Here is a 461373-nt window from a genome sequence, read left to right as displayed (position 1 = left end):
GCCTCCGACTCCGCGGCACGGGTTCGGCGCCGATTCGGCTGGAAGGAGCCGACCACGGACGTCGCCGCGGATCGGCAGGTGATCTCGGTGTCACCGCGGGCGTACTCGTGGCCAGGGGCTGGCGAAGGGTATTTGCGGCACCGGCTGGTCACCGTTCCCGGGCCGTGCGCAGGTAAAGCGCGAATGGCTCGCCGCGATGGCGGATTCGCGCAGGTAGGTGAATCCGAGGCGTTCCATCACCGCGCGAGACCGGACGTTGTGCGTCTCGGTGAAGGAGACGACTTCCGGCGCTCCGAGCGTTTCGAAGGCGTACGCGAGGCCGGCGCGGCCGATCTCGGTGGCATAGCCGTCTCCCCAGTGAATTTCGCGCAGTGCCCAGCCGATCTCCAGTGACCTGGCGCCCTCGACGTCCTGGTAGGACAGTCCACCCCGGCCGATCAGCTCCCCGGTTTCCCGGTGGTGGGCAAGCCATTTGCCGGCCCCATCGGTGTTCCAGCCGTGGCCGATGTCCGTCGCGCGGGCCTGCGCGTCGGCGCGGGTCCACTGGCCGTACCAGCGAACGATGCCCGGATCGGTGTGCAGGTCGTACAGCTCGTCGGCCGACTGCGGGCCGATCGGTGTGAGGCGCAGGCGTTCGGTGTCCACTCAGGCCGCCATCCGGTCCGGTACGGCGAGCGAAGCCGTGACTCTGGCGACGAATTCGGCGTTGGACCCGGTGGTACGGACCTGTTCGAGGAACTGTTCCGCGGCCCGCTTCGGTTCCTGCCCGGCGAGCGCGCGGCGAACCTCGGCGAGCACCGTGATTTCGGCGGACGGCACGATCAGCTCGTCGCGGCGGGTGCCGGAACCGAACAGGTCGACGGCAGGGAACACCCGGTGGTCGGCGAGAGTACGGTCGAGCACGAGTTCGGAATTTCCGGTGCTCTTCAGTTCTTCGAAGAAGACCGTGTCGGCGAGTGATCCGGTGCCGACCAGCGCGGTCGCGACGATGGTGAGTGAACCGCCGTCTTCGACATTGCGTGCGGCACCGAGGATCCTCTTCATCGGGTGCAGCGCACTCGCGTCGACCCCGCCGGAGAGCACCCGCCCGGACGGCCGCGAGGCGAGGTTGTAGGCACGGCCGAGACGCGTCAGCGAATCGAGCAGCAGCACCACGTCGCGGCCGGTTTCCACGAGGCGCTTCGCGCGTTCCAGCGCCAGCTCGGCGAGCGCGGTGTGCTCGGCGGGCTTGCGGTCGAAAGTGGACGCGACGACCTCGCCCCGCACGGTCCGCCGCATATCGGTGACTTCTTCCGGTCGCTCGTCGGTGAGCAGGACCATCAGGTGCGCCTCCGAGTGGTTGACCGACACCGCCTGCGCGATCGCTTGCAGCACCGAGGTTTTCCCGGTCCACGGCGGCGCGACGATCAACGCCCGCTGCCCCTTGCCGAGCGGCGCGACGAGGTCGAGCACGCGCGTGGTGAGCTGGTGCCGGCTGGTCTCGAGCACGAGCCGCTGGTCGGGATGAATCGGAGTGAGCCGCTCGAACTCGCCGCGCGGACTCCCCGGCGCGGCCCCGTTGACGGACAGAATCGCCCCGCCGTCGAGCACGATTTCGTCGCCGCGCCGCAACCCGTGCTCCCGAACGAGCCCGAACGGGACAACCGGCCCACCCGGCTCGTACCCGAGTGTCGCGGACTTGCCGTGGATATCGAGAATTCCTTGCTGTGTCATGGTTTACTCCTGAAGTGATGGGCGATCGACACGTTCGGACGCGGATCGCCGATGCAGCCGGGACCGATGGGGCCGGCCGGGGGATACACTGACTCCGCGCCCCACCGCCGGGTATTCGCGGAACCTGCAGATCACACGTGGGCGGCCAAGCCGACTTCCACGGGATGCAGCGGAAGCATAGCGCACCGGCGATCCCGCGCACAACCACCGGCGATCCCGCGCACAACCACCGGCGATCCCGCGCACAACCACCGACGATCCCGCGCACAACCACCGACGATCCCGCGCACAACCACCGACGATCCCGCGCACAGCGACCGGCGACCGACTCCAACACCGACTACCCGTGCACAGTGACCAGCGATCCCCGGCACAACCACCGACTACCCGTGCACAATTACGGGGTGACCCCCTTGCACAACCGCCGGCGACCGACTTCGCCCTCCCCTGTCACAGCAACGACCACACACCCGGCTAAGGGCCACCGACCGCGAGAACCCGCCCGGCAGCAGGCCAAAACCACACTCGATCGCGAGTCACCGCACGAGCATGGCGGGCCATCCGGATGACCTGAGCAGGCAAGGTTTCCAAGGCCGGTCGTGGTCATTCGCTGACGAATTCGCCATCGGGCGTGCCAACGTGTGCTGAATCGGCGAGGAAACCGGAATCTGGAACGAGAACTGTTTGCTGGGCGACATACGCGCGTATCAGGCAGCGTACACGGCTGGGTCGACGCCGAACACGAGTCCGGGCCCATCCAGTGCGCCGGGGCCGGGGCGGAGACTCGCGGTTCCACTGTCATCTCGAAGGCGGGGCCAACAACGGTGCGCACGGACGCACTGCCGCACTGTGGGCGGGTCAGCTCGCGTCGGGGCGGGTCGCGTCGGGGCGGGTCGCGTCGGGGCGGGTCGCGTCGGGGCGGGTCGCGTCGGGGCGGGTCGCGTCGGGGCGGGTCGGGTCGGGTCGGGTCGGGTCGGGTCGGGTCGGGGGCGAGCCTGGCATACGGCGTGGCACGAACGTCGGCCCAGCGCACGGCGACCCTTGCCGCCCGTAGGCAGCGGCGATCACCCAGGCTGCATCGCTGTGCCTTCCGACCACCACGGCACGTGGGCTGGCATGGCGTCAAGGCCGGCGCATCGGCAATCCCGCGCATTGCGTCGGAAGCAGCGTGCTCACCGTCAAAGAATTCATGACTATGGCATTAATGTCTTATCGCCCGACCATTCTTGGAAACATCTCACAAACGGTGAGTGATCGGCTACCGTACCCAGTGTCTGCAATTGCCGACAACGGTGCCGAGGGGGCAGCCATGCGGGAGGACGCCGTGTCCGGCGGGGAAGCCGGCACTGCCGGCTGTGACGGGCGCGTACAGAAGCGCGTCACGACACAACAACCACTCGTCAGGGTGGAAGGTACCCGGGAACAGCTTCGAGCGCGGCGCCGGCGAGCGCGATGCCGGTGCCAATGTCGGAGCCGGAACCAGCGCCAAGGGCGGAACCAGCGCCAGGGGCGGAGCCAGCACCAGCGCCAGGGGCGGAGCCAGCACCAGCGCCAGGGGTGGAGTCAGCGCGAGCGCCGGAACCGGGGCCAGTGCCAGCTCCGAAACCGGAGCCAATGCCAGCACCAGTGCGAGTGTCAGAGCCGGGGCCAGTGCCAGCTCCGAAACCGGAGCCGAAGCCAGAGCGAGAGTCAGCGCCGGTGCCCGTGCCCGTGCCCGTGCCACAGCCAGTCGGCGCCTCCGTTCGCAAGTCTCGCCATGTCCGCCACGTACCGCCGCCCTGGGTACGGATCTTCGGTTGCCGGCGCATGACCGCCATCACGGGGACAGTCGCCCTGCCTGCGACGGCGTTCGGCGCTGCCTGGGGCATGCTCGACCTCGGCAGTCCGCATCCGGTCTTCGGCGTCGACCGCTACTTCTGGCCGGACGACGCGGAACGGCAGCGGCTGCACTCCGCCACCCTGGACCTGCTCACCCGGCTCGACCTCGCGCACGACCGCACGCTGGCCCCGCACTGGCGAAGCACCCTCCAGACCCTCGGGCACGCGGAACGCGAGTACTTCGGCTGGTCGGAGCACCGCGACGGAACCCGCCACAGCGCACTGGCCGCGCGCCACGGCACGGACGCGGTTCTCGCCACCGTGCGCGACGACCTGGTCGAACTGCGCCCCATCCCGGCGACCCGGCTGGCCACCGCTCTGTTCGACACGCTCCCGACGGCGCCAGGCGCGGCGATCCGTTCCGCGGTCATGGACCGTCCGACCGAGGAAACCCCGGATCCGTTCGACGACAGTGCCGACCGCGACCACTTCGCCACGGTGTTCTCCCGGCCGCAGCGCGCCGTGCATCAGCTCTACACGGCCCGACGGCACGACGGCCGCCGCTTCACCGGCGGCCCGATCACCGCCGTCGACCTCGACCTCGGCCGCGTGCTCACCTACCGCAACGGCGAAGACCGCGTCGAGCTGATCTCCGGCAGCCCACGTGCCGTCGTGAAGGTGTTGAACGACACCTGCGCGGCCCTCTAGTCACGGCTTGTGCCTGAGATCCACCGACAGGGGTTTCCCGGTCTCCAGCAAGGATTTCAGGTTCGAGAGCACGACCGCCCAGCCACCGGAGACGTCCCGGTGCGCCTTCTCGTCGGCAAGGTCGGTGTGCGTCACCGTCAGCCGCACGCTTCCCTGGAACGGCTGGATGTCGAAGACCACCTGCGACGGCACCTGCCCTTCCGGGCCTGCCGGATCGGACCACGTGGTGACGAGCCGCCGCGGCGGGTCCGCCTCGACCACCTCCCCGACCACGTCGGAGACGCCCGAATCGTCGGCCCGCACGTGTGCCCAGGACGAGCCCGGCCGCCAGTCGGACTCGTTGCGATGTGCCCAGTACCGCGCGGTGATCTCGGGGTCGGTCAACGCCTCCCACACCCGCTCCGGCGTGCTCTCGATGTAGGTGACGTAGACGAAACTCGGCTTCTCGTTCATGGCTTCCTCTGCTCGGCATTTGACAGCGTTCAGGACACGCAACCGGGGCCGCTCGAAACGGTCCACCCACCGCTCCTGCATGTCCTGCAGCGGCATCGGGTTCAGGTAGTGCAGCTTCTCCCGGCCCCGGCGGACGGTGCTCACCAGGTTCGCCTCCTCCAGGACCGCGAGGTGCTGGGTGACGGACTGGCGCGCCATCTCCAGCCGGCGGCACAGCTCACCCAGCGTCTGCCCGTTGTCCTCGCGCAGCTGGTCGAGCAGGTACCTGCGGGTCGGGTCGGCCAGCGCCTTGAACACCTTGTCCAGTTCCGGTTGCACACCCACAGTAACGCAGGTGAACACCTGCATGTCAAGGCAGCAGCGTTCGCCCGCAGCGGACGGTCACGGAACGTGACACCCGAAGAGGAAGGTCAGAGCAGTTCGGGTGTGAGCGCCGGAGCGGGCATGTCCGCGTCGAAGGGGAACATCGGCCGCTCGATACCGTGGTGCCCCAGGCGCAGCAGATCCTGGTCGACGCCACCGGGGGTGAGTGCCAGCAGCCAGCCGGCCGCCATGTCGTACAGCTCCGGTTCCAGGTAGCCGATCTTCACGATCACCACGTCGGCACGGCGCGGGTCCAGACCAAGGGCGTGGAAGTCGGACTCCAGGTGGTAGGGCTTGCGCCGCGCGGTCACGATCATCCGCAGGCCACCGACGGCGAACACCACGGCGGTGCCGGCCACCGGGTCGTCCGCGTCGATCGCCTCCACCCGGCCGGTGAGCCAAACCGGACCGTGCGGGCCGGAGTCGATCTTTCCACCCACCGCAACGGACACCGTGGCACCGACGCCTGCAGCCACCGCAGCGGCCACCGCCTCCGGGTCCACAATGGCCGCATACAGCGTGGTCAGCTCAGAGTCCACAACAGACGGCATACGCAGCAGGACATCCAGGCTCCACGACGTGTCCCCGGCACCGCCCGCGGTCGGATTGTCCCCGGAGTCGCTGATGAAGAACGGCCGCTCCGCCGAAGACACCGCATGCGTCAGACATTCCTGCAGGCTGCCGGTCGGCGCGACGAAGACGAAGTCACCCCGAGCATCCCAATAGGACTGGGCGAGCCGACGCGCCTGCGCGAGCACGACATCCTCGTGGTCGCCGCTCACGACCACCGCCGCCTGGCACCGGGGCTCGTCCGCCCAGGCGTAGCCAACCCAGATCGCCGCGTCGAGAACGCCGTCCAGCGACTCGACGTCGTCCACCGCGGAGTACACGCTCTTCGCCGGTTCCAACCGGGTGCTGGTCTTCTCCCCCGGCAGCAGCACCGGCACCTGGACCCAGGCTTTCTTCGGCCGCCCGCCGGAACGCAACCGGGCAACGAGGTTCCGCGCCGCCCGCTCCCGCGTTTCCCACGCGTCAGTGTGCGGAGCCTTGCGGTAACAGGTGATCAGGTCCAGTGCCGAGGCCAGTTCACGGGTGACATTGCCGTGCAGGTCCATCGAAGCCGACAGCAGGACGTCCGGACCGAGGATGGCCCGGATCTCCTGCGCCAGAGCGCCTTCCACGTCGGTGCGGCCGGCCACGCTCATCGCGCCGTGGATGTCGAAGAACAGCCCGTCGAGGTCGCCTGCCGCGCGCAGCCGGCTCAGGATTTCTCCGGACAGCTCGGCGTAGGCCTCCTCGGTGACCGCGCCACCGGGCAGCGAACGGGCGTCGAATAGCGGCACCCACTCCACGTCTCGCGCCCACTCGGCGTCGAGGAAGTCGTAGCGCCCCAAGAGTTCTGCACCACGAAGTATCCGGAAGTCATCCACAGTGGACCGATGTGGGGAGAAAGTGCTCGACTCGATCGCGATTCCGGTGATCCCGACTCGCAGCTTCTTCATCGCCCGCTCCGTATCGCTCGGTCGAACACTTCGTCCAGCGCGAGTGCACCCGCGCCGTACAGCCCCGCGTCCGCGCCGAAGCGCACGCGGTCGATCCTCAATTCCCTGGTGGCCAAGGGAAGGCAGCGTTCGTACAGCGCGCCACGCACCGCCGCGACGAACGCCTCCGAACCGGACAGTGCGCCACCGAGCAGCACCTCGTCGGGATTGCTGAAGTTGACCACAGTGGCCAGGACTTCCCCGAGCTGCAGCCCCGCACGGCGGACCGCGGTGGTCGCGACCGGATGCCCGTCTTCGGCAGTGGCCATCACCTCGGCGGTGCTTTCCACCGCGATCCCCTGCTCCCGCAACTGAGCCACGAGCGCGGCGCCACTGGCCACCGTCTCGAGACAGCCGCGGTTACCGCAGGCACAGGGCCGGTCACCGGCCGCGGGCACGCGCACGTGGCTGATGTCGCCCGCCACCCCGGCGCGGCCACGGTAGAGCTCACCGCCGACCACCAGTCCCGAACCTATGCCGGTGCCGGCTTTCACCGCGAGCAGCGTGCGCCCGGGCGGGCCGGTCACGGATTCGCCCAGCGCCTGCAGGTTCGCGTCGTTGTCGACCACGACCGGCAGATCGAAGTACTCGCACAGGGTTTCCCGGACCGCGAACCCCCGCCAGCCCGGCATTCGTGACGGCAGCGTGATCGTGCCCGCGTCCACGTCGACCGGCCCCGGGAAGGCCACGCCAAGTCCGAGTGTCCGGCCAGGACAGTCGGACTCGGCGATGACGGCCTCGACTGCCTCAACGAAGGCAGCGACCACGTCCGCCGGGTCGCGGTCGATGTCGAGCGGCCGCTCGCGTACGCAGAGCACGTCGCCGGCCATGTCGAGCGCGCCGATCCGCACGTGCCGCGAGCCGACGTCGGCCGCCCAGACGTGACCGAAACCCGCGTTGACCGACAGCAGCTTCGGCCGCCGTCCACCCGCGGAACGCCCTTCGCCGGATTCGGCCAGCACTCCGGCCGCGATCAGTGCCTGCGTGCGCACGGACACGGTGGACTGCGGAAGACCGAGCGCCCGCGCCAGCTCCATCCGCGACGCCGCCTGCCCGTGGGCGATGAGCCACAGCAGGCGCAACGGGCCTGCCGAGTCCTGCGCCACCGGGTCACCCACTTAAATCAGAGATGATGTAACCAAACTGTCAACTCGCGCTCTTGGCAACCACGGTCGCACGTGCAACATTACACGGCAACCGAGATCCGGCCCGCGCACCGCGGGTACGGCTTTCATCAAAGCTGTTGGAAGTGATACCGATGGTGCGAGGCCCGTGGCGTGCCGCGCTCGGCGGCGCACTCGCCGGCGCCCTACTGGTGTCCGGATGCGCGGGGACCGCCGAACACCACGGCGGCGGTTCCGGGAAACCGGTCGACGGCGGCACCGTGCGGTTCGCCATGCCGCCGTCGGCGACCCCGAACTGGATCATGCCGATCTCGATTCCCGGATACGGCGGCAGTTACAACGGCGCCATCCGCGGCACCATGTACGTCCCGTTGTACGTCTACGACGGCGAGTCCGGTTCGGTCGCTCTCGACGACCGGGCCAGTGCGGCCGATCCACCGCGCTACTCCGCCGACGGTACCGAGGTGACCATCACGCTCAAGCCGCTCACCTGGTCCACCGGCGATCCGGTGACCAGCCGGGACGTGGAGTTCTGGCTGAACGTGCTGCGGGCGGGGAAGGACGACTGGGGCAAGTACTCCGCCGGGCTGTTGCCGGACAACGTCAAGGCCTTCCACGCGGTCGACGAACGCACCTTCACGCTCACCCTGGACAAGGCGTACAACCGCGACTGGTTCACGGCCAACCAGCTCAGCCTGGTGGTGCCGATGCCGCAGAAGTCCTGGGACCGCACGAGCGCCACCGGACCGGTCGGCGACCACGACCGCACCCCGGCCGGCGCGAAACAGGTCTTCGACTTTCTGGTCGGTCAGGCGAAAAAGCTCGGAAATTACGCCACTGATCCACTGTGGAAGGTCGTCAACGGGCCGTTCGCACTGAGCGGGTTCACCGCCTCGGGGCAAGTGACGCTGAAGAAGAACCCGCGCTACACGGGCCCCGATCCGGCCAAACTGGACACGGTGCAGTTCCTGACTTTCACCGGTTCCGCGGCTGAGTACAACGTGCTGCGCGCCGGTGGTCTCGACTACGGCTACGTGCCCACTTCGAACCTCGGTCAGCGCAGCCGGCTGGAGGCACAGGGCTACCGCGTCGAACCCTGGAACGGCTGGTCCATCACGTACTCGCCGTTCAACTTCAACAATCCCGAACTGGGTAAGGTGTTCCGCCAGCTCTACGTGCGCCAGGCGCTGCAGCACGCGGTCGACCAGAAGGCCATCACCTCGGTGATCTGGCGCGGTTCGGCCCGCGTCGGCTACGGCCCGGTCCCGCAGGACAACGACACCAAATACCTGTCGTCACGACAGAAGGACAATCCTTATCCGTTCGATCCGGACAAGTCCCGGCAGCTGCTTTCCCGGCACGGCTGGAAGCCCGGCGCCGACGGCGTGCTCGCCTGCGCCGCGCCCGGCACCGGCCCGCAGCAGTGCGGTGAGGGCGTCGAAGGCGGAACCCGGCTGTCCATGACGATGCTCACCGAATCCGGCTCCGACGAAACCGACGGCACCATGCAGGAACTGCGTTCCGAGCTGTCGAAGATCGGAGTCGAGATGAAGATCGACTCGCAGCCGCTGAACACGGTGCTGGCCAACGGAACCGCCTGTACCCCGAAGGACGCCTCGTGCTCGTGGCAGCTGTCCTACTTCGGCACCCAGGGCAGTTGGTACTTCCCGGCCAACCCGAGCGGCGACCAGCTGTTCGCCACCGACGCCGGGACCAACTTCGGCAGCTACTCCGACCGCCGGGCGGACGAGCTGATCGCCGAGACCAACCTGTCCCCCTCGGACCAGCCGATGCTCGACTACAGCGCCTACCTGGCGGAGCAACTCCCGGCGCTCTGGTTGCCGAACCCGCCGTATCAGGTGTCCGCGATAGACACCGCGCTGCACGGCGTCAGCCAGGATCCGTTGGCCGGACTGGCACCGCAACGCTGGTTCTGGACGAGGTGAGGACATGACGCGCTACATCGTGCGCCGGCTCGTGCTCGCCGTGGTGGTCGTGCTGCTGGTCACCGTGGTCACTTTCGTGCTGCTGCACCTGCTGCCCGGCGGCCCCGCGCGGGGTGTGCTCGGCGTCAAGGCGACGCCGGAGCAGATCGCCCGGTTCAACCACGACCAGGGTTTCGACCAGCCACTTCCCGTGCAGTTCTGGGACTACCTGGTACGGCTGTGCAGCGGCGACCTCGGGGATTCCTACACCCAGAACTCGCCGGTCAGCGCGCTGCTGGCCGAGCGGCTGCCGAAAACCCTGCTGCTCACCGTGCTCTCCACGCTGCTCGCGATCGTCGTCGCGCTCCCGCTCGGGGTGTGGCAGGCGGTCCGCCGCGGCCGTGCGGTCGACCACGTGACCACCACGATCACCTTCCTGCTCTACGCCACTCCGGTGTTCTTCCTGTCCCTGGTGCTGATCATCCTTTTCGCCCAGGTACTGCCGTGGTTTCCGGCGCAGGCCGCGCAGGGTGAGACGGTCGGCGCGCTGCTGTCCCAACCGGGCTCACTGGTCCTGCCGGTGATCGCGGGCACCGGGGCCGCGCTCGCCGCGTTCAGCCGCTACATGCGGGCATCCACTTTGGACAACCTGTCCGAGGACTACGTGCGCACGGCCCGGGCCAAGGGCACTCCGGAACGTACGATCATCTGGCAGCACGTCTGGCCGAACTCGCTGACCTCGGTCGTCTCCATGCTCGGCTACTACGTGCCAGTGGTGTTCAGCGGTTCGCTGGTGATCGAGTCCATGTTCAACTACCCCGGCGTCGGCCTGTTGTTCTGGAACGCCGCGCGCAACGCCGATTTCCCGGTGCTGCTCGGCGTGGTGCTGGTCGTCGCCGTGGCCACTGTGGTCGGTTCCCTGCTCGCGGATCTCGTCCAGCTGGCGATCGACCCGCGGGTACGGGTGAAGGGAGCCCGGTCGTGACCGTCCTTTCCCGGCTCTTCGCGCGCCGGACCGCACTGGCCGGGGCCATTCTGCTGCTGCTCGTTGTCCTGTTCTGCGTGCTGGGGCCGGTGCTCTACGGCACCGACCAGTCGCACACCGACCTGTCCGCGGCCCGGCTGGGTCCCGGCGCCGGACACCCGCTGGGCACCGACGACCTGGGTTACGACGTGCTGGGACGGCTGATGGTCGCCGGCCGCACGTCGCTGGTGATCGGCGTGCTCGCCGGGCTGATCGCGACCGCGATCGGCGCGGTGTGGGGTGCGGTGGCCGGCTACACCGGCGGCTGGGCGGACACCGTGCTGATGCGGATCGTCGACACCGGCGTCGCCATTCCGGCGCTGTTCCTGCTGCTGGTGGCGGCCACGCTCGTCACCCCGAGCGTCGGCGTGCTGGCGCTGCTGATCGGCGGAGTGTCGTGGCTGGTGCCGGCACGGCTGATGCGCGCGGAGACAGTGAGCCTGCGCGAACGTGACTACATCCGGGCCATCACCGTGCTCGGCGCGAGCCGCACGCGGGTGGTGTTCCGGCACATCATCCCGAACGCGATCGGCACCGTGGTGGTCAACGCGACCTTCCAGATCGCCGACGCGACCCTGCTCGTGGCGTACGTGAGCTTCCTCGGCCTCGGCGTGCCCGCGCCGGACACCGACTGGGGCGCGATGCTGTCCAAGGGCATCACCTACACCTTCGACGGCGCGTGGTGGCTGATCCTCCCGCCGGGCATCGCGATCGTGCTGGTCGTGTGTGCGATCAACTTCCTCGGCGACGGGCTGCGTGAGGCCTTCGCGGTGAAGGGGCGGCGATGAGCGAGACAGTGCTGGACATCCGTGATCTCCGGGTGTCCTATCAGGACGGATCGACGGCGGTGGACGGGCTTTCGCTGTCCGTGGCCCATGGCGAGATCGTAGCGCTGGTCGGCGAATCCGGCTCGGGCAAGAGCACGGCCGCACTGGCCGTGCTCGGTTTGCTCCCCGCGGGTACGGCCGTGTCCGGTTCGATCACCCTGACCGGGCAGAATGTGCTCGACGCGGGCGCCGAGCAGCTGCGCACACTACGCGGACCGGCCGCCGGGATGGTCTTCCAGGAACCGATGACCGCGCTGAACCCCTTGCGTACCGTCGGGTTCCAGCTCGCCGAGGCGATCCGCAACCACGACCCCGCCCGGCTGCGGCACAAGCGTTACCACCCGCGTTGCGTGGAGCTGCTCGAGCGCGTCGGCGTGCCGGAACCCGCGGTGCGGCTGAGGCAGTATCCGCACCAGCTTTCCGGCGGCCTGCGCCAGCGCGTGATGATCGCGATCGCACTCGCCGCCCGGCCCCAGCTGATCATCGCGGACGAACCGACCACCGCGCTCGACGTCACCGTGCAGCAGCAGATCCTCGACCTGCTCCGGGACATCCGGGAGAAGGAGGGCACCGCGACGCTGCTGATCACACACAACATGGGGGTGGTCGCCGACGTCGCCGACCGGGTGCTCGTCCTGCGCTCCGGCAACCTCGTGGAGGAGGCGCCGGCCACCGAGCTGTTCTCCACGCCCCAGGCCGAGTACACCCGGGAGCTGCTCGCCGCGGTCCCGCAGCTCGGTTCGTTCACCCACGAACCGCTGCCGGAGGAGCCCGCCCGTCCGGTGCTGGCACTGTCCGAAGTGGTCGTCGAGTACGACCGACGCCGTGCGGTCGACCAGGTTTCCCTCAACGTGGCGCCGGGCGAGATCGTCGGCCTTGTCGGCGAGTCCGGTTCCGGCAAGACCACGCTCGGCAACTGCGCGCTCGGGCTGGTCACCCCGAAGTCCGGCACGGTGGAGGTGCTCGGTGGTCCGCTGCCGCGCGGCACCGGCCGCACCGCACGCGAGGTGCGCAGGCGGATCGGCGCGGTGTTCCAGGACCCGGCTTCGTCGCTCGACCCACGGATGACGGTCGCCCAGACCGTCGCCGAGCCCCTGATCGTGCACACTTCGGCCGGGCGCGGGGAACGCCGGCGAAAGGTCCGCGAACTCCTCGACGCGGTGGAGCTCCCGGAGGCGATGCTCCGCCGGTACGGGCACGAGCTTTCCGGCGGTCAGCGACAACGCGTGAGCCTGGCCCGTGCCCTCGTGCTGGGGCCGGAGCTGCTGATCGCGGACGAACCGACGAGCGCGCTGGACGTCTCGGTCCAGGCCGCCGTGCTGGAGGTGTTCCGGCGGCTGCACACGGAGTTCGGGTTCGGCTGCCTGTTCGTGAGCCACGATCTCGCCGTGGTGGACAGCCTGTGCGACCGCGTGGCGGTGCTGCGTTCGGGCGAAATGGTGGAGCACGGGCCGGCGGACGTCGTGCTGCGCACCCCGGAACACCCCTACACCCGGGCGTTGCTGCTTTCCTCTCCGGTACCTGATCCGCGGCTGCAACGTGATCGGCGGGCCGCGCTGTCCACTTCGGACCCAGCCGGGTGAAGGCCGGGGTGGACATCGGTGCCACGAAGACACTCGTCGTGCTGTGCGACACCGAAGGCCGCGAGCTGGCCTCGGCGTCCGCGCCTTCGGAGGCACACCACGGCGGCGCGGCCATCCTCGACCGCGCGGCAGCGCTGGTCAGCTCTCTGGTGCCGGATCGCTGTGCACTGACCGGGGTCGGCGTCGGCGCGGCCGGAGTGGTCGACCCGGCCGACGGCACGATCGTGGTCACTGGCGATTCGTTCACCGGCTGGGCAGGCACCGCGGTGAACGCGGAGCTGTCCGCGAGGCTGGACGGAGTGCCGGTGCGCACGGAGAACGACGTGAACGCCTTCCTGCTCGGCGAACTGTCCACAACGGACCGGCATCTGCTCGGCGTGGCACTCGGCACCGGAGTCGGCGGGGCCCTGTACGTGGACGGCCGGCTGCTGCACGGCGGCGGCACGGGCGCCGGCGAGATCGGCCACCTCGGGCGGTTCGGTCCCGCGCCGTGCACGTGCGGGCGGATCGGGCACTTGGAGGCTTACGCGTCCGGACGGTCACTCGCCCGCCGTTACGCCGAGGCGACCGGCCGTGACCTGCCCGCGGAAACAGTCGCGGCCGCCGCACACGACGGCGATCCGGAAGCCGGCGCGGTGTTCGAGGACGCGGGCCGCTTCCTCGGCGAAGCGATCGCCCACGCCGCCGGCCTGCTCGGCATCGCCGGCGCCGTGGTGGGCGGCTCGGTCACCGGCTCGTGGTCACTGCTGGAAAAGCCGCTTCGCCAGGCCCTCGCCGAACAACCGCTGCTGTCGGGCGCACCGGTCGAAGTCCGGCTGTCCCGCAACGGACCCAAGGCAGTCGCCCGCGGCGCAGCCACTCTCGTCGCCGGCTGAGGACCGCGGCCCGGCTGGCACACATGGGGCGACCGGAAGCTACGGATCGGCTGGCGTGCACGGGTAGGTTGAGGACTGGCGTGCACGGCTGAGGGCTGCCGGTCGGCTGAGGGCTACGGGGTCGACTGGCGCACACGGCGAGCCCCGGGCCAAGGGCCGATCGGCGTACACCGTCCACTCGGGGCCGACCACCCGGCCGACGCCGGCTGTCCACCGTCCGTAATCGGTGATCCGCCCGGTTTGCCCGACGCCGTCCGACGCTGTCCGACGGCGACACCGCCTGCCCGCTCACCCAGGTCAGTCCCGCCCAGGTCACCGGCTCAGTGCCCTACGCTGCGGTTTCGCCTGTTCAGCGTGGCCTCGCCGGACTTCCGGCCGGGAACGTGATCTCCCCGTTGCTGACAGCGACCGGCTTGGTCTATACCATTCAACTCCACTAGCATGCAGTGGTCCGGTCGGCCCGCCGGAGCGGCAGCCCGCGAGGGGGAAGGTATGAGCGCCATCAGGCGGAACATCGTCCCGCTCAGGTACACAGACCCGAGCGTGGTCGCTTACGTGCGCAGTCCGAGCGAGTGGCTGGTGTCGAACTGCGGCTGGATCCGCGGACGCGAGGGCGTACTCCTGCTGGACACCTGCGGGACCGAGCAGCACACCCTGGACCTGGTCGCGGACGTGCGCAAGTACTCGACCGTCGAAATGCCGCTCACCGTGGTGCTGACCCACGCGCACGGTTCACACTCGAACGGCACCGGCGTCGCGCTGCGCAACGGCGGGCGGGTGCTGGCCGCGGCCGCGGCGGTGGGTGACGTCCGGGCCGGGCCGCGGCGCGACGAGGCGAACTTCCACTGCACGCACTGGGGCACGCTGGAACCACCGCCGCCGGAGGTGGTGCACGCGGTCATCGAGCCGGTCGAGGTCGACCTCGGCGACGTGGTCGTGGAGGTCGTACCGTTCCCCGGAGTCGCGCACACCGACGGTGACCTCGTGCTGTTCGAGCCACGCACCGGCACGCTGTTCGCCGGCGGGCTGCTGTCCGTCGGCGCCACGCCGCTGGCCGCGTTCGGTTCGGTGCCCGGCTGGCTGACCGCGCTCGACTGGCTGGACAAGGTCTTCCCGGACGTGCGCACGTTCGTACCCGGACACGGCGAGCTACGGCATCCGGGCAGCTTTCCCATTGCCGTGCAGCGCACCTACCTGCACTGGCTGCTCGACGCGACCGCGTCGGCGGACACCCCGGACTTCACCGGGCTGGCCACCATCGCCCGCCGCCGCTGGCCCACCTGGACCCTCCCGGAGCGGCACCTCGGCAACCTCATGCGGGCACACGCCGACCAGCACGGCCACCCGCTGTCCCCGAGCGCCGTGATGCAGGCGATCACCGAGGCGGCGGGCGGGAAGATCGACCTGGATGAACGACTCGGCCGCTGATCCCGCGCACGGTCGCGAGTGGACACCAGCGCAGTCGTCTGGTCGGCGCGTCCCGAGTGGACACTCGCCTGCCCGCTTCCCGACGCAGCCAGTCGCCGCAGCACGCGTCCGAGGCCGCCAGTAGCGGCACCGATGAACCGGCGCCGGAGTGGCCCGTCACCGCGGGTGCCGGGCCGGCTGGTCCGGAGTCAGGACTTCTTGCGGCCACCCCGCTTGCGGGCCGGCTTGGCGGGCGTCTCCTCGACCGTCTCCTCGCGCTCCTCGTAGGCGCGGACGATCTCCGCGGGCAGCCGTCCGCGGTCGGAGACCTGGAAACCGTTGGCCTCGGCCCATTCGCGCATGGTGCGGTTGCGTTCGCGGTCGGCCGCGGTGGACGCCGGACGCGGGGCGGTACCCGCGGCGATCCGGACCTTGCGGCCACCGACCCGGCGGGAGGCGCCGACATAGGGAGCCAGCTCGTCGCGCAGGGCGGCGGCGTTGTCCTCGGACAGGTCGATCTCGTAGTTCACGCCGTCGAGACTGAACGGGACGGTCTGTTCGGCAATGCTGCCGTCGATGTCGTCCACCATCTCGACATGAACCTTCTGCGCCATGGTTCGCGTTCCTTCACCTTCTACAGGATGTGCCTTTGGTAACCCTATCGTGTCGACAGAGGACTCGCGCCGTGAGTGGCATTCCGGCAAATACCGGTCCCCGCGGCTGCCCGAATCCGCGCAGCCGGGAATGGCGAAGGCCGCCGGGGCGAACCCGGCGGCCTTCGGTGGGTGACGAATCGCTGACCCGGTGTCATCTCCGGATGGCGCATTCCGGTCAGTGGCCGGCGAGCGCGCCCGTCTCCGGATCGAGCGGCAGCTTGCCCGCACGCGGCCACCAGAAGTCGAACATGCTGTCCAGACTGCCGGCCCGGCTGTCGAACGACGCGTCACCGATCCGGCCCGTGAACCAGTTGTCCTCGATGAACTTCAGCACGGACGTCTGGTCAGTCCGGGTGTGATCGACGTGGTTCACCCTGCTGTAGGGCGAGATGACCAGCAGCGGCAGCCGCGGTCCGTAACCGCAGCGGTCGGCGTAGCCACCCTGGCCGGCCGGTTTGCCGGTGCACACGGCCTGATCCTGCGAGGCGTCGCGTGAACCGTTGACCACGGCCGGGCGCACGTGGTCGTACCAGCCGTCGGAATCGTCGTAGGCGAGCACGATCGCGGTCGAACGCCACTCCGGCGACTGCTGGATCCTGTTGATCTGACCCGCCACGAATTGCTGTTCGTCGAGTGGATCCGAGTATCCGGCGTGGGCGTCCTGGTACTCCGGCGCTTTCAGGAAGCTGACCGCGGGCAGCGAGCCCGCCTTCAGCGAATCGTCGAAGTCGCTGATGTCGTACTGGTGGTTCGCCCGGTCGGTCTGGCCGATCGCCTGCACCGAGGACGGCGGCAGGTGGTGCGGATTCGAGGTCGACTGGTAATACTGGAACGGTTCGTGATGCGGGCTGTAATCGACCGACGACTGGTTGCCCACGTTGGCGTGCTGCTGTCCGCACACCGCGTATCCGTTGGCCGTGCCGGTCGGACGGAATCCGCCCTGGAACCAGCCCCAGGTGACCCGGCGCCGGTTGAGCAGGTCACCGATGGTGCGGCCCCGCATCGCGCCGAGGTTGTCGGTGGCGGTGTGGTTCTTGTCCGAGCAGTCGTCCCACGCGGGATCCGGATCGTTGATCACCGTGCCGATGCCCTCGGCGTCCGGGGACTGGGTCACGTACGGGTCCGTGACCGCCTCGTGCGAAACCGGGTCGACCGCCTGCATTCCGTGGGTCTGGCCGGAGATCAGGTCGATGGCGCCCGGCGTGGACGGGCCGAACACGGTGTTGAACGAATTGTCGCTGAGCGCGTAGTGCTGCGCATAATTCCACATCGCGGTCACGGTGTTGCCGTCGTAGTAGTCCATGACGAGGCCGGGTTCGCCGAACAGCACCGGCTGGCCGGTGCACTTGTCGGTTTCGGTCTTCTCGACGAACTTGTCCATCCGGCCGCCGTTGAAGGCGGCCTGTTCCGCGCCGTAGCTGTGGTTCTGGTCGCAGGTCAGCGCCTGGTCAGGGCCGAGCCGTTTCGGGTTGTAGGCGTTCGGGTTCCCGGTCAGCAGGTGCTGGTCCAGTCCGTTGACCTCCGGGGTGCCGGGCGCGGCGTGGAACGGGGTGCCGTTCTCGTTGGTCGCGTTGGGGTAGGTGCCGAAGTAGTGGTCGAACGAAATGTTCTCGCCGAAGATCACCACCACGTGCTTGATCGGGGTGCGGGTGGGCAGCCACGACGCGGGGAGCGCCTGCAGCTGTTGCGCGTCCGCCGGCGTGGCCGCGGAGCCGGTGGCGATGGCGAGCACTGCGGCCGAGGCCAGTGCGCCGGCTCCAAGCAACCACCGCCGGTGGCGCCGTCCGCCGATTGCTGTGTCCACTGCGGATTCCTCCTGAGTTGGTTACCTCGTGGTGGGAGCTCGCCGGACGCTCACTGCAGGAGCGCCCGGCCGAAGTGGTCGCCGGGACCGGTGACGCCGGGCAGGGCGAAGAAATAGCCGCCGCCGAACGGGGAGATGTAGTCGGCCAGCGGCTCGTCCACCAGCCGCTGCTGGGTGGCCTCGAACTGGCGCTCGAGATCCTGCTGGTAGCAGGTGAAGACCAGGCCCATGTCCAGGTTGCCGTTGCCGTCCACGCCACGGTCGTAGTTGACCGAACGACGCAGGATCCGGCTGGAGTCGGTGGCCCGGGTGCGGGGGTTGGCCTTGCGGATGTGGCTGGTGAGCGGGATGACGGTGCCGGTCGGGTCGTCGGCGTACCGCGGAACGTCCGGTTCGGACGCCCCGTCCAGTGGGGCACCGGTGTCCCGGCGGCGGCCGAACATGTTCTCCTGCTCGGTGAGCGAGACCCGGTCCCAGAACTCGACGAGCATCCGGATCAGCCGGATCACCTGGTAACTGCCGCCGGCGGTCCAGGCAGGCTCGCCCGCGCCCGAGGCCCACACCAGCCGGTCCAGCTCGGCGTCGACCGGATTGGCGGTGCCGTCCTTGAACCCCATCAGGTTGCGCGGGGTGCCGGAGGGCCGCGACGGCGAGCTGAACCCGTTGATCTTCCAGCGCAACTGCATTCCGCCGCGGGTGGCGCGGGTGAGGTCGCGCAACGCGTGCAGCACCGTGTCGGTGGTTCCCGCGGAAACCGTCAGCGACAGGTCCCCGTGGCATTGAGCGGGATCGAGTGCGTCGTTCGGGAAGATGGTCATCGGCTTGAGTTTCTTCGGCCGTCGGCCGGCCAGGCCGTAGCGCTCGTCGAACAACGACGAACCGACGCCGACCACCACGCCGAGATCGCTCTGCGGCACCATCGGACCGAGCACGCCGGAATCGGCCGGTGGCGCGGTGATCCCGACCGCGGACGGGGCACCACCGGCAGTGAGGAACCTGGCCCGGTCGGTGATCTCACGCAGCAATTCGGCCAGCTCGCCGCGGTTTTCGGCGATCACGTCGAACGACGCCACCACGGACTGTGCCGCCGGTGCTCGGAGGATCGCCGCTTGATGCGTTCCGTGGAATGGGACCGCGGCTTGTTCCGCGGCTGATCCCGTGGTTGGTTCCGCGGCCTGTTCCGTGGTTGGTTCCGCGGCTTGTTCCGTGGTTGGTTCCGCGGCTTGTTTCGCGGCTTGTTTTGTGGCGGAGGCGCTGCGATTCGCGTTGCCACTCGCGGCCGCTTCCGCGGCGGCGCCAGTGACGGCTCCCGTGGCGAAGCCCGCACCGACCGTCGCAGCGCCGACCACGGTGCGGCGCAGGAACCCGCGCCGGGAGGATTCGGTGTTCACGCCGGCTCCGCGCAGGAACTGTTGGCAGCGTCTCTGCCTGTACTGCGAGGGGACCCCGCGGCCCTGCCGGCTCCGTGGCCGGAGTACTTCGCAGGCGCTGATTCTGCCCCGCGGAGAGGGATACGTGCGACCGTACTCACGAAATTCTCCTCGGTTCGGTGATGGCCGCGATCGGGGCGAGCTGTTCGGTCAGTTCGCTGACGTCGCCGTTGATCTTCTGCCGCTGCTGCCGGCTGAGCGCGCTGACCGGCGTCCACGAGCCGTCGGCTCGACGGGCGCTTTCAACTGTTGCTTCGGCACGTTTCAACCACCCGTCCACTGTGGATAGGCGCGGGTAGCGCGTGTTCAGCACAGGACGCAAGACGTCGAGTACTGTGTGGACGCCGTCGAGATTGGCTCGCGCGGTGGCGAGATTGGTGCCACTGCCATAGTCGGTGTGTGCGGTCAGTTCGAACTGCAGAGTGTTCTCCACGATCTCGTGTGCACGCAGGCCGAGGTCGTTGGGATCGATTTGGCTGTCCGGAAAGGACTCCCGGAGGTTCCGCACGTCGTTGTCGAGCTGGTCGGCGACCGAGCCGAGCGTGGCCGGGTCCTGGTCGTGCCAGAGTCCGTATTCGAGCCGGTGGAAACCGGTGAAGTCCGGGTCGCCGACGCCGGCGGGCAGGCCGTCGGGGGTGCCGTTGATCGCTGCGTCCGAGTCGCCGAAGGCGTCGTAGGCCGCGCCGAGGCGCTCGTAGGTCAGATGTGCCGTCAGCCAGGCGGATTCGCCTGCCGGACGGTCGCCCCGGTGGATCGCGTTCCTCAGTTTCGCCACGTCGGCGACGAGCTGGTCGAGGCCGCTGGTCACGTGCGCCTGGTAGTTCTTGAGCGGTGCCAGCAGGTCGTTCCGGGTGACCGGCGCGACGCCAGGGCTGCGGTCCGCACCGCCGGCCACGGTGACAGCGGGACCGACGATCGCGGACGAGTCCTCGGGCAGGCAGCGGAACGCGTAGCTGCCGTTGCCCAGCGTCACGCGCAGGGGCCTGGTGGTGCCGGTGCCGAGCCCCTCGACCTCGCCGTAGACCACCCCGGTGGCCGGGTCGATCAAGTCCACCTCAGCAGTGACCGAGCCAGTGTTGCGCAGGTGGAACGTCTGCTCACCCGCGTGCGGATCGACCCAGCCCCGCCCACAGGCCGATCGCGAAACCTGGATTTCGGACGCCCGCGCGGCTCCCCCGTCCGGCCACACCGAAAAGCCGACCCCCACCGCGGCGGCCAGCACCACCACCCCGGAGCACCCCATCACCCAACGGGCACGCACAGACCCCGGCACGCCACTCTCCCGCACTAGTTCGGACCACCGGACGGGAATTATGCGTGCGGAAAGTGAAGAAATCCGCAGTGAACGGGGCCCAATCCCGGGAATTCACCAGGACTTCAACCGGAAACGGGAGAAACTCGGAGATACCGACCAAAGCTCCCGGGGTGGCACGGTGGGTCCGTCGCGTGGGGTGTGCTGAGTCCGTCGCGTCGGGAGCGCTGGGTCCGCTTGGAGCGTCGGGAGCGCTGGGTCTGTCGCGTCCGGGTGCTGGGTCCGCCGCGTCGGGAGCGCTCGGCCGCCACGTCGGCAACCCTGGGTCCGACGCGTCGGGAGCGCACAGTCTGCCACCTCAGGGACGCCGGGGCCGTCACGTCCGCAACGCCGGTTCCAACCCGTCGAGAACGCTGGGTTCCTATGGAGGGCCGAGCGTCCCGTCGCGAGCGTCGGGAACGCTGGGTTCGTCGCATCGGAAACGCTGGGTCCGCATGGAGCGCCAGGAGCGTCCCGTCGGGGCGTCGGGGCGTCGGGGCGTCGGGGCGCAACGGCTTGGCGATGGTTAACGGGATGTTCGCGGTGGCGGGATGCCTGCCGTTACAGAGTTCCTGCCGTTACAGAGTTCCTGCCGTTACAGAGTTCCTGCCGTTACAGAGTTCCTGCCGTTACGGAGTGCCTGCCGCTCAGGCGTACCGGCGACGCCTGCGCCGTCGCCGCTGCTATTGAAGCGTCGTCTCGACGGCCGCCGTCGAGAGTGCCGCTGCACGGATGTTTCGGGCTGACGACGGTCAGCGAAGCCATGTCCGCTCGAACGTATCGGCGCAGGAATAGCGGTCGAGATCAGTACCGCGCGGACGTGCCGGGGATGGCGAGGGCTAGTAGGGCAACTGCCGTTCAGGCGTAGGGGTACGACGACAGTCGTCGGGACCATTGCCGTACCGAAGTGCCGGACTGGCGGTGATCAAAAACCCGACTACCGCTCAAGCATCCGGCAACCGTCGGGTCCAGCGCCGGACGAGTTTCAGGCGCTGGCGAGGGTCAGTAGCGCGACGACCGTTCAGGTTCAGGGGTGTCGCGGCAATCGCCCGGGGTGACTGCCGTGGCAGGCGGGGCCAGCGTAGGACAAGCGCACGGAATCGGGGCGTCGGTGTGCCCACGTCTGGGTGCCGGCGAGGGTGGCGATGGTTCGCCCCGGGGTGGGGCGCGGGGTGGTCAGGCGGCGCGGGGTTGAGCGGTGTGGCGGGTGTTGCTCCGAGGCTGCTGCCAGGGGTCGAGGAACTCGGGTGGGGTGAACTGTGGGAGGCCGTTGACGATGCGGAGGCTCCAGTCACTGCGGTGGAGCAGGCGATGGTGGGGCCCGCACAGCAGGGCGAGGTTGTCCAGTCTGGTGTGGCCGCCGTTCCACCATGGGCGCACGTGGTGGGCTTCGCAGTGACGGGGTGGTCGGGAGCAGCCGGGGAAGGCGCAGCCGTGGTCGCGTAGGGCCAGGGCGGTGCGGATCGGGTCGGTGACCAACCGTTTCGCGCGGCCGACGTCCAGTGGCTGGCTTTCCGCGTCGAGTACGGCTGGGATGAGGCGGCAGTCGCAGGCGAGGATGCGGGCTTCGCCGGCGGTGAGTCGGGTGACCAGGTCCAGGCAGGCCGTGCCGAGTCCGCTGCGGAGCACGTCGAGCGGGACCGTGACGACGAGGTCGGCCCGGTTACCACTGTGGTTCGGTGCGTCCGGGTGGCTCGCGGCCAGCGCGATGACCTGCATGAAGGCGTCCCCGTATCGCTCGGCTCGTCCTCGTCGCGCGTGGCCGGGGCCGGGGTTGGGGTTGGGGTTGGGGTTGGGGTTGGGGTTGGGGTTGGGGTTGGGGTTGGGGTTGGGGTTGGGGTTGGGGTTGGGGTTGGGGTTGGGGTTGGGGTTGGGGTTGGGGTTGGGGTTGGGGTTGGGGTTGGGGTTGGGGTTGACACTAGCGCCGCCAGCCGGGCCGGCACCGGGGCCGCCAGCCGGGCCGGCACCGGGGCCGACGCTAGCGCCGCCAATCGGGCCAACACCGGGGCCGACACCAGCGCCGCCAGCCGGGCCAACACCGGGGCCGGCGGGGCGGGGTGCGGCGAGGGGCTCCAGCAGGGCCAACGCTTTCGCGCCGGAAACGGGGTCGAGGTGCCCGTCGAAGACCACGGTGCCGTCCTTGCGGGTGCGCAACCGCAAGGCACGGTCGGGTTCCGGGCGGTCACGAGGTGGGGCGCCATCCGGGTCGAGCAGGTCCAGGGCGCGTTGGCCGGCTGTGGCGATCTCGGACACTCCGGCCGTACGGGCCAAGTCGACCAGGGTTTTCTCCGTGCGGTCCCGATCGTCCGCGCGGACGGTGGCGGGGATGGCCTGCAGGACCGACACGACCGCGTCCACATGAGCGGGAGCGAGCGCACCTTCGGCCGCCGCCTGCCCGGCCAGCGGTGCCACGGCCGGGACCTTCGCACCGTCGATACCGTGGCCGGGGTTGACCGCGAGCGCTCGCCCGACGAGCTTGCGCACCGCCGCAGGGGACGTTCGCGCCATTTCCGCCACCAACGCGGTCGTCGACGAATAGCCGAGCTCGCGCGAACCGCCCGCGTCCAGGTGGGCGATCACTTGGCAGACCCGGGATTCCTGTCGCCACAAGGCCGTCAGCTCCTCCCGCAGCAGGGCGGCAACCTCCCGCGCGGTGAGCTGCCACAGCTCCCGCGGCGGACTGGGGGACGAAGTCTGGGTCACCACACCATTCTATGGTGGTCGCACGGGTGTTCGACACTGCACGATCGGGTGGACCGGGGCATTCGGCCTCGGTGAGCGGGAAATGCAGCTATACAAGCGAAACATGAAACCACGGCCGATGGGAACGACCATGGCCACGCAGCTTTCACCGAAGCAATCAGGCACGACAGGAACCTACGCAACCACCACTGACAACCGACCACCCATGACCGGTGCCGACGGCCCCGGCGACCGACCGACAGGCAGTCACCCGTGACCGGCACCGACGAAACCGCAGCCACCAACCGGCAGGCACCCACCCGCCAACCGCAACCACGGATCCGAAGCCACCAACCGAACACCTCAGCTAACGAACCCGCATGCGCTCGTCTGACCACTCGCGCGCCAAGCGTTTCGCGCACATGCGGAGCAGGCGCGGTGCTTCCGCGACGCATCGGGATTCGTCCGGATCCACATCGGACAGTGCGTACACCGCGTGGAAGCCTGCGGATCGCCACTGTGCCTCGGTGAGCAGGCAGCGTCCGGCCAGCGCGACCACCGGCGTGGTGCCCGCCGCGTGGAGGACGCCGACTGGGGTTTTTCCGCGCAGGGACTGGGCGTCCAGGGATCCTTCGCCGGTGATGACGAGGTGCGCGTCGCGGGCTGCGGTGGCGAAGTCCAGAAGCTCCAGCAGTACCTCGATTCCCGGCCGGATCCGGGCGCCGAGAGCGGCCAGGGCGGCGAATCCGACACCGCCTGCCGAGCCGGCGCCCGGGGTGGTCGCGTGTTCCGCGCCCAGGATCTCCGACCAGCGGTGCAGGCCTTCTTCGAGCGCGGCGACGTCGGCTGGGGTCGCGCCCTTCTGCGGGCCGTAGACAGCGGCGGCGCCGTCCGGGCCCAGGAGCGGGTTGTCTACATCGGACGCCAGCACCAGGTCCACGGGAGACAGTCCGGACAGGTCCACAGTGGCCAGTCCGGACAACGCGGCACCGCCGGGTGGCGACGAATTGCCGGAGGCATCCAGCAGCCGGGCTCCCAGCGCGGTCAGCAGTCCGGCACCACCGTCGGTGCAGGCGCTTCCGCCGACGCCCAGCACGACCTGGGTCGCACCGGCGGCGACTGCGGCGGCGATCAGCTCGCCGGCGCCGTGGCTGGAGGCGGTGCGGGGCGCGGGCACGCCGCCGGGCAGCCGCGACAGACCGGACGCCTCGGCCAGTTCCACCACCGCCACCGGGCCGCGGAGCGCGAAGTACGCGGTGATCCGCCGGCCGGTCGGGCCGGTCACCCGAGCGGGAACGCGGCGGAACCCGGCGGCGACGGCGGCGTCCACCGTGCCTTCGCCGCCGTCCGCGACCGGCAGGCGGCGGACCGGTTCCCCGGGCACCACCGCGGCGAAGGCCGACGCAACCGCGTCCGCCACCTCCGCCGCGGTGAGCGAGCCCTTGAACTTGTCCGGCGCCACCAGCACAGTCACGACCGCACCCCGGCCGCACCAAGCGAACATTCGGACTTGTCGGCCGCCACCGGCACCGTCACGACACCACCCCCGGCACGACGAGCAAACCCTTGTCCGGCGCCACCAGCACGCTCACGCGGCGGCCCCGGCCCGGAACACCCGCCAGTCGGCGACTTCGGTGATGTCGCGCAGCGGAACGTGCGAGGTCAGCGGCTTTCGCAGCAGCATGCCGAACGCCGAGCTGCCGTCCGCGAGTTCGACCACTCCCAGCTCCAGTTCGGGTGGTTCGGCCGGCAGCACCCGGTCGCGCAGCACGTCCAGCGGCACGTCGTAGACCTCGCCGGCGATCGCCGCGCCGCCGTGCGCGACCGGGACCAGCGCCGGGCACTGGCCGCCCACCGAGTAGAACCGGTACTTCGCCGCGGTGGCGATTTCGGCGACCAGCGGGGCGCCCTCGAGCAGGTGGTGCAGCGGCTCGCCACGCATGGCACCGCCGTTGAGGAAGATCAGCGTCATGTCCTTCTCCTTCCGCTAGAAGATCGCCCTGACCACGTCGATTCCGAAGTAGACGGTGAAGACCAGCGCCAGCACGGTGAGGATCCAGCCGGCGTCACGCCATTTTCCGCGGCACGTCTTGATCAGCACGAAGGCGATCAAGCCCGCGCCCACGCCGTTGGTGATCGAGTAGGTGAACGGGATCAGCGCGACGGTGAGGAACACCGGGATCGTGTAATCACTGTCGTGCCAAGGAATATTGCGGCACTGCGCGACCATCATCCCGCCGATCACGACCAGTGCGGGCGCTGCCGCCTGCGCCGGGACGATTCCGGCGATCGGTGTGAAGAGCAGGGTCGCGGCGAACAACAGACCACTCACCACGCTCGCCAGGCCGGATCGCGCACCCTCGCCGACCCCGGCGGCCGACTCCAGGAACACCGTGTTGGGTGACGAACCCGAGACCCCGCCGGCAATCGCGCCCGCGCCGTCGACCAGCAGGATGCGACCCATCCGCGGTACGCGGCCGTTCTGGGCCAGCCCGGCTTCGGCCGACACACTCGTGATCGTGCCCATCGCGTCGAAGAATCCCGACAGTACCAGGGTGAACAGGAAGATGGTCGCGGTGAGCGCGCCGGCCGAGGCGAAGCCGCCGAACAGATCGACGTGCCCGAGCAGCCCGAAGTCCGGTGCGGCGACCACTTTCCCGGGCAGCGTCGGGGTGGTCAGGCCCCAGTCCCCGACGCCGAACCCGTCGTGCAGTACCACCGCCAGCACGGTCGCGACGGCGATGCTGATCAGTACCGCGCCCGGCACCTTGCGTGCCATCAGCACGGTCATCAACAGCAGCCCGAAGCAGAACACCGCGATCGGCCAGCCGTCGAGGTGCCCGTCGAGGCCGAGCCGCACCGGCACGGTGGAGTTCGCCGAGTCCGGGGTCCGCGTCACGAACCCGGCGCTCACCAGGCCGACGAGCGCGATGTAGAGCCCGATTCCGACGGTGATCGCGGTCTTCAACGGGCCGGGGATCGCGTTCATGATGCGTTCCCGTATCCCGCTGACCGCCATCAGCACGATGCAGACACCCTCCAGCACGACCAGGCCGAAGGCCTGCGCCCAGGTCATCTGCGGTGCCATCTGGAACGCGACGATCCCGTTGATGCCCAGGCCGGCGGCGAGCGCGAGCGGGGCGTTGCCGACCAGTCCCATGAGGACGGTCATCACCGCGGCGGCGAGCGCGGTGGCGGTGGTCACCTGTGCGGCGCTGAGTTTCGCACCGGTGATGTCGGCGGAGGCGCCGAGGATGAGCGGGTTGAGCAGCACGATGTAGGCCATCGCGACGAAAGTGGTTACTCCGCCGCGGACCTCGCGGCCGACGGTCGTGCCGCGCGCCCGGAGGTCGAACATCCGATCCACAATGGACTTGCGAGCGGGTCCAGGGGCCGGGGTCACCGCGTCGTCGAGGTGTACCTGGGTCATGCGTCCTCCCCTTGCCGGTGGGTTGACTGCACCACGAGTGCAGCGGGACGGAGGGCTTTTCGGGTGCTCCGGTCAGCACCGGGACGAGCGCCCGGTGGGGTGGGGGCTAGTACTCGATCCGGTCGGCCCGGGAGAGCCAGGCGTCGAACGGGGCGAAGTGGTCCTTGAGCGACGCACGGGCGACGGGCACTTCCCAGGTGTCACGCGGGGTTTCGAAGAGTTCGTAGAAGGCGCGGTCGTCGAAACCGGCTTTGGCGGCGTCGTGCCGGTCGGCCGCGTAGAGGACGCGGTCCACCCGCGCCCACAGCGAAGAGGCCAGGCACATCGGGCACGGCTCGCACGAGGACACGAGGACGCAGCCGGTCAGGCTGAACGTGCCGAGCGCCTGACAGGCCGCGCGGATCGCGACGACCTCGGCGTGCGCGGTCGGGTCGAGCGTCGGTGTGACGCGGTTGACTCCGGTGGCGATGATTTCGCCGTCCCGTACCACCAGCGCGCCGAACGGTCCGCCGCCGTCGGCGACGTTGCGAGTGGCGATCCGCACGCTTTCCTGCAGCCAGGAGTGTTCGAGGTCCGCGTCGAGGGAAACAGTCATGGTCGTCAGCTCTCCAAGGTTCCGGTGAGGTGTTCGGGACGGATCGGGACGCGCGGCAGTTCGAGGCCGGTGGCCGCGCGGATGGCGTTCGCGACCGCCGGGGTCGTGGAGATGGTCGGAGGTTCACCGACCCCGCGTACTCCGTACGGCGCATGGGGGTCAGGGCGCTCGAGAATGTCGACGCGCATCGGCGGCATATCGAGCACTGTCGGGATCAGGTAGTCGGTGAACGACGGGTTCCGCACCTTTCCGTCCACCACCTGGATCTCCTCCATCACCGCAAGGCCGAGGCCCTGCGCCGACCCACCCTGGATCTGACCCAGCACGGCCTGCGGATTCATCGCCTTGCCGACGTCCTGCGCGCAGTCCAGCTGCACCACCTTCACCAAACCCAGCTCCACGTCCACGTCCACGACTGCCCGGTGCGCGGAGAAGCCGTACTGGACATGGGCGTCGCCCTGACCGTTTTCCGGATCCAGCGGGTAGGTCTTGCGGTGGTGGAATTCCCGTGTTTCCTCCAGCACCTCTTTGCCCAGCAAGTCCACTAAGGACACCACCACCTCGCCGTCTGCGGCAACGACCTTTCCGGCGGTCAACGACATTCCCGCTGCCGACCGGCCGAGCTTGCGTTCGGCGAGCGCGTAGACGGCGTCGGCGACGGCACGGGAGGCGTTGCGGACCGCGCCCCCAGTGACGTAGGTCTGCCGCGATGCGGAGCTGGATCCCGCGTCGCCGACGCTCGTGTCCGCCGGATGCACCGTGACCCGTGGCACGCCCAGCTCGGTACGCGCGATCTGCTGTTGCAGGGTGACGAGTCCCTGCCCCACTTCGGCCGCTGCCGTGTGCACCATCGCGACCGGCTCACCACCCACGACCTGCAAGCGGACCCGGGCCGTGGAATAGTCGTCCAAGCCTTCGGCGTAGGAGATGTTCTTGATCGTCACCCCGTAACCCACGCCGCGGACGACACCCTCGCCATGGGTTACATTGGACGCTCCACCCGGCAGGTCGCGGATGTCGGCGCCGGCACCACGTTCGGGCGGCAACGGCATGTCCCGGACCCGCTGGATCAGCTCGGCCACCGGTGCCGGGAAATCGACCAGCTGGCCGGTGACGTTCGTGGAGCCTTCGCTCATCGCGTTGCGGATGCGCAGTTCGGCGGGATCCATCCCGAGCGCGGCGGCGAGTTTGTCCATCTGGGACTCGTAGCCGTACGTCGGCTGCACCGCGCCGAGCCCGCGCATCGCCCCGCAGGTGGGGTTGTTGGTGTAGACGCCCCAGCCTTCGATCCTGGCGTTGGGCACGTCGTACGGGCCGACGCCGAGCGTGGTCCCGTTGCCGACCACCACCGGGGTCTTCGACGCGTAGGCGCCGCCGTCGAAGTACAGGCGGGCGCGGACGAAGACCAGGTCACCGTCCTTGGTGGCGCCGTGCTCGTAGTACATCCGCGCGGGATGCCGGTGCACGTGACCGAAGAACGATTCCTCCCGGTTGTAGACCATTTTGACCGGCCGGCCGGTACGCAGGGCGAGCATGCACGAGTGGATCTGCATCGACAGGTCCTCGCGTCCGCCGAACGCTCCGCCGACTCCGGACAGCGTCAGCCGCACCTTCTCCGGCGGCAGGCCGAGCGCCCGTGCGGTCTGTCTCTGGTCCACGTGCAGCCACTGGGTGGCCAGGTACAAATCCACCCCGCCGTCCTCGGCCGGGACCGCGAGCCCCGATTCGGGTCCGAGGAAGGCCTGGTCCTGCATCCCGATCTCGTAGGTCCCGGACACCACCACGTCGGCCACCGCATCCGGGTCACCGCGCAGGATCCGCTGGTAGCGCACCAGGTTCCCGGCAGGATGCAGCTTCGGCAGGGTTTCGTCGTGCGCGGCGCGTTCGGGATCGGTCACCGGTTCGAGCACCTCGTACTCGACCACGATCTCCTTGAGCGCCTGGCGGGCGATCTCCGGGTGGTCCGCCGCGAGGATCGCCACCGGCTCGCCCTGGTAACGCACCCGGTCCGCCGCGAGCGCCGGCGTGTCCTGGTACTTCAGTCCGTAGCTGTTCTCGCCGGGAACGTCCTCGTGGGTCAGTGCCGCATGGACGCCGGGCCGGGCGAGTGCCCGGGAAACGTCGAGCCGCCGGACGCGTGCGTGGGGATGCGGGCTGCGCAGCGTGGCGCCCCACAGCATGTCCTCGTGCCAGAGATCCGAGGAGTAGGCGAATTCGCCGCGTACCTTGAGCGTCCCGTCCGGACGCAGCGGGCTGGTGCCGACACCACCGCTGACGGTGTCGTCGTACTCCTGCGACGAACGAGCCGGTGCCGGGCGGGTCATACCCGCTCCTTCCGGGCCGCGGCGAGGCGGACCGCGTCGAGGATCGTCTCGTATCCTGTGCAGCGGCAGAGGTTTCCCGCCAGCGCCTCGCGGATCTCCGCGTCACTCGGGTCGGCGGTGCGGGCGATCAGGTCGTGCGCGGTGACCAGGAGCCCGGGCGTGCAGAATCCACATTGGACAGCGCCGCACTCCACGAAGGCCTCCTGCACCGGGTCGAGCCGCTCACCGTCGGCCAGTCCTTCGACGGTGCGGACCTCGCGTCCCTCCGCCTGGCCTGCCGCGACCAGGCAGGAACACGCCGGCTGCCCATCCAGGTACACCGTGCACGAACCGCATTCGCCTTGCTCACAGGCGTTCTTCGACCCCGGCAGCCCCAACCGCTCCCGGAGCGCATACAGCAGGCTCTCCCCCTCCCAGACGTCGTCTGCCTGCCGTGGTTCGCCGTTCACCGTCACGTTCACACGCATGAGTACTCCGTCCAAGCCCAGGTCAATGTCCGCCGCGCCAGCACCGACAGCGCGTGTCTGCGATATCCCGCACTCCCCCGTACGTCGTCGATCGGCGCGGCCGCCTCCGCGACCAGCTCGCCGAACCGCCGCAGCAGCGAATCCGCCAACGGCACCGGCCGATCCCACGGCAGCTCCCCCGCCACGAACTCCTCAGCCGCCGGCGCATGACGCGGAGTCGGTGCTGCCGAACCGATTCCGGTACCGACCCGCCGATGCTTCGGATGCAGCGCCAGCGCGAACGCGCACACCGCGATCACCATCGCGTTGCGGGTGCCCACCTTGCTGAACTGCTGCGGTCCGCTCGCCGGTTCCAGGTGTACGGCGATGATCAGCTCGTCCGGCTCCAGCGCGTTCCGCTTCACGCCGAGGTAGAATTCCTCGACCGGCAGCCGCCGGATGCCGCGCGTCGACGCGATCTCCACCTCGGCTCCTGCCGCCAGCAACGCCGGATGTGTGTCCCCTGCCGGGGAAGCGGCCCCGAGGTTCCCACCGACCGAGCCGCGGTTGCGGATCTGCGGCGAACCCACCGTGCGCGAGGCCATCGCCAGGCCCGGCAACCGGTCCCCCAGCTCGTCGATTATCCGCGCGTAGGGAGTGGCGGCGGCGATGCGGATACGGCCGTCGACCGTGCTGTGCCCGAACAGTTCCGGTACCCGCGCGAGGTCGAGCAACGCGGCCGGACGCCGGTGGTCGAAGTTCAGCTCGACCATCACGTCGGTGCCACCGGCGATCGGTACCGCGTCGGGGTGTGCGGCGCGGGCTTCGAGCGCTTCCGCGAGCGACACCGGGCGCAGGAATTCCACCGTGACCTCCTTCAGGACCAGGCCGGCCCGGCGGGCGGGGCGTCGTCCCGCAGCACGGTGCCTTCGATCAAGCCGTACGGGCGATCGGCGGCGTGGAACACTTCACCGGGGTTGTCCACTCCGAACGGAGCCAGGTCGACGAGGAAGTGGTGCTTGTTCGGCAGGGACAGCCGGACCTCGCAGATCTCCGGGACTTCCTCCAGCACCCGCTGTCCCATCGCATACAGCGACTGCTGCAGCGAAAGGCTGTGCGTGCCACCGAACGCGTCCAGCAGCGCGGCGAGCGCGGTGCCGTGCGCCGCAGCCCATCCGACCTCGGTGCCGGAGAACCGCCAGGTCGCGGACACCGTCGTGGCGAGGACGCGGTCCTTCGTCTCGGCCAGAGTGGTGTAGTGGTCGCGGGGAAAGCCCCAGAACTCCGACCCGGTGGAGTTGAGCACAGTCAGGTCCTGCACTCCGCCGATCACCCACGCCTGTGCACCGTCGTAGGTCACCGACGCAGTGCGCGTACTGGTGCCGGCGCGGGCGAACGAGTGGTGCGCGGGCTTGCCGCCGACCGTCAGGCGCTGCCACGGATGCTCTTCGAGCCGGACGCGCGCGGTGCGGATGCTCTTCTGCGTGCCCACGAAATGCCGGGCCAGCCGGAGGCCGAAGTCCTCGATCTCGCCGATCCCGTCGCGGGCGAAGGCGAACACCGTGTTCTTCTGCGTGTCGGTGGCCAGCACCTTGTCGTTGGCCCCGGTCAGGTGGGTGTCACTCAGGTCGCCCGACAGCGACACGCTCACCGTGAGGTCGGTGATCCGGTGCTCGTCGCCGTCACGGTCGACGCGCACGAGCCGGTTCTCCGCCTTCCCGTAGCGGTTGTCACCCAGAACGATCGCCATGGTCTTCCCTTCTCCTCGTTCGCCGTCCGAGTACACCCGCCGCGACGTGGCGGCGGCCACGGCGGATCCACCGAAAGCGAGGGCCGGGCCGGGGAGGTTTTTCGTAGGTTCCTCCAAACGCGCGGGCCGGTGCGGTGTGCGGTACTGGACAGGAGGTGAAGGAGGGTCACGTGCGGCTGGGCGCGCTGCTGGACACCCCGGACCTCGGCCTGCGCCTGCTCGCCGGCCCGGAGGCCCGTGACCGCGAGTTCGCCAGGGTGTTCCAGGCGACGCTGCGGGATCCGACGCGGTACCTCGACGGCGGTGAGATCGTGCTGTGCGGCCTGCGCTGGCTGCCGGGGCCGAACGACGCGGACGAGTTCGTCGGCAAGCTCGCCGCGGCCGGGGTGGTCGCGCTCGGCGCGGGAACCGCGGAAACCGGCGGCCCGGTGCCCGAGTACCTGGTGCACGCCTGCCGCCGGACCGGCTTGCCGTTGTTCGAGGTTCCGGTGTCGGTTTCGTTCGCGACAGTGGCCGAACGCGTGATCCTGGGCCTGGCCGCGGAACGGTCGGCACCGGCGCGGGACTCCCACCGCCGGCTGGTCACCGCGGCGACCGCGGGACACGGCCTTGACGCGTTGATCGAAGCCGGTGCCGAGGAACTGGGGGCGCAGTGCTGGGTGCTGAGTACCACCGGCGCGCAGCTGGCCGGTGGCTCCGAGCTGCCGGTTGCGCGGCGGGCCGCGCTGACGGGCCGGTTCCTGCGCGCGGACCGGTTGCCGTGCCGGGACGGTGCCCTCACCCTGCTGCCCGCCGCCGGCCGGTCCGGGCATCGGGTCGCGAGCTGGTTCGTGGCCGTGGACGGCGATCCGGCCGGCTGGCCGGCACCGCGTGCCGAACTGGTCCAGGAGCTGGCCGCGCTGGTGGGGCTGGAACGTTCGCGGGTGGACGAAGCCCGCCGGATCGAGAACCGCGGCGCCGAACCACTGCTGCGGCTGGTGCTGTCCGGCGAGACCACCGAACTCGCCTCCCGGCTGGCCGCCGCCGGTCTTCCGGCGCACGAGCCGGTCGGCACGGTCTCCGCCGAGGTACGTGGCGGAGGCCCCGGATTCGCGCAGGCACTGCTGGTGGAACTGCTGGCCGCGGCCGGTGCACCGGCGCTCGTGGCGACCGTCGACGGCGAGATCTTCGGACTGTTCGCCGCGCCGCGCCCGGCAGTGACCGCCGCGGTTCGCGAAGCCGTGCACACCGTCGAGCCCGCACTCGGCTCGGCCCGGCTGGCGGTGGGGCTCAGCCGCGCCGCCGACGCGGGCGGACTGCGTTCGGGCATCCAGGAGGCCCGGCACGCGCGGGCGCTGGCCTCGCTCGACCCCGGCCGCGCGACGGTGCTGGCCGGCGACGAGGTGGCGTCGCACCTGCTGTTGCTGGCCGCTGTGCCGGAGGACCTGCGCCGGTCGTTCGGCGAGAAGGTGCTCGGACCGGTCCTCGCCTACGACGCCGGCCACGGTTCGGAACTGATGAGCACGTTGCGGGTGTTCCTGGAGCATTCCGGTTCGTGGACGCAGACCTCGGCGGCGCTGCACCTGCATGTGAACACCCTGCGCTACCGGATCGCCCGGGTCGGTGACCTGACCGGCCGCGATCTCGGCCGGTTCGCCGACCGGGTGGATCTTTATCTGGCCGGCTGTTTCACCCGGAACTGGGGCTGGTCACCGCCGCCGATTCCCGGCGGAAAGCGAAAATGAGCGCGGCCACTCCGGTGCCGCCGAGAACGGCGAGCGATCCGGCGGAAAGGATCAGCAGCAGCACCGACGCGGAAAATGGTGGTATTCCGGCGAAAGCCTCGATTCCGATCACCGCGGTGAACACGGCGTCGGCCGCCACCGCGCAGCGCACCAGCCGGAGCCGGGCCGGTTCCGGGAGGGTGCCGAACCGGAGTAGCCAGGCCAGCGCGGGCAGCACCAGGATCGCGTGCATCGCCACCGCGTGCAGGGGTTTCAGCGAACCGGCGGTGGTGTAGGCCAGTTCCGGAGCGCCGCCGCGCGCTTCGGTCACTCCGCGGGCGATCATCACCGCACCGGTCGCGAGCGCGATCATGAACACCACCAGCCCGGCTCGCACCGCCAGCCGCATACTGGGCGCGGAAGTCCCCGGACGGCGGAACGCGGCCGCGGTGAACCCCAGCGCGGTCAGCACGAGCACCGCGCCGCCACCGGCGAGACTGAGCGAAATCACTGTGTCGAAACCGGTTTCGAAGTTGAAGTGGGACGGAACCCCACGCCACGCCTGCGTCGTCACCAAGGTCACTTCCACCACCGAAGCCACCAGGAACGCGCCCAGCAACACGGTCCGGACGCGCGCGGCCAGCCGCAGGTAGCCGCTCGCCCAGGCGACCGTCGCCAGGGTGAGACCGAAGGACAACCCGAACGTGACCGCCTTGCGCAGCGAAACCGGGCCGAGCCAGGAATCGCCGGATGCCAGCAGTACCAAGGCGTTCACCACGCCACTGATGAAGAGCACCGCGCCGGTCGAGAAGGCCAGCCGCTCGATGCCGCGGCCGTCGTGCCAGATGCGGCGCAGCGCCGCCGCGGGAGTGGAAGTCATGCCGACGAGTGTGGGCGCCCGCGACCCGCCCGTCGTCATGCCGGCAGCGGCACCCGGCTACGCTGATTTACGTACGCCGCGCGTACGGGCAACCGCGCTCCGCGTATCGGTAAAACGAATCTTGGAAATTCTTGACCAACCGGTGAACGAATTGCGCGCCCACCACTCGGCGAGCGGATGCAGTCCGCGCCGCCGAGTTCTACCCTGAACCCATGTACATCGCACTGCTGTCCTTCACAGCGCCACGAAACGAAGTCGACTACGCACTCGCCGAACACGCGGACTGGTTGCGCGGGCACTTCGAACACGGATTGTTCCTGGTTTCCGGAAACGGGAACGAGGAGGCCGATCAGGTCATCCTCACCCGCCCGTGCCTGCGCGGCAAACTCGACGCCGTGCTCGCCACCGATCCGCTCGTGCTGCGGCGGCTGGCGCATTACCGGGTGATCGAATTCTCCGCCACCCGCACCGCCGGCGGATTCCACACCGTGAACGAGGCACTCGTTTCCTAGCCCCGGCCGAAGATCCACCGGGCACGCCCGGAAGCAGGTGGCCTCCGGCCCGTCCGGCAGTCCCGCCGCCCGCCACCTGCCGGCCGTACCCCGTTCGTCGGCTCGCCTATGATCGAGCGAGATCGACGTTCCGGTACGGGAGAATTCCATGCAGACGCCCGACCTCGTCTTCCGAGGCCGCCGCATCACCAGTGACCGCGCCCTGGTGATGGCCATCGTGAACCGCACCCCCGATTCCTTCTACGACCACGGCGCCACCTTCGAGGAGGACCTGGCCAAGGAAGCGATCCACCGGGCGGTGGCCGAGGGCGCGGACCTGATCGACATCGGCGGCGTGCCGGCCAGCGAAGGTCCCGAAGTGACCGTGGCGGAGGAGCTGGGCCGCGTCGTGCCCACCGTCGCCTGGGCCCGCGAGAACTACCCCGACCTGGTCATCAGCGTCGACACCTACCGTGCGGAGGTCGCGGACGCGGTGTGCCGCGCCGGCGCGGACCTGATCAACGACAACTGGGCGGCGTTCGAGCCGGAGATCCTCGACGTGGCCGCCGAACACGGCGCCGGCTACATCTGCGCGCACACCAACGGACTCGAGCCCCGCGTCGAACTGCCCCGCCCGGAGTACGACGACGTGGTGGCCGCGGTGGTCGACGCCACCACCACGCTGGCCGGGAAGGCGGTGCAGGCAGGGGTGCCGCGCGAAGGTGTGATGATCGACCCCTGCATCGACTTCGGGAAGAACACCTACCAGTCGCTGGAGGTGCTGCGGAACGTCCAGGACCTGGTCGCCACGGGCTGGCCGGTGCTGATGGCGATGTCGAACAAGGGCGTGGTCGGCGAGACGCTGGATCTCCCGCTGGGCGAGCGGGTCACCGGCACGCTGGCCGCGACGGCGGTGGCCGCGCTGCGCGGCGCGGCGATGTTCCGCGCGCACCAGGTCCGCGAAACCCGGCAGGTCACCGAGATGGTGGCCAGCATCGCGGGCACGCGTCCGCCGGCGAACGTGGTGCGGCTGCTGTGATGCGCGAGGTCTTCCCGGGCACGCGCGAGCTCACCGAGGCCGACGTCGAGCAGCTGTACGTCTACCCGGACGGCGAGCGCTGGCTGGCGGTGAACTTCGTGTCCAGCGCGGACGGCGGGATCACCGTGAACGGCCGTTCCCGCGCGCTCTCCACACCCGCCGACCGCGTGGTGTTCGGCCTCGGCAGCGACCTCGCGGACGTCGTACTGCTCGGCGCGGGCACCGCCGTCGCCGAGGAGTTCGAGGGCATCCACCCTGGTGAGCAGACTGCCGAACGGCGGCGCCGGCACGGCTTGGCCCCGGTCGCGCCGATCGCCGTGGTGAGCACCGGCCGGTCGCTTCCGCCGGACGCGCCCGTGCTCACCAAGACGCTCGTGCCGACGATCGTGATCACCAGCGCGGCCACCGATCCGGAGCTGCGCGCGGCGTGGTCGGAGGCGGGCGCGGAGGTCATCGTCGCCGGCGCCGGCGATCCGGGCCTGCACGCCACCACCGGGGATCCCGCACGACAGGCGAGCGTCGCCGACCCGCGCCCGGCCGCCCGAGCCGGTGACGTGGACCTGCGGGCCGCGGTCGAGGCGCTGACCGCGCGCGGCCTCCGCCGCATCGACTGCGAGGGCGGGCCGCATCTGTTCGCGTCGCTGCTGGCCGCCGAGCTGGTCGACGAGCTGCGGCTCACCGTCTCGCCGATGCTCGTGGCCGGGGACGCGCCGCGGGTCGCGATGGGCGTGCCCATCGAGCCGAAGCAGCTCGAACTGCGGTCGATGCTGGTCGAGGACAGCTCGGTCCTGCTGCGCTACCACGCGCGCTGAGCCCGCGCGGGTCAGCCGTGTTCAGGGGCAGGTGAGCAGCGGCAGCAGGATTTCGTCCACCACGGCTTCGACTTCCTCGCGTGGGACGCGGCCGTGCTGCCAAGCGGCGAGCATGAGCAGTTGCGGTCCGAGTGCGGCGGTGCGGTCGGTGACCCGTTCCGGATTCGCCTCGCCTCGCTGGGCCGCCTCCCGCAGGATCGCCAGCAGCACCTCCCGGTGCGGGCGCAGGACGAGCTGTTCCACCTGGTCGTAGAGCTGCGGGTGACGGTTGCGCTGGGCGAGCAGTGGGCGGAGGGCGTGCCCGCGTGGCTCGTCCATCGCGCGTACGAAGTGGCCGAGCATCTCCAGCAGGTCCTCTCGCAGCCGGCCGGTGTGTGGCCGGTCCGGTACCGCGCCGAAGCCGGTGGCCGGGTCGGTCAGCGCGGCCAGCACCAGCTCGGCGGGGTCGGACCAACGCCGGTACAGCACCGCTTTGCCGGTGCCGGCGGCCGCCGCGACCCGGTCGAAGGACAGCTCGGCGAAGCTGGTCCGGGCCAGTTCCGCCAGCGCCGCGCGATGGATCGCGGCGGTCAGCGCGGTGCCGCGGCGACGTGTCCGTGCTTCGTTCATGGCTCGCGCTCCCTTCCGCTGCTACGGTCGTTAGTGAACAGAATTGTTCCTTATGGAGGTCTCGGTGGCAGAACGAATCGCGTTACGGGGCGTACGGGTCTTCGACGGCACTCAGCTCACCGAGCCGCGTACCATCGTGTTCGACGAGACGCTGAGCGACGATCCGGCCGGTGCGCGGGACATCGACGCCACCGGCGCGACCCTGCTGCCCGGACTGATCGACGCGCACGTCCACCTCGAAGGTCCCGAGCACCTCGCCGCGCTCGCGCGGTGGGGCGTGACGACCGGGCTGGACATGGCTTGCTGGCCGCCCGAACGCGTGGCCACGCTGCGCGCGGTGACCGGTTCCGCGAGCCTCCGCACGGCCGGAATCCCGGCGATCGGTCCCGACGGCAACCACGCGAAGACCCTCGGGCTGCCACCGGAAGCCATCGTCCTGACTCCCGACGATGCCCGCCGGTTCGTGGAAGCCCGGGTGGCCGAAGGCGTCGACTACGTCAAGGTCGTCGCCGAAGCTCCCGGCGACGGCGGGCCGCCTGCCGAAGCGGTGCGCGCGGCGGCCGACGCCGCTGCCGAGCACGGGCTCGACACCGTGGTGCACGCCGCCACACCGGGCGCGTACGAGGTGGCGGTCGCCTCCGGTGCCCGGTTCGTGACGCACGTACCACTGCGCGGGCGCATCCGCCCGGAGGACATCGCGGCGATGAAGGCCGCCGGGCAGATCGCGATCCCGACGGTGACGATGATGACCGGATTCCCAGGCGTGGGCGACGATCCCGTGCGCAACGTCGCGGCCCTGCACGAGGCCGGGGTGAACATTCTCGCCGGAACGGACGCGCACGTGGGCGGCGGTCCAGTGGTGCCGCACGGTGAAAGCCTGCACCGGGAGTTCGAGCTGCTCGCGGAGGCGGGGCTGAGCCCGGTGGAGATCCTGCGGGCCGCCACGATCGCCCCGGCGCGGGCCTTCGGGCTGACCGGCCGCGGCGAGATCCGCTCCGGCGGCCGCGCGGATCTCGTCCTCGTCGAGGGCGATCCGACCACTGACCTCACCGCCACCCGCGCGATCCGCGCGGTCTGGTGCGGCGGGGTGGAAACCCGACCGGAAGGACAGGCCTGATGGACGACGTCACCGAGATCACCCAACTGGTGCTGAAGGAGCGGCAGGGGCGGGACCGCGGCTGGTGGGACCAGATGCGGGAAGCCTTCGCCGACGACGCGACCGTGCGCCTGAGCTGGTACCGCGGCAGCGGCGCAGGGTTCGTCGAGCAATCCCGGAAGATGGCCGGATGCGGGGACACCTCCGCACACCGGCTGAGCCCGCCGGTGGTGCACCTGCGCGGGGACCGCGCGTTCGTGGAAGTGCCCGCGGTGATCGAAATGCGCACGACCGTCGACGAGATCGAGGTCGACCTGGAGTCCGCGGCCCGGCTGTACTTCCGGGTCGAACGGCGCGGCGGGCGCTGGCTGATCGTGGCGCTGGACCCGGTGTACGAGCGGGACACGCTCGCCGCCGCGCACCCCGGCGTGACGCTCCCGATCGGGCCGGCCGAGGTGGCACAGTACCGGCCGCCGTACCGATTCCTGAGCCATGTGCTGACCCGGCGCGGTTACGCTGCCGGCGGCGACCTCTACGGCGACGACCGCCCGGAGGAGGCCGCCCGGTTCTACGCCGAGGCGTTCCGCTGGCTCGACGGAGCCGCCTGAGACCTGACGCCACTCGTCGTCCGCCCGCCGCTTCCCCGAACCGGGTGTCGTGTCGCCGAGGTGAAACGGATTCTTCCCGAGCGCATCGAGCCCGGATGACGGCTCAGCCGGGGTTTTCCGCGGCCTGATCGGCTTTTTCGAACGCTTCGCGGGCCGTTGCCAGCTCCTCGGCGGCCCGCGCCGCTCGGTCCTCGGCCTCGGTGAGCCGTTTCCGGACTTCGGTCACCCTGGCGTTCGCTTGTTCGGCCACCCGCTGAGCACGCACCAGGTCGCGTTCGGCCGTCGCACGCGCCTTGCGCGCTTCCGTTTCCCGGCGGCGCCGTTCCTCTCGCTCACGCTGCTGCTCGGCACGTCGTTTCTCGGCCCGCGCTTTTTCGGCTACCGACTTGTCGGCCGCTGACTTCCCGGACGCCGGCTTGTCAGACCCAGCCTTCCCGGCCGCCGATTTGTCGGCACGACCCTTCCCAGGCCCGGCCTTCTCGGTCCCCGCTTTGTCCTTTGCGGACGGACGAGGCCGCGAACTCTCCTTAACCGGCAGGGAAAGCCACTGGTCCGCGTTTTGGTTCGCCTTGGAGGTCAGCCGTCCGGCCAGGGCGAGCCGGGCCACGTCGGGGCCGGCGACGACCGCCTCCAGCGTGTCCTCCACCTCGCGTGCCACGGATTCGCTCAATCCGTGTGCCTCGCCCATGATCCGCCGCACCAGTTCGGCCCTGCGGTGCGCCAGCTCGCGCAGCCGGGGCCCGGCCAGGTGCTCGTGCGCTTCCCGCAGCTGCTCGCCCAGTTCAGCCAGCTCGCGCAGCGGCGCGGAATCCTTCCACGCGAGGTGGTTCACGAACGCCGCGGCGGCGGTGGGCTTGCGCAGGCCGCGAATGCGGCGGGCCAGCCCGGCGTCCCCTGCGGCACGGGCGGCCGCCGTGCGTTCCGCGACAAAGTCCGCCGGATCGCCGGCGTAGAGCCGGTCGGCGACGGTGTCGAAATCGGAGGTGGCCACGTCCGCCACCGAACCACATGAGTAGTCCGAACGCGACGCAGCGCGTACCGTGAACGCTCATCGCGGGTCGAACGGAGCGGGACGGTGCCCATGGGTTCTTCGGGACGGCTCGCGCTCGCGGCCAGTCCCCTGGTCGCCGGCGCGATGCAAGCCCTCCAGCGGGCGACCGGGCTGCCGGTCGCGATGGGCGGCCCGGTGTCCGCCGGATCGCGCACGCTGGTGATCGACCAGCTGCGTGGTACCGCGACCGGATCGCTGCAGCACCTGCGCGTGGACACCGGCGCCGGGCTGGGCGGCAAGGCCGTGGCGCTGGCGAGACCGTCCACCGTGATCGACTACCTCAGCGCGCAGGGCATCACGCACAAGTACGACCGCGCGGTGGCCCCGGAGCAGCTGCGCGCCATCGTCGCGCTGCCCGTCCGGGTCAGCGAGACCACGCGGGCGGTGCTGTACGCGGCGACACGGGAGTCGATCACGTTCGGCGATCGCATCCTGCGTGCCGCCCATTCCGTGGTGGCCAGGCTGGAGCGCGACATCGAGGTCGAGGAGGAGATCCGGCGCCGGCTTGCGGAACCGTCCCCCTCGGCCCTCGGCGAGCAGGACGACCTGCGTGCGGAGCTGCTCGCGATCGCCGGGTCGATCCAGGACGGGTCCGCGCGGCAACGGCTGCTGGCGGTGTGCGAACGGCTGCATCCGGCGCCCGCCCCGCCCGGCGGCCCGCTGACGCCGCGGGAGATCGACGTGCTCCGGCTGGCCGGTGAGGGCTGCACCAACGAGGACATCTCCACCCGGCTGGGCCTGCTGCCGAACACGGTCAAGTCCTACCTCAAACACGCGATGCGCAAGCTCGACGCGGCCAACCGGGTCCAGGCGGTGAACCGGGCACGGGCGGCGGGCCTGCTGCACTGAGCACCCACTTTGTGGGGTGGCCCGGTTCCCGCGGGCAGCGTCATCATCGCCGGAAGGGCAGCGGTGCCCGACGACGTGAAGGGAACGACACGTGTTCTACGACCTCGGTGTCCGCGATTTCCTCGACCGCGCGGAGACGGTGTACCCGGACCGCGTGGCAGTGGTGGACGAACCCGGCCAGCCCGCGGCCTCCTGGGGTTCGGTCAGCTACCGCGAACTCGCCCGGCGAGCCCGTGCGCAGGCGGCGAACCTGGACGCACTCGGCGTGCCCGCCGGCGGCCGGGTGGCGATCGTCTCGCACAATTCGGCGCGGCTGCTCACCTCGTTCTTCGGCGTTTCCGGCTGGGGCCGGGTGCTGGTGCCGGTGAACTTCCGCCTCGCGCCCGCCGAGGTGCGCTACATCGTCGAGCATTCCGGTTCCGAGGTCGTGTTGCTGGATCCGGAGCTGGAAGCGTTGCGCGACAGCGTGTCCGCGAAACACGTGTTCATCCTCGGTGAGGACGACGAGAAGATCTGGGGCGGCGAGGGCGAACCGCGCCCGTGGGCGGGGGACGAGTCGGCGACCGCGACGATCAACTACACCTCGGGCACCACCGCGCGGCCGAAGGGGGTGCAGCTCACCCACCGCAACCTCTGGCTCAACGCGGCGACCTTCGGCCTGCACACCACGCTCAGCGACAACGACGTGCTGCTGCACACGCTGCCGATGTTCCACGCGAACGGCTGGGGAATGCCTTACGCCGTCACCGGTCTCGGCGGGAAGCACGTCGTGCTGCGCAAAGTGGACGGTACGGAGATCCTGCGCCGGGTCCAGGAACACGGCGTCACGATCATGTGCGCCGCGCCCGCGGTGGTCACCGCCGCACTCGACGGCGCGGCCGCGTGGGAAGGCGAGATCCCCGGGCGGGACCGGGTGCGCATCGTCGTGGCCGGGGCACCGCCGCCGACCCGCACGATCGAACGCGTCCGTGCCGAACTCGGCTGGGAGTTCATCCAGATCTACGGCCTCACCGAAACCGCGCCGCTGCTCACGGTCAACCGGTTCCGCAGCGAATGGGCCGACCTCGACGCGCACGAGCAGGCCAGGCTGCTCGGCCGCGCGGGTGCCCCGGCGCTCGGCGTGCGCGTCGCGATCGACACCGACGGCGAAGTGCTGGTGCAGTCGAACACCAACCTCGAGGGCTACTGGGAAAACCCGGAGGAGACCGACCGGGTGCAGGAGGGCGGCTGGTTCCACACCGGCGACGGCGGGCGGTTCGAAGAGGGCTACCTGACCATCGCCGACCGCAAGAAGGACGTGATCATCACCGGCGGCGAGAACGTCTCCTCGATCGAGGTCGAGGACGCGCTGAGCTCGCACCCGGCGGTCCGCGAGGCCGCGGTGATCGGCATCCCGGACGAGAAGTGGGGCGAGCTGGTCACCGCACTGGTCGTCAGCGACGAGAACGTCACGGCCGAGGCCCTGATCACGCACTGCCGGGACTACCTCGCCGGGTACAAATGCCCGAAACGGGTCGAGTTCCTTCCCGAACTGCCCCGCACGGCGACGGGCAAGATCCAGAAGTTCAAACTGCGCGAGCCGTACTGGGACGGCCACGACCGCCAGGTGCACTGACCCGGCAGCGAAGCTGTGCCTCTGGCACGGTGCGGTGCCTCTGGCACGGTCGTCACGTGGCCAGACGGGGCACGGTCGAACCGGACGGGCGCAGGCACGGTCGTCGCGTGGCTGAACCGGACGAAGCGCGGGCACGACTGGACGGCGCGGGGCACGGTGCGTTGTGTGGCTGCAAGCGAGGCCGTATCCCAGGCACGGGCACGGCGCACAACCAGGCGGGACCGCAAGCGCGGACCGCGTGCGGCCGGGCCGCGCCGGAAATCGCCGGTGCTGCGGCGGGGGCAGCGCGTGCCAGGCCAGGACGTTGATGCGCAGTAAGCAACCCGGCCGGACCCGTGCGGTGATGGGTGATCAGCCCACGTGCCGGACCAGGTCGAGTGCGCGGCCGAGTGTGTCGAGGCGGGCTTCGAGTGTCGTCCCTGCCGGGTAGAGCCGGACCGTGTCGACGCCTGCGTCGCGCCATACTCGCAAGCGTGCTCCGACCATGGCTTCGGTGCCGATCAGCGTTGTCGCCAGGACCATTTCGTCGGTCACCAGTGCGGCCGCGCCGTCTCGGTCGCCGGACTGCCAGCGTTCGCGTACCTGTGCGGCGACGTCCGCCCAGCCCTGCCTGCCGTAGGCGTCGTGGTAGAAGTTCGTGCCGGCCGAACCCATGCCGCCGAGGGAAAAGGCCAGATCCTTCTTGCGCGCGCCGACCATCCGGCCCAATTCGTCCTCGTCGGCGGCGAACGCCACTTCGGCGCCCTGGCAGACGACGAGATCACCGCGCGTACGTCCGGCCTTGGCGAGCCCGGCGTCGAGGTGCCGGAAGTACGCGTCGCCGGCGCCCTCGGGGACGAAGCTGGTGCCGAGCCAGCCGTCGGCGACCTGCCCGGTCAGCTCCAGCATGGCCGGGGACAGGGCGGCCAGGTAGATCGGGATGTCCTCGTTCGGCCGCGTGGACAACCGCATCGGCCGCGCCTCACCGGGCAGCGGAATCTCGAACGCCTTGCCGGCGAAGGAGATCTTCTCCCCGGAGAACACGCTGCGGACGATCTGCACGGTCTCGGCCATCCGGGTCCGCGGCCGGGCGAACGGCACACCGTGCAGCCCTTCGATGACCTGCGGCCCGGACGCCCCGAGACCGAGGGAGAACCGGCTATCGGACATCTCGGCCAGGGTGAGCGCGGCCTGCGCGGCCGCGACCGGGGTGCGCACGCCGAGCTGGAAGACCCCCGAACCGAGCCGCAACCGCTGCGTACGCGCGGCGAGGAAGCCGAGCACGCTCGGCGCGTCCGAACCCCACGCCTCGGCGACCCAGCATTCGTCCAGGCCGAGTTTTTCCGCCTCCACCACGAAATCCCGCGTCTGCTCCCAGCCCGCGGAGGCCTCGACCGTGGTGGCCGTGCGCATCACCGCGCGGCCTCGACCCGGTCCTTGATTCCCCCGACGGTGGCGGTCAGCGCCCGTTCCAGGTCGCGCAACCGGACGAAGACGATCTTCTGCTCCTTCTCCGGCATGCGCTCGATCGCGAACGACAGCCCGGACCGCCCCGGGCCCATCCGCATCCACTGGGTGAGCCGGGTACCGCCGTTCTCCGGCTCCAGGGTGAACCGCCAGCTCGTCGACGGCTCTTCCGGATCGCCGACCGCCCAGCCGAACACCCGCGGCTGCTCGTACTCGACGATCACCGAGGTGGTCTCCCATTCGCCGAGGGAGTCGTTCCTGTTGCGCCCCACGAAGGTGTGGCCGAGCGCCGGCCCGGTCACGCCGTCGTTCCAGCGCACGGTCTGCAGTTCCCCGCTCAACTCCGGCATCAGCGCGACGTCGGAGACGAACGACCAGACCTGCTCGGGCGTCCCGTCGATCCAGGTACCCACCTCGACGGTCGGGGTGTCCGCGTACCGCGCGCCGGTCCACTCCATCGTGGCTCTCCTCCTCTGCCGGGAACTCTGCCGGGGACGTTCGCGAACGATAGTTGCGTAGATGAACCCAGCATGTCAACGCGGGTGTGACGCTCAGGACTCCTGCCGGGCGAAGCGGTGCTCCACGTCCGGCCGCCCGGCCAGCCGCGGCGGGAAACCCGGCCCGCGGCGCATGCGCGTGTCCTCGGCGCCGAGGGGTTGCCCGCAGTGCCCGCAGACCACCTTCGCCTCGGTGTCGTGACCGCAGCTTTCGTGGTGCAGCGTGACCGGCGGGCCGTCCTCGGCGGCCAGCCAGCGGTCTCCCCACGCGGTCATCGCCGCGAGCACACCCCAGAAGTCGCGGCCCTTCTCGGTGAGCACGTAGTCGTAACGCACCGGATCACTCTGGTAGGGCCGCTTCTCCAGCAGCCCCTCGTCGACCAGGCGGCGCAGCCGGTCGGCCAGGGTGTTGCGCGCAATGCCGAGCGCCTGCTGGAACTCGTCGAACCGGCGGATGCCGTAGAAGGCGTCCCGCAGCACCAACGGCGTCCACCAGTCCCCCAGCAGGTCCATGGTCCGGGCGATCGAGCACGGCCACCGCGCGAAGGAAGTGCGTTTCATGACCGCGAGCCTACGCCGTCCCAGCTTGAAACTCAGCAGCTCAGACGGGGTGCCCGACGGTCACGTCCACGGTGTCGGGCACCTCTTCGTGGTCATCACCCACGGAAAGCGTGCCCGAGGGCTCCACGAGCAGCACCACGGATTCGTGTTCCGCGGACGGCTTGTGGAACGTCCCCCGCGGGACGACGAACAGCTGGCCACGCGACAGCCGCACGGTGCGTTCCCCGTCCGGTTCGCGCAGGCCGAGCGTGATCTCGCCGTCGAGGACCAGGAAGAACTCGTCGGTCTCGTCGTGCTTGTGCCACACGTGCTCGCCGGCGAACCGCGCGAGGCGAATGTCGTAGTCGTTGACCGTGGTGACGATCCGGGGGCTCCACACGGCGTCGAAGCCGGCCAGCACGGTCTGCAGGTCGAGGGGCAGTTTCGGCATGTCCTCGATGGTCTGCCGGACGGCCGCGGCAGGAAAGTGCTAGGAATTGCATATGTCGAAAGGATCCTCGCACCGGGTCGTGCTCGTCGTCGACGACGGGTCGAATCCGTTCGAAATGGGTGTGGCGACCGAGCTGTTCGGGCTGCGCCGGCCCGAACTGGACCGGCCGTGGTACGAGTTCACGGTCGCGGCGCCGGACGGCCGGGCCCGGATGCACCAGGGCATGTTCACCCTGGCCGACGTCGCCGGCCTCGCCGCGGTGGACGACGCGGACACGGTGATCGTGCCCAACCGGCCGGACCCGCAGGTGCCCGCGTCTCCCGCGGTCCTCGACGCGATCCGGCGGGCGACCACCCGCGGGGCCCGCCTGATGAGTTTCTGCACCGGCGCGTTCACCCTGGCCGAGGCGGGCGTGCTCGACGGACGGCGGGCCACCACGCACTGGCGCTGGGCCGACGAGTTCTCCGCGCGCTACCCGCGGGTACAGCTGGAGCCGGACGTGCTGTTCGTCGAGGACGGCACCGTGCTGACCGCGGCGGGCAGCGCGGCCGCGCTCGACCTTGGCCTGTACGTGATCCAGCGGGACCACGGCGCGGAGGTCGCCAACGCGGTCAGCCGCCGGCTCGTCTTCACCGGGCACCGCGACGGCGGCCAGCGGCAGTTCGTGGACCGGCCGGTGCCCGCCGCACCGGACACCTCCCTCGCACCGCTGCTCGCCTGGGCGCGCGACCATCTGGACCGGCCGCTGACCGTGGCCGACCTGGCGGCCCACGCGACGACCAGCGCGGCCACCCTGCACCGGCGGTTCCGCAACGAACTGGGCACCACCCCGCTGGCCTGGCTGAGCGCGGAACGCGGACGGCTGGCCTGCCGCCTGCTGGAGAGCGGGGAACTGCGGCTCGACCGCATCGCCCGGGACACCGGCATGGGCACCACCGCCACGCTGCGCCTGCAGGTGCGCCGCCGGACCGGGCTGTCACCCTCGGAATACCGCAGGCGCTTTAGTCCCTCCACTGTGGACACTGCTGCGCCACTCGGCGGCGGCTGATTGCTCCATTCGGTGGATCACGGAGGCGGTGGTGAAGAGCCGGTGAAGAGAACCCGTCGAAGGTGCTGTGCCGGACGGACGAAAGTTGGCCGGAACGGACAGATTTCGTGCGACCCGTCACCGAAACGGGTATTCATCGGCTAGCTTGGCCCTCGGTGGCTCCAAGACAGGCATCCACGACAGGCGGGGAGAGACGGATGGCGAAAAGCCGGCGCCGCGCGCAATCGCGGTCGGTCCGGAGCCGGGCGGTCGCCGCACTCGCCGGCGGCGCGCTCGTGGTGCTGCCCACGGTGACCTCGTCCGGGCTCCCGGTGCCGTTCCGCACCGCCTCCGACGGGCAGTCCGCGCAGGCCGCTCCCGCTCTGCCGCCGGGCATCACCCTGCCGCCGATCGGCGTGGACGGCAGCCTGCCGCAGCCGCCCGTGCCCCAGGCGCTGGCCGTGCCCGGCTACCACCCCGGCACCGGATCCGCCGCGCCGTCCGGCCCGCTCGGCATCCCGGAGAGCATGCTCAAGGCCTACCGCAACGCCGCCGACATCATGGCCGGGGAGCAGCCCGGCTGCCACCTCGACTGGGCGCTGATCGCGGCGATCGGCCGGGTCGAGTCGAATCACGCGCGCGGCGGCTACGTCGACAGCAGCGGCACCACGCTGGAACGCATCCTCGGCCCGGTACTGGACGGCTCCGGCGCGTTCGCCGCGATCCGCGACACCGACGGCGGCCGCTACGACGGCGACCAGGTCTGGGACCGCGCGGTCGGTGCGACCCAGTTCATCCCCTCCACCTGGGCGGGCTACGCCTCCGACGGCAACGGCGACGGGGTGTCGGACCCGAACAACGTCTACGACGAGACCCTCGCCACCGCGCGGTACCTGTGCTCCGGCGGGCTGGACCTGTCCGACCCGGCCACGCAGGCCGTCGCGGTCCGCCGGTACAACAACTCACAGTCCTACGTGGACCTGGTGCTGGGCTACGCGGCGGCCTACCGCGCCGGGGTCTCGCACCTGCCCGACAGCCAGGTGCCGATCGGCGCACCGCCCGGCCCGGGTGCCGACCAGGCCGCGGCGGGCAGCCCGGCGGGTGCGCCCGCCCCGCCGCCGCCACCGGTGTCCTCCGACCCCGGCACGCCGACCCAGTTGCCGACGAGCAGTTCACCCACGTCCACGACGCCGACCTCGACCACGCCGACCTCCACGACCCCGACGTCCACGACCCCGACGTCCACGACGCCCACTTCCACGACGCCGACGAGCACGACTCCCTCGTGCTCCACCACGCCGACGAGCACCACGCCCGAGAGCAGCGAGCCGGAGAGCAGCACGCCGGCGTCCGGCGACCCGTCGTGCCCGAGCACCACTACCACGTCCCCGGGCGGGGACTCGAGCAGCAGCACGCCCCAGACCACCACCTCGCCCACGAAGTGAGCGCGGCGGCGTTCGGATAGCGCGGGCGTTCGTATAGTGCGGGCACTGCCGAGCACTGGAGCGAACGTGGCCTGGAACCCCGAAGCCCTGCCCGACCTGTCCGGCCGCACCTTCGCGGTGACCGGGGGCAACGCGGGGATCGGCTACTTCGCCTGCGAGCAACTGGCCGCCGCGGGCGCGCACGTGGTGCTGCTCGGCCGTTCACCGGAGCGGCTGCGTACCGCGCTCGCCGCGCTGCGCGCACAGGTGGCCTGCGCCGAGGTGAGCACCATCCCGCTCGACCTGGCGGATCTGGACTCCGTCGGCCGGGCGGCCGGGGAACTCGTGCGGCGCGGCCGGATCGACGCGCTGATCGAGAACGCGGGGGTCACCGCACCGGGCCGCGTGCGGCGGACCACCGCGCAGGGATTCGAGCTGGCCATGGGCACCAACCATCTCGGCCATTTCGCGTTGACCGCGCTGGCCATGCCGGTGCTCACCGCTTCGGCCGCCAGGGTCGTGCCGATGGGCAGTCTGATCACCCGGCTGCGACCGTTCGATGTGGACGATCTGCAGTCACGACGGTCCTATTCGGATTTCCGCTCCTACGCCCAGTCCAAGCACGCCGTGCAGTCCTTCGGGTTCGAACTGGACCGGCGGCTGCGCGCGGCGGGCTCCCCGGTGCGATCGGTGCTGGCACAACCCGGGTTCAGCCTCGACCGCCGCACCCCGGACCGGCCCGGCATCAGCACCCGGGTCCCCGCGTTCGGGCTGCTGGCGCCCCTGTTCCAGGGCAAGGATCACGGCGCATGGCCGGCCGTGCGCGCCGCGGTGGACCCGGCAGCCGAGGGCGGCAGCTACTTCGGACCGGCACGTCTCGGCGCCGGCCGCCCGGTGCCCGGTACCGCACCGGCCGCCGACCGCGATCCGGACCGCGCGCGTCGCTTGTGGACAGTTTCGGAGGAGCTGACCGGGGTCCCGTTCCCGGTCGGAGAGTGAGTCCGGGCTTCAGGTAAGCGGCCGGCCGACTCGTTCCTCGATCCCGTCGAGCAACCGCTCCAGGCCGAATTCGCAGGCGTCGGAGGCCTGCTCCCGGGTGCCGCGGTCGAAACCGCCCGCCAGCCAGACCCGGTTCATCGCCGGATGCACGGTGACGTCGAAATAGCTGTCCCAGAACGAGGATCGCCGGCTCCACCAGGCGTCGTCGGACTGCCCCGTGCTGCGTTCGAGGTGCCGGCTCTCCGCCTCGACCGCGGCGTTCGCGTCGACGTAGCCTGCCACGCAGTTCGCCGCCGCGACCACCTCGCGCACCGGCAGGCCGAGTCCGTCCATAATGGACAGCAGGTACTCCTGGCCGGCGAACTGCCCGGGGCCCAGCACCGGGCGCACCCGCGAGGTCTCACGCAGCCACGGGTGCCGGCGGTAGGCGTCACGCGTGCGCTCGGCGTAGAGCGTCACCTGCGCCCGCCATTCACCGGCCCGCGGTTCGCCGGGCGCGGGCAATCGTCGCTCCAGCAGGACTTCGTCCACCATCAGATCGATCAGCTCGGTCTTGCCCGCGACGTAGGTGTAGAGCGTCATGGTGCCCGCGCCGAGTTCCCTGGCGACCCGGTGCATGGACGTGGCGGCCAGCCCCTCGGCGTCGGCGACCTCCACGGCCGCGGCGATGATCCGCTCGAGGGCGAGCGTGGGACGGCGCCCGCGGATCGGCTCGGACGGCTCGGCACCGCGCTCACGCCACAGCAGCGCCAGCGTGCGGTCGACCTCGTCGCGGGGTACGGGGCCGGCCGGATCGGCACCGGCGGGCCGGCGGTCAACGGTCATCGCGCTCCCCTGCGCCGGTGGCTTTCGGCGGATCCTACCCACAGGTTCAGGACTTTGGTCCCCTCCGTACGCCGGCGCCGTCCACTACCGTCGGTGGCGGAGGGCAGGTGAGTACCGTGACCGACCGCAAACCAGCCGGCGCGTCGTTCGGTTCCTGGGTGGACCGCCAGATCGCGGCGGCGGAAGCCCGCGGCGACTTCGCCGACCTGCCCGGGGCGGGCAAGCCCCTGCCGCCGCCGACAGGTCGCGACGCCGCCACCGACTGGGCGCTGCGCCGTGCCCGTGAGGGTGCCGTGGAGGCCGGCGCGTTCCTGCCGCCTTCGCTCGCGCTGCCGCGGGAAATCCAGGACCTGCCGGCGAAACTCGCGAAAGTCCGTACGGAGGCGAAGGTTCGCGAGATCGTGACGGACCTCGACGAGCGCATCCGCGAGGCGCACCGCCGCCCGCAGGACGGGCCGCCGCTGCGCGCGATGCCGCTGGACGTCGAGGAAACCGTGGAGAGCTGGCGGTCCGGGCGTTCGTGACCGTGCGCTGAGCACAGTGGACGGGTGCGGAACCCGGACGGCGGCACCACGGCGGCGGATCCGGCTACGCTGGGTGGTCCGTGTCCGAGAGAAAGACGACCGTCATGCGTGGACTTCGCCGGGGTGCCCTGCTGGGTGCCGTTCTGCTGCTGTTGTTCGGGGAGCCCTGGTCGGTGCTCGTGGCGCTGCCGGAATGGCCGGTGGCCGGGACGGTCACCGGCACCGTGCTGTTCGCCGCGGCCATGCTGGCGTTCCCGGTGCTCATGTACCTCGGCCACGGGCCGCGGCAGAGCGACGCTGCGGCCCGGATCGGGGACGGCCTGCTCGGCGCGGTCTGGGTGCTGTTCAGCTGGAGCGTGCTCGGGCACCTGCTGCGGCTGGTCCTGCTGCTGTCCGGGGTGGACGATCCGGCGCGGCCCCGGATCGTGGCCGCGGCCACCGTCGTCGTCGCGGCGGTGCTGCTCGCCACGGGGAACCGGATCGCGATGCGGGTGCCGCCGATCCGCGAGGTCGACGTGGTACTGCCGCGGCTCGGCGCCGGGCTGGACGGGGTGCGGGTCGCGGTCGTCACCGACACGCACTTCGGGCCGATCGACCGCACCCGCTGGTCGGAACGGGTGGTCGCGGAGCTGAACCGGCTCCGGCCGGACGTCGTGTGCCACGGCGGGGACCTCGCGGACGGGCCGGTCGCCAAGCGGCGCAAGCAGGTCGACCCGTTCGGCGGTGTCGAGGCCCCGCTCGGCCGGTTCTACATCACCGGCAACCACGAGTACTTCGGCGAGGCCCAGGCCTGGCTCGACCACATGGCCGACCTCGGCTGGGACACCCTGCACAACCGCGCGACCCTCGTCGAACGCGACGGCGCGCGGCTGCTGTTCGCCGGGGTCGACGACCCGACCGGCGCCGCGTCCGGGCTGCCGGGGCACGGTCCGGACCTGCCCGCCGCGCTGGCCGGCGTCGATCCGGACGTGCCGGTGTTCCTGCTCGCGCACCAGCCCAAGCAGGTCGTCCAGGCCCGGGAGGCCGGCGTGGACCTGCAGGTCTCCGGGCACACGCACGGAGGACAGATCTGGCCCTTCCACCTGCTCGTGCGGCTCGACCAGCGGGCGCTGTCCGGGCTCACCCGGCACGGTTCGCGCACCCAGCTCTACACCAGCCGCGGCGCGGGGTTCTGGGGTCCGCCGTTCCGGGTGTTCGCGCCGAACGAGATCGCCCTGCTCACCCTGCGCAGCGGCTGAGGCGATGGCGATCCGCGCGCTGATCTTCGACTTCGACGGCACCCTCGCCGACACCGAAGCCGCCGTCCTGCAGTCGTGGCAGGAAATGTTCGACAGCCACGGGGTGCCGCTCCCCCTCGACGTCTGGCACACGGTCATCGGCACCCAGAACACCGCGGCCACGATGTTCGCACTGCTGCGTGAACACGTCGGCGAGGTCGACCCGGAGGCGCTGCGGCCCGCGATGCGGGCCCGCGTGCGCGAGCTGCTGGCCGACGGCGGACCGCGCGAGGGCGTGCTCGCCTACCTCGACGAAGCTGCCACGCGGGGTCTCGCACTGGGAGTCGCGTCGAGCTCGTCGGCGGGCTGGGTGTGCGGCCAGCTCGACCGGCTCGGCCTCGCTGCCCGCTTCACCTCGGTGGCGACCGGGGACCGTCATCCGGCGAAACCCCGTCCGGACACCTACCTCGCCGTGCTGCGCGCCTTGGCGGTCCCGGCGACGGAAGCCCTCGCCTTCGAGGACTCGCCCCACGGCGTCGCGGCCGCGAAAGCCGCCGCACTCACCACGGTCGCGGTGCCGAACCCGATCACCGCGCCGCTGGACTTCGGCGACGCGGACCTCGTCCTGCCCTCGTTCACCGCGACCTCGCTGGACGAGCTGCTGACCCGGTTCGGGTAGCGCTTCGGTTTGCCGCGGGCCGCTGGGTGGTAACCGTTTCTTCAGAAGGTCCCCACCGAGAGAAGGATGAGGTTTACGTGATCATTCTGGGCGTCATTCTGCTCGTCATCGGATTCATCGCGAGTATCCCCGTGCTGTGGAGCATCGGCATCGCGCTGGTGGTCATCGGTGCGGTACTGGCGATCCTGGGCGGCACCGGCCGTCGCATCGGCGGCCGCGCACACTGGTTCTGACCACTCGATGACTCGGGGGCGGACCGGATTCCGGTCCGCCCCCGAGCCCGTGTGCCTCAGCAGGGCCAGTGCGTCAGCCGGGCCAAGCGGCTCAGCCGGATGCCAGCCGGTCCAGGAACGCTCGCTGGCCCTTCACCAGCTTTTCGCGTGCCGTGTCCAGGTCGAACCACGCGACGCGGTCGACCTCGGGGAACTGTTGCAGCTTCCCGGAACGCGGCGGCCACTCCAGCTCGAACGTGCCGGGCACGACCTCGGCCGGGTCCAGGTCCGCCTCCACCGCCCAGGCCGTGACGACCTTGCCGGACTGGCGCACCTCGCCCAGCGGCCGCAGCGGCCCGTCCGGCGCGGGCAGCCCCAGCTCCTCGGCGAACTCGCGGCGGGCCGCGGCCTCGGGCTCCTCGCCGTCCTCCAGTTCCCCTTTCGGCAGCGACCACGCCGCTTCGTCCTTCTTCGCCCAGAACGGCCCGCCCATGTGCCCGAGCAGAACCTCGACCCGGTCCCCGGAGGACCGGCGGTAGAGCAGCAGCCCCGCGCTGCGCCTGACAGCCATCGGCCCAGTCTGCCCGCCCCGCCCGCAGCGGCATCGAACCGGGCGGGAAAAACTTTTCGCCGCGGTGTCGATCCGCGGCCGGGCCGTTCGACGCGTAGGTGCAAGCAGCCGAGAACCCGGAAGGACCACCATCATGCGTACCTCCACTGCCGCACCGACCGCTCCCGCAGCCGCAGTCACCTCCACCGTCGCACCGACCGCTCCCGCAGTCACCTCGACCGCAGCCGCTCCCGACTCGGCCGGCCTCGTTCCGGATCCCGGCACCTCGACGGCCGCCACCCGGCCGCTGCCCGATCGGGCCCGTCCGGTGGTGCTCGGGCTGTTCCGGATCGTCGTGTCGGTCCTGTTCCTCTGCCACGGCGCTCAGGGCTTCGGCCTGCTCGGCGGGGTCGACGGGCACGGGATGGCAGTGCCGTTCGGACAGTGGCCGGGCTGGTGGGCCTCCGCGATCGAGGTCGCCGGCGCGCTGCTGGTGCTTGCCGGGCTGTACACGCGGGCTGCGGCGATCGTGCTGTCCGGGGTGATGGCGTACGCCTACTTCACCGTGCACGCGCCGCTCGGACTGCTGCCGCTGCAGAACATGGGCGAGCCCGCCGCGCTGTACTCCTGGGTGTTCCTCGCGATCGCCGTCGTGGGGCCGGGTGCGTTCGCGCTCGACCGGCTGCGCCGCCGCTGAACCCGGTTCGGCGCTGACGGCTCGTCAGCGCCGAACGCCGTCCGGTGTACGGGCCAGTGACAACCGCGGCGCAGCGGGCGGCTCGGGCTCGGGCCCGGCAGCGCGGCGACGAAACGGAACGAGGTCGCGCAGCATCTCCCGGCATGCCCAGCCGAGCACCAGCACCGACCCGATCAGCACGGCGACGAGCGCCGTCTCGACCGGATACCGCACGAGGTAACCGCCGAAGCGCGCCACGAGAAATCCGAGCACCACCCCGATCAGCAAGGTCACCACAGCGGAAACCGGTATCGCACGGCCGCGGGCCTGGATCATCACCGACCCCTTTCAACCCCGGAAAGGCACGCCGGACATCCCGGGCCTTCCCCCTCACGACCCGGCTCCGACCAGCGCAAAAGCAAGCATCAAGCATACCCGGACCGCAGGCGTCACCGACCCCTGCAGTCACCCGAAAAGGGGAGCGCGGAAACGCACTCCCGACCGCGCGACGAATTGTCGTGAAATCTGTTCGGCTTTCAGTGCAAGGATTCGCGGACTTCCCGCAAGGTCGTGACTGCCCGCAGTACTTCCGCGTACGTTGTGTACAACGGCGCCAGCCCGAACCGCAGCACGTCCGGTGGCCGGAAGTCGCCGAGCACCCCGCGCTCGTGCAACGCGGCCATCACCGGCTCCCCACCCGGGTCACGCACGGAGATCTGGTGCCCACGCGCGTGATCCCGCGGGGTCGGCACGTCCGCGCCGGGGAGGATTTCGTCGAGGCAGCGGAAGAAGAAGTCACCGAGCGCGAGGCCTTTTTCCCGGACTACCGCGAAATCGACGTCGTCCCATACGTCGAGGGCGGCGTCGAGCGCCAGCAGCGACAGCATGTCCGGGGTACCCGAACGGGCCCGGCCCACCCCGGCCGCGCCGCGGTAACCCGCCTCCATCGCGAACGGGTCGGCGTGTCCGGCCCAGCCGGCCAGCGGCTGGTCGAACGTCTCCTGCCACCGGCGGGCCAGATACACGAAAGCGGGCGAGCCCGGGCCGCCGTTGAGGAACTTGTACGTGCAGCCGACGGCGAAGTCCACTTCGCAGCCGTCGAGCCGGACCGGGACCGCACCCACGCTGTGGCAGAGGTCCCAGACCATCAGGGCCCCCGCCCGGTGCGCGGCCGCGGTGCCCTCGGCCATGTCGTGCAGCCGGCCGCTGACGTAATCGACGTGGTTCGCCAGCACGACCGCGGTCCGTTCGCCTGCCGCGGCGGACAGTTCGTCCAGCGGCACCCGGCGCAGGGTGTGCCCGGTGAGCCGGGCGACCTGCGCGGCCACGTACCCGTCGGTGGGGAAGGTCGCCGCGTCGAGCAGGATCTCGTCTCGCCCCGGATTCGCCCGCACCGCGGCGACGAGCGTCTTGAACAGGTCCACGCTCGTCGAATCGGACACCACGACCTGTCCCGGCGCGGCGCCGACCAGCGGAGCGATCCGCTCCCCGACCCGGACCGGCGCGTCCCACCAGCCCTCGGCCCACGAACGGATCAGCCGCCCGCCCCACTGTTCGCGCACGACCGCGGCCAGCCGTCCCGCGACGTGCTTCGGCGGCGCGCCGAGCGAGTTGCCGTCGAAGTACGCGACGGCCGGATCGAGGTCGAACTCCGCACGTTTCGCGGCCAGCGGATCGGCGGCGTCGAGCGCGGCGGCCAGCTCACGAACGGCGAGCGGCTCGGTCATCGGCACTCCTCACAGACGGGGTCGCCCCCATTCAAACAGCCAGGGCGACGACGCCGGGGGACGACCGCGGCGGCAGGTGAAGCCGACCGCAGCAGCCGGTGCGGACGGCCGCAGCAACCAGTGGAAACCATCGCGGCGGCCGGTGCGGGAATGCCTGTCCGGGCGCGAACGGCGGTCACCGCTGACTGGCCGCGATTCTCTGTTCCCACCGGCCGGGAGGTCCTACAGTGACCGGCACCACGAATCCTCGTCCAGGAGGGGCCGGCGTTGACCACCTCGCAGACCGCAGCCACCGAGCAGACCGCGTCCGAACTGGCCGAGGGCCAGACGATCCCGCGCCTGCTGCACCGCAATGCCGTCGAGTACGGCGACCACCCGGCGGTCACCTCGCTGGACCTGCCCGGGCAGCCCACGCTCACCTGGCACGAGTTCCGCGATGAGATCGCCGAGGTGTCCCGCGGCCTGGCCGGACTCGGGCTCTCCCGCCGCGACCGGATGCTGATCATGGCGCCGAGTTCGCCGGCGCACCTGGTCGCCGACCTCGCGGCGGTACACCTCGGCGCGATCTCGTGCACTGCCTACGCGACGCTCAGCCCGGTCCAGATCCGTTACGTCGCCCGGCACAGCGCCGCCCCGGTCGTCGTATTGGCCGGCGAGGACGAGCTGGCCCGCTGGCTGACGGTGCTCGACGAACTGCCCGCGCTGCGGTACGTCGTGATGCTCGACGAGGACGCGATCCCGGCCGGGGACGAGCGGTTCGTCCCGTACTCGGCGGTGCGCGAGGCGGGCCGCAGCTCGCTCGCCGAGGATCCGGAGGCGTTCGAACGGGCCTGGCAGGCGATCGGCCCGGACGATCCGCTGTCGATGATCTACACCTCCGGCACCACCGGTGATCCCAAGGGCGTCGTGCTCTCGCACCGCAACGCGATCCACGAGGGGTACGCGGTCGGGCGCGTGCACCGAACTCCGTTGTACGCCACCAACATCGCGTATCTACCGCTGGCGCACGTCGCCGAGCGGGAGCTGTCGATCTACCTGCCGACCCTCTGGGCGGGCCACGTGCACACCGTGGCCGACGCCTCCGGCGTGGTCGCGGCGCTGGCCCAGGTGCATCCGCAGAGCTTTTTCGGTGTCCCGCGGGTGTGGGAAAAGATGGTGGCGGGCTTGAAGAACATGCTCGCCGGGGTGCCGGAGGACCGGCGTGAAGCGCTGGTGTCGGCCAACGAACTGCTGCAGCAGGGCTACAAGCTGCGCAGCGCCGGCGAGGAGGTGCCGGCCGAGCTGGCTGCCCGGATCGCGGAGACCGACGAGACCGTGCTCGCGCCGGTGCGCGCGCTGCTCGGGCTGGACCAGCTCGTCGTGGCTTCCAGCGGCGCGGCCGCGCTGCCGCTGGAGGTGCTGTACTTCCTCGCCGGGCTGGGCGTCGAGATCAAGGAGGTCTGGGGCCTGTCCGAAACCACCGGCGCGGCCACCACGAACAGCGCCCTGTCGTTCCGCGCGGGCAGCGTCGGGCAGCCGCTCGAGGGCGTCGAGGTGAAGGTCGCCGAAGACGGCGAACTACTCGTGCGCGGACCCATCGTGTTCCTCGGCTACCTGCAGGAGGACGGTGCGATCGCCCCGGCGACGGACGCCGAGGGCTGGTTCGCCACCGGCGACATCGGCACGATCGACGAGGACGGCTTCGTCTCGATCACCGACCGCAAGAAGGAACTGATCATCACCTCCAGCGGCAAGAACATCGCGCCGACGCGGATCGAGGGACTGCTGACGGAGCACCCGCTGATCGGCAAGGCGGTCGCGATCGGCGACGGACGGCCGTACGTGACCGCGCTGATCGTGCTCGACGACGAGATCGCCCCCGGCTGGGCCGCGGCCAACGGCATCGAGGCGGCCGACCTCGACGCGCTGGCCACGCACGAGAAAGTGCGTGCCGAGATCGACCGCGCGGTCGCGTCGGCGAACGGCCGGCTGGCGCGGATCGAGCAGATCAAGCGCTACCACCTGATCAGCCACACGTGGACGCCGGAATCCGGTGAGCTGACCCCCACGCTGAAGCTCAAGCGCCGGGTGATCGACGACCGCTACGCCACGGCCATCGGCGAGCTCTACCCCGGCTGAGCCGGCCGCGCGGGACGTCAGGCGATCCGGCTGGAGGTGTCGGTCCACTTGCGCAGCCGGGGTGGGACCCGCTTCTCCAGCCCGTAGTTCTCCAGGTGCGCGGAGAACACCTCGTCGAACGCCTTCTGCACGGTTTCGCTGTCCCACACCGGGCGTTCCAGGATCGGCTGCTTCAGGTAGGGCTGCCCCATCACGTGCAGCTGCGGGCCGTTGCAGCGGATCAGCTGCCCGGTGATGCCGTGCGAACCCGGACCGAGCAGAAACAGCACGACCGGCGCGATCCGGTCCGGGGTGCGTTCGGGCGGGCACGCGCGCAGCGCCCGCTCCGACTTCCACACCATGCGGGTGTGCGCGACCGGGCACACCGCGTTCACGCGCACGCCGGACTCCTCCAGGTCGAGCGCCCACGAGTAGGTCAGCGAGGCGACCGCGCCCTTGCTCGCCGAGTAGGCGCCCAGCTTGCGCTGACCGAGTGACGCCCCGGACGAGATGTTCACGATCGAACCACCGGTACCGGAGTCGACCATCGCGCGGATCGCGGCCAGCCCGGTGTACATCACTCCGAGCACGTTCACCTCGACCAGCCGCCTGGCCTGCTCGGCGTCGTCCTCCCATGGCAGCGCCTCGTAGTTGAGCCCGGCGTTGTTGACCAGGCCGTCGATCCGGCCGAACTCGGCCACGCAGCGATCCACGATCGCCTGCGCCTGTGCCGGGTCGGCCACGCTGTGCCCGCTCGCGACCGCACGGCCGCCGTGCGCGCGGATGGCCGCCGCCGTCCGCTCGGCCGGCTCGGCGTCGACGTCGTTGCACACCACCGCGCCGCCGGCCCTGGCGAGGTGCACGGCGAACGCCTTCCCGAGCCCGCGTCCGGCGCCGGTCACGACCACGGCCTTGTCCCGCATGAGGTCCTGCATGAGCCTGTCCATACCCACTCCCCGTCACGTGCCCGGCGGGACGAGGGGCTGTCCCGCCGAGTCACTTCCAGTGTTGGGCCATTCGGCGCAACGGGCGCGCCGGCGGCGGCGAGCGGCGGGCGGTCTGCGCCGAACGAGGGACGGCCGATCTGCTCCGCGTATCCGGCAGCAGATCACCCGATCCCGCACGCCTGATCGGGAAACCAGGACACCGGCGCGTGATCGGCGGCATACTGACGGTTGCGCCGGGGAGCGGACCGGCGCGGAATGTGACGTCCCGGCCGGAGTCGTCACCGCCGCGGGCAGAATGCGGACGGGCACCCGATGTTCACCCGGCCGGGGAGGGGGAAGTGATCGACTCGTGACGACCGACGCGACAGCAGCGCTGACCGCGCCGCTGCGGAACGTCGAGTACCGCGTGCTGTGGGCGGCCGAGGCCATCTCGAGCGCGGGCGACCAGCTGGCGAAGGTCGCGCTCTCCATCCTGGTCTACCACCGCACCGGATCGGCGCTGTGGGCCGCGGTGGTCTACGCGCTGACCTTCCTGCCCGCGCTGGCCGGCGGCCTCGGCCTGTCCTTCCTGGCCGATCGCTATCCGCGGCGCGCGGTGCTGAGCGTGAGCGCGGCGGCGCAGGCGGTACTGGTCGGGCTGATGAGCGTGCCGGGGATGCCGCTGGTCGTGCTGTGCCTGCTGCTGGTGGCGGTGCAGCTGGCCGCCTCGCCGGCGAACGCCGCGCAGAACGCGATCACCCGCGAGGTGTTCGACGACGACGAGCTGTACCTGCGCAGCCAGGACCTGCGCGGGATCACCACGAACACGGTGCAGCTGCTCGGCCTGGCCGGCGGCGGGCTGCTGGTGACCGCGGTCGGCACGTCCTGGGCGCTGGCGATCGACGCGGTGAGCTTCGCGGTGGCCGCGGTCATCGTCCGGGTCTGGGTGCGCGACCGGCCTGCCGCGGGCGGCGAGCACAGCACCTGGTTCTCCGCCACGCGCTGGGTCTTCGGGCAGCGCCGGCTCCGGGTGCTGATCGCGCTGTCCTGGCTGGTGGGGCTGGCGGTGGTGCCCGAAGGGCTGGCCGCGCCGCTGGCGCAGCAGCTGCACGCACCGTCCGCGGCGGTCGGCTGGCTGCTCGCCGCGGACCCGCTCGGCTTCGTCGCCGGGGCGTTCCTGCTGTCGAGGTTCGCGTCCGCCCGGGTCCGCCAGCGCCTGCTCGGCGTGCTGGCGACGGCGTCGCTCGCCCTGCTGGCGCTGTTCCTGCTGCAGCCGAACCTGGTGCTCGCGCTCGTACTGCTCGCGCTGGCCGGCGCGACGGGGGCCTACATCATCACCGTGACGGCCACGTTCTCCACCTGGGTGCCGAACGACCTGCGCGGCGGCGCCGGCGGGCTGTACCGCACCGGCCTGCGCGTCGCGCAGGGAGTCGGCGTCGCGCTCGGCGGGGTGATCGCCGAGGCAACCGGCTCCGCGGTCACCGCCATCGCACTGGCCGGCCTGGCCGGCGTCGCGCTGGCGATCCCCACCGCCTTCTCCTGGACCCGGGTCCGGCACACAGCCGAGGCCGGTTCGGGCCTGTGAAGCCACTGTCCAGCGGCTTACGGGCAGCGGCCTGCGGAAAGCGGCCCGCGGTGAGCGGCCTCCGTCCAGCGGCCTGCGCGGAGCGGCTTGCGGCGAGCGGTCAACGGGGAGCAGGCTTCGTCCAGCGGCCTGCGCGGAGCGGTCTCTATCCAGCGGCTCCGCACAACGGTCTCCGTGCAGCGGTCAGTACGCAGGAGTCCTCGCGCAGGGACTCACCCCGCAAGACTCAGCGTGCAGCGGTCTCCGCGCGACGGCGTTGGTGCGACGGTCCCCGTGCGGCGTCTCCTTACCTGGACGTCGACACACAGCGGCGCCCCGAGGAAGTCCACGGCAGCAGTGCCGTGCAGACGTCCCGTCGCCGGGGTTCCCGTGCCGGGGTTCCCGTGTTCGTCTCGTCGCTCCGGCCGGTGTCGCGCTTCGCCGGAGAAACCGGGTCGCCGGTCATTTTCATGCTTCGCGGTCACGCACGGGACACACCTCCACCCACATTGTCACGAATCGCTCTCGTCTCGGTCACGGAACTCACGCCTCGCGGTCACGCACGGTTCTTCACCTCCGTTCGGGACAATTCACCGGAAAATGCACGCGCATATTCACGCCTCACGGTCACGCATGGGAAAACACCTCACCTCCGGGGACGGTGGAGACACGGGTACCGCAATTTTCTTCGCTGGTTCGGGAGCCGTTGCTCCGCAGGTGCCACCGAGTACGGGGACACCTGCGAATTCTGCCTCAGGCGACGGACGACCGCCGAATGGCCGGCTGATGCGATGATACCGGTAACCGAGGACGAAGCGGCAGCGGGAATCATCCGCGAACCGCACGAGACACGGCAGGAGGCACTGCCCGATGCCGGGAACCGGACCCGCGCACGGTGAGCCGCCGGCTTCCGGGGACGACGCTGCGGCGCGTCCCGGGGCGCTCACGCGGCTGCGCGAGCTGATCTCCGGCAACCCCGTGCCGTCGTGGGACCTGTGGACCAAACCACGGCGGATGATCGTTTTCCTGTTGTCCTGGGACGTGATCGCGATCGCGGTGCTGACCGCGGGCGTGGTGACCTCCCCCGGGCCCGCGCTGCTGGACTGGGGCCGGTTCGGGGTGCTCGCGGTGTGCGCGACCGTCCACATCCAACTGACCCGGCGGCAGGAGGAACGCCGTCGCAACCGGCTGACGGCCGTGCACATCGACCTGTCCGGCATCTGGGTCTTCCCCGGCGCGCTGCTGCTGCCGATCCACCTCACCCTGCTGCTGCTGGTGATCGTGCGCGGGCAGCGCTGGTTCAATTCCCGGCGGCCACCGCACAAGTTCCTGTTCACCTCATTCACGCACGCGGTGTCCGCGCTGCTGGCGCACGAGCTGTTCGAGGCTTTCGCCTCCGCCGAACTGGCACGGCTGTCGCCGTCGAACTCGCTGCCGGTGTTCGGGATCCTGATGCTCGTCGGGTTCTGCTACGCGGCACTGCAGGCGATCGTGATCGGCGGCCTGCTGGCGCTGGGCGGCACCGCGACACCCACGCTGCGCAACGTACTGGGCACCAAGGACGACAACCTGCTCGAACTGTCCACGATCGGCCTCGGCACGATCGCCACCATTCTGCTGGTGAACATCCCGCCCGCGATCGTGATCCTGGTGCTGATCACGGTACTGGGCAACCGGCTGGCGGAAATCAACCAACTGCAGTCGGAAGCCCGTACCGACGCGAAGACCGGGATCTCCAACGTGCGCGGCTGGTCCGAATCCGCGGAACGCGCGCTGACCCGTGCGGTGCGTGGCGGGGAAAGCCTGGCGCTGTTGATGATCGATCTGGATCATTTCAAGTGGATCAACGACACATTCGGCCATCCGGCGGGTGACGACGTGTTGCGTACGGTCGCGCAGACCCTCGACGAGGTCACCCGCCCCAAGGACATCACCGGCCGTTTCGGCGGCGAGGAGTTCCTGGTTCTGCTGCCGGAAGCGGACGCGACCGCGGCCAAGGTGACCGCCGAACGCATCCGCACCGCGATCGCCGAACAACGCGTCGTCACCACCGACAAACGCGGCGGCTCCGCACTGATCGGCGGCCGCACCGCCTCGATCGGGGTAGCCCTGCTGGGGCCGGACGGGGCGAGCCTGGACAGCCTCCTGCAGGCAGCCGACGCGGCGGTCTACACGGCCAAGGAAGGCGGCCGCAACCAGGTGCGGTTCGCGGAAAGCACCGAACCGCCACCGGCGGCGTGAGGCGACTTTCGCCGGGAACCGAAGCCGCCGGGCGGCGAACGATACCGTGCACGGCAGACGTTCCCGTACCGGAGGAGAGCACCTCGTGACCCGGCTGCCGAAGATCGCGCTCGAAGAGGCCTACGAGCATCCGGACAAGGTGGCCAGGGTGCTGGCGGATCCGGAGGTGCTCGCCGACGTCGCGGACCGCGGTGGCGTGACGCCGGAGTTCTACCGCCCGGTGATGGCGAAGCTGCCCGAGTTCGGCGAGGCCCGGCTCGGCAGCATGGCCGCCGCGGGCGTCGAGCATTCGGTGCTTTCGCTGACCGCACCGGGGATCCAGAGCATCCTCGACCCGGTCGCGGCCACCACGGAAGCACGCCGCCAGAACGACTTCCTCGCCGAACAGGTCGCGAAGCGGCCGGACCGGTACTCGGGATTCGCCGCGGTCGCGTTGCAGGATCCGGCGGGCGCCGCGGCGGAACTGCGGCGCGCGGTCGGCGAACTGGGGTTCCGCGGGGTCCTCGTCAACGGCTACACCAACGTCGGCGACAGCGCGCACGGAAGTTACCTGGACGAGGAGCAGTACCACCCGTTCTGGGAAGCCGTCGCCGAACTCGACGTGCCGCTGTACCTGCATCCGCGGCCGGGACTGGAGACCTACGCCGGGCATCCCGAGATGAAGGGCGCGACCTGGGGCTTCGGCACCGAAACCGCGTCGCACGTGGTGCGGCTGCTGCTCGGCGGCCATTTCGACCGGTTCCCGGCCACGCAGCTGATCGTCGGGCACCTCGGCGAAGGGCTGCCGGCGCTGCTGTGGCGCACCCAGCACCGGTTCGAGGACAATCCGTTCGGCAGGCGGTTGCGCAAGACGATCCCGGAGTACGTGGCGGACAACATCTGGGTCACCACCAGCGGGACCTTCTCCGACCACGCGCTGACCAACGCGATCCTGACCGTCGGCGCCGACCACATCCTGTTCTCCGTGGACTACCCGTATTCGGAGAACGCGGAAGCCGCCGACTGGATCGAGCGCACGCCGATCAGCGAACTCGACCGGCGCAAGATCGCCCACGGCAACGCGAGCGCACTGCTGGGCATCGATCTGGACGTCGACCTGGGCTGAGCCGGGGTGGCCGGGTTCCCCGCTTCCGGAAAGCCCCCGGACCACGATGGGGGACGGCCGCCTGCCGGGACACCGCGGAGGCTGGCACCCTGGAGCGCATGCCAGCCGACCGTGCCCCGGCCGCCGTTCGCGTGCGACGTCCCTGGTCGACGTCTGCCTGGCTGCTGCTCGTCCTGCTCGTGGTGTTCGGCTTCGGGGTGATCGCCTCACGTCCCGCCGCACCGCCCGACCAGGGGCCGCCGACCGGCGACGTGCTCGCCGCGCAGAACGCCATCGCCGCGCTGACCCACCCGGGCGCGAAGCCGACGGCGCTCGCCCAGCTGCCGTCCGACTTCACCGCGGTCACCGACGTCAAACCGGGCGCGCTGCCGGCTCGCGACGGCACGGTGCGTGCGGTGCACGTCGACGGCGGCTGTTCCACCCCGTGGGGCGACGACAACACCAAGTGGGACTTCGCCGTCCCCTGCAAGGCGCACGACCTCGGCTACGACCTGCTCCGCTACGCCGACAAGAAGGGGCACCCGCTCGGCCCGGAGGTACGGGCCTCGCTGGACGCCCGGCTGTCGTCGGACATGCACCACGCGTGCGACATCAACCCGATGGACTCCGCAGGTACCTGCGGAGTGGTCGCGTCGCTGTATTCATCCGGGCTGACGGTGAACTCGTGGCACCAGCGCTGGGGACCTCCGGTCGGCGACCCGATCGGTTCGCTGGTGGCCGGGGTGCTGGTGATCGGCTGTCTGCTCGTCGCCCGGATGCGCGGGTGGCTCACCGCCCGTCGCACGTCACCGCGGCCGTTCCTCCGGCGAGGCGTGCCCCGGCCGTGGGCGGTGGTCGGCGCGGCCGGTGCGGTGCTGCTGATGGTCGGCGAATCGGTGACCGCGCTGGCCGACTGGGCGGGCGCGCCGGAGGGTGCGTGGTGGCCGGTGACCTGGCTGGCACAGCTGGCGCCGGTCCTGTTCTTCGCCTGCGGGCGTGCGAACGCGGCCGGCTGGCACGCCGAACGCGGCCGTGGTTACCGGCATTACCTGGCCGAACAGGCTAGCCCGCTGCTGCGTCCCGCGCTGATCTTCGCCGTGGTGGCGTTCCTCGTGCCCCTGGCGCTCGAGTTGCTGGGCATCCCGGCGGGCACCAGCGCGACGGTCATGCGGATCGCGCTGCATCCGTTGTGGCTGCTGGGGGTGTACCTGCTGACCATCGTCAGCGCTCCGGTACTGCTGGCGCTGTACCGCCGCGTGCGGCTGTGGTCGGTCGCCGCGCTGTCGGTGTTCGTGGTGGCCGGTGAACTGGCCGCCGTGGGCACCGGCTCGTCGTGGCCGCGTTACGGCGCGACGCTCGCGCTGGCGCTGCTGGCCCAGCAGGTGGCCTTCGCGCACGCAGACGGCGTCCTCCTTCCCCGCCCGCTGCTCGGCGTCGCCGCGGTCACCGGCGTGACCGGGCTGGCAGCGGCGACGTCGGTGTCCGGCACCTCACCGATCCTGCTGGGCAGCCCGGGCGCACCGGCCGCGCTCTCCGCGCCGCCGTGGGCGGTACTGCTGCTGGGCGTCACGCAGCTGGGCCTGGCCGGGCTGCTCGCCGCGCCGTTGCGCCGCTGGGCCGGCTTCGGCTGGGTGAGCCGCGCGACGAGTCTGGTGCTTCGCGCGCCGATGAGCCTGTATCTGGCGTTCCTGTCGGCGATGCTGCTGCTGATCGCCCTCGTGTACCTGCCCGGCCGGATCGCCGACGGCCTGTCCTGGCTGCTCCGCCCGCGCACCGCGGTGGCCGTCGCGCTCCTGCTGGTCCCCGCCGGACTGGTGTTCTGGTGGTTCGAACGGCATCCGCGCGCGGTGCGCGACGAGCCCGCCCCGGCGCCGGTCCGTCCGGAGCCGCCGACCGGGCGGGTGCCCGTGTTGCTGACGCGGGCCGCGGCGGCGCTCGGGATCGGCTACGCGACGCTGGGCGTGTTCGGCCTGGCACTCGCCCGGTTCGGGGACGTGGCCGCCGACGCGGACGTCATGGGCGTGCGGTTCGACCCGGTGCAAAGCCTCGTGCACCTGCTGCTCGGCGTGCTGCTGCTGCACACCGTGCGGACCGCCACGGCGGCCAGCGTGGGGACCTGGCTGGTCTGCGCGGTCGCCTGCGTGCCCGCGCTGATGGAGGCGGGCGGCGGGGTTTCCGCGGGGGCGGTCACCGTGGTGCTGCACGTCGCCACCGCGGCGTTCGCGCTGGTCGCGGCCGGGTCGTGCGTGTGGCCGGTGCGGCGTCCGGCCGGCGCCGTGACCTGACGCACGCGACACGCATACCGCCGGCCGGGCGAAAGTACCCTGGATGCCGGACGATGGTGGTGCACACCACACGGGCCGGGGGAGGTGCGCAGCCTCCGCAACCCGGCCCCGGCACCATGCGTCTCCAGAAGAGGCGTCCCCAGGACAGGCGTCTCCGGAACCGGAGCGAACGAACGACGAGAAGGAGCCGACCGCGTGGACCACCCGCCTCGGAACGGGCAAGGCGATCGACGCCCCGCCCGCTCCTGGCAGGAGCCGCCCGGGCGGGCCACGGGCCGGCGCACGCCGCCACCGTCCGCCCCGCCGCCGCGCGCCCGCCGGGAGCCCCCGCCCGGCACGCGCCCGGGAGGAGCGTCCCGGCGTCCCGTCCGGCCCCGCCGCAATCCGCTGCGCGGCGCGAAAGTCGCGGTCGCCGTGGTGTCTTTGCTGGTGATGGGCCTGACCGGGTACGCGTGGGCTTCCTTGCAGGGCCTGGTCGACGGCCTGAACTACGCGAACGTGATCGAGAACGGCGGCGGCGACCAGCCCGCCGACGGCGCCCGCGACATCCTGCTGGTCGGCCTCGACAGCCGCACCGACGCCCAGGGCAATCCGCTCTCCCCCGAACTGCTCGCGCAGCTGCGCGCCGGGGAGGCCGACGGCGAGCTGAACACCGACTCGCTGATCTTCGTGCACATCCCGAACGACGGCAGCAAGGCCGTCGCGATCTCGCTGCCGCGCGATTCGTACGTGAACATCCCCGGCGGCTACGGAAAGCACAAGATCAACTCCGCGTACGCCCGCGCGATGCTGGAGGCCCGCAAAGACCTGCAGGCGAAGGGCGTGACGGACCCGAAGCAGCTCGACGTGCAGGCCAACCAGGCCGGCGCGAAGGAGCTGATCGCCACGGTCGAGGAGCTGACCGGCTCCACCATCGACAACTACGCGGCCATCAACCTGCTCGGGTTCAGCGACATCACCAAGGCCATCGGCGGCGTCGACGTGTGCCTGAACGACGACGTCGACGACGAGTACTCCGGTGCGAAATTCACCAAGGGCCAGCACACCATCGCCGGGGTGCAGGCGCTCGAGTTCGTCCGGCAGCGGCACGGCCTGCCGCGCGGTGACCTCGATCGGGTGGTGCGCCAGCAGGTGTTCATGGCCGGGATGGCGCGCAAGGTGCTGTCCGCGGGCACGCTGACCGACCCGTCGAAGCTCAACGCGCTGATCGACGCGATCAAGAAATCGGTGACGCTGAACCAGAACTGGGACATCTTCGGCTTCGCCCAGCAGATGAAGGGCCTGACCGGCGGCCAGCTGGAGTTCCGCACCGTTCCGGTGGAGAACGTCGAGTACCACACCCCGAACGACGGGGTCGCAGTCCAGGTCGACCCGGACAAGGTGCGGGAGTTCGTGCAGGGCCTCGCCGGGCCGCAGCAGGGGCGGCAGGCCCCGCCCTCGCAGCAGCAGGCCGCCTCGCACCAGGACGTCACCGTGGACGTGCGCAACGCCTCCGGCCGCGACGGCCTGGCCGCGAGCGTGTCGAAGCAGCTGGCCGGGAAGGGTTTCGGCGCCGGTGACACGGCCAACGCCAGCTCGCGCAAAACGTCGGTGATCTGGGTACCCAGCGGCGGTGAGGAGGCCGGCAAGGCGGTCGCCGACGCGCTCGGCGTGGAGGCGACGGTGCAGGAGGACAAGAGCGTGTCGAAGGGGCACGTGATGGTGTTCCTCGGCTCGGACTTCGAGCCCGGCAACGGTTCGTCGAGTGGGTCCGGCGCGGTGCAGGCGCCGGCCGCGTCGCCGGGCTCGTCCGCCCCGCCGGCCACCGAGAACGACGAGAAGCCGATCACCGCGGAGGGTGTGCCCTGCGTCAACTGACCGGTCCGGCTGCTCCGTTCGGGGTAGCCAGGGCCGGTTCCCGAAAGTTCTTCGCCGAATCCGCGTAAGGAACCGCCACCTCGTCGCTTTCACCTCCGCAAGACGCACGTGCTGCGGGATTCGGGAGGGGCAGGGACGGCAGTGGCCATCGACGCTGAGCACTACCAGCGGGTACTCGGGGACGAGCTGCGCAAGCTCCGGCGCGGCCGGGGCTGGACACGCAAGGAGCTCAACCAGCATCTGCAGAGCGAGATCTCCCTGCAGACACTGGCGACGTACGAACTGGGCACGCGGCAGTGTTCCGTGGTGCGCCTGGTGGAACTGTGCGTCGCGATGGACGAGCTCCCCCAGGACCTGCTGGCGAAGGTGCACAGACGGGTGTTCGTGGAGGAACCGGGCCGGATCCGGGTGGACCTGCGCCGGGTGATCACCGAGGCCGGACCGGAACTGAACCCCCTCCGCCGCTGGGCCGAAGGCCGCCTGCGGCAAAGCGGCCTGGCGGTCCCCGCCGGGGGTCCGGTGGCCGGAGGCCGGCCGGGCGCCGCGATCGCTCCGGGTCACGGCACTGCCCCGGGCTCGGGTACGGCCCCTCCGGCCGGTCCCGGCCACGGATCCGCAGCGGATTCGGGTACGGCTCCCCCGACCGGTTCCGACACCGCGTCCGCAGCGGGCTCGGGAACGGCTCCCCCAGGCGTTGCGGGGCGCGCTCCCGGCGGCGCGCCCCGAACCACGGGTACCGGGGCCGTCTCCGGCAGTGAAGCGACCCCGGGTACGCCGGGCAGCGATACCGCGCCTGGGACCGCACCCCGTGCTGCGTCGGGCGTTCCGGGCAGCGGAGCCGCCCCCGGCAGCACGTCCCGAGGCACTCCCAGCACTGCCTACAGCGGCGGCACCAAGCCCACCACCACTCCCGGTGCCGGCCTCGGCAGCGCGGCCCGAGCCGCGTCCAGCGCCGTTTCCGCTACCGCCGCGAGTGCCGGGTCGTACGAGGTCTCGTTCGATCTGGCCGCGCTGGAGCGGATGGCCGAGCTCTGCGGCGTGCCGACCGCCGAGCTGGTCGGTCACCTGCGCAACCTCGCCCCCACCTGAGGCGGGCCGCCCGCACACCACGAAGGGGACTTTCGCGGCTCCTCCCCTGCCGCGAAAGTCCCCTTCGTTCCGCCGGTTTTCAGCCGAGCAGTTCGTAGTCCTCGCGGCGCACGGAGCGGGTGTCGAGCCAGTAGCGCCAGGTGAAACCGGGCCAGATGGTGCGGTTGACGCCCTTCGCGTCGAGGTACCAGCTCGTGCAGCCGCCCTGGGTCCAGATGCCCTTGGCGAGCTTGCGCTGCACGTCGGCGTTGAAACGGTCCTGGACCTCCGGCCGCGGATCCAGCGCGCCGTCGCCGGCCAGCCGCAGCGCCTGCGCGATGTAGGCGACCTGCGCTTCGATCATGAACACCACCGAGTTGTGCCCCAGCCCGGTGTTCGGCCCGAGCAGGAAGAACAGGTTCGGGAAGCCGTTGACGGTGATGCCGAGATGGGTACGCATCCCCTCGCTCGCCCACTCCTTGGCGAGGTTGCGTCCCTCGCGGCCGATGATCTCCAGGTTGTCGAACGCGTCGGTCACGTGGAAACCGGTGCCGTAGATGATCGCGTCGACCTCGTGTTCCACCCCGGCCGCGTCGACGACGCTGTGCTCACGGACCTCGGCCACGCCTTCGGTGACCACCTCGACGTTGTCGCGGGCCAGGGCCGGGTAGTAGTCGTTGGAAATCAGCACGCGCTTGCAGCCCATGGTGTAGTCCGGCGTCAGCTTCGCCCGCAGCTGCGGATCCTTGACCGCACGGTCGATGTTGCTCTTCGCGAGCCGCTGTCCGAGCTTCATCACCCCCGGGTGGCCGTTGAAGCCGATCGCGCGTGCTTCGAGAGTCCAGTACAGGGCGTCGCGGTAGAGTCGCTGCGCCGGCGGCAGCGCACGGAACAGTCCGCGCAGCCAGCCGGGAACGGCACGGTCGGCCTTCGGCATGATCCACGGCGGCGTGCGCTGGAACAGCGTCAGCTCGGCCACCTGCGGCGCGATCCGCGGAACGAACTGCACCGCACTCGCCCCCGTGCCGATCACCGCGACGCGCTTGCCTGCCAGGTCGAAGTCGTCGTCCCACTCCGCGGAGTGGAAGGTGCGCCCGGCGAACCGCTCGATGCCGGGCAGCCGCGGGATCTGCGGCCGGTGGAGGGCGCCGACACCGGAGACCAGTGCCTTGGCCACGAACTCGTCACCGCTTTTCGTGGTCACGTGCCAGCGGTTCTCGTCGGCGTCCCAGCGCGCCCCGGTCATCTCCTGGCCGAACCGGATGAACCGACGCAGGTCGTACTTGCCGGCGACCTCACGCAGGTAGCGCCAGATCTCGGGCTGCGTCGAGTACGCGCGCGACCAGCCCGGGTTCTGTTCGAAGGAGAACGAGTACATGTGCGACGGGATGTCACAGGCACAGCCCGGGTAGCTGTTGTCGCGCCAGGTGCCGCCCACGTCGGTGGCCTTCTCGAGGACCACGAAGTCCTCGCGGCGGTCCTTGCGCAGCCGGATCGCCATGCCGAGCCCGGAGAACCCGGTGCCGACCACGATCACCCCGGTTTCCGTGCGGTTGCCCATGCGCCCTCCTTTTCCTGTTACCCGAAGTCCATCCTACTCCGAGTAAGGTTACTGACGGTAGAGTGTGCGCCGTGACCACCGCCAAGCGCAAGCGCATGCCCCGGGCCGAACGTGAGCAGCAGATGATCGCGGTCGCCGAAGGGGTCTTCACCGAACGCGGCTACGCGGCGGCCTCGATGGACGAGATCGCCGAGCTGGTGGGCGTCTCGAAGCCGATGCTCTACGAGTACTTCCACTCGAAAGAGGGGCTGCTGCTCGCCTGCATCCGGCAGTCGCGCTCGGCTTTGCGCGAAGCCACCGAGCAGGCGACAGCGCGCGCCACGTCGGCCGAGGACGCACTGCAGCGGGGGCTGCTGGCGTTCTTCGAGTTCATCCGCGACCGGGGGGAGGCGTGGTCCCTCCTACGGCAGGAGATGGCGCTGGTCGGCACCCCCGCGGCGGACGAGATCGAGGAGACCCGTCGCCAGCAGACCGATCTGATCGCGTCGCTGATGAGCGGCCATTTCGACGCTGAGGACACCCTGCGGACCGAGGCCTCTGCCGAGTTCGTGGTGGGGGCGTGCGAACGGCTCGCGATCTGGTGCGAACGGTTTCCCGAGGTGACCCCCCGGATGGCGACCGAGTACGCCATGGACCTGCTCTGGACCGGCTTGTCACAGCGAGCGACCTGACGTGCGCGTGAAGATGCGCGTGCATTAGGCCATTCGGTCGTCACTCAGGGCAAACCTCGTCCCGTTACTTGTGACACAGAGTTTTCTTACGGTATCGATGACACGGTAGAAAGACTCACGGAGTGTCGCGATTGCGGCGGGGGAGCGCCGGAATCGCGTCATGAGCCTGCGGTCGCCGGGTCCCAGCCGGTGACGCATGCTGATGACGAGAGGGGTGAGGCAGTGGTGGAAACGATCACGGCAACATACGAGCACGACAACGACGACTGGACGATCACCGTCAGCGGGCAGGGCAAGGAGCTGACCGCGAAGGCGCCGGGCATCATCGCCGCCCGGGACCGTGCCGACCAGCTGGTCGAGAAAATGGCGACGAGTGAGCGGACCACGGTCGTGCACCTGCTGAACGGCAACGCGCTCGAGTTCACCAGCACCTACATGGCCGCCCGCCTGACCCTGCCGGAACAGGCCCCGCTGCAGGTGCCCCCGCCGGGCGGGAAGAAGGACACCTCGGGCGCCGCTCCCGCCGGTGCGGCCGCCACTGCCGGCACCCCGGCCACGGTCGGCTCGGGCTCCGACGCGGCCGGCACTGCGGCCCCCGTCGCCGGCTCCACGGAAGCGACGGCCCCGTCCAGCCCCGGCTCCGGCTCCCCTGCCGCGGTTCAGCAGAGCCCCGACGCGACCCCGCCTGCCGACGGCACGGGCCCCGCTCCCGGCACCCCCGGCAAGGCGGCGAGCGCGAAACCAGGACTCCCGTCGAGCAAGCAGCTCCCGAAGGAAGTCGACGACCGCCCCGCCGAGGAGGCGAACGACCCGGGTGTGACAGCAGGCGCGCCGGCCACCCACCCGGCCGGACGCGCCTGATCCCCCGACGACTCCCTACGCAGGATCCACGGCGAAGCGACCGACCGGGTCGCTCACGCAGCACCCACCGCCAAGCGACCAACCGGGTCGCTCACGCAGCACCCACCGCCAAGCGACCAACTGGGACGCTTCGCGGGAGACTCACCGCGAAGCGACGGACAGCCTCCCCTTACGCAGGACCACCGCAAAGCGGCGGACAGCGTCGCAGCACTGCGTGACACCGTGGCCATTTGCTTCACCGCGGCGACAATTGCACGTACCCGGGAGCCGCACGCCGAGCTTCGCGATCGCGAAAGCCTCGGCACGCCGACTCGAGCCTGTCGGAGCTACCGCAGACAGGGCACTCACAAGCTCACATCGCTCGTCGCAACGCAGCCCGGGTCACGCGGCCGGCCCACATCACCCTTCCGCGCCCCTCAGGTGAGTGACCGCTGAACGAGTGGTCTGTCGCGGGGCGAAAATCACCGTCTGAGCAACGCTACGTGACGGTTGTCTACCGGCGTGCCGCGCGGATCGGACTTTGCAGGTGATGACCCGGCCGGGCCGGACAGCCGGAAGCTTCGCAGCCCGGCCAGGAACGCTGTCACCGGCCGCTGCTTCCACCCACCACCCCGTGCGTGCGCCACTGCGTGCCGAATCGGCCGCTGAGCGGCTGCGGCACTGAGCCGGAAACCCGGCAGGACTCAGCGGAAAAGCTTGCGGATCAGCAGCGCCGCGACCACTGCGCCGACGCCGATCAGCGGGTACTTGACCTTCGGGTTGTCCAGCTTGGCGCGCACACCGTCCTTCGCCGCGTCGGCGAGTTTCTGCGGGTTGGCCTTGGTGCCCAGCTGGTCGAGCGTCGCGACCAGGGACGTCCTGGCCTGCTCGATCTCACGCTCGATGGTCTCGGGGTCGCGAGCCACGTGCCCTCCTCGCCGCATCGGACTGTTGGCACCCAACGGTAGAGGACAGCACCCCCCTTCCGGCGACCGGCCACGCCGAGCAGCACCGAACGGGGCACGCGCTACGATCCGGACGAGATTCCCCGGGGCCGTAGCCCAATTGGCAGAGGCACACGGTTTAGGTCCGTGCCAGTGAGAGTTCGAGTCTCTCCGGCCCCACCACAACGTCCTGACCAGCACCGCAGCGTCAGGCTTGGGAGCGTCACCCCAGTTCGGCGATGACGTCGTCGCTGGTCAGGATGTGGTGGGCGTAGCGGGGCCAGTTCTGTTCGATCGTCGCTCGGTGCATGTCCATCGTGAAGGTGCCGACCGCGTCGGGGACGAACGTGACGTCGTAGCCCTTCTCCACCGCGTCACGGCCGGTCGAGTCGACACAGGTGTTGGTGGTCAGCCCGCACACGATCACGTGGTCGAGGTCGCACTGGCGCAGCTGGGTGTCGAGATCGGTGCCGTGGAAGGCATCGAACGTCTTGTGCGGGGTGACGACCACCTCGCCCTCGACGGGCACGAAGTCGGGGTGGAACCGGGCGCCCCAGGTGCCGGCCTGGAAAAGCTGCGCCGCGAACATGCCCTCGTGGCTCGGAGTGCGGTGCTTCCACGGGCCGTAGTCCCACGGCTGGGTCTCCATCGGAGCGTGCAGCACCTGGATTCCCGCGGCGCGGGCCGCCTCCAGCACCCGCTTCATGTTGCCCACGGTGCCGACCTCGTCCAGGACACCTCGCAGTCCGGGATATCCCTTGCCGCCCTCGGAAATGAAGTCGTTGGTGGCATCGACGACGACCAACGCGGTCCTGTCCAACGGATAGCTGGCCATGATGAAGCACTCCTCCACAGGTAGCTCGTACGGTCATACTAGCAAGCACGCGCACATGCCCGCTCGTATGGACGTACTATTTCGGCCGTAAGAGCACGAGGGGAACCGACATGGGCCAGCGAACGGACACGCGCGACCGCATCATCCAGGCATCACTGCGGGCGATGCGGGAGCGGGGTTACGGCTCCACCGCGATCAGCGACATCGTCGAGGCTTCCGGCGCGCCTCGCGGCTCGGTCACCTTCCACTTCAAGGGCGGCAAGGACGAGATCGCCGGCGAGGTCATCGCCCTGCGCGCCTCGCAGGTGTTCGAGGGGATCGAACGCGCGGTGGCCAAGAGCACCTCCGCGGCGGATCTCCTGGAAACGTGCCTCGACCGGATCGCCGCCGAGTTCGCCGAGTCCGGCTTCCTGGCCGGATGCCCGGTCGTGCCGATCACGATCGAACGCGCCGCGCAGTCGCCGGAGCTGTCGGAGGCCGGCGCCGGCTTCTTCGCCGGCTGGCGCGAAAGCCTGGCGCGCGGCCTCGCCGGCCACGGCATCGACCCCGGACGCGCGACCCGCATCGCGACAATGACGATCGCCGCGACGGAGGGCGCCCTCGCGATCAGCCGTGTCGAGCGGAACCTCGACGCGTTCGACGCTGTCCGCGACGAGCTACGGGCACTGGTCGCCTGACCGCTTCCCGGCCGTCGCGGTCTATTGTGGACCGACTGGCGACGAGTCCGCGCCCGAGCCCACCAGCAGTCCGAAGAAGGTGCCGATCAGGCCGGCGGCCTCGACCTCACGGCTGGTTCTGCCGAGCACCCGGGGATTGCCTGCCGAACCGGGAACGGTGTGGCCGCCGCGATGGATGGTGTAGAGCACCACGGGCGGCGCGCCGTCCTCGCGGTAGTCCGAGCGCTCGACCTCGGTGACGGCTCCGGGCCGGGCCGGTTCGCGCGTGATCACGGGACCGGCAGTGCTGCCGTTGCGTTCGGCGAAGTGCCGCGCCGTCCGGGGCGCGGACCAGCTCCTGCCGCCGACCTTGAAGAACCGCCGCTTCCACCAGCCCATCGTGCCGCCGCCGTAGGAGACGATCGGATCCTTCGTGCCGTGGATGAACAGCATCGGCAGCGGTGCCGGCGGCGCCTCCGTGGCGAGGAAGTTCTCCGGTGCGGGCATGGTCGCGCCGATCACGGCCGCGCCGGCGAGCAGTTCCGGCGCCTCGTGGACGAGCCGCATGACCAGCTGGCCGCCGTTGGAATAGCCGATCGCGAACACCCGGCGCGAATCGATCCGGTGATCGGCGGCGAGCTTGGTGATCACCGCCCGCGCGAAGCCGACGTCGTCCATCCCGTCCCGCCGGGCGGCGAACCGGCTTTCCCGGCGCGCGTCGTTCCAGGCTCCCTGATAGCCGTCGAGGTAGGCGACCACCGCGGTGCCCGCGGCGGCGAACCGGTCGTAGGCCTGGCTGGTGAACGCGCGATGCTTGTCGCCGGACTGGCGCGAACCGTGGAAAACCAGGACGAGCGCGCGGGACGCCGAGTCTGCTGTGGACGCGACGGTGGTGAACGTCCGCCTCGTCCCCGCGACGTCGACGCTGTCGCGTGTGGTGGTGGTCATCGAGAACCCCTCGCCTCGATACGGATGGACTATCCGTTTCACCCTACCACAATCGGATACGTCATCCGGTTATCCTGTGGGACGTGACCTCCCCTCCACTGCGCAAGGACGCCGCCCGCAACTGGAAGCGCATTGTCGAGACCGCCCGCCACTACCTTGACGAAGGCAGACCGCTGCAGCTCAACGACGTGGCCCGCACGGCGTCCATCGGGGTCGCCACCGTCTACCGGCATTTCCCCACGCCGGAGGCACTGCTGGAGACGGTCGCCGCACCCGCGTTCGAGGCACTCGCCGAGCACGCCGAGCAGACACTGGCCGACCCCGACCCGTGGCAGGCGCTGCGCGGGTTCCTGGCCGCGGGGATCGAGGCTCAGCTGACCGACGCGTCCGTGTCACCGGTGTTCACCTCCCCCACCGACACGCTCGAGCGCACCACCGAGCTCAAGCAGCGGGTCACCGGCCTGTTCGGCCAACTGCTGGACCGCGTCCACGCGGCGGGCACGATCGATCCCGAGTTCTCCCAAGCCGATCTGGTCTCCCTCATGTGCGGGGTCGCCCACGCCGTGCACGTCCACACGGCACTCGCCGGCGCCGAGCCGGTCGCCGTCGGCCGTCGTTACCTCGACCTGCTGCTGACCGGCCTACAACGACCCTGAAAACGCGCGAAAAGTCTCGTTCGACGCTCGACCGCGGTGCTCACCGCCGCTCTCTGTCGCCGTTTCGCAGGTGAGCCGAACCCGCGTCACGGAGAAGGTCGAGCGCCGGGCCTGAACCGTCCGCCGGCAACAGGGTCCGGGAGGCGATGCGCCAGCCGTCGGTGCCGCGCTCGAGCGTCCAGCGGTTGGCGAGCACCCGGTGGATCCGGTAGCCCTGCGAGGTTCCATGGTTGGCCAGTTCCCGGGACTCGCCGTGGGCGTCCGGGGTGATCAGCGCGAGGTAGGAGACGGCGACCGCGGTGTCCCCGGAGAGGTCGACGAGCGGCAGGCTGCCGAAATGGGCGAGGCCGCCCGCGATGGCGGCGTGGTGCTCGTCGCGGCCGACGAGCTGCGCCATCGCTTCGCGACCGGCCGCGCCTTCGAGCCCCGCGCCGCGGTCGAACACGACGTCCTCGGCGTAGATGGCCTCGATCAGCTCGCGTTCGCCGGTGTCGGCGCCGAGCGGGTGCGTCGCGAGCAGGTCGTAGATGGACGCCGCCGTGCACGAGTACAGCGAGCACGGCCCGCTGGGCGCGCGCGTGGACCGGGTCGCGGAGCGCGCCGGGGTCAACAAAGAGCGGATCTACCAGTACTTCGGGAGCAAGCAGAAGCTGTTCGCCGCCGTGCTCGAACAGGAGATGACCAAGCTCGCCGCGGCGGTTCCGCTGACCGCGGAGCTGGCCGAGGACCTCGGCGAGTTCGCTGTGCGGGTCTACGACCACCACCGCAGCTACCCGCACTATCTGCGACTGCTGCTGTGGGAAGGCCTCGAAACCGCGACTCGACAAGGGAAACCGATCGCGGCAGCGGCCGAACGCGCGGCGCACTACACGGACAACCTCGCCGCCGTGGCCCGCGCACAGAAGGCCGGACTGCTGCGCGACGACGTGGATCCCGGATACCTGCTCTATCTCGCCCGCGCCTTGGCGGCATGGTGGCTCGCCGTCCCGTCGACAGCCGGGCTCATGCTCGGCGACGCGGCCGCGGACGCGACCGACGAACGCCGCCGGGTACTGGCCGGCCTGGTCCGGGACGCCTGCCGGCCTGCCTTGACAGGGTAAAACGACCGTTTTACCCTCGAGGACGATGGACACGAAAACACGCATCGTCTCGAGCGCCGAGCACCTCTTCGATCGCTGCGGTTTCACCGCGACCGGAATGGACCGGCTCACCGCGGCCGCGGAGGTGTCCTCCCGGACGCTCTACAAACACGTCGGCAGCAAGAACGCGCTCATCGCCGCGGTTTTGAAACAGCGATGCGTTCGCTTCTTCGACAAGACGGACGTCGACAGCGTGGACGCGCTGTTCGCCGCGCTTGGAGACTGGAACCACGCGGAGGGAACGCGAGGGTGCATGTTTCTCCGTGCCCAAGGTGAGACAGGCGGCGAAACGCCCGAGGTTTCCGAAGTCGTCGCCGAATACCGACGAATACTTCGCGAACTCATCGACCGGATCGTCACCCTCGAGATCGGCTCCCGCCGAAATGACGTACTCGTCGAACAGGTTCTCGTCCTGTTCGAGGGCGCGACGTCGGTCGCAAGCTATTCCGGCGCGGACGCCGTTTCCGCCGCACGGGCAGCCGCCGCCACTCTGGTGAAAGCGGCACGATGAGCGTCCTCGGCGTTTCGCCGCGGCACAGCACTGCACCCCACTTCACGAAATCGGACCGGAAATCATGCATCTGCTGACCGTCTTCTCTCATCCTTTCACCGACAAATACCCGGCCGCCGTCATGGACGCGCTGAACGAGCCGTTCCGGCGGGAAGGACATTCCGTCGACGTCCTGGACCTGCACGCCGAGAACTTCGATCCACGCTTCACCGAGGCCGACCACGCGCATTTCTGGGGCGGTCCCGTTCCCGCCGACGTCGCCGTGATGCACCGCAGGGTCGAGGCCGCGGACCGGCTCGCCTTCGTCTTCCCGGTCTACTGGTGGGGTATGCCGGCGCTCATGAAGGGCTGGCTCGAACGGGTCTTCACCGGCGGTTGGGCATACCAGTTCGGAAAGGGCGTCCAGGATCGGGGAAAGGAACCACCTTCCGCGCTTCTGGGCAATGTCCCGACCATCCTGATCGGGATCGGCGGGTCAAGCAGGCGAACCTACGCGAAATACGGGTACGACGAGGCCATGCGGACCCAGCTCGACGTCGGGACGTTCGTCTACTGTGGCATCACCGACGTGGAGAGCCATCTGATCCACGACGTCGAGGGTGAGCACAACCGGGATAATCGCGCACAGGGACTGAAGCAGATACACGAGGTCGCCCTCGAATTCCGTTCACCGCACCGTATCGTCCGAAACGCGAAGGAAAATCACCTGCGTGATCGGGTCGCCTGAATGTGCTCCGCCGACCTGACACGTGGACGGATGGCCGGCTCGGCTGGTATTCGTGCTGGACGCTCGGCAGCGAATGCGACGGCGGGTTCGCCGAGTACGTCGTGGCGCCGGGCAGCGAAGCCTACGGTGTCCGGTGCGACTGGTCGGATGCGGAACTGGCCTCGGTCCCGTGCGCGTTCTCGACCGCGGAGAACCTGCTCGACCTGCGCACGATCTATCTCAAGGACCTGTCGCTGTTCGGCTGCACGTTCCAGGACGACGTCGTTTTCGCGAATGTGATCGACCACGTCGAGAAGGGGCACATCCGCCCGGTCGTGGCGAAGACCTACCCACTCGCCGCGATCAGGCAAGCGCAGGAGGACTTCCTGCGCAAGGTCCACACGGGAAAACTCGTCCTGGTCCCGTGAAGCCGCGTCGCGGCCCGCCCGGCGACGGGAAACCGTTGGACCGCGCTACGAAGGCGCTGTTACCCTGTCGTCGGCCGTGACTCGGATCGAGGAGGTGAGTCCCATGTACGTGGTATCGATGTGGGTGCTCCCCCTTGTCGTCACGGCCGGGCGATGACATAGCCGTCGCCGGGGCGCCTCTGCAGAACCCCCGGAGAGGCGGCAACAATGCAATTCGCACACTTCACTTCCGATTTCGACGAACGCACCGTGGTGGTCACGCGCGTCGGGGATCGGCAATGGCAGGCCGAGGCAGACGACCGGGTCGTGGGAAGCGCGGAGGCGTCCCCGCGGCCCGACGGCCGGCTGTTCCTCAGCGTCGACACCTGGCATGAAACGGTTTTCGACCGGCTCGCCGGCACCATGCTGGCGCAGCTGCCGAAACCGCTGTACACGGTCGCCGACAATGCCGACGCGGAGGTCTACGCGGGGTGGCGGCGGGCCGGCCTCGTCGTGCGGCGGCGGGAGCGGGAATACGTGGTCACCACGGATCCGCGCGTCACCGGGCTCACCGCGGGCCCGCCACCGGACGGGGTCCGGATCCTGCCCGCCGGTACCACGCGGGAAACGCCGTTGCGGGAGGCGTATGCGGCGATCCGTGCCGAGGTCGAGGCCGCGGCGGGCTGGGATTCCATGCCCGCCGAGGTACTCGCCCGGCCGGACGGGACGCCGTTGCTCGATCCGCTGAAGTTCGTCGCGGCGGTGCTCGGCGACCAGTACGTCGGGCTGCTGCGGCTGACCCCGCTCCGCCGTCCGCGCATCGGGCTGGTCGCGGTACGGTCGCAGCGACAGCGACGTGGCATCGCGCGGGCGCTGCTGGCGCACGTGCTCGGCGCGCTGCACCACACCGGAATCCCCACCGCGTCCGCCGAAGTCGACGAATCGAACACCGCGGGCATCGCGTTGTTCGAAGGCATCGGCGCCCGCTGGACCGCCAGCAGCACGGAACTCGTCCAGCACTGAACACCCGAAGCTCCGCGAGAGAATGGGACACCATGGCAGGTAAATCCGGCGGAATCGAAGTCGAGGGCACGGTCACCGAATGCCTTCGCAACGCGACCTTCAAGGTCGAACTCGAGAACGGGCACCGGGTGCTCGCGCACATCAGCGGAAAGATCCGGAAGAACTACATCAAGATCCTCCCGTTCGACCGGGTGCTGGTCGAGATCAGCCCTTACGACCTCGAGCGGGGACGGATCCTCTTCCGGTACCGCAACTGAGCTGGTAGCGGCTTGACGCGGCACCGGGTCGGCGGAATGCACCGCCGGTCCGGTGCCGGTGCGCCGGTCCGGGGCCGTGCGCCGCTCCGCCCGGTCCGGTCACCGACCGCCGAGGCGGCGTGACGGCGTCATCCGGCGGACTGCCCGTGTTCTGCGTGTTCTGCGTGCCCGGCAGACTGCGCGTGTTCGGCGCACAGACAAGCCACTCCCGGTTCGATCCACTCCTGCCCCGCCCATTCCGGATGCCGCTTCAGCAGTACCGCGCGTACTTCGGCCGTCGTCGTCTCCTCGCTCGCGGACGAGTCCCGGCGGCGCCACGTTTCGTCGCGCAGCAGTTCCAGGTACTCGCGGACGTCGGTGATCCGCTGCTGACCACCGATCTCGCCGTGCCCCGGGACGACCAGCTTCGGCGAGTCCTCGGCCAGCCGGCGCAGCACCTCGATCCAGCGCACTCCGGAAACGTCCGTGTCGTGCGGCGGAAACCACGGGAAGATGGCGAACTGCCCCGTTTCCACGAGGTCACCGGTGAACAGCACACCCGCGTCGGGCACGGTCACGACCTGGTCCCCTCGGCTGTGCGCACGACCGGTGGCTCGCAGCCGCACGAGCCGGCCGCCGAGATCCAGATCCCGCGAAGTGTCGTAGACGACGTCCGGTGCGGGCAGTTCGGTACCGGCCAGCCTGCGGGCGATCGGCTCGCCCAGCCCGGCGAACATCTCCAGGTAGCCGGTGCCCTTCGTGGCCAGATCCGTGGCCTGCGCCCGGTTCAGCAGGTACGTCGCCGCGCCCGCGAACGTCTTCGCGCCGAACGCGTGCTCCGGGTGGAAATGCGTGGTGGTCAGGTAGATCCGGCGGCCGCGGGCGTAGTCGGTGGCGAACCGCAGCACGGCCTCCGCGTTGTCCGGGCCCATCCCGGTGTCGACCACGAGCACCGAATGCGTGCCGCCGATGACCCCGACGTTCGGGACGAGCGGAACGCCGGCATCGGGCAGGACCACGAGATCACGGGCGACTTCCCGGGCGCCGGCAGGCCGCACGACGGGATCGGGATACGGGTATTCGGGCACGACAGAACCTTTCGTCGGGAGCCGGAACGGGACTGGCACCAGTCCAGCGCCGGTCTCGGGGAGCCGTCCAACACCGGTTCCGCACCGCCGATACCCGATCGGTATCGTGGCCGGTGATGGACCTGCGCTCGCTGCGGTATTTCGTGGCCGTCGCCGAGGAGCGCCACTTCGGGCGCGCGGCGGCGCGGCTGCACATGACCCAGCCGCCGCTGAGCCGCGCGGTCAAACGACTCGAAACCGACCTCGGGGCGGTGCTGCTGCACCGATCCCCGGCGGGTGTCTCCCTCACCGACGCGGGCACCGCGCTGTACGAGGAAGCCCGCACACTGCTCGAAGCTGCCGAACGCGCCCGCGCCCGGGTCACCGCGGCAGCGAACCTCACCCTCGGCACCCTCGGGGACGGCGTCGACCAGACGGGCACCGCGGTCGCGGCCCGCTTCCGCGAGCGGCACCCCGGAGTGCGGATCATCCTCCGGGAAGCCGATCTGTCCGATCCGGCCGCCGGGCTGCGGGCCGGGCTCGTCGACGTCGCACTGACGCGGCTGCCGTTCGACGACCGTGGCATCGGCACCCACGTCCTGCGCGACGACCCGGTGGGCGCACTGCTGCGAGCCGACGATCCGTTGGCAGGACGGGAAAGCCTGGCAGTCCGGGAACTGGCGGACCGGGCATGGTTCCGGTTGCCCGAGGGCACCGACCCGCGGTGGCGCGCCTACTGGAACGCCGTCCCGCCGGGCAGCCCGTTGCGCGAAGGCCCGGTGATCCGCACCGTCCACGAATGTGTGCAGGCAGTGCTGTGGAACGGCACGGTCGGACTGGTGCCGCTGGCGCATCCGGTGCCGGACGGGCTCACCACCGTGCCGTTGTCCGACGTGCCGCCGAGCCGTGTGGTGCTCGCCTGGCGCCGGGCATGGACGCCGCCCTTGGTCCGGTCGTTCGTGGAACTCGCGCGCGGCGGTTAGTCCCGGCACGTCCGCGGTAACGCTGTCTTCCCATGCACCTGGTGGCACTCCCGCAGCTCGCGTGGTCGACACCGACGGCGGACTGACCGTGGGGTGGTCCTGCCCGTAGGCTGGGCCTTCCCCGAGGAGGTGCGCCGTGCCGTCACGCAACCCACTGCGCCTGCTCCGCAAGTGCGCGGACTGGTTCGAGAACCGCGGCGTGTACGTCCCCGGGGAGGAGAGCCGGGCGGTCGATCCGGTGCGTGACTTCGGCTGGCTGATGGTCGCGTGGGGCGCGGGTGTCGCGGTGTTCATCCTGCTGTTCGCGGTCGCCGTCTGAGTGGCATATCGGTGACGACTGTCACGCGGTGTGCCCTTTCGGTCACAGATCGGCCACGGGTCGACACCAGGTCCGCGTCTTCCTGCCCGCGCAGCTGCATGTGCAGTCAGAGTGGGGCGGGTCCGTCCGGCTATGGGGCCGAACGGCCGCTCGCCCCACCCCGACTGGAGTAACCGCGATGGCGCCCCCGCGCACCCCGAAGCTGCTGGTGTCCGCCTGCCTGCTGTGCCTGGTGACGGCCTGCGGGGTCGACGCACGGGAAGGTACCGCCGCGCTCGGCGCCGGGGCCGGCCCCACCGCGCCGGCCAAGGCCGCTTCCGCACTCGGCACCGGCGAGCTGCAGTTCGGCGCCGAGCATCGGTTCACCAGCGGGGTCACGGTGTCGGTGTCCGCCCCGCAGTCGTTCCAGCCGAGCCCGGCGGCCTACCCGCGCAGCGCGCGTGCCGCGTCGTTCGCCATCGAGGTCAGCAACAACGGGCCGGAGACCTATCGGCTCTCCGGGCTGTCGGTCACCGCGGACGTCGCCGGCCGGCAGGTCAAACAGGTGGTGGACGCGACCCAAGGCCTCGGCGGGATCGCGCACGCGGGCGAGGACCTGCAGCCCGGCCGCTCGACCCAGCTCACCATCGCGTTCGCCGTCCCGCTCCGGGAGACCAGGCTGGTCATGCGGCTGCGGCCGAGCGCGGGCGAACCCGCCGCGGTCACCTACTGCGGCAGGGCCTGAATTACGCTGCGCCCATGACCGAGCAGCGACTTTCCCCCGGCGACCCCGCCCCGAGTTTCACCCTGCCCGACAGCACCGGCAAGGACGTCTCGCTGAGCGACTTCCGCGGCCGTTCCGTGGTCGTGTACTTCTACCCGGCCGCGAGCACTCCCGGCTGCACGAAACAGGCCTGCGACTTCCGCGACAACCTCGCCGAGCTGAACGACGCCGGTTACCAGGTGCTCGGCGTCTCCCCGGACAAGCCGGAGAAGCTCGCCACGTTCGTCGCCGCCGAAGGGCTCACCTTCCCGCTGCTGTCCGATCCGGACAAGCGGGTGCTCACCGAATGGGGCGCGTTCGGCGAGAAGAAGAACTACGGCCGCGTCGTCCAGGGCGTGATCCGGTCGACCTTCATCGTCGACGCGGACGGCAGGATCGGCAAAGCGCTCTACAACGTCCGCGCGACCGGTCACGTCGCCAAGCTGATCCGGGACCTCGGCCTCACCTGAGCTGTCCTCACGGACTCGGCGGGCCGGCCGGGAAGCGGAGGGTGAACGTCGTACCGCGGCCTGGTGCGCTGCGCGCGGTGGCCGTGCCGCCGTGTGCCTCGACGAGGTTGCGGACGATGGCCAGCCCCAGGCCGCTCCCGCCGGAGGCGCGGCTGCGGGACGGGTCCGCCCGCCAGAACCGGTCGAACACGTGCTCCACGTCCGCGGTGGCGATGCCCTCGCCGGTGTCGGTCACCTCGAACACCACCTCGTCCCCCTCGCGCCGGCCGGTCACGGCGACCGAGCCGCCGCGAGGAGTGTGGCGGACGGCGTTCGAAACGAGGTTGTCGAGCGCCTGCCGCAACCGCACCGGGTCGGCGGTGATCGCCGGATCCGCCATCGGCGGCACGGAAAGGCGCAGCCCGGACTCCGCGGCCCGCGCTGCGTGTGCGGAGGCGAGCTGAGCCAGCAGTGCGTTGGCGTCGATCGGCTCCGGATGCACGCGCAGCGCACCGGCGTCGGCGAGAGCCAGGTCCTGCAGATCGTCGACGATGTGCTGCAGGTGCACGGCCTCCTCCAGCAACGAGGCGACCAGCTCGCCGTCCATCCGGCTCAGGCCGTCCTGCACCGCCTCCAGCCAGCCGCGGATCGTGGCCAGCGGGGAGCGCAGCTCGTGCGCGACGTCGCTCACCATGGCCTTGCGGGCGTTCTCCAGCTGTTCCCGCGCCTCGGCCATGTCGTTGAACGCACGGGCCAGCCGGGCGATCTCGTCCTTGCCCCGTACCCGCACGCGGGCGCCGGTCTCGCCGGCCTCCATCCGTTGCGCCGCACCGGTCAGCGCGTGCAGCGGACGGATCAGGCGGATCGACGCCAGCCCGGTGACGACCACGGTGAGTACCAGAATCACGCCGGCCACCCCGGCGAGGCGGATCTGGTTCGCGGTCGACAGCGTGAATCCGCTCGGCGGCGGATCACCGCCGTTTTCGGTGATGTAGAGCCAGGCCGCCGGCGCGACGTACGGGGTGAGCTGTTCACGACGAGCCGAGGTGAAGCAGGTGACCACGGTCGGGTCGGTGGCGCTGGTGACGGGACCGTCGAAGGTCCAGGTCAGAGCCAGCTGCGCGGCGGCGGTCGTGCGGTCGTTACGGCCGAGGCACGCGTTCACCAGGTCGTTCAACCGGTTCAGTGCGGTCTTTTCGGTCGCGGTGGGCGCTTCCAGCGCCGAGGCGTCACAGCGGGCGAGCGAGGTCGGGTCGGGAGTCGTCACGCGCGGGCGGCCGCTGGCGGAAACCTCGATGGAGCCGATGCCGGAGTAGCTCCGCACGCAGCGCAGCACCCGCTCGGCGACACGCGTCAGGGTCGCCCGCTCGGTGTCCGGCAAGGTGTAGGGGCCGGCCGCTTCCGGAGCGATGCGGTCCGGCGTGGAGGGCACGCCCAGCCCCGGGTCGACCGACAGCGGGTCGACCACCACCGATGGCTGGTCCGGAAGCGGTCCGGAACCCGGATCGGAGCCGGCGATCAGCTGCCCCTGCGGCGTGGTGAGCGTGACCCGGCGGCCGGTCCTGTCCGCGTAGTCGCGCACGGTCGCGTCGACGCCGGACCAGTCCGGGTGCTGCGCGGCGTACGCGAGCAGGCCCTGGTAGATCGTGCCGTCGTCGGCGAAGACCTGGCCCTGCTCACGCTCGATCGCGCCCGAGGTGGTGCGGGCGGCCAGCCACGCGGTGGCGGCGATCGCGCAGACCGCGACCAAAGCGGACACCGCGATCAACCGGACCAGGACGCTACGGCGCATCGGGAGCGGTCAGCTTGTAGCCGACCCCGTAGACGGTGCGCAGCCGCTCCGGCCTTCGCGGGGATGGCTCGATCTTCTTGCGGAGGTTCATCACGTGCATGTCGATGGCGCGCTGCGTGATGTACCGGTCGAAACCGTGCAGGCGTTCCAGGAGCTGGCCGCGGGTGAAGACCTGGTACGGATGCGCGGCCATGACCTCGAGGAGGCGGAATTCGCCCGGAGTCGTCTCGATGCGCCGGCCGTCGACCGTGACCTCGTGCCGGACCGAGTCGATCACCAGGCCACCGACGCGCAGCGGCCCCGTCGCGCCCGGCGCCCGGGTGCGGCGCAGCAGGGTCCGGACCCGGGCCATCAGCTCCCGCGGGCTGTAGGGCTTGGTGAGGTAATCGTCAGCTCCCTGGTCCAAGCCGTGGATGAGGTCGTCCTCAGTGGACCTCGCGGTGAGCATGAGGACCGGGAGGGCGGATTCGCGCCGGAGCACGCGGCAGACCTCCAGCCCGGTCATGCCGGGCAGCATGATGTCGAGAATGACCAGGTCCGGCGGATGGGCACGGAGATGGGCGAGCGCCTCGCGACCGTCCGGGACCGTGGTGACGGTGTGCTGCTCCCGTTCCAGGTAGAGGCGGACCAGATCGGCCTGCTTCCGGTCGTCCTCGGCCAGGAGGATGTCGGCGCACATGGGTGGGAGGATATGGGCAGGGGTCCGGGTGGGCTAGGTGGTGTGGGGCGGGATTATGGGTTGCTGACAGTTCTCGGGTGTGGCTGGGAGTGGAGGTGGTGCGTGCCGGAGCAGGGAACTTGGCGCGCGCGCCGGAGCGGGAAACTTGGTGCGCGCCGGAGCTGGAAACACCGCCCACACCCCGAAGCGGAAGTGTGACTACGGGCTGGAGGAGTTTGTCAAGGATGGGAAGAGTACCTTGACAAACTCCTCCAGCCCGTGTTTTGGCTTCGGATCGGGGTGCGGGGGGAGTGGGTGCGGTGGTGGCTTGGGTTTTCCGCTTGCGGTTTGAGGCTGGGGCGGCGGCTGCTACTGCTGGTCGGCTCAGTTCTTGTTTTCTGGGGCCAGTTTTGCTATTTCCGGTAGTAGTGCTCGTAGGGCTTTGCCGCGGTGGGAGTGGGCGTCTTTTTCTTCTGGGGGGAGTTCTGCTGAGGTGGTTGTTGTGCCCTCGGGGGTGAAGATCGGGTCGTAGCCGAAGCCGTGGGTGCCTCGTTTTTCTCTGGTGAGGGTGCCTCGCCATTCGGCTCGGAGGATGGTTTCTTTGCCGGCCGGGGTCACCAGTGCCGCGGCGCAGACGAAGGCGGCGCCGCGGCGGTCGTCGGGGGTGTCGGTCAGCTGGGCCAAAACCAGAGCCAGGTTGGCTTCGTCGTCGCCATGTGTGCCGGACCAGCGGGCCGACAGAATGCCCGGCATGCCGTTCAGCGCGTCCACGGCCAGACCCGAATCGTCGGCGATGGCGGGCAGGCCGGTGGCGGCCACCGCGTCGCGGGCCTTCGCCACCGCGTTGCCTTCGAAATCCGGGGCGGTCTCCGGGGCTTCGGGGAATTCCGGAACGTCGGCCAGGCCCACGATGTCGATCCCGCGGACGCCTTCCGCCTCCAGGATCCGGCGTAGTTCGGTCAGCTTCTTGGCGTTGCGGGTCGCCAGCAGCACCCGGGTCACTTCGACCCCTTCTTCTTGCCCGGACGGGGTGCCGGCAGCTCGCCCGGATAGGGCAGCGCCAGCGCCTCGTTCTGCTTGACGGTCAGCTCGGTGCAGCCGGCCTGCGCCAGGTCCAGCATGGCGTCCAAAGTGGACCTCGCGAACGTGGCACCCTCGCCGGTGCCCTGCACCTCGATCAGGGTGCCGGCGTCGGTCGCGACCACGTTCATGTCCACCTCGGCACGGGAATCCTCCTCGTACGGGAGGTCGAGGCGGACCCGGCCGTCCACCACGCCGACGCTCACCGCCGCCACCGAGGACGACAGCGGCTTCGGGTCGTTGAGCCGGTTCGCCGCGCCCAGCCAGGTGATCGCGTCCGCCAGCGCGACGTACCCGCCGGTGACCGCCGCGGTCCGGGTGCCACCGTCGGCCTGGATCACGTCGCAGTCGATCACGATGGTGTTCTCACCCAGCGCGGCCAGGTCGATGCAGGCCCGCAGCGAACGGCCGATGAGCCGGGAGATCTCGTGCGTGCGCCCGCCGATGCGGCCCTTCACCGACTCACGATCGCCGCGGGTGTTGGTCGCCGACGGCAGCATCGCGTACTCCGCGGTCACCCAGCCCAGCCCGGAACCGGCCCGCCAGCGCGGCACCCCTTCGGTGACGCTGGCCGCGCACAGCACGCGGGTGTTGCCGAATTCGATCAGTACCGATCCGGCAGGCCACTTCTGGAAGCCACGGGTGATCGTGATCTCACGGAGCTGGTCGTCGTTCCTGCCATCTTTTCTCGCCACGCGCCGGAGTCTAGGACCTGCCTCCGTCAGTTTCGCGCTCAGATGTCGTAGACGGCGCCCTGGGCCACCAGTTCGGCCGCCGGGAAAACCGCCTGCGCCTCGGCGAGCACGGCGTGCCGGTCGGTCCACGGCGCGATGTGGGTGAGCAGCAGCCGGCCCACGCCCGCGTCCTTCGCCAGCTCGGCGGCTTCCTTGCCGGACAGGTGCACGCCTTCGGGCCGGTCACCGGCGTCGGTCCACGACGCTTCGGACAGCAGTACGTCCACGCCGTCCGCCAGCTCGCCGAGCGCGCGGCACTTGCCGGTGTCGCCGGTGTAGGCGAGGATGCTGCCGCCGTACGTGATGCGCAGGCCGAACGCCGGCGTCGGGTGGTACACCGCGGCAGCCGTGACGTCGAACGGCCCGATCTGCACCGTCTCCTCGCGCAGCGCGTGGAACTCGTACACGTCCGACAGATCCACAGACGCGCGCTCGTCCGCGTCGGCCGCGTACGCGTGTCCGAGACGCGAAGGCGCGTCCGGAGGTGCGTACAACGGCAAACGCTGCGGACGGGACGGGTACGGCGGCGCGGGGTGATAGCGGCGCAGCACCGTGAGCGGGTTGACGTCCGCGCAGTGGTCGGAGTGCAGGTGCGACAGCAGGAGCGCGTCCAGATCGAACGGATCGAGCACCCGCTGGAGCTGGGCGAACGCCCCGTTCCCGAGTTCGAGCCCCAGCCGGAAGCCCTCCGCCTCCAGCAGGTACCCGGACGCGGCCGTGTCCGGCCCGGGGATGCTGCCCGAGCACCCGAGGATCGTCAGTCGCACCCGGTCACCCTAACTCCGCTCGCGCGCGCCGGCCGGGGCGAGCACACCGGGGGCGAAGCCCATGAACCGCTGCGCCAGCCTGGTGAACGGCTCCGGTGAGCCGGTGGCGACGAACTCGTGCTGCGGTGATTCCGCCCGCTGCGCGAGCAGATCTCGTTCGGTGAGTACGCGGTACAGGTCCTTCGCGGTCTCGTCGGCGCTCGAGACGAGAGTGACTTCCTGTCCCATGACGATCTGCAGCACGCCGGACAGCAACGGGTAGTGCGTGCAGCCCAGTACGAGGGTGTCCACCTCGGCCTCGAGCAACGGCTGGAGGTACCCCTGCGCCAACCCGAGGATCTGTCGCCCGGACGTGATCCCGCGCTCCACGAAGTCGACGAAGCGCGGACACGCCACGCTGGTGAGCCGTACGTCCGGCGCCGCGGCGAAGGCGTCGTCGTACGCCCTCGAACGCACCGTGCCCTCGGTGCCGATCACGCCGACACGTCCGCTGTGCGTGGCCACCGCAGCGCGCCGCGCAGCCGGCAACACCACTTCGACCACCGGTACGTCGTAACGCTCGCGCGCGTCACGCAGGCACGCCGCGGACGCCGTGTTGCACGCGATCACCAACGCCTTCACACCGCTCTCGACGAGGTTGTCGAGCGCTTCGAGCGCGTACGCGCGAGCGGTGGCGATGGGCAGCGGGCCGTATGGGTTGCGTGCCGTGTCGCCGACATAGCGCAGCTGCTCGGCCGGCAGCAACTCGAGGATGGACCGCGCGACGGTGAGCCCACCGACGCCGGAGTCGAAAACACCGATGGGCGCGCCGGAAAGACTCACACCCCGAGATTACCGGGGATCTCCGGAGCCGCCTTACGTCCTCGGGCACGCTCGCCGCGTGAAGTCAGCCACGCCGCGAAGACGCCGGCCAGTGCCCCGAAGAGGTGGCCCTGCCAGGAGATTCCCGGATTGCCGGGCAGCAGGCCCCACAGCATTCCGCTCCACACCCCGAGCAGCACCACCGCGACCAGGATCTGCCCGAGCGAACGGTTGAACAGCCCGCGCACCAGCAGGTACGCCAGCCAGCCGAAGGCGAGCCCGGACGCGCCGACCGTGTAGGTGGCGGCCGGTCCGACCAGCCACACGCCTACCCCGGACACGAGCCAGATGATCGCCGTGACCACGACCCAGCGGCCGATGCCCGCGGCCATCGCGAGGAACGAGAACACCAGCACCGGCACGGTGTTGGAGAACAGGTGCGACCAGCCGGCGTGCAGCAGCGGCGCCCACAGGATTCCGTCGAGACCGTCGGCCTGCCGCGACAGCACCCCGCCGTGGTCGAGGTTCCCCGGCAGGATCACGTCGGCCAGCTCGACCAGGTAAAGCACCAGGGTGAAGCCCAGCGCGACGAACGCCGCCGCCTTCGGATTCGGCGGCAGGACACGCTTGGCCACATCCGCGGGCCGGCTCGTACCGCCACCCGCGGGCGGCGTCGGAAGAGGAGGCAGTGTGCTCACGAAACCCAGGCTACGTGGCGCCCCGTGTGTCCTGCCTCGGGTGAAATCCCTGATTTCGGGAACGGGTCGGGCAGGTCGAGCGCCCGTCACGATCGGCAGCGACCGTGACGGGCTCTTCGCTCAGGCCCAGAGCTGGCCGTCGAGGCGCTCGGCCGCTTCGTCCAGCGAGCCTGCGTACGCGCCCGTGGACAGGTACTTCCATCCCGCGTCCGCGACGACGAAGGCGACGTCTGCCTTTTCTTCGCGCGCGGCAGCCTTCTCCGCCACTGCGAGCGCCGCGTGCAGCACAGCGCCAGTGGAGATGCCCGCGAAGATGCCTTCGTGCTCCAGCAGCTCACGCGTGCGACGAAGGGCGTCGTACGCGCCTACGGAGTACCGGCCGTTGAGCACACTGGCGTCGTACAGCTCGGGTACGAAGCCTTCGTCGAGGTTGCGCAAGCCGTACACGAGCTCGCCGTACCGCGGCTCGGCCGCGATGATCTGCACGTCCGGCTTCGCCTCGTGCAGGTAGCGGCCGACGCCCACCAGGGTCCCGGTGGTGCCGAGGCCGCCGACGAAATGCGTGAGCGTCGGCAGGTCCTTCAGCAGCTCGGGGCCGGTGCCGCGGTAGTGCGCGTCGGCGTTGGCCGGGTTTCCGTACTGGTAGAGCATCACCCAGTCCGGGTTCTGCTCGGACAGCTCCTTGGCCCGCCGCACTGCCTCGTTCGAACCGCCCGCGGCCGGCGAGAACACGATTCGCGCTCCGTAGGCCTGCAGCAGCTGCTTGCGTTCGGTCGAGGTGTTCTCCGGCATCACGCACACCAGGCCGTAGCCCTTGAGCTTGGCGGCCATGGCCAGCGAGATCCCGGTGTTGCCCGAGGTCGGCTCGAGGATGGTGGACCCGCGGCGAAGCGTGCCCTCCCGTTCGGCCGCCTCGATCATGGCCAGCGCGGGACGGTCCTTGATCGAACCGGTCGGGTTCCGGTCCTCGAGCTTCGCCCACAGCCGCACGTCGTCCGTGGGCGACAGGCGGGGCAGGCCGACCAGCGGCGTGCCGCCGAGCGCGTCGAGGAGGGATTCGTAGCGGGTCATCGCCTCAGCGCGCGCCGCCGGCCACGGCGGGCAGGATCGTGAGGGTGTCGCCGTCCTTCACCTCGGCGTCGAGGCCACCGGCGAAGCGCACGTCCTCGTCGTTGACGTAGACGTTGATGAAGCGGTGCAGCTTCTCCTCCTTGACCAGGCGCGCCTTGATCCCGGCGTGGCGCGATTCGACGTCGTCGATGATCTCGAGGACGGTCTTCCCGGCCGCTTCGACGGACTTCTCGCCGCCGGTGTGGGTGCGCAGGATGGTCGGGATGGACACGGTCACGGCCATGGGTTTCTACCTCCGGTGGGTTCCTTCTCGCGGGCGCCTTCGTCTTGCGACGCCGCCGGCTCCGCGCTTATTCCGGCAGCTCAGTCGAGGATGTCGACCGGCTCCTCGGTGATCTCGCCGTCCACGATCCGATACGAGCGGAAGTCGTGCGAATCGGGGTCCCTGGTGGACACGAGCACGTAGTGCGCCTCCGGGTACCCGGCGATGTTCACGTCGGTACGGGAGGGGTATGCCTCGGTCGCGGTGTGCGAGTGATAGATCACCACCCGCTCCTCGTCGTTGCTCTCCAGCTCGCGGTACAGGCGGAAGTCCTCCGCGGAGTCGAACTGGTAGAACGTGGGCGAACGCGCGGCGTTCACCATCGGGATGAAGCGCTCGGGGCGATCGGTACCGGCCGGGCCCGCGATCACCCCGCAGGCCTCGTCGGGGTGGTCACGACGGGCATGGGCGACGATCTCGTCGACGAGTTCACGGCGGATCCGGAGCACACGCACATCTTAGCTGGTGGACCACCCCTGTCCACATGATGAGAGCCCGGTTACGTCCGGCCGAACGCTTCCGGCCACACGTCCCGGTACGCGGCCACTCCCCCTGCTGTGGTCGCCGACAGCAGACCGTGCACCATCGCCCGCGCGAAAACCCGCGCGGCGGCCGAGCACAGCGCGTCCAGTGCGCCGGCGCGGTCCGCGAACGCGAACGGGCCGGGCCGCGCCGGAAGCTCGTGCGCACCGGTGGCCAGTGCATAGACGGTGTCGCCGTCGAACATGCTGTGTGCCGGGCGCACCGCGCGGGCGAGGCCGTCCTGGCCGGCCACCGCGAGACGCTGCGCCTCGGCCTTCGAGAGCGCCGCGTCGCAGGCCACCACGCCGATGGTGGTGTTCAAGTCGGTTCGCTGCCCGGGCACCGAACCGGGCCGGTCCGGCCAGCAGACGCCGAACTCGCCGTCCACCTCGTGGTCGGCGGTGAAGGCCCGCCCGGTGCCGAAGTCCACGGCCTCGCCGGCGGCGTTCACCGCGACGATCGCGCCCACGGTCACCTCGCCGACCTGCTCGCTCGCCGTACCGATGCCGCCCTTGAGCGAACCGACCACGGCGCCGGTGCCCGCGCCGACAGTCCCCTGGTGCACACCGCTCGCACCGGTCGTCGCGGCTTCGCAAGCGGCGTAACCGAAATCGGCGTCCGGCCGGTTGCCCCAGGTGCTGCGCGGAAGGTCGAAGAGCACCGCGGCGGGCACGATCGGCACCACCTCGTGCGGCTCCGCCCCGACCGGAAATCCCAGGTCACGCTCGCCGAGCCAGCGCATCACCCCGTCCGCGGCGGCGAGGCCGTACGCGCTGCCGCCGGAGAGGCAGACCGCGTTCACGCGCTGCACCAGGTTTTCCGGCTTCAGCAGATCGGTCTCGCGCGTGCCCGGGGCACCGCCGCGCTGGTCGACCGCCCCGGTCGCTCCGCCCGGCACCAGGACCACCGTGGTCCCGGTGGCCCAGCCGTCGCCGAGCCGCTGGTGGTGCCCGACGAGCACGCCCGGCACATCGGTGATCGCGTTCACGCGGTGACAGCCTGGATCAGGGTCTCCTGCACCCAGGTCAGCCAGTGGTAGACGCCCAGGTGCGGCGCGCGCGGATCGTCGTCCGGGAGCTCGTCGGGCATGTCCTCGGTGACGTCGAGCGCGGTGCCCAGCGCCAGCCGCACGTCGTTGAGCGCGTTCAGCCAGGCGTCCGCCTGCTCGAAGCTCAGCCGCACCTGGCCGCCGTCGCGCGGCAGCGTGTCGAGCACGGTCCGCGCCACCCCGACCTTCGCCTCCACCAGCTCCGGTTCGTGCAGGGAACGCATCGCGGCGGCGGAATCGAGGTCCTCGCGGCTCGGGTTGTCCGGGTCGAGCCGGTGGAAGTCCGGCAGCAGCCGGGAGAGCACCGGGTCGTCCGGCGATTCGGCGGGGCCGGTGCGGATGCCGGTCAGCTCGGCCAGCTCGTCCTGCGGGGCCTCCTCCGCCCGCGCCTGCAGCATGTCCTCCAGCTGCCCGACCAGGCCGCGCAGCACCGCGGCCTCCTGCTGCTCGAACCCCGCCAGGATGACCTCGCCCTTGCGCCGCCAGGCCTTCACGAGGGTTGTTCCATGGTCGCCCACAGCCCCGCGGCGTGCAGTTTCGCCACGTCGGTCTCCACCTTCTCCTTGCTGCCGGACGACACGATGGCCCTGCCCTTGTGGTGCACGTCGAGCATCAGCTTCGTGGCGTGGTCCCGGCTGTAGCCGAACAGCTTCTGGAACACGTACGTCACGTACGACATCAGGTTGACCGGATCGTTCCACACGATGGTCCGCCACGGCTGGTCGGATTCGGCGGCTTCGGCCCCGAGTGGATCAACCTGCGTCTGTTCGGAGGCAACAGGCGTGGACATGCGCACCATGGTGTCACGGCGGTCACCCGGCACGCCGCGCCAGGTCCGGCCGTGTGGGTGAATAGGCTGACCCCATGGGTTCACCCGAGCCGGTCACCAGCGCCAGCACAGCGCTGCTCACCGACCACTACGAGCTGACCATGCTGGCAAGCGCCCTCGCGAACGGCACCGCGGATCGCCCGTGCGTGTTCGAGGTCTTCGCCCGGCGGCTGCCGGACGGGCGGCGCTACGGCGTCGTCGCCGGCACCGCGCGAGCCCTCGAGGCGATCGCGGACTTCCGGTTCACCGACGCCGAGCTGACAGTGCTCGAACAGACCGCGGTCGTGGACGCGGCCACGCTGTCCTGGCTCGCGGACTACGAGTTCCGCGGCGACATCGACGGCTATCCCGAAGGCGAGCTGTACTTCCCCGGTTCGCCGGTCCTCACCGTCACCGGGAGCTTCGCCGAAGCCGTGGTGCTGGAGACAGTGGTGCTGTCGATCCTCAACCACGACAGCGCGGTGGCGTCGGCCGCGGCGCGCATGGCGGGCGCCGCGCACGGACGGCCGATCATCGAGATGGGCGGGCGGCGTACGCACGAGTACGCAGCAGTCGCCGCCGCGCGGTCGGCGTACCTGGCCGGCTTCGCGACCACGTCGAACCTCGAAGCCGGCCGTCGCTACGGAATCCCGACCCGCGGCACTGTCGCACACGCCTTCATGCTGCTGCACGACAGCGAGGAAGCAGCGTTCCGCGCGCAGGTCGACAAGATGGGCGCGGACACGACGTTGCTCGTGGACACTTACGACATCACTGCCGGCATCGAGACCGCTGTACGCGTCGCCGGGCCCGAGCTGGGCGCGATCCGCATCGACTCCGGTGACGTCGGGCCGCTCGCGCGCAAGGCACGTGAGCAGCTCGACTCCCTCGGCGCGAAGGACACCCGGATCGTCGTGTCCGGCGACCTCGACGAGCAGGCCATCGCGGCGCTTCGCGCGGAACCGGTGGACGCGTACGGCGTCGGCACTTCGGTGGTGACCGGCTCGGGCGCGCCGACCGCGGGCATGGTCTACAAGCTCGTCGAGGTCGACGGCCGCCCGGTCGCGAAGCGCAGTGCGCACAAGGAGTCCCGCGGCGGCCGCAAGAGCGCGCTGCGGCGGCACCGGGCGACCGGCACCGCCGTCGAAGAGGTCGTGTGGACGGCCACCGCGGAGCGTCCGGCGGCCGAGGAACACGACCGCGAGCTGCACATCCCCCTGGTGCGCGAAGGCCGGACGGTGGATGATCTGCCCACGCTGGACGACGCGCGCGCCCGGCTGCGGCGGGCGCAGGTCAGCCTGCCGTGGGAGGGCCTGAAGCTGTCGCACGGCGAACCCGCGATACCGACGACGTTTCTGTAAGGGAGCCGGCCATGGGAACCGCGCTGATCGTGGTGGACGTGCAGAACGACTTCTGCGAGGGCGGTTCGCTGGCTCTGGCCGGCGGAGCGGCGGCCGCCGACGCCATCTCCCGGCACCTTGCGGCCGGCGGCTACGCGCACGTGGTGGCCACCCGTGACCACCACATCGACCCAGGTGACCACTTCAGCGAGACGCCGGACTTCAACCACAGCTGGCCGCCGCACTGCGTAGCGGGCACACCCGGTGCTTCGTTCCACCCGGCGCTCGACGTCGTCCCGATCGAAGCGGTGTTCTCGAAAGGCGAGTACGACGCTGCGTACTCCGGTTTCGAGGGCAAGTCGCGCGACGGCGAGACGCTCGAGGACTGGCTGCGCGCGCACGACGTCACGGACGTCGAGGTGGTCGGCGTCGCCACGGACTTCTGCGTACGCGCCACCGCGCTCGACGCAGCACGCGCGGGCTTTGGCGTACGCGTGCTGCTGGACCTCACCGTCGGGGCGTCACGCCCCACCGTGGAGGCGGCGCTGAAGGACTTCGACGAAGCAGGCGTCGCCTATGCCGGCGCCCCCGCGCTGCCGCCAGGCTGAGCGGTGCCCGCTCCGCCGCCACCGCCGGTGGACGGCGGCTGTGGGGCACCGCCCTTGCCGTACGGGTTGCACGCCGCGGTGCCAAGGTAGAGGTCACCGCTCGCCGGCCCGCCCTGCGGGAACAGCTTCAGGTGCACCGCGTGCGTGACGAGGCTGCCGTCGGCCGGCTGTGGCGTGACGGTCTCGTTCAGCGTCACAGTGGCCAGCGCGGTGCCCGCCTCGCCGCCGGGGATGGTGATCAGGTAGTTCGCCGGCACTGAAGAAGGCACGGTGAAGCCGCTGACCTCGCCGATGGACATCGAGCCGGTACTGCCGGACTCGGTGGTCGCACAGCCGGAGGAGTAGGTCCGGACCTTCAGCACCGGCCCGCCCCAGCGGCGCAGCAGATCGGTCTCGAACCGCTGACCGCCGGCCTGCACGGTGGCCACGGCGCCGTCGCGCCCGCAGGTGGTGCCGCCGAAGCCGAAGTCCGCGACGTCGCCGGCCACTCCGCCGCTGCTGCGCGCGGACGACGGCCCGTCGGCGTCGCAGCGTGCCAGCTCACCGGTGACCACGTGCTGGTCGTCCAGCAGGACGTCGAGGCTGCCCGCGGACCCCCACCCGGTGGAGGTGACCGGATCGGCGTGCGCCACCGGTGCGACCACTCCTGCCAGCATTCCGGTCAGCACCACCGCCAGCACCACCGCCGACGCTCCCGCCGGCCGGTTCCGTGCACGCATCGGCCTGTCTCCCTTCGCCCGTGCTTCGAGATCGGCAGCGCGCCGGGGTGGCCAAACGCCACAACCCCTACACCACCCGGACGTGTGGTGTGGTGAGGAACGCAACTTGTCCAGCCGGTCCCGACCGGGGGGCGTTAACCTCCTCAGACGTCCGTTTTCGTCGTGGGAGGTCCCGTGTCGTCGCTTTCCTTCACCGGCCGCCGTCAGGTGCTGGCCGACCTCGTGCCCGGCGCGCTCGTGCGCGATCTGACGCTGGTCGCCGGGGGTGCTGTGCTGACCGGCGCGGCCGCCCAGCTCGTGATCCCCATCCCCGGTACGCCGGTGCCGATGACCGGCCAGACGTTCGCCGCGCTGCTCGTGGGCGCTTCGCTGGGCATGCGCCGGGGCGCCGCCTCGATGCTGCTGTACCTGCTCGTCGGCGCAGCCGGCGTGCCGTGGTTCCAGGGTGCGACGTCCGGCCTGTCCGGCGCTTCGGCCGGCTACATCGTCGGCTTCGTGGTCGCCGGTGCGCTCGTGGGCGCGCTCGCGCGCCGCGGCGGGGACCGCACGCCGTTGCGCACGGCGGGGACCATGGCGCTGGGCAACGTGGCGATCTACGCCTTCGGCGTGCCGTGGCTGATGGCCGCCGGCGGCTACGACTTCACCACCGCGTTCGGCAAGGGCGTGGTGCCGTTCCTCGTGGGTGACGTGCTGAAGATCGTCGTCGCGGCCGGTGTGCTGCCGCTCGCATGGGCGGCCGTTTCCCGCTTCCGCAAGCAGGACTGAGCCACTCCGTCGATCCGGCGCGAACGGCCCGTTCGCGCCGGATCGACGATCCTGTCGGGCCCGGCGGCTATCGTGTGTCGCTGTGCCCGCCCGTACCGATTTCCCCGGCGTCCTCGAACTCCTGACCCACGCGGTGGAGTCCGTCGGCGGCGCCGAGCGCCCCGGCCAGGTCAAGATGGCCGATGCCGTGGGCCACGCCATCCGCACCGGCGAGCACCTCGCCGTGCAAGCCGGTACCGGCACCGGAAAGTCGCTGGCCTACCTGGTGCCGGCCATCCGGCACGCGGTGGAGAAGGACACCACGGTCGTCGTCTCCACCGCCACCATCGCGTTGCAGCGCCAGCTGGTGGACCGCGATCTGCCCCGGCTGGCCAAAGCGCTGAAGAAGCCGCTGGGCCGGCTGCCGACGTTCGCGATCCTCAAGGGCCGCCGCAACTACCTGTGCCTGCACCGGCTCGACAGCGGTCCGGCGGACGAGCCGGAGGACGCGCAGCTGTTCGACCCGTTCGCGGTTTCCCGGATGGGCAAAGAGGTCACGCGGCTGCGCGAGTGGTCCTCCGACACCGAGACCGGTGACCGCGACGAGCTGGTGCCCGGGGTGTCCGACCAGGCGTGGCGGCAGGTTTCGGTCACCGCGCGGGAATGTCTCGGAGCGGCCCGCTGCCCGATCGGCACCGACTGCTTCGCCGAACGCGCGCGCGGCGAGGCGGGCAAGGCCGACGTGGTCGTCACCAACCACGCGCTGCTGGCCATCGACGCGCTGCAGGGCTACCAGGTGCTGCCCGACCACGACCTGGTGGTGATCGACGAGGCGCACGATCTGGTCGACCGCGTCACCTCCGTCGCCACCGGCGAGCTGACCAGCGCGATGGTGTCCTCGGCCGCACGCCGCTGCGGCCGGGTGATGGACGCGGCGATCGCCGACCGGCTGCTGGAATCGTCCGACGGGCTGGCGCTGATCCTCGACGATCTGCCCGCCGGGCGGCTGGACACGCTGCCGCAGCCGTTGCGGGGCGCGATCCCGGCGGTCCGCGACGCGGCCAAGGAATGCCTCACCGCGCTGGGTTCGGACCGCAAGGAGGACGTCGACGAGGCCACCGCGCGCAAGCTGGCACGTTCGCTGGTCGAGGAGGTGCACGACGTCGCGGTGCGGCTGCTCGACGCGTACACCGACGACCAGGCCCACCAGCGCGACGTCGTCTGGCTCACCGGCGACAAGTACTCGGCCACTCCGCGGCCGCCGGCGTTGAAGGTCGCGCCGCTGGGGGTGGCCGGGCTGCTGCGGGAGCGGGTGTTCAACCAGCACACCACCGTGCTGACCTCGGCCACGCTCACCCTCGGCGGCGCGTTCGACACGATGGCGCGGCAGTGGGGCCTGCCGCCCGGCGGGGCGCGGGTGGAGAAGGCGCCGGGCGCGGCGACCGACAAGGAAGTGCCGTCGGACGAGGACAGCGGGCCGAAGTGGACGGGTCTCGACGTGGGCTCGCCGTTCGACCATCGGCGCAACGGCATCCTGTACGTGGCCAAACACCTGCCGTCCCCGGGCCGCGACGGGCTCGCGGAGTCCACAATGGACGAGTTGGCCGAGCTGGTCGAGGCCGCGGGCGGGCGCACGCTCGGGCTGTTCTCCTCGATGCGCGCGGCGAAGCAGGCCAGCGAGGCGATGCGGGAGCGGCTCGACCACCCGATCCTGTGCCAGGGCGACGACGCCACGCCGTTGCTGGTGCGGCAGTTCACCGACGATCCGCGCACCTGCCTGTTCGGCACGCTCACCCTGTGGCAGGGCGTGGACGTGCCGGGGCCGTCGCTGCAGCTGGTCGTCGTCGACCGGCTCCCGTTCCCGCGACCGGACGATCCGGTCTCCTCGGCGCGGCAGCGCGCGGTGGAAGCCAGGGGCGGCAACGGGTTCCTCACCGTGTCGGCCACGCACGCGGCGCTGCTGCTCGCGCAGGGCACCGGGCGGCTGCACCGTTCGGTCACCGACCGCGGGGTGGTCGCGGTGCTGGACTCGCGGCTGGCCACCGCCCGCTACGGCGGTTTCCTGCGCGCGTCGCTGCCGCCGTTCTGGCCCACCACGGATCCGCAGGTCGCCCGCGACGCACTGAAGCGGCTCGACGCGGCCGCGCCCGCGTGAGGCAGGGCACAACCCGGGCGGGTACGGTAATCCGCAACGCTTACGACAGGGAGCACCGCTTGACCCAGGATCCGTCCAGCGCCCGATCCCGGACCGTCAGTGTCGACGACACCGGGGTGCGGCGCACGCTCGCCGATGGCAGCGAAGAGGCCGTCACGTGGTCGGAATTGCAGTCCGTGATGGTGAGAGTCATCCCCGACGGCCCCTGGAACGAGGACGTCTTCTTCATGCTCGTCGGCTCCGACGGCAAGGGCACCGCCATCCCGAGCGGCGACCCGGCCGCGGACGCGCTGATAGAACGCCTGCAAACCCTCCCCGGCTTCGACAACGAGAGGTTCATCGAGGCCATGACCACGGACGCCGACCAGGCCTACGTGGTCTGGCAGAGCTGAGCACCCCCGCACGGTGACGTGCCCGGTCTCGACCCTGTGGCCGGGTGAGGTGCGGGGTCGGGTGAGGTGCCGGGCCGTCGGGACCAGACGGGCGGGGTCGGGTATCAACGGGCGGGCGCCGGCGATCGGCCGTCCGGGACCAGGCGGGCGGGCCAGGGATTCGACGAACACTCTCTGAACGAGTGAGCCCGTCGAGAATCCGCCGGCCCAGGGAATCAACGAACACTCTCTGAACGAAAGAACCCCGGCGAGGATCCGGCAGGCCAGGGAATCAACGAACTCTCTGGCCAAGTGAACCCCGTCGAGGATCCGGCGGACACTGTCGGGATGTGTGAGCGCCGTCGGGGATCGGGCCGTCGGGCCCGGGCGAGCGATGATTCGCGGCTCACGTACCGGGTGCCCGTCCTGTGGCCACGCACAGCCGGCAAGCGCGTCCGGCCACGCAGGTCGCGAGTGACGACGCAAGCCGTCAGCTGCGCCCCGGCGCATATGTCACGCGCGGCTGGCGGGTCGTCAGCCACGGGTTGCAGCCGGGGCGTCTGCTGGCCACGGCACCGTCCGCGGGGCGGGTGTGGCGTGAGGTCGGTGCCCGCACGGTTGGCCGCGGAGGCCTTCGTCGCGATGTGTTCTCGCAGCCAGGGCGGGCCGCGGCGTTCCGGCTTCCAGCAGCACCCAGCAACTGCGCGCCGGGCTGCCTTACTTGCCGGGGAAGGTCTCCGTGACCGGGATGCCCTTCGTCAGGGTGCGGCGGACTGTGCAGAGCCGTTCGATCGCCCGGTCGACCGCGCCGGCCAGGGCCTCGCGTTTGTCCGGGTCCAGGGTGGAGAGGTCGACGTCGAACGAGACGTGCACCGCGTCCAGTTCGGAGGCTCCTTCGCGACGGTCGGCGGTGACCGCGACCCGGAACTTCGAGTCCTCGCCGACCCGGCGGGTGATCAGTTCCTCGGCGGTCACCGCGGAGCAGCCGGCGGTGGCGATCTGCAGCAGCTCCGCCGGCGAGAACGCGCCTTCCGCACCGGAGCGGCCCAGGCGGACCTCCGCACCGCGTTCGTTGCGGCCCACGAAGCTGTGTTCGCCCTCGCGCTGCACTTCGAGTGTCATCGGGAAGCCCCTTCCGTCCGGTTTCCGGCTCCAACCGCGCCGGAGGCCGCGGTGTTCCGCGTCCGAACGCTGGGATACTGCGCGAGCACGGTGATGGTGCCGGGTTCGACCTCGGTGAAACCGGCGTCGCGCACGGCCACCACCCGCTGGCCCCGCCAGCCGCGCTCCGGATCGTCGACCGGGCACAGCCGCGTCCAGCGCACCGGGGACGGCGTCCGCACCGCGACCCGGTAGTCCCGCGCCGCCCACGCGGCCAGCGCCTCGTCCGGCAGCAGCGAAGCGAGGATCATCGTGGCGTGCCCGACCTGGGCGGCGGCCTTGCCGACGGTCATCGGCACGTCCGGATTCAGCAACAGCACCGGCACGTCGTCCGGCGCCGGGCCAGGCTCGTCCGGCGCCACTTCGCTCCCGGAGATCTGCAGGCGCGAAACCTCTTTCGGCGCCTGCGAAACCAGGCCCGGCACGAGCGCGCGGGCCTGGGCGCCGCCGACCTCCACGGTGATCCCGGGCAGGTCGAGCACCGCCTGCCAGTGCGCACCACGGGCACGGCGGGAAACCTTGCGGATGCGGTTGTCCAGCCACGCGTGCATCGGCTCGGCCCATTCACCGCCCGGCGCGGACCGCTCGTCGAGGCACACTGCCAGCGCGGCCGCGGCGGCTGCTTCGAGCAACGCGGTGCGGCCGGGCGGTTCGGCTCGTTCGATACGCAGGATGATCGGCATCGCGCGCACCTGGTCCGGCTCCTCGTCGGAGGTGTCCGACGTCTCCGACGCGGGCATCCCCAGCCACGAGGCGTAGCGGCTGCGCAGTGGTTCGAGGGTCGGGTTCACTGGCGCACCAGGTCGAGCCCGTCCGCCGCGTCGGCCGCCTCCACCTCGGCCCTCGTGACGCCAAGGACGAACAGCACCGCGTCGAGGTACGGGTGGGACAGCGCGGTGTCCGCGACCTCCTTGAGCGCGGGCTTCGCGTTGAACGCCACGCCCATGCCCGCCGCGGCGAGCATGTCGATGTCGTTGGCCCCGTCGCCGACCGCCACGCACGCGCCGAGCGGAATCCCGTACTCCCCGGCGAACCGGCGCAACGCGTCGGCTTTGCCCGCCCGGTCCACGATCTCGCCGGTCACCCGGCCGGTGAGCTTGCCCTCGTGCACCTCCAGTTCGTTCGCCGCGGCGAAATCGAGCCCGAGATCGTCCACGAGATGGTCGATGACCTGCGAGAAGCCACCGGACACGACGCCGCAGCGGAAGCCCATCCGCTTGAGCGTGCGCACCGTGGTGCGTGCGCCGGGCGTCAGCTCGAGCTGAGCGGCGACCTCGTCCAGCACCGTGACCGGCAGTCCGGCCAGCAGCTCCACTCGGCGTTCGAGCGATTCGGCGAAGTTCAGCTCGCCGCGCATGGCGGCCTCGGTGATCTCGCGGACCTGGTCCTCGACGCCGGCGTGCGCGCCGAGCATTTCGATCACTTCGCCCTGCACCAGCGTGGAATCCACGTCGAAGACCACCAGCCGCTTGGCTCGGCGCGTGATCCCGGCCCGCTCCACGGCGACGTCGATACCGGCCGCGGACGCCGCGTCCGCCAGCTCCGAGCGCAGTTCGGCGTCGGCGGTCCCGGTCTCGTCGCGCGCCGAGACGTACAGCTCCAACCCGGTCACCGGGTAGTCGGCGACGCTGCGGATCGAGTCGATGTTCGCGCCCACCGCGGCGAGCCGCCGGGCCACCTCGGAGAACGCGCGCGCGGTCACCGGACGGCCGAGCACCACCAGCACGTGCGACGAATCGCGCCGCCCGAGCGCGAAGGGATCGGCGCCGATCGCGTCCCCGATGCGGACCTCGACCTGCATCCCGACGGTCGCCATCGCCTGTTCCACGGACTCCTGCAACCCCTCCGGATCGCGGTAGACCCCGGCGAGCACGCCGAGCACCAGCTTCCCGCGGATCACCACCTGCTCGACGTCGAGCACGTCCACGTCGTGCCGCGTGAGCACGGCGAACAACACGGACGAAACGCCCGGTTTGTCCGGTCCGGTCGTCGTGATCAGCACGGGAGTCTGGGACACTGGGATCTCTCCCTCGTTCGGCGGGTGCGGGACCCGCCCAGTCTGGCCCTCCGGGCAGGAGCACAGAACGTCGGCGTGCCCTGCTTCACACCCCAGGCACCACGAACGAGCGACCAGACCGCTGCGCTCAGCAGCGGTGACCGGCGTACGGGCCCCGGCGCGGCGCTCGGGAGGTCGGCCTGGTTGGCGAGGCATCCGTCTCGGACCCCGGTGAACGCGGCCCCCGCGTCACGGGCGAACGTACGAGCGACACGGCGGTCCCCGCGCGCTCCGGGTGGCAAGGCGCGCTCCGCGTGGCAAGAGAGGGGCAGGCCGCCCCGGGCCGGTCGCCTCATGGCGTCTCAGGCGGGTGTACGGACCCACGCCCGGCTCACGGCCTCGTGCCCAGGACACCTGGCGAAACGGTCCGTCGCCCCGGCCGAGGGGCCAGCCTCCGGGCTCGATTCGGGTCCCGGGCGGAGGGCCCAGCCGCCAGCGGCCGATCCGGGCGCAGGAACCGGTTTCCATCGCCGGTCCGGGTGCCGGGCGGAGCGCGCAGTCTCCAGGGATGGATCAGGTCCCGGCGGAGGGCGCAGTCGCCAGGGACGGATCCGGGCCCCCGGCGCAGGGCCCAGCCGCCGGCGACCGATCCGGGTCCCGGGCGCGGGGCACGGTCTCCACGGGCCGATCCGGATCCCGAGTGGAGCGCGCAGTCGCCAGGGGCGGATCAGGTCCCGGCGGAGGCGCAGCGGAGGCCCCGGCCCCCGAGACCGGCCTCTTGCGCGCGGAGCGTGCCGGGCCCCCGGGACCAAAGCAGCCCCGGACCAAAGCAGCCCCGGACCAAAGCAGCCCCGGAGACCGACCTGGCTCCCGGGCGGAGCAGGCCGGCAGCCCAGCCTATCGGCGTGCATCCGGGCGACGGCACGAACACCGCCAGCCCCGGTCGGTTCCGGGTACGGCAAAGGCGGGCAACCCAGCTGATGGAGGGTTGCCCGCCTTTGTCGAGTCCTGCGGGTGGTTACTGTTCGCCCGCGTTGTCCTTGCCGTGCTCGCCCGGCATGGTGGCGTCGACCAGTTTCTGCGAGGGGGCGCCGCCGTGGCGGGCCTTGCCGAAGAAGCCGATCTCGCCCTCCGCGTGCAGCCGCTCCACCATGTGCGGGTAGTGCAGCTCGAACGCCGGGCGTTCGGAGCGGATCCGGGGCAGTTCGGTGAAGTTGTGCCGCGGCGGCGGGCAGGACGTGGCCCACTCCAGCGAGTTGCCGTAGCCCCACGGGTCGTCGACCGTGACGATCTCGCCGTAGCGGTAGCTCTTGAACACGTTCCAGATGAACGGCAGCGTGGACGCGCCCAGGATGTAGGCGCCGATCGTGGAGATCGTGTTCAGCGTGGTGAACCCGTCACTGGCCAGGTAGTCGGCGTACCGCCGCGGCATGCCCTCCGCGCCGAGCCAGTGCTGCACCAGGAACGTGCCGTGGAAGCCGATGAACGTGGTCCAGAAGTGCCACTTCCCGAGCTTCTCGTCCATCATCCGGCCGGTGATCTTCGGGAACCAGAAGTAGATGCCGGCGAAGGTGGCGAACACGATCGTGCCGTAGAGCACGTAGTGGAAGTGCGCCACCACGAAGTAGCTGTCCGACACGTGGAAGTCGATCGCGGGCGCGGCCAGCAGGATGCCGGTCAGACCGCCGAAGAGGAACGTGACGAGAAAGCCGATCGAGAAGATCATCGGCGTCTCGAAGGACAGCTGGCCCTTCCACATCGTGCCGATCCAGTTGAAGAACTTCACGCCGGTCGGCACCGCGATGAGGAACGTCATGAACGAGAAGAACGGCAGCAGCACCGCTCCGGTGGCGTACATGTGGTGCGCCCACACCGCGACCGACAGGGCCGCGATCGCCAGCGTCGCGAAGACCAGTCCCTTGTAGCCGAACACCGGTTTGCGGCTGAACACCGGGAAGATCTCCGTCACGATCCCGAAGAACGGTAGCGCGACGATATAGACCTCGGGATGGCCGAAGAACCAGAATAAGTGTTGCCAGAGGATGACCCCGCCGTTGGCCGGGTCGAACACGTGCGCGCCGAGATGCCGGTCCGCCAGCAGGCCCATCAGCGCCGCGGTCAGGATCGGGAAGGCGAGCAGGATCAGGATGCTGGTCACCAGGATGTTCCAGGTGAAGATCGGCATCCGGTACATGGTCATGCCGGGCGCGCGCAGGCACACCACGGTGGTGACCATGTTGACGCCACCGAGGATGGTGCCGAGACCGGAGACCACCAGACCGGAGATCCACAGGTCGGCGCCGACGCCGGGCGAGTGGATCGCGTCCGAAAGCGGGGTGTAGGCGAACCAGCCGAAGTCGGCCGCGCCACCCGGGGTGAGGAAGCCGGACAGCACGATCAGGCCGCCGAACAGGTACAGCCAGTAGGAGAACGCGTTCAGCCGCGGGAACGCCACGTCCGGCGAGCCGATCTGCAGCGGCAGCACGAAGTTCGCGAACCCGAACAGGATCGGGGTGGCGTACAGCAGCAGCATCACCGTGCCGTGCATGGTGAACAGCTGGTTGTACTGCTCCTGCGAGAGGAACTGCTGACCCGGGCGGGCCAGCTCGGTGCGGATCAGCATCGCCATCGCGCCGCCCGCCATGAAGAAGGCGAACGACGTGACCAGGTACATGATCCCGATCTGCTTGTGGTCCGTCGTGCGGAACAACCGCAGCAGGTACGAACCCTTTGCCGACTCGCGCACGGGGTATGGGCGCGTGGCGATCGGCTTCGGGGCTACGGCCGTCACTCCTGCCTCCAACACTGCAACTGTGGTGGTCATCGTCCGGGTCGTCCGGGCTCAGGCGGACCTGGTCCGGGCGGTTAGCAGGATCGTAGCCCTCGTCACCGACAGTCGCTCGCACCGGCTGCTTAGATCACGGGATGACCGACCCGTACACGGCCGCCGCGGTCTTCGCGGCGCTCGCCACGGGGCGCCGGCTCGGGCTCGCCACCGACCGCGCGGAGGTGCTTCACGCACGGTCGAACGTGCTGGTGAGAATGGGTCCGGTGGTGGCGCGGGCACCCGGCGCCACCCGGGTGGCGCGACCGGACCCGGCCGGCTGGCTCGCCCGCGACGTGGCGGTGTCGCGCCACCTCACCGAACGTGGTGTGCGCGTCGTCTCACCGACCATCGATCCCCCGGCCGGACCGCATTTCACGGAAGGACTGCCGGTCACGCTCTGGCACTGGACCCGGCACGATCCGGACCATCGGCACACCGCCAGCGGCACGGCGCGGTCCCTGGCCAGGGTCCACGAGGCGTTGCGTGACTATCCGGGCGAACTCCCCACCCGCGGCCCCGTCGAGGACCTGCTGCGGATGCTGGACTCACACGGTGCCTCGCTGGCCGGCGAAGCCGACCGCATCCGGACGGAAACGGTGCGGCTCGCGCAAGAGCTGCCCACCGGCCCAGGCCGGCCACTGCACGGCGACGCGCATCCGGGCAACCTCGTCGAGACGCCCGACGGGCCGTGCTGGCTCGACTTCGAGGACACCTGGCGCGGACCGCTCGAATGGGACCTCGCTGTCCTCGCGAGGCAGGGCGGCCCGGACATGCTGGCCGCGTACCCCGGCGAAGCGGACGAAGCGGTACTCGCCACGTGTACGCGGCTTCGCGAGCTGTTCGCGGTCGTCTGGCAGCTTCTGGTCACGAAGCGTTTTCCGCGCCGTGACGAGGAAGCGCGAGCGGCGTTGCGTGCCTTTCTCAGCTGATCGGGTACCAGCCCAGGATCGCCTCGGTCACGCTCGCGGGCGCTTCCAGCGGGGTCAGGTGCCCGGCGTCCGGGATGACCGTCAGTGTCGGGTCCGGCAGCGCCTCGACCATGGTGTTCGCGGCGTCGAGCGGGGTGATCCCGTCGTGTTCGCCGACGAGCACCAGCGCCGGGATGTCGGCCTGGCGCAGCAGTTCCCGGGAGTCCGGGCGGTTCCGCATCGCGCGGGCGGCCCAGGCGACCCCGGACGGCGGCTGGGCGTCGATCAGGTCACGCACATGGCCGGCGAGCTCGGCGGAGGCGGTGTCCGCGAGCAGGCCGGGCACGCTCTGTCCGGCCAGCCAGCCGGTGACGCCCTCAGCTTCGGCGCGGTCTGCCAGGTCGAGCCGGTTCTGTGCGGCTTCCGGGGTGTCCGGGGTGGCTTTCGTGTCGATCAGGACCAGCCCGCCGATCCGTTCCGGGGCGAGGCGCAGGACGGCCATCGCCAGGTAGCCGCCCATCGAACAGCCGCCGAGCACCACCCGGTCGAGACCGAGTTTGTCGAGCAGTGCCAGCACGTCGCGGGCGGCGTCGGCCAAGCCGGGTTCGCGGCCGGTCTCCGGAAGCGGGCTTCGGCCGAAACCGCGCTGGTCGGGGGTGATCACCCGGAGCCGTTCCGCCAACGGAGCACGCACCGGATCCCACATCCGGGCGTCGAGCGGGAAGGCATGCAGCAGCAGGAGGGGCAGTTCGGTCATGGCCGTGATTGTGTCTCCTCCCCGGGAATTCCGTCGTACCCGGCGGCTAGCGTCGGGGGGTGCTGAACGAGATCGAGACGGAGCGGCTGGTGCTGCGCCCGTTCGTGGAGACCGACCGTGCGGCCATCCTGGCACTGCACGCCGATCCGAGGGCGAAACGGTCCGACCCGGATTCCCCGGACGCGGCCGTGCTGCCGGGGCTGTTCGACGGCTGGCTGGCGCATTGGGCGGAACACGGTTACGGCTACTGCGCGGTCCGGGAGCGCGGTCACGCGGAGGTGATCGGCCTCGCCGGGGTGCGCACCCGGAACCACCGCGGGGAGACAGTGCTGAATCTGGCCTACCGACTGAGTCCGGCGTACTGGGGGCAGGGCTACGCGGTCGAGGCGGCCAGGGCGGTGGTGGGCTGGGCGGAACGGGAAGTGCCGTCGATTCCGGTGCTGATCAGCGTCAACGTGGCGAACACGCCCTCGTTGCGGGTGGTGCAGAAGCTGGGGTTCACGCGGTATGCGGAGGAAATCTGCGGCGGGACGCCTTCGCGGCATTTCCGGCGGTGAGGCGGGGCTGTGCGCGGCAGGAGGCCGGCCAGCCGGCCGAGGCTCACCAGCGCCAGCGCGGCGCAGGACGGCGCTCGTTCGGCCGGCCGCCCGAGGCTCACCAGCGCCGGCCGGGGCGGCGGCGGGAACGGGCCTCCCAGCACGGGCGGTGCCAGTGCCTGCGGTCGGCCACCCCGCCGGTCTCGTCGGCGGGCCAGGTGACCAGGTGCGGCGTGCCGGGGCGGATTTCGTGGTCACACCCCGGGCAACGGTAGGTCTTGCCGGCCTGGGCACCCGGGACGGTGCGCACGAGCCAATCGCCGTCCGGGGCCGATTCGGTGCGGGCCCAGCCGCTCACCGCACCGGGTTCCGGGCGTCCGGCCGGGCCGGGGTGAGGCCGGTTGCGTCGGGGCACGCGTCCACGGTAACCGGCGGGTCCGGGAGCCGCCGGGACCGGCTGCCTCAGCCGGCCGCGAACACCAACGGCACCAGCGGCCTCAGCCGACCGCCAACACCACCCGCAGCAGCCTCAGCCGGCCGCCAGCACCAGTGGCACCAGCTGCTCCGCTTCGGTGAGCGAACCGTGCTGGCCGAGCAGGGACGATTCGGCCGCCTCGGCCAGTTCGCGGACCATGCCGAACGTTCCGCGGGCCGCCGCGACCACGTTTCCGATCCGCGGACGGACGCGGTCGCTGACCGAGGTGCCGAACCAGCCCTGCTCGATCGCCTCGTCGCGGGAACGTACCCAGGCCCGTTCGCCCAGCACGGACTGCCACGCGGCGAGCACGTCGGCCTCCGCGCCGGGTTCGGTGTACGCGTGCCGCGCCCGCACTTCGCCGCCGAACGCGCGGACGCCCTCCAGCAGCTCCGGAGTGGACTCGAGGTCGAGCTTCTCGCCGATCCGCACCATGCCGTGATCGGCGACGACCGCGAGCAGCGCGCCTGCCGGCAGCCCGTCCACAAGGGACTCGACAAGCCGGTCGACCTGCCTCAGCTGCATCCGCCACGCGGTCGAGCCCGGGCCGTACAGATGCCCGACCAGGTCCAGCTCGCTGTGGTAGGCGTAGCAGAAAGACCGCCCTGCCAGCACTTCCAGCGTCCGCGCGGCCAGGTCGCCAAGGGCGTGCACGCCCTCGTACCGCGCGCCGCTCTGGGTCGCTCGGGTCAATGCGGTGTCGGAGAACTGCGCGGACGACACCACAGCGGCGTCGACTCCGGCCGCGGCAGCGCGCTCGAACGTCGTCGGCAACGGCTGCACTTCGCGCGGCGGCAACGCACCACGCAGGTCACTGCCGTCGTCGTGGGAACGCCAGCGCAGCGCGTTCAGCACCCCGACACCCGGAACCTCGAAGGTGTACCCGACCATCCCGTGCTCCCCCGAGGCGAGGCCGGTGCCGATGGCCGCGACGCCGGCCGCCGTGGTCGACGGAAAACCGACGCGCAACGGACTTTTCGCCAGTTCGGTCAGCACCGGTGCGTCGGCGGCGTGTTCGGACAGCAGCTGCCAGCCGAGCCCGTCGATGAGCAGCACGCAGGCGCTGCGTGCCTCCGGCACCGCCAGCGTGCCGGATTCCCCTGGCACCCCCAGCATGGCGAGCAGGGAAGGGACAACCTGACCGAGGTGCGGAACATCCGCGTACTGAGGCACATCCACCCGGACAGCTTCCCACTGCCGCCCTCCGGCGGCGATAATCCCCGCATGCCCACCTACGCCTACCGCTGCCGCGACTGCACCGGAACGTTCGAGCTCCAGCGGCCGATGGCCGAATCCGCCGCGCCGGCACCGTGCCCCGAGGGACACACCGACACGGTGAAGCTGCTGACCACCGTCGCGCTGACCGGTTCAGCCGCCTCCGCGCCGTCGGGTGGCTGCTGCGGGGGCGGCTGCTGTGGTTAAGCGGCCTTCAACGCTTGGTCGAGGTCCTGCCACAGGTCTTCGACGTCTTCGAGCCCCACGGAAAGCCGGAGCAGTCCGGCAGTGATCCCGGCACCGGTGCGGTCGTCCTCGGCGACGATCCGGTGGGTGAGCGACGCCGGGTGCTGGATGAGCGTGTCGACGCTGCCGAGGCTCACCGCGGGCGTGATCAGCCGGACCGCGCCGATCACCGCGTGCGGGTCGCCGGTCACCTCGAAGGAGACGAGCGGACCGCCCAGCCTCGGGTAGTGCACGCTGCGCACGGCGGGGTGCGTGCCGAGCCGTTCGACGAGTTCAGCCGCCGTCGCGGAGGCGGCCTTCACCCGCAGCGGCAACGTGGAAAGCCCGCGCAGCAACAGGTATCCCGCCAACGGATGCAGCACCCCACCGGTCGCGAACCGCAGACCACGCAGGCGAGCGGCCTCCTCGGCGCCGCAGGCCACGACTCCACCCATCACGTCGCCGTGGCCGCCGAGGAACTTCGTGGCACTGTGCACCACGAGTCGCGCGCCGTGCCGGCCGGGCCGCTGCAGTACCGGGGTCGCGAAGGTGTTGTCCACCAGGACCGGCACCGCGCCACAGGCGTCCACCAGCTCGGCCAGGTCGGTTTCGGACAATGTGGGGTTCGCCGGGCTTTCCACGAGGACCAGCCCGGTCTCCGGCCGCAGCGCGCCGGCCACTTCCTCCGGCGCGGCCCAGGTGACCTCGGTGCCGAGCAGGCCGCTGGTGAGCAGGTGATCGGTGCCGCCGTACAGCGGGCGCACCCCGACGATGTGCGGCTTCCCTTGCGACACAGCGGAAAGCAGGCAGGCCGACACCGCGGCCATCCCACTGGCGAACGCCACCGCGTGGTCGAATCCCTCCAGCTCGGCCAGCGCCCGCTCGAATCGCTCGACCGTCGGGTTGCCGATCCGGCCGTAGATCCCGGTGACCTCGCCGCCCGCTGCGAACTCGTCGATCCGCCGGGCCTCCTCCGCACTGTCGCGTGCGGGGTAGGTGGTGGAGAAGTCGATCGGGGCGGCATGCAGACCGAGGTCGGCGAGATCGTCGCGGCCGGCGTGGACAGCGCGGGTGTGCAGGGCGGAAGTCATACCGACCACGCTCGGCCACCAGCCGGGTTCGACGCAAGATTTTCGGATAAAGTTCGGCAATGACGGATGTACTCGAACTGAGCCCGGTTGATCTCGAAATCCTGCGAGTGCTGCAGAACGATGCCCGGACGTCGAACAAGGACCTGGCCGCCACCGTCGGGCTGGCCCCCTCCACCTGCCTGGACCGGGTCAACCGGCTGCGCGAGGCGGGTGTGATCACCGGCCAGCGCGCGCAGGTCGACGCGGCGTTGCTGGGACGCCCGCTCGAGGCTTTCCTGTTCGTGCAGGTCCGTCCGCACCGGCGGCCGCTGGTCGAACGGTTCGTCGCGCATCTGCTCGGCCTGCCGGAGGTCCGCGCCGTGTACCACCTGACCGGCCCGGACGATTTCCTCGCGCACGTGGCCACCACGTCCGCGGCCGACCTCCAGCGCCTGGTGATGGACGAACTGACCTCCCGCGACGAAATCGCGCGCGTGCACACGAACCTCGTCTTCCAGCAGTGGCAGGGTGGTCCACTGCTGCCACCGGAAGACCGCCGCCGAACCGCTCAGTAGTCGCGGAAACCCTTGCCCGCCTTGCGTCCGAGCCGTCCTGCGGTGACCAGGTGCTCCAGCAGCGGTGCGGGCGCGAAGCCTTCCTCGCGGTATTCGCCGAACAGGGTGCGCTGGATGGCCAGTGCGACGTCGAGGCCGACCACGTCGAGGAGTTCGAACGGGCCCATCGGCAGCCGGCAGCCGACCTTCATCGCGGTGTCGATGTCGTCGGCCGACGCGTAGTGCGCTTCGAGCATCTTCACCGCGTCGTTGAGGTAGGGAAACAGCAGCGCGTTCACGATGAAGCCGGCTCGATCGCCGCACTGCACCGGATGTTTGCCGAGCGCCGCGCAGACCGCGTTCGCGGTCGCGGTGACCTCCGGGGCGGTCGCGATCGTGCTCACCACCTCCACCAGCTTCATCGCCGGCGCGGGATTGAAGAAGTGCAGGCCGAGCACGTCCTCCGGCCGTGACGTGGCCGCCGCGCAGGCGATCACCGGCAGCGAGGACGTCGTGGTGGCGAGCACCGCACCCGGCCGGAGCACCGCGTCGAGCGCCGCGAACACCTCCCGCTTCACCGAAAGCTCCTCCGCAACGGCCTCGACCACGAGGTCGGCATCGGCGAGGCCGGAGAACGCGGCCACCGGCCGGATCCGCTCGTAGGCCACGGATGCGTCCTCTTCGGACAGTCGCCCCTTCGTCACGGACCGATCCAGCGAGGTGCGCACCTTCGCCACCGCGGCCGCGGCCTTTTCCTGGCTCCGCGCCCGGAGAACCACGTCGAAACCGCGCTTCGCGAACACCTCGGCGATTCCGGTGGCCATGGTTCCGGTGCCGACCACGCCGACCGTGCGCACTGTCCGCGCGCCGGTCTTTCCGGCAGAATCCACAGTGGACTCACGGCCCACCACGACCGGGGAATCCGGCGACTCGTAGGCGTAGAACCCACGTCCGCTCTTCCGGCCGAGCCGTCCCGCGGTGATCATCTGCTTGAGCAACGGTGCCGGTGCGTGCAGCCGGTTGCGGGACTGGTGGTACATCGTGTCCAGGATTTCCTGCGCGGTGTCCAGACCGATCAGGTCGAGCAGCGCCAGCGGACCCATCGGATAGCCGCAGCCGTACCGCATCGCGGCATCGAGGTCTTCCCGGGTGGCGTAACGCTGTTCGTACATCCGCACGGCGTGGTTGAGGTAGCCGAACAACAGCGCGTTGGCGATGAACCCGGCCCGGTCGCCCATCACCACCGGCGCCTTGCCGAGCCGGCGAGCGAAGGCCACCACCTCCTCGACCACCTCCGGCTCGGTGACCACGGTGCGCACCACCTCGACCAGCTCGAGCACCGGCGCCGGGTTGAAGAAGTGCATCCCCACGACCTTGCCCGGACGTGCGGTGTGCACGCCGATCTCAGTGATCGACAGGGAGGACGTGTTGGACGCGAACACCACGTCCGCGCCGGTGATCTCGTCCAGCCGCGCGAACACTTCCGCCTTCGCCGCCAGGCTTTCCGGGATCGCCTCGATCACCAGGTCTACTTCGGACAGCTCGGACAGTGAAGTGCCACAACGGATCCGCCCGAGCAGCGCCGTCTGCCCGGCGTCGGTGAGCTTGCCGCCGGCCACCGCGCGTGCGGTGGAGTGACGCAGGTGGCCGAGCCCGCGTGCGACGCCGGCGGCGTCCAGTTCCACCGCGACCACGTCGAGTCCGCTGCGGGCGAGCACCTCGGCGATGCCCGCGCCCATGGTGCCGAGACCGACCACTCCGACCGTCGAGATTTCCCGTGCCACTGCCGGCCTCCGGAGGTTACCCGCTGGTAGTTTCCGGCCACTGTGCCACGCGGGCCCTCCGGAGGGCACTTCGGAATCGAGTCAGTCACGGTGAAGTCACCCGGACGGCGACCGGTTTACTCACCGAAGTTCGTGTTCACCAGCTCGGTGATCTTCGCGATCGCTGCGGCCGCCTGCGCACCCCTTGCCCGGACCACGATCCGGTCCCCCTGCCGCGCACCCAGCGACATCAACGCCAGCACGCTGTGGCCGTCGGCCTCCTGCTCACCCAGGCGCACCGACACCTCCGCCTCGAACGACGCGAGGCTGCGCACCAGCACAGCCGCCGGACGCGCATGCAGGCCCACGTCGTTGTTCAACGTGAGTTCCTTCTCCTCCACGCCTTCCTCGGCCGGCGCGTCGACCGCCGCCAGATCGGGAGCGAGACCGGCGCTCGCCGCGGCCTCGCCGACCGCCTTGCGGTCCGCGCCCGACTGGGCGGCCACGGCCGCCGCCACGGCGCCTTCCACGAGCGGCGCATCGACCACCACCGCGGCGGAAGGATCGGCCAGCGACTCCACCGCCAGCTCCGCGGTCATCTGCGCGCTGCCGAGGTCGTAGAGCAGCACCACGCCGTCGCCGGAGTCGGCTCGCTGGGTGGCGGCCACGACCTCGTCGTAGTCGGTGCCGAGGCCGCCATCGCCGGACAGCCCACCGGCCGCGGCGATCCGCACCTCCGGAGCCATCTGCGCGGCCAGTTCGGCCAGCCCTTCGGCCAGCTTGGCGCTGTGCGACACGAGAACGATTCCGACAGTCACCGGGCCGCCTCCGCGAACGCACGCAGCAGCAGCGCCGTGGAACGGGCCCCCGGATCGAGGTGTCCCACCGCCCGCTCGCCCAGGTAGGACGCCCGGCCCTTGCGCGGCACCAAGTCCACGGTGGACTCAGCGCCACGGTCGGCACCGCCGGCCGCGGCCGTGAGCACCTCGGCCACCGACCCACCGGCTGCTCCCTCGGCCGCGGACAGGGCCGGGATCAGCGCGTCGACCATCGTCGCGTCGCCGCCGACCGCCTTGCCTCGCGCCTGTACTCCCTCCAGCGCCGCACGCAGTGCTTCGACCAGCTGCCCGGCGTCGACCTCCGCCGCGTCACCGAGTTTCGCCGACGCACGCAGGAAAGCCGTGCCGTACAACGGACCCGCTGCCCCGCCGACCTTGGAGATCAACGTGGTCGCGGCGAGCTTCGCGACCGCGGCGGGGGTCTGCGGCACGCCGGCGTCCAACGCGGCGACGATCGCGGCGAAGCCCCGGTTGAGGTTCTCGCCGTGGTCCGCGTCGCCGATCGCCCGGTCGAGGTCCACCAGCTCGGCGCGGTGCTCGGCGATCACCTCGGCGGCGGACCGCAGCGCCGCGGCGAAACCTTCGGCAGAACACCCCATCAGATCCCCCACCGCAACGCGGGAGTGCGCACCGGCGCGTCCCAGAGCTGCGTCAGCTCGTCGTCCAGTTTCAGCAGGGTCAGGCTGATGCCCTGCATCTCGAGGCTCGTGACGTACGGGCCGACCAGCCTGCGTTCGACCACGATGCCACGCTCGGCCAGCAGCCGCTCGGCGATGCCGTGCGCGAGGTAGAGCTCCAGTGCCGGGGTGCCGCCCATCGAGTTGGTGAACAGCAGCACCCGGTCCCCGGAGGCGAACGGCAGATCGGACACGACCGCCTCGACCATCCGGGCGACCAGCGCGTCGGCCGGTTCGGCCGGTATCCGTTCGCGGCCCGGCTCGCCGTGGATGCCGATCCCGAACTCGATCTCGTCCGGGCTCAGGTCGAAACTGGGCTCGCCGGCGTGCGGCACGGTCGGCGCGGTGAGCGCCACCCCGATCGAACGCACCTGCCCGACCACCTTGCGTGCCAACGCTTCCACTGCGTCGAGCGAATCACCGCGCGCGGCCGCGGCACCGGTGATTTTCTCCAGCAGTACGGTGCCGCCCACGCCGCGGCGGCCGGCGGTGAACGTCGAGTCCTTCACCGCCACGTCGTCGTCGATGACCACGCTGCGCACGTCGAGGTCCTCGGCCGCGGCCAGTTCCGCGGCGGTCTCGAAGTTCAGCACGTCACCGGTGTAGTTCTTGACGATCAGCAGCGCACCTGCCGCCCCGGTGACCGCGGAGAGCGCGGCCTGCACCGCGTCCGGCGTGGGTGAGGTGAAGACCGGGCCGGGCACCGCGGCGTCCAGCATGCCCGGCCCGACGAACCCGCCGTGCAGCGGCTCGTGCCCGGAACCACCACCGGACACCACGGCGACCCGGCCCGCCACCGGGGCGTCCGCCCGGACGACCAGCGCCGGATCGTCCTGCACCCGCACGAGGTCGGCGTGCGCGAGCGCGAGGCCTCTCAGCGACTCCGCGACCACGGTGGCCGGATCGTTGATGATCTTCTTCATACGGGGGCCTCCGGCACGTCGGCGTGGTGGATCCCCCCAACCTAGTGCCTGTACCGCCCGCGCGGAGAGTCCGTGACGGCGGCCTTCACGGCTGCGGCAGTTTCGCGGCCAGCTGCTTCGAAAGGGTCACGGCCTTGCCGCACGGATCGTCGCTCGCCGCCTCAGCGTCCGAGTTGCTGTACTCCAGCTGGGCGATCTCGACGTCGCCTGCCTGCCACGGCCGGTGCTGCCAGTGCACCTGGCAGCTCGACCCGCCGGAGGTGCCCTGCTTCCGGAACGCCTGGCTCGGCGTGCCGACGTCGGCCTTGAGCCAGCCACTGCCCTCCAGTGGCGGGCGGCCCGGCAACAGCAGCACCTCGACCCGGGCCGTGCTGCCCCATTGACAGCTGTGCAGCCCGGTGGCCTCGGGCTCGGCGCCGGTGAGCACGCCGTCCACCGCGGACTGGCCGAGTACCGCGCACGGATCGGCGGCGAGCAGGCTTCCCTTGCTCGGCGCGTACTTCTGCGGCGCGTTGTGCAGGGTCTTCGCCGCCGCCGTGGCCAACGTGCGCCCGACCGGGCAGGCGTCCCCGCCGGAGTAGTTGATGTCGAACGAGATCCCGAGATCGGGCTCGCGTGAGGTGAGCACGCTGACTGTGCACGAGCCGGCGCCGGCGGGCGCCTCGACCTGCGGCAGGCCGCCGACCTGCCCGGTGGTCCTGTCCGCGGCGGAGAGCACCGTCGCACCGACGGTGACCTCGACCGAGATGTCCTTGCCACCGGGATCGGTCACCGAGCCCCGGCACACGTCGAACCGCACGCCGGACGGCGACGGCTCGTCCTGCGGGGTGCCGAGCTGCTCGAGCACGTCCTGCCCGACGAACTGGCAGGGCTGCAGTTCGCGCAGCACCTCCGGGGCGGCCGCCGGATCGGTGATCGGCCCGGCGGGATCGCCGCCTGCCGAGGCCGGGACGGTCGTGCGCGCGAAATTCTCCTTGCCCAGCTCCGGCCCGCCGCACGCGGACACGGCCAGCGCGGCGGCGATGAGCAGGACGAACAGCTTCGGGAGCCGGCCGGGCCGGCGATCGTGCACCACGTCCGGCAACCTAGCGGGACGAGCCGCCGGACGTGGTGGCAACCCGGTTATTCGCCCGCTTCCGCGGCGGCCGTCTCGGTCGACGGCGGCACCACGAGCGGGCGGATGACCGTCCACAGCACGAATACCGCGGTGACCACCAGCAGGCCGATCCCGGCCCACAGGTTGATGTTCACCCCGGCTGCCTTCACCTTGTCCGCTTCGGAGGTGAAGGCGATACCCAGCACGGTCAGGACCACGCCGTACACGCCGAGCAGCAGCGCGATGATGAGCCGGATGTCGAAGGCGCCCGCCTTGTGCGGCCGCGAGGACTCGGTCATGCGGGCCTCCTCAGAAGATGATGTTCAGGGCGATGGTGATCACGAGCACGATGCCGGCCAGCAGGCCCGGCTTGCGGTACCAGCCCGCGTTCTCACCGGTGTCGTCGTGCTTGAGTGAACCACGCGGCGTCAGCGAGTACACCAGCCCGGCCAGTTCGGCCTCCGCCTTCGGCTGGGTGGCCAGCGAGACCGCGACACTCACCACGATGTCCACCACGAACGCGCTGCCGGCGGCCACGAAGCTGATGCCCTGCCCGGTCAGCGGGAGGATCTCCGCCTGCGACAGGCCCCACACGGTGACCGCGCTCAGCGTGCCGAACACCAGGCCGCTCCAGCCGGCGTGCGGGGTCATCCGCTTCCAGAACATGCCGAGGATGAACGTGGCGAACAGCGGCGCGTTGAAGAAGGAGAACAGGTCCTGCAGGTAGGTCAGGATGTTCGCCGAGTTCGACGCGATGAAGGCGGTGCCGATGGCCAGCACGGTGGCCACGACCGTGGTGGTCCGGCCCAGCTTCAGGTAGTAGCCGTCCGGCTTGTCCTTCTTCACGTACGTCTGCCAGATGTCGTACGTGAAGACCGTGTTGAACGAGCTGAGGTTCGCCGCCATCCCGGCCATGAACGAGGCCAGCAGACCGGCGATCGCGATGCCGAGGATGCCGTTCGGCAGCAGGTCCCGCATCAGCAGCAGCAGCGCGTTGTTCGGCGTGACACCACTCGGCGCGGTACCGCCGTCGAGCAGGATCCCCTTGTCGGCCAGGTACTCCGGCACGACCACACCGGCGATCATGCCGGGGATGATCACGATGAACGGGACCAGCATCTTCGGGAACGCGCCGATGATCGGCGTGCGCCGCGCGGCGGACATGCTCTTCGACGCCATCGCGCGCTGGACCTCGACGAAGTTCGTGGTCCAGTACCCGAAGGACAGCACGAACCCGAGACCGAACACGATGCCGAGCACGGACAGGAAGTTGTTGCCGAAGCCGGTCAGGTTGTCACCGGGCCAAGAGTTCAGCTGGTCGGTGCCACCGGGACTGTTCGTGATCTTGTCCACCAGGCCCTGCCAGCCACCGACCTTGATCAGGCCGACGATGGTGAGCGGCAGCAGCGCCACGACGATCACGAAGAACTGCAGCACCTCGTTGTAGATCGCCGCGGAGAGACCGCCGAGCGCGGTGTAGCCGAGCACGATCGCGGCGGCGATCACGATGGACAGCCACAGCGGCCAGCCCAGCAGCAGGTTCACGACGCTGGCCAGCAGGAACAGGTTCGCGCCCGCGATCAGGATCTGCGCGGCCGCGAAGCTGATGCCGTTGACCAGGTGCGCGGGTTTGCCGAACCGGCGGCGCATGAACTCCGGGACACTGCGGACCTTGGAGCCGTAGTAGAACGGCATCATCACCAGGCCGAGGAACAGCATCGCCGGAATGGCGCCGATCCAGAAGTAGTGCACGGTCGGCAGGCCGTAGAGCACCCCGTTCGCGGACATGCCCATGACCTCGACCGCACCGAGGTTCGCGGAGACGAACGCGAGGCCGGTCACCCAGGCCGGTAGTGATCGGCCGGAGAGCAGGAAGTCCAGACTGCTGGACACCTGCCGCCTGGCGAGATAGCCGATGCCCAGCACCAGCAGGAAATAAAACGCGAGTTCGATGTAGTCGATCGGACTCGCGTTGAGCCGCAGGTTCGCGTCGGCGAGGACGAGCACCCGGCCACCTCCGAATCAAACATTCTCCCACAGGAAACACCATCGTTCCTGTCCGACGGGGACAGTACTGCATGGATTCCGAAGGGTCACGCCGACTCCGGGAAATTTTTCCGACCCGTGTCTGACCTGTGAGTTCACTGTGCGGACCGGCCGGCGTGTGCGGTCGTGGTCGATCCCGTGGCAGCGGCGTTTTCACCGGGAGGGGTCCCATCCGATTCCGCCTAGCGTGCCCGTATTTCCGACCCTGCCCGAAAGGACCCGCTCCGATGCCCGATTCCGCGTTCCGCCCCCGCATGCCGGGCCGGCTCCGTGCCGCGCTCGCGTTCGTCTTCGTCCAGGCGCTGTTCAACGGATTCTTCGGTGTGCTCATGCAGGTGGAGGTGAGCGACCGCCAGGACCACGGACAGGACGTGGACGGAGTGCTGTACTTCGCCGAGTTCGTGTCCTACTTCTTCGCGGTGGCGCTGGTGGCGTCGGCGGTCATCATCCTGCTCGGCTACGACTGGGGTCGCTGGCCGCTGCTGGTGCTGGAAGGACTGGCCGCGCTCAACGGCGTGATCACCCTGGTGTCCGGTGGGTTCACCGCGCTGGTCGGCCTGCTGCTGGCGGCGCTGGTGATCTCGACGCTGTTCCACGACACGGTCCGCTCGTGGTTCGACGCGAAGGCCTACCAGCGGCGTGGTGGATCGGCGGCCTGAGCGGCCGCCTCAGAACAGCCGGAACTCGTCCGATTCGACGCCGCGCAGCGCGTCGTAGTCCAGGGTCAGGCAGCGGATCCCGCGGTCCTCGGCCAGCGTCCGGGCCTGGGGCTTGATGATCTGCGCGGCGAACACACCCTGGACCGGGGCCAGCAGCGGATCGCGGTTGAGCAGTTCGAGGTAGCGGGTGAGCTGCTCGACGCCGTCGATCTCGCCGCGGCGCTTGATCTCCACGGCCACCGAACGGCCCTCGTGATCGCGGGCCATGATGTCCACCGGGCCGATCGCGGTCGGGAACTCGCGGCGCACCAGCGTGTAGCCGTCGCCGAGGGTTTTGATGTGCTCGGCGAGCAGCTCCTGCAGATGCGCCTCCACGCCGTCCTTCTGCAGCCCCGGTTCGGCCCCGAGTTCGTGGGCGTGGTCGTGGTAGATCTCCTCGATCGAGATGACCAGCTTCTCGCCCTGCTTGTTCTCCACGATCCAGAGCTTGCCGTCCTCGATGAGCCAGCACGGCGGGCTCATCCAGTTCAGCGGCTTGTAGGCGCGGTCGTCGGAGTGCACCGACACCGAACCGTCGGACTTGACGAGCAGCAGGCGGGTGGCCATCGGCAGGTGGGCGGTGAGCCTGCCGGCGTAGTCGACCTGGCACCGAGCGATCACGAGACGCACCCGCCGAGGGTAGGACAGCCTCGGCGATACTCGTCGGGTGGACCCCATTCAGCGTGTCGCGACCCGCGAGGTGTACCGGAACAACTGGATGACGGTGCGGGAGGACGCCATCCGCCGCGCGGACGGCAGCCCCGGCATCTACGGCGTGGTCGACAAACCGACCTACGCACTGGTGATTCCCCTCGACGGCGACCGGCTGCACCTGGTCGAGCAGTTCCGTTATCCGGTGGGCGCGCGGCGCTGGGAGTTCGTGCAGGGCACCGCACCCGACCTCGCGGAGGTCCCGCCCGCCGAGCTGGCCCGCCGCGAACTGCGCGAGGAGACCGGCCTGCGCGCCGAGACGATCACCGAGCTGGGGTTGCTCGAGGTCGCCCCCGGCATGGCCAGCCAGCGCGGGCACGTGTACCTGGCGACCGGCCTGACCGAGGGCGAACCGGAACGCGAGCCGGAGGAACAGGACATGCGCACGGCGTGGTTCGGCCGTGGCGAGGTGGAGAAGATGATCGCGGCCGGCGAGATCACCGACGCGCAGACCATCGCCGCGTACACCTTGCTGCTCCTCCACGAACGCCGCTGACCCTTGTGGCGTACTGGGGCCGGTTCTCATCGGACTCAGCACGCAGTTCGGAGGAGGAGGGGTCAGTCCGGCCACTCCGGTTTGCGCTTCTCCAGGAACGCCGCCATTCCTTCGCGCGCGCCGGGCAGTTGCGAGGCCGAGGCCATCACTTCCAGCGCGATCCCGTACGCGTCGGCTTCCGGGCGGTCCAGCTGTGCGTACAGCGTCTGCTTCCCCATCGCCTTGCTCGCCCGGCTGCCGCGGGTCGCGCGGGCCAGCAGTTCGGCCACCGCCGAATCCAGCGACTCGTCCGGCACGACCCGGTTCACCAAGCCCCAGTCCAGTGCCGTGGCCGCGTCGACCACGTCGCCGGTCAAGGCGAGTTCCATCAGGCGTTTCCGGCCGATCGCGCGGGCCACCGGGACCGCGGGCGTGTGGCAGAACCAGCCGCCCTTCCCGCCCGGCAGGGCGAAACCGGCGGATTCCGCGGCGACCGCGAGATCGCACGAAGCGACCAGCTGGCAGCCCGCGGCGGTGGCCAGCCCGTGTACGCGCGCGAGCACCACCTGCGGGACCGACTGCATCGTGCGCATCAGCTCCGTGCACAAGGTGAGCAGCTCACGCACGCCCATCAGGTCGCGCGCGGCCACGTCGCCGAAGTCGTGTCCTGCGGAGAACACCGGGCCGGCTCCGGCCAGCACGATGCCGGTCGCATCGGACTCCCCGGCCTCCCGGAACGCCGCGAGCAGTTCGGCCAGGTGCTCGGCGGACAGCGAATTGCGCCGCGCCGCACGGTTCATCGTGACGGTGATCGTGTCGCCGTCCCGCTTCACGAGGAGGTGTTCGTACTCGCCCATGCCCCGACCGTAACCCCGTGGCCGCGCGAACGGAACGTGCGCCGGTAGGAGTCCGGGCCGACGCCGGCTTCCGTCCGCAACCGCCGCCGCAGGTTCGCCGCGGTGCCCAGCCCGGAGCGTTCGGCGACGCGCGACACCGGAAGGTCGGTTGTCTCCAGCAGCCGTTGCGCGTGCCGCACCCGTTGCACGAGCAGCCAGCGCCCGGGCGTCACTCCGGTCGCCGCGCTGAACTCGCGGTGAAAGGTGCGCGTGCTCATCCCCGCGTGCCTGACCAGGTCCGGCACGCCGATACCGGAGTGCAGCCTGCTTGTCGCCCAGTCCATAGTGGACGCGATACCGGGCTGGGAAGCCCTTGCGGGCAAGGGGGATTCGACGTACTGCTGCTGACCACCCTCGCGCGCCGGCGGCATCACGAGACGGCGCGCGAGCCGGGCGGCCACCTCCGCGCCGTGGTCGCGCCGGACCAGGTGCAGGCACAGGTCGAGCCCGCCGACGACTCCGGCGGACGTCAGCACGCCGTCGTCCTCGGTGTGCAGGACGTCGCGGCACACCCGGGCGGCGGGCGCGGCGACGGCCAGCTCGTCGAGATGCCGCCAGTGCGTGGTCGCCGGCCGGCCGTCGAGCAATCCCGCGGCCGCCAAGGTGAACGCGCCGGTGCACAGGCCCGCCACGGTGCTGCCGGCCCGAAGCGCCCGGCGCAGCGCCGCGCGGACGGCCGCAGGCACCTCGGCCAGCGGGTCGGCCCGGCCGGGCGCAAGCACCAGATCGCAGCCCTCGAGCCCGGTCAACCCGTGCGTCGCGGCCACGTCGCCGAACGGGGACAGCGAGCTGCGCGCCCGCCCCGGCGCGCAGAGCCGCATGGTGAACGGGCCGATCCCGCTGTCGGTGCGGTCCTGCGCCCACACCTCCGAGACCACGGCGAGGTCGAACGCCCGGCTGCCCGGCAGGAGCAGCACCCCGATCGTGTGCATGGCAGAAAAGTACCGCACGGCGCTCCTTCTGCCATTCCCCGGACGGCCACCGCACCGGCCAGGCTGGCAGCCATGACCGCACTCCTTCTCATCGACGTCCAGCGTGGATTCGACGACGCCGCCTTCTGGGGCCGCCGCAACAACCCGGCCGCCGAGGCCAACATCAAGGCACTGCTCGACGCGTGGCAGATGCGGCGCGACCCGATCGTGCTCGTGCACCAAGATTCGGTCGAACCGGATTCTCCACTGCGTCCCGGCCAGGCGGGCAACGACTTCACGACGGAACTCGACGGCGCCCGCGCCGATCTCGTGTTCGGCAAGGAGGTGAACTCGGCGTTCATCGGCGACGTCGACCTCGATGCCTGGTTCGAGCGGCACGGGATCGACAGCTTCGTGCTCGCCGGGATCCAGACCAACTTCTGCTGCGAGACCACCGCCCGGATGGGCGGGAACCTCGGCTACGACGTCACTTTCGCTCTCGACGCGACCTTCACCTTCGATCTGGCCGGACCGGACGGCGCGGTGCTGAGCGCGGACGAGCTCAGCCGGAGCACCGCGACGAACCTGCACGGCGGCGGGTTCGCCACGGTCACCTCGACCGCACGAATCCTCGGATAGCGGGCGGCGCTCAGTCCGCGGCCAGCCCGTGGCGTTCGCGCACGAGGTCGACGATGCCGGCCATGATGCCGGTCAGCTCGTAGTCCTTCGGCGTGAACACCCTGGCGATCCCGCGTTCGGTGAGCAGCGCGGAATCGTCCGGCGGGATGATGCCGCCGACGATCACCGGGACGTCCCCGGCGCCCGCCGCGCGCAGCCCGTCCACCACCAGCGGGACGATCTCCAGGTGCGAACCGGACAGCACGGACAGCCCGACCACGTGCACGCCCTCCTGCACCGCGGCCGCCACGATCTGGTCCGGGGTCAGCCGGATCCCTTGGTACACCACCTCGAACCCGACGTCCCTCGCCCGCACCGCGACCTGCTCGGCGCCGTTGGAATGCCCGTCCAGCCCGGGTTTGCCGACCAGGATGCGCAGTCGCTCACCCAGTTCCCGCTCGGTGCGCCGGACACGCTCGCGCACCCGCTGCAGCTCCGGGTCACCGCCACCGGCCGCGGCAGCCGCGGAGACCCCGGTGGGCGCACGGTATTCGCCGAACACTTCCCGTAGCGCGCCGGACCATTCACCGGTGGTGACCCCGGCTCGCGCACAGTCCACAGTGGCCTCAAATAGGTTGTCCGAAGTGGACGCCTTGGCGCGCAATGCGGTCAGCGCGGCGGCCACCGCGTCGTCATCCCGCTCCGCACGCCATTTCTCGATCGACGAGACCGCGGCCTTTTCCACCGCCGGGTCGATGGTCTCGATCGCGTTGGCCCCTTCGGCCTGCAGCGGCGACGGTTCGGTGGTGTCGAACTTGTTGACCCCTACCAGAATCCGCTCGCCGCTTTCCATCCCGCGCCGGTACTCGGCCAGCGATGCGACCAGCTGCGACTTCATGTAGCCGCTCTCCACCGCCGCCACCGCACCACCGAAATCCTGTACCCGCGCGATCTCCTCGCGTGCCCCGGCCACGATCTCGTCCACTTTGGCCTGCACCACGTGCGAGCCGTCGAAAATGTCCTCGTACTCCAGCAGATCGGTCTCGTACGCCAGCACCTGCTGCATCCGCAACGCCCATTGCTGGTCCCACGGCCGGGGCAGGCCGAGCGCCTCGTTCCAGGCCGGCAGCTGGATGGCTCGCGCCCGCGAACCGCGGGAGAGCGAAACCGCGAGCATCTCCAGCACGATCCGCTGCACGTTGTTCTCCGGCTGCGCCTCGGTCAGCCCCAGCGAGTTGACCTGCACGCCGTAGCGCAGCCGCCGTGCCTTCGGCTCCTCGACGCCGTACCGCTCGCGCGTCAGCTCGTCCCACAGCGTGGTGAACGCACGCATCTTGCACATCTCTTCGACGAACCGCACGCCGGCGTTGACGAAGAACGAGATCCGCCCGACCACCTTCGCCATGTCCGCCTGCGCCACCTGGCCCGAGTCACGCACCGCGTCGAGCACCGAGATCGCGGTGCACAGGGCGTAGGCGACCTCCTGCGTCGGCGTCGCGCCGGCCTCCTGCAGGTGGTAGCTGCAGATGTTGATCGGGTTCCACCGCGGGACATGCCGCACGGTCCAGGTGATCATGTCGGTGATCAGCCGGAGACTCGGCCCTGGCGGGAAGATGTAGGTGCCGCGGGACAGGTACTCCTTGATGATGTCGTTCTGCGTGGTGCCGGTGAGCTTCGCCAGCACCTCGCCCACGTCCCGGCCCTGCGCCTCGGCCTGCTCACGGGCGACCGAGACGTACAGCGCGAGCAACCACATGGCGGGGGCGTTGATGGTCATCGAGGTGTTCGCCTCGGCGAGCGGGATGCCGTCGAACAGCCGCCGCATGTCGCCCAGGTGCGAGACCGGCACGCCGACCTTGCCGACCTCCCCGCGGGCGAGCACGTGGTCCGGGTCGTACCCGGTCTGCGTCGGCAGGTCGAAGGCCACCGAGAGGCCGGTCTGCCCCTTGGCGAGATTGCGCCGGTACAGCTCGTTCGACGCGGCGGCCGAGGAGTGGCCCGCGTAGGTGCGCATCACCCAGGGCCGGTCGCGCTCGTGGTCGGTCGGATAGGGCACGGGGCACCTCTCTCACGCGGAGACGACCGCCCGAGTGTACCCGTCGGTAACTTAGTCGCGGGGTGGAATCGGACACGCCCGGGTGACCTCCGGGCCCCGGGACACGTGTCCCACCCGTCCGGACACTGTGACGGAAATCCGCGCGACGACCGCGGATCCGACCTCTACGCTGGGCACACGTGACGTGGAGTGGGTACAGCAGCTATCTGGTGATCGTGGTCCTGATCGTGCTCGCGCCGGGGCCGGACACGATGGTGATGCTGAAGAACGCGCTGTCCGGCGGCGCGCGGGGCGGATTGCTCGCCACCGCCGGCATCTTCGCTGGCAACGCGGTACAGGGCACGGCCGCGGCGCTCGGCCTGGGCGTCGTCATCGCGCGGTCCCAACCGGTGTTCCTCACGCTCAAGTGGCTCGGCGCCGCCTACCTGGTCTTCCTCGGCTTCCAGGCGCTGCGCGGCGCGTGGCGCGGGAACTACGACACCGTCGCGGAGACCCAGCGCAAGCGGGCGAGCGGCTTCCGGCGGTGGCGCGAGGGCTTCCTGTCGAACATCACCAACCCCAAAGTGCTGGTGCTCTACCTGTCGGTGCTGCCCCAGTTCCTCGACCCCGGGCACACGACGACGCTGGACGCGCTGATCCTCGCCTACACGGTCGCCGTACTGGGCGGGCTGTGGCTGCTGGCCCTGCTGTTCTTCGTCCACCGCGTACGCGCCTGGCTCGGCCGGCGCAAGGTCCGCCGCACCCTCGACGGAGTCACCGGCACCGCCCTCCTCGGCTTCGGCGCGACCCTGGCACTGGAGAGCTGAACGGCTCGGTTCAGAGCAGGGTGGCGAGGTCCAGGGACAGTTCGAACGGATCGGAGACGGCCAGCTTCCGCTGGTGCGCCCCGACCGGGACGTACGAACGAGTGGTGCCGTCGAGCCGGTGGCAGAAGACCGTCAGGCCGCCGATCTCGTCCGTGGCGTTCTCGATGCGCCAGAACCGCGGGATGCCCGCGGCCGCGTATTCGGCGGGCTTGTCGATCTGGTCAACGGTGACCGAGCCGGGTGACATCACCTCGACGACGAGATGGCAGTGCTTCGGCCGGAGCACCGCGTCGAGATCGAGGCCAGCGTCGTAGACGACCAGGTATGGCACCGTCGACGATTTCGATCGCCCGGCAGATGTCCTCATCCAGCGCTTCGTAGTCAGCGGCGGACAAACCACCGGGCGGGAGCACCATCCACTCGGGCAGTGCCGTCATCACGGACCCCGCGTCCGGTTCCCGGATACGGCCGCTGGCTACGCCCGCTCCGGTTCGCCGGTCACGCGGTCGATGCGGGCGCCGAGGCGGTTCAGGTTCTCCACGAAGTGCGGGTAGCCGCGGTCGATGTGGAAGACGTCCCAGACCTCGGTCACGCCGTCGGCGCACAGGCCGGCCAGGACCAGGCCCGCGCCTGCCCGGATGTCGGAGGCCCAGACCGGCGCGCTGGAAAGCTTGTCGACCCCGCGGACCACCGCGTGGTGGCCGTCGGTGCGGGCGTCGCCGGAGAGCCGGATCATTTCCTCGATGAAGCGGAACCTCGCCTCGTAGACGTTCTCCGTGATCATCGACGTGCCCTCGGAGACCGCCGACAGCGCGACCGCGAACGGCTGCAGGTCGGTGGCGAACCCGGGATAGGGCAGGGTCACCCAGTCCACCGCCTTCGGCCGCTCCGGCTGCACCACGCGGAAACCCTTGTCGTCGAACGTGGTCACGTCCGCGCCTGCCAGGCGCAGTTTGTCCAGCACCAGGTCGAGGTGGTGCGGGTTGACCCCGCGCACGGTCAGGTCGCCGCGGGTCATCGAGGCGGCGAACGCCCAGGTCGCGCCCACGATCCGGTCGCCGATCACGCGGTGCTCGGTCGGCTGCAGCTGCTCCACGCCGTGCACAGTCAGCGTGGACGTGCCCGCGCCCTCGATCTTCGCGCCCATCTCGGTGAGCATCGTGCAGATGTCGGCGATCTCCGGTTCACGCGCGGCGTTGTCGATCACCGTGGTGCCCTCGGCGAGCACCGCGGCCATCAGGATGTTCTCGGTGGCACCGACACTCGGGAAGTCGAGCCAGATCTGCGCACCCAGCAGCGTCTCGGCCTTCGCGACCACGCAGCCGTGCTCGATGGTGCTCGTGGCCCCGAGCTTGCGCAGGCCGTTCTGGTGCATGTCCAGCGGGCGCGAGCCGATCGCGTCGCCGCCGGGCAGCGCCACCACGGCCTGCTTGAGCCGGCCCACCAACGGGCCCAGCACGCAGACCGAGGCCCGCAGCTTGCCCATGGCCGGCGAATCCGCCCGGTGCGACAGCTCGGCCGGGGTGGTGATGTGTGCGGTGTCCCCGTCGATCTCGACAGTGCAGCCGACGCTGCGCAGCACGTCCGCCATCAGCGGAACGTCCAGGATCTGCGGGCAGTTCGTGATGGTCGTGGTGCCCTCGGCCAGCAGGGCCGCGGCCATCAGCTTCAGCACGCTGTTCTTGGCGCCGACGACGTCGACCTCACCGACCAGCCGTGCCCCGCCGTGCACGTCGAAGTGCTCGCTCATGGCCGCCAATCATGCCCTCTCGCCCAGGTTTGCCCGACGCGGGGCCGGTAGAGTCGGTGCATGGCCGTTCGCATCAACCGCGTGTACACCAAGGTCGGCGACAGCGGCACGACCGCGCTCGGCGACGGCACCCGGGTGCCCAAGACCTCGGCGCGGCTCGCCGCGTACGCCGACACCGACGAGGCCAATTCGGTGCTCGGACTCGCCGTCGCGCTCGGCGGGCTGACCGACGAGATCGCCGGGGTGCTGCGCCGGATCCAGAACGACCTGTTCGACGTCGGCGCCGACCTGTGCCTTCCGGTGCAGGAGGACCCGCCGTACGCACCGCTGCGCATCACCGAGGCCTACCTCGAACGCCTCGAGCGCTGGTGCGACGAGTTCAACGACCGGCTGCCGAAGCTCACCTCGTTCATCCTCCCCGGCGGCACCGCGGGGGCGGCCTACCTGCACCAGGCCCGCACCGTGACCCGCCGCGCGGAACGGTCCGCATGGGCGCTGGCCGAGCAGGAGCCGGAGACCACGAACCCGTTCGCGGCGAAGTACCTCAACCGGCTTTCGGACCTGCTGTTCATCCTCGCCCGGCTGGCCAACCCCGAGGGCGACGTGCTGTGGCGGCCCGGGGGCTGAAGCCGGCCGGCCTCGGGCTGGCCGCGGCCGGTCTCGCGGCGGGCGGCTGGGCGCTGCGGAACCGGCGGGCCCACGACTGGGCGCGGGCCCGGACCCGGCGTGCCGGGTTCACCGAACGCCGGGTCGAACTCGCGGGTTGCACGCTCACTTACGCCGCCGGATCGGCGGCCGGCACCCCGCCGCTGCTGCTGATCCACGGACAGGGCGCCGACTGGCGGAACTACGCGCCGGTGGTGGTCTCGGGACATTCCTCGGGCGGCCAGCTCGCGGCCTGGCTCGCCGGGCACCGGCCGGATCTGGTCCGGGCGGCCGTGCTCGAGGATCCCCCGCTGTTCACCACCCTGCTGCCGCGGGCCGAGCAGACCTGGAACTGGGCGGATCCGGCCACCACCTGCCACGCGTTCCTGCGCTCCGGCGAACCGGACTGGATCGCCTACCAGTTCGCGCACCAGAAGATGTGGGAGTGCTTCGGCGGCAGCGCGGACCGGATCGTCCGGTCCGGCCTCGCCCGGCACGCGGCACATCCGGACCGGCCGATCGGCCTCTGGTACCTGCCGCCGAGCTGGAACGACCTGCAGCGCTCCATCGCGGCCTACGATCCCCGGTTCGGGGCCGCCTTCCACAGCGGGAGCCGGGACGAAGGCTTCGACCACGAGCAGACGTTGCGCGCCATCGAGGCACCCACCACGCTGATCCACGCGAACTGGAAGTACGGGCCCGACGGGCTCCTGCAGGGAGCCATCGACGGCGCCGACGCCCGGCGGATCGTCTCGCTGATCGCGGACGCCGAACTCGTCGAGGTGAACAGCGGACACGACGTGCACGGCGGGAAACCCGGCCGGTCCACCGACCTCGTCGGTGCCACCGCGCGCCGGGCACGCTGAGCCGGTACCCCCGCGGCTCAGGAGGCGTGCGGCAGCCGACGCCCCGGCGGGGCGGACTCCAGCCAGGACAGGAAGCCGGTGAGCGCACCGGGACCCATCGCGATCTCGATCGCCTCCTGCGTGGGCGACTCACAGCGCAGGACGGTCGATCCTTCGGGCACGGCGTAGGCCTCCGAACCGGAGGGGTCCCGCCGGTCGGCGATCTGCATGCTCTCCCGCTGGAACACCCGGTCCGGGCCGGTGCGCAGGCTCCACACGCGGTACCAGACGAACTCTTCGCCCTCGTACCGGCCGAGACCCAGATGCCAGCTGGCCCGCGGATGATCCGGACGCCAGCGCAACGCGACGCTCACGCCGCCACCACGACGCATCCGGACCCACCGCTGGAGATACCAGCCGACCACGAGCGCAGCCGCGACCAGGAGAATCAGCACCACGATGGCGATCTCCACGGCCCGGCCTCCGCTCGCGTCGCCCGGTCAGACCGATTGCCCGGCCGCGCGGAGCTGGGCCGTGGCCCTCGTCCGCTCCGCCTCGTCACCGGTGGACAGTGCCTCCTGCGCGGCGGCCACGTCGATCTCGTCGGACAGCTCCGCGCTCTCCGCGAGCACGCTCACCCCGGTGGCGGTGACGGACAGGAAACCGCCGTGCACGGCCGCGGTGAGCACCTCGCCGTCGGTCGTGGTCACCTTCACCACGCCACCCTCGACCAGCTGACCGAGCACCGGCTCGTGGCCCGGCATGAGTCCGATCTCGCCCTCGGTGGTCTGTGCCACCACGAAGGTGGCGGTACCCGACCAGAGCCGGCGCTCGACGGCCACCAGCTCCACGGACATCTCAGCCACGTAGCACTCCTTCGCTCGGGGGGTCACCACCGAGTGTAATAGGTCCGGCTTCGGTTACCAGAACGGCGGGGCCATCAGTCCACAATGGACATCCGCCCCGCCGTCCCCCGGTCCTCACTTGCCGGTGAGTTCCCGGTACTTCTTCTCCAGGTCTTCGAGGCCACCGATGCCCAGGAACGCCTGCTCCGGGTAGTGGTCGAAGTCGCCCTTGGTGATCCGGTCGAACGACTCGATGGTCTCCGACAGCGGCACCGTCGAGCCGGGGATCTGCGTGAACGCCTCGGCGACGAGCATGTTCTGCGACAGGAACCGCTCGATCCGGCGCGCCCGCTGCACGGTGAGCTTGTCCTCTTCCGACAGCTCGTCCATGCCGAGGATCGCGATGATGTCCTGCAGCTCCTTGTACTTCTGCAGGATCCGGATGACCTCGGAGGCGACCCGGTAGTGGTCCTCACCGACGATGGCCGGGTCGAGGATCGTCGAGGTCGAGGCCAGCGGGTCCACCGCCGGGAAGATGCCCTTCTGGAACACCCCACGCGACAGCTCGGTGGTGGCGTCCAGGTGGGCGAACGTCGTCGCCGGCGCCGGGTCGGTGTAGTCGTCCGCGGGCACGTAGATCGCCTGCATCGAGGTGATCGAACGCCCTCGGGTCGAGGTGATCCGCTCCTGCAGCTGACCCATCTCGTCGGCCAGCGTCGGCTGGTACCCCACCGCCGAAGGCATCCGGCCCAGCAGGGTGGACACCTCCGAACCGGCCTGGGTGAACCGGAAAATGTTGTCGATGAACAGCAGCACGTCCTGGTTCTGCACGTCGCGGAAGTACTCCGCCATGGTCAGCGCGGAGAGCGCGACGCGCATGCGGGTGCCCGGCGGCTCGTCCATCTGACCGAAGACCAGGGCGGTGTCGTTGATGACGCCGTCCTCGGACATCTCCAGGAACAGGTCGTTGCCCTCACGGGTGCGCTCGCCGACCCCGGCGAACACCGACGTACCGCCGAAGTTCCGGGCGACCCGGGTGATCATCTCCTTGATCAGCACCGTCTTGCCCACGCCGGCACCGCCGAACAGGCCGATCTTGCCACCCTGCACGTACGGGGTCAGCAGGTCGACGACCTTGAGGCCGGTCTCCAGCATCTCCGTCTTGCCCTCGAGCTGGTCGAAGGCCGGCGGGTTGCGGTGGATGCCCCAGCGCTCGAGGTCGGCGCCGTAGCCCGGCTCGTCGAGGCATTCGCCGAGGGCGTTGTAGACGTGGCCCTTGACCTTGTCGCCCACCGGCACGCTGATCGGCGCACCGGTGTCGGTGACCTCGGCACCGCGGACGAGACCGTCCTGCGGCTGCAGCGAAATGGTGCGCACGAGGTTGTCGCCGAGGTGGCTGGCGACCTCGAGGGTGACCGTCTTGCGCAGCTGCTCGAACTCGATGTCGACCTTGAGCGCGCTGAACTGGTCGGGGACGGAACCGCGCGGGAACTCGACGTCGACGACCGGCCCGGTCACCGAGACGATGCGCCCCTTGGCGCGCGGGGCTTCAGTACTGGTCATCAGTCATCACTTCCTGCTGCGGTGAGCGCGTTCGCGCCACCGACGATTTCGGAGATCTCCTGGGTGATCTGCGCCTGGCGGGCCTGGTTCGCCTCCCGCGTCAGCGTGTTCACCAGTTCGTTCGCGTTGTCCGAAGCGGCCTTCATCGCGGTCCGGCGGGCCGCGAGCTCCGAGGCCGCCGACTCGAGCAGCGCCGCGTACAGCCGGGTGTTGATGTACTTCGGCAGCAACGCGGACAGCAGCCGGTCCGCGCTCGGCTCGAATTCGTAGCTCGGGAGCAGCCCGGCCGGCTTCTCCTCCTGCTCGTCGGAGTACTCGACCTCCAGCGGTGCGACGCGCTTGGCGGTCGGCCGCTGGGTCAGCATCGACACGAACTCGGTGTAGACGACGTGCACCTCGTCCACCCCGCCGGTGCTGCCCGGCTCCCCCGCCGGCGTACCGGAGAGGAACGAGTTCACCAGCGTCTGGCCCGCCTCGACCGCGTCGGTGTAGGACGGCTGGTCGGAGAACCCGGTCCAGCTGCCCGCCACCTCACGGCCGCGGAAGCGGTAGTAGCCGAGGCCCTTGCTGCCGGTCACGTAGACCTCGGGCTCCTTGCCCTCCGACCGCAGCAGCGCCAGCAGTTCCTCGGTCGCCTTCAGCACGTTGGTGTTGTACCCACCGCACTGGCCCTTGTCACTGGTCACGACGAGGACCGCGGCCCGCGACGGGTTCGGGCGCTCGACCAGCATCGGGTGGTCGAGGTTGGCCGCCGCGCCGGCCAGCGCCGAGAGCACCTTGGTGATCTCGTCCGCGTACGGCCGGGAAGCGGCCACCTTCGCCCGCGCCTTGGTGATCCGCGCGGTGGCGATGAGCTCCATCGCCTTGGTGATCTTGCCGATCGACTTCGTCGCCTTGATGCGCGAGCGAAGCTCCCGGAGTTGTGCGGGCATGGGCTACCAGCTCACTTCTTCGGAGCGGGCTTGTTGACCTTGACGGTCTCCTGCCCGACCTTGTCGGCGTCCATCGCGTCCGAGGACTCGGCCAGCGGCTTGCCCTCGGAGGTGGTGAACTCCTTCTTGAACTCCTGCAGCGCGGCCACCAGCGCCTCGCGGTTCTCCGGCGAGAACTTGCCGGTTTCCCGGATCGCACCGAGCAGCTCGGCGTGCTTGCGCCGGGCGGAGTCCAGGAACTCCAGGCTGAACCGGCGCACGTCCTCGGTCGGCACCGAGTCGAAGTGCCCGTTGGTGCCCAGGAACACCGTGGCGACCTGCTCCTCGACCGGGACCGGCGAGTACTGCGGCTGCTTGAGCACCTCGTACAACCGGACACCGCGCTCCAGCTGTGCCTTCGACGCGTCGTCGAGGTCGGAGGCGAACGCGGCGAAGGACTCCAGCTCGCGGTACTGCGACAGGTCGATCCGGAGCGAACCGGACACGTCCTTCAGCGCCTTCACCTGCGCGGCACCACCCACGCGGGAGACCGAGATACCCACGTCGATGGCCGGACGCTGGCCGGCGTTGAACAGGTCGGACTGGAAGAAGCACTGACCGTCGGTGATCGAGATGACGTTCGTCGGGATGTAGGCCGAGACGTCGTTGGCCTTGGTCTCGATGATCGGCAGCCCGGTCAGCGAACCGGCACCCAGCTCGTCGGACAGCTTCGCGCAGCGCTCGAGCAGGCGGGAGTGCAAGTAGAAGACGTCGCCGGGGAACGCCTCGCGGCCCGGCGGGCGGCGCAGCAGCAGCGAGATCGCACGGTAGGCGTCGGCCTGCTTGGTCAGGTCGTCGAACACGATCAGCACGTGCTTGCCCTCGTACATCCAGTGCTGGCCGATGGCCGAGCCGGTGTAGGGGGCGATCCACTTGAAGCCGGCCGAGTCGGACGCCGGGGCGGCGACGATGGTGGTGTACTCCATCGCGCCCGCGTCCTCGAGCGCCGTCTTCACCGAGGCGATCGTGGAGCCCTTCTGGCCGACCGCGACGTAGATGCAGCGGACCTGCTTCTGCGGGTCGCCGGTCTCCCAGTTGGCCTTCTGGTTGATGATCGTGTCCACCGCGACCGCGGTCTTGCCGGTCTTGCGGTCGCCGATGATCAGCTGGCGCTGGCCGCGGCCGATCGGGGTCATCGCGTCGATCGCGGTGATGCCGGTCTGCATCGGCTCGGCCACCGGCTGGCGCTCGACCACCGAGGCGGCTTTGAGCTCCAGCGCGCGGCGGCCGCTGGTCTCGATCTCGCCGAGACCGTCGATGGCCTGGCCGAGCGGGTTGACGACCCGGCCGAGGTAGCCGTCGCCGACCGGGACGGACAGCACCTGGCCGGTGCGCTTGACCTGCTGGCCCTCTTCGATGCCGTCGAAGTCACCGAGGATGGCCGCACCGATCTCGCGCGCGTCCAGGTTCAGCGCCACGCCCAGCACGCCGCCCGGGAACTCGAGCAGCTCGTTGGCCATGGCCGAGGGCAGCCCCTCGACGTGGGCGATACCGTCACCGGCGTCGGCGACGACACCGACCTCTTCCCGCTCCACTGAGGGGGCGTAACTCGAGACGTAGTTCTCGATCGCGTGGGCGATCTCGTCCGAGGAGATCGTCAGCTCCGCCATTTCGTTCCCGCTCTCGCTTCTGTTTCGTCAGTGTGCAAAGTCTGGTGTGCCGACGGGCGCGGCTTCAGGACCGGGCCAGCGTGCGGCGCAGTGCCGCCAGCTGACCGGACGTGCTGCCGTCGATGACCTCGTCCCCGACCCGGACGACGAGCCCGCCGCCGAGTGCCGGATCGATCTCGACGTGCAGTGCGATCGGCCGCCCGTAGATCCCGTCGAGCTTGGCCGAAAGCCGGTCCCGCTGGTCATCGCTGAGCTCGTTGGCACTGGTCACGTACGCGACCGAGCGTTCCCGCCGCTGCGCGGCGAGTGCGACCAGCGTGTCGAGCCCGGAGCCGACGCCGCGGCCCTTCGCCCGGCGCACGACCTGCTCGACCAGGGTTTCGGTGACCACGTCGACCTTGTCCGCGAACAGCCCGCGCACCAGCGTCCGCTTCGCATCGGCGGGAGCGGTCAGGTCGGACAGCGCGGCATCGAGCTCCGGGGAGCCCGCGACGATCCGCGCGACCTGGAACAGCTGGGATTCGACGGTCTCGATCGACCCGGCCTTCCCGGCCGCGGTGAGCAGCGCCGAGCGACCGAGGAACTCGAGCCCGTCCACCAGCTGGCGGGGACTGGACCAGCGGCTGCCCGCCACGGTGTCGAGCACCTGCAGGGCCGGTTCGCTCAGCTTGCCTTCGAACAGCCGGCGGACCAGGCCCCGGCGGCTCTCCGGGTCCACCGAAGGGTCACCGACCGCGCGGCGCAGGCCGATTTCGCGGTCCAGGAGGTCGACGACCGAGAGCAGCTCGTCCCCGACCGCCGAGGGGTCGGCCCCCGCGTCGGCAAGTACCTCGCCGAGACGGTTCTCGGCGAGGTCGAGCGCTTCCCGGCTCGCAGCATGCAGCGTCATCTGTGGTCTACTTTCCCGCTCCGCGACCGGCACCGGTCGTTTCGAGTTCCGAGAGGAACCGGTCGACCGTGCCGCGGCGGCGCGCCTCGTCCTCGAGCGATTCGCCGACGATGCGACCGGCCAGCTCCACCGCGTTGCGGCCGAGGTCGGCCCGCAGCTCGGCCACGATCTGCGCCTTCTGGGCCTGCAGCTGGGCCTGGCCCTGCGCGACGATCCGCTGGGCCTCGGCCTCGGCGTCCGAGCGCAGTTCCGCCTTGATCTGCTCGGCCTCGAGCCGCGCGTCGTCCCGGATCTTCGCGGCCTCGGACCGGGCGTCGGCCAGCTGGGCCTTGTACTCGGCCAGCGCGGACTCGGCCTCGGCCTGGGCCTTCTCGGCCCGCTCGATGCCGCCTTCGATCTTCTGCGCCCGCTCCTCGTACATCGTCTCGAACCGAGGCACGACGTACTTCTTGAGAATGAACAGCAGGATCAGGAAGGCGACGATGCCGAGGATCAGCTCCGGAAGGTCCGGAAGGATCGGGTTGGCGTGCTCTTCGGCCGCCAGCACCACTTCGGTCTTCAGCACAGCGTCTCCTTAAAGCGAGAGCGGTTGACTCAGGCCGCGGAGGCGATGAAGTAGATGACGATACCGATCAGGGCGAGCACCTCGGTGAGCACGAAGGTGGAGAAGCCGATGCCCTGCAGCTTGCCCTGCGCCTCCGGCTGACGGGCGGTGCCGTTGATGACCGCGGCGAAGATCAGGCCCACGCCGATGCCCGGGCCGATCGCGCCCAGGCCGTAGCCGATGGCGGCCAGGCCGGCGTTGATGTTGGCGGGCTCGGCGGCCTGGGCGAGGAGGATGTTGCTCACGTGCGTTTCCCTTCACTTCGGTCCGCGCACTCACGCGGATCGGGGCTTGTGGTTTTCTCAGTGCTCCGCGGACAGCGCGGCACCGATGTACCCCGCGGAGAGCAGGGCGAAGATGTAGGCCTGCAGGATCTGGATGAAGGCCTCGAGGAAGGTCATCAGGATGGCCATGATCCAGGCGACCAGCGAAACCGGCTTCAGCGCCCAGCTCGAGGTCTCGGTGAGCAGGAACGACCCGCCGAGGGTGAACACCACGATGATGAGGTGCCCGGCGAACATCGCGGCAAACACCCGGATGGCGAGGGTGAGCGGCGTGATGAAGAACTTGGTCGCGAACTCGATGAGGCTGTAGAGCGGCAGCACGAAACCGGGCACGCCCGCGGGGGCGAGCTCCTTCTTCAGGTAGCCACCGAGCCCGTGCTTGCGGATGCCCACGAAGTGGTACACCGGGTAGACCACCAGCAGCGACATGGCGAGCGGGAAACCGATCCGCGCCAGAGTCGGGAACTGGAAGAACGGGATGATCCCGAACAGGTTGTTCACCAGGCAGAAGGTGAACAGCGCGAGCACCAGCGGGATGTACGGCTTGAATTCCTTCGCGCCGATCTGGTCCCGCGTGATGCTGTTGCGGCTGAAGTCGTAAAGGGATTCGGCGATGAACTGGCCCTTGGTCGGCACGACCTTGAGCTTGCGCGAAGCCACCAGGAAGTAGCCCAGGATGAGCACCACCGCGATGATGGCAAGCAGCATCGGCTTGGTGAACTCGCCCCAATAGCCCGACCCGAAGAGGGGTGGCAGTTCAAAGGCCTCGGCGCCGGGGGGAGTGAATGTCCCGCCCTCGGCCAGTACCAGCGCGCCCACTGCGCTCCTTCCGGTTCTCCCGGCCGGCGTTCACTCCGCCGGGGGAATCGTCACGATCTGGACTAAACGTACCCGATAGGTTTCGGGACGTCGGAGGCGGCTTACCCACTGCGCGCGGAACCCATGATGCCGCTCCGCACACCGGGGATGTCTCGCGTGAACACTGCCCTGCGGTCTACTTCGGACCAGCGGCGGGACGAGGAGAACCAGTCGGTCGCCACACTGCTGATCGCGGTTTCGTCGAGGGAGTGCGCGGCCGAGGCCGCCACCCATGAAGCGGACCATACCAGCAGGTCAATCGGTGCCGTACAGGCGTACTCCTTACCAGCCGAACGGCCGAGGACCTAGGTCCCGGGTCCGGCAGGGACCACCGTCTCGAACCGGGCGCGAAGATCAGCTTCCGGCGGGGATGATGGCCGGGATCTTCGTCTTCCGGAAGGCCGCGAACTCAACCGCGGCGGCCACCAGGATCGCCACGATCATCGTGATGCCGAGGGAGAGCGGGTGCAGGGCGGTGACGCCCTTGAGCAGGGTCAGCGCGGCGAACAGCAGGACCACCTTCACCACGTACCCACCGAGCGCGATGACCATCACGAACATCGGGTCCTGCCCGGCGCTGAACCGCATCATGCCCAGGGTGGACAGGGACGCGAGCAGCGCCAGCGCGCCGCCCACGAGGGAGCCGAGGAAACCGGCCTGCCCGAAGACGATGGCGAACACCACGATGCAGACCAGCACCACGGGCGGGGTCACCAGCAGCGAGGCCCGGGTCATCGCGCGGGCCGCCTTCTGCACGACGGCGGCATGCGGGTTCTCGGTCTCGGTCTCGCTCACACCTGGCTCCCTGCTCGGTTCGACCCGCCAGTGTAGCCGCAGCCGGGATCAGCCTCCGGGGCGGTGCCGCGCGCGCAGCCGCGGGACCAGGGACACCAGCACCGCCGCCACCAGCGCGACACCGATCGACCAGAACACTGCCGGGCTGTCGAACAACGTCACCGACACCGCGCCGAAGGCGAGGATGCCCGCCCACAAATAGATCAGCAGCACCGCGCGACGCTGCGAATGGCCGATCTCCAGCAGCCGGTGGTGCAGGTGCATCTTGTCCGCGGCGAACGGGCTCTGCCCTCGCCTGGTCCGCCGGATCACCGCCATCACCAGGTCCAGCACCGGCACGAACAACACCGCGATCACGACCACCAGCGGGGAGAGCAGGGCCAGCGCGTCCGAAGCGGAGAACCGCGTGTAGCTGACCCGGCCGCTCGCGGAGATGGTGGCCGCGGCCAGCACCAGCCCGATCATCATGGACCCGGAGTCGCCCATGAAGATTCTGGCCGGTTGGAAGTTGTAGGGCAGGAAGCCCAGACACGCGCCGGCGAGCGTGGCCGCGATCAGCGCGGGCGGGTAGCTGCCGAAGTCGCCACCGGAGTTGCCGAGCAGGCCGAGGGAGAACACGCAGGTGGCCGAGGCGGCGATGAACCCGAGGCCGCCGGCCAGCCCGTCGAGCCCGTCCACGAAGTTCATCGCGTTGACCATCACCACGACCATCAGCACGGTCAGCAGCGCACCCTGGTTGCGGTCCAGCACCAGCACCGAGCCGAGGGAACCGTCGGCCCCGCCCCACGGCACCCAGAAGGTCACCCACTGCACGCCGAACAGGACCAGGATCCCGGCGCACATGACCTGCCCGGCCAGCTTCGTCCAGGCATCCAGCTCGAAGCGGTCGTCGAGCACCCCGATCAGCGAGATGACGCCGGCCGCGAGCAGCACGCCGACCGTGTCGAGCGAGACGTCGAACCCGTGGCTCAGCGCGGGCAACTGGTGCGCCAGTCCCATCGCCGCGGCCAGCCCGAGGTAGATGCCCACGCCGCCCATCCGCGGGATCGGCGTCACGTGCACGTCGCGGGCCCGCGGGTTCGCGATCGCGCCGATCCGGATCGCGACCTTGCGCACCACCCCGGTGAGCAGATACGTCACCGCGGTCGCGGTCAGTGCGACCAGGAGATACTCCCGGGTCGGGAAAAGTCCTTGCACAGGAGGCATTACCGCGTCACATCTGCCGGGGGGTCGGAGTCACCGCGTCACGCTACCGCGACCGGACCGGGGCCAGTGGGGCGGCGGCCACGGCCCGGCCCGCTCAGCCGATCGACTCGACCGGCACGCCGATGACCTCGGCGATCGCCGCCCTGGTGACCGCGCCCTCGCGCAGCACCACCGGGCTGTCGCCGGTGAGGTCCACAATCGACGAAGCCACGGCCTCGCCGACGGACCCGCCGTCGAGGTACACCGCGACCGATTCGCCGAGCTGCTCCTGGGCGTCCGCGGCGGTGGCCGCGGGCGGGCGGCCGGACACGTTCGCACTCGAGACCGCCATCGGGCCCACGTCCCGCAGCAGCTCCAGCGCGACCGGGTGCAGCGGCATCCGCAGCATCACCGTGCCGCGCGAGTTGCCGAGATTCCACTGCAGACTCGGCGCGTGCGGCAGCACGAGGGACAGGTCGCCCGGCCAGAACGCCTCCACCAGCGCCCGTGCCTGCGGCGGCATGCCGAGCACCAGGCCATCCACAGTGGACCAGGAGCCGACGAGCACCCCGACCGGCATGTCCGGACCGCGGTTCTTCGCCCGCAGCAACGCCTGCACCGCGCCCGCGTCGAACGCGTCGGCACCGATGCCGTAGACGGTGTCGGTGGGCAGGACCACCAACCGGCTCGAGCGCACCGCGCCGGCCGCGGCGGCCAGCCCTTCGGCCCGGGATTCGCGCTTGCCGCAGTCGTACACCGCACTCATGCGCTGCAGCCTAGCCCTGGCCTGCCCGGCGGCCGCCGCCGTGGTGGCTCAGAAGCCGATCGCGGTGCAGCCGGCGGTGGCCGTCTTCGCCGGGTCGGCGATCGACGTCGCGGTGAGCTGGACGCGGGCGGTGTGCGGGGCGCCGGGACCACGCTTCACGGAGACCGGTACGTGGGTCGTGCCGCCGAACTTCGCGGTCGCCAGCTCGTTCGGCAGGCGGACCTGCCAGCCGTTCGCCGTGGTGCGCGCGCTCAGCCGGTAGGTGTCGGTGTCGTACGGCGCCTCGGCACCGCGAGCCGAGCCGGTGTTGAGCAGCGGGAAATCGCAGCTGGCGAGTCCGCCTCGGGTGAAGGCGGGCGGCGCGGGCCACAGCCGGGCACCGCGGGACTGCGGACCCGAACCGTCGAGTGAGGAGACCGTGACGGTGTAGGACAGCACGCCGCGCGAGTCGCGTTCCAGGTCGGTCACCAAGAAGTGCAGCCGGTTGGCCTCGTCGGTGTATTCGTAGCCGCCGGAGGCACCGGTGCCGGCCTTGAAGGTGGCGTCATCGAGCTGCCGGTAGTCGCCGATGCCGATCTTGACCGGGGTGCCGTCCGGGCGCACGTAGTCGGTGAGACCGATGTCCTGCGGGTTGGCGTCCACGATCCACTCGAACGGGGCGTCGTCCTCCTTCTTGGTCTTGGCCAGCAGCACCCCGGAGTCGGGGGCGAAGGAGTCCGAGCCCATCCGGTCGACGACTTCGAGGCTGTAGGCGTCGTAACCGCCGCCGTCGCAGCGTGGGTCGCCCGCCTGGTCGCACGCGGGTTCGCGGTCGCCGCCGGTGAGCGCGACGGTCAGACCGCGGTGGGCACCCGGGGCCGGAGCCGCTTCGCGCGCGGTGATCCGGGCGGTGACCGGGCCGGTGGTGGCGAGCCGGTCACGGTCGAGCTGCAGGACCTCCTGCGGGTCCACGATCCCGAGCTTGAGCTTGTTGCGCAGCATGTGGTGCGCCCCCATGGAACCGCCCTGGGTGGCCGGGATCTGCCAGCGCGTGTGCGGTCCGCCGGGGCCGTTGAAACTGCCGCGGGACAGCATTTCCCACGGTCCGGTGTAGCTGCGCTGCGGGGGATCGCCGAACGGGTTGTTGTAGTTGTCCCCGATGCCGAGGATGTGGCTGAACTCGTGCGCGAACACGCCCTGGCCGGAGCTTTCCGCCTGGGTGGAGGAGCCGTCGGCCGCGTTCGGCCAGAGACTCGCCGCCGACGCCCACGAGGTCCACGGCACGTACCGGGTGTGCGCCCAGTTCTGCCCGCCGCCGGGCGGGCCGAACTCATCGGGCACCTGCTCGGGCGAGCCGAACTTCATCTCGCCGAACTCCTGCCAGGTGGAGCTCTCGTCCTGTCCGGCGGAGAGGAAGAAGACGAAGTCGAACCGGTCGGCCACCTCGTCCCCGACTTCGGCCCGCCACGCGGCCGCGGCGTCGAGCCGCAGGTTGCGCGCGCAGTTCGCGTCCGCCGGGCAGTCCTGTTGCTGGAACTCCATGCCGTACTCGAAGGACTTGCCCGGCATCCGGTACGGCCCGAACGCGGTGAGGTCGACGCCCAGCCTGCCGCCGGAGTCCTCCATCCAGTACTCGTTGATGGTGTGCCCGTGATTGAGCGGCTGGGGCTTGTTCAGGAAGTCCTGGTAGTACTGCGCGACCTGCTCCCGCTTCAGCCCGCTGACCTCCGGTCCGGGATTGCCGAACACGGTGGAGTGCGGTGCCTTCGTGACGACGAAGTCCTGGTCCGGATAGTCGGTGAGCACGACCGCGCCGGTGAAGGTGCGCTGGGTGGCCTCGCGCGCCGGATCGGCCCAGTCCGTTCCGGGAACCGCGCGGTAGTCATCCCAGGTCATCGAGGCCTGGTCGGCCCAGTGGGCGGAGTCGATCGGCGCCGGCCAGCCGCGGGTGAGCGGGTCGGCGGCCGCGGTCCCGGCGGTCAGCGCGGCGCCCAGCAGCACCGCGGCGGCGAGGGAGAAAGTCGTGCGGCCCATCCGTCACCTCTCACGCCGGGAACTCGCAGGTCCCCTGACGCTAGCGCCCGATCCACCCACGGCGGCCCCGAACCACCCCGCTGCCGCACGACGAAAGTCGGCCCGCCGCTGCTCAGCCGAGCCGGCGCGCGGTGACGAAGCGTGGGCGGCCGGTGAGGTCGGGGTGGTCCTCGACGCCGGTGAGGACCCGGCGGGACCGCACCAGCGCCGGGACCGCCGAACCGTGCGTGTCGTCGTGTTCGATGGCCAGGCCGCCGCCGGGACGCAGCAGGCGGGCGCCGGCGGCGATGGCGTGCCGGATGACCGACAGCCCGCTTTCCGCGGCGAACACCGCGCGCGCCGGGTCGTGCTCGCCGACCTCGGGCGGTACCGAGGTGCCTTCCGGGACGTAGGGCGGATTGCACAGCACCAGGTCGACCAGGCCGTCGAGCTCGGCGAACATCGTCGGATCGGCGATGTCCCCGGAGTAGAGCCGGATCGGCGTGTGCCCGGCGTCGGAGTGCACGTCGGCGTTGTGCCGGGCCCAGGCGAGCGCCTGCGGGTCCACGTCGACCGCGTACACGACCGCGTCCGGACGGTCGTGCGCCACCGCCAGCGCCAGCGCGCCGGAGCCGGTGCACAGATCGACCACGACCGGGTATTCGCGGCCCTGCAGGAACTTCACGCCCCATTCGAGCAGCAGTTCGGTCTCCGGGCGCGGCACGAACACGCCCGAACCGACGTTGACCGTGACGTTGCCCAGTGCGGCCCAGCCGGTCAGGTGCTGCAGCGGGATGCGCTTGGCCCGCTGGGTGACCAGCTGCCCGATCGCCTCGATCACCGGCGGGTCGACCAGCGGCACCATCGGCAGCCGGCCCCGCTCCACCCCGAGCACGTACGCGGCGATGTGGTCCGCGTCCGCCCGCGGCGAGTCCACGCCCGCCTCCTTGAGGATCCGGGTCGCCTCCATGATGGCCAGGCGCAGCGGCTGCCGATTCACTGGTGTTCCTTCACTCGTCGAGCCTGACACAACACGGGTGCCGCCCAGGGTATCGACTCCGGCGTGCCGCCGGGGGCCGCCCGGCCGGAGCGGTCCGTCCGGTGGCCTGCGGGCCATCTCCTACACTCGCCGCGTGCGTTTCAGGGAACTGCGCTTCGGCCTGGCAGTGTTCACCGCCTCGCTGGCCTTGCTGCTGGTGCGGTTCCTCGTCCCGCGTCCGGTCGGCATGGCCGACAACGGGGACGGCTGGCGGCTGCTGTGCAAGCTCGGTGCGCAGGAGTTCGACCGGCCGTCCGAGGACTTCGTGCGATTCGGCTACGGGGCCGCGCCGCCGTGCGATTCGGCATACGTGTCCAGCCAGAGCTGGTTCGACTGGGCGGCGACCAAGCTCGGCGAGCTGTTCGGCGTGGCCGGGGTGCTGAACCTGATCGTGCTCGGCGTGCTGACCTGCGTCCTGGTCGCGGCCGCGATCACGCTCACCGTGCTCGGGCTCGACCTGCGCGGGTGGCACCGGGTACTGGCCACCGCGCTGCTGCTGCTCGTGATGGGTGATTCCGCGTTCTTCGGCTACTTCGCCTCGGTGCTGAGCGAGGGCGCGGCGTTCCTGGGCATCCTGCTGATCTGCGGTGGGCTGCTGCTGATGCACCGCCGCCTCGGCCTGCGCCGGACCGGTGCCGTGGTGACCGTCCTGGGTGGACTGATCGGGCTGAACGCCAAGTCCCAGACTCTGGTGCTCATCCCGCTCTTCGTGCTCGCGGTGCTGCTGGTGCGCCCGCCGGGGGCCCGCGGGCGCGCTCGCTGGGCGCTGCCGGTGGTGGTGCTCGCGATCGTCGGCGCCGGCACCTTCGCCATGCAGTCCCAGGGCGACCCGGCCAACGCGGAGTACCGCCAGGCCAACATGTACAACGCGATCTTCAATTCCATTGTGGACGGCAAACACGACACGAAGGGCGATCTCGCCGCGCTCGGCCTTCCCGGATCGTTCGAGAAGTACGTCGGCACCGGCTGGTGGAGTGCGAACGGGGCCAAGCACGACCCGAGCTACCCGCAGTACGAGGACCGGATCAGCCGCCGCAACGTGGCGGACTACTACGCGTCGCATCCGGCGCGGGTGGCGCAGATCCTGCAGCAGGGCGGGGTGAACACGCTCACGGCGCGCCCGGGCAACCTCGGCAGCTTCGGCGAACTGTCCGGACAGCCCCCGCTGGCCAAGGAGTACCGCGTGCCGGTGTTCTCCGGCCTGTCCGCGCTCGCCGCGCCGCTCGGGCTGTTCGTGCTCGTCCCGCTCTGGGCGCTCGTGGCGTGGGCGGGCGTGCGCGCGTTCCGCCACCGGCGGCGGGAATACGGGATCGTGCTGTTCCTGCTGCTGTTCTTCGCGGTGGGCCAGCTCGGGTTGTCCGCGCTCGGCGAGGGCATCGAGGGCGTGAAGCACCAGCTGCTCACGCTGTTCCCGACGGTGCTGGCGATCGTGTTCGGGATCCTCAGCCTGCTCCCCCGCGCCGGCGCGGCCGACGGGCCCGAACCGGCTGGGGAGCCGCGGGCCGAGGTGCTGCCGGTGGCGCGCTGAGCTCAGCCGGACTGCTCGGCGAGCCGCTCCTCGCGGTCGGCGGCGGCCAGCGCGTCCAGCACGCCGTCCAGCTCGCCGTCGAGCACCTGGTCCAGGTTGTAGGCCTTGTAGTTGACCCGGTGGTCGGAGATCCGGTTCTCCGGGAAGTTGTACGTGCGCACCCGCTCCGAACGGTCCACCGTGCGCACCTGCGAGCGGCGGGCGTCGGACGCCTTCGCGGCGGCCTCCTCCTCGGCGATCGCCTGCAGCCGCGCCTGCAGCACCTGCAGTGCCCGTGCCCGGTTCTGCACCTGGGACTTCTCGTTCTGGCAGGAGACCACGATGCCGGTGGGCAGGTGCGTGATGCGCACCGCGGAGTCGGTGGTGTTCACGCTCTGGCCGCCCGGGCCGGACGAGCGGAACACGTCGACCCGCAGGTCGTTCGGGTCGACCTCGACCTCGACGTCCTCCGGTTCCGGGTAGATCAGCACGCCGGAGGCGGAGGTGTGGATCCGGCCCTGCGATTCGGTGGCCGGCACCCGCTGCACGCGGTGCACGCCACCCTCGAACTTCAGCCGCGACCACACGCCGTCCACGTCCGCGGTTTTGCTCTTCAGCGACAGCGTGACGTCCTTGAACCCGCCGAGGTCGGAGTCGGTGGAGTCGAGCACCTCGGCCTTCCAGCCGTGACGCTCCGCGTACCGCAGGTACATCCGCAGCAGATCGCCGGCGAACAGCGCGGACTCCTCGCCGCCCTCGCCGGACTTGATCTCCATCACGACGTCCGAACCGTCGTAGGGATCGCGCGGCAGCAGCAGCTCGGTCAGCTTCTCCTCGAGCTGCGGGATGGTCGCGGCCAGCTCCTCGGCCTCGTCGGCGAAGGCCGGGTCCTCGGCCGCGAGCTCTCGGGCCGCGGCAAGGTCGTCGCGGGCCTGGTCGAGCTCACGCACGGTACGCACCACCGGGCTCAGCTCGGCGTAGCGCCGGCCCAGCTTGCGCGCGCGGGACTGGTCAGCGTGCACCGCCGGATCGGCCAGCTGCTGCTCCAGCTGCGCGTGCTCGTCGAGCAGCCCCTTGAGCGAACTCGAATCCACTTCGCCGCCTCACCTTCTTCCCGCGGGCCCGGACAGAAAGACGGCGCCCACCCGGAGTCCGGGTGGGCGCCGTCGATCGAGCTACTTGGCGTCGTTCTTCTGCCGCTTGCCGTAGCGCTTCTCGAACCGGGCGACCCGGCCACCGGTGTCCATGATCTTCTGCTTACCGGTGTAGAAGGGGTGGCAGTTGGAGCAGATCTCGACGTGGATCTGGCCCGAGTCCTTGGTGCTGCGGGTGCTGAAGGTGTTCCCGCAGTTGCACGTGACGGAGGTGGTCACGTATTCGGGGTGAATACCGCTCTTCATGGTGTCCTCTCTCGTTGGCCCCGGGTCCCCGGTGTTCGGGGTGAACCGGTGCCGGACTTCAGCGGATCATTGTGCCAGACGTACCGGCATGGGCTGGAACGCACCCCGAGGACCGGCTATTCCCCCGGCGCGACCACCGCGGGTGATGACTGACCTGCGGTTTGTACGTTTCTTGTACTTTCCGGCGCGATTCTCCGAAGGTCCGTGAATCACTGACAGGAGGTCCGGACCATGCGCACAACCGACCTGCTCGCCCGGCTGGCGAAGCCCCTCGCGGTGGCCGCACTGGCCGCGTCCGCGGTGGCCGTCGCCCCGGCCGCGAACGCGAGCACCATCACTGCCACCGACACCAACCCCGCCGCGGGCACGTTCTCCGTGCTCTCCGAGGCCGGTGTCGACGCGGCGGGCGACGGGACCGCGTCCGGTGCCATCGCCTGGTACAAGGCGCACATGGGCAGTACCGGCTGGGAGCACTACTGCGAGAAGGCCGCGGAGAACTCCTACGGCACCACCGGGGTCTGGGCTTCGGCCAACGCGCACTGGAACGGCGCGAGCCCGAAGCACACCAGCGGAAAGCCGCCGGCCGGTTCGTTCGTTTACTGGAACATCAGCGCGTACGGGCACGTCGGCATCGCGGACGGCAACGGCGGGTTCTACGCGACGGCCGTCGGCGGCAAGATCGGCCACGGCAGCTCCACGAGCTACTTCAGCAACTACCGCGGCTGGACCCCGGCCGCCGTCCCGCACCAGTAACCCGAACGCAGAGAAGGCCTCTTTCAGGTTTCCCTGAAAGAGGCCTTCCTGCTGTGTACCTGTGGGGTCAGTCGTCCTCGCCGCCGCCGAGGGCCGTCTTCGAGACCTGCATCAGGAACTCGATGTTGGTCTTCGTCTTGCGCAGCCGGGAGATCAGCAGGTCGATGGCCTGCTGCGAGTCCAGCGCGTGCAGCACCCGGTGCAGCTTGTGCGTGACCGCCAGCTCGTCCGGCGAGAGCAGCAGCTCCTCCTTGCGGGTGCCGGACGGGTTGACGTCGACCGCCGGGAACACGCGGCGCTCGGAAATCTTCCGGTCCAGCTTGAGCTCGGCGTTGCCGGTGCCCTTGAACTCCTCGAAGATCACCGTGTCCATCGTGGACCCGGTCTCCACCATCGCCGTCGCGAAGATGGTCAGCGAGCCGCCGTTCTCGATGTTGCGCGCGGCACCCAGGAAACGCTTCGGCGGGTACAGCGCGGTCGAGTCGACACCACCGGAGAGGATCCGGCCGGACGCGGGCGCGGCCAGGTTGTAGGCCCGGCCCAGGCGGGTGATCGAGTCGAGCAGCACGACCACGTCGTGGCCCATTTCGACGAGCCGCTTGGCCCGTTCGATGGACAGCTCGGCGACCGAGGTGTGGTCGGACGGCGGGCGGTCGAAGGTGGAGGCGATGACCTCGCCCTTCACCGACCGCTGCATGTCGGTGACCTCTTCCGGACGCTCGTCGACCAGCACGACCATGAGGTGGGCCTCGGGGTTGTTCGTGGTGATCGCGTTCGCGATGTCCTGCATGATCGTGGTCTTACCGGCCTTGGGCGGGGACACGATCAGCGCACGCTGGCCCTTGCCGACCGGCATGATCAGGTCGATCACGCGGGTGGTCAGCTTGTGCGATTCGGTCTCCAGGCGCAGCCGCTCGTTCGGGTACAGCGGCGTGAGCTTGGTGAAATCGGGGCGGCGCTTGGCCTCGTCCGGCTCCAGCCCGTTGATCGAGTCGACACGCACCAGCGGGTTGAACTTCTGCCGCTGCTGCTCGCCCTCGCGCGGCTGGCGCACGACGCCGGTGATCGCGTCACCGCGGCGCAGGCCGAACTTGCGGACCAGCGACAGCGACACGTACACGTCGTTCGGCCCGGCGAGATAGCCCGAGGTGCGCACGAACGCGTAGTTGTCCAGCACGTCCAGGATGCCGGCGACCGGCAGCAGGACGTCGTCCTCGCGGATCTCGGTGTCCGGCGCGCCGCCCTCACCCCGGCCGCCCCCGCTGCCCCGGCGGCGACGGTCGCGGAAGCGCCGCCCGCGGCGGCCGCCTTCCTCGTCGTCGTCGTTCTGCGCGCGGTTGTCCTGGCGGTTGTCCTGGTTGCCGCGCTGGCGGTTGTCCTGGTTGCGGTTGCCACGCTGGTCGCGGTTCCCGTCCCGGTTGCCGCCGTCGCGGTTGCCGCCGTCGCGGTCGCGATTGTCGCGGTTGTTGCCACCGTCCCGGTTGCCGTCCCCGCGGTTGCCGCCATCGCGGTCACGGTTGTTGCCACCGTCCCGGTTGTTGCCGCCACCGTCGCGGTTGCCGCCACCGTCGCGGTTGCCGTCCCCGCGGTTCGAGCCGCCGCGGCGACGGCGGCTGCGGCCGCCCTCCTCCTGCTGCTGGCCCTCGGACTGGCCGTCGGACTGCGTCGGCTTCTCCGCGGGTGCCTCGGACCTGGTTTCGGCCCGGACGTCCGCCTTGGTCTCGGCTTGTGGCTCGACCTTCGGCTCGTCGCCGGTCCGCGGACCACGCGGCTGCTCGGTCTTCGGTTCCGCCTCGGCGGCCGGCTTCGGCGTCCGCGCGGGCTTCTCCTGCTTCTCCACCTGGGGCGCGGCCTCGCCGACGCCCTCCAGCGGAAGGGTCTCACCCGCGGTGGCGCGTTTGCGGCTGGTCTTGCCCTGGCGCTCGCGGATCGCGGCGATCAGGTCACCCTTGCGCATCCCCGTGGTCTCGCCCACACCCAGTTCGCCCGCCAGCTGGCGGAGCTCGGCGATGACCATCCCGGACAGGCCCCCGGTGCGGCGCTTCGGAGCGGCCGCGGCCCCATTGTTCTCAGCGGCCGCGGCGGGGGTCTCCACGTCGCCGCTCAACAGATCGGTGTTGCTCACACATGTCCTTCCTGACCGATCCACGCCTCCAGGTGGATCAGCGGGCTGCCGCCGTTCGCTTCCGAATCGCGAGAGACGGCTTCTGCCTCCGATGCGGGCGGGTTGCGCTGCGCCGCGGGAAACACAGCGAAGCGCTGCCAGCACAGGGTGTTTGCCTCCTCCGGAGGGAGGAAGCGGAATTCGGCACCGCCGAAACCGGAAACCCGCCTCGCGTCCCGCTTCCCGCGTGCCAGGCGGTGCGGAGCGGCGGATCGACGAAGGTTGCGGACTCCGGGACTCTCGAGGAGCGGAGACCCGCACCGGGTGCGGAAACGCACGGTGATCGAACGCCCCCGAGGGTAGACCGCACCCAGGCCGGGTGCAACAACCACCCCCCGCGTGGCGCACGCTGCCGTGGCCCGCGTCACCGGGTTCCGACCTGCACACCTGCTCGATCGACACCCAGCTCGGCGACCTCGAAACCGTCAACGTCCACGTCGGGGGGCAGTATTCCCGACAACGTGAGCGCGAGCACGGTCGGACCGGCACCGGAGATGGTGGCCGCGACGCCGCGGGCACGCAGCGTGCGCACCAGCGCGGAACTGGCCGGGTACGCCTCGGCGCGGTATTCCTGGTGCAGCCGGTCTTCGGTGGCGGCGAGCAGGAGACCGGGACGCTCGGTCATGGCGAGCACGGTGAGCGCCGTGCGGCCCGCGCTGTGTGCCGCGTCCGTGTGCGGGATGTGCTGCGGGAGCAGGCCGCGGGTGGCGTCGGTGGACGAGCGGTCCGCGGGAATCGCCACCACGGGGCGGATCCGCTCGTTCGGAGTGACCCGTTCGGCGCGGAACCGGCCGTCCTCGCACCACGCCACCACCAGGCCGCCGAACAGGCTCGCCGCGGCGTTGTCGGCGTGTCCTTCGAACTCCGCGGCCAGCTGCAGCGCGGTGTCGTCGAGCGGGCGTCCGGCCAGCGCGTAACCCAGCGCGACCCCGGACACCACCGCGGCTGCCGACGAGCCGAGCCCGCGGGCGTGCGGGATGGCGTTGTGGCAGCGCAGGTGCAGCCCCGGCGGCCGCACGTCCAGGTGGTCGCAGGCCCGCCGGAGTGCACGGACCACCAGGTGGGTTTCGTCGGTCGGCACGTCGGCCACCCCGCCCGCACCGGCGTCGAGCACTTCGATCTTGAGGCCGCTCTCGGTGACCTGCAGCTCCACCTCGTCGTAACAGGCCAGCGCGAGGCCGAGCGTGTCGAAACCGGGACCGAGGTTCGCCGTCGAGGCGGGCACCTTGGCGCGGAACACGTCTCCCGGCCCAGCGCCACGGCCGGCGGCATCGTGCACCGCCGACGCACGCTTTCCCGCCGAGGCGGCATCGTGCACCGTCATCGCAGGTCCAGTGCCGCCGCCACGGCGGTCGGGTCCACTGCGAGCGGCTCCACCTCGACGTTGCCTTCCAGCGCCGTGGCGGGGTCCTTCAGGCCGTGGCCGGTGACCGTGCAGACGACCGTGGCGCCCTTCGGCAGCCGGCCGTCCGCGACGGTGGCGAGCAGGCCGGCGACGCTGGTCGCCGAGGCGGGCTCCACGAACACGCCCTCGCGGCTGGCCAGCAGCCGGTAGGCGGCCAGGATCTTCTCGTCGGTGATCGCCTCGAAAAGCCCGTCGGAGGCCGCTTTGGCGGCGACCGCACCGGCCCACGACGCGGGGCTGCCGATCCGGATCGCGGTGGCGACGGTGTCCGGGTCGGTGACCGGTTCGCCCCGTACGAGCGGGGCCGCGCCCGCCGCCTGGAAGCCGAACATCCGGGGCGTGTTCTTCACCACACCGTCCGCCGCGTACTCCGAATACCCGGCCCAGTAGGCGGTGATGTTGCCCGCGTTGCCCACCGGGAGGCAGTGCACGTCCGGCGCCGTGCCGAGCGCGTCGCAGATCTCGAACGCGGCCGTCTTCTGGCCGGCGATGCGCACCGGGTTGACCGAGTTGACGAGCGTGACCGGGTAGTCCGCGGCGGTCTTGCGGGCGAGTTCCAGGCAGTCGTCGAAGTTGCCGTCGACCTGCAGGATGCGGGCGCCGTGCAGGACCGCCTGGGCAAGTTTGCCCATCGCGATCTTGCCCTGCGGCACGAGTACCGCGCAGGTCAGTCCGGCACGCGCGGCATAGGCGGCGGCCGAGGCGGAGGTGTTGCCGGTGGACGCGCAGATCACCGCCTTGAGCCCGCTGGCCAGTGCGTGCGTGATGGCCACGGTCATGCCGCGGTCCTTGAACGAGCCGGTCGGGTTGGCGCCCTCGACCTTCAGGTACACCGTGCAGCCGGTCAGCTCGGACAGGTGCGGAGCGGGCAGCAGCGGCGTGTTGCCCTCGCCGAGGGTCACCACCCTGGCGCCGTCCGGCACCGGGATCCGCTCGCGGTACGCCTCGATGATTCCGGGCCAGGCACTCATTGGTCTCCACCCACATCCGGGTAACAGCCTCGTGAGTGGCGAAGCCGGTGAGAACCGGCCCTGCCACCCACGAGGCTCACTGGTCTTCGCCTTCCACGCGCATCACGCTGACGACTTCGTGCACCACGTCGAGTTTCGCGATCTCGTCCACAGTGGACTGCAGTGCCGCGTCCGGCGCCAGATGGGTGACCACGACCAGGCTCGCGGTGTCGTTCGCGTCGCGCTGGCGCACCGCGGCGATGCTCACCCCGTGCTCGGCGAACGCCTGCGCCACCTGGGCGAGCACCCCGGCGCGGTCGGCCACGTCCAGGCTCACGTGGTAACGCGTCGGGGTCTGGCCCATCGGCCGGACCGGCAGGGCGGCGTGCGCGGACTCCCGCGGGCCACGGCCGCCGGCGACCCGGTTGCGGGCCACCGCGACGAGGTCGCCGAGCACCGCGCTGGCGGTCGGCGAGCCACCGGCGCCCTGGCCGTAGAACATCAGCTCACCGGCCGCGTCCGCCTCGACGTAGACGGCGTTGAACGCGCCACCCACCCCGGCGAGCTGGTGGCCGCGCGGAATCATCACCGGGTGCACGCGTGCGGAGACCGACTCCGCGCCGTCGTCGTCGATGACCCGTTCGCAGATGGCCAGCAGCTTCACCGTGCGACCCAGCACCCGGGCCGCGACCAGATCGGACGCGGTCACCGCGCCGATGCCCTCGCGGTGCACCTCCGACGCGGTGACCCGGGTGTGGAACGCCAGCGAGGCCAGGATGGCCGCCTTCGACGCCGCGTCGTAGCCGTCGACGTCGGCCGTGGGGTCCGCCTCGGCGTATCCGAGCCGGCTCGCCTCGTCGAGCGTTTCCGCGTACCCGGCGCCGGTCGCGTCCATCGCGGAGAGGATGTAGTTGGTGGTGCCGTTGACGATCCCCATCACGCGGGTGATCCGGTCGCCGGCCAGCGATTCGCGCAGCGGGCGCAGCAGCGGGATGGCCCCGGCCACGGCGGCCTCGAAGTACAGGTCCGCACCGGCCGCGTCGGCCGCTTCGAACAGCTGCGCCGAATGCTCGGCCAGCAACGCCTTGTTCGCGGTGACCACGGACTTTCCGGCGTTCAACGCGGCGAGCAGCCAGCCGCGCACCGGTTCGATGCCACCGACCAGCTCGACCACCACGTCGACGTCGTCGCGGACGACGAGGCCGGCCGCGTCCTCGGTCAGCAGACCGGGGGGCAGCTCGGGATGCTTGTCCGGGCGGCGTACCGCGATCCCGGCCAGCTCGACCGGGGTCCCGGCCCGCGCGGCCAGCTCCGCGGCCTGCTCGCCGAGCAGCCGGGCGACCTCGCTGCCGACCGTGCCGCAGCCGAGCAGGGCGACCCGCAGCGGGCGACCGGCCACGGGCCCGTCGTTCCGCGGGGACCCCGCGGTTCCGGCAGGCACAGTGGTCCCCGTGCTGTCGAACGGCGAAGTGGTCCCGGAGGACTCAGTGGGCACTCCTCACACCTCCAGGCGCAGCATGTCGTCCGTCGTCTCCCGCCGCAGCAGCATCCGGGCGCTGCCGTTGCGCACGGCCACCACCGCCGGTCGCGGCTGCCGGTTGTACGTGCTCGCCATCGAATAGCAGTAGGCACCGGTCGCCGCGACGGCCAGCAGGTCGCCGGGAGCCAGCGTGTCGGGAAGCCAGCAGTCCCGGACCACGATGTCACCGGATTCACAGTGTTTTCCCACGACCCGGGACAACCTGGGCAGCACCGGCTCGTTCCCGTCGGCGGCCGAACGGGAAACCACCCGGCAGTCGTACACCGCGTCGTAGAGCGCGGTCCGGATGTTGTCGCTCATCCCGCCGTCCACGCTGACGTACCGGCGGGCGGTGTCGTCACCGAGCGCGACGTCCTTGGTGGTACCGACCTCGTACAGGGTGAACGTGCCGGGCCCGGCGATCGCGCGGCCCGGCTCCCCCGCGATGCGCGGCACCGGCAGGTCGGCGTACGAGCATTCCTTGCGGACGATCTCGCGGATCTGCGTGATCATCTGCGCCGGCGGGGGCGGGTTGTCCTTCTCGGTGTAGGCGATGCCGAACCCGCCGCCGAGGTCGATCAGGGTCAGCTGGTCCAGCAGGTCACGGCCGTGTTCCTTGGCCAGGTCGGCGATCAGCCCGACCACCCGGCGCGCGGCGACCTCGAAGCCGTCCGCGTCGAAGATCTGCGAGCCGATGTGGCTGTGCAGGCCGACCAGCCGCAGCGACGAGGCGTTGAGCACCCGGCGCACCGCCTCCGCGGCGTCCCCGGAGGCCAGCGAGAAGCCGAACTTCTGGTCCTCGTGGGCGGTCGCGATGAACTCGTGGGTGTGCGCCTCGACGCCGACGGTCACCCGCACGAGCACCTTCTGCTCGACCTCGCGCCGGGCGGCGATCTCGGCCAGCCGGGCGATCTCGTAGTACGAGTCCACGACCACCGTGCCGACGCCGGCCACGACCGCGGCCTCCAGTTCGGCGACGGATTTGTTGTTGCCGTGCAACGTGATCCGCTCCGGCGGGAAGTCCGCGCGCTGGGCCACGGCGAGCTCGCCGCCACTGCACACGTCGAGGCTCAGCCCCTGTTCGGCCACCCAGCGGGCGATCTCGATGGAGAGGAAGGCTTTCGACGCGTAGTGCACCAGCGCCGGATCGTCGAAGGCCTCCGCGTAGTCGGCGCAGCGGGACTTGAAGTCCGCTTCGTCGACCACGAACAGCGGGGTGCCGTAGGTCTCGGCGAGGTCGCGCACGTCCACGCCGGCAATCCGGACGACGCCGTCGGCGGCGCGATAGACGTTGCGCGGCCACACTTTCGCGGGCAGCTGGTCGAGTTCGCCGGCACTCGCGGGCGGGAACCCGGAGGCGTCGGCATGGGGGTAGACGTCGGCGTGGCGGGGTCCCGCGGGGTGCGCCATGGTTACATCCGTTCCGGAGCTGAGACACCGAGCAGCGACAGGCCGTTCGCCAGCACCTGGCGGACGGCCTCGCACAGGGCGAGCCGGGCGTACGTGAGGGGGGTGGCCTCCTCGTCGCCCTGCGGAAGGACCCGGCCGACGGTGTAGAACTTGTGGTAGGCGCCGGCGAGTTCTTCGAGGTAGCGGGCCACCCGATGCGGTTCACGCATCTCCGCGGCCCGGCGCGTCACCGCGGGGAACTCCCCGAGGGTGCGGATCAGGTCGCCCTCGGCGGGCAGGGTCAGCAGTCCGAAGTCGACAGTCGCATCGGACACTGTGGACGTGATGCCGAGTTCCGCCGCGCCGCGCTGCAAGGACGACAGCCGGGCGTGCGCGTACTGCACGTAGTACACCGGGTTGTCGTTGGAGTGCTTGCGCAGCAGGTCGAGGTCGACGTCCAGGGTGGAGTCGACGGAGTAGCGGATCAGCTCGTAGCGCGCCGGGTCCACGCCGACCGCCTCGACGAGGTCCTCGATCGTGATCACCGTGCCCGCGCGCTTGGACATCCGCACCGGCCTGCCCTCGCTGACCAGGTTCACCATCTGGCCGATCAGCACCTCCACGGTGCCGGGGTCGTCGCCGAACGCCGCGGCCGCCGCCTTGAGCCGCGCGATGTAGCCGTGGTGGTCCGCGCCGAGCATGTAGATGCACAGGTCGAACCCGCGGTTGCGCTTGTCCTTGAAGTAGGCCAGATCGCCGGCGATGTAGGCCGGGTCGCCGTCCTTCTTGAGGACCACGCGGTCCTTGTCGTCGCCGTACTCGCTGGAACGCAGCCACCAGGCGCCGTCGGCGAAGTAGAGGTTGCCGGAGTCCTTGAGCTGGGCCACCGCCGCGTCCACGGCACCGGATTCGTGCAGCGAGTTCTCGTGGAAGTACACGTCGAAATCGGTGCCGAACTCGTGCAGGCTCTGCTTGATCTGGCTGAACATCAGCTCGATGCCGACCCGCCGGAAAGTCTCGTGCCGCTTGTCCTCCGCCAGCGACAGCGCACTCGGCTCGGCCTTGAGCACCTCGGCCGCGATGTCGGTGATGTACGCGCCGGCGTAGCCGTCCTCCGGAGCGGGTTCCCCCTTCGCGGCGGCGACCAGCGACCGCACGAACCGGTCGATCTGCGCGCCCGCGTCGTTGAAGTAATACTCGCGGGTGACGTCGGCGCCCTGCGCGGCGAGCACCCGGCCGAGCGCGTCGCCGACCGCGGCCCAGCGGGTGCCGCCGAGGTGGATCGGGCCGGTCGGGTTGGCGGAGACGAACTCCAGGTTGATCCGGCGTCCGGCGAGCGCGTCGCCGCGGCCGTAGGCCTCGCCCGCGGCGTGCACCTGGCGCACGACCTCGCCCTGGGCGTCCGCGGCCAGCCGGAAGTTCAGGAAGCCGGGGCCGGCCACCTCGGCCGCGGCCACGCCGTCCGCCCCGGCGACGACCTCGGCCAGCGCCTCGGCGAACTCCCGCGGCTGCAGCCCGGCCTTCTTCGCCACCTGCAGCGCCAGGTTGGTCGCGTAGTCGCCGTGTTCCGGATTGCGCGGCCGTTCGATGGTCACCTGGTCCGGGAGCACGGCTTCGTCGGCACCCCGTGCGGTGAGGACCTGCACGGCGGAGCTGCGGACGAGAGCGGCGAGAGCGGCGGGAGTCACTCGCCGGATTCTAGGTGCGCCCGCGCGCGCGGGCTCCGGCGGTCCGGCCAGGGGAGACCGCGCGCACACCGGCCCGCCCCGCCCGCGCCGCCGGACGGCTCACCGGGTGTTCACGGTGATCCGACGTCCGGTCTCTACACTGGGCCCCCGGCAGGCCCGTCCGGGTCTCTCCAGCACTCACGAGGAGATCGCGGGAACCATGGCGAACGGGACAACCAGGAAGAAGGGCGCCTCCGGCAAGGGGGCGGTGAAAGCGGCCCGCGGCCGTTCCGTCGTCACCCAGAAGCACACGCCCTGGGGCACCATCATCGGCGTGGTCGTGGTGGTCTGCCTCCTGGCCGGCGTCGTCACCTACTACCTGGTGAAGTCGGCACCGCAGCGGGAGCAGAAGTCGCGGGACGAGGCGGCCGCCGCGTTCGCGCCGTCGGCGAGCAATCCGGACCCGTCCAAGAAGATCCCGGGCGTGGTCACCAAGCAGTACGCCGGTTCGGTGCACATCCTGCCCACCGAGCGGGTGGCCTACGACCAGAGTCCGCCCTTCGGCGGACCGCACGACGGTTACTGGGCCTCGTGCACCGGCGTGGTGTACCCGACCGCGGTGCGCAACGAGAACATGGTGCACGCGCTCGAGCACGGCACGGTGTGGATCGCCTACAACCCGGACCAGGTCAAGGGCGACGAGCTGGCCCAGCTCTCGGCCAGGGTCAAGGGCAAGCCCTACACGATGATGTCGCCCTATCCCGGTCTGGACAAGCCGATCTCCCTGCAGTCCTGGGGGCACCAGCTGAAGCTGGACAAGGCCGACGACCCGCGCATCGACCAGTTCATCGCCGCGCTCCGGACGAACCCGAACGGCGTGTACCCGGAGATCGGCGCGTCCTGCGACGCGCTCGGCCCCGGCCAGTTCGACCCGGCCAACCCGCCGCCGTTCGACCCGAGCAAGCCGGGCCCGGACGCGAAACCGATGGACTACAAGGGCAGCACCGGGGCCGCCAACGAGCAGACCGGTATGCCGGGCGGGCAGTGATCCGATGACGAGCACCGAACCGGACCCTGCCGAACCGGCAGAACGGCCGGCCTGGTCGCGCTGGGTGATCATCGGCGGAACGCTGGTGGCGGTGCTGCTGGTCGGCTTCGCGATCGGCCTGCTCGCCGCGCGGCTGTCCGGCGGGGAGGAAACCGCGGCGAGCCCGGGCACCGGTTCGGTCGAGGTCGGGTTCGCGCAGGACATGTCGGTGCACCACCTGCAGGCGGTCACCATGGCCAACTGGGCGCGCGACCACACCGACGACCCGGAGATCCGGCAGCTCGCGTTCGACATCGCGAGCACGCAGACCGACCAGGTCGGCCGGATGAAGGGCTGGCTCATGCTGTGGGACCAGCCGGAGCAGTCCACCGGACCGCTGATGTCCTGGATGAGCGCGCCGGGCGGACACGGCGGCATGCAGATGTCCGGCGGTACGCAGGCCGCCTCCGGCGCCGTGATGCCCGGGATGGCCACCGACGCCGAGCTGGCGAAGCTGCGGACGCTGAGCGGGAAGTCGCTCGACGTGTTCTTCCTGCAGCTGATGCTCCGCCATCACCAGGGAGGGGTGCCGATGGCCGAATACGCCCAGCAGCACACGAATCTCCCCGCGGTGAAGGCACTGTGCCGGAGCATCCTGACCTCGCAGGGCGCGGAGATGGAGCAGATGAAGCAGATGCTCCAGGCCCGGGGCGCGCAGCCGCTGCCCGCCGCCTGACCGCGCCGGCCGCGTGACGTCCGTGAAGGCCGTCTGTGAAGGTGGCCTTCAGGGCATCCAGTTTCCCTGCAGGGGGCCCTCACGGACGCGCCACCGGGTCAGCGGGCGCGGTCGGCGTAGCGGTTGCGGGAGATCCTGCGGACGTCGCCGAGGGTGGACCATTCGTCGCGGCCGAGGCGGGCGAGCGGACGCAGCCGGTCGATCAGCGGGTGGTCGCCGTCGAGGACGTCTTCGGCCACCGCCAGATGCACGACCCGGCCGAACACCACCGTGGAGGCGCCGAACCCGACGGTGCTGTGCAGTTCGCATTCGAACGACACCGGTGACTCGGCGACCCGCGGCGGACGTACCCGCAGGCTCGGCTCCCGGGTGAGCCCGGCCTCGTCGAACTCGCTGAGCTCCGGCGGGAAATCCGTCCCGGTGTCGTTGACCTGCTCGAACAGTTCCTCGGACGCCAGGTTGACCACGAACTGGCCGGTCGCCTCGACGTTGCGCAGGGTGTCCTTGCGTCCCACCGAGGTGAACTGCAGTACCGCGGGCGCGGCCGAGGCGACCGTGAAGAACGAGTGCGGCGCCAGATTGTCCACGCCGGACTCGGACGTGCTGGACACCCAGGCGATCGGACGCGGTACGACGCCTGCGGTCAGCAGCCGGTAGAAGGCGGACGGGGCGATCTCCGCGGGGTCGAAGTCCTTGCGCATGTTTCCGGTCTACCAGGACAGCTCGGCGCACCGGCGGGCGCACTGCGGAGCTTCGACCTGCAACGTGGCGTGGTTGATCGAGTACCGCGTGGCCAGCAGGTCCTGCGCCCTGGTGAGCACCGCGGTCTGCTCGTCCTCCCCCGTCACCGTCAGATGCGCCGAGGCCACCTCCATCCCGGAGGTCAGGGTCCAGACGTGCAGGTCGTGCACGTCGGAGACCCCCGGCAGCGCGGCCAGCTCCGTGCTGATCTCGGACACGTCGACGCCGGCAGGCGCGTGCTGGAACAGGATCCGCAGCGCGCGACGCGCGAGCGTCCACGTGCGCGGCAGCACGAACAGCCCGATCGCGACACCGATGATCGGGTCCGCGTACCGCCAGCCCGTCGTCAGCGTGACCGCACCGCTCACCAGCACCCCGAACGAACCGATCAGGTCGGAAAGCACTTCGAGGTAGGCGCCCCGGACGTTCAGGCTCTCCCGCGCGCCGGAGCGGAGCACGGCGAACGACACGACGTTCGCGGCCAGCCCGGCCGCCGCCGCGAGCAGCACCGGCAGCCCTGGCACCTCCGGCGGGTCGGTGATCCGGCCGATCGCCTCCACCACCACGTAGCCGGCGACCCCGAACAGCAGGACGGCATTGGCCAGCGCGGCGAGCACCTCGGCGCGGTACATGCCGAACGTGCGGCTGAACGTCGGGCCGCTGCGGCGCGCGAGGATGATCGCGGTGAGCGCCATCCCGACGCCGAGCACGTCGGTGAACATGTGCGCCGCGTCGGACACCAGGGCCAGCGAGCCGGTGGTGAACCCCACCACGAACTCCAGCACCATGAAGCCCGCACCGACCAGGAGGGCGACCAGCAGTGCCCGGACGTACCGTCCGGAGGCGCTCGCCGGAGCGGCGGCATGGCCGTGACCGTGGCCGTGTCCCATGCTCGCCTCCCGTCACGCAGCGCGGACCGATCCGTACCCCACAGCAACATATAGTCAGATGCGCATATGTGCAATACAGGGTAGCCTTAGTTCACTTCTACCACCTGGCCGGGTGCGGGCCCATCCCCCGCGGGCGGGTTTCCCGCAGGGTGGGAGAGTTCAGCGCACGAGCCGGAAGAAGCCGCGGATCTGCGCCACCAGCGACTCCGGCTGTTCCATGGCCGCGAAGTGCCCGCCGCGCGGCATCTGCTCGTACCAGCGCAGGTCGGTGTAGCGCTGTTCGGCCTCGCGCCGCGAAGGGCGGCTGATCTCCCGCGGATACAAGGAAATTCCGGACGGCGCGGACACAGTGCTGCTGCGGAAGGCGCCGAAGCTCTCCCAGTACAGCCGGGCCGACGACGTCGCCGAAGCGGTGAACCAGTACACCGAAATCGCGTCGAGGATCTGCTGCCGGGACAGCGCGTCCTCCGGATGCCCGTTGTTGTCCGTCCAGGCCCAGAACTTCTCCGCGATCCAGGCCGCCTGGCCCGCGGGAGAGTCGGTGAGGCCGTAGCCGAGCGTCTGCGGCCGGGTGGACTGCTGGCCCGAGTAGCCGCGTCCGGTGCGGGCGAACTCCTTCGCCGCTTCCGCCGCGGCGAGCTCCTCCGGCGTCGCATCCTCGAAGAGCGCCGACTGCACCGAAGCCATGTTGACGTGCACGCCGGCCACCCGCTCCGGCGCGACCTCGCCGATCGCGCCGGTGACCGCCGAACCCCAGTCGCCACCCTGGGCGCCGTAACGCTCGTAGCCGAGCGAGACCATCAGCCGGTCCCAGGCCCGCGCGATGCGGCCCACTCCCCAGCCGGCCTCGGCGGGCTTGTCACTCCAGCCGTAGCCGGGCAGCGAGGGCGCGACGACGTGGAACGCGTCGGCCGGGTCCCCGCCATGCGCCCGCGGATCGGTGAGCGGCCCGAGCACGTCGAGGAACTCCAGCACCGAACCGGGCCAGCCGTGCGTGATCACCAGCGGGAACGCGTCCGGCTCGGGCGAGCGGACGTGCAGAAAGTGGATCCCGAGCCCGTCGACAGTGTCGCGGAACTGCGGGAAGGCGTTGAGCCGCGCCGCGAACCCGAAGTCGTAGTCCTCGGCCCAGCCGCGGCACAGCTCCCGCGCGTACTCCAGCGGAACCCCCTGCGACCAGTCCCGCACCGTCTCCGCCTCCGGCCACCGGGTCCGCCGCAACCGCTCCCGAAGATCCGCGACCTCGGACTCGGCAACCCTGACCTGGAACGGCTCCGCACTCACCACAGTCTCCCTCCGGTTGATCCAAGATCGACGCTAGCGCGCATCGGCCCCCCGGGCCATGCCCGAAGCCCCCTCCGCTGCGACCCCCGACGACGGCGTGCGCTAAGCTTCCCCAGTCGCCAACGCGGCAAGCCCTCGTAGCTCAGGGGATAGAGCACTGCCCTCCGGAGGCAGGTGTCGCAGGTTCGAATCCTGCCGAGGGCACCATAAGGATGGGAACGGGAGAGGTGCTAGACATGACACCCTCCTTGTTCTCGTTGTTGTGTTTCCGCTGGTCAAGCCGCTGCTCTCGGTCGAACGGCAGGATGACGGCTTCTTGGGAGGCGTGACGCGTCGCCGGCAGCGTTGTTCCGGCCAGGGTGACCGCGCACTTGATCTGGTTGGTGTCCTTGTGGTAGCGGAGTTCGAGCCGGAGAGCCTCGAACAGTCGCCGTGCGGTGTCTTCGGGTAGTTCGTCGATCCGGACTTCGCCCATGGGCAGGGTGTCGAGAAGGTCGGGTTTGGGTGCCTGCTGGTTGGCCTCGTCGGCTTCGGCGAGCTGGGCTTCGAGTTGGGTCTTGCGTTGGTGCAGTTCAGCGCGTTCCTCGTTGATGTCTCGGACGAAGTCCTCGGTCGGTGTGTCGATACGGGAGAAGTTGCGGACAAGATTTTTGATCATCCGGGTGGTGTCGTCGATCTCGCGCCGTAGGGCAGCGATGCGTTGTTTTCGTTCCCGTTGGGCGGCGCCGAGGTCTCGGACTGTGCTGTCGAGCAGGCTTCGGCGGAGCTTGTCGACGATCGCGTCTTCGCGAATCCAGAAGCTCCCGGTGTCGCTGTGATCTCCTGTGCGGGTGCTTCCGGAGGAGATGGATGAGGTTCGTCCGGTGATCGAACAGTTCGCTGCGCGGATGTTCGGTGGGTTCGCGCGGCGTGATCAGCGGGCGAAAGGTGAGCTGTATCTGCGCGGGCTGATGCTGGACGGCAAACGTAAGTCGATGCAGCCGATGGCGCAGCGGCTCGGTGTCGATCACCAGTAGCTACAGCAGTTCGTCACCACCTCGACCTGGGACCACGTCGAGGTCCGGCGACGCCTGGCCGGATGGGCTGGTGAGTTCGTCAACCCGGATGCACTGGTGATCGATGACACCGGCTTTCCCAAAGACGGCAAGGATTCCCCTGGTGTGGCGCGGATGTACTGCGGTGCGCTGGGCAAGACCGGGAACTGCCAGATCGGGGTGAGCGTGCACGCGGTCACCGACTGGGCCTCGGCCGCGATCGACTGGCGGCTGTTCCTGCCCGAGTCCTGGGACGACGCCAAAGCCGTCGAGGACAAGACCGTGGCCCAGATCAAGGCCCGGCGGGCCCGCAGTGCGATCCCGGACGAGCTGCGGCATCGGGAGAGTGGCGGCTGGCGCTGGACATGCTCGACGAGACCACCACCGAGTGGGGGCTGCCGCCACGGCCGGTGGTAGCCGACGCCGGCTACGGCGACGCCACCGAGTTCCGGCTCGGCCTGACCGAACGCGGCCTGACCTACGCCCTCGCCGTCAGCCCGACCGCGACCACGCACCCCGCCGAAGCGGTGCCGGTGACCCCGGCGCGGAAGGGGACCGGACGACCGCCGCAGCCGCGCTTCCCCGACCCGCCACAGGACCTGAAGAGCCTGGTCATGGCGGCCGGGCGATCAGCAGGCCGATACGTCCTCTGGCGCCACGGCTCACGCAAGACGGCGGACAATCCGACTACGAGCATGCGATCACGGTTCCTTGCCCTGCGGGTCCGCCCGGCAAACCGCACCATCCCCCGCGGCAGCGACGGCAGCCTGCCCGAATGCTGGCTGCTGGCCGAATGGCCGCCAGGGGAACCCGCACCCACCGACTACTGGCTCTCCACCCTGCCGACACGAAGCTGCGGGATCTGGTGCGGCTGGCGAAGATCCGCTGGCGCATCGAACACGACTACCGCGAACTCAAAGACGACCTCGGCCTGGATCACTTCGAAGGCCGCTCCTGGCTCGGCTGGCACCGCCACGTCACCCTCGCCGCCGTCACCCAGGCCATCTGCACCCAGCTCCGCCGCACCCCAAAAGCCCCTGCGCAGGCCCGACCCTCTACGCAGTCCTGCGCGAACTCCAGAACCTGCTCGCCGCCTGGACCGGCACCTGCCACACCTGCCAACAACCCATCCCGACCCGAACCAGCCCAACAAAACCCCCACCCAACAGCACCTAACAAAGCACTACTAGCGCTCCTCGGATCGATCCTCGGGCGGATTGTCCATCTCATCGGCTGCGGCGGACCGCAGGAGGTATGTGATCTCGTCGTCATAAATGGCCGCGGCGACGGTCGAGGGTGCCCGGAGGCGTCCGTCGAGTTCGAAGGCGACCAGACCGTGCAGTCGCGCCCAGATCCGGAGTCCCAAGGCGATGCCCTCCGGGGGCAGATCGGGCAGCGCGGCCCGCACGCGCTCGGTCAGCGCGTCGTCGAAGTCGGACCACCGGTACGCGGTCGAGGCGGCAATGAGCTGGGAATGCGGCAGGGTGGCCTCCGCGAACTCGAGCAGCGGCATGCACATGTCGAAGTCCCCATCCGGAGGGGTGGGGCACGGTGCCGAGCGGTGACCGCCGGTCGGACCGTCAAAGATCAGGTGCCAGCCGGTCGGGTTCTCCAGCGCCCACTCGCGCACCGCGTGCGCCCAGGCGCGCAGCCGGCCATCGACACCCTGTGCTGCGGCGACGTCCCGGCCGTCGCGGGCGGCCTGCGCGAGAGCCGCGTACTGATCATCCCGGAGGGCGACGACCAGGTCGTCACGGGAGGCGAAGTACCCGTACAGGGCGTTGGGAGCCATGCCGATCTGACGCGCGACCGCACGGAGCGTCAGCGCCGACGGACCTCCTTCGACGAGGAGACGCAGAGCGATCTCCTTGATCTCCGCCGTCGTGCTCCGACGCAGCCTCTCCCGTCTGGTCTCCACGGCCGTGTCGTGCACGTGCACCTCTCCAGTACTCGACGTCCCCGGTTGCGGGATGTAGAACAGTCTACTGTTATTGTACGATGCTCAGTTACTGAACAGTGTACAGTTTTGGTATGGCGTTCACATCAGACGCCATGCCGCCGTCGCCAAAGCGAAAGGACGCAGATGAATCAGGCAGCGCGGACCGGTGAGACCCTCGTGGTGGGAGGGACCGGCAAGACTGGCCGACGGGTGATGGAACGACTGGAGCGGGCAGGCGTCGCCGCCCGTAGCGCCTCGCGTCGCTCGGAGCCGCTCTTCTCGTGGGACGACTCGACCACTTGGCCCGATGTTCTTCGGGGAGTCGATCGGCTCTACGCGGTGTACCCGGGACTGGGCGCGGACGAGGAACAGGAGGTCGTCAGTGAGTTCATTCGAGTCGCGGCCGCCGCGGGCGTGCGGCGATTCGTGCTGCTCAACATCTGGCCATCCGATTCCGCCGTCGGAAGCGCGCTGCGAGAGTCCGGGATGGAGTGGACGACCGTCACTCCAAGCTGGTTTAACCAGAACTTCAGCGATGACTACATCCAGAAGTTCCGCGAGGAGATCCGGAGCGGTGTCATGGCGACCTCGTACGGTGATTCGGCGTTTGCCTTCATCGATGCCGGCGACATCGCCGACGTGGCTGTCGCCGCGCTGTTGGACGATGGCCATGTGGGCGAGGAGTACTACCTGAACGGGCCTCGCGCGCTGACGTTCGCGCAGGCGGCGAAAGAGATCGGGAAGGCGCTGGGGCGCCGGATCGAGTACACCGAGCTCACCGTGCCCCAGTATGCCGAGCGGATGGTGACTTTGGGGCTGGATAAGGAGGTTGCCGCCACCATGGCCGAATCCGCAGACCTGGTCGAGGAGCCGTCAGGCGATGTGGAACGGGTACTTGGCCGGGCGCCGAAGGACTTCACGGAATACGCGCGCGAGGCAGCTGCCGCAGGTGTCTGGGGCTGAGGAACCGGATTCTTCGGGATCGCGGCGGGGTGACGATCGTCGTCACCCCGCCGCCGATCTCCGCGAAACCGGACGGCCGGGTCGCGCATGGCTTGGGCGGGCAGAAAACTACAACTTGCTGTGGTCCTCGATGACGCCTTGCCACGTTGACCAGGCAGGTCGAGCGCGCCATCGACCGTGTCGAATGATGCATCCGACGCAATTCCGCCGCCTTCTCAGCCCATCCGATCAGAAGGAGCGGACCAACCGAGTCGAACGCAGCCTTACCCCACAAACCCGGGCAAACCGGATCCGCCACATTCAGCAGCAGCGTCACCACACTCGCTGCGAGCAGCAGGTGCCGAGCCGGACGCAACTCCTCGTCACCGGCGCCAGACAGGGCCAGGTGCCGGGTACCAACCAAGCAACCCGAGGACCGTCAGGTCAACGGCAGGCGCCACCAGTGGCGCCACGAACACCGGCACCTGCAGCTTCAACGCCAAGTTCAACACGTTGCCGAACCCAAAAAGAAACGTGAGCCCGACGACCAGACCCATCGTTATGTGACAAACCGAGCGACGGTCCTCAAACTGGCGCTCATGACCGCCCCCCCCCCCCCCGATCCGAGTCCGGGAACGCGAAACTCGCCTCGACCACCAACTTGCCAGCGAAACCCCCTGGCCAGCCCCGTTCCCATCCTCGGCTAATCCTGCCGAGGGCACGTCAAGGATGGGAACGCCAGAGCGGCCCCTACCAGCGCGAACGCGGTAGGGGCCGATTCATGTCGTTCCCGACGGACTGCGGTCGGATGCGGCGGCCCACGCGCCATGCGCGCCCAAGCCTCACCGGAGCCGGTAGCCGGTAGCCGGGCACACGCTCGATCAGCCTCCTTCTCTCCGTCGCGGAAGCTCGCGTAGACCTCCAACGGCACCGCGACGGATTGGCCGGCCCACAGAGCCGTCGGAGGAGGATCGAGACCAGTCCCTCACCGACGAACAGCCGGCCATCTTGGCCATAGCCGTACTTCACGATGTGCCGCCGGAGGATGCCCGTCAGCTCAGGCGGGCACGGAGCGGGCCGGACGTCGCCTTTGTCTCGCGACTTCAGGGTCGATCCTCCGGACGAACAGGAGGTGCCGTCCCCGGATCCGGCGAAACGGGACTTCACCGCGCCGGCGCCGCACACGGCGTGAGCCGAAATCCCCCCACCGACGAGGGCGAAATCCGCCTCGCGAACGGAATCGACCCGTTCTCCCGCCGACTGCTCGGCTCTGCCACCAGTGGTCAACCCGGCCGCCGAACTCGCTGGCGAGACCAGCAAGGTGGCCGCCGCCGCGCGGCGGGGAAGGCCGAGAGACCGGATCGGTCTTCCGCTCCGACCGCGAACCGACCTACCGCGCATACCTTTACCGTGCTCTGCGAAACGCTCGGCAATCGACAGAATTGCACCGGGCCGCCTTTCGACGGAGCCGCGACCGAGTCGTTCTTTTTGACATTGAAACACGAAGTACTCGCTCTGAACAATTTTACTACGGCCACCACCTTCACCACGCCGAGTGATCATCGGTTTCCCCATGCCCTCACCCGGATGCCTCCACGTGCCGGTGCCCGTAAGTACTGAACGCCGTGTACCGACGGTCCGCGCTGTCCCGCCGTCGCATCATCGATCATCTAAGGTCAGCCGTATTGATCACACCGTTCCGCACACCGGGAGTATTCGCTGTGAGAATCGACAACCGCGATTAATCGAAATTGAGGACGGTCCGGCTGGCGATCCTTGGGAGCGACTGTATGGAGTTTTCACTGCTCGGGCCCCTCGAAGTCACTTCACGGGGACGGCGGGTACCGCTGGGCGGCGTCAAGCAGCGCCTCACTCTCGCGCTGCTCCTGCTGCGGCACAACTCGCTGATCTCGGTGAACCAGCTCCTGGACGCGCTGTGGCCGGACGAGGCCCCCGTTTCCGCGCGGAAGATGCTGCACAACGCGGTTTCCGGCCTCCGGAAGATGCTCGCCACCGACGAGAGCCCGGAGCCGCCGCTGCTGCTCACCCGCTCCCCCGGGTACCTGCTGCGCATCCAGCCGCACGACATCGACCTCGTCCGGTTTCACCAGGTGGCCGTGCAGGGGCACGCGGCTCTCGCCGGCGGCTGCTGGGAGCAGGCGTCCGAACTGCTCACCGAGGCGACGGGTATGTGGCGGGGCGCGGCCCTGTCCGACCTGGCCGACCAGGCACTGGACTGGCCCGAACTCGGCACCGTCGGCAACGCGCGGCTGACGGCTCTCGAAGACCGGATGGAGGCGGACTTCCACCTCGGACGGTATCGCGAAATCCTCACCGAGCTGGAAGTGCTCGTCGAGCAGGAGCCACTGCGGGAACGCCTGTGCGGGCTCCTCATGCGCGTGCTCTACCAGCGCGGCAGGCAGGCCGACGCGCTCACCGTCTACAGCCGCACCCGCGGTGCCCTGGTGGAACAGCTGGGCCTGGACCCGAGTCCCGAGCTGCAGCAGCTCGAACACGCGATCCTCACCCAGGACAGCTCGCTGGACCAGGTGCCGGACCCGGTCGTCGCCGGGCCGCGGTCTCCCGAGGCGCCGGCGGCCGGTGCGGACCCGGCGGAGAACCAGCCGGCCGAGCGCGTACACATCCCGCTCGAGGAGGTCAAGCGCATCAGCACGGTGGTGATCGCCGCGGGTCCCGCGCCCGGGCTGTCCGCGGTGCCGCGGCAACTGGCCGCCGTCCGCGACTACCTCGACGACCTCGTCCGGGCCGAAGCCCGCGCACGCCGGGCCCGCGTGGCGACGGCGGACGGCGACGGCGCACCACTTCTCGGTCGCGCACACGAGGTGTGGCAGGGCATCACCGGACTGTCCCCGGCACCGGTGTGGCTGGTCACCGCCGGGGCCGAGGCGCGAGGCGAGGCCGAACCCTGGCAGGCGCTGCAGCTGGCCCACGCCATCAACGGCCGGCTGACCGCCGAGCCGCGGTGTCACACCGCGGACGGGCAGCAGCTGCCGTTCGAGGTACGGGTCGTCGTGGCCACCGGCCCGGCCGTGGTGCGGCACGGCGGACCGGCCGCGTCCTGGCCGCAGCCGTCGGACGAGCTGGTCGAGCTCTGCCTGCGACTGCTGGCCGACGACGCCGCGGGCCCGGTGCGGGTCTGCCCGACCACCACCGAAGCGGTGTGCCTGCTCAACCGGCCGGACCACCTTCCCTTCGTCGGACGCGAGCACGAGCTCGCCGCACTCGACGCCGCGTTGGAGGGCGCCTGCACGCTCCGGCAGCCGCATCTGCTGACCCTGTTCGGCGAAGCCGGTTCGGGCCGCACGCGCCTGCTCGACGAGTGGCGCAGGCGCTCACCGCGGGCGGGTGGGAAGAGCGCCACGGTCCTGGTCGGCCGCACCCCCTCGGCCATCAGCGCGGGCAGCCGGGTGACCGCGCTGGCCGAACTGGTGCGCGCCGCGGCGGGCATCGGTCCCGCCGACGCGATGCCCTTCGCGACCGCCCGGCTCGGCGACGTGGTGAACGGCCTCGTCGACGAACGCCGGGCGCCGTGGATCCTGTCCCATCTGAGCGTCCTGCTGGAGGCCGATCCCGGGGAACGGGCGTGGACCGCGGACACCTTCGACGCGTGGGCGCAGTTCTTCGAGGCGCTCGCGGCGCGCGGGCCGATGGTGCTGGTGGTGGAGAACCTGCAGTGGAGCAGCGACCTCGTCCTGGATTTCGTCGACCACCTCCTGGAAAGCTCGGGTGGTGTGTCGCTGCTCGTGGTCGCGAGCGCCCGGCCGGATCTGCTCGCGCGGCGGCGGTCCTGGGGCGGGGGGAAGTTGCACAGCACGTCGCTCAGCCTGCGGCCCCTCGGCGATGCCGAGACCGCGCGCGTCATGTGGGAGGCTTTCAAGGCCACTCGCTCCCCGGTCGACGCGGCGGTACCCGCGGACCCTCCCGAAACCGTGGTCCCGCTCGCCGGCGGACTCGGCGGGAACCCGTTGTTCGCGATCGAATACGGCAAACGGCTGACCGGCCCGGACCTGACGGATCCGGGATGCCTGCCGGAGACCGTCCCCTACTCCGTGCGGTCACGGCTCGAAGTCGCGCTCGACCTGCTTCCCGCCGAGGCACGGGCCGTGCTCTACGACGTGGCCATCGGCGGTGCCGAGGTCACCGAAGCCGTCGTCGCCACCCTGGCGGCCGAGGACGGGCACCGCACCAGCGGCCGGTGGCTGCGCCTGCTCGTCAACCGGGGCGTGCTGCGCTGTGTCCGGCATCCGGGCGAGACCACCTCGGCGCGGTACGCGTTCACCAACACCCGGCTCCGCGAGGTCGCCCTGTCGCGCGTACCGGGGCCGGTGCGAGCACGCAAGGAACAGCTGATCCACGCGACGCGCATGCCGCGGCCCGGTGAGGGGAACGCCGCGGTCGGCTTCCCGATCAGCTGACCCGGGCGCGCGACCTGCGCAGTTACTCCCCGCTTTCCGCTCCGGTTCCCGGATTACCGCCCGGGCGCACCGCCGGTCCTACGCTCGTCCGGAGAGCCGGAAAGCCGGCGCAGCGGGGAAAGGTGCCGTTCGATGACAGTCACGGACGACGTACGCGCACACCACTACGGGGACCCGGCCGCGGTGGTACCCGCCTCGCCATGGCGTACCCCGCTGGACGGCCTCGACTGGTTTTCCGCCTGCCAGGGCGACGCTCCCTTCGTCACCGCCGTCGCGCACGACGGCACCGAGACAACCGTGAACTACCGCACCGCCGCCGCCGCGAGCCGCGCACTGGCCGGGTGGCTGTGCGCCGAGTTCGGCACCACCCGCCCCGCCGTACTCGCCTTCGCGCCGACGAACGATGTGCCCTCGGTCCTGACTGTGCTGGCCGTCCTCCGTGCCGGTTTCGGGCTGCTGATGCTCGGTCCAGCCGACCCTCCCGAGCGGCACGCCCTGCAGCTCGAGGCGGCCGGCGCGCTGGCCACCCTGCACCTTCCCGGCACCGACGCCCCGCATCCGGACTCGCGAGCACTGCCGCACTGGAGGGAGCCGGCGGAACCGGCGGCTTCGCCACCCCCGCTCGACCCGGCCGCCGACGCGCTCTACTTCGCGACGTCGGGCTCCACGGCCGCGTCGAAGCTCGTCGCCCAGACCCACGTCAACGCGGTGGCCAACGCCGAAGCCGTGCGGCGCCACCACGGTCTCGTCCGCGGCGACCGGGTGCTCGCGTGCCTACCCATCCACCACGTCAACGGCCTGCACTTCACTGTGCTCGGCACGATGCTCGCCGGTGCGCACACGGTGCTGTGCGAATCCTTCTCCCCACTTGGCTATCCCGCCACGTTGCAGACTTTCCGACCGCGGATCGCCAGCGTCGTGCCCGGCATCCTCGAAGCGCTCGTGGAGACCTGGCGCCGTCCCCGCCTCCCCGCGGAGTTCGCCTACTTCGTCTCCGCCGCGGCACCGTTGACCAGCCGCACGGCGCGGGCCGTCGCCGACCGTCTGGGAGCCCGGGTGCTGCAGGGCTACGGGCTTTCCGAGACCACGAACTTCTCCTGCACGCTGCCTCCGAGCCTGTCCGACGCCACCTACCGGGAGCTGATGCTCGAGGCGGACATCCCCTCTGTCGGGACCGCCGTCTACGGCAACGAGGTCGCGGTCCTGGACCCGGCAGGTGCTCCGCTGCCCGCGGGCGAGGTGGGCGAGATCTGCATGCGGGGCCACAACGTGATGTCGCGTTACGTGCACAACGCGAACGCGACCCGCGAAGCCTTCCGCGGCGGCTGGTTCCACTCCCAGGACCTCGGCTACCGGATCGAGCGGGACGGCCGCGGCTTGTTCGTCCTCACCGGCCGGCTCAAGAACATCGCCAAGGTCGCCGGGGAATCGGTCTCCCTCGACGAGATGGATCGCGCGCTGCGTGCCCTGCCACAGGTCCGGGACGCCGCGTGCGTCACGGTGCCGGACCGGTTCGCCGGGGAGAAGATCGTCGCCGCAGTGGTGCTTTCCGGCGAGGGCCAGACCGGCACCGCCGGGCTGACCGGCTCGCTGCGGGCGACTTTCCCCGAGGGCGTGCTGCCCTCCCAGGTGATCGCACTGCCGGCGATTCCCCGGACCACGACCGGGAAGGTGCTGCGCCCGCAGCTGCGGGACGACTTGAGCGCGCTCGGCCGAGGCTGAGCGGTTTCTCCGGGGGGCGAACTGACGATGACCGGGGAAGGGTCCGCGACCCTGCTGCTCGACCCGCGCACCGGGCAGGTCCGCGGCCTGGCACCGATCGGTGACGAGTACGCCGTGTCCGCCGTGGTCGCCGCCGCGCGGGACGGGGCACGGACGTGGTCCCGGCTGAGCGGCCCGGACCGTGCGGACCGGCTGGCCACGCTCGCCGGGCACCTCGGCGAGCGCATCGAGGAGTACGTCGACCTGGAATGTGCCGGCACGGGCAAGCCGCGCGGCGATGCCCGGCTCGAGGTGGCCGCGGGAGTGCGCCGCTTGCGCGCCTACGCCGGCGTGGCCGGGACACCACCCGCCGACGGCGCCACCCCCCTCGGGCTGGCCGGGGTGCTCGTGCACTGGTCGTATCCGCTGCTTTCCGCGCTGCAGCAGGCGTTGCCCGCCTTGGCCGCGGGCAACGCGGTAGTGGTGAAACCGGCCGAGAGCACCCCTGACTCGATGCAGCTCCTCGCCGAGAACGCGGTGGCGATCCTCGGCGCGGACGTGCTGAACGTGGTCACCGGTGACCGCCGGACCGGCCGCAGTCTGGTGGCGGGCCCGGTGGACGCGCTCTCCTTCGCGGGCGACACCGGAAGCGCCATCGACATCGCCCATGGCGCGGGGCTGCGGCCTGCGTACCTGTGGTGGGGCGGAAACAGCCCGGCGGTGGTCCTGCCCGGCGCGCCCGCGCAGACCTACCGGACCCTGGCCCGAGCACGGATGCACAACGCGGGACAGAACTTCGCCCCCGCACGGGTGATCACGCTTAGGGAGAACTACGAGCAGGCAGTGCACGGGCTCGCCGACGCAGTGGCCGGATGCCGGGCGGGAGCCGACTTCGGGCCGATGAACGGACTCGAGCAGCTCACCCTGTTCGACACCGCGGTGGCCACCAGCGACGCCGGGTTCTCCTTCGAGTCCGGGATGTGCCTCGAACCACCGGAGCGCAACGGTTTCTGGCGCGCTGCCCGGGTGCTCGCCGACCTCGCCCCGGACGCCCCGGCCGTGCGGGGCGAGGTGCCCGGGCCGATGCTGACCGTGCAAGCGGCCGCCGATCCCGAGGCGGCCGTACGGCTGGCGAACTCCTCGCCGTCGCACGCCGCCAGTGTGTGGGGCCCGGCGACGCGAGCGCTCGAGGTCGCACGAGTGCTGCGTGCGAAGGAAATCTCGGTGAACTGGGTGTCCGGGGCCGGGACCGCATTCGGTGGCGTCGATGTCCGCTGCCGTCCGGAGCACCTTGCCGCGTCGGTCGCGGACTACCGGGTTCGGCGGACCATCTGGCCGGCCCCTTCGGCCGAGTGAGCACGAGCAGAGCCGGACGGGACGTGCGCTGGCACCGTCCCGTCCGGCTGACGGTCAGGATTTGCGGGCCGCGTAGATCGCCCGGCACGGGACGTCGGTCCGCGAGCACGACCCCGAATCGCATTTGAGGTCCGCCCCGCCGAACTCGTGCGGCACCGGGGCGAAACCCGCCGCTCGCAGGGCATCGGTGACGTCTTCGTGGTCGTAGTACCAGCTCGTCAGTGTCTGGTCCACGCGCCGGGCACGGTCGCCCGCACCGAACATCCCCGACACGCGCAGCATCCCGGTGCGGGTGTCGGTGTCCCAGACGCCGCGCTTGACCACGACCGCGTCGGGGGTGTCGGTGAGTGTGACGTGGTTCCAGTGCAGGAAGTGCGTCTGCTCGTAGAGGTCGAAGACGAACTCACCGCCCGGGGCGAGGGCCGCGTACGCCGCGGCGAAGCACTCGCGCAGGTCCTCGGTGGACGGCAGGTGGTTGAGCGCGCCGTCCATGCTGACACACGCGGACACCGGCGCCGGGAGGGTGAACTCGCGGGCATCGGCCTGTGTCACCGCGAACCGGCCCGCCGCGATCGCTCCGGCGTGCCGGGCACGCGCGAGGTCCAGCATCGACTTGGACCCGTCGACGCCGTGCAGCGTCCATCCCGCGTCGAGGAACCAGGCCGCGGTCACCCCGGTGCCACAGCAGATGTCCACCGCCGTGCGGTCGGTACCGGGCACCCGCGCCAGGTGCGCGACCAGTTTCGGCGAGAACCGGTTGACCCACCCGGTGTAGCTGGTGTCGAAGAAGGAGGCGAACCCCTCCGAATAGTAGTTGCCCATCGTAGTTTCCCTTTCTCACCGGTGTGGCCGGGACATGCGGATCTGGGACGGGCCACCCGGTCACGCCGCGGCGCGCCGGCCACGCAGCAGCGGGACGACCTGGTCGGCGAAGAGCGTGACGGAGCGCCAGTCCACCGGCGGCCGGACGCCGAGCACGAAATCGGTGACTCCGAGTTCCCGGTACGGCCACAACGCTTCGGCGCACTGCGCGGGGGTACCGAAGACCAGGTACTCCGGCCACACCGGGGAATCGGGCGGGTAGCGCCGCCGCAGCCGGTCGAGTTCGCGCGGCAGCTCCGCGCGGTCCTCCACGAGCAAGGCGCGGAACGTCATCGAACGGCGGACCCGCGCCGGATCCCGGCCGGCTTCCTCGCACGCGCGGTCCAGCCGCGCGCTGCGCGCACGGTACCGGTCCGGTTCGGCGAGCAAGCTGTTCCAGACGTCTCCGTAGCGCGCCGCGGTGCGCAGCACCGGATCGCTCACCCCGCCGACCACCAGCGGCAGCCGGGCTTGCACCGGCGCGGGACGCAGGTGGGCATCGTCGAGCCGGTAGTGCCGGCCGGCGAAGGAGACCGGGCCTCCCGACCACAAACCGCGCAGCACGGCGGCGGTCTCCTCCAGCATGCCGGACCGCTCGGCGCGCGACGGGCGGGGCAGACCGTACTGGGTGTGCGCGAGATCCGCGCCGCCGACGCCGATGCCGAGTTCGACGCGGCCGTCGCTGACGTGGTCGATAGTGGCGGCGAGCGCGGCCAGCACGGCCGGGTGCCGCCACGCCACCGGGGCGACCATGAGCGCACAGCGGATCCGGCGCGTACTCGCGGCGAGCGCGGACAACAGGGTCGTGCCCTCGAAACAGGGTCCGGCCGGCCCGCCCATCGGCGGGCGCAGGTGGTCGAACACGGAGCACCAGTCGTAGCCGAGTTCCTCGGCGCATTGCCACAGCCGCAGCATCTCGTCGTAGCTCTCGTACTGCTGTCCGGAGTGGACTCCGAAGCGCATCCGCGGCACCGGCTCGGTCATCAGCGGATCCCGGTGGCCGCGGCCACCGGCTCGATCGCGGCGGCCAGCGTACGGAGGCTACCGAAGGTCTCCGCGGTGATCAGCTCGGGAGGAAGGTCCCTGCCCAGCGCGTCCTCGATGGCGACCAGCGTCGCGACGGTGCGCAGCGAGGTGAGACCGGCCTCGCGCAGCGGGCTGTCAGGACCCAGCTCCGCCTCGGTGGCCGGCAGTTGCCGCAGGACCAGTTCGCGCAGGGCCGCGACCAGTGCGTCGCCGGTCCGCCCCGCCAAGGCGTCTGCCATGTCGTCGGTCTCCTCAGGTCGGTCGGGAAGGGTTCAGCCGGACAGGTCGGCCAGAAACGGTTCGTGGCCCAGCTCGGCCGCCACGTCCGCGGCCAGGTACGGGGCGAAGACGCCGTACACGAGTGGCGCGAACTCCGCCCGCACCGGACCGGCGATCGGCACGTCCGGAGCGCCGTATTCGCCGGCTTCGCCCACGAAGCGCAGCCGCCGCCCGCGCTGCCGGGCCCGCGCGGCGAGGGCCACCGCCCGCCGGTGCGCGGTACCGGGCTGGGCGAGCACGAACACCGGCAGGTCCGCCGGGCGGCAGAAGCGCTCGACGTGCCACCACTCCTCGGTGTCCTGCCCGAGGCTCGGCAAGCCGGCGGATTCGACGATCTTGGCCGCGGCGTGCAGGGCACTGCCGTGGCTCGGGCCGGTGCCGAGGAAGATCCGCAGCGGAGCGTTCGCGACCTCGGCCGCGATCCGCGCGCAGACGGGGCGGGCCAGTGCCGCGGTTTCCTCGACCAGGTCCGCCAGCGCGCCGAGTTCGCCTGCCAGCCGTTGTTGCTCCACTGTGGACAGTACCGCCCGGCGTGTGCCGATCCCGATCGCGAGCGCCAGCAGAAGCAGCAGGCTGAGCTGGTGGGTGCGGACCCCTGGCGAGGGTTCGAGACCGGGCAGGGTCGCGACGAACGGATGTTCCGCGGCGTCGGTCAGGGCGCTGCCCGGCCGGCCGGTCACCGCGACAGTCACCGCACCCAGTTCCCTGGCCCGCCGGATCGCCTCGACCACCATCGGGCTGCCGCCGGAGGCCGAGATCCCCACGACGAGAGTGCCCCGGCCCATCCCGGGGCCCGGGTAGTCGGCGAACCGTTGCGCGGGCAGGGGTTCGCACGCGACGCCGGCGAACTTCACGAACGCCAGCGCGGCCGCGTGGGCGGCATGGTGGGAATCGCCGTTGCCGACCAACACCACCCGGCCGATCCCGGCGAAGGCGCCGGCCGCGGTCAGCTCCGTGGCCCGCGCGATACTCTCGCCGGCCCGCGCGCGCAGGTCGTCGCCGAGCCGATCCGCTTGCCGCACCAGCACTTCCGGCTTCATCCGCCGTTCCGCCCTTCCCGGCTCGTCATTCCCCCACCGCCCGGACCGCGGTCACGTAGTCGTGCACCCGCTGTTCCTCGACCTCCCCGCCCCAGCCGTCGCTTTCCAGGCAGGTGCCGACGAACGCACCGTCGGCCGCGCCCACCAGCCGGGCGGCGTTGCGGTGGTTCGTGTACCCCGCGAGCAGCACCGGCGCGGCGGGCGCCGTCTCGCGGACCGACGCGATCATGGCCAGGGTCCGGTCCTCGTCGCGGTGAGCGAGGGTGACCGCGTCGGCGCCGGCGTCGACGGCCCATTTCGCGACCTGGCCGGTGGTCTTGTCCCCGCTGAGCCACGAGAAGTGCATCGAGTCGACGTCGGCGACGAGCGCGACGTCCTCGGCCTCGATGCTGCGCCGGTAGCTCATCACGCGCAGCGGATCGCCCTCGACCAGGCCCTGTGGGCTGAGCGTGGCACCGACCAGGGTGGCCGCGCGCACGAACGACGCACCCGCGACCGTCGCCACGGCCAGCGACGCGGAGACGGCGTTGCGCATGATCTGCACACCGGTCCGGAATCCGGGCCCGGTCGCACGCACGACTTCCGAAACCACGAGCGTCATCGCCGCCACGCGGGCCGGGTCGGCTTCGTCCCCCGTCCCGTAGACCCGGTCCGCGGTCTGCACCAGGCAGCCGTCGGCGCCCCCGTTCTCCAGGGCGCGTGCCGAGCGCACGGCGGTCTCGACGATCCGGCCGAGCGCGCCGCGGCGGTGGTACGGGCTGCCCGGCAGCGGCGGCAGGTGGATCATGCCCAGCAGCACCTTGTGCCCGGCACGGGCAGCGAACTCAGGCATGCAGCACCCCCGGCACGGCGGAGGCGAGGCGGTCACCGGCCTCCGCCAGTTCCGCCCACGGCCGCGCCGTGGTCACCCGGACCACCGCGCCGGAGAAGCAGAAGTTGAGGATGCCGGGGTAGGTCGAGACACCCGTGGTGCGCAGCAGCTCGCGGAAGCACCGGTAGCTGTCGTTCCAGCCGGGAAAGTGGATCGCGGCGTTGATCGAGTACGCGGGGACGGTCACCCTCGCCGCCTCCGAGAACCGGTGACACGCGGCCTCGCGCAGCGCAGTCAACGCGTCCTCGCGTTCCCGTCGCTCCTGCCGGTAGCCCGTGTACGCGGCTGCCAGCCGATCGGCGTCGAGGTGGTAGGACGACTCGAACTCGGCGAGCTCGGCCGCGCCCGGCCGGTCGAGGCCGGTGACCAGCCAGCGTTCCATCCGGGCGAGCAGTTCCACCACCGTGTAGAGAAACGACGGCGGGCCACCGAAAGTGGTCGACGCGTGTTCGTAGTAGTCCTCGATGAACTCCCGGCCGGCCAGGATCCAGCCGATCTTCATGCCCGGTGCGGACCAGTTCTTGGACAGGCTCGACACGCGTACCACGTGGCCGGCGGCGCGGGCGGTGCCCCGGGTACGCCGCGGCCCGAGCCATTCGTGGCACTCGTCGAGGATGACCGTGGTCCGCGGACCCGCCGCGCGGATCAGCCGGGCCAGCTCGTCCTCGTCGATCAGGGCCCCGGTCGGGTTCGCCGCGGTCTGCAGCATCACCAGCGGGGTGTCGGCCGACAGGGCCCGGATGAGCGGTTCGAGCGAAATCCGGCCCGCGGTGCTGGGCAGCGGCACCAGCCGGACGTCGCCACGGCGGGCGACCGCCTCCACCAGCGGCGGGTAGTTGGGGATACCGCACAGCGCCGGGCCGGTCGGTCCGGTCCGGCCGGTGAGCAGGAAGTCGGCCAGGGTGCTCACGGTGAAGGTGCCACCCATGGTGAGCGCGACGTTGTGCCCGTCGTAGACGTCCTGGTCCATCGAGGCGTTCTCGTAGGCGGCGACGGCCTCGCGCGCCGGCACCCGGCCGCGTGAATCCGAGTAGCCGTACCAGTCCCGGTCGAGCGCGAACCGCACGCAGTCCTTCAGCGCGGCCGGCAGCCCCCAGCGTTCCTCGTCGACCGCTCCACTGGAGAGCAGCAGCTGCCGGTCGGCCGCCAGCGCACCGTAGACGTCGTCGCGGAAGTACCAGTTGAACAGTTCTTTCACGAACCGGATCGTGGCTCGCGAGGACAGCGCCTCCTCGGCGTCGACCTCGCGCCGGGGCCGCGATCCGCGCCAGAGTCCGGCCAGTTCCGGTCGCAGGGCCCGGCCTCCGAGTTCGTGCTCGACGCGGCCGAGCCACAGATCCCGCAGTGCGAAGGCGTCCCCGGGATCCGGGGCGCGGGCGATGACCTCGAGCAGCCGGTCGTCGACGTCCGGGCAGAAGGTGTCCAGGTCCGTCTCGACGGGCCGGGCGAGCGCGGCGCGGGCCCGGACCTCTTCGGGAACCGCAATGCGCCGGGGCCGAGACGGGGGATCGAACAGCGGCATGAACCGGGCTCCGTTCTGGGCCGGGGCCTGATCGGAACTCTCATCGGATCCGCAGGCGCGGGTGGGGCCGGCAGAGGACGCCGGCTGCGCGGGTGGTGCGACAAACATGGCTACGGGCGTTTTACGCCACGATTTTGGCGATATCGAGCACGTTAGCGGCTCGATCCGGACAATGGTCAACCAGCCGCTCTTCACTTACTCATCACCGGGTAATCGCCGGGAACGACACAGATTGTCCTGGGTAATCGCGAGGTATCGGAAGCCACCGGGGGGCCGCCCGGTTTTCCGCGCCGGCCCGGCACCCCGTCGTCGAAGATTCGCGCGGAACCGGCCCTGCGATTAATCGCAGATCTTTCTGACCACCGCCGTCGAACCCGCAATTACCAGTCGATGTGCGAATGGGGGATTCCGGCACTGTACAGATATCGTCCCGCCGACGTACTTTCGAGGACGGCCAGGCTCCCTCGCGGGACCACGAATCGCCGTTCACCGCCGGGCAGGATCCGGAACGCCGAGGAAAAGGATGGGTCGATGGATGCCGTTTCCCCCACCATGAAGCACACCCCGGACGAGGAGAACGAGGTCCAGGACCTCATCGGGTTCCGCGATCCCGCGCAGAACCGGGTGACGCCGGTCGCCCAGTGGCCGGCCGACATCGCCTTCGCGATCGTCGACCGGCTGGCTTCGGTGGTCCGCGAAGCGCACAAGTCCGAAGTGGCCACCACGGCCGACGCCGAGGGCATCGTGCGTGCCCAGACCTTCGAGGAGGGCGACGTCTACATGCTGGCGAGCCCCTTCGACGGGTACTTCGCCGACCGCTATCTGATGGACTTCTACGACGTCGAAGAGCGGGACATGTGCTCCCGGATGCACCTGCACACCGGGCTGCGGTTCGTGCGGATGATGACCGGTCCCGGTACCCGCATCCGCGTCTCCAGCCTGTCGCCGTTCATCGTCGGCGACGTCACCGGGGTGACGCCGTTCGCACCCGAAGCCTTCGAGGACGACCTGCCCGGCACCCCGGAGGGGCACCGGCGCACCCGCTACAACCTGATCGTGCCGGAGAACTCCTGGGTGGACATGCAGATCCCCCGTGGCACCTCGCACCAGTTCAACGCGATCGGCCCGAACGCGGTGATCGACTCGGTGCATCCCGAGGAGTCCATCGAGGTGTTCCGCGAGAGCATGCGGGACTACCGGATGATGGCCCAGACCATTTTCCTCGCCGAGGAGAAACAGGGCGCGGAGGCCTGCGCCGACCTGCCGCGGTGATCGCCGCGCGGATGCGTACGGACCGGGCCGGCCGGCCGGTACGCATCCGCGTGCGCACCCTTCGGCCACCGAACGGGAGGGAAACGACCGTGTCCCACTGGGAAGTCGCGACAGACGCCGACGAGGTCCACACGCTGCTCCGCGCGAGCGACCGGCACCAGGGCGACCGATTCGGTTCCCCGGTACCGGCGCGCAACCCGGCCACCACCGAGTCCCGGGTGCGCGCCGGGGTGGTGCAAGTGCTGCGGCACAGCGACCGCCTGGCCGCGATGTTCACGTTGACGTGGCAGCCGCCTTTCGAGGAACCGGCCGGAGTTTTCCCGTTCGCGCGCACGCCGGCGTACCTGAGCAGGCTCGCCGTCCGCCCCGACCTGGTGACCGCGGGGTCCCTCGCCGGCCTGCAGTGCCTGCGCCGCGCGGTCGGCCTCGCCCTCGAACAGGGCGCAGACGTACTGCGTGCCGAGGCGAACCCCGACCTGGAGTCCACAGTGGACACCATGGTGCTGCTGGGGTTCTCCCGATGTGACGGGGAGTTCGGCGGCGACGGAACGCCGCGCCGGGTCTACCTCCAGCACCGGCTCGGCTGACAGAGTCGGCTCGGCTGACAGCGCAGGCTCGGCTGAACCGCGCCGGCGCCCGCGGCCCTACCGCACCGGCTCGGCCGCCTCGAAGCGGTGCGTGGTCCGATGCCGGCAGCTCTCCCCCGGATCGAGCCGGGCCGACGGGTAGTCCGGCCGGTTGGGCGCGTCCGGGAACGCACCGGTCTCCAGACAGATCCCGCCGCGCGGGCGCCCGGTGAACCAGTCCCCCGTGTACACCCCGACCGCCGGCTGGTCGGTACTGACCCGCATCACCCGGCCACTGCCCGGATGCGTCAGGGTGGCCAGCACCCGCCTGTCCGGAACGACGAAACAGTTGTCCACGCGGACACCGTCGAGGGGACGGTCCACCGTGAAGTCCCGGGCCGTCCCGGCCACCGCTTCCGGCGGTCCGGGGAGCGGGATGAGGTGCTCGTCGAAGCGGACCGCCTCGGTCGCCCTCAGGTGCAGCCGGTGACCGTCCACCGTGCCCTCGCCCGCGAGGTTCCAGAACGCGTGGTTGGTCAGCCCGACCGCGGTCGGCGCCGTCGTGCTCGCGACGTGGGTGATCACCAAGGAGCCGTCGGGTTCGGCGCGGTAGGCCGTCTGCACTGTCAGCTCGCCGGGATAACCCTGGTCGCCGTCCGGGCTGGTCACCGTGAACCGCACTTCGAGCGCGTCGCCGTCCCGTGCCGCCTCGGCCGACCACACTCGCCGGTCCAGTCCTTCCGGACCGCCGTGCACGTGGTGGGGCCCCTCGTTGCGGGCCAACCGGTGACGCACGCCGTCGATGACGAACTCCGCGCCCGCCACGCAGCGGCAGTAGCGGCCGACCGTGGCGCCCACGTACGGGTTGCGCGCGCGGTCGAGGTAGGCGTCCAGGTCCGGCAGGCGCAGGCACACGTTGGCGCGGCGCCCGAACCGGTCGGCGGCCAGCACTTCCACCAACGTCGCGCCGTAGCTCCACGCGGTGATCGCGAAGCCGGTGCCGGTCTCCAATGTATAGGCATCGACGGCCGCTTCCGGCTGTCCGGCCCGGGCCGGTGCCGTGCCGACAGTCGTGCGTTCCAGCCGCGGACGTGCGGTCAAGGCCATACCTTTCCTCACGACGCCGGTCAGCGGATGCGCAGCCGCTTGAGATGACGGGGCGCGCCGGCCGGTGCGCTCCCGGCGGTCCGGCCGTGGAAGTGGCGGCGGTTGTCGATCACGACCAGCAGCCCAGGCTGCCAGTGCACGCCTTGCGCGAGCGGCGCATACATGGCCGCGTGCAGCCGCACCAAGGCGGCATCGACGGCTTCGGGTTCGTCGCCGCCGTCGTTGACCCAGTCGAGCCTGCCGCCGAGGAAGTCGCGGAACGAGAACGCCGGACGGCCCTCGTGCTCGCGCAGGATCGTCTCCCCGGGAGGCAAGTGCGCGTAACGGGTGCGGGAGAGCACTTCGCGCTCACGCGCGGACAACCGCTCCGCCACGCCGTCCATCGGCACCAGGACGGTCTGGGCGGAGGAAGGCCGGGGCCCCGGGTGGCAGCACATCAGCACGATGTACCGCGGCTGCTCGGCGGCCACCCGGCCACTTCCTTCGGAGTGCAGCGACAGCGAGTTCTCGGCGAAGGGCTGCAGCGCCACATCGTCCGTGCGCCGGTTCGCGCCGAGCAGGTTCAGGATCACGCGATGGGTCACGAACGGCTGCACCGCCGGGTCGGTTTCCTCGGTGGCAGTGCCGAGACCTGCGCCGAAGGCGAGATACTCCTCGTCTGAGAACGGTTCGTCGAGCAGCACCATGGCGGCGCCGTGCTGCCGCAACAGAGGCGCGGTGAGGGACGAGACCTCGTCCGCACGCGGTGCCGAGGTCTTGACGACCCCGTCGAACGGCTGCGGCAGCACCCGGCCGGCGTCGAGCATTTCGTACCGCGACCGCGCGTACCCGGCAGCAGCTTCTTCCTCGTACGATCCCTTCGACACCTTGACCTCCGTGTTCGGTCCTGCGGTGGGATGCGAGCCCGGCGGGACGTCCGCACCGTCACGCTAGGCGGGGCGTCGCAACGTCCCGCCCACCATCGGGTAAATGGCAGCAGCGGCCCGCTCACCGCGGGGTAACCGCCCGTGCTGAGGTAATCGCCGGGTAACCAGCCGGGCGGTACGCCGCGATTACCCGGGCGCGGGCGCGCCCGCGCTACGTTCGGGAAACCCGGACCACCGCCCGACCCGGATCTGAGGTGACCGATGAGAACCGAGGCGACCGCGGCCGAGCAGGCCCTCCTCGACCGGCTTCGCTCGTGCCTGGACGAGGTCCTGCCCGCCGAGCCGGTCCCGGCCGGCTACGACCTCATCGCCGGCGGGGTGCTGGACTCCTCCCGCTTCCTCGCGGTGTTCGTCGCACTCGAGGACCACTTCGGGATCCACATCACCGGCGCCGACATCAGCCAGGACAACTTCCGCACCCTCGAGCGGATCGCCCGGCTCGTCCGGGCCAAGCAGGAAGCCGCCTGAGGTGGCCGCGGACTTCGCGCTCACCGGCTGCGCGCCCGGGGACCACGACGAGGTCTGCCTCCTGCAGGAGACGCTGCTGCGGGGCGGGCTCGCGGGCAACGGCGCCTACCTGGACTGGAAATACCGCGCGAACCCGTATCTGGACGGCCGTTACACCGTGCTCGCCCGCACTCCCGCCGGGGAGCTGGCCGGCATGGTCGGCGTGTTCGGTTCCGGCTGGGAGGTCGACGGGCAGCGGTGCATGCTCCCGTGCCTGACCGACACGGTCGTCGCGCCGGCACACCGCAACGGGCCGGTCTTCCACGAGATGGTCGACGAGGTGCTCGCGCGCCTTCGCCGGGACAACGTCCCGTGGCTGCTGGACTTCGGCGACCAGGGCACGGTCCCGGCGATGCTGCTGCGAGGCTGGCGGCAGGTCGGCCCCTGGGGCCAGGCGGTACTGAACCGCCTGCCGGGGCACGGTTTCCGCGGCCCGTGGTCCGCACTGCCCGTCGCCCGCGGCGCGCGCACCGGGGTGCGGATCACCTCGGCCACGGCACCGGACGCCGAAGCCATGGCCGAGGTCGTCGCCGGCCTGCCCGCGGACGACCGGATTCGCGTCGCGCGCACGGCGGCGTACTTCCGCTGGCGCGCGGCGAACCCGCTGGCGAAGTACCACTATCTGATGGCCAGGTTCGATTCCGGTGCTCCGGCGGGCTATCTGGTCGCCCATCGGTCCGGTGTGGACACTGACGACGGGCCGACACCCACCACGATCGTCGACTGCGAGGCGATCGGGGCCGAGGTGCAGGCCGACCTCGTCCGCCTCGCCGGCGCGTCACTGCCCGGCACCCGGCTGCTGATGTGGACGCGCGACCTGCCGCGCTCGGTGCTGTCGTGCCTGGCCGAGCTCGGCGCCGAGTTCGTCGAGCCGACGGGCCGGCCCACCCGCGACCGGCCGCTGCCGAGCCTGCTGATCCGGGAGACCGGCGCCGCGACCGTGCCCGCCGCGCTGGCGGGCCTGGACAAGCCGGACGCGTGGGACTTCCGCGGGGTTTCCGGCCGTGGCTGGCGCTAGCCCCCGCACCCCGGGCCGAGGAAGAGAGGAACTCCAGTGACCGGCCAACGATCAGGAGCATTCCCGGGCGCGACGCTCGTCGGCGAGCATCGGGAGCCGGCCGCGGCGTCCGTCGTGGCCCTCATCCGCGAGCGGGCCGGCAGCACTCCGGACGCGGTGGCGATCGAGAGCGAGGACGGCGAGACCACCTTCCGCGCCCTGTGGCAGCGCGGGGTCACGATCGCCGCCGCACTGCGGGAAATGGGGGTGCGGCCCGGCGAGCTCGTCGGGGTCGTCGCGCGCCGCAGCCCGGAGAGCATCGCAGCGATGATCGCGGTGATGGCCACCGGCGCGGCCTACGCCCCCATCGACCCGACGAACCCGCCCGGCCGGGTCCGTCTCATCCTCGAGCAGGTCAGCCCCCGCTTCGTGCTGTGGGATGGGACCGGCGACCCGGACTGCACGTTCGGCTACCCCGGGGTCGACACCTCGCGGCTGCCGGCGGCGAGCCCGGTGGCCGCCGCCGAAGCCGTGCGCGAACCGCGTTCCGAAGACGTCGCCTACGTGGTGTTCACCTCCGGCTCCACCGGGCTGCCCAAAGGAGTCCGCGTCGAGCATCGGTCGCTGGTCAACTACATCGGCTGGGCGGCGGGCCACGTCCTGCCCGGCGCCGGCGGGGCCGCCTGCCCGGTCTTCGCCAGCATGAGCTTCGACCTGGCACTCACCTCGCTGTGGGTCCCGCTGGCGCACGGGCGCACGATCGTGCTGCTGGAAAGCTCGTGGAACTACGCGAGCCTGTTCGAGCGCCGGAACCGCCGCTACGACTTCGTCAAGGCCACGCCGAGCCATTTCCGGCTGTTCGAGCGGGTGCTCGGACCGGACTACCGCGCCGTCGCGCACCGGCTGATGATCGGCGGCGAACCGCTGGAACCGGTGCTGCTCAAGGCGATGGGCGAACGGCTGGACGGGGTGCAGATCGTCAACCACTACGGGCCGACCGAGACCACCATCGGCTGTTTCGCGCATCGGAGCGAGGTCCGCGACCTCCCCGATCTGCCCACCGTGCCGATCGGTACACCGGCCTGGAACACCGGGGCGTACGTGCTGGACGAACGGGGAGAGCCGGTGCCACCCGGCGGGCACGGCGAGCTCGTCGTCGCCGGCACCGGGATCGCCCGCGGCTACCTCGGTGGGGACGGCGGCCGGTTCCTCGACGACCCGGCCTTCGGCGGCCGGGCCTACCGGACCGGGGACATCGTCGAGGTACTCCGCTCAGGAGCGCTGCTGCACCTCGGGCGGGCCGACGGGCAGCTCAAGGTCAACGGCCACCGCTTCGAGGAGGCGGAGCTGCGCCGCCACGCCCTCACGTTGCCCCGGGTCGCGGACGCCGCGTTCGACGTCATCCGGGGCGGCACGCTGGACGTCGTGGAAGCCTTCGTCGTCTTCGACCACCGCGGCACCGAGACCGTGCCGTCGGAAACCGAAATCCGTTCGGAGCTGGCCACACTGCTGCCCGCGGAGCTGGTGCCACGCCGCGTGCGCGCAGTGTCCCGGATCGAGGTCGACGCCAACGGGAAACGGGACGTGCGCGCGACCCGCGAACAGGCCGCGCTGCAGGAGGTGCGGTGATGACCGGGACCACGGGCAGCGGCCGGGGCGTGCTCGTGCTCGGCGTGACCGCCAGCGACGCCCATTCGGTGGCCAACCAGCTCATCGCGCACCGGCTGCGGGCCGAGGGCTACACCGTGCACAACCTCGGTGCCTGCACCTCGATCGAGGAGTTCGCGCGGGCCGTGCGGGAACACCCGGAGACGCTCGCGGTGGTCGTCGGCAGCCTCAACGGTCACGCCTACGACGACTTGCGTCCGCTGCCGGCCGCCAGGGCCGCCGGCGAGCTGGCCTGCCCGGTCGTGCTCGGCGGCAACCTCTCGGTCGGCAGCCACAAGGACGGCGGCACCGAGGACCGGCTGCGCGCGCTCGGCGTGGACCACGTCCTGACCGGGCTCGGCGACCTGGTCCCGCTGCTGCACGAACTGGAGCGGCGCGCCGCTGCCGCGCGGGCGCCCCGGGCCGGATGAGCGCCGCCACCGTGCGGTCCTTCCCCGGGCCGGGCGCGGACTCGGGCTTCCCCACCCCGGCCGACTCCGCTCGGTACGCGCGGGACCGCGGCGTCCTGACCGCGCGGGACGTGCTCGCCCGGGCGGCCGCCAGCGGGGTGCCGGCGATCCAGCCCCGGTGCGGGGTCGGTGGCCACGCGGAGATGCTCCGGCTGCTGCGCGCGCTGGAGATTGGGGCGGCGCCGGACATCCTGACCCTCACCATCGACTCCTACACCCGGCTCAACCGGTTCGACCAGGCATTGCGCGCGGTCAACACCGATCCGGCGGCGCTCAACGGGTATCCGCTGGTCACCCACGGCTGGCGACGGGGCCGCGAGCTGATCGAATCGGTGTCCGTCCCGGTGGAGATCCGGCACGGCTCCCCCGACGCGCGTGCGCTGTTCGAAGTCTCCGTGGCCGCGGGCGCGACCTCGTTCGAAGGCGGCGGAATCTCCTACAACCTCCCGTACTGCAAGGACGTGCCGCTGGCGCACTCACTGGCCTGCTGGCGCGAGGTGGACGCGCGCACCGCGGAGCTGCACCGCGCGGGCCTCACGCTGGACCGCGAGCTGTTCGGCACCCTGACCGCGGTGTTGGTCCCGCCGTCGATCAGCCTCGCCGTCGGGATCATCGAGGCCTGCCTCGCCGCCGCCGAAGGCGTGGTGTGCCTGTCGCTGTCCTATCCCCAGGGCGGAAACCTGGTCCAGGACGTCGCGGCGCTGCGGGCCATTCCCCTGCTGGCGCGACGCTTCCTGCCCGCCGGTGTCGAGGTGTACCCGGTGCTGCACGAGTTCATGGGCGTGTTCCCCGCCCAGCGGGCGCACGCCGACCAGCTGATCTTCTACGGGGCGCTCACCGCCCGGCTCGGCGGTGCCGCGAAGCTGGTCACCAAGACCCATCAGGAAGCACTGGGCATCCCCGACGCACCGGCCAACGTCGACGGGCTGCGCCTGGCCGCCGTCGCGAACTCGCCGCTGCTGGACTTCGTCACCGTCGACGAGGAGGCCGTCGATGAGGAGCTGGCGTGGCTGCTCGCGGAAGTCGACGCGCTCGCGGGCCCGGTGCTGGGTGCCGGGGATCCCGCCCGCGCCGTCGTCGCCGCGTTCGCCGACGGCACGCTCGACGTCCCGTTCAGCGCCAGCAAGCACGCCCGCGGCGACGTACTGCCCTGCCGGGACGCGTCCGGAGCCATCCGCTACGCGGCGGTGGGCGGACTGCCGCTGCCGCCCGCGACCGTGCGGCGGAACCGGCAGCGACTGCGGTTGCCGGACGGGGAGCCGGACATGGCCACTCTGGTCGATCGGATCTCCCGCGACATCGCTCATTTCCCGCGGCTGTTCGGGGAGGACTCCCGATGAGGTCCCGCACACCGCGGCACAGCCGGGATTACCGCGCGGTGACACGGTGCTTACCGCGATCGGACCGGGTCCGCCGTGGCCGCTGGTAGCTTCCTCGACAGAACCATTTTCCTTGCTTACAAAGGGAATTTTTGCCCGAAGGAGAAGACGCATGTGCGGGATCACCGGATGGGTCGCCTTCGAGCGTGACCTGCGTCGGGAAGCCGGAGCGCTGGCGGCGATGACCGCGACGATGGCCTGCCGCGGCCCGGACGCGGGGGGCACCTGGGTCGACCCCCGTGGCACGGCGGCGCTCGGCCACCGCCGGCTCGCCGTACTCGACCTGGCGGGCAGCACCCAGCCGATGACGCTGGAAACCCCGGACGGGTGGGTGGCCCTCACCTACAGCGGCGAGGTCTACAACTACGCCGAGCTGCGCGCCGAACTCCGCCGCCGGGGTCACCACTTCCGTACCACGGGCGACACCGAGGTGGTGCTGCGCGGCTATGTGGAGTGGGGCGATGCGGTCGCCGAACGGCTCAACGGCATGTACGCGTTCGCCGTGTGGGACGGCCGGACCTCGGCGCTGGTGTTGGTCCGTGACCGGATGGGCGTGAAGCCGCTCTATTACCAGTCCACTTCGGACGGTGTGGTGTTCGGCTCGGAACCCAAGGCACTGCTGGCGAATCCGCTGGCCGACCGGGCGGTCCGGCTCGACGGCCTGCGCGAGCTGTTCGCGTTCGTCAAGACCCCGGGGCACGCGGTGTGGGCCGGGATGCGCGAGGTCCGGCCCGGGACCGTGGTCACCGTCGGCACCCGGGGCACGCACGAGCGCACCTACTGGTCGCTGGAGACGGTGGAGCATCGCGACGACCTCGAGACGACGACCGCGCGGGTGCGGGACCTGCTGGCGGAGATCGTGACCCGGCAGCTGGTCGCCGACGTGCCACTCGGTCTGCTGCTCTCCGGCGGCCTGGACTCGAGCGCGGTCACCGCCCACGCCGCCCGCGAACTGGCCGGCCGCGGTGAGAAGGTGCACAGCTTCTCCGTCGATTTCGCCAGCCAGAGCGAGAGTTTCGTACCGGACGCGGCTCGGCCCACCCCCGACGCGCCCTACGTACGCGAGGTCTCCGCGCACGTGGGCACCGTCCACTCGGAGATCGTGCTCGACGCGGCGGCGATGGCCGATCCGGCGGTCCGGCGCACGGTGATCGCCGCCCGCGACGTCCCTGCCGGAACCGGCGACACGGACGTTTCGCTGTACCTGCTGTTCAGCGCGATCCGCGAGCGTTCGACGGTCGCGCTTTCCGGGGAGAGCGCGGACGAGGTGTTCGGCGGGTACCACTGGCACCGATCCAGGGACGCGCAGTGCTCGGGCACGTTCCCGTGGATGTCCCCGGCGAACGGCGCACCGGCCGGTGGCCAGGGCCGCGACGGCACCGTCCTGCGGCCCGAACTGCTCGAGCTGCTCGACATTCCCGCCTACACCCGCGACCGCTACGCCGAAGCGGTCGCCGAGGTGACGCATCTGCCCGGCGACGACGAAGCGGCCCGCGCCCGCCGGATCACCTCCCACCTCGGCATCACCCGGTTCATGCGCATGCTGCTGGACCGCAAGGACCGGCTGAGCATGGCGGCGGGGCTGGAGGTGCGGGTGCCCTTCTGCGACCACCGGCTGGTGGAGTACGTGCACAACGCGCCCTGGGCCGCGAAAAGCTTCGACGGACGGGAGAAGAGCCTGCTGCGTGCGGCCACCAGGGAACTGCTGCCGCATTCGGTCGCCACGCGGGTCAAGAGCGCCTACCCCTCGATCCAGGCGGTGGGCTACCTGTCGGCTTTGTGCGAGCAGGCGACCGAACTGCGCTCCGATCGGCAGCACCCGGTGTTCGACCTGATCAGCGACAGGTGGCTGGACCGGGCGCTGCGCGCTCCGGACGCGCCCGGGGTGCGCAGCGGACTGGAGCGCTGTCTCAACCTCGCCGCCTGGCTCGACCTCCGCCGGCCCCGACTGCTGCTGACCTGACCCTGCCGACCTGGCCTGCCGAGCTGGTCCTGCCGATTCGCACCCTGCCGACCCACCCCTGCCGACCCACCCCTGCCGACCCACCCCTGCTGATCCACCCCTGCCGATCCGCCCCTGCCGGGCCGACGCGAAGGAGTTCCGGTGTTCCGGACCATACCCCCGGCCGCACGCAGGATCGCGCTGGCGAGCCTGTTCCTGACCGCGGGCAACGGCGCGTTCATGACCTGCTCGGCGCTCTATTTCACCCAAGTCGCCGGGCTGTCGCCGGCCACACTGGGCCTCGGCCTCACCATCGCCGGTGCGGTCGGGCTGCCGGCGGGCATGCCGCTGGGGCACCTGGCCGACCGGCTCGGTCCCCGTTCGACGACCGCGTGGCTCGTCGCGCTCAACGGCGTCGGCACGGCCGGATACCTGTTCGTGCGCAGCTTTCCCGCTCTCCTGGTCGCCGCATGCTTCTTCGTGGTGGTGCAGCGGGGCTCCCGCGCGGCCCTGCAGTCGCTGATCGCGGGACTGGTCGGCGAGGACGGCGTGGTCCGGACCCAGGCGGTGGTCCGCTCGGTCAACAACATCGGCATCGGCGTGGGGGCGGCGGCCGGCGGGATCGCCCTGCAGATCGCGACCCCGGCCGCGTTCTCGGTGGTATTGGCCGCGGATGTGCTGAGCTACTTCGTTTCGGCGGCGCTGTTCGCGGCGCTGCCGTCCGTACCGCCGTCGCCGGTCCCGGCGAAGGAGGAGCCGAAACGGGCAGTGCTGCGCGACGCGCCCTTCGCGGCGCTGACCGTCATCACCGCGGTGCTCTCACTGCACACCGTGCTGCTCGAGCTGGTGGTGCCGCTGTGGATCACCCGGCACACCCACGCACCGACCGCGGTGGTGACCGTCTTGTTCGTGCTGAACAGCGTCGCGGTGATCCTCTTTCAGATCCGGATCGGCACGCGAGTGGGCACGATGGAACGCGCGGTGCGCGCAGCCCGGATGTCCGGACTCGTCCTGCTCGCCGCGTGCGCGCTCTTCGCGTTCTCGGCCTTCGGTTCGCCGTCCTGGTCGGTGGTGCTGCTGGTGGCGGCCGGCGCGGTGCTCGCGCTGGGGGAAATGCTGGTGTCCGCGGCCGTGTGGACCATCACCTTCGGACTCGCCCCGCCCGGCAAGCAGGGGCAGTACCAGGGTTTCTCGATGACCGGCTACGCGGCGGCGGTGATGGTTGCCCCGACCCTGCTGACGTTCCTGATGATCTCCTGGGGCGCCCCCGGGTGGTTTGTCCTTGGCGCGGTGTTCCTGCTCGCGAGCCTGCCGACGGGCGCGGTGGTGGCGTGGGCCGCGCGCCGGGAACGCGCCCGGACGACCGTCGCTTCATGACCCGCCAGGTGCCGGGGGCGTCCCCCGGCCGGTACCGGAGACGACCCGTGGAGAGCATCTTGCCCGACCGAGAAACCACCATCGCCACTCCGGCCGGTCCGGTACGGACCGTGTTCGCCCCCTCGCCGATCGGCAGGCCGAGTCTCGGCCTGGTGCGGATGGCGGTCTTCAACTGGGCCCTCGCCCGGCACCACCACGGCCGTTTCGTCCTGCGGATCGAGGACACCGACGCGGCACGGGTGCGGGCGCAGTTCTACCAGCCGGTGCTGGAGGTGCTGCGGTGGCTCGGCCTGGACTGGGACGAGGGTCCCGAAGCCGGCGGTCCGCACGGCCCCTATCTGCAGACCGAACGCCGTGAGCTCCACCTCGACGTGACCCGGCGGCTGCTGGGCGCCGGCGAGCTTTACGAGTCCTTTTCGACCCCGGAAGAGGTCGCCGAGCGGCGTACCCGGGCCGGCCAGGACCCGCGGCTCGGATACGACAACGCCGACCGGTACCTGAGCGAGCGGGAGAAAGCCGCGCACCGCGCCGCCGGCCGGCTTCCCTCGCTGCGGCTGCGCATGCCCGCCAGCGAAACGGTCTTCGACGACCTGGTGCGTGGCGAAGTCGTGTTCAAGGCCGGCGCCGTGGCCGACCCGGTGCTGGTGCGCGCGAACGGACGGCCCACCTTCGCCCTCGCCGGCCCGGTGGACGACGTGCTGATGGGCATCACGCACAACCTCCGCGGCGACGCGATGCTTCCGCTGATGCCGTGCCAGCTCGCCGCCTACCGGGCGCTCCAGCGCATCGGCCTCACCGATGCCGTCCCCCGGATCGGGCACGTGCCCATGGTGCTCGCCTCGAACGCGAAAATCCTCAACAGCCAGGAGGACCCGGCCGCGGACACGCTGCGGTACCGGGACGCGGGCTTCCTGCCGCGGACCATCGTCAACTACCTGGCCGCGCTGGGCTGGTCGCATCCCACGCAGGGCCAGGTGTTCTCCCCCGCCGAACTGGTCGAGCACCTCGACGTCCGGCGCATCCGCACCCGGCCGGGCCGGCTGGACGTCCAGCGCCTCGCCGAACTCGACACCCTCCACCTGAGGGCCCTGACCACCGAGGAGTTCGCCGAGGCGCTCGTGCCGCAGCTTCCGTCGCACACCCGGCTGACCGGCGACGAGCGTGCCCTGCTCCGCCGCGCGGCCGCGGTGCTGCGACCCCGGGTGAAATCGCTGGCCGAAGCGGCGTCGGTCGCGACAACGCTCCTCGAAGCGGACGAACCGGGTCCAAGCCGCCAGATCACCGAAGCGGAGTTCGACGCGCTGCGCGAAGCCCACCACGCGCTGGGTGACCTGCCTGCCTGGACCGCGGACGCGCTCTCGGCCCTGATCAAGAACGGCGCGGAACAACTCCCCAAGGCGTCGGTGGCGGCACTGCGCACCGTGGTCACCGGACCCGCCGCCGGACGCCTGCTCGTCGACTTCCTGGTGCTGCTCGGACAGCGCCGCAGCATGCGCCGTATCGAGTGCGCGTTGGCGCAGCGCTCCGTACCGTTCCCGAACGGGTAGGAACCGAAGTGGTTCAGCGGCATTCGAGACCGTGGAATCCACACGCCGTCAGCGCGTCACGCTCCGCGTTCGCGTTCTCCGGCGATGAAGTCGCGGTACCAGCGGTAGCTCGCTCGGGGCGTGCGGGCCTGTGTCGCGTAGTCCACGTGCACCAGCCCGAACCGGTGCTTGTAGCCGTGGGCCCACTCGAAGTTGTCCAGCAGCGACCAGCAGAAGTAGCCCCGCAGGTCGACGTCCGCCGCGCGGGCGGCTTCGATGTGCTCGCTCAGGAAGGTGATGCGCTCGTAGTCGGCGAAGTCGCTTCGGTCCGGGTAGACGCAGCCGTTTTCCGTGACGTACAACGGCGGAAGCTTCGGGTAGCGGTTGCGCAGGCCGACCAGGGCTTCGGTCAGGCCGTCCGGTTCGACCGGCCAGCCCATGCCGGTGCGCGGCACGTCCGGCAACCGCGAGGTGTCCACCCCGATGTCGGCCACCGAGCGGCGGGCCGGGTCGGGCTCGCGGTACGGCGCGTCCGCCACGTGCAGGCGGTAGTAGTAGTTCACGCCCAGGTAGTCCAGCGGCAGGCCGATCGTCTCCAGGTCGCCGTCGCGGCGGAAGGAGAAGTCCGAAACGGCACTGAACATCGTCTCCAGGCCGGGTGCGTACCGGCCGCCGAACAGCGGGTCGGTGAACTGGCTGCGCAACAGAGCGTCCTGGCGGGACGCCGCGGCGGCGTCCTCGGCCGAATCCGATGCCGGTACGACCGGCGACTGGTTGAGCACGATGCCGAACTCGTGCTGAGAAGGCGCCTGCTCCCGCATCGCCCGCACCGCGAGGCCGTGGCCGAGCAGCAGGTGGTGCGCGGCGGCGAGCGCGCCGTGGCCCTCCTTCGCCCCGGGTGCGTGGCGGCCCTCGCCGTAGCCCGCGACCGCGGACGGGTAGGGCTCGTTCAGCGTCGTCCAGTGCTCGACGAGGTCACCGAGTTCCGCGTGGACGAGAGCGGCGTAATCGGCGAACCGGGACGCTGTGTCGCGTGACCGCCAACCGCCGCGGTCCTCCAGGCCCTGAGGCAGATCCCAGTGGTACAGCGTCGGAAACGGCTCGATCCCCCTTTCCCGCAGCCCTTCCACGAGCCTGCGGTAGAAGTCGAGACCACGGCGTTCCACACGGCCGCGGCCCGTCGGCTGCACGCGGGGCCACGAGATCGAGAACCGGTAGGCGTCCACGCCGAGTTCGGCGAGCAGGTCGAGGTCGGCGCGCCAGCGGTGGTAGTGGTCGGCCGCCGGTTCGCCGGTGTCGCCGCCCGCCACCGCACCGGGCACCCCGCTGAAGGTGTCCCAGATGGACGGTCCGCGGCCGTCCGCGGTGGTCGCGCCCTCGATCTGGAAGGCCGAAGTGGCGACGCCCCAGCGGAAGCCGGGTGGGAGGGAGGAAGTCACGATGAGCTCCGGAGAGGTCAGCCCTTGAGCGCGCCCTGCATGATGCCGCCGACGATCTGGCGGCCGAACAGCAGGAACACGACGAGGACGGGGATGGTGCCGATGGTCGCGGCGGTGAGCACGAGCGTGTAGTCGGTGGTGTAACCACTGGCCAGAGTGGACAGTGCGGTTTGGACGGTCGGGTTCTCCGGCACGAGCACGACCAGTGGCCAGAAGAAGTCGTTCCAGGCCTGCATGAACGTGAACAGGCCGAGGACCGCCGCGGCCGGGCGGGCCGTGGGCAGGGCGACGTGCCAGAACAGCCGCAGCGGCCCGCAGCCGTCCATCCGCCCGGCCTCCAGCAGCTCCAGTGGCAGGGCGTGCTCGAAGTACTGGCGCATGTAGAACACGCCGAACGCGGTGACCAGGCCGGGGACGATCACCGCCTGCAGTTGCCCGGCCCAGCCGAGGTCGGCCATCATCATGTAGAGCGGGACCACGCCCAGTTCGGTCGGGATCGCCTGGGTGGCGACCACGACGAGCAGCAACGCGGTGCGCCCGCGGAACCGCATCTTGGCGAAGGCGAACCCGGCGAGTGTCGAGAACAGCACCACCGAGACGGTGATCGTGCCCGCGACGATCAGCGAGTTCCCCAGCGCCAGCGCGAAGTCCGTCTCGTCGAAGACCCTGGCGATGTTCTCGAACAGGTGCCCGCCGGGCAGCAGCACCGGCGGCACGCTGCCGACCGCCTCGTTCGTCTGCGAGGAGACGACCAGCGACCAGTACACCGGGAACGCCGAACCGGCGAGGATCGCGATCAGCCCGGCGTAGGTCCACGGGCTCGTGACGCGCCGGACGATCCGCCGGGTCCGCCCTGGCGTGGTCGTGGGCGGGGTCAGCACGGTGGTCATGTCCGCTCCTCAATCCGTCTGGATGCGCCGGGTCACCAGGTACGACAGGCCCGCGACGAGCATCGTCACGACGGCGAGCACCAACGCGATCGCCGAGCTGTAGCCGAAGTCGTACTTGGTGAAACCCTGTTCGTAGAGGTAGAGCGCGGCGGTCTGGAACTGCCGGTCCGAGCCGCCGGTGGCGGCCGCCGTACCGGGGTTGAACAGCAGCGGCTCGGCGAGCAGCCGCATGTTCCCGGTCGTCGCGATCACCGTGGAGAAGATGATCTGCGGCCGCAGCAGCGGCACGGTGATCCGCCAGAACTGCTGCCACCCGTTGGCGCCGTCGAGGGTGGCGGCCTCGTACATGGTCGACGGGATCGCCTGCATCGACGCCAGGAAGATCAGGGCGTGGTAGCCGGTCCAGCGCCACACGACCATCGCCGCGATGGCGGTGTGCGAGCTGGCCGTGCCCGCCTGCCAGTCGACCTCACCGGCCCCGAACCAGCTCAGCACCCAGTTGACCAGACCGAAGTCCCGGCCGAACAGCTGCGCGAAGATGATCGTCACCGCCGCCACCGAGGTGATGTTCGGCAGGATCATGCCCATCCGGAACAGCGTCCGTCCGCGCAGCCGCCGGTTGAGCAGGTGCGCGATGCCGAGCGCGAACAGGATCTGCGGGATCGTGGTCATCAGCCACAGGCTGACCGTGTTCCCCATCGCGTTCCAGAAGTACGGGTCGTGCAGCAGCAGCCGCTCGTAGTTGCCGAACCCGATGAACGTCGCGGCGTCGGCGTCGAGCAGGTTCCGCTTCTGCAACGACACGAAAGCCGTGTACAGCAACGGGAACAGCCCGAAGATGCCGAAGATCAGGAAGTACGGGCTGATGAAGCCGAACGGCGACAGTTTCACGCTCCACTTGTGCCGCCGATCGGCCCGGCTCAGCGTTCCGGGTGAAGCCATCAACTCTGCAGCTTCGCGACGTCGCCCACCAGTTGCTGCCACGCTGCCGCTCCGTCCTGCTTGCCCTGCTCGACGCGCTGCATCGCGTTGCCGAACTCCGTCTGGACGTCACCGGCCTTGGGGCCCTGGTACTGCGGGTTCAGGTTCTTCGCCGCATCGGTGAAGAGCTTGCCGACGGGCGCGTCGTTGAAGAACGGGTTGGTGTAGCCGGAGATCTTCGGGTCGTCGTAGAGCGACGGCGTCGACGGGAGCAGACCCTCGCTGGTGAAGACCTTCGCCTGCTGCTCGGGCGCGGTCAGCCACGCGGCGAGGTCGGCGGCTTCCTTGGTGTGCTTGCCTTGTTTCGGAACCGTCAGGTACGAGCCGCCCCAGTTGCCGCCCCCGCCGGGCACGGTCGCGACGTCCCACTTGCCCGCGGTGTCCGGCGCCTGGTCCTTGATCTTGGGCATCATCCAGGCCGGGCAGGTGACCGTGGCGAACTGGCTCTGCGTGAACCCGGTGTTCCAGGTGGGCGTGCTGTAGAGCAGCCCGGCGCTCAGGTTCGACTTGACCGCGTCGACGACCTGGTTCCAGCCCTGGCGCAGCGCCGCGTTGCTGTCGACGACGAGCTTGTCGCTCCGGTCGTAGTACCCGACGGGTGCCTGGCCGAAGATCGCGTTGAGCACGGTCGGGCCGCCGTCCATGAACTTGACGCCGTTCGGAGCGTGGGCCTGGAAACGCTTGCCCGTGGCGAAGAACGCCTGCCAGGTCGGCCAGAGCGCGGCGACCTCGTCGCGGTCGACCGGAAGCCCGGCCTTCTCGAACAGATCGCGGCGGTAGCAGATGGCCAGGCCGCCGACGTCGGTGCCGTAGCCGATCTGCTGCCCGCCCTTGGCCTGCGACGCCGCCCACTTCCAGCTCAGCCAGCGGTCCTTGAGCTTGTCGCCGCCGACGGTGTTGAGGTCGACGAACTTGTCCGGCGTGGCCTTGAACTGGGCGACGTAGCCGGTGTCGATCGCCTCGATGTCCGCGGCACCGCCGCCGGTGGCCAGGTGCGCGGCGAGGTTCTTGTGGTGGTCGGAGTAGGCCGCGGTCCGCTCGGTGATCTCGATGTTCGGATGCGCGGCCTGGTATTCCTTGATCAGGGCCGGGTAGCCGAAGTTGCCGAACAGGCCGAGGCTGAGCTTGACCTTCCCGCCGGAGTCTCCGCTCCCGCAGCCGCTCAGTGCGGCGACCGCGGCCAGGCCGGCGCACACCGCGCCGGCGACGAGGCGGATTCTGCGGGATGTCGTTTTCGGGCGCATGAGATCTCCGTTGTTCTGCGGGCCGGTCGGAAAACGCAGGACCTATGAGAGCGCTCCCAGGCGACGCGCGTCAAGTAACGAAGCGGTAACCTTGATCGGCATTACTGCAGACAGACGCCGTGTGCTACAGATGTAACCCGTTACAGCTCCGGAGGTCGACATGGTCACCGCTCGCCAGATTGCGCAGCTCTGCGGGGTTTCGGTCGCGACCGTGTCGCGGGTGTTCAACCGTCCCGCGACGGTCAGCGCGGCGACCCGCGAACACGTCGAGCGGGTCGCGCGGGACCTCGACTTCTCGCCGAACGAAGCGGCGCGGGCGCTGTCGCGGCAGCGCTCGACGATGGTCGGGCTGGTCTGGGACACCGACCACCGGCGGCACAGCTGGCGGCACCCGTTTCTGCAGGACCTCTTGCTGGGCCTCAAATCCGCGTTGAGCTCGCGCGGCTACCACCTGCTGATGCTCGCCACGAGCGACGACAGCGGCAGCCGCAATCCCGGCGCCTCGCTGGCCGACCCGGTCGCGTACGTCAGCATGACGCGGCGCCACCATCTGGCCGGTCTGGTGCTCATCGACAGCGGGACCGACGCCGAGGCGTTCAGCGCGTTCGCCCATTCCGGACTGCCGTGCGTCGCGCTGGACGTGGCCCTTTCCGGACCACGCGCGACCTACGTGACCTCAGACAACGCGTCGGGTGCGGCAGACGCCGTCCGGCACCTGGCCGCGCTCGGGCACCGCCGGATCGCGACGATCACCGGCCCGCACGGCAACGTGCCCGCCGCCGCCCGCACCGACGGCTACCTGCGTGGGCTGGCGGAAGCGGAGCTGCCTTTCCGCGAAGACCTCGTCGTCACCGGGGACTTCTACCGCGAGAGCGGATTCGCGGAGATGCGGCGCCTGCTGGCTCGTGCGGACCCACCGACGGCGGTGTTCGCGGCCAGCGACGAGATGGCCGTGGGGGCGTTGCTGGCGGCTCGCGCGGCCGGGTGCCGGGTACCGGACGACGTGGCGGTGGTGGGTTTCGACGACATCGAAGTGGCGTCGCTGGTCGACCCGGCGTTGACGACGGTGGCCCAGGACAAGCGGGGCTTCGGCACCGCCGCGGCAGGCGCGCTGCTGTCGATGCTCGACAGCGACGAGGTCCCGGAACCGGTGCGGCTGCCGACGAAACTCGTGGTCCGCGACTCGTGTGGCTCGCAGCGGTGAGTGCGGAACACGGCCCACAGCCATCTCCGGGACGGCGCGACGATCAGCGGCCGTAGTGCACCAGCGTGGTCGGTACCACCAGGCGGCGGGTCAACCCTGGCACCGCGTTCGGGCCCTGCTCGAGCCGACTCAGGAGCAGTTCCGCCGCGCGACGGCCGATTTCCCCCGGGTCGTAGGACGCGATGGTGATCGGCCGGTCGAGCAGATCCGCCATTTCGAAATCGTCGAATCCGGCGAGCGCCGTCGCGGCGCCGAGCCGGCGGATCTCGCGGTAGGTACCCAGTGTCATCCGGTTGTTGGTGCAGAACAACGCCGTCGGCGGATCGGCACGGTCCAGCAGCTCCCGCGCGGCCGCCGCGGCGGTCGGGATGTCGTCGGGGCCGCGGCGGATCCATTCCTCGCGCGGCACCAGGCCGGCCTCCTCGTGTGCCGCCCAGTAGCCGCGGAAGCGTTCGGCGCCGGTGAACAACGTCGGCGGGTTGCCGAGGAAGCCGACCGCGCGATGCCCGGCGGCGAGCAGGTCCGCGGTGGCCGCGCGAGCGCCGCCGAAGTCGTCCACGAGCACGGCGTCGACCTCGATCCCGGCCGGCGGGCTCGACGCGAGCACGACCGGGACACCGCCGAGCGACACCGGATCCAGGTGCTGCTGCGCCGACCCGGCGGGCACCACGATCATCCCGTCCACCCGGCGGGACACCAGGTCGTCGACCAGTTCGTATTCGCGCTGGGCGAGTCCCGCGGTGTGGCCGAGGACCAGCCGCAGGCCGTGTTTCTCGGCCACCTGCTCGGCGCCGAGCGCGAGCTGGGAGTAGAACGGGTTGCCGAGGTTGGTGACGACCAGTCCGATCATGCCGCTGGACCGGCCGAGGCGAAGGTTGCGGGCGACCTCGTTGCGGCGATAACCCAGCTCGCGCACCGCGGTGAGGACCCGGTCCCTGGTCGCCGCGCTGACGTTCTCGTCCTTGAGCACCCGCGACACGGTCATCGCGCTGACCCCGGCGCGCGCGGCGACGTCGCGCATGGTGGGCGCGGCAGTGCCCGTGGGGCCGGTGCTGCCGTTCGGGGGCACTGCGAAGGCACTCTCTGTGAGATCGAGCTGTGAACCGAGCTCTGTGAAAACGGTGGTAACGCCCTCATTGTAGGCGATCAGCGGCCTCTTCGCCGGTACGAACGGCTTGCGCCGACCACCAGGCAGCGCCGAGCAGCGGTGCGTCGAGTGCACGCTCCGCGACGCGCGGCTCGGCGTCCGAGCTCGTCCGCAAACCCCTGCGCAGCGGTTCTTCCACGAGGTCCCACGACGCGGCGATGGAACCGCCGACGATGAGCACTGTCGCCGCGAACTTCTCCAGCCACGGCGCCATCGTCACACCCAGCGAGTGGAAGGCATCGACCAGCACGAACCGTGCGTGTTCGTCGCCGCGGCGCGCACGATCGGCAATGCCGCGCACGTCCGGCGCGGGGCCCGTGTCACCGGCCGTCGCCCGGAGGTAGGCAGTGCGAATTCCCCGTCGCGACACGGTTTCCTCGAGCGGCCTGCCCCGGTGCCGTAGAAGGTAGGCGCTGCCCTCCGGAGGTACCAGCGGCCCCTCGTTCACCGGAACGCCGCCGTCGAGGAACGCCGAACCGACCCCGCTGCGCAGGGTGAGGCAGACCGCGCGCCGGTGCCCGGCAGCCGCTCCGGCCAGGTACTCGCCGATGCCGAACGCGTCCGCGTCGTTGAGGAACCGCAGTCCGGCGGGCGCCCGCCGCATCCGCCGCGCCAGCTCCGCCCCGAGGTCCATGCCGTAGAGCGTGTCGAACTTGCCGACGTCCCGGAACAAGCCGATTCCGCGCGCGTAGTCGAACGGGCCCGGCACGGCAACCCCCCACCGCGCCGCCGCCGGCGCGCCGACCATGGCCGCGGCCGCGCCGATGCAGTCGAGGATCTCCACCGCGCTGCCGTGCGTGGACAGCGGCAGCCGTACCGTCTTGCCCACCGGCGCACGGCCGGCCAGATCCACCAGCGCGGCGGTCACGTGCGTACCGCCGACTTCCAGCACCGGCACCGGTTCCGTTTCACGCATCCGCCGACCTGCCTGTCTCACCGCATCGCGGTGAACGTACCGGAACGCAGTGCGCTTTCGATCTCCTCCAGGCTGCGCCCGCGGGTTTCCGGCACGAACCGGAAGACGAACAGGAACGCGGCGGCGTTGACCACCGCGAACAGCCAGAACGTGCCGGTGGTGCCGAGCGCGCTGGTGAGCGAGAGCGTGGTGAGGCTGACCAGGAGGTCGAAGAACCACACCGTGAAGCCGGACACCGCGACCGCGACCGAACGGACCCCCAGCGGGTACATCTCCGGTCCGGCCAGCCACACGACCACCGAGAGGCTGCCGCCGTTGCAGGCGACGTAGCCGAGCACGCCGAGGATCACGAGCCACCGGCCGGCCCCCTGCGGGGCGGGCTCGGTCATCAGGACCACGGCGACGACAGCGAGGCTCAGCACCGCACCGGGGATCAGCACGAGCAGCAGCCGCCTGCGGCCGATCGCGTCCACCAGCCGGATTCCGAGGATCACCATGACGAGGTTGACCACGCCGACGCCGACCGTGGTGAGCATGGCCGCGGAACGGCCGAAGCCGGCGTCGCCGAGGATCGTCGGGGCGTAGTAGATGATCGCGTTGATCCCGGTGATCTGCGACGCGATCGCCAGCCCGAGACCGGCGACGAGAGCAGGGCGGAGCCACCGCGCGCGCAGTGTCCGCAGCCGGCGCTGGTCACCGGTGGCCGGGGTTTCGGCGAGCTGGCCCAGCTCCTCGTCCACGACCGCGGTGTCGGCACGGACGCGGAGCAGCACGGCCCGCGCCGCCGCGGTCTCGTGGTGGGTGAACAGCCACCGGGGGCTCTCCGGCAGCGCGAGCATTCCGGCCAGCAGCATGACCGCGGGCAGCGCGCCGAGACCGAACATCCACCGCCAGCTGCCGTCGAGCGCGTAGCCGGCGAGGTAGGCGAACAGGATCCCGACGGTGATGGCGAGCTGGAACATCACGACCAGACCGCCACGGCGGGCGGGAGGCGCGAGTTCGGCGACATACAACGGGACCGCCTGCGCGGCGAGCCCGACCGCGAAACCCAGTACCAGCCGGGCGATGCCGAGCGTCCACGCTTCCGGCGCGACAGCGGCGAGCACGGCGCCGATCGCGAACACCGCGCCTGCCACGATGATGGCCGGGCGGCGGCCGAGCCGGTCGGACAGTCGTCCCGAGGCGTACGCGCCGAGGATGGCCCCGACCACGATGGCGCTGGTGACCAGCTGCTGACCGGTCTCAGCCAGGTCGAACGCCCCGGCGATGGCCGGCAGCGCGCCGGAGATGATCCCGGTGTCATAACCGAAGAGCAGGCCGCCGAGGCTGCTGACGCCGGCGATGACGATGAGCGAACGGGACGGAGCGGCGCCGGGACGCGCGCGGGACGGTGCGGGCGAACGGTTCACGTGACTTCCCCTTCTCCTTCGGCCGCCGCGAGGCGCGGGCACTCCCGATCCCCGGTCAGCGGACCAGGGCTTTGACCACATGAACCGGCCGGGAGCCCAGGGGGCGGAGCCGGTAGGCACCCGTCGCGGCGGGGACCGTGAGCGTTTCCGCGAACACCAGGTCGTGACGCGCGCCGCCGGCGGTTTCGAGCAGCACCCCGTCCCCCGCGGAAACGTTGAGAACGTGGAACCGCCCGGCCGTGTCGTCCTCGGCCGATTCCTCGGCGTCCGCGTCCAGTACGAAACGCCGCACCTCGTAGAACATCTCCGCATTCGCGCCGAGGAGTTCTTCCCGCCAGCCCCGGCCGCCGCGAAGCGTTTCCGGGCTCTGGATCAGGTCGTCGACGACGGCGGTGCCCCGGCGTGCGTGCTCGAGGTTGGCGAACCCGTGCGCGTAGGGCAGCGGACGGGACCTCCCCTGCGCGTCCTTGCGCAGCCAGTCGTAGAACCGCAGCGAGTACAAGTAGGGCGTCGCACTGATCTCCAGCACGAGATTGCCGGCGCCGGAAGCGTGCGGGGTGCCCGCCGGGATGAGGTAGAGCTGTCCCGTTCGCGCGCGGTGGTGCTGCACGAAGCGCTCCACCTCCAGCTGCTCGCCGCGTTCGATCGCCACCTCGACCTGCTTGCGCATCAAGCCGAGGTCGGCGTCCTCCTGCAGGCCGAGATAGACGCGCGCACCGGCGCTTTCGGTGACGTAGTAGGACTCGTGCTGGGTGTAGGGCCAGCCGAAGTGGGCACGCATGTAGTCCGCGCGCGGGTGCAGATGCAGCGAGAGGTTGCCGCCGTCGACGGTGTCGAGGTAGTCGAACCGGATCGGGAACGAGGTGCCGAACTCCGCGTGCACCTCGGCGCCGAGCATCTCCACCGGGTACAGCACGCACAGCAGCTGGAACGGCAGCTCGACCTCGGCTTCCGCGTCGCTGCCGACCACCACCCCGGACTCGGGCGCGATCAGCTCGTAGCCGAGTGCGGTATTTCCCCGCTGCGGCGCGAAACCGAGTTCGCGCGCAGCCCACTGGCCGCCCCACGGCGTCGAATTGAAGTAGGGCCGGGTCCGTACCGGCTGCGTGGCGAGAGCCGCCAGTGTCACCCGCATCGCCGCGCCACTGAGCGACGCCGGGCTTTCCGGCTGCCGGGCGTCGAACCAGCGATCGACGTCCCCGGCGAGGCGGTCGCGGTGCGCGTCGAGCATCGGCCAGTCGGCGTAGAACAGCCGGCGCAGGTCGCCGGGTTCGCGGTGGCGGCCGAGGTTCACCCCCACCGGCAGCTCCCCCGCCGCGACCGCCGCTTCGGCATACCGCTTGGGCAGATCCGCGTACCACAGCACATCGTGGTCGACCAGCGCGGCGCCGGGCCCGCAGACCATCAGCACGCCCGCGGCGGGACGCGCGGGGCGCGGAAGCTCGCGGTACACGTCCGCGACGCTGTTGCGGGCGAGTTTCAGGTAGTACGGGTCGGTGCCGTCGTCGCCGGTGCGGGCGCGGACGGTGGACCAGTCCGCTTCGTACTCCCGCAGATCCAACGTCCGGTGCGCGATCCCTTCCGCGGCAAGGCTTTCCCGGAGACCGGCGAGCGCGGCCGGCCAGTCGAGCGCGGCCGGCCCGTCGACCGCCAGCACGACCGGCGTCCTGGGCAGCTCCCGCACGGCGGCGGCCCAGCCACGGGAAACGCTCCCGAACGCCGGGGAATAACGCGGATCGCGGTCGTAGCGGCGGGTCACGAAGCCTCCGTTGCAGCCGGACGGTGGGTAACGCGGTTGGTAACGTTAACAACGACGCGCTAACAATGACCCTGACCGGGCTCGCGCGTCAAGGGCCAGTACCCCGGCGCCGGAGAGTCGCCTCTTCTGTCACGCGGTAAGGAAGTTGCCGGATGGACCGTCTTGTCAACACTGTGCGTCGCTACGATTGGGGTTCGGTCACCGCGATTCCCGCGTTGCGCGGCCTGCCACCGGACGGACGGCCGCAGGCGGAGTTGTGGATCGGCGCCCACGCGAGTGCGTCGTCGAGGATCGACCGGGGCGACGGCCCGGTGTCGCTGTCCGCCGCGATCGAGGCGGACCCGGTGGCCGAACTCGGCACTCATGTCGTGCGTGGTTTCGGGCCACGGCTGCCGTTTCTGCTCAAGGTGCTCGCGGCGGATCGTCCACTCTCCCTGCAGGTGCACCCGAATCTCGAGCAGGCCGCCGCCGGTTTCGCGGACGAGGAACGGCGCGGGATCCCGATCGACGCGTCGCAGCGCACTTACCGGGACACCAATCACAAACCGGAACTGCTGTGCGCGCTGACGCCCTTCACCGGCCTGTGCGGCTTCCGCGCTCCGGCCGCGGCGGCGGATCTCCTGGCCGAGCTGGACATCGAGGCAGCACGGCGGCACGTCGAGCTCCTGCGCACCGAACCGGACGCGCTGGCCACCGTGCTGATCGCGTTCCTGACCCAGGAACGCGCCCGCACGGCGGAGCTGGTCGAGCTGGTGGCGCAGACGTTTTCCGCAGGGCCGCACCGGATTTACGCCGACCTCGCACGCAGGTTCCCCGGCGATCCCGGCGTGCTGGCCGCGCTCCTGCTGAACCCGGTGCGGTTGCGGCCCGGCGAAGCGCTCTACCTGGAGCCGGGCGTGCCGCACGCCTACGTGTCCGGCTTGGGAGTGGAAGTGATGGCCAATTCGGACAACGTGCTGCGGTGCGGCCTGACCGGCAAGCACATCGATGTACCCGGACTGCTGAACGTGGTCCGCTTCGAGCCGAAGGAACCGCGGCTCGTGCGTCCCATCGAGGTCGACGACGAGGAGGTCTACCCCAGTCCGGCGAAGGACTTCCGGCTGTCCCGTCGCGTGCTGAACGGAGAGACGCGGACGATCCGCGGCGCCGGCCCGCGAATTCTGCTGTGCACGCACGGCCGGGTCGTCGTACGGCTGCACACGGAGACAGTGGCGCTGACCAGCGGGGAGTCGGTGTTCGTACCGGCGCGCGAGCACGGCGAAGCCGTCGTGCACGGGACCGGCACGCTCTTCAGCGCGACTGTCGGCGAGTGAGAACCGACCCTTGCACAACCGGACGTTATCGTTAACAATCGCTCCCGGCGGGAGGCGGGCTGCGTTGCGACAGCTGCCGAGGCGAACCGCGAAAGCGGTGCCTTCCGTGACAGGGTTGTCCGGAACGGAGCCGAAGGAGGCTCTTGGATGCAGTCACACGCAGCTGGAAAACGCCGTTCGCGGTGGTGGTTCGTCTACGCGCTCGTCGCAGTGGTGGTCACGGCGTCGGTGCCGGCGGTCAGCGAGGCCGGTACCAGCGGAACAGGCGCAGCCGCCTCCGGCGGATACACCCAGCCGTCGGTCTTCGCCATCGGCGCGGCGGACCGGTCCGACGCGGAACTGGCATTGGCGCCGGGCGACTTCCAGAAGTACGCGTCGGCTTTCCCCCACGACGTGGACTACACCGTGGGCCACAGCACGCCTGAGAAGGACTGGTCCTATGTGCAGCCCGGCCCGGCCGACGCCTGGGCGGGCGGCAAGGACCACACGGCCACCATCCACTATGGACTGGAAAACGGGAACGCCGGCGATCTGCTCCTCCAGGTCGACTACGTGGACACGCACGACACGGACCCGCCCACCATCGAGGTTCTGTCCAACGGGCGCCCGGTCGAGTCGGTGACATTGCCGGCGGGTGGTGGTGCCGGCGCGTACGGCGTCGGCTACTTCGAAGGCACCGTCGGCTATTCCGACCAACCGCACGAGATCGGTGTCCTGATTCCGAAGGACACGCTGAACGCCGGGCAGAACAGCATTTCCCTGCGCACCACCGCGGGTTCCTGGGCTGCCTACGACTCGGTGCGGCTCGTGCCGGCTCCGGCGAAGCCCGGCGCGGTGCGGGTCCTGTCGATGACGCCCACAGTGCTGTTCAAATCCGTCGGCGGGCAGGATCGCCAGCTCGTGGACGTGGCCGTCGACAACACCGCGGACACCGGTCCTGCCGTCGTCAGCTCCACGCTCGGCGAGGCGACTTCCGAGACCAAGATCGCCTCGCTGCCCAAGGGACGGTCGACGCAGCGGATCGAGGTGCCTCCGGCGCCTTCGCTCGCCGCGGCGAAGCTCGAGGTCACTCCGTCGCTCACCGGGCAGCCGGCCGGCACGTACCCGATGAGCCTGCCCTACCAGCGGCGCTGGACCTTCGAGATCCTCCACGGCAACCACCTGGACATCGGCTACCACTACGACCAGGCGACCACCCGTCAGCTCAGCGACGCCTATCTCGACCAGGCGGTGTCCCAATGCCAGGCCACCGCGCACCGTCCGGACGCGGAGCGGTTCCGCTGGACCAACGAGCAGGCGTGGATGCTGGACTCCTACGTGCAGGACCGCCCGGCCGACAAGGTCGCCGCGCTGGGCAAGTGCGTCGCCTCCGGGCAGATCGAGAACACCGCGGGGTACGACAACAACCTGGGTGACCTGTCGAGCACCGAGCAGCTGATCCGTTCCCAGAACAAGGGAGTCCGGACGTTCGCGGAGAAGTTCGGTGTGCCGGCGACCACCGCGATGCAGGAGGACATCGCGGGCGTGACCGCGCAGAAGATCCAGACGCTCGCGAAGGACGGGGTGAAGCTGCTGGTCAACGGGACCAATCCGGACCACACCGGACGCTGGACGGAACCGGCGAGCGACCAGAACTCGCCGGCGTTGTTCCACTGGAAGGCCCCGGACGGCAGCAAGGTCCTGACCTTCTTCGGCGCCAACTCCTACAACGAGGGATACGGTCTCGACGAGGCCTTCAAATGCACCATGGCGCCGTGGCCGACCGATGACCCGACCGACCCGTGCGGCATCACGCCGGAACTGCCCTACCACCCGGTGGAGGCACCCTCGTCCGCCACGGTCGCGACCCTCGCCGGCAAGATGGCCGACGGGCTCGTCAACCGCGCCCCGGGGCTGCAGGTCAGCAGGTACCCGCAGTCGGTGTACCCGTTGATGTTTTTCCAGGACACGACACCGCCGATGAACGGCATCTCGGACGTGATCCACGCCTACAGCCAGCAGTACAGCTGGCCGAAGCTGAAGATGTCGACGCCGTCGCGCTACCTCGCCGACGCCACCACCCCGCACGGCGAGGTCTCCGAGTCCGGGTACTCCCCCGACCCGACCTCCCAGGACGTCGGGCAGTTGCCGGTCAAGCACGGCGACTACCCCGACTGGTGGTCCGACGGCGCGGGATCCTCGGCCGCCGAAACCGCCGAGACGACGCGAGCGCAGTCCCGTATCACGGCCGCGGAAACGCTGGGCACGCTCGGCTCGGACCCGGACCTGCAACGTGTCGTCGACTCCGCCGACCGGGAGGCTGAACTCTATACCGAGCACACCTGGGCGAGTCCGGACCTGCAGGCCGACGATCCACAATGGGCGGTGAAGAAAGCCCACGCGGACAAGGCTTCCCGGCTCAGTACCGAGGCCATGGACTCGGCCACCCGCTCGCTGGGCGGGAAGATCGCGAATCCTTCCGGCAGTCCGGGACTTGCCGTGTTCAACCCGGTGTCGGTGGTACGCAGTGACGTCGTGACCGCGACGGTGCCGGACGGCTGGTCCGGTCAGCTCGTCGATGTCGCCACGGATGCGGCCACGCCCTACGAACCGGCCGGCAAGGGAAAGATCCGGTTCGTCGCGGCGAAGGTGCCCTCCGACGGCTACCGGACCTACGAGTTGCGGGCCGGCGCGAACCAGGCGAGCAAGCCGGATCCGGCGTTGCACTGGGACGCCCGAACCGGGACGCTGGAGAACCAGTACTACCGGGTGACCCTGTCGACCAGCACCGGTGCGGTGACTTCGGTGTACGACAAGCAAGCCCATCGTCAGCTCGTCGACTCCCGGTCGGAGTTCGCGCTGAACCAGTACGTGTACCGGCCGAATCCGAAGCGCGACGGCCACACCACGCCGGAGAAGCAGTGGTCCCCGAAGAGCGCGACGGTCTCCGTGCAGTCACAGGGCCCGGTCAGCGTCAGCCTCAAGGTCGCGTATCCCGACACCCCCGGCGGCAAGGACCCGCACGGCGCGGCAACCGGCGTCGAGTCGGCGGCGGCCACGCTCACCCTGTACGCGAACACGAAACGGCTGGACATCACCGACGACATCGACAAGACCTGGGTGACCACACCGGAGGAGGGCTACTTCGCCTTCCCGTTCGAGGTGCGCAAACCCACGGTGACCTACGAGGCTCCCGGTACGCCGGTGACGCTGGGCTCGGGTCAGATGCCCGGATCCGCAATGGACTGGCAGGGCGTGCGCGGCTATGCGGACGTGTCGAACCACCAGTCCGGGGTGACGCTGTCCAGTCAGGACGCTCCGCTCATGGAGTTCGGGCACATCCGCACCATGGAACTGCAACCCCGGCCCGGCCGCCTCGACCGGTCCGGCCCCGACCCGGCAGCGCCGCTGCCGGACAACGGTTCGGCGTTCTCCTACGCCTTCAACAGCATCTGGAACACGAACTACCGGCAGGCGCAGTCCGGGCCGATCAGCTACCACTACTCGATCACCAGCCACGACGGCGCGTTCGAGCCGGTGGCCGCGACCGGCTACGGCCGGAGTGTCCGGACACCCCTCGAATCAGCGGCGCTCTCCCCCTCGCAGGAGGGTGCTTTCGCAGCCGGGGCACAGTCGCTCGTGTCAGTGGACGCGCAGAACGTCTTCGTACAGACCGTGAAACAGGCGTACGCCGACGCGAGCTCGCCTGCTCTGCCACTGACGGTGCGACTACTCGAAGTCACCGGAAAGGGAGGAACCGTAAAACTGCGGCTGCCGTTCAAGACAGCGGAGGCCCAACTGGAGACCCCGTCCGAATCCCCGACCGGGAAACGGCTGCAGGTAACGGAATCCGGCACCGGTTCGGAGGTCACTGTTCCGGTGGATGCGCACGGTATCGTGACCGTCGGGCTGAAACCGTCCGCAGGTTGGTGTGCGGTACTCGGTGACACGTATTCCAGGTCTGCCGACCTTTCGGGAGCGGTCAGGGCGTCCAGGTGTACGCGGGAGTGATCGAGCGCTCGCCGGGCCGCAGCGCCGGTGCGGCCCGGCGGCGCGCAGCAGGTCGACGACGGCGGCGCGGTGCACCGTGACCCGCTGACCGAAGCCGCCGAAGCACATCGCCTCCTGGAGAGTGGTTCCTCCACGGGCAAGCTCATTCTCAAGCCCTGAGCGCGGCGGCCGCTGTTTCGAGCGCGAATCACTTCACTGGTGCGAGGGGAAACCGGTGGTCCAGCCAATGGACGATTTCCTCGGCAGCGAGCTGGTTGCCGGTCGGTTCGCCTTCCGCGATCGCGCCGCCGAAGTGCAGGCCGCGCACGGTCGCCACGGTGCGGTCCTCCGCGCCGAGCGCCTCGGCCATGCGCCGGCTGTCGGCGGGGAACGCGGCTTGGTCGCCGGTGAGTTCGAGAAACAGCGTCGGTGCCGTGACACCCGGTGCGCACCGGGCGAAATCGGCGTTCGAGCTGAGTCCGGACCAGGTGGACAGCCAGGCTTCCGGAGTGCTCAACCGGCCGAAGCCGACCTGGCCGTAGTCGATGAGATCCGGGCGTTTGCCGAACAGCGAGCCATAGGGCCGCTCACTCGGGTCCAGTGAAAGGTCGACGCAGCGCGGATCGGCGTCGGTGCGGAAGACGGTGATGATCTTCGGCGCGAGGCTGCGCCGCCGGTCGGCCGCCGCGCCGGACTTCTTGAACGCCGCGCGGGCTTCCACGGTGCGGGCCAGTGCTTCGCGGGCCACCGCATCGATCCGGGCGACCCGGGCACGCTGCGCGGCGCGGTAGCGCTGCAGGAAATCCTCGGTATACCGCGAACTTCCGGGAGGTTCCACGAAGCCGTTGGCCGGGCTCCACGGATCCAGCTCCGGCACGACCGAAAGCGGATCGCCCTCGTCGGCCACCGAAGGGTCGATGCACGCCAGCAACAGCTTTCCCTGCCCGGGATGCGGGGCGAGGAACACCGCACCGTCCGGCACCGGCATGGTGGCCTCGGCGAGCCCGACCGGGCGACCGCCCGGCGTGACCGCGATCCGCTCGGCCGCCGGAAGCGCGGCCTGTTCGGCGTAGAACGCGAACAGCGTCCCGCCACCGGAGTGGCCCAGCACGACCACCTGCTCGAAACCCTTGTCACGCAAGAAAACCTGCCCCGCTGCGACGTCCAGAAGGGCCTGTTCGTGGAGCAGGTTCAGGTCGTTGTTCACCGAGCGGGTGTGCTGGGTCCACACCGCGGCGCCGGCCCGCAGCAGCAAAGGCACCAGCGGATGGTGCGACAGGTCCTGCCGCGGGTGCATCAGGCACACCACGGTTCGCGCACCCGGGACCGTGGCGAGGACACCCCGCACCGTCGCACCGTCCGATGTGGTCAGTTCGTGTACCGAAGTGACCGTGGCGCCGGGGCGTTCCCCGGCGCTCAGGTAGCGGCCCTCGCCCAGGCGGGCCGGCGCGGTCATCCGCGCTCCACGCGCAGTGCGTCCTTGTCGTGCTGGGTGATCCGGGAATCGCGGGACACTCCGGCAACGCACGAGTACCAGACGGCGTGCCGGCAGCCGGTGGCCCGCCGGTCGATCACGATCGGGCCGTCGGAGCTGATCGTGAAGTACGGCCCGAGCTGCCCGACCGTGACCACCGGGTCCTGGCCGGCGACCTTCGCCACCGCGGTGTTCTCCGGGACGTCGAGGACGTAGAGCACGGTCATCGGCCGGCCTCCGACGGCGCCGCCGCCCAGTCCGCGGCCCGTTCCACGATCAGCTCCGCCTTGCGCGCCAGCAGTTTCCCGAAGGACGGCTCCGGCTCGCCGACGACGTCCAGCAGCGCGTCGATGGTGAGGTTCGCGTCGAGGTCCTCCTGCGGGGTGACCGGCCGCATCGCCCGGGTGATCTCGAACATGTACCCGTTCGGATCGTGGGTGTAGATGGATTCGATGGTCTCGTGCTGGATCTGCATCTCCACCGGCCAGTCGCTCGCGTCGAGCCGGCGCCGGTACTCCAGCAGGTCTTCCTCGTTGTCGACGTGGATCGCGAGGTGCCGCGAGCGCACGAAGAAGTCGGGCACGTCGGCGCCGAACCGCGCGTACACGTCGCCCTTCACGCCCTCCGCGCCGCCGACATCGGGTGCGGTGCCGAAGTAGTAGAAGAACGCGATCCGGTCGTCGTTGCCGATGTCGAAGAAGAAGTGGATGAAGTCCGGGTGATCCTCGGGTCCCCAGCCCGCCGCGCAGATCGAGTGGACGACCGGGAAGCCGAGGACGTCCCGGTAGAACCGGACGGTCCCGGCCGGGTCGAAGGTCGGGAAGGCGACGTGGTCGACGCCCTGTACACGGTGCTCGAGCTCAGTCACTTGCTACCTCCAGGAGCGGTCTGGTGATCCGCCCTCGACCATACGCGCGAATTTACGGTTGAGTCTATAGTTTGACTGGTGAGACGAAACGCACGGCAGACCGGTACCCGGCCGGGCGGCGCCGGGGGCGGTTACTGGTCCAGCAGGCGTTCCAGGTGGTCGAGGTCTTGGCGCAGCAGCTTGAGCGCGGCGGCGGGGCTGTCGTCGTCCACGGCCTGGCGGTCGGGCCGCTGCAACGCGAACACCGCCATATCGGCGAGCTGAGCGGTCACGCTCTCGGCGGTGTCCCGTCCACCCGGATGGAACCACCAGGCCACCCAGTTGCACATGCCGAGCACCCCGAGCGCCGCGACGCGCGCGTCGACCGGCCGGAACCGGCCTGCCCGCACGCCGCCGTCGATCACTCCGGCAACGGCCTTCAGCACCGCGCGACGACCCTGGTCGTAGGCCTCGGTCAGCTCCTCGGGCAGCTCCGCCTCGGAACGGATCAGCAGCCGGAACCGCTCGGGCTGGCGCGCCTGGCGCCCGGCGAGCACCGCCACCATCGCGCGCAGCGTCTCGACCGGATCGAGACCGCGCGCGGACACCGCGGTCAGCTCGTCGAGCGGCCCGCTGGTCACCTCGGCGACCAGCTTGGCCAGCAGCTCGTCCTTGCTTTTGACGTAGTAGTAGAGCGCCGGCCGGGTCATCCCGATCGCGTCCGCGATGTCCTGCAGGCTGGTACCGGCGAACCCGCGTTCGGCGAACAGCCGGGTGGCGTGTTCGTACAGCTCGTTCTCCACCAGCTCCCGGCGCGCGGTGCTCGCCGTGCTGCGCTTGCGTCCGGACCCGTTGCCGCTCATGTGCTGATCGTAGGGCTCACCGCGGCCCCGCGAGCAGTCGTCCGGCACCGGGCAGCACGGGGTCGAGCCCGAGCCCGGTGAGCAGGGCGTAGGCCCCCGCGGTGGCCGCGGAGAGCACCGGAAGCCCGAACTCCTCCTCCGCCGGCCCGACCAGCTCCAGCGACGGCATCTGCACGCACGCCGAGATGACCAGCGCGTCCGCGGACGAAAGGTCGAGACCCCGGGCGGCCGCCATGACCCGGTCCCCGGGGATGCACCCGACCTCGGTGTTGTCGCCGACTTCCAGTGCGGCCCAGTCGACGACGGTGAATCCTTCGGACTCCAGGTAGCCGACGACCTGTTCGGCGAGTGGCCGCAAGTACGGCGTGACCAGCGCGATCCGGGAGGCGCCGAGCGCCTCCAGGCCGTCGACTAGCGCACCCGCGCTGGACAGCACCGCGGTCTCCGGAAGCTGTCCGCGGACTTCGTGTTCGACCCGCTGGTGCTCGCCCGGCCCCTGGGCCATCAGTGCGACGAGGCAGGCGTACAGCAGCGCGTCGACGTGCGCGTCGGCCAGCTCGCCGACACACCGTTCGCGCTGGGCGTTCATCGCCTTCAGTTCCTCGGGCGACACCTGGTGCATCCGCATCCGGCTGCTGTGGAAGGAAAACCGTTCGGGACGGCGGGCGAGCAGCGCCGGGATCTCGGTTTCCACGGTGACATTGGAGCTGGGCACGATCAGGCCGATCCGGTGGGTCATCCGGCACTCACTTTCCGGGCGATGTCGGCCGTCAGGCTCTTCTTGTCCGCCTTGCCGACCAGGGTGCGGGGAATCTGCGAAAGGTGCTCGACACGTTCGGGCCACTTGAATTTCGCGACCTCGAGCGCGGCAAAGTGCTGCTGGATCTCCGGCAGCGTCAGCTCGGGACCGTCCACGACGAGGTAGGCGCAGGCCCGTTCACCGAGCCGCGGGTCCGGCATCGGAACGACGGCGGCGCCGGTGATTCGCGGGTGGCGCAGTAGCAGCAGCTCGATCTCCTCGGCGTTGACCTTCTCGCCACCGCGGTTGATCAGGTCCTTGATCCGGCCTTCGATGGACACGTACCGCGCGCCCTCGATCTCCACGAGAGCGGCGAGGTCGCCGGTGCGGTAGAAGCCGTCCGAGGTGAAGGCCCTGGCGTTGTGCTCGGCCGCGTCGAAGTAGCCGCGCAGCGTGTAGGGACCACGGGCGCACAGTTCGCCCACTTCTCCCGGCGGCACTTCGGTTTCCGTGCCGGGCTCCAGGATGCGTACCTCGTCGAGCGCGGACAGCGGAGTGCCGACCGTGGTGAGCCGCGCGTCGCGCGGCGCTCCCGGCCTGGTCGTGAGGAAAAGCCCTTCACCCATCCCGAAAAGCTGCCCCGACCAGAACCCGCGGGACTCCAGTGTGTCGAACAGCGACGGCGGAACCTTGCTGCCGGACAAGACGATCTGCGTGACCGCCTCGGTGGCCGCGGCGAAGCCGGGATGGTCGGCGGCGCGGTAGTGGCCGTGCCCGAGCAGCACGTGCGTCACGGCTTCCCGCGCCATCAGCGGCAACGATTCGTCGAGGTCCGGCACGCCCAGCACGAGACAGGCCCCCACGCTGTGCGGACCGTGCACCGCGCAGACGACGCCCGCGTTGTGGATGATCGGGATCAGGTGGGCCACCCGGGTTTCCGCCGTCCATCCCCAGGAACGTGCGTATTCGGCGGCGTTGTACCAGTATTCGGCGTGCAGCCGCGGGATGACCTTGGGCACGCCGGTGGTGCCGCCGGAAAGCTGGTGCACCGCGACGCCGTCCGGATCGAGGCCGGCTTGGATCCGCTCGACCAGGGCGCGGGCCACCTCCGGGCTCGTCCCGGATTCGAGGTCCTGGACGGAAATGCCCCGTGGATCGGTCCCCAGTACGAGAACGTGCCGCAGGCTCGGGTGGCCACGGCGCTGCTGCTCGGCGAATCCGACGAGGTCGAACCCGGGCAGCCCGGCCTCGACCAGATGCGCCACCGCGCCGACCCGCCTGCTGATCTCGCCGATCTCGTGCCCGCGGTGCGCGGCGAGCGTGGCGACCGGGACGAGCCCCGCCTTCAGCACGCCGTACCACGCGACCACCGCGGCGAGCCGGTTCCCGACCTGGAACAGCACCGGATCACCGGGACGCAGCCCCAGCCCGGCGAGGCCGGCGGCGAGCAGGTCGGTGCGCTCGTCCAGCTCGGCGAAGGTGAGCCGCCCGTCCAGCGCGACGACCGCGTCCCGCTCCGGATGCGCCCGCGCGACCCGGTGGAACGCCGTGGCGATGGTTTCGGTCCCCCACAGCCCGGCTTCGCGGTAGCGCCGGATCGCCGCGGCGGGATAGGGAACGGTACTCATGCGACCTCCTCGGTCATCCGCACCAGATCGGTGCGGCCGCTGACCAGACCGGCGGCCAGGTCGTCCCGCAGTCCGGCCGGCGCCTCGACCGCGGTCAGCGCCCCGGTCTCCAGCCGGATCCGTTCGGCCACGTCGAGCCGGGTGAGCACAGCTTCGCGCACCGGTGGACCGGTGACCAGGACACCGCCGGCCGCTCGGCCACGGCCCACGAGTGCGTCGGCCTCCGCCGACCACGGGTCGCGAAGGTCGACGTGCAGCCGCTCGAGTTCCGGGACGGTGACTCGGTTCGGGAAGACGCGCCCGCCGTGCGTCAGCGGACGGTCGAGCACCCATTCGACGAGGTCCCCCTCAGGCGGCTGCCCGCCGTACTGGCGAAGGGCAGTGCCCACGGCGTCGGGGCTGGTGCGGGCGAAGCGGTCCAGCGAGACGTTGCCCGCCCGCGACATGTAGGCCACGATCAGGCGCTCCACCGGCAGCCCGATCCGCGACGGGAACGATTCCCACCACAGCTGGCTGCGCCGGGCCAGCTCCTGCATCCGCTCGACCGCCGGACGCCGGGAGCGCTCGTACCGCGCGAACGCGGTGGCCGCGTCGGGTGCCTCGCGCAGCGCGTCGACCAGCCCGATGGCGTCCTCCATCGCCAGTTTCGTCCCCGAGCCGATCGAGAAGTGCGCGGTGTGCGCGGCATCGCCCAGCAGCACGACGTTCCCCGCGGACCAGCGGTCGCACCGGACCGTCCGGAAGCGCTGCCACCGCGTCCGGTTGCCGATCAGCGGATGGCCGTGCAGCTGTTCGGAGAAGATCTTCTCCAGGTACCGCAAGGAAATCTCGTCCGACGCACCGGAAGGGATGCCGGGCTGCTCCAGCGCGGTCGTCGTCGCGTCGAATCCGGCGCGCCGCCACGTCCGCTCGTCGGTCTCGATCAGGAAGGTCGAACGGCCACCGGAGTACGGGTAGGCGTGGGTGACGAAGGTGCCGAACTCGGTCCGCACCGGCGCGAAAACCGCGTCCGGCAGGGCGAAACCCGCACCACACCACAGGTAGAGCCCGGCCCCGGTCTCGATCCGGGTGCCGAATCCGCCGCCTTCGCGGGTCGCGCTGCTGACCCCGTCGGCCGCGATCACCAGCTCGGCGTCCAGCTCGCCCGCCGTGTGCCGGGTCCCGAATTCCAGCTGTACACCGGCTTTTTCCGCGTGCCGCTGCAGGATCGCCAGCAGTTCGGTGCGGGCCACGCCGACGAGGTGGTCGTTGCGTACCCGCACCAGCTGGTCGCCGACCTGCATCGTCATGTCGTGCCGCGCGCCGGCGGTGACCAGGTCACGCAACGTGTCCGGGTCCGCCCGTTCCAGATTGCGCTGGGTACCCGCGGCCAAGCCGACGCCGAACCCGAACGTGGTGTCCGGGTCCCCCTGTTCGTACACGCGGATGTCGCTGGCGGGAAACGCGAGTTTGAGCAGGCGGGCGGCGTAGAGCCCGCCTGGGCCGCCGCCCAGCACCGCGACCCGTCGTGGCTGCATCACGGACCTCCGAAGAAGATGAATTTACACGAACGTCGACTATTCGACGATACGGACAGCGCGAAGTCAAGGTTGACTCTCTTCACATGTGTTGAATAGTCTACGCTCCCGTAAGCAAGCCCTCACTGCGCAAAGGAGCGCCAGTCATGGCCTATGTCATCGGCGTGGACGTGGGCGGCACGTTCACCGACGCCGTGGTCGACGACGACGCCGGGACGGTGCTCGCCGCCAAGTCCCCGTCCACCCCGCCGGACTACTCCCAGGGCGTGCTCGACGTCCTCGGGCTGCTCGCCGAACAGCTCGGCACGACGCTGCCGGAGATGCTGGCGCAGACCCACCACATCGCCCACGGCACCACCTCCTCGCTCAACGCGCTGGTGATGGGCAACGTGCCACCGGTCGGTTTTCTCACCACCAAGGGCCACCGCGACTCGATCTTCATCATGAACGTCGAGGGCCGGTACCTCGGCCGCGCACCGCACGAGCTGCAGCACGTGCTCGGCCAGGACAAGAACCACGCACTGCTGCCGAAACGGCACGCACTGGAGGTCACCGAGCGCATCGACCGCGACGGCACCGTGGTCGTCGCACTGGACGAGCAGCAGGCCCGCACCGCGATCCGCGCGCTGGTCGCCGAAGGTGTGCAGGCCATCGCGGTCTCGCTGCTCTGGTCCTTCCGCAACCCGGTGCACGAACAGCGCCTGCGGGAGCTGATCCGGGAGGAAGCACCGGAGCTGTTCGTGGCGCTCTCCTCGGAGGTGAGCCCGCGCATCCGCGAGTTCGCCCGCAACGCCACCACGATCATGAGCACCCAGGTCGGCCCCGGCCTGCGCGACTACCTCGGCACCCTGGAAACCTCGTTGCGGGACAACGGTTTGCGCGGTCCGCTGCTGGTCATGCAGTCCAACGGCGGAGCGGTCGCGGCCGCCGAGGCCCCGGCCGCCGCAATCAGCACGGTCGGCTCGGTGCTGACCGGCGGCGTGGTCGGTTCGGTGGCGCTCGGCCGCCAGCTCGGCCACCGCAACATCATCTCCACCGACGTCGGCGGGACGACCTTCCTCGCCGGGCTCATCGTCGACGGCGAACCGGTCCGCGACACCACCACGGTGATCAACCATCATCCGATCAACGTGCCCACCCTGCGGGTCGACGCGATCGGTTCCGGCGGCGGCGCGATCGCCTGGCTCGACAGCGGCGGCAACCTCCGCATCGGGCCGCACAGCGCGCAGGCCGTTCCCGGCCCGGCCTGTTACGGCAACGGCGGCACCGAGCCGACCAACACCGACGCCAACCTCGTGCTGGGCATCCTGCCCGAACGTGGCCTGCTCGGCGGGCGCAAACCGCTGTCGCTGGAGCTGGCCCGTCAGGCCATCGACATCCGGATCGCCAAGCCGCTGGGGCTCTCGGTCGAGGAGGCCGCGGCGGCGATCTACACCGTGCAGAACGCGCAAACCGGTGACCTGCTGCGCAAAACCGTCGTGGAAGCCGGGCACGACCCGCGTGGTTTCGTGCTCTACGCCTTCGGCGGCGCGGGCCCGGCGCACTGCGCCGGCTACGCCGCGGAGGTCGGCTGCGACGAGGTGGTGGTCCCGCTCGGCTCGGTGGCCTCGGCGTTCTCCGCGTTCGGGCTCGCCTCGTCGGACATCGCGCTCGCCGCGGAGCTGTCCGACCCGACCGTCGTCCCGTTCGACCCGGTCCGCGCCCAGCAGAACTTCGCGGAGCTGGAACAGCGGGTCCGCGACGGGCTGGCGCGCCAGGGCGTGCAGTTCGAGAAGATCGAAGTGGTGCGCGAAATCGACATGCGCTACACCATGCAGCTGGCCGAGGTCACCGCCCCGGTCGCAGGCGGGGAGCTGGACCGGCAGGCGATCGAGGACGCCGCGACCGCGTTCGAGAAGCGCTACGCCGAACTGTTTGGCGCCGACGCCGGATTCCGCGAAGCGGGAATCCAGGCAATCACGTTCCGGGTGCGCGGCGTCGGAGTCCTGCCGTTCAGCCCGCAGCTGCCCGGCGTGCCGGCGGCCGAAGGCGAACCGGAACCCTTCACCACCCGGCCGGTATGCCTCGACGCGGCGACCGGCTACGCCGACACCCCGATCTACGACTACCGCACCCTGCGGGCGGGTCACGTGCTGACCGGCCCGGCCGTCGTCGAGGTGCCGACCACCACCGTCGTCGTCCCCGGCGGTACCGCCGGCACCGTCGACCACCTGGGCAACCTGACCATCCGGAGGACCGCATGAGCATGCCGATCCCCGGCTCGGAGGTCTTCTCCAGCCGCCCCGTCGACCCGGCCGAGCTCGCCCGCTCGCTGCCCGCTTCGCTGCCGGTGCACAGCGTCACCGACGAGCAGATCGACGCGCTCGACCCGCTCACCTACGAGGTGATCCGGCACCGGCTCTGGTCGGTGACCGACGAGATGGGCGAGGCGCTGAAGCGGATGTCCGGCTCGCCGATCGTCACCGACGCCAACGACTTCGACTTCGCCATCTCCGACGAGCTCGGCCAGGAGGTCCAGGTCGGGCTCTACAACACGATGCTGGTCGGCGCGGTCGACCTGGCGATCTACTGGACGCTGCGGCACCGCGCGAGCAATCCGGGCATCGAGTCCGGCGACATGTTCCTGTGCAACGATCCCTGGGTCGGCGGCGGCCTGCACCAGAACGACGTGATCGTGTACCAGCCGGTGTTCCACGACGGGAAGCTGTTCGCCTGGACCAGCGCCATCGCGCACCAGCCCGACCTCGGCGGCGTCGGCATCGGCTCGTTCTCCCCCGCGGCCGAGGACGTGTTCTCCGAATCGCTGCCGACCCCGCCGATCAAGGTGGTCCGCGGCGGCACCCTGCAGCGCGACGTCGCGGATGCCTGGGTGCGCCGTTCCCGGGTGCCGATGCTGATCGGCCTCGACCTGCGCGCCAAGATCGGCGCGAACAACGTCGGCGCCGAACGGCTGCACGCGCTGATCGAGCACTACGGCGCGGACACCGTCAAGGCCGTGATGAAGCGGATGATGTCCGACGCCGAATCCCGGTTGCGCGGCAAGCTCACCGCGCTGCCGGACGGCAGCTGGAGCGCCACCGGTTACCAGGACCAGTCCCACGAGGGCGACCGGAACCTGCACAAGATCACGGTGACCACGACCAAGAGCGGCGACCACCTCACGTTCGACTTCACCGGTACCGATCCGCAGGCGGGCGTGGTCAACTGCACGTACGCCGGGATGCGCGGCGGGGTGATGCTCGCCCTGCTGCCCATCCTGGCCGGCGACATCCCGTGGTCGGCGGGCGGGCTGATGCGCTGCTTCGATCTCGTCACCGAGGAGGGCACGCTCAACAACGCGACGTTCCCCGCCGCCGTCGGCCGCGGCCCGATCGGGCCGGCGTGGCTGACCGGCAACCTGATCGCCGACTGCCTGTCCCAGATGCTCGACCGCGATCTCGAACTCGGCAAGAACGTGCAGGCGACCTGTTGCGGGACCTGGGACACCGCGGTGATCGCCGGACTGGACGAACGCGGGGAGCAGCCCGCGCCGTTCCTGTCGATCATGATGGAGCCGATGGCGGGCGGGTACGGTGCGCGCCCGCAGGCCGACGGCGTCGACACCGGCGGGCTGTTCTGCATTCCGATGGGGCGGGTCCCGGACGTCGAGATGACCGAGTTCCTCTATCCGGTGCTCACCCTCTGGCGGCGTGAGGTCCCGGATTCCGGTGGACCGGGCCGACACCGCGGCGGGCTCGGCGCCTCGATGGCGATCACCCCGCACGGCACCAGCCTGCCGATGGGGCTGGTGCTGGCGTCGGCGGGCAAGGCCGTCGCGCAGAACAGCGGCCTTTCCGGTGGCCTGCCGGGCAACACCGGGCTCGACGTGGTCGCCAGGGAAAGCCGCGTGAAGGAGCTGCTGGCCGCCGGGACGCTGCCCGGCGAGCTGTCCGAAGTGGACGGAACCATCGAACCGGCGCAGAACTACGCCTCGAGCTACCTGGCGCCGGGCGAGGTGTTCGCCATGACCTGGCAGGGCGGCGGAGGGTACGGTGACCCGCTGGCCCGCGAACCCGAAGCGGTGGCCAGGGACGTGCGCGAGGAGAAGATCACCGCGGACGCCGCCCGTTCGGTCTACGGGGTCGTGGTGCGAGCCGACGCGGTCGATTCCGGCGGGACCGACGCCGAGCGCTCGCGGCAGCGAGAGGCGCGCAAGAGCCGGTCCCGGCTGCTCGGGGAGTCCGGCGGCCGGGCGGATCTCTCGGCGGGCCACCGCATCGACGACAACCTCGTCCAGGCCGGTGACCACATCGCCTGCCGGCACTGCGGCGAAATCCTCGGCGACACCGGAGAAAACCCGCTCGCCCTCGCGGTCTACGACGGCGCGCCGACCGAAGCGGGACCGCAGATCCTGGCCACCGCGAGCGACTACATCGACGCGCCCGTGGTGTTCCGGCAGTACAGCTGCCCGTCCTGCTGGACGGCACTGTGGTCGGGAGTGGTCCCGGCAGACCACCCTGACCTGGCGACCGGACTCGGCCGGCTGACCGTGACCACCGGCTGACCCCCGGCGCTGGAGTGAATCCGTAACGGCCTCCTTCGGGGAACCAGCTTCCCCGAAGGAGGCCGTTACGAACCGGATCAGGCGCCGGTCGCTGTGCGTGTCGCGTCGTCGGCCACGACCACCCGTCGCAGCAACGAGAGCAGGGTTTCCCGCTCGGACTCGGACAGCTCGGCGAGGAAGGCATCCTGTGAACGGCGGGCGATGCCCTTGAACCGCCGCGTCATCGTCTTCCCCGACGCCGTCAGCGTGACCCGCTGACGGCGCCGGTCGGCCGGATCACGCTCCCTGCCCACCAGGTCCCGCCGTTCCAGCTCGTCGAGGTAACCCACGAGATGGCTGCGGTTGAGCCCGAGCCGGTGGGCCAGTTCGTGCTGCGCGAGCGCCCCGAAGTCGGCCAGTCCGGCCAGCACGGCGAAATGCGGCAACCGCAGCTCGTACCCGGCAAGGGCCTCGGCCAGCGTCCGGTGCCCGATGCGGGCGACGTGCCCGGCCAGGTACGAGGGCAGGGCCAGCAGCGTCGGCGGGCGCAGCTCGGGGTGCTCCATACCGGAATCCTATCCTGTGGACGTCTTGATGTCGTCATGTAATCATGTCATAAAGACATCAATTGACCTGCCCAGGACACCGACGAGCAACCTTGAACGAGACCGTGACTGTGCTCGGTGGCGGATACGGCGGCAGTACCGTGGCGAAGGAGCTGGACGACGTGGCCGACGTCGTCCTGGTCGAGCCGCGCGAGGCGTTCGCGCACACCGTGGCCACCTTGCGCGGACTGGTCGATCCGCAGTGGACTCATCGGCTCTTCCTGCCCTACGGCAGGCTGCTCCGGCGGGGCCGGGTGGTCCGCGACCACGCCGTCTCCGCGGACGCCGGGGGCGTCACGCTCGGCTCGGGTGAGCGGATCACGGCCGGCCATCTCGTGCTGGCCACCGGCTCGTCGTACCCGTACCCGGCGAAGATCGACGTTCTCGACACCGCCGATGCGGTGGCGAAACTCCGGGCCACCCGCGACCAGCTCGCCGCGGCCGAGCGGGTACTCCTGCTCGGCGCAGGGCCGGCCGGGCTGGAGCTGGCCGGCGAGATCGTCTCGGCGTGGCCGGGCAAACAGGTCACCATCGTCGACCCGGCCGCGGACATCCTGCTCGGCACCGGGCTCCCGGACGAATTCCGCGACGAAATCCGCCGCCAACTCACCGCACTCGAAGTGACAGTGCTGACCGGCAGCTCGCTCACCGCGGCCCCGCCCACCGAGCCCGGCACCACCGCCGCGTTCACGGTGACCACCGGCGAGGGCGCGACCCTGAGCGCGGACATCTGGTTCCGCTGCCACGGAACCACTCCGGCCACGTCCTACCTCGCCGCGGACCTCGCCTCCGCACGCACCCCGAGCGGGCATCTCGCCGTGACGCCCGAGCTCCACCTCGAAGGCCACCCCCACGTGTTCGCGATCGGCGACATCACCGCCATCGCCGAGCCGAAGATGGCCAAGGCCGCGGAGCTCCACGCCAAAGTCGTGGCCGCGACCATTCGCGCCCGCCTCACCGGTGGCGAGCCGGCCACCTACACGCCAGGACCGCCCGGGATCTCGCTGCCACTGGGCCCGAACGGCGGGGCGTCCTACCGGCACGCGACCGGCATCCTCGGCCCGGAGCAGACCGCGCAGCTCAAGGGGAACCATTTGCGCGTCGAGAACTACCGCACGCTGCTCAACCTCCCTTAGCGGGGCCGATCGAGACAGACCGTCTCGTCCAGTATACAAACTGTCGCCACTCGCGTAGCGTCCTGTCCGGCCGGCGACAGGAGGTACCGCGAGTGGCGCGCCGCAGCGAATCCGAACAGCGGACGGTCGACACCGTCATGCAGATCGCCAAGGCACTGGGGCAGATGTTTCCCTCGTGCGAGGTGGTCGTCCACGATCTGACCACCCCCGCGCGGGCGGTGCTCGCGATCCACAACGCGCAGAGCGGCCGTGCCGTCGGTGATCCGACCACGACCCTCGGCTGGGCCCGCTCCGGCGATCCGGACGTGCCGGAAGTCGTTTCCAGGTACCGAAGCGCCTTCCCGGACGGGCGCACCGCGATCTCCACATCGATCGGCATCCGCGGCGAATCCGGGCGGTACATCGCCGCGCTGTGCCTGAACCTCGACACCTCACTGCTCGAACCGCTGCGATCCCTGATGGACCAGATGCTCAGCTACGAGGACACGCCCCCGGTGCCGGACACGCTGTCGCCGCATTCCCCGGGCGCGCTCGAAGAACGCGCCCAGGAGCTGGCGCTCCAGTTCGGCCGGCAGCCGACCGGGCTCGACGCGCAGGACCGCAAACGCGTGGTGCAAACCCTTTCCGACGAGGGTTTCCTGAGCCAGAAGCGCGCAGTGCCCCGCATCGCCGACGCGCTGGGCGTCGGGCGGGCGACTGTCTACAAGGATCTGGGGCCGGACACATGAGCATCGTCAACGTCAATCCGTCCGACCTGCCACCACCGCGCGGCCATTACGCCCACACCGCCATTGCGCGCGGGCTGGCCTGGATCAGCGGGCAGCTGCCGACGACCGGAAGCGAAGCACCGTTTCGGGAACAGGCCGAATCGGTTCTCGAGCGGCTCGACCATTGCCTTCGCGGGGTCGCCGCGGAACGACGGAATCTCGTTTCGGTACGCGTATTCCTCGCCGAGCCGGCCCACCGGGCGGAATTCGACGAGCTGTTCGCGAGGTGGTGTGGTGAGCACACACCCGCACGCATTGTCGTCCCCACTCCGCCGCTGCGTGACGGCTTGCTGGTGGAAATCGAGGCGGTCGCCACTTCCGGGCTGACCGGCCACGAACCGCTCGGTTCCCTGGACACGCCGGCCGGTGCGGTGCAGCTGCATCGGGCCGGCGCCGCGGACATTCCCGCACTCGTCAGGCTGCTGGCCGACGACGAGCTGGGCGCGAGCCGGGAGAACACCACGGCGCTGGAGCCGTACCTCACCGCGTTCGCGGAGCTGGACGCGGATCCTCGTCAGCTCCTGGTGGCCGCGCGGCACGGGCAGGACCTGGTCGGCACGCTACAACTGTCCATCATCCCCGGCCTGAGCAGGCAGGCGGTCCGGCGCGCGCAGATCGAAGGCGTCCGCGTGTCGAGCACGATGCGGGGCCACGGCCTGGGAACGCTCCTGCTGCGCTGGGCCCTGGACGAGGCGCGTCGCCGCGGCGCGGGACTCGCCCAGCTCACGTCCGATCTGCGGCGCGCCGACGCCATCCGGTTCTACGAATCGCTCGGCATGACCCATTCGCACGCCGGAATGAAAATCGACCTCCGGAACGCGTGATCCGGAATCACCCGCGGAGAACTCGCGAAGAAAGTGATGTCCCATGACGCATGTCGACAGGTTCGCGGCTGAGCAAGAAGGGTACCGGAAATCCCTCGGCCGCCGTCAGGTGCAGATGATCGCCATCGGCGGCACCATCGGCACCGGCCTTTTCCTCGGTTCGGCTTCCCGGCTCGGAAGCACCGGCCCCGCGCTGATCCTCAGTTACGTCGTGGTCGGAATCGTCGCGTTCTTCCTCATGCGCGCCCTGGGTGAGCTGATCCTCCACCGCGCGTCTTCCGGCGCCTTCGTTTCCTACGCCCGCGAATTCTTCGGCGAAAGGGCCGCTTTCGCGACCGGCTGGGTCTACTGGCTGCACTGGACGCTGACCGGTATCGCCGAACCGTCCGCGGTCGCCGTCTACGTGAAGCACTGGTGGGCGGACATGCCGTCCTGGCTCACCGTCGTCATCGCGCTCGCCGTGGTCCTGTCGGTCAACCTGCTGTCCGCACGGGCGTTCGGCGAGTTCGAGTTCTGGGCCTCGGTGCTCAAGGTCGGTGCGATCGTGGTCTTCCTCGTGGTCGGGGTGGTCCTGGTCGCAGGCTCCTTCCGGCTGGGTTCCGGCCCCGGGGCGCACCAGGCCGGCATCGCCAACCTGTGGGAGAACGCGGGCGGATTCTGGCCCAGCGGCGGCGGCTTCCACTGGTACGGGCCGATTCTCGTGATGTCCGGGGTGGTGTTCGCCTATTCCGGGATCGAGCTGCTCGGCGTGGCCGCCGGCGAGACGAAGGATCCGGAACGGGAGGTGCCCAAGGCCATCCGGTCGGTCGTCTTCCGGATCGCGGTCTTCTACTGCGGCACCATCCTGGTGCTGGTCTGTCTCCTTCCCACCGCCGTCTACGGCGAGAAGGTCAACGGCGTCAACGTCTCGCCGTTCGTGGCGGTCTTCACCAGGCTGGGCATCGGCTGGATGGCCGACGTCATCCAGGCGGTGATCATCATCGCGGCGATGTCCGGGCTGAACTCGGGCCTCTACACCACCGGCCGGGTACTGCGCAGCCTCGGCACGAGCCGGGCGGCCCCGCGGCTGACCACGCGGATGAGCGCGTCCGGTGTTCCCCGGGCCGGTATCCTGGCGACCACCGCGGTCTGCCTCCTGGGTGCGCTGCTGAACTTCCTCTTTCCCGGCGAGGCCTTCGAGATCGCGATCGAGGCCTCGTCCATCGGCACCATCCTCATCTGGGCGATGATCTTCGCGGCACAGATCCGCCTGCGGCAGCTCACCGACCGTGGCCTGCTGCCGGTGCGGCCGTTCCGCGCGCCGTTCGCGCCGTGGTCGAGCTACGCCGGACTGGGGTTCCTGGTGTTCGTGATCGCCGGGATGGCGGTCTCGGGGTGGCAGAGTTCCCCGCGGTTCTGGGAGAAGAAGGACTTCATCGTCGTCGTGTTCGGCATCCCGGCGCTGGCGCTGGTACTGGTTCTCGGCTGGTTCGCGGTACGCCGCCGGGTGCTCGGGGACAAACCCGAGCTCCAGTCGATCTGAGAGGTGGAAATGACGGGAATCCACGACCGGTACGGCCTGACCGCCGTGGTCAACGCGCGGGGCACGTTCACCCCGCTCGGAGTGTCGCGCAGCAGTGCCGAAGTCGCCGCGGCGACCGGGGAAGCGCTGTCGGAGTTCTTCGTGCTGGAGGAGCTCAAGGAGCTCGCCGAGCGCACCATCACCGAGGTCACCGGCGCTCCGTCGGGCACCGTCGTGCACTGCGCCTCGGCCGGGATCACGCTGGCGGTGGCGGCCACGATGACCGGGGTTTCGCCATCCCGCATCGCCGCGCTGCCGGACACCACGGGTCTGCCCTCCGGCGTCGTCCTCCCGGCCGGACACGCCGTCGACTACGGGCATCCGATCACCCAGGACATCCTCCTGGCCGGTGCCACCCCGGTGCTCGCCGGCAGGGAAACGGTGTGTTCCCTCGCGGATCTGCGGGAAGCCGTGTCCCCGCCGGACGTGGCGTGCCTGCTGCTGGTGTCCTCCCGGCTGACCCGCGGCGAACCCGTTTCGCTCCCGGCCGCGGTGGCGGTGGCGCACCGGCGTGGGATCCCGGTGATCGTCGACGGCGCGGCACAGGACTTCCGGATCGAGGAGCTGCTCGGTACCGGAGCCGATCTGGTGATCGTGAGCGGGCAGAAGTACCTGGGCTCGCCGACCGCAGGACTGGTGCTCGGGCGCGCCGAGGCGGTCCGCGCGGTCCGTGCCCAGGAGAAGGGGATCGGCCGGGCCATGAAGCCGAGCAAGGAAGCGATCCTCGGCGTGGTCGCCGCGCTGCGGGCGCGGCACGGAATGGACCGGCACAGCTGGGAACGACACCAGCACGACAAGGTCGTCCGCTTCACCGAGCGCGCCGGCACGCTCCGCGGCGTCACGGCCGAACCGGTAGCCGACCCCACCGGGCTGCCGGTCCCCCGGGCGCGCCTCACGATCGACGCGGACTCGGCCGGCCTGAGCGCCACCGGTGTGGCCGAAGCGCTGGCCCAGGGCGCTCCCCCGATCTGGGTCATGACCCAGGGCCAGGAACGGGGAGAGCTGACGTTCGAACTCGTGCCGCTCACCGGTGCCGAGATCGAGCTGATCCTGGACCGGCTGGCCGGTCTGCTTCCGGCCTAGCGAACCGACTCCGGCGAACCCGGCATCGGAGGCATGTGCCCGACGTTTCCGCAGCGGCTCGAGCCACCACGAGCCGCCGTGACCTGCTCTCGGTCGGCCCGCTGCTGGTGGGCGCCGTGCTCGGCCCGATCGACTACTTCGTGGTGAACCTCGCGCTCCCCGACATCCGCGCTGACCTGCGGGCAGGCAGCGGGGAGCTGTCGTTCGTCGTCTCCGCATACGCGGTCGGGCTCATCCCGGGCGGACGTCTGGGGGACCGATTCGGTCGCCGGCGGGTCTTCACACTGGGGTTGGCCGGTTTCGTCGCCGCGTCCGTCCTTTGTGGTCTGTCGACGCACGTGCCGGCTCTCATCGCCGAACGCTTTCTCCAAGGACTGTGCGCGGCGATGCTGTCGCCGCAGGTGCTGGCGACGATCCGTTCGGTGCTGCCCGAACGCCGGCAGACGCCGGTGATCGCCGCCTACGGTTTCGTGTTCGGGCTGGGCGCGATCATCGGGCAGGCGGGCGGCGGGCTGCTGTTGCACGCGGACGTGTTCGGGCTCGGGTGGCGGGCGATTTTCTGGGTGAACGTCCCGATCGGGCTGGTCGCGCTGGCCGGGGCACTGGCCTGGGTCCGGGAGAACTTCGGCGACCGCACCAGCGCGGTCGACCTCGCCGGAGTCGGCGTGCTCTGCGTGCTGCTCGGGCTGGTACTCGTCCCGTTGTCGCTGGGAAGTTCGCTGGGGTGGCCACTGTGGACGTTCGCGGGTCTGGCGACGGCACCGGCACTGGGGTGGTGGTTCGTGCGGTTCCAGCGGCGCCGGCGCACGGTCCGGCCACTGGTGGACATCTCCTTGGTCCGGCGTCCCGTCGTGTGGCGGGGGCTGCTGCTCGCCTTCTGGTTCTACACCGACAGCGTGTTCTTCCTGGGATTCGGCGAATACCTGCAGGACGGTCTCGGGTGGAGCCCGACCGCTGCCGCGTTGCTGTACCTCCCGTTATTCGCGGGCTTCCTCGCCGGCCCGCTCCCGGTGCCGAAGCTGGTGGCGCTGCTTCGCGAGTGGACGGTGCCGATCGGCTTCACGCTGTTGGCCGCGGGCTTCGCGACCCAGGTCGGCGCACTGGCCGACGGGGACCGGCCGGGGGCGGTCCTGGTCACCGGGCTGGTCGTGGCCGGTGCCGGGCACGGGCTGGTCCTGTCCGCACTGACCCGGGTCCTCCTGCTCGGGGTCGAACCTCACCGGTCCGGGCAGATCTCCGCGTTGGTGATCTGCGCGATGCAGATCGGCTCGGCCGCGGGCGTGGCCGGATTCGGCACCGTCGTGTCCGCCACGCTGGGCACCCACCTCGGACCGCACGCGCACAGCACCGCGCTGGCCACCGGCGAGGCGTGCCTGACCGCGGCGTTGCTCGGCTGTGTGCTGCTGGGCTTGTCGCTGGTCCGGGCGATGTCTCCGGATCGGCGGTGATCGGCAGCCTGGGTGTCACACGTCCTGGTACGCCCGCTGTGGCCGCCTAAGCTGGACACGTGATCAGCACTGCACTGGCCGGATTCCTGCGGGTTCGCCGTGCGCAGGTGCGTCCCGACGAACTCGGGCTGCCCTCGGCCGGCAGCCGCCGGGTTCCGGGGTTGCGCCGCGAGGAGGTCGCCGCCGTGGCCGGGATCAACGCGGACTACTACGCCCGGCTGGAACAGGGCCGGGAGCGCAATCCTTCGGTACAGGTCGTCGAAGGGCTGGCCCGTGCGCTGCTCCTCGACGACGAGGCTCGCGCCCACCTGCACCAGATCGCCGGCACCGTGGCACCGGACGCGACGCCGGGCCGGCCGGAAACCGTCCCGCCGGAAGTGCTGACCATGCTCGAACACGGCGTGCACGGGCCCGCCCTGGTCCTCGACTCCCGGCTGGACGTGCTCGCGTCCAATGTGCTCGCCCGCGCCCTGTACTCGCCGCTGGGCAGGCTGGACAACCTGGCGCTGATGACCTTCCTCGTTCCCGCCGCGCGCGAGTTCCACCAGCCGTGGGAACGTGCGGCGCACGCCGCGGTGGTGGGCTTGCGCCGGGCGTGCGTGGCCGACGCGGAGCACGCCCGGCTGACGGAGTTGATGGCGACCCTGACGCACCGCAGCCGGGAGTTCGCCGAGCTGGTGAGCAGCCGGCGGGTGCAAGCCACCGCACTCGGTGGCGCTGACCGGTTCCGCCACCCAGAGGTCGGCGAACTCACCCTGCACCGGCACACCTTCGACCTCCACGACCACCCCGGCCTGCAGCTGGTCGTCCACCTGGCCGAGCCGGGCAGTCCCGGCTCGGAAGCGCTGGCGCTGCTGGGCAGCCTGCACGCCACCGAAGAACGCCGAAGCATCCACCAAGGAGAACTGTGATGTCCGTACCGGAGCGAGACGTGTTCGTTCCCCATGCGTTCCCGGAGAAGCAGATCGACCTCGGCGAGGTCGTGCTCAACTACGCCGAGGCCGGCACGCCGGACAAGCCCGCGCTGCTCCTGCTGCCGGAGCAGACCAGTTCGTGGTGGATCTACGAGTCCGCCATGGGCCTGCTCGCCGAGGACTTCCACGTGTTCGCGGTCGACCTCCGTGGCCAGGGACGCAGCAGCTGGACCCCCAAGCGCTACAGCCTCGACAACTTCGGCAACGACCTGGTGCGGTTCATCGCGCTGGCGATCGGGAAGCCGGTCATCGTGTCGGGCTGCTCCTCCGGTGGGGTGCTGGCGGCCTGGCTGTCGGCGTACGCGATGCCCGGTCAGATCCGCGGCGCGGTCTGCGAGGACCCGCCGCTGTTCTCCTCCGAACTCGCGCCGGCCCACGGGCACGGGATCCGCCAGGGTGCGGGACCGGTCTTCGAGCTGTACCGCGACTACCTCGGCGACCAGTGGTCGGTGGGCAACTGGGCCGGGCTCGCCGCTGCCGCGCAGGCGTCCTCGGACAAGATGCTGAGCATGTTCGACCTGCCCGCGGAGCCGACGCAGAACCTGAAGGAATACGACCCCGAATGGAGCCGCGTGTTCTTCGAGGGCACGGTCGGGGTGAACTGCCCGCACGACCGGATGCTCGCGCAGGTGAAGACCCCGGTGCTGCTCACACACCACGCGCACAGCGTCGACCCGGAGACCGGCGCGAACATCGGTGCGTTGTCGGATCTCCAGGCCACCCAGGCTCAGACGATCATGCGCACGGCCGGCGTCGAGGTGACCTACCAGTCGTTCCCCGACGCGGCGCATGCGATGCACGCCACCGAGCCGGCCCGCTTCGCCGACGCCGTGACGACTTGGGCCGCGAAGCTGCCTCCTGCGCAGGTGTGAGCAGGCACGGTCCTCAGCGCGGCGGCGACGCCAGCTCGGCGAACCGGCGCAGCAGCCGGTCGCTGCTGCGCCGGGAGGGCCACAGCAACCGCAGCGGCACCGTGGGGGCACCCCGCAGCGGCACGTGGGTCACGCCGGCGTGCGTATGGGCCCTGGCCGCGGAAGCCGTGGTGGAGCCGATGCCGCGGCCGGCTGCGACGATGGTCAGCCACTCGTCGTAGCTGCCGCATTCGATCAGCCGGCCGGGCCGGTCTCCGCCGGACCAGTCCGCCGGACTCGTCGCCCCGCTGACAGTGTTGACGACCAGCGGGTGCCGGGCCAGTTCCGTCCACTCCAGTTCGGTGCGGGCGGCGAGCTCCGACCCGGCCGCGACCGCGGCGACGCGGTCCTCCTCGAACAGCAGCGTGCCGGCGATGCCGGCGGCCTGGACGTTTCCGCGCACCAGCGCGGCATCGACCTCGCCGGCGTGCAGGGCGGCCACGATGTCGTCGCGGCGCACCAGCCTCGCCCGCGCGCCTGCCGACGATTCGAACGCGGCGAGCAGGTCACCGATCCACGGATCGGGCAGGGCCCACTGGAACCCGATCCGCAGCCCGGCGTGGCCCCCGGCGGCGGCCAGCGCCGCGTCCAGGTCGGTCAGCAGCACCCGCAGCCGTTCGAGCAGCTCCCCGCCGGCCGGCGTCGGTTCGGCACCACGCGGGGTGCGTTCCAGCAGCCGCGCCCCCACCGCGTCCTCGAGCTGCTGGATCGTGCGGGTCAGCGCCGGCTGGGTGATCCGCAGCTCCCGGCCGGCGGCGGTGAACGTACCGCGGGTCGCGACCGCGACGAACGCGCGCAAGTGCCGTAACTCCACCTCCATGGCCGAAGCCTACCTATGCCGGAGACGCATGCCCTCGCCACGACAGGCATTTCCCAGCCGGTGCCGGGCTTCCTACCGTGGAAGACGCGAGGGAAGCTCCGAAAAGGACGGTGACGCAGCATGAAATCGGCAAGTCCCAGCGCGTTCGAGGAGCTCATGACCGTGCGTGACGCTCCTCGCCCGGACGCAGGCGAGGTGACGATCACCGGCTCGGATCCGCTGTTCGCCTCGCCGCTGCGGATCGGGTCGACGCTCGCCGACGCACTCGCCGCGCGTGCCGTCGCTGCCAACGACCTGTGGGAACTGCGCACCGGACGCCGTCAGCAGATCAGCGTCGACGTCCGTGCCGCCGCCGCGACCGCGCTCGGCGGCGAAGACATGACGCTCGTTCGCGGTCCCGACGGCGCGTATCACCCCGTACCGCTGTCACCCGATGTGGAGCACATGGTCTCGCTGACCCAGCCGTGGGAGACCGCGGACGGCCGGTTCTTCCTGCCGCACTTCAACCTTCCGCACCTCGAACGACGCGTGCTCGACGTGCTGCGCTGCTCGCCGACGCCCGAATCGGTGCGGGCCGCGGTGCGGAAGTGGAAGGCCGACGATCTGGAGGACGCCATCGCCGCGGCGGACGCGTGCGGCGGCGTGGTCCGCTCGCCCGCCGAGTGGCTGGCGCATCCGCACGGCGCCCACCTCGCCACCCGCCCGGTCGTGGAGATCACCAAAATCGGTGACAGCGAACCGGAATCGCTGTCCGGCGGGGCACGGGCCACCCAGCCGCTGTCCGGTGTCCGCGTACTCGATCTGACGCGCATTCTCGCCGGTCCCACCGCCGCGCTGAGCCTGGCCGAACACGGCGCGGACGTGCTGATGGTGACCGCGCCGCAGCTGCCGCAGGTGCCGCCGTTCGTGCGCGACACCAGTCACGGCAAGCGCAGCACCTACCTCGACTACACCCGGGCCGACGAGGCCGCGAAGCTGCGTGAACTGGCCGCCGGCGCCGACGTGTTCGTCGAGGGCTACCGGCCGGGCCGCATGTCGGCGCACGGTTTCGGGCCCGAGGACCTCGCGCAGCTGCGGCCCGGCGTCGTGTACGTGACCGTCAACTGCTTCGGCTCCGGTGGCCCGTTCGCCACCCGCGCGGGCTGGGACCAGGTCGCCCAAGCCGTGACCGGCTGCTGCGAGATCCAGGGCACCGCCGGGCGCCCGCAGCTGACGCCGGTGTACCTGTGCGATTTCCTGACCGGTTTCCTCGGCGGTTACGGCGCCATGCTCGCCCTCGCCCGCCGGGCCCGCGAAGGCGGCTCGTACCACGTGCAGGTTTCGCTGTGCCAGTCCGCGATGCTCGTGCAGCGGCAGGGTCTTCTCGACGACTTCTCCGGTGCACCGGGCCGGCTGCGCCCCGACGAGTTCGAGCGCTACGCCGTCGTGGACGATTCTTCCGGCTACGGCGATCTCAAGAGCCTCGGCCCGGTGATCCGGATGAGCGAGACGCCGCCGCGGTGGTCGCGCACCATCCCGGAGCTGGGCAGCTCGCGTCCGGAGTGGACCTGATCAGGCGCAGTGTTCCTGCAGCAGCACGGCGAAACCGTCGAGGTGCCGCGCCAGGCTGTACTCGAACAATGCGTCCAGATCCGGCACCGTTTCCTCGTGCGCGACCGCCAGCAGCGGGAAACTGCCGCCGGCGAACAGGTCGTCGGCTCGCTTCCGCTGGATATGCTGCCACCGGGCGAGCGTCAGACCGGTCTCCTGCTCGGCTTCCCGTTCGTCCGATTCGGACAGTGCGGCGGCGATGACCAGCGAGTGCACCGCGAGAGCTTCGTGCATCCGCGTGGTCATGGACAGCCCGAGTCCGTCGAGGGCCCGCAGGAGCCATTCGGTGTGAGCCATCATGCCGGGCACGAACGCGGGCCGGGTGAACGACACCGCACCGGCCAGCCACGGATGCCGACGGCACAGCGTCCACTGCGCGCGGGCAGCGAATTCGAGCTTGGCCCGCCACCCGTCGGGCCCCGGCACCGGCAGCAGCGCTTCGCGCATGACCTCGTCGGCCATCTCGGTGACCAGTTCGTCCTTGGTCGAGACATAGCGGTACAACGACATCGGCCCGACCCCGAGTTCGGCCGCGAGCCGCCGCATGGACACCGCGCCCAGCCCCTCCACATCAGCAACGGTGATCGCCCGGCGAAGCAGCGTCTCCCGTTTCGGCGCCCGCGCGGCGACACCGGCCGACTGCGGTGGAGGCGGGTTTGTGGTGCTGGCAGAGTTTGTGCGGCTGCCAAAGCTCGTGGAGTCGGTGGGGAGTGTCGATTCTCCCCCGGGCCTGGCGCGGTCCACCCCGCCGGCGGAATCAGGTACAGGGGAATCCGGGACAGTCGCAGACCGCGGCCGGCGCAGGTTGACCACCGTGCCGGCACCGACCTTCGTTTCGACCAGTCCCTCGTCGCGCAGGGTGGCAACCACTCGCGTCGCGGTCGCCACCGCGACACCCCAGCGGCCGGCGATCTGCCGGACGGACGGGAGCCGCGCGCCGGGCCGGAGTTCGCCGGAGCGGATCTTCTCGCCGATCTCCGCGGCGATGCGCAGATAAGGCGGGTCCGGACGGGACGCCGACGGCATGACCACCTCCTGTCCGAGACATCAACCTCATCACAAAATGTACTAGTTCACTTCCCAGCTTACTAGGACACTTCTTTCCTTTTACTGCGCTATCGCGTTGAAATCGCTCGAGCCACGCATACACTGTACTCGAGCTGTTCGATACACCGTACGCACACGGTAGCAGGGGGAACGTGGATGTCCGCACCAATCCGGCGAGCGCGCGTCGAGGACCAGGACGCGGTGGTGGCCGTGCTGAGCGAGGCGTTCTCCGGTGACCCCCTCGCCCGTTGGCTCTTTCCCGACCTGCGACAGCGCGTCCGGCTCCAGACCCGCTTCTACCTCCAGCAGCTCACCCACTCCGCCGCGGAGACCTACCTGATCGGCGACGCTGCCAGTGCCGCGGTGTGGCACCTCCTCCCCGCGTCCGGCGCCACCGTCGAACCACCGTCCGGGGAGATCGGCTCGCGGTTGCGGGAGCTGGGCCGAATGCTGGCACCGCGGCATCCCGCCGGCAGACCACACCTCTACCTGTTCTGCATGGGCGTCGCGACCGGGCACCAGGGCGGCGGCCTCGGCTCGGCGATGGTGCGCGACCGGCTGGCGCGAGCGGACGCCGACGGGCTCGGCGCCTACCTCGAAGCCAGTTCGGCCCGAAGCCGCGCGCTCTACCAGCGGCACGGATTCGCGGACCTCGGCGCCCCGGTTCGCCTGGCCGGCGGCCCGGTGCTGTGGCCGATGTGGCGCGAGCCCGCCCGATGACCACCGTACGACTGCCAGAAAGCGAGAAACCCATGGCCACCGAGGAAAGTGCGGGGCGGCGACCGACGCTGGTGTTCATCCACGGCACCAATGCGAACGCCTACGGGTGGACCGGGCTGATCACCGAGCTGACCCTGCGCGGGCACCGGTGCCTCGCGCTCGACCTGCCCGGACACGGGGACCGGCAGTTCATCCCCCACGCTTACCAGGCGCCGCAGGATCTCGAAGCGCTGGCGACCGAACCTTCTCCGCTGGCCGGCTTCACCATCGACGACTACGTCGACCACGTAGTACGGGTGGTGCGCCGCGCGCGCCGCCTCGGGCCGGTGATCCTGGTCGGTTCCAGCCAGGGCGGCGTCACCGTGAGCCGCGTCGGCAACGCGGTACCCGAACTGCTCGAGCGGGTCGTCTACGTCGCCGCGTACTGCTGCGTCGACCTGCCGAACATGGTGTCGTACCTGGAAACCCCGGAGAACAGCGAGAGCCTGCTGCACCTGATCGAAGCGCTGAAGGTCGGCGATCCGGCGGCGTTGGGCGTCAGCAGGCTCAACTGGCGGTCGGCGGACCCGGCTGCCCTGTCGGCCATCAAGCGCTGTCTGGCGGGCGACTTCACCGACGACGCCGTGCGCCGGCTCGCCGCTGTGCTCGAACCGGATGAGACCGCCACCATCCCGCGGTCCGAGGCCCGGGGCGAGGCGCACACCTGGGGCCGGATTCCGCGCACGTACGTGCGGTTCACCGAGGACCGGTTGATCCCGCCCGCGCTCCAGGACCGGTTCATCGCCGAGGCCGATCGCCTCACCCCGGACAACCCGACCGACGTACGCGACATCGCGGCGCCGCACGTCGGCCCGTTCCACCGGCCGGAACTGGTCGCCGTCCTCGCTGAACTGGCCGGACGGCCGGAGTAGGAGGAACCTGATCGTGATGCGAGGGAAACACCAGGCGGCACTGGCGCTCGTCGCCGCGGCCGGAATCGGGATCGGCGGGTGCGGCACGGCCGCCGGCGCGGTACCGGACGACGCGCTCGTGCACACCGAGGGTGGGCCGGTGCGCGGCACGGTTTCCGGCGGAGTACGGACTTTTCAAGGAATCCCGTACGCCGCGCCTCCGGTCGGCGCGTTGCGCTGGCAGGACCCGAAACCGGCGGCCCACTGGACAGCGGAGCGGGACGGGACCCATCCCGGCTCCGCGTGCGCCCAGGGCCCGACCGAGATTCCGAGCGGCAGCAAGAGCGAGGACTGCCTGTACCTCAACGTCACCGCACCGTCCCACGAATCGGTGAAACCCAAGCCGGTGGTGGTGTGGATTCACGGCGGTGGCTTCTTCCAGGGCGCCGGCAGCAACTACGACGCACGCCGGCTGGCCGAACGCGGGGACCTGGTCGTCGTGACGATCAACTACCGGCTCGGCGTGTTCGGCTTCTTCGGCCATCCCGGGCTTCCCGGGTCGGGCACCTTCGGCCTGCGCGACCAGCAGGCGGCGATGGCTTGGGTGCACCGAAACGCCGCGCGGTTCGGCGGCGACCCCGGCAACGTCACGGTGGCCGGCCAGTCCGCCGGTGCGATCAGCGCCTGCGCGCACCTGACCTCGCCGGCCGCGACCGGCCTGTTCGACAAGGCGGTGTTGCAGAGCGGTTCGTGCGCGACGAGCTGGCTCGGCAACTTCGAGTACCGCGGGCAGCCGGCCGATGCGATCTACGAACCGCTGCCCGCGCTCGAAGCCCAGGGCGACAAGGCCGCGGCCGAACTCGGTTGTACCGGCACCGACAACGCGGCCGTCCTTTCCTGCCTGCGTGGACTCCCGGTGGACGCGTTGCTGCCACAGCTCGGGAAGTTCATCCAACCCGCGTATGGCACACCGCTGCTGCCCGAGGACCCGGCCACGGCCGTCCACAGTGGACGGGTACACCGGGTTCCTGTGCTGTCCGGGAACACCCACGACGAGATGACCCAGTCCACCTCGTTCTACGACGCGGGTGAGCCCATGACCGAACAGACCTACCAGGCGGTGATGAGCGAGACCTTCGGCACCGACCGGGCCGCGGTCGAGGCCGAATACCCGCGGGCAGCCTACGATTCGGCCGCGCTGGCCTGGGCCGCGCTCACCACGGACCGCAAATGGGCGTGCACCCAGTACCGCACCGCGGGCGACCTGGCGCGACGTGTTCCGGTGTACCAGTACGAATTCGCCGACCCCGCCCCGCCACTGCTTTCCCCGTTGCCGCCGAAAATGCCGATGGGAGCACAGCACGCGTCAGACCTGTGGTCGCTGTTCGACCTCCAGGGCCGGGCGCCGGAGTTCACGCCGGAGCAGCAACGGCTGTCCGACCGGATGATCGGCTACTGGGCGGGTTTCGCGGCCTCCGGCGTCCCGCGGGCGCCGGACGCCCCGTCGTGGTCACGGTTCCGCCCGGGTGCGCATCCGCCGTACGTCCAGGCGCTGGCCCCGGGTGCCGGTGGCATTCATCCGGTCGATCTGGCAACACAGGACCACTGCCGTTTCTGGGCGGAATTCGACGCCCGCTGATCGCACCTCCGTCACTCCGAGAAAGGACTTTGCCTGTGCCCGAACTGACCATCGCCGAGGAAGTCGTGCTGATCGCACTCGACGACGAGAAGGGGGCTGGCGCGTCGCGCCTGGGTGTCGACTACGCCGTGGCCGGTGCGTGTCTCGTCGACCTCGTGCTCGCACAACGAATCACCGTCGGCGACGACGACGTGATCACCGTCGTGCAGCCCACCCCGACCGGCACCCCGCACCTGGACCGGACGCTGGAGGCGATCACCCGCGGCAAGAACACCAAGGTGGCCAAGGCATTGCGCCGTACCCGCCGGAGCGCTTCCCGCGCAGCCATCGCCGCGCTCGTGGAACGCGGGGTCCTGCACCAGGAGCGGGCACGGGTACTCGGCGTGTTCCCGACACACCGGTATCCCCAGCGGGAAGGCGCGGCCGAGGCGGAGGTGCGCGCCCGGCTCGCCGAGACGGTCGTGAAAGGACAGCCGGCGGATGACCGCACCGCAGCTCTGATCGGTCTGCTCTACAGCGGAAAACTGTGGCGGAAGGCAGTGCCCGAAGGGGAACGCGGCCAGGTCAAGGCACAGATGCGGGAGATCTCGGAAGGCCAGAACATCAGCCCCGCCGTACGGCAGGCCATCGCCCGCACCCGGGGAGCCATCATCGCCATGGCCTCGTCCGGCGGCTGACCGTCCGGAGGCGACCCGTCTGCCGGCAGCCGATCCGGGCAGGCGGGGCACTCGCCTGATGCGAGAAGGTGCGCCGGTCCCGGCGGTGTTTCACCGTTTCGGGCCGCGTGGCGCTCGGGTCGGCGTAGGATCGTCGGCCATGGTCGAACGCCTGGCTCCGCCGCGGACTCTGCTCACCGGTTTCGCCATGGTCGAATCCGCTCGGTGGCACGACGAGCGGTTGTGGTTCGCGCACTGGGGCGCCGGGGAGGTCATCGCCGTCGACGCGGACGGTACGGCCGAGGTGATGGCGGAGGGGCCGAAACAGATGGGCTGGGCGATCGACTGGCTGCCCGACGGACGGATGCTCACCACCGGCCCGACCCTGACCCGCCAGGAAACCGACGGCACCCAGGTGACGCACTGCGCGCGCAGCTGCGGTGAAATCGTGGTCGATCCGCGGGGCCGCGTGTACATCAACGGCTTCGACTTCGACTTCCTCGGTGGCGGGGCGCCGGAACCCGGCTGGATCGACCTCGTCGAGCCGGACGGGGGTCACCGGCGGGTGGCCGGTGGCCTCGAATTCCCCAACGGCATGGTCGTCACCCCGGACGGCGCCACGCTGGTCGTCTCCGAATCGTTCGCCGGACGGCTGACCGCGTTCGACATCCGCGAGGACGGCTCACTCGGCGGCCGCCGGACGTGGGCCGAAGGCCTCGGCCCGGACGGCATCTGCGTGGACGCGGACTCGGGCATCTGGGTCCAGACGGCCGACACCGCCGCGCACACCGGCAACCCGGACGCCGCGGCCGGCGCCTGTGTCCGGGTACTCGAAGGCGGCGAGGTCACCCATCGGGTGGAGACCGACCCCGCGTGCTTCGCCTGCACCCTCGGCGGCCCGGACGGCAAGCAGTTGTTCCTGCTCTGCAACGAGTTCGAGGGCGTCGACCAGATGCAGGCGGTGCAGCAACGCCGGTCGGCCCGGATCCTGGTGACCGAGGCACCCGTGCCTCGCGGCTGACCGGCTCGGCGCGTTTCGGCGCATGAGCGTCAGTGGCGTCAGTGGCCGGTGATCCACCGTTCCACGTTCGCCTCGACCGCGGTGAACGGCAACGCACCGGCGCCCAGGACCAGTTCGTGGTAGTCGCGGACGTCGAAGTCCGCGCCCAGTGCGTCGGCCGCCCGTTCGCGCAGTTGCCACAGTTTGCACCAGCCGAGGCGGTAGCCCAGGGCCTGGCCGGGCATGTCCGTGGAGTACCGCAGCACCTCGGTGCGGACCTGCTGCGGCGACTCCATCGTCTTCGCGGCCAGAAACTCCCCGGCCTTCTCTCGTGACCAGCCGTACAGGTTCAGCCCGGTGTCCACGACCAGCCGCTGCGCCACGAACCGCTGGTGCACGTATGCCCCGTAACGGTCCCAAGGATCGTTGTACACGCCCATTTCGAACCCGAGCGAAGCCGCGTACTCGCCCCAGCCCTCGGTGTAGGCGCCGAGCATCAGCGGCGCCAGCCGGCCACGGATCGGGTGCAGGCTGGTGTCCTCGGCCTGTCGGGCGAGGTGGAAGTGGTGCCCCGGAACGAGCTCGTGGAGGATCAGCGGTGCGGCGTTGAGCTGCGAGCGAGTGTCCAACCCCGATCCGTTGTAGCGGTACCGGCCCACCGGGACCTGCGGGGTCGGCGTCTCGTAGTAGCCGAAGGACATGCCCGCCTCGAGCTCCGCGTCGAGCCGCTGCACGTCGTACGCGGCCCGCGGCAGCGTGCGGAACCATCGGCCGACGACCGGTTCCACCACGGCGAGGTGCTTGCGGTACGCCGCCTCGACCGCGCCGGGATCCGCCGCGTGAAACCGCGGGTCGGCTTCCAAGACCTTCCGGTATTGCCCTTCCCCACCGTCGAATCCGGCCTCCGCGCGCGCCTGGGCCATCTGCTCGTCCAGCAGAGCGACCTGCTCCAGGCCGAGTTCGTGCACTTGCTCGGGACTGATCGCGTACGTCGCGTAGCTTTCGACGAGACGGCGGTAAGCGGACTCCCCTCCGGGATACTGGGCGAGCCCGACTCCGTCGACCGCGGTGCGCTCCGCCGGCCCGGTCAGATACTCCAGCAACGCGTCGAACGCAGGCAGGACTTCACCGGAGAGGATTTTCTCGACGCCGTCGGTCAGCCGGCCACGATCGGCTTGGCCGAGCTCAGGAAGCTCGCCGGGCCGGAGCCATTGCGTGGCACCGGCGCGGTGCCCACGGACCGTCGTGACGAAGCCTTCGAGTGCCGCTTGCGGTACGCCCCAGCCCCGTTCCGCTTGGCGGACCAACTTTTCCCGCGCGCCGCGTGCCCACCCGGCGAGGTCGGTGGCCAGCGAGAGATAGCGGTCGACCTCGGCGGCGTCGGCCGGCGAAAAGGGCTGCAGGATCTGCCTGCCGTAGGAAGCCAGGGCATAAGCCTGATAGGGCGCGACCGGGAACTGCCACCACCAGCTTTCCTCGGCAGCGCCCCATTCGGTGCCCAGATGGTTCAGCAGCGCGAGAGTGTTCCGGTCGTCCGGGGACAGCGTGGTGGCGTCGATACCCGCCAGCCGGGCCCGGACCGACCGGCCCAGCGCGGCTTCCCGCTGCGCCTCCTCGATCGACCCGCGCGGCAGCTGCTCGACCGGCCGGCTGTCGCGCAACGCGAACTCCGGCTGGGTCGCCAGCACGTGTGCCCATGCTTCGTCTGCCGCGCGAGCGAGCACCGGGTGGGTCACTGGTTCTCCTTCGTCAGGTGGGTGCGGAAGAAGTCAGCGGCTTTGCGCCAGAAGTAGCTGTTGTGGACCGAGGTGTAGCCGTGCGGCTGTCCGGAAAGGAGTACGAACTCGTGCTTCTTGCCGGCCCGGATCAGCGCATCGACCATCTTGACGGAGTCGGTCCAGGTCGCGTGGTCGATGGTCCCGCAGGCGATCAGGAACTCCGCACTCAGCTGGTCGGCAAGCGGGTAAAGGGCGGCTTCTCGATACGCCTCGGCGTCCGTCTGCGGAAAGCCCAGATAGCACTCGTACAGCACCGAGGAGTAGGGATCGAAGCCTGGCGCCGAGGAGATTGCGGCGGTGTACACGTCGGGGCGCTCGGCGGCGAGCCGGAACGCGGAATACCCGCCCCAGCTGTGCCCGGTCACGCCGACCTTCGCCTCGGAAAGGAAAGCGTACCGGGCCTTCAGCTGCTCGACCACCGCGGCGTGATCCGGCACCAGGCCACCGGCCCAGTCCCGGTACACCACATCGTGGAACGCCTTCGAACGCTCCGGAGTGCCCCGTCCGTCGACCACGAAGGTGACGTAGCCGAGTTGCGCCAGCGCCTGCGCGGTGGTGGTGAACATTCCCTGGAATGAATGCGGTGCCACCGCGATCTGCGGGCCGCCGTAAACGTGCTCGATCAACGGGTACTGCTTTGTCTCGTCGAAATCCACCGGAAAGAACAGCGTGCCCCACAGCTCGGTCTCCCCGTCCGCGGCGATGGCGGTGAACTCCCGCGGCGGTACCCAGTTCAGTCGCGAAGTGTCCGCAGCGGACAGTTCACAGACCAGTGAGCCATCCGATCGCCGCAGGACACTGCGCGGAGCTTCGGCGGGCGTCGACCATGTGTCCACGAAGACCTCACCGTGCGGGGCGAACATCGCGGAGTGCACGCCCGGCTGCTCCGAGAGCTGCTCGACCGGGCCACCGGCGAGCGGGACTCGCGCCAAGTGCACGTCGTAGGGCCGATCCTGGTCGAGATGCGCGGTGAAGTAGGCGTATTCGCCGTCGACCCGGTGCACGTAATCGACCGGCCACTCCCCGTCGGTCAGCTGCCGGATCAAAGTGCCGTCGAGGTCGTAGAGGTACAGCTGCTTCCAGCCGGAACGCTCGGACAACCACAGCAGCCGGGTGCCGTCCGGAGTCAGGAACAGCCCGATCTTCTTGCCGAAGTACACGTCGTGGTGAATGCGGACGAAGGTCTCGCTCTCCTCGGTGAACAACGACCGCGTCGCGCCGGTCACCGCGTCGGCGAGCAGGACCTCGGCGCGGCGGCAATCCCGGCTCATCAGGAAGACCACCAGCTGCGCGCCGTCGGGAAGCCACGCCGCGTGCACCGGGTAGATGTCGGTCGTGTCGCCGAGATCGAGCTGCACGGGATCGTGGCCGTAGACGTCGAGCACGTGCAGCGTGGTGCGTTCGAGCCGGCCTCCGGCCTGAGCGTGGTACCGATTCACCACCTCGTCTTCCCGCTTGAGGTTGTGCACCTGCGGAGACTGGTGCACGCCGCGGTTGTCCACCCGGTGGACGGCGAAGCGCGAACCGTCCGGCGACCAGTTGCACACCGGGAAACCCAAGCCCAGCATGGCCAACATCGGATCCACCAGGTCGAAGCGGTACTCGTGCTCGGGCGTCCCGTCCGTGGTCAGCGGAACCGTCCGGTTGTCCGCGACCGCGCGCAGCACGACGTTGCCATCGACGGTCGAAGCGAACACACTTCCGTCCGGCGACACGAGTTCCCGTGCGGGCGTCGGATCCGTCAACGGCATGGTGCGCAAGAACTTCTGCGGATCCCGACGCACGCTGTCCGCATGTCCGAAGTGGACGTCGTCCGGGCTTTCCGCTGGTAGCTTGACGACCTCGCCGCTGTCGAGGTCGACCGTCAGCCGGGCAGTGCCGACGACCGCGACCAGCGTCCGCGGCCCCGCGAAGCCGATGTGCTCGAACGGCACTCCGCGGCCGGGCGGGGTTTGCCCGGTGGCCGCGCGAACCGCGTCACGCAGCACCGCGACGTCCGCGAACAGCGGCCGGTTCTCCCCGGACTCGAGATCGACCAGGCGGCCGGTGCGGTTTTCCGGCGTCCCGTCGAGAAAGGCGAGCGCCTTCCCGTCCGGCGACCAGGCGGGCAGGATCGCGCCACCGGTCACCAATTCGCCGAAACCGTCGATGAATCGGTCGAATTCGGCATGCCCAGTCGTCATTGAATGGTCTCCTCCGCAGAACGGCCCGTCGTTCCACCCGATGGTGCCGCACCTCCCCCGCCGAATGCGGACGACAAACGTCGCCTCTTGCCGACGCCCCGGTTGACGAACGTCGCCCGGCTGACGGTCGCCGCGTCACGCGCCGGCGACCGCGGCCAGATCGAAGGTTTGTGGTGCACCGCTGAGGGTGGCTTTCGCCTCGGACGCGAGGCGGTCGAGGATTTCGACCTCACCGGCCTCGATTCCGTCCAGGGCGAGGCGCACGAGGTCGGCTGGGTCGTTCAGGACGCCCTCCGGGAGGGTGACTCCGGCGCCGGCCGCGAAGTCACGCAGTGTCTCGGTCGCCACGAGTCCGGGAACCAACGCGGCGACGAGCGTGCCCTGGTCGGCGAGTTCGATCCGGACCCCGTTGGTCAGGCCCCATTCGGCGGATTTCGCGGCGGCGTAGGCGGTGTTGCCCGCGACCGTGGTCCAGGCCACCGCGGACAGCACGTTGAGGACGGCCCCGCCGCCGTTGTGCGCCAGTACGGGGGCGAACGCCCGGATCATCGCGAGGGTGCCGTAGTAGTTCGAGTCCATCACCTCCCGGATCGCGTCGAGGTCACCGGTGACGAGGCTCCCGCCCGCTGTGGACGCGGCATTGTTGACCAGGACGTCGACATCGGTGGCGACCTCGGCGACGGCGTCGACGGAGGCCTGGTCGGTGATGTCCAGACGCAGCACCTCGGCACCGGGGACGTCGACGAGTTCGGGACGGCGGGCGGTGGCGTACACCTTCGCCCCGCGCCGCAGCAGTTCGACGGCGAAATGGTGGCCGATTCCGCGGTTCGCGCCGGTGACCAGAGCAGTGGCGCCACGCAGTTCCATGGATGTTTCTCCCGAAAACCGGGCCGGAGAAGACTCCGGCATAAGATGACCGTGCGGTCAGGTTGACTCGACCAGAGAACCACAACATGACCGCGCGGTCAACTTGTTAGGCTGGGGACTGTGACGACACCCGGTCCCTCGCTGCGTGCGGACGCGGCACGCAACCGTGAACTGCTGCTGGCCGCGGCCGAGGAGGTTTTCGCCGAGCAGGGGCCGGACGCCTCGATCGCCGACATCGCCCGCCGGGCGGGGGTGGCGAAGGGCACCGTCTTCCGCCACTTCGCCACGAAGGAGGAGCTGGTCGCGGCGATCGTCGGCGGCCACTTCGCCGCGCTCATCGCCGTCGCGCGCGGACTCCTGGACTCGGCCGATCCGGGTGCGGCGCTGCGGGAGTTCCTCACCGTGGCCGCGGACGGGCTGAACCAGGACCTGACCGCCCTGCAGACGATCAGCGAGGGCGACTCGAGGGTGACCGAGCTGCGCAACCAGCTCCACACCAGCATCGAAGTGCTGGTCGAGCGAGCCCGCGAAGCGGGCGCCGTCCGGCCGGATCTCACCGGGGCCGACGTGTTCCTGCTGATCTGCGCTCCGGTGCACGCGGCCGGGTTTTCGCCGACTCCGCATCCGGACCTGTGGCGGCGCTACCTCGGCATCATCGTGGACGGGTTGAGTCCCGAGGGCGCCACGGCGCTGCCCCATCCGGCACCGGAATGGCCCTGACCACCGCGGCGGTCAGGGCCGGCACCGGCCTCAGCGCAGCAGGCTGGTGCCGCGCGTCTCGGGAATGCGCAGCAGCAGCGGGAGCGCGATCAACGCGACCACGCTGGCGTAGATCGCCGGCGCGACAAGGCTTCCGGTTCCGTCCACCAGCAGCTGGCTGACCAGCGGGGCGGTTCCCCCGAAGATCGCGTAGGCGACGTTGTAGGGCAACGCCGTTCCGCTGAAGCGCACGTTCGTCGGGTACAGCTCCAGTACGGAGATCGCGCCCGTGCTCAGCAGGGTCACCGCCAGCAGCAGGATCAGCAGCGCCGCCACCACCGCCACCAGGTTGCCCGTGCCGACCAGGAGGTAAGCCGGGATCACCAGCACGATCGCGGCGACCGCGCCCAGTCGGAGCTGGATACGGCGGCCGTGCCGGTCGGCGAGGACGGCCAGCGCGAACCCGGCCGGGACGGACACCACGTTCGCGATCGTCACGAGCCAGAGCACCGCGGACGCGGAAAACCCGCCTGCCTGTGCGAGGTAGGTCGGCATGTACCCGAGGAAGCTGTGGGTGAACAGCCCGAGCACCGCGAAGTAGGCGAACAGGGTCAGCAGCGTCCGCCAGTGTCCGCGCAGCAGCTCACGGAAGGGCCGCGCCGGCTGCTGGGCCGGGGCGTTCGCCTGCATGGCCTTGAACGCGGGTGTCTCGTCCACCCGCATGCGCAGCACCAGCCCGACCACTGCCAGTAGACCGCCGATGAGGAACGGCCACCGCCAGCCCCCGCCGGTGAACCCGTCGCCGGTGATCGCCTGGAACGCGAGCATGACGCCGGTCGCGCCGATGGTGCCGAGCCAGGTGGACGCGCCGACCAGTGCCGAGTACCAGGCTCGCCGGTCGTCGGGGGCGTGCTCGATGCTGAACGCCATCGCGCCGGTGTACTCGCCGCCCGCCGAGAAACCCTGCACCAGGCGGCAGAACAGCAACAGGATCGGGGCCGCGACGCCGATCTGCGCCCAGCCCGGGATCAGCCCGATCGCCGCGGTCGCCGCGCCCATCAGCACCACGGAGGTGCCCAGCGCGGTACGCCGTCCGCGCCGGTCACCGATCCGCCCGAACACGACCGCGCCCAGCGGCCGGGCGACGAACGCGACGCCATACACCGCGAAGGCGCCGATCAGCCCGGCGATGTGGTCGCCGGAGGGAAAGAAGGTCGCGGCGATCGCGGCCGCGGCGTAACCGTAGAGCGTGAAGTCGAACCATTCGACGAAGTTCCCGATCGACGAGGCGAGCATGACCGCCCGTCGCGAGGTTTTCGCCGTCGTGGCGGCGACTGTCGGTGGTGGTGCGGACTGGTTCATGACACCTCCGCGAGAAGATGGACCGTTCGAGTGTGGGCAGCGAGCCCTTCCGGATCCATCGCAAGATGTCGCGGCACCCGGTGGCCGATCGCGACATGTGTCACCCGGCGTCCGCTGTGGACGGTGCCGGCGGCCGGGTCAACCGCCGAACTGGTCGCGGTAGGCGGTGGTGATGGTGCGCAGCTTGAGACCCAGGTGCAGCATGAGCCGGTCGTCCCCGTTGTCGAGGCTGCAGCCGGTGATCTGCTCCACGCGCTTGATCCGCTGGTACAGCGTGGCCCGGTGGATGCGCAGGGAATCCGCGGTGCGCTGGATGTTGCCGCCGTGGTCGAAGAAGTCGTTCAGGGTGTCGATGAGCACGTGGTGGTTGTCCTCCTTCTCCAGCGCCACCAGCGCGGGCACCGGGGAGGTGCCGAGCAGATCTTCGAGCGGGAGCTTCAGCAGGAGTTCGTAGGGGCCCAGCTCACCCCACCGGGCCAGCTCGCCGATGCTCGGCAGCAGCAGCGCGGCGCGGGCGGCCAGCTGCGCCTGCTCGTAGGAGGTGGCGACCGCGCCGAGCTCGCCGACCGTGCCGCCGAGGCCGAACACCAGCCGCATCCGGTCGTCGGTGAGACCGCGGAACCTGCTGGTGATCCGCTCGGCCACCGAGTCCACCAGCGTCTTCCCCGGCGGAAGGCGCTGGCCCAGCAGGATCCACGCGCGCGAGCGGTTGGCCACCATCAGGGCCACGTCGTCGCCGACGCAGCGGACGCCGTCCTCGATCGCCGCTTCGAAGGCGACCTGCTGCGGGGCCGAAGCCGGCTGGGTCATTCGGCACTGCACGGCGAGCACGGTGAAACTCGCGCAGTCGGCGTCGAAAAGCTGCTCGGCACGCAGATCTTCGACCGCCTGTGCGCGTACCGCACCGTCCGGCGACACCAGTTCGCGCAGAATGCCTTCCTGCCGGGCCTTGGAACGCTCGTGGAGCAGCAGCCTGCGGTAGAGCATCGTGCCCGCGGTGGCCGCCGCCTCCGCCGCAGCAGCCATCTCGCGTTCGGTGAATTCGCCTTCGCGGTCGATCAGCCACAGATAGCCCAGCAACATCCCGTTGCAGCGAACCGGGGCGCACAGCCGGCTCATCGCACCCTCGACGGCCACGACACCCGGCGCGGTCCACTTGGCGATGCCCTGCGCGAAAATCCGGTCGGTGACGCCTGGCTCGACCGCCCGGTTGATCACCGATGCGACGCGGAGCGCGTCCTCGTCGCCGAAGTGCCTGCTCGCCGCGAGCAGCCGGATCGACGGGTCGTCGATCGCGACCGAACGGCGCAGCCGCTCGGCAAGTTCATCCACAATGGACTGGAGATCGCCGTCGGGCATGGCATCCCTTCCGCTGCGTCACCGGTGGTGCCGCCCACCACCTGGCGCCCACGCTAGACCGGGCCGGACGCGCCCGCCCGTCCCCGCCCGGGTGGTCAGCCCATCACGGTGCCGGAGCTGCCCTCGTTGCGCTCGCGTTTGCGGGAGAACGCGCCGAGGTCGATCGACAGCCCGGTGTGCTGCCCCTTGTACTGCACGGGTTCGTGATCGTGGTCGGCGCCGGCTTCGACCTGCTCCACGAGCGTGGCCATCAGCCTGCCCGCCACCGGCGCGTTCTTGAACTGGTTGCCGCTGGTGCCGATCGCGACGTAGAAGCCGGGCAGTTCGGTGCGGTCGTAGATCGGCGTCCAGTCGTCGGCGACGTCGTAGACGCCGACCACTCCGCGAGCACGGTTCGGCACCCGCAGCCCGGGCAGCCGCCGCGCCGCACGCGTCACCTGCGCTTCGAACACCGCCATCGTCGGATGGGGGCTCGCCTCGTCCGGATCGTCGAGCCACTGGAGCGGATCGCACTCCGGTTCGGTGCCGCCGACGAGCAGCCCGCCGCCGACCTCGCCGCGGAAGTAGGTGCCGAGGTCCATGTCGGCGATCGACGGCCCGACCCCGCCGGGCGGGTGGTAGCCCTCGGGGGCGAGCACGTGCGCGACCTCCTGGCGCATCGGCCGCACGCCGACGGTGAAGTCCGCACCGACCCCGGCCAGCACGTTCAGCTTCCCCGACCACGGGCCGGCGGCGTTCACCACGACGGGTGCGGAAATCCGCGTACCGTCGGCGAGCACGACCGCGCCGACTCGGTCACCAGCCCGCTCGATCGCGCGCACGTCGGCGCGGAACCGGAACTCGGCGCCTTCGGCGGCCGCGGCGTCGGCCAGATTGCGCGCCGCCAGCTGGGGATCGGTGACGTACCCGGCGTCCGGGGTGTAGACCCCGCCGAGGGTCTCCTCGCTGTCCGCCCAGAACCGGTCGTCGTCGATCCGCTTGGGCGGCCAGTACCTGCCGGGGTCGACACCGGGCACCCGTTCGGCGAGCGTGGCCGCGTCCCATTCCTCGTACCGCACGCCGACCTGGTCGAACAGCGGCAGCCAGGCCGCCCGCGGGGCCGCGGCGACGTCGAGCATGACCAGGCCGCTGCGTTCGAACCGGGCGAGATCACCGACGTCGTGACCCAGGTGCTCGGCCCACGCCGACCAGCTGAAGTGCGCTTCCCAGGCGGCGGCCACCCCGGCGAGGGTGGAGAAGTTGTACCGCACGACCGCGCTGGAGGCGCTCGTCGAGCCCTGCCCGGCACCGGCCGCGCGGTCCACGACGACCACCCGGCGATCCGTGCGGGCCAGTTCCAGCGCGATCGCCGAACCGATCACCCCCGCGCCGACCACCACCGCGTCCGCGCTGATTTCCGAGCTCATGGTTTTCGTCCTCCCTGCGTTTTCCGTGCGCCTCCAGTGTGATCGGCGGGGCACCGGGGGACAGCCACCAAGCGTCGAGTCCGGAGCGGGGCGGACGCGACATCTGTAGCCGCGGCGCCGGGTTCAGCGGGCGAGCACGTCACGCACGGCCCGTACCACCGCGTCCGGCCGCACCCAGGCGAGCCCCGAGTGCCCGGCGTCGTCGACGCGGCGGTTCTCCGCGCGGGGCAACGCCGCGGCGGCGTCCTCGTACATGCGGAACTTGCGCTCGTTGCGCTCGGCCGTTCCCGGCGGCGTCAGCTCCGCGGCGAACGCGTCGGTGCCCATCGCGGACAGGAAGACCACCGGTACGTCCGGATCCGGCCCGGCCGCCCGGACCTCGGTGAACAGCGCAGCGAGACCGGAGGACTCCTGCAGCATCCGGCGAAAGCCTTCCCGGCTCAGGTTCCGGTCCAGCAGCCCGTCCCGCAGCGCGGCCGGCCAGCCGGCGAGCGCGCGGGCGAAGACGCTCCGGTAGAGCGCGCGCAGCTCGTCGAGCCGCTCCGGCGGATACTCCTCGAGCGGGCTGTCCTCGCGGAACCGCCGAGCCTCCGCTTCCGGCAGGTAGGCGGGCAGGCTCTCGTGCGTGGGATCGAGCAGGACCAGACCGGCCACCTCGCCGGGGAACCGCTTGGCGTAGAGGCGCGCGTACAGCCCGCCCAGTGAATGTCCGGCGAGGACGAACGGACCGGCCAGCCCGGCGGCGCGCAGCAGCTCGCGCAGGTCGCCGGTGACCTGCGTGCCGGAGCGCGGCAGGTCGGCCGGATCGCTCCAGCCGGTACCGAGCCGGTCGTAGAGCACGCTGGTGGTGAACTCCGCGACCAGCCGGTGCACGTTCCAGTAGTGCAGGCCGTACGCGCCGCCACCGGACAGGAACACCACCGCCGGAGCGCCCGCCCCGGCCCGGTGCAGCACCATCCGTCCGCCCGTGACCTGGTGGCTCTCGCCTGCCGGGAACTCGTCCACCGGATTCATCCACTCTCCTCGCTTTTCGACGATCGTCGCTTCGCCCGCCGTGATTTCACGACAGTCAACAACAGACCGCGCTCCGGCGGAACCGGGATGCTGGGATTGTCCGCAGCGTCGCGCCGAGGAGGAACATGACCAGCACCACGTCGTCCGGACCGGGCCGGGTCGGACCGAAGGAAACCGTGACCGGCAGGCGTGCGGTGGCTTCGAGCCAGCACCGGACCGTCACCGACACCATGCTCGACGTCCTGCGTGCCGGCGGCAACGCGGTCGACGCAGCCATCGCCGGCAGCCTCGTGCAGGCCGTCGTCCAGCAGGACATGACCAACCACACCGGCACCGTCACCGCGCTCGTGCACGACGCGAAGACCGGGGACATCGCCGAGCTGAACAGCATGGGCCGGATCGTGCCCGGGCTGGCCCCGTTCGCCCCGGTACCGGCAGGCAAGGGCCTGTACGCGGCCGCACCCGGCACGCCGCGCGCGGTCACCCCCGGCTTCATGCCCGGGATGAAGGCACTCTACGAACGGTTCGCCACGCTGCCCTGGGCACGGCTGTGCGAACCGGCGGTGCGCTGGGCCGAGGAAGGCCACCAGGTCACCTCGTTCGAACACCTCGTCATGGCGCAGACGGTGGACTTCTTCCTCTACACCGAATCCGGCCGCAAGCACTTCACCCCCGGCGGGCACCTGCCGCAGGCCGGGGATCGCTGGGCCTCGCCGGAGCTCGCGGAGACCATGCGCCGGCTCGCCGCGGACGGACCCGACTACTTCATCACCGGGAAATGGGCACAGGACTTCGTGGCGCGCGGCAACGAACTGGGCTGGCCGGTGAAGCTCGAGCATCTGACCGCGATCCCACCGCGGTGGACGTCCGGACACCGGTGGGAGCACAAGGGCGCCACCGTCGTGCAGCAGTCCGCACCGGAACGGCAGGGCATCTACTGCCAGATCGTGCTGGGCATCCTGGAGGAACTCGACATCACCGCGGCCGGGCACTGGTCGCAGAGCGCGGAGTCGCTGTATTACCTCGCCCACGCCCTGCGCCGGGCCGCGCACGAGACCGGGCTGCTCAACGATCCGGACCTCTTCGGCGACACCACCGGCCCGCTCACCTCGCCCGCGCTGATCAAGGGTTTCGCCGACATCCTGCGGGCCGCCCGGGCACGCATCGACCTCACCGAGCACGTCAAGCTGACCCGGGGCGTGCCGGCGATGGCCGCGTCGGGCGCCTCGAAGCAGCCGGCCGGCAGCTGTGAACTGACCATTGTGGACGAGCAGGGCAACTGGGTGCAGATGATGAACACCCTGCAGAGCGGCGGAATCCCGGGCGAGGTGGTCGGTGGCGTCCCGATGGTCGGCAGTCACTGGATCAACAGCCTCGCCTCGCCGATGGAAGGCTGGGTCACCGGCGGCGGACGGATGCGCTCGATCCTGTCGAACACGATGGTGCTGCGCGAGGGCAAGCCGTGGCTTTCGCTGGGCTCGCCGGGCAACGTGCACTGCACGGTGCCGCAGGTACTGTCCAACATCCTCGACTTCGGCATGGACCCCTACGCCGCCGACGACGCCCCGCGCTGCCTGCCCTACGAGGACGACCACACCATCTCCGTCGAATCCCGGGTGGCGCCCGAAGTCCCGGTGGGACTGGCGAAACTGGGCGTGCTCACCAATCCGCTGCCCGAGTACGACTACCACATGGGCACCTACCAGATGGCCTGGCGAGCCGAGGACGGCAGCCTGAGCACCTGCACCGGTCCCCGCCGCGAAGGCGTCGCCGGCGGATTCTGAGGCCCGTGACGGGCCTCCTTCCGGAAGCTCCGGGAGGAGGCCGTCACGGACTTCTTCGGCGGCTCAGGAACCCTGCAGGTACCGGTCGAACCACTGCAGGGCGCGAGCGAGGAAGTCGAGCTGCGCCGGGAACGCCCGTACGCCGTGGCCTTCCTCCGGGTAGATCACCAGCTGCGACGGCACCCCCTGGGCACGCAACGCCTGGTGGAACTCCCGGGCCTGGCCGGGCGGCGTGCAGCGGTCCAGTGCGCCGGCGACGTTCAGGCAGGGGGTACGGACGTTGCTCGCCTGCAGTACCGGACTGCGCGTGTGCGCCCGGGTGCCCGGCTGTTCCGGATCGGCGTCGAGGAACCGGTTGCCCCACGCGGCGATGTTGCTCGTGAAGCTCTGGCTGTACCAGTCGGTGACCGGCGCGATCGGCACCGCGGCGGCGAACCGGCGGTCCTGGGTGACCAGCCAGGACGACATGAACCCGCCGTAGCTGCCGCCGATCAGCCCGACCCGGTCGTTGTCCACGAGGCCGCGTTCGACCAGCGCGTCGATGCCGGACAGGTAGTCATGGGTGTCGTCGCCGCCCATGTCCCCGACCACCAGGCCGGCGAACTCCTGCCCGCGGCCGCCGCTGCCGCGCGGATTGGGGTTCAGCACCGCGTAGCCCCGCGAGACCAGCAGCGGCACCCAGGCGTAGTTCATCGACCAGGTGTTCTGGAACGCCCAGATCGGCCCGCCGTGGACGTTGACCACCAGCGGGAACGGTCCCTCGCCCTCCGGACGGCACAGCACCCCGTCGATCTCCAGCCCGTCCGGCGCGGTCCAGGTCACCACCTCGGCGGTACCGGCGACCGAACGCAGGTAGCTGGTGCCGGGGTGGGCCAGCGAGGCGAGCGTTTCCGCCCGCTCCTCCCCGGCGAGCACGAGCTGTGGCGGCAGCTCGTAGGAGGTCTGCACGGTGAGCACCCGGCCGTCCGCGGTGAACGCGCCGTGCGGGTAGAAACTGCCGCCGCTGAAGGACAACTCGGTGCTCACCACCTCGCGGACCTTCCCGGCCGGCACGTCGAGGATGCCGGCGACCGAATCGAGCCGCCGCTGCCCGAGGTAGCCGAGCCGGTCCGCGTCGAGCCATTCGAGCGCGGTGACGTCGGTGCCCTCGGTGCCGATCCGTTCGACCGCGCCGGTGGCCGGATCGACGAGCAGCAGGTCACCGGCGACGATCCAGCGGTCGCTGCACACCGCCTCGACGACCGCGACCCGGCTCCCGTCCGGTGCCCCGGCGGGCAACCCCAGCTGCACCGCACTGCCGAGCAGCTCACGCACCCGGCCGTCGGCACCGAGCAGACTCAGCCGCGCCTGGTACCAGGCGTCCTCGCCCGGCTCGGCGGACGAGATCGTGACCACCTGCTCCGGACCGCACCATCCGGCTTCCCAGCAGTTCAGGCCTTCCGGGGACAGCCGGGTCAGTGCGCCGTCCGCCACCGTGTAGACCCAGAGACTGCGCCAGGCGGCGTCGTCGGTGCCCTCGGTCGCGCCGTCCTCGACTTCCGGATACCAGGACGGCTTTTCGGACTTCTGCTTCGAGTTCGTGCCCGATCCCTGTCCGCCGGACAGATCCGCGCCGAGACCGGCGACGCCGAGGAGGATCCGGCGGCCGTCGGGCGACCAGTGCGCGTACTCCACGGTGCCGGGCACCTCGGGGGCGGCCAGTGCCTCGCCCAGCCGGCCGCCGAGAAGCAGGTGCAGCTGGAACACCCCGGCCTCACGGCGGTCGGAGAGGAACGCGAGTGTGCTGCCGTCCGGGGAAAACCGCGCGGCCCGCGCCGAGCCGCGACCGGCGGACACCTCGCGGAGTTCGCCGTTCTCGGCGGTGTACACCGCGGTTCTGGGCAGCCCGTCCAGCTCGTCGTACACGGCGCCGGTCACCACGACGCGCTCGCCGTCGCGGGTCACGTGTGGCTCGCGCAGCGCGTGCGGACGGCCGAACGCCGGTTCGTGCAGTGCCCGCAGGTGTTCGGTGACCGTGCGATAAGCCATCGTGGTCTCCAGGTCGTGCGCCATGGCTTCCTTCCTGCCGGATCCGCTGGGTATCGCCCGGATTCTCGTCTCACGCCGGGCACGGCGCACCAGACGATTGCCGACTGTGCACCGGTGGCGAAACGACACTTGTCGCAGCGCACCCAGGAAAACCACGGCGTGGCCGAGCGGCGAAAAGGCCGGCGGCGTGCTGTACCACGCCCATTTCGTCCTGCGCCGGGCCGCGTACCCGTGAACGGCCCGGATCCGGGCAGGGAAAGCTCAGCCGAACAGCGTTGCCGGGTCGATCGCGTTCGCCATCGCCGCCATGCCCGCGGCGTTCGGGTGCAGGTGGTCGCCGGAGTCGTACGCCGGGTTCAGCGCGATCGGGTCCGCGGCGCTGCGGGTCGACGCGTCGAAGTCGGCCACCGCGTCGAACGCCCCTGCCGTTCGGATCCACGAATTGACCTGCTGGCGCAACGCTTCGGTGTGCTCGGTGAAGTACTCCGCGCCCCGCATCGGCAACAGGGTTCCGCCCACGATACGGATTCCGGCGGCACGAGCCTGCCCGATCAGCGTCCGGTAGCCGTCGATCAGGTCCGCGGCAGTCAGATCCGTACCACCCGGACCCGCGTTGTTCCCGATGTCGTTGATGCCCTCCACCAGGACCACGGTCGCCACGCCCGGCACGTCGAGCGCGTCGTGCCGGAACCGCTTCCGTGCGCTGAGGCCCTGCCAGATGTCGGGCGCGTCGGTCAGCACGCGGTTGCCGCCGATTCCGGCGTTCACCACGGAGGCCTGCCTGCCGAGCCGGCCGGAAAGCCGGTCCGGCCAGGTCGCCCCGGCGTCGACCGGGGTGATGAAACCGTCGGTGATCGAATCGCCGAAGGCCACCACGGTGCGGTGGGTGACCGCCGATTCCAGGTACAGCCCGGACACGAAGAACCAGGAGGTGGCGGTCCGGGTGAACGGCTGCCCGCCGGTGTCGCGCACCCGGTTCCCGTCGGCCGAGTAGGACGTGCGGAACGCGTCCGAATGCCAGGTCGACGGTCCGGTCGTGCCCGGGACGTGAATGCTGACCAGCACGCTGCGGTCCGGACCGACCGTCAGCGGCACCGGATCGGACAGCACCTCGCGCCCGGCCGCGACGGTCACCGACTTACGCCCGGTGAAACGCACCTCGCGCGCTGTGCCGGGAGCCACCGCGGGACCACTCGCCTGTAGCCCGACCCCGGCCGAATCGATCACCAGCGGCACAGTGCCGTAAGTGTTCGAAATCCGGATTCTCGCGCCGGTTCCGGATGCTGTCGGCGGCACCACGGCACGGACGGTTTCGTCGCCGAAGGCACGGCCTCCGTCCGCCATCCCGGGCGCCCACGCCGTGACGGTGCCGGGCCGAGACGCCGAAGCGGACGGCGCGGCGACGGCGCCGATTCCGAAAACGGTCGCAACAGCGAACACGGTGATTCTGAGGAAGCGCATCCGACCTCCCGGACCCCAGTGGCTGATTCGTGCCTACCGGAATCCGGAATGCGCGCACAAGACGGTATTCGCGTGGTTTTCGCTCGACCGCCGAGCCTCGGCCGGGTCGGAACCGGCCCCCGCCGCGGTGCGACAGGGGCCGGCCGGGTGGGTCACTGCTTGGTGAGGTTGAGATCCATCGTGTTGCCGTCGCTCTTGGCGAAGCCGCTGATGATGTCGTTGAACGCACCGCAGTTCGCGAAGTCCGACAACGCGTAGCTGCCGGTCAGCTGCCCGCCGGTGAGCAGGTCGAAGTCCGGACCGGTGACCATCGAGGCGGTGGAGGTCTCGGTGGTGCCGCACTTCGGGTCCGTGCTGACCGGGATGCCGTAGAGGTTGACCGTGGTCAGGAACGTGCTGAAGGAGATGTCCGTGGTGAACCCGGTGCCCTCCAACGTGCCGCTCTGCTGCCCGTTCTCGGTCACCTGCACATCCGCGCTGCCCTCGAGGAAGCCCATCAGCTTGAAGTCGGTGTGCGTCGGGTCGACCTTCAGGTCACCCGTGAACTTCTTTCCCGCCAGGTCCACGTCGGCGTCGAAGCTGCCCTTGATCGGCGCGGTGCTGCCGAGCGCCTTCAACGTGGTGCTGCCGTCGATGGCGAAGGAGTACTTGATCGTGTCCTTCGGGGACACCGAGCGCTCGTCCGCGACCGTCTTGTCGGTGACGGCCTTGTCCACCACGGCCTTGTCGGCGACGGCCCTGTCGCTGACGGCCTTGTCCGAGACAGCGGCCTCCTCCGACACGGCTTGCGGCGCGGCGCTGCCGTCGGTGATGTCGAACGTGGCCAGCGTGTTGTCCTGGCCCTCGTCCTGGGTGCACGGCGCGTCGATCGTGCCGTCCGGGGTGATCCCGGTGACCGATCCGTCGGCCTTGCGCGGGGTGACCACCAGCTCCAGGTCGCCCACGGTGATCTGCGCCTGGCCCGCCGTGTCGAAGGTCAGCGACGGCGTGCTGCCGGTCGCGTTCACGTCGAGCTCGCCGGAGGCCGGGATGTCGGTTTTCGGCACGTCGGTGGGCACGCTGACCGGCAGGTCGATCCCGGGTGCGGCCACCGCGGCCTGCGCGATCGCCTGGCCTTCGATCGTCGTGGCACCGATCAGGCTGAGCCCGGCCACGGTGTCCGCGTTGATGGTGGCGACGGCCTGGATGTCGAACGCGCCGGTCGGCTCGCCGGTCGGGACGGAGGCCGGCAGATCGGTGTTGATCACCACCTTCAGCGGCTGCGAACCCACCAGCGGGAGAGTGCAGTGGTAGTTCAGGCTCAGCGAGACCGGGTCCGCGAAACTGGTCTGCGCTCCGGCGACGAGCGAGGCGGCGACCAGGCCGAGCACACCGGTCGCGGCGGCCGCCATGGCCGTCTTACTTCTGGGATGCTTCACAATGGGTCCTTCCCGGGTATCGGCGATGATACGTACGGCACCCGCTTTTCCCCGGCGGAAAAACGCGGGTGAATCCACGAAGGTAGGTTCGGAAGCGAATGCTGCCGAACAAAAAAGTAACCACGTGGATCCGCCGGTTCAATACCTCCCGGACGTCCGGTTCGACGCCGGGGCGAAACTTGTCACCCCGGTGCACCCCGTGGGCCGGGATTCCTGACAGCGCCGGACCAGTGGCCTGCTCCGGCGCTGTGCGCCGGTGACAAGAATCGCGATTCCACCCCGTACCCGGATGGCAACTGCCGAGTTCGGAACAGGCTTTGCTTGCCCGGTGCGGAATCGCGCGCCTAGCGTCGCGAACCATGACCCGTTTGCCCAGTGCGGTGCGCGCCGTCGCGGTCGCCGCGATCCTGTCCTGCCTCCCGGGCGCGGTGCTCGCCTGCGGCGCACCGGCACCGGCGAACCAGGGCAGGCACGCCGATCAGGCCGCCCTGCACTGGGCCGATCAGGTGTGCACCGGGGTCGCCGCCGGATCGGCGAAACTCGGCGCGCCGCCCGCGCTGAACGGGAGCGCGCCGGCACCGGCGAAGGACGCCATGGTCGGATTTCTCGACCGGCTGGGCTCCGCACTCGAGGGCATGGACCACAGCATCCGCGAGGCCGGCGCGCCCCCGGTGCCGGACGGTCAATCCACAGTGGACAAGGCACTCGGCACCCTGCGCGACACCCGCGGCAAACTCGCCCAGGCGCGCACGCAGCTCGCGCAGGCGAAGGTGACCGACCAGGCAGGCCTGCGCCAGGCGGTGTCACAGGCGGACCGCACGATGAGCGGACTGTCCGATCCGGACGGACCGATCAAGGACCTCAAGACCAGCCCCGAGCTGCGGCTGGCGTTCGAGGAGTCCCCGGTGTGCCGTCAGGCCTACGGGGGCAAGCAGTGAAGCGGCCGCGGCGCGGGTGATGCATCCGCTGGGCGGACAGGCGTGCTCACCTTCGACCAGCCGTACCCGCGGCTGACGCATCCGCCGAGCGGACAGGCATGCTCGCCTTCGACCAGCCGTACCCGCGGCTGACGCGCGGTCCGTCAGACCCGCAACAACTGACTGTTGACGACGTCGTTCAGTCCGACAGTGCCTTTTCCGCGAGCAGGGACAGCTCCAGCCGCAGCCGTTCGTCCGGATCGTCCAGCCGGTCGCCGAACAGCTCGCCGAGCTTCTTCAGCCGTCCACGCACCGTCTGCGGATGCAGATCCAGTATCCGGCCGAGTTCGGGGGCGCTGCCGCGCGTGCGCACCAGCGCCAGCAACGTCTCGGCCAGCTGCACCCGCCGGACCCCGCGCACCGCGGCCAGCGGCGCGAGCGTCTTCTCGGCGAGCTGGCTGACCAGGAACTCGTCGGCCAGCAGAAGCAGCTTCGTGACGTGCTCACGGCACCACACGACCTGCCCGACGCTGCCGAGCAGACCCCGTTCGGCGAGCTCGGCGGCCCGCACCGCGACCCGGTAGGACTCCGCCGCGTCGGCGAAGGACACATACGGTCCGACAGCGGCGACCCACCCGGCCGGCAGCCGTTCGAGCCCGGACAGATCACTCTCCGGGTCGGCGCTGAGCAACGCGGGCGCCTGCCGGTCCGGATCGGCCAGCACGTGCTCGGGGACGAGGTCCGCGGGAAACGCCGGCGCGTCCGGGCCGGCCCGGAACGCCACCGCGGCCGCGCGCTCGGGCAGCACCAGCCCGGCGGCCGCGGCCAGGCCGTCCACGTCGGCGGGCGCACGGCCGTCGAGGAGCGCACGCAGCAACGCACGGTAACGCTTGCCGTCCCCGGCCGCGGCCAGCTCGGCCGCGGTGTAGCCCTCGACGACCGCGGTCATCGACGTCTCCACGTCCGAGAACATGCCCTCGGCCAGCAGAAACAGCACGTCGCCGGAGAATCCGTGTTCACGGGCGAGGTCGGAGATCCGGCGCCAGGCGACCCGGTTGCCGACCCGCACCGCGGCCTGCGCGGCCTCCCGGCTCAGCCCCTGGTGGAACGCGCGGCGGCCGCGGGCGCGGCATTCGGCGAGGCGTTCGGCGTGCCACGTCTCGGCCGTGCCGACCCGGCCGAGGTCCCGTTCGAGTGCCCGGCGGCTGACCTCGACGGCGGCCGCCCGTTCCGCCTCACCGACCAGCTTCCCGGAGTATTCCGGGACTTCCCGCGCGATACCGGCCACGCAGTCGTGCGCGATCCGGACGACCCGGGGCCGCACCACCTCGGCGAGTTCGTGGGGAAGCTTCGACCACACGGAAAAAGCTGACACGACCGCTCCCCACTCGGCAAAGCGCGCCGTGAACTGGCGCTGTCCCGGCAGCGTAGGAGGTCTCCCGTTCCGCGTCAAAACCCCGCACGCGGCTGACAATCGCGCGCGCCGGGACCGCGCACTCGGATAGGCTCGGACCCGCATCGTCGCCGAAGGGAAGGTTTTCGTGGTCGAGTACCGCAGTTTCCGGCTGCTGGCGGCATTGCCGCGTTCCTTCGGCAGCGCCATGCGCCCGCACATCGACCACACCGTGGCGGCGATGATCGGCGAGGTCCGGAACACGGTTCCCGCGTATGGTCAGCCATTGCGAGGAATTTTCGGAAAGGTACTCGTGCAGAGCGTGGAGTACGCGGTGCAGCACTGCGTCGATTCCGTCGGCACGCCCGAACAACCGCACGGACACTGGGTCGAATTCTACCGCCGCCGCGGGCGGATCGAGTTCCTCGAAGGACGTAATCTCGACGCGTTGCAGGACAGCGCCACCATCGGTGCGCGGGTGGCGTGGCGCTCGATGCACCCGGCGGTGGTCGCCGCGGGCGTCGACCCGGGCATCGTGTCCACCGCCGCCGAGGGGATTTTCGCCTACGTGGACGAGCTGTGCGCCACCGCGATCGAGGGGTACCAGTCGGCGCAGTCCGACGCGGAGGGCACCGTGCCGGTCCGCCGCAGACGCCTGCTGGAGCTCATCACGTCGGCCCCGGAGGGTGCCGCGAGCAGCATCGCCGAGCTCGCCGGCGGGGCCGGCTGGACGTTGCCGGAGACCGCGGCGCTGGTAGCCCTCGAGCGCGGGGAGGATGCGGCGGACTTCCCGGCCGAGCTGCTCGGCGACGGCGTGCTCGCGCACCTCGAGGCACCCGAGCCGCATCTGCTCACCCGCGATCCGGACGCGGATTTGCCGCCACTGGCGGACCGGCTGGCCGGCTGGCGCGCGGCGGTGTCGCCGGTGGTCCCGCTCGCCGACGCGCCGGCCGCGCTGCGCACCGCGCGCCGGGCGTTGCGGCTGTCCACCGCGGAAGTGCCCGGGCCGATCATCTGGTGCCGGGACCACCTCGCCGTGCTGTGGCTGCTCGCCGAGGACTTCCTCGCCGCCGAACTGGCCCGGCGCAGCCTCGACCCGTTCGCCTCACTGGGCGAGAAACAGCGGGAACGGCTCAGCGAGACCCTGCTGGTGTGGCTCGAATCCCGCGGCAGCGCCCCGGAGATCGCCCAGCAGCTCGGCGTGCACCCGCACACCGTGCGCAACCGGCTCCGGCAGCTGGAGAAACTGTTCGGCGACCGGCTGCGTGACGCGGACGACCGGCTCGGCATCCAGCTCGCCCTGCGTGCCCAGCGGCTGATGCAGGCACAACGCACTCCGGACGACCGCTGATTCGCGCGGGTTTCCCCCTCCCGCTTTCCTGGCTCGGCGCACGCATTCCGCGAATTGCCTTCACACGCGACGGGAATGCCGGCGGAGAATGGCCGCCGATGGCTCTGGGCGGTCACTCTCCGCCCTGGCCATGGACACTGGATGGCCGCTCTCTGAGCCGGCTGTCGGCGACGCTGGATGGCCACTCCCTACGCCGGAGCCGTCGATGACGTTGGATGGCCACTCTCCTACGCCAGAGCCGTCGATGACGCTGGACGTCCACTCTCCTCCTAGATCGTGCGTGATCGGCCAGTCCCGGCCGTCGAGCATCGCCCCTGGCTCCTGGGACGAGGGGCGGACTTCGCCTCGCGCGCCGCGACTGTGTCCGGCACGCGATCGGACCCGCCCCGGCGGGTGCGACACGCGGTCGCATGTGACACTTGACGGGGCGCCGTCACGCTTTTCCGCGGAAACCTGGCTTGCCCCACTCCCCGCGGCCCTGTCGGCCGACGCGAAAGTTGTCATTTCCGCACCAGGTTCGCGCCGGGGAAATGTCACTCTGGATCAACCCGGTCCACCCGTTCGAGTGTAGTCCGTACGGGGGACGTCATCCGCCCCCAGATCTGGTTGACAGTGCGGTAACCGCGAATTTATGTTTCGCAGGCTACAAAATCCGGATCGCCCGGCCCGAATCCACGGCCGGTTTTGTTGCCAGCGAGGACAGTAGCCATGACGGATGCGGACACCGGTCTCCCCCGAACCGGCCGGCCCAGGCAGGGATCCGGCCGCCACCCGTCCACGCCCACTGTCCGGCCCTCGACCCGGCTCGCACCCCTGCCCTCAACCCCGCCCGTGCCCCTACCCACCGACCCGGCCCCGGCACCCCGCCCGGCCGTGGTCCTCCGCCCGGCCCCGGCGCCCGGCCCGGCCGTGCCGCTCGGCCAAGCGCTGACACTCGGCCCGGCGCCGGCCCCGGACACGCTTACGGACGCAACCCCGGCGCCCCACCCGCTCTTGGCACCCCCGCCGAGCATGCCGACTCGCCCGGACCCCACGCCCCACCCAGCCCTGCCACTCGGTCCTGCACCCGCGCCCGACCCGACGCCCGCACTCGGCTCGGCCCGGGAGCCCCGCACGTTCCCCTCGCCTCGCCGGGCCGCGGACGTGACCCCGATGCCCCGCCCGACGCCCGCCCCAAACTCATCCCCGGCCAAGACCCCGGCCAAGGCCACCGCGCGGTTCGGTGGCGGCTCACCGCCATGACCGGCGGGCGAGGTTCCACCGCGTCATCCGGGGTGTCCACCGGGACAGTCCCCGCCGTTGCTTCGCCGACCCCCTTGGAGCGATCAGCCGCCGTGCCCATGACCCCGTCCTCGCTGCCCGCCGCACCGACGCAACAGTGGGGTGCGGTGCCTCCTCCGGCCGCCGCGGTCCCACCGCTGCCGCGGCGGTCCCCGGACGATCCGGGTCAGGACGCCATGCGGTTGTGGGCCTCGTTGCCGCGCGACCTGGCGATCCGGTTCACACCGCGGGTCAACCCGCTCGCCAGAGCAATCCTGCGCGAGGTCCAGCGCGCGGTGCCGGAGTACCGGCGTCCGCTCGAGGGCGGGTTCGGGCGGGTGATCACGCAGGGTGTCCGGCAGTCGGTACTGCAGTGTCTCGAAAGCGTCGGTGCGACGGTGCCCGCCGCGGTGCCGGTCGACGCGTGGGCGGCGGTGTTCCGCAATCTCGGAAAGATCGAGTTCCAGGAGGGCCGCAGCCTGGACTGCCTGCAGACCGCCTACCGCGTCGGCGGGCAGGTCGCGTGGCAGCACATCTCCGATTTCGCCAGGGCGACCGGGATGTCCACCGAAGCGCTGTGCACCGGCGCGGAAGCGGTGTTCGCCTACGTCAACGAAATCTCCGCGCTGTCCATCGAGGGCTACACGTCCGCGCGCGCACGGGCGGCGGGCACCCGGGTGCGCCGTCGCCGCCGGCTGGTGGAGCTGCTGCTGTCCGATCCCTCGCCGGCGCCCGGAGCGGTCGCCGCCCAGGCCGAGACGGCGGAGTGGACCCTGCCCGCGGAGGTGACCGTCGTCGCGCTCGAGCCGCGGCCCGGCCGCGCGCCGGACATTCCGCCCGACCTGCACCCGGAGGTGCTGACCGTCCTCGACGGCGACGAGCCCTGCCTGGTGACCGGTGATCCGCGGCGCGACCTGCGCGACCTCGCCGCGGTCTTCCCCGGCCGCCGGATGGTCGTCGGGCCGACCGTGCGGACGGCCGACGCGTCCCGTTCGCTCGTGTGGGCCCAGCGCACGTTGCGCCTGGTCCAGCGCGGCATTCTGCCGGACGCGCAGGTGACGCGGTGCACCGATCACCTGTCCACGCTGTGGCTGCTCGCCGACGAGTTCCTCATCCGCGAGCTGTGTGCCCGCAGTCTCGAGCCGCTGGCCGGCCTGACCCCGAAACAACGTGCCCGCCTCGGCGAAACCCTGCTGGTCTGGCTGCAGACCCGTGGTGGCAGCGCCCCGGAGATCGGCAAACGGCTGGGCGTGCACCCGCAGACGGTCCGCTACCGCATGCGCCAGATCGTGGACCTGTTCGGCGCCCGCCTCGACAACCCCGACGACCGGCTCGACCTGGAGATCGCGCTGCGCGCGGAAGCCCTGCTCAGCTCCTGACCGGCGCGCGGCAGGGCGCTCAGACCGCGGACATCCCGGTGACCAGCCACTTCCCCGATTCGCGCTGCGCGGTGACACTCAGTTGCGCGGCACCCGTGCTGCGGCTCCCGTCGCCCCGGACGCCGGTCTGGTCGAGGAACACCAGCACGGCCGCGTGCTCGCCGTCGAGAAGCTTCACCCCGGAAGCCACCGCACGGGACGTGACCACGAGCTTCTGCTGCACGGCGAGCTGACGCACCTCCCCGAACAGCTTCTCGTACTGTCCCCGCGCCGCACCGCTCAGCACGGCCTCCGCAGCCTGCTGGCTGTGGCCGGGATCGTCGTAGCGGTACGAAAAAACTGTGCCGAGCGCATCGCTGACCGCTTTCGCCACGTCGCTGGTCGTCGCAGTGTCGACCAGCGCAGCATTCTCCGAGGCCGCCGCACGGACTTCGTGCGCGGCAACGAAACCCCACGCTGCGGTCCCGGCGAGCACGACCGCTGCTGCCCCACCGAGCCACCTGACGCGACGCTTCTTCGACGGGAACGTTTCCTCCGTCTCAGCAACGGCTACGGGATCGTCTGCGGTCACCACGGCGTCGCGCTCCACCGCTGCGGACTCGTGCTCGATTCCCGGCTCCGACGGCTCTTTCCCGGCCGGAGACTCGACGGCCGTACCGAGCCGCGCCCGTCCGGCGACCCTGGGCACTCTGCGGGCGCCCGTCTTCTTCGGCTGCACGGTCATCCTCGTCATCGCGTTCCCTCCACCGGGAGCTGCCCGAGGCCGGTCACCTGCCAGCCATCGGCACAACGAGCCAGCTCCGCCTGGTACCGGTTGTGCTTCAGGACGGCCTCCGCACCGTCCGGCGTCACCGACAGCTCCACCGACGCGATCAGCTCGACCGTCCCGCCGCCGGTATCCACTCGGGTCACCGCGGCGTCGGTGACCGTACCCGTGGTGACGGTTTTCGACTGTGCGATGCGGGCGAGATTGTCTTTCTGTCCCTTGGCCAGGTCGTCATGCAGCCGCCCACCGCTGAGGGTGAGCCAGTGCTGGTACTCCGTGTCGGCCTTCCGGTAGTCCACTGTGGTCAGTCCGGCGATCGCACTTCGCCCGTCCTGCAACGCCGAGTCGCGGAAACTCGCACGCGCTACCCCGTCGTCGTGTGCCGCCTGCCACCAGTCGAACCCTCCCCAGGCAGCAGCGACAGCGGTGACGGCCACCGCGGCGACCACGATCTTCATCATCGGCCTCCCGGTGCGTTCTGCGAACCGCGCACGTTCGTCGGGTCACCCTTCGGCAAGGCGCATTCAGCGGAGGTGTTCAACGGCCGCGTCGAGGTGTCGAGGCCATTGCGGTAGGTCGTGGTGTATCCGGTTGTGCAGGGCAACGGATCGAAGAAGTTCAACGCCAGGCCGACGTGCGCCCCGTCGGGCCGGATCACCGAACTGGCGGCCTGCACCGCCTTCGGCGCCGTGACGAGCAGCTGCCGCACGCCGTCCTGCCTGCTTTCCAGAACCTGCGACGTGGTCAGCAGATTCGCCAGCAGCACGCCGAGCCGTGGACCCGAGTCCCGGATCAGGGTGTTGACCTCGTTCACCGCATCGGGCACGACGGGGATCAACGCACGCACGTCGCCGTCGGCCTGCTTCAGCGCGGCAGCCACCTGCGCGGCGTTCGTGCCGAAGCTGCGGATCGCATCCGCTTGCTGCACCTGGGTTTCCAGGACAGTGGTGGCGTCGGTGACCAGATTCGTCAACGGCTCCACGTGCGCGCTCGCGGTCTCGACGAACTCGATCCCCTTCCCGACGAGATCGTCCAGCGCCGGACCCGCTCCGGAGGTGGCGTCGTAGAGCTCGTCGACGACCGTGCGCAGCGCGGGTTTCGGCACCGACTCCACAAAGGAATCAGTGGTCGCCAGCACGGTGTCCACCCGCAACGGGATCTCGGTGTCCTTCTCGGTGATCACCGAACCGTCGTGCAGATCCGGTCCGCCGTCTGTACGCGGACGCAGGTCCACGTACTGCTCGCCCACCGCCGATCGGTCCGCGACCACTGCCTGGGTGTCCGCGGGGACCGCCGGGGTACCGGAATCGAGGTTCAGGTCCGCCTCCATTCCCCCTGCGGTCAGCCGCAGATCACCGACCCGCCCGACCGGAACGCCGCGGTAGGTCACCTCGGCGTTGCTGAAAATGCCGCCGCCGGAGGGGAACTGCGCGACCACGGTGTACCCGCGGTCGAGGAAGAGCTTGTCCAGGCCCGCGTAACTCGCGCCGACGTACGCGGTGCCACCGATCGCGAGCACCCCGAACAGCGCGACCTGGACCCGGACGACCCGCGACAGCATCAGCTCCCCTTCCGCACGAACGTGTTGAGGTAATCACCGCGGATCGCGTCGAGCGCGGCGTCCGGGAAGGGGAAGGTGAACAGCATCTCCATCGCCTTCGGCAGCCGGTCCCCCGCATCGGCGAGACGGTGCAGCAGCGGGGCGAGGGCTTTGAGGTCGGCCACGAGATCGTCCTTGCTGCGGTTGACCGTGTCGACGGCGACCGAGGTCAGTCCGTCGAGCGAGTCGAGCATGCCGGTCAGCGCCTGCTTCTGCTCGTCGAGCACCTTGATCCCGGGAGTGAGATCGTTCAGCGTGACGGTGATCTCCTCGCGGTGCGCACTGAGTGTGCCGGCCAGCTTGTTGACGCTGTCCAGCGCGTGGGTGATCTCGCCACGCTGTCTGTCGAGCCCGGTCGTCAGAGTGTCCAAACTCGACAACAGGCTGCGCGCGGCGGACTCCTTGCCACCGAGTGCTTCGTTGAGCTGGTGGCTGATGTTCTGCACCTGGGCCACGCCGCCGCCGTTGAGCAGCAACGACAACGCGCCGAACACTTCTTCGATCTCCGGCGTGAGACTGGAAGTATCGAGCGGCAGCACCGCGCCGTCCCGCAGCTTTCCGGCCGGCGTCGCGTCCGGCGGCGGTGCCAGCTCCACGAACTTCTCCCCGAGAATGCTCGCCTGCCGCACGCGAGCCACGGAGTTGGCCGGGAGGTCGACCGTGTGATCCAGCGTCAGGCCGACGATCGCGCTGCGCCCGTCCGAGGCGAGCTCTATTTCGCTCACTTTCCCGACCGCGACATCGTCCACTTTGACCGCGGACTGCGGCACGAGGTCGAGCACGTTGGTGAAACTCGCGGTCAGGTGAATCGGGTTGTCGCCGACCGGCGCGCCCCCTGGCAACGGAAGGTCGTAGACGTTGAGGCCACTGCCGCATCCGGTCGCGCCGAGCACCAGCGCGAGCACGGCGGCGGATTTCAGCGCACGGTTCATTTCGGCTCCGGGAACTCGAGGAGGTTGCCCCGGCCGTCCAGCAGCCCGGTCGAGGGATCGTAGGCGCCGAGCAGGTTCGTCAGTGCGTTCGGCGCCGCGGTCAGCGCCTCCGACAGCGACTCCTTCTGGTCCGAAAGGGCCTTCGTCACGTCGGCCAGCTTGTCCACATTGGACTGCACCTTGCCGCGGTTGTCCCGGACGAACTGCTGGACCACCCCGAGTGCCTGGGTCAGCTCGTCAAGGGCACCGGAGAACTGGTCCCGCTGGTCGGCGAGCACCTTGCTGATCGACGAGAGATTGCCGGCGGCCTGTTTCACCTGCTCGTTGTTGCCGGCCAGCATGCCGGTGAACTTCGCGAGGTCATCCACGGTGCCGAACAGATCGTCCTTCGAATCGCCGGCGGTGCGCGCGAGATCACCGAGGTTCTTGATCGCCTCGCCGAGGGTTTTACCGTTGCCGTCGAGGTATTCCGCGCCCCGGGACAGCACGTCGCTGACCGCGCCGTCCTTGTTCGCCCCGTCCGGCCCGAGCGCGCCCATCAGCTGGTTGAGGCTCGCGAGCAGCTGGTCGATCTCGACCGGCGTCGCGGTCCGCTGCCGCGGGATCACCGAACCGGTCATCTCCGGCCCGCCGGTGTAGGCGGGAGTGAGCTGCACGTAGCGGTCGGCGACCAGGCTCGGCGTGATCACCACGGCACCCGCGTTCGCGGGCAGCTGCAGATCGGGCCGGATCTTCATGCTCACCTCGACCGCGGTGCCCTGCGGCCGCACCTCGGTCACCGAGCCGACCGCCACCCCGAGCACCCGGACGTCGGAGTTCGGGTAGATCCCGACCGTGGCGGCGAAGGAGGCGGTGAGGAGCCGGTCCGCGCGGGTGGTGACCAGCGGCCAGATCGCGCACACCAGCAACGCGACGGCCACTGCGGCGGCGAGCCGGCGCAGCAGCGTGCGCCTTCGGGATTCGGCGCCGAGATCCTCGACGTGATGCGCCATCAGCGTCCTCCGTTCTTCGGCGGAACACAGCTGCCCGGCGCGCCTCCGGCCGGGATCAGGCCGCACAGGTAGGTGTCGATCCAGCGGCCGTTGCCGACCGCGTTGCCCAGCAGCCGGTAGTACGGCCCGGCCAGGCGCAGGCTGTCCTCGAGTTTCGCCTGGTTCTGCTGCAGCACCCCGGCGACGCGGTCGAGCTGGTCGAGTGCCGGGCCGAGAGTCTTCTGGTTGTCCGCGACCAGGCCGGACAGCTGGGTGGACAGGCTCCGGATTCCGGTGAACAGCTTGCCGATCGCCTCCTTGCGTGCGTTCAACTGGCCGAGCAGGGTGTTCCCGTCCCGGATCAGGGTCTGGATCTGGTCCGAGCGATCCGCGAGCGTGGTGGACACCGCCTGCGTGTTGTGGAACAGCTTGACCAGCTCGTCGTCCCGGGACGCCAGCGTCTTCGACAGCGCGGCCACGCCGGTGAAAGCCGCACGCACGTCTTGCGGTGCCGAAGCACCGAGCGTGTCCGACAGCGTCCGGAAGGCGTTCGCCAGCTGGTCGGTGTCGATGGCGCCCACGGTGCCCGCGAGGTCGTTGAACACCTCGGTGACGTCATACGGCGAACGCGTACGGGACACCGGAATCTGCTGGTCCGGATCGAGTTCGCCGTCCCCGACCGGATCGAGCACGAGGTTCTTCTGTCCCAGCAACGTCTTGATCTTGATCGAAGCGGTGCTGCGGCTGCCCACCCACGTGTCGCGGACGCGGAACTCGACGTCCACGTGATCCCCGGCGAGGTCCACGGCGGTGACCTCGCCGACCTTGACCCCGGCGACGCGCACCTCGTCGCCGGAGCGCAGGCCGGCCGCCTCGGTGAACTCCGCGTGGTAGGTGGTACCGCCGCCGACCAGCGGCAGGTCGTCGGAGAAGAAGGTCAGCAGCCCGAGCACGAGTAGCACGGACGCGGTCACCAGGCCGACCTTCATCGGGCTGCGGGAGCGGAACGGCCTGATCCGGGGCGCACCGTCGTCGCGGCGCAGCTTCAGTCTCATCGGCACCTCCCGGCGGTCACCGGGATTCCCGGCGGCGGGCCTCCCGGGGCGGGTTTCGCGTCGGTCTTCACCGCGCAGAGGTAAAAGTTCGCCCACGAGCCGTAGGAGAACAGCGTGCCGATGCGGTCGAACTTCGTCGGCAGGTTGTCCAGGAACTTCTGGAAGACCGGCGTGTTGTCGGCCAGGTTCTCCGACAGCTCGCCGAGGCCGGTGACGCTGTCCGCCAGCGGTTTCCGGCCCTGCTCGAGCAGGCTCGCGGTCGCGGTCGACAAATCTCCGAGACCGCCGACCGCCCGCGCGATCGGCCCGGCGTCCGCGGCGAGGCCGTGCACCAGCTGCGCGGTGGTGTCCACCAGCGCGTCGAACTGGTCGCCCTGCGCGTTGACCGTGTCCAGCACCGAGTTCAGGTTGCCGATCACCTGGCCGATGACCTGGTCCTTGCCGGCCAGCGTCGAGGTGAGCGAAGCCGTGTGCTGCAGCAGGCTCTCCACCGTGCCGCCCTCGCCCTGCAGGACCTGCACGATCTCGAACGACAGCTGGTTGACGTCCTTCGGCGACAGTGCCTGGAAGAGTGGCTTGAACCCGTTGAACAAAGTGGTGAGGTCGAGCGCCGCCGTGGTCCGGTCCAAGGGGATCCGCGCGCCGTCGGGTAGCGCGGCCGGGGACGGCGCGGGACCGGGATCGATCGACAGGTACCGCTGGCCCACGAGGTTCCGGTAGCGGATGGCGACGGAACTCGCGCCGGTCGGGCGGTGCGCCCGGTCCACCGAGAAGTCCACCTCCGCGAGCCGGTGCTCGACCACGCGCACGCCGTCGACCTGCCCGATCCGGACCCCGGCCATCCGTACCTCGTCGCCGGGGTTGACCGAGGTCACGTCGCTGAACCGCGCCGAATACCGCACGGTGTCGCCGGTTCCGGTGTTGGCGATCGTGATCGCGAGCAGCGCCGTGGCCAGCGCGGTCACCAGGAAGAACAGCAGCCCCTTGACGGCAGGGCCCGTGACGTTCCTCATCGGACGGTCACCTCCGTACCCCGCAGCGCCGGTCCGATCAGCACGCTGCTCCAGTCCGGCACCTCCCCGAGCCGCGGCCGGAGCAGTTCACTGACCAGCTCGCGTTCACCGGGCGAGTTCGCCGGGCCGAGCGCGGATCCGGCGGCCCCGCCACCGCCTGCGCCGTAGCACTGCGGACCACCGGACGCGGTGAACGACGGGGTGTCGCGCCCGGGCACGTACTTCTCCCGCGGATCCTGCGTCGAGAGCACGACGTGCAGCCCCGGCTCACCGGTCCCCGCGCCGAGTGCCTTCTCCATCAACGGCTTCAGCCGGTTCACCGTGTCGAACAGGCACGGGAACTCCGGCGAGTACGTGGCCAGCAACTGCAGTGCCGGACGGCTCGACACGGACACGCCGATCAGGTTTTCCTTGTTCTCGCGCACGAAGTCGCCGAGATTGTCGCTCGCCGAAGTGACGCTGCCGAACAACTCCCGCAAACCGTCCTGGCTGTCCACGACCGTCTTGGCGGTGGTCGACAAATCGGCCAGCGCGTGCAGGATGTCCGGAGCCGCCGTGGTGTAGACGTCCGAGGTGGCGGCCAGGCCTTTCAGGTCCTCTTCCACCTGTGGCAGCAGGGGATTGAACTCGGCGAGCAAATCCTGCAGCTGCACGATGCTGTCGCCGAGCGGTTTGCCGCGGTTGTCCAGCGCCTCGGAAATCGCACCCAGTGAACTGTTGAGCTTCTGCGGCTGGACCGCACGCAGCAACGGCAGCAGGTCGCCGAGCACTCGTTCCACTTCGATCGCCGCCGAGGAACGATCCTGCGTGATCACGTCCCCGGAAGCCAGTGAACCCTGCGGAACCGGGGGAAACACGAGGTCGACGTAGCGCTGGCCGAACAACGTCTTGGGCAGCAGGCGAGCGGACACGTTCCGCGGCAGCGCGGCGATCTTCGCCGGATCGAGGGCGAGGTCGAGCTCGGCACCGGCGTCCGTGCGGCGGATGGCGCGAACCTCACCGAACGGCACACCACGCACCTTGACCTCGGCCGATTCGGTGAGCTGGCTGCCCACCCGGTCGGTCTCCAGCCGCACCACGTCGGCACGGGAGAAGTCCTGGTCGTAGATCGCCACCGAGAGCCAGCCGAGCAGAACGAGCACGCAGAGGAACGCGACCCCCGCCAGCTGCGTACCGAGGCGGCTCATCCGGACACCTTCACCGTCACGTTCGCTCCCCAGATCGCCAGCGACAAGAACAGGTCGAGCACGCTGATCAGCACGATCGACGTCCGCACCGCGCGGCCGACCGCGGTGCCGACGCCCGCCGGTCCACCGCTCGCGCGGTAGCCGTAGAAGCAGTGCGTGAGGATCACCGCGACGCTGAACACCAGGACTTTCCCGAAGGACCACAGCACGTCCTGTGGTGGCAGGAAGAGCGTGAAGTAGTGGTCGTACGTACCGCCGGACTGCCCGAAGAACAGCACCGTGGTGACCCGGGAACCGAGGTAGGAGATGAGCAGGCCCACCACGTACAGCGGGATGATCGCGACGAACCCGGCCACGATCCGGGTGGTGACCAGGTACGGCATGCTGCGCACGGCCATCACCTCCAGCGCGTCGATCTCCTCGGAGATCCGCATCGCACCCAGCTGCGCGGTGAACCCACTGCCCACTGTGGACGAAAGCGCCAGCCCGGCGGCCAGCGGCGCGATTTCCCGGGTGTTGAAGAACGCGGTGAGGAACCCGGTCATCGCAGAGATGTTGATCTGTTTCAGCGCACTGAAACCCTGCAACCCGACGGTCACGCCGGTGAACACACACAGCCCGACCATGACCCCGACCGTGCCGCCGATGACCGCGAGCGCCCCGCTGCCGAACGTCACCTCGGCCAGCAACCGCACCACTTCGCGGAAATACCGGCTGAGCGTGATCGGGATCGCCGCGAGCGCGCGGACGTAGAACAGCAGCTGGTCGCCGAGCGCGAACAGCCGGTCCCCCGGTTTGCCGAGAACACTGCGCAGGTCGCTCACTCAGGTTCCCTTCGCCGGGACCAGCTGCAGGTACAGCGCGGTCAGCACGGTGTTGACGAAGAACAACACCAGGAACGTGATCACCACCGACTGGTTGACCACGTCGCCGACCCCCTTCGGCCCGCCCTTCGGGTTCAGTCCGCGGTAGGAGGCGACCACGCCGGCGAGGAAACCGAAGAGCACCGCCTTGACCGTGCTGATGATCAGGTCCGGCAGCTGCGCGAGGGCGTTGAAGCTGGCCAGGTACGCACCCGGCGTGCCGCCCTGCACGACCACCGTGAAGAAGTAGCCACCGACCACGCCCACGACGCTGACCAGTCCGTTGAGCAGTACCGAAACGCACACCGCGGCCTGCACCCGGGGCACGAGCAGGCGCTGGACCGGCGAAACGCCGAGTACCTCCATCGCGTCGATCTCTTCCCGGATGGTCCGGGCGCCGAGGTCGGCGCAGATCGCGCTGCCCCCGGCACCCGAGATGATGAGCGTGGTGACGATCGGACTCGCCTGCTGGACCACCACGAGCACCCCGGCCGCGCCGTTGAACTGCTCCGCGCCGAGCTGGCTGGTCAGCGAGCCCAGCTGCAGGGAGATCACCGCGCCGAACGGAATGGACACGAGAATCGCCGGGGTGATGGACACGCTCGCGATGAACCAGAACTGCACGACGAATTCCCGCACCTGGTACGGCCGCCTGCCCATCGCCACGAGCACGTCCAGCGCCAGCGAGCACATCCGGCCGAACTCACGCAGTCCGTTGCCTGCCCGCGCCGCGGCCTGCGCCGGCAGCGCACCTGATCGCCTGAACGCGGACATCCGGATCATTCCTCGTTTCGCGTCGTCGCGGGGAGCCGGTCGAGTCACGTTAGCCAGCGTTTCTCCGGCGTGACAAGGAATGCGCGTTGCCGGGGACGTTCTTTGTCATCCGCGCCAGCGGCGGACGCGGAGAAAGTGTCATCCGGGGACGCAGCCGAACGGACGCAGGTCGCGCCGTCCGGTCAGCGGACTTCGAGTGCGTCCGCCGCGCCGATCACGCCGTCCGAGGCCCGGAACGACCCGCGCACCCGGTCCGCCGCGGCCCGGTACCGCGGTTGCTCCAACACCGCGGTCACCGCCGCACGGATGTCCTCGGCGCCGGCCTGGTCGAACCGGATCCGCACGCCGGTCCCGGCCCGCACCACCTGTTCGGCGAGGACCGTCTGGTCGTCCCGGATCGGGGCGACCACGAGCGGCAGACCGGCCGCCAACGAGGCGCACACCGTGGTGTGCCCGCCGTGGCAGACCACCGCGGCCGCACCGCTCAGCACCTCCGGCCGCGGAATTCGCTGCCGGACCACGACACCGTCGACATCGACCGTTCCGGTCGGGTCCACGACAAGGCTCTGCACCGGCAGCGCGGACAGTGCCGCCGCGCTCTCCCGCAGGAACCGCTTTCCTTCCTCGACGTCCGCGCCCAAGGCCACCACCACGAGCGGGCGGCCGTCGAGCCTTTCCCACGGGAACTCGCGGTCCGAAAAGGACGGTGGTGCCGGACCGACGTACCGCACGCCCGGCACCGCAGGCGGTCCTGCCAGCTCGGGAGTGGTGAACGCCAACACCAGGTCCGGCGAGAACCGCAGATCCCGCGCCGCGATGCCGTGCCGGGCACACAGCTCGTCCTGCAATGCCCGGGTCCAGCCCGCGATCTTCGGCAACGCGGCGAGCGGGTCGCCGAGTTCGGTGGACGTCGGTGCCGAGGTCACCCACGGCACCCCGGACCTCGTCGCGGCCACCGCACCGGCGAAGGTGTGCTGGTCGGCGACCACGACGTCCGGACCGAGGCACGCGACCGCGTCACTCACCCCCGGCATCATCGCGTCGGCCAGCGGGATCAGGTAGTCCTTCCAGCGGTACCGGAGCGCCGCGATCCCGCGTAGCCCGGACGGGCACCGGCTCATCACGAACGTCGCCGAGTCCCCCGCGGCGTGCACGGGCCCGCCGACGAGCGACGACGTCTCCGGCTCCGGTCCGCACCACCGCACCTCGTGCCCACGTCCGGTGAGGACGGCGGCGACTCCTCGCAGCGGCGTGACGTGCCCGGCGAGCGGTGGTACGACGAAGAGAAATCTCATGCCGTCTGCCGGTGGCGCGGACCGGCGTTCGCCCGGGTCCAGAAGGAGTTCTCCTTGGCCGTTGAGTCCACAGTGCACTCAGCGGTCCGGCGACGCCCTGCGGGACCGCGATCGATCGTCATGGCGTGCTCCCGTCCTTGGCCCGGTCGAGCCGCACCGGCCCGGTGTCGAGCCGGATACGGCTCGGTTCGAGCGCGGCGAAATCGGGATCGCCGCCCTCCGTCCACAGTGCCGTCGCGACCCGCCGCAGCTGGGTGATCCCGGGCCTCGTGGTCGACGCGGCGGAGACCACCAGGTGCCGTTTTCCGGCCAAAGTCGCGGAGACGAACGAACCCAGCTGCCCGGCACCGATCTGGACGAACGCGCGGAACCCGGCGTTGTGCAGTCCTTCGGCGAGGTCCCGGAACCGGATCGGCTCGAGCAGGTGCGCCAGGTACAGCTCACGCACCGACTCGGGGCTCGCCGGGTACGGCCGTGCGGTGGTCGCCGACCAGACCGGGATCTTCGGCGGGGAGAGCCGCAGGCCCCGGACCAGCCGGATGAACGGATCCAGGTGCGCCAGCAGGAACGGTGAGTGGAAGCCGGACCGGAACGGCAGGATCCGGGCCACGATCCCGTCCTCCCGGCAGCACGCGGCGAACTCGGCGACGGTGTCCGGCGGCCCGCACACCACCGTCTGCTGTGGAGCGTTCTCGTGGGAGATCACCAGCTCCGCCGGGAGCAGATCGGCGATCCGGCCCGCCGGGCAGCCGAGCACCAGGTAGTCCACTTCGGGCAGTGCCAGGCCTTCCGGCCAGTACTGGCCGACCAGTTCGCCGATCGACACGCCGGAGCACATGCCGGCCTCCTGCATCGCGGTCCATTCGCCCACGCTGTGCCCGGCGAGCGCGTCCGGCCGTACCCCGATGCGCCGCAACGCTTTGCCCAGCAGGATTCCGACCGCGGTCACACTCGCCGCGTGCGCGGGTACCGTCGTGTCCGTCCACCGTGGCCGGTCAAGACCGAAATACCCTGCCACGTCGGAACACTGCGGTTCGTCAGCGTCCTCCAGTCCGGAGTGGATGAACACCGTACGCCCGCGCGGCAGCAACGGATCCACACTGCACCAGATACCCCCGGTGCCGTGCCACGACTTCCCCGTCCGGCCCGCCTCGGCGATCACCCTGCCGGCCAGTGCCAACGCATCCGGGCTCGGCCCGGCGATCCCGATCCGGCATCGCCCGGTACCCGGCTCGCCGGGATCCTTGAGCCGGGCCAGCAAGGCCTCCGGCGAATCCGCGGCCAGCCGCATCACCCGCTCCGGCTCGGCGACCCTCACGCGCCGCCGCGGTCCACAATCGGCGCCGGTCAGGACCACGTGCGCGGTGGTCCCGCCGAAGCCGAAGGCGTTCACCGCCGCCACCCGGGCCAGGCCCTCCCACGGCCGCGCCTGTTCCAGCATCTCGAACCGGGTCCGTTCCAGAAGCGGATGTGGATCGCTGCAGTGCAGGGTCGGCGGCAGGATCCCGTGGTACAGCGCCAGCGCCGCCTTGACCAGTCCGGCCGCGCCCGCGGCCGACATGGTGTGCCCGATCATCGATTTGACCGAGCCGAGAATCGCGCGCGGTCCCGAAGCCGGGCCGAACACCTCGGCGAGCGTCCGCAGTTCGGCCTCGTCGCCGGCCGGAGTGGCAGCGCCGTGTGCTTCCAGCAGGCCGATTTCCGCCGAGTCCGCGCCGTGCCACGCCTGGCGCAACGCCCGGATCTGCCCGGCGGTCGAAGGCTCCGGCGACCCGCCGGCCGTACCGGTGCCGCGGATGACCGCGTAGACCCGGTCCCCGTCGCGTCGTGCGTCGGCCAGCCGTTTGAGCACCACGATCGCGGCACCCTCACCGAGCAGCATGCCGTCGGCCTGCCGGGAGAACGGGCTGATCCGCCGGCTCGGCGACAATGCGCCGAGCTGTGTCAACAGCGACCACAACGTGTCGTCGTGGTTGTGGTGCACCCCGCCGGCGAGCATCACGTCGCAGCGGCCGCGGAGGAGTTCGCCGACCGCGTGGTCCACGGCCAGCAGGGACGAAGCGCACGCCCCGTCCACGGTGTAGGCAGGGCCACCGAGGTCGAAGGCGTTCGCCAGCCGGGACGCGGCGAGATTCGGCACCAGGCCGGCAACGGTTTCCGGCCGGAGCTGCCGGGGCGGGGCCGGCAACGCGTCGCGCACCTCGGTCAGCAGCTCCGGCCCCGCCGACGGTACGAGGTCGGCGACCGCGCCGGCGATTTCCCGTACCGTGCGTACCCGTTGGTCGAACGCCCGCAGGCCAGGCGAGACGTATCCGCCGCGGCCGAGCACGATTCCGGCCCGTTCCCGGTCACCGAGCCGTCCGGGACCGCCGGCATCGTCGATCGCCGCGTGCGCGACGGCGAACGCCGCGATCTGGCCGGGTTCGGTGCCGTCCACCGCGGACGACAGGAGCTCGGCAGCCACGGGAGCCAATTCCACGCTGCCGGCGACGAATCCGCCATGCGGTGTTTCACCGGCAGGCCCGGGAAAACCCGGGCCCCGCCGTTCCCCGGGGATTTCGGTGATCGAGTCGATGCCGTTCTCGAGGTTGTGCCAGTACTGGTCGATCGTGCCGGCGCCGGGCAGCAGCACTCCCATTCCGACGATCGCGACGCCCGGACTCACCACAGCGACGCCGCGTGCCGCACGGGGCCGGGCGGGCCACAGGTGTTTTCCGGCGGTGGAACCAGCACCCTCATCGGCGACCTCCCGCAGCCCATTTCCGCGGTACCGATGCTAGGGGTCACGATCCGGAAAACACACCAGCAGGTCGCTGCCGAGCAGCAGTTTTGTCATCGATACGCCAAGCAAGGGAACCGTTTTTCGCGTACGGATCACAACTACCCCGGAAGTCGCGGAGCGGGCCGGGCCGTGATCGTTCCCGATCGGTCCGGCACGAGCCGCCGAATGCCGTGATGGCTGCCGTACGCCTGTCCAAAGAGGACTAGCGGGCGGCTGATCTGGTTCGATTCGGAACCATGGCCCCTTGCACCCGAACCTACTGACAGGTAAGTTACCCGCCAGTGTGATCCACTTCATGGTTCGAAGGGGAGTCATGATCACGAAAACTGTCCGGGCACTGGCCGTCGCGGTCGTGCTCACCGGGACCGTCGCCGCACCCGCGGCCGCGGCGACGGACGATTCGTTCTACAGCTACGACGGCAGCGCCCCGCTGTCGTCCTACGCGCCGGGCACGGTGCTGAAAACGCGAACGGTGAGCTACCACGTCTTCGGCATCCCGTCGCCGGTGCAGGCCACCCAGCTGCTCTACCGGACCGCGGACGCACAGGGCCGGCCGAGCGCCAATGTCACCTCGGTCGTGCGCAGTCCGGACGGAAACGGCAGCAAAGCCCTGTCGTACCAGTCGGCCTACGATTCGCTCAGTGCCGAGGACGGCCCGTCCCGCGCGATCGCCGGTGACGTCTCCCTGGGCACGGCCCTGCCGAACGTGGAATCGCTGGTGCTCGCGCCGGCCTTGCTGGCCGGCTACAACGTGGTCATTCCGGACACCGAAGGGCAGACCGCGGACTTCGCCGCCGGCCCGGAATACGGAACGACCACTTTGGACTCGATCCGTGCCGCGACACACGCGAACGGCACCGGGCTGACCGCCGACACCGAGTTCGGGCTGATCGGCTATTCGGGTGGCGCTATCGCGACCGGCTGGGCGGCGGCGCTCGCGCCGAGCTACGCGCCGGAGGTGAACGGGAAACTCGTGGGCTTCGCCGAAGGCGGCGTGCTCGTCGATCCCGCGCACAACCTGGAATACGTCGGCGGCAGCCCGGTGTGGGCCGGGGTCGTGCCGATGGCGCTGGTCGGCGTGGCGCGCGGTTTCGACATCGACCTGAAGCCCTACGCCAGTGAATACGGGCTCAAGGTGCTTTCCGAAATCGAGCACGCGTCCATCGCACAGGCGCTGGGCCGCTATCCGGGTCTCGATTGGCAGAAACTCGTCAAGCCGGAGTACTCCGATCCGAATTCCGTGCTGCCCTACGTCGAGGCGGTCAACAAGGTCAACCTCGGTTCCGCGCCGACGCCGTCGGTTCCGGGCTTCATCGGACAGGGCGCGAACGGCGCGCTGGAGGGCACGCCCGAAGGTGGCGAAGGCATCGGCGGCGGTGACGGCGTGATGGTCGCCGGTGACGTCCGCGCGCTCGCCCAGCAGTACTGCGACACGGGCAACTCCTCGATCAAGTACAGCCAGTACGACGCGCTGAGCCACACGTCCGCGCTGGCGGCGTGGGCCCCGGAGGCCATTTCCTGGCTCGGCGGCCGGTTCGCCGGCACAGCGGCACCATCGAGCTGCGGGCAGATCGCACCCGGCAACTCGCTGGCGCCGGAGCAGCCGGTCGGCTGACCGTTTTCCAGCACGTACTTCGGCGGCGACGCGTTCTCGCGTCGCCGCCGAAGTACGTTTTCACCTCAGCTGTTCTCCGCCCAGATGTTCAACGGTCTCCCGGACACCCGTCCCGCTCGTTCGGCCGATGATGCGCCCGACGGCGTTGCGCGTCGCGAGGCCCGGCCGGGTGCGCGGCACCAGGAGCCGGGAGACGATCCCGACGCGACGCTGCCGCGGGTCGACTTCCCTGCGGATCCTCGCTTCATAGGCGGCGAACGCGCGCGAGTGGTCGCCGGGGTACGCGGCAAGCTCCATGGCGAGGGCGTGGGCGCCCGCCATCGCCATGCTGGACCCGTCGCCCAGCAGGGCGGTCGCCGCTGCGGCGTCGCCGAGCAGCACGACCGTGGGCGCGGTGTCCGAGGTCAGCGGAAGCCGCAGGATCTGGCTCCCGTCGGGGGCGAGGAGGGTCAGCGACCGGGCACGAGTGGCGAGGTCACGCAGCTTCGGGAGGATGTCCATCCGCTCGGCGACCGGGATCGCGGGCCCTTTCACCACGATCGGGCTGCCGCCGGAGCGCAGCTGCCGAGCCTGCTCGACCACGGTCGGCCGGTATCCCAGCCGGGAGAGCCAGTACGCGACTGCCGGGCCGGCGATTCCCGCCCCGACGACCAGCACCTCGGGCTTCTTCATGACATGACCTCTCCCGGCGACGGCGATCGGACCACACTCACGGCCAGGTACGACCGATTTCGTACCTCAGGAAACACCGTTCCCAGGTACGATGCAAGACGTACCTACAGGAGGTGTCGCCGTATGGCCGGGAGGAACCTGGTCGGCCCGGAAGCCGACGCGCTCGATCTGGGTACGGTGTTCCGCGCCCTCGGCGACGAGCACCGCCGTGTCGTGATGGCCGAGCTGGCCGCCGACCCGAGCGACAGCGAACGGGGCTGCAACTCGTTCGACCTCCCGATCTCGAAACAGACCCAGACCCACCACTTCCGGGTGCTGCGCGAGGCGGGGCTCATCCACGAGGTCGACTACGGCAACCGCAAGGGCATCCGCCTTCGCCGCGCGGATGTCGAGCACCGGTTCCCGGGGCTGCTCGCGCTCCTGGACGCGGAGCTGCTGGACCGGACCACCGGTCGGTGAAGACGGCGCCGCGGTGCTGGGCGGACCCTGACTTTTCCGATCATGCAGTTCTTCGCTGAAGGCGATGCCGGCCCGCCCCGGGGTGACCGGTGGACGTGCGGCGGCCACTTCGAAGAGTGACCGCCGCCGTCCGTCATCAGCGAGATTTCGCCCCGGTGAGCGCGCAACCCGGTCGGCTGAGGTCCACAGTGGACCCATCGCCGAGGCAGGCGGCGATCCCGGCGACCTGCTGACCGTAGGCACGGCCCTTGACCGCGGTGACCGTCCCGTCCGGAGCGACCTCGCACGGGTTGTCGTCGGTGCACTGGGCACCGTCCACGTTGTGCGTGTTGTGGATCCCGGCCACGGTGTTGCCGTCCGCGGTCAGCAGGGCAGCTCCGGACGTGCCCGGCCAGGGATCGCAGTCCGGCGTGGTCGCGTAGCGAATCGAGTCGTGCTGGTCGTACCCGCCCTCACGCAAGTGCGGAACCACCGCTTCCGCGGTGCAGGAGAAACGTTTGCTGGGGTAGGCCATGGACAGCGGATCGCCCGGCCGTACCGGCGTGGTGGCCAGCTGGAAGACCTTCGCTCCGGCGGCGGCCAGCCCGCCGTAGGTCTGGTCCAGCCGGTAGAGCGCGATGTCGGTACCGGTCATGGTCGCGTACAGGAGCCGGTTCGCCCGGGCGGTGACCCGCGGATAGCCCTGCCGGTCGGCGATCGGCACCGGACGGTCGGCGGGCTGGTCGAGGACGGCGGCGCCCGGTGCGGGGCGCTGGCCCTCGACGCAATGCCCGTTCGTCAGCATCAGCGCCGGGTCCTCGGGCCGGGAGTCCGGCGTGCGGATCACCGAGCCCACGCAGGCGTTCAGGTCCACCGCTCCTTCAACGTTCGGGATCACGTCGTCGGGCGGAACCGCGGTGCCGTCGATGATGCCGTTGATCCAGTCCGCGTGCGGGGTGACGTCGGTGTAGATCGTCGGGTCGTCGGTGCCGCCGCCGGGGCCGGTGACCACACCCGCCACCGCCCATCCGGCATTGTCGCGGACCAGCGCCGGTCCGCCGGAGTCCATGTTCGCCGCGGCGACACTGCCGTCCCGGCTGCCGATGCACAGCTCGTTCGCCGCCGAAACCGAAGGACACTCGGCAACCGGCTGGACCTCGGAGTCCGCCTCGTGCAGCCGGGTCGGGTAGCAGTCCGGGCCGTCGCAGGTCATGCCCCAGCCGAGCATCCGCACCGGCGAACCCGGCTCGGGCGTGGCCGACGCGATCCGCACCGGCTCGGCCCGGACCGGCGTACTCAGGTGCAGCAGCGCCACGTCCTTGCCCCAGAAGCCACCTTCGTCCTGACTCGTTGCCAGCCGGTAGTAGTGGTCGACTTCGGCGACCTCGCCACCGGAGGTGGTGTCCAGTGAACCGACCCGCACCTTCCAGCCCTGCGGAACGCCGTTGCGCGCGTTGGTGGGATTCTTCCCGGCGCAATGACTGGCGGTGAGCACCCATTGCGGTGCAAGGACTTCCACCCCGCACCCATGTCCGTCCGCCCGCGGCGGCGCCGGATAGTCCGGCTGGAACGAGCCCATGAACGAATAGGCCGCGTTCGATTCGTGCCCGCCGATGATGGCCTGTGCGGGCAGCGCCCCGGCCGCCGCGAGGACCGGCACACACAGCCCGGCCAGCACCAAAGATCGCTTTCGCATGCGCCTCAGCGTGGCTCGGCAATGGCTCCGGACCTCGATGACTGTGTGACAGTTCCGTCACAACGTTCCACTCGCGGAAGCCTTCAGCGCGCCCAGCCCGGCACCCAGACGTCGCCACCGGGGCGGGCTCGGTAGCGCGCGTCCAGGTACTCGAGGAACCCGGCCAGCAGCGGATGCGGGTTGCCCGCCCGCCAGATCACCGACAGCGGATACACCGGCACCGGATCGACGACCGGGATCCGCCGCAGGTCGTAGCTTTCCGGCCAGAGGTAGCGCGAACCGTCGCCGACGAAGGTGGCCAGCCGGTCGGAGCCGGCGAGTTCGGCGAGCATCGCCTCGACGCCGAAGCTCGGTCCGAGCGTGTCGATCGTCAGCCCGAACGCCTCCGCCAGGTCCGCGTAGTAGCCGCGCGGCTCGACCTCGGTGAGGCCGGGCATCCAGAGCGGGTGCCCGGCGAGCTCGGCCGGGGTCACCTCGGACGCGTCGGCCAGCGGATGCCGGGGACCGACCAGCACCTCGTGCCGTTCGTCGATCACCCTGGCCGCGGCCAGCCCGCGGGGAACAGCGCCCGCGGAATCGCGCAGCGAGCGGAAAGTCGCGTCCAGCGCCCCGGCACCCACCTCGGCCAGCACCGCCGCCGAGTCCAGACCGGTCAGCGTGACGACGTCCAGCTCGATGCCCGGACGCTGCCGGTAGAACGCATACAGCACGTTGGCCGGCGTGATCCGGCGGTTGACCACGTCGATCCGCAGCGCCCGCCGCCCCGGCGTCACGGCCGCGACGGCGCGTTCGGCAGCACGCAGGAGCTCCCGCGCGTGCGGCAGCAGCGCCTGCCCGTCGACCGACAGCCGGACCCCGCGGGCGACCCGCGCGAACAACCGCGCGCCCAACTGCCGCTCCAGGGAGGCCACCCGTTTCGAAGCGGCCTGCTGCGTGATGCCCAGCTCGTCGGCCGCGGCCTGGAACTGCCCGGCCTCGGCGACCGCGACGAAGGTCCGCACCGCATCGAGCTCCACGACCGTCGAACCTACTCGCACAACAGCCGGTTGTGGCACGCCGTTCGAGCCGTTGTTGGTGCCAGGGCCGGCGAACCGGGTTCACTTCCCGGCGGGACGGTGAGGGGAACGACGCATGGCGAAGCTGGGGCGGACTTTCGGGTGGCTGTGGACGGCGTACGCGGTCAGCGCCTACGGCACGGGGCTCGGGTTCGGCGCGTTCTCGGTGATTGCCATCGAGATCCTGCACGCCGGTTCGGCCGGGGTGGCGGCGCTGTCCGCGGCCGGGCTCGCGATCGGCGCTCTGCTCGCGGTCCCGCTCGGGCCGTGGATGGAGTTCCGGGCGAAACGACCGGTCCTGATCACCATGGACGTGGTCCGCTTCGCCGCCATGGCGACGATCCCGTTCGCCTACTGGCTGGACGTGCTGTCCTTCGCCCAGCTGCTGGTGGTGTCCGTGGTCGCCGCGGCGGCGAAGATCGCGTTCACCGCCGCCAGCGGCGCCTACCTCAAGACCGTCGTACCGGACGAGCTGCTCCTCGCCGCGACCAGCCGGTTCGAATCCACCACGTGGTCGGCCACCGTCCTCGGCCCGCCGCTCGGGGGCGCGGTCATCGGGCTGCTCGGACCCGTCGCCACCGTCGTGCTCGACGCGGCGAGCTATCTGCTCTCCGCACTGGGCATCACCGCGATCCGGGAGCCGGAGCAGCCTCCGGCGCCGAAACCGGCGGCCCCGCGGCGGTGGAGCGACCTTGCGGACGGCTGGCGTCATCTCCTCGGTCACCGGACGCTGCGCCGGTTGTTCCTGAACACCGTGGGCGTCAACGCGCTGATCATGGCCACCGAGCCGTTGCTTTCCGTACTCATGTTGTCGGAGCTGGGTTTTCCGGTCTGGCAGTACGGGCTGGCGTTCGCGATCCCGTGCCTCGGCGGGCTGCTCGGCGCGCGGGCATCGCGCCGGATCGTCGCGCGTTTCGGCGAACGGACCGTGCTCCGCGTTTTCGGCACCCTCCGCGCCTGCTGGCCGCTGGGGCTCGTGTTCATCCAGCCGGGCCTGGCCGGACTGGTCGTCGTGATGGTCACCGAATTCGGCTTGATCCTCTGCATCGGCGTCTACAACCCGGTGATGGCAGCGCACCGGCTGAGGGAGGTCGACCGCGACCGGCAGGCCCGGATGCTCACCGCGTGGTCGGTCACTCGCAGCGGGACCACCGCGGCACTCACTCTGATCTGGGGCGTGCTGGCGCAGCTCACCGGAACCCGGACGGCGATCGCGCTCGCCGGAATCCTCCTGCTGGCTACGCCGTTCCTGCTGCCCCGCTGGAGTGAGCGCCCCGACCCGGTTCCGTCCCACGCGGGAGAACCCCGGTGAGCACTTCGAAATCCGGTGGGACGGCCGGCTGGTGCTGCCGATTCTGCTCGGCGGCCACCCACCCCAGCACAGCCGCGCGGTAGGCGTACCAGTACTGGCGCACGAGAGCTTCGTCCGCGCCGCCGGACCGGTCCCGGACCAGGGCCGCCTCGACGATCGTCTCCAGGCTGAGCCGCGAGGGCCGGCCGCGTTTCCGTGCCACCGGCGCACTGTGACCACAGATTTCGGGAAAGCACCGTCACCGGCATGTTAGGTTCGCCTAACCTAACGAGGGAGGCTGTATGCGTGGGGAACGGCTGGTGGTCGTGCTGGCCTGTGTGTGCGTGTTCGCAGTGATTCTGGACGCGACGATCGTGGCGGTCGCGCTCCCCGGCATCCGCGGCGAACTGGGCTTCGGCGAAGCCGGGATCGGCTGGGTGGTGACCGGGTACACGCTGGTGTTCGCCGGATTTCAGCTCCTGGGCGGCCGATGCGCCGACGTCTACGGGCTGCGCCGGGTGCTGTACGCCGGCCTGGTGGTGTTCGGTGTCGGCAGCGTGCTCGCCGGTCTCGCGCCGAACGCCTGGCTGCTGCTGGCCGCGCGCGCCGTGCAAGGCCTCGGCGGCGCGTTACTGGTGCCGACGGCCTTGGCGTGCATCACCACAGTGGTCCCGGACGGGGCAAGGCGGGCCTCGGCGCTCGCCACGTGGAGCATGGTCGGCGCGGTGGGCGCGGCTTCCGGCACGGTGCTCGGCGGTGTGCTCACGCAGGCGGCCGGCTGGCGGTGGGTGTTCCTGATCAACGTGCCGATCGTCGTGCTCGCCGCGGCGCTGGTCCGGCCGGCTCTGCCCCCGCACGGCGACGGGACACGGCGGCCGCTCGATCTCCCCGGAGCGCTGCTGGTGACCGCGGGGCTCACCTTGGTGGTCTACGCGATCTCCGGGTCCGGCACCGCGTTGACCAGCTGGTTGCCGGGAGCGGCCGGGGTCCTGTTGCTGTCGGCGTTTCTCGGCTGGGAGCACCGCGGCCGGGAGCCGATGCTGCCGCTGCGGTTGTTCCGCGTGCGCACGGTCAGCGCCGCGAATCTGACCATGTTCGCCATCGGACTGGCGTTCTTCGCCACGCCGATCCTGCTTTCCCTGTACCTGCAAGGGGTGCTGGGGTATTCGCCACTGCAGGCCGGGCTGGCGTTCGCGCCGTCGTCCGTGCTCACGCTGGCAGGCGGACGGCTGGCCGGACGGGTCACGCCGCGATGGGGCCTACGGCGTGCGTCCGTCGCCGGCTCGCTGATCGCGGCGGCCGGGTTCGGGCTCCTCGCCGTCCTGACCGAGACGGCGGCACCGTACGTGCTCGGCGTCGGGATACCGGTTGCGGTGGTCGGGTTCGGCATCGGCCTGGCGTTCACGCCGATCACGGTGGCGGCCACCCGCGGGGTCGAACCGGGTTACGCCGGGATCGCTGCCGGGCTGCTGAACACCACGCGGCAGACGAGCGGGGCAGCAGGCGTCGCGGTGCTGACCGCGATCAGCACCGCCGCGGGTGACCACGGCGCGCACGGGTACGCGGTGGCGTTCGCGGTCACCTTCGGCTGCGCCGCGGCCGCCGCGTTGCTCGCTGCTCTGCTGCTGCCGGGCACCAGCGCCGCTGTGGCCCCACCGGTGGCGGCAAACCGCTGAGCCGCGCCTGCAGTGGGGAATCCTCACCGCAGCATCCGGACGTTGCTCAGGTCCGGCTCCGGCCGCAGCTGCCTGCGGAACCGGCGCAGCAGCAGCACCGCGGTCGCCCCGAACCCGGCGCACAGGCCGATCCAGATCCCGGGGCCGTGCAGACCCAGCACGTACCCGCACACCACCATCACCGGCGTGCCGATGAGCCAGTACCCGATCAGCGTCATCCGGAATCCGGCCTTCGTGTCGCCCAGCCCGCGCAACAGCCCGACGCCGATGTTCTGCGTGCCCTTGCAGTACTGCTGCAGGATCGCGAAGAGCAAGAGCGTGCTCGCCGCGGCCAGCACGCCGGCGTCCGCGTCGCCGCCGAGGAACACCTTCAGCACCGGAGCCGGCGCGATCACGTAGACCAGTCCGATCACGGTCATGATGGCCGGCCCGAGGGTCAACGCGCGGCGCGCGACCTCGCCGGCTCCGGCCCGGTCGCCCTTGCCGACCGCCCGGCTGATCGAGATCGACGAACCCTGTGACAGTCCGATGTTGAGCTGGTAGACGATGTAGGCGCACTGGTTGACGACGTTGTGCGCGGCCAGCGTCACGGGGCCGAACGCACCCATCATCAGGGTGGCCACCGACGTGATCCCGGCCTCCGACCCGTAGGTGAGGCTGATCGGGAAACCCAGGCGCAGCACCGACTTCACCGTGTCCAGGTCGGCCTGCCACGCGTTGACCGACAGCAGCGGCCGCAGCTGCCGGTCCCGGCGGACCAGGGCGAGGAAGGCCAGGAACGTCAACAGCTGCACGAAGCTGGTGGCGAGCCCGACCCCGGTCAGGCCCAGTACCGGAAGTCCGAACAACCCGTAGATGAACACCGCGTCGAGACCGGCGTTGACCCCGATGGACACGATCGTGATGCCCAGGAGGGAACCCGGCCGGTGCAGGCCGACCGCGAACTGACGCACCACGTTCAGCCACAGCATCGGGATCAGCCCCGGTGCCAGCGCGATCATCATCGGCCGCGCCATGGCGAGCACCTCGGGCGGCTGCCCGAACCAGGTCAGCGCGAAACTCAGCCCGGCAAGCGCCAGTGCGGCCACCAGGCCGACACCGGTGGCCACCAGGAAAGAAGCACGGAGGATCCGCCGGACCTCTTCCCGGCCGCTTTCGTCCAGCCCGCCGTCTCCGGTGCGGGCCTCGGCGCGGCCCACCGCGCCGGCGACCTGGTTGCCGACCGAGGTGACCATGCCGACGCACATGGTGCGAAGCTGGTTGTACAGCGTGATCGAAAGCCCGCCCGCGGCGACGGCCCGCACACCGAGCAGGCCCATCATCGCCAGGTCGGTCGTGGTCAGCGCGACCTGCGCGAGCTGGATGCCCGCGATCGGCGCGGCGAGGGCGACCAGCGGGCGGTACCCCTTGGTCAGCACGGCCAGGTTCACGGGTGCACCACCAGGTCCGGGGTCGCGGCATCCTCGTTGCGCGGCGGCGGCACCGCGCCGGAGTGACCGGCGAGCAGCCCTGCCACCTCCTCCTCGACGTCGGGGGCCAACAGGCCCTTCGCGCGCAGCCACTCGTCGTCGAACACGCTGTCGAGGTACTTCTCCCCCGCGTCGCACACCAAAGTCACCACAGTGCTGCCCGGCGGCAGCCCGCCCAGCCGCTGCAACGCGACGTACAGCGCGGCTCCCGCCGAACCTCCCATCATCAGTCCGGTCCTGCGCGCCAGAACGCGGGCGGTCGCGAAGGCCGGCACGTCACCGACCTGGCAGCCCTCGTCGATCTGAGCATAATCGACGTTGCGCCCCACCGGGAATCCTGCCGGGCTGCCGCTGCCGGTCTGCCAGTACCTGCCCGGTTCGCCGCCGAAGATGATCGAGCCCTTCGGTTCGACGCCCACCGTGCGGACGCGCGACCCCAGCGCGCGCAGCTCGGCGGCGGTACCGCAGAGCGAGCCACCGGTGCCGATCGCGCAGATCAGGTGGTCCACGTCGCCGAACAGGTCGGCCAGCAGCTCCCGGGCCAGGCCGCGGTAGCCCACGCGGTTGGCCGGGTTGTTGTGCTGGTCCGGCCAGAACGCGGTCGGATCCTCGGCGACGAGCTCGGCCGCTTTCGCCCGTCGCACCACGGTGCTCGGGCCGCCGGTACCGGGCTCGCCGACGTAGACCAGGTCCGCGCCCATCGCGGCCATCGCACGCAGCTTGCCGGCGCTGGCGTGGTGATCGACGACCGCGGTGAACCGGTAGCCGCGCTCCACCGCGATCAACGCGAGCCCGAGACCGGTGTTGCCGGACGTCGGTTCCACGATGCGCCCGCCGGGCGCCAGCGCGCCGGATCGTTCCGCGGACGTGATCATTTCCCGCGCCATCCGGACCTTGGCCGATCCGGTGGGATTGAACTGTTCCAGTTTGACCAGCAGCCGGCTTCCGGTGGCCGTGGTGCACACTTCGAGCAACGGTGTCCTGCCCACCAGGTCCGACATCCGTGCCACGATGTTCTCGCCTCGCCGCATCACGAAGTCCCTCACTTGTCGACGGGTTCAGCGGTCCAGCCGCCAGCGGAACCCGCCGGCGGTGCGGTCGAGCACCACCCGGTCGGGCAACGGCAGCTGGTGGAACTCCGATTCGTTCTTGTCCATCTGGTAACCGGCGGTGCTGGGATAGACGAGCAGGTCCCCGGACCGCGGCGGACGCGGCAGCGGAATCTTGCGCCAGCTCAGCATGTCGTACTCCAGGCAGCTGGCCCCGCCCACGCACACGCCGATCGGTGCGTACTCGCCGGTCCGCGGCCACAGCAGCGGATCAGGCAGGAACTCGCTGTTCTTCCACTGTTCGGACACACTCAGGCTGAGCCCGCCGACGGTCGCGATCGCGTAGTCGCCGCGGTGTTTGAGGCCCTGCACCCGGAACACGCTGAATCCCGCGCGGTCGAGCAGCGCTCGGCCCGGTTCCATGAGCAGCCTCGTCCCGGTCGAGGTGAGCTTGTCTGCCAGAGTCAGCCCACCGTCCACTGTGGTATCCAGGATCGCGGCGAGCATGTCGGCTCCGGCCGGGTTCTGGTGGTACGGGTAGAAGTGGCCGAACTTCCTGCCTGCGTGGAACCATTCCGCCGGGAGGTCACCGGTATAGGTGCGCCAATCCTGTTCATCCACATAGGACACGGCGAAACCACCGCCGATGTCCACCGAGGACGCGTCGAGTCCGAGAGTGCGGGCCCGTACGCAGCGATCCACCAGCTCCGCCGCCAACGCTGCCCTCGGCTGGGCGAGGTATCCACTGAGGTGGAAGGAAAAGCCCTCCATGCGCAGCGCACCGGCCGCGGTCACGCAGCGGTGCAGCGCTTGCTCCAGCTCGCTCTCATCGAGACCGAAGCGGCTGGTGGGGTCGTTCGGCGGACGCACCCGCAGCTGGATCCGCGCCGGCCCGGTGCGCCGAGCGAGCCCGGTGAGCCGGTCCAGTTCGTCCAGCGCGTCGACCGCGATCAGCGCTCCGTGCCGGATCGCCAGCCACAGCAGCGAGTCCTTCTTCGCCGCGCCGGTGACCACCACGTCCTCACCGCGCACTCCACCGGCCAGCGCGCGCACCAGCTCCGGTTCGCTGGCCACGTCCACTCCAGCGCCCGAACGTACGCATTCCGGAATCCAGCAGGACGATTTGTTGGCCTTCTTGCCGAAGTAGACAGTGCCGTCTACGCCTGCCGCACTCAGCGTCTCACGCAACGCGAGCACGTTCTCCCCGAACTGGTCAGGAAACAACACGTGGAACGGCCCGCCCACGGCATACGCGATATCGGCCAGCAACCGCGGGTCCGCGCGTGCCTCGTGCGCCCACTTCGCCTCGTTCGCCGGGACAGCCGGCGAGACATCCGCCGTGATCAGGTCCACAGCTGCACCTTCTGACCGAGACCAGCGTCGATCGCCTTGGCTGCCAACGCGTGCGCCACCGGGATGTCGGTGATGACCATGCCGCTCGAGAAGGCGAACACCCGGTCGTCCCCGCTACGGCGGCCGGGTTTGCGACCCGCCACGACGTCGGGGAACTCCGCGTCGAGCACCGCGGCACCGTCCTCGCTGTCGAACCGCGAACCCGTCACCCCGAGCTGGCTTTCGCTGGTGGCCAGGGCGTAGTCGGCCTCGGCCAGCGCACTCGAATCGACCCCCTTGCTGGACACGGAGATCAGCAGTCCGCCCGGTGGGAGCCAGCTCGTCCTGACCGGCGGGTGCGCGGCCCTGCCGGACGCGGCGATCACGATGTCGGATTCCGCGACCGCGGACGGCACGTCGCCGATCTGTTCCAGCTTCCGGTCGGGAAAGTACTGCGCGAACGTGGCCGCGGTCGCTGTGATGCCTTCCGGATGGGTACCGAAGAAGCGCAGCTTTTCCAACTGGGGCATTCTGGTGACGAGGTAGGGCAGGGTGTTGAGGCTTTGCCGGCCGGTACCGATGAGCAACGCCGAGCGGGCGCCGGGCCTGGCACATTCCTCGGCGATCAACGCGGTCGTCGCCGGAGTCCGCGACCCGCCGACCCGGTGGCAGTCCATGAAGACGTACGGCAGGCCGGTCGTGTCGTCGTAGAGGCTGATGGTCGTGTAGTACTTGTCCGGGTTGTCCGTCCCTTGGCGGTAGGAGGTCTTGAACCCCACGTACTCGAGCGCGCCGTCGAACCCGAGCATGGCGTACGACACCGCGTCACGGCCCGCGGGCACCGGCATCATCAGTTTGGCAGGGTTACGGGATTTCCCCTCCGCATAGGCGGCGTACGCGGCCCGGACCGCGCCGATCACCTCCTGCGGGGAGATGTCCAGTCCGGCCAGTTCGGACCTGGTCAGGATGTGCAGTTCCGGTGTGGGCATCGCTGTTTCTCGCAATCCGACTGAAGAGAGCAGTGCTGGAATGGAGTTCGCGTCGTGGTGGCGTGCCTCGGTTCGGGTTTCACGGACGAGAAACAAAGGGGCCGGCATACGTCTTCGTACGGCGCCGGATCGCCCTTTCCGCAATTGCGCCCGCCGTGCGGCTGGGCCGTACGCTAACACCGACGACCAGCGCGAGCAAGGCTACCCTAAGTCCCATTCGGTCATGCATTTTCGAGCATTCACCGGCACTACGTGCACACTTGCACTGAAGACGAAAACCATTCGGATCGAGGTGGTGATCACGCCCACAGAAGAGTGCGGCTCCGGCCGCCCGCGCACCCGCACCCCGCTCCAGTCGCCCGCGCACCCGCTCCCGGTCGCCCGCGAACCTCGGCCCCAGCTCCGGCCCATTCTCGGCCCCAGCTCCGGCACCGGCCCCAGCTCCAGCACCGGCACCGGCACCGGCACCGGCACCGGCACCGGCCCGAATCGAACAGAACCGAACAGCGCCGACCCTCGGCGCGCCGACGCGACGAAAGTCGTGCGCCGCCCGGGTGATCGCGGCCTGCACCGGCCAGCTCTCCGCGAAAGGGGGCACTACGAAGGATCGCTCGGGTGTTCGTTGTTGACTTCTTCCGTTCGGAGTTGAAGCATTGACGGTGAGTTCCCGCCGGAGACATCGAGGTCCGCATGAGCCGAGAGCCCGCACCCCGTCCCGCGTTCGGTCGGCAGCCGATCCTCGGCCGGCGCCGTTTTCTCGGTGGGCTGGCGCTTGCCGGCGCCGCGCTCGCGTTGCCCGCGCTGAACGGCACGGCCTCCGCGAAACCGCGGGCAGGGGGGCCGGATCCGGCTCGCGGCGGGCTGTACACGCCGAACCGCGATCCACTGCGCCCAGTGCCGTTCCAGAAGCTCCCGCCCGGCGCGGTGCGGCCGCGCGGCTGGCTCAGCAAGCACCTCGACCTGCAGGTGCACGGCCTCTCCGGGCGCTACGACGAGATCTCCGATTTCCTGGTCTACGAGGGCAACGGCTGGGTCGACCCGGCGAACCATGCGTGGGAGGAACTGCCGTACTGGCTGCGCGGGCTCGGCGATCTCGGATATGTCACCGGCGACAAAGCCGTGCTGGACAAGGCCGAACGGTGGCTGCACGGGATCATGGCCACCCAGGCCGCTGACGGCTGGTTCGGCCCGGACGAACTGCGCACCTCGCTCGAGGACGGCCCCGACTTCTGGCCGGGAATGCCGCTGCTGTCGGCGTTGCGGTCGTGGCAGGAGTACTCCGGTGACGACCGGGTCGTGCCGTTCATGACGCGCTACTTCGGCTTCCAGAACAACCAGCCGGCCGAGGTGTTCAACCGGTCATGGGGCGCGTTCCGCTGGGGCGACAACATCGACAGCGTCTACTGGCTCTACAACCGCACCGGTGACTCCTGGCTGCTGGACCTGGTGACAAAAATGCACCAGGGCTCGGCCGACTACACGTCCGGAATCCCCACCTGGCACAACGTCAATCTCGCGCAGGGGTTCCGTGAGCCCCTGCAGTATTGGCTGCTGTCCGGCGAGGACCGGTTCCACGACGCGACCTATCGCAATTACGCCACGGTGATGGCGCAGTACGGCCAGTTCGCCGGTGGCGGCTTCGCCGGCGACGAAAACTGCCGTCCCGGATTCGGCGATCCCCGCCAGGGCTTCGAAACCTGCGGGATCGTCGAGTACATGCACAGCTTCGAAATGCTGACCCGGTTCACCGCGGACACCACGTGGGCCGACCGGTGCGAGGAGCTGGCGTTCAACCTGCTGCCCGCATCCTACGACGCCGAGGAACGCGGCCTGCACTACATCACCAGCGCCAACAGCATCCAGCTCGACGACAATCTCAAACACGGCCAGTTCCAGAACGCGTTCGCCATGCAGTCCTACAAACCCGGCGTGCACGAATACCGTTGCTGCCCGCACAACTACGGAATGGGCTGGCCCTACTTCACCGAGGAACTGTGGCTGGCCACCTGCGACGGCGGCCTCGCGGCCTCGATGTACTCACCGAACGAGGTGCGCGCCAAGGTCGGCGACGGCACCGAGGTCACGGTCACCGAGGACACCGACTATCCGTTCGGCGACCAGATCAGGCTCACCGTGTCGACGCCGAATCCGGTCACTTTCCCGCTGTACCTGAGAATCCCGCATTGGGCCGACGGCGCCACCGTGCAGGCTCCCGGCGCGCCCGTCGTGCCGGGGACCGCCGGCGACTGGTCCAAAGTGGACCGGACCTGGCAGGATGGCGACACCGTGACGGTGAAGCTGCCGATGCGGGTCACCACCCGGCAGTGGACGGGCAACCACGACGCCGTTTCGGTCGATCGCGGGCCGATCACCTACTCACTGGAAATCGGCGAGGAAACCGAACAGGTCGGCGGCACCGAACAGTGGCCCGCACTCGCGGTACACCCCACTTCACCGTGGAACTATGGGCTGCTGAGCGGCACCGGATTCACGCTCAGTGAGAAGCCGGTCGGCGACGGCGATCCGTTCACCCACGAAGGTGCGCCAGTGCGGCTGACCGCGCAGGCCAAGCGGATCCCGGAATGGGAGGCCGACAGCGAGGACGTCGTCGGCCTGCTGCAAGCGAGTCCCGCACGCTCCGATTCCGCGGTCGAGACCGTCACCCTCCTTCCGATGGGCGCCGCCCGGCTGCGCATCACGACGTTTCCCACCACAGTGGACGGCGACGGCGGAAACCAGTGGCGACGGCTGCCGCTCGTACGTGCCTCGCACATCGGAGACAGCGACTCCTACGAAGCGGTCTACGATGGACGGACGCCGACCGATTCGGGCGATCAGTCGATTCCGCGGTTCACCTGGTGGGACCATCGCGGCGGAACCGAGTGGATCGAACAGGATCTCCGCGCCGTCCAGACCATAGGACAGGCGTCGGTGTACTGGTTCGACGACACCGGCGTGGGCGAGTGCCGCATCCCGGCGTCCTGGCAGATACTGTGGCTGGACGGGGAAACGTGGCGGCCAGTGACCGGCGCCGGTCCTTGTGGGACGGACCGCGACCGGCCCAACGTGGTCCGCTTCGACCCGGTGCAGGCGCAGTGCTTCCGGATCGAAGCAGCGCTTCAGGACGGCTTTTCCGGCGGGATCCTGGAAATGTCCTTCACGCAGTGAGTTCGCGGTAGCGTTCCGCGACCGCGGCGAAGGCCGCCTTCGGCTCCCAGCGCAGGTCCGGGTAAGTGGTGCCGAAGCGGTCCTCGAAGACCTTCACGATGCCCGGTCCGGCGAGATCCAAGTCTTCGCGCGGGTTTCCGTCGGGCCGGTGCGGGAAATCGTGGAGTGCGAAAAGGAACACGAACGCGCTGTCGACCCCTTCTTCGGCGTGGATCTGCAGTAGCTCGCTCAGGTATCCGGCCTGACCGGCCTCGTCCCGCTCGTAGACGCCGTCCAGTCGGGCCGGCTCACCGGTCACCGGGTCGTACTCGACGATCTCCATCGCCCGCGGCGCCACGTCCGGCGCCCCTTTCCAGGCCGGACAGCCGAAGCCGGTGATCGCGACCGGTTTGCCCTGCGCCACCAGGTCCCGCACTCCGGCCCGGTACTGGTCGGCCACCTCCGCGGAGCGGATCAGCTCCAGCGAGACGAAATCGAACGGCGTCCAGTCGATCCGCTCGAACGGGATCGCGCCGTAAGTGAGTTTGCCGCGGAAGTGCGCGCGGATCTCGGACACGGCTTTTCCGAGGAAGTCATCGAGGCGGGCACTCACCTCGGCAATCCGCTCGGCCCGCCCTTCCGGGTCGCTCACCAGCCGCGCGACCCGCTCCTGCACGTCCGCGCCCGGCAGGAATCCGCGGTTCATCACGCTCAGCTCGACCCCGGCGACGAACACGACCTCCGCCCCACCGGCGCGGATCCGTTCGGCGCGCGCCGCGCAGTCGGCGAACAACGCGAGGATCTCGTCCTGAGCGAGCTCCAGCGGATACGGCGAGAACCAGACCTCCAGCCCCAGCTCGGCGGCGCTCCGGGCGGCGAGCTCGAGCCGGTCGGCGTCCCCGCCGATGATCTGGACCGCCGTGCAGTGCAGATCGTCCCGGATGATCTGCAGCTCCCGCCGGACCACCGCGGGCTCGAAGTCCACCCGCGACGTTCCGCCGGCGCGGACGAACCCGGTGTCGTAGGTCATTCCCTTGGCTCGCATGGCCTCCTCCTTCGTGCTCGAACGAAGCTTAGCGGATTTTTTTGCGTGCACGCAAGTTTGCGCCTGCGCAGGTTCTTCGGCAGACTGCAGGGGTGGGCTTACGCGAGCAGAAGAAGCAGGCCACCCGGGAAGCCCTGCGGGAGGCCGCCCTGCGGCTGGCGCTCGAACACGGGCCGTCGAACGTCCGGGTCGACGACATCGCCGAAGCCGCAGGCGTTTCCCCGCGGACGTACAACAACTACTTCGCGAGCCGCGAGGACGCGATCGTCGCCGCAGTCACGGCCGAACGGGAAACCCGGATCGGCCACGCCATAGCCGGGAAGCCGCCGGGAACCCGCCTGGCGACCGCCATCCGGGACGCGATCGTCGAGCAGTACACCACTCCCGGCGCCCACCACCGGGAGACACTGCGGCTGATCACCGACGATCCCGCGGTGCGCGCGGCTTTCCTGCACCAACCGGCCACCCTCGAAGGCCCGCTGACGACCGCGATCGCCGACCGTCTCGCCGTCCCCGAAGGACCACTGCCGCGAGTCCTGGCAGCCGGCGTCGCCGCCGCGGTTCGGATCGCGCTGGAAAGCTGGATCCGCCCGGCAGGCAGCGGTTTGGTGGTGGCCGCCGGCTCACTGCCCGACCTGTTGCACGAGGCACTGGACCCACTGACTCCCGCCCTGGACGCCGCAGAAGCCGACAACGCAAACAACGCCGGCTGACGGGATCGGCTTTCTGGAGGTCGGTCCCACCGCTTCGGCACCGGGCACCACCAGCAACAGCCACGTCGGGCACCGTCAACCTCGGCCACCACATCCGCCCGCGTCGGCTTGCCCCGCACGCCACGCGGGCACGCCACTCCCCTCCGATCCCGATCGTCACGCCACCCCACCCATCGACCCGCCATACCTGCGCCGAACCCTTACCCGGCCACACTCTTCACAGATTTGTGAAGAGTGTGTACCGTCTGAATCAGTCATCCGACATGGCACGACATGGCGATCGAGGAGCGGAAATGACTCTTCATCCAGGGCTTCCGCTGGAGCGTGGCGCCTGTCCGTTCGACCCGCCGCCCGCGTTGCGGGGGCGGCCGGCGGTCGAGCCGCTCACCTATCCGGACGGGACCGAGGGCTGGCTGGTCACCGGGTACGACGAAGCGCGTGCCGTGCTCGCGGACAGGCGGGTGTCGGCTCGAGCGGAGCTCGCGCGGGTGCCGTTCGACCTCGGGCCGATGCCGGCGCCGAAACCGGCCGATCCCGGGGTGTTCACCGGGATGGACGACCCACAGCACCACGAGTACCGCAAGCTCCTGACCGGCGCCTTCACCGTACGGCGGATGCGGCTGCTGGAAACGCGGGTGACCGAGATCGTCGAGGAGCACCTCGCCGCGATGGCCGCGGCCGGGCCTCCGGTCGACCTGGTCACCGCGTTCGCGCGGCCCGTGCCGGCGCTGGTGATCTGCGAGCTGCTCGGCGCCCCCTACGACCGGCGCAACGAATTCCAGGCGTACGCGGCGAAAATGTTCGCCGCGGGCACGGAAGTGTCGATGGACGAGCGGCTGGCCGCGGTGACCGGGGTGGTCACGTTCATCGCCGAGCAGATCCGGGCCAAGCGTGCCGAGCCCACCGACGACCTGCTCTCCGACCTCGTCGCGGAAGGCTCCCTGAACGACGAGGAGCTCGCCAACATCGGCATGATGCTGCTCGTCGCCGGTTTCGAGACCACCCGGAACATGCTGGCGCTCGGCACGTACGCGTTGCTGGAGAACCCGGAGCAGCTCGCCAGGCTCGAGGCCTACCCGTCGCTCGCGGCGAACGCGGTCGAGGAGCTGATGCGCTATCTCAGCGTGATCCACATCGGACCGATCCGGACCGCACTGGAGGACCTCGAAGTCGGCGGCCGGACCATCAAAGCCGGGGACAGCATCACGATCTCGGTTCCGATGGCCAACCGTGATCCGAAGCGCTACCCCGAACCCGACGTGCTCGATCTCGGCCGCAAGGCCATCGGGCACGTCGGCTTCGGCCACGGTGTGCACCAGTGCCTCGGTCAGCAGCTCGCGCGCGTGGAGATGCGGATCGCGCTGGCCGGGCTGTTCGCCCGCTTCCCGGATCTGCGGCTCGCCGTGCCCGCCGCGGAGATCGTGCTGCCCGAACACGCGTCCATCTACGGACCGGTCGGCCTCCCGGTCGCCTGGGGCTGATCCGCCACCGCGAGCGGCCTGCCCGCCGCGGCGGGACCGTGGCCCGCGGATCCGGAGCCGGCCCCGCGCTCCCGCCGGTGCGTGGCGGACCACCACCGGGAGCAGCGGGACCGGTTCCTCGCGGCCGATCGCCGTGTTAGCCTGACGCCATGTCGTGCCTCGGACGGTTCGTAGCCGGGCGCGCCGGCTGAACCAGGAGGCCGGCGCGCACGTTCGGCGTCCGCCGTGTTCCCCGGAGACCTGGCCCGGTTCCCGCCAGTTCCCGTTCCGGAGGAAACCGTGTCCGCTGCCCCGTCCTTTCCCGCCACCCGCCCGGCGTTCCTGCCGCGCCGCCGGATCGCCACCTACTTCACCGGCGGTATCGAGGAAATCCCCGCGCTCGTCGGCGCACTGGCCGAAACCGGCCGCCACGTGCACGACCTCTCCGTCGACGTCCGCGACGGCGTCAGCGAAAGCAGTATGGCCTGTGCCGTCCTGGTGTCCGCGGAGGAGATGGACGCCCTGCTCGACCGTCTTCGTGAACTGCCCGCGGTCGTTTCGGCGGAGCCGGTCTAGCTCAACCGGCGGTTTTCGGCCGACACAAGGCCGTTTCCGCCGCGTCGAGAATGCTCCCGAACATCCGGGCCAGCAACGGACGTGTCAGCTTCACCAAGTATTCGGTCAGGTGCGGCCGCTCGTGGACGGTGATGCGCTCGCGATGCCAGCCGATCAGCCAGAGGTGGCTGCGGACCGCGCCGACGCCGTACGGCGCGTCCGCACCGGGGCGGGTCAGCCGGCACCACAGCACCATCGGCGCAGCGCGGTAACGGGTCGTCGTGGTGAGCCAGTCGAAGACCTCGTCCGGTGGCGCGCCGATGAAGCGTTCCACTGTCACGGTTTCCACTTCGAACCTCCTCTCCCCAGTGCCCGCACGATGTCCGGACGCTGGAGCTTGTCGGGATTGCGGATGCCGTAGAGACCGTTGACGCGGCCTTCGTGGATTTCGAACACCGCTACCCAGCCGGGCCCCGACTCGGCGTGGAAACGGGCGGCGGGCATGCCGTTGTACGTGGCGTACTCGAACCGTGCCGTTCCCATCACGCGGCGCGCGACGCACAGATTTCGCCATGCGAGTAGCCGAACACGTCGTGCAGGACGAAGACCGCGCGTTCCACCGGGGTGAGCGTTTCCAGGACGAGCAACATCGCCATCGACACCGATTCGGCGTGGATCGCGTCCTCGGCCACGTCCGGCGCGGTCCGGATCGGCTCCGGCAGCCAGGTGCCGACGTAGTCCTCGCGCCGGGCCTTGACCTTAGGCAATGGCGAACAACAACGGCCGGTGCTCGGTGAACGCGTTCTCCTCCATCACGCCCGTCGAGACACGCCCCGGCCGGGAAGCGTGACATTCGCCCGGCGTGTCGCCGGTCACTCACCTCCGGCGGTGAGGTAGCGGGTCAGCATCGCCACCATCTCGTTCTCCAGCGAGACGACATCCACCGGGTCCGGCGCGGCGATCATCTTGTGCACGACCAGCTCCATGGTCGTGGTGACGAGCCGCGCCGCGGTCCGGGTGTCGGCGACGCGGCTTTCCGGGTGCCGCTCCAGCAGGTCCCGCAGGAAATCGACCCGTTCCCGCTCGTACCCCTCGACCCGGTTGAGCAGCTCCCGCGACCGCGGCGCCTCCTCGGCGATCACGCGCAGCAGTTGCGGATCGTCCAAGTGGTTCTCGAGTGCGGCGCGGACGAAGCCGCGCATGATGTCCTCCAGCGAGGTCGGCAGCCCGCCCGCCAGCAGCCGCTGCACCGCCGCCGCGCCGACGTCCAGGTGGCGGGAGATCAGCTCGGCGAGGATCGCGTCCTTGTTCGGGTAGTACTGGTACAGCGAGCCGATCGAGATCCGCGCGTGCTCGGCGATGCGGTTCGTGGTGCCGCCGGCGTAGCCGTGCTCGGTGAAAATGTGAGCAGCCGAAGTGAGGATGCGCTCCCGCGTCCGCTCGGCGCGCAGCTGCCGAGGCTCTTTACGTGCACGAAGGCGGCGGTCCCCTGTGGTCATGGCAACTCCTGTCGGCGGGTGTGGAAAGCGAGTGGCGGAAGAACCGAATAATTGCTCACAATAGTGCCATGACCTGGGCACGAAGCCCAACCATCGACGAGGGGACCGCGATGACGGCAGTATCCACCCGCCCCCGGCGGCTCAGCCCGGAGGAAGTCCGCGCCCGGCTCGGCGAGCCGGAGGAGATGATCGAGAACAAGAAGCACGCCCGCGTCGACGAGCACGCCCGCCGGTTCATCGCGCACTCGCCGTTCCTGACCATGGCGACCGCGGACGCCCGTGGCCGCACCGACTGCACACCGCGCGGGGACTACCCGGGATTCGTGAAGGTGCTCGACGAGCGCACCGTCGCGATCCCGGACCGGCCCGGCAACAAGCTCGCCGACTCGTTCCGCAACCTGGGCGAGAACGACGGCGTCGGCCTGCTGTTCCTGGTTCCCGGCTTCCGCGAGGTGCTGCGGGTCAACGGTGCGGGCTATCCGACCGACGAACCGGACGTGCTGGCCCGGATGCAGATCGAGGCACGGACCCCGGAACTGGCGATCGTGGTCGAGGTGGCCGAGGTGTTCTTCCACTGTGGACGGGCACTCGTCCGGTCCCGGCTGTGGGACCCGGCGAGCCAGGCGCTGGCGGCCGAACTGCCCTCGGCCGGGGAGATCGCCGCTGAGCAGATGGGCCTCGACGTGCCCGCCGAAGCGGTCGGCCAGATGCTCGAATCCTCCTACCAGCGGCTGTACTGACCCCGGAGCACGCTATGCAGCACACCATCCTCGACCGCGTCGACCAGGTCGCCGGCGACGTCGTCTCCCTCGTCCTGCGTGGCGCGGACGGTCCGCTCGCACCGTGGGAACCCGGTGCGCACCTCGACCTCGCGCTGCCCAACTGGCTGACCCGGCAGTACTCGCTGTGCGGCGACCCGGCCGACCGGGGCGCCTACCGCGTGGCGGTGCGCTACGACCGGCTCAGCCGCGGCGGATCGGAGTACATCCACCGCTTCCTGCGCACCGGCCGAGCTCTGGACGTTTCCCTGCCACGCAACAACTTCCCGCTCCTGCCCGCCCCCGCCTACCTGTTCCTCGCCGGTGGGATCGGGATCACCCCGCTGCTGCCGATGCTGCGCGCGGCGGGTGCGGCCGGGACGTTGGTGTACCTGGGGAAGTCCGCCGAGACCATGCCGTTCGCGGCCGAACTCCGGGCGGAGTACGGGAACCGCGCACGGATCGTGGAGACCGGACGCGAGGGCCGTCCGGACTTCTCCGCGCTGGCCGCCGCGCTGCCCGCGGGCGCACTGGTCTACTGCTGCGGCCCGGCCTCGATGATCGCCGCCGCCGAAGCCGCGTTCCCGGCCGGACAGCTGCACGTGGAGCGGTTTCAGCCGGTGGCTCGCACGTTCCCGCCGAACAGCGCCTTCGACGTGGTCTGCGCACGGTCCGGGGACACCGTCCGGGTCGAGCCGGACATGACCATGCTGGACGCGCTCCACCACGCCGGCCACCCACTGCAGTCCGGCTGCCGCGAAGGCATCTGCGGCAGCTGCGAGCTGAACGTCCTCAGTGGACAACCGGAGCACCGGGACGAACTCGGCGCCGCGGACGGGCGGATGTACCCGTGCGTCTCACGGTCGTGTTCGGACCGGCTCGTGGTGGACCTCTGAATCAGCGGTGGGCCAGCCGCGGGAACAGCGCTTCCGCGTTCCCGCGGTCCACCGCGTGCGCCCCGCCTTCCCCGAAACCGGGATAACTCTCCAGGAAACCGTTGTAGTACTCACCCGCGGCCTCGGGCGCGAACGGCCAGTCGCTGCCGTAGAGGACGTGGCCGGGTTCGGCGAACGCCAGCAGCGACGGCAGTGCGCTGGGACTGGCCGACAGCGCCGTGTCGAAGTAGAACCGTGTGAAGTCGCGGATGAGCTCGTCCGGATCGCGGGACGGGTCCAGCGAGGTCGACGTGAGTCCGGAGAAGCGGTACGCCGCGTACGGCAGGAAGCCACCGCCGTGCGCCAGTACGATCCGGACGTTCGGGAATCGGCGCGGTACCCCGGCCAGCACCAGGTCGACCGCCGTGCGGGTGGTGTCGAAGACGAAGTCGACCAGCGGCGCCGGCGCACCGGGCAGCCACGGCATCGGCGGCTGCGCGGGATGCACGAAGACGACCGCGGCCCGTCGGTCCAGCTCCGCCCAGAGCGGGACGAACTCGCTGTCGCCGAGGTAGCGCCCGTGCGCGTTGGACATCAGCACGACCCCGTCCGCACCCAGCACGTCCAACGCGTGGGTGGTCTCGGCCAGCGCGCCGTCGACGTCCGGCAGCGGCACCGAGGCGAAGTGACCGAACCGGTCCGGGCGGTCCTTGACGAGCTCCGCGCTGTCCTCGTTCACCTGCCGGGCCAGCGTACGAGCGGCGCGGTCGTCGTCGAAGTGCACGCCGGGCGTGGTGATGGAGAGGATCCCGGTCTCGATCCCGTGCCCGTCCATCATCGCGACCGCGGCGGCCGGGCTCCACGAAGGCATCGCCCAGCCGCCGGAACTGAGCCCGCCGCGTTCCATGGCGGTGCCCCAGGCAGGCGGGATGAAGTGCTGGTGAACGTCGATCCGGGCGGTCATGGTGATTGCCTCACTAATGGTTAGCTTGCTAACTATTACTTTGCTAGACTACTCCGTATGCGGCGGGAAAGCACGAAGCGAGAGAGCGCACCGCGCAGGGCGAGGCAGCACGTCGACGCCACGGGAAGTGGGGCTGGTCAGGAGGCGAAGGCCGGCCTGAGCGCCACGGCCGCGACAGTCCGGGCGGCGAAACCGGATGCGGAGCAGGCGGTCGAGGAGCTGTCGCAGGCCGCGGACCGGCTGTTCTACGCCATGCGCCGGTCGCGCGCGCTGACCGTGGGCCAGGCGAGCGACGGGCTGTCCCTGGCACAGCTGGCGTTGCTCGCCCCGCTGACCGAGGCGCCGGTCGAGCCGGGGCTGCCGGTCGGGCGGCTGGCCTCGGCGGCGGAGGTCAGCGTGCCCACCGCCACCCGGATGCTGAAGCACCTCGAAGCCAAGGGCGTGGTCACGCGCCGGCGCTCACCGGCGGACGAGCGTCAGGTTCTGATCCGCCTCACCGGCGACGGGACCAAGCGCCTCGCCGCGGTACGCGACGATCTGCGCGCCCGGCAACGTCACACACTGAACCACTACACCCCGGCCGAACTGCGTGCGCTCGCCACCGACCTGCAGCGGCTGGCGCGCGTGATCGCAGAGCAGTGACGGTTCGCCACGCCCCTGGCGTCCGATGTGGACTTGCGTCGGCCGGTGAGTTCGCGAGGCTCCCGCGGTCAGTTCGCCGGATGGAGTTGAGGCAGGTCGAACACTTCCTCGCCGTGGTGCGGCACCGGAGCTTCACTCGCGCGGCGCACGAGGTGCACGTCGTGCAGTCCGCGTTGAGCGCGTCGATCCGGAAGCTCGAAGCGGATCTCGGCGCCGACCTGTTCGACCGCACCACCCGCCGGGTCACGATGACCTCTGCGGGGGAAGCGCTGCTGGCGCCTGCCCGGCGGATCGTCGCGGACGCCGAGGCGGCGCGCGGGGAGGTCGCCGCGGTGGCCGGACTCGTGCGCGGGCAGGTGTCGATCGGCACCATCCAGACGTTGACCGCGGTCGATCTCCCCGCCCTGCTCGGGCAGTTTCGCGGGCAGTACCCGGCCATCCGCATCCGGGTGCGCGAGGGCACCGACCCGGTGCTGACCGCGGCGGTGCTCGCCGGTGAACTCGATCTGTCCTTTGTGGTCACCACCGATCCGCTGCCGGACGGGCTGACCGGCTTCGCCTCCTGGGACCAGCGGCTGGTCCTGCTGACCCACCCCGGGCACCGGCTGGCCGCGCGCCGCCGGGTCCGGCTCGCCGAGCTGGCAGGCGAACCGTTCGTGGACTTCGCCGGAAGCGGTCTGCAAGCCCTGGTGGACCGGGCGTTCGCCAGTGCCGGGATCCGGCGTGAACCGGCGTGCGAGGCCAGTCACGTGCCGCTGCTCGTCGACCTCGTGGCGGCCGGGCTGGGCAGCACCGTGGTGCCGGAGTCGGTGGCGCAGCGGTCCGGGCTGCCGTTCGCCCGGGTCGTCGAGCCCGCGCTCAGCCGCACGATTCACCTGGTCGGCCGCGCCGCGGAACTCACGATTCCGGCTGCCCGGGCGCTGCTGGCCCATCTGCTGGGCTGACCGGCCGCGCCCGGATCGGTGCCAGTACGAGCGCGAACCCGGCCAGCGCCAGCGCGAGCGCGAGCATGCTCAGCCCGGTGAGGCCCGCGACGAAGGCGAGCGCGAACGCCCGGACCCCGAACTGCCGCAGCAGCCGGCCCAGGTCTTTCGACACTTCCCCGTCGGCCATTCCGGAAGTATCCGGCACCCCCGGCCGGCCCGTCCAACGCCGGTTTCCGCTGCGATTCAGCGCCGGAATCGCTGAATCTGCTCCTGGTCGGCGCCCCGCCGGTCCGCCGGTCGCGGATGCGGCGTCGGACGCTGCCTCGCCACCGGATAACGCGCGAACGGATGCGTCTCGTCCAGCCGGTGCCGCGCCCGCCGCGGCCGCTCGTCGGCAGGCGAGGTCAACCGCCGTCCGGGTGCCGAGGGTTCCGGCGCTCTCGGCGATGGCTTCCCGGACGGACGCGACCGGGCCGAGCGGCGCAGGAACACCAAGGCCACAACAGCGAACAGCGCGGCCCCCGCCACCAGCGGCCACCAGGCGTGCATGCGTCCTCCCGTCGTGGGTGGTCGCAGGCAAGGGTGCCCGCTCAGCCCGCGCCGGAGCGGATGTCTACCCGCCCGAGTGACCCCGGAACGTGTCCGGCCGAGGTACGCCCGATTCAGCCGTGGCCAGTCACTGCAGCCCGTCACGCAGTGCGCAGGTCCGGTCGACAGCGGCGGCGAAGTCCCTGTCCGGCAGGGAACCATCGGACAGGCCGGTGGCCAGCGCGGACACCGCTTCGTCGCCCTGGGTCACGTCTCGGGCCGAGGCCAGGATCAGGTCCATTCCCGCCTTCGCCGCGAGCGTCGCGCGGTTGCCGGTGTCGCCGTAGTCCTTCAGCGCCTTGGCTTCCAGCGCGTCGGTGATGGTCACGCCAGTGAACTTCTGGTGTTGCCGCAGCTCTTGGACGGCGGCGGGCGACAGACCCGCCGGATGCGACGCGTCGAGCGCCGGGTAGACCGCCCAGGACAGCATCACGAGCTTCACCCCGGCCGCGATCGCCGGGCCGTAGGGCGCTCCGTCTGTCCCCCGCAGCTGGGAGAGCGGCACGTCCAGGGTGACCGGCCCCTCGTCGGTGTTGCTTCCGGCGGGCGCCGCGCCGAGGCCGGGAAAGTGCTTGGCGGTGGCGGCGACACCGGCCGTCTGCTGCGCGGTGATGAAGTCCGCGCCCAGCGCTGCGACGGTGTTCGGATCATCGCTGAAGGAGCGGCCGAACTCGTCGATGAAGTCTCCCGGCTCGTGGAACACGTCGAGCACGGGCGCGAGGTTCAGGTTCATCCCGGCGGCGGACAGCGTGGCCCCGGCGCCCTTGCCGGCGTCCGTGGCCGCCGCTTCCGGGTCCGCCGCCTGGCCGACCTGTTTCGCGGAAAGGGCGGGCTCGCCGGGCAACCGCCGGACCTTGCCACCCTCCTGGTCGGTCATCAGCAGTAACGGCCGGCGCACCGGGCTCTGCGCGTTCGCGTCCCGCAGCTGCTGCACGACGCCGGCGATCTGCTCGGCGCTGGAAACGTTCTCGCCGAAGAAGATCACCCCGGCCGCTTCGCCTGCCCGGATCCGCTGCAGCAGCGTGTCGGGCGGGGTCAGCCCGGCGTAGGAGTAGATCACCCGCTGCCCGGCCAGCTGCCGCGGCGTCAGCCCTGCCCTGCCGGGCGCGGCCGCCACGGTGGTGGCCGCGGTGCCGGTGGCCGCGCCCGCCAGCACTGCTCCGGCCAGGGCCTGCAACGTCCTTCTGCGCGTCATCCGTGTCATGGTGCTCCCTCCAGTGGCCCACACGGTAACGCTTGCGGGTGACCGAGGGAAACTTTCCGACCGATGCGCGTCCGATGTCCGTAATACCCGGCTGCCCGCCGATCCGTCCGAAGTGGACGCCGGACGGTCTCGGCGGAGTCCCGGCTACGGTGGGGCGGTGAGCGTCTTCCTGTCCCGGGTACTCGCCGCGCTCGACGACGGCGGCGACCACGTGTTGTTCCACCACGACGGCACCACTCTGACCTACCGCGAGGCCGGGGAGTTGCTGTCCCGCTTTTACGGCGGGCTTTCCGGTGTGCACGGGACGGTGGCGATCGACGCCGGCAACCGGCCCGAGATCGTCCTCGCGCAGCTGGCCGCACAGCTGCGCGGGGTGGACGTGCTGCTGATCGCCGCGTCGGCCAGCCGACCGGCCCGTGCGGCCGCCCTGGAGACGACCGGCGCGGCCTTGCTCACAGACAGCGACCTGGACGCGCTGGCCGGATCGGAACCGTCCACTCCGGACACGCTGCCCGGCGGCGTCACCACGGTGTTCCCCAGCGGCGGCACCACCGGCGTACCCAAGCTGATCCGCCACCGCGGCATCTACGACGGCATGGCCGGGATCTTCCGCCCGGACGGCACCCGGACCGTACTCGTCACCGCACCACTGACCCACATGACCGGAAACGCCGCCGTGCTCGGCGCGCTGCTCTGCGGCGACACCGTCGTGCTGCACCGGAAGTTCGACGCGGACGCCGTGCTCGCCGCCATCGAGCGGCACCGCGTCACCGCCCTATCCCTCACACCCGCACGGCTGGCCGCCGTGCTGGACAGCCCTTCCTTGCACCGCACGGATCTTTCCAGCGTGCGGCAGCTCTCCCTCGGCGCCGCACCCTTGTCGCCTCGCCGGCTGACCGAGGCGCTGTCGGTGTTCGGGCCGGTGGTCGGTCAGGGCTACGGGCTCACCGAGGCGCCGATGATCGCCAGCATCTCCGCCGCCGAGGTGCTCGAGCGGCCCGAGCTGCTGGGTTCGGTCGGCCGGATCGTGCCGGGAATGGAAGCCCGTGTCGAGGACGGCGAGGTCTCCGTACGAGGACTGTCCATGATGGAGGGTTACCACGGGCGGCCGCCGATCGGCGACGGCTGGCTGCCGACCGGCGATCTCGGCCACTTCGACGAGGACGGTTACCTCTACCTGCACGACCGCTCCGGCGACGTGATCGTCACCGGTGAGCACGGCACCAAGGTGGCGTCGACGGCTGTGGAACACGCGCTGCTCGGCCACCCCCGGGTGCGCAACGCCGCGGTGTTCGCGGTCCCCGGGCCCGGCGGCGAAGGCGAACTCGTGCACGCGGTGGTCGTCACCGCCGGCGCGGTCACCGCCGGCGAACTACGTGCGCACGTCCGAGAGGAGCTGGGTGGCGAGCATTTCGTACCCGCCGCTGTGGAGATCACCGATCACCTGCCGTTGACCGCGGTCGGCAAGGTCGACAAACGAGCGTTGCGCGCCCCGTTCTGGCGCGGGCATTCTCGAGGCATCGCATGAGCTCGTCCCCCACGTGTGCCGTTCGTCTAGAGTGGGCCGCGGCGACGCGGAGGTGAGCCGGTGGATCACCACCCACTCCGGGGCAACCCCGGGGAGCAGGACGACACGCAGGCACCGCACCCCACGCGAGCGCGGCACGCTCCGCGTGCAAGACCGCGCGGATGAACGGAGAAAGAGTCACCTCCGCGTCGCTGCTCGGGCCGATGCCGGTGTGGCGCTGGCAGGTCGCGCGGTGGACGACGTTCGACGAATGCGCCGCGGCGCTCGATCTCACGCCCGGTGAGCTGAGCTGGTTCGCCGACGACCGGGGCTGGAACCGCCGTGCGCCCGCCCGGCTGCGCCACTACCGCCACCACTGGATCCTGACCGCCGCCGGCGGCGTCCGGCTGATCGAACAGCCGAAACCACGGCTGGCCGAGCTGCAACGCAGGGTCCGCCGGCACGTGCTCGACGCGCTGCCGGTGCACGAGGCCGCGCACGGATTCCGCCGCGGCCGGTCGATCCACACGTGCGCGCGGCCACATGCCGGGCAGCCGATCGTGGTGCGGATGGATCTCGAGGGCTTCTTCCCCACGGTGTCCGCGGCGCGCGTGCGATCGCTGCTGGGGCTGGCCGGCTATCCACCCGCTGTGGGCTCCGCGCTCGCCGGGATCCTCACCACGCGCACGCCCGTCGATGTGCTGCGCACGGCTCCGGCCAGGACCCGGCTGCTCAACCAGCTCGCCGGAAGTCACCTGCCGCAAGGCGCGCCGTCCTCACCGTCGGTCGCCAACGCGGTGACGAACCACCTCGACCGGCGGCTGTCCGGCCTGGCCGCGAGTCTCGACGCGAGCTACACCCGCTACGCCGACGATCTCGCCTTTTCCGGCGGTACGGCTCTGCCGCTGCACCGGCTCCTGCCCGGCGTCCGCCGGATCGTCACCGACGAAGGATTCCGCCTGCGTGACGACAAGACGTCGGTGGTTCCCGCGTACCGGCAGCAACGGGTGGCCGGGCTCGTGGTGAACGCGGAACCCGCTGTCGCACGCGCCCAGTACGACGAACTGCGGGCGGTCCTGCACAACTGCGCACGAACCGGCCCGGCGGCGCAGAACCGCTCCGGCCACCCGGATTTCCGGGCCCATCTGCTCGGCAGAATCGCCTGGGTGTCCGCCACGAATCCGGCTCGCGGCGCGAAGCTGACCGCGCTGTTTCGTGGTATCGACTGGGATTGACTGCTGGTTCCGCAGTTCAGTTCCAGGGGCCGAGCTGGTGTTCGAGTTCTGCCCACCAGCCGGAAGCCTCGGCTTCGCGAGCCTGGATCGGCACGGCCCGCAGCGCGAGGTCGAACCGCTTCTCGCGCCGGGCGTAGGCCAGCAACGCGTCGTACTGCGGACGCGGCAGCCAGCCCTGCTCGCGGCCGGTTTCCAGCCACATCAGCTGGTGCACGAGTTCGACGCTGCCCTTGTCCATCCGGCGCAACCGCCGGGTGAACCGGGTCGCGGCCTCGGCATCGCCCTCCCGCACGGCCCGGCACGCCAGGAAAAGAGTGGTCGCGGCCAGCACGTCCGCCCGGTGCACCTCGCCCTCGGCCGAAAGATGCTCCGCCAGCTGGTAACTGCGCTTGCCCTTGCCGTGGCGCAACGCCCCCGCCAGCGCATGCCGCTGGCGGGTCAGATAGTCGCCACGGACCGCACTCCCCGAATCCTGCACCACGTTCCCCTCCCCGCGACCGATCCCACTCGGCCTCTCCCCTTGACGGATGCTCCACCAGAGTGACAGATACGGCGGACGCGCTCCCTCTTGGAGTACAAGACTACCCGCGGTTCCGGTACCGAAGCATGCGATTGGACCGATGGAGTGAGTATGCCGCACTCCCCGGCAGGCACTGGGTTTCCGCCACGGCGCGTCGCATTGCGCTGCCAGCGAACGGAAAAACTCCGTTGGTGACAACGATGACAGCGATACGAGGCGCGACTGAGGGGCGCAGGTAAGCCGCCTACTGCTTGGGAGACAACGATGACATGCGCCGAACCGGCGGCCGTCAGCGTCGCAGGCGCGTGATTCCCGCGATTCCAGGGCGCGGTGGCGATCTCCGGATGCGGTGGCGATTTCAGGCGCGATAGAGCGTCCCCGGGCGCGGTGGCGTTCGCGGGCGCGGTGGCGTTCGCGGGCGCGGTGGCGTTCGCGGGCGCGGTGGCGCGTGCGGACGTGGCAGTAAGTTCGGGACGCAGCAGCAGATACCTCGAGGGAACACGGCTGCACGCGCCTCCGTCGAGCGATCGATCCAGGCAAAGCCATCCCGGCCAACTCACTGGAGCCAGCCCGATGGCTTCGCTCCCCGTCCGGTCGGGCAACCCAGGGCGAACCCGCTCCGATGAAGCAGCCCGGCTCGCGCACACTCTTGCCCACTCGTCCCAACCAAAGGACCAGCAGGCCCACTCAATGCAGCCGGACCGCCTCGCGCGGACCGTTTCGGCGGGTTGATTCAGCCGAACGACAACGGCCGAACCCGTCTCGGCCCGACCCGCTCCAGCCACGCCCGCTCGAACTGAACCGCCGCAGCGATCCCAACCGGCTCACTGGGGGCCGAGCCGTCTCAAACCGAGCCGTCCCGGGCTCGGGTCCGGCTACGCCACCTCGGTGCGGCTGGTGCCGCCGGTGTGCAGGCCCAGCATGTCCAGCAGCAGGGCGCATTCGTCGGCGTCCTTGGCTCGTGAGGCCACTGCCAGTGCGGCCTTGCGGCGGCGGGCTTCCTGGGCGCCGGTGTCGGCCTCGTCGGTGACGAGGTCCGGCGCCGGGTGCAGTCCGGTGGTCAGGTCTCGCATGGTGGCTCCTCCCCGTGCGGGCGTCGGCGCGAGGGGTTCCCGCGCGCGGTCCTACTTCCTCAACGGCGTTCCGGCGCCGGATGTTCCGATGACCCCGATCACTCGCCGTGCCCCGGGGCAGCCGGGGATCCGTTGCGGATCCCCCGGTTACCCGGGCAGTGCAGGGGTCGAAACACCGTCCTTTGTGGACTTACGGGAAACGGGCCCGCCATACCCCGTTCGAGTGGAGTGGCTGGCCTCACTCACGTGGGTGGTTCACCATGCACGCTGTGGAGGCAACCCGGCACCCTGTGCACACAGCCCTGGCCGGGCTGACCGTGCTGGTGCTGGGGATCGTCGTGGCGCTGAACGCGCGGAGCCTTCCGGTGATCGGCGACGGCACCGGTTACGCCGCCGAGTTCAGCGAAGCGGCCGGGCTCCGGGCGGGCGACGACGTGCGCATCGCGGGCGTCAAGGTCGGCCGGGTGGCCGGGATCGCGCTGGACGGGGCGTCCGTGCGGGTTTCGTTCCGCGTGTCCGGGGCCTGGTTGGGCGCGGACAGCACGGCTTCGATCCGGCTGAAAACGGTGCTCGGCCAGAAGTATCTCGCGCTCGACCCGGTCGGAAGCGAGCAGCTCGACCCCGACGTACCGATCCCGCGGGCCCGCACGACCGCCCTGTACGACGTCCTGCCGGCGTTTCAGCGGCTGTCCACGACCATCGACCGCCTCGACACCGCGCGACTTTCCCGTAGCTTCCAGGCGATCACCCAGGCTTTCGCGCACACACCGGCCTCCGTGCGCACCGCACTCGACGGTCTTTCCCGGCTCTCCGATTCGGTGGCCTCCCGCGACGCCCAGCTCACCCACCTGCTGGCCGGCACCCGCGCAGCCTCGGCCACACTCGCCGGACGCGACGCCGAGGTGCACCGTCTCCTCCTCGACGGCAACCGCCTGCTCACCGAGGTGCAACGCCGCGAGTCGGCGATTTCCGCGTTGCTCGAAGGGTCCCGCCGGCTGGCGACCGAGCTGTCCGGCCTCGTCTCCGACAACGACCGCAGCCTGGCCCCCGTGCTCGCCCAGCTGAGCACGCTGCTGCAGCGCGACCAGGACTCGCTCGCGGAGGGAATCCGCGGCCTCGCCCCGCTGATCCGCCTGGCCACGAACCTCACCGGCAACGGCCACTGGGTCGACGGCTACCTCTGTGGACTGCTGCCGCCCGCGATCGGGCCGGTCAACGAACCCGGCTGCTTTCCGCGGTGATCAGTCCAGCAGCCCGGGCCCGCCGGTGATCCGGACGGTGACCTGGTTGTCGTTGTAGGTGTAGGCCTCGTAGTCGAAGGTCACCCCGGTCTTCGCCACGTGCTCCAGCCACGCCCGGTACTCGTGCCGTTTCCAGCCGGGGAAGTTGAAGAACTCGTCGAAGTGCACGATGCTGCCGACCCGCAGCCGCGGGCCGGCCAGGTCGAGCACGGTCTTGGCGGAGCTGTAGAGATCGCTGTCCACGTGCAGGAAATCCACCGGTCCGGGGTGGTCGTCCAGGAATCCGGCTAGGGTGTCGGAGAACAGCCCGACCACCAGTTCGGCACCGGGCACGTCCGGCAGGTCCTCGCGGGCGAAGGCGCCGGCCGGCATCCCGTTGAGCCACGCCTCGGGCAGCCCGTCGAAGGAATCGAAGCCGTAGACGTCGCTCCCACCACGCGCGGACGCGATCGTGCGCAGCGTGTTTCCCGAAGCCACCCCGAATTCCAGCGCCATCCCGCCGCTGGGCGCGAGGGACAGCGCGTACTGCAGGGTTTCTTTCGGACTGCCGAAGTGCGGCGCGCCGACCAGGTTCTCGCGCGCGAACACGTTGCTTTCCAGCGCCGCGTCCTGGTCGCCGGCGTACACGATGTCGCGGCGGCTGCGGATCTCGAACTCCACGACCCGGTCCAGCAACCGGTCACCCTGGCGGACCAGCTCCGCGTGCAGGTCGTCGCGCGTGCGGCGGACCTCCCGCTCCAGCTCGTACAGACGTTCCGGATAGGGATCGTCCAACCGGGCGGCGGCCCGGCGCAGTACCAGGGCGGCCCGCCGGCGCACCCCAAGCCCCAGACTCCGTGCCGTGAAACGATCTTGGCGCTGCTGGTTCATCCAGGGACGATAACCCCAGGCCCTTCGCGAGTGGTGAGGCCGGTGGGAACCGGCCTCACCACTCAGGAGGAGCTGTCGCCGCCTTGTTCGGCGAGGAAGCGTTCGAACTGGCTGCCCAGTTCGTCCGCGGTCGGCATGTGTTCCTCGGATTCGGCGAGCAGGCTGTGTCCGGACGCGGCGACGAACGTGTCGTACTGCCGCTCCAGCGCGTGCACCACGTCGGCGACCTCGTCGGATTCGGCGACCTGGCGGTCGATCTCCGCGTTGGCCACCTGGGCGGCCGTGCGCAGCTCACCCTCGGGAAGCCGCAGCCCGGTCGCTTCGCCGATCTTCTCCAGCACCTGCAGTGCCGCGGCCGGGTAGGCCGACTGGGCGAGGTAGTGCGGCACGTGCGCGGCGAACCCCATCGCGTCGTGACCCCATTCGCCGAGACGGTACTCCAGCAGTGCTCCGGCGCTGCCGGGCACCTGCATCCGGTTGGGCAGCGGCTGGTGCTCCCCCACGAGGTCCTCGCGGTTGGCGTGCGCGGTGACGCCGAGCGGCCGGGTGTGTGGTGCGCCCATCGGGATGCCGTGGAAGCCCACGGTCAGCCGCACACCCCAGCGTTCGACCAGCTGCCGGACGGCGGCGGCGAAGCGTTCCCACTCGCGGTCGGGCTCCGGGCCGGACAGCAGGAGGAACGGCGTGCCGTCCGCGTCGTGGAGCAGGCGGACGACCAGCTCGGGCGTCTCGTAGTCGTCCCAGTGGTCCACCGCGAAGGTCATCGAGGGACGCCGCGAGCGGTAGTCGATGAGCCGGTCGGCGTCGAACCGGGCGATCACCCGGTTGTCGACCTCCCCGGTGAGGTGTTCGGCGGTCAGCCGACCGGTCGAGCCGGCGTCCATGAAACCCTCGAAGAAGTGCAGCAGCACAGCTCCGTCCAGGTCGGGGACGTCCGAGTCCACCTCGTACAGTTCCTCGGGATCGAATCCCACCGGATCCTCCTGCTGCTCGCTGTCGTGCACGGACGTACCGACGTACAACGCGCCGCGACGGCGATTCCATCCCGTCCGCAGCGGAAATAGTAACGCGCCGCAGCCACGGCAGTCCCCGGATCAGGGGGTCGTGACACTTGTCGTGGCCACGATCACCCCGTATCGGGCACGCTGAGCAGGTGAACGGACGCGAAAACCCCACGTTGCAGCTGCGTCTACGGCCCCCGGAGCACCGGGTGAGCCGGAAGGCGATCGGGCACTGGACGGCATCGGCGGGCGTGGTCTGGCTGGTGCTGATCTCCGTGCAGGCACTGGTGGTGTCCACCGCGGACGACCCGCCGTCGTGGCTCTCCGTCACGCTCGTGCTCTGCTGCGTGCTCGGCCCGCTGCATCTGCTCGTGATGCCGCAGTGGCGCTACCGCGTGCACCGCTGGGAGGTGACCGGGGAGGCGGTCTACACCCAGTCCGGCTGGCTCAAGCAGGAATGGCGGATCGCGCCGATCTCCCGCATCCAGACCGTCGACGTGGAACGCGGCCCGCTGGAGCAGCTGTTCGGGCTCTCCCGGATCACCGTGACCACCGCGTCCGCCGCCGGTCCGCTGCGGATTTCCGGGCTCGGCCACGACCGGGCCGTGGCGCTGGCCGACGAGCTGACGCGCACCACGCAGGCCGTCCGTGGTGACGCGACGTGAGCCTGCCCGCACCCTCCGCGCCGATCGCCGCCGAAGGCAGCGACCAGGCTCCGTGGCACCGGCTCGACCGGCGGATGCTGCTGATCCGTCCGGTGCTGGACCTGGTCCGCTCGCTGCCGGTGCTCATCGGCGCGTTGTTTCTCGGGCACGGCAGCTACTGGCAGTGGTTCGGGCTGGCCGCCACCGCCGCGACCGTGGCCGTCGGCGTCTCGCACTGCCTCACCTCGCGCTACCGCGTCACCGCGACGCAGGTCGAATGGCGTACCGGGCTGGTGCTGCGCAAGCACCGCGCGGTGCCGCGGGACCGGATCCGCACCGTGGACGTGGTTTCGGAACCGAAACACCGCCTGTTCTCCCTCTCCGCGGTGCGGATCGGCACCGGACGGCATTCCCACGGCAAGGGTCCCGGCAAGGACGAGCTGGTGCTCGACGCGGTCACCCAGGCCGAGGCCGCACGGTTGCGCACCCTGCTGCTGCACCGCACACCGGCAACGCAGGCGGAGACAGCCGAGGAACCGCCCGCTCCGGCGGAGACGCTCCTCGCCACCGTCGACAAGCGCTGGGTGCGGTACGCGCCGTTCACGCTGTCGGGCATCGCCGTGGTCGGCGCGATCCTCGGCGCCACCTACCAGTTCGCGCACGAGCTGCATTTCGACCCGACCCGCTACGGTCCGCTCCGCGACCTCACCCAGCGCGCACTCGAGCAGCCGGTCTGGCTCACCGTGCTGATCGCCGCGGTGGGGCTGCTGCTGATCGTGTCGGTGCTGTCGGTGGGCGGGTACGTGCTGTCCTTCTGGAACTTCCGGCTCAGCCGGGAGCCGGGCGGCACCCTGCACATCCGCCGTGGCCTGGTGACCACGCGTTCGGTGTCGATCGAGGAGGAGCGGCTGCGCGGAGTGGAGCTGAAGGAACCGTTGCCGCTTCGCATGGTCGGCGGCGCGAAGTGTGTCGCGGTGGCCGCCGGCCTGCGCGAAGGCAAGGGCGCCGACCGTGGTGGCAGCCTGCTGCTGCCGCCCGCCCCAGCGGCGCGGGCGCGGGCGGTGGCGGCCGACGTGCTCGGCGAGGACGTCGCGAACGTGGCACTCGCCCGGCATCCCCGGCGCGCCCGGGTCCGACGGATCACCCGTGCGACGACGAGTGTGCTCGTGCTCGCCGCGATCCTGTTCGTGCTCGCGCGGCTGGCCGGGCTGCCGGAATGGCCGTGGCAGGGCGCGCTCGTGCTGGTTCCGCTCGCGGTGGTGGTCGGCCTCGACCGGTACCGCACGCTCGGGCACGTGATCATCGGCCGGTACCTGGTCACGCGCTCGGGTTCGCTGGCCCGCGCGACCGTCGCGGTGCGGCGCGACCGGCTGACCGGGATCGTGCTGGAGCGGTCGTGGTTCCAGCGCCGAGCCGGGCTGGTGACGGTGCGCGCGCCGATTGCCGCCGGCCGTGGTCACTACCAGGTGCTCGACGTCGGCGAGCACGCCGGCATCGCGCTCGCGGACGCCGCGGTTCCCGGTCTGCTGACCCCGTTTCTCGTCCCGGACGACCGCTGAGCTGTGGTAATTTACCCAGTCGTTCGCCGCATCGACCGGCTTCGAGCACGCGAAGAGGTACCGGATGCCGGATTCGCCCGTTTCCGTCCCCGGCCCGCGCCGCACACCCGGCGCGAGCAGTTCGCGCAAGGTGCTGCAGTTGCTGCTGTCGTTCACCGAACGGCGGTGGGAGGCGAGCGTCGCCGAGCTGGCCGAGGAGATCGGCAGTCCGGTCGCCACCACCTACCGGTACGTGCAGCTGCTGAAGGAACTGCACCTGCTCGAGGAAGCCCGCTCGGGCCGCTACCACGTGACGAGCCGGGTGATGCCGCTCGCGCGCGCCGCCCGGCTGGCCAACGACCTGGCCCGGATCGCCCGTCCGGCGATGGAGGAGGCAGCGCACGAGCTCGGCGAGACCATTCTGCTGTTCCAGCACTTCGGGGAACTCGCCGTGTGCGCGGACCGGGTGGAATGCGACCGGGCGATGCGGTTCACCTTCCAGCCGGGGCATTCCATCCCGCTCGGGGTGGGCGCGACCGGGAAGATGCTGCTGGCGCTGCTGCCGGACGGGGAGCGGGAACAGCACGTGGCCCGGATCTCCAGTGAACGCGGTCTCGACCTGCGTGACGAGTTGAAGCGGGCGCGGGAGAACCGGCACGCGCAGACCTGGGGCGAGATCGAGGAGGGCGTGTGGGCGGCTTCGGTGCCGGTGGACACCGGCCGGATGCGGCCGAGTGTGCTCAGCCTCGTCGGTCCGGCGACCCGGCTCGGGGACGTGGCCAGGGCGGGAGCGATCGAGGCGCTCGGTTCCTATGCCCAGCGGATCCGGAAATCGGTTTCGGAGTATGCACTGTAGCCGGTAGCAAGGGCGGATGATCCGCCTCGCGACCCCCACCGACCTGCCGCTGCTGACCGAGCTCGAACGCGCGGCAGGCGCGGTGTTCCGAGACGTCGGGATGGCCGCGATCGCCGACGACGAACCGGCTTCCCCCGAGCAACTGGCGGTGTTCCAGACCGGCGGCCGCTGCTGGGTGTACGAGGAGGACGCCCGCCCGGCCGGCTACGTCCTGGCCGCCGAGGTCGACGGATTCGGCCACGTGGAACAGGTTTCGGTGCGACCGGAGCACACCGGCCGCGGACTGGGCCGCCGGCTGATCGATACCGTCGGCGAGTGGGCCGTCGCCGGCGGCCTGCCCGGGCTCACCCTGACCACGTTCACCGACGTGCCGTGGAACGGGCCGTACTACGCGCGACTCGGCTTTTGCCCGCTCCCGCCCGAGGAACAGGGACCGCACCTGCGGGCGATCCGCCAGGCCGAGATCGACCGCGGCCTGGACCGCTGGCCGCGGATGGCGATGCTGCGGCTGCACTGAGACACGGGCCGGAATCCGCCGGCTTTCCCCTGCTCCACCGAGTTCGGAGACAATGAGGTGTCCACTTCGGACTCGGACTGGCCGGCCCGTCTCCCTGCCGGGTTTTGGTCCCTCGCCGGCGGGGTATCCGACGATCTGCCGCGCCGACGAACAGGGAAGAAGGAGTCGATCCCCATGGTTGCACTGCTCGGTTTCCTGCTGGCGGTCTGGCTGGTGTGCGTCGTGATCGGAATCGCGGTCAAGGGCCTGATCTGGCTCCTCGTCGTCGGCGCCATCCTGTTCGTCGCGACCGCGGCGGTCGGCTTCGTCAAACGCAAGTCACTCGGACACCGCTGACGGTGCGTTCCCGAGCGACCGCACTTCCGCGGGCCCAGCCCGCACGATTCGCCGGGCGAGGAGAGGACATGGCGAACCACGCGGGGGAAACCCGGCCGCACGATCCGGACGAGCGCGGCGCCGGCCGGACGACAGACCTCGTTCTCACGTTCGGCCACGACGAACTCATCATCCGCCGTCGGTACGAGGTACTGAGCATCGTCAACGACATCCTCATCGCGCTCTGGTTCGTCGCCGGCAGTCTCCTGTTCTTCTCCGAAGCGCTCACCACGCTCGCCACCTGGTTCTTCCTCCTCGGCAGCATCGAACTGCTGATCCGTCCCGGCATCCGGCTCGTCCGCGCGGTGCACCTGCGTCGCATCCGCACCGACGGAGCCGTGGACTCGGGCTCCGACTTCTGAGGACCCGCTCCGCTGCCTGTGACGCAGACCCCGGTGGCGCACGGATCGAACACATGTTCTACTAGGTGAGCCGGCCCCGGAGGGGGAAGCTCCGCGGGCCGGCCCAGAACCCCGAGGAGGCAGTGTGGCGGTCAAGATCACCCACCTGGCCAATGGCCAGCAGGTCCGGTTCGCGAACGCCGACGGAGCCCGCCGCTACGCCGAGATCATCGGCGGCGGCGTGGACAAGTGGCACTTCACCGTCGTGCCCTCGGACACCGGAGGGGCACAGCCGGCGGTGGCCGCGGTGGTCAACGTCCCGGTGTGGCGCATGACTGCTCGCTGAGTGAAGGCTGGCGGACGACCGCTGCGGCGGACGGCGGCCCGCTGAGGCAGTGGGCCGCTCGCCCGCCGCGGCCGCGGCGGGCGGGCTGACTGGCGTGCGACGGCAGGGCGAACCCAGGCCGACCGGCAGCCCAACGCCAGGCCAACATCGTCCACACTGCCGTCCGGATGGCCGGTTCCGGGCGGGCCGGACGGAGCAGCGCCGCTCGTGATCCGTTGACCTGGCCACGGCTGCGTGGTCAACTCTTCCCGTTCGATCACCGGGTCCTCGCGAAAGGCGTGGAAGGGGTTGGCTGTGGACCGGCGTGGAATGCACCGCTTCATCGTCGCGACGGCCGTGGTGGGGCTGAGCCTCAGCGCCGGTACCGCGGACGCGACTCCGAAAACCACCGCATGGCCGGGAGGCCCGGCAGTCGCGGAGGCCGACAGTCCCGGCACTTTCGGCGAGAACCTCAGCGGACTGTCCTTTTCGGACTCGAAGACGTTGTGGGCGGTCCGGAACGGGCCCGGCACGCTCTACCACCTCGCCCCCGACGACGGGAAGTGGCAGCCCGAACCCGCCAGTGGCACGGCATTGCACTATCCGGACGGGAAGGGCGATCCCGACGCCGAAGGCGTGGTCGCGACGCCGGAGGGGGTTTTCGTCTCGACCGAGCGCGACAACGACAACGGCGACGCGAGCAAGCCGGAAGTACTCCGCTACGACGCATCCACCGCCGCCTCGCTCGACGCGACTGCCGAATGGGACCTCACCGAGGATTTGCCCGAGGTGCACAGCAACAAGGGCCTCGAAGCCATCACCTGGATCCCGGACGCGGCGCTCACCGCGCACGGTTTCCGTGACGAGCACACGAAAGCGGCCTACGACCCCGCCGAGTACCCCGGACACGGCGGCGGTCTTTTCCTGGTCGGCCTCGAGGACAACGGCGCCGTGTACGCCTACGCGCTCGACCAGTCGGGCGGCGGCTACACCCGCGTCGCGACCGTCCCGAGCGGCCAGCCGGCCGTGATGGAGCTGGAGTATGCACCGCAGAGCGCACAGCTGTGGGCCACGTGCGACGACACGTGCAAAGGCCGCTCCACCACGCTTTCCATCGACGCGCAGGGCAGCTTCGCGGTCGACGCGGAGTACGACCGCCCCTCCGAAATGCCGGACTACAACAACGAAGGGTTCGCGATCGCACCCGCGTGCACCGGCAGCGACCGGCCGGTGCTGTGGTCCGACGACAGCAGCGACGACGAGCACGCGTTGCGCAGCGGCACGCTGCCCTGCCAGGGCTGACCGGTCAGTCCACTGTAGACAGCAGCCGGTCCAGCGACCGAGGGATCGCCGAGGCCAGCAGATCCAGCTCCGGTTCGTCCGCGATCAGCGGCGGCGACAGCACGATGCCCTTGGCCACCGGCCGCACGACCACGCCTTCGCCGAGCAGGAGCCGGTAAAGCCGGTCAGCGGCACCCGGGTGCGCGGCCAGCACGTCCGGCGTCAGCTCGACAGCGGCCAGGAACCCCAGGCCCGCACGCACTTCCGCGACAGCCTCGTGTCCGGCGGCGCCGGAAAGCGAGTCGGCCAACGGCTTTTCCAGGCTTCGCCCGCGCGGGATCAGGTCGTCGCGCTCGTAGAGGTCCAAAGTGGCGTTCGCGGCCGCGCACGCCACCGGATGCCCCGCGTACGTCGCGCCGTGGCGAAGCACCGGCGCGCCGGGACGTCCGGTGAAGAACGGCTCCGCGACGTGCGGCGCGACCAGCAGCGCGCCGAGCGGGATCGTGCCGCCGGTGATGCCCTTCGCCGTGGTCACCAGGTCCGGCCGCACCGACCAGCGGTCGATGCCGAACCACGTGCCGAGCCGGCCGAACCCGCAGATCACGCAGTCCGCCACGAACAGCACGTCGTGCCGGCGGCAGATCTCGGCCACCGCCTCGACGTACCCGTCCGGCGGAAGCAGCACCCCGCCGGCGCCGATCACCGGCTCGCACAGGAACGCCGCCACCCGTTCGGCGCCGAGCCGCTGGATCTCCGCCTCCAGCGCTTCGGGGCTGTCGTAGGCGACGTGGGAGAAATCTCCCGGCAGCGGGCCGAAACCCTCGGCGTTGACCGTGATTCCGCCGGCCGCGGTGCCGAATCCGTGCGTGCCGTGGTAACCCTGGGTCCGGCTGATCACGTGCGTCTTGTCCGGACGTCCGATGTGGACGAAGTAGGTACGTGCGATCTTCACCGCCGTGTCCACGACATCGCCACCGCCGGAACCGAGGAACACCTTCGAGCCCGGCACCGGAGCGAGCTCGGACAGCCGCTCCGCCAGCCGCAGCGCGGGCTCGTTCGCGGTGCGGGCGAACAAATGGTAGGCGTCGAGCTGCTCCAGCTGCGCGGTCACGGCCCGGGTGATTTCCGGACGCCCATGCCCGACGTTCGCATACCAGAGGGACGCGGTGGCGTCGAAGTAGCGGGTGCCCGCGTCGTCCCACACGTACGAGCCCTCGGCGCGGGTCACCACGAACCGGTCACCGTCCACCGCGCCCATGTCGGCGAACGGGTGCCACAGCGGATTCGGTCGCTGGTCTGCCATTTCTCCTCCTTCGGTTCAGGACTGTTCCCGGAATCCGGCGATCTCCGCCTCGGAATAGCCGAGTTCGGCCAGCACCTCGTCGGTGTGCTGGCCGAGGGTGGGCGGGGCCGAGGTCGGCCGCGGCGGGGTTTCCGAGGCCTTGACCGGAAACCCGGTGCCCACGTACGTGCCGACAGTCGGATGCGGCAGCCGCACCACCTGGTCGCGTTCGGCGGCCCAGGGGTCGGCGTAGACGTCGTCGATGTCGTTGATCGGCGCGGCCGGGATGCTCGCCTCGTCGAGCATCCGCAGCCACTCGGCGGCCGGGCGGGTGCGGAAGACCTCGCCGAGCCGCGCGTTGAGCTCGTCGCGGTGTTCCGCCCTGGCGGCGTTGACGACGAACTTCGGATCCTCGGCGATGTCCAGCTCCAGCACCCGGCACAGCGCCCGCCACAGCTTCTCGCTGCCGGCCGCGACGATCAGCCAGCCGTCGGCGGCACGGTAGGCCTGGTACGGCACGATGCTCGGATGCGCCGACCCCATCCGGCGCGGCCTCGGCTGGTCGTAGAAGGTCGCGCCCGCGGCGTAGACGTGCCAGGCGAGCTGCGCGTCGAGCAGGGAGACGTCCAGGTACTGGCCGCGACCGGTGGTGTGCCGGGCCTGCAGGGCCATCAGCACGCCGATGATCGCCCAGGTGCCGGCGTTCAGATCGGCCACCGGAAGCCCCACCTTGGCGGGCGCGCCGTCCGGTTCGCCGGTCAGCCCCATCACCCCGCCGAGTGCCTGCGCCACGAGGTCGTACCCCGGCCGGTCGCGGTACCGGCCGGTCTGGCCGAATCCGGTGATCGACACGTGGATCAGCCGCGGGTTCAGCTCCGCCAGCTCGGCGTAGGACAGCCCCCAGCGCTCCAGCGTGCCCGGCCGGAAGTTCTCGACCAGCACGTCCGCCCGCGCGACGAGCCGCCGCACCGCGTCCCGGCCACGCTCGGTCTTGAGGTCCAGCACGATCCCGCGCTTGTTGCGGTTGGCGGCCAGGAAGTACACCGCCTCGGCACCCTCCCCGACGAACGGCGGCCCCCACAGCCGCGTGTCGTCCCCGTGCCCCGGCGGCTCGACCTTGACCACGTCCGCACCCATTTCCCCGAGGTACTGCGTGCAGTAGGGCCCGGCGAGAATGCGGGAGAGATCGACGACCTGGACACCGTCGAGCGGGCGGGGCTGGGACATCGGGCTCCTCGGGACGGTTCCGACGGGCGGTGCGGTCGGGGGCGGTGCGGTCGGGGGCGCAGTACTTCCGGTGGCCGGGACTCCCGTACTTGCCCGGCCACCCCTTTCTACCTGCCGGGTGCGGGATTACCCACCAACGGCCGCTTGACGGGGGTGCGTGCCCGGCGTTGATTGTTGATGGATTCTGTGCGAAGTCGCACATTCCGAGGGAGGAATCATGCGTCGTTGTGTGGGAGCCTTCGCGACCGTCACTCTTGTCGCCGGCGTCCTCGCCTGCGTCACCACCGCAAGCGCAGGCGCCGGCGAAAAAGGCACCGAAGCACCGTTCGCGGCACAGCAGGCCGCCGGACAGACTCCGCCGATGGGCTGGAACAGCTGGAACAAGTTCGGCTGTGACATCAACGAGGACCTGATCCGGGAGACGGCCGACGCACTCGTCGCCAGCGGGCTCAAGGACGCCGGCTACCAGTACGTCAACATCGACGACTGCTGGGCCGAGCAGAACCGCAACGCCGACGGCACCTTCGAGCCCAACCACGAACGCTTCCCGCACGGCATCAAGGCGCTCGCGGACTACGTGCACGGCAAGGGCCTCAAGCTCGGCATCTACACCAGCGCCGGCACGCTCACCTGCGCCAACACCATGCCCGGCGCGCTGGACCACGAGGAACTCGACGCGCGGACGTTCGCCGGCTGGGGCGTGGACTACCTCAAGTACGACAACTGCAACAACCAGGGCCGCCCGGCGCTCGAGCGGTACCCGAAAATGGGTGCGGCGATCGAGCGGACCGGCCGCCCCATGCTCTACGCGCTGTGTGAATGGGGCGAGAACCAGCCGTGGCTCTGGGGCCGGGACGCGGGTGCGCAGCTGTGGCGCACCACCGGCGACATCAGCGACAGCTGGACCAGCATGACCGGCATCCTGGACCAGCAAGACGGGCTCGAGAAGTACTCCGGGCCCGGCGGCTGGAACGACCCGGACATGCTCGAGGTCGGCAACGGCGGCATGAGCGACACCGAGTACCGCGCGCACTTCTCCCTGTGGGCACTGATGAACGCGCCGCTGCTGGCGGGCAACGATCTGCGCTCCATGCCCGCCGCGACCAAGAACATCCTGGAGAACAAGGACATCATCGCTCTCGACCAGGACTGGGCCGGGGTACAGGGGCATCGGATCCGTGACGACGGGGACACCGAGGTCTGGGCCAAGCCGATGTCGGACGGATCGGTGGCGACCGTGTTGTTCAACCGCGGGAACACCGCCGCCACGATCTCCGCCACCGCCGAGGAGCTCGGCCTTTCCGCGCCCGGCTACCGCGTGCGGGACCTGTGGTCCGGCGCCGAGACCGAAACCGCCGGAACGCTGCGGGCGAACGTGGCGAGCCACGGTTCCGCGGTCCTGCGCGTATGGCCGGCGAAAGCCCCGGGCGCGGCTCCCCATGCCACGTTGTCCCTCGACACCGGCGAATACTTCCCGGCGGACAAGCCGTTCACGGCCACGCTCCGGCTGGCCAACGACGGCAGTACCCCGCTCGCCGCTGCCCGCGTGCGGGTCGACGCCCCGGCCGGCTGGCAGGTCGGCGGACGTCCGGACACGTTCGTACCGGTCGTCGCACCCGGCAAGGCGTGGCAACGCGAGGTGACGCTGCAACCCGTGCATCCCGGTGATTCGCTGTCGTTGTCGGCGAAAGCCGACTACTTCACCGCGTGGGGTGCGCGAAGCCGCTCCGCCGGTGCGAGCGGACCAGTGGTGAATGCGCCGGGGCCGGGGGTGAACCCGTTGTCCCAGGCGAAGTTCCTCGCAGAGAACAACGGATGGGGTCCCGTCGAACGAGGTACCAGCAACGGTGAGGACCAGCCGGGCGACGGGAATCCGATCACCATCAACGGCAAGGTCCACGAGGACGGACTCGGTGCGCACGCCCCGTCGCTGATCCGGATCTACCTCGGCGGCGACTGCCGGACCCTGCACACGGTCGTCGGCCTGGACGACGAGTCCACGGCCGGCAGCGTGACGTTCGAGGTCCACGGCGACGGCCGGACACTGGCCACCACCGGCGTGTTCCGTCCCGGCTCCCCGGCCGGGCAGCTGGACGTGCCGCTCGACGGCGTCCAGGCAGTCGACCTCGTGGTCACCGACGCCGGCGACGGCACCAACTCCGACCACGCCGACTGGGCCGACGCGGCGATCACCTGCTGAAGCCGCGCGGCACCGGCGAACGGACGGCCGTCGAGACGATCGGCGGATCGCTCGGGCACCCACCGGCAAGTACCGCGCGAGCGAACAGCTCACGCTTGCCCAGGCGCGAGTGGGTCCGCCGGGCGCGAGCGAACACGGCGGCCAGGCGCGAGCGTGTCCGCCGCTGCCGGGGCGCGAGCGGACAGCTCACGGCTACCCAGTCGCGGGTGAGTTTTCGGGCGAGTCCGCAGCCGGTCAGGCGCGGGCGAGCAACTCGCCGTGCGGGATGACGAGCCAGCCGTCCGGATGCGCGGTCCAGTCCTGCCACGCTTGGGAAATCGCGTCAAGCTCGGCTTCGGTGGCGAGCCCGCGTTCGAGCGCCATCGTGCCCACCGAGGAGTAGATGCGCTTCGCCCACATGCCGCCCCAGCTCGCGCGCTCCTCGGGCGTCGCGTAGCACCAGACCGACGCCGACGGCGTGACCTCGGTGAACCCGGCCTCGTGCGCCCATGCCAGCAGCCGGCGACCGGCGTCGGGTTCGGCGTCGTTGCCGCGGGCCACGGCTCGGTACAGCTCGAGCCACCTGTCGAGCCGTTCGTCGCCGGGCCACCAGGTGAACGCGGCGTAGTCGGCGTCGCGCACGGCCACCACACCGCCCGGCCGCGTCACCCGCCGCATCTCACGGAGGGCGGCGACCGGGTCGGAGAGGTGCTGGAGCACCTGGTGGGCATGGGTGACGTCGTAGCTGTCGTCGGGATCGGAAAGCCGGTACGCGTCGTCGACCGCGAATTCGACTGCTACGCCACGGGCTTCGGCAGTCCTCCGCGCCTCGGGCAACGCCGCGTCGGTGATCTCGACACCCCGGACGCGTCCCGGAGCGACGGCTTCGGCGAGGTCGGCGGTGATGCTGCCCGGCCCGCAACCTACGTCGAGCAAGTCCAGCCCGGGGCGCAGCGACGGCAGGAGGTAGGCGGCCGAACTCGCGGCGGTACGCGCCGCGTGACTGCGCACGACGACCTCGCCGTGGCCGTGCGTGTACACGTCCTTGGGGGACACCAGCTACTCCCACTCTATGAGACAGACTGTTCGGATAGTGGGAGCGTACGCGCTTCGAGGAAGCTCCGTAAGAGGGCACCGGTCTCCGTTGGATGGGTGACCGGCGGGGTGTGCGCGACACCGTCGAGCACCCGGAACGGTTCGGCAGACGGAAGCGCCGTAGCCAGCGCGGCACCGGACGCGGGCGGGATCGGCAGGTCGGCGGAACCGTGCAGGACCAAGGCTGGCGCAGTGATTTCGCCGAGCCGGCCGGCAATGCTGTCGACGCCCATCAGGACCCCGACAGCACGCGCGAGCCGTTCGCCCGGTTGCCGAATGAGGCGGCTCAGCCAGTATTCGGTCTGCGGGGCGCCGGCGCCCAGGAGCAGTTCCAGCACCGCGGTGCCGGTTTCGGTGACGGCACCGGCCGCGAAACCGTCGCGGATCTGTGCCATCTGTGCCAGCGCGGCGCCGGGAAACGCGTCGGCGGCGGTGTCCAGGAGAGTCAGGCTGGCGACTCGCCCCGACGCCAGCAGCGCGGCGCGCAATGCGGTGAACCCGCCCTGGGAATGCCCGACGAAATGCGCGGAGCGAACGTCGAGCGCGTCGAGGACGGCCAACGCGTCCCGCGCGGCATCCCAGTAGGTGAACGGCAAACCGTCGTCCGCAGTGGCTCCGTGCAACCGGAAGTCGAACCGGAGACAGCGGTAACCGGGCAGGGCTTCGACCAGCCCGTCCCACATGGTCGAGTCCATCAGGTTGCCGTGCAGGAAGAGGACGGCCGGGCCGCGGCCGCCGGAGTCAAGGACGTGCGGGCGCGGTTCGCTCGGGTACATGGTTTCTCCCGTCTGGTCGAATAGCTCCATCCCACCTCGGCAAGTCGCTGTCAAACAGGTACTTTGACGACCAATGGTGGTAGAAACCGGTCAACAGGTCCTCGGCGTCGGCTACGCGCCGGCCTGCGCGGGAATGGCCGAGGTGCGGCGGTTCCCCTCGACCGGGGTGCTGCGCGGGCCGGTACGCAGGCACCCGGTGCGGCCGGATTTCCACGTCGTGGGCGTGCTCACCGGCGGAACCGGAGCGCACGAAGTGGACTTCCGGCCGGCGGACCTGGCGGCCGGCACGGTGTTCTGGCTGCGTCCTGGTCAGGTCCACCGGATCCCCGACACCGCCCGGCTGCGCGGCGCGCTGGTGCTGTTCACCGCGTCCGCGCTCGCCCCCGGCACCCGGGTCGCCGCGTTCGCCGACGACGTCGCCCGGCCGAGCCAATGGCAGCTCGGTCCACATGGCACACTCGCCGACGCCGCATTGCGGCACTTGGAACTCCTGCTCGCCGAACCGTCCACTACCGACGATGTCGCCGACGCGCTCCGGCTCGCGCTCACACCGCTGGCCGCCGCGGCCGGCCTGCCCCAGGAAGTCCGCGCGAACTCGGTATTCACCCGCTTCGCGACCGCGGTGGAGGCCGAACATACACGGCTGCACCACGTCCGCGAGTACGAGCGGCTGGTGCACGCCGGTTCGCGCACCATCGACCGGGCGGTACGGCAAGCCCGCGGCGTCAGTGCCAAGCGGTTCCTCGACGAACGCATCGCGCTGGAAGCCCGGCGACGGCTGGCCACCAGTGAAGTCACCGTCGCCGCGCTCGGCCGGGAACTCGGCTTCAGCGAAGCCACCAACTTCGTGAAGTTCTACCGCCGCCTCACCGGCACCACCCCGGCCGCCGCACGAGCGGCACGGTGATCGTCAATCGCGCTGTTTGCGGTACCAGCGCGGCGAAGTGTTCAACGGTGGCTTCAGCTTCGCGCGCACCACCAGCATGTTCGGTTCGTCGGACTCCACGGATTCGCTCAGCAACCGCCGGAACGCGCGCCCGAAGCCGGACACCCGGTCCGCGTGCACGCCGAACGAACGAGCCAGCCCGACGAAGTCCGGACTGTCCCAGTCGACCCCGCGGCGTGGTACGCCCTCGGAATCCTGGTCGTAGCGCAGCATGCCGTAGCCGCCGTCGTCCACCACCACGACGGTGACCGGCAGCTGCTCCTCCGCGAGCGTTGCCAGTTCCCCCACGGCGTAAAGGAATCCGCCGTCGCCGGTCACGCACACCACGCGGCCGCCCTGTACTGCCTCGGCCGCCGCGCCGGCGCCGATCGAGGCCGGGAAGCCGTAGCCGAGCGTGCCCCAGCCCATGGGGTAGGCCAGCCGGCGTGGTGCCCGTACCCGGTGGAATCCACCGACCCAGTAACCCGCGACGCACATGTCGGTGACCAGCATGGCATCCGGCGGCAGCACTTCCTCCAAAGTGGACAGGAAGTCGGCGGCCTGCGGCTCCTCGTCCCGGATCCGCCGGCGAACCCGGCGGCCGATCCCGGCCAGGCGCGCGGTCAGCTCGGCCAGCCCCGGACGCTGTTGCGGGTGCAGCGATTCGACGACCCGGCGGGCATCGCCGACGAGCGTGATGTCCGGGCGGTAGTTCTTCGCCGCGTCCCCGGCGTCCACATTGACCGCGATCAGCTTCGGCGGCGCGGGCATCAGCCAGTTCTGGGTCATCAGCCCGTCGAAGTCGGTCCCGATGGCGAGCACCACGTCGGCCTCGTCCCACAGCTGGCCGACCTCCGGCGTGTGCACCGGATTCGGTGCCAGGCAGGGATGTTCGAGCGGCAGCAGGCCGCGCGCGCCGAAGGTGGTGAGCACCGGCGCGGCCAGCCGCTCGGCGAGCTTGCCGATGGCCTCGCCCGCTTCCGCCCGCAACGCACCCCCGCCGGCCCAGATCAGCGGACGGCGGGCGGTGGACAGCAGTTCCGCCGCCCGCGCCAGATCCGGCAGGTCGAGCACACGCTCGGCGGGCGGTGCAGGCGGTTCCCGCGGCGGCGTGACCTCACGCAGGTAGTCGGTGGGGATGCCCAGGTACACCGGACCGGTCTGCGGCTGCAGGGCGAGCCGCGCCGCGCGGTGCACGGTGGTGCCGATCTGGTCCGCGCGGTGCACGGTGAACCCGGCCTTGGTCACCGGCGCGAACATCGCCTGCTGGTCGGAGGTTTCGTGCAGCACCCCGCGCACGACCCCGGGCCGGTGCAGGGTGGACGGGATCTCCGTGGCCACCACGAGCACCGGCGCCGCGGACGCCATCGCCTCGCCCACCGCGCCGAGCGTGTTGGCCGCGCCCGGACCGGTCGTCACCAGCGCGACACCGAGTTTTCCGGTCCTGCGGGCATAACCGTCCGCGGCATATCCGGCGGCCTGTTCGTGCCGGACGCCGATGACGCGGATCCCGGTCTGGCCCAAGGCCTCCCACAACGGCAGGTTGTGTACACCCGGAAGGCCGAACACCACCTCGGTCCCGAGAGCCATGAGCGCGTCTACCAGCTGCTGAGCTCCAGTCCGTCCTGCCACGCCAGCGATCGTATCCGTCGCGGCCAGGTGCACGCAGACACGTCACCGGACGGCGGCCGGCGGCGGGGCAGGCGCAGGTCAGCCGTAGCTCTTCGCTGGGCCGGAGCACTGCTCGAGGACGGCCACCTCGTCGTCGGGACACTCGAGCGCCTTGGCGATCCGCCGCCTCCGGCGTCCACGTTCCGCTGTCCCACGGCTGGAGAGCGGTCCTCGGTCGTCACCTCGGCACAGCCCTCGGTTTCACGCGCTTCGCCACGGGTCATACTCGCCAGAGTGCAACCGCAGCGAGCCGAATTCTCGTGCGTAGACTCGGGCCGGGGCGACGCGGCCCCAGCTGGCGGAAGGGTGGCCGGAATGCCGATGATGCCCGTGACCGACTCGATGTTCCTGATGGTCGAGACCCGCGAGCACCCGATGCACGTGGGCGGACTGCAGCTGTTCCGCAAACCCGACGGCGCCGGCGAGGACTATCTGCGGGACCTGCGCCGTTCGCTGTTGGAGTCGGACAACATGCGCGGCGTGTTCCGGCGGCGGCCCGGCACTCCGGTGAACACCGTGGGCCATCTGCGCTGGGCGGTCGAACGCGAGCTGGAGCTGGACTACCACTTCCGGCATTCCGCGCTGCCGCAGCCAGGGCGGATCCGTGAGCTGCTGGAGCTGACCTCGCGCTGGCACAGCACCCTGCTGGACCGGCACCGTCCGCTGTGGGAGACCCACCTCATCGAGGGTCTGCGGGACGGCCGGTTCGCGATCTACTCGAAGATCCACCACGCGCTGATGGACGGGGTCTCCGCGCTGCGGCACCTGCAGGGCACGCTGTCGGACGACCCGTCCGATCTGGACTGCCCGCCGCCGTGGGGCACCCGCGGCCAGGCCGCCGGCAACCGCGAACGGCGTGGTTCCCTGCTGAACACCGCGGGCAAGACTTTCGGGCAGTTCGCGGGAATGGCGCCCGCGGCGGCGAAGGTGGCGCGCGAAGCGTTCCGCGAGCATCGGCTGACGCTGCCGATGCAGGCACCGCGGACGATGCTGAACGTGCCGATCGGTGGCGCGCGCCGGTTCGCCGCGCAGTCGTGGCCGCTCGAACGCGTGCGAGCGATCGCCTCCGCGTCCGGTACTTCGCGCAACGACGTCGTGCTCGCCATGTGCGCCGGCGCGTTGCGGGACTACCTCATCGAACAGAGCGCGCTGCCGGACGCGCCGCTCGTGGCGATGGTCCCGGTGTCGCTGCGCCGCCGCGACGCAGGCGAGGCGAGCGGCAACAACATCGGCGCGCTGCTGTGCAATCTGGCCACCGACCTGGCCGACCCGGGTGACCGGCTGGCCGAGATCTCCACGTCGATGTCGAACGGGAAGAAGCTGTTCTCGCAGCTGTCGCCGTTGCAGACGCTGTTGCTGTCCGGGATCAACGTGGCCCAGCTCGGCGTTTCCGCGGTCCCGGGCGTGGTGTCCAACACCCGCCCGCCGTTCAACCTGGTGATTTCCCACGTCCCGGGCCCGCGTTCGCAGATGTACTGGAACGGCGCCGCTCTCGACGGTATCTACCCCGCGTCGGTGCTGCTCGACGGCCAGGCGCTCAACATCACGCTGACCAGCAACGGCGACAAGCTCGACTTCGGCATCACCGGATGCCGCCGCAGCGTGCCACACCTGCAGCGACTGCTGAACCACCTGGACACCGCACTGGCCGAACTGGAGGGCGCGGCCGGAGTGCGTTGACTCCCCTCGCGCCACTCGCGGGCGGATTGGTCCTGTGTGGACTAACGCGACGTGGCGGGCCGCACGGAGAGGAAGTTGACCGCGCTGCCGCTGAGGACCAGCTCGTCGTCCGCGGTGAAGACCTCCATCCGGGTGCGGACGAGTCCGCGATCCGGCTTGGACTTCGACAGCCGGGCCTCGGTGACGGTGGCGCGCATGTGCAGCCGGTCCCCCGGCCGCACCGGCCGCGGCCAGCGCAGCTCGTCCATTCCCGGACTGCCGAGACTGGCCACCGAGGACAGGTAGTGGTCGGCGAACATCCGCATCATCAGGCTCGCGGTGTGCCAGCCACTGGCGATGAGCCCGCCGAACGGCCCGGACTTCGCGACCACCGGATCGACGTGGAAGCTCTGCGGATCGAACCGCCGGGCGAACTCGACGATCTCCGCCTCGGTGACGGTGACGTCCCCGAACTCGTACACCGCCCCGAGCGGATAGTCCTCGAACCAGCGATCCCCGATCGGCGTGGTGAACTCGGTCATGACCGCCAGACTGCCACACCGGCACGGCCGAAACCCGCCCGCGCCGGTGCTGCCCGCACGGCACGGCCGGAGCGTGGAGAGGTCACCGGCCGGGGCCGTCGGGCGGAGTCAGTGCGTTGGCCAGGGGCGGACTTCCTCGAGCAGTTTCGCCACGGCCAGTACCAGGTCGTCCGAATGCCGGGGGCCGACGATCTGCAGCCCCACCGGCAGGCCGGCGGACGTACGGCCCGCCGGGACGCTGATCGCGGGCTGCTGGGTCATGTTGAACGGGTAGGTGAACGGGGTCCACTCCGGCCATTCGCTCAGGCCGCTGCCCGGCGGCACGTCGTGGCCGGCTTCGAACGGCGGGATCGGGATGGTCGGGGTGAGCAGGACGTCGTGGCGGGTGTGGAACTCGCCCATCCGGATGCCGAGCGCGGCGCGTTCCGCGGTGGCGTCGAGGTAGTCGCTCGCGGAGAACGTGTGCCCCTTCTCCCATACCCGCCGCAGGCCCGGGTCGACGCGATCCTCGCTGCCGGCCGGGAACGAGTCGAGCAGCTTGGCCGCACCGGTGGACCACAGCACGTCGAACGCCGGCTTCGGATCCGCGAAGCCCGGGTCGGTCTGCTCGATCCGCAATCCCGCGTCACCGAGGGCCCGGACCGCGGCGGCGACGATCCCGGCCACCTCCGGATCCACGTCCACGTAGCCGAGAGTCGGCGAGTACGCCGCGTTCAGGCCACGCACGTCACGCCGCACGGCCTCGCGGTAGGTGCCCATCGGCGGGGCGAGCCCGGCGGGATCGCGGTGATCGGGGGTGGACAGCACATCGAGCAGGAGCGCGGTGTCGTCCACGCTGCGGGCCATCGGCCCGGCGTGTGACAGCGGGCCGAACGGGCTCGCCGGGTACAGCGGGATCCGCCCGTGCGTCGGCTTCATCCCGACGATTCCGCAGAACGACGCGGGAATCCGCACCGAACCGCCGCCGTCGGTGCCCACCGACAACTCGCCCATGCCCGCCGCGACGGCCGCCGCACTGCCCCCGCTCGAACCACCCGCGGTCTTGTCCGGGTCGACCGGATTGCGGGTGATCCCGACGAGCGCGCTGTCGGTGACGCCCTTCCAGGCGATCTCCGGCGTGGTCGTCTTGCCCAGTACGACGAGGCCGGCCTCCCGCATCCGCGCCATCACCGGGCTGTCGACGTCCCACGGCTGATCCCGCGGGACGCTGCTGGAGCCACGCAGTGTCGGCCAGCCCTGCGTGAGGAACATGTCTTTGATGGACGAGGGAACCCCGTCCAGCCAGCCGATCGGGTTGCCGTCGCGCCAGCGGACCTCGGCCGCCTTCGCCTGTTCCAGTGCGCGATCGGCGTCCACGAGGCAGTACGCGTGCAGCTCGCCGTCGCGCTCCTCGATGGCCTGCAACGCGTTCTCGGTCGCCTCCACCGGAGACAGCTCCCCGGTCGAGTAGGCGGCCACGAGCTCGCTGGCGGTCAGTTCCCGGTCACTCATCCGGCGGCTCCCTGCGGTTGCGACGGCACGTACCCGAGCCGTTTGTCCACGACGTTCTGCAGCGGCTCCCCGGCACTCCAGCGCCGGAAGTTCGCCGTGAACACCTCTACCAGCGTGCGGCGCCATCCGCCGAAGTCCCCCGACATGTGCGGGGAGACCAGCACGTCCGGCATCGTCCAGAGCGGGCTGTCCGCGGGCAGCGGCTCGGTCTCGAACACGTCCAGCGCGGCACCCGCGATCTCCCCGGCACGCAACGCCGCGACCAGCTCGGACGTGACCACCAGCTCGCCACGGCCGACGTTGACGAACCGGGCGGACGGCTTCATCGCGGCGAACGCGGCGGCATCGAACATGCCCTTGGTCCGGTCGGTGAGCGGGGCGAGGGCGACCACGTAGTCGAACTCGCCCAGGTACCGCGGCAGCTCGGCGGACTCGTGCACCACGCCGAAGTCGGGGTCGCCGGTCCGCGCCCGCCGCCCGGCTCCCGACACCCGCATCCCGGCCGCACGCAGCAGCCGCGCGGTGGCCCGCCCGATCGGCCCGGTGCCGACCACCAGCACCTCGCGCCCGGCGATCCGCTCGCTCTCGCGATGCCGCCAGGTGGTGGCCCGCTGCAGGTCGAGCGACCGCGCGAAGTCCTTGGCGAAGGCCAGCACGACCCCGAGCACGTACTCGGCGATGGCGTCGTCGAACACCCCGCGCGAGTTCGTGAGCACCACGTCGCTTTCCCGCAGCTCCGGGAACAGCACCGGGTCCACGCCGGCGCTGGCGATGTGCAGCCACCGCAACCGGTCCGCCGCCGCCCACGCTTTCGGCACTGCGGTGGAAAGGAAGTCGTAGACGAACAGCGCGTCGGCTCCGGCCAGCGCCTCCGGAAGCCCGCTCGCATCGGTGTAACGAACGACCGCGCCCGCTTCGACAGCAGCCATGTCCGGTGGCGGTTCCGCCCCGCAGAGCACCGCCAGAACGGGGATTTCCGAGCCGATCACATTGACACGGTAAAAGTGGCTCGTATGATTGTCAACAATCCGAGGAACGACCCCCGGAGCACCGGACGTGTCATCTCGCACAGGCGTATTCCGGAGGCTGAGCCTTGGATCTGGACTTTCTCGCGTTCGAAGGCCCGCTCGCGCAGCGGGGCATCGGCGTGATCGCCCCCTTCGACCTCGCGCTCGAGCGCGAGCTGTGGCGCTGGGTGCCGATGGAGGTGTCGCTGCACCTCGCCCGCACGCCCTACGAACCGGTTCCGGTCAGCATGGAGATGGCGCACCTGGTGAGCGACAGCCGGCACCTCGCGGCCGCCACGCGCGACGTACTGCACGTGGAACCCGAGGTGGTCGCCTACCTGTGCACGTCGGGCAGCTTCGTGAACGGCGTCGACTACGAACGCTCCCTCACCAAGGCCATCTGCGACGCCGGCGCGCCGGACGCGGTGACCACCTCCGGCGCACTCGCCGAGGTGCTGCAGCAGCTGGATCTACACCGGATCTCCGTACTCACCCCCTACGACGCCGATCTCACCGGCGCACTCCACGGCTTCCTCGCCGAACTCGGCGTGGACACCGTCGCCAGCGACCACCTCGGCCTGGGCGGCGGCATCTGGAAGGTCAGCTACCGCACCATCGCCGAACGGATCCTGGCCGCCGACCACAGCGACGCCGAGGCCATTTTCGTCAGCTGCACCAACCTCCCCACGTTCGACCTGATCGAGCCGCTGGAGAAGGCGCTGGGCAAGCCCGTGCTGACGGCCAACCAGCTGACCATGTGGGCCTGCCTGCGCCGGATGCAGCTGCCGATCGTCGGCCCCGGCCAATGGCTGCGGGAGGTCTCCTGACCGGCGGCTCGGGCGGCCGGCCCTTGACCCATACCGGTAAGATTGTCGACAATTTGCGTATTCCGGAGGTTTCGTGACCACGATCGGCTTCATCTACCCCGACCACGCGGCCGAGGACGACTACCCGCTCGCGGAGCAGCTGCTCGGCGGATCGGACGCCGCCGAGGGCGACATCCGGCTGCCGGTCGCGCACATCTACGGCACCGATCTGCACGCCGTACCGGAGTTGCTGGATCTCGGCAGTGAGTCCCGGCTGGCCGAGGGCGCCGGGCTGCTGGCCCGTCACCGGCCGGACGCGGTCGTCTGGGCGTGCACGTCCGGCAGCTTCGTGTACGGCTGGGAGGGCGCGCGCGATCAGGCCGACCGCCTGGCCGCGACCGCGGGCGTGCCCGCGTCGAGCACCTCGTTCGCCTTCGTGCACGCGGCACAGGCGATCGGCGTGCGGCGGGTCGCAGTGGCCGCCAGCTACCCGGACGACGTGGCCCGGCTGTTCGTGGACTTCCTCGCCGCGGGCGGGGTCGAAGTGCTGACCATGTCGAGCGCGGACATCGACACCGCCGCGGAGGTGGGCAGGCTGGCCCCGGACGCCGTGGTGGACCTCGCGGTGACCCACGACCACCCGGACGCGGACGCGGTGCTCGTGCCCGACACCGCGATGCGCACGCTCGGCGAGATCACCGCGATCGAGGAGAAGCTGGGCAAACCAGTACTGACCGCGAACCAGGTGACCCTCTGGGAGGGCCTGCGGCTGGCCGGCACGGCCCGGGTGGTGCGATCGCTGGGCACACTGTTCCGACCGGGGCGCTGACCCGTGGTCGCCCTGCCCGGTATCGAACCGGTGAGCCGCGAGTCGACTGCCACGATGATCGCGCGCCAGCTGCGTGAAGCGATCATGAACGGCGTCCTGCCGCCGGGCACGCAGCTCGGGGAAACCGATCTCGCGGCCCGGTTCCAGGTGTCCCGTGGTCCGCTGCGGGAGGCGATGCAGCATCTCGTGTCGGAAGGCCTGCTGCGCAGTGAACGGCACCGCGGCCTGTTCGTGATCGACCTCGAACCGGCCGACGTCCACGACATCTACCTCGCCCGCACCGCGGTGGAACGCACCGCGCTGCTGCGCGTCCTGAGCAGCGGCGACCGCGAGGAGGTGGCGCAGACGCTGGAGCAAGCCGTGGCCGACATGGCCACCGCCGCGGACGACGACGACCCCTCCGCACTGTCCACAGCGGACCTGCGCTTCCACGAGGCGCTGATCGAGTCCTCCGGCAGCAAACGACTCGTCCGGATGGCCCGCACGCTGCTGATCGAGACCCGGATGTGCCTGACCCTGCTGCAGAGCACGTACCAGCGCGTGGAGGACCGGGTGGAGGAGCACACGCAGATCATCGAGGCCCTGCGCGCGGGTGACGAGGGCACCGCGCTGGGCCTGCTGGACGCGCACATGGAGGACGCGATCAGCCGCCTGACCCCGGGCACGAGCCCGCGCAACGGCGAAGCACCGGCGAACCACTGACCCCGGCAGGCTCGCGATGCGGGCGGACAGCCGTGGTTTCGCCCGGCCGCGGTGTGGCACCCGTGGGGAACGCCGTGGTGGCTGCGACAGAACCACCGGCAGCACGAAGAACCGGCCGCGCACCGGCCACGCCATCCCGTCACCGGATCCGCTGAGCGACTCGTCGCCTCGGCCGGCGACGTCCCGGGCTCGGTGTTCGGTGCACCTGCAGCTGTGCAGGTGCCCCACCGGCCGTTCGCGAAATTCGCCTGCCCCACGGTTGCGTTCGCCCGCAGGCACCCGGGCTCGACGTTTCCCGTGCACCGCCGAGAGCCCACAAAGGACTGACAACACGCACAAGGCCGCAAGCGTCCGGCCGAACCGCGAGTGGCACGCCGGTGACCGCCCCCCGCTTCGAAGCAGGTGCCGTGGTGAATACCTTGACTCGAAGGGAAAACATCGCCGGTCAGTCATGGGTACGCTCCCCCAGCACCGGCTGGCCGCCCTGGCCCGCACGGTAGTTCGGGGACCACGGGAAGACCCCGCGGACGTCGGAGTGCACCAGTTGGATCGCACTGATCTCCGGGCCGTACAACGCCACCGCGAAGTGCAGGTGCACACCCGGCGCGGTCAGGGCGACCGCTTCCAGTGCCGGGTGGCCCGGCAGGCTCAGGCGGGCCCCGGGTTCGGGTGGCCCGGTGGTCAGGGTGCGCTCGGCCGCCGCGGAGAGCAGGACCGCCGACGGGTGCGGCGGCAGTCCGGTGACGACCAGCTCGGGCAGGCCGTGGGCGGTGAGGCCCAGGGTGTACGCCCAGGGCGGGCGGACACCCGTGCCCAATACGCCCTGGACACACCAGCCGTACTCGCGGATCCGGTCCAGCACCTCGCTCAGGTACCGCTGTCCGGCGGTTCTCTCCGGTTCCCCGCACTGCTCGCACATCGGGCTTCTCCTCCCCCGGGACCCTCGGTGGGCCCCGGGGAAGAGTGAAGCGCGCGGTACCGACGAAAAATCAGCGGAGCGTTTCGGCCACCGCGGTACCCAGCCCGGTTGTGGTAGAGGTGCCGCCCAGGTCCGGGGTGAGCACCTTCCCGGCGGCAAGCACCTCGTCGACGGAGCTGCGGATCGCTTGCGCGGCAACGGTTTCCCCGAGGTGATCCAGCAGCATCGCACCGGCGAGGATCTGGGCGACCGGGTTGGCGATGCCCTGCCCGGCGATGTCCGGGGCACTGCCGTGCACGGCCTCGAACATGGACGGGAATTCACCTGATGGGTTGACGTTGCCGGACGGTGCCATGCCCAGCCCGCCGGTCACCGCGGCCGCCAGGTCGCTCAGGATGTCGCCGAACAGGTTCGACCCCACGACCACGTCGATCCGGTCCGGGGCCTGCACCATCCGGGCCGCCAGTGCGTCCACATGGCACTGTTCGGCCCGCACGTCCGGGTGGCGCGCCCCGACCTCGGCGAAGATCTCGTCCCAGTACGGCATCGAGTGGATGAGCCCGTTCGACTTCGTGGCGGACGTGACGTGCCCGGACCGGGTGCGCGCCAGTTCGAAGGCGTACCGGATGATCCGCTCCACGCCCACGCGCGTGAACACCGATTCCTGCAGCACGAACTCGTCCGGCCGGCCGGCGTTGTGCCGCCCGCCGATCGCCGAGTACTCGCCCTCCGAGTTCTCCCGGACGATCACCATCTCCAGCTCGTCGGCCGTGCGCCCGGCCAGCGCGGACGTGGTGCCCGGCAGCAGCCGCACCGGGCGCAGGTTCACGTACTGCTGGAACGCCCTGCGCAGCGGGATCAGCAGTCCCCACAGGGAAACGTGGTCCGGCACCCCGGGGAAGCCGACCGCGCCGAGCAAAATGGCGTCGAACCCCGACAGCTGCTCGACGCCGTCCTCCGGCATCATCGCGCCGGTCTCGGCGTACCGCTCGCAGCTCCAGTCGAACTCCTCCCACTCCAGGGAGAATCCGTACCTGGCGGCGGCCGCGTCGAGCACCTTGCGCGCCTCGACCGTGACGTCCACTCCGATCCCGTCGCCCGGGATACTGGCAATCCGGTGGCTCACAGGTTCACCGCGATGTACTTGGTCTCGAGGAACTCGTCGATGCCGACGGTGCCGCCTTCGCGGCCGAGACCGGACTGCTTGATCCCGCCGAACGGCGCGGCCGGGTTGGACACGATGCCCTGGTTGAGGCCGATCATGCCGGCCTCCAGCCGCTCCGACACCCGCAACGCCCGCTTCAGATCCGCGGTGAACAGGTAGGAGACCAGGCCGTACTCGGTGTCGTTGGCCTTCGCGATCGCCTCGTCCTCGGTGTCGAACGGGGTGATCGGCGCGACCGGGCCGAAGATCTCCTCGCCGGTCAGCCGCGCGTCCTGCGGAACGTCGGTGAGCACCGTGGCCGGGTAGAAGTGCCCCGGCCCGCCGACCGGCTCACCACCGGTGAGCACGCGCGCGCCCCGGTCGGTGGCATCCTTGACCAGCGTGGTCACCTTGGTCACCGCGGCCTCGTCGATCAGTGGGCCGACGACGACACCTTCGTCGGTACCGCGGCCCATCGGCAGCGACTGCATCCGCTCGGTGAGCCTGCGGGAGAACTCGTCGACGACGCCCCGCTGCACGTAGAACCGGTTCGCCGCGGTGCACGCTTCGCCGATGTTGCGCATCTTCGCCTGCATCGCGCCCTCGACAGCGGCGTCCAGGTCCGCGTCGTCGAACACCAGGAACGGCGCGTTGCCACCGAGCTCCATCGACGTGCGCAGCACCTTCTCCGCGCACTGTTCCAGCAGCTTGCGGCCGACCCCGGTGGACCCGGTGAACGACAGCTTGCGCGCCCGCCCGTCGCGGATCAGCGGCTCCATCACACCACCCGCGTCGGTGGTCGTGACGACGTTCAGCACGCCCTCGGGAAGTCCCGCCTCGGCGAGGATCCCGGCGAGCGCCAGCATCGACAGGGGCGTCTGCGCGGCGGGCTTGATCACCGTCGTGCAGCCCGCCGCGATCGCCGGGCCGATCTTGCGCGTGCCCATCGCCATCGGGAAGTTCCACGGCGTGATGAGCAGCGCGGGCCCCACCGGCTGGCGGGTCACCAGGAACCGGCCGGCACCGTTGGGCGCCACCGCGTACCCGCCGTCGATCCGTACGGCCTCTTCGGCGAACCAGCGGAAGAACTCGGCGGCGTAGGTGATCTCACCGGCCGCTTCGGCGAGCGGCTTGCCCATCTCGAGGGTCATCAGCAACGCCAGCTCGTCCCGGCGCTCGAGCAGCTTCTCGTACGCCCGCCGCAGGATCTCCCCGCGCTCACGAGGCGCGACGGCCGCCCAGCTGTCCTGCGCGGCGACCGCCGCATCGAGCGCGGCCAGGCCGTCTTCCGCGGTCGCGTCGGCGACCTTGCACAGCACCGCGCCGGTCGAGGGGTCCTGCACGTCGAAGGCCCGTCCGCCCTGCGCCGGCACCCATTTGCCGCCGATGAAGAGGTCCTTGCCGACCGCGCCGACCACACCGTCCTCGGTGATCTCACTCATCCGGTTCGCTCCCGTTCGTGGTTGTCCCGAAGCCATGCTATGGATATTGTCAACAATCGACAACCGCTGAACCAGACCTAGGAGCGCGCCGCATGGCACAGCTTTCCCCGCTGCTCAAGCAGGCCACGCCCGTGGTCGTCGACCACGGTGAAGGGGTTTACCTCTACGACGTGGACGGAAAACGTCACCTCGACTTCACCGCGGGGATCGGCGTGACGAGCACCGGTCACTGCCACCCGCGCGTGGTCGAGGCCGCGCGCGAGCAGATCGGCAAACTCGTCCACGGGCAGTACACGACGGTGATGCACAAGCCACTGCTGGAGCTCACCGAGAAGCTCGGCGCGGTCCTGCCGTCCGGGCTCGACTCGCTGTTCTACGCCAACTCCGGCAGCGAGGCCGTGGAGGCCGCGCTGCGGCTCGCGCGGCAGGCGACGAAGCGACCCAACGTGATCGTGTTCCAGGGCGGCTTCCACGGCCGCACCGTCGCCGCGGCCTCGATGACCACGTCCGGCACGCGGTTCAGCACCGGCATCTCGCCGCTCATGGCCGGCGTGCACGTGGCGCCCTTCCCGTACGCCTACCACTACGGCTGGGACCAGGAGACCGCCACGAAGTTCGCGCTGCGCGAGCTGGACTACCTGTTCCAGACCGTGTCCGCGCCGGGCGAGACGGCCGCGCTGTTCGTCGAGCCGGTGCTCGGCGAGGGCGGCTACGTGCCGGCGAACACCGAGTTCCTCGCCGGGCTGCGTGAGCGTGCGGACCGGCACGGCATCCTCCTGGTGCTCGACGAGGTGCAGACCGGCTTCGGCCGGACCGGCAAGTTCTGGGGCCACGACCACTACGACGTCTCCCCGGACGTCGTGCTGATCGCGAAGGGCCTCGCCAGCGGCTTCCCGCTGTCGGGCATCGCGGCTTCGCAGGAGCTGATGGCGAAAGCGTTCCCGGGCTCCCAGGGCGGGACGTACGGCGGCAACGCGGTCTCCTGCGCGGCCGCGATCGCGACGCTCGACGTGATCCGTGACGAAGGCTTGGTCGACAACGCTGCCGAGCGCGGCCGTCAGCTGCTCGAAGGCGCGCGGGTCATCGGCGACAAGACGCCGGCCATCGGCGACGTACGCGGCCTCGGCCTGCTCGTGGGCACGGAATTCACCACTGCGGACGGCGAGCCGGACGCGGCTACCGCACAAGCCGCGCAGCAGACGGCCGCGCGCAACGGCCTGCTGCTGCTCACCTGTGGTGCGTACTCGAACGTCGTGCGCATGGTGCCGCCGTTGGTGGTCAGCTCCGAGCAGGTCGACGACGCGTTGCGGATCTGGGGCGACGTCGTCGCTTCTGTCACGGCAGGGAGCTGAGCCATGGCGCGGTACATCACCATCACCCTCGACAAGCGCGGTGTCTCCTGCCGCGCCCGGCTGCTCGACGAAGAGGCACCTCGCACCTGCAAGGCGGTGTGGGACTCGCTACCGCACAGCGGTTCGGCCTACCACGCGAAGTACGCGCGCAACGAGGTCTACACCCTCGTGCCGCCGTTCGCCGAACCCAAGCCCGGCCGGGAGAACCCGACGATCACGCCGATTCCGGGGGACGTCGTCTACTTCGGGTTCGAAGCCTGGGAGATCGGCAACCCGGCGTACGGCTACGACGAGGGCAGCGAGGCGCACAGCGACCAGGGCGCCACGGACCTGGCGATCTTCTACGGCCGGAACAACCTCCTCATCAACGGCGACGCCGGCTGGGTGCCCGGCAACGTTTTCGCCACCATCGAGGAGGGCCTGCCGGACATCGCCGCCGCGGCACAGGATCTGTGGCTTCGTGGCGTCGAAGGCGAAACGCTGTCGTTCGCCCGCGCGGACTGAACACCGGCGGCCAGGTCCCGGCGGACACGCCGGCACCTGGCCGCCCACCCGGCACGAGGGATCGCTAGCACTGTCTGGTGAGGCCGGGTTCACAGTGCGTATGCACGGCGCACCGGGTTCAGGTACCGCCGGACCGGCGGCGATCACCCGGGCGTGTGAACTTCTTATCTTCACCATTCGTGTCCCCGCGTTCACCGGTTCGGGGTGACACGACCCCCACTTGTCGCAATCGGCTTCTGCTACTCACCGTGAGCAGCACGGCCGGTCACTACCAACCGTGGCGATCCGCCGGTCATCCCACCCCCGCCGCTGAACCCGAAAGACTTACACGTTTAGGGTGGGAAGATTCCGGAGCCGGCCGGGTTTCGGGAAACAGCTTTTGACACCCCGGGCGCGCCGGTGCAAATCTGCATTCGCTCCTCGCGAGAGCACAACCGAAGAAAACATCCGGACAAGGAGCCCCTCAATGCAGATGTTCACCCAGCACGCGCACCACTGCCACGACATCCTCACCGGTGCCCTGGCACACCTGGCGCACGTGCTCGGCTGGCTCGTCTGACCGGCACCGAGGATCAACCGCGGGGGCCGGCCTGTTGGCGCGGACCGGCCCCCGTTCCGGCTTTTCCACCCCGGATTTTCGCAGTACCCACTCCAGCTTTTCCGTCCCATTCTCGCCGAGCGTGAAAAGGGGCGGATTTTCCTTTTCCGGAATACGTATTGCCTGCCGGTACGGCATCGGCACCGTGGTCACCCCAAGTCACCGGGGATGAACGTGAAGCAGCTTCATGGTCCTCCCGTGACCGGAAGGACTAGGCTCGAAGCGCAAGGTCCGGGTGCACCAGGGAGGGGCAGGCAGTGGCGCAGAAGGACGACGTCGCGGCGCGGCTGGCGGCCGTCGTGGGCACCGGAAACCTGCTCACCGGCGACGCGATCCCCGACGACTACGCGCACGACGAAGCGCTGACTTCACCGCCCCAGAAACCCGCCTACGTGGCGAAACCCGCTACCGCCGAGGAAGTCTCCGAACTGCTGAAGGCGGCCACCGAGGCCGGTGTCCCGGTCACCGCCCGCGGGTCCGGCAGCGGCCTCTCCGGAGGCGCCCGCCCCGCGGAAGGCGGCCTGCTCGTGTCGTTCGAGCGGATGAACGCGGTCCTCGAGATCGACACCGGCAACCACGTCGCCGTGGTCCAGCCGGGGGTCACACTGTCCGAACTGGACCGAATGACCGCCGAACACGGCCTCACCTACCCGGTGTACCCGGGCGAACTGAGCGCGAGCGTCGGCGGCACTGTCGGCACGAACGCGGGCGGTATGCGTGCGATCCGCTACGGCGTCACCCGCGGCAACGTCGTGGGCCTGCAGGCGGTTCTGCCCACCGGGGAGATCCTCCGCACCGGCGGGCGCACCTCGAAGATTTCCACCGGCTACGACCTCACCCAGCTGATCACCGGTTCGGAGGGCACCCTCGCGCTGGTCACCGAGGCGACCCTGAAGCTGCATCCCCGGCTGCCGCACGGCGCCACCGTGCTCGCCCCGTTCGACGACTTCGACCAGGTGATGGCGGCGGTGCCGCGGATCGTCGCGAGCGGGCTGGAGCCGCACATCCTGGAGTACATCGACAACCTGACCATGGCCGCGATGGTGCACAACGACAAGCTCGAACTCGGCGTGCCGGCCGAGATCCGGGACCGGACCGAGGCGTATCTGGCGGTGGCGCTGGAGAACCGGGTGGCCGACCGGGTCGGCGAGGACGTCGAGACCCTCGGCGAGCTGCTGCTCGAACTCGGTGCGACCGATGCGTACGTGCTCGAAGGCGGCGCGGCACGCAAACTCATCGAGGCACGGGAAAAGGCTTTCTGGAACGCGAAAGCGGCCGGCGCGGACGACGTGATCGACGTGGTGGTCCCGCGTACCGCGATGCCGCCGTTCCTCACCCGCTCGCGCGAGCTGGCGCAGGCCGCGGGTGGTGGCGTGATCGGCTGCGGGCACGCCGGCGACGGCAACGTCCACCTGGCGATCTTCTGCCCGGACCCGGACACCCGGACCGCACTTCTCACGGACATCTTCGGCTACGCCATGGAACTCGGCGGCGCCATCTCCGGCGAGCACGGGCTCGGCCGCACCAAGACGAAGTACCACGACAAGCTGGCGGACCCGGCGAAGCTCGCGTTGCTCCGCCGGCTCAAGGACGGTTTCGACCCGGCCGGGATCCTCAACCCCGGTGTCCTGTTCGCCTGAGCCCGAGCCCGGAAAGTGAGCACTGCAAGCACGATGAACGGCGGAGCACGATGAACGGCGCCCAGTCCCTGATCCGCACGCTGGTCGACAACGGTGTCGAGGTGTGCTTCTCCAATCCCGGCACGTCGGAGATGCACTTCGTGGCCGCGCTCGACTCCGTGCCGGAGATGCGCGGGGTGCTGGCGTTGTTCGAGGGCGTGGTGACCGGCGCGGCCGACGGCTACGCGCGGATCGCCGGCAAGCCCGCCGCCACGCTCCTGCACCTCGGCCCCGGTCTGGGCAACGGATTGGCGAACCTGCACAACGCACGGCGCGCCCACACTCCGATCGTGAACGTGATCGGCGACCACGCCACCTACCACAAGCAGTACGACGCGCCGCTGGAGTCGGACATCGACGCGCTGACCGGCTGGCTGGAGGGCTGGTCACGGCGGTCCGGGCAGACCAAGGACGTCGGCGCGGACGCGGCAGCCGCCGTCGCCGCCGCGCAGGACGCTCCCGGCCGGGTCGCGACGCTCATCCTGCCCGCCGACGTTTCGTGGGGCGAGGGTGGCGAACCGAGCGCGCCGACCTCGCCGCGTGCACCGCAGGCAGTGGACACGGCGACGGTCAAGGCCGTCGCGGAAGTCCTGCGCAGCGGCGAACCGGTGGCTTTACTGATCGGCGGGGACGCCTGCCACGAAACCGGCTTGCGCGCGACCAGCCGGATCGTCGCGGCCACCGGCGCGAAAGCGTTTGCGGAGACGTTCCCGGCCCGGCTCGAACGCGGGGCGGGGCTGCCGAATCTCGAACGGCTCGGTTATCTGGCCGAACAGGCGAAGTACCAACTGGACGGCATACGGCACCTGATCGTCGCGGGCACGAAGGCGCCGGTGTCGTTCTTCGCCTACCCCGGCATGCCGAGCGAGCTGACCCCGGACGGCGCACAGGTGCACGAGCTCGCCGCGCCCGGTCAGGACGTGGCCGCCGCACTCGAGGAGGTCGCCGCGCTGGTCGCCGCCGACACCGAACCGGTCCTGCAGGAGGCGACGCGTCCGGCGCTCCCGGCGGGGCCGCTCACCCCGCAGAACTGGGTCGACGTGATCGGTGCGCTGCTGCCCGAGGACGCGATCATCGTCGACGAGGCCAACACTTCCGGCCTGCTGCTGCCGGGAGCCACCGCCGGCGCGCCCCGCCACGACGTGCTCACCCTCACCGGCGGCGCCATCGGCTCCGGGATGCCGGTCGCCGTCGGCGCCGCGATCGCCGCACCGCGCCGTCCGGTGATCAATCTGGAGTCCGACGGCAGCGCGATGTACACGATCTCGGCACTGTGGACGCAGGCGCGGGAAAACCTCGACGTCACCACGGTCGTGCTCAACAACAACGCGTACGCGATCCTCCGCATGGAGCTGCAACGGGTCGGCGCTTCCGGTGACGGCCCGCGCGCCAAGGACCTGCTCGACCTCGGCAGGCCGGACCTGGATTTCGTGAAGCTCGCCGAAGGCATGGGCGTGCCCGCGACCCGCGCGACGACCGCCGAAGAGCTGGCCGAGCAGTTCCGCCGAGCGGTGGCCGAGCCGGGCCCGCACCTGATCGACGCCGCCGTGCCGCCGCTGTTGTGAGCCCGGGTCCCGTCCTGGGCGGTCTGCGACGATGGCTGCATGGACGAGGAAGTCATCCCCATTCTCCGCATGGCGGACGCCGCGGCGGCGGTGGCGTGGTATGCGTGCCGGTGAACTCATGAGTGGCTACACCGGTGAGAACCTGCGTAGCCACTCATGGGGCCGGTAGTACGTAACCGACGTTTCGGGGCACGACAGCTAGACGCCGACGAGTTCCGGGACGCTGGCGCGGATGCGGGGCACCATCGTGGTGAGGGCCAATCCGCCCAGCGCCGCGACCGCGGCCACCGTGAAGGCGACCCGGAATCCGGTCAGCGAAGGTACCGTCAACGCACCCACCGTCACGCTCAGCTGAGCGAGCAGGGTGGCCATCACCGCGCTAGAGGTCGACGTGCCGACCGAGCGCATGAGGGCGTTGAGACCGTTGGCGGAGGCGGTTTCGGTGACCGGTACCGAGCTCATGATCAGCGCGGGCATGGCCGCGTACGCGATGCCGACCCCGGCGCCGATGATCACCGAGGCGACGACCAGTTCGACCACGTTGTCCATCAGCAGGATCGCGAAAACGTACCCGATCGCGATCACCACGGTGCCGGTGATCAGGGTGGTTCTCGGGCCGTAGCGGTTGGTCAGCCGCGCGGACACCGGTGACAGCAGCATCATCACCAGCCCGTTCGGGGCGAGGCACAGGCCCGCTTCCACCATGGTCAGGCCGAGGCCGTACCCGCTCGCAGCCGGCGCCTGCAGCAGCTGCGGGAACGACAAAGCCATGGCGTACATGGCAAAACCGACGAGAATCGACGCCAGGTTCGTGAACAGCACCGGCCGCCGGGCGGACACCCGCAGGTCGACGAGCGGGTCACGCCTGCGCAGCTGGTACCAGCCCCAGCCGGCGAGCACGAGTACCGCCGCCGCCGCGAAGCCGAGCGTGGGCACGCTGCCCCAGCCCCATTCGCCGCCCTTCACGATCGGCAGCAGCAGGCAGGTCAGCCCGACGACGAGCCCGAACGCGCCGAAGTAGTCGAACGGCGCCGGCTGCCGTACCGGTGATTCCGGCACGTACCGCAGGATCAGCAGCGCACAGCCGAGGCCGAGCGCGGCCGAACCCCAGAACAGCACGTGCCAGTCGGTGTTCTCCGCGACGACCGCCGCGAGCGGCAGTCCGATCGCGCTGCCGACACCGAGCGTCGCGCTCATCAACGAGATCGCGCCGCTCACGCGTTCGGCGGGCAGTTCGTCCCGCATGATGCTGATGCCGAGCGGGATCACGCCCATCGCGAAACCCTGCAGTCCGCGTCCGGCGACCATCAGCGCGAGCGAACTGGTGACCGCCGACAGCACCGACCCGGCGACGAGCACCGCGAGACTGGCCAGCAGCACCCGGCGTTTGCCGTAGAGGTCACCGAGCCGTCCGCTGACCGGCGTGATGACCGCCGCGGCGAGCAACGTCACCGTGACGACCCACGACGCGTTCGTCGGGGTGGTGTCGAGCAGCCTCGGAAACGCCGGGATCAACGGAACGACCAGCGTCTGCATGAACGAAGCGACCAGCCCGCACGACGCGAGCACCACGATGATCGCCCGCCCACCCGACTGCGCCACGACTCCCCCTGTCCGGTCGATCCAGCCCGTACGCGGTACCGAAACGCACGGTACCGGGCGAGCCACCCGAATCGGCAGGTTCGTGATCCATCAGACCCACGGCACTCACCGGACTGGGCCGAACGGAGCAGTCAGAGCCACTGCTTCACGCCGCCGTGGCCCGAGCAGGTGCCCGAGCGGTGCTGGCTGTAGCTGTAGCTGCCGTCCTTGCACTTCGCCGTCGCGCCGGACGGATTCGACGACGGCCGGTGCACGCAGGCCCCGGAGGAGTTGCGGTAGTAGTCGGCACCGCACTGCGCGGTGCTCTTCTTCTTGGCTGCAGTGGTTTTCGGCGCAGCCTTCGGCTTCGCTGCAGTGGTCTTCGGCGCGGTTTTGGACGCGGTGGGCTTGGCCGCCGTCGTCGTGGGCACGACGACGGTGGTCGGCGCCGTCGAGACGACAGAGGATTCCGGCAGACTGCTCTCGGTCGTGGGCGGCGAGGACACCGAGGTCACCGGGGGTCCGCTCGCCGGGAGGACGCCGGTGTTCCCGGGCGGCGCGCCGGTGCCGCATCCGGCGATCAGCGCACCCGCAGCCAGCACCATTCCCAGCTTCCGCAGCATCCTCGGCCTCCTCGCACAGCGCGTGTCGCGAGGTAGTCGACGGAGCCCGAAGATCCGTTACGGTTGTTGCCGAATAAGGCGATGGCCGGGAAAACCGTTGCCCGGCAACCGATCAGCCGGCCGGATTCGGTGACAGGGTGAAGTCGAGCCGTCCGCCGTGCCGGACGAAGGACGAGTCCAGGGTCCAGCCCTGCTGTGGCCGCCCGTCACGCCGGACGGAGTGCGTGTACTTCCCGGTGCCACTGCTGGTGATCGTGAACACCGCGCCGCTGCCGGAGTGCAGCACTGCGGACGGGAACAGCGGACTCGACACCAGGACGTCCCCCGACCCCGGGGTGCGCGGGTAGATGCCCAGCGCACTGAACACGTACCAGGCCGACATCGTGCCGAGGTCGTCGTTGCCGGGCAGCCCGGACGGGCCGGTGGTGTAGACCGTGTCCACGATCTGCCGCACGGTTTCCTGCGTCTGCCACGGCCGGCCGAGATCGTTGTACAGCCAGGGCGCGTGGATGTCGGGCTCGTTCGTGGGGTCGTACTTCAACGGTCCGCCGCCGCGCAGCTGCCAGTTCCCGGCGTCGTCGTGGAAGAAGCCGTCGAGCCGCTTGGCCGCGGTTTCCTTGCCTCCCATGGCTTCCGCGAGACCGGCGACGTCCTGGGGAACCAGCCAGGTGTAGGCGGCCGCGCTGCCTTGGGCGAACCCTCGGTCGCTCGCCGGGTCGAACGGCGTCACCCACGAGCCGTCGACGTCACGCGCCTGCATGTACCCCGTCGCCGGGTTGAAGACGTTGCGCCAGTACGCACCCCGCGCGGACAGCTCCGCCGATTCCTTGCCAAGGCCCAGTTGCGCGGCCCACTGACCGAGCGCGAAGTCCGCGATCGAGTCCTCCAGCGTCTCCGCCGCACCACCCCAGCAGTGGCACACGTCGTTCGCCGCGTAGTGCGATCGCAGGTACTGCGCCAGATTCGGCCGCTGCCCCACGCATTGGCCCGGACACCCGGCGTCCTGCAAACCTTCCGGGCGTGCCGCGGTGGCCTGCGCGTACAACGAGGAGAACGCCCCGCGATAGTCGAAACTGCGCACGCCCATGGCGTAGAACGTGGCGAGTGTCGCGGCCGACGGGTCGCCGGTCATCACGTGCGTTGCCCCGTTGACGTGGACCCACCGGTCCCAGACACCGTCGTTCTGCTTGGCGTAGTTGAACAAGGACTGGGCGAAGTTCCCGGCCACGCGCGGTTCCAGCAGCGCCAGCAACTGCACTTGCGCACGATACTGGTCCCAGCCGGAGAAATTGCTGTACTGCGCGTCCTGCCCCGGCGCGAGCCGATGCGGCTGCTCGTCCATGCCCAGGTACCGGCCGTCGACGTCATTGACCAGATTCGGTTGCTGCAACGAATGGTAGAGCGCGGTGTAGAAGACGGTGCGCTGATCGGCGGTGCCGCCACCGATGCGTGCCCGGTTCAGTTCCGCGTTCCACTTCCGCCGGGTTGCCGCCGCAACGCTGTCCACAGTGGACCATGGAGATTGCTCGGCACGCAGGTTCGCGCGGGCACCGGCGAGGGAAACGTAGGAAATCCCGATCCGCATAGTCACGTCGCTGCCCGGGGCGAAGCCGACCCAGCCGCCGGAACCGCGGCCCGCGCGATCGGCGCCGGTCGCGTACCCCTCGCCGCCGGTCTGGTCGCGGCCGCCCGGCTGAAGTGTGCCGTCCCGCCAGGTTCCGGTGCTGGTGAACGGCCGGTCGAACTCCGCGGTGAAGTACAGCCGGTAGTAGCTCTTGCGGTTGTTCTCGCCGCCGTTCGCGCGCCGGCCGCAGAACGCGCCGGTGAGCACGGAACCGGTGACCCGCCGGTGAACCGGGTCGAGGTGGGTCTCCGCGTCCTCGCTGCCGTTGAGCGAATTCGAGGTGCGGAACAGCAGATTCGCCGGCGTGCCCGCGGGAAAGGCCAGCCGGCCGATCGCGGTGCGGTCGGACGCCGCGAAGTCGGTGGTCACGCCGTTGGCGAGGCCGAGCCGGTAACGACCCGGGGTGGCCTGCTCGTCGGCGTGCGTGAAGTCGCTGGCGTACACCGCGTCGGTGGTGTCCGCGGTCGGCGAGGAGGTGACGTCGCCGGTGAACGGCATGATCGGCACGTCGCCGGCCGCGCCCGGATTGCAGCCGGCGCCGTTGACGTGGGTCAGGCTGAAGCCGCGCAGCCGGGTGGTGTCGTACTGGTAACCGTTGGCAGCGCCGGTGCTGGTCTGGTCACCGCGGGTACTCGTCGGACTCCACGACAGCATCCCGAACGGCGCGGTCGCCCCGGGGAAGGTGTTGCCGTCCCCGGCCGAGCCGATCAGCGGATCGACGAACGCGGCAGGATCGGTCACCGAGGCAACCGCAACCGATGACAACGTTGTCGGAACCACGGCGGAGGTGACCAGGACGGTGGCGAGGACCACCGTGAGGCGACGGCGCATGGCGAGACCCTAGCCGAATCGGGTGACATCCGGGAGAACGTCGAACGACGACCCCGGCTCAGCGGACCGACCGGGCCGCGATGGTGCGCAGCATCCGCCGCATGAGGAACGCATGGCCGCCGCTGCCGAAGACGAGCATGCGATAGCCGGCCCCGGCGGCCCCCGGAAACTCCGCACGGGTCTCCGCACGCAGCAGAGTCCGTCCGTCCGCCACCGGTTCGAGGTGGAAAGCCAGCCGGTACGCGGAGAAATGGTGCCGCCCGGACAGCGTGAGCTCCACGCCGGGACGCGCGGCCACGACCTCGAAACCCGGTATCGTGGCGCCTTCCGCGAGCGGTTTCGGCCCGGTTCTCCGCCAGGCGCCGATCGGTCTGGTCGGCTATCTGGGATTCGTCGCCGCGGGCACCGGCTCATGGACCGGGTGGCAGGACATCGAGCTCCGCGGCTGGAACACCCGGTTCGACTGGGGCCGCGAAGCCATCGAGTGGATACCCCGCACGCTGCTACGTCCCGACGGCGCTTTCCCCACGCTGATTGCCCTGCTGGTGATCGCCGCGGTGGTTCTTGCGGTGGTGTCGATACGCCGGCTCTCGTAGCCACTGGCCGCATACAGCCTCGGTGCGCTTTTGCTGGTCCTGTGCAGTGCCGGCCTGCCGTTCGCGAAGGTGCGATTCCTACTGCCGGCGTTCGTGCTGCTGATCCCGATCGCGCTCGGTCTCGCCAAGCGCCGCAAGTCCACGGCCGCGGCTGTCCTCGCGGCCTACGCGCTCGCCGGCGCACGGTTCTCGGCCTACAGCCTCACCGTCTGGAAGCACGCGATCTGACCATCAGCGGTCCCGCCACGTCAGCGGGGACAAATTCACGGCTGCCTCGGCGACGCGCCGAGCGGTTTCGGTCGCGAGGCCCTTCCGTGCGGAGTCAATCCACCCAGCGACTCGCTCGACCCCCGTCTCTCGGTACTCGACGGCCTGCAGCAGCATTTCGAGCTTGTCGGCGTCCTTCGCGCACCGCGCTTCGAGGGTCTGCCGGGTCTCGTACTCGTCTACCGCGGTCCGAACCATGGTGCGGGAGGCGTCCGGCAGAGCCGCTGTCTGGTCGGAGGTGATCTCGCGGGGCTCGGGCTTGCTCATGTACTTGGCCGCGGTGTGCGGAATGTCCCCGGTGCGGGTCTCCTGCGTGTCGTGCCAGAGCGCGAGGAACGCAGCCCGCTCCGGGTTCGCGCCCTCTCCCACAGCGAGCAGCGCGGCGATCTGCGCGGCCCGCATGCTGTGCTCCGCGACCGATTCGGGGTCGCGGACGCCGACGTGCCACCATCCCGCGCGGCGGATGCGCTTGAGCAGCCCGAGTTCGTAGCTGAACGCGGCGAGTGCAGCGGGCTCGTCTGGCATGGGGCGATCTCCCTATCGGTCGGCGAGACGCAAAGCGTAGTGAAGTCCGGCGACCTGGTCACGTCCGTCGCGCGTGAGCACGTCGGCCGAGGTGAGTATCTCCAGTGCGCCGGATAGCGCGTCACGCGCGGCAGAGCGTTCGGTCAGCAGCGCGGGACGGCTGGCCACGAGGGTGTGCACGGTGTGCAGGTTGAGCGGCAGGTGCGGCGAGGCAGGGTCGAGGCGGCTCACCAGGTGGTGGAACAGCCGCACACCGGACCAGGCTCGGGTGTCGTCCTCGGCCATGAAGGTGTCGTCGGTCTGATCGTCGTGGAGTTCGCCGATCCAGTGCGCCCAGTAGTTGAGGTTCGCAAGCTCAGCCCGCGAGCCGGTGGTACGCGCGACGAAGTCGTGCAGGTGAGTGCTGTCGCCCGTGGATGCGAGCGCGACGGACGCTGAGCGGGCCTCGAGCAGGCTGGTCACATCGCCGTCAGCGATCGGGCGGTGGCCGGCGCTGGCCCACTGGCCACGTAGCCACGCTGCCACCTGGTCGCGCTGGTCGAAGCCGAGCAGATACACCGCCTGTCGGCGCAGTAGCGCCTCGTCGGCACGTAGGCCGCGTTCCGCGACGGTCATCAGGTGATCGAAGAAGCGGCTCCGCTCGTCGGCGCCCATGGTGGGCCCGGGCGCGACCGGTCCGCGGCGCGGCACCTTCGGCGTGAAGACGTTCAGCTCTTGCGGCAAGTGCCCGGTGAAGGGCCATGTGATCAGGTTCGTCAGCGTCTTGCGGTGCACGCTCGCGGCCAACGGATGTACGTCCGGGTCAACCCACGCGCCGCCGGCGGCGATCCCGGTCGAGAGGACGAGGTCGGCCTCGACGGCCGCGCGCAGGTGTTGGCCGGTGGCGGGCGGCGCACCAAGCCGGGGAAGCCGGGCGGCCAGCCGGACGAATTCCCCCGCGGGCATCGCAGACAGGGGGCGCCGTCCCGACTCCCACCCCTGAACAGTGCTCCCATCAACCGCGAGACGTTCCGCGAGACGCTCTTGTGTCAGCCCTGCCGACTGGCGTGCGAGCTTGAGGACGTATCCGGTCACGATGCCCGTTGAACGGCAACCCTGACTGCCGGTCAGTGTTGCCGCTGCTCCGCTCACGGTCGCTCCCGATCTGGACGATCCCGGCCGAACCGTACCCGTACTTGCAGTCCGTTCTACCTACTCACTGGTGATCGTAGCGTCACTCCACGAGATTCGGATGGCTTTGATCAGCCAAAACCCGACGGGAGTGACTCGCCATGGGAGTGTGGATCACGGGTGAGTTGCCGGCTGCTGAGATGGCCAGGTTCAGCCATCGTTCCACCGATTTCGTTCTTCGGCTGTTCGCCTACGAGGGGCGCATTCACGCCTACCGCAAACGCGACCTGGCGGACCCGGCGGTCCAGTGGCCGGTGCCGTGGTGCGGCGAGGACTCGGCCTACCCAGACCGGCACCCCCGCAGCGAAGTCGTGTTGCCGGGAGGGCTCGGCCCGGGCACCTCGGCCTGCCCCACCTGTCTGCCGGGATGGGGCGGCCGGTGATGGGCAAGTGGATCGGCGACGACGGTACCGTTGAGCTGGACGGCAACGTCGAGACCGGCGACGACGAACAGCACGGCCGCGATGAATAGACCCCCGGCCGTCGCACCGAACCCGATACCGGTGCGGCGGCCGGGCCTTACTCAGGCGGCGCCCTTCAGGTGCGTGACCACTGCCTCGCTGACCTTCTGTGCACTCTTGCATGGAGTGGCCTTGTTCGCCCCGGTCGTGATGCTGGTGACCACGGTGAAGGCCAGCTGATCGGTGATCCCGACCCACACACTGCACGTGCCGTGCGAGCGCAGGTCATCGGCGGCAGCGACGACCCCGGGATAGCCGCTCGCACTGAACGGCTCGAAGTAGGCCTGGGTCGCCTTCTGGTCGTAGATATCGCTGATGCCGCCCTTGTTCTGCGGCACCGCCCCCACAGCCACGCTATTCATCCTGGTACCAGCCGACTCCCACCGGCACAGGTCCGGCGGTCCTTGCGAGACCTTTCCCGGCGGCTTCAACCCGACGCCATCCAGCTCGGCATCGGTCAACGCGCTGCACGGGTTGCTCAGAAACTCCTGCGTAGGCAGCGGAGCGGGCACCTTCAGCGAAGCGTCGACCGAAGACGAAGACGACGGCGGCGAACTGTTGTCGGCCGAGTTACCTCCGCCACTGCATGCGGAAAGCGACACGGCAGCGACCGTCGTTAGGACAACCAGTGCCCCGATGTGGCGAGGACGGGAACCGTTCTTGCGCACTCAGAGATCTCCGCTCTTCTTGAGGTTGGCGGCGTCGGCGGCATTCTGCTCCTCCACCGTGATCTTGTTCTTCGCAGCCCTCAGGGCCGTGACGAAGTTCTTCGTGTAATCAACCATCGCCTGATGCTGCGCCACCAGCGTCTCTCCAGACGGAAAGGCGCCATTCGAGACGAACGTATGACTGGCGACCTCGTCAGCCGGCGGCTTCACGTCACGGATGGCAACGGCATGTTGAAGGTCTTCTTGCACGTCGGCCAGCATGTCTTCCCACTGCTTAATAACGCCGTCGATCTGGTCTGCGTCGAACTTGTAACCCCCGCCCGGGCCGTACCCGTCGACCTGAATCGGCGGCACCGGCGGAACCTCGATCTTCGGCTGCTCCGGCTGTGGTCGGTCTCCGGCCATGGCTCGTAAGCCCCCTCACTGCATCGCCTCGCCGCCCCGATAGCGGCGAGATCAACCGGTCGGATGCTAACGCAACGGAGCTGGTTCCTCGCAGAAACGGAACAGATCGGCAGGCCGAGGTCCGGGCGGCGCCAAGCCGGCTCGGCGGATAGCGTTCCGCCCGCGGGTCCGCGTCCTCTTCCCCTTGGGTCGCCGGACCCGCCCCGGCTACCACGAAAGAGCCCCGCCACCTGCGTGATGCAGGAAGCGGGGCTCTCGTCTGCCTCGTTCAGGCCTGGCCGCGCGGTACATCCTCGGCGTAGATCGGATCGGCTGCCGCCGGGACCGCGGGCCGAGTCGTTGGGCTTCGACGCGGCAACGGCGCCGGTGCCGAGCACCAGGGACCCGGCGGTGATGATCAGGGCGGCGGCGTCGCCGTCGATGTGGACGCCGACGGCCGCGAGGAGTCCTCGCACCTCACCGCCCACGCGTAGGCCGTGGCGAACGGGCCCGCGAAACCGCGGTCCGCGGTGTCCGCGACGGCTCGCCACACCACTTCGGCTTCGGCGTCCACGGTGATCCGGTGCTCGTCCAGCACCGGCAGCTCGGCCTTCGACATGTCACCCCTGCCCACGAGAACCGCCCCCGCGGGGAGGGTCCCACGGGGGCGGCTTCACGGCACAACCGTTATTCGTAGATCTCGCCCTTGGCGGCCTTGTCCACCAGGGACTGCGGTGGCTCGAAGTGGCTGCCGTACCGGGCCGCCAGTGCGCGCGACCGGTCTACGAAGCCCTGCAGGCCGCCGTCGTACTGGTTGATGTACTGGATCACCCCGCCGGTCCACGGGGGGAAGCCGATCCCGAAGATCGAGCCGATGTTCGCGTCGGCCACCGAGGTCAGGACGCCCTCGTCGAAGCACTTCACGGTTTCCAGTGCCTCGGCGAAGAGCATGCGCTCCTTGAGGTCCTCGAACGGAACATCGCCGGTGCCGGACTTGAACGCGTCCCGCAGGCCGGGCCACAGGCCGGTGCGCTTGCCGTTCTCGTCGTACTCGTAGAAGCCCGCTCCGGTGCTGCGGCCCTTGCGGTCGTACTCGTCGAGCATCCGGTCGATCACGGCCTCGGACGCGTGCGGCGTCCAGGTGCCGCCGGCGGCCTCGACCGCTTCGCGGGTTTCCTTGCGGATCTTGCGCGGCAGCGTCAGCGTCAGCTCGTCCATCAGCTGCAGCGGCGGCGCGGGGTACCCGGCCTGCGAACCCGCCTGCTCGATCGACGCGGGCTCGACACCCTCACCCAGCGCGGCGACGGCCTCGTTGATGAACGTGCCGATCACCCGCGAGGTGAAGAAGCCGCGGCTGTCGTTGACGACGATCGGGGTCTTCTTGATCTGCAGCGTGTAGTCGAACACCTTGGCCAGCGTGGCCGGCGACGTCTTCTCCCCGCAGATGATCTCGACCAGCGGCATCTTGTCCACCGGCGAGAAGAAGTGGATCCCGATGAAGTCCTCGGTCCGCTGCACGCCCTCGGCCAGCGTGGTGATCGGCAGCGTCGAGGTGTTCGAGCCGAGCACCGCGTCGGAGTTCACGATGCTCTCGATCTCGCCGAACACCTTGTGCTTCAGCTCGACGCTCTCGAACACGGCCTCGATCACGAAGTCGACGCCCGCGAAATCGGCCGGGTCGGCGGTCGGCTTGATCCGCGCCAGCAGCGCGTCCGACTTCTCCTGCGTGGTCTTGCCGCGCGAGAGCGCCTTCTCCTCGAGCTTGACCGCGTAGCCCTTGCCTTTGTCGGCCGCCTCCTGCGAGACGTCCTTGAGTACCACGTCGATGCCCGCCTTCGCGGACACGTACGCGATCGCTGCACCCATCATCCCGGCGCCGAGCACACCCACCTTGCGAGCGGTGTACTTGTCGAAGCCGTCCGGACGCGAGCCGCCGGAGTTGATCGTCTGCAGGTCGAAGAAGAACGCCTTGGTCATGTTCTTCGAGACCTGGCCGGTGGCCAGGTGCACGAAGTACCGCGTCTCCACTGTGATCGCGGTGTCGAAGTCCACCTGGGACCCCTCGATCGCGGCGGCCAGGATCGCGCGCGGCGCGGGCATCGGCGCACCCTTGAGCTGCTTGCGCAGGTTCGCGGGGAACGCGGGCAGGTTCGCCGCGAAGCTCGGGTTCGACGGGGTGCCGCCGGGGATCTTGTAGCCCTTGACGTCCCAGGGCTGCACGCCGCCCTCGGGATTGGCCTTGATCCACGCCTTCGCGGCGGGCACCAGCTCATCGACGGTGTCCACGACCTCGTGCACCAGGCCCAGCTCCAGCGCCTTGCGCGGCTTGTGCCGCTGGCCCTGCAGCAGCACGTTCAGCAGCGCGGTCTGGATGCCGAGCAGCCGCACCGTGCGGACCACGCCGCCACCACCGGGCAGCAGGCCGAGGGTGACCTCGGGCAGGCCGATCTGGCTGCCCTTGGCGTCCGCGGCGATCCGGTGGTGCGTGGCGAGCGCGATCTCCAGGCCACCGCCGAGCGCGGCGCCGTTGATCGCCGCGACGACCGGCTTGCCCAGCTGCTCCAGCCGGCGCAGCTGCGCCTTCATCACTCCGCTGGACTCGGTGATCTCCGCGGCGTTCTCCGGCTTCGCCTGGATCAGGTCACGCAGGTCGCCACCGGCGAAGAAGGTCTTCTTCGCCGACGTGAGCACCACACCGGTGATGCTGTCCTTCTCCGCCTCGAGCCGGTCGATGGTCACGCCGAGCGACTCGCGGAACGCGGAGTTCATCGTGTTGGCCGACTGGCCGGGATCGTCCAGCGTCAGCGTGACGATGCCGTCCGCGTCGGCGTCCCAGCGGATGGTCTTGCTCTCAGCCATGTTGTCTTCCCTCACACCCGCTCGATGATGGTCGCGACACCCATGCCGCCGCCAATGCACAGCGTCACCAGCGCGCGGCGCGCCTGCCGGCGCTCCAGCTCGTCCACGACGGTGCCGACCAGCATCGCGCCGGTCGCGCCGAGCGGGTGGCCCATGGCGATCGCGCCGCCGTTGACGTTCACCTTGTCCTCGGGCAGGTTCAGGTCCTTCATCCACTTCAGGACGACGGACGCGAACGCCTCGTTGAGCTCCCACAGGTCGATGTCGTCCGGGGTCAGGCCCGCGGTCTTGAGCACCTTCTCGGTGGCAGGCGTGGGGCCGGTGAGCATGATCGTGGGCTCCGAGCCGACGGCGGCGGTGGCGACGATGCGCGCCCGCGGCGTGAGGCCGAAGGTCTTGCCGGCCTCCTCGCTGCCGACCAGCACGATGGCGGAACCGTCGACGATTCCGGAGGAGTTGCCGCCGGTGTGCACGTGGTCGATCTTCTCGACCTGGTGGTACTTCTGGAGCGCGACGGCGTCGAAACCGCCCATCTCGCCGATCGTGGTGAACGCGGGCTTGAGCTTGGCCAGGCCCTCCACCGTCGACCCGGGACGGCGGTGCTCGTCGTGGTCGAGGATGGTAACGCCGTTGAGGTCCTTCACCGGTACCACGGACTTCGCGAAGTAGCCGCCGGACCAGGCCGCCTCGGCCTTCTCCTGGGAACGGACCGCGAACCGGTCGACGTCCTCGCGGGAGAAGCCCTCCATGGTGGCGATCAGGTCGGCGCCGATGCCCTGCGGGGCGATGTACTGGTCGTAGGCGGTGGCCGGGTCCATGAACAGCGCGCCGCCGTCGGACCCCATCGGCACCCGCGACATGGATTCCACGCCGCCGGCGATGATCAGCTGGTCCCAGCCGGAACGCACCTTCTGCGCCGCGGTGTTGGTGGCCTCCAGCCCGGACGCGCAGAACCGGTTGAGCTGCACCCCGGCGACCGTCTCGGGCAGCCCGGACACGAGCGCGGCGGTGCGCGCGATGTCCGCACCCTGCTCACCCACCGGGGACACGACACCCAGCACGATGTCGTCGATCGCCTTCGGGTCGAGGTTCGGGTGGCGGACCTTGAGCTCTTCGATCAGGCCGACCACCAGGTCGACCGGCTTGGTGCCGTGCAGGGCACCGCCCTTGTTCTTGCCCCGGGGCGTGCGCAACGCCTCGTAGATGTAGGCCTCGCTACTCACTACAACACTCCTCCGCGAAGCGGCGTGGTTGGACACTGCGGTGTATCTCAGCCTCGAGCATACCCGTCAGTAGGTGCTAATGGCCATTAACATAGGCCCGGTGAACCCCATGGTGTCAATGGGTTGTGCCGAGTCCGATAGGCGCTATGGTCGGTTCACCATGAGTACCCCTCCCGCTCGCGCCCCGCGACCTCGCGACCGCAAGGCCCAGCTCGCCGCGGTGGCCGCCGGGCTGTTTCGCGTGCGCGGGTTCCACGGGGTGGGGATCAACGACATCGCCGCCGCGGCCGGGGTCACCGGCCCGGCCCTGTACCGGCATTTCGCCGACAAACAGGCGATCCTCACCTACGTCGTGCTGGGTGGCATCGACGACATGGAGGCCGTCACCGCGACCGCGCTGGCCGATTCGGACCCGCCCGCACAGCAGGTGAGCGCGCTGCTCACCGGGCTGGCGACGCAGGCGGTGGAACGACGGGAGATCGCCGCGCTGTGGCGGTGGGAAGGACCACACCTGCCGCGCGAGCAACGGCGCGAGATCCGCCGCCGCTCCGGCGCGGTGCTGGCGGCGTGGACGAAGGCGGTTCTCGCGCAGCGTCCCGACCTGACCACCGAGGATGCCGAACTGCTGTGCTGGGCGGCGTTGTCGGTGTTCGGCAGCGTCGCGGTGCACCACACCACGGTGGCCCGCAAGCGGTTCGTGCCGTTGCTGGTCGAGCTCGCGGAGGCGGTCCTCGGCACTTCGCTGCCGGAAAGCGAGCCCGCGCCCGCGGCCGGGAGCGGAATCGGCACACCTTCGCGGCGCGAGCAGGTGCTGGCCGCCGCCACCGCCCTGTTCGGCGAGCGCGGCTTTCACGCGGTGAGCATGGAGGACATCGGCGCCGCGGCGGGCATCGCCGGGCCCAGCGTGTACCGCCATTTCCCGAGCAAGGCCGCGCTGATGGTGGCGATCGGCCACCGTGCCGCCGACCGGCTGGCACTGGCCGCCGAGCAGGCACTGCAGGCGCCGGACGAACAGACCGGATTGCGCCGGCTCGCCGCATCCTATGTGCGAACCCTGCTGCACACGCCGGAACTGCTGGTCTCCTTCGGCGCCGACCGGGCCACCATGCCCGACCGTGACAAGGCCGATCTGCTGCGCGTCCAGCGCGACTACGTGGCGCAGTGGGTCACGTTGCTCGGTGCCGCGTTCCCCGGCCTGCCGGCCCGCGAGGCGAAGATCCGCGTGCACGCCGCGCTCACCATCGCCAACGACCTCAGCCGCACCGGTCGCGTCAAAACCCGGCCTGACCTGCCGGCCGAGCTGACCGAACTGCTGTACGCCGTGCTCGGCCTCGGCTGAGCCCCGGCGAGGACGACCCGACGAGGGAACCCGCACTGGCGCGGTCCGCCACCGCGCGCTAACCTACTCGTCAGTAGGTAGGCGACGGAGAGGGCGACATGGCTGCGCCAAGGAAACGAGACGCGATGGGCATCGGCCTGGCCGCGCTCACCCGGCTGGCCGGGAGCAAGGTGCTCGACCGGGCCGGGTTGCGCGAGCCGGTGCAGAATCTGGTCAAGACGGGCACCCGCAACGGTTTCCGGATGGCCGGGGCGGCGACCAGATCGTTCACCTCGGCGCAGCGGCGGAACACACCCGCCCGGCTCGCTCCGGCCGGCGACACCGGGCTGTTCGACCTCACGCCGAGCGAGGAGCAGCAGCTCATCGTGGAAACGGTGGGTGAGTTCGCCGCCGAGCAGCTGCGGCCGGCCGCGGCCGACGCGGACGCGAAGCTCGAAGCCCCCGAAGGCCTGCTGAGCCGGGCGGCGGAGCTGGGCGTCAGCCTCGTCGGCATCCCGGAGGAGCTGGGCGGGGCGGGCAGCGAACGGTCCGTCGTCACCAACGCCTTGGTCGCGGAGGCTCTCGCGCACGGCGACCTCGGGCTGGCGGTCGCCGTGCTCGCGCCGTCGGCGGTGAGCACCGCGCTGGTCGCTTGGGGCGACGAGCAGCAGCAGGCCGACTACGTGCCGGCCTTCACCGGTGACCAGGTGCCGGCCGCGGCGCTCGCGCTGCTGGAGCGCACGCCGCTGTTCGACCCGTTCAAGCCCGCCACCAAAGCAAAGCGCACGCCGAAGGGTTACCAGCTCGACGGCGTGAAGTCGCTCGTGCCACGGGCGGCGCAGGCGGAACTGTTCCTCGTCTCGGCCGATCTGGAAGGTCGCGGGCCGGCCCTGTTCCTCGTGGAATCGTCCAGCGCGGGTGTGACCATCGAGTCCGAACCCGCGATGGGGCTGCGCGGCGCGGCCACCGGCAAACTGCACCTGGAGAAAGTCGCGCTGCCGGCAGGCGCGCTGCTCGGCGGTGGCAAGGCGGACGTTTTCACCGAAGTGGTCCGGCTTTCCCGGCTCGGCTGGGCGGCGCTGGCGGCCGGCGTCGGCAAAGCGGTGCTGGACTACGTGGTGCCGTACGTGAACGAGCGCACCGCCTTCGGCGAGCCCATCAGCCACCGGCAGGCGGTGGCGTTCTCGGTCGCCGACATCGCGATCGAACTGGAGGGGCTGCGCCTGGTCACTCTCCGCGCGGCAGCCCGCGCCGAACAGGGCAAGGAGTACGCGCGGGAGGCCGCGCTGGCCCGGAAACTGGCTGTCGACAAGGGGATGCAGATCGGCAACGCGGGCGTGCAGCTGCTCGGCGGGCACGGCTTCGTCAAGGAGCATCCGGTGGAGCGCTGGTACCGCGACCTGCGCGCGATCGGCGTCATGGAAGGCGCCGTCCTCCTCTGACTCGTGAGTGCTGAGTCGGGTTCTCACCGGCTGGTCAGAACCGGAATTGCCACTCACGACCCCCGAAAGGTTCAGTCATGATCAATCTTGAGGTTCCGAAGAAGGCCGGCGCACTGGTCAACCAGGCGTACCAGGCCGCGGCCGAGGTGTTCCGGCCGATCTCGCGCAAGTACGACCGCGCGGAGCACACCTATCCGTCCGAACTGGACATGTTCGCGGCGCTGCTGGACGGGTTGAACTCCTCCGGCGAGGGCGGCGCCGGCGCGGCCGGCGTGCGCCGGTCCGGAAAGGACGACGAGGCCAAGGGAAACCGCAACGGCGCCAACCTGAACGTGGTGCTCGGCACGATCGAGATGTGCTGGGGCGACGTCGGGCTGCTGCTGTCCATGCCGCGGCAGGGACTCGGCAACGCGGCGATCGGCTCGGTCGCCACGGACGAGCAGCTGGAGCGGTTCAAGGGTGTCTGGGCCGCGATGGCGATCACCGAGCCGGACTGCGGTTCGGACTCCGCGGCGATCACCACCACGGCCACTGTGGACGGTGACGACTACATCCTCAACGGCGAGAAGATCTTCGTGACCTCCGGCCAGCGTGCCGACGCCGTGGTCGTCTGGGCGTCGCTGGACCGGTCGAAGGGCCGGGCCGCGATCAAGTCTTTCGTGGTGGAGAAGGGCACCCCCGGTTTCGAAGTGGTACGCGTGGAGCACAAACTGGGCATCCGCGCTTCCGACACCGCGGTGCTGCGCTTCGAGAACTGCCGCGTGCCCAAGGAAAACCTGCTGGGCACCCCGGACATCGACACGGCGAAGGGGTTCGCGGGGGTCATGCAGACCTTCGACAACACCCGCCCCCTGGTCGCCGCGATGGCCATCGGCGTGGCCCGCGCGGCACTGGACGAAACCCGCCGCATCCTGACCGAATCCGGCGTACCCGTCGACTACGACCGTCCGGCGCAGACCCAGCACGCCGCCGCCGCGACCTTCCTGCAACTGGAGGCCGACTACGAAGCGGCCTACCTGCTGACCATGGAGTCGGCGTGGATGGCGGACAACCGCAAGCCGAACTCCCTGCAGGCCTCGATGGCGAAGGCCAAGGCCGGCCGCACGGTCGTGGACGTCACCCTCAAGTGCGTCGAACTGGCCGGCTCTTACGGCTACACCGAGGAGTCCCTGCTGGAGAAGTGGTCCCGCGACGCGAAGATCCTGGACATCTTCGAGGGGACGCAGCAGATCCAGCAGCTGATCGTGGCCCGGCGGGTGCTGGGGAAGACTTCGGCGCAGTTGAAGTAGCTCGGGGTGTGGTAGGCCTTGTGTGAACGATACCTCCGTCCCGACGCGGGGCTGGGTGCGGTTGAAGGTCTGCGGGCGGTGGTGGTGACGTGGGTTCGGTGCGCTCGCTGGTCGAGGAGCAGCTGAGGCTGGCGCGGGAGCGGAACCCGCAGCTGCACGCGTTGATCAGGACGCTGGACGAATCCGCGCTCGCGGAAGCCGCGCAGGCCGAAGCCGCGCCCGGCGGGTCGCTGCACGGGATCACCGTGAGCCTCAAGGACAACATCGACGTCGCGGGCGTGCTGAGCACCGCTGGATCCCCGCATCATGGGCGGGAACCAGCGGTCGAAGACGCCACCGTGACCCGGCTGCTGCGTGCCGCGGGCGCGGTGATCGTCGCGAAGAACAACATGGCCGAGTTCGCGATGGGCGTCGTCGGCCGCAACGACGCCTTCGGCGACGCGCGCAACGCCCGTGACGCGCGCTTCATCTCGGGTGGCTCCAGCAGCGGTTCCGGAGTCGCCGTCGCCAGCGGTATGTCGACGGTGTCACTGGGCACGGACACTGGCGGATCCGGCCGCGTTCCGGCCGCGGTCAACGGTGTCGTGGGCATCCGGCCGACGCTGGGCCGTGTTTCCAACCGCGGCGTGCTGCCGGTCGGCAAGTCCTTCGACACGGTGACGCCGATCGCCCGGGACGTCCGCACTGCCGCGGCGGTGCTGGCGACCTTGGACTGGCATGACCCGCAGGACCCGACATCGGTGGATCACGAGCGCGTACCAGTGGATTCCTTGCTGGACAACGGGATCGACGGCCTGCGGATCGGCGTCGCCGGAGGGTTCTTCCGCGAACACGTCGACCCGGGTGTGCGGAGCGTCGTCGATTCGGCCGTCGAAAAGCTGACCGGAGCCCGCGAGATCGAAGTGCCCGGAGCCGCGCTGGCGCAGGAAAAGATGCTCGAGATCATGTACCCCGAGGCGGTGGCGGTACATGCACGGCGGCTCCGGGACGAGCCGGACACGATCGACGCGGACGTGCTGCGGCGCTTGCGTATCGGACAAGGCGTCACCGCAGGTCGAGCTGCCCGTGCGCGGGAGTGGCAACGGGATTTCCGCCGGCAGGTCGACGCGCTGTTCGAGACCTGCGATGTGGTGCTCACCCCGACGATCCCAGTCGACGTGCCGCGCCGGGACGCGGTCGACCTGGTCGCCTCGACCCAGGAGATCGGCAGGTTCTGCTACGTCTGGTCCTGCTACGGCGGCCCGGCGCTGAGCCTGCCGTGTGGCACGCACCCGCGCTCGGGAATGCCCGTCGGCCTGCAGCTGACTGCGGCTCCCTGGCAGGAGCACCATCTGCTGCAGGCCGCGGCCCACTTCGAGAAGGCCCTCGCCCTCGGGCAGGGCTCACCCAGGCCTTCGTGAATCGATCCGCGGTGCCGGTCAGAACCCGTCGCACGAAGCGGTGGCGAAGTTCCCGGACGCGGTGGAAGTCTTGGCTTCCTTCCCGTCGACCACGACCTTGCAGGTGACCTCGCCGCCGCTCATTCCGGTCGTGACCGTCAGGCTGCCGCCCTTGAGCAGCCCCTTCGCGGTGAGGTCCTTGGTCCAGGGCAGGGTTTTCGGCTGTTCCTGGCTCACCGAGCTGCCGCCGTCCCCGAGCGTGGTGTAGGTGACCGAGGCGTCCTTCGCGGTGCCAGTCACCTCGTAGTGCACGGTCACGGCGCGGTTCGCCTCGGTGTTCACGTCGTCGACCGCTTTGGCGAACACCGCCGTCCACACGATGGCGATGACCAGGCCGAGAACCGAGAGAACCAGCCCGGCAATGGCCATTCCCTTGTTCGTGGCCTTGCCGGCCCGGATCCGGGTCAGCCCGACCGCGGCGAAGACGATGCCGAGGATCACCAGCGGCCACGCGACGACCCCGATGATCGGGATGAACGAGAAGATCAGGCCGAGCAGCCCGAGCACGAATCCTGCGGTGCCGAGCCCGTTCTTCGGCGGCGTCGGCGGCTGCGGTGCGTGCTGGTGCTGGGGATGGGCGGAGGTGGACATCAAGGGCCTTTCGTGCTCGATGGATGCACGAACTGGTCGTATCGGACCGCGCATTCGTTACGCGACCGCGGTCACGTTGCTTCCTGCCCGGGACGGCCGGTATTTCGTCACCTCGGCAACCGCATCGCGGTTTCGCCGTTCACCGCTTCCGCCTCGGCGGCGGAGGCGGCGGCTCGATGATCCCCGCGCCGCAACGACGACACGGATCACCCGGATTCGGCTCACCACACGTCGGACACGCCGTCGGAACCACGACCCAACACCTCCAGACTCCCACCGGAACAGTCCAGAGCGTCTTGTACCTGTCGCCAACGGCAGACACCACATTCCGATCACACCGAAGCGAGCCAGCCCTCGATTTCCCGGGCCAGGGTGGTCAGTGGCAGGCGGCCGTTGCGCAGTAGCGCCTCGTGGAAGTCGCGCACGTCGAAGTGCGGACCCAGCGCCGTTTCGGCTTTCGTGCGGAGGCGTTGGATTTCCAGCTTTCCGGTCAGATACGCCAGTCCCTGGCCCGGCACGGAAAGGTAGCGGTCGGTTTCGGATTCGACCTCGCCGAGAGTCATCGGGGTGTGCCGGCGCAGGTAGCGTACGGCGTCGCCGCGACTCCAGCCGCGGGCGTGCAATCCGGTGTCGGCCACCAGGCGGCCGGCGCGGCGGGACTCCATTTCCAGCATTCCCAGCCTCGCCACGTCGCCGGAGTACAGGCCCATTTCATCGGCCAGCCGTTCCGCGTAGACGGCCCAGCCCTCGGCGAACGCGGACAGTCCGGCGGTCGTGCGCAGTAACGGCAGTTCACCCCGCGACTGGCCACTGGCAATTTCCAGATGGTGCCCGGGAACTGCTTCGTGGAAAGCACTCGCTTCGATCCGGCTGCGCAATTTCTCCGAAAGGCGTTGCGAATTCACGAAGTAGGTGCCGGGCCGGGCGCCGTCGGCCGAGCCCTTCAAGTAGTACGGCGGTGTGGTCGGCGAGACGGCGGACGGCTGCTCCTCGACCGCGCAAGCCTGCCCCGGCAACGTCCGGAACCACTTCGGGGCGACGGCTTCGGCCCGCCGGACCACCTGTTCGGCGACGGCACGCAAATCCGCTCCACTCTCCCACCGCAAGGCGGGATCGCCGCGGAGCCGCGCGAAGATCTCTGTCAGGTCCGCGGTCCCGAACACCCGCGAGCCGATTTCCCGGTATTCGTCGGCCAGCGCGGCGACGGCGGTCAAACCTGCCCGGTGCACCGCTTCCGCGTCGCGATCCGTGGTGGTGTACCGCCGGATCGCCGTACGGTAGAAGGCTTCTCCATCCGGCAGCCAGCACAACCCGGCGTGCTGTGGACCGCGGCTACGTGGCAGTACCTCCCGCACGAGGAAATCCCGGTACCGGATGAGCGCTGGCCGCACAGTGGTGTGGACCAAGTCGCCCGCCAGTGACCGTTGCAGCGAAGCGGGATTCGCCACTTGGGCATCCACGTGTGCGACCGCGGCCCGCACCAGGTGCGCGACCGGCGCGCGGCCGGCCTCGAGACCAGCGCGGTGCCGTTCGGACAGGGTTTCGAGCACAGCCGGCAGTCCGCACAGCCGGGCCCGGTGATTCGCGCCGTCGCCGGTGATCCGGACCGACGACAGCTATGCCATCCGGCTGCGGTGAATCGCCGCCCAAGCCCGCGCCACGGAGTATGCCGCTTCGGCCGGATCGCTGTAGTCGGGCAGCAGGTGGTCCCGGCCCGGTCTGCCCAGCAGGCTCGCGGCGGTCGGGAACCGGTCGAGCTGGACGTCGACCAGGTCGTCGGCCAACTGGGCGAGGCCGGTCACCTCAGCTGTGCTGTCCGTCCAGGAACTCGTCCAGGTACCGCCACGTCGTGCCGCGGGCCCGGCGGCCGGTGAGCACGCCGAGGTGACCGCCGGGTGCGGTGCGGAACGTGACGGACGCGGCCTTGTCCAGCAGCGGCACCACGCGTTCCACCGAGGCCCGCGGCGCGATGGTGTCGGTTTCGCCGGCCACGACGAGCATCGGGGCTTTCACCCCGGACAGGCTGATCTTCCGGCCACCCAGGTCCACGGCGCCCTCGGCCAGGTCGTTGGTGCGGAACAGCCGGTGGTACAGCTGCCCGAACGTGCGGCCGGGGTAGGCGTACATGTTGTCCATGAAGTGGTCCACTGCCTCGATCTGCGCGAGGTAGTCGCGGTCGTCGAGGTTCTTCAGGATGGCCAGCGGTTTCGTGATCTCCTTGGAGATCCCGGTGGCCCGGAACACGCGAGTGACCAAATAGGACGGTGCCCCGCCGAAAGCGCGGTACACCGGGGTCAGCAGATGCCCGCCGGTGAGGTCCACCAGCGGGCGGAATGGCGCGACGATCGGGATCGCGGTGAAGTCCACCGGCGAGCCGATCGCGGTGATCGACTCGATGGGCAGGTCCGGCTGGTCGGCGTCGACCAGCATGGAGAAGATCCCGCCGAGCGACCACGACACCAGGTGCACGCCCTGTCCCCCGGCGTCCTCGCTCACCCTGCGGATCGCGCGGGGAAGCACCTCGTCGATCCAGTGCTCGATGCCCAGCCTCCGGTCGGAGAAGGCGACCATGCCGTAGTCCACGAGATACACCCGGCGCCCGGCGTCCACCAGGTGCTCGGCCAGGCTGCAGCCGCGGCGCAGGTCGAAGCACAACGCGGGCGCGGCCAGCGGAGGCACGAGCAGCACCGGCGGCCCGGACGCCTCTCCGGCGGCATGCGTCATCCGGTAGAGCGAACGGTTCGGGCCCTGGTCGATCAGCACCCGCGGCATCGGCCGGAGGTCGGCGACCCCACCGTGGAACACCTTGCCCACGACGTTGGCCGCGGCAGCGGCCAGCCGTGCCGGTGGGGAAACCATGTCGCGCCTCCTGGGACTCGTCGTCTCCAGGCATCTTGCCGTGCCGGCGAGCGCGGCTTCAACACACCACCGCTACTCCCGCGAATCGGACGCCGGGGCACTGCGGGCGGCACGGCTCTCGTACTCCGCCCTGGCAGGCGAATGCACTGCCGAGGACAACAGCCGGTCACCACCCAGCGCACGCATGAACCACTCCGCCGCCGAACGCGGGAAGAGCCGGGTGAACCGGCCGGTGAGGTCGAGCGATTTCGGCACGAACACGTCGAACTTCGGATACCGGAGAGCGTCCACGATCGCCGCGGCGACGTCCTCCGGCTTGACCGACTTGACGAACCGCGCCTCCCCCAGCCCGGACGCCAGCTCGGTCCGCACCACCGCGGGCAGCACGCACGACACGTCGACTCCGCTGCCCCGCAGTTCCAGGTGCACGGACTCGGACAGCCCGACCACGGCGTGCTTGCTCGCGCAGTAGGTGGCCGCGCCGGCGAAGCCGGACTTGCCCGCGATCGACGCGAGGTTCACGATGTGCCCGCTGCGCCGCGGCTTCATCCGCCGCACCGCTTCCCGGGTACCGTGCACGACCGCGTGCAGATTGATCTCCAGTATCCGCCGGGTGGTCGCGTCGTCCTCCTCCTCGAGCAGCGCGAGCGGCATGATGCCGGCGTTGTTGATCAGCACGTCGATCGGGCCGACCCGCTGCTCGACCTCGTCCAGGAAGGCGGTGAACGCCGCGGTGTCGGTGACGTCGAGCGGCAGCGGTACCACGTCGGGTCCCAGTTCGTCGGCGGTCTTCTCGGCCCGCACCTGATCAAGGTCGCCGAGCACCACGCGCGCGCCGAGCCGGTGCAGCGCGGTCCCGGTGGCCGCGCCGATGCCCTGCGCTCCGCCGGTGATGACGACGACCTTGCCGGCGAGCGAACGCGGTTGCCTGGCCATGAGCTCCTCCTCCGGGTGCCGCACACTGTTGGCGTTGGGTCAACAGTGTGCGCCGGATCGGCCGGTGACGCCAGCCCGGACCACTCGCCGGACGTCGCGAGCCGCCGAGGTCCGCGAGCTGATCCACGTCCGTGAACGGCCCACGACCACGGAAAAGCCGTGTCAGGCCGCGCCGACGCCCAGGTGCCGGGCGATCAGCATCCGCTGCACCTCGCTGGTGCCCTCGCCGATCTCCAGGATCTTCGCGTCCCGGTAGAAGCGACCGACCGGCGATTCGTTCATGAACCCGTAGCCGCCGAAGACCTGGGTGGCGTCGCGGGCGTTGTCCATCGCCGCGTTCGACGCGACCAGCTTCGCGATGGAGGCTTCCTTCTTGAAGGGCTCGCCCCGCAGCATCTTCGACGCCGCCTGGTAGTAGGCAAGGCGCGCGGTGTGCGCCCGGACCTCCATGTCCGCGATCTTGAACTGGATCGCCTGGTACTCGCCGATCCGGTGGCCGAACGCGACCCGGTCCTTCGCGTACCGCAGGCACTCGTCCACACAGCCCTGGGCCAGACCCACGCTCACCGCGGCGATCGCGACCCTGCCTTCGTCCAGAATGGACAGGAACTGCGCGTAACCGCGGCCACGCTGGCCGACCAGGTTCTCCTCGGGCACCCGGACGTCGGAGAAGGACAGTTCATGGGTATCCGAGCAGTTCCAGCCGACCTTCGAGTACTTCGGCGCCACGTCGAACCCCGGTGTGCCGGACGGCACGATGATCGCGGAGATCTCCTTGCGGCCGTTCTCCATCACGTCGGTCACCGCGGTGACCGTGACCAGCCGCGTGAGGTCGGTGCCGGAGTTGGTGATGAACGCCTTGCTGCCGTTGATCACCCAGTCGCCGCCGTCGAGCCGGGCCCGGGTGCGGGTGGCCCCGGCGTCCGAGCCGCCGCCCGGTTCGGTCAGGCCGAAGCCGCCGAGCGCCTCGCCGGAACACAGCGCGGGCAGCCACTGCTGCTTCTGCTCCGGCGTGCCGAAGCGGTAAATCGGCATCGCCCCGAGGGAAACGCCGGCCTCCAGGGTGATCGCCATGGACGAATCGACCCGGGCCAGTTCCTCCAACGCGAGACACAGGGCGAAGTAGTCCCCGCCCATCCCGCCGAACTCCTCCGGGAAGGGCAGCCCGAACAAGCCCATCTCGCCCATCTTGCCGACCAGGGCGTAGGGGAAGGCTTCCTTTTCGTACAGCGGCCCGATCACCGGCGCGACCTCGGTGTTCGCGAAGTCCTCGACGGTCTTGCGAAGCGCTTCGTATTCCTCGTCCAGCCGGAAGTCGATCACGGTTTCTCCTCTGCGGCGCTGACCACGGCCAGCGTCTCGTCCAGTGCGACCTGCGCTCCGACGCGTGCGGGCAGTTCACTCACCACGCCGTCGATCGGCGCGGTCACGGTGTGTTCCATCTTCATCGCCTCGACGACCAGCAACGGCGTCCCGGCGCTCACCACGTCGCCCTCGGCGACCTTCACCACCAGCACGGTGCCCGGCATCGGGCTTTTCACCGGTCCGGCCCCGGCGGCCTCGCCGCGCGCGGACAGCGAGACCTCCTGGTCGGCGAACGCACAAGCCCGTCCCTCACGGGACAACCAGACCGTCCTTTCCGGACCGTCCGCCCGCCGGTACCGCTCGATCCCGCCGGCGCGGCGGACCTCGAGCAGACCCCCGCTCCGGCTCGCGGAGACCTCGACCGGCGCGGCGTCCTCCACCTGGACCGAGGCCGCCGACGGTGTCCCGGTCACCCGGACCACCGCCTGGGTTTCCCCCGTACGCAAGCGGAACACCACTCCGCCGGGGCTGCCGAGCCGCCAGCCGGACGGCACCTCCCACGGGTCCACGACGTCACCCGAGGGCTGCAGGGACAGCAGCCGATCCACTGCAGCGGCCACGAAGAACTCCGGCGGCACCGCCGAGGAGACCAATTCGGACAGTCGACGGTCGACCAGTTCGGTGTCCATCCGTCCGGCCCGCACGTCCTCGTCGGCGAGCAACGCACGCAGGAACGCGAGGTTCGTGCCGACCCCCAGCAGGGCCGTCCCGGCCAGCGCCCGATCGAGCTTCTGCAGTGCGGCCGCGCGATCCGGACCGTAGGCAATGACCTTGGCCAGCATCGGATCGTAGTTCGTGCCGATCACCGCACCGTCGGCCATCCACGAGTCCACCCGCACACCTTCGCCGGACGGCTCGTGCACGGACAGCACCGTGCCCCCGGTCGGGATGAAACTCCGCGCGGGATCCTCGGCGTAGACCCGGGCTTCGATCGCGTGCCCCTCGAGCCGCACGTCCTCCTGCGCCAGCGTGAGCGGCTGCCCGGCGGCCACCCGTACCTGCCAGGCGACCAGGTCCAGTCCGGTCACCATTTCGGTGACCGGGTGCTCCACCTGCAGCCGGGTGTTCATCTCCATGAAGAAGAACTCGTCCGGGTTGCGCGCGGACATGATGAACTCCACCGTGCCGGCACCGACGTAGCCGACCGAACGAGCGGCTTCCGCCGCCGCGGCGCCCATCTTCGCCCGGGTGCCCTCATCGAGCAGCACCGACGGCGCCTCCTCGATGATCTTCTGGTGCCGCCGCTGCAGGCTGCACTCGCGTTCGCCGAGGTGCAGCACCGTGCCGTGCGCATCGGCCAGCACCTGGATCTCGATGTGCCGCGGAGTGGTGACGAACCGCTCCATCAGCAGCGTGTCGTCCCCGAACGAACCCTTGGCCTCCCGGCGGGCGGACTCCACCGCGGCGTCCAGTTCGGACTCCTCGTGCACCAGCCGCATACCCTTGCCGCCACCGCCCGCGGACGGCTTGAGCAGCAGCGGATAGCCCACCCGCGCGGCCGCCTCGGCGAACCCGCCTTCCGGAATGTCCACATCGGACGCTCCGGGTACCACGGGAACGCCGGCGGCGGACACCGTGGCCTTGGCCCGGATCTTGTCGCCCATCTTCTCGATCGCCTCCGGCGGAGGGCCGATGAAGACCAGGCCGGCCTCCTGGCACGCGCGCGCGAACGCCGCGTTCTCGGCGAGGAAGCCGTAGCCAGGGTGCACTGCCTGCGCGCCGGTTTCCCGTGCGGCCGCAACGATCGCCGGGATCGACAGGTAACTCTTCGCCGCTTCGGCCGGACCGAGGCGCACCGCGGTGTCGGCCTCCCGCACGTGGCGGGCGTCGGCGTCCGCGTCGCTGTAGACCGCGACCGAACGAATCCCGAGCTCGCGCAGGGAACGCAGCACGCGGACCGCGATCTCGCCGCGGTTGGCGACCAGGACAGTGGTGAACAAAGAACCGTCGGACACGCTCATCACATCCGGAAAACGCCGTAGTTGACCTCGGGCAGCGGCGCATTGGCCGCGGTGGACAGGGCAAGCCCGAGCACCGTGCGGGTGTCCGCCGGGTCGATCACGCCGTCGTCCCACAGCCGCGCGGTGGAGTAGTACGGGCTGCCTTGTTCCTCGTACTGCGCGCGGATCGGATCCTTGAAAGTCTCTTCGTCCTCAGTGGACCATTCATCGCCGCGGCCCTCGATCGCGTCCCGCCGCACGGTGGACAGCACCGAGGCCGCCTGTTCGCCACCCATCACCGAGATCCGGGCGTTCGGCCACATCCAGAGGAACCGCGGCGAGTACGCCCGGCCGCACATCGAGTAGTTGCCGGCACCGAACGAACCCCCGATGATCACGGTGAACTTCGGCACCCGGGCGCAGGCCACCGCGGTGACCATCTTCGCGCCGTGCTTGGCGATCCCGCCGGCCTCGTACGCCCTGCCGACCATGAAGCCGGTGATGTTCTGGAGGAACACCAACGGAATCGAACGCCGGTCGCACAGTTCGATGAAGTGCGCGCCTTTCATCGCGGACTCGGCGAACAGCACGCCGTTGTTCGCGATGATGCCGACCGGGTGCCCGTGGATGTGCGCGAACCCGGTGACGAGCGTGGCGCCGTACTCCTTCTTGAACTCCGAGAACCGGCTGCCGTCCACGATCCGGGCGATCACCTCGCGCACGTCGTAGGGCGTGCGCGAGTCGGTGGGCACCACGCCGTACAGCTCACGCGGGTCGGCCGCCGGCTCCTCGACCGGCAGCACGTCCCACGGCCGCGGGGTGCGCGGGCCGAGCGTGGACACGATGTCGCGGACGATGCGCAGCGCGTGCGCGTCGTCGTCGGCAAGGTGGTCGGTGACCCCGGACTGGCGGGAGTGCACGTCGCCACCGCCCAGCTCCTCGGCCGTGACGACCTCCCCGGTCGCCGCCTTCACCAGTGGCGGGCCGCCGAGGAAGATCGTGCCCTGGTTGCGCACGATCACCGCTTCGTCGCTCATCGCCGGCACGTACGCGCCGCCCGCGGTGCACGAGCCCAGCACCGCGGCGATCTGCGGGATTCCGCGCGCGGACATGGTCGCCTGGTTGTAGAAGATCCGGCCGAAGTGCTCACGATCCGGGAACACTTCGTCCTGCCGCGGCAGGAACGCGCCACCGGAGTCGACCAGGTAGATGCACGGAAGGTTGTTGTGCAGCGCGACTTCCTGCGCGCGCAGGTGCTTCTTGACGGTCATCGGGTAGTACGTGCCGCCCTTGACCGTGGCGTCGTTGGCCACGATCACGCATTCGCGGCCGGAGACCCGCCCGACACCGGTGATGATCCCGGCCGCGGGTGCCTCGTCGTCGTACAACCCGTTCGCGGCCAGCGGCGACAGCTCCAGAAACGGCGAACCCGGATCCAGCAGGGTGTCCACCCGGTCGCGCGGCAGCAGCTTGCCGCGCTCGACGTGCCGCGTGCGGGACTTCTCCGGCCCGCCGAGCCGGGTCGAGGCCAGCCGCTTGCGCAGGTCCTCGACGAGCTCGCCGTGCGAGGTGACGCTGCGGGTGAAGGTTTCGCTGTGCGGATCCGCGGAACTGCGCAGTACCGGCGTGTCCATGACTCCCCGTCGAGACGTTAGCGGTCGTTAACTCCACCGGCGATGTTAGTGGCCGTTAACGCGGGTGTCCAGTCCGGCCCGATCGCCGCGCGCCCAGGCGGGTCAGGCCGGTCCGGTCACGGCCGATCAGCGTTGCCGAACAGAGCGAGCGGACCACCGCTCGAACAGGGGGTTTACCTCGGACACGCCTTCGCCGTCCCGGCAGGTGCGACCGGAAGCCTCAGCCGGAGACGGCGTCGGAGATCCAGGGCGCGACCGGAAGGTCCCGTTCGAGGCATTCCGCCGACAGCCGGATGGTCCAGCGCAGGGCCTGCAGCAGCAGGCTCTCCACCTCGTCCGGCGCGGCGCTGGCCAGCGCGATCTCGACCTGTTCACGCGCCGCGGTGCTGTTGCCGTGCACCTGCGCCAGCAGCGTGCGCACGGCGGTGCGGACCGGCGGGTCGGCCTGGTCGATGGAGACCTCTTCCCCCGCCTCGTCGAAGACCTGGACCTTGACCGGCGCGGTGCCGCCGTCGCCGAGGGTGGACACCATCGCGCTGCACTCCCCGAACAGCAGCATCATCAGCGCCTTGGTCTCCTCGGCGCGGGCGTCCGGCCCGCCTTCGGAGGGGGTGATCTCCTCCAGCGCCCCGCCGTCCTCGCCCAGGCTGATGGCGACGAGCGCGCGCTGCGCCTTCTCCACGAGCCGCTGCTCGTCCTCGCTCCGATCCGGGGTCACGTGCCTATCAAACACCAGCACCGGCACTCGTGGGGATACCCCGGATCCGGGTGCTCAGCCCGCCGCGGAAAGCGCACCGAGCGCAAGGCGGCACAGCAGATCGGCCAGCTCCCCGTCACCGAGATGGCGGTTGTACGGCGTCGAGTTGATCAAGCCGAACACGGCGTGTGCGGACGAGCGGGCCTGGCGCTCGCCGAGCTTCGGCACCGCGGCCCGGATCGCCCGCACCCACACCTCGACGTACTGCCGCTGCAGGGCCCGCACCTGCCTGCGGTCGCTGTCGGTCAGGTTTGCGAGGTTGCGCTCCTGCACGGTGATCAGCGCCGGATGTTCGAGCGCGAAGTCGACGTGGAACCGGACCAGCTCGGCCAGCAGCTCACCGGACGTGCCGACGGCGTCCGCCCGCGCCGTGCCGCCCTCGAGCAGGAAGTGGCTGATCGAGCCGAGCATCTCCCCGAGGATGGCGTCCTTGCTGCGGAAGTGCCGGTACAGCGCGGGTCCGGAGATGCCGACCGCCGCGCCGATGTCGTCGATGCCCACCCCGTGGAACCCGTGGTGGGCGAACAGTTCGGCGGCGGCCGCCATGATCTGTTCCCGCCTGTTCGCCTTCTCGCCTTGCACGAGTGGGGTGGGATTCGCCGGCATCCGGCAATAGTAGGGCGGCTGGTTAGCGAGCGCTAACTTCCGGTACGACTTCCTGCTTGGGCCAACTGGAGTCACTGGCTGTTCTGGGGTGCCCCGTGGGGATTGCGCCTGGTATTGCTTTAGCTCGTCAAGTTGTCACGACAGGAGTGACCCATGGCTGCTGCCACTCGTCCACCATCACGAAACATCCTCCGGATGTGCGCGGCCCTGGGGGTCGCTCTGCTCACCTCACTCGGCTTCGCGAGCACCGCGAACGCCGTGGAGGCCACCAGTTACGTCGCACTCGGCGACTCCTACTCCTCCGGCGTGGGGGCCGGGGACTACGGCGATTCGGGCGGCTGCAAACGCAGCGCGAACGCCTACGGCCAGCTGTACGCCAACGCCCATTCGGGCACCACGTTCACCTTCCTCGCCTGCTCGGGCGCCAAGACCGGGGACGTGCTGACCCAGATCGACTCGATGCCCTCGGACGCCACGCTGGTCACGCTGACCGTCGGTGGCAACGACGCGGGCTTCACCGACGTGATCACCACGTGCACCCTCAACGGGGACGACGCCTGCAACGACCGGGTGAACACGGCCAAGAGCTACGTCCAGGACACCCTGCCGGCGCTGCTGGACAAGGTCTACGCCGCGGTCAAGTCCAAGGCGCCGGACGCGAAGCTCGTGGTGCTGTCCTACCCGCGCTTCTACACCGTGCCGGGTTCGTGCAACGTCGGGCTGAGCGACGCGAAGCGGTCCGCGATCAACTCCGGCGCGGACACGCTGGCCTCGGTGCTCTCGTCACGGGCCTCGGCGGCGGGTGCGCAGTTCGTGGACGTCCGTTCGGACTTCGACGGGCACAACATCTGCTCCTCGGCCAGTGACTACCTGCACAGCCTGACCTACCCGGTCGACGAGTCCTACCACCCGACCGCGGCCGGCCAGCGCGGCGGCTACTACACGCCGCTCACCTCGGCACTCGGCTGATTTCCCGTCCGTACAGGCCTCCTTCGGAAAAGCACTGAAGGAGGCCTGTACGGCGTTCAGCCCAGGAGACTCTTCGCGACGGCGGCGAGCTGGCCGGTCTCCAGCAGGAACGAGTCGTGGCCGTAAGGCGAGGTCACCACGGCGGCCGTGCCGCCGGTGCCCGCGGCGATCTCGTCGGCCTGGTACGGCGGGTAGAGCCGGTCGCTGTCCACCCCGGCGACCGCGACCCGCGCGGTGATCCGGCCCAGCGCGGCGGCGACCCCGCCCCGGTCGCGGCCCACGTCGTGGGTGTTCATCGATTCGGTGAGCACCACGTAGGAGCCCGCGTCGAACCGGCGCGCCAGCTTGTCCGCGTGGTGGTCCAGATAGGACTCGACGGCGAACCGGCCGCCGCGCAGCGGATCCTCGGCGTCCTGTGGACGGCTGCCGAACCGGCGGGCCAGTTCGGCCTCACTGCGGTAGGTCACGTGCGCGATCCGCCGCGCCACCCCCAGTCCACGGTGCGGGCCCGCACCCGGTGCGGCCGCGTAGTAATCGCCGCCGTGCCAGCCCGGATCGGCGCGGATCGCGTGCAGCTGGGGCGCGGCCCAGGCGATCTGCTCCGCCGACGCCCGCGCGGTCGATGCCACGACGAGGGCCGAGGCCACCCGTTCGGGATGCGAAATCGCCCATTCGAGAGTTCGCATCCCTCCCATCGAACCTCCGGCGACCGCGGCCCAGCGTTCGATGCCCAGCGCGTCGGCCAGCGCGGCCTCGACGTGTACCTGGTCCCGGGCGGTGACCACCGGGAAGCGGCTGCCCCACGGACGGCCGTCCGGATCGGGCGAGGCCGGTCCGGTGGAACCCTGGCAGCCGCCGAGCACGTTCGCCGCGACGACGAACAGGGCGTCGGTGTCGAAGGCCTTGCCCGGTCCGATCAGGCCGTCCCACCAGCCGGGACTGGGGTGGCCGGGGCCGGCCGGGCCGGCGACGTGGCTGTCGCCGGTGAGCGCGTGCTCGATCAACACGGCGTTGGACGCGTCCGGGGCGAGCGTGCCCCAGGTCTCGTACGCGAGGGTGTAGCCGGGCAGCGTTCCGCCGGCCTCCAGCGCGAGCGCGCCGGGGCCGGTGAACCACTGCCGCCGCCCGGGTGGATCCCCTGCCCGCCACGCACCGGTGACGGGCAGGGGATCCGTACCGGGATCGGTCACAGTTCCGCCTTGGCGGCCCGGAAGCCCGCCTCCAGGTCGGCCTTGAGGTCCTCGAGCCCCTCCAGCCCGACCGACAGCCGTACGAGTCCCGGGGTGACCCCGGCGGCCAGCTGCTCGGATTCGCTGAGCTGGCTGTGCGTGGTGGAGGCCGGGTGCACGATGAGGCTGCGCACGTCACCGATGTTGACCAGCTGGCTGTGCAGCTCGGTGCCGTCCACGAACTTGCGGCCCGCCTCGGTGCCACCGCGCAGGTCGAACGACAGCACCGCGCCCGCGCCGCGCGGCAGGTACTTCTGCGCCGCGGCGTGGAACGGGCTGGAGGGCAGGCCGGCGTAGTAGACCTTCTCCACCTCGTCTCGCTGCTCCAGCCACTCGGCGAGCGCCTGTGCGTTGCTCACGTGCCGCTCCAGCCGCAGCGACAGCGTCTCGATCCCCTGCAGGATGAGGAAGCTGTTCAGCGGAGCGATCGCCGCGCCGGTGTCACGCAGGATCTGCACCCGCGCTTTCGCCACGTACGCGCCCGCACCGAGCGCTTCCCAGTACTTGAGACCATGGTAGCTCGGGTCGGGCTCGCTGAAACCGGGGAAGCGGGACGGGTCCTTCCCGAAGTCGAAGGTGCCGCCGTCGACCAGCAGACCGGCGACGGTGGTGCCGTGGCCACCGAGGTACTTCGTGGCCGAGTGCACGACCACGTCGGCACCGTGCTCGATCGGGCGCACGAGGTAGGGCGTCGGCACGGTGTTGTCCACGATCAGCGGCACGCCGGCATCGTGGGCCACGTCGGCGACCTTGCGGATGTCGAGCACGTTGCCGCCGGGGTTGGCCAGCGTCTCGGCGAAGAACAGCTTGGTGTTCGGCCGGACCGCGGCCCGCCACTGCTCGGCGTCGTCCTGGTCGTCGACGAAGGTGACCTCGACGCCGAGCTTCGGCAGCGTGTAGTGGAACAGGTTGTAGGTGCCGCCGTAGAGCGAGGGGCTGGACACGAAGTGGTCGCCGGCACCGGCGAGGTTCAGGATCGCCGCCGTGGTGGCCGCCGAACCGGAGGCGAACGCGAGTGCCGCGACCCCGCCTTCGAGCGCGGCGACCCGCTGCTCCAGCACGTCCTGGGTCGGGTTGTTGATGCGGGTGTAGATGTTGCCCGGCTCGGCGAGGCTGAACAGGTCGGCCCCGTGCTGGGTGTCGCGGAAGACGTAGGAGGTGGTCTGGTAGATCGGTGTCGCCCTGGCGCCGGTGGCCGGGTCCGGCGCCGCCCCCGCGTGAATCTGCTTGGTCTCGAACGACCAGGCCGAGGTTTCTTCCGGCATCGTTTCTCCTTGCGGGTCAATGGAATCGGCTGAAAACGGCGGGAACGGCTGTGTCGGCGACGCTAACGGCGCCCCGGCAACCACCCCAAGTGTTCCCAGCAGATGGGAGAATTACTCCACCGGATGACACAGGCGCCGCGCGCCCGCGAGTGGCGGAACCGCCGTGGTCTTCTACCGTTCCGGGGAGGACGGCGCCGAACGGAGGTGGCAGTGGTCTCGGTGCGCAGCGTGGTGGACCGGGTCGGGCCCACGTTGCTGCACGCGCTGCAGCTGCCGGAGGACTGCCCGGCGGTCGGCGACGTCGTCATCGCCGAACCGGGTGCCCCGTCCGGGATCGCGGCCGGGGACCTGGTGCTGGGGGTGGCCACCGCGGAGCCGGCCGACGCGGGAGCACTCGTCCGGGTGAGTGCCGGACAGGGGGCGGCGGCGGTGCTGCTGAAGCCACCGCTGGCCGCGAAACCCTCGGTGCGGCGGGCCGCGCAGAAGGCCGGGATCGCGCTGATCCAGGTGCACGCGGCGACTTCGTGGGCGCAGCTGGTGTGGCTGCTGCGGACGGTTCTCGACGCGCTGGCCGACGAGTCCGAATCACTCGAGGAGGGCGGCGATCCCGGTTCCGGTGACCTGTTCCGGCTCGCCGACGCGGTCGCCTCGGTGGTGGACGCCCCGGTGACCATCGAGGACACCAACTCCCGCGTGCTCGCCTACTCCGCCCGCCAGGACCTCACCGACCCGGCCCGGGTGGCGACCATCATGGGCCGGCGCATCCCGGACGACGTGCTCGCCCGGTTCCGCTCCCGCGGGGTGTTTCGCGAGCTGTCCCGCGGACGGCAGACGATCTTCGTGCCCGCCCAGCGGGACGGCACGCTGCCGCGGCTGATCGTGCCGATCCGGATGGGCGGCGAGCTGCTGGGCTCGATGTGGGCGGTGGTGACCGGCCCGGTGCCGGAGGAACGCGCGGCGGCGTTCGCGGACTCCGCCCCGGTGGTCGCCCTGCACCTGCTGCGGCGGCGGGCACACACGGACGCGCAGCGACGGGCGTCGGCCGAGCTGCTGCGCGGCGTGCTGGAAGGCCGGGCGGCGCCGCGGCGCGCGGTCGCCGAGCTGGACCTGTCCGACGAACCGCACCGGGTCGTGGTCATCGAGGTGACCGGGGGCGACGGCCGGGACGCCGAGGGGCTCCGGCTGGCCTTGCTGGAGCGGATTTCCCAGGGAGTCGGCCGCCGTCCGGTGGCGACGGAACTCGGCGGATTGCTATATGCCGTGGTCCCCGACCGCGCCGGCCCCGGTGGCTGGGACGAGTTGCGCGAGGCCCTGATGACGCAGTCGGTCTCCCGGCGCGGTGGGGTGCCGCGCGCGGCAGCCGGCACACCGGAAACCATCGCCGCGCTGGCCACCTCCCGCACCCAGGCCGACGAAGCGCTCGGGCTGCTGCGGGCCGGCTTGGTGGAAGGCCGTGTCGTGGCCTACGACGAGGCGTGGACCGCGTTGGTCCTGCACCGGGCCGCGACCGGGGCGGTCGCTGCGCACGTCGCCGAGCTCGGCCCGCTCCGGGTACTGCGCGAACACGACGAGGCAGGCAAGACCGGCTACGTGGACACGCTCTACGAATGGCTTCGCCATCCGGGCGACCCGCGAACGGCAGCCGAACAGCTGCGCATCCACCCGAACACGTTGCGGTACCGGATGAAACGGCTCCTCGACCAGGTCCCGCTCGACCTCGACGACCCGGATGTGCGGCTGGCGCTGCTCACCCAGCTGGTCGCGCTCCGCTGGAGCTGACCCGGTAACTCAGGTCGCCCGCGCGCATCCTGGCCGGCTCCAGCCGGATCCACACGGCGTCGCAGTCCTCGTACAGGCAGTGCCGGAACCTCGCGTCCCACCGGGATTCGTCCTCGCCCAGGTAGCGCGTGAGCTTCCGCCGGCCCCGAGGCACGTCGAACGGCAGGATCCGCGCGACGCCGCTCGCCACGACCTGGCGGACCAGCCCGGTCGCCAGGTCGCAGACGTCCACGGTGAGGGCGAGCCGCGGCGAAGCCCGGATTCGCCCGGGCAGCCGCGACCACGGTCCACTGAGGATCCAGAACGCCCCGTCCTCCCAGAGGTACCAGGTGGGACGCACGGTCGGGCCGTTCGTCGCCACGCGTGCGGTGCGGGGCTGCGCGAGGAACTCGTCGACGTCGAATGCGCTCACGCGATCAGCAGCGTTTTCCCGATCGTGCCACGGGATTCGATGGCCGCGTGTGCGTCGGCCGCGCGCTCCAGCGGAAAGCGCTGGCCGATCACCGGGGTGAGCGTGCCCGCGGCGCCTGCCTCCAGTGCTGCCTCGGTGAAGCCGCGCATCGCCGCCGCGTCGCCGAGGGAACGGATCAGTGTGATGCCGCGGGCGCGAGCGTCCTCTTCGGACACTTCCGCCCACGAACCGCTCGAGAGGCCGTGGATCGCCATCCGGCCGCCGGGGCGGAGCAGGGTGAAGGCGGCCGTGCCGACCCGGCCGCCCACTCCGTCGAACACCACGTCGACCGGGCCCGCCGCTTCCGGCCAGGCGGGGTCGGTGTAGTCGACCGCCAGGTCGGCGCCCAGGTCCCTGGCGTGCGCGGCCTTCTCCTGGCCACCGGCCGCGGCCACCACCTCGGCGCCCGCCGTCTTCGCCAGCTGCACCAGCAGGCCGCCGACACCACCCGCGGCGGCCTCGACCAGCACTCGTTCCCCCGGTGCCACGGCGGTCGCGTGGACGAGCCCGGTCGCGGTCCGGCCGTCGGCGAGCAGCGCCACCGCCACGTCGAGACCGAGCGCGTCGGGTACCGGGAACACCAGCTCCGAGTCGACCACCACCCGCTGCGCGTACCCGCCACGGCCGCCGGTGGACGTGACCACCCGCCGTCCGACCAGCGCCGGATCCACTCCCGCGCCGGCCCGGCTGATCACGCCGCCGACGCCGTTGCCGGGGACCATCGGCAGCTCCGCCGCGAACGGGCCGCCACCGGACGCGCGGAACTGCGTCTCGATGAACGTGATGTTCGCGAAGGCCACCTCGACCAGTACCTGCCCCTGGCCGGGTACCGGATCGGGAGCCTCCCCCGCGACCAGCACCCCGGGTCCGCCGAACTCTTCCAGCCACACCGCCCGCATGTACGCCCTTCCAGCTCGTCTCCGCCGCGGCACAGCTCACTACCTCGAGCGTGGTCGAGGTCAAGTACCTTGTTTCGACAGCACTACGAAATGCGGGAAAAACTGTCCCGGGAACACGATGACACCGCTGTCCGGGTGCATCACCGTGAGTGGCAGCACCCCCCAACACATCGCCAGGAGGCCGCCGTGCGCATCGCCGTTCCCCGTGAGATCAAGAGGCACGAGTACCGGGTCGCACTGACCCCGGCAGGCGTGCACGAGCTGGTCGGCCGCGGGCACGACGTGTTCATCGAGACCGGGGCGGGCTCCGGTTCGTCGATCACCGACGAGGAGTACGTCGCGGCTGGGGCGAAGGTGCTGTCCACGGCCGAGGAGACGTGGGCCGAGGGCGAGCTCGTGCTGAAGGTGAAGGAGCCGATCGCCGAGGAGTACCCGCGGCTGCGTGAGGACCTCGTGCTGTTCACCTACCTGCACATCGCCGCGGACCGGCCGTTGACCGACGCGCTGCTGGCCGCCGGGACGACCGGTATCGCGTACGAGACCGTGCAGAAGCCGAACGGCGCGCTGCCGCTGCTGGCCCCGATGTCGGAGGTGGCGGGACGACTGGCGCCGCAGGTGGGCGCGTTCTCGCTGATGAAGCCGAGCGGCGGCCGGGGCGTGCTGCCCGGCGGCATCCCGGGTGTGCATCCGGCGCGGGTCGTGGTGATCGGCGGCGGCGTGGCCGGCCTCAACGCGGCGCGGGTGGCGCTGGGCCTGGGCTCGGACGTAGAGATCCTGGACACCAACGTCGACCGGCTCCGGCAGATCGACAACGACTTCGGCGGCCGGATCCGCACGGTGACCTCGAACCGGCTGTCGGTCGAGGAAGCGGTGCTGGAGGCCGACCTGGTCGTGGGCGCGGTGCTGGTGCCGGGCGCGAAGGCGCCGAAACTGGTGTCGAACGATCTGGTGTCGCGCATGAAGCCGGGCAGCGTCTTGGTGGACATCGCGATCGACCAGGGCGGTTGCTTCGCGGACTCCCGCCCGACCACGCACGACGAACCGACCTACCGCGTGCACGACTCGGTCTTCTACTGCGTCGCGAACATGCCCGGCGCGGTCCCCCGGACCTCGACCTACGGCCTCACGAACGTGACCCTGCCCTACGCCGTGCAACTCGCCGACCACGGCTGGCAGGCCGCCCTTTCCGCGGACCCCGCGCTGGCCCTGGGCCTGAACACCCACCGCGGCGCCCTGACCAACGCACCGGTCGCCACCGCACACGGCCTCCCGCACACCGCGGTGGAGACCGTCCTGTCCTGACTCCCGAACCACCCGGCGACGCGAGGGGCCACTGCACACGCAGTGGCCCCTCGCGATTTTCGCGGCGGACTCCCTCGCATGACAGCGCGAGGCCCGTCGTTTCCGGCGAATAGTTGAAGGACCGCCCAGCTGCGCTCAGCTTCCGGCCCCGCCCCGCTCACCCGGCCCGCTTCGTTCACCGGCCCCGAGATGACCGGCTCCACCCCGCTGACCGGCCCCGCCCCGCTCACCGGCCCCGCTTCGTTCCGCTACGCCCCCACGCTGGTACCGCCACCTCCCGCACCGCCGGGCTCCGGGGGCTCGGCCCCCGGGCCGGCACTCGCCCCGACTCACCGGGAAGCGCACAGCGCGAACAGGGGAGGACAAGAAGGGGCGACCCGCTCAACCAGCCTGGGGGTCACTGGGAGCGGGCCGCCGTGTTCCAGCTTAGGTAATAACGTGGCGCCGCGCCTCCCCGGGGGCCGGATCCGGGGGCCGCGGTTGGTCATTCACCCACTCCCCGTCCGGTGGTCTTCTCCCTCAGCTGGCACAAAACCCGTCGTCAGGCCGGGTACGCGCCGGTGGTTGATCTTGCAGGGAGCGCGGCGGACGTGATGAACGTCGCTCGTCCGGCCGGCCGTGTGCGGGGCGGATCGCATGGTCGGCGGGGGTGAAGGTGCCCGCGGCTGCTTCGGCTCGGGAATAAATTGTCGGACCTCGTCCCTAGATTGATGACGTGAGCACCACCGAGGCGCCTGCGCGTCAAGACCGTCCAGTCTCCGGGACGGCACCCCGGCCGGCCGGCTGGGTGCGCCGTCTTTCCGCCGCCTGCTGGGAGCACCGCGGTGTCGTCGTGCTGGCCATGGCGGCGGCGGTCCTGAGTGTCGGGGTGCAGGCGGCGAGTCCGCTGCTGGTGCGGTCGGCGGTGGACGGCGCGGTGGCCGGGCACACCTCGCAGCTGAGCGGGATCGCGGTCGCGCTGGTGGCGTTGCAGGTGGTGGCGTTCGGTTCGGCGTTTATGCGCCGGTACGTGGGCGGCCGGCTCGCCCTGGACGTCCAGCATGATCTGCGCAACCAGGTGTTCAATGCGGTTTCCCGGCTTGATGGCGGGAAACAGGACGCTTTGCGTACCGGGCAGGTGGTTTCGCGGGCGATTTCGGATTTGCAGTTGGTGACCGGGTTGCTCATGCAGGTGCCGTTGTCGGCGGGTTCGGTGATCTTCGCGGCGCTGGCGCTGGGGGCGATGCTGTGGATGTCGCCGCTGCTGACGGTGATCGCATTGATCGTGGCGCCCGCGGTCGGGATCGTGGTCGGGATCAGCCGGCGGAGGCTGTTCCCGGCGACCTGGTCGGCGCAGCAGCGGGCTGCCGACGTCGCGCAGCAGGTGGAGGAGACCGTCACCGGCGTGCGCGTGGTGAAGGGGTTCGGGCAGGAGGCGCGCGAGGTTTCGCGGCTGGAGCGCACTGCGCGGAAGCTGTTCGCGGAGCGGTTGCGTGCGGCGAAGCTGTCCGCGCTGCCCACCGCGACCACGTCCGCGCTGCCCGCGGCCGGTCAGGTGGCGGTGCTGGCCATCGGCGGGGTGTTGGCGCTGGGCGGGCAGATCAGCCTCGGTACGTTCCTCGCGTTCGCCACCTATCTGGCCACGTTGATCGGGCCGGCGCGGCTTCTGTCCGGCCTGGTGGTGCAGGCGCAGCTCACGCGTGCGGGTGCGGAGCGGGTGTACGAGCTGATCGACGCGCAACCCGAGGTGGCCGACAGTCCGGACGCGCAGCCGCTGCCCGAGGGTCCGCTCGGGGTGGAGCTGTCCGAGGTCCGCTTCGGCTACACCCGCAGTGAACCGGTGCTGGACGGTCTCACGCTCGCCGCGCGTCCGGGCGAGACGCTCGCGCTGGTGGGCACCGCGGGTTCCGGGAAGTCCACGATTTCCTTGCTGCTGCCCCGGTTTTACGACGTGCATGAAGGTTCGGTGCGGGTCGGCGGTGCCGACGTGCGTGAGGTTCCCCTCAAGCAGCTGCGGCAGGCCATCGGGGTGGTTTTCGAAGAGGCGTTCCTGTTTTCGTCGTCGATTCGCGACAACATCGCATACGGGCGGCCGGATGCCAGCGACGAGGAGGTCTTCGCCGCGGCGAGGGCCGCGGAGGCCGACGGCTTCATCCGTGCGCTTCCCGAGGGGTACGCCACCGAGGTCGGCGAGCGCGGGCTCACGCTGTCCGGCGGGCAGCGGCAGCGCCTCGGTCTGGCCCGCGCGCTGCTGACCGACCCGCGCGTGCTGATCCTGGACGACGCCACGTCCGCGATCGACACCGTCACCGAGGCCGCGATCCACGAGACGCTGCGCGCGGTCACCGCGCAGCGCACCACGCTGCTGGTCGCGCACCGGCGGTCCACGCTGCAGCTGGCGGACCGGATCGCGGTGCTCGACCAGGGCCGCGTGGTCGACGTCGGTACCGAGGACGAGCTGCTGGCGCGCTGCCCGCTGTTCCGCGAGCTGGTCGCCGGTCCAGGCGACGACGCCGAGAAGCCGCATCGGCATCGCGTGCTCGAGCCGGGCGCGGACGGACGCACGTCCGCGCTGTGGCCGGACTCCGGTGACCGCGACGAGGTCGACGCGCTCGCCGAGGCCGCGCAGACGCGCGGCGGCACCCCTGGCGGTGGTTCGGGCTTCGCCGGCGGCGGTGCGGACGTGCCGCCGACGCCGGAGCTGCTGGAGGGCGTGCGCAAGCTGCCACCCGCGGTGGACCGGCCACGACTGTCCGAAGTGGACGTGACGGCGCCGGATCCGGGGTTCCGGCTGTCCCGGCTGCTGCGGCCGGTGCGGTGGCCGTTGATCGGCGTGATCGCGCTCGTGGCCGGCGACGCGCTGGCCACGCTCGCGCTGCCGGCGCTGTACCAGCGAGGGGTCGACCACGGCGTGCTGCCCGGAGCCGTGAGCGTGGTGTGGACGCTGGCCGCGGTCGGCGCGCTGGTCGTCGCGGTGGACTGGTTCCTGGTGCGCGGGCAGACCCGGCTCACCGCGCGGGTCGGCGAGACCGTGCTGTACTCCTTGCGCGTCCGCAGCTACGCACATCTGCAACGGCTCGGGCTGGACTACTACGAGCGCGAGCTGTCCGGCAAGATCATGACCCGGATGACCACGGACGTCGACGCGCTGTCCACGTTCCTGCAGACCGGCCTGGCCACCGCGGTCGTGAGCGCGCTGACGCTGGTGGGCATCACCGTCGCGTTGCTGGTCACCGACGTCACGCTCGCCGGGTACGCGCTCGCCATGCTGCCGCTGCTCCTGGTCGCCACGCTGGTGTTCCGCCGGCTCGCTTCGCGCGCGTACACCGAAGCGCGCGAAAAGGTGAGCGTGGTCAACGCCGATCTGCAGGAGAACGTCAGCGGCCTGCGGGTCGCACAGGCGTACACGCGGGAAGAGCGGTCCGCGGCTGCCTTCGCTTCGCGCAGTGACGAGTATCGGCGCTCCCGGTTACGTGCGCAGCGTTACATCGCGACGTACTTCCCTCTCGTGACGCTGCTGTCGGACCTCGCGACCACCACGGTGCTGGTGGTCGGGGCGAACCGCGTCGCGGCGGGCACGCTCGCGGCGGGGGTGCTGCTCGGGTTCCTGCTGTACCTGCAGCAGTTCTTCTCGCCGATCCAGCAGCTGTCGTCGGTCTTCGACGGGTACCAGCAGGCGCGGGTCGGGTTGAGCCGGATCGGCGACCTGCTGCGCACGCCCACCTCGGTGCCGCCCGCGGAGCGGCCGGTGGCGTTGCCGGAGCACCTGTCCGGCGAGGTGCGGTTCAAGGACGTCGGGTTCTCCTACGCCGGGGCCGGGACGCCCGCGCTGGAGAACCTGTCGCTCGACGTCTCCCCCGGCGAGACGGTCGCGCTGGTCGGCGCCACCGGCGCGGGCAAGTCCACCGCGGTCAAGCTGGTCGCGCGCTACTACGACAGCACCGACGGCGCGGTGCTGATCGACGGAGTCGATGTCCGCGAGTACGACCTGCCCGGCCTGCGGGCGCGGATGGGCGTCGTACCGCAGGAGGCACACCTGTTCTCCGGCACGGTGGCCGACAACGTGCGCTACGGCCGCCCGGAAGCGACCGACGCGGAGGTGGAGACGGCCGTGCGGGCGGTCGGCGCGCTGGACGGCGTGGCCGCGCTGCCGGCCGGCTTCCACCAGCCGGTGGGCGAACGCGGCCGGTCGCTGTCCGCCGGGCAGCGGCAGCTGGTCGCGCTGGCCCGCGCCGAGCTGGTGGACCCGGACGTCCTGCTGCTCGACGAGGCCACCGCGGCCCTCGACCCGGCCACCGAGGCCACCGTGCTGCAGGCCACCGAGCGCCTGTCCCGCCGGCGCACCACGTTCGTGGTCGCGCACCGCCTGGCGACCGCGGCGAAGGCCGACCGGATCGTCGTGCTGGACCACGGCCACATCGCCGAGCAGGGCACCCACGAGGAACTACTCACCGCAGACGGCCACTACGCCCGCCTGTGGGCACTGGGCTGACAGCGGTGTCCGGGCCGAGCTGCGCGGAGCGGGCGAGGAGGCACGCCGTGCGGGGCAGGTGCGGAGCCGCGCGGCCAGGCACCGAGCCGTGAAGCCCCCTTAAGGAGCCCTTCACGGCCTTCTCGCGGCGGAGCAGCGAACGGCGAGGGCAACCCAGAGCGGCGGCGCGCCGGGTTAGCGAGCGCGGCGGGACGCCAGCGCAGCGAGGCCTCAGCTCGCGTACGGGAGTTCTCGCCACTGGAGGTCGCCCCAGCCGGCGGAGGTGACGTCGGCCGGGCCGGCCCAGCGGGTCGTGCCCGGGCGGACGTGGGTATCCGGGCCGATGGACCAGTCCGGGGCGGCGGGCTCCACGTGGTCGAACTCCTCGATCCCCGCCGGGGTGCGCCACACCGCGGTGCAGGAGTCACACATCAGCACCACTTCGCCGCCCTCGGTGACCAGTGGCCGGATCAGGCCCTGGTCCCAGAACGACGGACATTCGACCAGCCACATCGGGTACGCACCACCTCGTACGGCATTCGCGGCGCCACCCCCCGGGGCGCCGCATCAGCTACCGGGCCAGTGCACCCGGGTGGCGTGAACACCGGCCACACACACGGCCAACCCGGCACCAACGGTGCCCGAAAAGGCTGTGTCCAGGGCCGATCGTTCCGGACCCGGAACACGGCGCGGGACACTTGATCGAGTCAGTGACCGATCCCCTAGTGCGCCAGGCCTCACACACGGCAGTTCCATCACACGGCAGTCACGGAGGGGGTTAGCCTGGTAGGCGCATTAGCACAGACAAGATCGAGACGGATAGAGGCGAGCCCAAGCCGTGTCCAGCAGCAGCCCTGCGTCACAGTTCGGCCCCAACGAGTGGCTGGTCGAGGAAATGTACGACCAGTTCCTTGCCGACCCCTCCTCAGTCGATGCCGCCTGGCACGACTTCTTCGCGGACTTCAAGCCGACGCAGTCGCCGCAGGCGAAGGCCGATTCCGCCCGGCAGACCACGGCCGGCACCACGGTGAGCAGCGACAACGGACACGCGACCGAGGCGAAGCCCGCCACGCCGCAGCGCAGCGCCACCCCGGCGCCCGCCCCGAAGACCGAAACCCCGAAGGCCGGCTCCACGACCGAGTCCCCCAAGACCGAGGCTCCGAAGACCGAGTCGCCGAAGGCCGCAGTGCCGAAGACCGAGCCAGCCAAGGCTGCGCCGGCAAAGAGCGCGCCGGCAAAGAGCGCGCCAGCAAAGAGCGCGCCCGCCAAGGCCGCGAGCGCCGAGGCGCCGAAGACCACCGCGGCCACGGCCGACTCCGCGAAGAAGGACGAGCCGGAGTCGAAGCAGCTGCGTGGCGCCGCCGCGGCAATCGCGAAGAACATGGACGCCTCGCTGTCGGTGCCCACCGCGACCAGTGTGCGCGCGGTGCCGGCGAAGCTGATGGCGGACAACCGCATCGTCATCAACAACCATCTCAAGCGCACCCGCGGCGGCAAGATCTCCTTCACCCACCTCATCGGCTACGCCATGGTGCGGGCGCTGAAGGACTTCCCGAACATGAACCGGCACTACCAGCTGGTCGACGGGAAGCCGTTCGCGGTCACCCCGGAACACGTGAACTTCGGCCTCGCCATCGACATGAAGGGCAAGGACGGCGGGCGCACGCTCGTCGTGGCCTCGGTCAAGGGCGTCGAGGACATGACGTTCATGCAGTTCTGGCAGGCCTACGAGGAGATCATCAAGAAGGCCCGCACCAACAAGCTCACCGCGGACGACTTCTCCGGCACCACCATCTCGCTGACCAACCCGGGCGGCATCGGCACCAACCACTCGGTGCCGCGGCTGCAGGCCGGCCAGGGCGCGATCATCGGCGTCGGCGCGATGCAGTACCCGGCCGCGTTCGAGGGAACCAGCGAGAAGACGCTGATCGACCTCGCGGTCAGCAAGATCATGACGCTGACCTCGACCTATGACCACCGGATCATCCAGGGCGCGGAGTCCGGCGAGTACCTGAAGCGGATCCACGAGCTGCTGCTCGGCGAGAACGGCTTCTACGACGACGTCTTCACCAGCCTGCGGCTGCCCTACGAGCCGATCCGCTGGGTCGCCGACATCCCGGAGGGCCCGGTCGACAAGACCGCCCGGGTGATCGAGCTGATCGAGGCGTTCCGGATGCGCGGGCACCTGATGGCCGACACCGATCCGCTGAACTACCGCCAGCGCAGTCACCACGACCTGGACGTGCTCTCGCACAACCTGACCCTGTGGGACCTCGACCGCGAGTTCCCGGTCGGCGGCTTCGCCGGCCAGGAGACGATGAAGCTGCGCGACATCCTGGGCGTGCTGCGCAACTCCTACTGCCGCACGGTCGGCATCGAGTACACCCACATCCTCGACCCCGAGGAGCGGCGCTGGATCCAGGACCGGGTGGAGATCCCGCACGAGAAGCCGGACCCCGCGGTGCAGAAGTACGTGCTCTCGAAGCTGAACGCGGCCGAAGCGTTCGAGACCTTCCTGCAGACCAAGTACGTCGGTCAGAAGCGGTTCTCGCTGGAGGGTGGCGAGACGGCGATCCCGCTGCTGGACACGCTGCTGGACAAGGCGGCCGAGCACGAGCTGGACGAGGTCGTCATCGGCATGCCGCACCGCGGCCGGCTGAACGTACTGGCCAACATCGTCGGCAAGCCGATCAGTCAGATCTTCCAGGAGTTCGAGGGCAACCTCGACCCGGGCCAGGCGCACGGCTCCGGCGACGTGAAGTACCACCTCGGTGCCGAGGGCAAGTACTTCCGGATGTTCGGCGACGGCGAGACGAAGGTGTCGCTGACCGCGAACCCGTCGCACCTGGAGACCGTCGACCCGGTGCTCGAGGGCATCGTCCGCGCGAAGCAGGACCTGCTGGACAAGGGCGACAGTGTCACCGGGGGATACTCCGTACTGCCCGTCCTGATGCACGGCGACGCGGCCTTCGCCGGCCAGGGCGTGGTGGCCGAGACGCTGAACCTTTCGCTGCTGCGCGGCTACCGCACCGGCGGCACCGTGCACGTGATCGTCAACAACCAGGTCGGCTTCACCACCGCGCCGGAGCACTCGCGCTCCAGCCAGTACGCCACCGACGTGGCGAAGATGATCGGTTCGCCGATCTTCCACGTCAACGGCGACGACCCGGAGGCGGCGCACTGGGTGGCCAAGCTCGCCGTGGAGTACCGCCAGGCGTTCCACAAGGACGTGGTGATCGACCTGATCTGCTACCGCCGCCGCGGTCACAACGAGGGCGACGACCCGTCGATGACGCAGCCGGCGATGTACGACATCATCGACACCAAGCGTTCGGTCCGGAAGGGCTACACCGAATCGCTGATCGGCCGCGGGGACATTTCCGTCGAAGAGGCCGAGGCCGCGCTGCGGGACTTCTCCAGCCAGCTGGAGCACGTCTTCAACGAGGTGCGCGAGCTGGAGAAGCATCCGGCGAAGGCGAGCCCCTCGGTCGAGGAAGAGCAGCAGATCCCGGCGAAGGTCACCACCGCGGTGTCTCAGGAGACCGTCGAGCACATCGGCGACGTGTTCCTCAACGTGCCTGAGGGCTTCACCCCGCACCCGCGGGTCAAGCCGGTCATGGAACGCCGGCACAAGATGTCCCGCGAAGGCGGCATCGACTGGGCATTCGGCGAACTGCTCGCGTTCGGCACCCTCGCGCTGGAAGGCCGCCTCGTGCGGCTGTCCGGCCAGGACTCCCGCCGCGGCACCTTCACCCAGCGGCATTCGGTGTTCATCGACCGCAAGACCGGCCAGGAGTACTCGCCGCTGCAGAACCTGGCCGACGACCAGGGCCGCGTGATGATCTACGACTCCGCGCTCTCGGAGTACGCCGCGGTCGGCTTCGAGTACGGCTACTCGGTGGCCAACCCGGAATCGCTGATCATGTGGGAGGCGCAGTTCGGCGACTTCGTCAACGGCGCGCAGAGCGTCATCGACGAGTACATCTCCTCCGGTGAGGCCAAGTGGGGCCAGCGTTCCGACGTGGTGCTGCTGCTGCCGCACGGCCACGAGGGGCAGGGCCCGGACCACACCTCCGGTCGCATCGAGCGGTTCCTCTCGCTGTGCGCGGAGGCCTCGATGACCGTCGCGGTGCCCTCCACCCCGGCGAACTACTTCCACCTGCTGCGCCGGCACGCCCTCGACGGCATCCAGCGGCCGCTGATCGTCTTCACACCGAAGTCGATGCTGCGCAACAAGGCGGCCACCTCGGACGTGGCCGACTTCACCGGGCAGAGCCGGTTCATGTCGGTCATCGACGACGCCGACCTCGATCCGGCCAAGGTCCGCAAGGTGCTGCTGACCTCGGGCAAGCTGTACTGGGAGCTGGTGGCCGAGCGGGCCAAGCGCGAGGTGGACGACGTCGCGATCGTGCGCATCGAGCAGTACTACCCGCTGCCGAAGAAGAAGCTGCTGGCCGCGATCGAGCGCTACTCGAACGCGAAGCAGATCGCGTGGGTCCAGGAGGAGCCGGAGAACCAGGGTGCCTGGCCGTTCTTCGGGCTCAACCTGCCGCGCAAGTTCCCGGAGGCCTTCGCCGGCCTCCAGGTCGTGGCGCGCCGCCCGATGGCCGCCCCGTCGGCCGGTTCGTCGAAGGTGCACGAGGTGGAGCAGAAGGCGCTCATCTCGAAGGCGTTCGACTGAGCTGAGCAGCTGCACAGGCAGGCCGTCCCGGATATCCGTCCGGGGCGGCCTGCCTGCTCTTGGTCAGCACGTGGTCGCCGCGGTGACCGGCCGCCTTCGTTTCCCAAGAGCCACCCTCGCCCGCTGGGGAGAAAACTCGGTTTTGTCCCGGCTGCGGGTCCGCGAGACTGGCTCGCATGCTGATCCGCCAGGCCACCGCCGATGACGCGCCGATGATCCACGTCCTGCACAACGCCGCGTTCGCGCCGCACAATCCGGGCGTGACCGGCGAGATGCCGGAGGCCCGGCTGGTCGAGGGCCTGCGTGGCGACGGCGACCTGATCCCCGCGTTGTCCCTGGTCGCGGTGCGTGACGGCGAGGTGATCGGACACGCCTGCGCCAGCCCGGCCCGGCTCGGCGACGACCCCGCGTCCGCGGTCGGCTTCGGCCCACTCGGCGTGCTGCCCGCGCACCAGCGCAGCGGCGCCGGTTCCGCGCTGGTCCACGCGACCGTCGGCGCGGCCAACGCGCTCGGCCGGTCCCTGGTGGTGCTGCTCGGCAGCCCGGCCTACTACGCCCGGTTCGGCTTCGTCCTGGCCGAGACCCTCGGCATCACTCCGCCGGTCGCCGACTGGGCGCCGCACTTCCAGGCGCTCCCGCTGGCCGCCTACACCCCGGGCGACCGCGGCGCCTTCCGCTACGCACCGGCGTTCGACCGGCTCTGAGGATTCACGACTTCAGCCCGTTGCGCTGCAGGAAGTCGTCGGCGATGTCGAGGGGATTGCGTTTCTCCTCGGTGAACTGGACGTTCAGCTCGGTCAGCTGGTCCGTGGTCAGCGCGGCCGACACCCGGTTCAGCGCCTCGGTCTCGCGCTGGTCCAGCACGCCCTTCGCGACCAGCGGCACGATGTTCTGCGCCGGGAACATGTTCTTGTCGTCTTCAAGCGGGACGAAGCCGTTGGCCGCGATGGTGGACGAGGTGCTGAACAGGTCGGCCACCTGGACCTCTCCGGACTTCAGCGCGGCGACGGTGACCGGGCCGCCGGTGTCGGTCGTGCGGATCTCCTTGAACTCGCAGCCGTAGAGCTGCTTGATCCGGTCCTTCCAGCGGCTGCTCCACTGGCCCGGCCCGCCCATCACCAGGTCCTGGCAGCGCCGGCCGAGGTCGGAGAACGTCTTCACCCCGGAATCGGCCAGCTGCTTGCCCACCACCAGCAGGTCCTTGTCCTCGGCCGGGGACTGGTCCAGCACCTCGAATCCGGCGGGCAGCTTCTGCTTCAGCTGCGTGTAGACATCCTGGGAAGTGGTCACCTCGGCGTTCTTGTCGAAGTAGCGCAGCAGGTTGCCGCTGTAGTCCGGCACCACCGACAGCGATTTGTCCTGCAGTGCCTTCACCACGACCTCGCGGCTGCCCACGGGCGGGCGGACGGTGATGTCGTCCGCACCCGCGTTGCGCAGCGCACCGGCGTAGATCTGGGCCAGCAGCAGGCTTTCCCCGACGTCGGAGGCGCCGATGATGATGTCCCCGGAGCTACCGCCCTCGCCGCCGCCGGCGAGCGGGTTCCCGCACGCCGACACCAGCAGGGCCAGCCCCGCCACGAGTACTCCCAGCCGCTTCACGCCACGCCTCCCGCGGACACCGCACGGCCGGACGCCGCCTGCGCGGCCAGCCGTACTCCCTTGGGTACCAGCGCCCGCTGCACGGTCGCGAGCACCAGGTCCAGCACGATCGCCAGCAGCGCGGTGAGGATCGCGCCGGCGAACACCTCGGTGTAGTCCAAAATGGCCAGTCCGTCGAGCAGGAACCGGCCGAGCCCGCCGAGCCCGACGTAGGCGGCCACCGCCGCGGTCGCGACCAGCTGCAGCACCGCGTTGCGGATCCCGCCGAGCACCAGTGGCAGCGCGATCGGCACCTCCACCTGCCACAGCCGCTGCCAGCCGGTCATGCCGATGCCCTGCGCGGCGTCCACGACGTCGTGTTCGGCCGCCAGCAACCCGGCGTAGGTGCCGGCGAGCACCGGCGGGATCGCCAGCACCACCAGCCCGATCACGGTGGCCGTGGTGCTTTCGGTGAAGAGCAGGAACAGGAAGGTGATGAGCCCCAGCGTGGGCAGCGCGCGGATCACGTTGCCGGCGCTGACCAGCGCGACCCCGCCACGTCCGGTGTGCCCCACGAACAGCCCCAACGGGACCGCGACCACCAACGCGATGACGAGGGAGAGCAGCACGTAACCCAGGTGCTCGCCCAGCCGCGCGCCGATGCCCTCGGTGCCCTGCCAGTTCGCGGCTGTGGTGAACCAGCCGAAGACGTCGCCGATCATCCGGCCACCTCCTCTCCGGGCGTGCTGCGGCTCGCGCGCTCCCATGGGGTGAGGACGTTGCGCAGCAACACCAGCAGCAGATCGACCACGAGCGCGAGCACCAGCGTCAGCACGATCCCCACCACGATCGGCGAGAAGTACTCGCGCTGGAACCCGTCGGTGAACAGCACGCCGAGACCACCGGTGCCGATCAGCGCGCCGACGCTCACCAGGCTGATGTTGCTCACCGAGGCCACTCGCACCCCGGCGGCGAGCACCGGCACCGAAAGCGGCAGCTCCACGCCGAAGAACCGGCGCGGACCGCGGTACCCGACCGCGGTGGCGGCCGCGACGATGTGCGGCGGCACCGCTTCCAGCGCGTCCAGCACCGGCCGCACCAGCAGCGCGGTGGTGTAGATGGTGAGCGCGACGATCACGTTCACGCTGTCCAGAATCTTGGTGCCGATGATGCCCGGGATCACCACGAACAACGCCAGCGACGGGATCGTGTACAGCAGATTCGACAGCACCAGCAGCACACTGCGCACGCCGCGGCTGCTGTGCCCGAGCCAGCCGAGCAGGATCGCCAGCACGATCCCCACGACCAGCGGCACGAGCGCCAGGTACACGTGCTCGCCGAGATCACCGAGGATCTCGCCGCGGTTGTGCACACTGGACAGGTAACGGCCCAGCTCGCCGAAGAAGCCGCCCATCAGGACCCCTGCGGGGAGGCCTCGATCACGTCCAGCACCTGGTGCGCCAGCACCGTGCCGAGCACCCGCAGCTCGTCGTCGACCACCACGCCGAGGCTGGCGGGCGAGGACAGCGCGGCGTCCAGCGCGCCGCGGATCGGGGTGCCCTGGATGTAGAGCGATCCGCCCGCCACGAGGTCGGTCTCCGCCAGCGCACCGTCCACAGTGGAGCCCGGCGGCAGCCAGCCGCGCGGCTGCTTGTCGCTGTTCACCGCGAGCAGCCAGCCCGAGGACGCACCCTCCACTCTGCTGCCCAGCTCGATGGTGTTCGCCGGGGACACCTCCACCCCGTCGGCGGACCGGAAGGACAACCCGCGGTAGCCCCGGTCGCGGCCGACGAAGGAGGCGACGAAATCGTCCACCGGCTGCCGCAGCACCTCCGAAGGAGTGCCGTACTGGGCGAGTTTCCCGCCCACGCGCATGACCGCGACCTTGTCCCCCAGCCGCACCGCCTCGTCGATGTCGTGCGTGACGAACACGATCGTCTTGCCCAGCTGCGACTGCAGCCGCAGCAGCTCGTCCTGCAGTCCTTCCCGGACGATCGGGTCGACCGCGGAGAACGGCTCGTCCATCAGCAGCACCGGGGAGTCCGCGGCGAGTGCGCGGGCCACGCCGACCCGCTGCTGCTGGCCGCCGGAGAGCTGCGCCGGATAACGCTTGCCGAGCCCGGCGGGCAGCCCGACGGTCTCCAGCAGCTCACCCGCCCGCGTGCGGGCCTTGCGTTTGTCCCAGCCGGACAGCAGCGGCACGGTGGCGATGTTGTCCAGCACTGTCCGGTGTGGAAAGAGGCCGGCGTGCTGGATCACGTAGCCGATCCCGCGGCGCAGCACCGCCGGATCGCCGGCGCTCACGTCCTCGCCGTCGAGCAGGACACTGCCCGAGGTGGGCTCGACCATCCGGTTGATCATGCGCAGCGACGTCGTCTTGCCGCAGCCGGACGGGCCGACGAACACCGTGATCGTGCCGTCCTCCACCGTGAGGGAGAGCCCGTCGACGGCCACCGTGCCATCCGGATACCGTTTGGTGACGTCGCGGAATTCGATTGTCACAGACTTCTCCCCACATCGGATACCGGGAACCGACGGTAGCCGAATCGGCAGCCCTTGGCAGCGTGTCCCAGGAACTGGCCGGTTACCCTCGCCCGGTGACCGCTCTCGACGATGTCCTCGCCGCGCACGGTGCGGCGGTCCGCCCGCTGTACCAGGTGCTCGACCTGCTGCGTACCGGCTCGTACGAACTCGCCGACCTGGTCCGGCTGACCGGCGTGCCGCGGCGCAGTGTGGAGGACGTGCTGGCCGCGCTCGAGGCGGATCTGGAGCAGTCCGCCGCGGGAGTACGGATCACGCCGCACGCTCGTGGCGCGTACGAGAGTTACGCGTTGCCGGAGTTGCCCGATCCGCTCGACGACGCGGTGGCCGCGCGCCCTGCTTTGCGCACCATGCTGGCCGAGCGGATCGCCGAGGTACCGGCGCCGCTGGCCGCGCTGGACCACGTGCAGGCGACCCCGGAAACCGTGCTGCGCCGCGCGCTGTGGCTGAACTCGCGGTACGACTTGCGCCGTAGCGAACTGCTTTTCCTCGGTGATCATGACTTGACGTCGCTGGCCGTGCGCGCAGTGTGTCCGCAGGCGCGGCTGACGGTGGTGGACCTCGACGAGCGCGTGCTGTCCTATCTGGACGAAACGAGCGAGGGCGACGTCCGGACGGTCCACACGGACCTGCGGGTCGGGCTGCCGCCCGCGGTGAGCGGCACCGCGGATCTGGTGTTCAGCGATCCGCCTTACACGCCGGAGGGGATGGGGCTGTTCGCGGCCAGGGCGGTACAGGCCCTGCGGGAGCCGACGACCGGACGGATCCTGCTCGCCTACGGGTACAGCGCGCGGCATCCGGCGCTGGGTGCGCAGGTGCAGCGTGCGCTGGCCACCCTCGGCCTGACCTTCGAGGCGATCCTGCCGGACTTCCACCGCTACACCGGCGCGCAGGCGATCGGCAGCGCGGCGGACCTCTATGTGTGTCAGCCGACCGCGAAGGCGAAGAAATCCGGTGCACGTAAGGGTAATTCGGCGATCTACACGCACGGTCCGCAGTCGGTGGAGGCAGCGGGGACCAAGCCCGCGTTGCTGAGCGCGCTGCGCGAAATCGCCGCCGAGGGCGGGCTGTCGCTGGAAACCCGTCCGGTCGGCTGGGCCACCTCGGGCCCGGAGGGCGACGCGGTCGCGATGGACCTGTCCGCCGACCCGGGCCCCTGGCTGCTGCGGACCCTGCTCGGCACCAACGCCCGCCGGCTGGCCCTGCTGCTCCCGAACAACCACCCCGACCTCGCCGACGCGGCGGCGCAGGCCGCGCTCACGGCACTGGTGTCGGCGAAGTACCGGCTGCGCCTGCTGCGCAGCACCCCGGACAACCGGCACGCGGTGGTCGTGGCCGACGTGATCGACCAGCCGTCGGACCTGCTGACCCGCGCGCACGCCCGGCTGGCCAACGCACTGCTGGACGTCCCTGCGGACCTGGCCGGTCTCCGGCTGGTGGACGTCCCGCGGCACCGGCTGGCCGCGCTCCTGCCCGGCTAACCTTCCGTCCGCACCGCGAACGAACGCGTCCGGCTGCGGTCCAGGAACCGTTCCTCGTCCTCCTGGACCCCGGAGCCGGGTGCGTACGCCACGCGTGCCCACGCGAAGTAGGCGGCCTGGTCCTCGAACTCCAGCTGGGTCACCACGTCGAAGCCGGGCGCCTCGCCGCTGCCGCCGGGCTGGACGTAGTGCCGGAGGTACCCGTCCGGCCGCAGGGACAGTCCCAGTACCAGCGGCACGTGCCGGTTCTCGTAGTGGTCGGCGAACTCCTCGGCGGTAAGGTTCGGATGCTTCGACAGCAGGGCCATGACTCGGTACACGGTGGCTCCCTTCGACCCGGTAACGGTAGCCGGTACGGGAAGCCGTCTGACCACTGTGGACACTCGACGACGCGAACGGTGCCCCGGACGACGAAAGGGCTCCCCGGCGACCGGCCGGGGAGCCCTTTCGCGAAAACGGGGTCAGCCGGTGACGCCGTCCTGCTCGGCGGTCTTCGCGACGGCCGCCGCCACCTCGGGGGCGACCCGCGGGTCGAGCGGGCTCGGCACGATCCGGTCCGGGCCGAGGTCGTCGGAGGCCACCGCGACGATCGCGTCCGCGGCCGCCAGCTTCATGTTCTCGGTGATCGCGCGGGCGCCGGCGTCCAGCGCGCCGCGGAACACGCCGGGGAACGCCAGCACGTTGTTGATCTGGTTGGGGAAGTCACTGCGCCCGGTGGCGACGATCGCGGCGTGGCGCGCGGCGTCGTCCGGGTGCACCTCCGGGTCCGGATTGGACAGTGCGAACACGATCGGGTCGTCGGCCATCGTGGCCAGCAGCTCCGGTTCGACCGTGGAGCTGGACAGGCCGAGGAACACATCGGCCCCGCGCAGCGCCTCGGCCAGCCCGCCGGTGAGCCCGGTCCGGTTGGTGGTCTCGGCGAGCTGCCGCTTGACCGGGTTCAGTCCGTCCCGACCGGCGTGCACGATGCCGCGCGAATCGAGCACGGTCACGTCGGCCACTCCCGCGGCGAGCAGGATCCGGGCGCAGGCCACCCCGGCCGCGCCGGCACCGGAGATGACCACGCGTTCGCCCGCGATGTCCCGGTCCAGCACCAGGTTCGCGCCGCGCAGCGCAGCGAGCGTGACGATCGCCGTGCCGTGCTGGTCGTCGTGCATGACCGGGCAGTCGAGTGCTTCCTTGAGCTTGTCCTCGAGTTCGAAGCAGCGGGGCGCGGAGACGTCCTCCAGGTTCACCGCGCCGAAGGACGGGCGCAGCCGCACCAGCGTCTCCACGATCTCGTCGACGTCGGTGGTGTCGAGCACCAGCGGGATCGAGTCGAGGCCGCCGAAGGTCTTGAACAGGACCGACTTGCCCTCCATGACCGGCAGCGAGGCACTCGCGCCGATGTCCCCGAGGCCGAGCACCGCGGTCCCGTCGCTGACCACCGCCACGAGGCGGTCGGCCCAGGTGTAGCGCTTGGCCGCGGCGGCGTCCTCGGCGATCGCCCGGCTCACCTTCGCCACCCCTGGCGTGTAGGCGATCGAGAGATCCCGCGGGTCCGTGATCGGCCGCGTGGCCGCCACCGAAAGCTTGCCGCCCTCGTGTCCGGCGAAGATCTCGGCATCGGTCACCGGGGCGGCGGTGACGCGGCCGGCTTGGTCGGTCATCGGGTTTCCTGTCGTCGTTTCCGGCATCCGCCCCGGGCGGACGGCGGAAATCGGGTGGAGCTGGGTCATGACGGATACTCCTGGGACTGCGAGCGGGGGACCACCCGGCACGGGCGAAGGCGCACCCGTCCCCGGTGGAACTAGTCCTCCGGACGGCAGCCCAGCGCGGTAGCGCCGGCCTGTCGGCGAGGCGTCGCGTCGGCCGTCCGATCCGTGTAGGCGAGCGGCCGCGGACGCTGCGGTCGGTCAATCATGACAGGCGCCGCCACCGTCCCGACCCCTCGGTGCGGTTCACATCACAGATTCCGCGGCTTTTCCCCGGAAACCCCTATTCCCAAGACGTCCGTCCGGTTTCGGAACGTCGATTGCCGGACTACGGAACCGATTCAGTCCCGCCGGACCGCGGCCGCCGTGTGGCGGAAAGCACTCGATAAGGTGAGGTCATGGATTTCCGCCCCCTCGAAATCGCCGACGCCTACGCGTTCACCCCCCGCGTCTTCCCGGACGAGCGCGGACTGTTCGTCGCGCCGTTCCAGGAGGAGGCGCTGGTCCGCGCGACCGGACACCCGCTGCGGATCGGACAGACCAACCACAGCGTCTCCCGCCGCGGGGTCATCCGCGGCGTGCACTTCGCCGACACGCCACCCGGTCAGGCCAAGTACATCTACTGCGCGGCCGGCGCGCTGCTGGACGTGGTGGTGGATCTGCGGGTCGGCTCCGCCACGTTCGGACGCTGGGATTCGGTCCGCCTCGACGCGCGTGAGTTCAACGCCGTCTACGTCGCCGAAGGCCTCGGGCACGCCTTCGTGGCACTGGAAGACGACACCGTGATGGCCTACCTCTGCTCGGAGCCGTACAACCCGTCCGGTGAACACGGCATCAACCCGCTCGACCCGGCACTCGACTTGCCGTGGCCGGCGGAGCTGACGCCGGTCGTGTCCGAAAAGGACCGTGCGGCGCCGACCCTGGCCGAGGCACGCGACCAGGGTCTGCTGCCGTCCTATGCGGACTGCACCGCCTACTACGAGAAGCTCCGGTCGGCACACCGCTGAGCGGTCACGCCCGGACGTCCTCGGCCAGCACGCGCTCGATGTTGCGCTCGGCCAGCGCGGTGATCGTCACGAACGGATTCACCCCGGTACTGCCCGGAATCAGCGATCCGTCGGTGACGTAGAGGTTGCGATACCCCTTCACCCGCCCGTAGTCGTCGGTCGCCTCGCCGAGCACCAGCCCGCCGAGCGGGTGGTAGGTGAAGCGGTTCTCGAACGGCCGGGTGTCGCCGAACAGGTCGTGGCGGTAGATCGTGCGGTTCGCCGAGTTGATCTTGTCGAACAGCGCTTTCGCCGCGTCGACGGACGGCTGCCCCTGCGCCGCACTCCACTGCAGTTTCGCCGAATCGCTGGCGGGATCGTAGGTGAAATGGCCGCGTTCGCGGTTCTTCGTGATCGCCAGGTACAGGCTGACCCAGGTTTCCAGCCCGGCGGGCACCGGCGCGATCTCCGCGAAGACCGGGTGCACCGGGTCGTGCCAGTTGTCGATGCCGAGCGCGGGCATGCCGGACTGCAGGCTGCCGGTGGTGTCCCAGGCGTGGTTGGCGCGACCCAGCATCACGTTGCCGTTGGTGCCCCAGCCCTGCCCGACCGCCTCGGGCAGCCGCGGCAGCCGACCGGTCTCGCGGGCCCGCAGCAACAGTTCCGTGGATCCGAGGCTGCCCGCGCCGAGGAAGAGGTGCCTGGTGGTCACGTGCCTGGTCGCGAGCACCGCACCGTACGGGTCGGTCTCGCGGACGACGAGGGTGTAGGAACCGTCGGGCTGCTGGATGATCTCACGGACCTCGTGCAGGGTCTGGATGGTCACCCGGCCGGTGCCGAGCGCGGCGGCCAGGTAGGTCCGGTCCAGCGAGCGCTTGCCGTGGTTGTTGCCGTAGATCACCTCGGACGCGAGCGCGGACCGCTCGGCGGTGCCCGCTTCTTCCCTTTTCAGGTACTCGAAGTCGTACACACTCGGCACGAAGGCGGTCCGGAACCCGGCCTTTTCGGCGGATTTCCGGGAAACCCGGGCGTACTGGTACGAACGGCAGGTTTCGAACCAATTCCGGTCGACCTCGTTCATACCGAGCGCCGCGTTCGCGCGGGGGAAGTACCTGCGGTACATCTCGTCGGCGTCGACCCGCGGCAGGATTTCCTCGAAGTAGGAACGTTTCGGTGTGACCGCCATGGCGCCGTTGACCAGCGAGCCACCGCCGACGCCGCGGCCGAGGTACACCGACATGTCGCCGAAGTTCACCCGGTCGAGGACACCGGCGTACGGGTCGATGTCGTGGTTGGCGAGGTCGAGCCAGAGGAACGACGCGAGCGGCGCCTCGGTGCGCTGTTTGAACCACATCGCCCGGCGGTCCGGCTTGAGCATCGAGCAGAAGACGTTGCCGTCCGGGCCCGGGTCCTGCCACAGCTGGCCCATTTCGAGCATCAGCGTGGAAATCCCCGCCTCCCCGAGCCGCAACGCGGTGGCCGCCGCGCCGTATCCGGTGCCGATCACCACCGCGGGCGAGTACTCCGGCAATGGCGTCGCGGCGCGCGCGGAGTTCGTGGAAATGCTGGTGACTCCGAAGGCGGCAGCGGTGTTCAACGCGGCGAGACCGAGAAAACGGCGGCGGCTCAAAGAGGGGCGGCGACTCGAAGAGGGCATGGACGGCAATGCTGACGACCGGCGGACGGACTGACAAGACCAAACTTGAATGATGTTCGCGTTTGCCCAGTAAACGGCGTTTATTTTCACCCGGCCGGGGCAATCGCCGCGGCAGCCGCGCGCGGGAGCGGCGGGCGAGGCTACGCAGAAGCGGCCGGGTTGCCGCACAAGGAAACAGCCGAGTTGCGACGCGGAAGCAGCCCGGTCGCTGCGCGGAAGCAGCGGTCGGTTCGCGCGGAAACCCGGGGCCGGTGAAGGTCCCCTTCACGGACATTTGCACAGCTCCCCGGCGGAAGCGTTGCTTGACGAGCGCTGGTACCCCGCGGGAACGTTGCCGCAGGAGCACTCTGGCACCGCGCGGAAACTGCTGCCGCCCAGCACCTGTCACCACGCGGAAACCGCTGCCGCCCAGCACCTGTCACCACGCGGAAACCGTCGCCGCAGCAGCACCTGTCACCACGCGGAAACCGTCGCCGCAGCAGCACCTGTCGCCACGCGAAGACCGTCGCCGCGCAGCACCTGTCACCACGCGAAAATCGTCGCCGCGCAGCACCTGTCACCACGCGAAAATCGTCGCCGCCCAGCACCTGGCGCCACGCGGAAACCCTTGTCACGCTAGCGCTTGCGAGGCGTGACCCAGACGGTGATCGTGGCGGTGACCACCGTCGTGCCACGGGCGTCGAGGATGCGCACCGGCACCGGGAGGTCGGCTCCCTCTTCGCCGAAGGACGGGATCTCCGGCAGTTCGGCGACCGCGCGCAAGCCGCTTTCCGCTTTCGCGAGATACCTCACTTCCATGCCCTTGGGCAGCCATCGGTGCGACGCCGGGACGGTGGCCTCGGCCAGCATGCCCATGGCGATCTCGGCGAGGTTGCACGCGGCGATCGCGTGGAAGGTGCCGATGTGGTTGTGCACACCCCACCACTTCGGCGCGGTCACCGAACAGTGTCCCGGCCGCAGTTCGCGGACCGTGGGCAGCACGGTGCCGAAGTAGGGCACCCGAAGGCACATCGCGGCCGAGAACAGCCGATTGCCACCGGGTTTGCCGACCAGGCCACGCCACAGCGGGTAGGTCGAGAACGACGCCATGCGGCACCTCCCATCTTGTTACTCGTGAGTAGGGAAGCACATCGCCCGACCGGCCGGCAAACCCGGGCGGGGCTATATTCGGGCGCGTGGGACATCAGCTCTTCATTCTCCGGCACGGTCAGACCGAATGGTCGGTGAACGGCAGGCACACCGGCCGCACCGACATCCCGCTCACCGCGGCGGGCGAGGAGCAGGCGCGCGCCGCGGGCGGCACCCTCCGCACGCTGCTCGGCGGGCCGAAACTGGTGCTGTCCAGCCCGCGGGCGCGTGCGGTGCGCACCGCGGAGCTGGCCGGCCTGCTCGTCGACGAGGTCACCGAGGACCTGGCCGAATGGGACTACGGCGACTACGAAGGCGTGACCACCACGGCCATCCGCGAGCAGGTGCCGGGCTGGACCGTGTGGACGCATCCGATGCCCGGCGGGGAAAGCGCCCAGCACGTCGGCGCCCGCGCGGACAAACTGCTCGACGCCGCCCGCCGTGAGATCGAGCACGGTGACGTGGTCCTGGTCGGCCACGGCCACTTCAGCCGCGTGCTGGTGGCCCGCTGGGTCGGCCTGCCCGCGAACGCCGGTGTCCACTTCGGACTCGACCCGGCCGGCCTCGCGGTACTCGGCGACGAACGCGGCGAACCGCAGATCGAGCACCTGAACCTGCTGCCCGCGCTGGAAGGCTGAGATGCCCGATCCGCGCGTCCGGCGGATCCGTCCGGACGACGTCGAGGCGGTCGTCGAGCTGGTGCACGCGCTGGCCGACTACGAACGAGCGCCGGAGCAATGCCTGCTCACGGCGCCGCACCTGCACACCGCACTGTTCTCGCCGTCTCCCGCACTCTTCGGCCATGTGGCCGAAGTGGACGGTGCAATCGGCGGATTCGCCCTGTGGTTCCTGAACTTCTCCACCTGGCGCGGTACGCACGGCATCCATCTGGAAGACCTCTTCGTCCGCGACGAGCTCCGCGGCACCGGTCTCGGCAGGGCCCTGCTGGCGGCGCTGGCCGAAGAATGCGTGACACGGGGCTACCAGCGCCTGGAGTGGTCGGTGCTGAACTGGAACCCGGCCATCGGCTTCTACCGCGCGCTGGGCGCCCTCCCGCAGGATGGCTGGACCGTCTACCGCCTCACCGACGACCCGCTCCGCGCTCTCGCCAAGGACTCCTGAGCGCCACGTCCCTTCAGCGAAGCGGGAACCGCGAGTCAGTCGCGCTCGCGGTGTTCCCGTTCCGCACGACGGCCCGCCAGGCCGCCGCGTTCGGCTGCCTCTTCCTCGGTCTCGTCCTCGCGCATGCCCAGCGCCCAGGCCCGCGACGGGCGGCGGAACAACAACACCAGCGCGGCGATCCCGAACAGCCCGATCGGCGCCCCCCAGGCCGGCTGGCCGGACGGGCCGAGGATGTACCAGCCCACCCCGATCAGCAGTAGCGCGACAACCACTCCGGGTGAACGCGCCCAGGTGCGGCCGAGCACCAGACCGGCGGATGCGGCCAGGAACGCCAGCGCCAGCACCGCGTAGGTGGCGAACTCGGCCCAGATGTTGTTGCCCGGCCGTGGCGGCGTGCCGAGGCCTTCGACGAGGATCACCACGCCCAGTGCCAGCAGACCGAGGCCGGGCACCCCGGTGAACACCCCGGCAAGACGTACCTCGATCGGGGTGGGCGGCGGGTTCTCGGGAAGCGACACGGGCGCGGCCTTTCACCTGCTTTGCGGGAGCACAGGCACCCGACCAGCGCGAGTCACCGTGCGTGAGCAGTTTCGATGGTATGCCACCCGGTCGGCCGTTTTCGCGCGGCGGCGGTCAGGTAAAAATCGGGGTGTCGTCGATGAGCGGGCGGTCGGCCCGGGTGCACTTGTCACGACGCGCAGGTTCGCCGTGTGCAAAGGAGGACCGCCCGCCACAGGGTCGCCGGAACCGTGCCGAGGACGGCGCTCGCGGTCGCTGAGCTTCGCGTCACCTTGTGGCGCCTGAGGTTCTCCCGCCGGGCGGAAGCACCTACTCTGCGGTAGTGCGCGCCATCCTCGTCGTGAACCCCCAGGCCACCTCGACCACCGCCGGTGGCCGGGACGTGCTGGCGCACGCGCTCGCCAGTCAGGTCAAGCTCGACGTGGTGGAGACCGACTACCGCGGTCACGCGCTGGCGGTGGCCCGGGCGGCGGCCCGCGACGGAATCGACCTGGTCGTGGCGCACGGCGGCGACGGCACGGTGAACGAGGTCGTCAACGGCCTGCTCGCCGACAGCGGCGGCCGTCCCGCCGAGGCCGGCGCGGTGCCGATGCTGGGTGTCGTGCCCGGCGGCTCGGCCAACGTGTTCGCCCGCGCGCTGGGACTGCCCGCCGATCCGGTCGAGGCCACCCACCAGCTGCTCACCGCCCTCGAGGACGACCGGCGACGGCGGATCGGGCTCGGGCTCGCCGACGGGCACTGGTTCACCTTCAACGCCGGGCTCGGCTGGGACGCCGACGTGGTCGGCCGGGTCGCGAAACGGCGCGGCAAGCAGACCAGCTCGGGCCTGTACCTGCGGGCCGCGGTGCACTCCTACTTCCGCCCGCCGCTGGGCCGGCCCGCGCTGACCGTGCGGGTTCCCGGCCAGCAGCCGGCGGAGGTGGTGACCGCGTTCGTCTCGAACACCGATCCGTGGAGCTACCTGGGCGAGCGTCCGGTCCGCCTCAACGCGGGCTGTTCGTTCGAGACCGGTCTGGGCCTGTTCGCGTTGAGCGGTCTGCGCTTGCCCACCGTGTTCACGCATGTACGGCAAGCTCTGCTCACCGACAGCGACCAGCACGGCCGTCGGCTGGTGCGCGGGGACGACCTGCCGCTCATCCGGATCGACGCAGCTCAGCCCGTACACTTCCAGGTCGACGGAGACCTCGTCGGGCAGCGGACGCGAGTGGACTTCCGGAGCGTGCCGGACGCACTCACGGTAATCGCGTAGCCGAACGGTCACTGATCGCCCGCGGCAAAGTGCCCATGCCGTTCGCCGACGCAGAAGCTCCGTTCACCGCACCAGGCTTCCGTCCTCGGCGTCATCTCAGACCGAAACCGCAGGTCAGAGGCATAACTCGGCCGGGTGAGCTGACTCACCGATCTTCCGGAAACCCTTGTCGAACGCGGTGCTTCGTGAAAGCATTCACAAGCACCCAAAAACACGACCGCCATGACGACTGTGGCGCGGCCCTCCCGCGTCACTGTGAAGGAGCTCACGAACATGGACTGGCGCCACGACGCGGCCTGCCGAGACGAGGACCCCGAGCTGTTCTTCCCGGTGGGAACCAGCGGTCCGGCTCTGTTGCAGGTCTCCGAGGCGAAGGCCGTGTGCCACCGCTGCACCGTCGCTTCCGACTGCCTGGCCTGGGCTCTGGCCAGCGGCCAGGACGCCGGCGTGTGGGGCGGCATGAGCGAGGACGAGCGACGCGCGCTCAAGCGCCGCCGTACGCACATCGGCACGCGGACCACCGCCTGAGCCTTCCCGGCTCAGCTGTAGCACCCGGAAACATCGCAGATCCGGGATTCCCGTTGCATCGGAATTCCAGCAGTAGTCACCATCGCAGTAGCCAAAACTGCAGTATTCAGAGTTACAGTAGCCAGAACTGCAGTAACCAGAACCGCAGACCGGAAGCACCGGAAGTTCTTCCGAACGGGCACCCCTGTGCCCGCTCGGCATGTGGTGATACGTCTGCGAGTTCAGCTTAACAATCGAGACGGTGCGCCTTGCCCCCGGGTGCCGTCTCATCCGGACCTTCGAAGTCCTCCCGCGGCTCGAGTCCGTTGATGATCGCGTCGAATGGGCCGGTACCACCTTTGGTACCGGCCCTTCGTCGTGTTCGCACTGAGCAAGCAGTCCGAGGTCAAGCGGTCCGAGACACAGCAGCCCGGGAGCGCGCTGTGCCCGGCCGAGTCAGTCCACTTCGGACACCGCGGGAATCAGAGCCGCCGGGACAACGGAATCCGCAGCGCCGCTTCGGTACCGGGAACCCGGCTGCCGGTTTCGTCGGTGCGGATCTTGCGCAGGGACAGCGATCCACGCAGTTCCGATTCCACCAGCGTGCGCACGATCTGCAGCCCCAGTCCGTCGCTGCGTTCCAGCGAGAATCCGGACGGCAGGCCCCGGCCGTTGTCCCGGATGAGCACGTCCAGCCGGCGCGCGGACCGTTCCACGATCAGCTCCACCTTGCCCGGCCGGCCCTGCGGGAAGGCGTGCTCGATGGCGTTCTGCACGAGTTCGGCCAGCACCATCACCAGCGGCGTCGCGATCTCCGCGACCACGACCCCGAACGAGCCCTTGCGGGTGAGCCCGACCTGCGATTCCGCGGTGGCCACCTCGCCGACCATGGGCAGCACGTTGTCCAGCAGCTTGTCCAGATCGACCCGCTCGTCCACGGAGATGGACAACGCCTCGTGCACCATCGCGATCGAGGACACCCGCCGCACCGATTCACCCAGCGCCAGCCGCGCCTCCTCGCTCGTGGTGCGCCGGGACTGCAGCCGCAGCAGCGCGGCCACGGTCTGCAGATTGTTCTTCACCCGGTGGTGGATCTCGCGGATCGTGGCGTCCTTGGACAGCAGCGCGCGGTCCCGGCGCTTGACCTCGGTGACGTCGCGGACCAGCACCAGCGCACCCGCGGCCTGTCCCGCCGGGCGCAGCGGCAGCGCGCGGAACAGCACCACGGCGCCGCGCTTGGAATCGGCCTCGGTGCGGGTGGACGGTTTGCCGTCCAGCGCCTCGAGGATCCGGTGCGACACCTCGGTGGCGTCGAACGGATCCCGGATCAGCGAGCGCGTCAACGGCGCCAGCCGCTGCCCCACCAGGTCGGATTCGTGTCCCATCCGGTGGTAGGCGGACAGGCCGTTCGGGCTGGCGAACACGACGGTGCCGCTCGGATCGAGCCGGACCAGGCCGTCGCCGACGCGGGGGCTGGTGTGCGTGTCGGTCTGGTTGCCACCGCCTGGCGGGAAGGTCCCGTCCACGATCATCTGGCACAGGTCGCCGGCACTGCCGAGGTAGGCGATCTCCAGCGGGCTCGGCACGCGCGGAGCGGCGAGGTTCGTCTCGCGGCTGAGCACCGCGACCACCTCACCGTCGAAGCTCACCGGCACCGCTTCGCGGCGCATCGGCAGGTCGCGGTACCAGTGCGGGTCCTCCTCGCGGCAGATCTTCACCTCGCGCACGGCCTTGGCCAGCTGCGGGTGCTCCTCGACGGTGAACCGGGTGCCGACGACGTCCTCCGGATGCGCGGTGGGCGCGGTGGTGGGCCGGGCGTGCGCGACGCAGACGAAATCGCCGCCGTCGCGGCGGAGGTCCTCGGCGACCGGGACCCACAGCAGGAAGTCGGCGAACGAGAGGTCGGCGAGCAGCTGCCACTCCGCGACGACGGTCTGCAGGTGGTCGGCCGCCTCGCCGGGCAGGTCGGTGTTCTCGGCGAGCAGATCGGAGAGCGTGGACACGGTTAGCAGTCCCTCCCCGCGGCGAGCTCGCTGCTGCGATCGGTCATCCCGGCCTCCTGTTCGGCTCGTGCCCATTCGAGCCTACGGCGCAGCACCCGGGTGCCGCCGCCCAGCCCGCGACCGCATGCCACACTGGAGCGGTTGACCCGAGCCCGGCCAGTGCGTCCGGGCCAGGCCGCGCACACCGAGGAGAGAAGCATGTCGAAGCGCGCCCGCAAGCGTCGCGACCGCAAGAAGAACGGCGCCAACCACGGCAAGAAGCCCAACGCCTGAGTTCGCGCCCGGACACGGCACGGCCCCCGCACCACTCGGTACGGGGGCCGTTCGTCGGTCCGGGGTGGCTACTCGCCGGTGCGCTGCTCGACGGTGATCTCGGTGCGCTCCACCGTGACACCGCCCTGGGTGGCCACGGTCTGCCGGATCGAGGCCCGCAGCCGGCTCTTCAGGTCCGCGGGCGCGTGGTCCCCGCCGCACTTGCGGGCGAGCAGATGCTTGAGCTGCTCGTCGATCCCGTACTCCTCGAGGCACGGCGGGCAGTCGTCGATATGCCGCCGCAGCTCCGCGTCCCGCTGCGGACTGCACTCGCGGTCCAGCAGCAGGTAGATCTCGGCAAGGGCGTCCTCGCACCGCATCTTGGCTTCGGGTGCGTCCTCGGTGCTCATCGCTTCGCCACCTCCTCGCGGCCCCCGCGGATGAAGCCACGCTCGCGCGCGACCTCGGCGAGCAGGTCACGCAGCTGGCCGCGGCCACGGTGCAGCCGGGACATCACGGTACCGATCGGCGTGTCCATGATCTCGGCGATCTCCTTGTACGCGAAGCCCTCGACGTCGGCCAGGTACACCGCGAGCCGGAACTCCTCGGGCAGCTTCTGCAGCGCCGCCTTCACGTCGGTGTCGGGCAGGTTGTCCATCGCCTCGACCTCGGCCGAGCGCAGCCCGCTGGAGGTGTGGCTCTCCGCCCTGGCGATCTGCCAGTCGGAGATCTCCTCGGTCGGCTGCTGCACCGGCTGCCGCTGACGCTTGCGGTAGCCGTTGATGTAGGTGTTGGTGAGGATGCGGTACATCCACGCCTTGAGGTTCGTACCGGCCTTGAAGGACCGGAAGGCCGCGTAGGCCTTCAGGTAGGTCTCCTGGACCAGGTCCTCGGCGTCGGCGGGGTTGCGGGTCATCCGCATCGCAGCCGAATACAGCTGGTCGAGCAGGGGCATCGCGTCGCGCTCGAAGCGCTCTGCGAGCTCCAGCTCGTCGGCCGCCGTCTCCGGCGCGGAGTTGGGGGTGCTCGGCAAACCGTTCCCTTCCCGTTCGGCGTCGATGCGCGGACGCGCATACGGCGCCCCCGAGTTTACGCGCGGACCGGCGAGGCCGGCCCGGGGACGGCTCCGGCTGGGTCGTGGGGTGGCGAGCGTGGTGTTCACGCTGGTTTCAACAGACCGTGGCCGCGGCACATTCCCGTCGGGTTCCTAGACTCGGCGGTCATGGCGGGTAAGGCAACTCCGGCGACGGCCCTGCTCACGAAGCGGCGGGTGCCGCACACCGTGCACACCTACGACCACGATCCACGGGCCGAGTCGTACGGGCTGGAGGCGGTCGAGGCGCTGGACCTGGTAGCGGCACGGGTGTTCAAGACTCTGGTCGCGGACGTCGACGGCAAGCTCACGGTCGGGGTGGTGCCGGTGACCGGACAGCTGGATCTGAAAGCGCTGGCCGCCGCCGCGGGCGGGAAGCGCGCGAAGATGGCCGATCCGGCCGCCGCGCAGCGGGCCACCGGCTACGTCCTCGGCGGGATCTCGCCACTGGGCCACCGGAGCAGGCTGCCGGTCGTCCTGGACGCAACCGCGGAGGACTTCCCGACCATCTACTGCTCGGGTGGCCGGCGCGGCCTGGAGATCGAACTGGCACCGGCCGACCTGGTCCGGCTGGCGAACGCGGTGGTGGCCCCGATCGCGGCGGCGGGCTGACCAGGTCGTCGGAGTCCGTGTGCCCTCGTCACGGCACCCACGCCCGTCAAAGCCTGAGCCCCGGCACGGACGCTCAGCCGGGCGTCCCGAGGTCGGGGCAGTTCACGCCGGGCCTTCCAGATCGAGCAGTACGGTGCGCAGGTCGTCGTTGAGGGTGTTCTGAGCGGACGGGGACAGTGCGGACAGCAGGGCGTGCTCGGCAGCCGTCTTGACACCGAACACCTCCATCGCACGCTCGTGTCCGGCCGGGGTGAGCGTGACCAGCACCGAGCGGCGGTCGGCGGGGTCGAAGTCGCGGGTCAGCCAGCCGTTGCGTTCCAGCCGGCTGACGCGGTTGGTGACCGCGCCCGAGGTCAGCTGCAGTTGCGCCATCAGGCGGCCCGCGCTGAGCCGGTGGTCCGGCGCCGCGCGGATCAGGCAGGCCAGCAGCTCCAGCTCCCACAGCTCGATGCCGTGCGGCGCGAGTTCCCGCTTGATCTCGGTTTCCAGCCGGTGGGCCAGCCTGCGCACCCGGTAGGCGAGCAGTTTGGCCTGCGCGACCTCCGGTTCGTACTCCTCGGCCAGTACCTCACTGATCCGGTCGACGTAGTCCTGCTGCCCGGCGCGCGTCACCATTTTCGCATCCTAATCGCGAGCCTGAAGATTCTTGACGCTCATTCGCCGGCCGGCACCGGCGTCGCGGCCCGGGACGAGAGCACGGCGAGGCCCAGGCCGATCAGCGCGAGCGCGGCACCGGCCAGACTCGGTGCGCCGTAACCGAAACCGACGCCGATCAGTCCGCCGCCGAGTGCCGCGCCCGCGGCGTTGGCGATGTTGAGACCGGACTGCACCGACGCGGCCGCCATGGTCGGCGCCTCCGCGGCCGCGCGAATGGTCCGCAGCTGCACCGGCGGGATGACCATCCCCGACGCCACACCGATTCCGCCGACCGTCACCAGCGCGGTGACTTCGTTGTGCGCGGTCAGCGAGAACAGCGCGAGGATCCCCGCCAGCAAGGCGAGCGAGACGTAGATCGCGGGCATCAGCGCGCGGTCGGCCAGCCGTCCGCCCAGCGAGTTGCCCACGACCGAACCGAGGCCGAACAGGGCCAGCGCGATGGTCAGGGCTACCGGCCCGGCGCCGGCCAGCTCGGTGAGTGTGGGCGTGACGTAGGAGTAGGTGGCGAAAACGCCGGCGAAGCCGAACGTCCCCACCGCGAGCGTCAGCAGCACCGGCGCACGGGTGAACGCGCGCAGCTCGGCACGCAACCGGATCGGGGTGTGCGCGCGGTCGGCCGGTACCAGTACCGCGATGCCGAGCACGGCCAGCACCCCGACCGCGCTGATCACCACGAACGTCAGCCGCCAGCTGACCGCGTTGCCGAGCGCGGTGGCGGCCGGAACGCCCACGACGTTGGCGACGGCCAGGCCGCTGAACATCATCGAGATCGCCCGCGCGTTGCGTCCCTGCTCGACCAGCCCGGCCGCGACGACGGAGCCGACGCCGAAGAAAGCACCGTGCGGCAACGCGGTCAGCACCCGCGCGGCCAGCAGCCAGCCGTAGCTGGGCGCGGCGGCGGCCGCCAGGTTGCCCACGGTGAAGACCACCATCATGGCCAGCAGCAAGTGCTTGCGCGTGAACCGCCCGGACACCGCCGTGAGCAGCGGTGCGCCGATCACGACCCCGAGGGCGTACCCGCTGATCAGGTAGCCGGCCTGCGGGATGGACACGTGCAGCCCCTGCGCGACCGTCGGCAGCACGCCCATCATGGCGAACTCGGTCGCGCCGATGCCGAACGCGCCGATGGCCAGCGCGAGCAACGCGGCGGGCATCACTTCCCCCGCACGGCGTCGGGCTGCGAGGCCGGCTCGAGCCAGGCAGCGACCGCATCTGCGAGCCCGGCAGGCGACGACGCCGCGTACGCGACGTACCCGTCCGGACGGATCAGCGCAGCCCGCACACTGTCCCAGGCAGCGCGCCTCGGACCGTCGTGCAGCGCCGCGGTACGGACCTCGACCTGCGGGGACCCGAACTTCGCCAGCGAAGCATCAGCGGTGAGGTCGAGCAGGAGGAAACGGTCCGGTCGGAGCGCGCGCAGCACGCTCCCCTTGGTCAACGGCAGATCAGGCGCCCGCGTGCCGACCAGCGCGTGGGCGCCGTCCGGGTGTGGATAGGCGACGGCGAGGCCGGACACCGCGCCGGCCAGCTGCTGGGCCACTTCGCCGCCTTGGGCGATGAAGCTGCCGAACAGGCTGCGCAACGCGGCACCGGCCGGGCTGAAGGTGTGCATCAGCGCGTCCTGCGCCTGGGTGTCGGCGACGAGCCGCTCGGCGACCGGCCGCCGTTCCGCGTCGTAGGCGGCCTCGCCGGTGATCAGCAGACCGGGTGCCCGTCCGGCCACCTCGGCGGCCAGTTTCCAGGCCAGGTTGGTGGCGTCCTGGATGCCCACGTTGAAGCCCTGCCCGCCGGCGGGCAGGTGCACGTGCCCGGCGTCGCCGGTCAGGAAGACGCGACCGGCCCGGTATGTCGTGGCGTGCCGGGCGGAATTGCTCGACCGGGACAGCCACGACGCGTCGCGCAGGCCGAAGTCACGGCCGGAGATCCCGGTCACCGAGTCGGCCAGCTCGGCGAAGGTGAGTGGTTCGGCCTGCCGGCGGCGGGCCTGCGCGGCGGTCAGCCCGACGTCGTCGGCGCGCATGCCGAAGACCCGGGTGGCCGTGTCGGTCAGCGGGATCACGCTGACCGAGCCGCGTTCCTGGTCCCACAGGTGCAAAGAGTGTTCCGGCGGGTGCGCCAGCCGCACGTCGCCGACGAAACCCACCGCGTTCGGCGTGGTGCCGGGAAACGCGATCCCGGCGGCCTTGCGCACCGCGCTGTGCGCACCGTCCGCGCCGACCACGTACCGCGCGGAGTGCCAGGTCCCGCCGGCCAGGACGCGGACCTCGTCGTCGGACTGCACGACCTCGGTCACCTCGGCGCCGTAGTGCACCGGCACCTCGCGCGCCCGCAGCAGCTCGGCGAGCGCCTGCTCGGTCCGCCACTGCGCGAGCAGCAGCACGAACGGGAACGGGGTGTCGAGGTCCTGGTAGTCCAGCAGGTCCGGCAGCGTCGCGTAATGGGTGCCGGTGACTGGTTTGCCCAGCTCCACCAGCACATCGCTGAGCCGGCAGCCGTCGCCGGTCTCGAGCACGGTGAGCACTTCGAGGGTGCGCGGGTGCATGGTCGAGCCGCGGGATTGGCGGACGGGTTCGCTGCTGCGCTCCACGACCTCCACCCGGACACCCGCCGTGTCCAGCAACGCCGCGATCGTCATCCCGACCGGTCCGGCACCCACCACGATGACGTCCATTGTCCAGTCTCCCCTGACGTATTTCTATGAACGTGAAGGTAATGAACATTAAAGCACGCCGCAAGGGTGATCATCGAGGAGGGCCGGTTCGGAGTAGTCGCGGCGGCCGCGAAAGCCGACCGGCCCGCAAGCTTTTCCGCGCACTCGGCCGACAGCGTCGACGGAGGGAACGAACGCGACTCCAGCCCTCACGACGGCCGGCGGCGGAGTTGTCCACAGGCGGCGAGGCCTGTGGACAACTCGACGTAAGGCGCTTCTACCTGCGAGAACGGCCCCTGGAGTTATCCACCGGCCGTCACAGATGCGGGCGCAGTACCCGGCCCAGCCATTCCGTCGCGGCGCGGGCCACGGCGTCCAGGTCGGCGGACAGGCTGTGGTCACCGGAGACCAGGACGATCTCGTGGTGCGGGGCGGGCTCCGGGCGTCCGAACGGATCGCGTTCGCCCTGGATCACCAGCGCCGGGGCGGTCACCGCGTCCAGCTCCGGCTGGCGGGTCTTCTCCGGGCGGCCCGGCGGATGTTCCGGGAAGGCCAGGCACAGCACGGCCACCGCCTGTCCCTCGGCGGCGGTGCGGCAGGCCACCCTGGCACCCGAAGAGCGGCCGCCGAAGACCAGCGGCAGGGCGTCGAAGTGGGCGGAGAGCTCGTCCGCCACCGTCAGCCACGCGCGGTCCAGCTGGGCGGCCGGGGCAGGGGCCCGGCGACCGGCCACGCGGTAGGGCTGTTCGACCAGCGCCACGTGCACGCCCGCGGTCTGCGCCGCGCCTGCCACGGCCACCAGGTCCTTCGCGTCGATGCCGCCACCCGCGCCGTGACCGAGCAGCAGCACCGCGCCGCCCTCCTCCGCGCAGTGCAGTTCGGCCCTGGCCGGGCCGTGGTCGGTGGCGATCTCCAGCGTGGTCATGACGACGGCAGGTCGAACAGCGAGTCGACCCGCTGGTCGTCTTCCACCCGCTGCAGCAGCTCGGGCCCGTTGTTGCGGACGTTGTTCACCCGGCTCGAGACCGGGCGCAGTTCCAGGGATTCCACGATGGACGGTGGCGTCGGCACCAGTAGCCCGTCCACTTCGGAGCGATCCGGATCGAGCCAGCCCGCCCAGGAGTCCCGCGGCACGATCAGCGGCATCCGGTGGTGCACGTCGGTGAGCTGACCGTCGGCGTCCGTGGTGATGATGGAGAATGTGATCAGCGGCTCGGCGTCCGCGTCGTCCTTGGGCCGCCAGCTCTCCCAGATCCCGCCGAACGCGATCGACGCGCCGGACGGGTCGGTCATGAAGAACGGTTCCTTCTCCTTGCCCGTGCGCCGCCACTCGAACCAGCCGTCGGCGGGCACGAGACACCGCCGCGACGCGAGCGCGCGCTTGAACGCGGGCTTTTCCTTCGCCGTCTCCGCGCGGGTGTTGATCATCCGCGAACCCACCGAGGGTTCCTTCGCCCAGAACGGCACCAGCCCCCAGCGCATGATCCGCAGCGACCGCTGCGCCGGCTCCCGCTCGAGTACCTGGCCCTCGTCGTCGCGCGGATGCCGCTGCACCACGGTGACGACGTTCTTGGTGGGCGCGACGTTGTGGTCCACCCGCGCCCTGCCCTCGGTCAGGTCGACCGCGGCGAACTCCTCGACCAGCTTCGCCGGGTCCTTCGTCGCGGCGTAACGGCCGCACATGCCAACCTCCTCGGGTGTCGCCCGCCGGTTCATCGTCGCACGCTGACGGGGCCTCCCGCGACCGGCGTGGGATCATGTGACCAGGCAGGACTACCGGGAGGACGTGGGCGGTTTGGCGCGAGGCGACTGGAAGCGGCTGGACGAATCCGACGTGCGGATCCGTCCCGGCAAGGGTTCCAGGCCCCGCAGCAAACGCAGGCCCGAGCACGCCGACGCGGTCACCGCGATGGTCGTGGGCAAGGACCGCGGCCGCTGGACGTGCGCGGTGGAGGCCGATCCGGGACGTGTCGTCACCGCCATGCGGGCCCGCGAGATGGGCCGGGTCTCGGTGGTCGTCGGCGACCAGGTCGCACTGGTCGGTGACGTGTCGGGCCGGCCGGACACGCTCGCCCGGATCGTCCGCGTCGACGAGCGCACCAGCGTGCTGCGCCGCACCGCGGACGACACCGATCCCCACGAACGCGTGGTGGTCGCCAACGCCGCACAGCTGCTCATCGTCACCTCGCTGGCCGATCCCCCGCCGCGGCCGGGGTTCATCGACCGCTGCCTCGTCGCCTGTTACGCAGGCGGGCTGGAACCCGTGCTGTGCCTGACCAAAGCGGACCTGGCGAGCCCGGACGACCTGCTCGCCGGGTACGCCGGGCTGGCCGTACCCACCGTGATCACGCGGCACGACGAGGAGCCCGAAGGCCTGGCGGAACGGCTGACGGGGCAGGTGACCGCACTCGTCGGACATTCCGGTGTCGGCAAGTCGACATTGGTCAACCGTCTGGTGCCGGACGCCGAGCTGGCCACCGGTGACGTGAGCGCGGTCGGCAAGGGGCGGCACACGTCGGTGGCGGCGGTCGCGCTGCCCCTGCCGCTGCCGGGCGGCTGGGTGATCGACACGCCGGGCGTGCGTTCGTTCGGGCTGGCCCACGTGACCGCGGACGACATCGTCCAGGCGTTCGACGAGTTCGCCGAGGCCGCCGAGGAGTGCCCGTCCCACTGCGGACACCTCGGCCCGCCCGAGGACCCGGACTGCGCGCTGGACGAGGTCGTCCTCCGGCATCCCGTGGGCGCCGAACGGCTGGCCTCCCTGCGCCGTCTGCTGGTGTCGCGGGCGGGTGGCGCGGAATCCTGACCGGCGGAGTTCCCACCCGGACGGAACCCGGCCCCGCCGAAGGACGTCCCATCACGGAGAGTCCGAAAGACCCGCAGGCCATCGATGGTTTGACCCGAACAGGCGTAACCGTCACGGTGGATCAGCGATACTGCGGGTACAGAACGGACGCAGTACCGACTCCCAGGGGGAAAGATGCGCAAGACCACGACCTTCGCCGTCGCCGCGGGTGCCGCGCTGGCGCTCGCGCTGACCGGCTGTGGTTCGAAGACCGAGAACGGCACCGCCAGCCCGGCCGGGCAGGCGCAGGACCAGTCCGGGTCCGGGTCCGGTCTGGCCGCGCCGTTCGGTGACGTGCTGAAGCTGGCCGACGCCGCCAAGCAGGGCACCGAGAAGTCGAAGTCGGCGAAGATGTCGATGAACATGTCGCTGGGCGGCCAGGCGGTCACGGCGAACGGCGCGATGACCTTCGACGGGCCGAACCCGAAGTTCACCATGACCATGGACAGTCCCCAGGGCGCCACCGACATGCGCTACCTCGACAACACGATCTACCTCAAGGTGCCGCCGGAGCAGGCCGCGCAGTACGGCACCGACAAGGCGTGGCTGAAGATCTCGCCGGACGCCGGCGACCCGCTGTCGCAGACGCTGAGCAAGTCGATGCAGCAGGCCTCGAAGCAGAGCGACCCGACGCAGATCCTCGACCAGGTCGCCAAGGCCGGGCGGATCGTCGGCTCCGACCAGACCGAGCTGAACGGCCAGCAGGTCAACCACTACCGGGTCGAGCTGGACGTCAACAAGGCGGTCGACCAGTTCACCGGCGACCTGCCCGCCGAGGTCAAGGACCAGATGACGAAGATGCTGGCGGGCAAGGACATCAAGATCCCGGCCGAGCTGTGGCTGGACAAGGACCAGCTGCCGCTGCAGGTGACCATGGACGAGACCCGGATGATGCAGGCCATGGGCGCGGGCGCACAGGGCGCGGGCAAGATCACCGTGAAGTACTCCGACTGGGGCGCCCCGGTGGACGTCACCGCCCCGCCGGCCGACCAGGTCGGCGACTTCAGCGAGATCGCGAAGCAGCTGGGCGGCGGTCACTGACCTGGTGAGCGGCTGGGCCGGTGAGGCGGTGAGCCCGCCACGCCGATGAGCCGGTGAGTTGCCGCGTCGGTGAGCCGCTGAGTCGGTGAGGCGGTGAGCTGCCACGTCGGTGAGTCGTGAAGACGGGTCCTGAGCCATCCGGTTCGGGGCCCGTTTTCCGTGCTACTGCCGGTGGTTCGCGTTCCCCCGAACGGGTTCGTCGCTCGTGCTGTGCTTGGCTGGGGCGTCTTTCCGCCGGTCAGGGAGGGGTTCTCCGGGATGCGCAGTGCGGCTGCGGCCAGTGTCGTACCGGTGGTCGCGGGCCTGGTGGCCGTGGCTTGCGCCGCCGGGTGCTCGGGTGACGGGCCGCAACGGTTCGCCGACGCGCGTGCGCTGGCCGATGCGGCCGCGGCGGCGACCGTGGCCGGGCGTACCGCGACGTTCACCACCGACGTCACGGCGGGGACTTTCGCCTCGCACGGTGAGGGCCGGGCTCGGTTCGGCCCGTCCGGCACCGCGCTGACGATGACCACCGACTACGTCGGCGAACCGCTCGAGCTGCGGCTGGTGGACCGCGCGCTGTACGCGAAGGTGCCGGACAGTGCCCGGGCGCAGGTGACCGGCGGCAGGCCATGGGTGCGGGTGTCGCCCGACGGGAACGATCCGTTCTCCCAGGTCCTCGGCGGCAGCCTGACCCAGCTGGCCGAGCAGAACGATCCGGCCCGCACGCTCGCCCAGGTGCGCGAGGCGGGAACTCTCGACTCGAGTGAGGACACCCGGCTCGGCGGCACCGCGGCCGAGCACTACCACCTCACTGTCGACCTGGCGAAACTCGGCTCCGCACTGCCCGCGGGGTTGCCCGCCGACGCCATGGCGCAGCTGGCCGGCCGCGGCACGACCGTCCCGCTCGACCTGTGGCTCGATCCGCGGGACCGGCCGGTGCAGCTAGTCCTGGACCTCTCGCCGATCCTGCGTGCCACCGGCGAGTCCGGCGGCGCCCGGATCACCGCGCGGTATGCCGGCTGGGGCACGCCGGTCACCGTCGACGCGCCGTCCGCGGCCGACGTGGGCACGCTCACTAGCGGCTGAGCCCGACGCGACGACAAGGCACTCCGCACCGGGCTGCGGCGCGCGTCCCGGCGGAATGACCGATTCCCTGGTGTGGCGCCCGGCCGGTCCGATTAAATGGGCGCGTGTCACGACGTGCAGGGCTGGGGCGGGTCGCGTTGTGGGCGACGATGGCGCTGGGGCTGTCGGTCATGTGGGTGCGCTTCGGCTCCGCAGTGGCCACGACCCTGCTGACAGTCGCCTCCGGAGCGGCCGCTCTGATCGACGTGTTCGCGGCCTGGCGCTTTCGCAACGGCCAGCGCGCGGCCAGTACCGACGAGCAGGTGACCGCGGCGGAACACGCGCTGGCCCGCGAGGTACGCAGCCAGTGGGAGGCCGAGGCGGGCCGCAGGCTGCTGCAGGACGCCGGCGACCTGACCGTGCAGTGGCGGACCGGCGCGGCCGGAGGCGACCTGCGCGAGATCGTCACCTCCTACGCCGACCGGCCGCGGCGGCTGGTGATCGCGGGGGAGCCCGGATCGGGCAAGACCGGCTTGTGCCTGCTGCTGACGCTCGAACTGCTGCAGCAGCCCGAGCCGCCCCGCGTTCCGGTGCTGCTGCAGGTCTCGTCGTGGGATCCGGCCGAAAACCTCTACACCTGGCTCATCCGCAGCATCGCCGAGCAGTACCCGTTCCTGGGCAACGAAGCCCGCTACGGCCCGACCGCGGTCCGCGACCTGGTCAAGCAGGAGCGGATCCTGCCGGTGCTGGACGCACTGGACGAGATGGTGACCGGCAACCGGGCCGACGCGCTGACCGCCGTCACGCGCGACGCGCTGCGCGGCGAACCGTACGTGCTGGCCTGCCGGACCGCCGAGTTCGAGGAGGCGAACGCGGCCGGCGTCGTACGGGACGCGGAGGTCGTGCGGCTGCTGCCGGTGCGGCCGGAGGACGCGGCCGGATACCTGCTCGACACGGCACCGGACGTCCGCCTCGACCGCTGGGAACCGCTGCTCGCCGAGCTGACCGGGGACTCCACCGGGCCGGTCGCCGAGGCACTGCGGACCCCGCTGATGCTGTTCCTCGCCCGGACGGCGTTCGCGCACCCCGGCACCGACCCCGGCGAACTGCTCCGGCTGCCCGATGTCCGCCAGGTGCAGGAGCGGCTGCTCGACCTGTTCGCCAAGCAGGTCTTCACCGAACGGCCGCCCGCGCCGTTGTCCGATACGCCGCAGCCGGCGCGCCAGTGGGACCCCGCCGACGCCGAACGGTGGCTCTCCTTCCTCGCCGGGCACAGCGGCAGGGAGATCGCCTGGTGGCGGCTGCCGGACCTGGTGCCACGGCGGGTCCTGGTCGTGCGCGCGGTGCTGATCGGCGCGGTCACCTGCACCCCGCTCGGACTGCTGCTGTTCGCGTTGTTCGGCAATCCCTGGCTCGGCGTCGTCGTCGGCTGCGGCGTCGGCGTCGGGGCCTCGGTCGCGCTCGCGCTGACCCCGCCCGACCTGCCGCGGCGGTTCGTGCCCCGGCTGCTGCGGCGGCACGACCTCGGCCGCGACCTCGGATTCGGGCTGATCGGCGCGATCGTCGGCGGGGTGGCGGTCGGCCTGCTCTTCGGCGCCGCCTACGGCCTGGTGATCGGCCTGGTCTTCGGGCTCGCGTTCGGTCTCGTCCGCCGGTTCACCGAACCCACCGAACCGGTCGAGACGGTGACCCCGATCGGCATGCTGCGCAGCGACCGCTCCGCCGTCTTCTCCGCCGCCGGGCTCGGCGGGCTGGTCGGCGTGCTCGTCGGGGCGGTGCTGGGCAGCGTGGGTGGCGCGGACACCCACGGACTGGTGCTCGAGCTGCACAACCCGGCGCTGCTCGGCCTGCTCGGCGCGGTCGTCGGCGGTGGGATCGGCGCCGGCGGGCTCGGGCTGGTCGTGCAGGCCACCAGTTCGTGGGGCCGGTTCCTCACCGCACGGATCTGGCTCGCCCGCCGCGGCAACGCACCGCTCAGGCTGATGACGTTCCTGGAGGACGCGCACCGGCTGGGGGTGCTGCGCCAGGTCGGTCCGTACTACCAGTTCCGGCACGCACTGCTGCAGGATCGGCTGGCCCTGCGGTCCGCAGCACCAGTGGCGTCCCGAGCCGCCAGTAGGACCTGACGCCCGACGGACGCACCGCGTAACGCGCGTCGGTGAACCGGACGCGGGCCGGCGAGCCCGGCGACGAGGCGGGATGAAGCGTGACGTCGCGCAGCCGCCGGTGCACCCGCTCCAGCGTCGCCGGTTCGTGCAGGAAGTCGAGCACCACGCGGGCGTCGCCTGCTCCGTGCGCCAGCAGGTCGGCGACCGCCGCCGGATCGGTGAGATCCCGGCTCCTGCCCTCGACCAGGCACCGCACGACCTCGAACTCGCCGGCCCGCAACCGGGCCGAACGGGACGCGAGCCAAGCCGGTTCGAACGCCCGCTGCTCGTGCTGAAGCACCCGTAGCGCCGCCTCCCGCACCAGCGCGTACGCGGCGAGCACCACTCCGGCCACGGTCACCGGCCAGCCACCCGGCACCAGCTGCCCGGCGACGACCAGCACCACCGAGGCAACGGCCAGGCCTACGGTCAACCGGTGGGTCCGTTCGAACGCGGGCTCGCGCACGAGGGTCAGGCCGAACCGGACCACGGCCGCGGCAGGCGGCGCCGGTGGCAGCGGCACCGGCAGGTCCGGTCTCAGTGCGCGAGGCTCGGCGGACACCACGGATTCACCATCCCCTCACGGCCCGGTTTGTCACCGGGCGCGCTCCTCCCCTACGGCGAAGAGCGTAACCGCCGCCGGGCGAGCCGCACCAGGATCCGGAACGGCCGGTAGCGGGCCGGCCAGCCGGCGCCACGGCGTTGCAGGAAGGCCCGCCACAGATCCAGGTACAGCATCGCGGCCAGCGGCTGGGCCCGGCCGTAGCAGGCGCGCAGGCGTGGGCGCAGCTCCCGCATCTCCCGGCAGAGCTGCACCAGGGTCAGCTCGCGACGGGTGGCGGCGGTGGTGATGCCCGACTGCCGGTCCACCGCCACGTCGACGTAGTCGTCGACCAACTGGAGCACGGCGCCGAGCTGACGCACGACGGCAACCTGCCGCTCGGTCAGCGCCGGATGCAGCAGTCCGCAGAAGACCACCATCGCGTGCCCGCCCTTCGCCCGCGTGATGTCGACGAGCAGCGGCGCGCTGATGGCGGGATCCTGCTGCCGGCGCGACCGGAGCTGGTGTTCGTGCAACGCCACCAGCGCGGTGTGCACGGGATCGTCCCGGTCCCGGCCGAGACGTCGTTCGAGTTCGCGGTACAGCCCGTGCAACAGCCGTTCGACGTCGTGGCGCGGCGTCACTTCCGCACCGCGGAACAGCGCGGCGACCCGGCGGTCCAGCCCATGGTCCACCGGGCCGGCACGGTCGATCAGGTCGTCGTACACCCGGGCGACCGCACCACCGAGCATGGCCAGATCCGGCCGGAACGGCACGCCCGCCATCCCAGCGTACGCGGCGAGCAGAAGGCCGAGCTTCACGCAGGCTTCACAGGCCGCGTCCGCCAGGTACTGCCTTCCACCGGTCCGCCTCAGGATCGGCGCCACCACCTGGTCGAACGCGGCGACGTACGTGCGGATGGATCGCCACACGGGCACCGGACGGACCCCGAGACCGGCCGACCGGACCAGCGCACCGACGTCCCGCCACACCCCAGAGGCCATGCCGTCGATTCGATCGGCAAACCGCGGCGGTGTCGAGCCGCCACGACGGTGGGAAACTTCCCGCCGGCTACAGCAGTTCCAGCAGGAACGGCAGCTCCTGCGGCGCGTACCAGGCCAGCTCGTGGTCCTCGGCGTCGCCGAGGGTGAATTCCGCGTCCTCGTCCCCGAGGTCCGCGGCGTCGATCACGGCCGCCGCGGCGGCGACCGCCTCCTCGGCTTCGGCGGCGTCCACGTGGACGGCGGCGAGCAGCGACATCGGGACCGGTCCGTCGAGCCGGACGACCGCGGCGTCGAGGTCCGGGCGCAGGGTCACGTTCTCCACGTCCGCGGAGATCACCACCCGGCGCGGCTCGCCCTTCTCCTCGGCGCCGATCAGGCGCAGCGACGCACGGGCCGCGTCGAGCAGGGCCGCGTACTCCAGCTCCTCGTCCGAACCACTCGCGTAGGCCTCGCGCAACGCGGGCGTGAGCGCGAACGCCGTGCCGCTGCGGGCGCGGAACTCGCCGTTCGCTTCGAAGTCCCGCAGCATCGCGATCGTGGCAGGCAGGTAGATCCTCACCAGTGCGCCCCCTTCAGTTCTTCCAGTGCTTCCTCGATCATCCCGCCGAGCAGGCGTACGTCGAAGGCGGCCTTGCGGTCGCCGTTGAGTCCGAAGTAGACGCCACCGTGGTAGGACGTGACCCCGATCGCCAGCGCCTGGGTACGCATCAGCGGCATCACGGGGAACATCTCCACCAGTCTCGCCTCCCCCGCGTACACCGGCACCTGCGGGCCCGGGGAGTTCGTGATCATCAGGTTGAAGATCCGCCCGGACAGCGATCCGCCCGCCCGCGCGCCCAGCGAGTGCAGGGTGGCCGGGGCGAACCCGCTCACCTTGAGCAGCCCGCGCGCGGCCACCGACCGGCCGGAGTCGAGGTGGGCGTCCATCGCGTGGCCGATGTGCTGCAACCGCAGCACGGGATTCGGCTCGCCGACCGGCAGGTCCACCAGATACGCGGCGACCTCGTTGCCGACCAGCGCGGGAGTGGCGTACTCGGCCGTCTCGGCGTCGTTGACCGCCATCGGCACCAGCGCGCGCAGGGTGGACGTCGGCGTGACGCTCTCGCCGCGGGAGAGCAGCCATTCCCGGAGCGCACCGGTGATCGCGGCCAGGATGACGTCGTTGACCTTGCCGCCGTGCTGCGCGCGGACCGACCGGAAATCCTCCAGCCGCGTGCGTACGACGGCGTACATCCGGCCGCCGGACACGCGCACGTTCAGCGGCCCGGACGGCGCGGGACGTACGACCGTCGCCGCGACACCACCTACCGTGTCCGCGACCTTGCCCACGGTGGCGACCGCGTCGGTGGCGGCCGCGCGAAGGTTCTCCGCCAGCTCGCCGGGCCGTTGCACGGTCTCGCTCACCGCGTCCAGCACCAGCTGGGTGCGGCTCGGTTCGCGGCGCGGGGTCCAGAGATCGTCGAACGGCTCCGGCGGCGCCGGCGTCTCGTCGAGGATGAGCTGGCCGAGGTCGATCGTGCCGATGCCGTCCACCACCGACTGGTGGGTCTTGGTCACCAGCGCCACCCGGCCGCCGGAGAGCCCCTCCACGAAGTAGGCCTCCCACAGCGGCCGCTCGGGTGCGAGCCGGCGCGACATCAGGCGCGCGACCAGGTCGAACAGCTGCTCGTCACTGCCCGGTTCGGGCAGCGCCGACCGGCGGACGTGGTAGTTGAGGTCGAAGTCGACGTCGTCCACCCACACCGGGCGGGCCAGGTGCCCCGGCACGCCGAGCACCCGCTGGCGGTAGCGCGGCAGGAACGCCAGCCGGGCCCCGACCAGTGCCAGCAGCTGCTCGTAGGTGAACCCGGAGGCCGGTCGTTCGAAGATCGCCACCCCGCCGACGTGCATCGGCGTCGTCTGGTCCTCCACGTACAGGAACGAGGCGTCCAGGGCGGACAGGCGGTCGGGCATGGGCCGATCCTTACACAGTGCGAGACTGATCGGCGTGGGTGATGACGTGGCGGTTTCCCCGAAGGACCGGTTCCTGACCGTCTACGGGCGCAAGCCCGTGCTGGAGGCGCTCGCGGACGCGGACCTGCGCGTGGACAAGGTGATCCTCGCCGACACGGCGCGCGGCCCGGCCGCGGCGGAGATCCAGCGCGCCGCGAAAGCCGCCGGGGTCGCGGTGCAGCGAGCGAGCGCGCACCGGGTGAAAGTGCTGGCCGGCAACGGAAAACAGGACCAGGGCGTGCTGGCGGACGTGGTCGCGCCGCGGATGCGTCCACTGACCGCGGCGCTGGACGACCGGCGCCCGCCGGACCGACTGCTGCTGCTCGACGGCATCACCACCCCGGCCAACGTCGGCATGATCCTGCGCACCGCGACCGCCGCCGGGCTGGCCGGGGTGATCGTGCCGCGCCGCGGCGTGGCGGCGCTCGATCCCCTGGTGGTCAAGGCCTCCGCGGGAGTGGCGTTCCGCGCGCCGGTGCTGCGCTGCGGAAGCGCGCGGGACGCGGCGGAGTCGTTGGTCGAGGCGGGGTACAGCCTCTACGCGCTGGGCGCGGCCGGCTCGACGTCGGTGTTCGAAGTGGACCTTCCCCAGCGCGCGGTCTTCGTCCTGGGCGGGGAGACGGCGGGCGTGGGTTCGGAAGTCGCGGAACTGGTGACGGAATGGGTTTCCATCCCGATGCCCGGTGACGTGGAATCGCTGAACGTCTCCGCCGCTGCCGCGGTCGTGTCGTTCGAACTGGTGCGGCGCGGGCTCAGCTGAACAGGACGGCCAGTTCCTCGAGCGTGCCCGGCACGCTCACGTGGTGGACGCCGGCGAGGCCCGCGTCCGCGGCACCGCGGACGTTGCGTTCGGAGTCGTCCACGAAAGCGCAGCTCGCAGCGGCGAGGCCGAGGCGTTCGGCGGCCACCAGGTAGATCTCGCGGCTCGGCTTGGCCACGCCGACTTCGCCGGAGAAGACCAGGGTGTCGAAATACGGGGCCAGTTGGGCTTTCGTCCCGGGGGCGGCCCCGGGAGCGTTCGACACCAGAGCGGTGCGGGTGCCCCGGACCCGGGCGGCGCGGAGGTAGTCGTAGAGCAGGTGCGCGTCCGGGTCGGTCAGGACTCCGGCGTAGTCGACGAGCAAGCCTTTCAGCACCGGGCCAGCCTATCCGCCGCCGTCGCGGGCCGGCCCGCATAGCGCACCTTGCATCCGTGTCCAGCCGGTTTCGCGGCTTTCCGCCCGATCAGGCGTGCGTTGTGGGCGTTCGCCGCGGCTGCGGGCACTGACCGGCGAGTGGCACGTCCGTGATTCAGGGGAGGAATTCATGACGGCGCACCGCCTCCGGGTACTGACGTCCGGGTCCGTACGCAGAGTCCACCGCCGCGTGGCCCGGCCGCCGGTGCGGGACCTGCCGCCCGCCGGGCACCGGGTGCTGCGGCAGGTCGAAGCGCTGAACGAACGACGGATCGCGCAGCGGCTCAAGACGATCCTCGAGGTCCTCGCCGGACGCCGGGCGCCCGCGCAGATCCGGCCGCTGGTCGACGAAGCCCTGTTCGTCCGCCTCGCCGCGCACGGTCCGTTGCCCGGCACCCGCTACCGCGTCGGCGACCTGCACGTGTGCCGTCCGTCGGAGACCGCCATCGAGGCGAGCACGACGCTGTCCACCAGCGGCCGGGTGCACGCGCTGGCAGCCCGCTTCGAACGCGGGCGCACCGGCTGGGTCTGCACGCGGTTCCACGTGCTGGCGCCACGCACCGGGCCGATCCGTCGTCCGTCCGCGGCGTGATGATCCGGGACAGCTGTCCCAGCGATCAGGTCAGCTGGTCGATACCGGTAGGCGGGACAGGCCGCGCAGCGTGGTGGTCGGGTTCCACTCGGCGGTGCCGGACAGGCGCAGCGCCGGGGTGCGCCGGGCCAGTTCGCGGAACACCACGCGGCCCTCCAGCCGGGCGAGCGGTGCGCCGAGGCAGAAGTGGATGCCCTGGCCGAACGCCAGATGGCGGGACGGATCGCGAGCCGGGTCGAACACGTCCGGCTCCGGGTGCACCGCCGGATCGCGATTGGCCGCGCCGAGCAGCACGACCACCTGGCTGCCTTCGGCGGCGGCGAACTCGCCGGCCGTGGTCGGCCGCCGGGCGATGCGCATCGTCAGCTGGACCGGCGAATCGAACCGCAGCACCTCTTCGACGGCGCGTTCGGCCAGCTCGCCGCCGTCGCCGAGGGAGGCAAAGCCCTGCCCGCCGCGCAGCAGCGCGTACCCGCCGTTGCCGATCAGGTTCGTGGTCGTCTCGTGCCCGGCGACCAGCAGCAGGGTGAGCGTGACCAGCAGTTCGCCTTCGGTGAGCTGGTCACCCTGGTCGGTCACGGTCACCAGGTCCGACAGCAGGTCCGCGCCCGGTGTCCGGCGCCGCCGGGCGGCCAGCTCACGGAAGTAGACGACGAATTCGCGGCGGGCCCGGGTCGCCTCGGCCACGGCCTCGGCGGGGAGGAGGAAATCCGGGTCCAGCGCCCGTGCCATGGCGTACGACCAGCCGGCGAACAGCGTCCGGTCGGCCAGCGGCACCCCGAGCAGTTCGGCAATCACTTCCACCGGCAGTGGGCCGGCCAGCCCCGCCATCAGGTCGCCTTCGCCGGCTTCGAGCAGCTCCGACACGAGCCGCGCCGCGATGGCCTCGATCCGCGGCTGCAGACGTTCCACGGTGCGCGGGGTGAACGCCTTCGACACCAGCCGCCGCAGCCGCGTGTGGTCGGGCGGGTTGAGCCCGAGGAACGACCGGACGACGCGTCCGTCCTCGTGCACCGGCTCGTCGGGATGCTGCCGCTCCGGCGGCAGCACCTCCGGGTCGGGATGTCCCCACGCCGGGTCCCGCAGCACCGCAGCGCTTTCCGCGGCACCACTGACCACGAAGAACCCGGGACGCAGCTCGGCGACCGGCGCGTGTTCCCGCCACTGTCGGTAACGCGGATACGGATCGGCCCGCCACCGCTGCGAGAACAACTCGGCGAACGTCTCGAAGTCCGCCCGCATCGGGCCGGTGTCCATCGTCGCCGTCCTCCCTGCCGCCCTCCCGAAAAGGCGGGCAACCCTCACCGGACGGACGCTTCGCCAATGCGCACCATCCGCCCACCCGCTCAGCACGGCTCTCGCGCCCGTCAGCGCGAAGCCCCGGCCGCGCGGCCGTCCACTGGACAGCCCTCACGACGCGACCCTTTCGTGCGGGCCGTCCAATCGGAACCACCCGCACTACGCTGCCATGCCGCGCGAGCCATGACCCGCACGCCAGCACTACGCAACCCGCCCGCGCGAAGCCGTCCGCTCGGAACCAACCCGCACACCCGTACCACGCAACCGGTTCGTGCGGGCCGTCCACCCGCACGCCAGCACTACGCAACCCCCCGCACGCTCGGGACAGCCCGCCTCTCACCACGCAACCCGACCGAGCGAAGCCGTCCGCTCGGGACAGCCCGCGCCCCTCACCACGCAAACGGTCGCGAGCCAGCACCCACACGCCAACTCCACGCAACCCGGCCGCGGCCGGCCGTCCAGCCAGAACCGCCCACACACCCGCGTCACGCAGCCAGACCGCGCGGGCCGTCCACTCTGGACAGCCCGCGCCTCGGTCAGCGCCGGGTGCCCTTCTTCGACTTCTTCGCCTGTGCGCGTTCGGCGGCGCGGCGCTCACGCCGGGTGTTGCCGCCGTTCGACGAGCCCGCGTCCGCTGCCTTCGCACTGTCCGAATGCGACTCGACACCGCCGTCCTCGCCCGGGCCGGACATCGTGAGTCCGGATTGGACACCGCTACCGGTTCCCTTGCCACGCAAGGCGGACGGCACGGATTCGGCGTCGGTGGCCGGCTGCTGCGGCGGGGCGGGCCGGGCGTGCCGGCCACCGTCGTCGCCGAACGAACCGGAGGCGGCCCGGGTGGCCGACGTGACACCGCCGGGCAGCGCCGACGGCTCCGGCTGCTGCGCGGGCTCCGGCTCGGACCGCTCGACCTGCAGGTTGAACAGGAAGCCGACGGCCTCCTCCTTCAGCGAGTCGAGCATCGCGCGGAACATGTCGAAGCCTTCGCGCTGGTACTCGATCAGCGGGTCGCGCTGCGCGAGCGCCCGCATGCCGATGCCCTCCTTGAGATAGTCCATCTCGTAGAGGTGCTCACGCCACTTGCGGTCCAGCACGGTGAGCATCACCTGACGCTCCAGGCGGCGCATCGAGCCTTCCTCGCCGACCAGCTCGTCGATCTCGGCCTCGCGGCGGGCGTAGGCGTCGAGCGCGTTCTGGGTCAGCGCCTGGCTGAGGCCGTCGGCGTCGAGGTCGCCCTCCTCGACCAGCTCGTCCCAGTCCAGGCTCACCGGGTAGAGCGTCTTGAGCGCGGTCCACAGCTGGTCGTGGTCCCAGTCCTCGGCGTAGCCCTGTTTGGTGGCGCCCTGGACGTAGGCCTGCACGACGTCGGTGATCATGTGCTCGATCTGCTCCTGCAGATCCTCGCCCTCGAGCACGCGGTGCCGCTCGGCGTAGATCACCTTGCGCTGCTCGTTCATGACCTCGTCGTACTTGAGGACGTTCTTGCGCGTCTCCATGTTGAGCTGCTCGACCTGCGTCTGCGCGCTCTTGATCGCCTTGGAGACCATCTTGTGCTCGATCGGCACGTCGTCCGGCAGCCGCATGGTCGTCATGACCCGCTCCACCATGACCGCGTTGAACCGGCGCATCAGGTCGTCGCCCAGCGAGAGGTAGAACCGCGATTCGCCGGGGTCGCCCTGCCGGCCGGAGCGGCCGCGGAGCTGGTTGTCGATCCGGCGCGATTCGTGCCGCTCGGTGCCCAGCACGTAGAGCCCGCCGACCTCGATGACGTGCTCCGCCTCGGCCTTGGCCTCGGTCTTGACCTTCTCCAGGACCTCGGGCCACGCGGCCTCGTACTCCTCGGAGTTCTCCACCGGGTCCAGCCCCTGCTCACGCAGCACCTGGTCGGCGATGATGTCCGGGTTGCCGCCGAGCACGATGTCGGTACCGCGGCCCGCCATGTTGGTGGCGACGGTGACCGCGCCCTTCTTGCCGGCCTGCGCGACGATCAGCGCTTCCTTGTTGTGGTACTTCGCGTTCAGCACCTCGTGCGGCACGCCGAGCTTGAGCAGCAGCTTCGACAGGTGCTCGGACTTCTCCACGCTGGTGGTGCCGACGAGCACCGGCTGGCCCTTCTCGTGCCGCTCGGCGATGTCCTCGGCGACCGCCTCGAACTTCGACTGCTCGCTCTTGTAGATCAGGTCCGCGCGGTCGTCCCGGACCATCGGCCGGTTCGTGGGGATCGGCACCACACCGAGCTTGTAGGTCTGGTGGAACTCGGCCGCCTCGGTCTCGGCGGTACCGGTCATGCCGGAAAGCTTGCTGTAGAGCCGGAAGTAGTTCTGCAGCGTGATCGTGGCGAGCGTCTGGTTCTCCGCCTTGATCTCGACGCCTTCCTTGGCCTCGATCGCCTGGTGCATGCCCTCGTTGTAGCGGCGGCCCACCAGGATGCGGCCGGTGAACTCGTCGACGATCATGACCTCGCCGTCGCGGACGATGTAGTCCTTGTCCTTGTGGTAGAGCTCCTGGACCTTCAGCGCGTTGTTCAGGTAGCCGACCAGCGGGGTGTTCGCCGCCTCGTACAGGTTCTCGATGCCGAGCTGGTCCTCGACGAACCGCACGCCCTTCTCGGTGACCGCCACGGTGCGCTTGCGCACGTCCGTCTCGTAGTGGTACTTCGAGTTGATCAGGTTGGCCTTCTCGACCCGCTCGCGGGTGCCCATCGTGGTGGTGTCGATGCCCTGCATCAGCGGCGCGAGCCGGGCGAACTCGGTGTACCACCGCGAGGACTGGTCCGCCGGACCGGAGATGATCAACGGCGTGCGGGCCTCGTCGATGAGGATCGAGTCGACCTCGTCGACGACCGCGAAGTTGTGCCCGCGCTGCACACAGTCGTCCAGCGACCAGGTCATGTTGTCGCGCAGGTAGTCGAAGCCGAACTCGTTGTTCGTCCCGTAGGTGACGTCGGCGTTGTACTGCCGGCGGCGCTCCTGCGGTTCCTGCTGGGCGAGGATGACCCCGACCTCGAGCCCGAGGAACCGGTGGATGCGGCCCATCCACTCGGCGTCCCGCTTGGCGAGGTAGTCGTTGGTGGTGACGACGTGCACGCCCTTGCCCGACAGCGCGTTGAGGTACGCGGCGAGGACACAGGTGAGCGTCTTGCCCTCACCGGTCTTCATCTCGGCGACCTGGCCGAGGTGCAGTGCGGCGCCGCCCATGAGCTGCACGTCGTAGGGCCGCTGGCCGAGCACCCGGTGCGCGGCCTCCCGTGCGACCGCGAACGCCTCCGGGAGCAGCTCGTCCAGGGACTCGTCCTTGCCGTACCGCTCCCGGAACTCGTCGGTCTTGGCCCGCAACTCGTCGTCCGACAGGTCCTTCACGTCGTCTTCGAGGGTGTTGACGTGATCGGCGATGTTGCGCAGCCGTTTCACCATCTTGCCCTCGCCCGCGCGGAGCAGGCGGTTCAGCACCATCCGGTCGACCTCACTAGCTGATCATGATCGCGCCCGAGCCGGTCCCGGGCAGTGTTCTCCCGCGGCGGACGCCCGACTGCGCCGCCGTCGCTCTCCCCATCGTAGGGAACGTGGCCTGGTCTGCGCACGCATGCCGTCGCGGAAGGTCACCGGAGGCCGTCTGCCGGGCCGGTGCGGGCAGGCGGATGGCCCGCACACACCGGTGTGCGGGCCATCCACGGGGGCGACGGGCTCAGCCGAGCCGGATCACGCCGTAGTCGAAACCCTTTCGCCGGTAGACGACACTCGGCCGGCCGGCCGCGGAGTCGTTGAACAGGTAGAAGTCGTGGCCGACCAGCTCCATCTCGTAGAGAGCCTGGTCCACCGTCATGGGGTCCGCGTTGTGCTCCTTCTCGCGGACGACGCGGCCGGGCTGGTGGCCCGCGTCATCGTCTTCCCAGCGCTTCTGCTGGGGAATGTCACCGGCACTCGTCGCCGCGAAACCGTCCAGTTCGGTCGCGTCGGGTGCCTCCAGTACCGCGGTGCTCACGGCCGGACCGGCGACGGAGTCCGCTCCGCCTGCCATCGAGGTCGCCTCGGCGACCGACTCCGGACGGCTGCGTCCGTAGTGCACGCGCCTGCGGTCGTGGGTCCGCCGCAGCCGGTTCTCCAGCTTGGTGACGGCGGAGTCGAGCGCTGCGTAGAAGTCGGCGGCACACGCCTCGGCGCGCACGGCCGGGCCACGGCCCTTCCCGGTGATCTCGACGCGCTGGCAGTTCTTGGCCTGCCTGCGGTTGGGCTCGTGGAAGAGCTGCACGTCGTAGCGGATGACCTTCTTGTCGTAGCGCTCAAGGCGGGCCAGCTTCTCGCTGACGAGCGCCCGATAGTGCTCAGGCACCTCCACGTTGCGGCCCTTGATGACGATGTCCATACACGACCTCCCTCGCCTGAGATGACTGCGAGCTGTTGTGCGTACACACGGCGCCGGTGCTGCGGGGACGAAGCCCGGATTTGGCGGGCCGAGCAGAATTCGGCAGCCGGTCACGACGTCTCGTGGCGGATGCTCGAACGCGGACTCAGCGGGCCTCCGGCGCCAGGGACATGGGCTGCACACCTCCCTGCCTGCGGGTACTGCTGATAGCGGAGCACGTTAGCTTCCTCACGCCGTCCGCAACAGCCCCCGAGCCGGGGGATGTCACGTTCCGGGAACCCGTCACCGCGCGCAGCGAAACGCCCGTCGACAGCCCGAAAACGACGCCCGGAAGGCGCAGCGCGGACCCAACGCTTTCACGCGGACGGCGCAACGAATCCCACCCTCGGACGCCGAGGGTGACGACCCGCTCCCCCACAGCCGCCACCCCGGTGGAGTGGCCGACCGGCGGGGTGATTCCGTCCCGAACCCGCATGCCCGGACAACGGCCGGCACCGGCCCGCGGTTCCCTCCCGACACCACTCGTGTAGGTGACGTTCAGGTGGTGGTTCACCGGAGGTCATCCCGGCGTCGGAGAAGTCGCAGGAGGAGCGGCACGGCTGGGGCCGGGTTGGAGGCCCGGGTTGGAGGCCCGGGTTGGAGGCCCGGGTTGGAGGCCCGGGTTGGAGGCCCGGGTTGGAGGCCCGGGTTGGAGGCCCGGGTTGGAGGCCCGGGTTGGAGGCCCGGGCTGGGGGGCCGGGCTGGGGGGGCCGGGCTGGGGGGCCGGGTTGGCCTGGGCTCAGATAGCGGACTTGGGCAGTGGGATTAGGTCGCCAACGTGGCTGGCGAGCCGGGTAGCGGGCTTGGTTCTCTGCTTGGTGTTTCGGGGTCTTCTCGGCCGTTGCGCTCGATGTCTCCGCTTTCCTTCCGGCTCGGAGGGCGTGCTTTGCCCGGTGTCCCGTTTGGCGATTCCATTCGTTCTTCAAAGGCTGTCATCCCGCGGCGAGTAGGGCGACGACAGCGGCTACCGGCACGCCGGCGGCGGACAGGGCGGCCACACAAGCGGCGGACGTGGTGCCCGTGGTGATCACGTCGTCGACCAGGATCACTCGCGTGCCTGGCGGGGGACGTCCGGCGGGCACGAAGCGGAGACGGCCGTGGAGGTTGCGGGCGCGTTCTTCCCGGGAGAGGCCGACCGAGTCCCGGCCTCCGTCGAGGGCCAGCGCGGGCGCGACGAAGACGTCACCGCCGAGCAGCCGCGCGGCTTGTTCGGCCACCCGCAGCATGTGCGGCCCGCCCCGCACGCGCACGGCCACCCGGCGGCTCGGCACCGGAACCAGGCAGAGCGGCGGGCGTCCTGGCCCGATACGGCCGGGACACCACGCGCCCGCACGATCGGATCGCCACGGCGCACCCCGACCACCAACACGGCCGGACCGCCACAGCGCATCCCCACCGCCAACACGGCTGTAGCGCCACGGTGGACTCGGGTCGACACCACGACGAGCAACACGACCGAACCACCTCGGTCCACCACGGCCGACACCCCGGCCAGCAACAACTTCAGACCACCTCGGCTCACCACGACCCACACCCCGACCACCGACACGGCCGGGCCACCAAAACGCACCCCGACAACCGACACGATCGGACCGCCGCAGCGCACTCCGGCCGGCACCACGACGAGCAGTACGGCCGGGCGGCCTCGACACGGCAGAACCCGGGCTTGGCAAGGCATCCGGCGGAGAGCTAATCGCGTGGGCGTGGTCGGGAGCGAGTCCCGGAGCAGGGTCGGGGACCGGTGAATCGGGCTCCGCAGCGGTGGCGTCAACGGGTTCGAGAGCAGCAGTGTCGACGGGCGCCGAGCGGTGTGCGCGTTCCCGTGTTCGGGCGGGGTTGGGTGCCAGGTCGGCACTGGTTCGGGGTCCGGGCTTCGTCCGGGACGGGAGACCTGGCCGGGTGCCCAAGCCCGGCAGGGCAGTCAGGGCCTCGGCCAGTGCGCGGCCCAGCGCGGGCGCCACGTCTCGGCGGCCGCGTTCCTTGTAGGCCAGCAGGATGCGTTTCGCGGCACCCCGATAGGACGTCACGGCGAAGGCCGGGACGCTCAGCTGCGGCCGGGTCACTTCGGTGAGGGACCGAAACACCCCGGTACAGGCGGAACACACCGGGGCGCCTCGGGTGTCGCAGCCGGCGCAGCGGGCGGGCAGGAGCATGTCCAACAACATGACTCCCAGTGTGCAGGCAACCACCGACAGTTTCGGACGACTCGGTGTTCACCGTCAGCGAAAGCCAGTGGACTCGCCGACCGCGTGCGGGCCGGGAACCGTGTGAGCCGTCCGAACCCAACCGCTACCAGGCCGGACGACCTCCGCCCGACCACACCACCCGGCCGAACCCGAGTCGGGCCGAGCCCGAGACACGACCACCCCGCCTGGGCCGAACCCGAGCCGAAAACGCACCTCAGCCGGGGTAGAAGGGCTCTGCCTTGGGGAGGGTGTGGGCTTGGGGACGCCACACCTCTCCCAGTTCCGTGGCGTTCCACAGGCCTCCGGCGTCCGCCACGACGATGGGGCGGCTCGGGGCCGCGGTCACCGCTCGTACGGGGGCGGTCAGGTTCGAGCTGTTGAACGTGTCCATCCGGCGGCCGTCCAGGGAGACCCGCTGCACCGGCTGCGAGGACGACGACGTGGCGGCCACCAGGGTGTCCGGGCTGGAACCCCAGTCCACGTCCACCACGTCCGACAGCGCGCCGGGCTGGAGGACCCTCGGCTCGCGCAGGGTGACGGCGTCGCCGGTGCGGACGACCGCGGCCACGACCAGCTGGCCGTGGACGATCGCGGCCACCCGGGCGCCGTCGCGGGACAGGCGCAGGGCGTCGATCGGGCCCAGGGCCAGCAGATCGTTCGCGTTCACGCTCTGGCGCTGCCAGTGGCCGCCCGGGTCCAGCACCATCCGGGCGATGATGGTGTGGTCGACCACCGTCCACACCTCCCCGGACGGGCCGGCGCCGGTCGGGGTCGTGCGCCAGGTCGGGCGGCTCAGCGCACCGCCGGCCAGCTCCACCAGCGCCAGATCACGGCCCAGCTCGCCGATCCGCAGCCGGGCGCGATCCCCGTCCTTGGCGACCACGGCCAGCCGTTTCCCGTCGATCGACTGGGCCGCGCTGAGCACGCCGTACGCGCCGCTGCCCGCCGGGCCCGCGATCGGGGCGCCGTCGCCGAGGGAGCGGATCCGCCCGTCCACCGTCATCAGGCCGGGCAGGTCCGGGCTGGGCGACGAGGCGGCACCGTAGGAAGGCACGTCACTGCTGCGCCAGTACTCGTGGTCACGCACCAGCGGGGTGCCGTCGGCGAGCAGCCGGATCCGGGTGGAGGTGACGGTCTGCATGGACAGCACGATCTGCGCGGCGATCAGCGACCGCGTCTCCTGACCGGCCCCGGTGAGCCCGGTCAGGTGCACCAGCAGGGAGCCGTCGTCGTTGTTCTTCACGTTCGTCTCGAGCGTGACCTGGTCGCCGAGCAGGTTCCTGACCGCGCCGGACAGCCCGGCCGACGGCCCCTGCAGGATCAGATCCATCACGCGTCCGGGCAGGCCGGACTGCGGTTTCGCCCCGATGTAGCGCAGGTCCGGCACGAAGGTCGCGGAGTCCGGCGAGTAGAAGCTCACCGCGACCGCGTTGTAGTTCGAGTCGAACTCGTCGTCGGTGATCAGCAGCGTCGGCGGCGGCACGGAGATCCGCCACTGGCCGTCCGGCTGCTTGCGCAGCTGGAAGGTCGGCTCGGTCGGGCCGGAGCCGGGGATGAACGCGCTGTCCGCGCTCAGCGTGCCGAGGATCGACCCGCGCACCGAGATGGTGCGCACGTTCGGATCCGGCGGCGGGACCGGCGTCGACGTCGGGGCCGCGGCCTGCTGGTCGAAGACCGTGCTGAACGTGTTGTCGATGACCGTGATCGACCGGCTCGGCTTCCACGAGCTGCGCAGCCGGTCCTCGAGGTACGCGCGGGCGGCCGCGTTGCCCGACCGCGGATCCGCGGAGGCCTTCACGAACTGCCGCACCAGCATCAGCGGATCCAGGTCGCGATCCGGCGGCGGCGCCTCGTTGGGCTGCGGCTTCGGCCCCTCCGGCGAAACCACCACCGGCTGCGACTCCAGCGGTACGTTCGCACATCCGGCGAGCAGCAGCACGCAGGCCACTGCCAGCAGCACCCGCCTCACCGGCCGACCTCCTCCCGGTCCGAACGACCCGGCCCCTCCGCGCTCTCCGCACCGCCGGAACTGTCCGCCTCCGCCACGCCGTCAGGGGGCGAGGGCCGGTCCGGCAGCACCTCCGCCTCGGGCTGCAGCTCGAGCACCGACGAGGGCGAAAGCGTGATCTCCGAAACGGCGTCCGCGGGCGGCAGCCCCAGCGGACTGTCGGCGATCGGCACGCCTTGGCGGCGGGGCAGCACCAGCCGGAAGCACGCGCCGTACCCGGTTTCCCCCCAGGCGTCCAGGAGCCCGCCGTGCAGCCGGGCGTCCTCCTGGCTGATCGCCAGTCCGAGCCCGGTGCCGCCGGTGCGCCGGTTACGAGACGGATCGGCCCGCCAGAACCGGTTGAACACCAGATCCGCCTCCCCGGCGCGCAGGCCGACGCCGTAGTCCCGGACGGTGACCGCCACCGCCGATTCGTTCGCCGCCACGGTGAGCACCACCGGCCTGCCCTCGCTGTGGTCGACCGCGTTGGCGAGCAGGTTGCGCAGGATCCGCTCGACCCGGCGCGCGTCCACCTCGGCCGAGGTGTCGTCGTCGGGCAGCACCAGCTCCACCTCGCTGCCGGTACCGGCGGCGAGCACCCGCACCTGCTCCACCGCGCGCGTCGCGATCGGGCGCATGTCGATGTTCTCGGCGGCCAGCTCCTCCACGCCCGCGTCGAGCCGGCTGATCTCCAGCAGGTCGCCGAGCAGTGCCTCGAACCGGTCGAGCTCGTCCACCAGCAGTTCGGTGGAGCGCGCGAGCCCGGCCGGGAACTGTTCCCGCGAAGCGTGCAGCACGTCGGCAGCCATCCGCACGGTGGTCAGCGGCGTACGCAGCTCGTGCGACACGTCGGAGGTGAACCGCCGCTGCAGCCCGCCGAACTCCTCGAGCTGGCGGATCTGGTGCTGGATGCTCGCGGCCATCCGGTTGTAGGACACCGAAAGCTTGGCCACGTCGTCCTCGCCGACAACGGCGAGACGCTGGTCGAGGTCCCCGCCCGCGAACTGCTCGGCCGCCGCGGCCGCCTGCCGGACCGGCCGTACCACCTGCCGGACCACCAGGTTGGTGATGCCGGCGAGCAGGATCAGCAGCACCAGACCGCCGACCAGCAGCGTGTTCTGCACTGTGGAGACGGTCGTCTGTTCACTGGTGAGCGGGAACAGCAGGTACAGCTGCATCGGCGTGGCCACCGTGTTCAGCGGCGTGCCGACGATCAGGTACGTCGTGCGCACGCCCTTGTCGTCGACGGTGTGCTCCAGCCGGGAGAACGCGTTGTTCTCCACGAACTCGCGCAGCTGCACCGGCACCGACGAGAACGGCCCGACGTAGACCGGGTCCGAGTTGGGCTGCCCGGGCTCGACGCTGGCGAGCACCGGTTCGAACGTGCCGGCGGTGGATCCCGCAGGGGACGAACCCACCGAGGAGATCTTCTTCAGCGCGTTCTCCAGGCGCGTGTGCAACGCGTCCGGCGATTCACCACCGACCCCGACCAGCTCGCGCGCCGCCGTGTCGGCCAGCGCCTGGGTCTGCTCGATCGCAGCCTTGCGCTTCGTGTCGAGCAGCCGTTCGGTGATCTGGTTCTGCAACACCATCCCCAGCACGAACACCACGGCGGAGGACAACGCGAGTGTGGAGACGGTGACCCGGAACTGCAGCGAATGCCGCCACAGCTCGTTGAACGCCACGGCCCGGCGCCGGGCGAAGACCACCAGCCACCGCAGGCGGCGGACGGTGGCGCGGACGGCGGTGCGCAGCCTGCCCGCGGAAGGCGTCATCGCCGGATCACGGCGGGCCGGCCTTGTAGCCCACGCCGCGCACGGTCAGCACCACCTCGGGGTGCTCCGGGTCCTTCTCCACCTTCGAGCGCAGCCGCTGCACGTGCACGTTGACCAGCCGGGTGTCGGCCGCGTGCCGGTAACCCCACACCTGCTCCAGCAGGACTTCCCTGGTGAACACCTGGCGTGGTTTGCGGGCCAGCGCCACCAGCAGGTCGAACTCGAGCGGCGTCAGCGGGATCGCCTTGCCCTCGCGGGTCACCTCGTGCCCGGGCACGTCGATGGCGAGGTCGCCGATGGTGAGTGATTCGGCAGGCTCGGCCTCGGTGCGGCGCATCCGCGCACGCACCCTGGCGACCAGCTCCTTCGGCTTGAACGGCTTGACGACGTAGTCGTCGGCGCCGGATTCGAGCCCGAGCACGATGTCCACGGTGTCGCTCTTGGCGGTCAGCATCACGATCGGCACGCCGGACTCCGCGCGGATCGCCTTGCAGACGTCGATCCCGTTCATCCCCGGCAGCATGAGGTCGAGCAGGACCAGGTCCGGCTTGAGCTCGCGCAGTGCGGGCAGCGCCCGCGAACCGTCCGCGACCACCGCGGTGTCGAACCCTTCGCCGCGGAGCACGATGGTGAGCATCTCCGCGAGCGCGGGGTCGTCGTCGACCACCAAGACACGTGCCTTCATGAGCACATGTTCGCACCCCGCCCCGCGTGCGCGCGCCCGACCCGCGCGGTTGACCACCGGAAAGATCAAGATCAGCGGCCGCGTTGCTCCATCCGGACGCGATTGCTCCATCCGGACGGGCCGGTGCGGCGGCCGGGGCTTTGTTCGCCCGCTCAGCCGAACAGATCGCCGTGGAGCGGTTACTGTTGCGCTATGCGGAACCAGGACTCGGGCAACGCAACAGGTAGTCAAGTTCAGTCGGTCGACCGCGCGATCAACGTGCTGGAGCTGCTCGCGCGCAACGGGGAATCGGGCATCACCGAGATCGCCGGGGAACTCGGCGTGCACAAGTCGACCGCGTCGAGGCTGCTGAGTGTCCTCCAGTCGCACGGTCTGGTCGAGCAGCTGGGCGAGCGCGGCAAGTATGCGATCGGCTTCGGCGTGGTCCGGCTGGCCGGTGCCGCCACCGGCCGGATGGACCTGGCCAAGCTCGGCAGGCAGACCTGCCAGGCGCTGGCCGAGGAGCTGGGCGAGACGGTGAACATCGCGATCGCCGACGACGGGGTGGCGATCAACATCAGCCAGGCCCGCGGCTCGGCCGCGATCACCACGCAGAACTGGACCGGGCAGCGCACGCCGCTGCACGCGACCTCGAGCGGCAAGGTGCTGCTCGCGGCGATGGACGACGCCGACCGCAAACGGAACCTCGACCACGAGCTGGCGCCCTACACCGCGCGGACCCTGGTGGACGCCGAGGAGCTGGAGGCCGAGCTGGAGCGGGTGGCCGAGGACGGCTACGCGGCCTGTTTCGAGGAGCTGGAGCTGGGTATGCACGCCGTCGCGGTGCCGATCCGCGGCCCGGTCGGCGAGGTGGTCGCGGCGTTGAGCTCGTCGGGGCCCTCCTACCGGCTGTCAAAACAGCGGATCCGCCAGATCGTGCGGCCGATGACCGAGGCCGCACACGAGCTTTCCGCTCAGCTGGGCTATTTCGCACGCTGATCCACCGGGTCGCGGCGACCGCCGGACGGGCTCCTTGACAGCGCGCCGCTGATCCCGCACTTTGTTGCTTGAGACGGAACATCGATCCCCCTCCGCAACGCTCCCCGCTCCGGCGGGCCGTTCGGCACGCCTGTCTCACCCGAACCGGCAGGCAGGAGACACCGCGATGGCACCTCGACCGCGAGTGGTCGTGCTCGGCGCCGGCCTGCTCGCCACCGCGGTCGCCGACGAGCTGACGGCGGCGGGCTGGACGGACGTGACGGTGCTGGAGCAGGCGCCGGAGCACGACGCACCCGACCACGGGCTGGTGTTCCGCACCCACCCGGACCGCACCGCGACGGAGTTCGCGAAGTACACCGTGGAGAAGTACAGCGCGCTGACCGTCGACGGCGGCTGGTGCTTCCAGCCGGTCGGCAGCCTGACGCTCGCGACCACCCCGGAGCGGCTTGCCGCGCTGCGCCGGCAGCACGGCTGGGCCACATCCTGGGGGATGCGCAGCTACCTGCGTACGCCGGCCGAATGCGCACAGCTGCACCCGCTGCTGGATCCGGCGAAGCTGCTCGGCGGCCTGCACGTGCCCGACGACGGGCTGGCCGATCCGGCGCGCGCCGCGGTCGCGCAGGCTCGCCGGGCCAGTGCCCGCGGGGCGCGCTTCGTGCCTGGTCAGCAGGTCGTGGAGATCGTCCGTGGCGGCGGGCGGGTGACCGCCGTGCGGACCGGGACCGACCGGTTCCGCGCCGACGTGGTCGTGTCGTGCGCCGGGGTGCGGGGCCCGGAGCTGGGCCGGCTGGTGGATCTGCCGGTCCCGGTCGTGCCGATGCCCCGCGAGCACGCACGCAGTACGCCGCTGCCGGAGCTGGCCGGGCAGAACGACGAGTTCACCGAGGCGGGCAAGCCGGTCCTGAGCCATCCGGATGCCGGGCTCTCCTTGCGTGAGCACGTCGACCGGCTGGGCGTGCTCGCGTTCGGGCGGCACCCGGGCGAGCACGTCCCGTTCAGCCCGTCGGGTTTCGAGGAGCCGTGGGCGCGGGCGGCCGAGCTGGTACCGGCACTGGCCGAGGGCAAGGTCGAGGAGGGCAGCCGCGGTCTGGTCCCGATGACCCCGGACGGCCTGCCGCTGCTCGGCGAGCATCCCGACCTCGACGGGTTCTGGGTGGCCGAGGCACTCGGCACCGCCTGGTCGGCAGGTGTCGCCCGCGAACTGGCGCGCTGGCTCGTGGACGGCCAGGCCCGCCTCGCGCTGCACACGGTGGACCTCGCGCGGTTCGACCGGCTGCAGCTCGCCCCGGATCACCTGCGGACGCGCAGTATCGCCTCGGCGCACGCCCGGCCGGCCGAACCGGTGACGGCGCGCCGCACTTCACCGTTCTACGAGCGGGAGGTCGCGCTGGGGGCGAACTTCCGGGAGGCCGACGGCTGGGCACGGCCGCAGTGGTATGCCGCGAACGAGCGGCTGCCGGAGATTTCCTGGGTGCCACAGCGGGAAGCGGAGCTGTCCCCGATCGGCGGCGCCGAAGCACTGGTGGCCCGCAGCCGGGTGGCGATGTTCGATCTCACCCCGCGGCGACGGCTGGAAATCACCGGCCCGGGTGCGTTGCCCTTCCTGCAGGCGTTGACGACCAATCAGCTGGACCGTCCACACGGGACGGTCGTCAGCACCCTGTTGCTCGGCGAAGACGGCGGTGTGCGCAGTGAGCTGACCGTGGCGCGGCTGGGCACGGAGCTGTTCCAGGTCGCCGTGCACAGCCACCTCGACGTCGACTGGCTTTACCGTCACCTGCCCAGGGACGGCGCGGTGCAGCTGCGGGAGACCACGTCCGGCACCTGCTGCGTCGGGTTGTGGGGCCCGCTCGCCCGGCAGGTGCTGCCGAAACTGTCCACACTGGACTCCACGAGTGGCGTGAAGGCGCGGCACGCGTATGCCGGCGACGTGCCGGTGCTCGCGTTGCGGGTGTCCGAAGTCGGCGAACCCGGCTGGGAGCTGCACACGAGCGCGGACCTCGGACGCCGGCTGTGGGACGCGGTGTGGGAAGCCGGGCGACCGCACGGGATCATCGCCGCCGGGCAGGTCGCGCTGACCAGTCTCCGGCTCGAGGAAGGCCACCGCGAGTGCGGCATCGACGTGACCACGGAACACGATCCGTACGAAGCGGGCCTGGGCTTCGCGGTCCGGATGGACAAGGGGTACTTCCTCGGCCGCGACACGCTGCGTGAGCGTTCACCGGCGACGGTGAGCCGGAAACTGGCTTGCCTGATCGTGGAAGACCCGCATTCGGTGTTGCTGGGCAAGGAACCCGTGTACGCCGAAGGCCGCCCGGCGGGGTACGTCACGAGCGCGGCCTACGGCTACACCGTGGGCAAGAACCTCGCGCACGCCTGGCTCCCGGTGGAGTACGCAAAGCCACGGACCCCGCTCGAGATCGAACTCGCCGGACGGCGCCTCCCGGCGAAAGTGGCTGCCGAACCGTTGCGGAGCACGGAATGACCCCGCGCTCCGGTCACAACCCGAGGTAGCGCTGGACCGCGTGCTCCACCTCGGAGAGCTCGTCACGCTCCAGATACGCGACCGGATCGCCGTGCACGTGTGCGATGTCGATCGAACGGATCCGGTCGACGAGAAGACGCGTCAGAGATCCCATGATCTCCAGTTCCGGCCGGAAGACGGCCGGCTGCGCACCGGTCGAGGTCGGTACGACTGTCGCCACGCTCCACGGCATCGAACTGGGACTCAGCACGACCGCGTATCGCCGGCCGTGCTGTCGGTGACGTTCGTGACCTCGCTTCGCCTCCCCGAAGTCGACCCGATAGACCGCTCCCCGGATCACCAGGCATCCTGCTCGGTGGAGAGGTCCTCGGCGCTCAGCCTTTCCGCGTCGGCCAGGGCTTGCTGAACCCAGGTTTCCCGCGCCAGCAGCCGCAATGCCCGCCGGATCACATCACTCTTGTGCTCGCCGCTGCGCATCGCGGCTTCGATGATCTGCTCGTCCTGATCAGTGGGCCGGAAGCCGATGGTCGCGGTCATGACACCATTCTAAACACTCCGTTCAACAGACGTCCAACAGTTGTGCAACCAGCTTCGCAGCCGTACGACACCTGGTGCCATCGCCTAGGATGGGGATATGGCCCGCTGGGAACCGAACGCACGCGAACGGCTGGAGCACTCCTCGCTCGAGCTGTTCACCGAGCGCGGCTACGACCAGACCACCGTCGCCGAGATCGCCGAGCGCGCCGGGCTCACCAAGCGCACCTTCTTCCGGTACTTCGAGGACAAGCGAGAGGTGCTCTTCGGCGGGCAGGAGCTGCTCGACCGGCTGTTCACCGAAGGGATCACCGGCGCACCCGAAGCCGCCACGCCGCTGACCGCGGTCGGCGGCGGCCTGAACACCGTCGCGGCGGTGTTCGACGCTCAGCGCTGGAAGCTGGCCCGCAAGCGTCAGGTGATCGTGGCCGGGCACCGCGATCTGCGCGAGCGTGAGCTGCTCAAGGGCACCCGGCTGGTCGAATCGATGCGTGTGGCGCTGCGTGCGCGCGGAGTGCCGGACACGACCGCGAAACTCGCCTCGACGGTCGGCTCGCTCGCGTTCGGTGCCGCGTTCGAGCGGTGGATCGAGGACGAGAGCGCGGATTTCGCCGCGCTGGCCGGGCACGCGCTCGACGAACTGCGGAAATCGGCGGGCGAACTGGGCTGAACGCCTCAGCCGAGCAGCGATTTCGCCAGCGTCGCCACGTCCACCCCGGTCACCCCGTCGAGCACGTGCCACGGCGCGAGCCAGCCGGCCGCGGCGAGTTCGTCGTACACCGCGGCGCATCGCTGCTGGAGCGAATCATCGGACTCGAACGCGTCGCGGGCACGGGCGGAGTCCGTCTCCGCACGGCGCTCCGCGCGTTCGGCGGCGACCTCCGGGCTGACCCGCAGCAGCAGGTGCGCGTCCGGACGGGGCAACGCGAACCGGGTCACCTCGAGATCCCACACCCAGCGCACGACCGCACCGTCCGCGTGCTGACGCAGGCGGGCGGCGGCGTAGGCGGCGTTGGAGGCGACGTACCGGTCGAGCAGCACCACGTCGTGGGCCGCCCGCAGCTCGCGGATCTCCTCCGCCGCGCCGCCGCGGTCGAGGGCGTAGAGCATCGCCATGCCGTACACCGAATCGGCGAGGTCGCCGTGCCCCCGGTGCAAGGCCTCGCGCACGAGGTCGGCGTGCACACTCCGCCCGTACCGCGGAAAGGCGAGCCCGGCGACGCTCGCGCCGGCCGCTTCCAGCGCAGCGGTGAGCCCGTCGGCCAGGGTGCGCTTGCCCGCCCCGTCCAGACCTTCGATCACGACCAGTCTCCCCACGGCGTTCACCCTAGGACACCGAGGGTCCGGCGGTGAGCTAACCCGCTTCGCGGCGGCGGCTGTGGGCCAGGTAGCCCACCGGGGCGGCGACCAGCAGCCCGGCCAGGGCGAGCAGCGGGATCCAGTTGTCGTCGTGCTGCTCCGGCGCCGGTTCCTCGTCACCGCGGGTCACGATGCGCGCGTGGGACTCGCCGGTCGCGGCGTAGGACGTACCCGGAGCGGACAGGTGGACGTTGCCGGCGCCGGCGGGCTGCGCCGCGCCCGCGCCCGGAGCCGTCGCCGGCAACGCCAAGCCGGCCAGCAGGACCAGCAGCAGGACGCGGACCAGGCGGCCGCGTCCACGGGGACGGGCGTCCCCGGTTCGTGTCGTCATTCCCAGCACCGGCACGGAAGCCTCCCGCCGATCTGCCTCTTCGGTGGTCACCACGGTGAACAGCGCGGTCACCGAGAGCAAGATGCCGTCGCGGAGCAGGTGACGTTCCGGGTCGGTGGTGGAACGCGGAACGATTACGCTGCCATGGCCAGGCACACCGAACGGTGGTCGGACCGGTCACCGCACGCTGCTACCGTGAACGTTCCGCAGTGTTCACGCCCGCCGCGTGACGGCCGGGTGAAGGGGGCAGCGGTGGCACAGGACGGGGAAGGCCCACTGATCATCGAACCCGGCAGGCGCGGCTCCGGTGAACCGCCACCCGAGCTGAGCGAGGCGCTGCGGACCGGCGAGTTCCACGTGGCGCTGCGGCTGGCCATCGCACACCGTGGCCTCTCACTGGCCCGGCTCCGTGCCCATCTCGCGCTCCGGGGCGTCCACATCGGACAGTCGACGCTGAGTTACTGGCAACGCGGGCTCCGTCAGCCGGAGGTACCCAAGGCGCTGCCCGCGGTCCGCGCGCTCGAATCCGTACTGGCTCTGCCCGCCGACTCGCTCGTGGTGCTGATCGGCCCGCGCACCACGCGCCCGCGCGGGCACCAGGCCGCCGCCTCGTTCCACGACCTGCGCTCGGGCGACATGGGCTCGATCGTCGAGCAGCTGCTCACCGACCTCGGCGTGCTGCCCGCGGCGCAGCATTCCAACGCCGATCTGGAAATGCTTTCGGTGCACGACCGGATCACCATCGACGAGCAGCGCCACCAGGTCAGCATCCGCACCCGGCTGGTCACCCGCGCCCGGCGGCACGGCCCGGACCGCTACGTGACCGTGTACAACGGCGACCCCGGCTGCCGGATCGACGACGTCCAGGTGCTCACCGCCGAGGGCTGCCGGGTCGGCCGGATCCGCCGGCATCCGGCGGGCGAGACGATGGCCACCGAGCTGCTGTTCGACCGCAAGCTCGGCGAGGGCGACATCCACGTGTTCTGCTTCGAGGTGCGCGACGATTCCGCCGCGCTCTTCCCCGGCTACTACCGGATGCTGCGCGACCAGTGCGCCAGTTACCTGCTGCAGCTGCATTTCGCCCCGTCGGCGATGCCCGCCCGCTGCACCCGCGAGGTGCGGGCCCGCGACGACGCGCTGCCGGTCGAAGCCGAGGAGCTCGCCTGCGACACCGGCGGCGTGACCAGCGGCTACTTCCGCGACACCGGACCGGGGCTGTCCGGTATCGCGGTGGAGTGGAACTGACCCCTCAGCGTTCCACGCTGCAGATCCGGCCGCCGGTGATCCGGGCCAGCTCGTCGAAAGTGGTGGGGAAGACTGCGTTCGGCGTGCCCGCCGCGGCCCACAGCGGGTCGTACTCGCGCAGGTGCTCGTCCACCACGGTGTCCAGCGGCGCCGGGTGACCCACCGGTGCGACGCCCCCGATCACCTGCCCGGTGGCGGCGCGCACCTCCTCCGGCGTGGCCCGGCGGATTTCCGTACGCCCCAGCCGGCCCGCGAGCGCTCCGACGTCGACGCGGTGCGCCCCGCTCGTCAGCACGAGCAGCGGAACGCCGTCGGCGATGAAGACCAGGCTGTTCGCGATGGCGCCCACCGGGCAGCCGAGCGCCTCGGCGGCCTCGGCCGCGGTCCGGGTGGAACGGGGCAGCTGCCGCGCGCGCCCGGCGACCCCGGCCGTGTCCAGCGCGTCCTGCACGTGCTGCATCGAAGACATCGCACCTCCAGGTGTTCTGTAAACAGAACACTAGACTAAGCCCGTGCAGACGCCCCCTTCATCCGGCCCCGACGCCCGCGCGCTCGCCACCGCAGTCGGCAGCCGCATCCGCGCCCTGCGCACCCGCGCGGGCATCGGTCTCACCTCGCTGGCCGCCGGCAGCGGACTGGGCAAGGGCACTCTGTCCGAGCTGGAGAACGGACGCCGCAATCCGACGCTCGACACGCTGTTCGCCATCGCGACGGAGTTGTCGGTCCCGCTGAGCGATCTGCTGTCCGGCGAGGAGGTCCACGGCGACGCGGTGACCGCGACCCTCCTGGGCCGCTGGGAAGATCCCGAGGCGCTGAACGAGGTCTACCGGCTGACCATCGACGCACGGACCCAGCTGTCGAAACCGCACAGCCCCGGCGTACGGGAGGTGCTGACAGTGCTCACCGGTGCAGCCGAGGCCGGGCCATCGGCCGCACCGGTGCCGCTTCGAGCCGGCGAGACCCACACCTTCGTCGCGGAGGCAGAACATCTGTACCGAGGAATCGGCGGACCGGCCTCCGCGGTGTTGACGATGCGGTATCCGCGTTAGTGGACGAGCAGGCCGTTCGCCTTGGCGGCATCGGCCTGCCGCTCGTCCCGGGTGACCAGGGTGACCGGTTCACCGCCGGTCAGCTCCGCGGTTTCGTGCATGACCACGGCGAGATGCAGGGCGCCCAGGGTGCGCAACGGATAGTTCTCGGTGACCAGCCGCTGCGCGGGACGGAAGATCCTCGCCGGACGGAACGGGATGAGACCCAGTGTCGAATCCCGGCCCAGGGCGTCGAACTCGTCGACGAACTCGCGGGCGTCGGGAATGCGGCCGGTGCGCTTGGCAGCAGTCATCGCACTCGCCAGCTCGATCCGGGTCAACTCACTGGTCAAGACTCGGTGCTGACCGCTGACCAACAGTTCGCGCAGCTCGGAATGCTGCGGTTCATCAGCGAGGAGAGCACTCACGACCGCGCTGGTGTCGGCGTAGTAGACGGTCACCATTCACCCCGTGTCCAGTCGAGTGCTTCACTCACGGCAGTGCCCCAGCCTTGCGACCGGCGCTCGAGCTCGTCGAGGCCGACCGGTTCGCGTGCCGGTTCGAACGAGACCAGTTTCCCTTGCTGACGCAGCCGTTCCTTCCACTGCTGTGGACTCTCTTCATGCAGGAGAGCGCCCTGCAGGGCCTCGGTGACCAGGTCGTTGAGCGTGCGCCCCTCGGCCGCGGCTCTTGCCTTGAGCCGGGCGTGCAGCTCGTCGTCGATGCGGGTGATCAGTTGTCTCACACCCCCATGATAGCGCACCAACCATTCGGGTTATCACTGTTTTCAACTGCAGACAAAAGCCGCCCCGGAATGGATTCCGGGGCGGCTTTCGGCGGAATGATCAGTAGCGGTAGTGCTCCGATTTGAACGGGCCCTCGACGTCCACGTCGATGTACTCGGCCTGCTCCTTCGACAGCTTCGTGAGCTCGCCGCCGAGGGCTTCCAGGTGGATCCTGGCGACCTTCTCGTCCAGCTTCTTCGGGAGGCGGTAGACCTCCTTGTCGTACTCCTGCGGCTTGGTGAACAGCTCGATCTGCGCGATCACCTGGTTGGAGAAGCTGTTGGACATCACGAACGACGGGTGCCCGGTCGCGTTGCCCAGGTTCAGCAGGCGGCCCTCGGACAGCACGATGATGGTGTTGCCGTTGGGAAACACCCACTCGTCCACCTGCGGCTTGATGGTCACCCGGCGCACGCCCGGGTAGCGGGCCAGCCCGGCCATGTCGAGCTCGTTGTCGAAGTGCCCGATGTTGCCGAGGATGGCCTGGTGCTTCATCTTCGCCATGTGCTCGACCATCACCACGTTCTTGTTGCCGGTGGTGGTGATCACGATGTCCGCCTCGGGCAACGCGTTCTCCAGGCGCTTGACCTGGTAACCGTCCATCGACGCCTGCAGCGCGCAGATCGGGTCGATCTCGGTCACGATCACCCGCGCGCCCTGGCCGCGCAACGATTCGGCGGCGCCCTTGCCCACGTCGCCGTACCCGCAGACGACCGCGACCTTGCCGCCGATGAGCACGTCGGTGCCGCGGTTGATGCCGTCGACCAGCGAGTGCCGGATGCCGTAGCGGTTGTCGAACTTCGACTTGGTGACCGCGTCGTTCACGTTGATCGCCGGGAACAACAGCTCACCCGCGGCGGCGAGCTGGTACAGCCGCAGCACACCGGTGGTGGTCTCCTCGGTGACTCCGCGCACACCGGCGCCGACGGTGGTCCACTTCGCGGTGTCCGCGGCGACCGAGGCCCGCAGCAGCTCCAGGAAGACCTTCCACTCGTCGGGGTCCTCGTCGTCGGCGGGCGGGACCACGCCGGCCTTCTCGAACTCGGCGCCCTTGTGCACGAGCATCGTCGCGTCGCCGCCGTCGTCGAGGATCATGTTCGGGCCGTCGCCGTCCCAGGTGAGCATCCGCTCGGTGCACCACCAGTACTCCTCGAGCGTCTCGCCCTTCCAAGCGAAGACCGGCACCCCCTTGGGCTCCTCGGCGCTGCCGTGCGGGCCGACCACCACGGCCGCGGCCGCATGGTCCTGGGTGGAGAAGATGTTGCACGAGGCCCACCGGACCTCCGCGCCCAGCGCCACCAGCGTCTCGATCAGCACGGCGGTCTGCACGGTCATGTGCAGCGATCCGGAGACTCGCGCACCACGCAGCGGGTAGACCTCGGCGTACTCGCGGCGCAGCGCCATCAGGCCGGGCATCTCGTGCTCGGCGAGGCGGATCTCCTTCCGGCCGAACTCGGCGGCGTCCAGATCGGCGACGGCGAATTCGATGCCGCCCCGGGTGTCGTGCCGCTTCACAACGCTTTCGGGGGTCATAGTGCGGTTCCTCCAAGGATTGATGGCACCTGAACAGTACCGTTGTCGGCTCGACACCAACTCGAACGGATGAGGAGAGAAGACCGTGCCCGCCCCGCTCCCCGGCCCAGACACCCGCATCGTCGAACTCCGGGTGGCCGGGCTCGTGGGCACGAGCGGGGAAACCCTGCTCGACGCGGTGTCGACAGTCGATGTGGCCGGCGACGGCCTCGGCCGGGTCGTGCGCCCGGCCGACCGGCTCCGCCGCCCCGCTCCTGGCCCCGTCGTACCCGCGCTCGGCCGCTCGATCCCGCGCACCCTCGAAGGCTACCTGTGGACCGGCATGACCTCGGGTGGCGCCGCGAAGGCCGCCTGGGCCCTGCTGTTCCCGTTCTCCCTGGCGAACGTGGCGTTCTGGATGCTGCCCCCGAGTGACCGCGCGCGCTGGCTCGGCGGGCTCTGCCGGGGCCTGCTTCGGGTCGCTTCGGTACTGCTCACCATGCTGCTGGTCAGCCAGATCTCGGCGATGGTGATCGACCTCGTCGCGGCCCAGTGCCTCGCGCCCGGACGAGCCTGCCTGACCTGGGTACCGTCCGGACTGCGCACGGAGCCGCTGCGGCTGGGCGCCGGGGTGGCTCTGGTGCTGTTGCTGGTCTACGTGCTGCACCGGATCTCGTCCACGAACTGGCACGTCCGCGGCGGGGAACGCAGCGTGCGCAAGCGGGTGCCGCTGCACCTGCACACCGATCCCGAAGTCCGCGGGATGTCCGCGCTGCACACCGTGGCGGCGCTGGCGTGCATCGCGCTGCCGCTGCTCGGCGGGCCGTTCCGAATCCCCGGCGAGGTGCCCCGGCTGATCGTCTGGATCTGTGCGCTCGCGCTGGTGTTCGCCGTGCTGGTGGGGGCCGCGGTCGGCAGCGACACCGGCCGGATCGCCCGGCGCACCCTGATCGCGTTCGCCACCCTGGTGACGATCGCCTCGGCCGTGCTGGTGGTTCCGGGACGCGACCGGCTGCCCGGCATCGACGCGACGGTCGAAGGCCTCGGCGCGGCTCTGGTCGTGGTCACCGGGCTGTTCGCGCTCACGCTCGTCCCCTCGGCCCTGCTGGCCCGGGCGACCTGGCGGCACCGGCCGCGACGGCTGCGGCCCTGGCTCGGCGGCTGGGCCGCGGCGCCGGTGCTCGCACTGGCCGGACTGCTCGGCGGCGGATTCGGTGCCGGGCTGGCGTTCGCCGTGCGGCGGCTGCTCGGCGCGGACGGGCTGGCGCTGCCGACGACCTACGACCTGGTCACCGCCCTGTGGGGCGGCGGGCTCGTGCTGATGGCGCTGTGCGCGGTCGCCGGGTACGCGATCGCCGTGCCACTGCGCCGGCGCCGGCGCGGCGTCCCGCCGATCGTCGAGCTCATGGAGCACGACCGGCACCAGGAACAGGACGCGGCACGGGCCTGGGCGAGGTCGTCCTGGGAACGGCGGCACCTGCACCACCTGACGGCGATCGTCTCGCTCGGCCTGTGCGTCGGCGCGGTGGCGCTGCTCGTGATGCGCTTCGTTTTCGGGCTGTATCCGTCGTGGTTCGATCCGGTGTCGACGGTCGGGGTCTTCGCGGTCGGAGGTCTCGCGGCCGGCCTGCTGCGGGTGGTCTACTCGGCGGCGCGCTCACCACAACGCAGCCGGCACCTCGGTGCGTTGTCGGATCTGGTGTCGTTCTGGCCGCGTGCCGCCCACCCGGCGGTGCCGCCGTGCTACGCGTTGAAGGTCGTGCCCGAGCTGGCCGACCGCGTCAAGCACCATCTCGCCGAGCCGGGTACGCGGGTGGTGCTGTCCGGCCTGAATCTCGGCAGCGTGCTGACCGTGCTCACCGCCGCGAGGCTGTGTGAGGAACTGCCGGACGACGAGCTGGACCGGGTCGGCCTGCTCACCGCGGGCTCACCCCTGCAGTGGGGCTACCAGCGCGCGTTCCCGGCGGTGCTGCCGCAGGAATCGCTGGCCGAGCTGTTCGCGAAGCTGGACGGCCGCTGGCGGGCGCTGTGCCGTGGCACGGACATCTTCGGCGGCGGCGTCACCACCTGGCGGCACCAGACCAGCGGACGGCACCTGCTGGGCGACGGGTACCTCCCGGAGGGCGGACCCGGACCGCTGGAGACCACCCCGGAGGACTCCGGCGTGCTGATCCTCGGCGGTGATCACTGGCTGCCCGATCCCCTGCGCGGCCCGGACGGCCGCAGCCGCTGGGCGCCGGGGGTGCTCAAGCACCTCGACTACCTCGCGGACCCGGAATGGGACCACGCGGTGGCGATGGCCGCCGGCCTCGGCCGCACCGGACGCCCCCGTTCCCTCGGCGAACAGGGCTCCCTCTTCGGCGACCTGCCCCGTCCCCGCTGACCCCCGCTGTCACCGCAAGCGGGTGCTGCCTCAGCTTTCCCTGGTGCCGGTCCCGGCGGGTTCCCCGCCGGACTGCCGTTGGCCCAGGAGCGACTTGCGGCGGCCGTAGGCGAAGTACAGCACCACGCCGACCACCATCCAGGCCACGAACCGCAGCCAGGTCAGCACGGTCAGGTTCAGCATGAGCCACAGGCAGATCACGATGGCCAGCGGCGCGATCACCCAGACGGCCTTGACCCGGAACACCCGCTTGAGGTCCGGGCGGGTGCGGCGCAGCACCAGCACACCGGCGGACACCAAGATGAACGCGAACAGCGTGCCCACGTTCACCATTTCTTCCAGCTTGTCGGCCGGGAAGAACGTGGCCGCGACGGCGACCAGCGCGCCGACCACGAGGGTCGCGCGCTTGGGCGTACCGCGTCCGCCGGTCTTCGCCAGGCTGCGCGGCATGAGGCCGTCGCGGGACATCGCGAAGATGATCCGGACCTGGCCGAGCATCAGCACCATCACGACCGTGGTCAGACCGGCCAGCGCGCCGACCGAGATGAGGTTGGCCGCCCAGTCCACCCCGTTGGCGGAGAACGCCGTCGCGAGCGTCTTGTGGCTGCCGTCGCCCGCGGACGTCGCGAGCTCGCCGTAGGGCACCATCCCGACGACTACCAGCGAGACCGCCACGTACAGCACGGTGACGATGGCCAGCGACCCGAAGATGCCGCGCGGCACGGATTTCTGCGGATTGCGCGTCTCCTCCGCGGTGGTGGCGACGATGTCGAACCCGATGAACGCGAAGAACACCACCGAGGCCGCGGCGAGCAGGCCGAAGATCCCGAAGGAACTGCTGGCGCCACCGGCGATCAGCGAGAACAGCGACTGGTCCACCCCGGTCTCCCCGGCGCCGCCGGTCTTGCCGTCCGGGACGAACGGCGTGTAGTTCGCGCCCTTGATGTAGAAGATGCCGAGGACGATCACGAACAGCACGACGGCGACCTTGATCGCGGTGATCACCATGGAGAACCGCGACGACAGCTTCGTTCCCAGCACCAGCAAGGTGACCAGCACGACCACCAGCAGCAGCGCGCCCCAGTCGAGCTGGAAGCCGCCGCCGAGGTCGATCGCCGAGGTGGCCCCGTCGCCGAAGAGGTAGCCGAGCACCGTCTGCAGGTACGACGACCAGCCCTTGGCCACCGCCGCCGCGCCGACGGCCAGCTCCAGGATCAGGTCCCAGCCGATGATCCAGGCCACGAACTCGCCGAAGGTGGCGTAGGAGAAGGTGTAGGCACTGCCCGCCACCGGCACCGTCGAGGCGAATTCGGCGTAACAGAGCGCGGCCAGCCCGCAGGCGATGGCCGCCATGACGAACGCGACCGGCACCGAGGGCCCGGCGTAGTCACCGGCGGTACGCGCGGTGAGGGTGAAGATCCCGGCACCGACCACGACCGCGACACCGAACACGGTCAGGTCCCAGGCACTCAGGTTCCGCCGTAGCTTGGTATCCGGCTCGTCGGTGTCCGTGATGGACTGCTCGATCGACTTGGTGCGCCACAAACCCGTGCCGGGCAACGTTGACCTCCTGCGGTGACCTTCGTGGGGACCGGGCGACCACCCTAGCGCGCGCCGGTCGTCACCCCCGTTCGCGGTCGAGGTCGGGTTCGAGGTAGATCAGCGACGCCACCGGGACCTTCGCACGAACGCGGACCTCGGCGGCGTCGATCGCGGCGGCGATCCGCGCCGTGTCGAGACCGGGGACCAGCGCGAGCTTGGCGGCCACGAGCAGCTCGTCCGGGCCGAGGTACTGGGTGCGGATGTGGATCACCCGCTCCACCTCGCCCCCGGTCAGCTCGCCGACGATGGTGTCCAGGTCGGTCTCGGTGGCGCCCTCGCCGATCAGCAGGCTCTTCATCTCGACGATCAGGATCACCGCGATGATGCCGAGCAGGAGCCCGATGGCCACGGTGCCGATACCGTCGAACACCGGATCGCCGGTGAGCACCGAGAGCCCGACGCCGAGCAGCGCGAACACCAGACCGGCCAGCGCGCCGGTGTCCTCCAGCAACACGACCGGCAGTTCGGGTTCCTTGGCCTGGCGGATGAACCGCCACCAGCTGTAGTCGCCCTTGATCTTGCGCGATTCGCCGATCGCGGTGAGGAAGCTGTAGCCCTCCAGGCAGACCGCGACGACCAGGATGATCACCGCGACCAGCGGCGCCTCCAGCGGTTCCGGTTCGAGGATCTTGTGGATGCCCTCGTAGAGCGCGAACGCCGCACCGAGGGTGAACAGCAGCAACGCGACGACGAACGAGTAGAAGTAGCGTTCCCGCCCGAAGCCGAACGGATGCTCGCGGGTCGCCCGCCGCTGCGCCGACTTCTTCCCGAGCAGCAACAACCCCTGGTTGGCGGTGTCGGCCAGGGAGTGCACCGATTCCGCCAGCATCGACGACGACCCGGTGACCAGGAACCCGGCGAACTTCGCCACCGCGATCCCGGCATTCGCGGACAAGGCCGCGACGATCGCCTTGGTACCCCCGCCAGCTGACACAGCCTGCTCCCCGTGGTCGGCGCCCGAATTGCCGGAAGCGAGCCTAAAGGGTCGCGCGTCCGGGAGCCTGCGCAGCCCCCGGATCGATCAGGACGTTCCGCCGGAGGAGCCCAGCCAGGCGGTAGCCACGCCGCCGCTTGCCCTTTCCGCCTGCGCGTGGAAAGCGCGGTTCAGGCGAGGGTGAGCGTTTCGTCGTCGAATTCGGCGACGACCCGCAGGTGGCCCCCGAGCGCAGTGACGTAAGCGTCGAGTGTGCCGACCTGGGTGTGGTCGAGATCGCCCTTCTCCAGCTTGGACACCGCCGAAGAACCAGTCCTCCACTTGCTTTCAGCAAGACCACCGTCCACACCTCTGACGGATAACCTGCAGGTTGTATTTCCGCAAGATCGACTGGTCTCGTACTCGCTGTGTCGAGCTGCGACCTCCTGAAGACCCCGGCTCAGTCCTCGCAGGTGCCCGCCGTTGCGCGGAACAGTTGGGAGTGGGTGCCGTCCAAGGGGCGGATTCGGACCGGCGGGTCGGCGGCGGGCAGCCATACCGACTGGCCCCTGCGCAGTTCCACCTGTTCGCCGTCGTCGGCCAGGACGAGCAGGTCGCCTGCGGTGCAGAGGAGGATCTGCGGGCCCACGGAATCGACCTCGAGTTCGGTGTCCTCGCCCTCGGCCCACTCCGTACGGGACAGCTCGAACTCGGGGGCGTCGGTGTGGTAGACCGCCATCCCGTGGCCGGCTGGTTCGCCGTGCTGCACCGGCATTTCACCGCAGGAGAAGTCGACCACACGCAGCAGCTCGGGCACGTCCACGTGTTTCGGGGTGAGCCCGCAGCGCAGGATGTTGTCCGAGTTGGCCAGGATCTCCACGGCGATGCCGTGCAGGTACAGGTGCAGGTTCCCGGCCGGCAGGTAGATCGCCTCGCCCGCGCGCAGGGTCAGCCGGTTGAGCAGCAGCGCGGCCAGCACCCCGGCGTCTCGCGAATGCGTCTCCCCCAGCTCCAGGATGGTGCGGCATTCGACGGTGAACTCGCCGTGGTCGGCCACGTGCCGCACGCACGCGTCGAGCACCTCCGGCAGCAGCTCGTCGAAGGCCCGCTGCGGCAGCGTGATCCAGGTGGTGAACAGCGCCCGCAGCCCGTCCGGGTCGGGCTGGGCCTCCAGCAGACCGGTGTACTTGGCCATGCCGGGCGTTTCGATCGCCTTGAGCAGCTTGATCGTGCGGTGCGGATCGCGGAACCCGGCGAGCGCGTGGAATTCGGTGAGCGCGCAGACCAGCTCGGGCTTCGCCGTGGGATCCGGGTAGTTGCGGTTGGCCGCGTCCCGCGGGATGCCGAGCTTCTCCTCCCGGGCGTACCCCTCCGCGGCCTGCGCCGCCGACGGGTGCGCCTGCATGGACAGCGGTTCCTCGGCGGCCAGGATCTTCAGCAGGAAGGGCAGCCGGCCACCCCAGCGCCGGGTACAGCGCTGTCCGAGCTGGCCGACCGGATCGGCGTCGACGAGCGCCAGCAGGCTCCGTTCGGTGCCGTCCGGGCCGATCACGTGCGACGGGTCGCCGGGGTGGGCACCCATCCACAGCTCGGCCTCGGGGTGCGGCGCCGGCACCGGACGACCCTGCAGCTGCGGGATCGCGGTGCGCGAACCCCACGCGTAGGGCCGTACGGCGTTGCGCAACAGCTCCACTGTCACCTCAACTCCCCAATTCTTCCCCTCGGCCGGGGCCGGTGCACCGTACGCGGCGGGCGTGGCGCCCCGGATCCCTCAGGCGGAGGCCGGCTCGTATCTGCCGGCCCCGCCGATGCTGCCCGCCGCCAGCCCGAGATAAACGGCGGCGAGTTCGAACCGCAGCGCCAGCACCGCGGCCCGGATGATCTCGTCGGCCTCGATCTCCTCGGCCGGTACGACCAGGTCGGCGCCGGGCAGCACCTGCCCGGCCTGGTAGCGGGCCGCGTCGGTGGCCGGCCCGGTCCGCACCGACAGCAGCAGCACGCGCGTGGCGAACCCCTCGGAACCCTCGTCCGGGTCCGCGAAGATGTCCCGCTCACCGCCACCGGACTGTGCGGCGATCCGCAGCGCGGGCCGCGCCATCGCCTGCCGGTAGTCCTCGACGTCGCACACCATGGCGGCGTGCGCAGCGAAAGCGTGCGCCGCGTGTTCGCCGACCGCGACAGCCACCGGATCCAGCCCCCACAGCAGGGGCAGCCGGTCCGCCACGCGCAACGCGAGTGCCTTGGCCGGGTTCGCGAACGACTCTCTGGCCAGGTAGTCCTTCTCCGCTTCGAGGTCCAGCTGGTCGGCGAGCGCGTGCACGTCGGCGACCAGAAGACCCAGCGCGTTCGCGGTGAGCAGCCCCGCGGCCAGCCCACGCGGGAACGCCAGCTCCGGCGGCACCGGAACCCGCGGCGTGAGCAGCACGCCCTTGCCCGCGACGGACGCCGCGACCGGACCGTCCTCGGGCGCGGACAGCACCACCGACGCACCGAACCGGGCGGCCCGCTCCAGCGAGGCGGCCAGCTCGCGGTCCCCGGGGTCGTCGGTGTGCGCGAACACCACGTCCAGCGCACCGATCCAGGCAGGCACCGATTCGGCCACCACGACCGGGACCGGACAGGCCGGCGCGAGCAACGCGGCCAGCAGCCGGGTCAGCGTCCGGCTCACCCCTGGCCGGTCGATGAGCACGAGCGACCGCGGACGGCCCAGGTCCAGCCGCTCGCTCAGCTCCAGCTCGGCCGCGGCCTCGACAGTGGCGCGCACCTGCGCGCCTGCCATCGCGGCGGCACGCAGCAGGCCCGCTCGGTCGGCCTCGGCCAGCCGCGCGGGATCGTCGAGCAGCGAATCGTCAAGCACTGTCGGCATGGTCGTCATCCGGCTCACCGGCAGCACCCGTTTCGGCACCCTCCGGTCCCGCACCGCCCGGTTCCAGCGCCTCGTCGAGCAGCAGCACCGGGATCCCGTCCCGCACCGGGTACACCCGGCCACAGTCGGTGCAGGTCAGCGCCTCGGCCTCGGCGTCGTCCGGCGTGCCCGGGCGCAACGGCGCGTGATCCGGCGACGGGCACGCGAGGATCTCGAGCAGCTGGGCGTCAAGCGTGAGGGCCATGGTTCCTCCATACCACGCGAAAGTGGGTCGGGGAGGGCACCTTCCGGACACGATCCTGCCCGGAAGTCTCCCGCGGGGTGGTCCGGTCAGCCACGGACGAGACCCAGCACGTCGTCGGTCAGCGCCTCGACCGCGGCCCGGTCGGCGGCCTCCACGTTGAGCCGGAGCAGCGGTTCGGTGTTCGACGGGCGCAGGTTGAACCACGCGCCGCCGGGCAGCTGCACGGTCAGCCCGTCCAGTTCATCGATCTCCGCACCGGACTTGCCCGCGTAGGCGTCCTTGACCGCGAGCATCCGGGCGACCTGGTCGTCGACCGTCGAGTTGATCTCACCGGACGCGGCGTAGCGCGAGAAGTCCTGGGTCAGCGAGGACAGCGGCCCGTCCTGCTCACCGAGCGCGGCCAGCACGTGCAGCGCGGCCAGCATGCCGGTGTCGGCCCGCCAGAAGTCGCGGAAGTAGTAGTGGGCCGAGTGCTCGCCACCGAAGATCGCGCCGGTCCGCGCCATCTCGGCCTTGATGAACGAGTGCCCGACCCGCGTGCGCACCGGGTTGCCGCCGTGCTCGGCGACGATCTCCGGCACGCCCTTCGAGGTGATCAGGTTGTGGATGACCGTGCCGCCCGGTTCCTTGGCCAGCTCGCGCACCGCGACCAGCGCGGTGATCGCGCTCGGCGACACGGGCTCGCCACGCTCGTCGACCACGAAGCAACGGTCCGCGTCACCGTCGAAGGCCACCCCGGCGTCCGCACCCGTCTCGCGCACCTTGGCCTGCAGGTCGACGATGTTCTTCGGGTCGAGCGGGTTGGCCTCGTGGTTGGGGAAGGTGCCGTCGAGCTCGAAGTACATCGGCACGATCTCAATGGGAAGTCCATCGAAAACGGTCGGCACAGTGTGCCCGCCCATGCCGTTGCCCGCGTCGACGACCACCTTCAGCGGCCGCGAGCCGCTCAGGTCGACGAGGCCGCGCAGGTAGCCGGCGTAGTCGCCGAGCACGTCCCGCTCAGTGACACTGCCCCGCTGGCCCTGGAACTCCGGCACGCCCTGTTCCACGGTGTCGCGGATCTCGGACAGCCCGCTGTCCTGGCCGACCGGGGCGGCACCGGCGCGGCACATCTTGATGCCGTTGTACTCGGCCGGGTTGTGGCTGGCGGTGAACATCGCACCCGGCATGTTCAGCGAGCCGGAGGCGAAGTACAGCTCGTCGGTGCTGCACAGGCCGATCGACACCACGTCGAGGCCCTGCGAGGTCACGCCCTCGGCGAAGGCGGCCGCGAGCCCCGGCGACGAGTCACGCATGTCGTGTCCGATCACCACCGACGGCGTCTCGGGCTTGACCAGCAGTGCGAACGCGGCTCCGAAGTCCCGTACCAGGGCCTCGTCGAGCTGTTCGCCGACCACGCCACGAATGTCGTAGGCCTTCACGATGCCGGAAAGGTCTGGCACGCCTTCTCCCCGCCGCTAGTGTCGTCGCGGCGCCGGTCGCGCCGCGGGCGAAAGCCTACCGGCGGGAGCGTGACTCAGGCGCGCCCGGGCAGGACGCGCAGGTGCCCGCGCCTGCCGGACGGGTTCTCCGGCTCGGGCTCCGGGGCGGGCCGGTCGGAGCGACCGGCCTCCCGTACGGCCTCGGCCAGCGCGGTCAGCTCGTCGGCGGACTGCTCCGGCGTGGCGAAGGTGCCCTCGTGCCGGACCACTTCCCAGCCCTTGGGCACGGTCAGCCGCAGGGCGTGTGCCTCGCACAAGTCGTAGGAGTGCGGTTCGGACGCGGTGGCCAGCGGGCCGACGACGGCGGTCGAATCGCGATAGGCATACGTGAGCGTGGCGACAGCGGGTTCGGGGCAACCCGTTCGCGAACATTTCCGTACGCTCCGCACGGTCGGAAACGATAGCGCGTCGCCGCAAGGCCGTGGGCGGCGACACGCGCGTGCCCGGCCGAGGCGCATAGACTTGTCCGGTGGCGACGGCTCGTGACTACCGACAACGGCAGCGACTGCGGCGGGACCGGCACGGCCGGGGCCTGCGCGGGACGCTCTACCCCGCGTCCCTGCCCGCTGCCGCCAGCCGCGCGGAGCGCTTCGACGCGCTGGTGCTCGACGCGCTCGAGCCGATCGAGGCGCGCTGGCGGCACGAGCTGACCAAGCTCGACGTCGCGGTCGACGACGTACCCGAGGTCCACGAGGACGGGCGGGTCCCCTCCGACGGGGTGCTGCACGACGGTTCGGTCCCGCTGTCCCGGCTGGTCCCGGCCGGGGTGGACCGCACCGGGCTGCCCACCCGGGCCCGGATCGTGCTCTACCGGCGCCCGCTCGAAGCCCGCGCCAAGGACCCGGTCGAACTGGCCGACCTCGTGCACGACGTCCTGGTCGAGCAGGTCGCCGGCTACCTCGGCGTCGAACCGGACGTCATCGAAGGCGACTGAGCCACCCGGCGCGGCACTTCTACCCGGCCGGGCGGCGGCGCGAGGGGATGGCGGTCAGCGCGGTGAACAGGACCGCGGCCAGCTGCACCAGCAGGAGCAGCCCGCGTTCGGTGCCCGGGAACGTCACGGAGATCTCCGAGGACTGCGCAGGCACGGACACCGCGACCTGATGCCCCCAGGCCGGCACGATCGGGACCGCCTTGCCGTTCACGCTGGCCTGCCACCCGGCCTCCTGCTCCGCGGCGAGCACGAGCAGCCGCCCGGTGGGTCCGTCGGAGGCACGGACCCGCACGTCCGGAAGCTGGGCGTCGACCGGGGAGACGCCGGGGTTCGTTCCGGGCGCGGCACCCCCGGTCACCGCCTTCTTGGCCAGTTCCGGGGAGATCAGGGCGACCTCACCGGTCTTCGGCAGCAGCCGCAGCACCGGCCGTCCGTCCGAGGCCGGCGCGCCCACCGCCGCGAGGTCACCGGCCGCGGCGGCGAACGCGTTCGCGTCCGTGCCGTCCGGCAACACCACGTACTGGACGCCCGAAGCGGCAGCGGCCGCCAGTGTGCGTTTCAGCGCGGCGACGTCCCCTTGCCCCAGGTCACGGCGCCATCCGGCGAGCCGATCCGGGGTTCCGGTGACCGGGGCGAGCTCGTCGTCGCCGAAGAGGGCGAGCCGGCCGCCGGTCTGACGCACCGGCCCGGTACCCGAACCGAGGTCGAGCACAGCCCGCCCGGTCGCCGCGACGTCGGCGGAAACCTCCGGTGCCAGCTGCGGACGTGGCTGTGCGGTGAGCGGCCCCTGTGCGCCGGCCAGGCCGGCCCCTGCGGCCAGCGCGGCCACCACCACGGCGCCGGCCACGGCGAGCACCTTCGGCAGCCACGATGCGGGTACCGGCCCGAAACCGCCGCGTTGCCAGGTGGCGAGCACTGCCCACAGCAGCCCGGCGCCCACGAAGAGCAGCGGCACCCCGGCGTAACCGGACGCGGGCGCGCCGCCTTGCATCGGGCTGAGCTGTACCTCCCGCACCAGGAACACGCCGGCGACGCCGAGCGCCGCGACGGCCAGCCCGCCGGCGACTTCCTTCCGCGGCCGGACGACGAGCGCGACGAGCGTTGCCGCGAGGATCGCGACCCCGATCGGCCACGCACCCGGCCCACCGGGGGTGAGCCCGGCCAGGTCCGCACCGGACGCCGCGGTCGCCGGGCCGCCGAGCCCTTGCACCAGCAGTTCGGGATGCCGCAGCAGCACCGTCGGCCACGGCAGCAGCAGAACGAGCGGCAGCAGCACCACGATCCCGACCGACGCGACCCGCCGGGCCAGACCGGACGGCGCGGGCAGCACCACGAACCCGGCAAGCAGTCCGACCAGGACGAGCCCGTGCGCGAGCGGGGAGAACGCGCCGAGCAGCGCCACTCCGAACGCCGACAGCGCCGAGACGTGCAGCCATCGGGTACCGGGCCGGGTGAGCAGCCGCGCGAGGCCCGCCAGCACGAGCGGCAGCACGAGGTGGACCACCACGACGTCGATCCGGCCCTGCGCGACCGACGCGGTGGCGGCGGGCAGCAGCGCGTACGCCGCCGCGATGGCCGCGCGGACCCACCGGCGGACCGGCAGCCTGCGCGTTGCCGCGTAGGCGCTGAGCCCGGCGAGCGGCAGGTCCCCGATGAGCAGGATCGCGACGAGCGCGGCCGGGCCGCCGATCGGGGTGAAGACGGCGCCGAGGGTGCCGAGCACCGGCAGGGTCGCCGGTGCGGGTGCGCCGGTGCCGCCGGCGATCGGGTGCCAGGGCGAGAGGTAGGTCGTCCAGATCTCGCCGAGTCCGCCGACCGGCAGCAGCTGCCCGCCCCACAGATCGAGGCCGAGCCGATCGCGGTTGATCACCAACGCCAGCACGGTCAGCACGACCACCAGGACGAACGGTGGCGCGAACACCGTGGCCGCGAGCACCCGGCGGCGGTTGACCGCCACGAACACGAGGTCCGGTTCCGCGGCCGGCGCCTGCGGGCGGGGCGCGGGTGCCGGCCGGTCACCGGCTTCCGGCCGGGCACGGTCCTCTTCGGACTCCGGAGGAGTTCCCGCGTCTGGAAGGGTCACCGCGACGACGGTGCCGGGCCTGCGGAGCCGGGAGCCGCGGCTGCTGAGCCCGCGCAACGCTCCGGCGGGCAATGCGTCCGGCCCGACCGGCCGCGCGCCGGACGCGGCCAGCGCCTCCGGCGGAATCCACGCGGTCTCCTGCTCGACGCCGTCCGGCACCGTGCCGAGTGCCAGGTCACTCTGCACGCCGCGGCGGACGAGCCCGACGACTCCTGCCCGGATCGCGTTGCGCAGCCTGGTGGTCCGGCTGATGAACAGGCCGCGGACGGTGCCGGGGCGCGGTACGCCCCGGCGCTTCGCCCGAGCCGCGCGGAGGTTTCCCCGGCCGCCACAGAGGTAGCGGAGCGCGGCCAGTTCGGCGGCCGCTTCGGTGGTCCGGCGCAGCAGGAAGAACACCAGCGCGCGCAGCATCAGCAGCACGGGAAGGCGGATCAGCCCGAGCCAGTACGACGTTGGCGAGCAGTTCACCAGAAAGACACGTAAGCCGTGGGCGCGGTTCACCGCGACGAGCGAGGGACCGGCGGCGCTCGGCACGCGCTGTCCCGTGGAGAGCGCGCGGGCGTGCCGGACGTGGGCCGCCGGGACCGACAGCACGAGCGAGCCGGCGGTGTTGGCCCGCCAGCCGAAGTCGAGATCCTCACGCAGCAGCGGGAAATCCTCGTCGTAGCCGCCGAGGTCGTGCCAGAGTTCCCGCTGTATCAACGATCCCGCGCTGGGTACGGCGAGGACTTCGCTGGGTTCGCCGTCCTCGGCGGACATCTGCTGGCGGTGGCCGGAGGCGTCGGTGGACAGCCCGGCTTCGACGATGAGGCGGGGCTCGGCCCAGTCGAGGCCGAGCGGTCCGAGGACCTTGGCCGACGGGTTCTGCTCGGCGGTGTGCAGGAGGGTTTCGAGGCAGTCCGGTTCGGGGGCGCAGTCGTCGTGCAGGATCCACAGCCACGCACCGGGGTCGCCCCAGCGTTGGACGGCGTGCTCGACGGCGGCCGCGATCGCCGCCGCGAAGCCGGTCTCGCCGGGCAGCGTGAGCACTCCGGACAGCACCGGCGCGGTCTCGGGCCCGGCCGCACCGGCTGCGGCTTCGGCGAGCAGCTGCGCGGTCCGGTCGGTGGATCCGGTGTCGACCGCCAGCACGTGCCGGGGACGGACCGTGCTGCGCCGCAGGGCGGAAAGCGCCAGCGGCAGCCATTCCGCTCCGTCGTGACAGACCACAATGGCCAGTACGGGCAGCGTGCGCACGGTGGACGGGGCAACAGTCCGGGGCAAGAACGGCTCCTGAGGCGGGAGGACGACGCGGTGCGGTCACCCTACGGCCTCACCCACCGCGACAATCCGAACCCACGCCGTATCACCCGCGAAAACCGCGCACGGCAACCACCATGTGGACATTCACTGCACTGCGGCCCACCGCCAAGCCGACCGACACCCCGCGTATGCCCCACAACCGCACTCGCGAAACCCCACCACCGCAGGAAAATCCCACGGGCGGAAAATTTCACCCAGCCCACACACCCGATGCGGACCGAACTCACGTGGATTTCGCGACCCCGCAGGCACCGACGAGCGACCGAGTCGCACCCTCACCAACGCCCGAGCCCGGCCCACCACGGCGAAGGTCCGGCAACAGGCCCCTGAACCGATCGAGATCGATCAGCCCACGACGACTCGCGAGAGCGTGCCCACCAAGAACGCCGAAAACCCAAGCCACCGACGAAAACTCCCGGACGCGCCCTACAACGATCCAGACGAACGAACTTCAGAACGCGCCCCCGCAACGGCCAAGCGCAACCCACCACGGCAGGGTCCGAGTGCACGCCCCCGCAACAGCCAAGACCGGGCCCACCACGACGGAACTCCGAAGCACGCCCCCGCAACGGCCAAGACCACGGCGGGGATCCCACGGGCGTGGCCCCGCGGACAGCCGCTGGAGAACCGCGACCAAACCGACCACGATGGAACTCTGGAGTACACCCCGCGACAGCCAACCCAAACCGAACACGGCAGGAGTCCGAGGGCGCGCCCCGCAACAGCCGAGACCAAACCGACCACAGCGGGAGTCCGGGGGCGTGCCCCCGCGCGGGGTTTGGGGGTTGCACCCTCAGAAGACACCGTAATCCGCCAGAGGGTCCACGCTTTTCGTGGACACACTCCACTCCAACCCGGCGGATTACGCGCGTTTCTTGAGCTTCCGCCGTTCCCGTTCGGACAGTCCGCCCCAGATGCCGAAGCGCTCGTCGTGCGCCAGGGCGTACTCGAGGCATTCGCCCTTGACCTCGCAGCCGAGGCAGATGCGCTTCGCCTCGCGGGTCGAGCCGCCCTTCTCCGGGAAGAACGCCTCCGGGTCGGTCTGCGCGCAGAGCGCGCGTTCCTGCCAGTCCTGCTCCTCGGTGGCGTCGAAGAGGTCGGTCAGATCCCCGAGCTGCTGCTCCGGGTTCTCTCCCCACCCCACGACGTGCCCCCATTCCTTGCTTTCCGCTTCCAACCGCACGTCCGCCTCCTCGCTCCTACGCACTCCCCAGGCTGGCGGTGGTGAAACGACACCCGCTGTCCCCTCGACAACGAATGACATCACTGTGATTACACCCGTGTAGTGCGGCCAGGTCAAGCGGAGTAGCGAGTTCGGGGGATACGTCTCGCCGGCCGCGCAAGGGGACACGCCGAAGACTTCACACCGGGCATACGGAAGACTGGAGGCGTGCAGAGATCAGCAGTGCGCCCGAGCCCGATCTTCCTCGGCATCCTCGCCGTCACCGTGGCCGGCGGTTTCCTGGCCGCATACGGTGATTCCTCGACCGTCCTCAGTGACCGCGACCCGATGTTCGTCGCCGGGGTGGTGCTGCTCGTCGCGGGCGGCTGGGTCGCGTCCCTCACCTTGCACGAGTTCGGCCACGCCTTCGTCGCCTTCCGCGGCGGCGATCACGAAGTCGCCCACAAGGGGTACCTCTCGCTGGACGTCCGGCGCTACACCGACCCGGTGCTGTCTCTGGTGCTGCCGCTGATCTTCCTGGTGATCGGCGGTATCCCGCTGCCCGGTGGCGCGGTGTGGATCAACCGGGGCGCGCTGCGCGGCCGGGCGACCTCGTCGTGGGTCTCGCTCGCCGGTCCGCTGAGCAACCTGGCGGTGGGTGCCGCGCTGTGCCTGGTGATCGCGCTGGTGCCGATGGCGACCGGGCTGTTCTACGGACTGTCCTATCTGGCCCTGCTGCAGGTGATGACGTTCCTGCTGAACATCCTGCCGGTGCCGGGGCTGGACGGCTGGGGGGCGCTGGAGCCCTACCTCTCGCCGCAGGCGCGGATGTTCGGCGCGAAGGTACGACCGTGGGCGCCGCTGGCGCTGTTCGCGGTCTTCTTCGTGTTCCGGCCGGTTTCGGACGCGCTGTGGTTCGTGGCCGGGAAGATCTTCGTGACGCTCGGCGGCAGTGCGCTGGCGGGGAGCGTCGGGCAGACGGCGTTCCTGTTCTGGCGGTGAGTCAGGCCCACCGAGGGTTGTCGGCCATCAGCCACGCGTGCGCGCGCTTCCACACCGTGCGGAGTCCGGCGCGTTCGCCGAAGTAGTCGCCCGCGGCGCCGACCACCGGCAGCATCCCGACCAGCCGGTGGTAGAACCGGCCACGCGGGCGCTTCTCCAGTTCCTCGGTGATGCCCCAGAGGGACCGGCCGAGCCGCCACAGCGTGCCGGCCACGGCTTTCACGGTGACCTTGCCGTGTGCGCGCCGCGATTCGTCGAGTTCCTCGGTGAGTTCCGCGGCCGCGCTGTCCTCCGCGGCCGCGCTGTCCACTGCGGCGGCACTGTCCACTGCGGCGGCACTGTCCTCTGCGGACTGGTCGGTCCCGGCGCGGTGGCCCTCGGCCGTCTCCGCGCCGATCTCCCGCTCGAACAGCACCGAGGCGACGAGCCGGACGCGACTGCCGACGTCGGTCACTCCGTACTCCCCGGCGATCGCGCACAGCAGCAGTCCCTGCGACGCGGCGCCGAGCGCGTCCTGCACCGGCAGCCGGTCGGCGAGCGCGCCGCCGAGTCCGGGAATCGACGTGAGCAGTGCGGTGAGCCGTCCGACCCGGTTGACCCACCAGGCGGCGCGCTGGTCGATGTCCATCGCCGCCCAGGCCGCCGTGCCCGGGACTTTCACCGACGTGAGCGCGTCAAGCACCTTCTTCCGCAGCCCGTCGTCGGCGAACTCGTCCTCACCGCGGCGGGCACGGGCCTGCAGGCCGAACGGGTCGGACTCGCGCAGCGCGTCGAGCATCGGCGCGCAGGCCCGGACGAACGGCCGCAGCACCGCGACGACCTGCTGGTCCGAGATGGCCTCAGCCACGGCCGAGCCCCTTCGCCGCGGTGGCCCGGCCGAGCCCGCCGCCGAGGACGAGCGCGGCCGGCAGCGCACTGGCGCCGAGCAGCAACAGCGCCCGCCAGTCCTGCACGAGCACGAGGTCGCCGCCGGGTCCGGTCAGGCCGATCACGAATACCACGACCACCCACACGGCCAGCGGCACGAACGAAAGCCCGGGCCGGACGAGTTTCGCCGTCGTCCGCACGAGCCACGGCGTGGTGACGGCGCCGACGAGCGCGGTCAGCGGAAGCGGCACCGTGCCGAGCGAACCGACCCGCAGCGGGAGGAAGAACACTTCGAGCAGGGCCAGCAGCACGGCGTCGAGACCGAGCAGCAGCAACGTGAACCACTGGGTGCGCGTGAGCGAGGCGGCCATGGTCAGAGCCCGCCGAACAGGTCGGTGCCGGCACCGTCCGCATCGCCGCGGGCGAGCACGAAGTGCTCGTGGCGCGGGAGCGGCTGGGCGATGCCGTTGGTGAGTGCGAAGTGGACCACCGCCCGGTCGTCCACGGTCAGCTGCGTCTCGTGCGCGCGCAGTGCGGCGAGCTTCGCCGGCAGGTGCTCGGAGATGTCGAGCACGGTGGTGATCTTTTCGTCGGGCACCGAAGGCAGCTCGTCGTCCGCGGGCACGCGGAAGGGCGAGGTCCCGTCCGCGCGTAGTTCGGCGAGGCCGACGACGAGCGCGGCCTCGGACTGCACCACGTGGAAGACGCGCGGGACGTCCACCGCGGCGGCCATGGTGATCTCGTGCGCCCGGATGTGGTCGGGATGGCCGTATCCGCCGAACGAGTCGTAAGTGACCACGACCTGCGGTTCCAGCTCTTCGATCAGCGCACGTAGCTGTGCGGTCTGCTCCTCGGCCGGCCCGCCGGCGAAGGCACGCGGGTGCTCCGCGGCAGCCGTGCCCGCCATGCCGGAGTCGCGCCACCGGCCGATCCCGCCGAGGTACTCATGCCGCGTGACGCCGAGCGCGGCGCACGCGGCGGCCAGCTCGCCGGATCGGTAGCCACCCAGCTGGTCGGCCTGGTCCGCGGCCAGCCGGGCCAGCCGCGGCGGCACGATCTCGCCTTCCTCACCCAGGGTGCAGGTGACCAGGGAGACCTCCGCGCCCTCGGCCGCGTACCGCGCCATGGCGCCGCCGGTGGTGATGCTCTCGTCGTCCGGGTGCGCGTGGACCAGCAGCAGCTTCCGCTTCACGGCTTCAGGTTAACGACCGCCCCCGCCGATCCGTCGGCGCCGCCGCGCCGGCAGCCGCCACCGAGGCCCGCGTGCACGGGCAAATGCAGGCGCATCCCAGGGAATCGGACCGCCGTCCCGGTAGCTGGACGTTCCCGGGGGCGGAACGTTCCGCGCCGCGAGATCACGGACCACCGGGCCGGGTGGTCCGCCCGGGTCCCGGCCGGTCCCGGACGGAGCACTCCTGCCGACGCCCGGACCGGCGCCGGCAGCGTCCCCGGCGTCATCACGGGGCATGATCCGGCGGACCGGCGGGCAGACTTCGGCAGCGCCCCTGCCGGCACGTCCCGTCGGGCACAGCAGGGCTCACGAAATCGGGTCAATTCCTGGTCACACGCGGTTTCCTCCAGCCGGAAAGCTGGGCCATTCGCGGGGCTGTCCAGACTGCGGAGCGTGGGTTATCGTCCCTCGAGCCGAATGGCGGGCCGGACTGCGGAACCACCCGAACAGGTTCGCACAACCCTTATGATCAGCTACCCTCGGTAGTCGAACTGGGCCAGAATCCCGGGTGGACCTCGTCAGGATGAGATTGCTGTTCCACAACGATCTCACTCAGAGTGTCCGGATCGATGGTTTTGCGGACTGTCGGATGCCTAAGTTGCATGACTACGGTGAGCAACGCGATTACCCCGGTGCTTGCGGTCAGGAAGAGGTCGCCTCGCAGATCCGCGACGGCGTCGAGCAAGGAGAATGAATGTTAGTGACGACAAGGGCGCGCGCGGTGAAACTCGGCGCGTTCGTCGCGGGCGCGGCCCTTCTGCTCTCCGCTTGCGGTGGCGGGGGCGGCAACAGCGCGACGCAGACCGGTCAGGCGTTCGGCGACTGCGACCAGAATCCGAACACGTGCAACACCGTGCAGGCCGACCAGCTCCAGGACGGTGGCAACGTCACCTACGCCATCGAGAAGAACATCCCGAACTGGAACGTCACCTCGGCCGAGGGCAACGTGTTCGAGACCGGTGAGGTCACCAAGGGCCTGCTGCCCTACACCTTCTATTCGACTCCGGACCTCAAGCCGGTGCTGAACAAGGACTTCGTCGAGTCCGCGGACCTGCAGGACCCGACCACGATCGTCTACAAGATCAACCCGAAGGCGGTCTGGTCGGACGGCACGCCGCTGTCGGCCGACGACTTCGTCTACAACTGGAAGGTGCAGAACGGCAAGGACTGCACCGACTGCGCCCCCGCCGACACCTCCGGCTACGACCAGCTCAGCTCGGTGGAGGGCTCGGACGGCGGCAAGACGGTGACCGCCAAGCTCTCCAGCCCGTTCACCGACTGGAAGAAGCTGTGGGGCTCCTCCGGCGGGATGTACCCGGCGCACCTGGCCAAGCAGCACGGGGACATCAACACCCCGGCCGGCCTCGCCTCCTCGTAC

The 461373-nt window shown here is 70.5% G+C and carries 420 protein-coding genes, 2 tRNA genes and 4 pseudogenes (1 of these 426 only partly in view); 174 read left to right on the top strand and 252 right to left on the bottom strand.

Annotated features, from left to right (window positions below; translation table 11 throughout):
- Positions 1-90 precede the first annotated feature (90 nt).
- Together BJY18_RS31810 and rho (BJY18_RS31805) are read right to left on the bottom strand one after the other, a co-directional pair.
- On the bottom strand, positions 91-645 hold the full coding sequence (locus BJY18_RS31810; protein ID WP_221458050.1) for a GNAT family N-acetyltransferase: 555 nt from the start codon (positions 643-645) through the stop codon (positions 91-93).
- Positions 646-1713: a transcription termination factor Rho gene (gene rho, locus BJY18_RS31805; protein ID WP_184783565.1), complete on the bottom strand. Its 1068-nt coding sequence runs from the start codon at positions 1711-1713 to the stop codon at positions 646-648.
- A gap of 1806 nt (positions 1714-3519) precedes the next feature.
- On the opposite strand from rho (BJY18_RS31805), the gene BJY18_RS31800 reads away from it, so the two are divergent.
- Positions 3520-4239 (top strand): ESX secretion-associated protein EspG, encoded by a 720-nt coding sequence (locus BJY18_RS31800; RefSeq protein ID WP_184783564.1) that lies wholly within the window; start codon positions 3520-3522, stop codon positions 4237-4239.
- On the opposite strand, the gene BJY18_RS31795 is transcribed toward BJY18_RS31800, so the two are convergent.
- The 3 genes from BJY18_RS31795 to BJY18_RS31785 form a co-directional block, all read right to left on the bottom strand.
- On the bottom strand, positions 4240-5010 hold the full coding sequence (locus BJY18_RS31795; protein WP_312874128.1) for an ArsR/SmtB family transcription factor: 771 nt from the start codon (positions 5008-5010) through the stop codon (positions 4240-4242).
- A gap of 92 nt (positions 5011-5102) precedes the next feature.
- Positions 5103-6557 carry a M81 family metallopeptidase gene (locus BJY18_RS31790; RefSeq protein WP_184783562.1) on the bottom strand — a complete coding sequence of 485 codons (1455 nt, stop codon included), beginning with the start codon at positions 6555-6557 and terminating at the stop codon, positions 5103-5105.
- A complete protein-coding gene (locus tag BJY18_RS31785) occupies positions 6554-7702 on the bottom strand; it encodes an ROK family transcriptional regulator (protein WP_312874024.1) in 1149 nt (382 codons plus the stop codon). The genes BJY18_RS31790 and BJY18_RS31785 overlap by 4 nt, the downstream gene beginning before the upstream one ends.
- 152 nt (positions 7703-7854) lie before the next feature.
- Between BJY18_RS31785 and BJY18_RS31780 the strand changes: the two genes are divergently transcribed.
- From BJY18_RS31780 to BJY18_RS31755, 6 genes are all read left to right on the top strand, one after another.
- Entirely contained in the window at positions 7855-9666 is a 1812-nt protein-coding gene (locus tag BJY18_RS31780) for a peptide ABC transporter substrate-binding protein (RefSeq protein ID WP_184783561.1), read from the top strand.
- Between the two features lie 4 nt (positions 9667-9670).
- Positions 9671-10630, top strand: coding sequence for an ABC transporter permease (locus BJY18_RS31775; protein WP_184783560.1), 960 nt, complete (start codon positions 9671-9673; stop codon positions 10628-10630).
- A complete protein-coding gene (locus BJY18_RS31770) occupies positions 10627-11457 on the top strand; it encodes an ABC transporter permease (RefSeq protein WP_184783559.1) in 831 nt (276 codons plus the stop codon). Before BJY18_RS31775 ends, BJY18_RS31770 begins: the two co-directional genes overlap by 4 nt.
- Entirely contained in the window at positions 11454-13079 is a 1626-nt protein-coding gene (locus BJY18_RS31765) for a dipeptide ABC transporter ATP-binding protein (protein ID WP_184783558.1), read from the top strand. The genes BJY18_RS31770 and BJY18_RS31765 overlap by 4 nt, the downstream gene beginning before the upstream one ends.
- 8 nt (positions 13080-13087) lie before the next feature.
- Entirely contained in the window at positions 13088-13954 is an 867-nt protein-coding gene (locus BJY18_RS31760) for an ROK family protein (RefSeq protein ID WP_312874023.1), read from the top strand.
- Between the two features lie 492 nt (positions 13955-14446).
- A complete protein-coding gene (locus BJY18_RS31755; RefSeq protein WP_184783556.1) occupies positions 14447-15382 on the top strand; it encodes an MBL fold metallo-hydrolase in 936 nt (311 codons plus the stop codon).
- Positions 15383-15570: 188 nt separating this feature from the next.
- Here BJY18_RS31755 and BJY18_RS31750 read toward each other — a convergent pair whose 3' ends face one another.
- The 13 genes from BJY18_RS31750 to pucL all read right to left on the bottom strand — a co-directional run bounded on the left by BJY18_RS31750 (position 15571) and on the right by pucL (position 31769).
- Positions 15571-15975 (bottom strand): histone-like nucleoid-structuring protein Lsr2, encoded by a 405-nt coding sequence (locus BJY18_RS31750; RefSeq protein WP_184783555.1) that lies wholly within the window; start codon positions 15973-15975, stop codon positions 15571-15573.
- A 217-nt stretch (positions 15976-16192) separates the two neighbouring features.
- Complete coding sequence (locus BJY18_RS31745) at positions 16193-17821, bottom strand: phospholipase C (protein WP_184783554.1); 1629 nt, start codon at positions 17819-17821, stop codon at positions 16193-16195.
- Positions 17822-17871: 50 nt separating this feature from the next.
- Positions 17872-19170, bottom strand: a complete 1299-nt coding sequence (locus BJY18_RS31740) for a Dyp-type peroxidase (RefSeq protein WP_446680368.1) — start codon at positions 19168-19170, stop codon at positions 17872-17874.
- Positions 19171-19348: 178 nt separating this feature from the next.
- A complete protein-coding gene (locus BJY18_RS31735) occupies positions 19349-20524 on the bottom strand; it encodes an EfeM/EfeO family lipoprotein (RefSeq protein ID WP_312874022.1) in 1176 nt (391 codons plus the stop codon).
- A gap of 1194 nt (positions 20525-21718) precedes the next feature.
- Positions 21719-23248, bottom strand: a complete 1530-nt coding sequence (locus tag BJY18_RS31730) for an HNH endonuclease signature motif containing protein (protein ID WP_184783553.1) — start codon at positions 23246-23248, stop codon at positions 21719-21721.
- A gap of 343 nt (positions 23249-23591) precedes the next feature.
- Positions 23592-24698 carry a glycerate kinase gene (locus BJY18_RS31725; protein WP_312874021.1) on the bottom strand — a complete coding sequence of 369 codons (1107 nt, stop codon included), beginning with the start codon at positions 24696-24698 and terminating at the stop codon, positions 23592-23594.
- A 114-nt stretch (positions 24699-24812) separates the two neighbouring features.
- Positions 24813-25196 (bottom strand): allophanate hydrolase-related protein, encoded by a 384-nt coding sequence (locus BJY18_RS31720; protein ID WP_184783551.1) that lies wholly within the window; start codon positions 25194-25196, stop codon positions 24813-24815.
- Between the two features lie 15 nt (positions 25197-25211).
- Complete coding sequence (locus BJY18_RS31715) at positions 25212-26654, bottom strand: NCS2 family permease (RefSeq protein ID WP_184783550.1); 1443 nt, start codon at positions 26652-26654, stop codon at positions 25212-25214.
- A 106-nt stretch (positions 26655-26760) separates the two neighbouring features.
- Positions 26761-27249: a nucleoside deaminase gene (locus BJY18_RS31710; RefSeq protein WP_184783549.1), complete on the bottom strand. Its 489-nt coding sequence runs from the start codon at positions 27247-27249 to the stop codon at positions 26761-26763.
- A gap of 5 nt (positions 27250-27254) precedes the next feature.
- Positions 27255-29573: a xanthine dehydrogenase subunit D gene (pucD, locus tag BJY18_RS31705; protein WP_184783548.1), complete on the bottom strand. Its 2319-nt coding sequence runs from the start codon at positions 29571-29573 to the stop codon at positions 27255-27257.
- The gene (locus BJY18_RS31700) at positions 29570-30040 is read right to left on the bottom strand and encodes a (2Fe-2S)-binding protein (protein ID WP_184783547.1); all 471 of its coding nucleotides are present in this window, start codon (positions 30038-30040) and stop codon (positions 29570-29572) included. The genes pucD and BJY18_RS31700 overlap by 4 nt, the downstream gene beginning before the upstream one ends.
- Entirely contained in the window at positions 30031-30885 is an 855-nt protein-coding gene (locus BJY18_RS31695) for an FAD binding domain-containing protein (protein ID WP_184783546.1), read from the bottom strand. The genes BJY18_RS31700 and BJY18_RS31695 overlap by 10 nt, the downstream gene beginning before the upstream one ends.
- Before the next feature lie 11 nt (positions 30886-30896).
- Positions 30897-31769: a factor-independent urate hydroxylase gene (gene pucL / locus BJY18_RS31690; RefSeq protein ID WP_184783545.1), complete on the bottom strand. Its 873-nt coding sequence runs from the start codon at positions 31767-31769 to the stop codon at positions 30897-30899.
- Positions 31770-31939: 170 nt separating this feature from the next.
- Here pucL and BJY18_RS31685 point away from each other — a divergent pair, with 170 nt between their 5' ends.
- Positions 31940-33493 carry a helix-turn-helix domain-containing protein gene (locus tag BJY18_RS31685; RefSeq protein ID WP_312874020.1) on the top strand — a complete coding sequence of 518 codons (1554 nt, stop codon included), beginning with the start codon at positions 31940-31942 and terminating at the stop codon, positions 33491-33493.
- Here BJY18_RS31685 and BJY18_RS31680 read toward each other — a convergent pair.
- The gene (locus BJY18_RS31680; protein WP_184783543.1) at positions 33438-34352 is read right to left on the bottom strand and encodes a hypothetical protein; all 915 of its coding nucleotides are present in this window, start codon (positions 34350-34352) and stop codon (positions 33438-33440) included. The two genes, BJY18_RS31685 and BJY18_RS31680, sit on opposite strands and share 56 nt — an antisense overlap.
- Before the next feature lie 212 nt (positions 34353-34564).
- On the opposite strand from BJY18_RS31680, the gene BJY18_RS31675 reads away from it, so the two are divergent.
- The 3 genes from BJY18_RS31675 to BJY18_RS31665 all read left to right on the top strand — a co-directional run bounded on the left by BJY18_RS31675 (position 34565) and on the right by BJY18_RS31665 (position 36694).
- A complete protein-coding gene (locus tag BJY18_RS31675; RefSeq protein WP_184783542.1) occupies positions 34565-34864 on the top strand; it encodes a YciI family protein in 300 nt (99 codons plus the stop codon).
- Positions 34865-35012: 148 nt separating this feature from the next.
- The gene (gene folP, locus BJY18_RS31670; protein ID WP_184783541.1) at positions 35013-35882 is read left to right on the top strand and encodes a dihydropteroate synthase; all 870 of its coding nucleotides are present in this window, start codon (positions 35013-35015) and stop codon (positions 35880-35882) included.
- The gene (locus tag BJY18_RS31665) at positions 35879-36694 is read left to right on the top strand and encodes a dihydrofolate reductase family protein (RefSeq protein ID WP_446680353.1); all 816 of its coding nucleotides are present in this window, start codon (positions 35879-35881) and stop codon (positions 36692-36694) included. Before folP ends, BJY18_RS31665 begins: the two co-directional genes overlap by 4 nt.
- Before the next feature lie 21 nt (positions 36695-36715).
- Here the strand turns inward: BJY18_RS31665 and BJY18_RS31660 are convergent, their stop codons facing one another.
- Positions 36716-37303: a TetR/AcrR family transcriptional regulator gene (locus tag BJY18_RS31660; protein WP_184783539.1), complete on the bottom strand. Its 588-nt coding sequence runs from the start codon at positions 37301-37303 to the stop codon at positions 36716-36718.
- Between the two features lie 64 nt (positions 37304-37367).
- On the opposite strand from BJY18_RS31660, the gene BJY18_RS31655 reads away from it, so the two are divergent.
- Both BJY18_RS31655 and BJY18_RS31650 read left to right on the top strand, forming a co-directional pair.
- On the top strand, positions 37368-38420 hold the full coding sequence (locus tag BJY18_RS31655) for an amidohydrolase family protein (protein ID WP_312874019.1): 1053 nt from the start codon (positions 37368-37370) through the stop codon (positions 38418-38420).
- Complete coding sequence (locus tag BJY18_RS31650) at positions 38420-39007, top strand: nuclear transport factor 2 family protein (RefSeq protein WP_184783537.1); 588 nt, start codon at positions 38420-38422, stop codon at positions 39005-39007. Before BJY18_RS31655 ends, BJY18_RS31650 begins: the two co-directional genes overlap by 1 nt.
- 103 nt (positions 39008-39110) lie before the next feature.
- Here BJY18_RS31650 and BJY18_RS31645 read toward each other — a convergent pair whose 3' ends face one another.
- On the bottom strand, positions 39111-39998 hold the full coding sequence (locus BJY18_RS31645; RefSeq protein WP_184783536.1) for a hypothetical protein: 888 nt from the start codon (positions 39996-39998) through the stop codon (positions 39111-39113).
- Positions 39999-40088: 90 nt separating this feature from the next.
- On the opposite strand from BJY18_RS31645, the gene BJY18_RS31640 reads away from it, so the two are divergent.
- Together BJY18_RS31640 and BJY18_RS31635 are read left to right on the top strand one after the other, a co-directional pair.
- Complete coding sequence (locus tag BJY18_RS31640) at positions 40089-40907, top strand: helix-turn-helix transcriptional regulator (protein ID WP_184783535.1); 819 nt, start codon at positions 40089-40091, stop codon at positions 40905-40907.
- 91 nt (positions 40908-40998) lie between these two features.
- On the top strand, positions 40999-42522 hold the full coding sequence (locus BJY18_RS31635) for an AMP-binding protein (protein WP_184783534.1): 1524 nt from the start codon (positions 40999-41001) through the stop codon (positions 42520-42522).
- Positions 42523-42873: 351 nt separating this feature from the next.
- Here the strand turns inward: BJY18_RS31635 and BJY18_RS31630 are convergent, their stop codons facing one another.
- The 4 genes from BJY18_RS31630 to BJY18_RS31615 form a co-directional block, all read right to left on the bottom strand.
- The gene (locus BJY18_RS31630; protein ID WP_184783533.1) at positions 42874-43914 is read right to left on the bottom strand and encodes an LLM class flavin-dependent oxidoreductase; all 1041 of its coding nucleotides are present in this window, start codon (positions 43912-43914) and stop codon (positions 42874-42876) included.
- Positions 43914-44426, bottom strand: a complete 513-nt coding sequence (locus BJY18_RS31625) for an SRPBCC family protein (protein ID WP_184783532.1) — start codon at positions 44424-44426, stop codon at positions 43914-43916. Before BJY18_RS31625 ends, BJY18_RS31630 begins: the two co-directional genes overlap by 1 nt.
- Before the next feature lie 93 nt (positions 44427-44519).
- Complete coding sequence (locus tag BJY18_RS31620) at positions 44520-45026, bottom strand: winged helix-turn-helix transcriptional regulator (protein WP_184783531.1); 507 nt, start codon at positions 45024-45026, stop codon at positions 44520-44522.
- Positions 45027-45066: 40 nt separating this feature from the next.
- Positions 45067-45456, bottom strand: a complete 390-nt coding sequence (locus BJY18_RS31615) for a cupin domain-containing protein (protein ID WP_184783530.1) — start codon at positions 45454-45456, stop codon at positions 45067-45069.
- 52 nt (positions 45457-45508) lie between these two features.
- Here BJY18_RS31615 and BJY18_RS31610 point away from each other — a divergent pair, with 52 nt between their 5' ends.
- The 3 genes from BJY18_RS31610 (at position 45509) to BJY18_RS31600 (ending at position 48906) form a co-directional block, all read left to right on the top strand.
- Complete coding sequence (locus BJY18_RS31610; RefSeq protein ID WP_184783529.1) at positions 45509-46504, top strand: helix-turn-helix domain-containing protein; 996 nt, start codon at positions 45509-45511, stop codon at positions 46502-46504.
- A gap of 197 nt (positions 46505-46701) precedes the next feature.
- Positions 46702-47928, top strand: a complete 1227-nt coding sequence (locus BJY18_RS31605) for a lytic transglycosylase domain-containing protein (RefSeq protein ID WP_184783528.1) — start codon at positions 46702-46704, stop codon at positions 47926-47928.
- A gap of 66 nt (positions 47929-47994) precedes the next feature.
- Entirely contained in the window at positions 47995-48906 is a 912-nt protein-coding gene (locus BJY18_RS31600) for an SDR family NAD(P)-dependent oxidoreductase (RefSeq protein ID WP_184783527.1), read from the top strand.
- A 9-nt stretch (positions 48907-48915) separates the two neighbouring features.
- On the opposite strand, the gene BJY18_RS31595 is transcribed toward BJY18_RS31600, so the two are convergent.
- Positions 48916-49731, bottom strand: a complete 816-nt coding sequence (locus tag BJY18_RS31595) for a TetR/AcrR family transcriptional regulator (RefSeq protein ID WP_184783526.1) — start codon at positions 49729-49731, stop codon at positions 48916-48918.
- Positions 49732-49847: 116 nt separating this feature from the next.
- Here BJY18_RS31595 and BJY18_RS31590 point away from each other — a divergent pair, with 116 nt between their 5' ends.
- From BJY18_RS31590 to BJY18_RS31575, 4 genes are all read left to right on the top strand, one after another.
- Entirely contained in the window at positions 49848-50255 is a 408-nt protein-coding gene (locus tag BJY18_RS31590) for a DnaJ family domain-containing protein (protein ID WP_184784965.1), read from the top strand.
- Between the two features lie 104 nt (positions 50256-50359).
- A complete protein-coding gene (locus BJY18_RS31585; protein WP_184784964.1) occupies positions 50360-51493 on the top strand; it encodes a metallophosphoesterase in 1134 nt (377 codons plus the stop codon).
- Positions 51494-51497: 4 nt separating this feature from the next.
- Entirely contained in the window at positions 51498-52151 is a 654-nt protein-coding gene (locus tag BJY18_RS31580; RefSeq protein WP_184783525.1) for an HAD family hydrolase, read from the top strand.
- A 77-nt stretch (positions 52152-52228) separates the two neighbouring features.
- A complete protein-coding gene (locus BJY18_RS31575; RefSeq protein WP_184783524.1) occupies positions 52229-52384 on the top strand; it encodes a hypothetical protein in 156 nt (51 codons plus the stop codon).
- A gap of 91 nt (positions 52385-52475) precedes the next feature.
- Here BJY18_RS31575 and BJY18_RS31570 read toward each other — a convergent pair whose 3' ends face one another.
- Entirely contained in the window at positions 52476-52934 is a 459-nt protein-coding gene (locus BJY18_RS31570) for an NUDIX hydrolase (protein WP_184783523.1), read from the bottom strand.
- A 133-nt stretch (positions 52935-53067) separates the two neighbouring features.
- Between BJY18_RS31570 and BJY18_RS31565 the strand changes: the two genes are divergently transcribed.
- Positions 53068-53610, top strand: a complete 543-nt coding sequence (locus tag BJY18_RS31565) for a DoxX family protein (RefSeq protein WP_184783522.1) — start codon at positions 53068-53070, stop codon at positions 53608-53610.
- 24 nt (positions 53611-53634) lie between these two features.
- Here BJY18_RS31565 and BJY18_RS31560 read toward each other — a convergent pair whose 3' ends face one another.
- Positions 53635-53925, bottom strand: coding sequence for a hypothetical protein (locus BJY18_RS31560; RefSeq protein WP_184783521.1), 291 nt, complete (start codon positions 53923-53925; stop codon positions 53635-53637).
- A gap of 200 nt (positions 53926-54125) precedes the next feature.
- Complete coding sequence (kynU, locus tag BJY18_RS31555) at positions 54126-55316, bottom strand: kynureninase (RefSeq protein WP_184783520.1); 1191 nt, start codon at positions 55314-55316, stop codon at positions 54126-54128.
- Positions 55317-55583: 267 nt separating this feature from the next.
- Between kynU and BJY18_RS31550 the strand changes: the two genes are divergently transcribed.
- On the top strand, positions 55584-57434 hold the full coding sequence (locus BJY18_RS31550) for an AMP-dependent synthetase/ligase (RefSeq protein WP_184783519.1): 1851 nt from the start codon (positions 55584-55586) through the stop codon (positions 57432-57434).
- Between the two features lie 17 nt (positions 57435-57451).
- Here BJY18_RS31550 and BJY18_RS31545 read toward each other — a convergent pair whose 3' ends face one another.
- The gene (locus tag BJY18_RS31545; protein ID WP_184784963.1) at positions 57452-58348 is read right to left on the bottom strand and encodes an SDR family NAD(P)-dependent oxidoreductase; all 897 of its coding nucleotides are present in this window, start codon (positions 58346-58348) and stop codon (positions 57452-57454) included.
- A gap of 385 nt (positions 58349-58733) precedes the next feature.
- Between BJY18_RS31545 and BJY18_RS31540 the strand changes: the two genes are divergently transcribed.
- From BJY18_RS31540 to BJY18_RS31515, 6 genes and pseudogenes are all read left to right on the top strand, one after another.
- The gene (locus BJY18_RS31540) at positions 58734-59924 is read left to right on the top strand and encodes an MFS transporter (RefSeq protein WP_184784962.1); all 1191 of its coding nucleotides are present in this window, start codon (positions 58734-58736) and stop codon (positions 59922-59924) included.
- An 849-nt stretch (positions 59925-60773) separates the two neighbouring features.
- Positions 60774-62144: a GGDEF domain-containing protein gene (locus BJY18_RS31535; protein ID WP_184783518.1), complete on the top strand. Its 1371-nt coding sequence runs from the start codon at positions 60774-60776 to the stop codon at positions 62142-62144.
- 85 nt (positions 62145-62229) lie between these two features.
- Positions 62230-63249: an amidohydrolase family protein gene (locus BJY18_RS31530; RefSeq protein ID WP_184783517.1), complete on the top strand. Its 1020-nt coding sequence runs from the start codon at positions 62230-62232 to the stop codon at positions 63247-63249.
- 98 nt (positions 63250-63347) lie between these two features.
- Complete coding sequence (locus tag BJY18_RS31525; protein ID WP_184783516.1) at positions 63348-65513, top strand: phospholipase A2 family protein; 2166 nt, start codon at positions 63348-63350, stop codon at positions 65511-65513.
- Between the two features lie 195 nt (positions 65514-65708).
- Positions 65709-67370, top strand: coding sequence for an LCP family protein (locus BJY18_RS31520; protein ID WP_446680352.1), 1662 nt, complete (start codon positions 65709-65711; stop codon positions 67368-67370).
- 141 nt (positions 67371-67511) lie between these two features.
- Positions 67512-67865: pseudogene (locus BJY18_RS31515) on the top strand (helix-turn-helix domain-containing protein); the annotation flags it as partial.
- Positions 67866-68538: 673 nt separating this feature from the next.
- On the opposite strand, the gene BJY18_RS31505 reads toward BJY18_RS31515, so the two are convergent.
- Positions 68539-69999, bottom strand: a complete 1461-nt coding sequence (locus BJY18_RS31505; protein ID WP_184783515.1) for a flavin-containing monooxygenase — start codon at positions 69997-69999, stop codon at positions 68539-68541.
- Between the two features lie 71 nt (positions 70000-70070).
- On the opposite strand from BJY18_RS31505, the gene BJY18_RS31500 reads away from it, so the two are divergent.
- Both BJY18_RS31500 and BJY18_RS38150 read left to right on the top strand, forming a co-directional pair.
- Positions 70071-70670: a TetR/AcrR family transcriptional regulator gene (locus BJY18_RS31500; protein WP_312874018.1), complete on the top strand. Its 600-nt coding sequence runs from the start codon at positions 70071-70073 to the stop codon at positions 70668-70670.
- Between the two features lie 222 nt (positions 70671-70892).
- Positions 70893-71531: a hypothetical protein gene (locus BJY18_RS38150; RefSeq protein WP_184783514.1), complete on the top strand. Its 639-nt coding sequence runs from the start codon at positions 70893-70895 to the stop codon at positions 71529-71531.
- Between the two features lie 683 nt (positions 71532-72214).
- On the opposite strand, the gene BJY18_RS31490 is transcribed toward BJY18_RS38150, so the two are convergent.
- Positions 72215-72436 carry a DUF3618 domain-containing protein gene (locus tag BJY18_RS31490; RefSeq protein ID WP_184783513.1) on the bottom strand — a complete coding sequence of 74 codons (222 nt, stop codon included), beginning with the start codon at positions 72434-72436 and terminating at the stop codon, positions 72215-72217.
- 124 nt (positions 72437-72560) lie between these two features.
- Between BJY18_RS31490 and BJY18_RS31485 the strand changes: the two genes are divergently transcribed.
- Positions 72561-72637: transfer RNA gene (locus BJY18_RS31485), tRNA-Leu, on the top strand.
- Positions 72638-72677: 40 nt separating this feature from the next.
- Here BJY18_RS31485 and BJY18_RS31480 read toward each other — a convergent pair.
- Positions 72678-73289, bottom strand: coding sequence for a cysteine hydrolase family protein (locus BJY18_RS31480; RefSeq protein WP_184783512.1), 612 nt, complete (start codon positions 73287-73289; stop codon positions 72678-72680).
- 110 nt (positions 73290-73399) lie between these two features.
- On the opposite strand from BJY18_RS31480, the gene BJY18_RS31475 reads away from it, so the two are divergent.
- Positions 73400-73966 (top strand): TetR/AcrR family transcriptional regulator, encoded by a 567-nt coding sequence (locus BJY18_RS31475; protein WP_184783511.1) that lies wholly within the window; start codon positions 73400-73402, stop codon positions 73964-73966.
- 21 nt (positions 73967-73987) lie between these two features.
- Here the strand turns inward: BJY18_RS31475 and BJY18_RS31470 are convergent, their stop codons facing one another.
- Entirely contained in the window at positions 73988-74893 is a 906-nt protein-coding gene (locus BJY18_RS31470) for a CE1 family esterase (RefSeq protein ID WP_184783510.1), read from the bottom strand.
- 83 nt (positions 74894-74976) lie between these two features.
- Here BJY18_RS31470 and BJY18_RS31465 point away from each other — a divergent pair, with 83 nt between their 5' ends.
- The gene (locus tag BJY18_RS31465) at positions 74977-75549 is read left to right on the top strand and encodes a TetR/AcrR family transcriptional regulator (protein ID WP_184783509.1); all 573 of its coding nucleotides are present in this window, start codon (positions 74977-74979) and stop codon (positions 75547-75549) included.
- Between the two features lie 40 nt (positions 75550-75589).
- Here BJY18_RS31465 and BJY18_RS31460 read toward each other — a convergent pair whose 3' ends face one another.
- Entirely contained in the window at positions 75590-76159 is a 570-nt protein-coding gene (locus BJY18_RS31460) for a nuclear transport factor 2 family protein (protein ID WP_221458047.1), read from the bottom strand.
- Here BJY18_RS31460 and BJY18_RS31455 point away from each other — a divergent pair.
- The 6 genes from BJY18_RS31455 (at position 76128) to infA (ending at position 79592) form a co-directional block, all read left to right on the top strand.
- Positions 76128-76649 carry a TetR/AcrR family transcriptional regulator gene (locus tag BJY18_RS31455; protein ID WP_312874017.1) on the top strand — a complete coding sequence of 174 codons (522 nt, stop codon included), beginning with the start codon at positions 76128-76130 and terminating at the stop codon, positions 76647-76649. The genes BJY18_RS31460 and BJY18_RS31455 overlap by 32 nt on opposite strands.
- A 25-nt stretch (positions 76650-76674) precedes the next feature.
- Positions 76675-77199, top strand: coding sequence for a TetR/AcrR family transcriptional regulator (locus BJY18_RS31450; protein WP_184783507.1), 525 nt, complete (start codon positions 76675-76677; stop codon positions 77197-77199).
- Positions 77200-77263: 64 nt separating this feature from the next.
- Positions 77264-77926 (top strand): NAD(P)H-dependent oxidoreductase, encoded by a 663-nt coding sequence (locus BJY18_RS31445; protein WP_184783506.1) that lies wholly within the window; start codon positions 77264-77266, stop codon positions 77924-77926.
- A gap of 2 nt (positions 77927-77928) precedes the next feature.
- Positions 77929-78333, top strand: coding sequence for a zinc-binding dehydrogenase (locus BJY18_RS37850; protein ID WP_312874016.1), 405 nt, complete (start codon positions 77929-77931; stop codon positions 78331-78333).
- A gap of 207 nt (positions 78334-78540) precedes the next feature.
- The gene (locus BJY18_RS31435) at positions 78541-79335 is read left to right on the top strand and encodes a GNAT family N-acetyltransferase (RefSeq protein WP_184783505.1); all 795 of its coding nucleotides are present in this window, start codon (positions 78541-78543) and stop codon (positions 79333-79335) included.
- 32 nt (positions 79336-79367) lie between these two features.
- A complete protein-coding gene (infA, locus tag BJY18_RS31430) occupies positions 79368-79592 on the top strand; it encodes a translation initiation factor IF-1 (protein ID WP_184783504.1) in 225 nt (74 codons plus the stop codon).
- Between the two features lie 128 nt (positions 79593-79720).
- On the opposite strand, the gene BJY18_RS31425 is transcribed toward infA, so the two are convergent.
- Positions 79721-80659 (bottom strand): MBL fold metallo-hydrolase, encoded by a 939-nt coding sequence (locus tag BJY18_RS31425; RefSeq protein WP_184783503.1) that lies wholly within the window; start codon positions 80657-80659, stop codon positions 79721-79723.
- A gap of 116 nt (positions 80660-80775) precedes the next feature.
- Between BJY18_RS31425 and BJY18_RS31420 the strand changes: the two genes are divergently transcribed.
- From BJY18_RS31420 to bcp, 4 genes are all read left to right on the top strand, one after another.
- Positions 80776-81621, top strand: a complete 846-nt coding sequence (locus BJY18_RS31420; RefSeq protein WP_184783502.1) for a LysR family transcriptional regulator — start codon at positions 80776-80778, stop codon at positions 81619-81621.
- Between the two features lie 136 nt (positions 81622-81757).
- On the top strand, positions 81758-81940 hold the full coding sequence (locus tag BJY18_RS31415; protein ID WP_184783501.1) for a hypothetical protein: 183 nt from the start codon (positions 81758-81760) through the stop codon (positions 81938-81940).
- Positions 81941-82118: 178 nt separating this feature from the next.
- Positions 82119-82664, top strand: coding sequence for a hypothetical protein (locus tag BJY18_RS31410; RefSeq protein ID WP_184783500.1), 546 nt, complete (start codon positions 82119-82121; stop codon positions 82662-82664).
- Positions 82665-82678: 14 nt separating this feature from the next.
- On the top strand, positions 82679-83152 hold the full coding sequence (gene bcp / locus BJY18_RS31405) for a thioredoxin-dependent thiol peroxidase (protein ID WP_184783499.1): 474 nt from the start codon (positions 82679-82681) through the stop codon (positions 83150-83152).
- A 7-nt stretch (positions 83153-83159) separates the two neighbouring features.
- Here bcp and BJY18_RS31400 read toward each other — a convergent pair whose 3' ends face one another.
- The 13 genes from BJY18_RS31400 to clpS form a co-directional block, all read right to left on the bottom strand.
- Positions 83160-84923 carry a sensor histidine kinase gene (locus tag BJY18_RS31400; protein WP_184783498.1) on the bottom strand — a complete coding sequence of 588 codons (1764 nt, stop codon included), beginning with the start codon at positions 84921-84923 and terminating at the stop codon, positions 83160-83162.
- Entirely contained in the window at positions 84913-85602 is a 690-nt protein-coding gene (locus BJY18_RS31395; RefSeq protein ID WP_184783497.1) for a response regulator transcription factor, read from the bottom strand. The genes BJY18_RS31400 and BJY18_RS31395 overlap by 11 nt, the downstream gene beginning before the upstream one ends.
- A 363-nt stretch (positions 85603-85965) precedes the next feature.
- Positions 85966-86583 (bottom strand): RdgB/HAM1 family non-canonical purine NTP pyrophosphatase, encoded by a 618-nt coding sequence (gene rdgB / locus BJY18_RS31390; RefSeq protein WP_184783496.1) that lies wholly within the window; start codon positions 86581-86583, stop codon positions 85966-85968.
- Positions 86580-87356, bottom strand: coding sequence for a ribonuclease PH (gene rph, locus BJY18_RS31385; protein WP_184783495.1), 777 nt, complete (start codon positions 87354-87356; stop codon positions 86580-86582). Before rph ends, rdgB begins: the two co-directional genes overlap by 4 nt.
- A 38-nt stretch (positions 87357-87394) precedes the next feature.
- Positions 87395-88162, bottom strand: a complete 768-nt coding sequence (locus tag BJY18_RS31380; protein WP_184783494.1) for an MBL fold metallo-hydrolase — start codon at positions 88160-88162, stop codon at positions 87395-87397.
- Positions 88163-88171: 9 nt separating this feature from the next.
- Positions 88172-88984, bottom strand: a complete 813-nt coding sequence (gene murI / locus BJY18_RS31375; RefSeq protein WP_184783493.1) for a glutamate racemase — start codon at positions 88982-88984, stop codon at positions 88172-88174.
- The gene (locus BJY18_RS31370; protein WP_184783492.1) at positions 88981-89661 is read right to left on the bottom strand and encodes a rhomboid family intramembrane serine protease; all 681 of its coding nucleotides are present in this window, start codon (positions 89659-89661) and stop codon (positions 88981-88983) included. The genes murI and BJY18_RS31370 overlap by 4 nt, the downstream gene beginning before the upstream one ends.
- A gap of 120 nt (positions 89662-89781) precedes the next feature.
- Entirely contained in the window at positions 89782-90732 is a 951-nt protein-coding gene (locus BJY18_RS31365) for a PLP-dependent cysteine synthase family protein (protein WP_184783491.1), read from the bottom strand.
- Between the two features lie 4 nt (positions 90733-90736).
- Positions 90737-91015: a MoaD/ThiS family protein gene (locus BJY18_RS31360; protein WP_184783490.1), complete on the bottom strand. Its 279-nt coding sequence runs from the start codon at positions 91013-91015 to the stop codon at positions 90737-90739.
- 80 nt (positions 91016-91095) lie between these two features.
- Positions 91096-91503 carry a M67 family metallopeptidase gene (locus BJY18_RS31355; protein ID WP_184783489.1) on the bottom strand — a complete coding sequence of 136 codons (408 nt, stop codon included), beginning with the start codon at positions 91501-91503 and terminating at the stop codon, positions 91096-91098.
- A 50-nt stretch (positions 91504-91553) separates the two neighbouring features.
- Positions 91554-92564: a P1 family peptidase gene (locus BJY18_RS31350; RefSeq protein ID WP_312874015.1), complete on the bottom strand. Its 1011-nt coding sequence runs from the start codon at positions 92562-92564 to the stop codon at positions 91554-91556.
- Positions 92561-93118 (bottom strand): DUF2017 domain-containing protein, encoded by a 558-nt coding sequence (locus BJY18_RS31345; protein WP_184783488.1) that lies wholly within the window; start codon positions 93116-93118, stop codon positions 92561-92563. The genes BJY18_RS31350 and BJY18_RS31345 overlap by 4 nt, the downstream gene beginning before the upstream one ends.
- Positions 93115-93414 (bottom strand): ATP-dependent Clp protease adapter ClpS, encoded by a 300-nt coding sequence (gene clpS, locus BJY18_RS31340; protein ID WP_184783487.1) that lies wholly within the window; start codon positions 93412-93414, stop codon positions 93115-93117. The genes BJY18_RS31345 and clpS overlap by 4 nt, the downstream gene beginning before the upstream one ends.
- Positions 93415-93488: 74 nt before the next feature.
- Between clpS and BJY18_RS31335 the strand changes: the two genes are divergently transcribed.
- Positions 93489-94793, top strand: coding sequence for a nicotinate phosphoribosyltransferase (locus BJY18_RS31335; RefSeq protein WP_184783486.1), 1305 nt, complete (start codon positions 93489-93491; stop codon positions 94791-94793).
- Between the two features lie 11 nt (positions 94794-94804).
- Positions 94805-95380, top strand: coding sequence for an isochorismatase family protein (locus tag BJY18_RS31330; protein ID WP_184783485.1), 576 nt, complete (start codon positions 94805-94807; stop codon positions 95378-95380).
- Here BJY18_RS31330 and BJY18_RS31325 read toward each other — a convergent pair.
- Positions 95347-96099: a hypothetical protein gene (locus BJY18_RS31325; protein WP_246459025.1), complete on the bottom strand. Its 753-nt coding sequence runs from the start codon at positions 96097-96099 to the stop codon at positions 95347-95349. The genes BJY18_RS31330 and BJY18_RS31325 overlap by 34 nt on opposite strands.
- A gap of 174 nt (positions 96100-96273) precedes the next feature.
- Between BJY18_RS31325 and BJY18_RS31320 the strand changes: the two genes are divergently transcribed.
- The 3 genes from BJY18_RS31320 to BJY18_RS31310 all read left to right on the top strand — a co-directional run bounded on the left by BJY18_RS31320 (position 96274) and on the right by BJY18_RS31310 (position 99390).
- Positions 96274-96864: a biotin transporter BioY gene (locus tag BJY18_RS31320; protein ID WP_184783484.1), complete on the top strand. Its 591-nt coding sequence runs from the start codon at positions 96274-96276 to the stop codon at positions 96862-96864.
- A gap of 82 nt (positions 96865-96946) precedes the next feature.
- Complete coding sequence (locus BJY18_RS31315; RefSeq protein WP_184783483.1) at positions 96947-98998, top strand: ATP-dependent DNA helicase; 2052 nt, start codon at positions 96947-96949, stop codon at positions 98996-98998.
- 59 nt (positions 98999-99057) lie between these two features.
- Positions 99058-99390, top strand: a complete 333-nt coding sequence (locus BJY18_RS31310) for a hypothetical protein (protein WP_184783482.1) — start codon at positions 99058-99060, stop codon at positions 99388-99390.
- 696 nt (positions 99391-100086) lie between these two features.
- On the opposite strand, the gene BJY18_RS31305 is transcribed toward BJY18_RS31310, so the two are convergent.
- The 4 genes from BJY18_RS31305 to ctaD form a co-directional block, all read right to left on the bottom strand.
- Entirely contained in the window at positions 100087-100491 is a 405-nt protein-coding gene (locus BJY18_RS31305) for an OsmC family protein (RefSeq protein ID WP_184783481.1), read from the bottom strand.
- Positions 100488-101270, bottom strand: a complete 783-nt coding sequence (locus BJY18_RS31300) for a peptidyl-tRNA hydrolase (protein WP_221460113.1) — start codon at positions 101268-101270, stop codon at positions 100488-100490. The genes BJY18_RS31305 and BJY18_RS31300 overlap by 4 nt, the downstream gene beginning before the upstream one ends.
- Positions 101271-101317: 47 nt before the next feature.
- On the bottom strand, positions 101318-102547 hold the full coding sequence (gene serB / locus BJY18_RS31295; protein WP_184783479.1) for a phosphoserine phosphatase SerB: 1230 nt from the start codon (positions 102545-102547) through the stop codon (positions 101318-101320).
- A gap of 997 nt (positions 102548-103544) precedes the next feature.
- On the bottom strand, positions 103545-105317 hold the full coding sequence (ctaD, locus tag BJY18_RS31290; RefSeq protein ID WP_184783478.1) for an aa3-type cytochrome oxidase subunit I: 1773 nt from the start codon (positions 105315-105317) through the stop codon (positions 103545-103547).
- Positions 105318-105451: 134 nt separating this feature from the next.
- Here ctaD and BJY18_RS31285 point away from each other — a divergent pair, with 134 nt between their 5' ends.
- The gene (locus tag BJY18_RS31285; protein WP_184783477.1) at positions 105452-106282 is read left to right on the top strand and encodes a phosphotransferase; all 831 of its coding nucleotides are present in this window, start codon (positions 105452-105454) and stop codon (positions 106280-106282) included.
- Here BJY18_RS31285 and BJY18_RS31280 read toward each other — a convergent pair.
- Positions 106275-107018, bottom strand: coding sequence for an alpha/beta fold hydrolase (locus BJY18_RS31280; RefSeq protein ID WP_184783476.1), 744 nt, complete (start codon positions 107016-107018; stop codon positions 106275-106277). The two genes, BJY18_RS31285 and BJY18_RS31280, sit on opposite strands and share 8 nt — an antisense overlap.
- A gap of 59 nt (positions 107019-107077) precedes the next feature.
- Between BJY18_RS31280 and BJY18_RS31275 the strand changes: the two genes are divergently transcribed.
- Entirely contained in the window at positions 107078-107575 is a 498-nt protein-coding gene (locus BJY18_RS31275) for a GNAT family N-acetyltransferase (RefSeq protein WP_184783475.1), read from the top strand.
- 97 nt (positions 107576-107672) lie between these two features.
- Here the strand turns inward: BJY18_RS31275 and BJY18_RS31270 are convergent, their stop codons facing one another.
- Together BJY18_RS31270 and BJY18_RS31265 are read right to left on the bottom strand one after the other, a co-directional pair.
- Positions 107673-107969, bottom strand: coding sequence for an Rv1322 family protein (locus tag BJY18_RS31270; protein WP_184783474.1), 297 nt, complete (start codon positions 107967-107969; stop codon positions 107673-107675).
- Between the two features lie 114 nt (positions 107970-108083).
- Positions 108084-109208: an alkaline phosphatase family protein gene (locus tag BJY18_RS31265; RefSeq protein ID WP_184783473.1), complete on the bottom strand. Its 1125-nt coding sequence runs from the start codon at positions 109206-109208 to the stop codon at positions 108084-108086.
- A gap of 45 nt (positions 109209-109253) precedes the next feature.
- Between BJY18_RS31265 and BJY18_RS31260 the strand changes: the two genes are divergently transcribed.
- A complete protein-coding gene (locus BJY18_RS31260; RefSeq protein ID WP_184783472.1) occupies positions 109254-109451 on the top strand; it encodes an FmdB family zinc ribbon protein in 198 nt (65 codons plus the stop codon).
- Here BJY18_RS31260 and BJY18_RS31255 read toward each other — a convergent pair.
- Positions 109448-110560: a trans-sulfuration enzyme family protein gene (locus BJY18_RS31255; protein ID WP_184783471.1), complete on the bottom strand. Its 1113-nt coding sequence runs from the start codon at positions 110558-110560 to the stop codon at positions 109448-109450. The genes BJY18_RS31260 and BJY18_RS31255 overlap by 4 nt on opposite strands.
- Before the next feature lie 59 nt (positions 110561-110619).
- On the opposite strand from BJY18_RS31255, the gene BJY18_RS31250 reads away from it, so the two are divergent.
- Positions 110620-111114, top strand: a complete 495-nt coding sequence (locus BJY18_RS31250; RefSeq protein WP_184783470.1) for an Lrp/AsnC family transcriptional regulator — start codon at positions 110620-110622, stop codon at positions 111112-111114.
- Here BJY18_RS31250 and BJY18_RS31245 read toward each other — a convergent pair.
- From BJY18_RS31245 to BJY18_RS31215, 7 genes are all read right to left on the bottom strand, one after another.
- On the bottom strand, positions 111108-112877 hold the full coding sequence (locus BJY18_RS31245; RefSeq protein WP_184783469.1) for a 3-hydroxyacyl-CoA dehydrogenase family protein: 1770 nt from the start codon (positions 112875-112877) through the stop codon (positions 111108-111110). The two genes, BJY18_RS31250 and BJY18_RS31245, sit on opposite strands and share 7 nt — an antisense overlap.
- 116 nt (positions 112878-112993) lie before the next feature.
- Complete coding sequence (dhaM, locus tag BJY18_RS31240; RefSeq protein WP_184783468.1) at positions 112994-113674, bottom strand: dihydroxyacetone kinase phosphoryl donor subunit DhaM; 681 nt, start codon at positions 113672-113674, stop codon at positions 112994-112996.
- Positions 113671-114294: a dihydroxyacetone kinase subunit DhaL gene (dhaL, locus tag BJY18_RS31235; protein ID WP_184783467.1), complete on the bottom strand. Its 624-nt coding sequence runs from the start codon at positions 114292-114294 to the stop codon at positions 113671-113673. The genes dhaM and dhaL overlap by 4 nt, the downstream gene beginning before the upstream one ends.
- The gene (gene dhaK, locus BJY18_RS31230; protein WP_184783466.1) at positions 114294-115295 is read right to left on the bottom strand and encodes a dihydroxyacetone kinase subunit DhaK; all 1002 of its coding nucleotides are present in this window, start codon (positions 115293-115295) and stop codon (positions 114294-114296) included. The genes dhaL and dhaK overlap by 1 nt, the downstream gene beginning before the upstream one ends.
- Before the next feature lie 85 nt (positions 115296-115380).
- Positions 115381-116370 carry a DUF3558 domain-containing protein gene (locus BJY18_RS31225; RefSeq protein ID WP_312874014.1) on the bottom strand — a complete coding sequence of 330 codons (990 nt, stop codon included), beginning with the start codon at positions 116368-116370 and terminating at the stop codon, positions 115381-115383.
- Between the two features lie 47 nt (positions 116371-116417).
- Positions 116418-116690, bottom strand: coding sequence for a hypothetical protein (locus BJY18_RS31220; RefSeq protein WP_184783464.1), 273 nt, complete (start codon positions 116688-116690; stop codon positions 116418-116420).
- 10 nt (positions 116691-116700) lie between these two features.
- Complete coding sequence (locus BJY18_RS31215; RefSeq protein ID WP_184783463.1) at positions 116701-118398, bottom strand: sodium:solute symporter family protein; 1698 nt, start codon at positions 118396-118398, stop codon at positions 116701-116703.
- A 266-nt stretch (positions 118399-118664) separates the two neighbouring features.
- Here BJY18_RS31215 and BJY18_RS31210 point away from each other — a divergent pair, with 266 nt between their 5' ends.
- Positions 118665-119096 (top strand): hypothetical protein, encoded by a 432-nt coding sequence (locus BJY18_RS31210; RefSeq protein ID WP_184783462.1) that lies wholly within the window; start codon positions 118665-118667, stop codon positions 119094-119096.
- Positions 119097-119105: 9 nt separating this feature from the next.
- Here BJY18_RS31210 and nucS read toward each other — a convergent pair whose 3' ends face one another.
- The gene (nucS, locus tag BJY18_RS31205; RefSeq protein WP_184783461.1) at positions 119106-119765 is read right to left on the bottom strand and encodes an endonuclease NucS; all 660 of its coding nucleotides are present in this window, start codon (positions 119763-119765) and stop codon (positions 119106-119108) included.
- A gap of 37 nt (positions 119766-119802) precedes the next feature.
- Here nucS and BJY18_RS31200 point away from each other — a divergent pair, with 37 nt between their 5' ends.
- A complete protein-coding gene (locus BJY18_RS31200) occupies positions 119803-120342 on the top strand; it encodes an NUDIX domain-containing protein (RefSeq protein ID WP_184783460.1) in 540 nt (179 codons plus the stop codon).
- A 62-nt stretch (positions 120343-120404) separates the two neighbouring features.
- Here the strand turns inward: BJY18_RS31200 and BJY18_RS31195 are convergent, their stop codons facing one another.
- Entirely contained in the window at positions 120405-121178 is a 774-nt protein-coding gene (locus BJY18_RS31195; RefSeq protein ID WP_184783459.1) for an enoyl-CoA hydratase-related protein, read from the bottom strand.
- Positions 121151-122149 (bottom strand): GlxA family transcriptional regulator, encoded by a 999-nt coding sequence (locus BJY18_RS31190; protein WP_184783458.1) that lies wholly within the window; start codon positions 122147-122149, stop codon positions 121151-121153. The genes BJY18_RS31195 and BJY18_RS31190 overlap by 28 nt, the downstream gene beginning before the upstream one ends.
- Before the next feature lie 72 nt (positions 122150-122221).
- On the opposite strand from BJY18_RS31190, the gene BJY18_RS31185 reads away from it, so the two are divergent.
- Entirely contained in the window at positions 122222-122767 is a 546-nt protein-coding gene (locus tag BJY18_RS31185; RefSeq protein WP_184783457.1) for a cysteine hydrolase family protein, read from the top strand.
- A 10-nt stretch (positions 122768-122777) separates the two neighbouring features.
- Here BJY18_RS31185 and BJY18_RS31180 read toward each other — a convergent pair whose 3' ends face one another.
- Positions 122778-124802, bottom strand: a complete 2025-nt coding sequence (locus tag BJY18_RS31180; RefSeq protein WP_184783456.1) for an ethylmalonyl-CoA mutase — start codon at positions 124800-124802, stop codon at positions 122778-122780.
- Positions 124803-124981: 179 nt separating this feature from the next.
- Between BJY18_RS31180 and BJY18_RS31175 the strand changes: the two genes are divergently transcribed.
- The gene (locus BJY18_RS31175; protein WP_184783455.1) at positions 124982-125608 is read left to right on the top strand and encodes a LysE family translocator; all 627 of its coding nucleotides are present in this window, start codon (positions 124982-124984) and stop codon (positions 125606-125608) included.
- 10 nt (positions 125609-125618) lie between these two features.
- On the opposite strand, the gene BJY18_RS31170 is transcribed toward BJY18_RS31175, so the two are convergent.
- Both BJY18_RS31170 and murA read right to left on the bottom strand, forming a co-directional pair.
- On the bottom strand, positions 125619-125975 hold the full coding sequence (locus BJY18_RS31170; RefSeq protein WP_246459023.1) for a Uma2 family endonuclease: 357 nt from the start codon (positions 125973-125975) through the stop codon (positions 125619-125621).
- Positions 125976-126083: 108 nt separating this feature from the next.
- Positions 126084-127358 carry a UDP-N-acetylglucosamine 1-carboxyvinyltransferase gene (gene murA, locus BJY18_RS31165; protein WP_184783454.1) on the bottom strand — a complete coding sequence of 425 codons (1275 nt, stop codon included), beginning with the start codon at positions 127356-127358 and terminating at the stop codon, positions 126084-126086.
- 60 nt (positions 127359-127418) lie between these two features.
- On the opposite strand from murA, the gene BJY18_RS31160 reads away from it, so the two are divergent.
- Positions 127419-127985, top strand: a complete 567-nt coding sequence (locus BJY18_RS31160; RefSeq protein WP_184783453.1) for a cob(I)yrinic acid a,c-diamide adenosyltransferase — start codon at positions 127419-127421, stop codon at positions 127983-127985.
- Positions 127967-128869 (top strand): alpha/beta fold hydrolase, encoded by a 903-nt coding sequence (locus tag BJY18_RS31155; RefSeq protein WP_184783452.1) that lies wholly within the window; start codon positions 127967-127969, stop codon positions 128867-128869. Before BJY18_RS31160 ends, BJY18_RS31155 begins: the two co-directional genes overlap by 19 nt.
- Positions 128870-128886: 17 nt before the next feature.
- On the opposite strand, the gene BJY18_RS31150 is transcribed toward BJY18_RS31155, so the two are convergent.
- The 14 genes from BJY18_RS31150 to prmC all read right to left on the bottom strand — a co-directional run bounded on the left by BJY18_RS31150 (position 128887) and on the right by prmC (position 142210).
- On the bottom strand, positions 128887-129321 hold the full coding sequence (locus BJY18_RS31150; RefSeq protein WP_184783451.1) for a DUF2550 domain-containing protein: 435 nt from the start codon (positions 129319-129321) through the stop codon (positions 128887-128889).
- A gap of 27 nt (positions 129322-129348) precedes the next feature.
- Positions 129349-129714 carry a F0F1 ATP synthase subunit epsilon gene (locus BJY18_RS31145; RefSeq protein WP_184783450.1) on the bottom strand — a complete coding sequence of 122 codons (366 nt, stop codon included), beginning with the start codon at positions 129712-129714 and terminating at the stop codon, positions 129349-129351.
- 114 nt (positions 129715-129828) lie between these two features.
- On the bottom strand, positions 129829-131256 hold the full coding sequence (atpD, locus tag BJY18_RS31140; RefSeq protein ID WP_184783449.1) for a F0F1 ATP synthase subunit beta: 1428 nt from the start codon (positions 131254-131256) through the stop codon (positions 129829-129831).
- Entirely contained in the window at positions 131256-132188 is a 933-nt protein-coding gene (locus tag BJY18_RS31135; RefSeq protein WP_184783448.1) for a F0F1 ATP synthase subunit gamma, read from the bottom strand. Before BJY18_RS31135 ends, atpD begins: the two co-directional genes overlap by 1 nt.
- A gap of 11 nt (positions 132189-132199) precedes the next feature.
- Positions 132200-133837 carry a F0F1 ATP synthase subunit alpha gene (gene atpA, locus BJY18_RS31130; protein WP_184783447.1) on the bottom strand — a complete coding sequence of 546 codons (1638 nt, stop codon included), beginning with the start codon at positions 133835-133837 and terminating at the stop codon, positions 132200-132202.
- 64 nt (positions 133838-133901) lie between these two features.
- Positions 133902-134726, bottom strand: coding sequence for a F0F1 ATP synthase subunit delta (locus tag BJY18_RS31125; protein ID WP_184783446.1), 825 nt, complete (start codon positions 134724-134726; stop codon positions 133902-133904).
- A 7-nt stretch (positions 134727-134733) separates the two neighbouring features.
- On the bottom strand, positions 134734-135291 hold the full coding sequence (locus BJY18_RS31120; protein ID WP_184783445.1) for a F0F1 ATP synthase subunit B: 558 nt from the start codon (positions 135289-135291) through the stop codon (positions 134734-134736).
- A gap of 29 nt (positions 135292-135320) precedes the next feature.
- Positions 135321-135575 carry an ATP synthase subunit C-like protein gene (locus BJY18_RS31115; protein ID WP_184783444.1) on the bottom strand — a complete coding sequence of 85 codons (255 nt, stop codon included), beginning with the start codon at positions 135573-135575 and terminating at the stop codon, positions 135321-135323.
- Positions 135576-135632: 57 nt separating this feature from the next.
- Positions 135633-136433 (bottom strand): F0F1 ATP synthase subunit A, encoded by an 801-nt coding sequence (gene atpB / locus BJY18_RS31110; protein ID WP_184783443.1) that lies wholly within the window; start codon positions 136431-136433, stop codon positions 135633-135635.
- A 393-nt stretch (positions 136434-136826) separates the two neighbouring features.
- Positions 136827-137267: a Cg1360 family ATP-synthase-associated protein gene (locus BJY18_RS31105; protein ID WP_184783442.1), complete on the bottom strand. Its 441-nt coding sequence runs from the start codon at positions 137265-137267 to the stop codon at positions 136827-136829.
- Between the two features lie 48 nt (positions 137268-137315).
- Entirely contained in the window at positions 137316-138473 is a 1158-nt protein-coding gene (locus BJY18_RS31100; protein ID WP_184783441.1) for a glycosyltransferase family 4 protein, read from the bottom strand.
- A 94-nt stretch (positions 138474-138567) separates the two neighbouring features.
- The gene (locus BJY18_RS31095) at positions 138568-139218 is read right to left on the bottom strand and encodes an L-threonylcarbamoyladenylate synthase (RefSeq protein WP_184783440.1); all 651 of its coding nucleotides are present in this window, start codon (positions 139216-139218) and stop codon (positions 138568-138570) included.
- A gap of 48 nt (positions 139219-139266) precedes the next feature.
- Positions 139267-141231 carry a M6 family metalloprotease domain-containing protein gene (locus tag BJY18_RS31090; RefSeq protein ID WP_184783439.1) on the bottom strand — a complete coding sequence of 655 codons (1965 nt, stop codon included), beginning with the start codon at positions 141229-141231 and terminating at the stop codon, positions 139267-139269.
- A 112-nt stretch (positions 141232-141343) separates the two neighbouring features.
- Positions 141344-142210 (bottom strand): peptide chain release factor N(5)-glutamine methyltransferase, encoded by an 867-nt coding sequence (prmC, locus tag BJY18_RS31085; protein WP_184783438.1) that lies wholly within the window; start codon positions 142208-142210, stop codon positions 141344-141346.
- Positions 142211-142343: 133 nt separating this feature from the next.
- Here prmC and wsfD point away from each other — a divergent pair, with 133 nt between their 5' ends.
- A complete protein-coding gene (wsfD, locus tag BJY18_RS31080; protein WP_184783437.1) occupies positions 142344-143777 on the top strand; it encodes a glycan biosynthesis hexose transferase WsfD in 1434 nt (477 codons plus the stop codon).
- A gap of 2 nt (positions 143778-143779) precedes the next feature.
- Here the strand turns inward: wsfD and prfA are convergent, their stop codons facing one another.
- Positions 143780-144850, bottom strand: coding sequence for a peptide chain release factor 1 (gene prfA, locus BJY18_RS31075; protein WP_184783436.1), 1071 nt, complete (start codon positions 144848-144850; stop codon positions 143780-143782).
- Between the two features lie 81 nt (positions 144851-144931).
- Positions 144932-145156, bottom strand: coding sequence for a 50S ribosomal protein L31 (gene rpmE / locus BJY18_RS31070; RefSeq protein ID WP_184783435.1), 225 nt, complete (start codon positions 145154-145156; stop codon positions 144932-144934).
- A gap of 231 nt (positions 145157-145387) precedes the next feature.
- Here rpmE and BJY18_RS31065 point away from each other — a divergent pair, with 231 nt between their 5' ends.
- Complete coding sequence (locus BJY18_RS31065; RefSeq protein WP_184783434.1) at positions 145388-145909, top strand: CHAP domain-containing protein; 522 nt, start codon at positions 145388-145390, stop codon at positions 145907-145909.
- Positions 145910-145976: 67 nt separating this feature from the next.
- Here the strand turns inward: BJY18_RS31065 and rho (BJY18_RS31060) are convergent, their stop codons facing one another.
- The 6 genes from rho (BJY18_RS31060) to argS form a co-directional block, all read right to left on the bottom strand.
- On the bottom strand, positions 145977-148034 hold the full coding sequence (gene rho, locus BJY18_RS31060) for a transcription termination factor Rho (RefSeq protein WP_184783433.1): 2058 nt from the start codon (positions 148032-148034) through the stop codon (positions 145977-145979).
- A 403-nt stretch (positions 148035-148437) separates the two neighbouring features.
- Positions 148438-149397 carry a homoserine kinase gene (gene thrB, locus BJY18_RS31055; RefSeq protein ID WP_184783432.1) on the bottom strand — a complete coding sequence of 320 codons (960 nt, stop codon included), beginning with the start codon at positions 149395-149397 and terminating at the stop codon, positions 148438-148440.
- Complete coding sequence (thrC, locus tag BJY18_RS31050; protein ID WP_184783431.1) at positions 149394-150449, bottom strand: threonine synthase; 1056 nt, start codon at positions 150447-150449, stop codon at positions 149394-149396. Before thrC ends, thrB begins: the two co-directional genes overlap by 4 nt.
- 76 nt (positions 150450-150525) lie before the next feature.
- Positions 150526-151827 (bottom strand): homoserine dehydrogenase, encoded by a 1302-nt coding sequence (locus tag BJY18_RS31045; RefSeq protein WP_184784956.1) that lies wholly within the window; start codon positions 151825-151827, stop codon positions 150526-150528.
- A gap of 99 nt (positions 151828-151926) precedes the next feature.
- Positions 151927-153357 (bottom strand): diaminopimelate decarboxylase, encoded by a 1431-nt coding sequence (gene lysA / locus BJY18_RS31040; protein ID WP_184783430.1) that lies wholly within the window; start codon positions 153355-153357, stop codon positions 151927-151929.
- A gap of 2 nt (positions 153358-153359) precedes the next feature.
- On the bottom strand, positions 153360-155024 hold the full coding sequence (argS, locus tag BJY18_RS31035; RefSeq protein WP_184783429.1) for an arginine--tRNA ligase: 1665 nt from the start codon (positions 155022-155024) through the stop codon (positions 153360-153362).
- A gap of 199 nt (positions 155025-155223) precedes the next feature.
- On the opposite strand from argS, the gene BJY18_RS31030 reads away from it, so the two are divergent.
- Both BJY18_RS31030 and BJY18_RS31025 read left to right on the top strand, forming a co-directional pair.
- Complete coding sequence (locus tag BJY18_RS31030; RefSeq protein ID WP_184783428.1) at positions 155224-156051, top strand: thioredoxin-like domain-containing protein; 828 nt, start codon at positions 155224-155226, stop codon at positions 156049-156051.
- A gap of 4 nt (positions 156052-156055) precedes the next feature.
- A complete protein-coding gene (locus BJY18_RS31025) occupies positions 156056-156766 on the top strand; it encodes a DUF305 domain-containing protein (RefSeq protein ID WP_184783427.1) in 711 nt (236 codons plus the stop codon).
- Positions 156767-156864: 98 nt separating this feature from the next.
- Here the strand turns inward: BJY18_RS31025 and BJY18_RS31020 are convergent, their stop codons facing one another.
- From BJY18_RS31020 to BJY18_RS31010, 3 genes are all read right to left on the bottom strand, one after another.
- The gene (locus BJY18_RS31020; protein WP_184783426.1) at positions 156865-157467 is read right to left on the bottom strand and encodes a flavin reductase family protein; all 603 of its coding nucleotides are present in this window, start codon (positions 157465-157467) and stop codon (positions 156865-156867) included.
- Positions 157468-157476: 9 nt separating this feature from the next.
- The gene (locus BJY18_RS31015; protein WP_184783425.1) at positions 157477-158397 is read right to left on the bottom strand and encodes a cation diffusion facilitator family transporter; all 921 of its coding nucleotides are present in this window, start codon (positions 158395-158397) and stop codon (positions 157477-157479) included.
- A 159-nt stretch (positions 158398-158556) separates the two neighbouring features.
- Positions 158557-159681 carry an epoxide hydrolase family protein gene (locus BJY18_RS31010; RefSeq protein ID WP_184783424.1) on the bottom strand — a complete coding sequence of 375 codons (1125 nt, stop codon included), beginning with the start codon at positions 159679-159681 and terminating at the stop codon, positions 158557-158559.
- A 131-nt stretch (positions 159682-159812) separates the two neighbouring features.
- On the opposite strand from BJY18_RS31010, the gene BJY18_RS31005 reads away from it, so the two are divergent.
- Positions 159813-159888: transfer RNA gene (locus tag BJY18_RS31005), tRNA-Arg, on the top strand.
- Between the two features lie 638 nt (positions 159889-160526).
- A pseudogene (locus BJY18_RS38145) lies at positions 160527-161802 on the top strand (IS701 family transposase); the annotation flags it as partial.
- A gap of 99 nt (positions 161803-161901) precedes the next feature.
- Here BJY18_RS38145 and BJY18_RS37135 read toward each other — a convergent pair.
- A complete protein-coding gene (locus tag BJY18_RS37135) occupies positions 161902-162648 on the bottom strand; it encodes a TetR/AcrR family transcriptional regulator (protein WP_312874127.1) in 747 nt (248 codons plus the stop codon).
- A 150-nt stretch (positions 162649-162798) separates the two neighbouring features.
- Here BJY18_RS37135 and BJY18_RS37130 point away from each other — a divergent pair, with 150 nt between their 5' ends.
- The 4 genes from BJY18_RS37130 (at position 162799) to BJY18_RS30975 (ending at position 171089) form a co-directional block, all read left to right on the top strand.
- The gene (locus BJY18_RS37130) at positions 162799-163617 is read left to right on the top strand and encodes an NmrA family NAD(P)-binding protein (RefSeq protein WP_184784954.1); all 819 of its coding nucleotides are present in this window, start codon (positions 162799-162801) and stop codon (positions 163615-163617) included.
- Between the two features lie 1769 nt (positions 163618-165386).
- Positions 165387-168032, top strand: a complete 2646-nt coding sequence (locus BJY18_RS30985) for an ATP-binding protein (RefSeq protein WP_184783423.1) — start codon at positions 165387-165389, stop codon at positions 168030-168032.
- A 132-nt stretch (positions 168033-168164) separates the two neighbouring features.
- Positions 168165-169754, top strand: coding sequence for a class I adenylate-forming enzyme family protein (locus tag BJY18_RS30980; RefSeq protein ID WP_184783422.1), 1590 nt, complete (start codon positions 168165-168167; stop codon positions 169752-169754).
- A 27-nt stretch (positions 169755-169781) separates the two neighbouring features.
- Positions 169782-171089 (top strand): aldehyde dehydrogenase family protein, encoded by a 1308-nt coding sequence (locus BJY18_RS30975; protein WP_184783421.1) that lies wholly within the window; start codon positions 169782-169784, stop codon positions 171087-171089.
- Positions 171090-171143: 54 nt separating this feature from the next.
- On the opposite strand, the gene BJY18_RS30970 is transcribed toward BJY18_RS30975, so the two are convergent.
- Genes BJY18_RS30970 through BJY18_RS30945 form a run of 6 tightly spaced genes read right to left on the bottom strand, consistent with a single transcriptional unit; the run spans position 171144 to position 176688 of the window.
- Complete coding sequence (locus BJY18_RS30970; RefSeq protein WP_184783420.1) at positions 171144-171911, bottom strand: class I SAM-dependent DNA methyltransferase; 768 nt, start codon at positions 171909-171911, stop codon at positions 171144-171146.
- Between the two features lie 60 nt (positions 171912-171971).
- On the bottom strand, positions 171972-172934 hold the full coding sequence (locus tag BJY18_RS30965) for an LLM class flavin-dependent oxidoreductase (RefSeq protein ID WP_184783419.1): 963 nt from the start codon (positions 172932-172934) through the stop codon (positions 171972-171974).
- Positions 172934-173215: a phosphopantetheine-binding protein gene (locus tag BJY18_RS30960; RefSeq protein WP_184783418.1), complete on the bottom strand. Its 282-nt coding sequence runs from the start codon at positions 173213-173215 to the stop codon at positions 172934-172936. The genes BJY18_RS30965 and BJY18_RS30960 overlap by 1 nt, the downstream gene beginning before the upstream one ends.
- A 33-nt stretch (positions 173216-173248) precedes the next feature.
- On the bottom strand, positions 173249-174295 hold the full coding sequence (locus BJY18_RS30955) for an SIS domain-containing protein (protein ID WP_184783417.1): 1047 nt from the start codon (positions 174293-174295) through the stop codon (positions 173249-173251).
- Positions 174296-174320: 25 nt separating this feature from the next.
- A complete protein-coding gene (locus BJY18_RS30950; RefSeq protein ID WP_184783416.1) occupies positions 174321-175127 on the bottom strand; it encodes a BtpA/SgcQ family protein in 807 nt (268 codons plus the stop codon).
- Positions 175120-176688 (bottom strand): pyridoxal phosphate-dependent aminotransferase, encoded by a 1569-nt coding sequence (locus tag BJY18_RS30945; protein ID WP_184783415.1) that lies wholly within the window; start codon positions 176686-176688, stop codon positions 175120-175122. The genes BJY18_RS30950 and BJY18_RS30945 overlap by 8 nt, the downstream gene beginning before the upstream one ends.
- A 531-nt stretch (positions 176689-177219) precedes the next feature.
- On the opposite strand from BJY18_RS30945, the gene BJY18_RS30940 reads away from it, so the two are divergent.
- Entirely contained in the window at positions 177220-177960 is a 741-nt protein-coding gene (locus BJY18_RS30940) for a hypothetical protein (protein WP_221458036.1), read from the top strand.
- An 89-nt stretch (positions 177961-178049) separates the two neighbouring features.
- Positions 178050-178547 (top strand): hypothetical protein, encoded by a 498-nt coding sequence (locus BJY18_RS30935; RefSeq protein WP_184783414.1) that lies wholly within the window; start codon positions 178050-178052, stop codon positions 178545-178547.
- Between the two features lie 57 nt (positions 178548-178604).
- Here the strand turns inward: BJY18_RS30935 and BJY18_RS30930 are convergent, their stop codons facing one another.
- Positions 178605-179627, bottom strand: coding sequence for an aldose epimerase family protein (locus BJY18_RS30930; RefSeq protein WP_221458034.1), 1023 nt, complete (start codon positions 179625-179627; stop codon positions 178605-178607).
- A 26-nt stretch (positions 179628-179653) separates the two neighbouring features.
- A complete protein-coding gene (locus BJY18_RS30925) occupies positions 179654-180499 on the bottom strand; it encodes a TauD/TfdA family dioxygenase (protein WP_184783412.1) in 846 nt (281 codons plus the stop codon).
- A gap of 261 nt (positions 180500-180760) precedes the next feature.
- On the opposite strand from BJY18_RS30925, the gene BJY18_RS30920 reads away from it, so the two are divergent.
- From BJY18_RS30920 to gltX, 8 genes are all read left to right on the top strand, one after another.
- Entirely contained in the window at positions 180761-181027 is a 267-nt protein-coding gene (locus BJY18_RS30920; RefSeq protein ID WP_184783411.1) for an acyl carrier protein, read from the top strand.
- Position 181028: 1 nt separating this feature from the next.
- Positions 181029-182084 (top strand): GNAT family N-acetyltransferase, encoded by a 1056-nt coding sequence (locus BJY18_RS30915; protein ID WP_184783410.1) that lies wholly within the window; start codon positions 181029-181031, stop codon positions 182082-182084.
- 36 nt (positions 182085-182120) lie between these two features.
- Positions 182121-183692, top strand: coding sequence for an amino acid adenylation domain-containing protein (locus tag BJY18_RS30910; protein ID WP_184783409.1), 1572 nt, complete (start codon positions 182121-182123; stop codon positions 183690-183692).
- On the top strand, positions 183692-184141 hold the full coding sequence (locus BJY18_RS30905) for a cobalamin-dependent protein (RefSeq protein WP_184783408.1): 450 nt from the start codon (positions 183692-183694) through the stop codon (positions 184139-184141). Before BJY18_RS30910 ends, BJY18_RS30905 begins: the two co-directional genes overlap by 1 nt.
- The gene (locus BJY18_RS30900; RefSeq protein WP_184783407.1) at positions 184138-185520 is read left to right on the top strand and encodes a methylaspartate mutase; all 1383 of its coding nucleotides are present in this window, start codon (positions 184138-184140) and stop codon (positions 185518-185520) included. The genes BJY18_RS30905 and BJY18_RS30900 overlap by 4 nt, the downstream gene beginning before the upstream one ends.
- A gap of 151 nt (positions 185521-185671) precedes the next feature.
- A complete protein-coding gene (asnB, locus tag BJY18_RS30895) occupies positions 185672-187522 on the top strand; it encodes an asparagine synthase (glutamine-hydrolyzing) (protein WP_184783406.1) in 1851 nt (616 codons plus the stop codon).
- 141 nt (positions 187523-187663) lie between these two features.
- The gene (locus BJY18_RS30890) at positions 187664-188878 is read left to right on the top strand and encodes an MFS transporter (protein WP_184783405.1); all 1215 of its coding nucleotides are present in this window, start codon (positions 187664-187666) and stop codon (positions 188876-188878) included.
- A 59-nt stretch (positions 188879-188937) separates the two neighbouring features.
- Positions 188938-190425: a glutamate--tRNA ligase gene (gene gltX / locus BJY18_RS30885; protein ID WP_184783404.1), complete on the top strand. Its 1488-nt coding sequence runs from the start codon at positions 188938-188940 to the stop codon at positions 190423-190425.
- 56 nt (positions 190426-190481) lie between these two features.
- On the opposite strand, the gene BJY18_RS30880 is transcribed toward gltX, so the two are convergent.
- From BJY18_RS30880 to BJY18_RS30865, 4 genes are read right to left on the bottom strand one after another with little or no spacing between them, the layout of a single operon-like run.
- Complete coding sequence (locus BJY18_RS30880; RefSeq protein ID WP_184783403.1) at positions 190482-191843, bottom strand: GH1 family beta-glucosidase; 1362 nt, start codon at positions 191841-191843, stop codon at positions 190482-190484.
- Positions 191844-191860: 17 nt separating this feature from the next.
- A complete protein-coding gene (locus tag BJY18_RS30875; protein WP_184783402.1) occupies positions 191861-192733 on the bottom strand; it encodes a carbohydrate ABC transporter permease in 873 nt (290 codons plus the stop codon).
- Between the two features lie 9 nt (positions 192734-192742).
- The gene (locus tag BJY18_RS30870; protein ID WP_184783401.1) at positions 192743-193675 is read right to left on the bottom strand and encodes a carbohydrate ABC transporter permease; all 933 of its coding nucleotides are present in this window, start codon (positions 193673-193675) and stop codon (positions 192743-192745) included.
- Positions 193675-194958 (bottom strand): ABC transporter substrate-binding protein, encoded by a 1284-nt coding sequence (locus BJY18_RS30865; RefSeq protein ID WP_184783400.1) that lies wholly within the window; start codon positions 194956-194958, stop codon positions 193675-193677. Before BJY18_RS30865 ends, BJY18_RS30870 begins: the two co-directional genes overlap by 1 nt.
- A 160-nt stretch (positions 194959-195118) precedes the next feature.
- Between BJY18_RS30865 and BJY18_RS30860 the strand changes: the two genes are divergently transcribed.
- On the top strand, positions 195119-196162 hold the full coding sequence (locus tag BJY18_RS30860) for a LacI family DNA-binding transcriptional regulator (RefSeq protein ID WP_184783399.1): 1044 nt from the start codon (positions 195119-195121) through the stop codon (positions 196160-196162).
- 43 nt (positions 196163-196205) lie between these two features.
- On the opposite strand, the gene BJY18_RS30855 is transcribed toward BJY18_RS30860, so the two are convergent.
- The 4 genes from BJY18_RS30855 to BJY18_RS30840 all read right to left on the bottom strand — a co-directional run bounded on the left by BJY18_RS30855 (position 196206) and on the right by BJY18_RS30840 (position 201393).
- Positions 196206-197231, bottom strand: coding sequence for a LacI family DNA-binding transcriptional regulator (locus BJY18_RS30855; RefSeq protein ID WP_221458033.1), 1026 nt, complete (start codon positions 197229-197231; stop codon positions 196206-196208).
- A gap of 64 nt (positions 197232-197295) precedes the next feature.
- Entirely contained in the window at positions 197296-198225 is a 930-nt protein-coding gene (locus BJY18_RS30850) for an ROK family protein (protein ID WP_184783398.1), read from the bottom strand.
- 17 nt (positions 198226-198242) lie between these two features.
- Positions 198243-199634, bottom strand: a complete 1392-nt coding sequence (locus BJY18_RS30845) for a sugar porter family MFS transporter (RefSeq protein ID WP_221458032.1) — start codon at positions 199632-199634, stop codon at positions 198243-198245.
- A 55-nt stretch (positions 199635-199689) separates the two neighbouring features.
- Entirely contained in the window at positions 199690-201393 is a 1704-nt protein-coding gene (locus tag BJY18_RS30840; protein ID WP_184783396.1) for a class I mannose-6-phosphate isomerase, read from the bottom strand.
- Between the two features lie 152 nt (positions 201394-201545).
- On the opposite strand from BJY18_RS30840, the gene manA (BJY18_RS30835) reads away from it, so the two are divergent.
- From manA (BJY18_RS30835) to BJY18_RS38140, 3 genes are all read left to right on the top strand, one after another.
- The gene (manA, locus tag BJY18_RS30835) at positions 201546-202706 is read left to right on the top strand and encodes a mannose-6-phosphate isomerase, class I (RefSeq protein WP_184783395.1); all 1161 of its coding nucleotides are present in this window, start codon (positions 201546-201548) and stop codon (positions 202704-202706) included.
- Between the two features lie 147 nt (positions 202707-202853).
- A complete protein-coding gene (locus tag BJY18_RS30830; RefSeq protein WP_184783394.1) occupies positions 202854-206696 on the top strand; it encodes a glycoside hydrolase family 38 N-terminal domain-containing protein in 3843 nt (1280 codons plus the stop codon).
- Between the two features lie 27 nt (positions 206697-206723).
- Positions 206724-206855, top strand: a complete 132-nt coding sequence (locus BJY18_RS38140; protein WP_184783393.1) for a zinc-binding dehydrogenase — start codon at positions 206724-206726, stop codon at positions 206853-206855.
- Positions 206856-206883: 28 nt separating this feature from the next.
- Here the strand turns inward: BJY18_RS38140 and BJY18_RS30820 are convergent, their stop codons facing one another.
- From BJY18_RS30820 to BJY18_RS30790, 7 genes are all read right to left on the bottom strand, one after another.
- Complete coding sequence (locus BJY18_RS30820; RefSeq protein WP_184783392.1) at positions 206884-208131, bottom strand: alpha/beta fold hydrolase; 1248 nt, start codon at positions 208129-208131, stop codon at positions 206884-206886.
- Positions 208128-208376, bottom strand: a complete 249-nt coding sequence (locus tag BJY18_RS30815) for a hypothetical protein (protein WP_184783391.1) — start codon at positions 208374-208376, stop codon at positions 208128-208130. Before BJY18_RS30815 ends, BJY18_RS30820 begins: the two co-directional genes overlap by 4 nt.
- Positions 208373-209017 (bottom strand): VOC family protein, encoded by a 645-nt coding sequence (locus tag BJY18_RS30810; RefSeq protein ID WP_184783390.1) that lies wholly within the window; start codon positions 209015-209017, stop codon positions 208373-208375. Before BJY18_RS30810 ends, BJY18_RS30815 begins: the two co-directional genes overlap by 4 nt.
- 131 nt (positions 209018-209148) lie before the next feature.
- A complete protein-coding gene (locus BJY18_RS30805; protein ID WP_184783389.1) occupies positions 209149-209859 on the bottom strand; it encodes a TetR/AcrR family transcriptional regulator in 711 nt (236 codons plus the stop codon).
- Between the two features lie 16 nt (positions 209860-209875).
- Positions 209876-210598 (bottom strand): maleate cis-trans isomerase family protein, encoded by a 723-nt coding sequence (locus BJY18_RS30800; protein ID WP_184783388.1) that lies wholly within the window; start codon positions 210596-210598, stop codon positions 209876-209878.
- Positions 210595-212226 carry a (2,3-dihydroxybenzoyl)adenylate synthase gene (locus tag BJY18_RS30795; RefSeq protein ID WP_184783387.1) on the bottom strand — a complete coding sequence of 544 codons (1632 nt, stop codon included), beginning with the start codon at positions 212224-212226 and terminating at the stop codon, positions 210595-210597. The genes BJY18_RS30800 and BJY18_RS30795 overlap by 4 nt, the downstream gene beginning before the upstream one ends.
- On the bottom strand, positions 212223-213743 hold the full coding sequence (locus BJY18_RS30790) for an FAD-dependent monooxygenase (RefSeq protein WP_184783386.1): 1521 nt from the start codon (positions 213741-213743) through the stop codon (positions 212223-212225). The genes BJY18_RS30795 and BJY18_RS30790 overlap by 4 nt, the downstream gene beginning before the upstream one ends.
- 146 nt (positions 213744-213889) lie before the next feature.
- On the opposite strand from BJY18_RS30790, the gene BJY18_RS30785 reads away from it, so the two are divergent.
- Together BJY18_RS30785 and BJY18_RS30780 are read left to right on the top strand one after the other, a co-directional pair.
- Positions 213890-215986, top strand: coding sequence for a hydantoinase/oxoprolinase family protein (locus BJY18_RS30785; RefSeq protein WP_184783385.1), 2097 nt, complete (start codon positions 213890-213892; stop codon positions 215984-215986).
- Positions 215983-218286 (top strand): hydantoinase B/oxoprolinase family protein, encoded by a 2304-nt coding sequence (locus BJY18_RS30780; RefSeq protein ID WP_184783384.1) that lies wholly within the window; start codon positions 215983-215985, stop codon positions 218284-218286. The genes BJY18_RS30785 and BJY18_RS30780 overlap by 4 nt, the downstream gene beginning before the upstream one ends.
- A 77-nt stretch (positions 218287-218363) precedes the next feature.
- Here BJY18_RS30780 and BJY18_RS30775 read toward each other — a convergent pair whose 3' ends face one another.
- Positions 218364-218831: a MarR family winged helix-turn-helix transcriptional regulator gene (locus tag BJY18_RS30775; protein ID WP_184783383.1), complete on the bottom strand. Its 468-nt coding sequence runs from the start codon at positions 218829-218831 to the stop codon at positions 218364-218366.
- A 92-nt stretch (positions 218832-218923) separates the two neighbouring features.
- Between BJY18_RS30775 and BJY18_RS30770 the strand changes: the two genes are divergently transcribed.
- The 8 genes from BJY18_RS30770 to BJY18_RS30735 all read left to right on the top strand — a co-directional run bounded on the left by BJY18_RS30770 (position 218924) and on the right by BJY18_RS30735 (position 227535).
- Positions 218924-220006 (top strand): NAD(P)/FAD-dependent oxidoreductase, encoded by a 1083-nt coding sequence (locus tag BJY18_RS30770; RefSeq protein ID WP_184783382.1) that lies wholly within the window; start codon positions 218924-218926, stop codon positions 220004-220006.
- A gap of 92 nt (positions 220007-220098) precedes the next feature.
- Positions 220099-220734 carry a helix-turn-helix transcriptional regulator gene (locus BJY18_RS30765; protein WP_221458031.1) on the top strand — a complete coding sequence of 212 codons (636 nt, stop codon included), beginning with the start codon at positions 220099-220101 and terminating at the stop codon, positions 220732-220734.
- On the top strand, positions 220731-221597 hold the full coding sequence (locus BJY18_RS37845) for a GNAT family N-acetyltransferase (RefSeq protein ID WP_184783381.1): 867 nt from the start codon (positions 220731-220733) through the stop codon (positions 221595-221597). Before BJY18_RS30765 ends, BJY18_RS37845 begins: the two co-directional genes overlap by 4 nt.
- A 43-nt stretch (positions 221598-221640) precedes the next feature.
- On the top strand, positions 221641-223119 hold the full coding sequence (locus BJY18_RS30755) for an amino acid permease (RefSeq protein ID WP_184783380.1): 1479 nt from the start codon (positions 221641-221643) through the stop codon (positions 223117-223119).
- A 9-nt stretch (positions 223120-223128) separates the two neighbouring features.
- Entirely contained in the window at positions 223129-224241 is a 1113-nt protein-coding gene (locus BJY18_RS30750) for an aminotransferase class V-fold PLP-dependent enzyme (RefSeq protein ID WP_184783379.1), read from the top strand.
- Positions 224242-224276: 35 nt separating this feature from the next.
- The gene (locus BJY18_RS30745; RefSeq protein WP_184783378.1) at positions 224277-225689 is read left to right on the top strand and encodes an MFS transporter; all 1413 of its coding nucleotides are present in this window, start codon (positions 224277-224279) and stop codon (positions 225687-225689) included.
- A gap of 59 nt (positions 225690-225748) precedes the next feature.
- Positions 225749-226600, top strand: coding sequence for a helix-turn-helix transcriptional regulator (locus BJY18_RS30740; RefSeq protein WP_312874013.1), 852 nt, complete (start codon positions 225749-225751; stop codon positions 226598-226600).
- Positions 226600-227535 carry an alpha/beta fold hydrolase gene (locus BJY18_RS30735; protein ID WP_184783377.1) on the top strand — a complete coding sequence of 312 codons (936 nt, stop codon included), beginning with the start codon at positions 226600-226602 and terminating at the stop codon, positions 227533-227535. The genes BJY18_RS30740 and BJY18_RS30735 overlap by 1 nt, the downstream gene beginning before the upstream one ends.
- A gap of 13 nt (positions 227536-227548) precedes the next feature.
- Here BJY18_RS30735 and BJY18_RS30730 read toward each other — a convergent pair whose 3' ends face one another.
- Positions 227549-228394 (bottom strand): LysR family transcriptional regulator, encoded by an 846-nt coding sequence (locus BJY18_RS30730; protein WP_184783376.1) that lies wholly within the window; start codon positions 228392-228394, stop codon positions 227549-227551.
- A gap of 120 nt (positions 228395-228514) precedes the next feature.
- Here BJY18_RS30730 and BJY18_RS30725 point away from each other — a divergent pair, with 120 nt between their 5' ends.
- Positions 228515-229945, top strand: a complete 1431-nt coding sequence (locus BJY18_RS30725) for a CoA transferase (protein WP_184783375.1) — start codon at positions 228515-228517, stop codon at positions 229943-229945.
- On the opposite strand, the gene BJY18_RS30720 is transcribed toward BJY18_RS30725, so the two are convergent.
- Complete coding sequence (locus BJY18_RS30720; RefSeq protein WP_184783374.1) at positions 229946-231010, bottom strand: TetR/AcrR family transcriptional regulator C-terminal domain-containing protein; 1065 nt, start codon at positions 231008-231010, stop codon at positions 229946-229948. It abuts the gene before it with no gap.
- Between the two features lie 177 nt (positions 231011-231187).
- Between BJY18_RS30720 and BJY18_RS30715 the strand changes: the two genes are divergently transcribed.
- From BJY18_RS30715 to BJY18_RS30695, 5 genes are all read left to right on the top strand, one after another.
- Positions 231188-231751, top strand: coding sequence for a GNAT family N-acetyltransferase (locus BJY18_RS30715; RefSeq protein WP_184783373.1), 564 nt, complete (start codon positions 231188-231190; stop codon positions 231749-231751).
- A gap of 32 nt (positions 231752-231783) precedes the next feature.
- Positions 231784-232662 carry an alpha/beta fold hydrolase gene (locus BJY18_RS30710; RefSeq protein ID WP_184783372.1) on the top strand — a complete coding sequence of 293 codons (879 nt, stop codon included), beginning with the start codon at positions 231784-231786 and terminating at the stop codon, positions 232660-232662.
- Positions 232663-232678: 16 nt separating this feature from the next.
- The gene (locus BJY18_RS30705; protein WP_184783371.1) at positions 232679-234280 is read left to right on the top strand and encodes a carboxylesterase/lipase family protein; all 1602 of its coding nucleotides are present in this window, start codon (positions 232679-232681) and stop codon (positions 234278-234280) included.
- A gap of 35 nt (positions 234281-234315) precedes the next feature.
- Positions 234316-234957, top strand: coding sequence for a GOLPH3/VPS74 family protein (locus BJY18_RS30700; protein WP_184783370.1), 642 nt, complete (start codon positions 234316-234318; stop codon positions 234955-234957).
- Positions 234958-235096: 139 nt separating this feature from the next.
- Positions 235097-235957, top strand: coding sequence for an SMP-30/gluconolactonase/LRE family protein (locus BJY18_RS30695; protein ID WP_184783369.1), 861 nt, complete (start codon positions 235097-235099; stop codon positions 235955-235957).
- 38 nt (positions 235958-235995) lie between these two features.
- On the opposite strand, the gene BJY18_RS30690 is transcribed toward BJY18_RS30695, so the two are convergent.
- The 3 genes from BJY18_RS30690 to BJY18_RS30680 all read right to left on the bottom strand — a co-directional run bounded on the left by BJY18_RS30690 (position 235996) and on the right by BJY18_RS30680 (position 240764).
- Positions 235996-237672, bottom strand: coding sequence for a DUF885 domain-containing protein (locus tag BJY18_RS30690; protein ID WP_184783368.1), 1677 nt, complete (start codon positions 237670-237672; stop codon positions 235996-235998).
- A complete protein-coding gene (locus tag BJY18_RS30685; RefSeq protein WP_184783367.1) occupies positions 237669-239897 on the bottom strand; it encodes a S9 family peptidase in 2229 nt (742 codons plus the stop codon). The genes BJY18_RS30690 and BJY18_RS30685 overlap by 4 nt, the downstream gene beginning before the upstream one ends.
- A 135-nt stretch (positions 239898-240032) precedes the next feature.
- On the bottom strand, positions 240033-240764 hold the full coding sequence (locus BJY18_RS30680; RefSeq protein WP_184783366.1) for an SDR family NAD(P)-dependent oxidoreductase: 732 nt from the start codon (positions 240762-240764) through the stop codon (positions 240033-240035).
- 120 nt (positions 240765-240884) lie between these two features.
- Here BJY18_RS30680 and BJY18_RS30675 point away from each other — a divergent pair, with 120 nt between their 5' ends.
- Positions 240885-241484 carry a TetR/AcrR family transcriptional regulator gene (locus BJY18_RS30675; RefSeq protein ID WP_184783365.1) on the top strand — a complete coding sequence of 200 codons (600 nt, stop codon included), beginning with the start codon at positions 240885-240887 and terminating at the stop codon, positions 241482-241484.
- A 30-nt stretch (positions 241485-241514) separates the two neighbouring features.
- Here the strand turns inward: BJY18_RS30675 and BJY18_RS30670 are convergent, their stop codons facing one another.
- The 4 genes from BJY18_RS30670 to BJY18_RS30655 form a co-directional block, all read right to left on the bottom strand.
- Complete coding sequence (locus BJY18_RS30670) at positions 241515-242825, bottom strand: MFS transporter (RefSeq protein ID WP_184783364.1); 1311 nt, start codon at positions 242823-242825, stop codon at positions 241515-241517.
- Positions 242826-242963: 138 nt separating this feature from the next.
- Positions 242964-244184, bottom strand: coding sequence for a helix-turn-helix domain-containing protein (locus BJY18_RS30665; protein ID WP_184783363.1), 1221 nt, complete (start codon positions 244182-244184; stop codon positions 242964-242966).
- A gap of 95 nt (positions 244185-244279) precedes the next feature.
- Positions 244280-245590: an NAD(P)/FAD-dependent oxidoreductase gene (locus BJY18_RS30660; RefSeq protein ID WP_184783362.1), complete on the bottom strand. Its 1311-nt coding sequence runs from the start codon at positions 245588-245590 to the stop codon at positions 244280-244282.
- A gap of 123 nt (positions 245591-245713) precedes the next feature.
- Positions 245714-246604 (bottom strand): alpha/beta hydrolase, encoded by an 891-nt coding sequence (locus tag BJY18_RS30655; RefSeq protein ID WP_184783361.1) that lies wholly within the window; start codon positions 246602-246604, stop codon positions 245714-245716.
- Between the two features lie 125 nt (positions 246605-246729).
- Between BJY18_RS30655 and BJY18_RS30650 the strand changes: the two genes are divergently transcribed.
- On the top strand, positions 246730-248388 hold the full coding sequence (locus tag BJY18_RS30650) for a gamma-glutamyltransferase (RefSeq protein ID WP_221458030.1): 1659 nt from the start codon (positions 246730-246732) through the stop codon (positions 248386-248388).
- A gap of 63 nt (positions 248389-248451) precedes the next feature.
- On the opposite strand, the gene BJY18_RS30645 is transcribed toward BJY18_RS30650, so the two are convergent.
- The 3 genes from BJY18_RS30645 to BJY18_RS30635 all read right to left on the bottom strand — a co-directional run bounded on the left by BJY18_RS30645 (position 248452) and on the right by BJY18_RS30635 (position 253295).
- The gene (locus BJY18_RS30645) at positions 248452-250440 is read right to left on the bottom strand and encodes a S9 family peptidase (protein ID WP_184783360.1); all 1989 of its coding nucleotides are present in this window, start codon (positions 250438-250440) and stop codon (positions 248452-248454) included.
- Between the two features lie 237 nt (positions 250441-250677).
- Positions 250678-251877: an SGNH/GDSL hydrolase family protein gene (locus BJY18_RS30640; protein WP_184783359.1), complete on the bottom strand. Its 1200-nt coding sequence runs from the start codon at positions 251875-251877 to the stop codon at positions 250678-250680.
- Positions 251878-252029: 152 nt separating this feature from the next.
- A complete protein-coding gene (locus BJY18_RS30635) occupies positions 252030-253295 on the bottom strand; it encodes a DUF6801 domain-containing protein (RefSeq protein WP_184783358.1) in 1266 nt (421 codons plus the stop codon).
- Between the two features lie 359 nt (positions 253296-253654).
- On the opposite strand from BJY18_RS30635, the gene BJY18_RS30630 reads away from it, so the two are divergent.
- On the top strand, positions 253655-254233 hold the full coding sequence (locus tag BJY18_RS30630) for a hypothetical protein (protein WP_184783357.1): 579 nt from the start codon (positions 253655-253657) through the stop codon (positions 254231-254233).
- Positions 254234-254411: 178 nt separating this feature from the next.
- On the opposite strand, the gene BJY18_RS37840 is transcribed toward BJY18_RS30630, so the two are convergent.
- Complete coding sequence (locus tag BJY18_RS37840) at positions 254412-255587, bottom strand: PucR-like N-terminal domain-containing protein (protein ID WP_312874012.1); 1176 nt, start codon at positions 255585-255587, stop codon at positions 254412-254414.
- Between the two features lie 166 nt (positions 255588-255753).
- Here BJY18_RS37840 and BJY18_RS30620 point away from each other — a divergent pair, with 166 nt between their 5' ends.
- The gene (locus BJY18_RS30620; RefSeq protein ID WP_184783356.1) at positions 255754-256956 is read left to right on the top strand and encodes a PucR family transcriptional regulator; all 1203 of its coding nucleotides are present in this window, start codon (positions 255754-255756) and stop codon (positions 256954-256956) included.
- Between the two features lie 1457 nt (positions 256957-258413).
- Positions 258414-259595 (top strand): PucR family transcriptional regulator, encoded by a 1182-nt coding sequence (locus BJY18_RS30615; protein ID WP_246460467.1) that lies wholly within the window; start codon positions 258414-258416, stop codon positions 259593-259595.
- Between the two features lie 19 nt (positions 259596-259614).
- Here the strand turns inward: BJY18_RS30615 and BJY18_RS37105 are convergent, their stop codons facing one another.
- The 12 genes from BJY18_RS37105 to BJY18_RS30555 all read right to left on the bottom strand — a co-directional run bounded on the left by BJY18_RS37105 (position 259615) and on the right by BJY18_RS30555 (position 272716).
- Complete coding sequence (locus BJY18_RS37105; RefSeq protein ID WP_246459022.1) at positions 259615-260328, bottom strand: hypothetical protein; 714 nt, start codon at positions 260326-260328, stop codon at positions 259615-259617.
- Positions 260325-260822: an Rv1363c family protein gene (locus tag BJY18_RS30605; protein ID WP_246459021.1), complete on the bottom strand. Its 498-nt coding sequence runs from the start codon at positions 260820-260822 to the stop codon at positions 260325-260327. Before BJY18_RS30605 ends, BJY18_RS37105 begins: the two co-directional genes overlap by 4 nt.
- Positions 260819-261922 carry an MCE family protein gene (locus BJY18_RS30600; RefSeq protein WP_184783355.1) on the bottom strand — a complete coding sequence of 368 codons (1104 nt, stop codon included), beginning with the start codon at positions 261920-261922 and terminating at the stop codon, positions 260819-260821. Before BJY18_RS30600 ends, BJY18_RS30605 begins: the two co-directional genes overlap by 4 nt.
- Positions 261922-262893, bottom strand: a complete 972-nt coding sequence (locus BJY18_RS30595; protein ID WP_184783354.1) for an MCE family protein — start codon at positions 262891-262893, stop codon at positions 261922-261924. Before BJY18_RS30595 ends, BJY18_RS30600 begins: the two co-directional genes overlap by 1 nt.
- Positions 262890-263885 (bottom strand): MCE family protein, encoded by a 996-nt coding sequence (locus tag BJY18_RS30590; RefSeq protein WP_184783353.1) that lies wholly within the window; start codon positions 263883-263885, stop codon positions 262890-262892. Before BJY18_RS30590 ends, BJY18_RS30595 begins: the two co-directional genes overlap by 4 nt.
- Positions 263885-264919: an MCE family protein gene (locus tag BJY18_RS30585; RefSeq protein WP_184783352.1), complete on the bottom strand. Its 1035-nt coding sequence runs from the start codon at positions 264917-264919 to the stop codon at positions 263885-263887. Before BJY18_RS30585 ends, BJY18_RS30590 begins: the two co-directional genes overlap by 1 nt.
- Complete coding sequence (locus tag BJY18_RS30580; RefSeq protein WP_184783351.1) at positions 264916-265932, bottom strand: MCE family protein; 1017 nt, start codon at positions 265930-265932, stop codon at positions 264916-264918. Before BJY18_RS30580 ends, BJY18_RS30585 begins: the two co-directional genes overlap by 4 nt.
- Positions 265929-267119, bottom strand: coding sequence for an MCE family protein (locus BJY18_RS30575; protein ID WP_184783350.1), 1191 nt, complete (start codon positions 267117-267119; stop codon positions 265929-265931). The genes BJY18_RS30580 and BJY18_RS30575 overlap by 4 nt, the downstream gene beginning before the upstream one ends.
- Entirely contained in the window at positions 267116-267943 is an 828-nt protein-coding gene (locus tag BJY18_RS30570; RefSeq protein WP_184783349.1) for an MlaE family ABC transporter permease, read from the bottom strand. Before BJY18_RS30570 ends, BJY18_RS30575 begins: the two co-directional genes overlap by 4 nt.
- Complete coding sequence (locus tag BJY18_RS30565; protein WP_184783348.1) at positions 267944-268756, bottom strand: MlaE family ABC transporter permease; 813 nt, start codon at positions 268754-268756, stop codon at positions 267944-267946.
- 182 nt (positions 268757-268938) lie between these two features.
- Positions 268939-270051 carry a glycosyltransferase gene (locus tag BJY18_RS30560; protein WP_184783347.1) on the bottom strand — a complete coding sequence of 371 codons (1113 nt, stop codon included), beginning with the start codon at positions 270049-270051 and terminating at the stop codon, positions 268939-268941.
- Between the two features lie 118 nt (positions 270052-270169).
- Complete coding sequence (locus BJY18_RS30555; RefSeq protein ID WP_312874011.1) at positions 270170-272716, bottom strand: beta-ketoacyl synthase N-terminal-like domain-containing protein; 2547 nt, start codon at positions 272714-272716, stop codon at positions 270170-270172.
- Between the two features lie 430 nt (positions 272717-273146).
- On the opposite strand from BJY18_RS30555, the gene BJY18_RS30550 reads away from it, so the two are divergent.
- Positions 273147-274448 carry a lipase family protein gene (locus tag BJY18_RS30550; RefSeq protein ID WP_184783346.1) on the top strand — a complete coding sequence of 434 codons (1302 nt, stop codon included), beginning with the start codon at positions 273147-273149 and terminating at the stop codon, positions 274446-274448.
- 60 nt (positions 274449-274508) lie between these two features.
- Here BJY18_RS30550 and BJY18_RS30545 read toward each other — a convergent pair whose 3' ends face one another.
- Positions 274509-275120, bottom strand: coding sequence for an FAD-dependent monooxygenase (locus BJY18_RS30545; protein WP_184783345.1), 612 nt, complete (start codon positions 275118-275120; stop codon positions 274509-274511).
- A 123-nt stretch (positions 275121-275243) separates the two neighbouring features.
- Between BJY18_RS30545 and BJY18_RS30540 the strand changes: the two genes are divergently transcribed.
- Entirely contained in the window at positions 275244-275579 is a 336-nt protein-coding gene (locus BJY18_RS30540) for a winged helix-turn-helix domain-containing protein (RefSeq protein WP_184783344.1), read from the top strand.
- Positions 275580-275715: 136 nt separating this feature from the next.
- Here the strand turns inward: BJY18_RS30540 and BJY18_RS30535 are convergent, their stop codons facing one another.
- Complete coding sequence (locus BJY18_RS30535; RefSeq protein WP_184783343.1) at positions 275716-277254, bottom strand: S1 family serine peptidase; 1539 nt, start codon at positions 277252-277254, stop codon at positions 275716-275718.
- A gap of 83 nt (positions 277255-277337) precedes the next feature.
- Positions 277338-278270: a LysR family transcriptional regulator gene (locus tag BJY18_RS30530; RefSeq protein ID WP_184783342.1), complete on the bottom strand. Its 933-nt coding sequence runs from the start codon at positions 278268-278270 to the stop codon at positions 277338-277340.
- A gap of 115 nt (positions 278271-278385) precedes the next feature.
- On the opposite strand from BJY18_RS30530, the gene BJY18_RS30525 reads away from it, so the two are divergent.
- Positions 278386-279621, top strand: coding sequence for an MFS transporter (locus BJY18_RS30525; RefSeq protein ID WP_184783341.1), 1236 nt, complete (start codon positions 278386-278388; stop codon positions 279619-279621).
- A 281-nt stretch (positions 279622-279902) separates the two neighbouring features.
- Positions 279903-281276, top strand: coding sequence for a DHA2 family efflux MFS transporter permease subunit (locus BJY18_RS30520; protein ID WP_184783340.1), 1374 nt, complete (start codon positions 279903-279905; stop codon positions 281274-281276).
- 23 nt (positions 281277-281299) lie between these two features.
- On the opposite strand, the gene BJY18_RS30515 is transcribed toward BJY18_RS30520, so the two are convergent.
- From BJY18_RS30515 to BJY18_RS30500, 4 genes are read right to left on the bottom strand one after another with little or no spacing between them, the layout of a single operon-like run.
- On the bottom strand, positions 281300-282706 hold the full coding sequence (locus BJY18_RS30515; RefSeq protein WP_184783339.1) for an MATE family efflux transporter: 1407 nt from the start codon (positions 282704-282706) through the stop codon (positions 281300-281302).
- On the bottom strand, positions 282703-283776 hold the full coding sequence (locus tag BJY18_RS30510; RefSeq protein ID WP_184783338.1) for a PLP-dependent cysteine synthase family protein: 1074 nt from the start codon (positions 283774-283776) through the stop codon (positions 282703-282705). The genes BJY18_RS30515 and BJY18_RS30510 overlap by 4 nt, the downstream gene beginning before the upstream one ends.
- A 27-nt stretch (positions 283777-283803) precedes the next feature.
- Entirely contained in the window at positions 283804-285147 is a 1344-nt protein-coding gene (locus BJY18_RS30505) for a Y4yA family PLP-dependent enzyme (protein WP_184783337.1), read from the bottom strand.
- Entirely contained in the window at positions 285138-286115 is a 978-nt protein-coding gene (locus BJY18_RS30500; RefSeq protein WP_184783336.1) for an ornithine cyclodeaminase, read from the bottom strand. Before BJY18_RS30500 ends, BJY18_RS30505 begins: the two co-directional genes overlap by 10 nt.
- A 690-nt stretch (positions 286116-286805) precedes the next feature.
- On the opposite strand from BJY18_RS30500, the gene BJY18_RS30495 reads away from it, so the two are divergent.
- Positions 286806-289283 (top strand): beta-L-arabinofuranosidase domain-containing protein, encoded by a 2478-nt coding sequence (locus tag BJY18_RS30495; RefSeq protein ID WP_184783335.1) that lies wholly within the window; start codon positions 286806-286808, stop codon positions 289281-289283.
- Here BJY18_RS30495 and BJY18_RS30490 read toward each other — a convergent pair.
- Entirely contained in the window at positions 289273-290307 is a 1035-nt protein-coding gene (locus BJY18_RS30490) for a glycoside hydrolase family 113 protein (RefSeq protein ID WP_184783334.1), read from the bottom strand. The two genes, BJY18_RS30495 and BJY18_RS30490, sit on opposite strands and share 11 nt — an antisense overlap.
- A 92-nt stretch (positions 290308-290399) precedes the next feature.
- Between BJY18_RS30490 and BJY18_RS30485 the strand changes: the two genes are divergently transcribed.
- The 3 genes from BJY18_RS30485 to BJY18_RS30475 all read left to right on the top strand — a co-directional run bounded on the left by BJY18_RS30485 (position 290400) and on the right by BJY18_RS30475 (position 293056).
- Positions 290400-291020, top strand: a complete 621-nt coding sequence (locus tag BJY18_RS30485; RefSeq protein WP_184783333.1) for a TetR/AcrR family transcriptional regulator — start codon at positions 290400-290402, stop codon at positions 291018-291020.
- Positions 291021-291313: 293 nt separating this feature from the next.
- Positions 291314-292501, top strand: a complete 1188-nt coding sequence (locus BJY18_RS30480) for a cytochrome P450 (protein WP_184783332.1) — start codon at positions 291314-291316, stop codon at positions 292499-292501.
- A gap of 279 nt (positions 292502-292780) precedes the next feature.
- Positions 292781-293056, top strand: a complete 276-nt coding sequence (locus BJY18_RS30475; protein ID WP_184783331.1) for a hypothetical protein — start codon at positions 292781-292783, stop codon at positions 293054-293056.
- A gap of 1 nt (position 293057) precedes the next feature.
- Here BJY18_RS30475 and BJY18_RS30470 read toward each other — a convergent pair whose 3' ends face one another.
- The 4 genes and pseudogenes from BJY18_RS30470 to BJY18_RS30460 form a co-directional block, all read right to left on the bottom strand.
- The gene (locus BJY18_RS30470) at positions 293058-293384 is read right to left on the bottom strand and encodes an SRPBCC family protein (RefSeq protein WP_184783330.1); all 327 of its coding nucleotides are present in this window, start codon (positions 293382-293384) and stop codon (positions 293058-293060) included.
- Positions 293372-293578 (bottom strand): hypothetical protein, encoded by a 207-nt coding sequence (locus BJY18_RS36420; protein ID WP_221458027.1) that lies wholly within the window; start codon positions 293576-293578, stop codon positions 293372-293374. Before BJY18_RS36420 ends, BJY18_RS30470 begins: the two co-directional genes overlap by 13 nt.
- Positions 293579-293598: 20 nt before the next feature.
- A pseudogene (locus tag BJY18_RS36415) lies at positions 293599-293784 on the bottom strand (sigma factor-like helix-turn-helix DNA-binding protein); the annotation flags it as partial.
- A gap of 123 nt (positions 293785-293907) precedes the next feature.
- Positions 293908-294534, bottom strand: a complete 627-nt coding sequence (locus BJY18_RS30460; RefSeq protein ID WP_184783329.1) for a TetR/AcrR family transcriptional regulator — start codon at positions 294532-294534, stop codon at positions 293908-293910.
- Between the two features lie 68 nt (positions 294535-294602).
- Between BJY18_RS30460 and BJY18_RS30455 the strand changes: the two genes are divergently transcribed.
- Together BJY18_RS30455 and BJY18_RS30450 are read left to right on the top strand one after the other, a co-directional pair.
- Positions 294603-295274: an MSMEG_1061 family FMN-dependent PPOX-type flavoprotein gene (locus tag BJY18_RS30455; RefSeq protein ID WP_246459020.1), complete on the top strand. Its 672-nt coding sequence runs from the start codon at positions 294603-294605 to the stop codon at positions 295272-295274.
- 14 nt (positions 295275-295288) lie between these two features.
- On the top strand, positions 295289-296188 hold the full coding sequence (locus BJY18_RS30450; RefSeq protein ID WP_184783328.1) for a PDR/VanB family oxidoreductase: 900 nt from the start codon (positions 295289-295291) through the stop codon (positions 296186-296188).
- Position 296189: 1 nt separating this feature from the next.
- On the opposite strand, the gene BJY18_RS30445 is transcribed toward BJY18_RS30450, so the two are convergent.
- Positions 296190-297131, bottom strand: coding sequence for an amidohydrolase family protein (locus BJY18_RS30445; RefSeq protein WP_221458025.1), 942 nt, complete (start codon positions 297129-297131; stop codon positions 296190-296192).
- Between the two features lie 57 nt (positions 297132-297188).
- Between BJY18_RS30445 and BJY18_RS37560 the strand changes: the two genes are divergently transcribed.
- Together BJY18_RS37560 and BJY18_RS30435 are read left to right on the top strand one after the other, a co-directional pair.
- The gene (locus BJY18_RS37560) at positions 297189-297773 is read left to right on the top strand and encodes a MarR family winged helix-turn-helix transcriptional regulator (RefSeq protein ID WP_281393722.1); all 585 of its coding nucleotides are present in this window, start codon (positions 297189-297191) and stop codon (positions 297771-297773) included.
- Positions 297774-297853: 80 nt separating this feature from the next.
- A complete protein-coding gene (locus BJY18_RS30435) occupies positions 297854-298717 on the top strand; it encodes a LysR family transcriptional regulator (protein ID WP_184783327.1) in 864 nt (287 codons plus the stop codon).
- Here BJY18_RS30435 and BJY18_RS30430 read toward each other — a convergent pair.
- The 3 genes from BJY18_RS30430 to BJY18_RS30420 all read right to left on the bottom strand — a co-directional run bounded on the left by BJY18_RS30430 (position 298671) and on the right by BJY18_RS30420 (position 300482).
- On the bottom strand, positions 298671-298886 hold the full coding sequence (locus BJY18_RS30430) for a hypothetical protein (protein ID WP_184783326.1): 216 nt from the start codon (positions 298884-298886) through the stop codon (positions 298671-298673). The genes BJY18_RS30435 and BJY18_RS30430 overlap by 47 nt on opposite strands.
- A gap of 56 nt (positions 298887-298942) precedes the next feature.
- Positions 298943-299248, bottom strand: a complete 306-nt coding sequence (locus BJY18_RS30425; protein ID WP_184783325.1) for a hypothetical protein — start codon at positions 299246-299248, stop codon at positions 298943-298945.
- Positions 299249-299375: 127 nt separating this feature from the next.
- Entirely contained in the window at positions 299376-300482 is a 1107-nt protein-coding gene (locus BJY18_RS30420; RefSeq protein ID WP_184783324.1) for a glycoside hydrolase family 3 N-terminal domain-containing protein, read from the bottom strand.
- Positions 300483-300648: 166 nt separating this feature from the next.
- Between BJY18_RS30420 and BJY18_RS30415 the strand changes: the two genes are divergently transcribed.
- Positions 300649-302019, top strand: a complete 1371-nt coding sequence (locus BJY18_RS30415) for a class I adenylate-forming enzyme family protein (protein WP_184783323.1) — start codon at positions 300649-300651, stop codon at positions 302017-302019.
- 161 nt (positions 302020-302180) lie between these two features.
- A complete protein-coding gene (locus BJY18_RS30410) occupies positions 302181-303233 on the top strand; it encodes a reverse transcriptase family protein (protein WP_184783322.1) in 1053 nt (350 codons plus the stop codon).
- Positions 303234-303249: 16 nt separating this feature from the next.
- Here the strand turns inward: BJY18_RS30410 and BJY18_RS30405 are convergent, their stop codons facing one another.
- Both BJY18_RS30405 and BJY18_RS30400 read right to left on the bottom strand, forming a co-directional pair.
- Entirely contained in the window at positions 303250-303714 is a 465-nt protein-coding gene (locus tag BJY18_RS30405) for a hypothetical protein (RefSeq protein ID WP_312874010.1), read from the bottom strand.
- 914 nt (positions 303715-304628) lie between these two features.
- On the bottom strand, positions 304629-304826 hold the full coding sequence (locus BJY18_RS30400) for a hypothetical protein (protein ID WP_184783321.1): 198 nt from the start codon (positions 304824-304826) through the stop codon (positions 304629-304631).
- A 260-nt stretch (positions 304827-305086) separates the two neighbouring features.
- Between BJY18_RS30400 and BJY18_RS30395 the strand changes: the two genes are divergently transcribed.
- Positions 305087-306067 (top strand): MCE family protein, encoded by a 981-nt coding sequence (locus BJY18_RS30395; RefSeq protein WP_184783320.1) that lies wholly within the window; start codon positions 305087-305089, stop codon positions 306065-306067.
- On the opposite strand, the gene BJY18_RS30390 is transcribed toward BJY18_RS30395, so the two are convergent.
- Both BJY18_RS30390 and BJY18_RS30385 read right to left on the bottom strand, forming a co-directional pair.
- Entirely contained in the window at positions 306068-306937 is an 870-nt protein-coding gene (locus BJY18_RS30390; RefSeq protein ID WP_184783319.1) for a class I SAM-dependent methyltransferase, read from the bottom strand.
- A 62-nt stretch (positions 306938-306999) separates the two neighbouring features.
- Positions 307000-307911, bottom strand: a complete 912-nt coding sequence (locus BJY18_RS30385; RefSeq protein WP_184783318.1) for a proteasome assembly chaperone family protein — start codon at positions 307909-307911, stop codon at positions 307000-307002.
- A 179-nt stretch (positions 307912-308090) separates the two neighbouring features.
- Between BJY18_RS30385 and BJY18_RS30380 the strand changes: the two genes are divergently transcribed.
- From BJY18_RS30380 to BJY18_RS30345, 8 genes are all read left to right on the top strand, one after another.
- A complete protein-coding gene (locus BJY18_RS30380; RefSeq protein ID WP_312874009.1) occupies positions 308091-308603 on the top strand; it encodes a PH domain-containing protein in 513 nt (170 codons plus the stop codon).
- Positions 308600-310141, top strand: coding sequence for a PH domain-containing protein (locus tag BJY18_RS30375; protein WP_184783316.1), 1542 nt, complete (start codon positions 308600-308602; stop codon positions 310139-310141). Before BJY18_RS30380 ends, BJY18_RS30375 begins: the two co-directional genes overlap by 4 nt.
- 64 nt (positions 310142-310205) lie before the next feature.
- Entirely contained in the window at positions 310206-310976 is a 771-nt protein-coding gene (locus BJY18_RS30370) for an IclR family transcriptional regulator (protein WP_184783315.1), read from the top strand.
- Positions 310977-310992: 16 nt separating this feature from the next.
- Complete coding sequence (locus tag BJY18_RS30365) at positions 310993-311493, top strand: GNAT family N-acetyltransferase (protein ID WP_184783314.1); 501 nt, start codon at positions 310993-310995, stop codon at positions 311491-311493.
- A gap of 174 nt (positions 311494-311667) precedes the next feature.
- On the top strand, positions 311668-311829 hold the full coding sequence (locus BJY18_RS30360; protein ID WP_184783313.1) for a hypothetical protein: 162 nt from the start codon (positions 311668-311670) through the stop codon (positions 311827-311829).
- A gap of 68 nt (positions 311830-311897) precedes the next feature.
- The gene (locus BJY18_RS30355) at positions 311898-312230 is read left to right on the top strand and encodes a YrhK family protein (protein WP_184783312.1); all 333 of its coding nucleotides are present in this window, start codon (positions 311898-311900) and stop codon (positions 312228-312230) included.
- A gap of 124 nt (positions 312231-312354) precedes the next feature.
- Positions 312355-312555 carry a hypothetical protein gene (locus tag BJY18_RS30350; protein ID WP_184783311.1) on the top strand — a complete coding sequence of 67 codons (201 nt, stop codon included), beginning with the start codon at positions 312355-312357 and terminating at the stop codon, positions 312553-312555.
- 294 nt (positions 312556-312849) lie between these two features.
- On the top strand, positions 312850-313836 hold the full coding sequence (locus BJY18_RS30345; RefSeq protein ID WP_312874008.1) for an esterase-like activity of phytase family protein: 987 nt from the start codon (positions 312850-312852) through the stop codon (positions 313834-313836).
- A gap of 4 nt (positions 313837-313840) precedes the next feature.
- Here BJY18_RS30345 and BJY18_RS30340 read toward each other — a convergent pair whose 3' ends face one another.
- On the bottom strand, positions 313841-315118 hold the full coding sequence (locus BJY18_RS30340; protein WP_184783310.1) for an aminotransferase family protein: 1278 nt from the start codon (positions 315116-315118) through the stop codon (positions 313841-313843).
- Between the two features lie 15 nt (positions 315119-315133).
- A complete protein-coding gene (locus BJY18_RS30335; protein ID WP_184783309.1) occupies positions 315134-316324 on the bottom strand; it encodes a CaiB/BaiF CoA transferase family protein in 1191 nt (396 codons plus the stop codon).
- Positions 316325-316541: 217 nt separating this feature from the next.
- Here BJY18_RS30335 and BJY18_RS30330 point away from each other — a divergent pair, with 217 nt between their 5' ends.
- Entirely contained in the window at positions 316542-318524 is a 1983-nt protein-coding gene (locus BJY18_RS30330; RefSeq protein ID WP_184783308.1) for an NPCBM/NEW2 domain-containing protein, read from the top strand.
- Positions 318525-318758: 234 nt separating this feature from the next.
- On the opposite strand, the gene BJY18_RS30325 is transcribed toward BJY18_RS30330, so the two are convergent.
- Together BJY18_RS30325 and BJY18_RS30320 are read right to left on the bottom strand one after the other, a co-directional pair.
- Complete coding sequence (locus BJY18_RS30325; RefSeq protein WP_184783307.1) at positions 318759-319559, bottom strand: methyltransferase domain-containing protein; 801 nt, start codon at positions 319557-319559, stop codon at positions 318759-318761.
- A 14-nt stretch (positions 319560-319573) separates the two neighbouring features.
- Positions 319574-320374 (bottom strand): alpha/beta fold hydrolase, encoded by an 801-nt coding sequence (locus BJY18_RS30320; RefSeq protein WP_184783306.1) that lies wholly within the window; start codon positions 320372-320374, stop codon positions 319574-319576.
- Between the two features lie 73 nt (positions 320375-320447).
- Between BJY18_RS30320 and BJY18_RS30315 the strand changes: the two genes are divergently transcribed.
- Positions 320448-321281: an AraC family transcriptional regulator gene (locus BJY18_RS30315; RefSeq protein WP_184783305.1), complete on the top strand. Its 834-nt coding sequence runs from the start codon at positions 320448-320450 to the stop codon at positions 321279-321281.
- A gap of 3 nt (positions 321282-321284) precedes the next feature.
- On the opposite strand, the gene BJY18_RS30310 is transcribed toward BJY18_RS30315, so the two are convergent.
- Positions 321285-322931 carry a thiamine pyrophosphate-binding protein gene (locus BJY18_RS30310; protein WP_184783304.1) on the bottom strand — a complete coding sequence of 549 codons (1647 nt, stop codon included), beginning with the start codon at positions 322929-322931 and terminating at the stop codon, positions 321285-321287.
- Between the two features lie 354 nt (positions 322932-323285).
- Between BJY18_RS30310 and BJY18_RS30305 the strand changes: the two genes are divergently transcribed.
- On the top strand, positions 323286-324650 hold the full coding sequence (locus tag BJY18_RS30305; RefSeq protein ID WP_184783303.1) for a WS/DGAT/MGAT family O-acyltransferase: 1365 nt from the start codon (positions 323286-323288) through the stop codon (positions 324648-324650).
- Between the two features lie 41 nt (positions 324651-324691).
- On the opposite strand, the gene BJY18_RS30300 is transcribed toward BJY18_RS30305, so the two are convergent.
- From BJY18_RS30300 to BJY18_RS30290, 3 genes are all read right to left on the bottom strand, one after another.
- Positions 324692-325171 carry a MaoC family dehydratase gene (locus BJY18_RS30300; RefSeq protein WP_184783302.1) on the bottom strand — a complete coding sequence of 160 codons (480 nt, stop codon included), beginning with the start codon at positions 325169-325171 and terminating at the stop codon, positions 324692-324694.
- Between the two features lie 108 nt (positions 325172-325279).
- Positions 325280-326662, bottom strand: coding sequence for an amidase (locus tag BJY18_RS30295; protein WP_184783301.1), 1383 nt, complete (start codon positions 326660-326662; stop codon positions 325280-325282).
- Positions 326659-327591 (bottom strand): D-2-hydroxyacid dehydrogenase, encoded by a 933-nt coding sequence (locus BJY18_RS30290; RefSeq protein WP_221460076.1) that lies wholly within the window; start codon positions 327589-327591, stop codon positions 326659-326661. The genes BJY18_RS30295 and BJY18_RS30290 overlap by 4 nt, the downstream gene beginning before the upstream one ends.
- A 164-nt stretch (positions 327592-327755) precedes the next feature.
- On the opposite strand from BJY18_RS30290, the gene BJY18_RS30285 reads away from it, so the two are divergent.
- From BJY18_RS30285 to BJY18_RS30275, 3 genes are all read left to right on the top strand, one after another.
- On the top strand, positions 327756-328496 hold the full coding sequence (locus BJY18_RS30285) for a maleate cis-trans isomerase family protein (protein ID WP_184783299.1): 741 nt from the start codon (positions 327756-327758) through the stop codon (positions 328494-328496).
- A 73-nt stretch (positions 328497-328569) separates the two neighbouring features.
- The gene (locus BJY18_RS30280) at positions 328570-329304 is read left to right on the top strand and encodes a maleate cis-trans isomerase family protein (protein WP_184783298.1); all 735 of its coding nucleotides are present in this window, start codon (positions 328570-328572) and stop codon (positions 329302-329304) included.
- A gap of 54 nt (positions 329305-329358) precedes the next feature.
- Positions 329359-330006 carry a GntR family transcriptional regulator gene (locus tag BJY18_RS30275; RefSeq protein WP_184783297.1) on the top strand — a complete coding sequence of 216 codons (648 nt, stop codon included), beginning with the start codon at positions 329359-329361 and terminating at the stop codon, positions 330004-330006.
- Between the two features lie 445 nt (positions 330007-330451).
- On the opposite strand, the gene BJY18_RS30270 is transcribed toward BJY18_RS30275, so the two are convergent.
- From BJY18_RS30270 to BJY18_RS30260, 3 genes are all read right to left on the bottom strand, one after another.
- Positions 330452-330925, bottom strand: coding sequence for a DUF4262 domain-containing protein (locus BJY18_RS30270; RefSeq protein ID WP_184783296.1), 474 nt, complete (start codon positions 330923-330925; stop codon positions 330452-330454).
- Between the two features lie 70 nt (positions 330926-330995).
- Positions 330996-332051: a tartrate dehydrogenase gene (locus tag BJY18_RS30265; RefSeq protein WP_184783295.1), complete on the bottom strand. Its 1056-nt coding sequence runs from the start codon at positions 332049-332051 to the stop codon at positions 330996-330998.
- Positions 332048-333511, bottom strand: coding sequence for an NAD-dependent succinate-semialdehyde dehydrogenase (locus BJY18_RS30260; protein ID WP_184783294.1), 1464 nt, complete (start codon positions 333509-333511; stop codon positions 332048-332050). The genes BJY18_RS30265 and BJY18_RS30260 overlap by 4 nt, the downstream gene beginning before the upstream one ends.
- Positions 333512-333603: 92 nt before the next feature.
- On the opposite strand from BJY18_RS30260, the gene BJY18_RS30255 reads away from it, so the two are divergent.
- The 4 genes from BJY18_RS30255 to BJY18_RS30240 all read left to right on the top strand — a co-directional run bounded on the left by BJY18_RS30255 (position 333604) and on the right by BJY18_RS30240 (position 339209).
- Entirely contained in the window at positions 333604-334863 is a 1260-nt protein-coding gene (locus BJY18_RS30255; protein ID WP_184783293.1) for an aspartate aminotransferase family protein, read from the top strand.
- A gap of 3 nt (positions 334864-334866) precedes the next feature.
- Complete coding sequence (locus BJY18_RS30250; protein WP_184783292.1) at positions 334867-335367, top strand: DUF3830 family protein; 501 nt, start codon at positions 334867-334869, stop codon at positions 335365-335367.
- A gap of 855 nt (positions 335368-336222) precedes the next feature.
- Positions 336223-337605, top strand: a complete 1383-nt coding sequence (locus BJY18_RS30245; RefSeq protein WP_184783291.1) for an FAD-binding oxidoreductase — start codon at positions 336223-336225, stop codon at positions 337603-337605.
- A gap of 50 nt (positions 337606-337655) precedes the next feature.
- Positions 337656-339209, top strand: a complete 1554-nt coding sequence (locus BJY18_RS30240) for an acetolactate synthase large subunit (RefSeq protein ID WP_184783290.1) — start codon at positions 337656-337658, stop codon at positions 339207-339209.
- A 198-nt stretch (positions 339210-339407) separates the two neighbouring features.
- Here BJY18_RS30240 and BJY18_RS30235 read toward each other — a convergent pair whose 3' ends face one another.
- The 4 genes from BJY18_RS30235 to BJY18_RS30220 all read right to left on the bottom strand — a co-directional run bounded on the left by BJY18_RS30235 (position 339408) and on the right by BJY18_RS30220 (position 344166).
- Positions 339408-340811: an MFS transporter gene (locus tag BJY18_RS30235; protein WP_184783289.1), complete on the bottom strand. Its 1404-nt coding sequence runs from the start codon at positions 340809-340811 to the stop codon at positions 339408-339410.
- Positions 340812-340942: 131 nt separating this feature from the next.
- Entirely contained in the window at positions 340943-341413 is a 471-nt protein-coding gene (locus BJY18_RS30230; RefSeq protein ID WP_184783288.1) for a DUF3761 domain-containing protein, read from the bottom strand.
- Between the two features lie 112 nt (positions 341414-341525).
- Positions 341526-343868, bottom strand: a complete 2343-nt coding sequence (locus BJY18_RS30225; protein WP_184783287.1) for a GH92 family glycosyl hydrolase — start codon at positions 343866-343868, stop codon at positions 341526-341528.
- 58 nt (positions 343869-343926) lie between these two features.
- Entirely contained in the window at positions 343927-344166 is a 240-nt protein-coding gene (locus tag BJY18_RS30220; protein ID WP_184783286.1) for a hypothetical protein, read from the bottom strand.
- Between the two features lie 19 nt (positions 344167-344185).
- Here BJY18_RS30220 and BJY18_RS30215 point away from each other — a divergent pair, with 19 nt between their 5' ends.
- Together BJY18_RS30215 and BJY18_RS30210 are read left to right on the top strand one after the other, a co-directional pair.
- Positions 344186-344464, top strand: coding sequence for a hypothetical protein (locus BJY18_RS30215; RefSeq protein ID WP_184783285.1), 279 nt, complete (start codon positions 344186-344188; stop codon positions 344462-344464).
- A 69-nt stretch (positions 344465-344533) separates the two neighbouring features.
- Positions 344534-344692 (top strand): hypothetical protein, encoded by a 159-nt coding sequence (locus BJY18_RS30210; RefSeq protein ID WP_184783284.1) that lies wholly within the window; start codon positions 344534-344536, stop codon positions 344690-344692.
- A 3-nt stretch (positions 344693-344695) separates the two neighbouring features.
- Here the strand turns inward: BJY18_RS30210 and BJY18_RS30205 are convergent, their stop codons facing one another.
- On the bottom strand, positions 344696-345256 hold the full coding sequence (locus tag BJY18_RS30205; RefSeq protein WP_184783283.1) for an HD domain-containing protein: 561 nt from the start codon (positions 345254-345256) through the stop codon (positions 344696-344698).
- A gap of 12 nt (positions 345257-345268) precedes the next feature.
- On the bottom strand, positions 345269-346387 hold the full coding sequence (locus tag BJY18_RS30200) for a helix-turn-helix domain-containing protein (protein ID WP_184783282.1): 1119 nt from the start codon (positions 346385-346387) through the stop codon (positions 345269-345271).
- A 179-nt stretch (positions 346388-346566) separates the two neighbouring features.
- Here BJY18_RS30200 and BJY18_RS30195 point away from each other — a divergent pair, with 179 nt between their 5' ends.
- Positions 346567-346809, top strand: coding sequence for a hypothetical protein (locus tag BJY18_RS30195; RefSeq protein WP_184783281.1), 243 nt, complete (start codon positions 346567-346569; stop codon positions 346807-346809).
- A 140-nt stretch (positions 346810-346949) separates the two neighbouring features.
- Here BJY18_RS30195 and BJY18_RS30190 read toward each other — a convergent pair whose 3' ends face one another.
- The 5 genes from BJY18_RS30190 to BJY18_RS30170 all read right to left on the bottom strand — a co-directional run bounded on the left by BJY18_RS30190 (position 346950) and on the right by BJY18_RS30170 (position 352021).
- The gene (locus BJY18_RS30190; RefSeq protein WP_184783280.1) at positions 346950-347555 is read right to left on the bottom strand and encodes a DUF3558 domain-containing protein; all 606 of its coding nucleotides are present in this window, start codon (positions 347553-347555) and stop codon (positions 346950-346952) included.
- A complete protein-coding gene (locus BJY18_RS30185) occupies positions 347556-347960 on the bottom strand; it encodes a hypothetical protein (protein ID WP_221458021.1) in 405 nt (134 codons plus the stop codon).
- A 397-nt stretch (positions 347961-348357) separates the two neighbouring features.
- The gene (locus tag BJY18_RS30180) at positions 348358-348558 is read right to left on the bottom strand and encodes a hypothetical protein (RefSeq protein WP_184783279.1); all 201 of its coding nucleotides are present in this window, start codon (positions 348556-348558) and stop codon (positions 348358-348360) included.
- Between the two features lie 68 nt (positions 348559-348626).
- Complete coding sequence (locus tag BJY18_RS30175) at positions 348627-350798, bottom strand: 3-hydroxyacyl-CoA dehydrogenase NAD-binding domain-containing protein (protein ID WP_184783278.1); 2172 nt, start codon at positions 350796-350798, stop codon at positions 348627-348629.
- A gap of 11 nt (positions 350799-350809) precedes the next feature.
- On the bottom strand, positions 350810-352021 hold the full coding sequence (locus BJY18_RS30170) for an acetyl-CoA C-acetyltransferase (protein WP_184783277.1): 1212 nt from the start codon (positions 352019-352021) through the stop codon (positions 350810-350812).
- Positions 352022-352181: 160 nt separating this feature from the next.
- On the opposite strand from BJY18_RS30170, the gene BJY18_RS30165 reads away from it, so the two are divergent.
- The 4 genes from BJY18_RS30165 (at position 352182) to BJY18_RS30150 (ending at position 357470) form a co-directional block, all read left to right on the top strand.
- The gene (locus BJY18_RS30165; protein WP_184783276.1) at positions 352182-353360 is read left to right on the top strand and encodes a TetR/AcrR family transcriptional regulator; all 1179 of its coding nucleotides are present in this window, start codon (positions 352182-352184) and stop codon (positions 353358-353360) included.
- Positions 353361-353485: 125 nt separating this feature from the next.
- Entirely contained in the window at positions 353486-354781 is a 1296-nt protein-coding gene (locus BJY18_RS30160; RefSeq protein WP_184784938.1) for an acyl-CoA dehydrogenase family protein, read from the top strand.
- A 77-nt stretch (positions 354782-354858) separates the two neighbouring features.
- Complete coding sequence (locus tag BJY18_RS30155) at positions 354859-356070, top strand: acyl-CoA dehydrogenase family protein (protein WP_184783275.1); 1212 nt, start codon at positions 354859-354861, stop codon at positions 356068-356070.
- A gap of 89 nt (positions 356071-356159) precedes the next feature.
- A complete protein-coding gene (locus BJY18_RS30150; protein ID WP_184783274.1) occupies positions 356160-357470 on the top strand; it encodes an amidase in 1311 nt (436 codons plus the stop codon).
- An 18-nt stretch (positions 357471-357488) separates the two neighbouring features.
- Here BJY18_RS30150 and BJY18_RS30145 read toward each other — a convergent pair whose 3' ends face one another.
- The 10 genes from BJY18_RS30145 to BJY18_RS30100 all read right to left on the bottom strand — a co-directional run bounded on the left by BJY18_RS30145 (position 357489) and on the right by BJY18_RS30100 (position 368197).
- Positions 357489-358100: a DUF4190 domain-containing protein gene (locus BJY18_RS30145; protein ID WP_184783273.1), complete on the bottom strand. Its 612-nt coding sequence runs from the start codon at positions 358098-358100 to the stop codon at positions 357489-357491.
- Positions 358101-358432: 332 nt separating this feature from the next.
- Entirely contained in the window at positions 358433-359701 is a 1269-nt protein-coding gene (locus tag BJY18_RS30140) for a DUF885 domain-containing protein (RefSeq protein ID WP_312874126.1), read from the bottom strand.
- Between the two features lie 15 nt (positions 359702-359716).
- The gene (locus BJY18_RS30135; protein WP_184783272.1) at positions 359717-359902 is read right to left on the bottom strand and encodes a hypothetical protein; all 186 of its coding nucleotides are present in this window, start codon (positions 359900-359902) and stop codon (positions 359717-359719) included.
- Position 359903: 1 nt separating this feature from the next.
- On the bottom strand, positions 359904-360959 hold the full coding sequence (locus BJY18_RS30130; RefSeq protein ID WP_184783271.1) for an alpha/beta fold hydrolase: 1056 nt from the start codon (positions 360957-360959) through the stop codon (positions 359904-359906).
- A 72-nt stretch (positions 360960-361031) separates the two neighbouring features.
- Positions 361032-361895, bottom strand: a complete 864-nt coding sequence (locus tag BJY18_RS30125; protein ID WP_184783270.1) for an SDR family oxidoreductase — start codon at positions 361893-361895, stop codon at positions 361032-361034.
- Between the two features lie 162 nt (positions 361896-362057).
- Complete coding sequence (locus BJY18_RS30120; protein WP_184783269.1) at positions 362058-363218, bottom strand: acyl-CoA dehydrogenase family protein; 1161 nt, start codon at positions 363216-363218, stop codon at positions 362058-362060.
- Positions 363215-365200, bottom strand: a complete 1986-nt coding sequence (locus BJY18_RS30115) for an acetyl-CoA carboxylase biotin carboxylase subunit (protein WP_184784936.1) — start codon at positions 365198-365200, stop codon at positions 363215-363217. The genes BJY18_RS30120 and BJY18_RS30115 overlap by 4 nt, the downstream gene beginning before the upstream one ends.
- 20 nt (positions 365201-365220) lie before the next feature.
- Positions 365221-366834, bottom strand: coding sequence for a carboxyl transferase domain-containing protein (locus BJY18_RS30110; protein WP_184783268.1), 1614 nt, complete (start codon positions 366832-366834; stop codon positions 365221-365223).
- Positions 366835-367054: 220 nt separating this feature from the next.
- Positions 367055-367552: a hypothetical protein gene (locus BJY18_RS30105; protein ID WP_184783267.1), complete on the bottom strand. Its 498-nt coding sequence runs from the start codon at positions 367550-367552 to the stop codon at positions 367055-367057.
- Between the two features lie 54 nt (positions 367553-367606).
- Positions 367607-368197, bottom strand: a complete 591-nt coding sequence (locus BJY18_RS30100) for an SACE_7040 family transcriptional regulator (protein WP_184783266.1) — start codon at positions 368195-368197, stop codon at positions 367607-367609.
- Positions 368198-368392: 195 nt separating this feature from the next.
- Here BJY18_RS30100 and BJY18_RS30095 point away from each other — a divergent pair, with 195 nt between their 5' ends.
- Complete coding sequence (locus BJY18_RS30095; RefSeq protein ID WP_184783265.1) at positions 368393-369166, top strand: SGNH/GDSL hydrolase family protein; 774 nt, start codon at positions 368393-368395, stop codon at positions 369164-369166.
- Between the two features lie 56 nt (positions 369167-369222).
- Here the strand turns inward: BJY18_RS30095 and metX are convergent, their stop codons facing one another.
- Together metX and BJY18_RS30085 are read right to left on the bottom strand one after the other, a co-directional pair.
- The gene (gene metX / locus BJY18_RS30090; RefSeq protein ID WP_184783264.1) at positions 369223-370356 is read right to left on the bottom strand and encodes a homoserine O-acetyltransferase MetX; all 1134 of its coding nucleotides are present in this window, start codon (positions 370354-370356) and stop codon (positions 369223-369225) included.
- Positions 370353-371660 carry a bifunctional o-acetylhomoserine/o-acetylserine sulfhydrylase gene (locus BJY18_RS30085; RefSeq protein ID WP_184783263.1) on the bottom strand — a complete coding sequence of 436 codons (1308 nt, stop codon included), beginning with the start codon at positions 371658-371660 and terminating at the stop codon, positions 370353-370355. The genes metX and BJY18_RS30085 overlap by 4 nt, the downstream gene beginning before the upstream one ends.
- Positions 371661-371870: 210 nt before the next feature.
- Between BJY18_RS30085 and BJY18_RS30080 the strand changes: the two genes are divergently transcribed.
- A complete protein-coding gene (locus tag BJY18_RS30080) occupies positions 371871-373439 on the top strand; it encodes a PucR family transcriptional regulator (RefSeq protein WP_184784935.1) in 1569 nt (522 codons plus the stop codon).
- Here the strand turns inward: BJY18_RS30080 and BJY18_RS30075 are convergent.
- Positions 373408-373851: a pyridoxamine 5'-phosphate oxidase family protein gene (locus BJY18_RS30075; RefSeq protein WP_184783262.1), complete on the bottom strand. Its 444-nt coding sequence runs from the start codon at positions 373849-373851 to the stop codon at positions 373408-373410. The two genes, BJY18_RS30080 and BJY18_RS30075, sit on opposite strands and share 32 nt — an antisense overlap.
- Positions 373848-374789 (bottom strand): zinc-binding dehydrogenase, encoded by a 942-nt coding sequence (locus BJY18_RS30070; RefSeq protein ID WP_184783261.1) that lies wholly within the window; start codon positions 374787-374789, stop codon positions 373848-373850. The genes BJY18_RS30075 and BJY18_RS30070 overlap by 4 nt, the downstream gene beginning before the upstream one ends.
- A 186-nt stretch (positions 374790-374975) precedes the next feature.
- On the opposite strand from BJY18_RS30070, the gene ald reads away from it, so the two are divergent.
- Together ald and BJY18_RS30060 are read left to right on the top strand one after the other, a co-directional pair.
- Complete coding sequence (gene ald / locus BJY18_RS30065) at positions 374976-376091, top strand: alanine dehydrogenase (RefSeq protein ID WP_184783260.1); 1116 nt, start codon at positions 374976-374978, stop codon at positions 376089-376091.
- Between the two features lie 715 nt (positions 376092-376806).
- Positions 376807-380562: an ABC transporter ATP-binding protein gene (locus tag BJY18_RS30060; RefSeq protein WP_184783259.1), complete on the top strand. Its 3756-nt coding sequence runs from the start codon at positions 376807-376809 to the stop codon at positions 380560-380562.
- A 210-nt stretch (positions 380563-380772) separates the two neighbouring features.
- On the opposite strand, the gene BJY18_RS30055 is transcribed toward BJY18_RS30060, so the two are convergent.
- A complete protein-coding gene (locus BJY18_RS30055) occupies positions 380773-381054 on the bottom strand; it encodes a hypothetical protein (RefSeq protein ID WP_184783258.1) in 282 nt (93 codons plus the stop codon).
- Between the two features lie 325 nt (positions 381055-381379).
- Here BJY18_RS30055 and BJY18_RS30050 point away from each other — a divergent pair, with 325 nt between their 5' ends.
- Together BJY18_RS30050 and BJY18_RS30045 are read left to right on the top strand one after the other, a co-directional pair.
- Entirely contained in the window at positions 381380-385222 is a 3843-nt protein-coding gene (locus tag BJY18_RS30050; RefSeq protein WP_184783257.1) for a multifunctional oxoglutarate decarboxylase/oxoglutarate dehydrogenase thiamine pyrophosphate-binding subunit/dihydrolipoyllysine-residue succinyltransferase subunit, read from the top strand.
- Between the two features lie 176 nt (positions 385223-385398).
- On the top strand, positions 385399-385926 hold the full coding sequence (locus tag BJY18_RS30045; protein WP_184783256.1) for a GNAT family N-acetyltransferase: 528 nt from the start codon (positions 385399-385401) through the stop codon (positions 385924-385926).
- Between the two features lie 4 nt (positions 385927-385930).
- Here BJY18_RS30045 and BJY18_RS30040 read toward each other — a convergent pair whose 3' ends face one another.
- The 4 genes from BJY18_RS30040 to BJY18_RS30025 are packed head-to-tail and all read right to left on the bottom strand — an operon-like array spanning position 385931 to position 389302.
- Positions 385931-386821 (bottom strand): ABC transporter substrate-binding protein, encoded by an 891-nt coding sequence (locus BJY18_RS30040; protein WP_184783255.1) that lies wholly within the window; start codon positions 386819-386821, stop codon positions 385931-385933.
- Complete coding sequence (locus BJY18_RS30035; protein ID WP_184783254.1) at positions 386818-387522, bottom strand: ABC transporter permease; 705 nt, start codon at positions 387520-387522, stop codon at positions 386818-386820. Before BJY18_RS30035 ends, BJY18_RS30040 begins: the two co-directional genes overlap by 4 nt.
- Positions 387519-388214, bottom strand: coding sequence for an ABC transporter permease (locus BJY18_RS30030; protein ID WP_184783253.1), 696 nt, complete (start codon positions 388212-388214; stop codon positions 387519-387521). Before BJY18_RS30030 ends, BJY18_RS30035 begins: the two co-directional genes overlap by 4 nt.
- Positions 388214-389302, bottom strand: coding sequence for an ABC transporter ATP-binding protein (locus tag BJY18_RS30025; RefSeq protein ID WP_184783252.1), 1089 nt, complete (start codon positions 389300-389302; stop codon positions 388214-388216). The genes BJY18_RS30030 and BJY18_RS30025 overlap by 1 nt, the downstream gene beginning before the upstream one ends.
- A 95-nt stretch (positions 389303-389397) precedes the next feature.
- On the opposite strand from BJY18_RS30025, the gene BJY18_RS30020 reads away from it, so the two are divergent.
- Positions 389398-390822 carry a bis-aminopropyl spermidine synthase family protein gene (locus tag BJY18_RS30020; protein WP_184783251.1) on the top strand — a complete coding sequence of 475 codons (1425 nt, stop codon included), beginning with the start codon at positions 389398-389400 and terminating at the stop codon, positions 390820-390822.
- Here the strand turns inward: BJY18_RS30020 and BJY18_RS30015 are convergent.
- Positions 390819-391142, bottom strand: coding sequence for an EthD domain-containing protein (locus tag BJY18_RS30015; RefSeq protein WP_312874007.1), 324 nt, complete (start codon positions 391140-391142; stop codon positions 390819-390821). The two genes, BJY18_RS30020 and BJY18_RS30015, sit on opposite strands and share 4 nt — an antisense overlap.
- Positions 391143-391283: 141 nt before the next feature.
- Positions 391284-392471 (bottom strand): NAD(P)-dependent malic enzyme, encoded by a 1188-nt coding sequence (locus BJY18_RS30010; RefSeq protein ID WP_184783250.1) that lies wholly within the window; start codon positions 392469-392471, stop codon positions 391284-391286.
- Between the two features lie 443 nt (positions 392472-392914).
- Between BJY18_RS30010 and BJY18_RS30005 the strand changes: the two genes are divergently transcribed.
- The gene (locus BJY18_RS30005; RefSeq protein ID WP_184783249.1) at positions 392915-393523 is read left to right on the top strand and encodes a dTDP-4-dehydrorhamnose 3,5-epimerase family protein; all 609 of its coding nucleotides are present in this window, start codon (positions 392915-392917) and stop codon (positions 393521-393523) included.
- 4 nt (positions 393524-393527) lie between these two features.
- Here the strand turns inward: BJY18_RS30005 and BJY18_RS30000 are convergent, their stop codons facing one another.
- A complete protein-coding gene (locus BJY18_RS30000) occupies positions 393528-395159 on the bottom strand; it encodes a GMC oxidoreductase (RefSeq protein ID WP_184783248.1) in 1632 nt (543 codons plus the stop codon).
- Between the two features lie 615 nt (positions 395160-395774).
- Positions 395775-396248 (bottom strand): hotdog fold domain-containing protein, encoded by a 474-nt coding sequence (locus tag BJY18_RS29995; protein ID WP_184783247.1) that lies wholly within the window; start codon positions 396246-396248, stop codon positions 395775-395777.
- Between the two features lie 86 nt (positions 396249-396334).
- Between BJY18_RS29995 and BJY18_RS29990 the strand changes: the two genes are divergently transcribed.
- Entirely contained in the window at positions 396335-396925 is a 591-nt protein-coding gene (locus BJY18_RS29990; RefSeq protein WP_184783246.1) for an acid phosphatase, read from the top strand.
- Between the two features lies 1 nt (position 396926).
- Positions 396927-397409, top strand: a complete 483-nt coding sequence (locus BJY18_RS29985) for a GNAT family N-acetyltransferase (protein WP_184783245.1) — start codon at positions 396927-396929, stop codon at positions 397407-397409.
- Positions 397410-397444: 35 nt separating this feature from the next.
- Here the strand turns inward: BJY18_RS29985 and BJY18_RS29980 are convergent, their stop codons facing one another.
- On the bottom strand, positions 397445-397927 hold the full coding sequence (locus BJY18_RS29980; protein WP_184783244.1) for a hypothetical protein: 483 nt from the start codon (positions 397925-397927) through the stop codon (positions 397445-397447).
- Between the two features lie 323 nt (positions 397928-398250).
- Here BJY18_RS29980 and BJY18_RS29975 point away from each other — a divergent pair, with 323 nt between their 5' ends.
- Positions 398251-399177, top strand: coding sequence for a diacylglycerol/lipid kinase family protein (locus BJY18_RS29975; protein WP_184783243.1), 927 nt, complete (start codon positions 398251-398253; stop codon positions 399175-399177).
- Between the two features lie 273 nt (positions 399178-399450).
- Entirely contained in the window at positions 399451-399705 is a 255-nt protein-coding gene (locus BJY18_RS29970) for a WhiB family transcriptional regulator (RefSeq protein WP_033293948.1), read from the top strand.
- 461 nt (positions 399706-400166) lie between these two features.
- Here the strand turns inward: BJY18_RS29970 and BJY18_RS29965 are convergent, their stop codons facing one another.
- Complete coding sequence (locus BJY18_RS29965; RefSeq protein ID WP_184783242.1) at positions 400167-401687, bottom strand: sensor histidine kinase; 1521 nt, start codon at positions 401685-401687, stop codon at positions 400167-400169.
- A gap of 198 nt (positions 401688-401885) precedes the next feature.
- On the opposite strand from BJY18_RS29965, the gene BJY18_RS38135 reads away from it, so the two are divergent.
- Positions 401886-401960, top strand: a complete 75-nt coding sequence (locus BJY18_RS38135; protein ID WP_098515123.1) for a 50S ribosomal protein bL37 — start codon at positions 401886-401888, stop codon at positions 401958-401960.
- Positions 401961-402028: 68 nt separating this feature from the next.
- Here the strand turns inward: BJY18_RS38135 and rsrA are convergent, their stop codons facing one another.
- Entirely contained in the window at positions 402029-402349 is a 321-nt protein-coding gene (gene rsrA / locus BJY18_RS29960) for a mycothiol system anti-sigma-R factor (RefSeq protein ID WP_184783241.1), read from the bottom strand.
- Complete coding sequence (locus BJY18_RS29955) at positions 402346-402972, bottom strand: sigma-70 family RNA polymerase sigma factor (protein ID WP_184783240.1); 627 nt, start codon at positions 402970-402972, stop codon at positions 402346-402348. The genes rsrA and BJY18_RS29955 overlap by 4 nt, the downstream gene beginning before the upstream one ends.
- Positions 402973-403161: 189 nt before the next feature.
- On the opposite strand from BJY18_RS29955, the gene ybaK reads away from it, so the two are divergent.
- Positions 403162-403644, top strand: a complete 483-nt coding sequence (gene ybaK / locus BJY18_RS29950; RefSeq protein WP_184783239.1) for a Cys-tRNA(Pro) deacylase — start codon at positions 403162-403164, stop codon at positions 403642-403644.
- 102 nt (positions 403645-403746) lie between these two features.
- Here the strand turns inward: ybaK and BJY18_RS29945 are convergent, their stop codons facing one another.
- From BJY18_RS29945 to BJY18_RS29925, 5 genes are all read right to left on the bottom strand, one after another.
- Positions 403747-404259 (bottom strand): MarR family winged helix-turn-helix transcriptional regulator, encoded by a 513-nt coding sequence (locus tag BJY18_RS29945; protein ID WP_184783238.1) that lies wholly within the window; start codon positions 404257-404259, stop codon positions 403747-403749.
- Positions 404260-404297: 38 nt separating this feature from the next.
- Complete coding sequence (locus BJY18_RS29940) at positions 404298-405455, bottom strand: MFS transporter (protein ID WP_184783237.1); 1158 nt, start codon at positions 405453-405455, stop codon at positions 404298-404300.
- Positions 405455-406972 carry an FAD-dependent monooxygenase gene (locus BJY18_RS29935; protein WP_184783236.1) on the bottom strand — a complete coding sequence of 506 codons (1518 nt, stop codon included), beginning with the start codon at positions 406970-406972 and terminating at the stop codon, positions 405455-405457. The genes BJY18_RS29940 and BJY18_RS29935 overlap by 1 nt, the downstream gene beginning before the upstream one ends.
- A 295-nt stretch (positions 406973-407267) precedes the next feature.
- Entirely contained in the window at positions 407268-407876 is a 609-nt protein-coding gene (locus tag BJY18_RS29930; protein WP_184783235.1) for an alpha/beta hydrolase family protein, read from the bottom strand.
- On the bottom strand, positions 407873-408634 hold the full coding sequence (locus BJY18_RS29925; protein ID WP_184783234.1) for an SOS response-associated peptidase: 762 nt from the start codon (positions 408632-408634) through the stop codon (positions 407873-407875). Before BJY18_RS29925 ends, BJY18_RS29930 begins: the two co-directional genes overlap by 4 nt.
- A 112-nt stretch (positions 408635-408746) precedes the next feature.
- On the opposite strand from BJY18_RS29925, the gene rsgA reads away from it, so the two are divergent.
- The 4 genes from rsgA to BJY18_RS29905 all read left to right on the top strand — a co-directional run bounded on the left by rsgA (position 408747) and on the right by BJY18_RS29905 (position 414010).
- Entirely contained in the window at positions 408747-409757 is a 1011-nt protein-coding gene (gene rsgA, locus BJY18_RS29920; protein WP_184784933.1) for a ribosome small subunit-dependent GTPase A, read from the top strand.
- A gap of 174 nt (positions 409758-409931) precedes the next feature.
- Positions 409932-410837 carry an SCO4651 family lipoprotein gene (locus tag BJY18_RS29915; protein ID WP_184783233.1) on the top strand — a complete coding sequence of 302 codons (906 nt, stop codon included), beginning with the start codon at positions 409932-409934 and terminating at the stop codon, positions 410835-410837.
- A gap of 258 nt (positions 410838-411095) precedes the next feature.
- Positions 411096-411905, top strand: a complete 810-nt coding sequence (locus BJY18_RS29910) for an SCO4651 family lipoprotein (protein ID WP_184783232.1) — start codon at positions 411096-411098, stop codon at positions 411903-411905.
- Positions 411906-412009: 104 nt separating this feature from the next.
- Positions 412010-414010, top strand: a complete 2001-nt coding sequence (locus tag BJY18_RS29905) for an NACHT domain-containing protein (protein ID WP_184783231.1) — start codon at positions 412010-412012, stop codon at positions 414008-414010.
- A gap of 636 nt (positions 414011-414646) precedes the next feature.
- Here BJY18_RS29905 and BJY18_RS29900 read toward each other — a convergent pair.
- The 3 genes from BJY18_RS29900 to BJY18_RS29890 form a co-directional block, all read right to left on the bottom strand.
- A complete protein-coding gene (locus BJY18_RS29900; RefSeq protein WP_184783230.1) occupies positions 414647-415576 on the bottom strand; it encodes a hypothetical protein in 930 nt (309 codons plus the stop codon).
- 67 nt (positions 415577-415643) lie between these two features.
- Positions 415644-416135: a DUF6912 family protein gene (locus BJY18_RS29895; protein WP_184783229.1), complete on the bottom strand. Its 492-nt coding sequence runs from the start codon at positions 416133-416135 to the stop codon at positions 415644-415646.
- On the bottom strand, positions 416132-417529 hold the full coding sequence (locus BJY18_RS29890) for a WS/DGAT/MGAT family O-acyltransferase (protein ID WP_184783228.1): 1398 nt from the start codon (positions 417527-417529) through the stop codon (positions 416132-416134). Before BJY18_RS29890 ends, BJY18_RS29895 begins: the two co-directional genes overlap by 4 nt.
- A gap of 34 nt (positions 417530-417563) precedes the next feature.
- Between BJY18_RS29890 and BJY18_RS29885 the strand changes: the two genes are divergently transcribed.
- The gene (locus tag BJY18_RS29885; RefSeq protein WP_184783227.1) at positions 417564-418328 is read left to right on the top strand and encodes a TrmH family RNA methyltransferase; all 765 of its coding nucleotides are present in this window, start codon (positions 417564-417566) and stop codon (positions 418326-418328) included.
- On the opposite strand, the gene BJY18_RS29880 is transcribed toward BJY18_RS29885, so the two are convergent.
- Positions 418321-418704 carry an HAD-IA family hydrolase gene (locus BJY18_RS29880; RefSeq protein WP_184783226.1) on the bottom strand — a complete coding sequence of 128 codons (384 nt, stop codon included), beginning with the start codon at positions 418702-418704 and terminating at the stop codon, positions 418321-418323. The genes BJY18_RS29885 and BJY18_RS29880 overlap by 8 nt on opposite strands.
- A gap of 169 nt (positions 418705-418873) precedes the next feature.
- Here BJY18_RS29880 and BJY18_RS29875 point away from each other — a divergent pair, with 169 nt between their 5' ends.
- Positions 418874-419335, top strand: a complete 462-nt coding sequence (locus tag BJY18_RS29875) for an Rv3235 family protein (RefSeq protein ID WP_184783225.1) — start codon at positions 418874-418876, stop codon at positions 419333-419335.
- A gap of 30 nt (positions 419336-419365) precedes the next feature.
- Here the strand turns inward: BJY18_RS29875 and BJY18_RS29870 are convergent, their stop codons facing one another.
- The 7 genes and pseudogenes from BJY18_RS29870 to mtrA form a co-directional block, all read right to left on the bottom strand.
- Positions 419366-420592, bottom strand: a complete 1227-nt coding sequence (locus BJY18_RS29870; protein ID WP_246459018.1) for a cytochrome P450 — start codon at positions 420590-420592, stop codon at positions 419366-419368.
- Between the two features lie 916 nt (positions 420593-421508).
- Positions 421509-424086 (bottom strand): annotated as a pseudogene (gene secA, locus BJY18_RS29865) (preprotein translocase subunit SecA); the annotation flags it as partial.
- Positions 424087-424318: 232 nt separating this feature from the next.
- Positions 424319-424996: a ribosome hibernation-promoting factor, HPF/YfiA family gene (gene hpf / locus BJY18_RS29860; RefSeq protein ID WP_184783223.1), complete on the bottom strand. Its 678-nt coding sequence runs from the start codon at positions 424994-424996 to the stop codon at positions 424319-424321.
- 971 nt (positions 424997-425967) lie between these two features.
- Entirely contained in the window at positions 425968-426306 is a 339-nt protein-coding gene (locus tag BJY18_RS29855) for a ComF family protein (RefSeq protein ID WP_312874006.1), read from the bottom strand.
- Positions 426307-427435: 1129 nt separating this feature from the next.
- Positions 427436-429190 (bottom strand): LpqB family beta-propeller domain-containing protein, encoded by a 1755-nt coding sequence (locus BJY18_RS29850; RefSeq protein ID WP_184783222.1) that lies wholly within the window; start codon positions 429188-429190, stop codon positions 427436-427438.
- On the bottom strand, positions 429187-430983 hold the full coding sequence (mtrB, locus tag BJY18_RS29845) for an MtrAB system histidine kinase MtrB (protein WP_184783221.1): 1797 nt from the start codon (positions 430981-430983) through the stop codon (positions 429187-429189). Before mtrB ends, BJY18_RS29850 begins: the two co-directional genes overlap by 4 nt.
- Before the next feature lie 7 nt (positions 430984-430990).
- Positions 430991-431668, bottom strand: coding sequence for an MtrAB system response regulator MtrA (gene mtrA / locus BJY18_RS29840; RefSeq protein WP_005150760.1), 678 nt, complete (start codon positions 431666-431668; stop codon positions 430991-430993).
- Positions 431669-431860: 192 nt separating this feature from the next.
- Here mtrA and BJY18_RS29835 point away from each other — a divergent pair, with 192 nt between their 5' ends.
- Complete coding sequence (locus tag BJY18_RS29835; protein ID WP_184783220.1) at positions 431861-432646, top strand: IclR family transcriptional regulator; 786 nt, start codon at positions 431861-431863, stop codon at positions 432644-432646.
- A 166-nt stretch (positions 432647-432812) separates the two neighbouring features.
- A complete protein-coding gene (locus tag BJY18_RS29830) occupies positions 432813-435131 on the top strand; it encodes an FAD-dependent oxidoreductase (RefSeq protein WP_184783219.1) in 2319 nt (772 codons plus the stop codon).
- 13 nt (positions 435132-435144) lie between these two features.
- On the opposite strand, the gene BJY18_RS29825 is transcribed toward BJY18_RS29830, so the two are convergent.
- Entirely contained in the window at positions 435145-435471 is a 327-nt protein-coding gene (locus tag BJY18_RS29825) for a type II toxin-antitoxin system PemK/MazF family toxin (protein ID WP_376774740.1), read from the bottom strand.
- On the bottom strand, positions 435468-435668 hold the full coding sequence (locus BJY18_RS29820; protein WP_184783218.1) for a hypothetical protein: 201 nt from the start codon (positions 435666-435668) through the stop codon (positions 435468-435470). The genes BJY18_RS29825 and BJY18_RS29820 overlap by 4 nt, the downstream gene beginning before the upstream one ends.
- Positions 435669-435765: 97 nt before the next feature.
- Here BJY18_RS29820 and BJY18_RS29815 point away from each other — a divergent pair, with 97 nt between their 5' ends.
- On the top strand, positions 435766-436335 hold the full coding sequence (locus BJY18_RS29815) for a TetR family transcriptional regulator (RefSeq protein ID WP_184783217.1): 570 nt from the start codon (positions 435766-435768) through the stop codon (positions 436333-436335).
- A gap of 5 nt (positions 436336-436340) precedes the next feature.
- On the opposite strand, the gene BJY18_RS29810 is transcribed toward BJY18_RS29815, so the two are convergent.
- Positions 436341-436991, bottom strand: a complete 651-nt coding sequence (locus BJY18_RS29810) for a dTMP kinase (RefSeq protein ID WP_184783216.1) — start codon at positions 436989-436991, stop codon at positions 436341-436343.
- A 28-nt stretch (positions 436992-437019) separates the two neighbouring features.
- Positions 437020-437427 (bottom strand): hypothetical protein, encoded by a 408-nt coding sequence (locus tag BJY18_RS29805; RefSeq protein WP_246459016.1) that lies wholly within the window; start codon positions 437425-437427, stop codon positions 437020-437022.
- A 180-nt stretch (positions 437428-437607) separates the two neighbouring features.
- Between BJY18_RS29805 and BJY18_RS29800 the strand changes: the two genes are divergently transcribed.
- The gene (locus BJY18_RS29800; protein ID WP_184783215.1) at positions 437608-438600 is read left to right on the top strand and encodes a hypothetical protein; all 993 of its coding nucleotides are present in this window, start codon (positions 437608-437610) and stop codon (positions 438598-438600) included.
- A gap of 4 nt (positions 438601-438604) precedes the next feature.
- Here BJY18_RS29800 and BJY18_RS29795 read toward each other — a convergent pair whose 3' ends face one another.
- The gene (locus tag BJY18_RS29795) at positions 438605-439069 is read right to left on the bottom strand and encodes a YbaK/EbsC family protein (protein WP_184783214.1); all 465 of its coding nucleotides are present in this window, start codon (positions 439067-439069) and stop codon (positions 438605-438607) included.
- 43 nt (positions 439070-439112) lie between these two features.
- Between BJY18_RS29795 and BJY18_RS29790 the strand changes: the two genes are divergently transcribed.
- Positions 439113-439649: an XRE family transcriptional regulator gene (locus BJY18_RS29790; RefSeq protein WP_184783213.1), complete on the top strand. Its 537-nt coding sequence runs from the start codon at positions 439113-439115 to the stop codon at positions 439647-439649.
- Here the strand turns inward: BJY18_RS29790 and BJY18_RS29785 are convergent.
- The 3 genes from BJY18_RS29785 to ahcY all read right to left on the bottom strand — a co-directional run bounded on the left by BJY18_RS29785 (position 439646) and on the right by ahcY (position 441946).
- Positions 439646-440092, bottom strand: coding sequence for a type II toxin-antitoxin system VapC family toxin (locus BJY18_RS29785; protein WP_184783212.1), 447 nt, complete (start codon positions 440090-440092; stop codon positions 439646-439648). The two genes, BJY18_RS29790 and BJY18_RS29785, sit on opposite strands and share 4 nt — an antisense overlap.
- Complete coding sequence (locus BJY18_RS29780; protein ID WP_184783211.1) at positions 440086-440373, bottom strand: FitA-like ribbon-helix-helix domain-containing protein; 288 nt, start codon at positions 440371-440373, stop codon at positions 440086-440088. The genes BJY18_RS29785 and BJY18_RS29780 overlap by 7 nt, the downstream gene beginning before the upstream one ends.
- Positions 440374-440473: 100 nt before the next feature.
- Positions 440474-441946 (bottom strand): adenosylhomocysteinase, encoded by a 1473-nt coding sequence (ahcY, locus tag BJY18_RS29775; RefSeq protein ID WP_184783210.1) that lies wholly within the window; start codon positions 441944-441946, stop codon positions 440474-440476.
- A gap of 85 nt (positions 441947-442031) precedes the next feature.
- Between ahcY and BJY18_RS29770 the strand changes: the two genes are divergently transcribed.
- Positions 442032-444308, top strand: coding sequence for a hypothetical protein (locus tag BJY18_RS29770; RefSeq protein ID WP_312874005.1), 2277 nt, complete (start codon positions 442032-442034; stop codon positions 444306-444308).
- A gap of 30 nt (positions 444309-444338) precedes the next feature.
- On the opposite strand, the gene BJY18_RS29765 is transcribed toward BJY18_RS29770, so the two are convergent.
- The 8 genes from BJY18_RS29765 to BJY18_RS29735 form a co-directional block, all read right to left on the bottom strand.
- A complete protein-coding gene (locus tag BJY18_RS29765) occupies positions 444339-445868 on the bottom strand; it encodes an amino acid permease (RefSeq protein WP_184783209.1) in 1530 nt (509 codons plus the stop codon).
- A 61-nt stretch (positions 445869-445929) separates the two neighbouring features.
- Positions 445930-446844, bottom strand: a complete 915-nt coding sequence (locus BJY18_RS29760) for a cation diffusion facilitator family transporter (protein ID WP_184783208.1) — start codon at positions 446842-446844, stop codon at positions 445930-445932.
- A 170-nt stretch (positions 446845-447014) separates the two neighbouring features.
- Positions 447015-447143 carry a hypothetical protein gene (locus BJY18_RS37550; RefSeq protein ID WP_281393719.1) on the bottom strand — a complete coding sequence of 43 codons (129 nt, stop codon included), beginning with the start codon at positions 447141-447143 and terminating at the stop codon, positions 447015-447017.
- Positions 447144-447283: 140 nt separating this feature from the next.
- Entirely contained in the window at positions 447284-448516 is a 1233-nt protein-coding gene (gene manA, locus BJY18_RS29755) for a mannose-6-phosphate isomerase, class I (protein ID WP_184784927.1), read from the bottom strand.
- Positions 448517-448594: 78 nt separating this feature from the next.
- Positions 448595-449689 (bottom strand): hypothetical protein, encoded by a 1095-nt coding sequence (locus BJY18_RS29750; RefSeq protein WP_184784926.1) that lies wholly within the window; start codon positions 449687-449689, stop codon positions 448595-448597.
- Positions 449673-449933, bottom strand: a complete 261-nt coding sequence (locus BJY18_RS29745; protein ID WP_184783207.1) for a Trm112 family protein — start codon at positions 449931-449933, stop codon at positions 449673-449675. Before BJY18_RS29745 ends, BJY18_RS29750 begins: the two co-directional genes overlap by 17 nt.
- Before the next feature lie 86 nt (positions 449934-450019).
- On the bottom strand, positions 450020-451375 hold the full coding sequence (locus BJY18_RS29740; protein WP_184783206.1) for a phosphomannomutase/phosphoglucomutase: 1356 nt from the start codon (positions 451373-451375) through the stop codon (positions 450020-450022).
- Positions 451376-451449: 74 nt separating this feature from the next.
- Entirely contained in the window at positions 451450-451803 is a 354-nt protein-coding gene (locus BJY18_RS29735) for a DUF3499 domain-containing protein (protein ID WP_184783205.1), read from the bottom strand.
- Between the two features lie 80 nt (positions 451804-451883).
- Between BJY18_RS29735 and BJY18_RS29730 the strand changes: the two genes are divergently transcribed.
- Positions 451884-452348, top strand: coding sequence for a metallopeptidase family protein (locus BJY18_RS29730; RefSeq protein ID WP_184783204.1), 465 nt, complete (start codon positions 451884-451886; stop codon positions 452346-452348).
- 19 nt (positions 452349-452367) lie between these two features.
- Here BJY18_RS29730 and BJY18_RS29725 read toward each other — a convergent pair whose 3' ends face one another.
- Positions 452368-455694, bottom strand: a complete 3327-nt coding sequence (locus BJY18_RS29725; protein ID WP_184783203.1) for a glycosyltransferase family 2 protein — start codon at positions 455692-455694, stop codon at positions 452368-452370.
- A 901-nt stretch (positions 455695-456595) separates the two neighbouring features.
- Positions 456596-456916 carry a WhiB family transcriptional regulator gene (locus BJY18_RS29720; protein ID WP_312874004.1) on the bottom strand — a complete coding sequence of 107 codons (321 nt, stop codon included), beginning with the start codon at positions 456914-456916 and terminating at the stop codon, positions 456596-456598.
- Positions 456917-457138: 222 nt separating this feature from the next.
- On the opposite strand from BJY18_RS29720, the gene BJY18_RS29715 reads away from it, so the two are divergent.
- Positions 457139-457897, top strand: coding sequence for a site-2 protease family protein (locus tag BJY18_RS29715; RefSeq protein WP_184784924.1), 759 nt, complete (start codon positions 457139-457141; stop codon positions 457895-457897).
- A 1-nt stretch (position 457898) separates the two neighbouring features.
- Here BJY18_RS29715 and BJY18_RS29710 read toward each other — a convergent pair whose 3' ends face one another.
- Genes BJY18_RS29710 through mshB form a run of 3 tightly spaced genes read right to left on the bottom strand, consistent with a single transcriptional unit; the run spans position 457899 to position 459956 of the window.
- A complete protein-coding gene (locus BJY18_RS29710) occupies positions 457899-458744 on the bottom strand; it encodes a hypothetical protein (RefSeq protein WP_184783202.1) in 846 nt (281 codons plus the stop codon).
- Positions 458737-459135 (bottom strand): hypothetical protein, encoded by a 399-nt coding sequence (locus BJY18_RS29705; RefSeq protein ID WP_184783201.1) that lies wholly within the window; start codon positions 459133-459135, stop codon positions 458737-458739. Before BJY18_RS29705 ends, BJY18_RS29710 begins: the two co-directional genes overlap by 8 nt.
- 2 nt (positions 459136-459137) lie before the next feature.
- Positions 459138-459956 (bottom strand): N-acetyl-1-D-myo-inositol-2-amino-2-deoxy-alpha-D-glucopyranoside deacetylase, encoded by an 819-nt coding sequence (mshB, locus tag BJY18_RS29700; RefSeq protein ID WP_184783200.1) that lies wholly within the window; start codon positions 459954-459956, stop codon positions 459138-459140.
- Between the two features lie 733 nt (positions 459957-460689).
- Here mshB and BJY18_RS29695 point away from each other — a divergent pair.
- Positions 460690-461373, top strand: partial view of an ABC transporter family substrate-binding protein gene (locus tag BJY18_RS29695; RefSeq protein WP_184783199.1) — the 5' portion only. 1056 nt of this gene lie beyond the right edge of the window; only the first 684 of its 1740 coding nucleotides appear in the window; it begins with the start codon at positions 460690-460692; its stop codon lies beyond the right edge, outside the window.

Source organism: Amycolatopsis jiangsuensis (genome assembly GCF_014204865.1).
Taxonomy (GTDB): domain Bacteria; phylum Actinomycetota; class Actinomycetes; order Mycobacteriales; family Pseudonocardiaceae; genus Amycolatopsis; species Amycolatopsis jiangsuensis.
This window is presented reverse-complemented; position numbering and strand designations above follow the sequence as displayed.

Excerpts from the sequence above, each read along its gene's own strand:
- BJY18_RS30420 (WP_184783324.1), bottom strand. The coding sequence starts at position 300,482 with ATGACGCGCAGAAGGACGTTGCAGGCCCTGGCCGGAGCAGTGCTGGCG.
- BJY18_RS29935 (WP_184783236.1), bottom strand. The coding sequence starts at position 406,972 with ATGGACGTCATCGTGGTGGGTGCCGGACCGGTCGGGATGACGATCGCG.
- BJY18_RS31720 (WP_184783551.1), bottom strand. The coding sequence starts at position 25,196 with ATGACGCTGATCTTCCTCAACGGCGGTGCCATGCGTGGCGAGCCGCTG.
- BJY18_RS31570 (WP_184783523.1), bottom strand. The coding sequence starts at position 52,934 with ATGGCTGTCAGGCGCAGCGCGGGGCTGCTGCTCTACCGCCGGTCCTCC.
- BJY18_RS30550 (WP_184783346.1), top strand. The coding sequence starts at position 273,147 with ATGATCACGAAAACTGTCCGGGCACTGGCCGTCGCGGTCGTGCTCACC.
- BJY18_RS30500 (WP_184783336.1), bottom strand. The coding sequence starts at position 286,115 with ATGCCCACACCGGAACTGCACATCCTGACCAGGTCCGAACTGGCCGGA.
- BJY18_RS29750 (WP_184784926.1), bottom strand. The coding sequence starts at position 449,689 with ATGCCGACAGTGCTTGACGATTCGCTGCTCGACGATCCCGCGCGGCTG.
- BJY18_RS31585 (WP_184784964.1), top strand. The coding sequence starts at position 50,360 with ATGCGTGGACTTCGCCGGGGTGCCCTGCTGGGTGCCGTTCTGCTGCTG.
- BJY18_RS30125 (WP_184783270.1), bottom strand. The coding sequence starts at position 361,895 with ATGGCCAGGCAACCGCGTTCGCTCGCCGGCAAGGTCGTCGTCATCACC.
- BJY18_RS30270 (WP_184783296.1), bottom strand. The coding sequence starts at position 330,925 with ATGTGCGAGCAGTGCGGGGAACCGGAGAGAACCGCCGGACAGCGGTAC.
- BJY18_RS31480 (WP_184783512.1), bottom strand. The coding sequence starts at position 73,289 with ATGGCCAGCTATCCGTTGGACAGGACCGCGTTGGTCGTCGTCGATGCC.
- BJY18_RS31210 (WP_184783462.1), top strand. The coding sequence starts at position 118,665 with ATGCCCGATTCCGCGTTCCGCCCCCGCATGCCGGGCCGGCTCCGTGCC.
- BJY18_RS30945 (WP_184783415.1), bottom strand. The coding sequence starts at position 176,688 with ATGCCGCTGTTCGATCCCCCGTCTCGGCCCCGGCGCATTGCGGTTCCC.
- pucD (WP_184783548.1), bottom strand. The coding sequence starts at position 29,573 with ATGACCCGCCCGGCACCGGCTCGTTCGTCGCAGGAGTACGACGACACC.
- BJY18_RS30495 (WP_184783335.1), top strand. The coding sequence starts at position 286,806 with ATGAGCCGAGAGCCCGCACCCCGTCCCGCGTTCGGTCGGCAGCCGATC.
- BJY18_RS31305 (WP_184783481.1), bottom strand. The coding sequence starts at position 100,491 with ATGACACTCGAAGTGCAGCGCGAGGGCGAACACAGCTTCGTGGGCCGC.
- BJY18_RS31750 (WP_184783555.1), bottom strand. The coding sequence starts at position 15,975 with ATGGCGCAGAAGGTTCATGTCGAGATGGTGGACGACATCGACGGCAGC.
- BJY18_RS30410 (WP_184783322.1), top strand. The coding sequence starts at position 302,181 with ATGAACGGAGAAAGAGTCACCTCCGCGTCGCTGCTCGGGCCGATGCCG.
- BJY18_RS30300 (WP_184783302.1), bottom strand. The coding sequence starts at position 325,171 with ATGACCGAGTTCACCACGCCGATCGGGGATCGCTGGTTCGAGGACTAT.
- BJY18_RS31620 (WP_184783531.1), bottom strand. The coding sequence starts at position 45,026 with ATGAAACGCACTTCCTTCGCGCGGTGGCCGTGCTCGATCGCCCGGACC.
- BJY18_RS30850 (WP_184783398.1), bottom strand. The coding sequence starts at position 198,225 with ATGCGTGAAACGGAACCGGTGCCGGTGCTGGAAGTCGGCGGTACGCAC.
- BJY18_RS30295 (WP_184783301.1), bottom strand. The coding sequence starts at position 326,662 with ATGAGTGACCGGGAACTGACCGCCAGCGAGCTCGTGGCCGCCTACTCG.
- BJY18_RS29815 (WP_184783217.1), top strand. The coding sequence starts at position 435,766 with ATGGCCCGCTGGGAACCGAACGCACGCGAACGGCTGGAGCACTCCTCG.
- BJY18_RS30250 (WP_184783292.1), top strand. The coding sequence starts at position 334,867 with ATGGCGCGGTACATCACCATCACCCTCGACAAGCGCGGTGTCTCCTGC.
- BJY18_RS30520 (WP_184783340.1), top strand. The coding sequence starts at position 279,903 with ATGCGTGGGGAACGGCTGGTGGTCGTGCTGGCCTGTGTGTGCGTGTTC.
- BJY18_RS29795 (WP_184783214.1), bottom strand. The coding sequence starts at position 439,069 with ATGTCTTCGATGCAGCACGTGCAGGACGCGCTGGACACGGCCGGGGTC.
- BJY18_RS31365 (WP_184783491.1), bottom strand. The coding sequence starts at position 90,732 with ATGACCCGCTACGAATCCCTCCTCGACGCGCTCGGCGGCACGCCGCTG.
- BJY18_RS30480 (WP_184783332.1), top strand. The coding sequence starts at position 291,314 with ATGACTCTTCATCCAGGGCTTCCGCTGGAGCGTGGCGCCTGTCCGTTC.
- BJY18_RS29900 (WP_184783230.1), bottom strand. The coding sequence starts at position 415,576 with ATGGCCTCTGGGGTGTGGCGGGACGTCGGTGCGCTGGTCCGGTCGGCC.
- BJY18_RS30660 (WP_184783362.1), bottom strand. The coding sequence starts at position 245,590 with ATGAGCTCGGAAATCAGCGCGGACGCGGTGGTGGTCGGCGCGGGGGTG.
- BJY18_RS30435 (WP_184783327.1), top strand. The coding sequence starts at position 297,854 with ATGGAGTTGAGGCAGGTCGAACACTTCCTCGCCGTGGTGCGGCACCGG.
- BJY18_RS30585 (WP_184783352.1), bottom strand. The coding sequence starts at position 264,919 with ATGAGACTGAAGCTGCGCCGCGACGACGGTGCGCCCCGGATCAGGCCG.
- BJY18_RS30390 (WP_184783319.1), bottom strand. The coding sequence starts at position 306,937 with ATGAACCAGCAGCGCCAAGATCGTTTCACGGCACGGAGTCTGGGGCTT.
- BJY18_RS31330 (WP_184783485.1), top strand. The coding sequence starts at position 94,805 with ATGGGAACCGCGCTGATCGTGGTGGACGTGCAGAACGACTTCTGCGAG.
- BJY18_RS30490 (WP_184783334.1), bottom strand. The coding sequence starts at position 290,307 with ATGCGAGCCAAGGGAATGACCTACGACACCGGGTTCGTCCGCGCCGGC.
- BJY18_RS31335 (WP_184783486.1), top strand. The coding sequence starts at position 93,489 with ATGGGTTCACCCGAGCCGGTCACCAGCGCCAGCACAGCGCTGCTCACC.
- BJY18_RS29890 (WP_184783228.1), bottom strand. The coding sequence starts at position 417,529 with ATGCCCGACCGCCTGTCCGCCCTGGACGCCTCGTTCCTGTACGTGGAG.
- BJY18_RS30430 (WP_184783326.1), bottom strand. The coding sequence starts at position 298,886 with ATGGCCGACGGGGAAGTGTCGAAAGACCTGGGCCGGCTGCTGCGGCAG.
- BJY18_RS31395 (WP_184783497.1), bottom strand. The coding sequence starts at position 85,602 with ATGTGCGCCGACATCCTCCTGGCCGAGGACGACCGGAAGCAGGCCGAT.
- BJY18_RS30680 (WP_184783366.1), bottom strand. The coding sequence starts at position 240,764 with ATGGAACTGCGTGGCGCCACTGCTCTGGTCACCGGCGCGAACCGCGGA.
- mtrA (WP_005150760.1), bottom strand. The coding sequence starts at position 431,668 with ATGAAGGCACGTGTCTTGGTGGTCGACGACGACCCCGCGCTCGCGGAG.
- BJY18_RS30275 (WP_184783297.1), top strand. The coding sequence starts at position 329,359 with ATGATCGCGCGCCAGCTGCGTGAAGCGATCATGAACGGCGTCCTGCCG.
- rho (WP_184783565.1), bottom strand. The coding sequence starts at position 1,713 with ATGACACAGCAAGGAATTCTCGATATCCACGGCAAGTCCGCGACACTC.
- BJY18_RS30580 (WP_184783351.1), bottom strand. The coding sequence starts at position 265,932 with ATGAGGAACGTCACGGGCCCTGCCGTCAAGGGGCTGCTGTTCTTCCTG.
- BJY18_RS30175 (WP_184783278.1), bottom strand. The coding sequence starts at position 350,798 with ATGGCTGAGAGCAAGACCATCCGCTGGGACGCCGACGCGGACGGCATC.
- BJY18_RS29875 (WP_184783225.1), top strand. The coding sequence starts at position 418,874 with ATGACGGCGCACCGCCTCCGGGTACTGACGTCCGGGTCCGTACGCAGA.
- BJY18_RS30240 (WP_184783290.1), top strand. The coding sequence starts at position 337,656 with ATGAACGGCGCCCAGTCCCTGATCCGCACGCTGGTCGACAACGGTGTC.
- BJY18_RS30000 (WP_184783248.1), bottom strand. The coding sequence starts at position 395,159 with ATGCCCTCTTCGAGTCGCCGCCCCTCTTTGAGCCGCCGCCGTTTTCTC.
- BJY18_RS31660 (WP_184783539.1), bottom strand. The coding sequence starts at position 37,303 with ATGAACGAAGCACGGACACGTCGCCGCGGCACCGCGCTGACCGCCGCG.
- dhaL (WP_184783467.1), bottom strand. The coding sequence starts at position 114,294 with ATGGGGTGTTCTGCCGAAGGTTTCGCCGCGGCGCTGCGGTCCGCCGCC.
- BJY18_RS31525 (WP_184783516.1), top strand. The coding sequence starts at position 63,348 with ATGCCAGCCGACCGTGCCCCGGCCGCCGTTCGCGTGCGACGTCCCTGG.
- BJY18_RS29785 (WP_184783212.1), bottom strand. The coding sequence starts at position 440,092 with ATGGTGACCGTCTACTACGCCGACACCAGCGCGGTCGTGAGTGCTCTC.
- BJY18_RS31650 (WP_184783537.1), top strand. The coding sequence starts at position 38,420 with ATGGACGACGTCACCGAGATCACCCAACTGGTGCTGAAGGAGCGGCAG.
- BJY18_RS30395 (WP_184783320.1), top strand. The coding sequence starts at position 305,087 with ATGCACGCTGTGGAGGCAACCCGGCACCCTGTGCACACAGCCCTGGCC.
- folP (WP_184783541.1), top strand. The coding sequence starts at position 35,013 with ATGCAGACGCCCGACCTCGTCTTCCGAGGCCGCCGCATCACCAGTGAC.
- BJY18_RS37560 (WP_281393722.1), top strand. The coding sequence starts at position 297,189 with ATGCGGCGGGAAAGCACGAAGCGAGAGAGCGCACCGCGCAGGGCGAGG.
- BJY18_RS31605 (WP_184783528.1), top strand. The coding sequence starts at position 46,702 with ATGGCGAAAAGCCGGCGCCGCGCGCAATCGCGGTCGGTCCGGAGCCGG.
- BJY18_RS29940 (WP_184783237.1), bottom strand. The coding sequence starts at position 405,455 with ATGCCCGCCGCGTTGCTCGCGCTGGCCATCGGCGCGTTCGGCATCGGC.
- BJY18_RS30230 (WP_184783288.1), bottom strand. The coding sequence starts at position 341,413 with ATGCTGCGGAAGCTGGGAATGGTGCTGGCTGCGGGTGCGCTGATCGCC.
- BJY18_RS30715 (WP_184783373.1), top strand. The coding sequence starts at position 231,188 with ATGTCCGCACCAATCCGGCGAGCGCGCGTCGAGGACCAGGACGCGGTG.
- BJY18_RS29910 (WP_184783232.1), top strand. The coding sequence starts at position 411,096 with ATGCGCAGTGCGGCTGCGGCCAGTGTCGTACCGGTGGTCGCGGGCCTG.
- BJY18_RS30645 (WP_184783360.1), bottom strand. The coding sequence starts at position 250,440 with ATGGCGCACGACCTGGAGACCACGATGGCTTATCGCACGGTCACCGAA.
- BJY18_RS30330 (WP_184783308.1), top strand. The coding sequence starts at position 316,542 with ATGCGTCGTTGTGTGGGAGCCTTCGCGACCGTCACTCTTGTCGCCGGC.
- BJY18_RS31030 (WP_184783428.1), top strand. The coding sequence starts at position 155,224 with ATGGCGAACGGGACAACCAGGAAGAAGGGCGCCTCCGGCAAGGGGGCG.
- BJY18_RS30460 (WP_184783329.1), bottom strand. The coding sequence starts at position 294,534 with ATGACCACAGGGGACCGCCGCCTTCGTGCACGTAAAGAGCCTCGGCAG.
- BJY18_RS30940 (WP_221458036.1), top strand. The coding sequence starts at position 177,220 with ATGGATGCCGTTTCCCCCACCATGAAGCACACCCCGGACGAGGAGAAC.
- BJY18_RS30095 (WP_184783265.1), top strand. The coding sequence starts at position 368,393 with ATGTGCGCGGCCCTGGGGGTCGCTCTGCTCACCTCACTCGGCTTCGCG.
- BJY18_RS31675 (WP_184783542.1), top strand. The coding sequence starts at position 34,565 with ATGTACATCGCACTGCTGTCCTTCACAGCGCCACGAAACGAAGTCGAC.
- BJY18_RS31195 (WP_184783459.1), bottom strand. The coding sequence starts at position 121,178 with ATGGGCGAGTACGAACACCTCCTCGTGAAGCGGGACGGCGACACGATC.
- BJY18_RS31170 (WP_246459023.1), bottom strand. The coding sequence starts at position 125,975 with ATGAGGACATCTGCCGGGCGATCGAAATCGTCGACGGTGCCATACCTG.
- BJY18_RS37845 (WP_184783381.1), top strand. The coding sequence starts at position 220,731 with ATGAGCATCGTCAACGTCAATCCGTCCGACCTGCCACCACCGCGCGGC.
- BJY18_RS31775 (WP_184783560.1), top strand. The coding sequence starts at position 9,671 with ATGACGCGCTACATCGTGCGCCGGCTCGTGCTCGCCGTGGTGGTCGTG.
- BJY18_RS29820 (WP_184783218.1), bottom strand. The coding sequence starts at position 435,668 with ATGACCGCGACCATCGGCTTCCGGCCCACTGATCAGGACGAGCAGATC.
- BJY18_RS30045 (WP_184783256.1), top strand. The coding sequence starts at position 385,399 with ATGCTGATCCGCCAGGCCACCGCCGATGACGCGCCGATGATCCACGTC.
- BJY18_RS30545 (WP_184783345.1), bottom strand. The coding sequence starts at position 275,120 with ATGAAGAAGCCCGAGGTGCTGGTCGTCGGGGCGGGAATCGCCGGCCCG.
- BJY18_RS30665 (WP_184783363.1), bottom strand. The coding sequence starts at position 244,184 with ATGCCCGACGGCGATCTCCAGTCCATTGTGGATGAACTTGCCGAGCGG.
- BJY18_RS30805 (WP_184783389.1), bottom strand. The coding sequence starts at position 209,859 with ATGAGCGGCAACGGGTCCGGACGCAAGCGCAGCACGGCGAGCACCGCG.
- BJY18_RS30595 (WP_184783354.1), bottom strand. The coding sequence starts at position 262,893 with ATGAACCGTGCGCTGAAATCCGCCGCCGTGCTCGCGCTGGTGCTCGGC.
- BJY18_RS31470 (WP_184783510.1), bottom strand. The coding sequence starts at position 74,893 with ATGACCACCACCACACGCGACAGCGTCGACGTCGCGGGGACGAGGCGG.
- BJY18_RS31255 (WP_184783471.1), bottom strand. The coding sequence starts at position 110,560 with ATGACTTCCGCCCTGCACACCCGCGCTGTCCACGCCGGCCGCGACGAT.
- BJY18_RS30980 (WP_184783422.1), top strand. The coding sequence starts at position 168,165 with ATGACAGTCACGGACGACGTACGCGCACACCACTACGGGGACCCGGCC.
- ybaK (WP_184783239.1), top strand. The coding sequence starts at position 403,162 with ATGGCGGGTAAGGCAACTCCGGCGACGGCCCTGCTCACGAAGCGGCGG.
- BJY18_RS31285 (WP_184783477.1), top strand. The coding sequence starts at position 105,452 with ATGACCGACCCGTACACGGCCGCCGCGGTCTTCGCGGCGCTCGCCACG.
- BJY18_RS31560 (WP_184783521.1), bottom strand. The coding sequence starts at position 53,925 with ATGATCCAGGCCCGCGGCCGTGCGATACCGGTTTCCGCTGTGGTGACC.
- BJY18_RS30695 (WP_184783369.1), top strand. The coding sequence starts at position 235,097 with ATGGTCGAACGCCTGGCTCCGCCGCGGACTCTGCTCACCGGTTTCGCC.
- BJY18_RS31435 (WP_184783505.1), top strand. The coding sequence starts at position 78,541 with ATGCAATTCGCACACTTCACTTCCGATTTCGACGAACGCACCGTGGTG.
- BJY18_RS30225 (WP_184783287.1), bottom strand. The coding sequence starts at position 343,868 with ATGCGCCGTCGCCTCACGGTGGTCCTCGCCACCGTCCTGGTCACCTCC.
- manA (WP_184783395.1), top strand. The coding sequence starts at position 201,546 with ATGGACCGTCTTGTCAACACTGTGCGTCGCTACGATTGGGGTTCGGTC.
- pucL (WP_184783545.1), bottom strand. The coding sequence starts at position 31,769 with ATGGCGATCGTTCTGGGTGACAACCGCTACGGGAAGGCGGAGAACCGG.
- BJY18_RS30860 (WP_184783399.1), top strand. The coding sequence starts at position 195,119 with ATGGTCACCGCTCGCCAGATTGCGCAGCTCTGCGGGGTTTCGGTCGCG.
- BJY18_RS31625 (WP_184783532.1), bottom strand. The coding sequence starts at position 44,426 with ATGGAGTGGACCGGCGCGCGGTACGCGGACACCCCGACCGTCGAGGTG.
- BJY18_RS30455 (WP_246459020.1), top strand. The coding sequence starts at position 294,603 with ATGACCTGGGCACGAAGCCCAACCATCGACGAGGGGACCGCGATGACG.
- clpS (WP_184783487.1), bottom strand. The coding sequence starts at position 93,414 with ATGTCCACGCCTGTTGCCTCCGAACAGACGCAGGTTGATCCACTCGGG.
- BJY18_RS31710 (WP_184783549.1), bottom strand. The coding sequence starts at position 27,249 with ATGACTGTTTCCCTCGACGCGGACCTCGAACACTCCTGGCTGCAGGAA.
- asnB (WP_184783406.1), top strand. The coding sequence starts at position 185,672 with ATGTGCGGGATCACCGGATGGGTCGCCTTCGAGCGTGACCTGCGTCGG.
- BJY18_RS31100 (WP_184783441.1), bottom strand. The coding sequence starts at position 138,473 with ATGCCTCCTGTGCAAGGACTTTTCCCGACCCGGGAGTATCTCCTGGTC.
- BJY18_RS31020 (WP_184783426.1), bottom strand. The coding sequence starts at position 157,467 with ATGCGCAAGGACTTCGACCCCGCGGAGATCGCCCCGTCCGCCTTCTAC.
- BJY18_RS31280 (WP_184783476.1), bottom strand. The coding sequence starts at position 107,018 with ATGACCGAACTGCCCCTCCTGCTGCTGCATGCCTTCCCGCTCGACGCC.
- BJY18_RS30920 (WP_184783411.1), top strand. The coding sequence starts at position 180,761 with ATGAGAACCGAGGCGACCGCGGCCGAGCAGGCCCTCCTCGACCGGCTT.
- BJY18_RS30640 (WP_184783359.1), bottom strand. The coding sequence starts at position 251,877 with ATGCGCTTCCTCAGAATCACCGTGTTCGCTGTTGCGACCGTTTTCGGA.
- BJY18_RS31300 (WP_221460113.1), bottom strand. The coding sequence starts at position 101,270 with ATGCCCGCGTCGGAGACGTCGGACACCTCCGACGAGGAGCCGGACCAG.
- BJY18_RS30905 (WP_184783408.1), top strand. The coding sequence starts at position 183,692 with ATGACCGGGACCACGGGCAGCGGCCGGGGCGTGCTCGTGCTCGGCGTG.
- BJY18_RS30370 (WP_184783315.1), top strand. The coding sequence starts at position 310,206 with ATGCCGGATTCGCCCGTTTCCGTCCCCGGCCCGCGCCGCACACCCGGC.
- BJY18_RS31095 (WP_184783440.1), bottom strand. The coding sequence starts at position 139,218 with ATGAGTGCGGTGTACGACTGCGGCAAGCGCGAATCCCGGGCCGAAGGG.
- BJY18_RS30865 (WP_184783400.1), bottom strand. The coding sequence starts at position 194,958 with ATGCGCCCGAAAACGACATCCCGCAGAATCCGCCTCGTCGCCGGCGCG.
- BJY18_RS30255 (WP_184783293.1), top strand. The coding sequence starts at position 333,604 with ATGGCACAGCTTTCCCCGCTGCTCAAGCAGGCCACGCCCGTGGTCGTC.
- BJY18_RS30600 (WP_184783355.1), bottom strand. The coding sequence starts at position 261,922 with ATGCTGTCGCGGGTCGTCCGGGTCCAGGTCGCGCTGTTCGGGGTGCTC.
- BJY18_RS30155 (WP_184783275.1), top strand. The coding sequence starts at position 354,859 with ATGATCAATCTTGAGGTTCCGAAGAAGGCCGGCGCACTGGTCAACCAG.
- BJY18_RS30730 (WP_184783376.1), bottom strand. The coding sequence starts at position 228,394 with ATGGAGGTGGAGTTACGGCACTTGCGCGCGTTCGTCGCGGTCGCGACC.
- BJY18_RS30540 (WP_184783344.1), top strand. The coding sequence starts at position 275,244 with ATGGCCGGGAGGAACCTGGTCGGCCCGGAAGCCGACGCGCTCGATCTG.
- BJY18_RS31565 (WP_184783522.1), top strand. The coding sequence starts at position 53,068 with ATGCGTACCTCCACTGCCGCACCGACCGCTCCCGCAGCCGCAGTCACC.
- BJY18_RS37130 (WP_184784954.1), top strand. The coding sequence starts at position 162,799 with ATGAATCAGGCAGCGCGGACCGGTGAGACCCTCGTGGTGGGAGGGACC.
- BJY18_RS31475 (WP_184783511.1), top strand. The coding sequence starts at position 73,400 with ATGGGCCAGCGAACGGACACGCGCGACCGCATCATCCAGGCATCACTG.
- BJY18_RS31445 (WP_184783506.1), top strand. The coding sequence starts at position 77,264 with ATGCATCTGCTGACCGTCTTCTCTCATCCTTTCACCGACAAATACCCG.
- BJY18_RS30970 (WP_184783420.1), bottom strand. The coding sequence starts at position 171,911 with ATGGGCAACTACTATTCGGAGGGGTTCGCCTCCTTCTTCGACACCAGC.
- BJY18_RS30820 (WP_184783392.1), bottom strand. The coding sequence starts at position 208,131 with ATGACCGCGCCGGCCCGCCTGGGCGAGGGCCGCTACCTGAGCGCCGGG.
- BJY18_RS30975 (WP_184783421.1), top strand. The coding sequence starts at position 169,782 with ATGACCGGGGAAGGGTCCGCGACCCTGCTGCTCGACCCGCGCACCGGG.
- BJY18_RS29870 (WP_246459018.1), bottom strand. The coding sequence starts at position 420,592 with ATGGACACCGGCCCGATGCGGGCGGACTTCGAGACGTTCGCCGAGTTG.
- BJY18_RS30725 (WP_184783375.1), top strand. The coding sequence starts at position 228,515 with ATGAAATCGGCAAGTCCCAGCGCGTTCGAGGAGCTCATGACCGTGCGT.
- BJY18_RS30565 (WP_184783348.1), bottom strand. The coding sequence starts at position 268,756 with ATGTCCGCGTTCAGGCGATCAGGTGCGCTGCCGGCGCAGGCCGCGGCG.
- thrC (WP_184783431.1), bottom strand. The coding sequence starts at position 150,449 with ATGAGTGCCTGGCCCGGAATCATCGAGGCGTACCGCGAGCGGATCCCG.
- BJY18_RS29930 (WP_184783235.1), bottom strand. The coding sequence starts at position 407,876 with ATGACCACGCTGGAGATCGCCACCGACCACGGCCCGGCCAGGGCCGAA.
- BJY18_RS30360 (WP_184783313.1), top strand. The coding sequence starts at position 311,668 with ATGGTTGCACTGCTCGGTTTCCTGCTGGCGGTCTGGCTGGTGTGCGTC.
- BJY18_RS29970 (WP_033293948.1), top strand. The coding sequence starts at position 399,451 with ATGGACTGGCGCCACGACGCGGCCTGCCGAGACGAGGACCCCGAGCTG.
- hpf (WP_184783223.1), bottom strand. The coding sequence starts at position 424,996 with ATGGACATCGTCATCAAGGGCCGCAACGTGGAGGTGCCTGAGCACTAT.
- BJY18_RS31610 (WP_184783529.1), top strand. The coding sequence starts at position 45,509 with ATGTCGAAAGGATCCTCGCACCGGGTCGTGCTCGTCGTCGACGACGGG.
- BJY18_RS31595 (WP_184783526.1), bottom strand. The coding sequence starts at position 49,731 with ATGACCGTTGACCGCCGGCCCGCCGGTGCCGATCCGGCCGGCCCCGTA.
- atpA (WP_184783447.1), bottom strand. The coding sequence starts at position 133,837 with ATGGCGGAGCTGACGATCTCCTCGGACGAGATCGCCCACGCGATCGAG.
- BJY18_RS30145 (WP_184783273.1), bottom strand. The coding sequence starts at position 358,100 with ATGTCCACCTCCGCCCATCCCCAGCACCAGCACGCACCGCAGCCGCCG.
- BJY18_RS31545 (WP_184784963.1), bottom strand. The coding sequence starts at position 58,348 with ATGCAGGACCTCATGCGGGACAAGGCCGTGGTCGTGACCGGCGCCGGA.
- BJY18_RS31755 (WP_184783556.1), top strand. The coding sequence starts at position 14,447 with ATGAGCGCCATCAGGCGGAACATCGTCCCGCTCAGGTACACAGACCCG.
- BJY18_RS29995 (WP_184783247.1), bottom strand. The coding sequence starts at position 396,248 with ATGGCGTCGTTCTCGACCTACCCGCTGTGGCGTGGCCTGGTCGGCAAA.
- BJY18_RS31680 (WP_184783543.1), bottom strand. The coding sequence starts at position 34,352 with ATGACTTCCACTCCCGCGGCGGCGCTGCGCCGCATCTGGCACGACGGC.
- BJY18_RS30335 (WP_184783309.1), bottom strand. The coding sequence starts at position 316,324 with ATGTCCCAGCCCCGCCCGCTCGACGGTGTCCAGGTCGTCGATCTCTCC.
- BJY18_RS30205 (WP_184783283.1), bottom strand. The coding sequence starts at position 345,256 with ATGCCAGACGAGCCCGCTGCACTCGCCGCGTTCAGCTACGAACTCGGG.
- BJY18_RS31450 (WP_184783507.1), top strand. The coding sequence starts at position 76,675 with ATGGACACGAAAACACGCATCGTCTCGAGCGCCGAGCACCTCTTCGAT.
- BJY18_RS31615 (WP_184783530.1), bottom strand. The coding sequence starts at position 45,456 with ATGCCGAAACTGCCCCTCGACCTGCAGACCGTGCTGGCCGGCTTCGAC.
- BJY18_RS30070 (WP_184783261.1), bottom strand. The coding sequence starts at position 374,789 with ATGCGGGCGGTGTGGCTGGAAGAGTTCGGCGGACCCGGGGTGCTGGTC.
- rsrA (WP_184783241.1), bottom strand. The coding sequence starts at position 402,349 with ATGAGCACCGAGGACGCACCCGAAGCCAAGATGCGGTGCGAGGACGCC.
- BJY18_RS30955 (WP_184783417.1), bottom strand. The coding sequence starts at position 174,295 with ATGAAGCCGGAAGTGCTGGTGCGGCAAGCGGATCGGCTCGGCGACGAC.
- BJY18_RS30575 (WP_184783350.1), bottom strand. The coding sequence starts at position 267,119 with ATGAGCCGCCTCGGTACGCAGCTGGCGGGGGTCGCGTTCCTCTGCGTG.
- atpD (WP_184783449.1), bottom strand. The coding sequence starts at position 131,256 with ATGACCAGTACTGAAGCCCCGCGCGCCAAGGGGCGCATCGTCTCGGTG.
- BJY18_RS30790 (WP_184783386.1), bottom strand. The coding sequence starts at position 213,743 with ATGCAGCCACGACGGGTCGCGGTGCTGGGCGGCGGCCCAGGCGGGCTC.
- BJY18_RS30195 (WP_184783281.1), top strand. The coding sequence starts at position 346,567 with ATGGCCAGGTTCAGCCATCGTTCCACCGATTTCGTTCTTCGGCTGTTC.
- BJY18_RS30795 (WP_184783387.1), bottom strand. The coding sequence starts at position 212,226 with ATGAGTACCGTTCCCTATCCCGCCGCGGCGATCCGGCGCTACCGCGAA.
- BJY18_RS31410 (WP_184783500.1), top strand. The coding sequence starts at position 82,119 with ATGGCGCCCCCGCGCACCCCGAAGCTGCTGGTGTCCGCCTGCCTGCTG.
- BJY18_RS30780 (WP_184783384.1), top strand. The coding sequence starts at position 215,983 with ATGAGCATGCCGATCCCCGGCTCGGAGGTCTTCTCCAGCCGCCCCGTC.
- BJY18_RS31160 (WP_184783453.1), top strand. The coding sequence starts at position 127,419 with ATGGCCGTTCGCATCAACCGCGTGTACACCAAGGTCGGCGACAGCGGC.
- BJY18_RS30130 (WP_184783271.1), bottom strand. The coding sequence starts at position 360,959 with ATGGTTTCCCCACCGGCACGGCTGGCCGCTGCCGCGGCCAACGTCGTG.
- BJY18_RS30110 (WP_184783268.1), bottom strand. The coding sequence starts at position 366,834 with ATGGACACGCCGGTACTGCGCAGTTCCGCGGATCCGCACAGCGAAACC.
- BJY18_RS30775 (WP_184783383.1), bottom strand. The coding sequence starts at position 218,831 with ATGGAGCACCCCGAGCTGCGCCCGCCGACGCTGCTGGCCCTGCCCTCG.
- BJY18_RS31765 (WP_184783558.1), top strand. The coding sequence starts at position 11,454 with ATGAGCGAGACAGTGCTGGACATCCGTGATCTCCGGGTGTCCTATCAG.
- BJY18_RS30615 (WP_246460467.1), top strand. The coding sequence starts at position 258,414 with ATGCGGTTGTGGGCCTCGTTGCCGCGCGACCTGGCGATCCGGTTCACA.
- BJY18_RS30355 (WP_184783312.1), top strand. The coding sequence starts at position 311,898 with ATGGCGAACCACGCGGGGGAAACCCGGCCGCACGATCCGGACGAGCGC.
- BJY18_RS30085 (WP_184783263.1), bottom strand. The coding sequence starts at position 371,660 with ATGCCGGAAGAAACCTCGGCCTGGTCGTTCGAGACCAAGCAGATTCAC.
- BJY18_RS30560 (WP_184783347.1), bottom strand. The coding sequence starts at position 270,051 with ATGAGATTTCTCTTCGTCGTACCACCGCTCGCCGGGCACGTCACGCCG.
- BJY18_RS37105 (WP_246459022.1), bottom strand. The coding sequence starts at position 260,328 with ATGACGAGGATGACCGTGCAGCCGAAGAAGACGGGCGCCCGCAGAGTG.
- BJY18_RS30590 (WP_184783353.1), bottom strand. The coding sequence starts at position 263,885 with ATGGCGCATCACGTCGAGGATCTCGGCGCCGAATCCCGAAGGCGCACG.
- BJY18_RS31260 (WP_184783472.1), top strand. The coding sequence starts at position 109,254 with ATGCCCACCTACGCCTACCGCTGCCGCGACTGCACCGGAACGTTCGAG.
- BJY18_RS30445 (WP_221458025.1), bottom strand. The coding sequence starts at position 297,131 with ATGACCGCCCGGATCGACGTTCACCAGCACTTCATCCCGCCTGCCTGG.
- BJY18_RS30785 (WP_184783385.1), top strand. The coding sequence starts at position 213,890 with ATGGCCTATGTCATCGGCGTGGACGTGGGCGGCACGTTCACCGACGCC.
- BJY18_RS30605 (WP_246459021.1), bottom strand. The coding sequence starts at position 260,822 with ATGATGAAGATCGTGGTCGCCGCGGTGGCCGTCACCGCTGTCGCTGCT.
- BJY18_RS31780 (WP_184783561.1), top strand. The coding sequence starts at position 7,855 with ATGGTGCGAGGCCCGTGGCGTGCCGCGCTCGGCGGCGCACTCGCCGGC.
- BJY18_RS30815 (WP_184783391.1), bottom strand. The coding sequence starts at position 208,376 with ATGACCGTGCTCTACGTCCTCGACGTCCCGGAGAACACCGCGGTGGCG.
- BJY18_RS29945 (WP_184783238.1), bottom strand. The coding sequence starts at position 404,259 with ATGGTGACGCGCGCCGGGCAGCAGGACTACGTCGACCGGATCAGTGAG.
- BJY18_RS30055 (WP_184783258.1), bottom strand. The coding sequence starts at position 381,054 with ATGTGGCTGGTCGAATGTCCGTCGTTCTGGGACCAGGGCCTGATCCGG.
- thrB (WP_184783432.1), bottom strand. The coding sequence starts at position 149,397 with ATGACGGTGCACGATGCCGCCTCGGCGGGAAAGCGTGCGTCGGCGGTG.
- kynU (WP_184783520.1), bottom strand. The coding sequence starts at position 55,316 with ATGACCGAGCCGCTCGCCGTTCGTGAGCTGGCCGCCGCGCTCGACGCC.
- BJY18_RS31535 (WP_184783518.1), top strand. The coding sequence starts at position 60,774 with ATGCCGGGAACCGGACCCGCGCACGGTGAGCCGCCGGCTTCCGGGGAC.
- BJY18_RS31090 (WP_184783439.1), bottom strand. The coding sequence starts at position 141,231 with ATGGGCCGCACGACTTTCTCCCTCGCCGCCGCGGTGCTGCTGGGCGCC.
- BJY18_RS30315 (WP_184783305.1), top strand. The coding sequence starts at position 320,448 with ATGGTGGTAGAAACCGGTCAACAGGTCCTCGGCGTCGGCTACGCGCCG.
- BJY18_RS30290 (WP_221460076.1), bottom strand. The coding sequence starts at position 327,591 with ATGGCTGCTGTCGAAGCGGGCGCGGTCGTTCGTTACACCGATGCGAGC.
- rpmE (WP_184783435.1), bottom strand. The coding sequence starts at position 145,156 with ATGAAGAGCGGTATTCACCCCGAATACGTGACCACCTCCGTCACGTGC.
- mtrB (WP_184783221.1), bottom strand. The coding sequence starts at position 430,983 with ATGACGCCTTCCGCGGGCAGGCTGCGCACCGCCGTCCGCGCCACCGTC.
- BJY18_RS30685 (WP_184783367.1), bottom strand. The coding sequence starts at position 239,897 with ATGACGACTGGGCATGCCGAATTCGACCGATTCATCGACGGTTTCGGC.
- dhaK (WP_184783466.1), bottom strand. The coding sequence starts at position 115,295 with ATGAAGAAGATCATCAACGATCCGGCCACCGTGGTCGCGGAGTCGCTG.
- BJY18_RS31505 (WP_184783515.1), bottom strand. The coding sequence starts at position 69,999 with ATGGGCAACCGCACGGAAACCGGGGTGATCGTGGTCGGCACCGGGTTC.
- BJY18_RS29985 (WP_184783245.1), top strand. The coding sequence starts at position 396,927 with ATGCCCGATCCGCGCGTCCGGCGGATCCGTCCGGACGACGTCGAGGCG.
- BJY18_RS29915 (WP_184783233.1), top strand. The coding sequence starts at position 409,932 with ATGCGCAAGACCACGACCTTCGCCGTCGCCGCGGGTGCCGCGCTGGCG.
- BJY18_RS31125 (WP_184783446.1), bottom strand. The coding sequence starts at position 134,726 with ATGACGCTGCATGCTGCGAGCCGGGAAGCGCTCGACCTCGCCGAGAAC.
- BJY18_RS31790 (WP_184783562.1), bottom strand. The coding sequence starts at position 6,557 with ATGAAGAAGCTGCGAGTCGGGATCACCGGAATCGCGATCGAGTCGAGC.
- BJY18_RS30165 (WP_184783276.1), top strand. The coding sequence starts at position 352,182 with ATGAGTACCCCTCCCGCTCGCGCCCCGCGACCTCGCGACCGCAAGGCC.
- BJY18_RS30185 (WP_221458021.1), bottom strand. The coding sequence starts at position 347,960 with ATGGCCGGAGACCGACCACAGCCGGAGCAGCCGAAGATCGAGGTTCCG.
- BJY18_RS31185 (WP_184783457.1), top strand. The coding sequence starts at position 122,222 with ATGACCGCACTCCTTCTCATCGACGTCCAGCGTGGATTCGACGACGCC.
- BJY18_RS31630 (WP_184783533.1), bottom strand. The coding sequence starts at position 43,914 with ATGCGCACGGCCACCACGGTCGAGGCCTCCGCGGGCTGGGAGCAGACG.
- BJY18_RS30830 (WP_184783394.1), top strand. The coding sequence starts at position 202,854 with ATGCAGTCACACGCAGCTGGAAAACGCCGTTCGCGGTGGTGGTTCGTC.
- BJY18_RS29835 (WP_184783220.1), top strand. The coding sequence starts at position 431,861 with ATGCGGAACCAGGACTCGGGCAACGCAACAGGTAGTCAAGTTCAGTCG.
- lysA (WP_184783430.1), bottom strand. The coding sequence starts at position 153,357 with ATGGCGCACCCCGCGGGACCCCGCCACGCCGACGTCTACCCCCATGCC.
- BJY18_RS29830 (WP_184783219.1), top strand. The coding sequence starts at position 432,813 with ATGGCACCTCGACCGCGAGTGGTCGTGCTCGGCGCCGGCCTGCTCGCC.
- BJY18_RS30010 (WP_184783250.1), bottom strand. The coding sequence starts at position 392,471 with ATGACCGACCAAGCCGGCCGCGTCACCGCCGCCCCGGTGACCGATGCC.
- BJY18_RS30510 (WP_184783338.1), bottom strand. The coding sequence starts at position 283,776 with ATGCGGCGAGGCGAGAACATCGTGGCACGGATGTCGGACCTGGTGGGC.
- BJY18_RS31360 (WP_184783490.1), bottom strand. The coding sequence starts at position 91,015 with ATGGCCGTGACCGTGTCCATCCCGACCATCCTGCGCACCCACACCGGC.
- BJY18_RS30260 (WP_184783294.1), bottom strand. The coding sequence starts at position 333,511 with ATGAGTGAGATCACCGAGGACGGTGTGGTCGGCGCGGTCGGCAAGGAC.
- BJY18_RS30005 (WP_184783249.1), top strand. The coding sequence starts at position 392,915 with ATGGATTTCCGCCCCCTCGAAATCGCCGACGCCTACGCGTTCACCCCC.
- BJY18_RS29705 (WP_184783201.1), bottom strand. The coding sequence starts at position 459,135 with ATGGCCGCCTCGCTCACGCGCACCCAGTGGTTCACGTTGCTGCTGCTC.
- BJY18_RS30450 (WP_184783328.1), top strand. The coding sequence starts at position 295,289 with ATGCAGCACACCATCCTCGACCGCGTCGACCAGGTCGCCGGCGACGTC.
- BJY18_RS31325 (WP_246459025.1), bottom strand. The coding sequence starts at position 96,099 with ATGCGTGCACGGAACCGGCCGGCGGGAGCGTCGGCGGTGGTGCTGGCG.
- infA (WP_184783504.1), top strand. The coding sequence starts at position 79,368 with ATGGCAGGTAAATCCGGCGGAATCGAAGTCGAGGGCACGGTCACCGAA.
- BJY18_RS30950 (WP_184783416.1), bottom strand. The coding sequence starts at position 175,127 with ATGCCTGAGTTCGCTGCCCGTGCCGGGCACAAGGTGCTGCTGGGCATG.
- BJY18_RS31025 (WP_184783427.1), top strand. The coding sequence starts at position 156,056 with ATGACGAGCACCGAACCGGACCCTGCCGAACCGGCAGAACGGCCGGCC.
- BJY18_RS31715 (WP_184783550.1), bottom strand. The coding sequence starts at position 26,654 with ATGACCCAGGTACACCTCGACGACGCGGTGACCCCGGCCCCTGGACCC.
- BJY18_RS30965 (WP_184783419.1), bottom strand. The coding sequence starts at position 172,934 with ATGACCGAGCCGGTGCCGCGGATGCGCTTCGGAGTCCACTCCGGACAG.
- BJY18_RS31800 (WP_184783564.1), top strand. The coding sequence starts at position 3,520 with ATGACCGCCATCACGGGGACAGTCGCCCTGCCTGCGACGGCGTTCGGC.
- BJY18_RS30960 (WP_184783418.1), bottom strand. The coding sequence starts at position 173,215 with ATGGCAGACGCCTTGGCGGGGCGGACCGGCGACGCACTGGTCGCGGCC.
- bcp (WP_184783499.1), top strand. The coding sequence starts at position 82,679 with ATGACCGAGCAGCGACTTTCCCCCGGCGACCCCGCCCCGAGTTTCACC.
- BJY18_RS31220 (WP_184783464.1), bottom strand. The coding sequence starts at position 116,690 with ATGACCGAGTCCTCGCGGCCGCACAAGGCGGGCGCCTTCGACATCCGG.
- BJY18_RS30870 (WP_184783401.1), bottom strand. The coding sequence starts at position 193,675 with ATGGCTTCACCCGGAACGCTGAGCCGGGCCGATCGGCGGCACAAGTGG.
- BJY18_RS30705 (WP_184783371.1), top strand. The coding sequence starts at position 232,679 with ATGCGAGGGAAACACCAGGCGGCACTGGCGCTCGTCGCCGCGGCCGGA.
- BJY18_RS30800 (WP_184783388.1), bottom strand. The coding sequence starts at position 210,598 with ATGACCCACCGGATCGGCCTGATCGTGCCCAGCTCCAATGTCACCGTG.
- BJY18_RS30735 (WP_184783377.1), top strand. The coding sequence starts at position 226,600 with ATGTCCGTACCGGAGCGAGACGTGTTCGTTCCCCATGCGTTCCCGGAG.
- BJY18_RS31135 (WP_184783448.1), bottom strand. The coding sequence starts at position 132,188 with ATGCCCGCACAACTCCGGGAGCTTCGCTCGCGCATCAAGGCGACGAAG.
- BJY18_RS31065 (WP_184783434.1), top strand. The coding sequence starts at position 145,388 with ATGCGCACAACCGACCTGCTCGCCCGGCTGGCGAAGCCCCTCGCGGTG.
- BJY18_RS31700 (WP_184783547.1), bottom strand. The coding sequence starts at position 30,040 with ATGCGTGTGAACGTGACGGTGAACGGCGAACCACGGCAGGCAGACGAC.
- BJY18_RS29745 (WP_184783207.1), bottom strand. The coding sequence starts at position 449,933 with ATGGCCCTCACGCTTGACGCCCAGCTGCTCGAGATCCTCGCGTGCCCG.
- BJY18_RS30160 (WP_184784938.1), top strand. The coding sequence starts at position 353,486 with ATGGGCATCGGCCTGGCCGCGCTCACCCGGCTGGCCGGGAGCAAGGTG.
- BJY18_RS29925 (WP_184783234.1), bottom strand. The coding sequence starts at position 408,634 with ATGTGCGGCCGTTACGCCGCGACGAAGGACCCGGCGAAGCTGGTCGAG.
- BJY18_RS36420 (WP_221458027.1), bottom strand. The coding sequence starts at position 293,578 with ATGGGAACGGCACGGTTCGAGTACGCCACGTACAACGGCATGCCCGCC.
- BJY18_RS30035 (WP_184783254.1), bottom strand. The coding sequence starts at position 387,522 with ATGATCGGCGACGTCTTCGGCTGGTTCACCACAGCCGCGAACTGGCAG.
- BJY18_RS31640 (WP_184783535.1), top strand. The coding sequence starts at position 40,089 with ATGGGTTCTTCGGGACGGCTCGCGCTCGCGGCCAGTCCCCTGGTCGCC.
- BJY18_RS31190 (WP_184783458.1), bottom strand. The coding sequence starts at position 122,149 with ATGCACACGATCGGGGTGCTGCTCCTGCCGGGCAGCCGGGCGTTCGAC.
- BJY18_RS31400 (WP_184783498.1), bottom strand. The coding sequence starts at position 84,923 with ATGCGCCGTAGCGTCCTGGTCCGGTTGATCGCGGTGTCCGCTTTGGTC.
- BJY18_RS31015 (WP_184783425.1), bottom strand. The coding sequence starts at position 158,397 with ATGGGACACGGCCACGGTCACGGCCATGCCGCCGCTCCGGCGAGCGCC.
- BJY18_RS30100 (WP_184783266.1), bottom strand. The coding sequence starts at position 368,197 with ATGCCGGCGAATCCCACCCCACTCGTGCAAGGCGAGAAGGCGAACAGG.
- BJY18_RS30750 (WP_184783379.1), top strand. The coding sequence starts at position 223,129 with ATGACGGGAATCCACGACCGGTACGGCCTGACCGCCGTGGTCAACGCG.
- BJY18_RS31250 (WP_184783470.1), top strand. The coding sequence starts at position 110,620 with ATGACGGATGTACTCGAACTGAGCCCGGTTGATCTCGAAATCCTGCGA.
- murA (WP_184783454.1), bottom strand. The coding sequence starts at position 127,358 with ATGAGCGAGCACTTCGACGTGCACGGCGGGGCACGGCTGGTCGGTGAG.
- BJY18_RS30900 (WP_184783407.1), top strand. The coding sequence starts at position 184,138 with ATGAGCGCCGCCACCGTGCGGTCCTTCCCCGGGCCGGGCGCGGACTCG.
- BJY18_RS30875 (WP_184783402.1), bottom strand. The coding sequence starts at position 192,733 with ATGACCACCGTGCTGACCCCGCCCACGACCACGCCAGGGCGGACCCGG.
- BJY18_RS31580 (WP_184783525.1), top strand. The coding sequence starts at position 51,498 with ATGGCGATCCGCGCGCTGATCTTCGACTTCGACGGCACCCTCGCCGAC.
- BJY18_RS30755 (WP_184783380.1), top strand. The coding sequence starts at position 221,641 with ATGACGCATGTCGACAGGTTCGCGGCTGAGCAAGAAGGGTACCGGAAA.
- BJY18_RS30425 (WP_184783325.1), bottom strand. The coding sequence starts at position 299,248 with ATGCACGCCTGGTGGCCGCTGGTGGCGGGGGCCGCGCTGTTCGCTGTT.
- BJY18_RS30670 (WP_184783364.1), bottom strand. The coding sequence starts at position 242,825 with ATGAACCAGTCCGCACCACCACCGACAGTCGCCGCCACGACGGCGAAA.
- BJY18_RS30305 (WP_184783303.1), top strand. The coding sequence starts at position 323,286 with ATGCCGATGATGCCCGTGACCGACTCGATGTTCCTGATGGTCGAGACC.
- BJY18_RS30630 (WP_184783357.1), top strand. The coding sequence starts at position 253,655 with ATGACCCGTTTGCCCAGTGCGGTGCGCGCCGTCGCGGTCGCCGCGATC.
- BJY18_RS30400 (WP_184783321.1), bottom strand. The coding sequence starts at position 304,826 with ATGCGAGACCTGACCACCGGACTGCACCCGGCGCCGGACCTCGTCACC.
- BJY18_RS30180 (WP_184783279.1), bottom strand. The coding sequence starts at position 348,558 with ATGTCGAAGGCCGAGCTGCCGGTGCTGGACGAGCACCGGATCACCGTG.
- BJY18_RS30340 (WP_184783310.1), bottom strand. The coding sequence starts at position 315,118 with ATGGCAGACCAGCGACCGAATCCGCTGTGGCACCCGTTCGCCGACATG.
- BJY18_RS30720 (WP_184783374.1), bottom strand. The coding sequence starts at position 231,010 with ATGCCGTCGGCGTCCCGTCCGGACCCGCCTTATCTGCGCATCGCCGCG.
- BJY18_RS30030 (WP_184783253.1), bottom strand. The coding sequence starts at position 388,214 with ATGGGCGGCTTCTTCGGCGAGCTGGGCCGTTACCTGTCCAGTGTGCAC.
- BJY18_RS30525 (WP_184783341.1), top strand. The coding sequence starts at position 278,386 with ATGGCGAAGCTGGGGCGGACTTTCGGGTGGCTGTGGACGGCGTACGCG.
- BJY18_RS30650 (WP_221458030.1), top strand. The coding sequence starts at position 246,730 with ATGACCAGCACCACGTCGTCCGGACCGGGCCGGGTCGGACCGAAGGAA.
- BJY18_RS30535 (WP_184783343.1), bottom strand. The coding sequence starts at position 277,254 with ATGCGAAAGCGATCTTTGGTGCTGGCCGGGCTGTGTGTGCCGGTCCTC.
- BJY18_RS30320 (WP_184783306.1), bottom strand. The coding sequence starts at position 320,374 with ATGTACCCGAGCGAACCGCGCCCGCACGTCCTTGACTCCGGCGGCCGC.
- BJY18_RS30655 (WP_184783361.1), bottom strand. The coding sequence starts at position 246,604 with ATGAATCCGGTGGACGAGTTCCCGGCAGGCGAGAGCCACCAGGTCACG.
- BJY18_RS30365 (WP_184783314.1), top strand. The coding sequence starts at position 310,993 with ATGATCCGCCTCGCGACCCCCACCGACCTGCCGCTGCTGACCGAGCTC.
- BJY18_RS30985 (WP_184783423.1), top strand. The coding sequence starts at position 165,387 with ATGGAGTTTTCACTGCTCGGGCCCCTCGAAGTCACTTCACGGGGACGG.
- BJY18_RS30710 (WP_184783372.1), top strand. The coding sequence starts at position 231,784 with ATGGCCACCGAGGAAAGTGCGGGGCGGCGACCGACGCTGGTGTTCATC.
- ahcY (WP_184783210.1), bottom strand. The coding sequence starts at position 441,946 with ATGACCCCCGAAAGCGTTGTGAAGCGGCACGACACCCGGGGCGGCATC.
- BJY18_RS31420 (WP_184783502.1), top strand. The coding sequence starts at position 80,776 with ATGGACCTGCGCTCGCTGCGGTATTTCGTGGCCGTCGCCGAGGAGCGC.